This is a genomic window from Enterobacter nematophilus (genome assembly GCF_026344075.1).
GTDB lineage: Bacteria > Pseudomonadota > Gammaproteobacteria > Enterobacterales > Enterobacteriaceae > Enterobacter > Enterobacter nematophilus.
The window spans coordinates 57,323-518,695 of record NZ_JAPKNE010000002.1; the positions used below are offsets into that span (position 1 = coordinate 57,323).

The 461,373-nt window shown below is 55.1% G+C and carries 405 protein-coding genes, 8 tRNA genes, 5 pseudogenes, 2 riboswitches and 1 other annotated feature (2 of these 421 only partly in view); of the genes and pseudogenes, 248 read left to right on the forward strand and 170 right to left on the reverse strand.

What is annotated here, in order from left to right:
• Positions 1–275 carry the beginning of a GSH-dependent disulfide bond oxidoreductase gene (yfcG, locus tag OSH03_RS07040; RefSeq protein WP_061097529.1) on the reverse strand. Its footprint begins 355 nt before the window's first position, so 275 of the gene's 630 nt are visible here — the first part of the coding sequence; it begins with the start codon at positions 273–275; its stop codon lies beyond the left edge, outside the window.
• Positions 276–414: 139 nt separating this feature from the next.
• Between yfcG and yfcF the strand changes: the two genes are divergently transcribed.
• The 3 genes from yfcF to yfcD are packed head-to-tail and all read left to right on the forward strand — an operon-like array spanning position 415 to position 2,289.
• Complete coding sequence (gene yfcF / locus OSH03_RS07045) at positions 415–1,059, forward strand: glutathione transferase (protein ID WP_266178681.1); 645 nt, start codon at positions 415–417, stop codon at positions 1,057–1,059.
• A gap of 56 nt (positions 1,060–1,115) precedes the next feature.
• The gene (gene yfcE, locus OSH03_RS07050) at positions 1,116–1,667 is read left to right on the forward strand and encodes a phosphodiesterase (RefSeq protein ID WP_061097531.1); all 552 of its coding nucleotides are present in this window, start codon (positions 1,116–1,118) and stop codon (positions 1,665–1,667) included.
• Between the two features lie 55 nt (positions 1,668–1,722).
• A complete protein-coding gene (yfcD, locus tag OSH03_RS07055) occupies positions 1,723–2,289 on the forward strand; it encodes an NUDIX hydrolase YfcD (RefSeq protein WP_006811396.1) in 567 nt (188 codons plus the stop codon).
• 3 nt (positions 2,290–2,292) lie between these two features.
• On the opposite strand, the gene OSH03_RS07060 is transcribed toward yfcD, so the two are convergent.
• Positions 2,293–3,312, reverse strand: a complete 1,020-nt coding sequence (locus OSH03_RS07060) for a LacI family DNA-binding transcriptional regulator (RefSeq protein WP_028013946.1) — start codon at positions 3,310–3,312, stop codon at positions 2,293–2,295.
• Between the two features lie 232 nt (positions 3,313–3,544).
• On the opposite strand from OSH03_RS07060, the gene OSH03_RS07065 reads away from it, so the two are divergent.
• The 5 genes from OSH03_RS07065 (at position 3,545) to OSH03_RS07085 (ending at position 7,527) form a co-directional block, all read left to right on the forward strand.
• Positions 3,545–3,988, forward strand: a complete 444-nt coding sequence (locus tag OSH03_RS07065; RefSeq protein WP_266178682.1) for a PTS sugar transporter subunit IIA — start codon at positions 3,545–3,547, stop codon at positions 3,986–3,988.
• An 80-nt stretch (positions 3,989–4,068) separates the two neighbouring features.
• On the forward strand, positions 4,069–4,341 hold the full coding sequence (locus OSH03_RS07070) for a PTS sugar transporter subunit IIB (protein WP_041908914.1): 273 nt from the start codon (positions 4,069–4,071) through the stop codon (positions 4,339–4,341).
• A gap of 21 nt (positions 4,342–4,362) precedes the next feature.
• Positions 4,363–5,754 (forward strand): PTS ascorbate transporter subunit IIC, encoded by a 1,392-nt coding sequence (locus OSH03_RS07075; protein ID WP_266178683.1) that lies wholly within the window; start codon positions 4,363–4,365, stop codon positions 5,752–5,754.
• Positions 5,751–6,581, forward strand: coding sequence for a transketolase (locus tag OSH03_RS07080; protein WP_266178684.1), 831 nt, complete (start codon positions 5,751–5,753; stop codon positions 6,579–6,581). The genes OSH03_RS07075 and OSH03_RS07080 overlap by 4 nt, the downstream gene beginning before the upstream one ends.
• Positions 6,574–7,527, forward strand: a complete 954-nt coding sequence (locus OSH03_RS07085) for a transketolase family protein (RefSeq protein WP_061097536.1) — start codon at positions 6,574–6,576, stop codon at positions 7,525–7,527. The genes OSH03_RS07080 and OSH03_RS07085 overlap by 8 nt, the downstream gene beginning before the upstream one ends.
• 73 nt (positions 7,528–7,600) lie before the next feature.
• Here OSH03_RS07085 and pta read toward each other — a convergent pair whose 3' ends face one another.
• Positions 7,601–9,742 carry a phosphate acetyltransferase gene (gene pta / locus OSH03_RS07090; protein ID WP_266178685.1) on the reverse strand — a complete coding sequence of 714 codons (2,142 nt, stop codon included), beginning with the start codon at positions 9,740–9,742 and terminating at the stop codon, positions 7,601–7,603.
• Between the two features lie 75 nt (positions 9,743–9,817).
• Positions 9,818–11,020 (reverse strand): acetate kinase, encoded by a 1,203-nt coding sequence (gene ackA / locus OSH03_RS07095; RefSeq protein WP_061097538.1) that lies wholly within the window; start codon positions 11,018–11,020, stop codon positions 9,818–9,820.
• Between the two features lie 337 nt (positions 11,021–11,357).
• Between ackA and yfbV the strand changes: the two genes are divergently transcribed.
• The 4 genes from yfbV (at position 11,358) to OSH03_RS07115 (ending at position 14,979) form a co-directional block, all read left to right on the forward strand.
• On the forward strand, positions 11,358–11,813 hold the full coding sequence (gene yfbV, locus OSH03_RS07100; RefSeq protein WP_061097539.1) for a terminus macrodomain insulation protein YfbV: 456 nt from the start codon (positions 11,358–11,360) through the stop codon (positions 11,811–11,813).
• Between the two features lie 92 nt (positions 11,814–11,905).
• Positions 11,906–12,400, forward strand: a complete 495-nt coding sequence (locus tag OSH03_RS07105) for a YfbU family protein (RefSeq protein ID WP_003861461.1) — start codon at positions 11,906–11,908, stop codon at positions 12,398–12,400.
• Between the two features lie 11 nt (positions 12,401–12,411).
• On the forward strand, positions 12,412–13,071 hold the full coding sequence (locus OSH03_RS07110; protein WP_266178686.1) for a sugar phosphatase: 660 nt from the start codon (positions 12,412–12,414) through the stop codon (positions 13,069–13,071).
• Positions 13,072–13,146: 75 nt separating this feature from the next.
• Positions 13,147–14,979, forward strand: coding sequence for an SLC13 family permease (locus OSH03_RS07115; RefSeq protein WP_266178687.1), 1,833 nt, complete (start codon positions 13,147–13,149; stop codon positions 14,977–14,979).
• Between the two features lie 54 nt (positions 14,980–15,033).
• Here the strand turns inward: OSH03_RS07115 and yfbR are convergent, their stop codons facing one another.
• Both yfbR and alaA read right to left on the reverse strand, forming a co-directional pair.
• Positions 15,034–15,633, reverse strand: coding sequence for a 5'-deoxynucleotidase (yfbR, locus tag OSH03_RS07120; protein ID WP_028013935.1), 600 nt, complete (start codon positions 15,631–15,633; stop codon positions 15,034–15,036).
• A gap of 95 nt (positions 15,634–15,728) precedes the next feature.
• Positions 15,729–16,943: an alanine transaminase AlaA gene (gene alaA / locus OSH03_RS07125; protein ID WP_061097542.1), complete on the reverse strand. Its 1,215-nt coding sequence runs from the start codon at positions 16,941–16,943 to the stop codon at positions 15,729–15,731.
• A 937-nt stretch (positions 16,944–17,880) separates the two neighbouring features.
• Here alaA and lrhA point away from each other — a divergent pair.
• From lrhA to OSH03_RS07200, 15 genes are all read left to right on the forward strand, one after another.
• The gene (gene lrhA / locus OSH03_RS07130) at positions 17,881–18,819 is read left to right on the forward strand and encodes a transcriptional regulator LrhA (protein ID WP_028013934.1); all 939 of its coding nucleotides are present in this window, start codon (positions 17,881–17,883) and stop codon (positions 18,817–18,819) included.
• A gap of 630 nt (positions 18,820–19,449) precedes the next feature.
• Positions 19,450–19,890 carry an NADH-quinone oxidoreductase subunit NuoA gene (nuoA, locus tag OSH03_RS07135; RefSeq protein WP_014171000.1) on the forward strand — a complete coding sequence of 147 codons (441 nt, stop codon included), beginning with the start codon at positions 19,450–19,452 and terminating at the stop codon, positions 19,888–19,890.
• A 15-nt stretch (positions 19,891–19,905) separates the two neighbouring features.
• Complete coding sequence (gene nuoB / locus OSH03_RS07140) at positions 19,906–20,580, forward strand: NADH-quinone oxidoreductase subunit NuoB (RefSeq protein ID WP_003861482.1); 675 nt, start codon at positions 19,906–19,908, stop codon at positions 20,578–20,580.
• 89 nt (positions 20,581–20,669) lie between these two features.
• Entirely contained in the window at positions 20,670–22,472 is a 1,803-nt protein-coding gene (gene nuoC, locus OSH03_RS07145) for an NADH-quinone oxidoreductase subunit C/D (protein ID WP_028013933.1), read from the forward strand.
• Between the two features lie 2 nt (positions 22,473–22,474).
• Entirely contained in the window at positions 22,475–22,975 is a 501-nt protein-coding gene (nuoE, locus tag OSH03_RS07150; RefSeq protein WP_008500208.1) for an NADH-quinone oxidoreductase subunit NuoE, read from the forward strand.
• Positions 22,972–24,309: an NADH-quinone oxidoreductase subunit NuoF gene (nuoF, locus tag OSH03_RS07155; protein WP_006811381.1), complete on the forward strand. Its 1,338-nt coding sequence runs from the start codon at positions 22,972–22,974 to the stop codon at positions 24,307–24,309. The genes nuoE and nuoF overlap by 4 nt, the downstream gene beginning before the upstream one ends.
• Positions 24,310–24,363: 54 nt before the next feature.
• Positions 24,364–27,087: an NADH-quinone oxidoreductase subunit NuoG gene (gene nuoG, locus OSH03_RS07160; RefSeq protein WP_266178688.1), complete on the forward strand. Its 2,724-nt coding sequence runs from the start codon at positions 24,364–24,366 to the stop codon at positions 27,085–27,087.
• On the forward strand, positions 27,084–28,061 hold the full coding sequence (gene nuoH / locus OSH03_RS07165; RefSeq protein ID WP_061097544.1) for an NADH-quinone oxidoreductase subunit NuoH: 978 nt from the start codon (positions 27,084–27,086) through the stop codon (positions 28,059–28,061). The genes nuoG and nuoH overlap by 4 nt, the downstream gene beginning before the upstream one ends.
• Before the next feature lie 13 nt (positions 28,062–28,074).
• Complete coding sequence (nuoI, locus tag OSH03_RS07170; RefSeq protein WP_003861491.1) at positions 28,075–28,617, forward strand: NADH-quinone oxidoreductase subunit NuoI; 543 nt, start codon at positions 28,075–28,077, stop codon at positions 28,615–28,617.
• Positions 28,618–28,627: 10 nt separating this feature from the next.
• Positions 28,628–29,182 carry an NADH-quinone oxidoreductase subunit J gene (gene nuoJ, locus OSH03_RS07175; RefSeq protein ID WP_008500212.1) on the forward strand — a complete coding sequence of 185 codons (555 nt, stop codon included), beginning with the start codon at positions 28,628–28,630 and terminating at the stop codon, positions 29,180–29,182.
• Positions 29,179–29,481 (forward strand): NADH-quinone oxidoreductase subunit NuoK, encoded by a 303-nt coding sequence (nuoK, locus tag OSH03_RS07180; protein ID WP_003861496.1) that lies wholly within the window; start codon positions 29,179–29,181, stop codon positions 29,479–29,481. The genes nuoJ and nuoK overlap by 4 nt, the downstream gene beginning before the upstream one ends.
• Entirely contained in the window at positions 29,478–31,319 is a 1,842-nt protein-coding gene (gene nuoL, locus OSH03_RS07185; RefSeq protein WP_061097545.1) for an NADH-quinone oxidoreductase subunit L, read from the forward strand. Before nuoK ends, nuoL begins: the two co-directional genes overlap by 4 nt.
• Positions 31,320–31,395: 76 nt before the next feature.
• The gene (gene nuoM / locus OSH03_RS07190; protein ID WP_151413963.1) at positions 31,396–32,925 is read left to right on the forward strand and encodes an NADH-quinone oxidoreductase subunit M; all 1,530 of its coding nucleotides are present in this window, start codon (positions 31,396–31,398) and stop codon (positions 32,923–32,925) included.
• Positions 32,926–32,931: 6 nt separating this feature from the next.
• The gene (nuoN, locus tag OSH03_RS07195; RefSeq protein ID WP_061097547.1) at positions 32,932–34,389 is read left to right on the forward strand and encodes an NADH-quinone oxidoreductase subunit NuoN; all 1,458 of its coding nucleotides are present in this window, start codon (positions 32,932–32,934) and stop codon (positions 34,387–34,389) included.
• Positions 34,390–34,883: 494 nt separating this feature from the next.
• Positions 34,884–35,312 (forward strand): hypothetical protein, encoded by a 429-nt coding sequence (locus OSH03_RS07200; protein ID WP_266178689.1) that lies wholly within the window; start codon positions 34,884–34,886, stop codon positions 35,310–35,312.
• Between the two features lie 123 nt (positions 35,313–35,435).
• On the opposite strand, the gene OSH03_RS07205 is transcribed toward OSH03_RS07200, so the two are convergent.
• Positions 35,436–36,440, reverse strand: a complete 1,005-nt coding sequence (locus OSH03_RS07205) for a chemotaxis protein (RefSeq protein WP_061097549.1) — start codon at positions 36,438–36,440, stop codon at positions 35,436–35,438.
• 64 nt (positions 36,441–36,504) lie between these two features.
• A complete protein-coding gene (gene rbn / locus OSH03_RS07210; RefSeq protein ID WP_266178690.1) occupies positions 36,505–37,422 on the reverse strand; it encodes a ribonuclease BN in 918 nt (305 codons plus the stop codon).
• Positions 37,423–37,493: 71 nt separating this feature from the next.
• On the opposite strand from rbn, the gene OSH03_RS07215 reads away from it, so the two are divergent.
• From OSH03_RS07215 to menE, 8 genes are all read left to right on the forward strand, one after another.
• A complete protein-coding gene (locus tag OSH03_RS07215; protein WP_266178691.1) occupies positions 37,494–37,955 on the forward strand; it encodes a GNAT family N-acetyltransferase in 462 nt (153 codons plus the stop codon).
• A 53-nt stretch (positions 37,956–38,008) separates the two neighbouring features.
• On the forward strand, positions 38,009–38,314 hold the full coding sequence (gene elaB / locus OSH03_RS07220; RefSeq protein ID WP_028013924.1) for a stress response protein ElaB: 306 nt from the start codon (positions 38,009–38,011) through the stop codon (positions 38,312–38,314).
• 85 nt (positions 38,315–38,399) lie between these two features.
• A complete protein-coding gene (menF, locus tag OSH03_RS07225) occupies positions 38,400–39,695 on the forward strand; it encodes an isochorismate synthase MenF (protein WP_266178692.1) in 1,296 nt (431 codons plus the stop codon).
• An 88-nt stretch (positions 39,696–39,783) separates the two neighbouring features.
• Positions 39,784–41,454 (forward strand): 2-succinyl-5-enolpyruvyl-6-hydroxy-3-cyclohexene-1-carboxylic-acid synthase, encoded by a 1,671-nt coding sequence (gene menD / locus OSH03_RS07230; RefSeq protein WP_266178693.1) that lies wholly within the window; start codon positions 39,784–39,786, stop codon positions 41,452–41,454.
• Positions 41,451–42,227: a 2-succinyl-6-hydroxy-2,4-cyclohexadiene-1-carboxylate synthase gene (gene menH, locus OSH03_RS07235; protein WP_266178694.1), complete on the forward strand. Its 777-nt coding sequence runs from the start codon at positions 41,451–41,453 to the stop codon at positions 42,225–42,227. The genes menD and menH overlap by 4 nt, the downstream gene beginning before the upstream one ends.
• Positions 42,224–43,081: a 1,4-dihydroxy-2-naphthoyl-CoA synthase gene (gene menB, locus OSH03_RS07240; protein ID WP_059355185.1), complete on the forward strand. Its 858-nt coding sequence runs from the start codon at positions 42,224–42,226 to the stop codon at positions 43,079–43,081. The genes menH and menB overlap by 4 nt, the downstream gene beginning before the upstream one ends.
• The gene (gene menC / locus OSH03_RS07245) at positions 43,081–44,046 is read left to right on the forward strand and encodes an o-succinylbenzoate synthase (RefSeq protein WP_061097556.1); all 966 of its coding nucleotides are present in this window, start codon (positions 43,081–43,083) and stop codon (positions 44,044–44,046) included. The genes menB and menC overlap by 1 nt, the downstream gene beginning before the upstream one ends.
• Positions 44,043–45,404, forward strand: a complete 1,362-nt coding sequence (gene menE, locus OSH03_RS07250) for an o-succinylbenzoate--CoA ligase (protein WP_266178695.1) — start codon at positions 44,043–44,045, stop codon at positions 45,402–45,404. Before menC ends, menE begins: the two co-directional genes overlap by 4 nt.
• Here menE and OSH03_RS07255 read toward each other — a convergent pair whose 3' ends face one another.
• From OSH03_RS07255 to OSH03_RS07265, 3 genes are read right to left on the reverse strand one after another with little or no spacing between them, the layout of a single operon-like run.
• Positions 45,405–46,919, reverse strand: a complete 1,515-nt coding sequence (locus tag OSH03_RS07255) for a tripartite tricarboxylate transporter permease (RefSeq protein ID WP_061097558.1) — start codon at positions 46,917–46,919, stop codon at positions 45,405–45,407. It lies immediately after the preceding gene.
• 11 nt (positions 46,920–46,930) lie between these two features.
• On the reverse strand, positions 46,931–47,362 hold the full coding sequence (locus OSH03_RS07260) for a tripartite tricarboxylate transporter TctB family protein (protein WP_014884622.1): 432 nt from the start codon (positions 47,360–47,362) through the stop codon (positions 46,931–46,933).
• Positions 47,363–47,373: 11 nt separating this feature from the next.
• Positions 47,374–48,354, reverse strand: coding sequence for a Bug family tripartite tricarboxylate transporter substrate binding protein (locus OSH03_RS07265; protein WP_266178917.1), 981 nt, complete (start codon positions 48,352–48,354; stop codon positions 47,374–47,376).
• A gap of 141 nt (positions 48,355–48,495) precedes the next feature.
• On the opposite strand from OSH03_RS07265, the gene tctD reads away from it, so the two are divergent.
• The 4 genes from tctD to OSH03_RS07285 all read left to right on the forward strand — a co-directional run bounded on the left by tctD (position 48,496) and on the right by OSH03_RS07285 (position 52,527).
• Positions 48,496–49,170, forward strand: a complete 675-nt coding sequence (gene tctD / locus OSH03_RS07270) for a transcriptional regulator TctD (RefSeq protein WP_061097559.1) — start codon at positions 48,496–48,498, stop codon at positions 49,168–49,170.
• Entirely contained in the window at positions 49,157–50,566 is a 1,410-nt protein-coding gene (locus OSH03_RS07275) for a sensor histidine kinase (protein ID WP_253542830.1), read from the forward strand. The genes tctD and OSH03_RS07275 overlap by 14 nt, the downstream gene beginning before the upstream one ends.
• Before the next feature lie 128 nt (positions 50,567–50,694).
• The gene (locus tag OSH03_RS07280) at positions 50,695–51,234 is read left to right on the forward strand and encodes a YfaZ family outer membrane protein (protein WP_061097561.1); all 540 of its coding nucleotides are present in this window, start codon (positions 50,695–50,697) and stop codon (positions 51,232–51,234) included.
• 93 nt (positions 51,235–51,327) lie between these two features.
• Positions 51,328–52,527, forward strand: a complete 1,200-nt coding sequence (locus OSH03_RS07285; RefSeq protein ID WP_059357066.1) for a nicotinamide mononucleotide deamidase-related protein YfaY — start codon at positions 51,328–51,330, stop codon at positions 52,525–52,527.
• A gap of 33 nt (positions 52,528–52,560) precedes the next feature.
• On the opposite strand, the gene glpC is transcribed toward OSH03_RS07285, so the two are convergent.
• Genes glpC through glpA form a run of 3 tightly spaced genes read right to left on the reverse strand, consistent with a single transcriptional unit; the run spans position 52,561 to position 56,583 of the window.
• Complete coding sequence (gene glpC / locus OSH03_RS07290; protein ID WP_266178696.1) at positions 52,561–53,751, reverse strand: anaerobic glycerol-3-phosphate dehydrogenase subunit GlpC; 1,191 nt, start codon at positions 53,749–53,751, stop codon at positions 52,561–52,563.
• On the reverse strand, positions 53,748–54,965 hold the full coding sequence (gene glpB / locus OSH03_RS07295; RefSeq protein WP_266178697.1) for a glycerol-3-phosphate dehydrogenase subunit GlpB: 1,218 nt from the start codon (positions 54,963–54,965) through the stop codon (positions 53,748–53,750). Before glpB ends, glpC begins: the two co-directional genes overlap by 4 nt.
• Positions 54,955–56,583, reverse strand: a complete 1,629-nt coding sequence (gene glpA / locus OSH03_RS07300) for an anaerobic glycerol-3-phosphate dehydrogenase subunit A (RefSeq protein WP_266178698.1) — start codon at positions 56,581–56,583, stop codon at positions 54,955–54,957. Before glpA ends, glpB begins: the two co-directional genes overlap by 11 nt.
• 251 nt (positions 56,584–56,834) lie before the next feature.
• Between glpA and glpT the strand changes: the two genes are divergently transcribed.
• Positions 56,835–58,187, forward strand: coding sequence for a glycerol-3-phosphate transporter (glpT, locus tag OSH03_RS07305; RefSeq protein ID WP_266178699.1), 1,353 nt, complete (start codon positions 56,835–56,837; stop codon positions 58,185–58,187).
• 11 nt (positions 58,188–58,198) lie between these two features.
• On the forward strand, positions 58,199–59,251 hold the full coding sequence (glpQ, locus tag OSH03_RS07310; protein WP_266178700.1) for a glycerophosphodiester phosphodiesterase: 1,053 nt from the start codon (positions 58,199–58,201) through the stop codon (positions 59,249–59,251).
• Between the two features lie 23 nt (positions 59,252–59,274).
• Here glpQ and yfaE read toward each other — a convergent pair whose 3' ends face one another.
• The 4 genes from yfaE to ubiG all read right to left on the reverse strand — a co-directional run bounded on the left by yfaE (position 59,275) and on the right by ubiG (position 64,070).
• Positions 59,275–59,529: a class I ribonucleotide reductase maintenance protein YfaE gene (yfaE, locus tag OSH03_RS07315; protein ID WP_061097567.1), complete on the reverse strand. Its 255-nt coding sequence runs from the start codon at positions 59,527–59,529 to the stop codon at positions 59,275–59,277.
• Positions 59,529–60,659: a class Ia ribonucleoside-diphosphate reductase subunit beta gene (nrdB, locus tag OSH03_RS07320; RefSeq protein WP_041908962.1), complete on the reverse strand. Its 1,131-nt coding sequence runs from the start codon at positions 60,657–60,659 to the stop codon at positions 59,529–59,531. Before nrdB ends, yfaE begins: the two co-directional genes overlap by 1 nt.
• Positions 60,660–60,708: 49 nt before the next feature.
• Entirely contained in the window at positions 60,709–62,994 is a 2,286-nt protein-coding gene (nrdA, locus tag OSH03_RS07325) for a class 1a ribonucleoside-diphosphate reductase subunit alpha (protein ID WP_061097568.1), read from the reverse strand.
• A 347-nt stretch (positions 62,995–63,341) separates the two neighbouring features.
• Complete coding sequence (ubiG, locus tag OSH03_RS07330; protein ID WP_046888293.1) at positions 63,342–64,070, reverse strand: bifunctional 2-polyprenyl-6-hydroxyphenol methylase/3-demethylubiquinol 3-O-methyltransferase UbiG; 729 nt, start codon at positions 64,068–64,070, stop codon at positions 63,342–63,344.
• A 146-nt stretch (positions 64,071–64,216) separates the two neighbouring features.
• Between ubiG and gyrA the strand changes: the two genes are divergently transcribed.
• Both gyrA and rcsC read left to right on the forward strand, forming a co-directional pair.
• A complete protein-coding gene (gyrA, locus tag OSH03_RS07335; RefSeq protein WP_061097570.1) occupies positions 64,217–66,853 on the forward strand; it encodes a DNA topoisomerase (ATP-hydrolyzing) subunit A in 2,637 nt (878 codons plus the stop codon).
• A gap of 134 nt (positions 66,854–66,987) precedes the next feature.
• Positions 66,988–69,834: a two-component system sensor histidine kinase RcsC gene (rcsC, locus tag OSH03_RS07340; protein WP_266178701.1), complete on the forward strand. Its 2,847-nt coding sequence runs from the start codon at positions 66,988–66,990 to the stop codon at positions 69,832–69,834.
• Positions 69,835–69,909: 75 nt separating this feature from the next.
• Here rcsC and rcsB read toward each other — a convergent pair whose 3' ends face one another.
• Positions 69,910–70,560: a response regulator transcription factor RcsB gene (gene rcsB, locus OSH03_RS07345; protein ID WP_006176468.1), complete on the reverse strand. Its 651-nt coding sequence runs from the start codon at positions 70,558–70,560 to the stop codon at positions 69,910–69,912.
• A 16-nt stretch (positions 70,561–70,576) separates the two neighbouring features.
• On the reverse strand, positions 70,577–73,249 hold the full coding sequence (gene rcsD / locus OSH03_RS07350; protein WP_253542825.1) for a phosphotransferase RcsD: 2,673 nt from the start codon (positions 73,247–73,249) through the stop codon (positions 70,577–70,579).
• A 744-nt stretch (positions 73,250–73,993) separates the two neighbouring features.
• Here rcsD and OSH03_RS07355 point away from each other — a divergent pair.
• The 7 genes and pseudogenes from OSH03_RS07355 (at position 73,994) to mgtE (ending at position 82,651) form a co-directional block, all read left to right on the forward strand.
• Positions 73,994–75,106 (forward strand): porin OmpC, encoded by a 1,113-nt coding sequence (locus OSH03_RS07355; protein ID WP_061097573.1) that lies wholly within the window; start codon positions 73,994–73,996, stop codon positions 75,104–75,106.
• Between the two features lie 114 nt (positions 75,107–75,220).
• Positions 75,221–76,276, forward strand: coding sequence for an FAD:protein FMN transferase ApbE (gene apbE / locus OSH03_RS07360; protein ID WP_266178702.1), 1,056 nt, complete (start codon positions 75,221–75,223; stop codon positions 76,274–76,276).
• Positions 76,277–76,348: 72 nt separating this feature from the next.
• Positions 76,349–77,407, forward strand: coding sequence for a bifunctional DNA-binding transcriptional regulator/O6-methylguanine-DNA methyltransferase Ada (gene ada / locus OSH03_RS07365; protein ID WP_266178918.1), 1,059 nt, complete (start codon positions 76,349–76,351; stop codon positions 77,405–77,407).
• Positions 77,407–78,063, forward strand: a complete 657-nt coding sequence (alkB, locus tag OSH03_RS07370; RefSeq protein WP_061097576.1) for a DNA oxidative demethylase AlkB — start codon at positions 77,407–77,409, stop codon at positions 78,061–78,063. The genes ada and alkB overlap by 1 nt, the downstream gene beginning before the upstream one ends.
• 69 nt (positions 78,064–78,132) lie before the next feature.
• Positions 78,133–79,776, forward strand: coding sequence for a multidrug ABC transporter permease/ATP-binding protein (locus OSH03_RS07375; protein WP_266178703.1), 1,644 nt, complete (start codon positions 78,133–78,135; stop codon positions 79,774–79,776).
• Between the two features lie 114 nt (positions 79,777–79,890).
• Positions 79,891–81,119, forward strand: a pseudogene (locus OSH03_RS07380) (IS481 family transposase).
• Between the two features lie 95 nt (positions 81,120–81,214).
• Positions 81,215–82,651 (forward strand): magnesium transporter, encoded by a 1,437-nt coding sequence (mgtE, locus tag OSH03_RS07385; RefSeq protein WP_266178704.1) that lies wholly within the window; start codon positions 81,215–81,217, stop codon positions 82,649–82,651.
• On the opposite strand, the gene OSH03_RS07390 is transcribed toward mgtE, so the two are convergent.
• On the reverse strand, positions 82,614–83,903 hold the full coding sequence (locus tag OSH03_RS07390) for a SulP family inorganic anion transporter (RefSeq protein WP_266178919.1): 1,290 nt from the start codon (positions 83,901–83,903) through the stop codon (positions 82,614–82,616). The genes mgtE and OSH03_RS07390 overlap by 38 nt on opposite strands.
• Positions 83,904–84,091: 188 nt before the next feature.
• Between OSH03_RS07390 and mqo the strand changes: the two genes are divergently transcribed.
• Positions 84,092–85,741, forward strand: coding sequence for a malate dehydrogenase (quinone) (mqo, locus tag OSH03_RS07395; RefSeq protein WP_151413974.1), 1,650 nt, complete (start codon positions 84,092–84,094; stop codon positions 85,739–85,741).
• A 129-nt stretch (positions 85,742–85,870) separates the two neighbouring features.
• Here mqo and eco read toward each other — a convergent pair whose 3' ends face one another.
• Positions 85,871–86,374: a serine protease inhibitor ecotin gene (gene eco, locus OSH03_RS07400; RefSeq protein WP_253542821.1), complete on the reverse strand. Its 504-nt coding sequence runs from the start codon at positions 86,372–86,374 to the stop codon at positions 85,871–85,873.
• A 209-nt stretch (positions 86,375–86,583) separates the two neighbouring features.
• Here eco and OSH03_RS07405 point away from each other — a divergent pair, with 209 nt between their 5' ends.
• Positions 86,584–86,844, forward strand: a complete 261-nt coding sequence (locus tag OSH03_RS07405) for a DUF2534 family protein (RefSeq protein WP_008500962.1) — start codon at positions 86,584–86,586, stop codon at positions 86,842–86,844.
• A 93-nt stretch (positions 86,845–86,937) separates the two neighbouring features.
• Here the strand turns inward: OSH03_RS07405 and OSH03_RS07410 are convergent.
• From OSH03_RS07410 to OSH03_RS07420, 3 genes are all read right to left on the reverse strand, one after another.
• Positions 86,938–87,014, reverse strand: a tRNA-Pro gene (locus OSH03_RS07410).
• Between the two features lie 71 nt (positions 87,015–87,085).
• Positions 87,086–88,846 carry an LPS biosynthesis-modulating metalloenzyme YejM gene (gene yejM, locus OSH03_RS07415; RefSeq protein ID WP_061097581.1) on the reverse strand — a complete coding sequence of 587 codons (1,761 nt, stop codon included), beginning with the start codon at positions 88,844–88,846 and terminating at the stop codon, positions 87,086–87,088.
• Between the two features lie 19 nt (positions 88,847–88,865).
• Positions 88,866–89,093 carry a YejL family protein gene (locus OSH03_RS07420; protein WP_014884596.1) on the reverse strand — a complete coding sequence of 76 codons (228 nt, stop codon included), beginning with the start codon at positions 89,091–89,093 and terminating at the stop codon, positions 88,866–88,868.
• A 134-nt stretch (positions 89,094–89,227) separates the two neighbouring features.
• Here OSH03_RS07420 and yejK point away from each other — a divergent pair, with 134 nt between their 5' ends.
• A complete protein-coding gene (gene yejK, locus OSH03_RS07425; RefSeq protein ID WP_266178705.1) occupies positions 89,228–90,235 on the forward strand; it encodes a nucleoid-associated protein YejK in 1,008 nt (335 codons plus the stop codon).
• A 52-nt stretch (positions 90,236–90,287) separates the two neighbouring features.
• Here the strand turns inward: yejK and rplY are convergent, their stop codons facing one another.
• Both rplY and radD read right to left on the reverse strand, forming a co-directional pair.
• A complete protein-coding gene (rplY, locus tag OSH03_RS07430) occupies positions 90,288–90,572 on the reverse strand; it encodes a 50S ribosomal protein L25 (RefSeq protein ID WP_061097582.1) in 285 nt (94 codons plus the stop codon).
• A 125-nt stretch (positions 90,573–90,697) separates the two neighbouring features.
• Entirely contained in the window at positions 90,698–92,458 is a 1,761-nt protein-coding gene (gene radD / locus OSH03_RS07435; protein ID WP_266178706.1) for a DNA repair helicase RadD, read from the reverse strand.
• A 281-nt stretch (positions 92,459–92,739) separates the two neighbouring features.
• Between radD and rsuA the strand changes: the two genes are divergently transcribed.
• The 3 genes from rsuA to OSH03_RS07450 all read left to right on the forward strand — a co-directional run bounded on the left by rsuA (position 92,740) and on the right by OSH03_RS07450 (position 95,283).
• Positions 92,740–93,447: a 16S rRNA pseudouridine(516) synthase RsuA gene (gene rsuA, locus OSH03_RS07440; RefSeq protein ID WP_266178707.1), complete on the forward strand. Its 708-nt coding sequence runs from the start codon at positions 92,740–92,742 to the stop codon at positions 93,445–93,447.
• Positions 93,448–93,462: 15 nt separating this feature from the next.
• Positions 93,463–94,659 (forward strand): Bcr/CflA family multidrug efflux MFS transporter, encoded by a 1,197-nt coding sequence (locus OSH03_RS07445; protein WP_266178708.1) that lies wholly within the window; start codon positions 93,463–93,465, stop codon positions 94,657–94,659.
• Positions 94,660–94,938: 279 nt separating this feature from the next.
• A complete protein-coding gene (locus tag OSH03_RS07450) occupies positions 94,939–95,283 on the forward strand; it encodes a YejG family protein (RefSeq protein ID WP_266178709.1) in 345 nt (114 codons plus the stop codon).
• Positions 95,284–95,286: 3 nt separating this feature from the next.
• Here the strand turns inward: OSH03_RS07450 and yejF are convergent, their stop codons facing one another.
• The 9 genes from yejF to OSH03_RS07495 form a co-directional block, all read right to left on the reverse strand.
• Positions 95,287–96,876 (reverse strand): microcin C ABC transporter ATP-binding protein YejF, encoded by a 1,590-nt coding sequence (gene yejF, locus OSH03_RS07455; protein WP_266178710.1) that lies wholly within the window; start codon positions 96,874–96,876, stop codon positions 95,287–95,289.
• A 1-nt stretch (position 96,877) separates the two neighbouring features.
• A complete protein-coding gene (locus tag OSH03_RS07460; protein ID WP_041908986.1) occupies positions 96,878–97,903 on the reverse strand; it encodes an ABC transporter permease in 1,026 nt (341 codons plus the stop codon).
• Positions 97,903–98,997 carry a microcin C ABC transporter permease YejB gene (locus OSH03_RS07465; protein ID WP_028013880.1) on the reverse strand — a complete coding sequence of 365 codons (1,095 nt, stop codon included), beginning with the start codon at positions 98,995–98,997 and terminating at the stop codon, positions 97,903–97,905. Before OSH03_RS07465 ends, OSH03_RS07460 begins: the two co-directional genes overlap by 1 nt.
• Before the next feature lie 9 nt (positions 98,998–99,006).
• Positions 99,007–100,812, reverse strand: coding sequence for an extracellular solute-binding protein (locus tag OSH03_RS07470; RefSeq protein WP_266178711.1), 1,806 nt, complete (start codon positions 100,810–100,812; stop codon positions 99,007–99,009).
• Positions 100,813–100,886: 74 nt separating this feature from the next.
• Positions 100,887–102,443: a cyclic di-GMP phosphodiesterase gene (locus tag OSH03_RS07475; protein ID WP_266178712.1), complete on the reverse strand. Its 1,557-nt coding sequence runs from the start codon at positions 102,441–102,443 to the stop codon at positions 100,887–100,889.
• Positions 102,444–102,571: 128 nt separating this feature from the next.
• Positions 102,572–103,141, reverse strand: coding sequence for a bifunctional murein DD-endopeptidase/murein LD-carboxypeptidase (mepS, locus tag OSH03_RS07480; RefSeq protein WP_028013877.1), 570 nt, complete (start codon positions 103,139–103,141; stop codon positions 102,572–102,574).
• A 415-nt stretch (positions 103,142–103,556) separates the two neighbouring features.
• A complete protein-coding gene (locus OSH03_RS07485) occupies positions 103,557–104,270 on the reverse strand; it encodes a phosphatase PAP2 family protein (protein ID WP_266178713.1) in 714 nt (237 codons plus the stop codon).
• Between the two features lie 33 nt (positions 104,271–104,303).
• The gene (locus OSH03_RS07490; protein ID WP_266178714.1) at positions 104,304–105,290 is read right to left on the reverse strand and encodes a CobW family GTP-binding protein; all 987 of its coding nucleotides are present in this window, start codon (positions 105,288–105,290) and stop codon (positions 104,304–104,306) included.
• Between the two features lie 123 nt (positions 105,291–105,413).
• Positions 105,414–106,880: a mannitol dehydrogenase family protein gene (locus OSH03_RS07495; protein ID WP_266178715.1), complete on the reverse strand. Its 1,467-nt coding sequence runs from the start codon at positions 106,878–106,880 to the stop codon at positions 105,414–105,416.
• Between the two features lie 205 nt (positions 106,881–107,085).
• On the opposite strand from OSH03_RS07495, the gene uxuA reads away from it, so the two are divergent.
• Positions 107,086–108,276: a mannonate dehydratase gene (gene uxuA, locus OSH03_RS07500; protein ID WP_266178716.1), complete on the forward strand. Its 1,191-nt coding sequence runs from the start codon at positions 107,086–107,088 to the stop codon at positions 108,274–108,276.
• Between the two features lie 45 nt (positions 108,277–108,321).
• On the opposite strand, the gene yeiP is transcribed toward uxuA, so the two are convergent.
• Positions 108,322–108,894: an elongation factor P-like protein YeiP gene (yeiP, locus tag OSH03_RS07505; protein ID WP_014884579.1), complete on the reverse strand. Its 573-nt coding sequence runs from the start codon at positions 108,892–108,894 to the stop codon at positions 108,322–108,324.
• Between the two features lie 162 nt (positions 108,895–109,056).
• Here yeiP and OSH03_RS07510 point away from each other — a divergent pair, with 162 nt between their 5' ends.
• Positions 109,057–109,311 carry a YkgJ family cysteine cluster protein gene (locus tag OSH03_RS07510; protein ID WP_028013872.1) on the forward strand — a complete coding sequence of 85 codons (255 nt, stop codon included), beginning with the start codon at positions 109,057–109,059 and terminating at the stop codon, positions 109,309–109,311.
• Here the strand turns inward: OSH03_RS07510 and setB are convergent.
• Positions 109,308–110,489, reverse strand: coding sequence for a sugar efflux transporter SetB (gene setB / locus OSH03_RS07515; protein WP_266178717.1), 1,182 nt, complete (start codon positions 110,487–110,489; stop codon positions 109,308–109,310). The two genes, OSH03_RS07510 and setB, sit on opposite strands and share 4 nt — an antisense overlap.
• Before the next feature lie 361 nt (positions 110,490–110,850).
• Between setB and fruB the strand changes: the two genes are divergently transcribed.
• Genes fruB through fruA form a run of 3 tightly spaced genes read left to right on the forward strand, consistent with a single transcriptional unit; the run spans position 110,851 to position 114,621 of the window.
• On the forward strand, positions 110,851–111,981 hold the full coding sequence (fruB, locus tag OSH03_RS07520; protein ID WP_266178718.1) for a fused PTS fructose transporter subunit IIA/HPr protein: 1,131 nt from the start codon (positions 110,851–110,853) through the stop codon (positions 111,979–111,981).
• The gene (gene fruK / locus OSH03_RS07525) at positions 111,981–112,919 is read left to right on the forward strand and encodes a 1-phosphofructokinase (protein ID WP_010433510.1); all 939 of its coding nucleotides are present in this window, start codon (positions 111,981–111,983) and stop codon (positions 112,917–112,919) included. The genes fruB and fruK overlap by 1 nt, the downstream gene beginning before the upstream one ends.
• A 16-nt stretch (positions 112,920–112,935) precedes the next feature.
• The gene (fruA, locus tag OSH03_RS07530; RefSeq protein WP_266178719.1) at positions 112,936–114,621 is read left to right on the forward strand and encodes a PTS fructose transporter subunit IIBC; all 1,686 of its coding nucleotides are present in this window, start codon (positions 112,936–112,938) and stop codon (positions 114,619–114,621) included.
• Between the two features lie 44 nt (positions 114,622–114,665).
• On the opposite strand, the gene nfo is transcribed toward fruA, so the two are convergent.
• Together nfo and OSH03_RS07540 are read right to left on the reverse strand one after the other, a co-directional pair.
• Positions 114,666–115,523, reverse strand: coding sequence for a deoxyribonuclease IV (gene nfo, locus OSH03_RS07535; RefSeq protein WP_266178720.1), 858 nt, complete (start codon positions 115,521–115,523; stop codon positions 114,666–114,668).
• A gap of 64 nt (positions 115,524–115,587) precedes the next feature.
• Positions 115,588–116,634, reverse strand: coding sequence for a YeiH family protein (locus tag OSH03_RS07540; RefSeq protein ID WP_061097613.1), 1,047 nt, complete (start codon positions 116,632–116,634; stop codon positions 115,588–115,590).
• Between the two features lie 97 nt (positions 116,635–116,731).
• Here OSH03_RS07540 and yieE point away from each other — a divergent pair, with 97 nt between their 5' ends.
• Both yieE and OSH03_RS07550 read left to right on the forward strand, forming a co-directional pair.
• Entirely contained in the window at positions 116,732–117,598 is an 867-nt protein-coding gene (gene yieE / locus OSH03_RS07545) for a DNA-binding transcriptional regulator YeiE (protein ID WP_266178721.1), read from the forward strand.
• A gap of 157 nt (positions 117,599–117,755) precedes the next feature.
• Positions 117,756–119,225 (forward strand): amino acid permease, encoded by a 1,470-nt coding sequence (locus OSH03_RS07550; protein WP_061097614.1) that lies wholly within the window; start codon positions 117,756–117,758, stop codon positions 119,223–119,225.
• Between the two features lie 54 nt (positions 119,226–119,279).
• On the opposite strand, the gene OSH03_RS07555 is transcribed toward OSH03_RS07550, so the two are convergent.
• Positions 119,280–121,265, reverse strand: a complete 1,986-nt coding sequence (locus tag OSH03_RS07555) for a ligand-gated channel protein (protein WP_266178722.1) — start codon at positions 121,263–121,265, stop codon at positions 119,280–119,282.
• A gap of 269 nt (positions 121,266–121,534) precedes the next feature.
• Positions 121,535–122,362 (reverse strand): S-formylglutathione hydrolase, encoded by an 828-nt coding sequence (fghA, locus tag OSH03_RS07560; protein WP_266178723.1) that lies wholly within the window; start codon positions 122,360–122,362, stop codon positions 121,535–121,537.
• 138 nt (positions 122,363–122,500) lie between these two features.
• Here fghA and OSH03_RS07565 point away from each other — a divergent pair, with 138 nt between their 5' ends.
• From OSH03_RS07565 to mglC, 7 genes are all read left to right on the forward strand, one after another.
• The gene (locus OSH03_RS07565; RefSeq protein WP_266178724.1) at positions 122,501–123,649 is read left to right on the forward strand and encodes a YbfB/YjiJ family MFS transporter; all 1,149 of its coding nucleotides are present in this window, start codon (positions 122,501–122,503) and stop codon (positions 123,647–123,649) included.
• A 102-nt stretch (positions 123,650–123,751) separates the two neighbouring features.
• Entirely contained in the window at positions 123,752–124,420 is a 669-nt protein-coding gene (gene folE, locus OSH03_RS07570) for a GTP cyclohydrolase I FolE (RefSeq protein ID WP_023330924.1), read from the forward strand.
• 18 nt (positions 124,421–124,438) lie between these two features.
• Positions 124,439–125,596 carry a DUF418 domain-containing protein YeiB gene (gene yeiB / locus OSH03_RS07575; protein ID WP_266178725.1) on the forward strand — a complete coding sequence of 386 codons (1,158 nt, stop codon included), beginning with the start codon at positions 124,439–124,441 and terminating at the stop codon, positions 125,594–125,596.
• A gap of 155 nt (positions 125,597–125,751) precedes the next feature.
• On the forward strand, positions 125,752–126,774 hold the full coding sequence (gene galS / locus OSH03_RS07580) for an HTH-type transcriptional regulator GalS (protein WP_061097619.1): 1,023 nt from the start codon (positions 125,752–125,754) through the stop codon (positions 126,772–126,774).
• 294 nt (positions 126,775–127,068) lie between these two features.
• Positions 127,069–128,067, forward strand: coding sequence for a galactose/glucose ABC transporter substrate-binding protein MglB (mglB, locus tag OSH03_RS07585; RefSeq protein ID WP_008500923.1), 999 nt, complete (start codon positions 127,069–127,071; stop codon positions 128,065–128,067).
• A gap of 79 nt (positions 128,068–128,146) precedes the next feature.
• Positions 128,147–129,667 carry a galactose/methyl galactoside ABC transporter ATP-binding protein MglA gene (mglA, locus tag OSH03_RS07590; protein ID WP_266178726.1) on the forward strand — a complete coding sequence of 507 codons (1,521 nt, stop codon included), beginning with the start codon at positions 128,147–128,149 and terminating at the stop codon, positions 129,665–129,667.
• A 15-nt stretch (positions 129,668–129,682) separates the two neighbouring features.
• Positions 129,683–130,693 (forward strand): galactose/methyl galactoside ABC transporter permease MglC, encoded by a 1,011-nt coding sequence (mglC, locus tag OSH03_RS07595; RefSeq protein ID WP_013097952.1) that lies wholly within the window; start codon positions 129,683–129,685, stop codon positions 130,691–130,693.
• Between the two features lie 61 nt (positions 130,694–130,754).
• Here mglC and sanA read toward each other — a convergent pair whose 3' ends face one another.
• From sanA to OSH03_RS07615, 4 genes are all read right to left on the reverse strand, one after another.
• Positions 130,755–131,468 carry an outer membrane permeability protein SanA gene (sanA, locus tag OSH03_RS07600; RefSeq protein WP_266178727.1) on the reverse strand — a complete coding sequence of 238 codons (714 nt, stop codon included), beginning with the start codon at positions 131,466–131,468 and terminating at the stop codon, positions 130,755–130,757.
• Between the two features lie 126 nt (positions 131,469–131,594).
• Positions 131,595–132,479, reverse strand: coding sequence for a cytidine deaminase (gene cdd / locus OSH03_RS07605; protein ID WP_266178728.1), 885 nt, complete (start codon positions 132,477–132,479; stop codon positions 131,595–131,597).
• Between the two features lie 129 nt (positions 132,480–132,608).
• Positions 132,609–133,304 (reverse strand): CidB/LrgB family autolysis modulator, encoded by a 696-nt coding sequence (locus OSH03_RS07610; RefSeq protein ID WP_041909023.1) that lies wholly within the window; start codon positions 133,302–133,304, stop codon positions 132,609–132,611.
• The gene (locus OSH03_RS07615) at positions 133,301–133,696 is read right to left on the reverse strand and encodes a CidA/LrgA family protein (protein ID WP_049008205.1); all 396 of its coding nucleotides are present in this window, start codon (positions 133,694–133,696) and stop codon (positions 133,301–133,303) included. The genes OSH03_RS07610 and OSH03_RS07615 overlap by 4 nt, the downstream gene beginning before the upstream one ends.
• Before the next feature lie 167 nt (positions 133,697–133,863).
• Here OSH03_RS07615 and dusC point away from each other — a divergent pair, with 167 nt between their 5' ends.
• The 3 genes from dusC (at position 133,864) to OSH03_RS07630 (ending at position 137,183) form a co-directional block, all read left to right on the forward strand.
• Positions 133,864–134,796 carry a tRNA dihydrouridine(16) synthase DusC gene (gene dusC, locus OSH03_RS07620; RefSeq protein WP_266178729.1) on the forward strand — a complete coding sequence of 311 codons (933 nt, stop codon included), beginning with the start codon at positions 133,864–133,866 and terminating at the stop codon, positions 134,794–134,796.
• A gap of 153 nt (positions 134,797–134,949) precedes the next feature.
• The gene (mdtQ, locus tag OSH03_RS07625; RefSeq protein ID WP_266178730.1) at positions 134,950–136,368 is read left to right on the forward strand and encodes a multidrug resistance outer membrane protein MdtQ; all 1,419 of its coding nucleotides are present in this window, start codon (positions 134,950–134,952) and stop codon (positions 136,366–136,368) included.
• Positions 136,369–136,418: 50 nt separating this feature from the next.
• The gene (locus tag OSH03_RS07630; protein WP_080442002.1) at positions 136,419–137,183 is read left to right on the forward strand and encodes an SDR family oxidoreductase; all 765 of its coding nucleotides are present in this window, start codon (positions 136,419–136,421) and stop codon (positions 137,181–137,183) included.
• Positions 137,184–137,285: 102 nt separating this feature from the next.
• Here the strand turns inward: OSH03_RS07630 and OSH03_RS07635 are convergent, their stop codons facing one another.
• The gene (locus OSH03_RS07635; protein WP_266178731.1) at positions 137,286–137,858 is read right to left on the reverse strand and encodes a DedA family protein; all 573 of its coding nucleotides are present in this window, start codon (positions 137,856–137,858) and stop codon (positions 137,286–137,288) included.
• A 157-nt stretch (positions 137,859–138,015) separates the two neighbouring features.
• On the opposite strand from OSH03_RS07635, the gene OSH03_RS07640 reads away from it, so the two are divergent.
• Together OSH03_RS07640 and pbpG are read left to right on the forward strand one after the other, a co-directional pair.
• Complete coding sequence (locus OSH03_RS07640; protein WP_061097628.1) at positions 138,016–138,603, forward strand: Yip1 family protein; 588 nt, start codon at positions 138,016–138,018, stop codon at positions 138,601–138,603.
• A 167-nt stretch (positions 138,604–138,770) separates the two neighbouring features.
• The gene (pbpG, locus tag OSH03_RS07645; RefSeq protein ID WP_266178732.1) at positions 138,771–139,694 is read left to right on the forward strand and encodes a D-alanyl-D-alanine endopeptidase; all 924 of its coding nucleotides are present in this window, start codon (positions 138,771–138,773) and stop codon (positions 139,692–139,694) included.
• A 96-nt stretch (positions 139,695–139,790) separates the two neighbouring features.
• Here pbpG and OSH03_RS07650 read toward each other — a convergent pair whose 3' ends face one another.
• A complete protein-coding gene (locus OSH03_RS07650; RefSeq protein ID WP_061097630.1) occupies positions 139,791–140,345 on the reverse strand; it encodes a GNAT family N-acetyltransferase in 555 nt (184 codons plus the stop codon).
• A gap of 112 nt (positions 140,346–140,457) precedes the next feature.
• Entirely contained in the window at positions 140,458–142,206 is a 1,749-nt protein-coding gene (dld, locus tag OSH03_RS07655) for a D-lactate dehydrogenase (protein ID WP_266178733.1), read from the reverse strand.
• A 189-nt stretch (positions 142,207–142,395) separates the two neighbouring features.
• On the opposite strand from dld, the gene bglX reads away from it, so the two are divergent.
• The 5 genes from bglX (at position 142,396) to OSH03_RS07680 (ending at position 148,591) form a co-directional block, all read left to right on the forward strand.
• Positions 142,396–144,693: a beta-glucosidase BglX gene (bglX, locus tag OSH03_RS07660; RefSeq protein ID WP_266178734.1), complete on the forward strand. Its 2,298-nt coding sequence runs from the start codon at positions 142,396–142,398 to the stop codon at positions 144,691–144,693.
• 146 nt (positions 144,694–144,839) lie between these two features.
• Positions 144,840–145,757, forward strand: coding sequence for a glycine betaine ABC transporter substrate-binding protein OsmF (gene osmF / locus OSH03_RS07665; protein WP_266178735.1), 918 nt, complete (start codon positions 144,840–144,842; stop codon positions 145,755–145,757).
• A 12-nt stretch (positions 145,758–145,769) separates the two neighbouring features.
• Positions 145,770–146,927 (forward strand): ABC transporter permease, encoded by a 1,158-nt coding sequence (locus tag OSH03_RS07670; RefSeq protein WP_266178736.1) that lies wholly within the window; start codon positions 145,770–145,772, stop codon positions 146,925–146,927.
• Positions 146,920–147,870, forward strand: a complete 951-nt coding sequence (locus tag OSH03_RS07675) for an ABC transporter ATP-binding protein (protein WP_266178737.1) — start codon at positions 146,920–146,922, stop codon at positions 147,868–147,870. Before OSH03_RS07670 ends, OSH03_RS07675 begins: the two co-directional genes overlap by 8 nt.
• A complete protein-coding gene (locus tag OSH03_RS07680) occupies positions 147,854–148,591 on the forward strand; it encodes an ABC transporter permease (protein WP_266178738.1) in 738 nt (245 codons plus the stop codon). The genes OSH03_RS07675 and OSH03_RS07680 overlap by 17 nt, the downstream gene beginning before the upstream one ends.
• Here OSH03_RS07680 and OSH03_RS07685 read toward each other — a convergent pair.
• Positions 148,566–148,679 (reverse strand): protein YohO, encoded by a 114-nt coding sequence (locus OSH03_RS07685; RefSeq protein ID WP_008500895.1) that lies wholly within the window; start codon positions 148,677–148,679, stop codon positions 148,566–148,568. The two genes, OSH03_RS07680 and OSH03_RS07685, sit on opposite strands and share 26 nt — an antisense overlap.
• A gap of 69 nt (positions 148,680–148,748) precedes the next feature.
• Positions 148,749–149,489 (reverse strand): HTH-type transcriptional regulator MlrA, encoded by a 741-nt coding sequence (mlrA, locus tag OSH03_RS07690; RefSeq protein ID WP_061097637.1) that lies wholly within the window; start codon positions 149,487–149,489, stop codon positions 148,749–148,751.
• 218 nt (positions 149,490–149,707) lie between these two features.
• Between mlrA and OSH03_RS07695 the strand changes: the two genes are divergently transcribed.
• From OSH03_RS07695 to OSH03_RS07705, 3 genes are read left to right on the forward strand one after another with little or no spacing between them, the layout of a single operon-like run.
• On the forward strand, positions 149,708–151,393 hold the full coding sequence (locus OSH03_RS07695; RefSeq protein WP_061097638.1) for a sensor histidine kinase: 1,686 nt from the start codon (positions 149,708–149,710) through the stop codon (positions 151,391–151,393).
• Positions 151,387–152,106: a two-component system response regulator BtsR gene (gene btsR, locus OSH03_RS07700; RefSeq protein ID WP_024908144.1), complete on the forward strand. Its 720-nt coding sequence runs from the start codon at positions 151,387–151,389 to the stop codon at positions 152,104–152,106. Before OSH03_RS07695 ends, btsR begins: the two co-directional genes overlap by 7 nt.
• 46 nt (positions 152,107–152,152) lie before the next feature.
• A complete protein-coding gene (locus OSH03_RS07705; RefSeq protein ID WP_061097639.1) occupies positions 152,153–152,623 on the forward strand; it encodes a YehS family protein in 471 nt (156 codons plus the stop codon).
• Positions 152,624–152,717: 94 nt separating this feature from the next.
• On the opposite strand, the gene metG is transcribed toward OSH03_RS07705, so the two are convergent.
• Positions 152,718–154,751: a methionine--tRNA ligase gene (gene metG / locus OSH03_RS07710; protein WP_049000348.1), complete on the reverse strand. Its 2,034-nt coding sequence runs from the start codon at positions 154,749–154,751 to the stop codon at positions 152,718–152,720.
• Between the two features lie 137 nt (positions 154,752–154,888).
• Between metG and apbC the strand changes: the two genes are divergently transcribed.
• Complete coding sequence (apbC, locus tag OSH03_RS07715) at positions 154,889–155,998, forward strand: iron-sulfur cluster carrier protein ApbC (RefSeq protein WP_061097640.1); 1,110 nt, start codon at positions 154,889–154,891, stop codon at positions 155,996–155,998.
• A 93-nt stretch (positions 155,999–156,091) separates the two neighbouring features.
• Here apbC and OSH03_RS07720 read toward each other — a convergent pair whose 3' ends face one another.
• The gene (locus tag OSH03_RS07720; RefSeq protein ID WP_061099642.1) at positions 156,092–156,571 is read right to left on the reverse strand and encodes a GNAT family N-acetyltransferase; all 480 of its coding nucleotides are present in this window, start codon (positions 156,569–156,571) and stop codon (positions 156,092–156,094) included.
• Complete coding sequence (locus tag OSH03_RS07725) at positions 156,522–156,854, reverse strand: RcnB family protein (protein ID WP_008500887.1); 333 nt, start codon at positions 156,852–156,854, stop codon at positions 156,522–156,524. Before OSH03_RS07725 ends, OSH03_RS07720 begins: the two co-directional genes overlap by 50 nt.
• Positions 156,855–157,329: 475 nt before the next feature.
• Between OSH03_RS07725 and OSH03_RS07730 the strand changes: the two genes are divergently transcribed.
• The 4 genes from OSH03_RS07730 to OSH03_RS07745 all read left to right on the forward strand — a co-directional run bounded on the left by OSH03_RS07730 (position 157,330) and on the right by OSH03_RS07745 (position 161,684).
• Positions 157,330–158,469: a polysaccharide export protein gene (locus OSH03_RS07730; RefSeq protein WP_266178739.1), complete on the forward strand. Its 1,140-nt coding sequence runs from the start codon at positions 157,330–157,332 to the stop codon at positions 158,467–158,469.
• Complete coding sequence (locus OSH03_RS07735; protein ID WP_061097642.1) at positions 158,469–158,918, forward strand: arsenate reductase/protein-tyrosine-phosphatase family protein; 450 nt, start codon at positions 158,469–158,471, stop codon at positions 158,916–158,918. Before OSH03_RS07730 ends, OSH03_RS07735 begins: the two co-directional genes overlap by 1 nt.
• Positions 158,918–161,092: a polysaccharide biosynthesis tyrosine autokinase gene (locus OSH03_RS07740; RefSeq protein WP_266178740.1), complete on the forward strand. Its 2,175-nt coding sequence runs from the start codon at positions 158,918–158,920 to the stop codon at positions 161,090–161,092. The genes OSH03_RS07735 and OSH03_RS07740 overlap by 1 nt, the downstream gene beginning before the upstream one ends.
• Positions 161,093–161,168: 76 nt before the next feature.
• Positions 161,169–161,684 (forward strand): protein disulfide oxidoreductase, encoded by a 516-nt coding sequence (locus tag OSH03_RS07745; protein ID WP_266178741.1) that lies wholly within the window; start codon positions 161,169–161,171, stop codon positions 161,682–161,684.
• A gap of 36 nt (positions 161,685–161,720) precedes the next feature.
• On the opposite strand, the gene OSH03_RS07750 is transcribed toward OSH03_RS07745, so the two are convergent.
• The 3 genes from OSH03_RS07750 to OSH03_RS07760 form a co-directional block, all read right to left on the reverse strand.
• Positions 161,721–163,187 (reverse strand): pyridoxal phosphate-dependent decarboxylase family protein, encoded by a 1,467-nt coding sequence (locus OSH03_RS07750; protein WP_266178742.1) that lies wholly within the window; start codon positions 163,185–163,187, stop codon positions 161,721–161,723.
• Between the two features lie 18 nt (positions 163,188–163,205).
• The gene (locus OSH03_RS07755) at positions 163,206–164,582 is read right to left on the reverse strand and encodes a diaminobutyrate--2-oxoglutarate transaminase (RefSeq protein WP_014884533.1); all 1,377 of its coding nucleotides are present in this window, start codon (positions 164,580–164,582) and stop codon (positions 163,206–163,208) included.
• A 344-nt stretch (positions 164,583–164,926) separates the two neighbouring features.
• A complete protein-coding gene (locus OSH03_RS07760) occupies positions 164,927–165,934 on the reverse strand; it encodes a LacI family DNA-binding transcriptional regulator (RefSeq protein WP_266178743.1) in 1,008 nt (335 codons plus the stop codon).
• A 236-nt stretch (positions 165,935–166,170) separates the two neighbouring features.
• On the opposite strand from OSH03_RS07760, the gene OSH03_RS07765 reads away from it, so the two are divergent.
• Both OSH03_RS07765 and OSH03_RS07770 read left to right on the forward strand, forming a co-directional pair.
• Positions 166,171–167,412, forward strand: a complete 1,242-nt coding sequence (locus OSH03_RS07765) for an MFS transporter (RefSeq protein WP_061097647.1) — start codon at positions 166,171–166,173, stop codon at positions 167,410–167,412.
• A gap of 17 nt (positions 167,413–167,429) precedes the next feature.
• Positions 167,430–168,863, forward strand: coding sequence for a glycoside hydrolase family 32 protein (locus OSH03_RS07770; RefSeq protein WP_266178744.1), 1,434 nt, complete (start codon positions 167,430–167,432; stop codon positions 168,861–168,863).
• 49 nt (positions 168,864–168,912) lie between these two features.
• Here the strand turns inward: OSH03_RS07770 and OSH03_RS07775 are convergent, their stop codons facing one another.
• Both OSH03_RS07775 and OSH03_RS07780 read right to left on the reverse strand, forming a co-directional pair.
• On the reverse strand, positions 168,913–169,383 hold the full coding sequence (locus OSH03_RS07775; protein ID WP_266178745.1) for a hypothetical protein: 471 nt from the start codon (positions 169,381–169,383) through the stop codon (positions 168,913–168,915).
• Positions 169,384–169,542: 159 nt separating this feature from the next.
• The gene (locus OSH03_RS07780; RefSeq protein ID WP_266178746.1) at positions 169,543–170,622 is read right to left on the reverse strand and encodes a YadA C-terminal domain-containing protein; all 1,080 of its coding nucleotides are present in this window, start codon (positions 170,620–170,622) and stop codon (positions 169,543–169,545) included.
• A gap of 804 nt (positions 170,623–171,426) precedes the next feature.
• Here OSH03_RS07780 and OSH03_RS07785 point away from each other — a divergent pair.
• Both OSH03_RS07785 and OSH03_RS07790 read left to right on the forward strand, forming a co-directional pair.
• Positions 171,427–172,785, forward strand: coding sequence for a site-specific integrase (locus OSH03_RS07785; RefSeq protein WP_266178747.1), 1,359 nt, complete (start codon positions 171,427–171,429; stop codon positions 172,783–172,785).
• Between the two features lie 100 nt (positions 172,786–172,885).
• Positions 172,886–174,457, forward strand: coding sequence for a GmrSD restriction endonuclease domain-containing protein (locus tag OSH03_RS07790; protein WP_266178748.1), 1,572 nt, complete (start codon positions 172,886–172,888; stop codon positions 174,455–174,457).
• A gap of 9 nt (positions 174,458–174,466) precedes the next feature.
• Here the strand turns inward: OSH03_RS07790 and OSH03_RS07795 are convergent, their stop codons facing one another.
• A complete protein-coding gene (locus tag OSH03_RS07795; RefSeq protein WP_266178920.1) occupies positions 174,467–174,676 on the reverse strand; it encodes a hypothetical protein in 210 nt (69 codons plus the stop codon).
• A 2,125-nt stretch (positions 174,677–176,801) separates the two neighbouring features.
• Here OSH03_RS07795 and OSH03_RS07800 point away from each other — a divergent pair.
• From OSH03_RS07800 to OSH03_RS07835, 8 genes are all read left to right on the forward strand, one after another.
• The gene (locus OSH03_RS07800) at positions 176,802–177,248 is read left to right on the forward strand and encodes a hypothetical protein (protein ID WP_161583335.1); all 447 of its coding nucleotides are present in this window, start codon (positions 176,802–176,804) and stop codon (positions 177,246–177,248) included.
• Positions 177,249–177,495: 247 nt separating this feature from the next.
• Positions 177,496–178,398 carry a DUF6945 domain-containing protein gene (locus OSH03_RS07805; RefSeq protein ID WP_161583336.1) on the forward strand — a complete coding sequence of 301 codons (903 nt, stop codon included), beginning with the start codon at positions 177,496–177,498 and terminating at the stop codon, positions 178,396–178,398.
• A 14-nt stretch (positions 178,399–178,412) separates the two neighbouring features.
• Complete coding sequence (locus OSH03_RS07810) at positions 178,413–178,883, forward strand: hypothetical protein (RefSeq protein WP_248054669.1); 471 nt, start codon at positions 178,413–178,415, stop codon at positions 178,881–178,883.
• Positions 178,884–178,900: 17 nt separating this feature from the next.
• Positions 178,901–179,329 carry a hypothetical protein gene (locus OSH03_RS07815; protein WP_248054665.1) on the forward strand — a complete coding sequence of 143 codons (429 nt, stop codon included), beginning with the start codon at positions 178,901–178,903 and terminating at the stop codon, positions 179,327–179,329.
• 46 nt (positions 179,330–179,375) lie between these two features.
• Complete coding sequence (locus tag OSH03_RS07820; protein WP_266178749.1) at positions 179,376–181,574, forward strand: tape measure protein; 2,199 nt, start codon at positions 179,376–179,378, stop codon at positions 181,572–181,574.
• A 613-nt stretch (positions 181,575–182,187) separates the two neighbouring features.
• The gene (locus OSH03_RS07825; protein WP_228553234.1) at positions 182,188–182,526 is read left to right on the forward strand and encodes a hypothetical protein; all 339 of its coding nucleotides are present in this window, start codon (positions 182,188–182,190) and stop codon (positions 182,524–182,526) included.
• A gap of 24 nt (positions 182,527–182,550) precedes the next feature.
• Positions 182,551–183,609 carry a major capsid protein gene (locus OSH03_RS07830; RefSeq protein ID WP_218077889.1) on the forward strand — a complete coding sequence of 353 codons (1,059 nt, stop codon included), beginning with the start codon at positions 182,551–182,553 and terminating at the stop codon, positions 183,607–183,609.
• Positions 183,610–183,724: 115 nt separating this feature from the next.
• Positions 183,725–183,940 carry a hypothetical protein gene (locus OSH03_RS07835; RefSeq protein ID WP_218077890.1) on the forward strand — a complete coding sequence of 72 codons (216 nt, stop codon included), beginning with the start codon at positions 183,725–183,727 and terminating at the stop codon, positions 183,938–183,940.
• 25 nt (positions 183,941–183,965) lie between these two features.
• On the opposite strand, the gene OSH03_RS07840 is transcribed toward OSH03_RS07835, so the two are convergent.
• A complete protein-coding gene (locus tag OSH03_RS07840) occupies positions 183,966–184,214 on the reverse strand; it encodes a hypothetical protein (RefSeq protein ID WP_000002667.1) in 249 nt (82 codons plus the stop codon).
• Positions 184,215–184,448: 234 nt separating this feature from the next.
• Here OSH03_RS07840 and OSH03_RS07845 point away from each other — a divergent pair, with 234 nt between their 5' ends.
• The 4 genes from OSH03_RS07845 (at position 184,449) to OSH03_RS07860 (ending at position 189,215) form a co-directional block, all read left to right on the forward strand.
• Complete coding sequence (locus tag OSH03_RS07845) at positions 184,449–184,625, forward strand: DUF3606 domain-containing protein (RefSeq protein WP_071579603.1); 177 nt, start codon at positions 184,449–184,451, stop codon at positions 184,623–184,625.
• 201 nt (positions 184,626–184,826) lie between these two features.
• A riboswitch (TPP riboswitch) is annotated at positions 184,827–184,922 on the forward strand.
• A gap of 67 nt (positions 184,923–184,989) precedes the next feature.
• Entirely contained in the window at positions 184,990–186,294 is a 1,305-nt protein-coding gene (locus tag OSH03_RS07850; protein WP_266178750.1) for a tyrosine-type recombinase/integrase, read from the forward strand.
• 250 nt (positions 186,295–186,544) lie between these two features.
• The gene (locus tag OSH03_RS07855) at positions 186,545–187,594 is read left to right on the forward strand and encodes a DNA cytosine methyltransferase (protein ID WP_032986246.1); all 1,050 of its coding nucleotides are present in this window, start codon (positions 186,545–186,547) and stop codon (positions 187,592–187,594) included.
• A 4-nt stretch (positions 187,595–187,598) separates the two neighbouring features.
• Positions 187,599–189,215 (forward strand): TIGR02391 family protein, encoded by a 1,617-nt coding sequence (locus OSH03_RS07860; RefSeq protein ID WP_266178751.1) that lies wholly within the window; start codon positions 187,599–187,601, stop codon positions 189,213–189,215.
• A 263-nt stretch (positions 189,216–189,478) separates the two neighbouring features.
• On the opposite strand, the gene OSH03_RS07865 is transcribed toward OSH03_RS07860, so the two are convergent.
• On the reverse strand, positions 189,479–190,582 hold the full coding sequence (locus OSH03_RS07865) for a hypothetical protein (RefSeq protein ID WP_266178752.1): 1,104 nt from the start codon (positions 190,580–190,582) through the stop codon (positions 189,479–189,481).
• Between the two features lie 296 nt (positions 190,583–190,878).
• Here OSH03_RS07865 and OSH03_RS07870 point away from each other — a divergent pair, with 296 nt between their 5' ends.
• Positions 190,879–191,493: a recombinase family protein gene (locus OSH03_RS07870; protein WP_086524660.1), complete on the forward strand. Its 615-nt coding sequence runs from the start codon at positions 190,879–190,881 to the stop codon at positions 191,491–191,493.
• 16 nt (positions 191,494–191,509) lie between these two features.
• Here the strand turns inward: OSH03_RS07870 and OSH03_RS07875 are convergent, their stop codons facing one another.
• A complete protein-coding gene (locus OSH03_RS07875; RefSeq protein WP_086524659.1) occupies positions 191,510–191,860 on the reverse strand; it encodes a hypothetical protein in 351 nt (116 codons plus the stop codon).
• A gap of 185 nt (positions 191,861–192,045) precedes the next feature.
• On the opposite strand from OSH03_RS07875, the gene OSH03_RS07880 reads away from it, so the two are divergent.
• From OSH03_RS07880 to OSH03_RS07900, 5 genes are all read left to right on the forward strand, one after another.
• Positions 192,046–192,252, forward strand: a complete 207-nt coding sequence (locus OSH03_RS07880) for a hypothetical protein (RefSeq protein ID WP_266178753.1) — start codon at positions 192,046–192,048, stop codon at positions 192,250–192,252.
• Positions 192,253–194,065: 1,813 nt separating this feature from the next.
• Positions 194,066–194,767 carry a hypothetical protein gene (locus OSH03_RS07885; protein ID WP_266178754.1) on the forward strand — a complete coding sequence of 234 codons (702 nt, stop codon included), beginning with the start codon at positions 194,066–194,068 and terminating at the stop codon, positions 194,765–194,767.
• A 303-nt stretch (positions 194,768–195,070) separates the two neighbouring features.
• A riboswitch (TPP riboswitch) is annotated at positions 195,071–195,167 on the forward strand.
• 35 nt (positions 195,168–195,202) lie between these two features.
• Positions 195,203–195,973: a hydroxyethylthiazole kinase gene (gene thiM, locus OSH03_RS07890; RefSeq protein WP_266178755.1), complete on the forward strand. Its 771-nt coding sequence runs from the start codon at positions 195,203–195,205 to the stop codon at positions 195,971–195,973.
• On the forward strand, positions 195,970–196,770 hold the full coding sequence (gene thiD / locus OSH03_RS07895) for a bifunctional hydroxymethylpyrimidine kinase/phosphomethylpyrimidine kinase (protein WP_061097651.1): 801 nt from the start codon (positions 195,970–195,972) through the stop codon (positions 196,768–196,770). Before thiM ends, thiD begins: the two co-directional genes overlap by 4 nt.
• A 42-nt stretch (positions 196,771–196,812) precedes the next feature.
• Positions 196,813–197,559, forward strand: coding sequence for a GntR family transcriptional regulator (locus tag OSH03_RS07900; RefSeq protein WP_028013821.1), 747 nt, complete (start codon positions 196,813–196,815; stop codon positions 197,557–197,559).
• Here the strand turns inward: OSH03_RS07900 and OSH03_RS07905 are convergent.
• Genes OSH03_RS07905 through OSH03_RS07915 form a run of 3 tightly spaced genes read right to left on the reverse strand, consistent with a single transcriptional unit; the run spans position 197,533 to position 200,761 of the window.
• Positions 197,533–198,486, reverse strand: a complete 954-nt coding sequence (locus OSH03_RS07905) for a PfkB family carbohydrate kinase (protein WP_266178756.1) — start codon at positions 198,484–198,486, stop codon at positions 197,533–197,535. The two genes, OSH03_RS07900 and OSH03_RS07905, sit on opposite strands and share 27 nt — an antisense overlap.
• Positions 198,483–199,487, reverse strand: a complete 1,005-nt coding sequence (locus tag OSH03_RS07910) for an ADP-ribosylglycohydrolase family protein (protein WP_266178757.1) — start codon at positions 199,485–199,487, stop codon at positions 198,483–198,485. The genes OSH03_RS07905 and OSH03_RS07910 overlap by 4 nt, the downstream gene beginning before the upstream one ends.
• Positions 199,484–200,761 (reverse strand): nucleoside permease, encoded by a 1,278-nt coding sequence (locus tag OSH03_RS07915; RefSeq protein WP_266178758.1) that lies wholly within the window; start codon positions 200,759–200,761, stop codon positions 199,484–199,486. Before OSH03_RS07915 ends, OSH03_RS07910 begins: the two co-directional genes overlap by 4 nt.
• A 250-nt stretch (positions 200,762–201,011) precedes the next feature.
• Here OSH03_RS07915 and fbaB point away from each other — a divergent pair, with 250 nt between their 5' ends.
• The gene (gene fbaB, locus OSH03_RS07920) at positions 201,012–202,064 is read left to right on the forward strand and encodes a class I fructose-bisphosphate aldolase (RefSeq protein WP_266178759.1); all 1,053 of its coding nucleotides are present in this window, start codon (positions 201,012–201,014) and stop codon (positions 202,062–202,064) included.
• Positions 202,065–202,132: 68 nt separating this feature from the next.
• Here fbaB and yegS read toward each other — a convergent pair whose 3' ends face one another.
• The 11 genes from yegS to yegD form a co-directional block, all read right to left on the reverse strand.
• Positions 202,133–203,032 (reverse strand): lipid kinase YegS, encoded by a 900-nt coding sequence (gene yegS / locus OSH03_RS07925; protein WP_266178760.1) that lies wholly within the window; start codon positions 203,030–203,032, stop codon positions 202,133–202,135.
• 103 nt (positions 203,033–203,135) lie between these two features.
• Positions 203,136–203,720, reverse strand: coding sequence for a hypothetical protein (locus tag OSH03_RS07930; RefSeq protein WP_266178761.1), 585 nt, complete (start codon positions 203,718–203,720; stop codon positions 203,136–203,138).
• A 7-nt stretch (positions 203,721–203,727) separates the two neighbouring features.
• Positions 203,728–204,693, reverse strand: a complete 966-nt coding sequence (locus OSH03_RS07935) for an Ssp4 family T6SS effector (protein ID WP_266178762.1) — start codon at positions 204,691–204,693, stop codon at positions 203,728–203,730.
• A gap of 419 nt (positions 204,694–205,112) precedes the next feature.
• Entirely contained in the window at positions 205,113–206,474 is a 1,362-nt protein-coding gene (gene trhP / locus OSH03_RS07940; protein WP_266178763.1) for a prephenate-dependent tRNA uridine(34) hydroxylase TrhP, read from the reverse strand.
• Positions 206,475–206,681: 207 nt separating this feature from the next.
• Positions 206,682–207,404 (reverse strand): envelope stress response regulator BaeR, encoded by a 723-nt coding sequence (gene baeR, locus OSH03_RS07945; protein ID WP_024908120.1) that lies wholly within the window; start codon positions 207,402–207,404, stop codon positions 206,682–206,684.
• The gene (gene baeS, locus OSH03_RS07950; RefSeq protein ID WP_061097656.1) at positions 207,401–208,804 is read right to left on the reverse strand and encodes an envelope stress sensor histidine kinase BaeS; all 1,404 of its coding nucleotides are present in this window, start codon (positions 208,802–208,804) and stop codon (positions 207,401–207,403) included. Before baeS ends, baeR begins: the two co-directional genes overlap by 4 nt.
• Positions 208,801–210,216 (reverse strand): MFS transporter, encoded by a 1,416-nt coding sequence (gene mdtD / locus OSH03_RS07955; protein WP_266178764.1) that lies wholly within the window; start codon positions 210,214–210,216, stop codon positions 208,801–208,803. The genes baeS and mdtD overlap by 4 nt, the downstream gene beginning before the upstream one ends.
• Positions 210,217–213,294, reverse strand: a complete 3,078-nt coding sequence (mdtC, locus tag OSH03_RS07960) for a multidrug efflux RND transporter permease subunit MdtC (RefSeq protein ID WP_266178765.1) — start codon at positions 213,292–213,294, stop codon at positions 210,217–210,219. It lies immediately after the preceding gene.
• The gene (locus OSH03_RS07965) at positions 213,295–216,417 is read right to left on the reverse strand and encodes an MdtB/MuxB family multidrug efflux RND transporter permease subunit (protein ID WP_266178766.1); all 3,123 of its coding nucleotides are present in this window, start codon (positions 216,415–216,417) and stop codon (positions 213,295–213,297) included.
• Positions 216,417–217,619, reverse strand: coding sequence for an MdtA/MuxA family multidrug efflux RND transporter periplasmic adaptor subunit (locus tag OSH03_RS07970; protein WP_266178767.1), 1,203 nt, complete (start codon positions 217,617–217,619; stop codon positions 216,417–216,419). The genes OSH03_RS07965 and OSH03_RS07970 overlap by 1 nt, the downstream gene beginning before the upstream one ends.
• A 181-nt stretch (positions 217,620–217,800) precedes the next feature.
• Positions 217,801–219,153, reverse strand: coding sequence for a molecular chaperone (gene yegD, locus OSH03_RS07975; protein WP_266178768.1), 1,353 nt, complete (start codon positions 219,151–219,153; stop codon positions 217,801–217,803).
• Between the two features lie 130 nt (positions 219,154–219,283).
• Here yegD and alkA point away from each other — a divergent pair, with 130 nt between their 5' ends.
• Positions 219,284–220,156 carry a DNA-3-methyladenine glycosylase 2 gene (gene alkA / locus OSH03_RS07980; protein ID WP_266178769.1) on the forward strand — a complete coding sequence of 291 codons (873 nt, stop codon included), beginning with the start codon at positions 219,284–219,286 and terminating at the stop codon, positions 220,154–220,156.
• Here the strand turns inward: alkA and OSH03_RS07985 are convergent.
• Positions 220,121–223,450 carry a diguanylate cyclase gene (locus tag OSH03_RS07985; RefSeq protein ID WP_253542751.1) on the reverse strand — a complete coding sequence of 1,110 codons (3,330 nt, stop codon included), beginning with the start codon at positions 223,448–223,450 and terminating at the stop codon, positions 220,121–220,123. The two genes, alkA and OSH03_RS07985, sit on opposite strands and share 36 nt — an antisense overlap.
• 343 nt (positions 223,451–223,793) lie before the next feature.
• Between OSH03_RS07985 and udk the strand changes: the two genes are divergently transcribed.
• From udk to asmA, 3 genes are all read left to right on the forward strand, one after another.
• Entirely contained in the window at positions 223,794–224,435 is a 642-nt protein-coding gene (gene udk / locus OSH03_RS07990) for a uridine kinase (RefSeq protein WP_008500855.1), read from the forward strand.
• 91 nt (positions 224,436–224,526) lie between these two features.
• Positions 224,527–225,108 carry a dCTP deaminase gene (dcd, locus tag OSH03_RS07995; protein ID WP_020883257.1) on the forward strand — a complete coding sequence of 194 codons (582 nt, stop codon included), beginning with the start codon at positions 224,527–224,529 and terminating at the stop codon, positions 225,106–225,108.
• Between the two features lie 22 nt (positions 225,109–225,130).
• Positions 225,131–226,981, forward strand: coding sequence for an outer membrane assembly protein AsmA (gene asmA, locus OSH03_RS08000; protein WP_266178770.1), 1,851 nt, complete (start codon positions 225,131–225,133; stop codon positions 226,979–226,981).
• 104 nt (positions 226,982–227,085) lie between these two features.
• Here asmA and OSH03_RS08005 read toward each other — a convergent pair whose 3' ends face one another.
• Positions 227,086–228,669 carry a TerC family protein gene (locus OSH03_RS08005; protein WP_253542745.1) on the reverse strand — a complete coding sequence of 528 codons (1,584 nt, stop codon included), beginning with the start codon at positions 228,667–228,669 and terminating at the stop codon, positions 227,086–227,088.
• Between the two features lie 692 nt (positions 228,670–229,361).
• Between OSH03_RS08005 and OSH03_RS08010 the strand changes: the two genes are divergently transcribed.
• The 37 genes from OSH03_RS08010 (at position 229,362) to ugd (ending at position 270,715) form a co-directional block, all read left to right on the forward strand.
• A complete protein-coding gene (locus tag OSH03_RS08010; protein WP_014170829.1) occupies positions 229,362–230,501 on the forward strand; it encodes a polysaccharide export protein in 1,140 nt (379 codons plus the stop codon).
• Positions 230,502–230,507: 6 nt separating this feature from the next.
• On the forward strand, positions 230,508–230,951 hold the full coding sequence (gene wzb, locus OSH03_RS08015) for a low molecular weight protein-tyrosine-phosphatase Wzb (protein WP_061097666.1): 444 nt from the start codon (positions 230,508–230,510) through the stop codon (positions 230,949–230,951).
• 2 nt (positions 230,952–230,953) lie between these two features.
• Positions 230,954–233,116 carry a tyrosine-protein kinase Wzc gene (gene wzc, locus OSH03_RS08020; protein WP_061097667.1) on the forward strand — a complete coding sequence of 721 codons (2,163 nt, stop codon included), beginning with the start codon at positions 230,954–230,956 and terminating at the stop codon, positions 233,114–233,116.
• A 121-nt stretch (positions 233,117–233,237) separates the two neighbouring features.
• Positions 233,238–234,080, forward strand: coding sequence for a colanic acid biosynthesis glycosyltransferase WcaA (gene wcaA / locus OSH03_RS08025; RefSeq protein ID WP_266178771.1), 843 nt, complete (start codon positions 233,238–233,240; stop codon positions 234,078–234,080).
• On the forward strand, positions 234,080–234,571 hold the full coding sequence (wcaB, locus tag OSH03_RS08030) for a colanic acid biosynthesis acetyltransferase WcaB (RefSeq protein ID WP_266178772.1): 492 nt from the start codon (positions 234,080–234,082) through the stop codon (positions 234,569–234,571). The genes wcaA and wcaB overlap by 1 nt, the downstream gene beginning before the upstream one ends.
• Positions 234,568–235,785 (forward strand): colanic acid biosynthesis glycosyltransferase WcaC, encoded by a 1,218-nt coding sequence (gene wcaC / locus OSH03_RS08035; RefSeq protein ID WP_266178773.1) that lies wholly within the window; start codon positions 234,568–234,570, stop codon positions 235,783–235,785. The genes wcaB and wcaC overlap by 4 nt, the downstream gene beginning before the upstream one ends.
• The gene (gene wcaD, locus OSH03_RS08040) at positions 235,760–236,980 is read left to right on the forward strand and encodes a colanic acid polymerase WcaD (RefSeq protein WP_029742034.1); all 1,221 of its coding nucleotides are present in this window, start codon (positions 235,760–235,762) and stop codon (positions 236,978–236,980) included. Before wcaC ends, wcaD begins: the two co-directional genes overlap by 26 nt.
• A gap of 16 nt (positions 236,981–236,996) precedes the next feature.
• Entirely contained in the window at positions 236,997–237,743 is a 747-nt protein-coding gene (wcaE, locus tag OSH03_RS08045; RefSeq protein ID WP_266178774.1) for a colanic acid biosynthesis glycosyltransferase WcaE, read from the forward strand.
• A 15-nt stretch (positions 237,744–237,758) separates the two neighbouring features.
• Positions 237,759–238,307 carry a colanic acid biosynthesis acetyltransferase WcaF gene (gene wcaF, locus OSH03_RS08050; RefSeq protein WP_061097672.1) on the forward strand — a complete coding sequence of 183 codons (549 nt, stop codon included), beginning with the start codon at positions 237,759–237,761 and terminating at the stop codon, positions 238,305–238,307.
• 24 nt (positions 238,308–238,331) lie between these two features.
• Positions 238,332–239,453 (forward strand): GDP-mannose 4,6-dehydratase, encoded by a 1,122-nt coding sequence (gene gmd, locus OSH03_RS08055; protein ID WP_003863514.1) that lies wholly within the window; start codon positions 238,332–238,334, stop codon positions 239,451–239,453.
• 2 nt (positions 239,454–239,455) lie between these two features.
• On the forward strand, positions 239,456–240,421 hold the full coding sequence (fcl, locus tag OSH03_RS08060) for a GDP-L-fucose synthase (protein ID WP_151413081.1): 966 nt from the start codon (positions 239,456–239,458) through the stop codon (positions 240,419–240,421).
• Between the two features lie 2 nt (positions 240,422–240,423).
• Complete coding sequence (locus OSH03_RS08065; RefSeq protein ID WP_061097674.1) at positions 240,424–240,903, forward strand: GDP-mannose mannosyl hydrolase; 480 nt, start codon at positions 240,424–240,426, stop codon at positions 240,901–240,903.
• Entirely contained in the window at positions 240,900–242,123 is a 1,224-nt protein-coding gene (gene wcaI / locus OSH03_RS08070) for a colanic acid biosynthesis fucosyltransferase WcaI (RefSeq protein ID WP_266178775.1), read from the forward strand. Before OSH03_RS08065 ends, wcaI begins: the two co-directional genes overlap by 4 nt.
• Positions 242,124–242,126: 3 nt before the next feature.
• Positions 242,127–243,563 carry a mannose-1-phosphate guanyltransferase gene (gene cpsB, locus OSH03_RS08075; protein ID WP_252040199.1) on the forward strand — a complete coding sequence of 479 codons (1,437 nt, stop codon included), beginning with the start codon at positions 242,127–242,129 and terminating at the stop codon, positions 243,561–243,563.
• A 109-nt stretch (positions 243,564–243,672) separates the two neighbouring features.
• The gene (gene cpsG, locus OSH03_RS08080; RefSeq protein WP_266178776.1) at positions 243,673–245,043 is read left to right on the forward strand and encodes a colanic acid biosynthesis phosphomannomutase CpsG; all 1,371 of its coding nucleotides are present in this window, start codon (positions 243,673–243,675) and stop codon (positions 245,041–245,043) included.
• 128 nt (positions 245,044–245,171) lie between these two features.
• Positions 245,172–246,566, forward strand: a complete 1,395-nt coding sequence (wcaJ, locus tag OSH03_RS08085; protein ID WP_266178777.1) for an undecaprenyl-phosphate glucose phosphotransferase — start codon at positions 245,172–245,174, stop codon at positions 246,564–246,566.
• 1 nt (position 246,567) lies between these two features.
• The gene (wzxC, locus tag OSH03_RS08090; protein ID WP_266178778.1) at positions 246,568–248,046 is read left to right on the forward strand and encodes a colanic acid undecaprenyl disphosphate flippase WzxC; all 1,479 of its coding nucleotides are present in this window, start codon (positions 246,568–246,570) and stop codon (positions 248,044–248,046) included.
• A gap of 17 nt (positions 248,047–248,063) precedes the next feature.
• Positions 248,064–249,344, forward strand: a complete 1,281-nt coding sequence (wcaK, locus tag OSH03_RS08095) for a colanic acid biosynthesis pyruvyl transferase WcaK (protein WP_266178779.1) — start codon at positions 248,064–248,066, stop codon at positions 249,342–249,344.
• Positions 249,341–250,561, forward strand: coding sequence for a colanic acid biosynthesis glycosyltransferase WcaL (gene wcaL / locus OSH03_RS08100; RefSeq protein ID WP_061097680.1), 1,221 nt, complete (start codon positions 249,341–249,343; stop codon positions 250,559–250,561). The genes wcaK and wcaL overlap by 4 nt, the downstream gene beginning before the upstream one ends.
• A 12-nt stretch (positions 250,562–250,573) precedes the next feature.
• Positions 250,574–251,965 (forward strand): colanic acid biosynthesis protein WcaM, encoded by a 1,392-nt coding sequence (wcaM, locus tag OSH03_RS08105; protein ID WP_266178780.1) that lies wholly within the window; start codon positions 250,574–250,576, stop codon positions 251,963–251,965.
• A gap of 176 nt (positions 251,966–252,141) precedes the next feature.
• Positions 252,142–253,038, forward strand: a complete 897-nt coding sequence (galF, locus tag OSH03_RS08110; RefSeq protein ID WP_061097682.1) for a GalU regulator GalF — start codon at positions 252,142–252,144, stop codon at positions 253,036–253,038.
• A 354-nt stretch (positions 253,039–253,392) separates the two neighbouring features.
• The gene (rfbB, locus tag OSH03_RS08115) at positions 253,393–254,475 is read left to right on the forward strand and encodes a dTDP-glucose 4,6-dehydratase (RefSeq protein WP_266178781.1); all 1,083 of its coding nucleotides are present in this window, start codon (positions 253,393–253,395) and stop codon (positions 254,473–254,475) included.
• 54 nt (positions 254,476–254,529) lie between these two features.
• Entirely contained in the window at positions 254,530–255,474 is a 945-nt protein-coding gene (locus tag OSH03_RS08120; RefSeq protein WP_266178782.1) for an NAD-dependent epimerase/dehydratase family protein, read from the forward strand.
• On the forward strand, positions 255,474–256,508 hold the full coding sequence (locus OSH03_RS08125; protein WP_266178783.1) for an MraY family glycosyltransferase: 1,035 nt from the start codon (positions 255,474–255,476) through the stop codon (positions 256,506–256,508). Before OSH03_RS08120 ends, OSH03_RS08125 begins: the two co-directional genes overlap by 1 nt.
• Entirely contained in the window at positions 256,509–257,069 is a 561-nt protein-coding gene (locus OSH03_RS08130; RefSeq protein WP_061097686.1) for a PglD-related sugar-binding protein, read from the forward strand.
• 38 nt (positions 257,070–257,107) lie between these two features.
• Positions 257,108–259,009 carry a nucleoside-diphosphate sugar epimerase/dehydratase gene (locus OSH03_RS08135; RefSeq protein ID WP_061097687.1) on the forward strand — a complete coding sequence of 634 codons (1,902 nt, stop codon included), beginning with the start codon at positions 257,108–257,110 and terminating at the stop codon, positions 259,007–259,009.
• A 54-nt stretch (positions 259,010–259,063) separates the two neighbouring features.
• Complete coding sequence (rfbC, locus tag OSH03_RS08140) at positions 259,064–259,603, forward strand: dTDP-4-dehydrorhamnose 3,5-epimerase (RefSeq protein WP_061097688.1); 540 nt, start codon at positions 259,064–259,066, stop codon at positions 259,601–259,603.
• Positions 259,600–260,418 (forward strand): NAD-dependent epimerase/dehydratase family protein, encoded by an 819-nt coding sequence (locus OSH03_RS08145; RefSeq protein WP_253542718.1) that lies wholly within the window; start codon positions 259,600–259,602, stop codon positions 260,416–260,418. The genes rfbC and OSH03_RS08145 overlap by 4 nt, the downstream gene beginning before the upstream one ends.
• Positions 260,411–261,670 (forward strand): O45 family O-antigen flippase, encoded by a 1,260-nt coding sequence (gene wzx / locus OSH03_RS08150; protein WP_253542715.1) that lies wholly within the window; start codon positions 260,411–260,413, stop codon positions 261,668–261,670. Before OSH03_RS08145 ends, wzx begins: the two co-directional genes overlap by 8 nt.
• Positions 261,657–262,631 (forward strand): glycosyltransferase family 2 protein, encoded by a 975-nt coding sequence (locus tag OSH03_RS08155; RefSeq protein WP_061097691.1) that lies wholly within the window; start codon positions 261,657–261,659, stop codon positions 262,629–262,631. Before wzx ends, OSH03_RS08155 begins: the two co-directional genes overlap by 14 nt.
• A gap of 1 nt (position 262,632) precedes the next feature.
• Entirely contained in the window at positions 262,633–263,781 is a 1,149-nt protein-coding gene (locus OSH03_RS08160) for an oligosaccharide repeat unit polymerase (RefSeq protein ID WP_253542710.1), read from the forward strand.
• Positions 263,774–264,310, forward strand: a complete 537-nt coding sequence (locus OSH03_RS08165) for a serine O-acetyltransferase (RefSeq protein ID WP_061097693.1) — start codon at positions 263,774–263,776, stop codon at positions 264,308–264,310. The genes OSH03_RS08160 and OSH03_RS08165 overlap by 8 nt, the downstream gene beginning before the upstream one ends.
• 1 nt (position 264,311) lies before the next feature.
• Positions 264,312–265,322 carry a WaaS/CpsH family glycosyltransferase gene (locus OSH03_RS08170; RefSeq protein WP_266178784.1) on the forward strand — a complete coding sequence of 337 codons (1,011 nt, stop codon included), beginning with the start codon at positions 264,312–264,314 and terminating at the stop codon, positions 265,320–265,322.
• Positions 265,323–265,370: 48 nt separating this feature from the next.
• A complete protein-coding gene (gene rfbA, locus OSH03_RS08175; protein ID WP_266178785.1) occupies positions 265,371–266,243 on the forward strand; it encodes a glucose-1-phosphate thymidylyltransferase RfbA in 873 nt (290 codons plus the stop codon).
• 58 nt (positions 266,244–266,301) lie between these two features.
• On the forward strand, positions 266,302–267,768 hold the full coding sequence (locus OSH03_RS08180; RefSeq protein ID WP_266178786.1) for a glycoside hydrolase family 1 protein: 1,467 nt from the start codon (positions 266,302–266,304) through the stop codon (positions 267,766–267,768).
• A 148-nt stretch (positions 267,769–267,916) separates the two neighbouring features.
• Positions 267,917–269,323 (forward strand): NADP-dependent phosphogluconate dehydrogenase, encoded by a 1,407-nt coding sequence (gene gndA / locus OSH03_RS08185; RefSeq protein WP_253542705.1) that lies wholly within the window; start codon positions 267,917–267,919, stop codon positions 269,321–269,323.
• Between the two features lie 225 nt (positions 269,324–269,548).
• On the forward strand, positions 269,549–270,715 hold the full coding sequence (gene ugd, locus OSH03_RS08190) for a UDP-glucose 6-dehydrogenase (RefSeq protein WP_061097698.1): 1,167 nt from the start codon (positions 269,549–269,551) through the stop codon (positions 270,713–270,715).
• A gap of 51 nt (positions 270,716–270,766) precedes the next feature.
• Here the strand turns inward: ugd and OSH03_RS08195 are convergent, their stop codons facing one another.
• On the reverse strand, positions 270,767–271,771 hold the full coding sequence (locus OSH03_RS08195; RefSeq protein ID WP_266178787.1) for an NAD-dependent epimerase: 1,005 nt from the start codon (positions 271,769–271,771) through the stop codon (positions 270,767–270,769).
• A gap of 190 nt (positions 271,772–271,961) precedes the next feature.
• On the opposite strand from OSH03_RS08195, the gene wzzB reads away from it, so the two are divergent.
• Positions 271,962–272,942 (forward strand): LPS O-antigen chain length determinant protein WzzB, encoded by a 981-nt coding sequence (wzzB, locus tag OSH03_RS08200; protein WP_266178788.1) that lies wholly within the window; start codon positions 271,962–271,964, stop codon positions 272,940–272,942.
• 40 nt (positions 272,943–272,982) lie between these two features.
• Here the strand turns inward: wzzB and hisIE are convergent, their stop codons facing one another.
• The 9 genes from hisIE to hisL all read right to left on the reverse strand — a co-directional run bounded on the left by hisIE (position 272,983) and on the right by hisL (position 280,199).
• The gene (gene hisIE / locus OSH03_RS08205) at positions 272,983–273,594 is read right to left on the reverse strand and encodes a bifunctional phosphoribosyl-AMP cyclohydrolase/phosphoribosyl-ATP diphosphatase HisIE (RefSeq protein WP_266178789.1); all 612 of its coding nucleotides are present in this window, start codon (positions 273,592–273,594) and stop codon (positions 272,983–272,985) included.
• Positions 273,588–274,364 carry an imidazole glycerol phosphate synthase subunit HisF gene (hisF, locus tag OSH03_RS08210; protein WP_266178790.1) on the reverse strand — a complete coding sequence of 259 codons (777 nt, stop codon included), beginning with the start codon at positions 274,362–274,364 and terminating at the stop codon, positions 273,588–273,590. Before hisF ends, hisIE begins: the two co-directional genes overlap by 7 nt.
• A complete protein-coding gene (gene hisA, locus OSH03_RS08215; RefSeq protein ID WP_266178791.1) occupies positions 274,346–275,083 on the reverse strand; it encodes a 1-(5-phosphoribosyl)-5-[(5-phosphoribosylamino)methylideneamino]imidazole-4-carboxamide isomerase in 738 nt (245 codons plus the stop codon). The genes hisF and hisA overlap by 19 nt, the downstream gene beginning before the upstream one ends.
• Positions 275,083–275,673 (reverse strand): imidazole glycerol phosphate synthase subunit HisH, encoded by a 591-nt coding sequence (gene hisH, locus OSH03_RS08220; RefSeq protein WP_266178792.1) that lies wholly within the window; start codon positions 275,671–275,673, stop codon positions 275,083–275,085. The genes hisA and hisH overlap by 1 nt, the downstream gene beginning before the upstream one ends.
• Positions 275,673–276,740 carry a bifunctional histidinol-phosphatase/imidazoleglycerol-phosphate dehydratase HisB gene (gene hisB / locus OSH03_RS08225; RefSeq protein WP_266178793.1) on the reverse strand — a complete coding sequence of 356 codons (1,068 nt, stop codon included), beginning with the start codon at positions 276,738–276,740 and terminating at the stop codon, positions 275,673–275,675. The genes hisH and hisB overlap by 1 nt, the downstream gene beginning before the upstream one ends.
• Entirely contained in the window at positions 276,737–277,798 is a 1,062-nt protein-coding gene (gene hisC, locus OSH03_RS08230; protein WP_266178794.1) for a histidinol-phosphate transaminase, read from the reverse strand. The genes hisB and hisC overlap by 4 nt, the downstream gene beginning before the upstream one ends.
• Positions 277,795–279,099: a histidinol dehydrogenase gene (gene hisD, locus OSH03_RS08235; RefSeq protein WP_266178795.1), complete on the reverse strand. Its 1,305-nt coding sequence runs from the start codon at positions 279,097–279,099 to the stop codon at positions 277,795–277,797. The genes hisC and hisD overlap by 4 nt, the downstream gene beginning before the upstream one ends.
• A gap of 5 nt (positions 279,100–279,104) precedes the next feature.
• Positions 279,105–280,004 carry an ATP phosphoribosyltransferase gene (hisG, locus tag OSH03_RS08240; RefSeq protein WP_003859492.1) on the reverse strand — a complete coding sequence of 300 codons (900 nt, stop codon included), beginning with the start codon at positions 280,002–280,004 and terminating at the stop codon, positions 279,105–279,107.
• A gap of 45 nt (positions 280,005–280,049) precedes the next feature.
• Positions 280,050–280,173: a sequence feature (His leader region), on the reverse strand.
• Positions 280,149–280,199 (reverse strand): his operon leader peptide, encoded by a 51-nt coding sequence (hisL, locus tag OSH03_RS08245; protein WP_001364200.1) that lies wholly within the window; start codon positions 280,197–280,199, stop codon positions 280,149–280,151. Its footprint overlaps the feature before it by 25 nt.
• A gap of 175 nt (positions 280,200–280,374) precedes the next feature.
• Between hisL and OSH03_RS08250 the strand changes: the two genes are divergently transcribed.
• The 4 genes from OSH03_RS08250 (at position 280,375) to OSH03_RS08265 (ending at position 283,800) form a co-directional block, all read left to right on the forward strand.
• Positions 280,375–281,199: an SDR family oxidoreductase gene (locus OSH03_RS08250; protein ID WP_028013761.1), complete on the forward strand. Its 825-nt coding sequence runs from the start codon at positions 280,375–280,377 to the stop codon at positions 281,197–281,199.
• A 41-nt stretch (positions 281,200–281,240) separates the two neighbouring features.
• Positions 281,241–282,170 carry a LysR substrate-binding domain-containing protein gene (locus OSH03_RS08255; RefSeq protein ID WP_061097708.1) on the forward strand — a complete coding sequence of 310 codons (930 nt, stop codon included), beginning with the start codon at positions 281,241–281,243 and terminating at the stop codon, positions 282,168–282,170.
• Between the two features lie 219 nt (positions 282,171–282,389).
• Positions 282,390–282,452: a membrane protein YoeI gene (yoeI, locus tag OSH03_RS08260; RefSeq protein ID WP_099458931.1), complete on the forward strand. Its 63-nt coding sequence runs from the start codon at positions 282,390–282,392 to the stop codon at positions 282,450–282,452.
• Positions 282,442–283,800, forward strand: a complete 1,359-nt coding sequence (locus OSH03_RS08265; protein WP_061097709.1) for an APC family permease — start codon at positions 282,442–282,444, stop codon at positions 283,798–283,800. Before yoeI ends, OSH03_RS08265 begins: the two co-directional genes overlap by 11 nt.
• Before the next feature lie 58 nt (positions 283,801–283,858).
• On the opposite strand, the gene sbcB is transcribed toward OSH03_RS08265, so the two are convergent.
• On the reverse strand, positions 283,859–285,295 hold the full coding sequence (gene sbcB, locus OSH03_RS08270; protein WP_420909756.1) for an exodeoxyribonuclease I: 1,437 nt from the start codon (positions 285,293–285,295) through the stop codon (positions 283,859–283,861).
• A gap of 198 nt (positions 285,296–285,493) precedes the next feature.
• Between sbcB and dacD the strand changes: the two genes are divergently transcribed.
• From dacD to OSH03_RS08290, 4 genes are all read left to right on the forward strand, one after another.
• Positions 285,494–286,660, forward strand: a complete 1,167-nt coding sequence (dacD, locus tag OSH03_RS08275; RefSeq protein WP_266178796.1) for a serine-type D-Ala-D-Ala carboxypeptidase DacD — start codon at positions 285,494–285,496, stop codon at positions 286,658–286,660.
• A 119-nt stretch (positions 286,661–286,779) separates the two neighbouring features.
• Entirely contained in the window at positions 286,780–287,253 is a 474-nt protein-coding gene (sbmC, locus tag OSH03_RS08280; protein ID WP_266178797.1) for a DNA gyrase inhibitor SbmC, read from the forward strand.
• Positions 287,254–287,345: 92 nt separating this feature from the next.
• Complete coding sequence (locus tag OSH03_RS08285; protein WP_253542692.1) at positions 287,346–288,404, forward strand: FUSC family protein; 1,059 nt, start codon at positions 287,346–287,348, stop codon at positions 288,402–288,404.
• 159 nt (positions 288,405–288,563) lie between these two features.
• Complete coding sequence (locus OSH03_RS08290) at positions 288,564–288,899, forward strand: DUF496 family protein (protein WP_028013754.1); 336 nt, start codon at positions 288,564–288,566, stop codon at positions 288,897–288,899.
• A gap of 125 nt (positions 288,900–289,024) precedes the next feature.
• On the opposite strand, the gene OSH03_RS08295 is transcribed toward OSH03_RS08290, so the two are convergent.
• A tRNA-Asn gene (locus tag OSH03_RS08295) sits at positions 289,025–289,100 on the reverse strand.
• Positions 289,101–289,261: 161 nt separating this feature from the next.
• Between OSH03_RS08295 and emmdR the strand changes: the two genes are divergently transcribed.
• Both emmdR and OSH03_RS08305 read left to right on the forward strand, forming a co-directional pair.
• Positions 289,262–290,716 carry a multidrug efflux MATE transporter EmmdR gene (emmdR, locus tag OSH03_RS08300; protein WP_119917268.1) on the forward strand — a complete coding sequence of 485 codons (1,455 nt, stop codon included), beginning with the start codon at positions 289,262–289,264 and terminating at the stop codon, positions 290,714–290,716.
• 103 nt (positions 290,717–290,819) lie between these two features.
• A tRNA-Asn gene (locus tag OSH03_RS08305) sits at positions 290,820–290,895 on the forward strand.
• 129 nt (positions 290,896–291,024) lie between these two features.
• On the opposite strand, the gene OSH03_RS08310 is transcribed toward OSH03_RS08305, so the two are convergent.
• From OSH03_RS08310 to shiA, 3 genes are all read right to left on the reverse strand, one after another.
• Positions 291,025–292,791, reverse strand: coding sequence for an aminopeptidase P family protein (locus OSH03_RS08310; RefSeq protein ID WP_266178798.1), 1,767 nt, complete (start codon positions 292,789–292,791; stop codon positions 291,025–291,027).
• Positions 292,792–292,809: 18 nt separating this feature from the next.
• Positions 292,810–294,264 (reverse strand): AMP nucleosidase, encoded by a 1,455-nt coding sequence (locus OSH03_RS08315; RefSeq protein ID WP_041909184.1) that lies wholly within the window; start codon positions 294,262–294,264, stop codon positions 292,810–292,812.
• 73 nt (positions 294,265–294,337) lie between these two features.
• The gene (gene shiA, locus OSH03_RS08320) at positions 294,338–295,651 is read right to left on the reverse strand and encodes a shikimate transporter (RefSeq protein WP_266178799.1); all 1,314 of its coding nucleotides are present in this window, start codon (positions 295,649–295,651) and stop codon (positions 294,338–294,340) included.
• 256 nt (positions 295,652–295,907) lie between these two features.
• Here shiA and pagP point away from each other — a divergent pair, with 256 nt between their 5' ends.
• Positions 295,908–296,483: a lipid IV(A) palmitoyltransferase PagP gene (gene pagP / locus OSH03_RS08325; protein WP_151413146.1), complete on the forward strand. Its 576-nt coding sequence runs from the start codon at positions 295,908–295,910 to the stop codon at positions 296,481–296,483.
• Here the strand turns inward: pagP and OSH03_RS08330 are convergent.
• From OSH03_RS08330 to OSH03_RS08340, 3 genes are read right to left on the reverse strand one after another with little or no spacing between them, the layout of a single operon-like run.
• Positions 296,480–297,445 carry an acyltransferase gene (locus OSH03_RS08330; protein ID WP_266178800.1) on the reverse strand — a complete coding sequence of 322 codons (966 nt, stop codon included), beginning with the start codon at positions 297,443–297,445 and terminating at the stop codon, positions 296,480–296,482. The two genes, pagP and OSH03_RS08330, sit on opposite strands and share 4 nt — an antisense overlap.
• Entirely contained in the window at positions 297,442–300,504 is a 3,063-nt protein-coding gene (locus tag OSH03_RS08335; protein ID WP_266178801.1) for an efflux RND transporter permease subunit, read from the reverse strand. Before OSH03_RS08335 ends, OSH03_RS08330 begins: the two co-directional genes overlap by 4 nt.
• Complete coding sequence (locus OSH03_RS08340; RefSeq protein ID WP_266178802.1) at positions 300,504–301,589, reverse strand: efflux RND transporter periplasmic adaptor subunit; 1,086 nt, start codon at positions 301,587–301,589, stop codon at positions 300,504–300,506. Before OSH03_RS08340 ends, OSH03_RS08335 begins: the two co-directional genes overlap by 1 nt.
• A gap of 397 nt (positions 301,590–301,986) precedes the next feature.
• Between OSH03_RS08340 and OSH03_RS08345 the strand changes: the two genes are divergently transcribed.
• From OSH03_RS08345 to ldtA, 3 genes are all read left to right on the forward strand, one after another.
• Positions 301,987–302,418 (forward strand): universal stress protein, encoded by a 432-nt coding sequence (locus OSH03_RS08345; protein ID WP_151413143.1) that lies wholly within the window; start codon positions 301,987–301,989, stop codon positions 302,416–302,418.
• A gap of 47 nt (positions 302,419–302,465) precedes the next feature.
• Entirely contained in the window at positions 302,466–305,159 is a 2,694-nt protein-coding gene (locus tag OSH03_RS08350) for a cation-transporting P-type ATPase (protein ID WP_266178803.1), read from the forward strand.
• 61 nt (positions 305,160–305,220) lie between these two features.
• Entirely contained in the window at positions 305,221–306,117 is an 897-nt protein-coding gene (gene ldtA / locus OSH03_RS08355) for a L,D-transpeptidase (RefSeq protein WP_061097723.1), read from the forward strand.
• 143 nt (positions 306,118–306,260) lie between these two features.
• On the opposite strand, the gene OSH03_RS08360 is transcribed toward ldtA, so the two are convergent.
• Positions 306,261–306,336, reverse strand: a tRNA-Asn gene (locus OSH03_RS08360).
• Positions 306,337–306,656: 320 nt separating this feature from the next.
• Here OSH03_RS08360 and nac point away from each other — a divergent pair.
• The gene (gene nac / locus OSH03_RS08365) at positions 306,657–307,574 is read left to right on the forward strand and encodes a nitrogen assimilation transcriptional regulator NAC (RefSeq protein ID WP_028013742.1); all 918 of its coding nucleotides are present in this window, start codon (positions 306,657–306,659) and stop codon (positions 307,572–307,574) included.
• A gap of 96 nt (positions 307,575–307,670) precedes the next feature.
• Positions 307,671–308,621 carry an HTH-type transcriptional regulator Cbl gene (cbl, locus tag OSH03_RS08370; protein ID WP_151413141.1) on the forward strand — a complete coding sequence of 317 codons (951 nt, stop codon included), beginning with the start codon at positions 307,671–307,673 and terminating at the stop codon, positions 308,619–308,621.
• A 54-nt stretch (positions 308,622–308,675) separates the two neighbouring features.
• Here cbl and OSH03_RS08375 read toward each other — a convergent pair whose 3' ends face one another.
• The gene (locus tag OSH03_RS08375; protein WP_266178922.1) at positions 308,676–309,596 is read right to left on the reverse strand and encodes a LysR family transcriptional regulator; all 921 of its coding nucleotides are present in this window, start codon (positions 309,594–309,596) and stop codon (positions 308,676–308,678) included.
• A 141-nt stretch (positions 309,597–309,737) separates the two neighbouring features.
• Between OSH03_RS08375 and OSH03_RS08380 the strand changes: the two genes are divergently transcribed.
• The 5 genes from OSH03_RS08380 to OSH03_RS08400 all read left to right on the forward strand — a co-directional run bounded on the left by OSH03_RS08380 (position 309,738) and on the right by OSH03_RS08400 (position 311,993).
• Positions 309,738–310,127 (forward strand): RidA family protein, encoded by a 390-nt coding sequence (locus OSH03_RS08380; protein WP_266178804.1) that lies wholly within the window; start codon positions 309,738–309,740, stop codon positions 310,125–310,127.
• A gap of 46 nt (positions 310,128–310,173) precedes the next feature.
• On the forward strand, positions 310,174–311,013 hold the full coding sequence (locus OSH03_RS08385) for a quinone oxidoreductase family protein (protein WP_266178805.1): 840 nt from the start codon (positions 310,174–310,176) through the stop codon (positions 311,011–311,013).
• Positions 310,950–311,129: a zinc-binding dehydrogenase gene (locus OSH03_RS08390; protein ID WP_266178806.1), complete on the forward strand. Its 180-nt coding sequence runs from the start codon at positions 310,950–310,952 to the stop codon at positions 311,127–311,129. Before OSH03_RS08385 ends, OSH03_RS08390 begins: the two co-directional genes overlap by 64 nt.
• Before the next feature lie 273 nt (positions 311,130–311,402).
• Positions 311,403–311,660, forward strand: coding sequence for an AbrB/MazE/SpoVT family DNA-binding domain-containing protein (locus OSH03_RS08395; protein ID WP_266178807.1), 258 nt, complete (start codon positions 311,403–311,405; stop codon positions 311,658–311,660).
• Positions 311,661–311,993, forward strand: coding sequence for a type II toxin-antitoxin system PemK/MazF family toxin (locus tag OSH03_RS08400; RefSeq protein WP_036112097.1), 333 nt, complete (start codon positions 311,661–311,663; stop codon positions 311,991–311,993). It abuts the gene before it with no gap.
• 236 nt (positions 311,994–312,229) lie between these two features.
• Here OSH03_RS08400 and OSH03_RS08405 read toward each other — a convergent pair whose 3' ends face one another.
• The 7 genes from OSH03_RS08405 to OSH03_RS08435 all read right to left on the reverse strand — a co-directional run bounded on the left by OSH03_RS08405 (position 312,230) and on the right by OSH03_RS08435 (position 325,041).
• Positions 312,230–316,264, reverse strand: coding sequence for an NACHT domain-containing protein (locus tag OSH03_RS08405; RefSeq protein ID WP_266178808.1), 4,035 nt, complete (start codon positions 316,262–316,264; stop codon positions 312,230–312,232).
• Between the two features lie 570 nt (positions 316,265–316,834).
• A tRNA-Asn gene (locus OSH03_RS08410) sits at positions 316,835–316,910 on the reverse strand.
• A 164-nt stretch (positions 316,911–317,074) separates the two neighbouring features.
• Positions 317,075–319,264, reverse strand: a complete 2,190-nt coding sequence (locus OSH03_RS08415; RefSeq protein WP_266178809.1) for a TonB-dependent siderophore receptor — start codon at positions 319,262–319,264, stop codon at positions 317,075–317,077.
• Positions 319,265–319,290: 26 nt separating this feature from the next.
• Entirely contained in the window at positions 319,291–320,616 is a 1,326-nt protein-coding gene (locus OSH03_RS08420) for a lysine N(6)-hydroxylase/L-ornithine N(5)-oxygenase family protein (RefSeq protein ID WP_266178810.1), read from the reverse strand.
• Positions 320,613–322,355, reverse strand: coding sequence for an aerobactin synthase IucC (gene iucC, locus OSH03_RS08425; protein ID WP_338148596.1), 1,743 nt, complete (start codon positions 322,353–322,355; stop codon positions 320,613–320,615). The genes OSH03_RS08420 and iucC overlap by 4 nt, the downstream gene beginning before the upstream one ends.
• The gene (locus tag OSH03_RS08430) at positions 322,352–323,299 is read right to left on the reverse strand and encodes a GNAT family N-acetyltransferase (protein ID WP_266178924.1); all 948 of its coding nucleotides are present in this window, start codon (positions 323,297–323,299) and stop codon (positions 322,352–322,354) included. The genes iucC and OSH03_RS08430 overlap by 4 nt, the downstream gene beginning before the upstream one ends.
• Positions 323,299–325,041 carry an IucA/IucC family protein gene (locus tag OSH03_RS08435; RefSeq protein WP_266178811.1) on the reverse strand — a complete coding sequence of 581 codons (1,743 nt, stop codon included), beginning with the start codon at positions 325,039–325,041 and terminating at the stop codon, positions 323,299–323,301. Before OSH03_RS08435 ends, OSH03_RS08430 begins: the two co-directional genes overlap by 1 nt.
• Positions 325,042–325,179: 138 nt before the next feature.
• On the opposite strand from OSH03_RS08435, the gene OSH03_RS08440 reads away from it, so the two are divergent.
• Positions 325,180–326,391, forward strand: a complete 1,212-nt coding sequence (locus OSH03_RS08440; protein ID WP_266178812.1) for an MFS transporter — start codon at positions 325,180–325,182, stop codon at positions 326,389–326,391.
• Here OSH03_RS08440 and mtfA read toward each other — a convergent pair.
• On the reverse strand, positions 326,388–327,185 hold the full coding sequence (gene mtfA / locus OSH03_RS08445) for a DgsA anti-repressor MtfA (RefSeq protein ID WP_045260370.1): 798 nt from the start codon (positions 327,183–327,185) through the stop codon (positions 326,388–326,390). The two genes, OSH03_RS08440 and mtfA, sit on opposite strands and share 4 nt — an antisense overlap.
• A 216-nt stretch (positions 327,186–327,401) precedes the next feature.
• Between mtfA and OSH03_RS08450 the strand changes: the two genes are divergently transcribed.
• The 3 genes from OSH03_RS08450 to psrA all read left to right on the forward strand — a co-directional run bounded on the left by OSH03_RS08450 (position 327,402) and on the right by psrA (position 330,064).
• The gene (locus OSH03_RS08450; RefSeq protein WP_266178813.1) at positions 327,402–327,548 is read left to right on the forward strand and encodes a DUF2256 domain-containing protein; all 147 of its coding nucleotides are present in this window, start codon (positions 327,402–327,404) and stop codon (positions 327,546–327,548) included.
• Complete coding sequence (locus OSH03_RS08455) at positions 327,545–329,074, forward strand: cryptochrome/photolyase family protein (protein ID WP_266178814.1); 1,530 nt, start codon at positions 327,545–327,547, stop codon at positions 329,072–329,074. The genes OSH03_RS08450 and OSH03_RS08455 overlap by 4 nt, the downstream gene beginning before the upstream one ends.
• A gap of 90 nt (positions 329,075–329,164) precedes the next feature.
• Complete coding sequence (psrA, locus tag OSH03_RS08460) at positions 329,165–330,064, forward strand: L-proline-binding transcription factor PsrA (RefSeq protein WP_061097734.1); 900 nt, start codon at positions 329,165–329,167, stop codon at positions 330,062–330,064.
• Here the strand turns inward: psrA and OSH03_RS08465 are convergent.
• The 3 genes from OSH03_RS08465 to OSH03_RS08475 all read right to left on the reverse strand — a co-directional run bounded on the left by OSH03_RS08465 (position 330,039) and on the right by OSH03_RS08475 (position 333,718).
• Positions 330,039–330,827: a substrate-binding domain-containing protein gene (locus tag OSH03_RS08465; RefSeq protein WP_253542660.1), complete on the reverse strand. Its 789-nt coding sequence runs from the start codon at positions 330,825–330,827 to the stop codon at positions 330,039–330,041. The two genes, psrA and OSH03_RS08465, sit on opposite strands and share 26 nt — an antisense overlap.
• A complete protein-coding gene (tcuC, locus tag OSH03_RS08470) occupies positions 330,824–332,137 on the reverse strand; it encodes an MFS transporter (protein WP_151413380.1) in 1,314 nt (437 codons plus the stop codon). Before tcuC ends, OSH03_RS08465 begins: the two co-directional genes overlap by 4 nt.
• Positions 332,138–332,419: 282 nt before the next feature.
• Complete coding sequence (locus tag OSH03_RS08475) at positions 332,420–333,718, reverse strand: serine hydrolase domain-containing protein (protein ID WP_266178815.1); 1,299 nt, start codon at positions 333,716–333,718, stop codon at positions 332,420–332,422.
• Between the two features lie 106 nt (positions 333,719–333,824).
• On the opposite strand from OSH03_RS08475, the gene OSH03_RS08480 reads away from it, so the two are divergent.
• On the forward strand, positions 333,825–334,718 hold the full coding sequence (locus OSH03_RS08480; RefSeq protein ID WP_061097738.1) for a LysR family transcriptional regulator: 894 nt from the start codon (positions 333,825–333,827) through the stop codon (positions 334,716–334,718).
• On the opposite strand, the gene fumA is transcribed toward OSH03_RS08480, so the two are convergent.
• Together fumA and OSH03_RS08490 are read right to left on the reverse strand one after the other, a co-directional pair.
• Positions 334,707–336,356, reverse strand: a complete 1,650-nt coding sequence (gene fumA, locus OSH03_RS08485; protein ID WP_266178816.1) for a class I fumarate hydratase FumA — start codon at positions 336,354–336,356, stop codon at positions 334,707–334,709. The genes OSH03_RS08480 and fumA overlap by 12 nt on opposite strands.
• A gap of 53 nt (positions 336,357–336,409) precedes the next feature.
• The gene (locus OSH03_RS08490) at positions 336,410–337,918 is read right to left on the reverse strand and encodes an anion permease (protein ID WP_023312327.1); all 1,509 of its coding nucleotides are present in this window, start codon (positions 337,916–337,918) and stop codon (positions 336,410–336,412) included.
• Positions 337,919–338,527: 609 nt separating this feature from the next.
• Between OSH03_RS08490 and OSH03_RS08495 the strand changes: the two genes are divergently transcribed.
• On the forward strand, positions 338,528–341,308 hold the full coding sequence (locus OSH03_RS08495) for a flavocytochrome c (protein ID WP_266178817.1): 2,781 nt from the start codon (positions 338,528–338,530) through the stop codon (positions 341,306–341,308).
• A 58-nt stretch (positions 341,309–341,366) separates the two neighbouring features.
• The gene (locus OSH03_RS08500) at positions 341,367–342,329 is read left to right on the forward strand and encodes an FAD:protein FMN transferase (protein ID WP_266178818.1); all 963 of its coding nucleotides are present in this window, start codon (positions 341,367–341,369) and stop codon (positions 342,327–342,329) included.
• Here the strand turns inward: OSH03_RS08500 and dcuR are convergent.
• The gene (dcuR, locus tag OSH03_RS08505; RefSeq protein ID WP_151413384.1) at positions 342,310–343,029 is read right to left on the reverse strand and encodes a two-component system response regulator DcuR; all 720 of its coding nucleotides are present in this window, start codon (positions 343,027–343,029) and stop codon (positions 342,310–342,312) included. The genes OSH03_RS08500 and dcuR overlap by 20 nt on opposite strands.
• Entirely contained in the window at positions 343,026–344,642 is a 1,617-nt protein-coding gene (locus OSH03_RS08510) for a sensor histidine kinase (protein ID WP_061097743.1), read from the reverse strand. Before OSH03_RS08510 ends, dcuR begins: the two co-directional genes overlap by 4 nt.
• A gap of 166 nt (positions 344,643–344,808) precedes the next feature.
• On the opposite strand from OSH03_RS08510, the gene OSH03_RS08515 reads away from it, so the two are divergent.
• Positions 344,809–345,672, forward strand: a complete 864-nt coding sequence (locus OSH03_RS08515) for an N-acetylmuramic acid 6-phosphate etherase (protein WP_266178819.1) — start codon at positions 344,809–344,811, stop codon at positions 345,670–345,672.
• Between the two features lie 56 nt (positions 345,673–345,728).
• Here the strand turns inward: OSH03_RS08515 and ompC are convergent, their stop codons facing one another.
• Positions 345,729–346,892, reverse strand: a complete 1,164-nt coding sequence (gene ompC, locus OSH03_RS08520) for a porin OmpC (protein WP_266178820.1) — start codon at positions 346,890–346,892, stop codon at positions 345,729–345,731.
• 285 nt (positions 346,893–347,177) lie between these two features.
• On the opposite strand from ompC, the gene OSH03_RS08525 reads away from it, so the two are divergent.
• The 3 genes from OSH03_RS08525 (at position 347,178) to OSH03_RS08535 (ending at position 349,828) form a co-directional block, all read left to right on the forward strand.
• Positions 347,178–347,879, forward strand: coding sequence for a phosphohydrolase (locus tag OSH03_RS08525; protein WP_266178925.1), 702 nt, complete (start codon positions 347,178–347,180; stop codon positions 347,877–347,879).
• A 61-nt stretch (positions 347,880–347,940) separates the two neighbouring features.
• Complete coding sequence (locus tag OSH03_RS08530; protein ID WP_338148597.1) at positions 347,941–349,356, forward strand: DNA cytosine methyltransferase; 1,416 nt, start codon at positions 347,941–347,943, stop codon at positions 349,354–349,356.
• The gene (locus OSH03_RS08535) at positions 349,337–349,828 is read left to right on the forward strand and encodes a very short patch repair endonuclease (protein WP_253542648.1); all 492 of its coding nucleotides are present in this window, start codon (positions 349,337–349,339) and stop codon (positions 349,826–349,828) included. The genes OSH03_RS08530 and OSH03_RS08535 overlap by 20 nt, the downstream gene beginning before the upstream one ends.
• Here OSH03_RS08535 and yedA read toward each other — a convergent pair.
• Positions 349,800–350,714, reverse strand: coding sequence for a drug/metabolite exporter YedA (gene yedA / locus OSH03_RS08540; protein WP_253542645.1), 915 nt, complete (start codon positions 350,712–350,714; stop codon positions 349,800–349,802). The genes OSH03_RS08535 and yedA overlap by 29 nt on opposite strands.
• Positions 350,715–350,888: 174 nt before the next feature.
• On the opposite strand from yedA, the gene OSH03_RS08545 reads away from it, so the two are divergent.
• The 3 genes from OSH03_RS08545 (at position 350,889) to dgcQ (ending at position 353,838) form a co-directional block, all read left to right on the forward strand.
• Positions 350,889–351,803, forward strand: a complete 915-nt coding sequence (locus OSH03_RS08545; RefSeq protein ID WP_266178926.1) for a DUF808 domain-containing protein — start codon at positions 350,889–350,891, stop codon at positions 351,801–351,803.
• Between the two features lie 78 nt (positions 351,804–351,881).
• Positions 351,882–352,064, forward strand: coding sequence for a YodC family protein (locus OSH03_RS08550; RefSeq protein ID WP_061097751.1), 183 nt, complete (start codon positions 351,882–351,884; stop codon positions 352,062–352,064).
• Between the two features lie 73 nt (positions 352,065–352,137).
• Positions 352,138–353,838, forward strand: a complete 1,701-nt coding sequence (gene dgcQ, locus OSH03_RS08555) for a cellulose biosynthesis regulator diguanylate cyclase DgcQ (RefSeq protein ID WP_266178822.1) — start codon at positions 352,138–352,140, stop codon at positions 353,836–353,838.
• Here the strand turns inward: dgcQ and OSH03_RS08560 are convergent.
• Together OSH03_RS08560 and yodD are read right to left on the reverse strand one after the other, a co-directional pair.
• Positions 353,823–354,623: a mannosyl-3-phosphoglycerate phosphatase-related protein gene (locus tag OSH03_RS08560; RefSeq protein ID WP_266178823.1), complete on the reverse strand. Its 801-nt coding sequence runs from the start codon at positions 354,621–354,623 to the stop codon at positions 353,823–353,825. The genes dgcQ and OSH03_RS08560 overlap by 16 nt on opposite strands.
• Positions 354,624–354,924: 301 nt before the next feature.
• Complete coding sequence (gene yodD, locus OSH03_RS08565) at positions 354,925–355,152, reverse strand: YodD family peroxide/acid resistance protein (protein ID WP_048959254.1); 228 nt, start codon at positions 355,150–355,152, stop codon at positions 354,925–354,927.
• Between the two features lie 136 nt (positions 355,153–355,288).
• Here yodD and dsrB point away from each other — a divergent pair, with 136 nt between their 5' ends.
• A complete protein-coding gene (dsrB, locus tag OSH03_RS08570; RefSeq protein ID WP_013097741.1) occupies positions 355,289–355,477 on the forward strand; it encodes a protein DsrB in 189 nt (62 codons plus the stop codon).
• Between the two features lie 102 nt (positions 355,478–355,579).
• Here dsrB and rcsA read toward each other — a convergent pair whose 3' ends face one another.
• The 14 genes and pseudogenes from rcsA to fliF all read right to left on the reverse strand — a co-directional run bounded on the left by rcsA (position 355,580) and on the right by fliF (position 367,111).
• Positions 355,580–356,203 (reverse strand): transcriptional regulator RcsA, encoded by a 624-nt coding sequence (gene rcsA / locus OSH03_RS08575; protein WP_013097740.1) that lies wholly within the window; start codon positions 356,201–356,203, stop codon positions 355,580–355,582.
• Between the two features lie 287 nt (positions 356,204–356,490).
• Positions 356,491–357,283: pseudogene (gene fliR, locus OSH03_RS08580) on the reverse strand (flagellar biosynthetic protein FliR); the annotation flags it as partial.
• Positions 357,284–357,290: 7 nt separating this feature from the next.
• Positions 357,291–357,560: a flagellar biosynthesis protein FliQ gene (gene fliQ, locus OSH03_RS08585; protein ID WP_008500315.1), complete on the reverse strand. Its 270-nt coding sequence runs from the start codon at positions 357,558–357,560 to the stop codon at positions 357,291–357,293.
• A gap of 9 nt (positions 357,561–357,569) precedes the next feature.
• Positions 357,570–358,307: a flagellar type III secretion system pore protein FliP gene (gene fliP / locus OSH03_RS08590; protein WP_061097755.1), complete on the reverse strand. Its 738-nt coding sequence runs from the start codon at positions 358,305–358,307 to the stop codon at positions 357,570–357,572.
• Positions 358,307–358,681 carry a flagellar biosynthetic protein FliO gene (fliO, locus tag OSH03_RS08595; RefSeq protein ID WP_266178824.1) on the reverse strand — a complete coding sequence of 125 codons (375 nt, stop codon included), beginning with the start codon at positions 358,679–358,681 and terminating at the stop codon, positions 358,307–358,309. The genes fliP and fliO overlap by 1 nt, the downstream gene beginning before the upstream one ends.
• 2 nt (positions 358,682–358,683) lie before the next feature.
• Positions 358,684–359,097, reverse strand: a complete 414-nt coding sequence (gene fliN, locus OSH03_RS08600; protein WP_003859592.1) for a flagellar motor switch protein FliN — start codon at positions 359,095–359,097, stop codon at positions 358,684–358,686.
• On the reverse strand, positions 359,094–360,098 hold the full coding sequence (gene fliM, locus OSH03_RS08605; protein ID WP_028013703.1) for a flagellar motor switch protein FliM: 1,005 nt from the start codon (positions 360,096–360,098) through the stop codon (positions 359,094–359,096). Before fliM ends, fliN begins: the two co-directional genes overlap by 4 nt.
• Before the next feature lie 4 nt (positions 360,099–360,102).
• Complete coding sequence (gene fliL, locus OSH03_RS08610; RefSeq protein ID WP_021241388.1) at positions 360,103–360,573, reverse strand: flagellar basal body-associated protein FliL; 471 nt, start codon at positions 360,571–360,573, stop codon at positions 360,103–360,105.
• A 106-nt stretch (positions 360,574–360,679) separates the two neighbouring features.
• Positions 360,680–361,909, reverse strand: a complete 1,230-nt coding sequence (gene fliK / locus OSH03_RS08615; protein WP_266178825.1) for a flagellar hook length control protein FliK — start codon at positions 361,907–361,909, stop codon at positions 360,680–360,682.
• Positions 361,906–362,349, reverse strand: a complete 444-nt coding sequence (fliJ, locus tag OSH03_RS08620) for a flagellar export protein FliJ (protein ID WP_045631642.1) — start codon at positions 362,347–362,349, stop codon at positions 361,906–361,908. The genes fliK and fliJ overlap by 4 nt, the downstream gene beginning before the upstream one ends.
• A gap of 21 nt (positions 362,350–362,370) precedes the next feature.
• A complete protein-coding gene (fliI, locus tag OSH03_RS08625; RefSeq protein WP_266178826.1) occupies positions 362,371–363,741 on the reverse strand; it encodes a flagellar protein export ATPase FliI in 1,371 nt (456 codons plus the stop codon).
• Positions 363,741–364,448 carry a flagellar assembly protein FliH gene (fliH, locus tag OSH03_RS08630; protein WP_061097759.1) on the reverse strand — a complete coding sequence of 236 codons (708 nt, stop codon included), beginning with the start codon at positions 364,446–364,448 and terminating at the stop codon, positions 363,741–363,743. Before fliH ends, fliI begins: the two co-directional genes overlap by 1 nt.
• Positions 364,441–365,439 carry a flagellar motor switch protein FliG gene (gene fliG, locus OSH03_RS08635; protein ID WP_008500327.1) on the reverse strand — a complete coding sequence of 333 codons (999 nt, stop codon included), beginning with the start codon at positions 365,437–365,439 and terminating at the stop codon, positions 364,441–364,443. Before fliG ends, fliH begins: the two co-directional genes overlap by 8 nt.
• Positions 365,432–367,111 (reverse strand): flagellar basal-body MS-ring/collar protein FliF, encoded by a 1,680-nt coding sequence (gene fliF, locus OSH03_RS08640; protein ID WP_266178827.1) that lies wholly within the window; start codon positions 367,109–367,111, stop codon positions 365,432–365,434. Before fliF ends, fliG begins: the two co-directional genes overlap by 8 nt.
• Before the next feature lie 228 nt (positions 367,112–367,339).
• Between fliF and fliE the strand changes: the two genes are divergently transcribed.
• A complete protein-coding gene (fliE, locus tag OSH03_RS08645; protein WP_028013699.1) occupies positions 367,340–367,654 on the forward strand; it encodes a flagellar hook-basal body complex protein FliE in 315 nt (104 codons plus the stop codon).
• A gap of 26 nt (positions 367,655–367,680) precedes the next feature.
• Here the strand turns inward: fliE and OSH03_RS08650 are convergent.
• From OSH03_RS08650 to OSH03_RS08670, 5 genes and pseudogenes are all read right to left on the reverse strand, one after another.
• Positions 367,681–367,873 (reverse strand): annotated as a pseudogene (locus OSH03_RS08650) (integrase); the annotation flags it as partial.
• A gap of 392 nt (positions 367,874–368,265) precedes the next feature.
• On the reverse strand, positions 368,266–369,360 hold the full coding sequence (locus tag OSH03_RS08655) for an acyltransferase family protein (protein WP_266178828.1): 1,095 nt from the start codon (positions 369,358–369,360) through the stop codon (positions 368,266–368,268).
• A gap of 107 nt (positions 369,361–369,467) precedes the next feature.
• Positions 369,468–371,102 (reverse strand): DUF6056 family protein, encoded by a 1,635-nt coding sequence (locus OSH03_RS08660; RefSeq protein ID WP_266178829.1) that lies wholly within the window; start codon positions 371,100–371,102, stop codon positions 369,468–369,470.
• Positions 371,099–372,022 (reverse strand): glycosyltransferase family 2 protein, encoded by a 924-nt coding sequence (locus tag OSH03_RS08665; protein ID WP_266178830.1) that lies wholly within the window; start codon positions 372,020–372,022, stop codon positions 371,099–371,101. The genes OSH03_RS08660 and OSH03_RS08665 overlap by 4 nt, the downstream gene beginning before the upstream one ends.
• Positions 372,019–372,381 (reverse strand): GtrA family protein, encoded by a 363-nt coding sequence (locus OSH03_RS08670; protein WP_151412606.1) that lies wholly within the window; start codon positions 372,379–372,381, stop codon positions 372,019–372,021. The genes OSH03_RS08665 and OSH03_RS08670 overlap by 4 nt, the downstream gene beginning before the upstream one ends.
• 384 nt (positions 372,382–372,765) lie before the next feature.
• Here OSH03_RS08670 and yedD point away from each other — a divergent pair, with 384 nt between their 5' ends.
• Positions 372,766–373,179, forward strand: coding sequence for a lipoprotein YedD (gene yedD, locus OSH03_RS08675; RefSeq protein WP_045260349.1), 414 nt, complete (start codon positions 372,766–372,768; stop codon positions 373,177–373,179).
• Between the two features lie 102 nt (positions 373,180–373,281).
• Here the strand turns inward: yedD and amyA are convergent, their stop codons facing one another.
• From amyA to fliD, 4 genes are read right to left on the reverse strand one after another with little or no spacing between them, the layout of a single operon-like run.
• On the reverse strand, positions 373,282–374,769 hold the full coding sequence (gene amyA / locus OSH03_RS08680) for an alpha-amylase (protein WP_266178927.1): 1,488 nt from the start codon (positions 374,767–374,769) through the stop codon (positions 373,282–373,284).
• 52 nt (positions 374,770–374,821) lie between these two features.
• Entirely contained in the window at positions 374,822–375,196 is a 375-nt protein-coding gene (gene fliT, locus OSH03_RS08685; RefSeq protein ID WP_045260347.1) for a flagella biosynthesis regulatory protein FliT, read from the reverse strand.
• 5 nt (positions 375,197–375,201) lie between these two features.
• Positions 375,202–375,606: a flagellar export chaperone FliS gene (gene fliS, locus OSH03_RS08690; protein WP_045260346.1), complete on the reverse strand. Its 405-nt coding sequence runs from the start codon at positions 375,604–375,606 to the stop codon at positions 375,202–375,204.
• A 21-nt stretch (positions 375,607–375,627) separates the two neighbouring features.
• Positions 375,628–377,052, reverse strand: coding sequence for a flagellar filament capping protein FliD (fliD, locus tag OSH03_RS08695; protein ID WP_266178831.1), 1,425 nt, complete (start codon positions 377,050–377,052; stop codon positions 375,628–375,630).
• A 401-nt stretch (positions 377,053–377,453) separates the two neighbouring features.
• Here fliD and OSH03_RS08700 point away from each other — a divergent pair, with 401 nt between their 5' ends.
• The 9 genes from OSH03_RS08700 (at position 377,454) to sdiA (ending at position 385,365) form a co-directional block, all read left to right on the forward strand.
• Positions 377,454–378,278 carry a flagellin N-terminal helical domain-containing protein gene (locus OSH03_RS08700; RefSeq protein ID WP_277614598.1) on the forward strand — a complete coding sequence of 275 codons (825 nt, stop codon included), beginning with the start codon at positions 377,454–377,456 and terminating at the stop codon, positions 378,276–378,278.
• Positions 378,279–378,340: 62 nt separating this feature from the next.
• Positions 378,341–379,546 (forward strand): flagellin lysine-N-methylase, encoded by a 1,206-nt coding sequence (gene fliB, locus OSH03_RS08705; protein ID WP_266178832.1) that lies wholly within the window; start codon positions 378,341–378,343, stop codon positions 379,544–379,546.
• A gap of 129 nt (positions 379,547–379,675) precedes the next feature.
• Entirely contained in the window at positions 379,676–380,395 is a 720-nt protein-coding gene (locus OSH03_RS08710) for an RNA polymerase sigma factor FliA (RefSeq protein ID WP_014170714.1), read from the forward strand.
• 54 nt (positions 380,396–380,449) lie between these two features.
• Entirely contained in the window at positions 380,450–381,001 is a 552-nt protein-coding gene (gene fliZ / locus OSH03_RS08715; protein WP_061097767.1) for a flagella biosynthesis regulatory protein FliZ, read from the forward strand.
• An 86-nt stretch (positions 381,002–381,087) separates the two neighbouring features.
• Complete coding sequence (gene tcyJ, locus OSH03_RS08720) at positions 381,088–381,888, forward strand: cystine ABC transporter substrate-binding protein (RefSeq protein ID WP_047652374.1); 801 nt, start codon at positions 381,088–381,090, stop codon at positions 381,886–381,888.
• 107 nt (positions 381,889–381,995) lie between these two features.
• Positions 381,996–382,982, forward strand: a complete 987-nt coding sequence (gene dcyD / locus OSH03_RS08725; RefSeq protein WP_266178833.1) for a D-cysteine desulfhydrase — start codon at positions 381,996–381,998, stop codon at positions 382,980–382,982.
• Positions 382,983–383,003: 21 nt separating this feature from the next.
• Positions 383,004–383,672 (forward strand): cystine ABC transporter permease, encoded by a 669-nt coding sequence (tcyL, locus tag OSH03_RS08730; protein ID WP_028013677.1) that lies wholly within the window; start codon positions 383,004–383,006, stop codon positions 383,670–383,672.
• Positions 383,669–384,421 (forward strand): L-cystine ABC transporter ATP-binding protein TcyN, encoded by a 753-nt coding sequence (gene tcyN, locus OSH03_RS08735; protein WP_041909387.1) that lies wholly within the window; start codon positions 383,669–383,671, stop codon positions 384,419–384,421. The genes tcyL and tcyN overlap by 4 nt, the downstream gene beginning before the upstream one ends.
• Positions 384,422–384,642: 221 nt before the next feature.
• On the forward strand, positions 384,643–385,365 hold the full coding sequence (gene sdiA / locus OSH03_RS08740; RefSeq protein WP_151412573.1) for a quorum-sensing transcriptional regulator SdiA: 723 nt from the start codon (positions 384,643–384,645) through the stop codon (positions 385,363–385,365).
• A gap of 66 nt (positions 385,366–385,431) precedes the next feature.
• On the opposite strand, the gene OSH03_RS08745 is transcribed toward sdiA, so the two are convergent.
• On the reverse strand, positions 385,432–385,656 hold the full coding sequence (locus OSH03_RS08745; RefSeq protein ID WP_014832453.1) for a DUF2594 family protein: 225 nt from the start codon (positions 385,654–385,656) through the stop codon (positions 385,432–385,434).
• Positions 385,657–385,681: 25 nt separating this feature from the next.
• Positions 385,682–385,750, reverse strand: a pseudogene (locus tag OSH03_RS22165) (hypothetical protein); the annotation flags it as partial.
• 371 nt (positions 385,751–386,121) lie between these two features.
• Here OSH03_RS22165 and uvrY point away from each other — a divergent pair.
• The 6 genes from uvrY to OSH03_RS08775 all read left to right on the forward strand — a co-directional run bounded on the left by uvrY (position 386,122) and on the right by OSH03_RS08775 (position 389,659).
• Complete coding sequence (gene uvrY / locus OSH03_RS08750; RefSeq protein ID WP_013096026.1) at positions 386,122–386,778, forward strand: UvrY/SirA/GacA family response regulator transcription factor; 657 nt, start codon at positions 386,122–386,124, stop codon at positions 386,776–386,778.
• The gene (gene uvrC, locus OSH03_RS08755; protein ID WP_151412574.1) at positions 386,775–388,607 is read left to right on the forward strand and encodes an excinuclease ABC subunit UvrC; all 1,833 of its coding nucleotides are present in this window, start codon (positions 386,775–386,777) and stop codon (positions 388,605–388,607) included. Before uvrY ends, uvrC begins: the two co-directional genes overlap by 4 nt.
• A 56-nt stretch (positions 388,608–388,663) precedes the next feature.
• Positions 388,664–389,212, forward strand: a complete 549-nt coding sequence (pgsA, locus tag OSH03_RS08760; protein ID WP_008500348.1) for a CDP-diacylglycerol--glycerol-3-phosphate 3-phosphatidyltransferase — start codon at positions 388,664–388,666, stop codon at positions 389,210–389,212.
• 152 nt (positions 389,213–389,364) lie between these two features.
• Positions 389,365–389,440: transfer RNA gene (locus OSH03_RS08765), tRNA-Gly, on the forward strand.
• Positions 389,441–389,486: 46 nt separating this feature from the next.
• Positions 389,487–389,560 (forward strand) — tRNA-Cys (locus OSH03_RS08770).
• A 12-nt stretch (positions 389,561–389,572) separates the two neighbouring features.
• Positions 389,573–389,659: transfer RNA gene (locus OSH03_RS08775), tRNA-Leu, on the forward strand.
• A 394-nt stretch (positions 389,660–390,053) separates the two neighbouring features.
• On the opposite strand, the gene OSH03_RS08780 is transcribed toward OSH03_RS08775, so the two are convergent.
• The 7 genes from OSH03_RS08780 to OSH03_RS08810 all read right to left on the reverse strand — a co-directional run bounded on the left by OSH03_RS08780 (position 390,054) and on the right by OSH03_RS08810 (position 396,182).
• Complete coding sequence (locus tag OSH03_RS08780) at positions 390,054–390,533, reverse strand: DUF2778 domain-containing protein (protein WP_253542624.1); 480 nt, start codon at positions 390,531–390,533, stop codon at positions 390,054–390,056.
• On the reverse strand, positions 390,530–391,021 hold the full coding sequence (locus tag OSH03_RS08785; protein WP_024909777.1) for an Hcp family type VI secretion system effector: 492 nt from the start codon (positions 391,019–391,021) through the stop codon (positions 390,530–390,532). Before OSH03_RS08785 ends, OSH03_RS08780 begins: the two co-directional genes overlap by 4 nt.
• A 154-nt stretch (positions 391,022–391,175) precedes the next feature.
• The gene (locus tag OSH03_RS08790; protein ID WP_266178834.1) at positions 391,176–391,892 is read right to left on the reverse strand and encodes an ABC transporter ATP-binding protein; all 717 of its coding nucleotides are present in this window, start codon (positions 391,890–391,892) and stop codon (positions 391,176–391,178) included.
• Complete coding sequence (locus tag OSH03_RS08795; protein WP_266178835.1) at positions 391,889–392,764, reverse strand: ATP-binding cassette domain-containing protein; 876 nt, start codon at positions 392,762–392,764, stop codon at positions 391,889–391,891. The genes OSH03_RS08790 and OSH03_RS08795 overlap by 4 nt, the downstream gene beginning before the upstream one ends.
• Positions 392,761–394,035, reverse strand: coding sequence for a high-affinity branched-chain amino acid ABC transporter permease LivM (gene livM, locus OSH03_RS08800; RefSeq protein WP_253542618.1), 1,275 nt, complete (start codon positions 394,033–394,035; stop codon positions 392,761–392,763). The genes OSH03_RS08795 and livM overlap by 4 nt, the downstream gene beginning before the upstream one ends.
• Before the next feature lie 11 nt (positions 394,036–394,046).
• A complete protein-coding gene (locus OSH03_RS08805) occupies positions 394,047–394,961 on the reverse strand; it encodes an ABC transporter permease subunit (protein WP_266178836.1) in 915 nt (304 codons plus the stop codon).
• Between the two features lie 99 nt (positions 394,962–395,060).
• The gene (locus tag OSH03_RS08810) at positions 395,061–396,182 is read right to left on the reverse strand and encodes a branched-chain amino acid ABC transporter substrate-binding protein (RefSeq protein ID WP_061097836.1); all 1,122 of its coding nucleotides are present in this window, start codon (positions 396,180–396,182) and stop codon (positions 395,061–395,063) included.
• A gap of 414 nt (positions 396,183–396,596) precedes the next feature.
• Here OSH03_RS08810 and OSH03_RS08815 point away from each other — a divergent pair, with 414 nt between their 5' ends.
• Positions 396,597–397,265 (forward strand): YecA/YgfB family protein, encoded by a 669-nt coding sequence (locus tag OSH03_RS08815; protein ID WP_253542613.1) that lies wholly within the window; start codon positions 396,597–396,599, stop codon positions 397,263–397,265.
• Positions 397,266–397,298: 33 nt separating this feature from the next.
• Here OSH03_RS08815 and tyrP read toward each other — a convergent pair whose 3' ends face one another.
• The 3 genes from tyrP to yecR all read right to left on the reverse strand — a co-directional run bounded on the left by tyrP (position 397,299) and on the right by yecR (position 399,795).
• The gene (gene tyrP / locus OSH03_RS08820) at positions 397,299–398,510 is read right to left on the reverse strand and encodes a tyrosine transporter TyrP (RefSeq protein ID WP_266178837.1); all 1,212 of its coding nucleotides are present in this window, start codon (positions 398,508–398,510) and stop codon (positions 397,299–397,301) included.
• A gap of 245 nt (positions 398,511–398,755) precedes the next feature.
• Positions 398,756–399,253 (reverse strand): non-heme ferritin, encoded by a 498-nt coding sequence (gene ftnA / locus OSH03_RS08825; RefSeq protein WP_253542608.1) that lies wholly within the window; start codon positions 399,251–399,253, stop codon positions 398,756–398,758.
• A gap of 203 nt (positions 399,254–399,456) precedes the next feature.
• Positions 399,457–399,795, reverse strand: a complete 339-nt coding sequence (gene yecR, locus OSH03_RS08830) for a YecR family lipoprotein (protein ID WP_266178838.1) — start codon at positions 399,793–399,795, stop codon at positions 399,457–399,459.
• Between the two features lie 251 nt (positions 399,796–400,046).
• Here yecR and OSH03_RS08835 point away from each other — a divergent pair, with 251 nt between their 5' ends.
• From OSH03_RS08835 to OSH03_RS08845, 3 genes are all read left to right on the forward strand, one after another.
• On the forward strand, positions 400,047–400,685 hold the full coding sequence (locus tag OSH03_RS08835; RefSeq protein WP_266178839.1) for an RpiB/LacA/LacB family sugar-phosphate isomerase: 639 nt from the start codon (positions 400,047–400,049) through the stop codon (positions 400,683–400,685).
• A 118-nt stretch (positions 400,686–400,803) separates the two neighbouring features.
• On the forward strand, positions 400,804–400,887 hold the full coding sequence (gene azuC / locus OSH03_RS08840) for a stress response protein AzuC (RefSeq protein WP_014884364.1): 84 nt from the start codon (positions 400,804–400,806) through the stop codon (positions 400,885–400,887).
• Positions 400,888–400,994: 107 nt separating this feature from the next.
• Positions 400,995–401,246 carry a DUF2766 family protein gene (locus OSH03_RS08845; RefSeq protein ID WP_008500405.1) on the forward strand — a complete coding sequence of 84 codons (252 nt, stop codon included), beginning with the start codon at positions 400,995–400,997 and terminating at the stop codon, positions 401,244–401,246.
• A 41-nt stretch (positions 401,247–401,287) separates the two neighbouring features.
• On the opposite strand, the gene OSH03_RS08850 is transcribed toward OSH03_RS08845, so the two are convergent.
• Positions 401,288–402,631, reverse strand: a complete 1,344-nt coding sequence (locus tag OSH03_RS08850) for an anaerobic C4-dicarboxylate transporter (protein WP_266178840.1) — start codon at positions 402,629–402,631, stop codon at positions 401,288–401,290.
• Positions 402,632–402,795: 164 nt separating this feature from the next.
• Positions 402,796–403,298: pseudogene (locus OSH03_RS08855) on the reverse strand (non-heme ferritin-like protein).
• 786 nt (positions 403,299–404,084) lie between these two features.
• Here OSH03_RS08855 and araF point away from each other — a divergent pair.
• The 5 genes from araF to otsA all read left to right on the forward strand — a co-directional run bounded on the left by araF (position 404,085) and on the right by otsA (position 410,034).
• A complete protein-coding gene (araF, locus tag OSH03_RS08860; RefSeq protein ID WP_008500409.1) occupies positions 404,085–405,074 on the forward strand; it encodes an arabinose ABC transporter substrate-binding protein AraF in 990 nt (329 codons plus the stop codon).
• Between the two features lie 71 nt (positions 405,075–405,145).
• A complete protein-coding gene (araG, locus tag OSH03_RS08865; protein ID WP_266178841.1) occupies positions 405,146–406,660 on the forward strand; it encodes an L-arabinose ABC transporter ATP-binding protein AraG in 1,515 nt (504 codons plus the stop codon).
• 14 nt (positions 406,661–406,674) lie between these two features.
• On the forward strand, positions 406,675–407,655 hold the full coding sequence (araH, locus tag OSH03_RS08870; RefSeq protein WP_266178929.1) for an arabinose ABC transporter permease AraH: 981 nt from the start codon (positions 406,675–406,677) through the stop codon (positions 407,653–407,655).
• A 176-nt stretch (positions 407,656–407,831) separates the two neighbouring features.
• A complete protein-coding gene (gene otsB, locus OSH03_RS08875) occupies positions 407,832–408,635 on the forward strand; it encodes a trehalose-phosphatase (RefSeq protein WP_266178842.1) in 804 nt (267 codons plus the stop codon).
• Positions 408,610–410,034, forward strand: a complete 1,425-nt coding sequence (otsA, locus tag OSH03_RS08880) for an alpha,alpha-trehalose-phosphate synthase (protein WP_266178843.1) — start codon at positions 408,610–408,612, stop codon at positions 410,032–410,034. The genes otsB and otsA overlap by 26 nt, the downstream gene beginning before the upstream one ends.
• 16 nt (positions 410,035–410,050) lie before the next feature.
• Here otsA and uspC read toward each other — a convergent pair whose 3' ends face one another.
• Positions 410,051–410,479 carry a universal stress protein UspC gene (gene uspC / locus OSH03_RS08885; protein WP_266178844.1) on the reverse strand — a complete coding sequence of 143 codons (429 nt, stop codon included), beginning with the start codon at positions 410,477–410,479 and terminating at the stop codon, positions 410,051–410,053.
• 795 nt (positions 410,480–411,274) lie between these two features.
• Here uspC and flhD point away from each other — a divergent pair.
• The 6 genes from flhD (at position 411,275) to cheW (ending at position 416,707) form a co-directional block, all read left to right on the forward strand.
• Positions 411,275–411,625, forward strand: a complete 351-nt coding sequence (gene flhD, locus OSH03_RS08890) for a flagellar transcriptional regulator FlhD (RefSeq protein ID WP_028013654.1) — start codon at positions 411,275–411,277, stop codon at positions 411,623–411,625.
• A gap of 2 nt (positions 411,626–411,627) precedes the next feature.
• On the forward strand, positions 411,628–412,206 hold the full coding sequence (gene flhC / locus OSH03_RS08895; RefSeq protein WP_013096051.1) for a flagellar transcriptional regulator FlhC: 579 nt from the start codon (positions 411,628–411,630) through the stop codon (positions 412,204–412,206).
• 123 nt (positions 412,207–412,329) lie between these two features.
• Positions 412,330–413,217: a flagellar motor stator protein MotA gene (gene motA, locus OSH03_RS08900; RefSeq protein WP_008500417.1), complete on the forward strand. Its 888-nt coding sequence runs from the start codon at positions 412,330–412,332 to the stop codon at positions 413,215–413,217.
• Positions 413,214–414,143: a flagellar motor protein MotB gene (motB, locus tag OSH03_RS08905; protein WP_061097847.1), complete on the forward strand. Its 930-nt coding sequence runs from the start codon at positions 413,214–413,216 to the stop codon at positions 414,141–414,143. Before motA ends, motB begins: the two co-directional genes overlap by 4 nt.
• Before the next feature lie 4 nt (positions 414,144–414,147).
• Positions 414,148–416,184, forward strand: a complete 2,037-nt coding sequence (gene cheA / locus OSH03_RS08910) for a chemotaxis protein CheA (RefSeq protein WP_266178845.1) — start codon at positions 414,148–414,150, stop codon at positions 416,182–416,184.
• Between the two features lie 19 nt (positions 416,185–416,203).
• Positions 416,204–416,707, forward strand: coding sequence for a chemotaxis protein CheW (gene cheW, locus OSH03_RS08915; protein WP_014884351.1), 504 nt, complete (start codon positions 416,204–416,206; stop codon positions 416,705–416,707).
• A gap of 103 nt (positions 416,708–416,810) precedes the next feature.
• Here cheW and OSH03_RS08920 read toward each other — a convergent pair whose 3' ends face one another.
• Complete coding sequence (locus tag OSH03_RS08920; RefSeq protein ID WP_028013651.1) at positions 416,811–418,070, reverse strand: dicarboxylate/amino acid:cation symporter; 1,260 nt, start codon at positions 418,068–418,070, stop codon at positions 416,811–416,813.
• Between the two features lie 429 nt (positions 418,071–418,499).
• Here OSH03_RS08920 and OSH03_RS08925 point away from each other — a divergent pair, with 429 nt between their 5' ends.
• From OSH03_RS08925 to cheZ, 11 genes are all read left to right on the forward strand, one after another.
• Positions 418,500–419,072, forward strand: a complete 573-nt coding sequence (locus tag OSH03_RS08925) for a Csu type fimbrial protein (RefSeq protein WP_061097849.1) — start codon at positions 418,500–418,502, stop codon at positions 419,070–419,072.
• Between the two features lie 12 nt (positions 419,073–419,084).
• Positions 419,085–419,633 carry a Csu type fimbrial protein gene (locus OSH03_RS08930; RefSeq protein ID WP_266178846.1) on the forward strand — a complete coding sequence of 183 codons (549 nt, stop codon included), beginning with the start codon at positions 419,085–419,087 and terminating at the stop codon, positions 419,631–419,633.
• 16 nt (positions 419,634–419,649) lie between these two features.
• A complete protein-coding gene (locus tag OSH03_RS08935; protein ID WP_266178847.1) occupies positions 419,650–420,408 on the forward strand; it encodes a fimbrial biogenesis chaperone in 759 nt (252 codons plus the stop codon).
• The gene (locus OSH03_RS08940) at positions 420,384–422,768 is read left to right on the forward strand and encodes a fimbria/pilus outer membrane usher protein (RefSeq protein ID WP_266178848.1); all 2,385 of its coding nucleotides are present in this window, start codon (positions 420,384–420,386) and stop codon (positions 422,766–422,768) included. The genes OSH03_RS08935 and OSH03_RS08940 overlap by 25 nt, the downstream gene beginning before the upstream one ends.
• A complete protein-coding gene (locus tag OSH03_RS08945) occupies positions 422,765–423,727 on the forward strand; it encodes a Csu type fimbrial protein (protein ID WP_266178849.1) in 963 nt (320 codons plus the stop codon). The genes OSH03_RS08940 and OSH03_RS08945 overlap by 4 nt, the downstream gene beginning before the upstream one ends.
• Positions 423,728–423,811: 84 nt before the next feature.
• Entirely contained in the window at positions 423,812–425,479 is a 1,668-nt protein-coding gene (tar, locus tag OSH03_RS08950) for a methyl-accepting chemotaxis protein II (protein WP_266178850.1), read from the forward strand.
• 44 nt (positions 425,480–425,523) lie between these two features.
• A complete protein-coding gene (gene tap / locus OSH03_RS08955; protein WP_061097855.1) occupies positions 425,524–427,125 on the forward strand; it encodes a methyl-accepting chemotaxis protein IV in 1,602 nt (533 codons plus the stop codon).
• A gap of 19 nt (positions 427,126–427,144) precedes the next feature.
• Positions 427,145–428,011, forward strand: coding sequence for a protein-glutamate O-methyltransferase CheR (gene cheR, locus OSH03_RS08960; protein ID WP_014884342.1), 867 nt, complete (start codon positions 427,145–427,147; stop codon positions 428,009–428,011).
• Complete coding sequence (locus OSH03_RS08965) at positions 428,008–429,057, forward strand: protein-glutamate methylesterase/protein-glutamine glutaminase (RefSeq protein WP_014884341.1); 1,050 nt, start codon at positions 428,008–428,010, stop codon at positions 429,055–429,057. The genes cheR and OSH03_RS08965 overlap by 4 nt, the downstream gene beginning before the upstream one ends.
• Before the next feature lie 17 nt (positions 429,058–429,074).
• Positions 429,075–429,464: a chemotaxis response regulator CheY gene (cheY, locus tag OSH03_RS08970; RefSeq protein WP_008500431.1), complete on the forward strand. Its 390-nt coding sequence runs from the start codon at positions 429,075–429,077 to the stop codon at positions 429,462–429,464.
• 10 nt (positions 429,465–429,474) lie between these two features.
• Entirely contained in the window at positions 429,475–430,119 is a 645-nt protein-coding gene (gene cheZ / locus OSH03_RS08975; RefSeq protein WP_028013643.1) for a protein phosphatase CheZ, read from the forward strand.
• 48 nt (positions 430,120–430,167) lie between these two features.
• Here cheZ and OSH03_RS08980 read toward each other — a convergent pair whose 3' ends face one another.
• From OSH03_RS08980 to OSH03_RS08995, 4 genes are all read right to left on the reverse strand, one after another.
• On the reverse strand, positions 430,168–431,322 hold the full coding sequence (locus tag OSH03_RS08980) for a fimbrial protein (protein WP_266178851.1): 1,155 nt from the start codon (positions 431,320–431,322) through the stop codon (positions 430,168–430,170).
• Entirely contained in the window at positions 431,312–433,867 is a 2,556-nt protein-coding gene (locus OSH03_RS08985; protein WP_266178852.1) for a fimbria/pilus outer membrane usher protein, read from the reverse strand. Before OSH03_RS08985 ends, OSH03_RS08980 begins: the two co-directional genes overlap by 11 nt.
• 9 nt (positions 433,868–433,876) lie before the next feature.
• The gene (locus OSH03_RS08990; protein ID WP_266178853.1) at positions 433,877–434,569 is read right to left on the reverse strand and encodes a fimbrial biogenesis chaperone; all 693 of its coding nucleotides are present in this window, start codon (positions 434,567–434,569) and stop codon (positions 433,877–433,879) included.
• 130 nt (positions 434,570–434,699) lie between these two features.
• Positions 434,700–435,275, reverse strand: coding sequence for a fimbrial protein (locus OSH03_RS08995; protein ID WP_061097859.1), 576 nt, complete (start codon positions 435,273–435,275; stop codon positions 434,700–434,702).
• Between the two features lie 499 nt (positions 435,276–435,774).
• Here OSH03_RS08995 and flhB point away from each other — a divergent pair, with 499 nt between their 5' ends.
• The 5 genes from flhB to bglB all read left to right on the forward strand — a co-directional run bounded on the left by flhB (position 435,775) and on the right by bglB (position 442,376).
• Positions 435,775–436,923, forward strand: a complete 1,149-nt coding sequence (gene flhB / locus OSH03_RS09000) for a flagellar biosynthesis protein FlhB (RefSeq protein ID WP_041909432.1) — start codon at positions 435,775–435,777, stop codon at positions 436,921–436,923.
• Complete coding sequence (gene flhA, locus OSH03_RS09005) at positions 436,916–438,994, forward strand: flagellar biosynthesis protein FlhA (protein ID WP_061097861.1); 2,079 nt, start codon at positions 436,916–436,918, stop codon at positions 438,992–438,994. Before flhB ends, flhA begins: the two co-directional genes overlap by 8 nt.
• A complete protein-coding gene (gene flhE, locus OSH03_RS09010; RefSeq protein WP_266178930.1) occupies positions 438,994–439,386 on the forward strand; it encodes a flagellar protein FlhE in 393 nt (130 codons plus the stop codon). The genes flhA and flhE overlap by 1 nt, the downstream gene beginning before the upstream one ends.
• Positions 439,387–439,648: 262 nt before the next feature.
• Positions 439,649–441,232, forward strand: coding sequence for an MFS transporter (locus OSH03_RS09015; protein WP_266178854.1), 1,584 nt, complete (start codon positions 439,649–439,651; stop codon positions 441,230–441,232).
• A 4-nt stretch (positions 441,233–441,236) separates the two neighbouring features.
• On the forward strand, positions 441,237–442,376 hold the full coding sequence (gene bglB / locus OSH03_RS09020) for a beta-galactosidase BglB (protein ID WP_266178931.1): 1,140 nt from the start codon (positions 441,237–441,239) through the stop codon (positions 442,374–442,376).
• A 35-nt stretch (positions 442,377–442,411) separates the two neighbouring features.
• Here the strand turns inward: bglB and argS are convergent, their stop codons facing one another.
• Positions 442,412–444,145 (reverse strand): arginine--tRNA ligase, encoded by a 1,734-nt coding sequence (argS, locus tag OSH03_RS09025; RefSeq protein WP_061097865.1) that lies wholly within the window; start codon positions 444,143–444,145, stop codon positions 442,412–442,414.
• A gap of 239 nt (positions 444,146–444,384) precedes the next feature.
• Between argS and OSH03_RS09030 the strand changes: the two genes are divergently transcribed.
• Both OSH03_RS09030 and cutC read left to right on the forward strand, forming a co-directional pair.
• On the forward strand, positions 444,385–444,945 hold the full coding sequence (locus tag OSH03_RS09030) for a VOC family protein (protein ID WP_151412591.1): 561 nt from the start codon (positions 444,385–444,387) through the stop codon (positions 444,943–444,945).
• Positions 444,946–445,023: 78 nt separating this feature from the next.
• The gene (gene cutC, locus OSH03_RS09035) at positions 445,024–445,767 is read left to right on the forward strand and encodes a copper homeostasis protein CutC (protein WP_266178855.1); all 744 of its coding nucleotides are present in this window, start codon (positions 445,024–445,026) and stop codon (positions 445,765–445,767) included.
• 184 nt (positions 445,768–445,951) lie between these two features.
• Here cutC and cmoB read toward each other — a convergent pair whose 3' ends face one another.
• From cmoB to OSH03_RS09060, 5 genes are read right to left on the reverse strand one after another with little or no spacing between them, the layout of a single operon-like run.
• Positions 445,952–446,923 carry a tRNA 5-methoxyuridine(34)/uridine 5-oxyacetic acid(34) synthase CmoB gene (cmoB, locus tag OSH03_RS09040; RefSeq protein WP_266178856.1) on the reverse strand — a complete coding sequence of 324 codons (972 nt, stop codon included), beginning with the start codon at positions 446,921–446,923 and terminating at the stop codon, positions 445,952–445,954.
• Positions 446,920–447,663 carry a carboxy-S-adenosyl-L-methionine synthase CmoA gene (gene cmoA / locus OSH03_RS09045; protein WP_045260318.1) on the reverse strand — a complete coding sequence of 248 codons (744 nt, stop codon included), beginning with the start codon at positions 447,661–447,663 and terminating at the stop codon, positions 446,920–446,922. Before cmoA ends, cmoB begins: the two co-directional genes overlap by 4 nt.
• 40 nt (positions 447,664–447,703) lie before the next feature.
• Positions 447,704–448,099 (reverse strand): MAPEG family protein, encoded by a 396-nt coding sequence (locus OSH03_RS09050; protein ID WP_028013630.1) that lies wholly within the window; start codon positions 448,097–448,099, stop codon positions 447,704–447,706.
• Positions 448,100–448,150: 51 nt separating this feature from the next.
• Positions 448,151–448,969, reverse strand: a complete 819-nt coding sequence (locus tag OSH03_RS09055; protein ID WP_266178857.1) for a DUF72 domain-containing protein — start codon at positions 448,967–448,969, stop codon at positions 448,151–448,153.
• Entirely contained in the window at positions 448,966–449,532 is a 567-nt protein-coding gene (locus OSH03_RS09060) for a hydrolase (RefSeq protein WP_047367817.1), read from the reverse strand. Before OSH03_RS09060 ends, OSH03_RS09055 begins: the two co-directional genes overlap by 4 nt.
• 264 nt (positions 449,533–449,796) lie before the next feature.
• Here OSH03_RS09060 and aspS point away from each other — a divergent pair, with 264 nt between their 5' ends.
• From aspS to ruvB, 6 genes are all read left to right on the forward strand, one after another.
• Positions 449,797–451,569, forward strand: coding sequence for an aspartate--tRNA ligase (gene aspS, locus OSH03_RS09065; RefSeq protein ID WP_061097871.1), 1,773 nt, complete (start codon positions 449,797–449,799; stop codon positions 451,567–451,569).
• Between the two features lies 1 nt (position 451,570).
• Positions 451,571–452,014 (forward strand): dihydroneopterin triphosphate diphosphatase, encoded by a 444-nt coding sequence (gene nudB, locus OSH03_RS09070; protein WP_059353978.1) that lies wholly within the window; start codon positions 451,571–451,573, stop codon positions 452,012–452,014.
• 27 nt (positions 452,015–452,041) lie between these two features.
• Positions 452,042–452,782: a YebC/PmpR family DNA-binding transcriptional regulator gene (locus OSH03_RS09075; protein ID WP_003859747.1), complete on the forward strand. Its 741-nt coding sequence runs from the start codon at positions 452,042–452,044 to the stop codon at positions 452,780–452,782.
• Positions 452,783–452,816: 34 nt separating this feature from the next.
• Positions 452,817–453,338, forward strand: coding sequence for a crossover junction endodeoxyribonuclease RuvC (gene ruvC, locus OSH03_RS09080; protein WP_003859749.1), 522 nt, complete (start codon positions 452,817–452,819; stop codon positions 453,336–453,338).
• A gap of 80 nt (positions 453,339–453,418) precedes the next feature.
• The gene (gene ruvA / locus OSH03_RS09085) at positions 453,419–454,033 is read left to right on the forward strand and encodes a Holliday junction branch migration protein RuvA (RefSeq protein WP_061097873.1); all 615 of its coding nucleotides are present in this window, start codon (positions 453,419–453,421) and stop codon (positions 454,031–454,033) included.
• A gap of 8 nt (positions 454,034–454,041) precedes the next feature.
• Positions 454,042–455,052, forward strand: a complete 1,011-nt coding sequence (gene ruvB / locus OSH03_RS09090) for a Holliday junction branch migration DNA helicase RuvB (RefSeq protein WP_061097874.1) — start codon at positions 454,042–454,044, stop codon at positions 455,050–455,052.
• A 59-nt stretch (positions 455,053–455,111) separates the two neighbouring features.
• Here ruvB and znuB read toward each other — a convergent pair whose 3' ends face one another.
• Together znuB and znuC are read right to left on the reverse strand one after the other, a co-directional pair.
• On the reverse strand, positions 455,112–455,897 hold the full coding sequence (znuB, locus tag OSH03_RS09095) for a zinc ABC transporter permease subunit ZnuB (RefSeq protein WP_266178858.1): 786 nt from the start codon (positions 455,895–455,897) through the stop codon (positions 455,112–455,114).
• On the reverse strand, positions 455,894–456,649 hold the full coding sequence (gene znuC / locus OSH03_RS09100) for a zinc ABC transporter ATP-binding protein ZnuC (RefSeq protein WP_014884314.1): 756 nt from the start codon (positions 456,647–456,649) through the stop codon (positions 455,894–455,896). The genes znuB and znuC overlap by 4 nt, the downstream gene beginning before the upstream one ends.
• Before the next feature lie 77 nt (positions 456,650–456,726).
• On the opposite strand from znuC, the gene znuA reads away from it, so the two are divergent.
• The 3 genes from znuA (at position 456,727) to lpxM (ending at position 460,098) form a co-directional block, all read left to right on the forward strand.
• The gene (znuA, locus tag OSH03_RS09105) at positions 456,727–457,671 is read left to right on the forward strand and encodes a zinc ABC transporter substrate-binding protein ZnuA (RefSeq protein WP_266178932.1); all 945 of its coding nucleotides are present in this window, start codon (positions 456,727–456,729) and stop codon (positions 457,669–457,671) included.
• A gap of 15 nt (positions 457,672–457,686) precedes the next feature.
• Positions 457,687–459,006, forward strand: a complete 1,320-nt coding sequence (gene mepM, locus OSH03_RS09110; protein WP_028013619.1) for a murein DD-endopeptidase MepM — start codon at positions 457,687–457,689, stop codon at positions 459,004–459,006.
• 120 nt (positions 459,007–459,126) lie between these two features.
• Entirely contained in the window at positions 459,127–460,098 is a 972-nt protein-coding gene (gene lpxM, locus OSH03_RS09115; protein ID WP_061097876.1) for a lauroyl-Kdo(2)-lipid IV(A) myristoyltransferase, read from the forward strand.
• Positions 460,099–460,163: 65 nt separating this feature from the next.
• Here the strand turns inward: lpxM and pyk are convergent, their stop codons facing one another.
• On the reverse strand, positions 460,164–461,373 hold the 3' portion of the coding sequence (gene pyk, locus OSH03_RS09120) for a pyruvate kinase (RefSeq protein WP_028013616.1). 233 nt of this gene lie beyond the right edge of the window; the window shows 1,210 of its 1,443 coding nt (coding positions 234–1,443); the start codon falls outside the window, past its right edge; its stop codon occupies positions 460,164–460,166.

Genomic DNA, 461,373 nt, shown 5'->3' on the forward strand with positions numbered 1-461,373 from the left:
CGCAGTTCACCGCTCAGCAGTTTGCCGGTTTTCTCCGCCAGATAAAGCAAAATTTCACCGGATTCAAACAGGCTCAACGGCCTGCCTCCGTCCGCTGGCTGGCTATCAATAATGGCCGGAATTTTATTGTTCGGCGAGATAGCCAAAAACACAGGGTTGAACTGTTCGCCTTTGCTGATATCCACGCGGATGATTCTGTAATCCAGTTCGGCTTCTTCGAGAAAGAGGGTGATCTTATGGCCGTTTGGGGTAGGGGCGTAATAAAGGTCAATCATTCTCAACTCCTGTCAGTCGAATAGTGGTGCCATGACAAATGAGTATAGGTGGTGGTTGTAAATCGTGAGTTTTCATCAAGTGACAGCGACGCAAAGAGATTATATGTTGAGTAAAAACCGATCAGCCGATGAGGATGTTATGAACCAGCCCGTAATTACGTTGTGGTCCGATGCGAATTTCTTCTCTCCCTATGTTATGAGCGTTTACGTTGCGCTGGCCGAAAAGGGGCTCTCTTTTACGCTGAAGACCGTCGATCTCGACGGTGGTGAACACCTCAAACCCCAGTGGCAGGGTTACGACCTGACGCGACGCGTGCCGGTGCTGGAGATCGATGGCTTTGCGCTGAGCGAATCGTCGGCGATCGATGAATATCTGGAAGACCGCTTTGCGCCGCCGGAGTGGGAGCGCATCTATCCTCACGATCTGCAAAAGCGCGCCCGCGCGCGGCAGATCCAGGCGTGGCTGCGCAGCGACCTGGTGCCGATTCGCGTCGAGCGCTCCACGGATGTCGTATTTGCCGGTGTGAAAAAGCCCGCGCTCAGCGCAGAAGGCGTCGACAGCGCGCAAAAGCTGATTGAAACCGCCACCTCGCTGCTTGCCCACGGTAATCCGAACCTGTTCGGTGAATGGTGCATTGCCGATACCGATCTGGCGCTGATGCTGAACCGTTTGATCCTCAACGGCGATGAGGTGCCTCAACTGCTGGTGGATTATGCGGCGTTCCAGTGGCAGCGGGCCTCCGTACAGCGCTATGTGGCACTCTCCGCTAAGCGCGCGGGCTGATAAGCCCTGACGCTTCAGGTATGATAGGGGCAGTCTGTTTTCCCGAGGAGTGACTGATGAAACTGATGTTTGCGTCGGATATCCATGGATCGCTGCCCGCGACCGAGCGAGTGCTTTCTCTGTTTTCGCAAAGCGGGGCGCAATGGCTGGTGATTCTGGGGGATGTATTGAATCATGGTCCGCGCAATGCGCTGCCGGAAGGCTATGCCCCGGCGCAGGTGGCGGACAAGCTTAACCCGTTTGCCTCGCGCATTATCGCCGTTCGCGGCAACTGCGACAGCGAAGTGGATCAGATGCTGCTCCATTTTCCCATCACCGCGCCGTGGCAACAGGTGCTGCTGGAAAATAGCCGGCTGTTCCTGACGCATGGGCATCTTTTTAGCCCGGACAATCTCCCTGCGCTCGCGGCTGGCGATGTCCTGGTTTACGGTCATACTCATATTCCGGTTGCTGAAAAACGCGGTGAGATCTATCACTTTAACCCGGGGTCGGTCAGCATCCCGAAAGGCGGATATCCTGCGAGCTATGGCCTGCTGGATGGAAATACCCTGAGCGTTATCGCACTTAATGATCAGCAAGTTATTGCGCAGGTAGCGATTAATCCGTAAGTTACACCACAACTGCAAACGCGCCGAAAGAGCGCTTAGACGAGAAGGTTTCCCGATGGTGGAGCAGAATCATTTGGCAAGTACTGAATGGGTTGACATTGTCAGCGAAGAAAATGAAGTGATCGCGCAGGCGAGCCGCGAACAAATGCGTGCAGAGCGCCTGCGTCACCGTGCAACGTACATCGTTGTGCATGACGGCATGGGCAAGATTCTGGTCCAGCGCCGTACGGACACCAAAGATTTTCTTCCAGGCATGCTGGATGCCACCGCGGGCGGCGTCGTGCAGGCCGATGAAGTGCTGCTGGATTCCGCGCGTCGTGAAGCGGAAGAAGAGTTAGGTATCGCCGGAGTGCCGTTTGCCGAGCACGGGCAGTTCTATTTCGAAGACGAACATTGCCGCGTCTGGGGTGGACTGTTTAGCTGCGTGTCCCACGGGCCTTTCGCCCTGCAGGAAGAGGAAGTGAGCGAAGTCTGCTGGATGACGCCGGAAGAGATTACCGCCCGCTGCGACGAGTTCACGCCGGATTCGTTAAAAGCGCTGGCGCTGTGGATGACCCGCAACGCCAAAAACGAATCCGCTAAGCCGGAAAACAAAGCGGAAAAAGAGGAAGAGGCTGAGTAAGCCTTAACAGCTTTCCCGCAGGCACAGGCTGGACGCGATGGTTTTTTGGTCGCGCCAGTCTCCGTCATTCAGACGTTCCAGTAGCGCTTTTCCTGCCTCGATCCCAATCTTACGATGCGGTACCGCCATCGTCGTCAGCGGCGGCTGGCAAACGCGGCTTACGTCGCTATCGCCAAAGCCCACGACAGCCAGATCGTCCGGCACTTTAATGCGTCGACGCTGACATTCATACAGCGCGCCGCAGGCCAGCTCGTCTGATACGCACACCAGCGCATCCAGCTCCGGCCACGCCAGCAGGAACTCTGGCAGCTGTGCCGCGCCGGTCGAGAAGCTCGGCGGCATCGCCGCGTTAATCACCCGGTTCGGCGACAGATGATGGCGCAGCATCGCCTTGTACCAGCCCTGCAAATGCTGCTGGAAAATCCACTGCTCCTGGTTGGCGCACAGCAGGCCGATATTCTGGTAGCCGCGCCTGATCACCATTTCCGTCAGCTCGTACATGGCCGCCACGTTATCGATCCCGATATTCATATCGATCGGATCGGCGCGCATGGCACCCATCTCCATCACCGGAATCGAGGCGTTTTTCAGCCAGTGGCGAACGGTATCGGTGTGCTCGACGCTGAGCAAAATCGCGGCGGCGATATTCGACGCCAGCAGCGTTTCGAGCAGCTTCTCTTCCTGTTCAAGACGATGCTGGGACTCAGCCAGCATGATCTGGTATCCGGCGGGCTGCAGCACCTGCTGCAGGCCGGCAAACATCTCTGAACAACCGGCTTCGGAAAGGTTGGGGACAACCATCGCAATCGTCCATGACGACGCGGATGCCAGTGCGCTGGCGGCGAGATTGGGCATATAGCCCAGCTCCTGGACCGCGGCTTCAATTTTTTCACGCAGTTTATCGGAAACCTGTTCAGGCGTGCGGAGCGCACGGGAGACGGTCATCGTGCCGACTCCGGCAAGCTGTGCGACATCAGCGAGCGTGACTTTTCCGGTACTGCGCCGTTTTCGGGTTAAAGACATACACCTTCCTGCTGACCAGACGCGTTCTTTTTTCCTTCATTTCAGGTGACTGGCAGTATACGCCTTAAATCCCTTTTTTTGCTGTGATTTCACACGATGATGACAATTTGATAGCGCTATCACACTTCTGCATGTTAGTGATTGGTAGCGCTATCTTTGTGATCGCGATCGCAGTCAATGATTGATGGGTTGAATAAAGTTTGCCCATCTTTAGCGTTTGGCGGGAGGGAAAATGCTCAAAAAGTGGATATATGATACAACCATCACGCTGCAGGATAGCGTTGAAAGCTGGCCACAGGCGCTGGAGATATGCGCGAAACCGCTGCTGGATCTGCAGGTGATTGCACCGGAATACGTGACGGCAATCATTCAGCAGCATCATACGTTAGGACCCTATTATGTGCTGGCACCAGGGCTAGCCATGCCGCATGCGCGGCCGGAGGAAGGCGCCAAAGGACTGGGCTTGTCATTACTAAAACTAAAACAGGGCGTCTCGTTTGGTGCCGCAGAGTTTGACCCTGTCGATCTGATTATTATGCTTGCGGCACCGGATAAACATAGCCATATCGAAATGATATCCGCGCTCGCTGAATTATTTTCCAGCGACGAGGATATGGAAAAATTACATCAGGCGAATACCCTGGAGGACATTAAAACCATTATTGACCGCTTCTGATTTAATTCTTTAATCCGATTATTAACAACATTACGCGCCAGCGTGATGGGGCGTGCTCTACTCAAAATAAGGGGACAACAATGAAAATCATGGCTATTTGCGGTTCTGGCCTGGGCAGCAGTTTTATGGTCGAAATGAACATTAAAAAGGTGCTTAAAAAGCTGGACATTGAGGCCGAAGTTGAACACTCCGATCTCTCCTCCGCCACGCCGGGCGCGGCGGACCTGTTCGTGATGGCGAAAGACATTGCGGCCAGCGCCAGCGTGCCGGAAAGCCAGCTGGTGGTGATCAACAACATCATTGATATCAACGAACTCGAAGCGCAGCTGCGCGCCTGGTTCGACAGACAATAACCCTGATAAGGCGAGGTGGATATGTTTATCCTTGAAACGCTGAATTTCGTTGTCGATATTTTAAAAGTCCCTTCGATACTGGTGGGGTTAATTGCGTTAATTGGTCTGGTCGCGCAGAAAAAAGCGTTTTCTGATGTCGTAAAGGGCACAATTAAAACGATTCTCGGCTTTATTGTACTGGGCGGTGGCGCCACGGTGCTGGTGGGGTCGTTAAACCCGTTAGGCGGCATGTTTGAGCACGCTTTTAATATCCAGGGCATTATTCCAAACAATGAAGCGATAGTGTCGATAGCCCTGGAAAAATACGGCGCCTCGACCGCGCTGATCATGGCCTTCGGCATGGTGGCGAATATTGTCGTCGCGCGCTTTACCCGCCTGAAATACATCTTCCTGACCGGGCACCACACCTTCTACATGGCGTGCATGATTGGCGTGATCCTGACGGTAGCGGGCTTTGAAGGGGTGGGTCTGGTATTTACCGGCTCGCTGATCCTCGGCCTGATTATGGCCTTCTTCCCGGCCATTGCGCAGCGCTACATGAAGCGCATTACCGGCAACGATGAAATTGCTTTCGGCCACTTCGGGACGCTGGGCTACGTGCTGTCCGGCTGGATTGGCAGCAGGGTCGGCAAAGGCTCCCGCTCAACCGAAGAGATGAACCTGCCGAAGAACCTGAGCTTCCTGCGCGACTCTTCGATCTCCATCTCCCTGACCATGATGATTATCTACCTGATCATGGCGGTGAGCGCCGGACGCGAGTACGTCGAGGCGACCTTCAGCGGCGGCCAGAACTACCTGGTATACGCCATCATCATGGCGATCACCTTCGCGGCGGGCGTATTCATCATCCTGCAGGGCGTGCGTCTGATTCTGGCGGAAATCGTCCCAGCCTTTACCGGCTTCTCGGAAAAGCTGGTCCCGAACGCGCGTCCCGCGCTGGACTGCCCGGTGGTCTACCCGTATGCGCCAAACGCGGTGCTGATTGGCTTCCTGTTCAGCTTCCTGGGTGGGATTGTGGGGTTAATCATCTGCGGCCAGTTCAACTGGGTGCTGATCCTGCCGGGCGTGGTCCCGCACTTCTTCACCGGTGCGACGGCGGGCGTGTTCGGTAACGCCACCGGCGGACGCCGCGGGGCAATGATAGGCGCCTTCGCCAACGGCCTGCTGATCACCTTCCTGCCGGTTCTGCTGCTGCCGGTACTGGGCGCGATTGGCTTTGCTAACACCACCTTCTCGGATGCCGACTTCGGCGCGGTCGGGATTGTGCTGGGTAACCTGGCGCGCTTCCTGTCACCGCTCGCCATCACCGGGCTGGTTGTGGCGCTGTTCGCGCTGCTGGTGGCGTACAACCTCTTCGCGAAAAACAAACCTGCCGGCGGTAACGCGCAGGAAAATACCGGAGCCAAATCATGAATGAGAACGAGATAACTGAACTGGCGCGTCAGATCCGCCTTGAGACGCTGAAATCGCTAACGCAGCTGGGCTTTGGGCATTACGGCGGCAGCATGTCGGTGGTCGAAACCCTGGCCGTGCTGTACGGCGCGGTGATGAAGATCGACCCGGCGGATCCGGACTGGCCAGAGCGCGACTATTTTGTGCTTTCAAAGGGCCATGCGGGGCCGGCGCTCTACAGCACCCTGGCGATTAAGGGCTACTTCCCGATGGCGGAGCTGAGCACCCTGAACCAGAACGGCACGCGTCTGCCAAGCCACCCGGACCGCCTGAAAACGCGCGGCGTGGACGCCACCACCGGCTCGCTGGGGCAGGGGATCTCCATCGCTGGCGGCATGGCGCTGTCGCACAGGCTCGCAGGGCGACCGAATCGCGTCTTCTGCATCGTCGGCGACGGCGAGCTGAACGAGGGACAGTGCTGGGAGGCCTTCCAGTTTATCGCCCACCATCGCCTGAATAACCTGACGGTGTTCGTCGACTGGAACAAACAGCAGCTCGACGGCGAGCTGGACGAGATCGTCTGCGCGTTCGACCTGGAAGGGAAATTCCGCGCCTTTGGCTTTGACGTGGTGACGGTGAAGGGGGATGACGTTCCGGCGCTGCTGGAGGTGACCTCGAGGGTACCGGAGGCCGATGCGCGTCCGCGGGTGGTGATCCTCGACAGCGTTAAAGGGCAGGGGGTGCCGTACCTGGAACAGCTCAGCAACTCGCACCACCTGCGTTTGACCGCGGAGAGCAAAGCGGCCCTCAACGAGACGATTCGCCAACTGGAGGCTTCACATGATTAAGGTTGCACCGGCAGGACAGAAAGACGCCGTTGAGATGCGCAAGGTCTACGCGGGCTTCGTGGCAAAGCAGATTGAGGCCGGCAGCGAGATTATCGCCCTGGAAGCGGACCTGATGAGCTCAATGGCGATGGACGGCGTGGCGCGCGATTATCCGCAGCACGTGATTAACTGCGGCATTATGGAGGCCAACGTCATCGGCACCGCGGCGGGGCTGTCGCTCACCGGCCGTAAGCCGTTCGTGCACACCTTCACCGCGTTTGCCAGCCGCCGCTGCTTCGACCAGCTGTTTATGTCCCTGGACTACCAGCGCAACAACGTGAAGGTGATTGCCTCGGACGCGGGCGTGACGGCCTGCCACAACGGCGGGACGCACATGTCGTTCGAGGATATGGGCATCGTGCGCGGTCTGGCACATTCGGTGGTGCTGGAGGTGACCGACGCGGTGATGTTCGAGGACGTGCTGCGCCAGCTTATCGATCTGGAAGGCTTCTACTGGGTGCGGACCATTCGGAAACAGGCACCGAGCGTGTATGAACCGGGCTCAACCTTCACCATTGGCAAAGGCAACGTGCTGCGCGAAGGAAGCGATATCACGCTGATTGCCAACGGCATCATGGTGGCGGAAGCGCTGGAAGCGGCGCGCCAGCTTGAGCAGGAGGGGGTCAGCGCGGCGGTCATCGACATGTTTACCCTGAAGCCTATCGACAGAATGCTGGTGAAAAACTACGCCGAGAAAACCGGGCGCATCGTCACCTGCGAAAACCACAGCATTCACAACGGCCTCGGGTCAGCGGTGGCGGAAGTGCTGGTGGAAACCTGCCCGGTGCCGATGCGTCGCGTGGGCGTGAAGGAGCGTTACGGCCAGGTGGGGACGCAGGAGTTCCTGCAGAAGGAGTATGGCCTGACGGCGCACGATATTGTGTCGGCGGCGAGAGAGCTGCTGTAAATAAAAAAGGCGACCGGTTAAGTGGTCGCCTTTTTGTTGCCCGGTGGCGCTAGCGACACCGGGCTTTTTAACATTACTGCTGCTGCGAGGACTGAATCGCCGTCAGCGCGATGGTGTAGACGATATCGTCAACCAGCGCACCGCGGGACAGGTCGTTCACAGGTTTGCGCATACCCTGCAGCATTGGCCCGATGGAGATCAGGTCTGCTGAACGCTGTACCGCTTTGTAGGTGGTGTTACCGGTGTTCAGATCCGGGAAGATGAACACGGTCGCACGGCCTGCAACCGGCGAGTTCGGCGCTTTGGATTTCGCAACGTCAGCCATTACCGCAGCGTCGTACTGCAGCGGGCCGTCGATCATCAGATCGGGACGTTTTTCCTGCGCAATACGGGTCGCTTCACGCACTTTCTCTACGTCGCTACCTGCACCAGAGGTGCCGGTAGAGTAGGAGAGCATCGCTACGCGCGGCTCGATACCGAAAGCGGTCGCGGAGTCTGCGGACTGGATAGCGATCTCAGCCAGCTGTTCTGCGGTAGGATCCGGGTTGATTGCGCAGTCGCCGTAAACGTAAACCTGTTCAGGCAGCAGCATGAAGAACACGGAGGATACCAGCGAGCTGCCCGGTGCCGTTTTGATCAGCTGCAGCGGTGGGCGGATGGTATTCGCGGTGGTGTGAACCGCACCGGAAACCAGGCCGTCAACTTCGTCCTGCTCCAGCATCAGCGTGCCCAGCACCACGTTGTCTTCCAGCTGCTCGCGCGCAACGGCTTCGGTCATGCCTTTGTTCTTACGCAGCTCAACCAGGCGGGCAACGTAGCTTTCGCGAACCACTTCTGGGTCAACGATTTCGATGCCTGTGCCCAGCTCAACGCCCTGAGACGCCGCTACGCGGTTGATCTCATCCGGGTTACCCAGCAGCACGCAGGTCGCGATGCCGCGCTCTGCACAGATGGCAGCCGCTTTAACGGTACGTGGTTCGTCGCCTTCTGGCAGCACAACGCGTTTGCCCGCTTTACGCGCCAGCTCGGTCAGCTGGTAACGGAAGGCCGGTGGAGACAGGCGACGGCTACGTTCAGAGGTGGCAGTCAGGGATTCGATCCAGTCTGCGTTGATGTAGCCAGCAACGTATTCCTGAACTTTCTCGATACGCTCGTGGTCATCAACCGGCACTTCCAGGTTGAAGCTCTGCAGGCTCAGGGAGGTCTGCCAGGTGTTGGTGTTCACCATGAAGACCGGCAGGCCGGTTGCGAACGCGCGTTCGCACAGCTTGCTGACGCGTGGGTCCATCTCGTAGGCGCCGGTCAGCAGGATGGCGCCAATTTCCACGCCGTTCATCGCCGCCAGGCACGCTGCAACCAGCACGTCAGGACGGTCTGCGGAGGTGACCAGCAGGGAGCCTGCGCGGAAGTGTTCCAGCATGTGCGGAATGCTGCGCGCACAGAAGGTCACGGACTTCACGCGGCGGGTGTTGATGTCGCCTTCGTTAACGATGGTAGCGTTCAGGTGACGCGCCATATCGATTGCACGGGTGGCAATCAGATCGAAGCTCCATGGCACCGCGCCGAGTACCGGCAGCGGGCTGGATTCCTGCAGCTTAGCCGGGTCAACTTTGATGACTTTCGCTTTGGAAGAGTCATCGAAGATTTCGGACAGGTCAGGACGCGTACGGCCCTGCTCATCCACAGGCGCGTTCAGCTTGTTGACGATCACGCCGGTGATGTTGGTGTTTTTCGCGCCGCCGAAGCTGCTGCGCGTCAGTTCGATGCGCTCGTTCAGCTGCTCAGGGGTATCAGTGCCCTGAGACATCACGAAAACGATCTCTGCGTTCAGGGTTTTCGCGATTTCAAAGTTCAGAGACTGGGCAAACTGGTGTTTGCGGGTTGGGACCAGACCTTCAACCAGCACCACTTCCGCGTCCTGCGCGTTAGCGTGGTAGTTAGCGATGATCTCTTCCATCAGCACGTCTTTCTGGTTGCTGGAGAGCAGAGACTCAACGTGGCTCATCTTCAGCGGTTCAGCCGCTGGCAGATTGGAGTTTTTGCGAACGATGGTGGTGGTTTGGTCTGGCGCATCGCCACCGGCACGTGGCTGGGCGATAGGCTTAAAGACGCTCAGACGAACGCCTTTGCGTTCCATAGCACGGATCACGCCAAGGCTGACGCTGGTCAGGCCGACGCTGGTTCCGGTAGGGATCAGCATAATAGTACGGGACACGGTTTATCCTCTTTCGTTACCGCCGCGTTGGGCGGGTTACAAAACAGCACCGCCAGCATTGCTGGCGGTGTGGAATCAGGCAGTCAGGCGGTGCGCGTCTTGCGCGATGACCAGCTCTTCGTTAGTTGGGATAACGATAGCAGGACGGGTGCCTTCTTTGTTGATGAAACCAGACTTGCCGAAGCGAGCAGCCAGGTTACGCTCGTGATCAACGTCGAAGCCCAGAACGCCCAGTTTGCCCAGGGACAGTTCACGAACCATTGCCGCGTTCTCACCGATGCCACCGGTGAAGATAACCGCGTCCAGACGACCGTCCATCAGCGCAGTGTAAGAACCGATGTATTTCGCCAGACGGTGGCAGTAAACGTCCATTGCACGTTTAGCGTCTGCTTTTTCTGCGTAGTTGTCTTCAACGTAACGGCAGTCGCTGGTGACTTCGGTCAGACCCAGCAGGCCAGACTCTTTGGTCAGCATTTTGTTGATGTCGTCAACGCTCATGCCCAGGGTGTCGTGCAGGTGGAAGATGATCGCCGGGTCGATGTCACCGGAACGGGTACCCATCACCAGACCTTCCAGCGGGGTCAGACCCATGGAGGTATCAACACATTTACCGTTGCGGATAGCAGAAACAGAACCACCGTTGCCCAGATGGCAGGTGATGATGTTCACTTCTTCAACAGGTTTGTTCAGGATTTTCGCGGCTTCCTGAGTCACATAGAAGTGGCTGGTGCCGTGCGCGCCGTAACGACGTACGCCGTGCTCTTTGTACAGGCTGTACGGCAGGGCATAGAGGTAAGACTCTTCCGGCATGGTCTGGTGGAACGCGGTGTCGAATACGGCCACGTTTTTGTCTTTCAGATTCGGGAAGGACTTCAGCGCTTCAGCGATACCGATCAGGTGCGCCGGGTTGTGCAGCGGTGCGAAGGATGCAGAGTCTTTGATGCCCTGAATCACTGATTCGTCGATCACGACGGAGCTGGTGTATTTTTCGCCGCCGTGGACGATACGGTGACCAATCGCAGTCAGCTGAGCAGACAGTTCTGGTTTTTGTGCCAGAATAGTGTTAACGATAAAGTTCAGCGCTTCACTGTGAGCGGCGCCTGCACCTAAAGCCGCTTCTTGTTTGCTGCCGTCCATCTTCCACTTGATACGTGCTTCAGGCAGATGGAAACATTCGGCCAAACCAGAGAGGTACTCGTCACCGTTGAGCGCATCGATGATGGCGAATTTCAGTGAGGAGCTACCGCAGTTCAGAACCAGTACTAACTTACTCGACATGGAAGTACCTATTATTGATACGTGGCTAAAAAAACGTCAGTGAGTCTAACAGCGTAACGCATGATGACTCAGACATTTATGATTAACATCATGGCAAACGAACATTCTGGCATGATGAAAGAAATAACTATGATTTTATGCCATTTTGCACAATTTTCAGCCAATGGCATAATATGCGATAATTTGACGAGTTAATGCTTCTCGTCTACGGCCCTATCAGGCTGGCACAGGATACCCGATACGGGGTAGCGATGACAAAATATTTTGAACGTTGTTATAGCCTGTTGTGGTTTTGCACGAAAATTTTAATTTTTATATGTGAAGTTGAGGTACAGCCATGTCGACACCCGAAATCCCGTCCGTGAACTTTTTCAGTCTGTTTCGTCGGGGACAGCATTACGCAAAGACGTGGCCAATGGAAAAGCGCCTTGCGCCAATGTTTATTGAGAATCGCACTATCCGCGCCACGCGCTATGCGATTCGCTTTATGCCCCCCGTCGCCATCTTTACCCTGTGCTGGCAAATCGCCCTCGGTGGACAGCTTGGTCCTGCCGTCGCAACGGCGCTCTTCGCGTTAAGCCTGCCGATGCAGGGGCTGTGGTGGTTAGGCAAACGCTCTATCACGCCGCTTCCGCCTTCTATTTTACACTGGTTTTATGAAGTGCGTGGAAAACTGGAGGAGGCCGGGCAGGCGCTGGCCCCGGTTGAAGGCAAGCCGGATTACCAGGCGCTGGCGGACACGTTAAAGCGTGCTTTTAAGCAGCTGGATAAAACATTCCTCGATGACTTGTGATTGATCATCGAAACGACTAACAAAAGAAGGCACAGTAACACACCGTTACCGTGTCTTTTTTTTACAGTGCAATGCGCTACAGGAGTCGAAAGATGGAAATGACCCATGCTCAACGTCTGATTTTGTCTAACCAGTACAAGATGATGACTATGCTTGATCCCGATAACGCTGCGCGCTACAGCCGCCTGCAGACCATCGTCGAACGTGGGTTTGGTTTGCAAATGCGCGAACTGGACCGCGAGTTTGGCGAGCTGAAAGAAGAAACCTGCCGCATCGTGATCGACATTATGGAGATGTACCACGCCCTGCATGTGTCCTGGACGAATCTCAAAGACCAGCAGACCATTGACGAACGTCGTGTGACCTTCCTAGGCTTTGACGCAGCGACGGAAGCGCGCTATCTGAGCTATGTTCGCTTTATGGTGAACACCGAGGGGCGTTATACCCACTTTGATGCGGGCACCCACGGCTTCAACGCGCAGACCCCAATGTGGGACAAATACCAGCGCATGCTGAGCGCGTGGCACGCCTGCCCGCGTCAGTACCATTTAAGCAGCAACGAAATTCAACAAATCATTAATGCCTGACGGAGGTGCGTGTGCAGTGTAAAGGTTTTCTGTTTGATCTGGACGGTACGCTGGTGGATTCACTGCCGGTTGTGGAGCGCTCGTGGTGCCACTGGGCCGACCGGCACGGCATCGACCACCAGGACGTGCTGAATTTTATCCATGGCAAACAGGCCATTACCTCATTGCGGCACTTCTTAGCGGGGCGTTCTGAGGAAGAGATCCAGGCGGAGTTCAAATACCTGGAGCAGATTGAGGCCACCGACACCGAGGGCATTACCGCGCTGCCGGGGGCGCGCGAACTGCTTGAGCATCTGAACGAAGCGCAGATCCCGTGGGCTATCGTCACCTCCGGCTCTGTTCCGGTCGCTCATGCCCGCCATAAGGCGGCCGGCTTACCGAAGCCAGAGGTGTTCATTACGGCTGAGCGAGTCAAACGCGGCAAGCCGGAGCCGGATGCCTTTCTCCTTGGTGCAGAAATGCTGGGCTTCGCGCCTGCAGAGTGCGTGGTGGTGGAAGATGCGGCCGCTGGCGTGCTGGCCGGGCTGAACGCCGGTAGCCACGTCATTGCCGTAAACGTTCCGGCGGGGTCCCCACGCCTGGACGAGGCGGACTTTGTGATTCATTCCCTGGCGGCGCTGGCGGTGTCAAAAGCGCCCGACGGAGTTGTAACCGTCTCGCTAAAAATGTAATCCCATGATATAGCCCCACGCTGCTGGGGCTTTTTTATGGCAAAATTTCTCATCTTCCACTGACAAGGATAGGTTGTGAACGGTGAACTGATCTGGGTTCTGAGCCTGCTTTTAATCGCCATTATTCTCTTCGCCACAGGCAAGGTGCGCATGGATGCCGTCGCCCTGTTTGTCATCGTCGCGTTTGTGCTGAGCGGCACGCTCACGCTACCGGAAGCCTTCTCCGGGTTCAGCGACCCTAACGTTATTCTGATTGCCGCCCTGTTTATCATCGGCGACGGCCTTGTGCGCACCGGCGTGGCGACCATCATGGGCGCGTGGCTGGTCAAGGTGGCCGGCAGCAGTGAAACCAAGATGCTGATCTACCTGATGCTGACGGTCGCCGGTCTGGGGGCATTTATGAGCTCAACGGGCGTGGTCGCCATTTTTATCCCGGTGGTGCTGAGCGTCTCCATGCGGATGCAGAGCTCGCCGTCGCGCCTGATGATGCCCCTGAGCTTTGCCGGTTTGATCAGCGGTATGATGACGCTGGTGGCGACGCCGCCGAACCTGGTCGTCAACAGCGAGCTGCTTCGGGAAGGATTTCAGGGCTTCAGCTTTTTCAGCGTCACCCCGCTTGGGCTGGTGATTCTGGCGATGGGCGTGGTCTACATGCTGCTAACCCGTTTTGCCCTGAAAGGCGACAAGCAGGATAAGAACAAAGAGGGGTGGAAGCGACGCACCTTCCGCGATTTGATCAAAGAGTACCGCCTCACCGGGCGGGCGCGCCGCCTGGCCATTCGCCCCGGCTCGTCGCTGATCGGCCAGCGGCTTGATGACCTGAAGCTGCGCGAGCGTTATGGCGCGAACGTGATCGGCGTAGAGCGCTGGCGCCGTTTTCGCCGGGTGATCGTCAACGTTAACGGGGTGTCGGAATTCCGCGCGCGAGACGTCCTGCTGATCGATATGTCTACCGCCGAGGTGGATCTACGCGAGTTCTGCAGCGAACAGCAGCTGGAGCCGATGGTATTGCGCGGGGAGTATTTCTCCGACCAGGCGCTGGATGTGGGTATGGCCGAAGTGTCGCTGATCCCGGAATCGGAACTGTTGGGTAAAACCGTGCGTGAAATGGGGTTCCGTACCCGATATGGCCTGAACGTTGTTGGGCTGAAGCGCGATGGCGTCGCGATGGAAGGGGCCGTCGTCGATGAGCCGATCCTGCTGGGCGATATCTTTCTCGTCGTCGGTAACTGGAAGCTAATCAGCCAGCTCGGGCAAAAAGGGCGCGATTTTGTGGTGCTTAACATGCCGGTCGAGGAGAGCGACGCCTCCCCGGCGCACAGCCAGGCGCCCCACGCGATTTTCTGTCTGGTGCTGATGGTGGCGCTGATGCTGACCGATGAAATCCCCAATCCGGTCGCGGCCATTATCGCCTGCCTGCTGATGGGGAAATTCCGCTGCATAGACGCTGAAAGCGCGTATAAAGCCATTCACTGGCCGAGCATTATTCTTATCGTCGGGATGATGCCCTTTGCCCTGGCGCTGCAAAAAACCGGCGGGGTGGATCTGATCGTAAAAGGCTTGATGGACGTGGGCGGCGGGTATGGACCGTACATGATGATGGTCTGTCTGTTTGTCATGTGCGCCACGATCGGGTTGTTTATCTCCAACACCGCGACGGCAGTGCTGATGGCGCCCATTGCGCTGGCGATGGCGAAATCCATGGGCGTGTCGCCGTACCCGTTTGCGATGATGGTCGCGATGGCGGCGTCCGCGGCGTTTATGACGCCGGTTTCATCGCCGGTGAACACGCTGGTGCTGGGGCCGGGGAATTATAAGTTCAGCGATTTCGTGAAGCTGGGCGTGCCGTTCACCGTGCTGGTGATGGTGGTGTGCGTGGTGTTAATTCCGGTTTTATTCCCGTTTTAAGCGTGAGCGCAAAAGCGCAGGCCGGGTAAGGCGAAGTCGCCACCCGGCGAAAAATTACAACGGCGAATCCTGGCTGATTTCATCCAGCGATAGATGGAAGCTCGGCACAAATACCTGCATGAAATAGTCCATCTCTTCGCTGCGGCGGGATTCCAGCGTTTTTTCCAGGCGCGTTTTCGCCAATAAAAACTCATTATTGCCCGCAGACAGCTCTTCCAGACACTTCAGATAGGCGCACAGCGCGTCGGCCTGCTTGACCAGCGACTTTTCATCTTCCGTGTACTGGTGCTCGTCGATGAGCGGTTCAAAGATATCGCGCAGCTCTTCGGGCACCATCTCGATAAGCTTTTGCTGGGCAATCTTCTCGATAGCCTTATATTCCTGAGCAATCTGCGAATTGAAATATTTTACCGGCGTAGGCAGGTCGCCGGTCAGCACCTCTGATGCGTCGTGGTACATCGCCAGCAGCGCGATGCGCTCGGCATTCACCTGCCCGTTAAATTTGCGATTCTTAATGGCAGCCAGCGCATGAGCGACCATGGCAACCTGCAGGCTGTGCTCAGATACGTTCTCTGTACGCACGTTGCGCATCAGCGGCCAGCGGTTGATCAGTTTCAGGCGGGAGAGGTGGGCAAAGAAATGGCTCTGACTCATAGGTTACCTTTTGTCTTCACTGCGACAGGACTTCATTGTGCGGGGAGGGGAGGGAAGATGCAAATCAGGCTACCGAAGTAGCCTGATTTTTAAGATTACTGATGGTATCCAGAGAGGAATCGCCCAAAGCGGCTGATGGCCATTTCGAGATCGTCTTCGCGCGGCAGGGTCACGATACGCACGTGGTCCGGCCACGGCCAGTTAAACGCCGTTCCCTGAACCAGCAGCACTTTTTCCTGCAGCAGGAAATCGAGCACCATTTTCTGATCGTCGTGGATATTGAAGCGCTTCGCGTCAATTTTCGGGAACATATACAGCGCCCCGTTCGGCTTCACGCAGGAGACGCCCGGGATATCGTTGATCAGTTCCCATGCGCGGTTACGCTGCTCGTACAGACGACCGCCAGGGACGATGAACTCGCTGATGCTCTGGTAGCCGCCCAGCGCCGTCTGGATCGCGTGCTGCGCGGGCACGTTGGCGCAAAGACGCATCGACGCCAGCATCTCCAGCCCTTCAATATAGCCTTTGGCGTGTTTTTTCGGGCCGTTCAGCACCATCCAGCCCTGACGGAAACCGGCCACGCGGTAGGTTTTAGACAGGCCGTTGAAGGTGACGGTCAGCAAATCCGGGGCCAGCGCGGCGATAGAGTGGTGCTGTGCCGCGTCATACAGGATCTTGTCGTAGATTTCGTCAGCGAAGATGATCAGATTGTGCTGGCGGGCGATCTCCACGATCTCCAGCAGCAGCTCTTTTGAATAGACCGCGCCCGTCGGGTTGTTCGGGTTGATAATCACAATCCCACGCGTGCGAGGCGTGATTTTCGCGCGAATGTCATCCAGATCCGGGAACCAGTCAGAGGATTCGTCGCAAAGATAATGTACCGCTTTACCGCTGGAGAGCGATACGGCAGCGGTCCACAGCGGATAGTCCGGCGCGGGAACCAGCATTTCGTCACCGCTGTTCAGCAGCGCCTGCATGGCCTGAACGATCAGTTCGGAGACGCCGTTGCCGATATAGATATCTTCGACGGTAACGTCACGCATACCGCGCGCCTGGTAGTGCTGCATAATGGCTTTACGGGCGGAGTAAAGTCCCTTTGAGTCACAATAGCCTTGTGCCGTAGGCAGGTTGCGGATCACATCAACCAGAATTTCATCCGGCGCTTCAAAACCAAATGGCGCGGGGTTACCAATGTTGAGCTTCAGAACCTTGTTGCCTTCTTCTTCAAGGCGTTTTGCCTCTTTCAGAACCGGGCCACGGATGTCATAACAGACGTTATCAAGCTTGCTGGATTTTTCGATAGGGGACATGAACCTTTAACCTTTTCGCTATTATTGCCGCTCCCTGCCGTGGAAGTCAGCACGGAATAATGTACTCCCCCCTCGCTTCGTTTTGAAGGGTGTGCAGTAGAAGATTTTGTGCTTACTGCGAAATTGTGATGAATCTTTTTTACTATTGACTGACGCTTTTACTGCCTTAACGTAACGCACAAACCATAAGTAAAGGTTAATTGTGCTGCATATTTCTATGAAATATGTATATTGTTCTGGTGTGAAATAAAAGGCGTGCAGACAACAAGCGGAAGTCACGCTGGGTGACTTTTCGTAAAACCTGAGTGTTGAAGGGGTCTTGCAGTAATAGCCCGGAGCGGCTAAAAGTTAATCATGTGAAATTAATGTTAAGTGTTATTAATGAATGGCCATAATCTAAATTAAAATTTATTTATTATTAACCAACAAAATGCAACTTTAGTTAATTCTAATAAAATTAGTTTAGAAGCTTAACAAACCCCTTTAATCCTGAATATTGCAATAAGACTTATAAATAAAGTGGATTTGGGTTAAGATGTCTATAAGGAAAGCAGTAGGAAGATGCAGTGATTTTGCATATTTGAAACTGATTTTCCGATTTAATTGATTGTTATTGTTGGAGTTATCTCTGGCTGGAATGTGTCAAACATCTCCTGCTACGTTGACAGCGCTGCGAAAAAGATGGCAGAAAAAGTGTTACGCCTTTAATGTAATTTACATAACCCTGCGAACATCTAAATATCCTGAACGTTAAGAGAATAAAAATAACGTCATGAAACGTGCTTTCTGACTGTTGATATAAAGCAGCACAATAACTATCTGTCAGGCAGTCTGCCGGGCCGGGATGCGAGGGAAAACCTTCAGAAGGAATTGCTTAACTGTTACACACAGCTTCAACCCGGGCAGCTCCGCACGAGCAACCTGAAAGTGAATAGATATGATAAATGCAAATCGTCCGATAATGAATCTCGACCTCGATCTGCTGAGAACGTTTGTTGCGGTCGCCGATCTCAACACTTTTGCAGCAGCTGCTGCCGCCGTCTGCCGAACCCAGTCCGCCGTTAGCCAGCAAATGCAGCGGCTGGAGCAACTGGTTGGGAAAGAGCTTTTTGCCCGTCACGGGCGCAATAAGCTCTTAACGGAACACGGTATTCAGCTACTGGGTTATGCCAGGAAAATTCTTCGCTTTAATGATGAAGCATGTATGTCATTAATGTTTAGCAACCTTCAGGGGGTGTTAACCTTAGGGGCATCTGATGAGTCAGCGGATACTATATTGCCGTTTCTTCTCAATCGAATTAGCTCGGTTTATCCGAAGCTTGCGCTGGATGTAAGCGTAAAACGTAACGCCTTTATGGTTGAGATGTTAAATGAGAACAAGGTCGACCTTGTGGTTACGACGCATCGTCCCGGGCAGTTTGATTGTCTGACCTTGCGCACATCGCCCACGCACTGGTATTGCGCGGCGGAATATGTGCTGCAAAAAGGGGAACCCGTACCGCTGGTTTTACTGGACGATCCGAGTCCTTTCCGCGATATGGTGCTGACGGCGTTAAATGAAGCCAACATTCCGTGGCGTCTGGCCTATGTAGCGTCCACGCTGCCCGCTGTGCGTGCCGCCGTGAAAGCGGGTCTTGGCGTAACGGCCCGTCCGGTAGAGATGATGAGCCCTGATTTGCGCGTTCTCGGTAAATCTGATGGTCTCCCCGCGCTGCCGGATACCGAGTATCTGCTTTGCCATAACGCGTCCAGTCATAACGAGCTGGCGAAGGTGGTGTTTGAGGCGATGGAAAATTACCATAACCCATGGCAGTTCGAGCATGTTACCTCCGAAGGGGGGGATGATTCCCTGATCGTTGAAGGTGACTTTGAGTGATCAAAAGCTCAAAATTCTGGTAACAAATTGTAAGTGTAAAAAAAAGCCACTCGTGCCGTTTTCGCACGCAGTGGCTTTTTTTTGCCAATATTATCCTCGCTCGTTACAAGGTTTTCATAAATAAATCATACATATCAATGGGGTAAATGCATCTGCTCAAATGCTGTTCACTTTCTGTTCTAACTTCATCCATAACCCTTTGATGTTAAAAAAGCAGCAAATATGTTGCCGGTTTTTTGGGTAAATTAACAAAAGCGTGTCTCAGATCAAGAAAATACTCCTATTTGGGGGGAGGAATCGTTGGCAAATCCTGTCAAAATAGGAGGGTTATTTTTTTTACTTCCAAAACGGACACGATTCAACAACGCGCATTTGACGAAAAGTCAGGTAACCACCAGGGTTAAAGGGCACCAAATGTTAATGAGAATCGCTCGATGTAATTTAATGTGAAGAAACCTTTGTTAAAGTTGACAAAAGGTTATAGAAAGGAGTAAAAAACCCCATCATTTTGCTGTCTACGTCCCATTTCTGACAGTTAGTGTAAGGTTATTTGTTCCTCCCCATGAATCGATGTGATGCCTATCTGCCAGCAAGAGCAGTGTCGTCGGTATCACTTTTGATGAGTAAGCAATGAGTATGTCAACATCCACAGAAGTCATCGCTCATCACTGGGCATTCGCAATCTTTCTTATTGTAGCCATTGGCCTGTGCTGCCTGATGTTAGTCGGCGGCTGGTTCCTGGGCGGTCGCGCCCGTGCAAGGCACAAAAACACACCTTTCGAATCAGGTATTGATTCAGTAGGTTCCGCTCGCTTACGCCTGTCTGCCAAGTTCTATCTGGTAGCGATGTTCTTCGTCATCTTCGACGTGGAAGCGCTCTACCTGTTCGCGTGGTCGACCTCCATTCGCGAAAGTGGTTGGGTGGGCTTTGTCGAGGCCGCAATTTTCATTTTAGTGCTACTGGCCGGTCTGGTTTATCTGGTGCGTATTGGCGCGCTTGACTGGACGCCTGCGCGTTCACGTCGTGAACACATCAACCCGGAAAACAGTATCTCTAATCGTCAGCAGTAACAGCGAGGCAATAAGATGGATTATACGCTCACCCGCATAGATCCTAACGGTGAGAATGACCGTTACCCCCTGCAAAAACAGGAGATCGTAACCGACCCCCTGGAGCAAGAAGTCAACAAAAGCGTGTACATGGGCAAACTCGAACATGCCATGCACGATATGGTCAACTGGGGTCGTAAGAACTCCATCTGGCCATACAACTTTGGCCTTTCTTGCTGCTACGTTGAAATGGTGACGTCATTCACTGCGGTGCATGACGTTGCGCGTTTTGGGGCCGAGGTACTGCGTGCTTCCCCGCGTCAGGCTGACCTGATGGTGGTGGCCGGTACCTGCTTTACCAAGATGGCACCTGTTATTCAGCGTCTGTATGACCAGATGCTGGAGCCAAAATGGGTTATTTCCATGGGCGCATGTGCAAACTCTGGCGGTATGTACGACATTTATTCCGTTGTGCAGGGCGTTGATAAGTTCATTCCGGTGGATGTTTACATCCCGGGCTGCCCGCCGCGTCCAGAAGCCTATATGCAGGCGCTGATGCTGCTGCAGGAGTCTATCGGTAAAGAACGTCGCCCACTCTCATGGGTTGTTGGCGATCAGGGTGTCTATCGCGCGAACATGCAGTCCGAGCGCGAGCGTAAACGTGGTGAACGTATTGCCGTCACCAACCTGCGTACGCCTGACGAAATTTAATTTGCGCCTGTAGGCCTGGAGAAAACCTTCGCATATCACTACTCAAATAGCGCGAAGCCAGGCTTAACAGTCACCACGGACCATTTGCAATGGTGAACAATATGACCGACTTAACCGCGCAAGAAGCCGCCTGGCAGACCCGGGATCATCTTGATGACCCCGTCATTGGCGAACTGCGCAACCGTTTTGGGCCGGATGCCTTTACCGTTCAGGCGACCCGCACCGGGGTACCCGTTGTTTGGGTGAAGCGTGAACAATTGCTGGAAGTTGTCGATTTCCTCAAGAAATTGCCAAAACCTTACGTCATGCTGTTTGACTTACACGGCATGGACGAACGTCTGCGTACTCACCGCCAGGGTCTCCCTGCTGCGGATTTTTCCGTTTTCTACCACCTGATCTCAATAGACCGCAACACGGATATCATGCTCAAGGTGGCATTGTCTGAAAACGACATGCATCTGCCGACGATCACCAAACTTTTCCCGAACGCCAACTGGTACGAGCGTGAAACCTGGGAAATGTTCGGCATGACCTTCGACGGCCACCCGCACTTGACGCGCATCATGATGCCGCAGACCTGGACCGGCCACCCGCTGCGTAAAGACTACCCGGCACGTGCGACCGAATTCGATCCGTTTGAGCTGACCAAAGCCAAGCAGGATCTGGAGATGGAAGCGCTGACCTTCAAGCCGGAAGACTGGGGCATGAAGCGCGGTACCGAAAACGAGGACTTCATGTTCCTCAACCTCGGTCCGAACCACCCGTCTGCGCACGGTGCATTCCGTATTATTCTTCAGCTTGATGGCGAAGAGATTGTCGACTGCGTCCCTGACATCGGTTACCACCACCGCGGTGCTGAGAAGATGGGCGAGCGTCAGTCCTGGCACAGCTACATTCCGTATACCGACCGTATCGAGTACCTCGGCGGCTGCGTAAACGAAATGCCATACGTGCTGGCCGTTGAGAAACTGGCAGGCATCACCGTACCGGATCGCGTTAACGTGATTCGCGTTATGCTGTCAGAACTGTTCCGCATCAACAGCCACCTGCTGTACATCTCCACGTTCATTCAGGACGTCGGCGCGATGACCCCGGTCTTCTTCGCCTTTACCGATCGTCAAAAAATCTACGATCTGGTGGAAGCGATTACCGGTTTCCGTATGCACCCGGCATGGTTCCGTATCGGCGGCGTGGCGCACGATCTGCCGCGCGGCTGGGACCGCCTGCTGCGTGAGTTCCTCGACTGGATGCCGAAACGTCTGGCGTCTTACGAGAAAGCCGCACTGCGCAACACCATCCTGAAAGGCCGTTCCCAGGGCGTTGCTGCCTACGGCGCGAAAGAAGCGCTGGAGTGGGGCACCACAGGTGCTGGCCTGCGCGCGACCGGTATTGATTTCGACGTGCGTAAAGCCCGTCCTTACTCTGGCTACGAGAACTTTGACTTTGAAGTCCCGGTTGGCGGCGGCGTGTCCGACTGCTACACCCGCGTGATGCTGAAAGTGGAAGAGCTGCGCCAGAGTCTGCGCATCCTTGAGCAGTGCCTCAACAACATGCCGGAAGGCCCGTTCAAAGCGGATCACCCGCTGACCACGCCGCCGCCGAAAGAGCGCACGCTGCAGCATATCGAAACCCTGATCACCCACTTCCTGCAGGTTTCCTGGGGCCCGGTCATGCCGGCGCAAGAATCCTTCCAGATGATTGAAGCGACCAAGGGTATTAACAGTTACTACCTGACCAGCGACGGCAGCACCATGAGCTACCGTACCCGCGTGCGTACGCCGAGCTTTGCGCACCTGCAGCAGATCCCGTCCGCCATCCGCGGCAGTCTGGTCTCCGACCTGATTGTGTATCTGGGTAGTATCGATTTTGTTATGTCAGATGTGGACCGCTAATTATGCACGAGAATCAACAACCACAAACCGAGGCTTTTGAGCTGAGTGAAGCAGAGCGTGCCGCCATTGAGCACGAGATGCACCACTACGAAGACCCGCGTGCGGCGTCCATTGAAGCGCTGAAAATCGTACAGAAACAGCGTGGTTGGGTGCCGGATGGGGCGATCTATGCGATCGCGAAAGTGCTGGGTATTCCGGCCAGTGACGTAGAAGGCGTAGCCACGTTCTACAGCCAGATCTTCCGTCAGCCGGTCGGCCGCCATGTGATCCGCTACTGTGACAGCGTTGTCTGCCACATTACCGGCTATCAGGGCATTCAGGCTGCGATTGAGAAGAAGCTCAATATCAAGCCGGGCCAGACCACTTTCGATGGTCGCTTTACTCTGCTGCCAACCTGCTGCCTGGGTAACTGCGACAAGGGGCCGACCATGATGATTGATGAGGACACTCACAGCCATCTGACGCCGGAAGCGATTCCTGACCTGCTGGAGCAGTACAAATGAAAACTGTAATTCGTACTGCTGAGACGCATCCGCTGACCTGGCGTCTGCGCGATGACAAACAGCCGGTATGGCTCGACGAATACCAGAGCAAAAACGGCTATGCCGGCGCGCGTAAAGCCCTTGGCGGCATGGCACCGGACGACATCGTTAACGCGGTAAAAGATTCCGGCCTGAAAGGGCGCGGCGGTGCGGGCTTCTCCACCGGCCTGAAGTGGAGCCTGATGCCGAAAGACGAATCCATGAACATCCGTTACCTGCTGTGTAACGCCGATGAAATGGAGCCGGGCACCTATAAAGACCGCCTGCTGATGGAACAGCTGCCGCACCTGCTGGTGGAAGGCATGCTGATCTCCGCGTTTGCGCTGAAAGCGTACCGTGGCTACATCTTCCTGCGCGGTGAGTACATCGAAGCGGCAGAAAACCTGCGTCGCGCGATTGCAGAGGCTACCGAAGCGGGCCTGCTGGGTAAAAACATCCTGGGCACCGGCTTTGACTTCGAACTGTTCGTGCACACCGGTGCCGGGCGTTATATCTGCGGCGAAGAAACCGCGCTCATTAACTCCCTCGAAGGCCGCCGCGCGAACCCGCGTTCCAAGCCGCCTTTCCCGGCAAGCTCCGGCGTCTGGGGTAAACCGACCTGCGTCAACAACGTCGAAACCCTGTGTAACGTCCCGGCGATCCTCGCGAACGGCGTGGAGTGGTATCAGGGCATCTCTTCGAGCAAAGATGCCGGTACCAAGCTGATGGGCTTCTCCGGTCGCGTGAAGAATCCTGGCGTCTGGGAACTGCCGTTCGGTACCACCGCACGTGAAATTCTTGAAGACTACGCCGGCGGCATGCGCGATGGCCTGAAATTCAAAGCCTGGCAGCCGGGCGGGGCAGGGACGGACTTCCTGACCGAAGCCCACCTTGACCTGCCGATGGAATTCGAAAGCATTGGTAAAGCAGGCAGCCGTCTGGGTACGGCGCTGGCGATGGCCGTCGACCACGAGATCGGCATGGTCTCGCTGGTGCGTAACCTGGAAGAGTTCTTTGCTCGCGAGTCCTGCGGCTGGTGTACACCGTGCCGTGACGGTCTGCCGTGGAGCGTGAAGATCCTGCGCGCTATCGAGCGTGGCGAAGGCCAGCCGGGCGATATCGAGACGCTTGAGCAACTGTGTCGATTCTTAGGGCCAGGTAAAACCTTCTGTGCCCACGCACCGGGTGCCGTCGAGCCGCTGCAGAGCGCGATTAAATATTTCCGCGACGAATTCGAAGCAGGCATCAAGCAGCCGTTCAGCAATACCCATTCGATCAATGGTATTCAGCCGAACCTGCTGAAAGCGCGCTGGTAAAAACAGAATTTTGATTAACGCTCGGTTTCGGCCGAGCCAACTGGAAGCATGCTAATGGCTACGATTCATGTAGACGGCAAAGAATACGAAGTCAACGGGGCGGACAACCTGCTGGAAGCTTGTCTGTCTCTTGGCCTCGATATTCCGTACTTTTGCTGGCATCCGGCGCTGGGCAGCGTCGGTGCTTGCCGCCAGTGTGCGGTGAAGCAATATCAAAACGCGGAAGACACGCGTGGTCGCCTGGTGATGTCCTGTATGACGCCAGCCACCGAAGGCACCTTTATTTCGATTGATGACGAAGAAGCCAAACAGTTCCGCGAAAGCGTGGTGGAGTGGTTGATGACCAACCACCCGCACGACTGTCCGGTTTGTGAAGAGGGCGGTAACTGCCACCTTCAGGATATGACCGTGATGACCGGTCACAGCTTCCGTCGCTATCGCTTTACCAAGCGTACCCACCGTAACCAGGACCTTGGGCCGTTCATCTCTCACGAAATGAACCGCTGCATCGCCTGCTACCGCTGCGTGCGTTACTACAAAGACTATGCAGACGGTCAGGATCTGGGCGTGTACGGCGCGCATGACAACGTCTACTTCGGTCGTCCGGAAGACGGTACGCTGGAGAGCGAATTCTCCGGTAACCTGGTAGAAATCTGCCCGACCGGCGTATTCACGGATAAAACCCACTCCGAGCGCTACAACCGTAAATGGGACATGCAGTTTGCACCTAGCATCTGCCAGCAGTGCTCCCTCGGCTGTAACACCAGCCCGGGTGAACGTTACGGCGAACTGCGTCGTATCGAAAACCGCTACAACGGTACCGTTAACCACTACTTCCTGTGCGACCGCGGTCGTTTCGGCTATGGCTATGTGAACCTGAAAGACCGTCCGCGTCAGCCGGTTCAGCGCCGTGGTGACGACTTCATTACCCTGAACGCCGAGCAGGCGATGCAGGGCGCGGCAGATATTCTGCGCCAGTCGAAGAAAGTGATCGGTATCGGCTCCCCGCGCGCCAGCATCGAAAGCAACTTTGCGCTGCGCGAGCTGGTTGGGGCAGAAAACTTCTATACCGGTATCGCCCAGGGCGAGCAGGAACGTCTGCAGCTGGTACTGAAAGTGCTGCGCGAAGGCGGTATTCATACCCCTGCGCTGCGCGAAATTGAATCTTACGATGCGGTTCTGGTGCTGGGTGAAGACCTGACGCAGACCGGTGCACGCGCGGCTCTGGCGGTTCGTCAGGCGGTGAAGGGCAAAGCGCGCGAGATGGCAGCGGCACAGAAAGTGGCTGACTGGCAGATTGCGGCAATCCTCAACATCGGCCAGCGCGCGAAGCATCCTCTGTTTGTGACCAACGTCGACAACACCCGCCTGGACGATATCGCCGCGTGGACCTACTGCGCGCCGGTTGAAGATCAGGCGCGTCTTGGCTTTGCGATTGCCCACGCGCTGGACAACAACTCTCCGGCCGTCGAGCTGGAGCGCGACCTGCAAAACAAGGTCGACGTGATTGTTCAGGCCCTGGCGGGCGCGAAAAAACCGCTGATTATTTCCGGTACCAACGCCGGCAGCGCAGAGATTATTCAGGCGGCAGCCAACGTTGCCAAAGCCCTGAAAGGCCGCGGTGCGGACGTTGGCGTGACGATGATTGCCCGTGCGGTGAACAGCATCGGTCTGGGGATGATTGGCGGCGGCTCGCTGGAAGAAGCGTTAAGCGAACTGGAGTCCGGTTCCGCTGACGCCGTTGTGGTGCTGGAAAACGACCTGCATCGCCACGCGTCTGCCGCTCGCGTTGACGCCGCGCTCTCCAAAGCGCCGCTGGTGATGGTCATTGACCATCAGCGCACCGCGATCATGGAAAAAGCGCACCTGGTGCTCTCTGCGGCAAGCTTCGCAGAAAGCGACGGTACGGTTATCAACAATGAAGGCCGCGCCCAGCGTTTCTTCCAGGTTTACGACCCGGCGTACTACGACAGCAACACCGTGATGCTGGAAAGCTGGCGCTGGCTGCACTCCCTGCACAGCACCGTGCAGAGCCGTGAAGTGGACTGGACGCAGCTCGACCACGTTATCGACGCGGTGGTGGAAAAACTGCCTCAGCTGGCGGGCATTAAAGATGCAGCCCCTGAAGCAAGCTTCCGCATTCGCGGCCAGAAGCTGGCGCGTGAACCGCACCGCTACAGCGGCCGTACCGCAATGCGCGCCAACATCAGCGTGCACGAACCGCGCCAGCCGCAGGATAAAGACACCATGTTTGCCTTCTCCATGGAAGGGAACAACCAGCCGTCTGCGCCGCGTTCGCAAATCCCGTTCGCATGGGCTCCGGGCTGGAACTCCCCGCAGGCGTGGAACAAATTCCAGGCTGAAGTGGGCGGTTCCCTGCGCCACGGCGATCCGGGCGTGCGTCTGATTGAAGCCTCCGAAACCGGTCTGGACTTCTTCACCACCGTACCGGCGAGCTTCCAGGCTCAGGATGGTCAGTGGCGTATTGCGCCGTACTACCATCTGTTCGGTAGCGACGAGCTGTCCCAGCGTTCACCGGTCTTCCAGACCCGTATGCCGCAGCCTTACATCAAGCTCAACCCGGCGGATGCCGCGAAGCTTGGCGTTAACGCGGGTGCGAACATCGCCTTTAGCTATGACGGCCAGACAATCAGCCTGCCGCTGATTATCTCTGAAAGCCTGACAGCAGGGCAGGTGGGTCTGCCGATGGGTATGCCTGGCATCGCGCCGGTTCTGGCGGGTGCGCGTCTTGATAATCTGCAGGAGGCAAAAGCATGAGTTGGTTAACGCCGGATCTTATCGACATCCTGCTGAGCATTCTGAAAGCGATTGTTATCCTGCTGGTGGTGGTCACCTGCGGCGCGTTCATGAGCTTTGGTGAACGTCGTCTGCTCGGTCTGTTCCAGAACCGTTACGGGCCGAACCGCGTGGGCTGGGGTGGTTCACTCCAGCTGGTGGCGGACATGATCAAGATGTTCTTTAAAGAGGACTGGGTTCCGCGCTTCTCTGACCGCGTGATCTTTACTCTGGCACCGATGATCGCCTTCACCTCGCTGCTGCTGGCGTTTGCTATCGTTCCGGTCAGCCCGACCTGGGTGGTCGCTGACCTGAACATCGGCATTCTGTTCTTCCTGATGATGGCAGGCCTCGCGGTTTACGCGGTGCTGTTCGCAGGCTGGTCCAGTAACAACAAATACTCGCTGCTGGGCGCGATGCGTGCTTCCGCGCAGACGCTGAGCTACGAAGTGTTCCTGGGTCTTTCCCTGATGGGCGTGGTTGCGCAGGCCGGTTCATTCAACATGACCGACATCGTCAACAACCAGGCCGACATCTGGAACGTTATCCCGCAGTTCTTTGGGTTTATTACCTTTGCTATCGCGGGCGTGGCCGTGTGTCACCGTCACCCGTTTGACCAGCCAGAAGCCGAACAGGAACTGGCCGACGGTTACCACATCGAATATTCCGGTATGAAGTTCGGTCTGTTCTTCGTGGGCGAGTACATCGGTATCGTCACCATTTCCGCGTTGATGGTAACGCTGTTCTTTGGTGGCTGGCATGGCCCGTTCTTACCGCCGTTCATCTGGTTCGCGCTGAAAACCGCGTTCTTCATGATGATGTTCATTTTGATTCGCGCAGCGTTACCGCGTCCACGTTATGACCAGGTAATGTCCTTCGGCTGGAAAGTGTGCCTGCCGCTGACGCTCGTCAACTTGTTGGTAACGGCAGCTGTCATTCTCTGGCAGCAGCCATAAGGGGCTATAGACCATGACCTTAAAAGAATTACTGGTAGGTTTCGGTACCCAGGTACGCAGTATCTGGATGATCGGCCTGCACGCGTTTGCTAAACGCGAAACCCGGATGTACCCGGAAGAGCCGGTATATCTGCCGCCGCGCTACCGTGGCCGTATCGTGCTGACGCGCGACCCTGACGGCTCCGAGCGCTGCGTTGCCTGTAACCTGTGTGCGGTAGCGTGTCCGGTTGGCTGTATCTCTCTGCAGAAAGCAGAGACGGTAGACGGCCGCTGGTACCCTGAGTTCTTCCGCATCAACTTCTCACGCTGCATCTTCTGCGGTCTGTGTGAAGAAGCGTGCCCAACCACGGCGATTCAGCTGACTCCGGACTTCGAGCTGGGTGAGTACAAGCGTCAGGACCTGGTGTACGAGAAAGAGGATCTGCTGATTTCCGGTCCGGGCAAATACCCGGAATATAACTTCTACCGGATGGCGGGTATGGCAATCGACGGCAAAGATAAGGGCGAAGCAGAGAATGAAGCTAAGCCTATCGACGTCAAGAGCCTGTTACCGTAAGGAGAGGGCAATGGAATTCGCTTTTTATATCTGTGGCCTTATCGCCATCCTGGCCACGCTGCGAGTAATTACGCACACCAATCCGGTGCATGCGCTGCTGTACTTAATCATCTCGCTGCTGGCTATTTCCGGGGTGTTCTTCGCGCTGGGCGCGCACTTTGCCGGTGCGCTGGAAATCATCGTTTACGCCGGGGCCATCATGGTGCTGTTCGTCTTCGTTGTGATGATGCTGAACCTGGGCGGCTCTGAAATTGAGCAGGAACGTCAGTGGTTAAAACCGCAGGTGTGGATTGGCCCGGCAATTTTGTCGGCCATCATGCTGGTGGTGATCGTTTACGCCATTCTGGGTGTTAACGATCAGGGCATCGACGGCACGCCAATTGGCGCGAAAGAGGTGGGTATCACGCTCTTTGGCCCATACGTTCTGGCGGTGGAACTGGCCTCTATGCTTCTGCTGGCAGGCCTGGTTGTGGCTTTCCACGTTGGCCGCGAAGAGCGTGCTGGCGAGGTGCTGAGCAACCGCACTGACGACCGCGCGAAAAGAAAAACGGAGGAGCGCGCATGATCCCCTTAACACATGGACTGATCCTCGCTGCGATTTTATTCGTTCTGGGTCTGACCGGTCTGGTTATCCGCCGCAATCTGCTGTTTATGCTGATCGGCCTGGAAATCATGATTAACGCCTCCGCGCTGGCCTTTGTGGTCGCCGGAAGCTACTGGGGCCAGACCGATGGTCAGGTGATGTACATTCTCGCCATTAGCCTCGCGGCTGCCGAAGCGAGTATTGGCCTGGCGCTGTTGCTGCAGCTCCATCGTCGCCGCCAGAATCTGAACATCGATTCAGTAAGTGAGTTGCGTGGATGAACATGCTTGCCTTAACCATTATTTTTCCGCTGATTGGCTTCGTGCTGCTGGCGTTTTCTCGCGGCCGCTGGTCTGAGAATCTGTCCGCGACCGTTGGCATGGGCTCTGTCGGCCTGGCCGCGCTGGTCACAGCGTATGCGGGTATCGACTTCTTTAACAACGGACGCCAGCCTTTCAGCGTGCCGCTGTGGACCTGGATGTCGGTCGGTGATTTCAACATCGGTTTCAACCTGGTGCTGGATGGTCTGTCTCTGACCATGCTCTCCGTGGTGACCGGCGTGGGCTTCCTGATCCACATGTTCGCCTCCTGGTACATGCGCGGTGAAGAGGGATACTCCCGCTTCTTCGCCTACACCAACCTGTTTATCGCCAGCATGGTCGTTCTGGTGCTGGCCGATAACCTGCTGCTGATGTATCTGGGCTGGGAAGGCGTGGGTCTGTGTTCTTACCTGCTGATCGGTTTCTACTATACCGATCCGAAGAATGGCGCTGCGGCCATGAAAGCGTTCGTCGTGACCCGCGTGGGTGACGTCTTCCTCGCGTTCGCGCTGTTCATTCTCTACAACGAACTGGGCACGCTGAACTTCCGCGAAATGGTGGAACTGGCGCCGGCGCACTTCGAAGCAGGCAACAACATGCTGTGGTGGGCGACGCTGATGCTGCTGGGTGGTGCCGTGGGTAAATCCGCGCAGCTGCCGCTGCAGACATGGCTGGCCGACGCGATGGCGGGTCCAACCCCTGTCTCCGCGCTGATCCACGCCGCGACCATGGTAACCGCCGGTGTTTACCTGATTGCGCGTACTCATGGCCTGTTCCTGATGACTCCGGAAATTCTGCATCTGGTGGGTATCGTCGGTGCGGTGACGCTGGTGCTGGCAGGCTTTGCCGCGCTGGTGCAGACCGACATCAAACGCGTGCTCGCGTACTCCACCATGAGCCAGATTGGCTACATGTTCCTGGCGCTGGGCGTTCAGGCGTGGGACGCGGCCATTTTCCACCTGATGACGCACGCGTTCTTTAAAGCGCTGCTGTTCCTCTCATCCGGTTCCGTCATTCTGGCCTGCCATCACGAGCAGAACATCTTCAAGATGGGCGGACTGCGTAAGTCCATCCCGCTGGTCTATGTCTGCTTCCTGGTGGGCGGCGCGGCGCTGGCGGCACTGCCGCTGATTACCGCGGGCTTCTTCAGTAAGGACGAAATCCTTGCGGGTGCCATGGCGAATGGTCATATCAATCTGATGGTTGCGGGTCTGGTCGGTGCGTTCATGACCTCCCTGTATACCTTCCGTATGATTTTCATCGTATTCCACGGTAAAGAACAAATTCACGCTCACGCAGGGAAGGGGATTACCCACCACCTGCCGCTGATTGTGCTGCTGGTACTCTCCACCTTCGTTGGCGCGATGATTGTGCCACCGCTGCAGGGCGTACTGCCAGACACCACCGAGCTTGAGCACGGTCGCGTTCTGACGCTTGAAATCACCTCCGGTGTGGTCGCTATCGCGGGCATCCTGATTGCGGCATGGCTGTGGCTGGGCAAACGTACGCTGGTAACCGCCGTTGCCAACAGCGCGCCGGGTCGTCTGCTGGGCACCTGGTGGTACAACGCGTGGGGCTTCGACTGGCTGTACGACATGATCTTCGTTAAGCCGTTCCTGGGCATTGCGTGGCTGCTGAAGCGCGACCCGTTGAATAGCCTGATGAACATCCCGGCGATCCTCTCCCGCTTTGCAGGTAAAGGCCTGCTGTACAGCGAGAACGGCTACCTGCGCTGGTATGTGGCGTCCATGAGCATCGGTGCGGTTGTCGTGCTGGCGCTGCTGATGGTATTGCGTTGATCGTTAAGTGAATTTTATTCGAATTCGTTGAAAATCAGGCCCCCGCAGGGGGCCTTAAAAAGGAATGTAAATCGCCATGTTACTACCCTGGCTAATATTAATTCCCTTCATCGGCGGCTTCCTGTGCTGGCAGACCGAACGCTTTGGCGTGAAGATGCCGCGCTGGATCGCGCTGATCACCATGGGATTGACGCTCGCGCTTGGCCTGCAACTGTGGTTGCAGGGCGGTTACTCACTGACCCAGTCTGCGGGCATTCCGCAGTGGCAGTCTGAGTTCATCCTGCCGTGGATCCCGCGTTTCGGCATTACGATCCACCTGGCGATTGATGGTCTGTCGCTGCTGATGGTGGTGCTGACCGGTCTGCTCGGCGTTCTGGCGGTACTTTGCTCCTGGCGAGAAATCGAAAAATACCAGGGCTTCTTCCACCTGAACCTGATGTGGATCCTGGGCGGCGTGATCGGCGTGTTCCTTGCCATCGACATGTTCCTGTTCTTCTTCTTCTGGGAGATGATGCTGGTGCCGATGTACTTCCTGATCGCGCTCTGGGGCCACAAGGCGTCCGACGGTAAAACGCGTATCACGGCGGCAACCAAGTTCTTCATCTATACGCAGGCGAGCGGTCTGGTGATGCTGATTGCCATTCTGGCGCTGGTGTTTGTTCACCACAGCGCAACCGGCACCTGGACCTTCAACTACGAAGACCTGCTGAAGACCCCGATGTCGCACGGCGTTGAATACTTGCTGATGCTGGGCTTCTTCATCGCGTTCGCGGTGAAAATGCCGGTCGTTCCGCTGCACGGCTGGCTGCCAGACGCGCACTCCCAGGCACCAACGGCGGGTTCCGTTGACCTGGCGGGCATCTTGCTGAAAACGGCGGCCTACGGTCTGCTGCGCTTCGCACTGCCGCTGTTCCCGAACGCCTCCGCGGAATTCGCACCGATTGCTATGTGGCTGGGTGTGATCGGTATCTTCTACGGTGCCTGGATGGCCTTCACGCAGTACGACATCAAGCGTCTGATTGCTTACACCTCCGTTTCCCACATGGGCTTCGTGCTGATTGCTATCTACACCGGCAGCCAGCTGGCGTACCAGGGCGCGGTGATCCAGATGATTGCGCACGGTCTGTCCGCAGCCGGTCTCTTCATTCTTTGCGGTCAGCTGTACGAACGTCTGCATACCCGCGACATGCGCATGATGGGCGGCCTGTGGAGCAAAATTAAATGGCTGCCAGCGCTGTCCATGTTCTTCGCGGTGGCTACCCTGGGGATGCCGGGCACCGGTAACTTCGTTGGCGAATTTATGATTCTGTTCGGCAGCTTCAAAGTGGTACCGGTAATTACCGTGATCTCCACCTTTGGTCTGGTGTTCGCTTCCGTCTACTCGCTGGCGATGCTGCACCGCGCATACTTCGGTAAAGCGAAGAGCGAAATTGCTGCACAAGAACTGCCGGGGATGTCGCTGCGCGAGCTGTTCATCATCCTGCTGCTGGTCGTACTGCTGGTGCTGCTGGGCTTCTTCCCGCAGCCGATTCTGGATACCTCGCACAGCGCGATGGGTAACATCCAGCAGTGGTTTGTTAATTCTGCTTCTACTACAAGGCCGTAATTCGCCATGACAATAACTCCACAACAACTGATCGCGCTGCTACCGCTGCTGATCGTCGGATTGACGGTGGTGGTTGTGATGCTCTCCATTGCGTGGCGACGCAATCACTTCCTGAATGCCACGCTGTCGGTCATCGGCCTGAACGCCGCGTTAGTCTCTCTCTGGTTTGTTGGCCAGGGCGGGGCGATGGACGTCACCCCGCTGATGCGCGTTGACGGCTATGCCATGCTTTACACCGGTCTGGTGCTGCTGGCGAGCCTGGCAACCTGTACCTTTGCGTACCCGTGGCTTGAAGGCTACAACGACAACAAAGAAGAGTTTTACCTGCTGGTTCTGATTGCCGCGCTGGGCGGCATTCTGCTGGCGAATGCCAACCATCTGGCCGCGCTGTTCCTCGGCATTGAGCTGATCTCTCTGCCGCTGTTCGGCCTGATTGGTTACGCCTTCCGTCAGAAGCGCTCTCTGGAAGCGAGCATCAAGTACACCATTCTGTCTGCTGCTGCGTCCTCCTTCCTGCTGTTTGGTATTGCGCTGCTGTACGCACAGTCCGGTAACCTCTCCTTCATGGCGCTCGGTAAGAGCCTCGGCGACGGCATGCTGCATGAGCCGCTGCTGCTGGCAGGTCTGGGCATGATGATCGTTGGCCTCGGCTTCAAGCTCTCTCTGGTTCCGTTCCACCTGTGGACGCCAGACGTCTACCAGGGCGCTCCGGCTCCGGTGTCGACCTTCCTGGCGACGGCGAGCAAAATCGCTATCTTCGGTGTGGTCATGCGTCTGTTCCTGTACGCACCGGTGGGTGACAGCGAAGCCGTTCGCGTGGTGCTGGGCATCATCGCGTTCGTCTCCATCATCTTCGGTAACCTGATGGCGCTGAGCCAGACCAACATCAAGCGTCTGCTGGGCTACTCGTCCATCTCTCATCTGGGCTACCTGCTGGTGGCGCTGATTGCGCTGCAGAGCGGCGAGATGTCGATGGAAGCCGTGGGCGTGTATCTGGCAGGTTACCTGTTCAGCAGCCTCGGCGCCTTCGGCGTGGTGAGCCTGATGTCCAGCCCGTACCGTGGTCCGGATGCCGATTCACTGTTCTCCTACCGTGGTCTGTTCTGGCACCGTCCAATTCTGTCCGCGGTAATGACCGTGATGATGCTCTCTCTGGCTGGTATCCCGATGACGCTGGGCTTTATCGGTAAGTTCTACGTGCTGGCCGTTGGTGTGCAGGCGCACCTGTGGTGGCTGACTGCGGGCGTGGTTATCGGCTCCGCGATTGGTCTCTACTACTACCTGCGTGTGGCCGTGAGCCTGTACCTGAGCGCGCCTCAGCAGCTCAATCGCGATGCGCCATCCAACTGGCAGTACAGCGCCGGCGGTATCGTGGTGCTTATCTCCGCGCTGCTGGTGCTGATCTTCGGTATCTATCCGCAGCCGCTGATTGACATCGTGCAGCGAGCGATGCCGCTGATGTAAGCCGGTAAAAAATAAAAAGCCCGCATCTGGACTGCCCCATAAAATCGGGCAGTTCATGAAAAGCGACTAACAGGGCCTGGGTTCGGTTTTCTACCGGACTCAGGCCTTTTAATTTATGCCATGAATACCGTGAGTTACCAGGCTCTTACCCAGCGTCGAACCAATGTTCTCTCTACACCAAAGCGTACAGCTGTACGATGTGCTCCCTATTTCCGAAAAAAATAGTTTTCTTCTTTAGGGTTTATGCTAAATATAAATATACCCTTTGCTTTTCAGGGAATAAATCCGTTATTTCATGTGAAACAAATAAATGTATACATTTATTTGGTAATTATTATTTTTGAGCGCCATGTTAAGCGGCGTGTGAATTTAATTATAACGCTGCTGTGAATTAACAAAGTATTAATGCTGACATTCAGGAGAAACGTTTAACTCTTATTCGGTGGTTTCTCTGCTGAGAATAAAATTATATTTTGATGATGGATAAGAAAGAGATGAAAAAAAGATTCATAACCACGCTGACGCTTGCCGCTATTTTGATCTCGCCTGCGCACGCCATTAGTGAGAAATACCGTGCCCAGCTTGAGCGCTCGGGATGCACGCAGGTTACGGACGGTAACGGGTGCGATATTCACAAAACCAAAGCGCAGAATGCGGCGGCCGCTCAAAAGAGCGAGCCTGCGGTAGCCGACTTCCAGCCTTACGTGGGCACCTGGCAGTCACTCGATCAGAACGGAAAAGCGATCGATACGTTTACTGTCACCCGTACCAGCGTAAAGACGCGTGGCCATCTTGTCGAGCAGGCGAGGGTGGACAATGGTCGCCTGACGTTCCGTGTTCAGGCCGCGGAGTTCAATCTGCTTCCGGAAGGTTTTGGAAGCTGGTTAACCTCAACACAATCAGGCGCAATTAAGCGTCATTAATCAGAGAGGAAAGAGCATGTGCGTTAATCTTTATGACAATGCGCGTCGCTATGCCGACGACAAGAAGTAATCATCAGCTAAAATAGAATGCACCGCCCGAAATAAGGGCAGTGCATTCGACTGTTATGCCAGCGCTTTACGGCTGATCAACGGCCCGTCAATCTTCTTCATAGAGCGGTCCAGCACTTCCTCAATGACCGACGACAGCTCGTTCAGCTCAAACTTCGCCACATACCCGTCCGCCTTCACCTTGCGAATATGGTCTTCGTTGGCGTTGCCGGAAAGGGACGAGTGGATCACCACCGGAATATCCTTCAGCACCGGGTCGGTTTTGATTTTGCGCGTTAGCGTAAAGCCGTCCATCTCCGGCATTTCGAGGTCCGTCAGCACCAGAGCGATCTTGTCGGTGATCGGTACACCTTCGGCCTGCGCCTGAGCGGCCAGCACGCCAATTTTCTCCCACGCGTCTTTGCCGGTGATGTGCAGCTGCGCCGGGATCTCCATCGCCTGCAGACCTTTCTCAAGCATCGAACGCGCCACTTTGGAATCTTCCGCCACAATGGCGACAGAACCCGGCTTGATGTTGAATTTGGTGGTCTTCAGATTGGTCGCGTGGAGATCGTGATTGGCCGGGGTGATGTCATAGAGGATCTGCTCAACGTCCAGCACCATCGCCAGATCGTTGGTATCCGTTTTCTCATCCAGGCAGGCAATGCTGGTGATATAGCGGCCGCTGACGGCGGTTTCCGCCGCGTGCACCTGCTTCCAGTCCAGACGCATGATGTTCTCAACCGATTCCACGGCAAAGGCCTGCACGCTGCGGGCATATTCGGTGATCAGCAGGATGTTCAGCCCGGTAGTGGGCTTACAGCCCGCTACGGCGGCCAGGTCGATCACCGGGATCACCTGATCGCGAATATTCACCATCCCCATCAGGGGGGATTTCATCCCGGCGGGTTTTGTGAATTCCGGCATCGGCACAATTTCACGCAGCTTAAAGACGTTAATGCCAAACAGCTCGGATTTATTTTCGTTCAGAGAGGTGCCAAGACGGAACAGCAACAGTTCAAAACGGTTCGACAGGGTGAGATTCGCCCTGTCATCAATATCTTTCTGGAAATTATCCATTCTACCCTCGAGAGAAATGCTGACCTTTTAATCGTTATCGGCATTCTGAGAGAAAAATGAAGGGCTAAACGCTGACCTTAGCGAAATCTTCCGCCAGCTCGCACGCCGGGAACACCGCCAGGCACTCTGCCAGCAGGCTTGCACACCCCCGCGCGTCGTAGCGGGAACTGACGTGAGTGACGATCAGCTTCCCGACGCCCGCGTCGCGGGCAAGCTGCGCCGCCTGTCGCGTTGAGCTATGGCCGCGGCCGTTGGCTTTCTCTTCCATCGCCGTTTCCAGCGTGGCTTCGTGCACCATCACGTCAACGCCATGGGCAAGCTGCAGGGCGGCAGGGCACGGCGCCGTGTCGCCAAAGATAGCCAGCTTCTTGCCCGGCTCGGGCGCGGCGAGATAATCCTGGCCGTCGATCGTGCGCCCATCCTCCAGCGTAACGCTCTCGCCCTGTTTGAGTCGCTGGAAGAGCGGCCCTGGCTTGACGCCGTCGGCAACGAGCGCGGCGGCATTCAGCGCGCCGGGTTTATCATGCTCTTCCACGCGATAGCCGTAGCACTCCACCGGATGGTTAAGCGGAAAAGCCCGCACCTGATAATCCCCGTCGTCGAATACCAGACCTTCGCCGATTTCAACCACCTCCAGCGGATAATCTGTCCACGAGCCGCTCAGGCGCAGCGTGGTTTCAACGAACTCCCGAACACCCGCAGGCCCGTAGATCGTCAGCGGGTTGGCGTTACCCGCCATGGAACGGCTGCACAGCAGGCCGGGAAGGCCAAACAGATGGTCTCCATGCAGGTGAGTGATAAAAATTTTGTCCAGCTTGCCGGGGTGATACGCGGTGTGCAGCAGCTGATGCTGCGTCCCTTCACCGCAGTCAAACAGCCACAGCCTGCCGCGGGTGGGGTGCTTAAGATCCAGCAGAATTGCCGTCACGTTTCGTGAGCGGGTTGGCACGCCAGCGGACGTACCCAGAAAAATCAGTTCCATAACGCAATCAGCCCTTTGCCGAACGGGGAGGGGTTTAGTATAACGTGATGAACCCCAGGAAGGAGAAAGAGATGATCCAGTGGCAAGATTTACATCATAGCGAGCTTACCGTTCATTCCCTTTACGCGCTGCTTAAACTGCGCTGCGAAGTGTTTGTGGTTGAACAGACCTGCCCGTATCAGGACATCGACGGAGATGACCTCGTTGGCGAAAACCGCCATATTCTCGGCTGGAAGGATAACGAGCTGGTGGCGTATGCGAGGATTCTGAAAAGCGAGGACGATGTTGAGCCCGTGGTGATAGGCCGCGTCATCATCAGCGGTAACGCGCGCGGTGAAAAACTGGGCTATCAGCTGATGGAAAAAACGCTGGAGGCGTGCCAGAACCAGTGGCCGGACAAGGCGTTATACCTGGGCGCGCAGGCGCACCTGCAATCCTTCTACGGTCATTTCGGTTTTATGCCGGTCACCGACGTCTACGACGAAGACGGTATTCCGCACATCGGCATGGCGCGCGAAGCGAAACAGGCGTAATGGCGCGTCGTTGTCTATAGTTAGCGGACTGGTGTACTAACATGGAGAAAAATATGTCATTTCAATCCTGGGATACCCGTATCGACGACGACCTGACCCTACTGAGCGAAACGCTGGAAGAGGTGTTACGTTCCTCGGGCGACCCTGCCGATCAGAAATATATCGAGCTGAAAGCCCGTGCCGAGCAGGCTCTCCACGACGTTAAAAACCGCGTCAGCCATGCGTCTGATACGTACTACTACCGCGCCAAAAAAGCGGTTTATCGTGCCGATGATTACGTCCATGAAAAACCGTGGCAGGGCATTGGGGTGGGTGCAGCCGTAGGGCTGGTGCTGGGTCTGCTGTTAGCCCGTCGTTAGGCCGCATAACCACTCCCTATACGTGGGTACTGATATTTCTTATGGTACCCCGTATAATATGAGGTTTTAACAGGGAGAGGTTCGCGTGAATTCGATTTTCCTCGCGCTGGAACAACTGCGTACCCATCTTTCGCAAGCGTTACCTGCCACATCCGGCCTGCGTCATTTCGACGTCTCTTTCCCGTTAAACGATGCCTTCGATCCCCTCGCCTGGCTGGGCGAGCAGCAGTGCTATCCGCAGTTTTACTGGCAGCAGCGTAACGGCGATGAAGAGCTGGCCGCGCTGGGAGCGGTCGTCCAATTCTCCTCTCTGGCGTTAGCCTCGCAGTTTTTAAGCGCGCAACACGCGCCTGAAGATACCCGCATCTGCGGCCTGAACGCGTTTAACCCGGAGCAGGGCAGCCTCTTTTTACCGCGCCTGCTGTGGCGACGTACCGCTGGCCACGCCACGTTGCGCCTGCAGCTGTGGAGCGACAGCTCGCTTGAGGACGATGCCGGGGCCGCGCGGGCGTTCTTACAGCAGCTGCTTCCTGCCAGACCTGTCCGTCCGCTCTTCGTGCAGGTTGAGCACGAAACCCATCACCCGGAAAAACCGCAATGGCTTAGCCTTATCGGCAAAGCGACAGAGACAATTGCACGCGGTGATTTCGAAAAGGTGGTTCTCGCCCGCGCAACCGATTTGCAGTGTAAAGCGCGCGTTAACCCCGTCGCGCTGATGGCGGCCAGCCGCGCCCTGAACTTAAATTGCTATCATTTCTGCATGATATTCGACGCCAGCAATGCGTTTCTCGGCTCCACGCCCGAGCGTCTCTGGCGGCGGCGCGGCAAGCTGCTGCGCACCGAAGCGCTGGCGGGCACCGTCGCCAGCCATACTGATGATAAGCAGGCGCAGCGTCTGGGCGAGTGGCTGCTGAATGACGATAAAAACCAGCGCGAAAATATGCTGGTGGTGGAAGATATCTGCCAGCGTCTTCAACACCATACGCAGACGCTGGAGGTGCTGCCGGCTCAGGTCGTCCGCCTGCGTAAAGTGCAGCACTTACGCCGCTGTATCTGGACCGAGCTCAAGCAGGCCGACGATGAGCTGTGCCTGCACGTGCTCCAGCCGACGGCGGCGGTAGCCGGGCTGCCGCGACAGCCAGCGCGCGAGTTTATTCAGCACGTTGAACCCTTTAGCCGCGAGTGGTACGCCGGTTCGGCCGGGTATCTATCCCCTGAACAAAGCGAGTTCTGCGTGGCGCTGCGCTCGGCGCGCGTGAGAAATGACGCTCTGAGGCTCTACGCCGGGGCGGGCATTGTCAGCGGGTCTGATCCGGAGCAGGAGTGGCAGGAGATCGAAAACAAAGCCGCCGGGTTGCGCTCTCTGCTCCTAAGGGATTAATACTGATTCGCGCAATCCCGATTCATATCAAAATTCCAATTTTTTCTATTATTTATACTGTGTCGCATTCTTGATACCGGACAATCTCATGTCAGTAAGTTCTTTTAACCGACGCTGGGCGGCGGTGATCCTTGAAGCCCTGACGCGCCATGGCGTCAGGCACGTGTGTATTGCACCGGGTTCTCGTTCAACGCCGCTGACGCTGGCGGCCGCTGAAAACCGGGCGTTGATTCACCACACCCATTTTGACGAACGCGGCCTTGGCCATCTGGCACTCGGGCTGGCGAAGGTCAGTAAAGAACCCGTGGCGGTGATTGTCACCTCCGGTACCGCCGTGGCGAACCTCTATCCGGCCCTGATTGAAGCCGGGTTAACCGGTGAAAAACTGATCCTGCTGACGGCCGACCGCCCGCCTGAGCTAATCGACTGCGGCGCCAATCAGGCCATTCGCCAGCCGGGACTTTTTTCTTCGCACCCTTCGCAGACGGTTTCGTTACCGCGTCCCACCCAGGACATTCCGGCAAGCTGGCTGGTCTCCACCGTCGATCACGCCATGGCGACATTGCGCAGCGGGGCGCTGCATATCAACTGCCCGTTTGCCGAGCCGCTTTACGGCGAGCTGGACGATACCGGCCTTGACTGGCAGCGGTCGCTCGGCGACTGGTGGCAGAGCGAAAAGCCGTGGCTGCGCGAGCAGACGCATCTTGAGAGCGCGAAACAGCGCGACTGGTTCTTCTGGCGGCAGAAGCGCGGCGTGGTCATCGCCGGGCGCATGAGCGCTGCGGAAGGCAGGCTGGTCGCTGAATGGGCGCAAACCCTCGGCTGGCCGCTGATTGGCGACGTGCTTTCCCAGACCGGCCAGCCGCTGCCGTGCGCCGATCTCTGGCTGGGTAACGCGAAAGCGGTTACTGAGCTTTCGCAGGCGCAGATTGTGGTCCAGATCGGCGCAAGCCTCACCGGAAAACGTCTGCTGCAGTGGCAGGCGACCTGCACCCCGGAAGAGTACTGGGTGGTGGACGCGCTGGAAGGGCGGCTCGACCCGGCGCACCATCGCGGCCGTCGTCTGGTGAGCAAAATTGACAGCTGGCTGGAACTGCACCCGGCGGAAAAACGTCAGCCCTGGGCGGTGGCGATCCCGGAGCTGTCGCGTCAGGCGTGGGAAATCACCAAAGCGCGCTGTGAGGCATTCAGCGAAGCCGGGCTGGCGCACCGTATTCGCAAGTACCTGCCGGAACAGGGGCAACTGTTTGTCGGCAACAGCCTGGTCGTGCGGCTGATTGACGCCTTTTCGAAGCTGCCGTCGGGCTACCCGGTATACAGCAACCGCGGTGCCAGCGGCATCGACGGGCTGATCTCGACGGCGGCGGGCGTGCAGCGCGCCAGCGCGAAATCGACGCTGGCGATCGTGGGCGATCTCTCCGCGCTCTACGACCTCAACGCGCTGGCGCTGCTGCGTCAGGCGTCCGCGCCGTTTGTGCTGATTGTGGTCAACAACAACGGCGGGCAGATTTTCTCCCTGTTGCCAACGCCCCAGAGCGAGCGCGAGCGCTTCTATCTGATGCCGCAGAACGTGCAGTTTGAACACGCCGCGGCGATGTTCAGCCTGAAATACCATCGCCCGGAAAGCTGGGAACAGCTGGAAGCGGCGTTAAGCACCGCCTGGAAGCAGCCGGGCGCGACGCTGATTGAGCTGGTGGTGAACGAGGCCGACGGCGCGCAGACTCTGCAAAGCCTGCTGGCGCAGGTAAGCCAGCTGTGATCCTCTCGGGCGTGCAGCAGGCCGGAAAACCAGGCTATCCCTGGCTGGTCTTTTTGCACGGTTTTTCCGGCGACTGCCGCGAGTGGCAGGCTGTCGGGAAGCAGCTCAGCGACTATCCCCGGCTCTATCTTGACCTGCCGGGCCACGGTGAGTCAGGGGAGATAACCGTGACGGGGTTCGACGAGATGAGCAATTTGCTCATCCGAACCCTTCTTAGTTACAACATACTAAAATTCTGGCTGGTGGGGTACTCCCTCGGCGGCCGCATTGCGATGTTTCATGCCTGCCAGCGGCCGAAGGGGCTGCTGGGGGTGATTGTTGAAGGCGGGCATCCGGGCCTGCGGGATGAGAACGAGCGCACTGCGCGGCGGGTATCCGACCACCGCTGGGCGACGCGTTTTCGCACCGAACCGCTGGAAAAGGTCTTTACCGACTGGTACCAGCAGCCGGTATTTGCCTCCCTCACGGACCACCAGCGCAAGACGCTTATTGCCCTGCGCAGCCAGAACAACGGCGCGACGCTGGCGAAGATGCTCGAAGCGACGTCGCTGGCCGTGCAGCCCGATTTGCGTGCCGCGATTAGCGTATGCAATTTCCCTTTTGACTATATCTACGGTGAACGTGACCAGAAGTTCGCAGCCCTGGCCGCTGAGCTGGACGCCGTTCGCCATGCGATTCCCAACGCCGGACACAACGCCCACCGGGAAAACCCCGATGCGGTTGCCGCGTGTCTGGCCCAGATACTGCGTCTTCGAATAAAGGACACTCTATGATCTATCCTGATGAACACATGCTTTATGCGCCGGTTGAATGGCAGGACTGCTCCGAAGGCTACACCGACATTCGTTACCACAAATCCGCCGACGGCATTGCCAAAATCACCATCAACCGTCCGCAGGTGCGTAACGCCTTCCGTCCGCTGACCGTCAAAGAGATGATTCAGGCCCTGGCGGATGCGCGCTATGACGACAGCATCGGCGTGATTGTCCTGACCGGTGAAGGCGAGAAGGCCTTCTGCTCCGGCGGCGATCAGAAAGTGCGCGGCGACTACGGCGGATACCAGGACGATGCGGGTACGCACCACCTGAACGTCCTCGATTTCCAGCGCCAGATCCGCACCTGCCCGAAACCGGTTGTCGCGATGGTGGCGGGCTACTCCATCGGCGGCGGCCACGTGCTGCACATGATGTGCGACCTGACCATTGCCGCTGAAAACGCCATCTTCGGCCAGACCGGCCCGAAAGTGGGCTCCTTCGACGGCGGCTGGGGCGCCTCTTACATGGCGCGCATCGTCGGGCAGAAAAAAGCCCGCGAAATCTGGTTCCTGTGCCGCCAGTACAACGCGCAGGAAGCGTTGGATATGGGCCTGGTCAATACCGTAGTGCCGATTGCCGATCTCGAAAAAGAGACCGTCCGCTGGTGCCGCGAGATGCTGCAAAACAGCCCGATGGCGCTGCGCTGCCTGAAAGCGGCGCTCAACGCTGACTGTGACGGTCAGGCGGGCCTGCAGGAGCTGGCGGGCAACGCCACCATGCTGTTCTACATGACCGAAGAGGGTCAGGAAGGACGCAACGCGTTTAATGAAAAACGCCAGCCGGACTTCAGCAAATACAAACGGAACCCGTAATGCGTCGCGCGCAGGTTTACCGCTGGCAGATACCGATGGACGCGGGCGTGGTGCTGCGTGAACGGCGGTTAAAAACCCGTGACGGCTTCTTCGTGCATCTTCAGCAGGACGGGCGGGAAGGCTGGGGCGAGATTTCGCCTCTGCCGGGCTTTAGCCTCGAATCGCTGGATGACGCGCAGTCTGCATTGCTGGCGTGGGTAAAGGCGTGGCGCGAGGGCGCAAACCCGGCGTTGCCGGACGCGCCTTCCGCGGCCTTTGGCATCAGCTGCGCGCTGGCGGAGCTGGACGGCAGTCTGCCGCAAGAGGCTAACTACCGCGCGGCACCGCTCTGCACGGGCGACCCGGACGAGCTGTTCGCGCTGCTCGCCGCCATGCCTGGCGAGAAAGTGGCGAAAATCAAAGTCGGCCTCTACGAAGCGGTGCGTGACGGCATGGTCGCCAACCTGCTGCTGGAAGCAATCCCCGATCTGCACCTGCGTCTGGATGCCAACCGCGCCTGGACGCCGCTTAAGGCGCAGCAGTTCGCGAAGTACGTCAACCCGGCGTACCGCAGCCGCATTGCCTTCCTCGAAGAACCGTGCAAAACCCGCGACGATTCGCGCGCGTTTGCCCGCGAAACGGGGATTGCCATCGCCTGGGATGAAAGCCTGCGCGAGGACGATTTTGAATTTATCGCCGAGCCCGGCGTCAGCGCGGTGGTGATTAAGCCGACGCTGACCGGCAGCCTGGTGAAGGTGCGCGAGCAGGTCGCGGCGGCGCACGCGCTGGGGCTGACGGCGGTGATCAGCTCGTCGATAGAGTCCAGCCTGGGGCTGACCCAGCTGGCGCGCATTGCCGCCTGGTTAACGCCGGACACGGTTCCCGGCCTCGACACGCTGAACCTGATGCAGGCGCAGCTTCTTCGCGAGTGGCCTGACAGCACGCTGCCGTGCCTCGACGCAGAGGCGCTGGAGCCGCTGTTATGAGCTTTACCGACTGGCCCTGGCGGCACTGGGGCGCGCGTTTTGCCGATAAACCGGCCCTGAGGCTAAATGACGAAGCGCTCACCTGGCGGCAGCTTTGCGCGCGCGTCGACCGCCTTGCGGCAGGGTTTCACCAGCAGGGCGTGGCGGAGGGCGACGGCGTACTGCTGCTGGCCTATAACCACCCGCAAACGCTGCTGGCATGGCTGGCGCTGCTGCAGTGCGGGGCGCGTATTCTTCCCGTTAATCCCCAGCTGCCGCGCCCGCTGCTCGACGTGCTGATCCCGCAGATGACGCTGCGCTTTGCGCTGGTGCTGGACGGCAGCTACGACGGCCTTCATGGCCTGAGCATGCGCGAGCCGGCGGATGCGTACTGCGCTGCGTGGCAGCCGGCGCGGCTGGCCTCCATGACGCTCACATCCGGCTCCACCGGGCTGCCGAAAGCGGCGGTGCATACCTGCGCCGCCCATCTTGCCAGCGCCCGCGGCGTGCTGTCGCTGATGCCCTACGGGGATAACGACGACTGGCTGCTTTCGCTGCCTCTGTTTCACGTTTCCGGCCAGGGGATTTTGTGGCGCTGGCTGCAGGCCGGTGCGCGCTTAACCGTGCGCGAGAAGCAGCCGCTGGAGCAGGCGCTGCGCGGCTGCACCCACGCCTCGCTGGTGCCGACCCAGCTCTGGCGTCTCCTGAATAGCGAAAGCCACATCGCACTGAAAGCGGTGCTGCTTGGCGGGGCGGCTATTCCCGTGACGCTGACGCAAAAGGCCCTGGAGCAGGGCGTTCGGACGTACTGCGGCTACGGTCTGACCGAGTTTGCCTCTACCGTCTGCGCAAAAGAGGCTGACGGCGATCCGGACGTGGGGCGTGTGCTGCCGGGCAGAGAGGTGCAGGTCGTTAACGGTGAAGTCTGGATCAAAGCGCAGAGCATGGCTTCCGGCTACTGGCGAGACGGCGCGCTGATGCCGCTGACCAACGCGCAGGGCTGGTTCGCCACCCGCGATCGCGGGGAATGGCATGGGGACCGTCTGACGATTTTAGGCCGCATGGACAATCTCTTTTTCAGCGGAGGAGAGGGGGTCCAGCCGGAATCGCTGGAGCGCGTTATCGCCGCGCACCCGCAGATTAACCAGGTGTTTATCGTCCCGCTGGATGACGCAGAGTTTGGACAGCGTCCGGTGGCGGTGGTGGAGTGCGAGCCGGGAACGGATATCACCCGTTTCCCGGAATGGGTGCAGGGCAGGCTGGCGCGGTTTGAACAGCCCGTTCACTGGCTGGTGCTGCCGGCTGAGCTAAAAAATGGCGGGATTAAGATCTCCCGCCAGGCGTTAAAGCAGTGGGTAAATGCCCAGCTGTCCGCGTAGTTAGCCGATATCCGGCTCCGGCTTGCGCTGACGACGACGCAGCAGGCGCAACACCGGCGGCACCACAATCACCATGACCGCGAGCGCTAGCAGAACCTTCGCGACGCTGCTGTCCCACAGTATCGACATATTGCCGTTGCTGATGGAGAGGGCGCGGCGCAGGTTCTGCTCCAGCATCTCACCCAGCACAAAGCCCAGAATCAGCGGTGACATCGGGAAGTGCATTTTTCGCAAGATGTAGCCGAACACGCCCAGAACCACCATCAGCACCAGGTCAAACGTGGTGCTGTGCACCGCGTACACCCCCACCGCAGAGACGGCGGCAATGGCGGGCACCAGGAACCACAGCGGAATGGTCAGCATGCGGGTGAACAGCCCAATCAGCGGGATATTCATCACCAGCAGCATCACGTTAGCGATCAGCAGCGCGGCAATCAGCCCCCAGACTATATCGGGCTGCTCGGTAAACATTGCCGGGCCGGGCGTGATGTTATAGAGCGTCAGCGCGCCCATCATCACCGCCGTGGTGCCGGATCCCGGCACGCCCAGGGTCAGCATCGGGATAAACGAGCCGCAGGCCGAGGCGTTATTGGCCGCCTCAGGCGCGGCGACGCCGCGAATATCGCCTTTACCAAAGCTATCGCTGTTGCCGCTGAGCTTCTTCTCGGTCATGTAGGTGATGGCGCTGGCGATAGTGGCCCCGGCGCCCGGCAGGATGCCGACGAAGAAGCCAATCACCGATGAGCGCAGCGTGGTGCCGATGCACTGCGCGCCCTCTTTAGCGCTAAAGAGCATCCGGCCGGTTTTGCGCACCAGCGTCTGCCCGCTGCTGGTATGCTCCAGCATCAGTAAGATCTCAGACACAGAGAACAGGCCGATCACGACGACAATGAACTGCACGCCGTCGGACAGGTGAACGCTGTCGAAGGTAAAGCGATAGACCCCGGTATTGGCATCCACGCCGACGGTGGCTAACCCTAAGCCAATCAGCGCGGATAAAAACGACTTCAGCGGATTTTGCGCCATCATGCTGCCGAGGCAGGCAATGGCGAACACCATCAGGGCAAAATATTCTGCCGGACCAAACGCCAGCGACCACTGGGCCAGCGCAGGGGCAAACAGAATGATGCCGCCAATGGCAATCAGCGAACCACAGAACGAACTGACCGCAGAGATGGAGAGCGCCACGCCGCCGCGTCCCTGCCGCGCCATCGGGTAGCCGTCCAGCGCGGTCATGATCGCCGCCGCATCCCCCGGCACGTTAAGCAGGATCGACGAAATGCGTCCGCCATATTCACAGCCGATGTAGACCGTTGCCAGCAGGATCAGCGCCGATTCCGCAGGCAGATGCAGGGCAAACGCCAGCGGGAGTAAAATCGCCACGCCGTTGATCGGCCCAAGGCCCGGCAGCAGGCCGACAATCGTGCCCACGAAACAGCCTATCAGGGCGATCACCAGGTTTTCCGGGGTCATCGCCACGGCGAACCCCTGCGAGAGATAAATCCAGGTATCCATAGCGTGCTCCGTTAATTAAGCCAGGCGCCGAGCGGTAACGTCACGTCCAGCAGGCGGTCAAAGGCGTACCACAGTAAAATCCCCATCACCACGCCAGAGATCCCCGCCGCGGGGAGGGTGGCGTTAAACAGCATGCCGATGACCATCGTCAGGATGGCGGTTGCCACCGGGAAGCCGAGCCACTCAAAGCCCCAGGCATACATCAGCAGGACAATCACCATCACCAGCAGACGCTGCAGAATGCGACGCGGCGGCCACTCGACGGTATCCGGGTGGCGCAGCAGCAGCGCCACCGAGCAGAGCAGCATCAGGCCGACGATGCCCATCGGGAAGGGGCGGGGCCCCACGGGTTCATAGCTGTATTCGCTGTGGATCTGCCAGGCGACAAACATCCCGCCAACGCAGAGCAGCAGCCATATCCCGGCAAAAATACGATCGCTCATAGCGCCTCCGGTTATTTCGCCAGGCCAAAGGCTTTCGCCTGTTCGCGATAGTCATTCACCTGTTTTTTGACGTACTCATCCAGCGGCTTACCGGTCAGGTTGAACTCAAACAGCCCGCGCAGATCGCGCTGCTTCTTAAACTCTTCGGTCTGCTGGAGTTTGTTGAACGTGTCAACCCACCACTGGTACTCGGCATCGGTCACTTTTGGCCCGACGAAGAACCCGCGGATGATCGGCCAGACCAGGTTATAACCCTGCTCTTTGGCGGTCGGGACGTTCGCCAGCTGGCCCGGCAGACGGTTTTCCGAGAAGACCGCCAGAACGCGGATCTTATCCCCGCTCAGGTACGGCACCATCTCGCTGAGATCGCCGGAAACGGCCTGAACGTGGTTGCCCATCAGCGCGGTGACCGGTTCGCCGCCGCCCTCAAAGGCCACGTAGCGCATCTTGTGCGGGTCAACCTTCGCCTGCTGGGCGAGAAGGGCCGCTTTCATCCAGTCCTGGCTGCCGATAGATGCGCCCGCGCCAATCACCACGCTGTTCGGATCTTTTTCCATAGCGGTCAGCAGATCTTTCAGGGATTTCCATGGGGAATCGGCACGCACGGCGATCATCCCGTAGTCGGTGCCGACGGTCGCCAGCCAGCGCACGTCGTCCACGCCGTAGCGGCCAAACTTGCCCTGCGACAGGTTCAGCAGCGAGCCGCCGGAGAAGGCCACCACCGTTCCCGCTTCCGCTGGACGTTGCGCGACGATGGCGTTATAGGCTACCGCGCCCACGCCGCCTGGCATGTAGGTGACGCGCATCGGTTTCTCAATGGCCTTCGTCTCCAGCAGGCTGACCTGAATCAGTTTGCAGGTGAGATCGAAGCCGCCGCCCGGCTTGGCCGGGGCGATACATTCGGTACGGGACGGAGCGTCCTGGGCCTGAACGACAGAGGTACTCAACAGCAATACGCTTGCAGCAAGGGTAGAAAGCAATTGTTTTTTCATCATTTATCCTCACGCCGGGGTACGGGTATGGGTCTTTTTTCTGATTATGTGAACCACCTTGTAGCGGTTCCGTTGCGTGATTGTTAAAACAATAACCTTTCATTTCCCTTTCAATGGGGCACCAACTTTACAGGATGTGACATGCGTCTCTTACTGGCAGAAGATAATCGTGAGCTGGCTCACTGGCTGGAGAAAGCGCTGGTGCAGGAAGGCTTTGCCGTGGACTGCGTCTCCGACGGACGTGCCGCCGACCATCTGCTGCAGGGTGAAAACTACGCGGTCGCCATTCTGGACATCGGTATGCCCGGTTTTGACGGCCTGGAAGTGGTCCAGCGCCTCAGAAAACGGGGGCAGACGCTGCCGGTGCTGTTTCTTACCGCCCGCAGCAACGTGGCGGATCGGGTTAAGGGGCTGAACGCCGGGGCAGATGACTATCTGCCAAAACCGTTTGAGCTGGAGGAGCTTGACGCGCGTCTGCGCGCCCTGCTGCGCCGAAGCGAGGGGCGGACGCAGGAGCGCCAGCGCCTTGGGGAGCTGGAGTATGACGACGAGGGCTTTTTCCTGCTGCGCGATGAACCGCTTTCCCTGACGCCGCGGGAGCTCTCCCTGCTGAAGGTGCTGATGCACCGCCGGACCCGTCCGGTTTCACGGCAGCAGCTTTTCGACCAGGTGTTCAGCCTGAACGACGACGTCAGCCCTGAAAGCATCGATCTCTATATTCACCGCCTGCGTAAGAAGCTGACCGGCAGCGGCGTGCGGATCACCACCCTGCGGGGGCTTGGTTACGTGCTGGAGTGCGGCGATGAGGTGGGTTAAGCCGCAGTCGCTCTACCTCCAACTGCTGCTTTTCCTGGGCCTGCCGCTGCTGCTGCTGTGGGGACTGTCGGCCTTTAACAGCTACGTCAGCGCGCTGCAGGCGGCCACGCAGGCCTATGACCGCACGCTGTTATCCTCTGCCCGCACCATCTCGGAGCGGCTGGAGGTACGCAACGGCAGGCTGGCGGTAGACGTGCCCTGGGTGGTGCTCGACAGCTTTGAGCTCAACATGAACGACCGGCTCTACTATAAGGTGGTCGACCCCGACGGCCGGGTGATCTCCGGCTATGACGATCTGCCGAAGATGCCGCCTGCGACGTCGCGCACCACGCTCTATCCGGCGCTGGCCTGGTTTTACCACACCGAATATCGCGGCCAGGCGATTCGGGTGGCGCGTCTGCTGCAGCCCGTAAATGAAGATAATATTTTTGGCATGGCGGAGATTTACGTCGCGGAGACGCTCCAGTCCCGCCGCTATCTCGCCAGCCAGCTGCTTTTTTCATCCTGGGTCTCGCAGGGGCTGCTGGTGCTGTTGACGCTGGTGCTGACCGCGTGGCTGCTGCGTCGCGTGCTGCGCCCAATGCGCCAGCTTTCGTCTCTGATGGTGCGGCGCGAGCCGGGCCTGCTCGCGCCCCTGCCGGAGCTGCTGCCCTGGTCGGAGACCCGGCTGCTGATTGTCGCCTTTAACCGCTATATCGACCGGCTGCGCGGGGTGCTTTCGCGTCAGGAACGCTTTAACGCGGATGCGTCGCACCAGCTCAAAACGCCGCTGGCGGTGCTTAAAACCCAGGTTTCCGTCGCCCTCGCGCGTCAGGATCCCGCCCTGTGGCAGGAGAGCCTGCGGGCAATGAATGCCACCCTGGACGACACTATCGTGCTCACCGAGCGGCTGCTGCAGCTTTCAGCGGTGAAGGGAAAAGAGCAGGGGGAGCGTCACTTTACGCCCGTGGATCTGGTTCAGGTGGTGCAGAACTGCTGCTTCTCCCGGCTGGCGCAGGCGCGGAGCAAGGCGATCGATTTAGGGTATGACGGTGTACAGCAGCCGGTGACGATCGAGGGCGATGACGTTCTGCTCGGAGAACTGTGCGCCAACCTGCTGGAGAACGCGATTAAATACACGCCTGCAGGCGGAACCGTGACCGTTTTCCTGCGCGTTGACGGCGCTGCCGTTGAGCTGAGCGTTGAGGACAGCGGACCGGGCATTGAAGAGGATCAGATCTACCAGGCGATGCTGCCGTTCCATCGGCTGGACAACGTCGGGGACGCCCCCGGTGCCGGGATTGGGCTGGCGCTGGCGGGGGACATCGCCCGGCTGCACCGCAGCCATTTGCAGCTGACCCGCAGCGAAACGCTGGGTGGCCTGTGCGTCAAAATGCGCTTTCTGCTGCTTACGTAAAAAAGCCGCAGGTTTCAAATCGTTACAATCTTCCTGTCCGCCGCACGCAGAGTGCTTGATCCCCGGGAGACTCAGGTTAAAATCTCGCGGTTTTGGGGACTTCTCTATAATTATGCGGGATCGCGACAATGAAAAAAGTGGCATTACTGGGCCTCGGCCTGATGGTTGTATCTGCGGCGGCTAACGCCATTAGCATTAATGGTTCGGCGGGTCAGGACTATACCCACCTCGGTTTTGGTTTGGGTACTGACACCTCCGGTCTGGCAATGACCGGCGGCTGGACGCACAACGATGACGACGGCGACGCGGCAAGCCTCGGCCTCGGTCTGAATATTCCTCTTGGCCCATTCCTGGCCACCGTTGGCGGTAAAGGTATCTATACCAACCCGAACGACGGTGATGAAGGGTATGCGGCGGCTGTGGGTGGCGGCCTGCAGTGGAAAATTGGCGACAGCTTCGGCCTGTTTGGCGAGTACTACTACTCTCCGGATTCCCTCTCCAGCGGCATCGACAGCTATGAAGAAGCCAACGCCGGCGCGCGCTGGACCATCATGCGTCCGATTACCATCGAAGCGGGCTACCGTTATCTGAACCTGGCCGGTAAAGACGGCAACCGCGATAACGCGCTGGCTGACGGCCCGTACGTGGGCGTGAGCGCAGGCTTCTAATCGTTCCGGCGCGGCGTTCCGTCGCGCCAGTTTCTCTCATCTCCACCCCGCGTTTGCGCTATAGTGTTTTGACTAAATAAGCGGGAGAACACAATGATTAACGTGGAGATGTTATCCACCGGCGATGAAGTGCTGCATGGACAGATTATTGATACCAATGCTGCCTGGCTTGCCGATCTTTTCTTTGAGCAAGGATTACCGTTAACGCGCCGCAATACGGTGGGAGACAATCTTGAGTCCCTGGTCAGCATTCTGCGCGAGCGTAGCGAACAGTGCGACGTGCTGATCGTGAACGGCGGGCTCGGCCCCACCGGTGACGATCTCAGCGCGCTGGCCGCCGCGACCGCAAAAGGCGAAGGGCTGGTGCTGCACGAGGCGTGGCTTTCGCAGATGGAACGCTTCTTCTCCGAACGTGGCCGCGTCATGGCCCCAAGCAACCGCAAGCAGGCTGAAATTCCCGCCAGCGCCGAGCTGGTCGATAATCCGGTCGGTACCGCATGCGGGTTTGCCATGCAGCTGAACCGCTGCCTGATGTTCTTCACGCCGGGCGTGCCCTCCGAATTTAAGGTAATGGTCGAGCAGCAGATCCTGCCGCGCCTTCGCGACCGTTTTACCCTGCCTGAACCCCCGCTGTGCCTGCGCCTGACCACCTTTGGCCGCTCGGAAAGCGATCTGGCCCAGAGCCTTGACCACCTGCCGCTGCCGCCGGGCGTGTCCATGGGCTATCGCTCCTCTATGCCGATCATTGAACTCAAATTAACAGGACCGGCCACGCAAAAAGAGGCGATGCTGGCCCTGTGGCCTGAGGTGCAGCGCGTGGCGGGCGAAAGCCTGATCTTTGAAGGCACGGAAGGGTTACCTGAGCAGATTGCAAAGCATCTCCAGACTCGCCAGCTCAGCGTGACCTTAAGCGAGCAGTTCACCGGTGGCCTGCTGGCGCTGCAATTGTCGCGCGTCAACGCGCCGCTGCTCGCCAGCGAAGTGGTGCCGTTCCAGCAGGAGACCCTGGCACAAACCGCCCGCTGGGCGTCCGAGAGAAGGGTGAAGCATTTTGCCGGTCTGGCGCTGTTTGTCGGCGGGCTGGATGAGGATTACCTCAACTTCGCGCTGGCGACGCCGGAAGGCACCTGGGCGCTGCGGGTAAAAATGAGCATCACCCGCCATAGCCTGGCGGTGCGTCAGGAGGTGTGCGCCATGATGGCGCTGAACATGCTGCGCCGCTGGCTCAACGGCAAAGAGGTTGCCAGCGAGCACGGCTGGATTAACGTTGTCGAATCGCTGTTCGTTGAGTAATGCCTGTGCCGGGGCCTTTCGCCCCGGCAACGTTCAGCCCAGCGCTTTCGCCAGCAGGGTAATCGGATGTTCGCAGCGCTTGCTGGTGGACATCTCAATCTGCCATTTACAGGTTTCGCAGTCCGTCACCACGATATCCGCGCCGCTCTCTTCAATCTGGCGGAACAGCGGGGCGCCAATCGCCTGCGAGGTTTCGTAGTTTTCACGCTTAAAGCCGTAGGTGCCTGCGATGCCGCAGCAGCGCGAATCCAGCACCGTCAGCTCCAGCCCCGGAATTAACCGCAGCAGCTCCAGCGTATAGAGCGACCAGCCCATTTTCTCCATATGACACGGGGTGTGATAGACCACCTTCAGCGGCAATGTTCCCAGCGGCAGCGTCTTCCCGCTGTCCAGCTTGCGCCACAGGAAGCGCGTCGCCAGCTCGATGTGCTCGCGCAGGCCGGCGTTATCCACGTCCAGCAGATGCGGATACTCATCGCGCAGGGTGAAGGTGCAGGTGGACGACGTCGCCAGCACCGGCATGCCTTTATCGACAATCGCTTCCCGCAGGGAGGTAACGTTGCTTTTGGCCTGCTTGCGCGCTTTATCGGTAAACCCGTTGGCAATCAGCGGCACGCCGCAGCACTTCTCTTTGCTGAGCAGCTGGACGCCGATTCCCATCGCGTTCAAAACCTTCAGCAGGTCTTTGCCCAGCTGTGGGTGGTTGTAATTCACATAGCAGCCGTGGAAAAAGGCTACCCGATCGTCGTACTGCGCCTGCTCCGCCGCGACGGACTTGTACCAGCGGCGGAAGGTGCCGTGAGAATATTTCGGCAGGCTGCGGTGATGGTCTATCTTCAGCGTCGCATCCAGCAGCTGGCGTACCGGCTTGAGTGAGGTCGCGGCATTCACCAGCGGGGCAAACGGCGTTGAGACGCTGCCCATCAGGTCGGTATGGCTCAGGATCGCATCGCGCAGCGACGGCTTTTGCGTGCTGTAGCGCGCCCGGGCGCGCTGGATGATGTCGCCGATTTTCACGTCCGACGGGCAGGCGACCTCGCAGCGTTTACAGTTGATGCAGTATTTCAGCGCCTCGTCGTACAGCTTGCCGTCCTTCAGGCGCAGGCGCTCGCCGTCCGGCCCGGCCTGCTTTGGCCCAGGGTAGCGCGGGTTCACGCCGCTGACCGGGCAGACGGTGGTGCACACCGTGCATTTAATGCAGCTTTCAAAACGGGTGTCGTTCATTGTTCAGCCTCCACGCGCTGGCTAATCTGCTCGGCCACATACAGCGCCGTGACGGCGCAAACCCCGCCGCCGCATCCCTGGGCGATCGGATCGTATCCGCCCAGCAGCGAGCCGATGGCAAAAAGGTTACCGACGGGCTGACCGGAACGCTGCGGATGTAGCCGGTTATCAACAATTACGCCAAACTGCTGCCAGGGCTGCGGCGTGAAGAAATCACTTTGATACCAGTCCGCGCGGGAGGCGCTTTGCCGCACATCCAGCCCCATAATGGCTTCCCGGATGCCCTCCCGGCTGCTCAGCAGCCCGTTGCTGAAGAAGCTCCCGCTCGCCAGCACCGTATAGCGGGCGCGAAGCGGAATATCTTCGTGGTTTCGTGTCCAGATTTCGCTCACCGCGCCGTCGGTCAGGGTGATTTTTTTCACCTCGTCACCCGCCATCCACACGCCGCCCTGCGCAACAAACTGGCGCTGGAGCTGGCTATGCAGGCGAATGCCGGGTACGGATGGGGGCAGCGTGGGCAGCAGGCCGAGCGAGCAGGGCAGACGGTCAGACAGCCAGCGCCACAGGCGGTTGTCGTTTAAACCAAAGCAGGCGGGCATAATCAGCGCATCGCAGGTTTCACCGAGCGGCCTGAGCGCGTCATACAGCAGCGGCCATTTGTCCTCATTATCCAGAAAACGGGCGATATTCACCGCGCGAAACTCGCTCGGATTGTCGCGCAGGATATCCAGCTCGGGCAGCTCTATTTCCGCCGTGTCGGCGTTGACGCCCTGGCGACAGAGCGAGGCTGCCGCGAGATGGGGCTGAAAATCCAGAAAGCCGCTGATGCCCACCACCCGCACGCGCGTGGCAGTTAAGGGGGCAACGGGCACCTCCTCCGGGCTGAGCCACGCGGAGCGCAGAGTGCCGAGCGGCGTAATGCGCTGATGATTTTGCCGGGCGCTTCCCTGCAGACGCGCGCCGCAGTCCGCCAGCAGCGCTTCGGCTTCCAGCGCAAAGCGGTCAATATGCTGTGCGCCAATCAGGTGGTAGGGGTGTTCCGGCGGCAGTCTGTCGCGGTACGCTTCATTCACCAGGTCCAGCGAGCCCGACGAGAAGTGCAGGGCGCTCTGGCCGCGGGTGATAATGGCGCAGCGCAGCCCCTGCCTCGTGAGTTTGATGCCGCAGAGCAGGCCTGCCAGCCCGCCGCCGACGATGACGGTGTCAAATTTCATCGTGTTGCTCCTTCTCCAGGCCGCAAAGCCCCTGATAGACCCAGCGGGTAAATTCGCTTTCGCGCAGGGCATCTCCCCAGGCGACAGGCTGAATGCCTTTCCAGCGCTCGTTCAAAAATGCGCTGAGCTGATCGAGCGACTGGGTGGCGGTGGTGGTATGAAAACGCTGCAGCAGCCCGGCCGCACGACAGGCGCACAGCTCGCCCTGGCAGGTTCCCATTCCGACGCGGGTGCGGCGGCGGAGATCGAGCAGGCTGTTGACCGTCAGGTTCTCTACCGCGTACTGCACCTCGCCTGCGGTAACGGCTTCGCACTCGCACACCAGGCTGCGGCTCAATCTTCCTTCACCGAGCCACTGCGGCGTTCTGTCGCCGTGGCGGTAGATGGCCGAACCGCGCAGCGGCGCGGGCAGGGAGATGATTTTTTGCAGCGTTTTTTCGGTAGACTGGCGCGATCCCGGCAGCGGCTGTTCTGCCGTAACGCACGGTTCGGTATTTCCGAGCTTGCGGCAGACGGCATCGGTTGCCCACTCGGCCATCAGGCGGTAGGTCATCAGCTTGCCGCCGGTGATGGTGATAAACCCGTCCATGCCGTCGCGCTCGGCGTGATCGAGCAGCACGATGCCCCGGCTGACGTTACGTCCGCTCGGATCGTTATCGCTGGCGACAAGGGGACGCACGCCCGCGTAGGCGCGCAGAATACGCGTTTGCGCCATCACCGGCGCCAGCTTTTCCCCTTCGCGCAGCAGGATGTCGACCTCCTCGGCGGTCACGCGGTTGACGTCAATGTCGCTGTAGTCAACGTGCGTTGACGTCGTACCGATGAGCGAAATGGTGTCGCCCGGCACCAGAATGTCGGCGTCAGAAGGCTTGCGGCAGCGGTTGATGACGTGGTTATTGATGCGGTGGTCGAGGATCAGCAGCGACCCTTTTGCCGGGAACATGCGGATGGATAAATCGGCGTATTCCGCGATGCGCTGGCCCCAGATCCCCGCCGCGTTGACCACCACGGCGGCGTGCAGCTCGCCGTGCTCGTTGTACTGCGTATCAAACACCCGCACGCCGCAGATGCGATGCCCTTCGCGGATAAGCCCGGTCACTTCGTGCCCGGTCAGAATGCGCGCGCCATGCTCGCGGGCGTCCAGCATGTTGGCGGCGGTCAGGCGGAAGGGGTCAACGGTGCCGTCAGGCACTTTCACCGCGCCGATCAGCGCCGGGTTTACCGACGGCTCCAGCCGCCGGGCCAGCGCCGGATCCACAGCCTCAGCCTGAATGCCCGCTGCAGTACAGGCGGTTATAAAGGTTGACTGAAAGGCGAGGTCATCTTCGGGAAGGGTAATAAAGAGGCCGTCGGTCGGCTCTATGCAGTGCCGGGCGATACGCTTGAGGATCTGGTTTTCAGCGATACATTCGCGCGCGGATTCACCGTCGGTGACCGCATACCGTGCGCCGCTGTGCAGCAGGCCGTGGTTTCGTCCGGTTGCGCCCGTGGCAATATCGTGGCGCTCCAGAAGCGTGACGCTTAATCCGCGAAGGGCGCAGTCGCGTGCGATGCCGGCGCCGGTTGCGCCACCGCCAATGATAATCACATCGCTGTAGCGTGGATCGTGAATTGTCATTGCCTTTCCTCTATGTTCGTTTTTTAGCATTTAGCCACATAGATCGTGTGGTTTGTTTGATTTCGAACATAAACGCGCGAAATTCGAAACTAAAACGTGATTTCATGCGCTTTTTTGCGCATTCTGTCATATTTCTGTAACAATCTGTGCGTTGATTCACAGTAACAAACCGCATGTTTTTTTAACATCCCCGCCTCTGTAACCGGGCGCGAGATGCCTGGTCATTTTTTTGAAAGGCCACGGAGGCTGTTATGCTCAGTATCTTCAAACCTGCGCCGCATCGGGCGCGTCTGCCAGAGGCAGAAATTGATCCGCTATACCGTCGTCTGCGTTGGCAAATTTTCCTGGGGATCTTCTTCGGGTACGCGGCGTACTACCTGGTACGTAAAAACTTTGCGCTCGCCATGCCGTATCTGGTGGAGCAGGGCTTTTCACGCGGCGACCTGGGATTCGCGCTGTCGGGGATCTCTATCGCCTACGGTTTTTCTAAATTCATCATGGGTTCGGTGTCCGATCGCTCGAATCCGCGCGTGTTTCTCCCTGCCGGTCTGATCCTGGCGGCAGCGGTGATGCTGTTCATGGGCTTTGTGCCGTGGGCGACGTCCAGCATTGCCATTATGTTTGTTCTGCTGTTCCTCTGCGGCTGGTTCCAGGGGATGGGGTGGCCGCCGTGCGGACGCACCATGGTGCACTGGTGGTCGCAGAAAGAGCGCGGCGGCATTGTATCGGTGTGGAACTGCGCGCATAACGTCGGGGGCGGGCTTCCACCTCTGCTGTTTCTGCTGGGGATGGCCTGGTTCAACGACTGGCACGCGGCGCTCTACATGCCTGCCTTTGGCGCTATTCTGGTGGCGATTATTGCTTTTGCGCTGATGCGCGATACGCCGCAGTCCTGCGGCCTGCCGCCAATTGAAGAGTACAAAAACGACTATCCGGACGATTACAGCGAGAAGCACGAAGAAGAGCTGACCGCGAAACAGATCTTCATGAAGTACGTGCTGCCGAACAAGCTGCTGTGGTACATCGCGGTGGCGAACGTGTTCGTTTACCTGCTGCGCTACGGCATCCTCGACTGGTCCCCGACCTACCTGAAAGAGGTGAAGCACTTCGCGCTGGATAAATCCTCCTGGGCGTACTTCCTGTATGAATACGCCGGGATCCCGGGCACGCTGATTTGCGGCTGGATGTCGGACAAAGTGTTTAAAGGCAACCGCGGCGCGACGGGCGTGTTCTTTATGACCCTGGTCACCATTGCCACCGTTGTTTACTGGCTCAACCCGCCGGGCAACCCGTCCGTAGACATGGCCTGCATGATCGTTATCGGCTTCCTGATTTACGGTCCGGTAATGCTGATTGGTCTGCACGCGCTGGAGCTGGCGCCGAAAAAAGCGGCAGGCACGGCGGCAGGCTTTACCGGTCTGTTTGGCTACCTCGGCGGCTCGGTCGCGGCGAGCGCCATTGTGGGCTATACCGTTGACTTCTTCGGCTGGGACGGCGGCTTTATGGTGATGATCGGCGGTAGCGTGCTGGCGGTTCTGCTGCTGGTTATTGTGATGATCGGCGAGAAACGTCACCACGCGGAAGTGCTGGCGCGTCGTCAATAAGGAGCATTGCGATGAAATTAACTCAATTAACCACCGGCCTGCTGCTGGCAGGCCTGATGACAGGCTCCGCGCTGGCGGCGGATAAAATCGTTATCGCCCACCGCGGTGCCAGCGGCTATCTGCCGGAGCATACGCTGCCGGCGAAAGCGATGGCCTATGCCCAGGGCGCGGATTATCTGGAGCAGGATCTGGTGATGACCAGGGACGACCAGCTGGTCGTCCTGCATGACCACTATCTTGACCGCGTGACCGACGTGGCGGAGCGTTTCCCGGACCGCGCGCGCAAAGATGGTCGTTATTACGCCATCGACTTCACGCTGGATGAAATCCGCTCTCTGAAGTTTACCGAAGGCTTTGAGATTGAAAACGGCAAGAAGGTGCAGGTCTATCCGGGACGCTTCCCGATGGGCAAATCCGACTTCCGGATCCATACCTTCCAGGAAGAGATTGAGTTTGTTCAGGGGTTGAACCACTCTACCGGGAAAAACATCGGTATCTACCCGGAAATCAAAGCGCCGTGGTTCCACCATCAGGAAGGAAAAGACATTGCCGCGAAGACGCTGGAGGTGCTGAAACAGTACGGCTATACCAATAAGAAGGACAAAGTTTACCTGCAGTGTTTTGACGCCGCCGAGCTGAAGCGCATTAAAACCGAGCTGGAGCCGAAGATGGGGATGGATCTCAATCTGGTGCAGCTGATTGCCTATACCGACTGGAACGAAACCCAGGAGAAGCAGCCGGACGGGAAGTGGGTGAACTACAGCTACGACTGGATGTTTAAGCCAGGCGCGATGAAGCAGATTGCGCAGTACGCCGACGGCATCGGGCCGGATTACCACATGCTGGTGGCGGAAGGCTCAACGCCTGGCCACGTGAAGCTGACGGCGATGGTGAAAGAGGCGCACGCCAGCAAGATGCAGGTGCATCCTTACACGGTGCGTGCAGACCAGCTGCCGCCGTATGCCACGGATGTGAATCAGCTTTACGAGGTGTTGTATAAGCAGGCGGACGTGGACGGGCTGTTTACGGATTTCCCGGATAAAGCGGTGACGTTCTTAAAATAGAAAAAGGGCCGTAAGGCCCTTTTTTACATCTCGATCTCAATATCGCCTTTTGCCCGGCAGCAGCAGGGCAAAATTTCCCCATCACTGATAAAGGCCAGCGGCTCGGTCAGCCAGTCCACCTGGCCTGCGACCAGACGGCAGCGGCAGGAGCCGCAATAGCCTTCACGACACTGGTACTCTACCTCCACCTGATGCGCTTCAAGCGCCACCAGCAGGGAAGGGTGCTCTTCCTGGCACAGCACTTCGGTGCCAGAAAGGCTCAGCGTTACGCGGCTCATCAGAGCTGGAAGTCGCTCAGGTCGTCGGTGTTGACTTCTGAATCAATCTGACCGACCAGATAAGAGCTCACTTCCACTTCCTGCGGCGCAACCTGAACGTTATCGGACACCAGCCAGGTGTTGATCCATGGAATCGGGTTAGAGCGCGTCTGGAACGGCAGGTCCAGACCAACCGCCTGCATGCGGATGTTGGTAATGTACTCAACGTACTGGCACAGGATGTCTTTGTTCAGGCCAATCATGGAGCCGTCGCGGAACAGGTAGTCTGCCCACTCTTTCTCCTGCTGGGCCGCCAGCACGAACAGGTCATAGCACTCCTGCTTGCACTCTTCGGCGATTTCCGCCATCTCCGGGTCGTCCGTACCGCTGCGCAGCAGGTTCAGCATGTGCTGGGTGCCGGTCAGGTGCAGGGCTTCATCACGGGCGATCAGGCGAATGATTTTGGCGTTGCCTTCCATCAGCTTGCGCTCGGCAAAGGCGAAGGAGCAGGCGAAGCTCACGTAGAAGCGGATCGCTTCCAGGGCGTTAACGCTCATCAGGCACAGGTAGAGCTGCTTTTTCAGCGCGCGCAGGTTCACGGTAACGGTTTTGCCGTTCACGCTGTGGGTGCCTTCGCCCAGCAGATGCCAGTAGCTGGTCATCTCGATCAGCTCGTCGTAGTAGTGCGCAATGCCTTCCGCGCGCTTCTGGATCTGCTCGTTAGTAACGATATCGTCAAACACCACCGCCGGATCGTTCACGATGTTGCGGATGATGTGGGTGTAAGAGCGGGAGTGGATCGTCTCGGAGAACGCCCAGGTTTCCACCCAGGTTTCCAGCTCGGGAATGGAGATCAGCGGCAGCAGCGCCACGTTCGGGCTGCGGCCCTGAATGGAGTCCAGCAGCGTCTGGTACTTCAGGTTGCTGATGAAGATATGCTTTTCGTGATCCGGCAGCGACTGGTAGTCAATACGGTCGCGGGAAACGTCCACTTCTTCCGGACGCCAGAAGAAGGAGAGTTGCTTTTCAATCAGCTTTTCGAAGATGTCGTATTTTTGCTGATCGTAGCGTGCCACGTTGACCGGCTGGCCGAAGAACATCGGCTCTTTGAGCTGGTCGTTTTTCGTCTGTGAAAAGGTGGTATATGCCATGAGTGTGTCCTGTCTTACGAAATAAAGGCGGGGATATCCCCGCCCTTCATTAGATCTTACATGCGCCGCTTTCGCAGCCATCGTCCTGAATTGACGGTACCAGGTCGTCCTGCGCGTCTTCTGCACCGTCACGGGTGTTGTGATAGTACAGCGTTTTCACGCCAAATTTGTAGGCGGTCAGCAGGTCTTTCAACAGCTGCTGCATTGGTACCTTGCCGGACGGGAAGCGCGTCGGGTCATAGTTGGTGTTGGCAGAGATCGACTGGTCGATAAACTTCTGCATGATACCCACCAGCTGCAGGTAGCCGTCGTTGTTTGGCATCTCCCACAGCAGCTCGTAGTTGTTGCCCAGCGTTTCGTAATCCGGCACCACCTGACGCAGCACGCCGTCTTTTGATGCTTTGATGCTGACGTGACCGCGCGGTGGCTCAATACCGTTGGTGGCGTTGGAGATCTGCGAAGAGGTCTCGGACGGCATCAGGGCAGAGAGCGTGGAGTTACGCAGACCGTGCGTTTTGATGGACTCGCGCAGGCCTTCCCAGTCCAGGTGCAGCGGCTCGCTGACGATCGCATCCAGGTCTTTCTTATAGGTGTCGATCGGCAGAATGCCTTTTGCGTAGGTGGTTTCGTTGAACCACGGGCACGCGCCTTGCTCTTTCGCCAGCTCGTTAGAAGCTTTCATCAGGTAGTACTGAATGGCTTCGAACGTCTGGTGCGTCAGGTTGTTAGCGCTGCCGTCGGAGTAACGCTTGCCGTTTTTCGCCAGCCAGTAGGCGAAGTTGATCACGCCGATACCCAGAGTACGACGGCCCATCGCACCGCGTTTAGCGGCCGGGATTGGGTAATCCTGGTAGTCCAGCAGGGCATCCAGCGCGCGAACCGCCAGCACGGCCAGCTCTTCCAGCTCGTCCAGGCTCTTAATCGCACCCAGGTTGAACGCGGACAGCGTACACAGGGCGATTTCGCCGTTTTCGTCATTCACGTCTTCCAGCGGTTTGGTCGGCAGGGCGATCTCCAGGCACAGGTTAGACTGGCGCACTGGCGCAACCACCGGATCAAACGGGCTGTGGGTGTTGCAGTGGTCAACGTTCTGGATGTAGATACGGCCAGTAGAGGCACGTTCCTGCATCATCAGGGAGAACAGGTCTACCGCCTTCAGGCGCTGCTTGCGGATGCTGTCGTCTTTTTCATATTTGGTGTACAGACGCTCGAACTCGTCCTGATCGGCGAAGAACGCGTCGTACAGGCCCGGGACGTCGGACGGGCTGAACAGGGTGATGTCTTCCCCTTTCAGCAGGCGGGTGTACATCAGCTTGTTGATCTGCACGCCGTAGTCCATGTGACGCACGCGGTTGCCTTCCACGCCGCGGTTGTTTTTCAGTACCAGCAGGCTTTCCACTTCCAGGTGCCACATCGGGTAGAACAGGGTCGCTGCTCCGCCGCGCACGCCGCCCTGAGAGCAGGATTTTACCGCCGTCTGGAAGTGCTTATAGAACGGGATACAGCCGGTGTGGAACGCTTCACCGCCGCGAATCGGGCTGCCCAGCGCGCGGATGCGACCGGCGTTGATGCCGATACCGGCACGCTGGGAAACGTATTTCACGATGGCGCTGGAGGTGGCGTTGATGGAATCCAGGCTGTCACCGCACTCGATCAGCACGCAGGAGCTGAACTGACGGGTCGGGGTGCGCACGCCAGACATGATTGGCGTTGGCAGAGAAATTTTGAACGTCGATACCGCATCGTAGAAACGCTTCACGTAGTCCAGACGGGTGTCGCGCGGGTAGTTTGAGAACAGGCAGGCGGCCACCAGAATATAGAGGAACTGGGCGCTTTCGTAGATCTCACCGGTCACACGGTTCTGAACCAGGTATTTGCCTTCGAGCTGCTTCACCGCCGCGTAGGAGAAGTTCATGTCGCGCCAGTGATCGATAAACCCGTTCATCTGCTCGAACTCTTCTTCCGTATAGTCTTCCAGCAGATGCGTGTCGTATTTGCCCAGCTCGACCATTTTCACCACGTGATCGTAAAGCTTCGGCGGCTCAAACTGGCCGTAGGCTTTCTTACGCAGGTGGAAAATCGCCAGACGCGCAGCGAGGTACTGATAATCCGGCGCTTCGCGGGAGATAAGGTCAGCCGCTGCTTTAATGATCGTTTCGTGGATATCAGACGTTTTGATGCCGTCGTAGAACTGAATATGAGAACGCAGTTCAACCTGGGATATAGATACGTTGTTCAGTCCTTCTGCTGCCCAGTCGAGAACTCGATGGATTTTGTCCAGATTGATACGCTCGGTAGTACCGTCGCGCTTTGTCACCAGCAGACTCTGATTCATGTGGGTTTTACCTGTCCGTGAAATAAAAAATATCCCCCGCTTATCCACAGATCCGTCTTGTGACTAACTCTGTGGATAAATACTACATATAGGGGGTTTGCGATAAGAAAAACGCTATATGGTGAGTATTCTAGTATCGAATCTTTTCAGCACAAGGGTTGATTTTGACGTTAAATTGAGGTTGTGAAAGGGTAAAAAAGCGTAAGTCCTCGTACCGTAAGGCCTGGACGACATGTCAATAATTAAGAAAAAAAATTCAAAATTTGATCGAGTGCTGATTTCTTCAACGGGAGGTCTGAATTGCGCAACATGATGTCGCGCAATCTTTATAAGAATAACGAATGACGTTAGTCGTTTTTGGCGGTTGTGTGCAACATATAGTTAACATCCACGCCCGGTGCGAGTTTGAATTTATCGGTCAGAGGATTGTAGTGCAGGCCGGTGATGTGCTGCTCTTTCAGCCACGTCTGGTCAACCCAGCTTAACAGCTCGGCCGGCTTGATAAATTTCTTAACGTCGTGCGTGCCTTTCGGCACCATGCGCAGCACATATTCTGCGCCGACAACGGCCATCAGCCAGGCTTTGCCGTTGCGGTTGATGGTCGAGAAGAAGACCTGGCCGCCCGGCTTCACCAGTTTTGCACAGGCGTTGACCACGGACTGCGGATCGGGAACGTGCTCCAGCATCTCCATGCAGGTCACCACATCGTACTGGTGGGCATGTTTTGCCGCGTGCTCTTCCACGGTTTCCTGCACATATTCCACCTGTATACCGGACTCCAGCGCATGAAGACGGGCAACCTGCAGCGGTTCAAAGCCCATGTCCAGGCCGGTGACGGTGGCCCCTTCGCGCGCCATGCTCTCCGCCAGGATGCCGCCGCCGCAGCCGACGTCGAGCACTTTTTTACCGAACAGACCGCCGGAACGCTCCGCGATATAGCCCAGACGCAGCGGGTTAATGCGATGCAGCGGTTTGAACTCACCTTCGAGATCCCACCAGCGGGACGCCACCGCTTCAAATTTGGCAATCTCTTCGTGGTCAACGTTGTGTGCCACCGGGGATTTTTCGGCATTCATGGGCGCTTTTACTCCTTATTTAGCAAGACAAATGAGTATATCAGGCAATCCCTGTGAATAAAGCGTATAGGTTTACCTGTATCACCGCGGCTGTGTTATAATTTGCGACCTTTGAATCCGGGATACAGTAGAGGGATAGCGGTTAGATGAGCGACCTTGCGAGAGAAATTACACCGGTTAACATCGAGGAAGAGCTGAAGAGCTCCTATCTGGACTATGCGATGTCGGTCATTGTTGGCCGTGCGCTGCCGGACGTCCGCGATGGCCTGAAGCCGGTACACCGTCGCGTACTATACGCCATGAACGTATTGGGCAATGACTGGAATAAAGCCTACAAAAAATCTGCCCGTGTCGTTGGTGACGTAATCGGTAAATACCATCCCCATGGTGATTCCGCGGTGTACGACACTATCGTCCGTATGGCGCAGCCATTCTCGCTGCGTTACATGCTGGTAGATGGTCAGGGTAACTTTGGTTCTATCGACGGCGACTCCGCCGCGGCAATGCGTTATACGGAAATCCGTCTGGCGAAGATTGCCCATGAGCTGATGGCCGACCTGGAAAAAGAGACGGTTGATTTCGTTGATAACTACGACGGCACGGAAAAAATTCCTGACGTTATGCCAACGAAGATCCCTAACCTGCTGGTGAACGGCTCGTCCGGTATCGCCGTCGGTATGGCAACCAACATTCCGCCGCACAACATCACGGAAGTGATCAACGGCTGCCTGGCCTATATCGACGATGAAGACATCAGCATTGAAGGGCTGATGGAACACATCCCGGGCCCGGACTTCCCGACGGCGGCGATCATCAACGGTCGTCGCGGCATTGAAGAAGCGTACCGCACCGGTCGCGGCAAGATTTACATCCGTGCCCGCGCTGAAGTAGAAGCGGACGCCAAATCCGGCCGTGAAACCATTATTGTTCACGAGATCCCGTATCAGGTGAACAAAGCGCGTCTGATTGAAAAAATCGCCGAGCTGGTAAAAGAGAAACGCGTTGAAGGCATCAGCGCGCTGCGCGACGAGTCTGACAAAGACGGTATGCGCATCGTGATTGAAATCAAGCGCGACGCGGTGGGTGAGGTTGTGCTGAACAACCTGTACTCCCAGACTCAGCTTCAGGTCTCCTTCGGTATCAACATGGTTGCGCTGCACCATGGCCAGCCGAAGATCATGAACCTGAAAGAGATCCTGAGCGCGTTCGTGCGTCACCGCCGCGAAGTGGTGACCCGCCGTACCATCTTCGAACTGCGCAAAGCGCGCGATCGTGCGCACATCCTTGAAGCGCTGGCGGTTGCGCTGGCCAACATCGACCCAATCATCGAACTGATCCGTCGTGCGCCAACCCCGGCTGAAGCGAAAGCGTCGCTGGTTGCGCGTCCGTGGGATCTGGGCAACGTGGCGGCGATGCTGGAACGTGCGGGCGATGACGCCGCGCGTCCTGAGTGGCTGGAGCCTGAATTCGGCGTGCGTGACGGTCAGTACTACCTGACTGAACAGCAGGCCCAGGCGATTCTGGATCTGCGTCTGCAGAAGCTGACCGGCCTTGAGCATGAAAAACTGCTCGACGAGTACAAAGAGCTGCTGGAGCAAATTGCTGAGCTGCTGCACATCCTGGGCAGCGCCGAGCGCCTGATGGAAGTGATCCGCGAAGAGCTGGAGCTGGTCCGCGATCAGTTCGGCGACGAGCGCCGCACTGAAATCACCGCGAACAGCTCTGATATCAACATTGAAGATCTGATCAACCGCGAAGACGTGGTGGTTACCCTGTCTCACCAGGGCTATGTGAAGTATCAGCCGCTGACCGACTACGAAGCACAGCGTCGTGGCGGTAAGGGCAAATCTGCGGCACGTATTAAAGAAGAAGACTTTATTGACCGCCTGCTGGTGGCCAACACCCACGACACGATCCTCTGCTTCTCCAGCCGCGGTCGTCTGTACTGGATGAAGGTCTATCAGCTGCCGGAAGCGAGCCGCGGCGCGCGTGGTCGTCCAATCGTCAACCTGCTGCCGCTGGAAGCGAACGAACGTATCACCGCCATCCTGCCGGTACGCGAGTACGAAGAGGGTGTGAACGTCTTTATGGCGACCGCCAGCGGCACCGTGAAGAAAACCGCGCTGACCGAGTTCAGCCGTCCGCGTTCTGCCGGTATTATTGCGGTGAACCTGAACGAAGGCGACGAGCTGATCGGCGTGGATCTGACCTCCGGTTCTGATGAAGTGATGCTGTTCTCTGCGGCCGGTAAAGTGGTGCGCTTCAAAGAGAACGCCGTGCGCGCAATGGGCCGTACGGCGACCGGCGTACGCGGTATCAAGCTGGCGGGTGAAGACTCCGTTGTTTCCCTGATCGTTCCACGTGGCGAAGGCGCAATCCTGACCGTCACCCAGAACGGCTACGGTAAACGTACGGCGGAAAGCGAATACCCGACCAAGTCGCGCGGCACGCAGGGCGTTATCTCCATCAAGGTTACCGAGCGCAACGGGTCCGTTGTGGGCGCGGTGCAGGTGGACGATGCCGACCAGATCATGATGATCACCGATGCCGGTACGCTGGTGCGTACCCGCGTATCCGAGATCAGCGTGGTGGGCCGTAACACCCAGGGCGTGATCCTCATCCGTACGGCGGAAGATGAAAACGTGGTGGGTCTGCAGCGCGTAGCTGAGCCGGTGGACGACGAAGAGCTCGACTCCATCGACGGCAGCGTCGCGGAAGGTGATGATGAAATCGCACCGGAAGCGGAGACCGACGACGACGCAGCGGATGACGCTGACGAGTAATCTCTTCTGACGCATAAAGGGCCGGATTCCGGCCCTTTTCTTTTGCAGATGCAGATACGTGAACGTTGCGACAAGCCGCGTTTACCGCTACCTTAACCACATTCTTTTGACCCCGACGGCGGAGCCTCGCCCCTTTGAAATACCTCGTCTCCTTTCGTACCACGCTGAAAGTTTCTCGCTATCTGTTCCGGGCGCTGGCGCTCCTGCTTTGGCTGCTGGTGGCCTTGCTGTCGGTGTTTTACATCGTCAATGCGCTGCACCAGAAAGAAGCGGAGATCCGCCAGGAGTTTAATTTAAGCTCCGATCAGGCCCAGCGCTACATTCAGCGAACGTCTGACGTGATGAAGGAGCTGAAGTATATTGCCGAAAACAGGCTGACGGCGGAAAACGGTATCCTTGCCCTGCGCGGGCGCAATGACAAAACCGAAGTGCCGGACTTCCAGCCGCTGTTCCCGGACTCCGATTGCTCCACCATGAGCAGCACCTGGCGCGGGTCGCTGGAATCCCTCGCCTGGTTTATGCGCTACTGGCGCGACAATTTCTCCGCCGCCTACGATCTCAACCGCGTATTCCTGATTGGCAGCGAAAATCTCTGCATGGCCGACTTCGGCCTGCGCGATGTGCCCGTCGAGCGCGATGATGCGCTGAAAAGCCTTCACGAGCGTATTGTGAAATATCGTAATGCGCCGCAGGACGAGCGCGGGAACAACATCTTCTGGATTAGCCAGGGGCCGCGCATGGGCGTGGGCTACTTCTACGCGCTGACGCCGGTCTACCTGGGCAATCGCCTGCAGGCGCTGCTGGGGATTGAGCAGACCATCCGCATGGAAAACTTCTTTACGCCGGGCAGCCTGCCGATGGGCGTGACCATTCTGGATGAAAACGGGCATCAGCTGATCTCCCTCGCCGGGCCGGATAAAAGTTTGAACGTCGATCCGCACTGGATGCAGGAACGCTCATGGTTCGGCTACACCTCCGGCTTCCGCGAGCTGGTGCTGAAAAAAAGCCTGCCGCCATCGTCGCTGAGCATTGTTTACTCGCTGCCGGTGGATATGGTGCTTGAGCGGATACGCATTCTTATTATGAATGCGATCCTGCTGAACCTGCTGGTGGGCGGGGCGCTGTTTACGCTGGCGCGCATGTATGAGCGGAGAATCTTTATTCCCGCCGAAAGCGACGCCCAGCGTCTGGAGGAGCACGAGCAGTTCAACCGCAAGATTGTCGCTTCTGCTCCGGTGGGGATCTGCATTCTGCGTACTCAGGACGGGACCAACATCCTGAGTAACGAGCTGGCGCACAACTACCTGAACATGCTGACGCACGAGGACCGGCAAAGGCTGACGCAAATCATCTGCGGCCAGCAGGTGAACTTTGTCGACGTGCTCACCAGCACCCATACCAACCTGCAGATCAGCTTTGTCCATTCCCGCTATCGCAATGAAAACGTGGCGATTTGCGTGCTGGTGGATGTCTCCGCGCGCGTGAAGATGGAAGAGTCGCTGCAGGAGATGGCGCAGGCCGCGGAGCAGGCCAGCCAGTCGAAATCCATGTTCCTGGCCACCGTCAGCCACGAGCTGCGTACGCCGCTGTACGGGATTATCGGTAACCTCGATCTGCTGCAGACGAAGGAGTTGCCGAAAGGCGTCGACCGGCTGGTAACGGCGATGAACAACTCCTCCAGCCTGCTGCTGAAGATCATCAGCGATATTCTCGACTTCTCCAAAATTGAGTCTGAGCAGCTGAAAATCGAGCCGCGCGAGTTTTCGCCGCGTGAGGTCATGAACCACATCAGCGCCAACTATCTGCCGCTGGTGGTGCGTAAACAGCTGGGGCTCTACTGCTTCATCGAACCGGACGTGCCGCTGACGCTGCACGGCGACCCGATGCGTCTGCAGCAGGTCATCTCTAACCTGCTCAGCAACGCCATCAAATTCACCGATATCGGCTGCATTGTGCTACACGTCTGCCGGGCGGGAGATTACCTCAGCATCCGCGTGCGCGACACGGGGGTAGGCATTCCGGCGAAAGAAGTGGTTCGTCTGTTCGACCCGTTCTTCCAGGTCGGGACCGGCGTGCAGCGTAACTTCCAGGGCACCGGTCTGGGCCTGGCGATTTGCGAGAAGCTCGTCAGCATGATGGACGGTGATATCTCGGTGGATACCGAGCCCGGCATGGGCAGCCAGTTCACCATCCGTATTCCGCTCTATTCCGCGCAGTATCCGGCGAAAGCCACGGTTGACGGGCTGAGCGATAAGCGCTGCTGGCTGGCGGTCAATAACGCCTCGCTGAATGACTATCTGTCGGCGCTGCTCAGCCATAGCGGCGTGAGGGTCTGCCGCTATGAAGGCCAGACGCCGGACGTGGACGATGTGCTCATCACCGACGAGATGCCGGAGCAGCCGTGGCAGGGGAGAGGAACGGTGCTCTTCTGCCGTCGCCACATTGGCATCCCGGTTGAACGTTCGCCGGGGGAATGGGTGCACAGCGTCGCAACGCCGCATGAGCTGTTGAGCCTGCTGGCCCGTATCTATAAAGTCGAGCTGGAAGAGAACGACGGTGCAGGCGCGCTGCCGTCACCGGAAGGTCTGGCGTCAGTGAATGACGATATGATGATTCTGGTGGTGGATGACCATCCGATTAACCGCCGCCTGCTGGCTGACCAGCTAGGATCGCTGGGCTACCAGTGCAAAACCGCCAATGACGGCGTGGATGCGCTGAATGTGCTGAGTAAAAATCATATTGATATCGTGCTGAGCGACGTCAACATGCCTAACATGGACGGCTACCGTCTGACGCAGCGCATCCGACAGCTTGGCCTGACGCTGCCGGTTGTGGGCGTAACGGCGAACGCGCTGGCGGAAGAGAAACAGCGCTGTCTGGAGTCGGGCATGGACAGCTGCCTGTCGAAACCGGTGACGCTGGACGTGCTGAAGCAGACGTTGTCGATTTACGCGGATCGCGTGAGAAAAACCAGAATATAAAAAAGGCCCGAAAGGGCCTTTTATGTTTTGGAATAGGGATGGGGTGAGGGCATCAGGCCGCACACCCGTCCCGGATCAATCCTTATCCGATGCGCTCAGCGTAACGGAGGAGAGATAGTTCAGCAGGGCAATATCGTTGTCCACGCCCAGCTTCATCATTGCGGATTTCTTCTGGCTGCTGATGGTTTTAATGCTGCGGTTCAGCTTCTTGGCAATTTCGGTCACCAGGAAACCTTCGGCGAACAGGCGCAGAACTTCACTCTCTTTCGGCGACAGGCGTTTGTCACCGTAGCCACCCGCGCTGATTTTTTCCAGCAGACGAGAGACGCTCTCAGGCGTGAACTTCTTGCCTTTCTGCAGCGCAGCCAGCGCTTTTGGCAGATCGGTCGGGGCGCCTTGCTTCAGCACAATCCCTTCGATGTCCAGATCCAGCACGGCGCTCAGGATCGCCGGGTTGTTGTTCATGGTCAGAACAATGATCGAGATGTCCGGGAAGTGACGTTTAATATATTTGATGAGCGTGATCCCATCACCGTATTTATCCCCAGGCATGGAGAGATCGGTAATGAGCACGTGTGCATCAAGCTTTGGGAGGTTATTGATCAGTGCTGTAGAGTCTTCAAATTCACCGACTACATTCACCCACTCGATCTGTTCAAGTGATTTGCGAATACCGAACAGTACAATCGGATGGTCATCGGCAATAATTACGTTCATATTGTTCATGTATAAGGCTACCTTGCTACAGCAAGCTTTTGACGTAGGCGTCAATGTCGCTGATGTATTTTTCAATGCCAGAGGCATCTTTCTCACGAATTAGATGTTCCAGCGTTTCACATAACTGCTTGCCGGGAACCAGATTAAGCATGGCAAACACCCCTTTAAGCCGGTGTGCTGTCTGTGCCAGCGCTGCAAAATCATTCGCAGCGGACTCAGTATACAACCGCTTCACATCATCTGGTACTGTATCAACAAAGAGGGAATAGTATCCGCTGGCGTGAAGCTCGGCATTTTCATTGCCGCCTAACGGGGATTCCGTTATTTCTTCCTGCGCCAGCTGCTCTTCTATTAGTTGTAGTACAGCTTCCTGCATCGCATTGCTAATATTAAAGTTGACGCGCAGCTGGCCAGGGCCGATTTTCCGCACGCCTGACTCATCATCGCTTAAAAGCAAGCCCGAGGCAGTAAGATTAGACGGATTATCAGTTAAAAACAGATCAAATTCTTGACTTGCCAGCCTTTCATCCGGCGTGATGCAGGCTGCGCCCCAGTTTTCGAGCTGACGAACCACAATATTGCGGATCTCGTTTGAGGTCACATCCACCATCACCACGACGTCATCCAGCAGGCGTTCTTCATCTTCTTCCTGCGGATTGGCGGCCATTTTCACGTGCAGAGAGTAACGGGTGCCGAGCGATTCACGGGCCTTAATATTCAGATGGCCGCCGAGCTTGCGCGCCAGCTGATCGCACAGCCAGAAGGTCAGGGCGTTAGCCTTGCCGTAATGATCGCTTTGCGTGTCATTCAGGAACGGGAAGTGCAGATTATCAATTTCACTCGCCGTGACGCCTTCCCCGGTGTCCAGGATACGGAACGTCAGGCGATCCTCCGCCGACTCGTCGGTACTCACTTCAAGGGTGATCTTGCCGATCTGCGTGGTGGTCACGGCGTACTGAATAATCATCAGCAGAATACGACGCAGCGCCTCGCGGTCGCCGTGACGTTCGTCATTGGCGGGTAAATGGTTGTTGATCAGCAGCTGCAGCCCTTTGCGCTTAATTACGGGCAGGACTTCCGGAACCACTTCATCGATCAGATCCTGAATGGAGAAGAGAGAAGGGGTGCCTTTCCAGAAATCATTCTCCAGCATGTTTGCCAGCTGGATCTCATCCACCATGCGGACCAGCGAGTCGGCCTGGCAGGCGAGCTGGTGGCTTTCAGACGTGTTTAACGCCGCCGCCTGGGTCGCCAGCGTTTTTAAGGGCTGCTTGAAGGCATCGCCAATATTCTGCATAAATGCCGCGCGCCCCTGCTGGTTCTTCTCATACAGCCTTTGCGCCTGCTTGAGCTTTTTATTCACCAGCACTTCGCGATCCTGATCGCGAATGATGAAGATTTGCGTACGAGGGGCCACCTGGCTGCGGAACTGACGGATCTCGTACAGTTCATTGTTAATGGTGGCCTGAATAACCCCCTGGTGCTGATCCGCCATGGCGGTGATGTTCTGCAGGTTAAGGTGCGGCAGCAGATGGTCAGCAATTTTATTGCTCATCACCGTGCGATTCGCTTCCTGATCGTGAACTAACACCCCTAGCGGCAGCACGGAGACAATCTCTTCATTGAGCGCGCGCAACACGCGCAGCTCGTTGGTGTTGCCCGCGGAGACCGCAGACGCGTCGCTCTGGCGTCCCGGCTGGAAACGGAAGGTGCTGTAGCCAAACAGGGCCAGCGCCAGCAGGCCAATATTCAGCAGCAGCGGCAGCAGAATATTTTGCAGGGTATCAAGCAGCAGCGTGCCGAACGGTACCTGCCACACCAGTCGCATGCCGGTTGAGTTCAGCGACGAGGCAATTTCAATTTTTGAGCCGTTAAAGGAGATGGTGACGCTCTCTGCGGCCTCTTTGTCAGACGCCGCACGCATGTTCTGGGTGCTGCTGTCGGGCTCCAGACGGAAGCTGTCGAGCGGCATATCCGGCGGGATCAAATCATTAATGGGTAAATCGAAGGCCACGACCGTCGCCAGATGTCCCGGCTGGTTAAAGGTGGTACGCAGGGTAAAATAGTGACCATTCTGCCAGGCCAGGCGGCGCAGCGATGAGAAGCTCTCACGTTCATCAAGGGCGTTGGCCTGCTGCAGCATTTCTGCCCGGCGGGAGTCGACAATGCTGCCGACCGTCGTCTCTTTAAATCCTGAGGAGAGATCCTTCAACGGCAGGGTCGAGATCAGGATCATACTGTTGTCCTGACCGTTCAGATAGTACATCGACCACGGCACCGTTTCGGCGCCCCAGAGGGTATCCAGGTAGGTCGAAATACGCTGCGTCATCTCAAGGGTCGCGCTGTCGTGAGAGCCAAAGATAAGCGCCTCAGTCTTACGCTGCGGTTTTTCGAGATAGTAAACATCCTGCTTCAGCCGCGTCTCCTGAAGCCCGTCTCCGGACGAGCTGGCAGGCGCTGCCGCAATGTTGTCGTAAATCTGCCAGGTGGCGTAGCGCCAGGTATCAATGCGCTTATGGACGGCGTGGGTAATATCCACCACCTGATAACTTTTATCTTTTAGCCAGGCGTTAACCGCGCTCTGCACCATCACGCCCATTGTGACCAACAGCACCACGATCAAAAGAAGAAAGAAACGGGTGATGCTCCCGGGAAGGAGGGAGAATTTGCTCTGGGCGGTAGTTTCAGTCTGACTCATTGATATCTTTAACCCGTGATGGTCGTGCTCTGTGGCGATAGGGCAGTATAAAGGGTAATAACTGAATTTCCAGCGCCACTGTCCTGGAACAAGCGACTTTTTCGATGACCCGTGCGAGAGATGAAGTGCGCCTTAAATGTGTACAAGCACATAAGGCATGTACAAATAAAAAATGCATTTTGTCAGAAAATAGCACGAATTAACAAGAAATTAAGTTTTGAGCGAATTTTCCCGTCATGCAGAGCGGCTGGCGTGAATTTAGTTAATAGTCGTTACAATTACGGTGCGGTAGCACAAAAAAAGAAAAGTTACGTAAAGAAGGGTAAAAAAAAACCGAATGCGATGCATCCGGTTGAATTAGGGATAAACAGACATTCAAAGCTGAATGACGGTAATAAATAAAGTTAATGATGATAGCGATAGTTATTTTAGAGACTGGCGTCGATCTTGTTTTGTCATTCAGTGCGGTAACGTTTTTTTATTTTAAGTATCTGATATGTATTGGGTGTTTTTTCTTTTTGATTATAAGTGCTAAATTTCTAAGCTTTTTGTGCTTTGTAAAAGTTCCTTTTCATTTACATCCTGAAACATGTTGATAGATAAATGAAACATCTTCAAAGTTTTCGTATCATATTCGCATTGGATTATTCTGTAATTTTGCGGAGAATGAAATTGCCGACTGGTTAATGAGGGTTAACCAGTAAGCAGTGGCAATTATAAGGCATATAACAGAGGGTTAATAAAATGAAAGTTAAAGTACTGTCCCTCCTGGTACCAGCACTGCTGGTAGCAGGCGCAGCAAATGCGGCCGAAATTTATAACAAAGATGGCAACAAATTAGATCTGTACGGCAAAGTTGATGGTCTGCACTATTTCTCTGACGACAAGGGTGCTGACGGCGACCAGACCTACATGCGTCTTGGCTTCAAAGGCGAAACTCAGGTTAACGATCAGCTGACCGGTTACGGCCAGTGGGAATACCAGATCCAGGGTAACACCACTGAAAGCGACAACCAGTCCTGGACGCGTGTGGCGTTTGCCGGTCTGAAATTCGCTGAAGCAGGTTCTTTCGATTACGGTCGTAACTACGGCGTGATCTACGACGTAACTTCCTGGACTGACGTTCTGCCAGAATTTGGCGGCGATACCTACGGTTCAGACAACTTCCTGCAGTCTCGTGCTAACGGCGTGGCGACCTACCGTAACCAGGACTTCTTTGGTCTGGTGGATGGCCTGAACTTTGCGCTGCAGTATCAGGGTAAAAACGGTAGCGTAAGCGGCGAAAACGTCGGTGGACGCAGCCTGCTGAAACAGAACGGCGACGGCTACGGTGCATCCGTAACCTATAACCTGGGCGAAGGCTTCAGCGTGGGTGGTGCGATGTCCTCCTCCAAACGTACCGCTGACCAGAACGCACCGGGCGTTTATGGTAACGGCGATCACGCAGAAGTCTATTCTGGCGGCCTGAAATACGATGCCAACAACATCTACCTGGCTGCGCAGTACTCTCAGACCTACAACGCAACCCGCTTCGGTACTTCTAACGGCGACAGCCCGACTACCGCTTACGGCTTTGCTAACAAAGCGCAGAACTTCGAAGTGGTTGCTCAGTACCAGTTCGACTTCGGCCTGCGTCCATCCGTGGCTTACCTGCAGTCCAAAGGTAAAGACATCGAAGGTTACGGCGATCAGGATCTGCTGAAATATGTTGATGTGGGTGCCACTTACTACTTCAACAAAAACATGTCCACCTACGTGGATTACAAAATCAACCTGGTTGATGAAAATGAGTTCACCCGTCAGGCCGGTATCGGTACTGATGATATCGTCGCGCTGGGTCTGGTTTACCAGTTCTAATCGCGTCATCGTGTGACTAAGGGGCCGGATGGCCCCTTTTTTGTGCCTTTTTGGGGCCTCACAATGCAACCGTTTTGGTGTACTCTTGCCGCCCTGGCATGAGGATAATAATTAATGGACATGACTTTTTTACGCGCCAGCTTTCTGGCTATGCTTTTTTTCCTGACCGCGTGTGACGATTCCGCGCCCGTGGCGAAAGCCGATGCACCCGCCGCGACGGTTCTCGAAGGCAAAACGATGGGTACCTTCTGGCGCGTCAGCGTGATGGGCCTGGATAAAACCCGCGTTGATGACCTTCGCGGTAAAATCCAGTCTCAGCTGGATGCCGACGATCAGCTGCTCTCAACCTATAAAAATGACTCGGCGCTGATGCGCTTCAATCTCTCCACCAGTACCTCCCTGTGGCCGGTGAGCGAAGCGATGGCCGATATCGTCACCGAATCAATGCGCGTGGGATATAAAACCAACGGCGCGATGGACGTCACCGTCGGGCCTCTGGTCAATCTCTGGGGATTTGGCCCCAACAAACAGCCGGATACCACACCCGACCAGGCGGCCATTGATGATGCCCGCGCCCGGACAGGGCTAAAGCATCTGACGGTGATCAACCAGTACGGCCAGCAGTATCTGCAGAAAGACATCCCGGATCTGTTTGTCGATCTGTCGACGGTAGGTGAAGGCTACGCGGCGGATCACCTTGCCGCGCTGATGACGCAGGAAGGGATATCGCGCTACCTGGTCTCCGTGGGCGGCGCGTTAGTCAGCCGGGGCATGAACGCCAGCGGTAAACCGTGGCGCGTGGCGATTCAAAAACCGACCGACCGGCAAAACGCCGTGCAGGCCATTGTGGATATTAACGGGCACGGCATCAGCACGTCCGGGAGCTACCGTAACTATTACGAACTCGACGGGAAGCGTATTTCGCACGTTATTGACCCTCAGACCGGACGTCCCATCACGCATAACCTGGTCTCGGTGACCGTGATTGCCCCCACTGCGCTGGAAGCCGATGCCTGGGATACCGGCTTAATGGTTCTCGGCCCGGAAAAAGCCAAAGAGGTGGTTCGTCAGGAAGGGCTGGCGGTTTATATGATCACTAAAGAGGGCGACGGGTTCAAAACCTGGAGCTCGCCGCAGTTCAACAGCTTCCTGGTGAACGACAAAAATTAAAAAGCAAGGTTGCGGGTTTTTTATCACTGGCGCTCATGCACGCTAAAGGTATGCTTGTAAGAGGAGCTGATGATGAAAAATCCAACCTACATGAACGATGAGGATCGCTGGCAGGCTGTTCTGGCTCGCGATCCGCGCGCTGACGATCGGTTTGTCTTTGCCGTGCAGACGACGGGGATTTTCTGCCGCCCGTCCTGCCGCGCCCGTCATGCGCTGCGTAAAAACGTCTGCTTTTATCCCGATGTTCAGCATGCCATTCAGGCAGGGTTTCGCCCGTGCAAGCGCTGCATGCCGGACAAACGCGATCCGCAGCAGCAGAAGCTGGCGAAAGTGGAGCACGCCTGCCGACTTCTGGAGCAGGATCCCGCGCTGACGCTGGAAGGCCTGGCGCAGCAGGTCGCCATGAGTCCTTTCCATTTCCACCGGCTGTTTAAGTCCGTCACCGGGATGACGCCAAAAGCCTGGCAGCAGGCGGCGCGGGGGCAACGTCTGCGCGCGGCGCTTGCGCAGGGAAACAAAATTACCGATGCCGTGCTGGCGGCAGGTTTTCCCGACAGCAGCACCTATTACCGCAAGGCCAACGACGCGCTGGGGATGACGGCGAAGCAGTACCGCAAAGGTGAGGTATCGGTGCAGTACGCCATTGACGACTGTTCGTTAGGACGCTGTCTGGTCGCTGAAAGCGAGCGGGGGATTTGCGCGATACTGCTGGGCGACAGCGATACTGAATTAGCCGAAGAGCTGGCGACGCTGTTTCCAAACGCGGAGCCTGCTCCACGGGAAGATGCCTTTGCGCAGCGTATCCGTCAGGTCATTGCCAGTATTGATAACCGCGCGGCGCCGCTGGCGCTGCCGCTGGATATACGCGGCACCGCGTTTCAGCAGCGGGTCTGGCAGGCCCTGCGTGACATCCCCTGCGGGGAAACAGCCAGCTATCAGCAGGTGGCGCAGGCGATTGGCCAGCCCAACGCGGTGCGTGCCGTCGCCGGAGCCTGCGCGGCAAACAGGCTGGCGATTGTGATCCCCTGTCACCGCGTGGTTCGTAACGACGGCGGGCTGTCGGGCTATCGCTGGGGGGCGGCGCGAAAAGCACTATTACTGAAACGTGAGGCGAAACGCCGGGAGGGATAATGCTCGATCTTTTTGCGGATGCTGAACCCTGGCAGGAGCCGCTTGCGCCTGGAGCGACGATCCTGCGCCGCTTTGCGCTCTCACGCGCGCAGGCGCTGCTTGCCGGCATAGAAGAGGTGACGGCCGTTTCACCGTTTCGCCATATGGTGACGCCGGGCGGCTACACCATGTCGGTAGCCATGGCCAACTGCGGGGAGCTGGGGTGGGCGACGAACGCGCGCGGCTATCTGTATGCCCCGAACGATCCCGCCACCGGCCAGCCGTGGCCCCCGATGCCGGCAGCTTTTCAGGCGCTCTGTCACGAGGCTGCCGTTGCGGCAGGTTACCCTGACTTCCGGCCGGATGCCTGCCTGATTAACCGCTACGCCGTCGGCGCGAAGCTCTCCCTGCATCAGGACAAAGATGAACCCGATCTGCGGGCGCCCATCGTCTCGGTATCGTTGGGTCTGCCCGCCGTCTTCCAGTTTGGTGGATTGCGCCGCAACGATCCGCTCAGGCGCATTATGCTGGAGCATGGCGACGTGGTGGTGTGGGGCAGGGAGTCACGGCTGTACTATCACGGCATTCAGCCCCTGAAGCCCGGGGTTCATCCCCTTACTGGCGAGTACCGCTATAATCTGACGTTCCGTCAGGCGGGATTGAGCAAACAAAAATAAGAATTATTCTTGATGTCCGCGCAGGGCAGTTTACACTGCTGGCTGATTTTTATTGTCCGGATTGCCTGCATGCAACTACTTCTTCTTGTCTGGCGTCAGTACCGCTGGCCCTTTATCGCCGTAATGGCCTTAAGCCTCGCCAGCGCCGCGCTGGGTATTGGCCTGATCGCGTTTATCAACGTGCGGCTGATCGAAATGGTCGATACCTCACTCTCGGTCCTGCCGGAGTTTCTCGGCCTGCTGCTGCTGTTGATGGCGGTTACGCTGGGTTCCCAGTTGGCGCTGACCGCGCTCGGCCACCATTTCGTTTTCCGCCTGCGCAGCGAGTTCATCAAGCGGATCCTCGACACGCAGGTTGAGCGCGTGGAGCAGCTCGGCAGCGCCTCCCTGCTGGCGGGGCTGACCAGCGACGTGCGCGCGATTACCATCGCGTTTGTCCGCCTGCCGGAGCTGGTGCAGGGGATCATCCTGACCTTTGGCTCGGCGGCGTATCTCGCCTGGCTTTCGACCAAAATGCTGGCGGTGACCGCGGTGTGGATTGCCATCACCATCTGGGGCGGTTTCGTGCTGGTGTCGCGTGTCTATAAACACATGGCGGTCCTGCGCGAAACGGAAGATAAGCTCTATAACGATTACCAGACGGTGCTCGAAGGGCGTAAAGAGCTGACCCTCAACCGCGAGCGTGCCGAGCATATCTTCAATAACCTCTATATTCCGGACGCGCGTGAATACCGGCACCACATTATTCGCGCCGATACCTTCCACCTGAGCGCGGTGAACTGGTCCAACATTATGATGCTGGGTGCCATTGGCCTGGTGTTCTGGATGGCGAACAGCCTGGGCTGGGCGGACACCAACGTGGCGGCGACCTACTCGCTGACGCTGCTGTTCCTGCGTACTCCGCTGCTCTCGGCCGTCGGCGCATTGCCCACCTTGCTGAGCGCGCAGGTGGCGTTCAATAAGCTCAAAAAATTCGATCTCGCGCCGTTCAAAGCCGAATTCCCGCGCCCGCAGGCTTTCCCGAACTGGCAGACCCTGGAGCTGCGCGACGTGACGTTCCGCTATCAGGACAACGCCTTCTCCGTGGGGCCGGTCAACCTGACGATTCACCGCGGCGAACTGCTGTTCCTCATCGGCGGCAACGGCAGCGGAAAATCTACGCTGGCGATGCTGCTCACCGGACTTTACCAGCCGCAGTCGGGCGAGATCCTGCTGGACGGCAAGGCGCTGAGCGCGGAGAAGCCCGAGGATTACCGCAAGCTTTTCTCAGCGGTATTCACCGATGTCTGGCTGTTTGACCAGCTGCTGGGCCCCGAAGGGCAGCAGGCCAATCCTGAGCTGGTGGAAAAATGGCTTACGCAGCTGCAGATGGCGCACAAGCTGGAGCTTCAGGACGGTAAAATCCTGAACCTCAAGCTCTCCAAGGGGCAGAAGAAGCGCGTGGCGCTGCTGCTGGCGCTGGCGGAAGAGCGCGACATCATCCTGCTGGATGAGTGGGCGGCGGATCAGGACCCGCACTTCCGCCGCGAGTTTTATCAGGTGCTGCTGCCGCTGATGCAGGAGATGGGCAAGACCATTTTCGCCATCAGCCACGACGATCATTACTTCATTCACGCCGACCGTCTGCTGGAGATGCGCGACGGCAGGCTGAGCGAGCTGACCGGCGACGAGCGCGATGCGGCATCGCGTGATGCGGTGGCGCGAACGGCCTGATGCCCACACCCTAACCCTCTCCCACTGTACGGTCCGGGGACATAGTGAACACTTGTTCGGGGACATGGTAGACACTTACAACTGAGGCATAACAATCCGTTTATGGAGTTGCTTATGCCCTGGGATGCGAGAGATACCATGTCATTACGTACCGAGTTTGTTTTGCTCGCCTCGCAGGACGGGGCGAACATCCGTTTCCTCTGCCGTCAGTACGGCATTTCTCCTGCCACCGGCTACAAGTGGCTTCAGCGCTGGGCTCAGGAAGGCGTATCCGGCCTTCAGGACCGCTCCCGCGCACCTCATCACTCCCCGAACCGCTCGTCAGACGACATCACGGCCCTGCTGCGCATGGCGCATGACCGTCATGAACGCTGGGGAGCCCGCAAGATTAAGCGCTGGCTTGAAGACCAGGGGCACACCATGCCCGCCTTCAGCACCGTCCATCACCTGATGGCCCGCCACGGCCTGCTGCCGGGCGTTTCACCGGGCATTCCGGCCACGGGCCGCTTCGAACACGACGCGCCGAACCGCCTCTGGCAGATGGATTTTTAGGGCCACTTCCCCTTTGGCGGTGGCCGCTGCCATCCGCTCACCCTGCTGGACGACCACTCCCGTTTTTCCCTGTGCCTGGCGCCCTGTACCGATGAACGGCGCGAGACCGTGCAGCAGCAGCTGGTCAGCGTGTTTGAACGCTACGGCCTGCCGGACCGGATGACGATGGACAACGGCTCACCGTGGGGCGACACCACCGGCACCTGGACGGCGCTGGAGCTGTGGCTGATGCGTCACGGTATCCGGGTGGGCCATTCCCGGCCTTACCATCCGCAGACGCAGGGCAAGCTGGAGCGTTTTCACCGCAGCCTGAAGTCGGAAGTGCTGCAGGGAAAATGGTTCGCGGACAGCGGAGAGCTGCAGCGCGCCTTCGACCACTGGCGCACGGTCTACAACCTTGAACGCCCGCATGAGGCGCTGGATATGGCGGTACCGGCCTCGCGGTATCAGCCGTCTGCCCGGCAGTACAGCGGGAGCGTAACGCCGCCGGAATATGATGAAGGGGTGAAGGTCAGGAAAGTGGATGCCAGCGGAAAGCTGAGCATAGAGGGTGTCAGTCTGGGCGCAGGCAAGGCGTTCAGGGGAGAACGGGTCGGGCTGAAGGAGACGCAGGAGGACGGCTGCTATGAAGTGTGGTGGTACAGCACGAAAGTGGGGGTGATCGACCTGAAGAAAAAGTCGATCACCATGGGTAAAGGATGTTAAAAAGTGTTCACCATGTCCCCGAACACCTGTCAACCATGTCCCCGGACTGTACACCCACAGGGAGAGGGGATAGATCGTGGCTGTAATGACGTTTTTTTCTCCACCTCGGCCCGTTGTTTATTCTTATTTACATATCCCCGCGCTATGCTTAACGCCAACTCTTTTAATGGATTTATGATTGATGTCGGTATTAAAGAAAAACAGCGCCAGGCAGCGTGACCAGGAACGTGCGCGACTCATCTGGCTTCTCACGACCGATAAAGCGGTCACGTCTACGCTATTAGGCAAACTGACCCTGGCTGAGCAATATGATGTCGGCACCTTAGCCGACGATATTGCTGAGGTAGGTGCGCTGGTTGCTCATTTACCGCCGCCGGATCTGGCGGATACCCTGGAAGCGCTTCCTTCGGAAGAGCGTCACGCCCTCTGGCGCCTGGTGCAGGATCACGAGCGTGGCCAGGTCCTGCTTGAGGCATCCGAAAATGTCTGGGATGACCTGATCGACGAGATGAGCGACCGGGACATCCTCGACGCCCTGCAAACCCTGGATATCGACGAGCAGATTTACCTTGTACAGCACCTGCCGCGTAATCTGACCGGTCGCCTGCTGGCCTCTCTGCCTGCCGATGAACGCGCGCGCGTGCGTCAGGTGATGCACTACGAGAAAAACAGCGTTGGCGCGATCATGGAGTTTGGCGTTATCACGGTACGTCCGGACGTCACGCTCGGTACCGTACAGCGCTACCTGCGCCGCCTGGGCAAAATGCCGGACAACACCGATAAGCTGTTTGTCACCGCGCGGGATAAAACCCTGCTCGGCGAGCTGGAGCTGAAAACCATCCTGCTCAACAGCACCCAGCAGAAGGTGAGCGAGGTGATGGAAAACGAGCCGATGGTCTTCTCCCCGGAAGACGATGCGGAAAAAGCGGCGCGTACCTTTGAACGTGATGACCTTGTGAGTGCGGCGGTCGTAGACTCCGTCGGCAAGCTGATGGGCCGTCTGACCATCGATGAAATCGTTGACGTGGTTTATGAAGAGACCGATAACGACCTCCGCGCGCTAGGCGGGATCAGCGCCGAAGATGACGTCCACGCCTCCGTCGGCAAGGCGGTGAAAACCCGCTGGGCGTGGCTGGCTATTAACCTGTGTACCGCCTTTATCGCCTCCCGCGTGATTGACGGCTTTGAACACACCATTTCGCAGCTGGTGGCGCTGGCCTCGCTGATGCCGATTGTGGCCGGGATTGGCGGCAACACCGGAAACCAGACCATCACCATGATCGTCCGCGCGCTGGCGCTGGAAAATATTCAGCCCGGTAACTTCGCCTTTCTGATCTTCAGGGAAATGGGGGTGGCGCTGATCAACGGCCTGGTATGGGGCGGCATTATGGGCGGCATCACCTGGTGGCTGTATGACGATATGGCTTTAGGCGGCGTGATGATGCTGGCGATGGTGCTGAATTTACTGGTGGCATCGATGATGGGCGTCATTATCCCGCTGACGATGACCAAACTGAAGCGCGACCCCGCGGTGGGGTCGAGCGTGATGATCACCGCCATCACCGATACCGGCGGTTTCTTTATTTTTCTTGGGCTGGCAACGATTTTTCTGCTTTAACCCGACGCTTAATGCGGGCGGGGATCAGTGCCATGACGATAATCCCGCCCAGCACGCCAACCGCCAGATTGCCGGTCGATACCGTTGCGGCAACGGTCACCAGCATTACCACCGTTTCTGCAACCGGGGCATTTTTTATCGTGGCGGGCTGAAGGCTGTGCCAGCTGAAGGTTTTGACGGCGACAATCGCCATAATCCCCGCGAGCACCGCCATCGGGATTTTAGCCATCACTTCACTGAGTGCCGTCACCAGGATCAGCAGCACGATGCCTGCCGCAATGGTTGAAATGCGGCTTCGTCCTTTTCCCATCTCCACGTTAACGATGGTTTGTCCGATCATCGCGCAGCCCGCAATGCCACCGTAAAGCCCGGCCATGATATTACCTACGCCCAGCCCGATGCTCTCGCGACGCTTGCTGGAGGGCGTAACCGTCAGTTCGTCCACCAGTTTTGCCGTCAGCAGGGACTCCAGCAGACCGACGAAGGCAATGCTCAACGCGCACGGCCAGATAATGCTCAGCGTTTGCAAATTAAACGGCACCAGCAGCTCGGTAAATCCAGGCAGACCGCCAGTCATTGAGCCTTCATCACCGACGGTCGGCAGGACCTGACCGGTGGTGACGGTGAAAAGGGTTAACAGCACAATCGCAATCAGCGGGGAAGGGACGCTTTTAATATAGCGCGGCACCCACAGCACAATCAGCAGCGTCAGCACGAACAGGCCCACAATCAGCGGGCTTCGGCTCCAGAAATGCGGCACCTGAGCGAAGAAAATCAAAATGCCCAGGGCGTTAACAAATCCGGTCATCACCGACTGGGGAATAAAGCGCATCAGTCTTGCCATGCCCAGCACGCCAAACAAAATCTGGATCGCGCCAGCCATCAGCACGGCGGGAAGAATGTACTGTACGCCGTGCTGATGTACCATCGGGCCAATCACCAGCGCCACGGAACCGGCCGCAGCCGTGACCATCGCCGGACGCCCCCCCAGCACAGAGAGAGTAAGACACAGCACCACGGAGGCGATCAGGCTAACCTTCGGGTCAACGCCCGCCACCACGGAAAATGAGATGACCTCGGGGATCAGCGCCAGAGCGGTAATTACGCCCGCCAGCGTTTCACGCGTCAGTTGTTTAGGGGAGCGCAGCACGCTGGCTACGCTGTCTTCAGGGGATACAGCAGAATGGGGTAAGGACATAACAGTTCGCTGGTTAGGGCAGGCTTCCGTGCGCGCGATCACAAAGTGCAGCATAGTAGCCATAAATTCCCCGTATTGCCAGTTGCGCGCCGCAATCCCCTACAAACAATCCATCATTAAATTTCACAATTACAATAATTTCGTAACCTTTAAACAATATTTAAAAGTTGTTACCGTGCCCACGCAGCTTTTTTCACCTGCAATTTCCACGCATCAAGCACTTTTACACTAAGGCATAAATTATGAAAAAAATGACTGCCATGCTCTTTTCTCTGGCCGTTGGGCTCAGCGCCGTCTCAATGGCAGCGAAAGCAGACGCACCAAAAGAGCAGGAAACGGACGTCCTTTTGATTGGTGGCGGCATCATGAGCGCCACGCTGGGAACCTATCTGCAAGAACTGCAGCCGGACTGGTCCATGACCATGGTCGAGCGTCTCGATGGCGTGGCGCAGGAGAGCTCTAACGGCTGGAACAACGCCGGTACGGGCCATTCGGCACTCATGGAACTGAACTATACGCCGCAGAAAAAGGACGGTTCCATTAGTATCGAGAAGGCGGTAGAGATCAACGAAGCGTTCCAGATCTCGCGTCAGTTCTGGTCTCACCAGGTCAACAGCGGCGTGATGCACGACCCGCACTCCTTCATCAATACCGTGCCGCACATGAGCTTTGTGTGGGGCGAGCAGAACGTCAATTTCCTGCGCGCGCGCTACGCTGCGCTGCAGCAGAGCACCCTGTTCCGCGGGATGAAATACTCTGAAGACCACGCGCAGATTAAAGAGTGGGCACCGCTGGTCATGGAAGGTCGCGATCCGAACCAGAAAGTGGCGGCGACCCGCACCGAAATCGGGACCGACGTGAACTACGGCGAGATTACCCGTCAGCTGGTGGCGTCCCTGAAGAAGAAAGATAACTTCAATCTGCAGCTCAGCACCGAAGTGCGCGGCTTTAAGCGCAATGCGGACAACAGCTGGAGCGTGACCGTTGCCGATCTGAAAAACAATGAAGCCGAGCACGTCATTAAGGCGAAATTTGTCTTCATCGGTGCGGGCGGCGCGGCGCTGAAGCTGCTGCAGGAGTCCGGTATTCCTGAAGCTGACGACTACGCGGGCTTCCCGGTCGGCGGTCAGTTCCTGGTGTCCGAGAACCCGGAAGTGGTGAATCGTCATCTGGCGAAAGTGTACGGTCAGGCTTCCGTGGGCGCGCCACCGATGTCCGTCCCGCACATCGACACCCGCATGCTTGACGGTAAGCGCGTAGTGCTGTTCGGACCGTTCGCGACCTTCTCCACCAAGTTCCTGAAAAACGGCTCACTGTGGGATCTGCTGAGCGCGACCACCACCTCTAACGTCAAACCGATGATGGACGTGGGGCTGGATAACTTCGATCTGGTGAAATACCTGATTAGCCAGGTGATGCTTTCTGATGAAGAACGCTTCGAGGCGCTGAAAGAGTACTATCCGCAGGCGAAGAAAGAAGACTGGCGTCTGTGGCAGGCGGGTCAGCGCGTGCAGATCATCAAGCGCGATCCGAAAGAGGGCGGCGTGCTGCGTCTGGGTACCGAAGTGGTGAGCGATAAGGATGGCACGATCGCCGCGCTGCTGGGTGCGTCACCGGGTGCGTCTACCGCTGCGCCAATCATGCTGCACCTGATGGAAAAAGTGTTTAAAGACAAAGTCGCCAGCCCGGAATGGCAGGCGAAGCTGAAAACTATTATTCCTTCCTACGGCACGAAGCTGAACGGTAACGTGGATGCGACGGAGCAGGAGCTGGAGTACACCAGCCGCGTGCTGCAGCTGCAGTACGTGAAGCCGCAGGCTGCGGACGCTGCACCGAAGGCGGAGCTGAAGCCTCAGCCGGAAAACAAACCGGTTGCGGATATTGCGCTGTAAGGTAAAAGCAAAACGGTAACATCCGTTACCGTTTTTAGCGTTTTCTCTCTCTCCCGGTGGGAGAGGGGTGGGGTGAGCAGCTGTGTTTAAAGTCAACGGCTGACGGCTAAGCCGCCACCCGACTTATTTTTAGCGTACTACCGCTTGTCCGACCGTCTCTTCTGCCTTCCACACGCGATATTTTACTTCCACGTTTTCAGGCGTATATACCACGATCGGCAACTTGCTGTTGTAGCGCAGCAGGCTGTTATCGCCCAGATACGCCGTCACAAATTTCTTCTCTTTCTTGCCGTCCGGGCAGGCCATCATGGTGGAAACCGGAGAGGTCACTTTATCAAAGACGTAATAGTCGTAGCCCCAGCCTTCCAGGGTTTTGCTTTCCAGCTGACCGCCCAGACGATGCTGATTGCAGTCCACTTCCAGCGTCTTGCCAATTAACAGTTCGACTTTGTAATTCGCTTCGTCCTGCTGAACCGGCAGCTGAATCACCTGACGCTTCATGCCTTTTTCCGCTTGCGGATAGGGGGCAACTTTTTCCAGCGGCTGCGCTTTTTGGGCGTCACTGGCGAAAGCGCTGGTGCTGGCGCACGCGGCGGCGAGAAGCGCCATGGCAAATTTAGGTGCGTTTTTCATCGTCATTCCTTTATGTCAAAACGGTCCTGAACAGACTAACATAACGAGTGTGAATGATTGGTGTGATTTACCTACATTTTCATTATATGTAGCGTAATAAACTTAATATTTACCGTTTTGGCAGGTGTTTGTACTGGTGTGGAGTGTGGCGGGCGTTCGTGTTATTTTAGGCTCTCTATAATGTTATTCATCTGTGAAAGGGAAGAGAGATGGTTCGTGCAAAACTGAAAACACCTGAAGGCCGCAAGTTCCTCCTGGCGCTACTTGTCGTGTTTATGATTGCTGCCGCCTGCGTCGGGCGGGCCACCATTGTTGGCGTCATCGAACAGTACAACATTCCTCTCTCCGCCTGGACTACCAGCATGTATGTGCTGCAGTCGGCGATGATCTTCGTTTACAGCCTTGTCTTCACCGTTCTGCTGGCAATCCCGCTGGGCATTTTCTTCCTGGGCGGACGTGAAAAACACTAAGCGTTTATCTGCTATAAGAAGCCAGCCTGCGGGCTGGCTTTTTTACAGGCAATAAAAAAACCAGCCATAAGAGGCTGGTTTTCAATGTGTTTTTGGTCGGCACGAGAGGATTTGAACCTCCGACCCCCGACACCCCATGACGGTGCGCTACCAGGCTGCGCTACGTGCCGACGCATAAAAAGATACTACTCGATTCCGTTTCGAATGCAAGGGAATCTGTCGCTAACTGGTTTATAATTAATCAGTTAGCGATAAAACGTTTCTCATCCGTCAGGACCTGCAGCAGCAGGCTAAGCTGTGGTTTCTGGTCCTTCAGCCGTTCACCCTGCAGATTATAGGTCTGATAGTTCCCGTTGCTGTTCAGCACCAGCGTCAGCTTCGGCGTGGTCACCACCAGCGTGTTGCCGTCAGCAGCCGTCACCCAGTTATGGCGGCGCGTGGCGCTGAAGAGATCCTGCCCCTGGGAATACTCGTTTGCTGGCGTACTGACGTGCAGCAGGCGCTGCATCAGGGTCGTCATGACGTCTTTATGTTCTGTGAGCATATTGATGCGCTGCGCCGGCGTTCCCGGCCAGTGGATCACCAGCGGAACGTGCAGGTTTGGACGTGACCAGCTCATGCTCTTCGTCTCGTCGCCTAACGGTACGCCATGCCCCGCGGTCACGATCACGACGGTGTTATCAAGCTTGCCCGATTCACGTAGCGCGTCAAGCACGCGGCCAATCTGTGCGTCAACATCGCTGGCCGCGCGGCCGTAGCGGCGCGCAAAGCCTGCCTGGTTGCTGTCGTTAAGCGTTGTGCCGTTGAAGGCCACCCACGAGAACCAGCGGTTATCTTCCTGCGCGTAGCGATGCAGCCAGTTTATCCACTGGTTTGCGGTCTGAGCATCAGACTGGCTCTGCGCGGCAGGCAGTGAGAAATCAGAGAGCAGCGCCTGGCGGTACAGTGAACTGTTGAAGCCGTCCGATGAGAACAGCCCTAACTGATAGCCCTGCTGATTAAGCCCGGTGATCAGCGCCGCAGGGATGCGAGCAGACAGCACGCCGTCCATATATCCGGCAGAAATGCCGTAGAACAGGCCAAAGATACCCGCATCGGTTGAGTTACCTGAACTCATATGCTGGGTAAACGACACGTTCTGACTCGCGAAATCGGCCAGCGCAGGCATCTGCTTCTCGTAACGGGAATAGTTCAGGCCATCGACGGTAATCAGCAGTACGTTTTGCCCGCGACCCATATCGCGATAGCGCAGATCGCTCAGCGGATACTGCACGCTAACCGCTTCCGGATTACCCTGTTCGACCAGACGGCGCTGATACTCCTGGGCATCAAGCAGGCCGTGCTTCTCAAGGAAACGACGGGCCGTCATCGGATAAGAGAGCGGCAGGTTAGCGCGCTGCATGGTAATAGGGCGATAGAAGTTCGCATCCGCCCAGATATACATGATGTGCGAACTGATAAATGAGACGAAAAAGAGCGCGGCGACGGGCTTCGCGTAATGGCGGCGTCGGGTCAGGCTGCGGAGCTTTTGCCAGCTCCAGGTGGCAAACAGCATCTCGATCAACAGGATCACCGGGACGCTGATGAACATCAGCTGCCAGTCGCGGGCCGTTTCGTTCTGGTCCGGGTTTATGACCAGTTCCCAGACGATAGGGTTGAGATGCAGGTGGAAACGGGTGAACACTTCACTGTCGATAAGCAGCAGCGTCATCCCCACCGTCGCAAGGATTGCGGACAAGAACCGCATCAAACGCTGCGACATGACGATAAACGTCAGAGGAAACAGGATCAGCAGATAGGTGGCGAAGACCAAAAAGCTAAAGTGACCGACGACGCTTATCCAGGAGTAGATACGCCCGGTTAGCGTGGTGGGCCAGTCTGCGACAAACAGATAACGACAGCCAATTACCGTCGCTAGCAGAATGTTGAACAGGGCAAACCAGTGTCCCCAGCTGACCATCTGGGAGACTTTTTCACGGTAGCGCTGACGATTCGTCACCATAAACTGTTGTTCGTTTCCCTTAATGGGCCTGGTCGTTGCTGACGGATGACTGTAACGCCTGGGCGAAAGATTTGGCGATCGCCTGACGCTGAGCCGGAGCAACGCTGGTGTTGATAAGGTTGGTGACCATATTTCCCAAAACCATCAGGGAGAGATCGGTCGGCGTTTTATGTTTTTCCAGTACGTTGACCAGCTCACTGAGCAGTTGTTCAACGTGTTCATCACTGTAGCGGGAATGTTGTGGCATAAATCAAAATCAGTTTGTTGATGAAAGGGCAACATATTACCGTAGCAACAGCTTTTTTTCCCCTTTTTTATCTGTTGTTGCACACATGTCCTGGTGGTGGTTGAATACCGCCCGGTCTAAAAGGAGAGTTTATCATGAGTCTGGAAATCAACCAGATTGCCTTGCACCAGCTTATCAAGCGTGATGAGCAAACCCTTGAAGTGGTGCTACGCGATTCGTTACTGGAACCCACGGTAACCGTTGTGGAAATGATGGCAGAGCTGCATCGCGTCTACAGCGCTAAAAATAAAGCCTATGGTCTGTTCAGCGAAGAGAGTGAGCTGGCCGATAGCCTGCGCCTGCAGCGTCAGGGCGAAGAGGATTTCCTGGCGTTTAGCCGTGCGGCAACCGGGCGTCTGCGCGACGAGCTGGCGAAATATCCTTTCGCCGACGGCGGTATTGTCCTGTTCTGCCACTATCGTTACCTGGCGGTAGAGTACCTGCTGGTCAGCGTGCTGAATAACTTAAGCAGCATGCGCGTGAACGAACAGCTGGACATCAGCTCAACGCACTATCTGGATATCAACCATGCGGATATTGTGGCGCGTATTGATTTGACCGAGTGGGAAACCAACCCGGAGTCGACCCGCTACCTCACCTTCCTGAAGGGGCGCGTGGGCCGTAAAGTGGCCGATTTCTTTATGGACTTCCTCGGCGCCAGTGAAGGCCTGAACGCCAAAGCGCAGAACAAAGGGCTGCTGCAGGCCGTTGATGACTTCACGGCTGAAGCGCAGCTCGATAAATCTGAACGCCAGACCGTACGCCAGCAGGTTTACAGCTACTGCAACGAGCAGCTGCAGGCGGGGGAAGAGATTGAGCTGGAGTCGCTGTCAAAAGAGCTGGCGGGCGTCAGCGAAGTGAGCTTCCAGGAATTTACCGCGGAGAAAGGCTATGAGCTTGAGGAGAGCTTCCCGGCGGATCGCAGCACGCTGCGTCAGTTAACCAAATTTGCCGGCAGCGGCGGTGGGTTAACCATTAACTTTGACGCCATGCTGTTAGGTGAACGCATCTTCTGGGATCCGGCAACCGACACCCTGACCATCAAAGGTACGCCGCCGAACCTGCGCGATCAGCTTCAGCGCCGCACCTCTGGCGGTAAATAACAGCCATAAAAAAACCCCGCAGCTGCGGGGTTTTTTTTCGACTGGTTTGCGATTACGCGCGAACGAAGTCGATGTGAGTCAGTTTTGGCTTGAACGCGTGACGCTGAACGGCCTGAACCTTCACTTTTTCTTCTTTACCGCCAACAACGATGGTCAGAACTTCGCTGTAGAACTCAGCTTTGTTCTGCATGTTCCATACTTTGTCGTGATCCAGTTCGATAGCAACTGGAGCAGCTTCGCCACCGTAAACGATAGCCGGGAACTTGTTAGCGGTACGCAGGCGGCGGCTCGCACCCTTACCCTGCACGTTACGTACTTCTGCTTCGATAGTGAACATTGATTTCTCTCTGTATTTAAAACCCTACTACAGGCGACCCAGCAGCAGGTGAGTGTTCTGCTCCACGGATGTGAAGCGGGCGGCATTTTATACTCAAATGCCCCGCACATCAATGAAAAGTCCCGTTAACCGCGCAATTCATTTGCCCGACGGAAGCGGCCTTCATAGTCAAAGACCTTCTCGCGAACCTGCCAGAACTGGCCTTTCTTGCGGGCGACCACGAAGTCGGGGTGGCGCAGCAGCACCTGCTGATGAACGATATCCGCGACGGTTATCCAGCGCAGCGGCACGCCGGGCGTACGGGTATGCGGGCGGATGAAGAGCTGCTCAAATGCCGTGCGCTGGGCAGGCGTCTGAACCCTGAACCGTTCGCTGACGTCAGCGCCATCCTCGTCGTAATAGGTGATTTTCAGCCATTCGCCTTTTTCATCCGCGCCGGGCTGCAGCGCCATGCCGGAGCAGCGCAGCACCAGCGCATCCTTCAGCTTCAGCGCCGCTTTCAGCATGTCGTCCGGGTCCACCAGCACCGTGTCGCACTCGCGGCAGCGGCGGGCGGCGATGTCGTTTTCGGCGTTGCACTGCGGGCAGTTTTTGAAGCGGAAGCGGAAATCGCACTGCTCGCGATGTCCCTCATCATCTTCAAACCAGCCCTGACAGCGGCGGCCAAAGTGTTCAATCAGCGTGCCGTCGGCGGTGGTTTTTCCCCAGAAGGTGTTGGCGAAGCCGCAGGCCGGGCAAAACACCTGCACCGGCACGTTGTCGCTTTTGCCTTTCGGCGTGCCCACTTCGGGGGAGTAGAGATCGTGCGGGTTACCCGCGTAATCGAGGATCAGACAGTCGGTTTTTCCCGGGGCCAGGCGCAGGCCGCGGCCGACAATCTGCTGATACAGGCTGACGGATTCGGTAGGGCGCAGAATGGCGATCAGATCCACGTGCGGGGCATCGAAACCGGTAGTCAAAACAGAGACGTTGACCAGATAGCGAAACTGCTGTGCTTTGAAGGCATCAATCAGCCTGTCGCGCTCCGGGCCGGGCGTTTCGCCAGTGATCAGCGCCGCGTCGTCAGCGGGCAGCAATCCGGTGATTTCGCGCGCGTGCTCAACGGTGGCGGCGAAAATCATGACCCCTTTGCGCGTCTGCGCAAATTCTTCGATCTGGCTAATGATATGCGGCGTGATCCGCTTTTGCTTTTTCAGCTCCTGATTGAGGTCAGCTTCGCTGAACAAGCCGTTGCTCTGCGCCTGCAACCGGCTGAAATCATACTGCACCACCGGCATATCCAGCCGCTCGGGCGGCGTCAGGTAGCCGTGCTTAATCATGTAGCGCAGCGGAAGTTCATAGATACAGTCGCTGAACAGCGCTTTCTCGTCGCCGCGCACCATGCCGTGATAATGAAAGCGATAGATCCAGCCTTTGCCCAGGCGAAACGGGGTGGCCGTCAGGCCGAGCAGGCGTAAGTGAGGGTTCACCTCTTTCAGGTGAGTGAGGATTTGCTGATACTGGCTGTCGTCGTCATCGCTGATGCGGTGACATTCGTCGACAATCAGCAGCGAAAACTCGCTGCGGAACAGATCCAGGTTGCGGGCCACCGACTGTACGCTGCCGAAAACCACTTTGCCGTGGCTCTCTTTGCGCTTCAGCCCGGCGGCGAAAATGTCGGCTTCCAGCCCCAGCGCGCAATACTTGGCATGGTTTTGCGCGACCAGCTCTTTGACGTGCGCCAGCACCAGCACGCGACCGCGCGCAAGGCGAGCCAGCTCGGCAATGACGAGGCTCTTGCCTGCACCGGTCGGGAGGACAATGGCCGCCGGTTCCCGGTGTTTGCGGAACCAGGCGAGGGTCGCGTCAACGGCTTCCTGCTGATAGGGACGAAGTGTAAAAGTCATAAGGTCTCGGTTTCGTTATTCCGCACATATACCCGTCATACTTCAAGTTGCCTGTGCGTTGGCTGCACTCGTTCACCCCGGTCACTTACTTATGTAAGCTCCCGGGGATTCACTCCTTTGCCGCCTTCATGCAACTCGAATTATTTAGGGTATAGATAGTATGCCACGAAACTTTTTCCCTTGAGTGGCGCAACCAGACCATTATACTGAACCGTTCCTGACTGCTTCTTTTTTCGGACGCACGGTCCGACTTCCAGCACCATTAAGGCTAAAAAGATTTCATGCGACTTGATAAGTTTATCGCTCAGCAACTCGGCGTAAGCCGCGCTATTGCCGGGCGCGAAATACGCGCCAGCCGCGTTACCGTGGATGGCGACATTGTGCGAGACAGCGCGTTCAAACTCCAGCCTGACCATCAGGTAGAGTACGACGGCAATCCGCTGACCCAGCAGCACGGTCCCCGCTATTTCATGCTCAATAAGCCGGAAGGCTATGTCTGCTCAACGGACGATCCGGATCACCCGACGGTGCTCTATTTCCTCGACGAACCGGTTGCGCATAAGCTGCACGCCGCGGGCCGCCTCGACATCGACACCACCGGTCTGGTGCTGATGACCGACGACGGTCAGTGGTCGCACCGCATTACTTCCCCGCGCCACCACTGCGAGAAAACCTATCTGGTCACGCTGGAGTCGCCGGTTGCTGATGACACGGCAGAGCAATTCGCGAAAGGCGTTCAGCTGCATAATGAGAAAGATCTGACCAAACCCGCCGTGCTTGAGGTGATCGCGCCGACGGAGGTCCGTCTGACCATCAGCGAAGGGCGCTACCATCAGGTGAAACGTATGTTTGCCGCCGTGGGTAACCACGTTGTGGGCCTGCACCGTGAACGCATCGGTGCGATTGCGCTCGATCCCGACCTGGCGCCCGGTGAATATCGTCCGCTGACGGAAGAAGAGATTGCCAGCGTCGGTCTGCCCTCGCACTAATTTCAGGAGAACTCTGTGACCACCAGGCCACACTCGTCGTTCAAAATTGTCTTCATTCTTGGCCTGCTGGCGATGCTGATGCCGCTGTCTATCGACATGTATCTGCCTGCGCTGCCGGTGATTTCCGCGCAGTTTGGCGTACCGGCAGGCAGCGCGCAGATGACGCTCAGCACCTATATTCTCGGTTTCGCGCTCGGACAGCTGCTGTATGGCCCAATGGCCGACAGCCTGGGGCGCAAACCGGTGATTCTGGGCGGGACGCTGGTCTTTGCGGCCGCTGCGGTCGCCTGTGCGCTGGCGCAGACCATCGATCATCTGATTATCATGCGCTTCCTGCACGGGCTGGCCGCTGCCGCGGCGAGCGTGGTGATCAACGCCCTGATGCGCGATATCTACCCGAAAGAAGAGTTCTCCCGCATGATGTCGTTCGTCATGCTGGTGACGACGATTGCGCCGCTGGTGGCACCGATGGCCGGTGGGGCGGTGCTGGTGTGGTTTAGCTGGCACGCGATTTTCTGGATCCTGGCGCTGGCCGCGCTGCTGGCTTCGGCGATGATTTTCTTCTTTATTGATGAAACGCTGCCCGTCGAGCGCCGCCAGAAATTTCATATTCGGACCACGATAGGTAACTTTGCCTCGCTGTTTCGCCACAAGCGGGTGCTGAGCTACATGCTGGCGAGCGGGTTCAGCTTCGCCGGAATGTTCTCCTTCCTGAGCGCCGGGCCGTTTGTCTATATCGAGCTGAACCACGTTTCGCCGCAGCACTTTGGCTATTATTTTGCGCTCAATATCGTCTTCCTGTTTGTGTTGACCATCATTAACAGCCGCTTTGTCCGACGCGTCGGGGCGCTGAACATGTTCCGCGCCGGGCTGTGGATCCAGTTTGTAATGGCGGTCTGGCTGGTGGTGAGCGCGTTCCTGGGCGTGGGCTTCTGGGCGCTGGTGATCGGCGTGGCGGCCTTTGTCGGCTGCGTGTCGATGATCTCGTCCAATGCGATGGCGGTGATCCTCGACGAGTTCCCGCACATGGCGGGAACCGCATCGTCTCTGGCGGGAACCTTCCGCTTCGGGATTGGTGCCATCGTCGGGGCGTTACTCTCTATGGCGACCTTTACTACGGCCTGGCCCATGCTGTGGGCGATGGCATTTTGCGCATCCAGCTCCGTACTCTTCTGTCTTTACGCCAGCCGGCCGCGAAAAGCGGCACACTAACGCGCAGATAAGGCCCGAAAGGGCCTTTTTTGTTGACACACATCAACCAAACTCGCGTTCGTTTATCCCGTGTTTGTTTATTTTATGTAAAATCTATTTATGTAAAAAGTCACATCATTGTATTCAAAAAGGTTGAGTTAGATCGCAGAAACGGGTACATATAGCGCCGACGCGAGCCTCGATACCGATAAAAAAGCGCTGAATAGTGCAGGTTGGCGATGATGTGTTACTATAAATGTAAATAAATTGTGAAGTAAATTTTGCTTCCGGGGAACGAACGTGAATACATTACAACTCTCCATTGTCCATCGCTTGCCCCAGAGCTATCGCTGGTCGGCGGGTTTTGCAGGTTCGAAAGTTGAACCGATTCCGCAAAGCGTCGCGGGCTGTGAGAATTGCCTGGTGGCGCTCAAGCTGCTGAGCCCGAGCGACGAAAATGCGTGGCGGGTGATGGAGCGTCTCAGCCAGGCCCTGATGGATATCGAAGTGGACAGCTCCGTACTGGAGTGCGAAGGGGAGCCGTGCCTGTTTGTGAAAAGCCAGGACGAATTCGCCGCGACCTGCCGTCTGAAAAACTTTGGCGTTGCGATTGCTGAGCCTTTCTCCGGCCAGTATCCGTTTTAAGCGCTAGTCTGCCGCGAGCAGCTGGCGCGTGTAGCTCTGCGTTGGCGCAGTAAATACGCGCTGGCAATCCCCCTGTTCGACCACCTCACCCTGTCGCAGCACAATCACCTGATGGCATAGCGCCCGAACCACCTGTAGATCGTGGCTGATAAAGATATAGGCCAGCCGGTGCTTTTCCTGTAGCCCTTTGAGCAGCGCCAGGATCTGCGCCTGGACGGTTCTGTCCAGAGACGAGGTCGGTTCATCCAGAATAATCAGCTCCGGTTTCAGGATCAGCGCGCGGGCAATGGCGATGCGCTGGCGCTGTCCGCCGGAAAATTCCGCAGGGTAGCGGTGGCGGGTGTCGGGATCTAAGCCCACTTCCGCCATCACCCGCATGACCTCCTGTTCCCGCTGCTGCGCGCTCAGGCCAGGCTGGTGAACGCGCAGGCCCTCTTCGATAATCTGCAACACGCTGAGGCGCGGGTTAAGCGAGGAGTTGGGATCCTGAAACACCACCTGCATGCGCGGACGTACGGGCAGCATCTGGCGGCGGTTCCAGCGGTGCAGCGGCATATCGTCAAACAGGATCTCGCCCTGAGAGGCAATTAAGCGCAGCAGCGCCAGACCGGTAGTGCTCTTACCTGAACCGGATTCGCCCACCAGCCCCAGGGATTCACCCGGCCGCAGCGAGAAGCGAATGTTTTTCAGCACCGGATTCTGGTCGACGATGCGCCGCAGAATGCCTCTGCGGATCGGGAACGAGACGGATAAATCATCGACGCGCAGCAGCGGTGTGCTGTCTGCCGCGAGGGGCACCGGGTCGCCGGAAGGCTCGCTGTCGAGCAGGCGCTGCGTATAGGGATGCTGCGGCGCGTTCAGCAGCGTGGACGCGATATTCTGTTCAACGCAGCGCCCGTTTTGCATGACCGCGACGCTGTCGGCCAGCTTTTTCACGATGCTCAGGTTGTGCGTGATAAACAGCAGGCTCATGTCCAGCTCGTCACGCAGCTCCCGTAAGAGCGTCAGAATTTGCGCCTGCACCGTTACGTCCAGCGCCGTCGTTGGCTCGTCGGCAATTAACAGCTCGGGGCGCGTGAGGAGGGCCATGGCGATCATCACCCGCTGGCGTTCACCGCCGGAGAGCTGATGTGGAAAATCATTCAGCCGTTTAGCCGCGTTGCGTATGCCCGTTCGTTCCAGACAATCCAGAATTTCGCCCCGCGCGGCCTCTTTGCGCATCCCCCGGTGCAGGGAGAGCACCTCATAAAGCTGTTTTTCCAGGGTATGGAGCGGGTTAAGGGAAACCATGGGCTCCTGAAAGATCATGGCAATCTTATTGCCGCGAATACCGCGCAGGGTATGTTCGTCAGCGTGCAGCAGCGAACGACCGTGAAACAAAATATCCCCTTGCGGATAGCTTACGGGCGGAGAGGGCAGCAGACGCAGGATGGAGAGCGCCGAGACGCTCTTGCCAGAACCGGATTCACCCACCAGCGCCAGCGTTTCACCGCGCTGGATCTGCAGCGACAGGTCGGTGACCACGGTGCGGGTCTCGCCCTGCTTCGAGAAGGCAATCGACAGGCGATCAATACTGAGAAGTGGCTGCGTCATCTTATACCGCCTTGTTGGGATCGAAGGCATCGCGCACGGCTTCGCCAATAAAAATCAGCAGCGAAAGCAGCACGGCAACGGAAAGAAAGGCGGTGATGCCCAGCCACGGCGCCTGCAGGTTGTTCTTGCCCTGCAGCAGCAGTTCGCCGAGCGACGGCGATCCCAGCGGCAGGCCGAAGCCCAGAAAGTCCAGCGAGGTGAGGGTGGTGATTGAACTGCACAGAATAAACGGCAGGAAGGTGAGGGTCGCCACCACGGCGTTAGGCAGCATATGGCGGAAGATGATCCCCCGGTCGCTTACCCCAAGCGCCTGCGCGGCGCGGATATAGTCGAAATTACGGGTGCGCAGAAACTCTGCCCGCACCACGCCCACCAGCGCCATCCAGCCAAACAGAACGGTGATGCCCAGCAGCCACCAGAAGCCCGGCTGCACCACGCTGGAAAGCAGAATGATCAGAAACAGCGTTGGCATACCGGACCAGACTTCGATGATACGCTGCCCCCACAGGTCAATTTTCCCGCCGTAGTAGCCCTGAACGGCGCCGGCCACCACGCCCATTACGCTGGAGAAGACGGTCAGCATCAGCCCAAAAAGAATCGAAATCCGCGTACCGTAGAGGATGCGCGCCAGCACGTCGCCGCCGTTGGCATCCGTCCCCAGCCAGTTTTGCGCAGAGGGCGGAGAAGGGAAGGGGGTTGTGGTCGCGAAGTTAATGCTGTTGGCGCCAAAGCGCACCGGCGCCCAGAGGGCCCAGCCGTGCTGTTCTATCTGCTGGCGCAGCCACGGATCCTGATACTCCGCAGGCGTGGCAAACGGGCCGCCGAAGTCGCTTTCACTGTAGTTAGCCAGTACCGGCACGTACCAGCGGTCGTTAAAGTGCACCAGCAACGGTTTGTCGTTGGCGATCAGCTCCGAACACATGCTCAGGACAAACAGGACGGCAAAAATCCACAGCGACCAGTAGCCGCGGCGGTTGTGACGAAAACGGGCCCAGCGGGCCTGGTTGACGGGGCTTAAACGCGGCATCAGCGGCCCTCAAAATCAATTCGGGGATCGACCAGCGTATAGCTGATATCGCTGATGATATTCAGCAGCAGGCCAATCAGGGTGAAAATATAGAGCGTACCGAACATTACCGGATAATCGCGCGACACGGTGGCTTCGTAACCCAGAAGGCCGAGACCGTTGAGCGAGAACATTACCTCAATCAGCAGCGAGCCGGTAAAAAACATGCTGATGAACGTGGCCGGAAACCCTGCGATCACCAGCAGCATGGCGTTGCGGAAAACGTGTTTCCACATGATTTGCTTTTCGCTGACCCCTTTGGCGCGGGCGGTGACGACATACTGCTTGCGGATTTCATCGAGAAAGGCGTTTTTGGTCAACATGGTCAGGGCGGCAAACCCGCCGATCACCGTTGCCAGCACCGGCAGCGTGATATGCCAGAGATAGTCGGTGATTTTCTGGTACCACGGCAGCGTGCTGAAATCGGCGGAGACCAGCCCCCGCAGCGGGAAGATGTCGAAATAGCTGCCCCCGGCAAAGAAGACGATCAGCAGAACGGCAAACAGAAACGCCGGAATAGCATAGCCGATGATGATGAAGGTGCTGCTCCAGATATCGAAGCGGCTGCCGTTATGCACCGCTTTTCGGATCCCGAGCGGTATAGAGACCAGATAGATAATCAGCGTCCCCCACAGCCCCAGCGTGACCGAGACCGGCAGGCTTTGCTTGATCAACGTTAACACGGAGGCACTGCGGAACAGGCTATCGCCAAAATCAAAGCGGATATAATCCCAGAGCATTTTGAAATAGCGCTCGTGAATCGGCTTATCAAAGCCGTAGCGATGGGTGATCTCGGCGATCACCTCCGGATCCAGCCCGCGCCCGCCGCGGTAGTGGCTTTCACTGATATTCCCCACGCCGGTGCGCGCATGGCTGGCACCCATGCCTTCTCCGCCGCCGCCGGGCATGCCGCCGCTGTTGCCAAACTCAATGGCGGCAATGGCCTGATCGACCGGCCCGCCCGGGGCAATTTGCACGATAAAAAAGTTAATAGTGATGATGGCCCACAGCGTGGGAATGACCAGCAGAAGACGGCGTATTAAATAGGCACCCATGATAATTCCTTATCGCCGCTCGGCGGGCAGTCTGGCGGCTTTATTTACGTCATACCACCAGGTGTCAAAGCCCAGGGAATAGACAGGGCGCACGGCAGGCACGGAGAACTTGTCCCAGCGCGCAAGGCGGTCTTCGCCCATATACCACATGGGCAGCATGTAGTAATTCCAGGTTAACACCCTGTCGAGGGCGCGACCGAGCGGCAGGAGCTTGTCTTTATCACCCTGCGCCGCCACAATTTTCGCAATCAGGGCATCAATCGCCGGGCTTTTTACGCCTGGCGCATTGTACGAAGAGTCGATGTAGCTGGAGGCCCAGGAGATTTGCAGGTCCGAGCTGGGCCACGGCTGCGCGGGCCACAGGCGCTGCATCATGTCGTAATCACGGCTGCGCATTCGGTTAGTGATCTGCGCGTTATCGACCTGGCGAATGTTCATGGTGATCCCCAGCCGCGCCAGGTTGTGCTTAAACGGCAGTACCCACTGATCGTTGCCGCCGGAGGAGAGCAGCAGCTCAAAGCTTAAAGGCTTGCCGGTTTTCGCATCGACGCGTTTCTGATTCTTCAGCTGCCAGCCTGCCTCATCCAGCAGCTTGCTGGCCTTCAGCAGGTTGTCCCGGTCGTAACCGTCACCCTTTGAGGCGGGCGGCTGAAACACCGTGGTAAACACCTCCGGCGGCACTTCCGCTTTCAGCGGCGCCAGCAGGACCAGTTCCTCGGCTTTCGGGTAGTCGCGCGCGGCATATTCGGTATTCTGGAAATAGCTGTTCGCACGGCTGTACGCCCCGTAAAACAGCGCTTTGTTCATCCATTCAAAATCAAAGGCCAGGGAGATTGCTTCCCGAACGCGGCGGTCTTTAAATACCGGGCGCTGAATATTAAACGCCAGCCAGCGCGTGTCCTGGGCGGATTCGTTTTTATGCTCGTCTTTCACGATGTAGCCTTTCGTGAAGTTTTTACCGATATAGCGGGTCGCCCAGTTTTTGGCGCTGTTCTCCACGCGCAAATCGAAGGCGCCGGCTTTGAACGCTTCAAACGCCACGTTATCGTCGAGATAGTAGTCATAGCGAAGGGTGTCGAAATTCCAGCGCCCGCGGTTTACCGGCAGGTTAGCCGCCCAGTAATCTTTCACGCGGGAATAGACCACGTACTGCCCCATGCGCCAGTCGGTAATGCGGTAAGGGCCACCTGCCAGCGGCGGCGTGGAGAGCGGGTCGCTTAACTTATGGTTTTTCCAGAACGATTCAGGCATTACCGGCAGCGAGAACAGGCTGAGCATATTCTCTTTATTCGGTTCGCTCAGCTCAATGCGTACGGTGAGGGGCGCAATGGCGCGCACCGTTGTGCCTTTATACACAATGCGGAACTGGGGAACGCCTTCGGTCATAAATTTATGAAACGTAAAGGCCACGTCGCTGGCCTTGACCGGCGTGCCGTCGTGAAAGCGGGCCCGGGGGTTTAGGGTAATTTCGGCCCAGGCGAAGTTATCCGCGTAGCGCACGTTATCGGCAATCAGCGGATAATAGCTGCCGGGTTCATCATCAGACGTAACAAAAAGCGTGTCATAGAGCGATTCCGTTCGCGCCGCGGCCACGCCGCGCAGGGCGAAGCGGTTAAAGTTGTCGAACGTTCCCGTTGCCGAGAGCGTGACCTTTCCACCCTTAGGGGCGGCAGGATTGACGTAATCGAAGTGCGTAAAATTGACCGCGTATTTTGGCTCGCCAATCACGGCGAACGCGATGTTCTCTTTGATGGTTTGCGCCTGGCTGGACAGGCTCACGACTGCCAACCAAAGCAACATAAAGCGCATAAACATCTCGCGGCGGCTCCCTCTTTTACGTACCGGCTCAGTTAAGCTGAATAATAAGTGACGCCACGGGCAATGTGAAATTATTCCCCGTCAGGCGACAGCGTATTTTGCCACGTGCGGAACTGCTCAAGCGGCATCGGGCGGCTAATCCAGTAACCCTGCAGGTAATTAACCCCATGCTCGCGCAGCCAGGCCGCCTGTTCCGGCGTTTCCACCCCTTCCGCAACGGTCGACATGTTGAGCCTTCTTGCCAGCGTCAGCACGGCATCCAGCACCGGGGAGGTCACGGTTTCCGTGCCAATGGCGTTGACAAAACCACGGTCGATTTTCAGGTAGTCCATGGTGAAATGTTCAAGATAAATCAGCGCGCTGTGGCCGGTGCCGAAATCGTCGATGGCAATTTCAAACCCTTCGTTATGCAGCCATTCGAAGAGGCTGTTAGCTTCCCGATGGTTCAGCATGTCGCGCTCGGTAATTTCCAGTACGATCTGGAAGTAATCAGGCGGCAGCAGGGCCTTGAAGGTGCGCATATCGTCTTTGAAGCTTTCCGCATGCAGATGCCCCGGCGCGATATTAATCCCCACTTTGGCACCCGGCGGGAGCACGGTCTGTAGCACTGGCGCATCGTGAATAATCAGGTCAAAAAGATGCAGCGTGAGCGGAACAATCAGCTTCTGCGCTTCGGCAAAATTGATAAAGGCGTCCGGCGGGATCTCACCCATGGTCGGGTGCTTCCAGCGCATCAGCACTTCAAGCCCGGTCATCCTGAGCGATTTGGCGTCGACAACGGGCTGATAAACTACGTAAAACTGGCCGCGCTTGATGGCGCTCAGAATCTCTTTGCCCGGATTGAGACGCGTCGTGAGGATGTAAAAGTTAAGCGACCCTGCCGCAATCCCGCACACCAGCCCGAAGAACAGGGCGTAAAGTATCTCATCGCTCGTCCATTCCTCGGCGTACAGGTTGATGGTCAGAGGAACTTCTTTGAGCGTCGCGGTGCGCGCCGGCGTTTCATGTAAATCCTGCGCCCTGACGAGGGTACCCGACGTGGTGGATAACGCATTGTCGCCGATGACGATTGCAATGCCTGCAAACTCGTCCTGGCGCGCGGTATAGAGCAGGTATGGCGTCAGGTTGAGGTTCACCGAGGTGAATACGCCGCCGTCCTTCACAAGCGGATTACGATACCAGATGGCAATCGCGGGCTTATTGGGCAGCATGGGCGTGCCGGGCAGCAGTGCGATATCAACCTGCTTGTTGATGTGCAGCTCGGGTATCAGCTCCTCCATCGCGGCGTTCATTGGCCCTGTGGCTGACGAGCAGAACGCCATTTTGTCTCTGACCAGCAGGAAGGCGCGTACGTTGAGGCTGAAGGCCGCGCGCGAGGTCAGCTCTGCGTTAACGTCCTGGCAATTATTGAGCGTGAGCGGCTGGAGCACGTCGATCGAGGCTTTCAGCTCTTCAAAATAGCTCTCCATGTAGATGCGCACATCCATGATCAGCGTATCGAATCGGATTTCCCGCTTGTGATAGCTCCAGAAAAACTGCAATGAACCCAGGAGCAGGGCGGCGATCAGGCCGGTAATGATACTGAGGAACAGTATCTTTCGATGACTGGAGAAGTAGCGGGTGAGCATAAACGTCGTGGTTCCTGAATTACCGCTGATTGTATTCATTGTAACGGGCAAAAAAAAACACCGCCGAAGCAGTGCCTTTTTTTTATTGTATCGCCAGCCAAGGGATAACCAACGATACAATTATCATATTAACTGCGGGTCAGTACGCGTCGCGCTTCATTGTAGCGCTTCTTCCAGTACGGTTCATTCATGCTGGAAATGGTCACACCGCTGCTGGTGGAGGCATGTACAAACTGGTCATTACCAATGTAGATGCCCACATGTCGACCGGTAGAACCTGCACGGAACAGCACTAAATCGCCGGTGCGCAGTTTGGTACGTGAAATCGACTTGCCCATCTCCTGCTGTTCGTAGGTCGAACGCGGAAGATCTAACCCAAATTGCTCGCGGAAGGTACGCTGTACAAAACCGGAACAATCAATGCCTTTTTTGGTGCTGCCGCCAAGACGGTAACGCACGCCTTTCCAGTCAGCATACTGGTCCATAATGCGGGACTTCACGTCCAGATTACGTACCATATTTTCAAATTCATCCTGAGAGGCTTGCAGTGAAGAGGAATCTTCCATTCCCACAACACGCGTCTCAGGATGCATATTCTTTGCGGTGTTAGATGTACTACATGCAGATAACAGTACCGCGACTGCTATCGCCGGGATCCCCCGTAAGATATATCTCAGAAACGGTTGAGATTTGACCATTTTGTTTATTTTCCCTTGAAGTCCTTAACGACAAATATCGTTATAAAAATGCCAAACGTGACGAGACTAATTATCTGTTCACAATGAGACAATTGTTTCTGGTGACATTTGTGGCGCAGCGCACAAAATTATTCACCATCGAAATAATTATCTCTATGGGGCAAAACGAGTTCGAGATTAACCGATTGCCAGGGGTATTGCGAGTAAAAAAAACCGTTTTTTTATAAGAAATTGTGATACAGAAAGTAAAAATCCGTAATTGAGCAAAATAGCGCCAGATCCGCAGCGTTATCGCGCAATTGCTTCATTTTTATCATGAATACGATGACGAGAATATGACAGGGCGGAAGGATCGTTGGAGGAATGCTATCAGGGATCGCTATGATCCCCGAGCGTTAACGTTAAAAAACGTTGGTTATTTGTTTAATTCTTGTTGCTTTCTACGCGGGAGATGGCGATCGAAAACGGCAATCAGGCGATCGCTTAATGGCGTCATCAAAACCCACGGCAGACCAATCAGTACCGCAGAAAGCGAACCCACGACAATATCCGTCAGCCAGTGAGCGCCAATCATCACGCGCGGGAAGGCAAATATCACCACAATAAGCAGGGCAATTGCGAACGCCTTCTTGCCGAAATAGCGCAGCATGAATCCAGAAAAAATAAGCAGCATCATGCCGTGATCGCCCGGGAAGCTGTCTTTCGAGGCATCTTTTGTTGGAATATGCAGCAGTTCACTCACGCGATAAATATTCGGGAAAGAGAGCGAAGGACTTGCGCGTTTTACGGGCATCAGATGTTGCGCCAGCTGATTAATGATCACCGCAGCCAGAAGCATCACCAGTCCGATAATCAGAATACGGCGACGCCCCGTAACATCCTCTTTCAGCCAGAAAGAGAGCATCAGGCAGCCCATAGCCAGCAGGGAAAAGCCGTCAAAGGCGCGGTTGTTGGTAATTGCCACCAGCCACAGGAAGGCGTCGCTCTTCACCAGCCCCTGGTTGAAGAAATGGAACAGGTTTGAATCCAGCGGGAACCAGAAACCGTGATTCACCGGGATATACCAGGAGAAGAAAAGCGCCAGACCGGCGACATTAAGCAGTAATATCTGGGGAATTCGAGTTGTCATAACGTTCAGCATAGAAGGAAAACTGGGGCAACGTTAGCCGCCCGAACTTAAACGAAGCTTCAACAGGCTGGACTGCAGGGCATTCCAGTCGGCGTTAACCGCACTAATTAACTCTATTCGGCTGTCAGGCGGCGCGACGTTTTGCGTTTCGATAAAGAAATCGTCGCCCTGGCGGTTTATCCGCACCAGCCCGTCAGGCGTGCGCATGATCCCTTTCACGCGATCGACCGGCGCAAGCCTGGCCCACTCAAGGATGCCAATGGTGTCGAAAACGGTATCGGCATCGAAAATCCATCCGCAGGCCTGATACCCCTGACCGCTGTTCAAATTACGACGCCAGCGCTGGTGTTCCGGCAGGCTTAGCGCGGCCAGACCCTGCTTTGCAGGATGGTGATGCGCATGGTCCGCGCTGGCCGGGAGTTCCGTCAGGTTCAGGCGGGGAAGGTCCAGCAGGGCGCTATCAATGTTCCCCTGAGTGGCCTGCACCCGCGTCCGATTGCCGCCGAAATGCTGCCACCACGCGTCCAGCGCGGCCCGGCTTTCCGCCGTGGCGCGATCGTCTTTATTGGCGACAATAACGTCTGCTGCGGCGAGCTGATCGCGAAAGTTCTCATTGGCCACCGCTTTTTCATCCAGAAGCTGACGCGGATCGAGCAGGCACAGCGTGGCGCGCAGATCGATCCACGGCTCGTAAACCGGAGCGGTCAGTAAATCGAGGATCTGCTTCGGGTGGCCCAGACCGGTAGGTTCAATCAGCAGGCGGTCCGGTTTGCCCTGACGCAGCAGCGTATTGAGGCCTACCTGCATCGGTAAGCCGTTTACGCAGCACATGCATCCGCCGGGGATCTCTTTAATCATCGCGCCGCTGGATGACAGCAACGCGCCATCAATGCCCACTTCGCCGAATTCATTGACCAGCACGGCCCATTTCTCTGCCGGATCTTTATTCGCCAGCAGATGAAGAATTGAGGTGGTTTTACCGCTGCCGAGAAAACCGGTGATGAGGTTGGTTTTGGTCACGTGCGCTCCGCAAGAGAATTGTGATGCTATAACACTATGCTCTTATCCTGGCGAAAAACGGGCGCAATGAGAAGGGGGAGGGCGAACGGAGGCGATATCCGTTCGCATTAAGCGCAATAATCGCTAAAGATTTAACGTTTCAATAACAGCCTGGCGTGCGCCACGGCGGGTGATGCGCTGCCAGGCCTGGCTGACAGCCTCAACGAAAACGCTATTTTGCGCGAGATCGTGGCCAAAGACCTCGCTCAGCCCCAGAAGCGCGTTGACGCGGTCGGCGTCGCTGCTGGCCTCGACAATCGTGCGTATTTTATCGCTGAGGGGATCGCGGACGTCAATCGCGTTGCCGCGTTCGTCGAACCCGCTGACGTAGCGTATCCAGCCGGCGACGCCCAGCGCCAGCAGCGGCCATGCTGTTTTACGCTCAAGGTGGACGCGGATCCCATCCAGCATCCGCTGCGGCAGCTTCTGGCTGCCGTCCATCGCGATTTGCCAGGTACGGTGCTGCAGCGCCGGGTTAGCAAAGCGCTCGATAAGGCTGTCGGCATAGGCAGTCAGGTCGACATCCTTTATACGCAGCGTGGGCGCCTGTTCATCCAGCATTAACCGCCGGGCGGCTTCGCGGAAGGTGGTGTCCTCCATGCATTCATTAATATGCGCGTACCCGGCGAGATACCCCAGATACGCCAGGAAGGAGTGGCTGCCGTTGAGCATGCGTAATTTCATCTGCTCCCACGGCAGAACGTCCTGCACCATCTGAACGCCCGCCACTTCCCACTCCGGACGCCCCGCGACAAAATTATCTTCCACTACCCACTGAATAAACGGCTCACAGCTGATGGCGCACGGATCGTCAACGCCGATCGCGTCGGCGATTTCTGCAAGCGAGGCCTCCGTCGCGGCGGGAACAATTCTGTCGACCATCGTTCCCGGAAAACTCACGTGGCCTTCGATCCACTCGGCAAGCGCCGGGGAACGCTTTTGCGCCATGCCGAGCACCGCATTTTTCACCACGTGGCCGTTGTCCGGAATGTTGTCACAGGAAAGCACGGTAAACGCAGGCAGGCCGCGCTCGCGGCGGCGATTAAGGGCTTCGACCAGGATTCCCGGCGCGGAATGCGGCTCAGCGGGATTTTCCAGATCGTGAACGATCCGGGCGTTTTGTAAATCCAGCTTACCGGTCGCGGGATCGATGCAGTAGCCTTTCTCCGTAATGGTGAGCGATACGATCGCCACCTGCGGCTCGCAAAACTTCTCTATGATGGCGGGCAGCGAGTCCAGCTTTGCATTCAGGCATTCATGTACGGCCCCGACAATAATCGGCTGATTTCCTTCAGCGCCTTTCTCCAGCACGGTAAACAGGTGATCCTGCGCGCGCAGCTGGCTCATCAGCACGTCGCCGCTGAACAGGCTAATCTCACAAATACCCCAGTCGCCGCCTTTTTCATTCAGCACCCGGTTTGTTAACAATGCCTGGTGCGCGCGATGAAACGCACCGAAGCCAAAATGGACGATGCGGGAGCGCAGCTGCTTGCGATCGTAGCGCGGTTGTTGAACCTGGGCTGGAAGGGCGGCGGAGGCAATTGTCTTCATGAAATACACACCTGATTAACCATTAATTAACAATGCCAGTGTAAAGTTATATGACAGCAAATAGAATTGGTGAGCCGTAAATATCCCCGTTCTGTGAGATTGATCAATCAATGTGTGGCGGTGTGTTGACCCTTCACGGCAAACATGTATGGTAGTCGTCATTGCGGTAACCTATATTGGTATAACAACTTGAGAGGAAGAGGCAATGGAACAAACCTGGCGTTGGTACGGGCCGAACGATCCGGTTTCTCTTGATGATGTGCGTCAGGCTGGCGCAACGGGTGTCGTCACGGCGCTGCATCATATTCCTAACGGCCAGGTATGGCCGGTTGAAGAAATTCAACAGCGTCAGGCGCTGCTGGCGGAGAAGGGATTAACCTGGTCTGTGGTAGAGAGCATTCCGGTACACGAAGATATCAAAACCCATTCGGGGGAATACCGGACCTGGATTGCAAACTATCAGCAGAGCATTCGTAACCTGGCGGCCTGCGGCATTGATACGGTCTGCTATAACTTCATGCCGATTCTGGACTGGACGCGTACCGACCTGGAATATCAGATGCCGGACGGCTCGAAAGCGCTGCGTTTTGACCAGATTGCCTTTGCGGCATTCGAGCTGCATATTCTGAAACGCCCGGGCGCCGAAGCGGATTATACCGCTGAAGAGCAGCAGCAGGCCCTTGAATGGTTCACTGCCGCCAGTGAAGCGGACATTGAAAAGCTGACCCGCAATATCATTGCTGGCCTGCCGGGTGCGGAAGAAGGCTACACGCTGGATCAGTTCCGCGCGCGTCTGGCGGAATACGGCGATATTGATAAGAACCAGCTGCGTGAAAACATGGCGTATTTCCTGCGCGCTATCGTGCCGGTTGCGGAAGAGGCCGGCGTGCGTCTGGCAGTGCACCCGGACGATCCGCCGCGTCCTATTCTCGGCCTGCCGCGTATTGTTTCCACCCTTGAAGATATGCAGTGGCTGAAAGAGACGGTAAACAGCATCTATAACGGCTTTACCATGTGTACCGGCTCCTACGGTGTGCGCGCCGATAACGACCTGGTGCGGATGATAGAAACCTTTGGCGATCGCATTCACTTCACGCACCTGCGTGCGACCTGCCGTGAAGAAAATCCAAAAACCTTCCACGAGGCCGCACACCTGGGCGGAGACGTAAACATGGTGGCGGTGGTCGACGCCATTCTGGCGGAAGAGGCGCGTCGCAAGCAGGCGGGAGATGTCCGTCCTATTCCGTTCCGTCCGGATCACGGGCACCAGATGCTGGACGATCTGCGTAAGAAAACCAACCCGGGCTATTCGGCGATTGGCCGCCTGAAGGGGATGGCGGAAGTGCGCGGCGTTGAGCTGGCGCTGAAGATGACGAAGTATCCGGAGCTTCTGTAACCGGAATTGTCGGGTGGCGAAGCCGCCACCCGACAAAAGCCACAATCAGTCAGCACGACCCATATAGCGTTTTTCTTCGATATGGATGCGGATCTTCTCGCCCGCGGAGAGGTATTCCGGCACCTGCACAACCAGACCGGTGGTCAGGGTCGCCGGCTTGTTGCGCGCACTTGCAGACGCGCCTTTGATGCCCGGTGCGGTTTCAACGATTTCCAGATCCACGGTCTGCGGCAGTTCCAGCGCCAGCAGCACGCCGTCCCAGGTCAGCACCTGCATGTCTGGCATCCCGCCTTCAGGAATGAACAGCAGCTCTTCTTCAATCTGATCTTTGGTGAAGATGTACGGGGTGTAATCTTCCTTATCCATGAACACGTATTCGTTGCCGTCGACGTAGGAGAAATCAACGTAGCGACGGGTCAGGGTCACGGTATCAACGATATCGTCACCTTTAAAACGTTCTTCCACCTTCAGGCCGGTACGCACATCGGCGAAACGCATTTTGTACAGCGTCGCTGCACCACGGGCGCTAGGTGCCTGAATGTCGATGTCTTTCACAATCAGCAGTTTGCCGTTGTAATTCAGTACCATACCTTTCTTAATTTCGTTCGCTCTTGGCATTGCAGTAATCCTGTCTACGGGAGGTAAAAAATATCGCGCCAAATTACTCGCGCGCGGCCTTTCAGGCAAGAGGAATTCGTGGCTTTTGCTATCAATACGCAAAAGGTGTTACTGTGCGCCCGATGCCCGACTGTACGGGCGTTCGCCACTGAGAGAGCATGTATGGATTGTCGTCCAGATTGCGGCGCGTGCTGTACCGCTCCGTCCATTTCAAGCCCCATTCCAGGCATGCCTGAAGGCAAGCCCGCCAATACCCGCTGCGTTCAGCTCTCTGAATCCAACCTGTGTATGATCTTTGAGTCTCCCCTGCGCCCGAAGGTCTGTTCCGGGCTTCAGCCATCAGCTGAAATGTGCGGCAGCACGCGCGCACAGGCGATGACCTGGCTGCTTGAGCTGGAAGCGCTCACCGCGCCTTAAACGTCTTTGATCCTCGCCAGGCAGCCCATCGTCAGCGTACACATCACCAGCGCAATCCAGAACACCGTGTGATAGTTCCAGATCTCGGCAACGATACCGGCCATTGAGCCCGCGATAATCCAGCCCACGCGGGTGGTATTAGTATAAAGGGTGGTGGCGGCACCTGCCTGACCCGGCATCAGATCCTGGAAGTAGAGCATGCCAATTCCCGCCAGGATGCCGATATAAACGGCGTTCAGCAGCTGTAAAGCAAGAAGCAGGGCTGGCGTATGGACCGTCAGCATGCCAACGTAGAACAGCAGCCCGGCGACGGCCGCAATGCGCATTAAAAAACGTTTCCCGAACCGCTTCGCATAATAGCCTGCAATCAGCATGGTCGGGATCTCAAGACCTGCGGCGGTGCCCATCATAATGCCCGCCAGCTTCTCCGGCAGGTGTAGCTCATCAATAATAAACAGCGGCATGTTGATGATATAGAGGCTGTTGGTGCCCCACATCAGCGTGCAGATAACAAACAGGAGCAGGGCGTCGCGGCGGTTACGACGCGGCGCTTCCAGCACGCCCGTTGCCACCTTGGGCTCTTTGCGCATTGACGGCAGAAAGAACCACACCAGCGCGCCGCACGCCACAAACGCGACCGCCGCGCTCAGGTACATCACCGTAAAGCCAAACCCCATCGCCAGCGCGTAGGCCAGCGGCGGGCCAATCACCCATGCCAGCGACACCTGAGCGCGCAATATCGAGCTGAACATCACCGCTTCCCGCCCGGTATGGTCGGCATGCTCACGGGCGAGGGCAAACAGCTGCGGGTTGGCGGTTGAGCCAAAGCTGCTCAGAAAAACCCCGATGAACAGCAGAACGAAATAGTTACGGTTCCAGGCAAACAGGACGCAGGCCAGCACCCCCAGCAGACAGCAGAAAACGATCAGGCTTTTACGATCGCCTTTGCGGTCGGAACGACCGGCGAGAAACTGGCTGACGAGAATGCCAATGATGGCGCTACCCGTAAAAAAGAAGCCAACCATCGCCGGACGGGCGTGAACTTCGTTGGTCAGGAACAGGCTCAGCGTCGGGGTTTGCAACGCACCGGCGATGCCCGTGAAGAAGGCAACAATCAGGAACGCCGTTGACGTCAAATCAAAGGGCTTTGGCGCGGTGGCCGCAGGGGTGTTATGCATGTTTTATAATTAGCGAATAACAGAGAGGGGCGGAGTTTACGCCGTTAGCTAAAAAATAAACAGTGGGTGAAGTCAATTACCCCACGAAAAATCAAAATGGCATTTCAACTTACGTCCCACCTGGCTGAACTTAGCTGAAACTGGTTTGCTGAAGTTCAGCAAAATTCAGCTGAACGCAGAAGAAATGTGCAGTATCTCTAAATTCTGATATCGGAAACACGACTTTTCTTGCAAGCCATTGCAGAAAGCGCAAGACTTTTTGAAACGTTTCAGCGCTATCTTGTTTTAACAAACGGAGCAGGCTAGCGTATTTTTTCTCATGTAAGCTGAAACGATTCACTTTCAGCAGGAGAGGAGAACCATGTTCCAGTTATCTGTTCAGGATATTCAGCCGGGCGCTCAGGCCGGAGATAAAGAAGAGGCCATCCGTCAGGTTGCCGCTGCCCTTGTGCAGGCGGGTAACGTCGCGGACGGCTACGTAAACGGTATGCTGGCGCGCGAGCAGCAGACCTCCACCTTCCTCGGCAATGGCATTGCCATTCCGCACGGCACAACCGACACCCGCGACCAGGTGCTGAAAACCGGCGTGAAGGTTTATCAGTTCCCGCAGGGCGTGCTCTGGGGCGACGGCCAGGTGGCTTATGTCGCTATCGGTATCGCGGCCAGCAGCGACGAACATTTGGGCCTGCTGCGTCAGCTGACGCATGTTCTGAGCGATGACTCCGTGGCGGAACAGTTGAAGTCTGCAACCACTGCTGAAGAGCTGCGTGCGTTGCTGATGGGCGAAAAACAGAGTGAAGCGCTGAAGCTGGATAACGACACGCTGACGCTGGATGTTGTGGCCTCCGACCTGGTCACGCTGCAGGCGCTGAACGCGGGCCGCCTGAAAGAAGCGGGTGCCGCTGATGCCACCTTTGTGACGCGCGTGATTAACGATAAGCCGCTGAATCTTGGCCAGGGCATCTGGCTGAACGACAGCGCAGAAGGCAACCTGCGCAGCGCGATTGCAGTGAGCCGCGCGGCCACCGCGTTCGACGTTGAGGGCGAGACAGCAGCCATGCTGGTGACCGTGGCGATGAACGATGAACAGCCGGTTTCGGTGCTGAAGCGTCTGGGCGATCTGCTGCTGAACAATAAAGCTGAAAAACTGCTGAACGCCGATGCGGCGACCGTGCTGGCGCTACTGACCAGCGACGACGCGCTGACGGACGATGTGCTGAACGCCGAGTTCGTGGTGCGTAACGAACACGGCCTGCATGCCCGTCCGGGCACCATGCTGGTCAACACCATTAAACAATTTGAAAGCGAGATTACCGTGACCAACCTGGATGGTTCGGGCAAACCGGCCAACGGCCGTAGCCTGATGAAAGTCGTCGCGCTGGGCGTGAAGAAAGGCAATCGTCTGCGCTTCACCGCGCAGGGTGCAGATGCTGAGCAGGCGCTGAAAGCAATTGGCGACGCCATCGCGGCAGGTCTGGGGGAGGGCGCATAATGAGCAGACGTGTTGCGACTATTACGCTGAACCCGGCTTATGACCTGGTGGGATTTTGCCCGGAAATTGAGCGCGGCGAAGTCAACCTCGTGCGTACCACTGGCCTGCATGCTGCGGGCAAAGGGATTAACGTCGCGAAGGTGCTTAAGGATCTCGGTATCGACGTCACCGTGGGCGGATTCCTCGGTAAAGATAACCAGGATGGCTTCCAGCAGCTGTTCAGCGAGCTGGGCATTGCCAACCGTTTTCAGGTTGTGCAGGGCCGCACCCGCATCAACGTTAAGCTGACCGAGAAAGACGGTGAAGTGACCGATCTTAACTTCTCCGGTTTCGAAGTGACGCCTGCTGACTGGGAACGCTTTGTGACCGACTCCCTGACCTGGCTGGGCCAGTTCGATATGGTGTGCGTCAGCGGCAGCCTGCCGTCCGGCGTCAGCCCGGAAGCGTTTACCGACTGGATGACGCGCCTGCGCAGCCAGTGCCCGTGCATTATCTTCGACAGCAGCCGCGATGCGCTGGTGGCGGGCCTGAAAGCCTCTCCGTGGCTGGTTAAGCCTAACCGCCGCGAGCTGGAGATCTGGGCAGGCCGCAAGCTGCCGGAATTAAAAGATGTGATTGAGGCCGCCCATGCGCTGCGCGAGCAGGGTATTGCTCACGTGGTGATCTCGCTGGGTGCAGAAGGGGCGTTGTGGGTTAACGCTTCAGGTGAATGGATTGCCAAACCGCCGTCAATGGAAGTAGTGAGCACCGTTGGCGCAGGGGATTCTATGGTTGGCGGCCTGATTTACGGCCTGCTGATGCGTGAATCCAGTGAACATACGTTACGTCTTGCCACCGCCGTTGCAGCCCTGGCCGTGAGCCAGAGCAATGTCGGTATTACCGATCGTACCCAGTTAGCCGCGATGATGGCGCGCGTTGACTTAAAACCTTTTAACTAACAGCAGGAGAGGAATAATGAAAACGCTGCTGATCATTGACTCCGGTCTCGGACAGGCTCGCGCCTACATGGCGAAGACCCTGCTGGGCGCGGCGGCACAAAAAGCACACCTGGACATCATTGATAACCCAGGCGATGCCGAGCTGGCGATTGTCCTGGGCGATAAAATCCCCGCTGACAGCGCGCTGAACGGCAAAAAAGTGTGGCTGGGCGATATTAATCGCGCGGTGGCACACCCGGAACTGTTCCTGAGCGAAGCGAAAGGTCACGCGACCGTCTACAGCGCGCCTGTAGCGGCGGCTCCGGCTGCGGCCTCGGGTCCGAAACGCGTTGTTGCGGTCACGGCCTGCCCGACGGGCGTGGCGCACACCTTTATGGCGGCAGAAGCCATTGAAACCGAAGCGAAAAAACGCGGCTGGTGGGTGAAGGTTGAAACCCGTGGCTCCGTGGGTGCGGGCAATGCCATTACGCCGGAAGAGGTCGCTGAGGCCGATCTGGTGATTGTGGCGGCAGATATTGAAGTGGATCTGGCGAAGTTTGCCGGTAAGCCGATGTACCGCACCTCTACCGGCCTGGCGCTGAAAAAGACCGCGCAGGAGTTTGATAAGGCGCTGGTGGAAGCCAAGCCGTATCAGGCGACCGGCGCAGCGAAAACCCCGACCGAAGGGAAAAAAGAGTCTGCGGGCGCGTATCGTCACCTGCTGACCGGTGTCTCCTACATGCTGCCGATGGTGGTGGCTGGCGGCCTGTGTATTGCGCTCTCCTTCGCCTTCGGTATTGAAGCGTTTAAAGAGCAGGGCACGCTGGCGGCGGCGTTAATGCAGATTGGCGGCGGCTCCGCCTTCGCCCTGATGGTGCCGGTACTGGCGGGCTTTATCGCCTTCTCTATTGCTGACCGTCCGGGTCTGACCCCGGGTCTTATCGGCGGTATGCTGGCGGTGAGCACCGGCTCCGGCTTTATCGGCGGTATCATCGCCGGTTTCCTCGCAGGTTACGTCGCGAAACTGATCAGCTCTAAGCTGAAGCTGCCGCAGAGTATGGAAGCGCTGAAGCCAATCCTGATCATTCCGCTGATCTCCAGCCTGGTGGTCGGTCTGGCGATGATTTACCTGATTGGTAAGCCGGTTGCGGGCATCCTGGCGGGTCTGACCCACTGGCTGCAAACCATGGGCACGGCGAACGCGGTGCTGCTGGGCGCAATCCTCGGCGGCATGATGTGTACCGACATGGGTGGCCCGGTGAACAAAGCGGCATACGCGTTTGGCGTAGGCCTGCTGAGTACCCAGACCTACGCGCCGATGGCGGCGATCATGGCGGCCGGTATGGTGCCACCGCTGGCGCTTGGCCTGGCGACGATTATTGCCCGTCGTAAGTTCGACAAAGCGCAGCAGGAAGGCGGTAAAGCGGCGCTGGTGCTGGGCCTGTGCTTCATCACCGAAGGTGCGATTCCGTTCGCGGCGCGTGACCCAATGCGTGTTCTGCCGTGCTGTATCGTCGGCGGCGCGGTAACGGGCGCCATCTCCATGGCGATTGGCGCGAAGCTGATGGCGCCGCACGGCGGTCTGTTTGTACTGCTGATCCCTGGCGCCATCACCCCGGTACTGGGCTATCTGCTGGCGATTATTGCCGGTACGCTGGTGGCGGGTCTGTCTTACGCGGTGCTGAAACGTCCGGAAGCGGAAGTTGTGGCAAAAGCAGCGTAAGCGAAGCAACAAAAAAGCCGGGTGCTAATGCGACCCGGCTTTTTTTATGCCGCCTGTTCAGCGGTTTGCTGCGCCTTCAGCCAGGCAATCTCTTCCGCCCAGATATCCGGATTGATGGTTTCCAGCACCATCGGAATACCGTCGAAGCGCGCGTCCTGCATAATAAAGCGGAACGCATCGTGGCCGATATTGCCTTCGCCCAGGCTGTGGTGGCGGTCAACGCGGCTGCCGAACGCGCTTTTCGCATCGTTCAGGTGCATGCCGCGCAGATACTTAAAGCCGACAATTCGCTCAAACTCATCAAACGTGTTTTTCGTTGCCTCGGTGGTGCGCAGGTCGTACCCGGCCGCAAACGCGTGGCAGGTATCAATGCATACGCCCACGCGGGATTTATCTTCCACGCCGTCAATAATTGCCGCCAGATGTTCGAACTTAAAGCCGAGGTTGCTGCCCTGACCGGCGGTGTTTTCAATCACTGCGGTGACGCCTTTGGTCTTATCCAGCGTCATGTTGATGGATTCGGCGATGCGCGCCAGACAGGCATCTTCGTCAATCTGCATCAGATGACTACCCGGATGGAAGTTCAGCAGCGTCAGCCCGAGCTGTTCGCAGCGCTGCACTTCATCAAGGAACGCCTCGCGGGATTTATCCAGCGCTTCCTGAACCGGATGCCCGAGGTTAATCAGATAGCTGTCGTGGGGAAGGATCTGGCCCGGCCCGTAATGGTATTTTTCACAGGCGGCTTTGAAATCGTCAATCACGTCGGCGGTGAGCGGCGCGGCGCGCCACTGGCGCTGGTTTTTGGTGAACAGGGCGAAAGCGGTCGCCTCGATTTCGGCAGCGCGAATGGCGGCATTCGCAAGGCCACCGGCAGCGCTGACGTGCGCTCCAACGTATTTCATAAAAAAACTCCTGTTAACCCGAAACGCTTATGATAGCGGGTTAACAGGAGAAGGACGAGATGGTTTATGCCATCAGGCTGTGCACGGCGAGGTTAATCGCGCCGCCGCCGACAATCAGCCAGATGAAGAGCACCAGCGCCATCAGCAGCGGCTTCGCACCGGCTTTTTTCAGCGCGCTGACGTGCGTGGTCACCCCCAGCGCCGCCATCGCCATCGCCAGCAGTACGGTATCCAGCGTCACCAGCATCTCCACTACCGCTTTCGGCAGCAGGTGGAAGGAGTTAAAGATAGCGACCACGATGAACAGGATCGCAAACCACGGAATGGTGATTTTGCTTTTCTCGCTGCCGCCAGCCGGTGCCAGCTGTTTAACCCGCGCCGCGAGGAAAATCAGGAAAGGCGCCAGCATCATCACGCGCAGCATTTTGGCAATGACCGCCGCGTTTTCCGCTTCCGGATTGATGGCGTGACCTGCCGCCACCACCTGCGCCACTTCGTGCATGGTCGAACCAATATAGATGCCGTAGGTTTCCGGGCTAAACCAGTGCGCCACCAGCGGATACATCGCAGGATAAAGGAAGATCGCCAGCGTACCGAAGATAACCACCGTCGCGACTGCCACCGTCACTTTACTGGCTTCGGCTTTAACGACCGGTTCCGTCGCCAGCACCGCGGCCGCACCGCAGATGCTGCTGCCTGCGCCGATCAGCCAGCTGGTTTGCTTGTCCAGGCCAAAGATCTTCTGACCGATAAAGCACGCCAGTAAAAAGGTGCTGGAGAGCGTCAGGACGTCTATGGCAATCCCGCTGACGCCCACGTCCGCAATCTGCGAAAAGGTGAGGCGGAAGCCGTAAAGAATAATCCCGAGGCGCAGTAAATGTTGTTTGGCGAAAATGACGCCCCCGTCGCAGGATTTCCAGATGTGCGGGTAAACGGTATTCCCGACCACCATGCCGAGCAAAATGGCCAGCGTTAACGCGCTGAACCCTGCACCGGCCACTGCCGGAATACTGCCGCCCCATAAGGCCACGCCGGTGACGACGGCGCTGAGCGCGAGACCCGGCACGAAGTGCCACACTGTACGATGATGATGTAAGGTGATTTCTGACATAACCTTCTCCTTTGTCTGGCTAAAGGTTACGGCGCTCTGGCTTAAAAATAAAATTGATTATATATTTATAATTAATCTCTATAAGTGGTAAGAAACCATGCACATTACATTGCGTCAGCTGGAAGTGTTTGCCGAGGTGCTGAAAAGCGGCTCGACGACCCAGGCGTCACAAATGCTGGCGCTCTCGCAGTCTGCCGTCAGCGCGGCGTTGACCGATCTCGAAGGCCAGCTGGGCGTCCAGCTGTTCGACAGAGTAGGGAAGCGACTGGTGGTCAACGAACATGGGCGCCTGCTTTACCCGCGCGCGCTGGCGCTGTTGGAGCAGGCTATTGAAATCGAGCAGCTGTTCCGCGAGGACAACGGCGCGATCCGCGTGTTTGCCAGCAGCACCATCGGAAACTACATCCTGCCGGAAGTGATAGCGCGCTACCGCCGGGATTTCCCGACCCTGCCGCTGGATATGAGCGTGGGCAACAGCCAGGACGTGATCAACGCGGTGATCGATTTCCGCGTGGATATCGGTCTTATTGAAGGTCCTTGCCACAACGTCGATATCATTGCCGAGCCATGGCTGGAGGATGAGCTGGTGGTGTTTGCGTCTCCGGCCTCGTCGTTATTGCAGGGCGAGGTGACGCTGGAGCGGCTGGCGCAGGCGCAGTGGATCCTCCGCGAGCAGGGTTCCGGCACGCGTGAGATTGTCGACTACCTGCTGCTGTCGCATCTGCCGCATTTCCAGCTGGGAATGGAGCTGGGGAACTCAGAGGCGATTAAGCACGCGGTGCGTCATGGCCTGGGCATCAGCTGTCTTTCCCGGCGGGTGATTGCCGAACAGCTGGAGACCGGATCGCTGGTGGAAATCCCCGTTCCGCTGCCGAAGCTGGTGCGCACGCTGTGGTGCATTCACCATCGTCAGAAACACCTGTCCAGTTCGCTGCAGCGTTTTCTGCGCTACTGCGAAATGTAAAAGCGCCCCTCACCCCTGGGTGAGGGGAAAAAATAATGCGTTACTTATAATCCTGGCCGAGTCATGAAGCTCTCTTATAACAGGGTATTTCTGCCGGAAGGAACGCAGATCGTCTGCTACAATCGCGCCTCATTTATTAAATGGACAGCATTTTCACATGGTTTCAGAAACTAAAACCACAGAAGCGCCCACGCTACGTCGTGAACTCAAGGCGCGTCACCTGACGATGATCGCCATTGGCGGCTCAATCGGTACAGGTCTTTTCGTTGCCTCTGGCGCAACGATTTCGGCAGCCGGCCCGGGTGGGGCATTATTCTCTTATATCCTGATTGGCCTGATGGTTTACTTCCTGATGACCAGTCTGGGCGAACTGGCGGCATACATGCCGGTGTCAGGTTCGTTTTCGACCTACGGACAAAAATATGTTGAGGAAGGCTTCGGCTTCGCGCTGGGCTGGAACTACTGGTACAACTGGGCCGTGACCATCGCCGTGGATCTCGTCGCCGCGCAGCTGGTGATGACCTGGTGGTTCCCGGACACGCCGGGCTGGATCTGGAGCGCGCTGTTCCTGGCCGTCATCTTCCTGCTGAACTACATCTCCGTGCGCGGCTTTGGCGAAGCGGAATACTGGTTCTCTTTGATCAAAGTGGCAACCGTCATCATCTTTATCGTCGTCGGCGTGGCGATGATCGTGGGTATTTTCAAAGGGGCTGAACCTGCGGGCTGGAGCAACTGGACGATAGGCGATGCGCCGTTTGCCGGGGGCTTCTCGGCGATGATTGGCGTGGCGATGATTGTCGGCTTCTCCTTCCAGGGCACCGAGCTGATTGGTATCGCGGCCGGTGAATCCGAAAACCCGGAGAAGAACATTCCGCGCGCGGTGCGTCAGGTGTTCTGGCGTATCCTGCTGTTCTACGTGTTCGCTATTTTGATTATCAGCCTGATCATTCCGTATACCGATCCAAGCCTGCTGCGTAACGACGTGAAAGACATCAGCGTCAGCCCGTTCACCCTGGTCTTCCAGCATGCGGGCCTGCTCTCAGCGGCGGCGGTAATGAACGCGGTGATCCTGACGGCGGTGCTGTCGGCGGGTAACTCCGGCATGTACGCATCCACCCGTATGCTTTACACCCTGGCCTGCGACGGCAAAGCGCCGCGCATTTTCTCAAAACTGTCCCGCGGCGGCGTACCGCGCAACGCGCTGTATGCCACCACGGTCATTGCGGGCCTGTGCTTCCTGACCTCCATGTTTGGCAACCAGACGGTCTACCTGTGGCTGCTGAATACCTCAGGGATGACGGGCTTTATCGCCTGGCTGGGCATCGCCATCAGCCACTACCGTTTCCGTCGCGGCTACGTTATGCAGGGGCACGATCTCAATAACCTGCCGTACCGTTCTGGCTTCTTCCCGCTGGGGCCGATTTTTGCCTTCATTCTGTGCCTGATTATTACCCTGGGACAGAACTATGAAGCTTTCCTTGCGGACACCATTGACTGGGGCGCCGTTACGGCCACCTACATTGGTATTCCGCTGTTCCTGGTCATCTGGTTTGGCTACAAACTGACGAAAGGAACCCGCTTCGTTCGCTACAGTGAAATGGATTTCCCGGAACGATTTAAACAATAACCGCACTTCCTCTCTTTCAGCCCGCTCACTCGAGCGGGCTTTTTTATGGGCAGATCAGAAACTGTAGGTCATGCCGACGGTATAGCGACGGCCATCCAGCACGGTGTCATACGTATCGTAATCAATCTGCTTATCGAGCACGTTATACACACCGGCAGTAACCAGCAGGTTTTTGTTGGCGTTGTAGCGCATACCGACATCAACCTGAGTGTAGGACGGCGTACCCTGGGACATTGACGTGCGGCTCAGGTACTCAGACGTTTTACCGCGCAGGTTCAGACGGCTCCAGAATCCGACGTCGGGCGTCGCCTGCCAGTCCAGGGTGGTGTTAAACATGTGTTTCGGCATTTTGTTCAGTGGCTTGCCGGAGAACTGGCCGCTCTTCTGCTCGGACTCTGTATAGGTGTAGTTTGCAGTCCAGTTCACATCACGCGTGATCTTCCACCCGAAGGAGGACTCCACGCCGCGCATGTTGGCTTTGTCCACGTTGACGCGATCGCTGACGAAATCATAGCTGTGATCGCCAATCGTACAGGCGGGATCGGCGCTGCTGTTACAGCGGCGAACTTCCGTAATCTTGTCCTTGAAGTCGGTATTAAACAGCGTCACACCGGCATTAAGGTTATCGTTATTATCCCAGAGCAGGGCGAGCTCTTCGCTCAGGCTCTTCTCTGGTTTCAGATCCGGATTGCCGACGATGATACCGTCAAGACGGCCGCCACCTGTCACCTGGCCCCAGCTGGCAGACGACTGACGCAGATCCGGCGCACGATAGCCAGCAGAAACCCCGCCTTTTAACGTCCACTGATCGGCCAGGTGCCATACGCCGTAACCGCGCGGCGTCCAGTTAGTACCGTAGTTTTGGTCTTTGTCCATACGCAGGCCGCCGGTCAGCGTAAAGCTTTCCGTCATTGACCATTCATCTTCGGCAAACAGGGCCCAGCTCCAGCGCGTCAGTTTGTTCAGGCCGTCAGCAGCTTCCAGCTGATTACCGTTGTCGCGCAGTTTCTCATAGCGATACTGCCCGCCGAGGGTCAACGTATGATCGCCGAGGAAAATCTGGTTCTGGTTGTTGAAGGTGGTGTTATAGGAGCGCATTTCGCGACCTGGATTATTGGTCTCTTCCTGCTGGATATAGCTGGTGGTATTGAAGTCGTCGTAATACCCGCTGTGGGTTAACGAGTAGGTGGTGTGCTCATAGCGCGAGTCGCTTTTGGTATTTGGCGTACAGGTTGTTCCCCGGCAGGTTTCAGCCGCTTTCGACATCCCCGGGGTGCTGTTTCTGTCCTGAAGCTCGCGAGCAAAGTCGAGGTCGAAATCGTTCTTCTCGTCCGGCGTGAAGTTCAGCGTAATGCCACCGTTACGCATTTTTTGCTCGTTATAGCCGTTCACGATTTTATCTTCTGCGCGGCGTGACAACAGCCCCGTCACTTTTGCGCCCAGCAGTCCGTCGATCAGGGGACCAGAAGCGTAGGCGTTGGTCTGGAAGATATCGCCGGAATCATGGTTTTCCTGGAAGGTCGCATCGCCATGCAACGAACCGGTCCAGGCTTTGGTGTTCGAGACTTTTTTGGTAATGACGTTAATTACGCCACCCATAGCATCGGAGCCGTAAAGCGAGGACATCGGGCCGCGGATGACCTCGATGCGCTCAATGGACTCCAGCGGCGGCAGCCAGCCTTGTTCAATACCCGAGTTGTCGCTGTTGGGGCGGGTGCTTCGCGTACTGACGCGTTTGCCGTTCACCAGGAACAGGGTGTACTGAGAGGCCATGCCGCGAATACTGATATCACTGCTGCTCCCGCCGCCAGTGACGACAACGCCCGGGACATCTCTCAGGGCATCGGTAACATCACGGTAGGCTTTATCTTCAATCTGCTGTTTTGAAATCACAGAGATGGAGGCGGGGGCATTCTGGATTTTTTGTTCAAAACCCGTCGCGGTGACGACAACGGTGTCCTGATCGGCTGCGTGAACGAAGGGGGAACATGTGGCAGCGCCAATGGTGACGGCCAGGAGCTTAATGCGTGGTATTGTCATTTGTACATTCCGTATAAAAATGAATAAAACTCCATCGGGATAACCCTGAGAACTGTATGCTTTTGTCTTGTAAGAACTCTTTGAGATGGAGAAGAGCCTGGAATTGTACAAAAGAATGTATAATTGTAAACACAAATGATAATTGAAATCATTTGTGTTTGAGTGAGGGCGACAGAAAACAGGCTGGATTCAAGCGGATAGAAGTATGTAAAGATGGGGGAGGGGAAAGACCCGGTAGGCAGAAGGCGCTACCGGGCAAAAGGCGGAACTTACCCAAACAAATGCTCCGCATGGAAGCGGAGATGATCCTCAATAAAGGACGCCATAAAGTAATAGCTGTGATCGTATCCCGGCTGAATGCGCAGCGTCAGCGGCCAGTCCTTCTGGCGCGCCGCCTCAGCCAAAACCGCAGGCTGTAGCTGTCCGGCGAGGAACTGATCCGCATCGCCCTGATCGATAAGCATCGGGATCGCGCTCGCTGAATCGCTTGCCAGCATCAGCGCGCAGCTGTCCCATTCCTGCCATTTCTCGGCATCCTCACCCAGATAGTTTGTGAAAGCTTTTTGCCCCCACGGCACCTGCGTTGGGTTCACAATCGGCGCGAACGCAGAGACGCTGGTGTATTTCCCCGGGTTTTTCAGCGCCATGATAAGCGCCCCGTGCCCGCCCATGGAGTGCCCGCTGATGGCGCAGCGGTCGCTCACCGCAAATTCGGCCTTAATCAGCGCAGGCAGCTCGTCGCGAATGTAGTCATACATGCGGTAATGGCTCGCCCACGGCTGTTCGGTGGCGTTGAGATAAAATCCGGCGCCTTTACCTAAATCGTACCCGGCATCGTCCGCCACATCATCGCCGCGCGGGCTGGTGTCGGGCATTACAAGCGCAATGCCCAGTTCGGCCGCAATACGCTGTGCGCCCGCTTTGGTAGTGAAGTTTTCGTCGTTACACGTCAGGCCTGAAAGCCAGAACAGAACCGGCGGATTTTCCGTCGGCGGCAGGAAAATGCTGAACGTCATGGCGCAGTTCAGCGTGGTGGAGTCGTGCCGCCAGCGCTGCTGTCGACCTTCAAAACAACGGTGCTCTTCGAGCAGTTCCATGCAGGGCTCCTTAATGAGAATAGCTATTCATTAGAGCCATAATACAGCGTTTTCATTTACCTGTGAGCAACTTTCACTTTCGCGGAACGGCGAGATGCTGCATCATAAATTTACTTTTCTTTAACAATTGGAGCGATCATGGCGCTGCGTATTGCGCTTAGTGGGTTTGTCGTTCTGGTGGTTGCGATGGGGATAGGGCGCTTCGCCTTCACGCCTCAGGTGCCGCTGATGATTGCCGCCGGGCAACTCACGCTCACCAGCGCGGGTCTGGTGGCGGCGATGAATTATCTGGGCTATCTGGTGGGCGCATGGGATGCCATGCGGGCGCACCGCTTTGTTGAAACGCGACTCTGGCTCGGCATCATGGGCGCGGTTGCGTTGACCCTGCTCTCCGCCGCGGCGGATAACGCCGTTGTGCACGGCCTGCTGCGCTTTGTGATTGGCTGCATGAGCGGCTGGTCAATGGTGCTGATTGCCGCCTGGAGCAACGAGCGGCTGGGGCAGCTGGGTAAACCGGGGCTCAGTGCCGCCGTGTTTGCCGGACCAGGGGCAGGTATCGCTCTGAGCGGCCTGCTCGCGGTCTATATTCAGGCGAAATCCCTTTCGGCCGGTGCGGCGTGGCAAATCTACGGCGTGCTGGCGCTGGTACTGGTTGCGCTGGTGGCGCGCTATCTGCCGCGTTCCGGGCAGCTTCATCGACCCGGCACCGCGCCAGAGCCGCTGGTGCTGACGACGGATTTAAAGCTCCTGGTCTGGAGCTACAGCCTGGCGGGATTTGGCTATATCCTCCCGGCGACATTCCTGTCGCAAATGGCGGCGGTGCGCTTTCCCGGCAGCCTGTTTGCCCAGTTTGTCTGGCCGATTTTTGGTGCCGCCGCCGTGGTCGGCATTGCGCTCAGCATTCTTTTGCGCCACACCTCAACGGCTAACCGCAGGCTGGCCATCGTGCTGTGGTTACAGGGCGCTGGCGTGCTGGCGGCCTGGCTGCTGCCGGGCATTGGCGGTTTGCTGACGGGCGGGCTGCTGGTGGGCGGCGGGTTCCTGTGCGCGGTGCAGCTCTCTCTTTTATACGGCCGCGAGCTGGCGCCGAACCACACGCGCTATATGGCGGGGCTGCTCACCACCGGGTATGCCATCGGGCAATTGGTGGGGCCGGTGACCTCGGCGTTATCAACCTGGCTAACCCACCGGCTGGAGCCTGCGCTGGGGCTGGCTGGCGTTGCGCTGTTTGTCGCGGGTGCCCTGGTCTGGAATCGCCACGCTGAAAGGCAACAGCAATTGCAATAATTATCGTCGTGAATACTGGATTATGTGCGTCGCCTCACGCACAATGAGCGCATACTTTTGCCACAACGAGGGCAAAAGACGCCACACCTGCAGGAGAACAAAATGTCATCACTCAGTAAAGAAGCTGCCCTGGTCCACGAAGCCCTGCTCGCGCGCGGTCTTGAAACGCCACTGCGTCCGCCCGTTCAGGATATGGACAATGAAACCCGTAAGAGTCTGATTTCCGGGCATATGACCGAGATCATGCAACTGCTGAATCTCGATCTGAGCGATGACAGCCTGATGGAGACGCCCAAGCGTATCGCGAAAATGTACGTTGACGAAATTTTCTCCGGACTGGATTACGCCAACTTCCCGAAAATTACCGTCATCGAAAACAAGATGAAGGTGGATGAGATGGTGACGGTCCGTGACATTACGCTGACCAGCACCTGCGAACACCATTTCGTGACCATCGACGGTAAAGCGACCGTGGCGTATATCCCGAAAGACACGGTGATTGGCCTGTCGAAGATCAACCGTATTGTGCAGTTCTTCGCGCAGCGCCCTCAGGTGCAGGAGCGTCTGACGCAGCAGATCCTGATCGCGCTGCAAACGCTGCTGGGCACCAATAACGTGGCGGTTTCCATCGACGCGGTGCACTACTGCGTGAAAGCGCGCGGCGTGCGTGATGCAACCAGCGCGACCACCACCACCTCGCTGGGCGGCCTGTTTAAATCAAGCCAGAACACCCGCCAGGAGTTCCTGCGCGCCGTGCGTCACCACAACTAATCAGACAGGGCAGGGACCATGGAGCGAAACGTCACGCTCGATTTTGTTCGCGGCGTCGCCATACTGGGTATCCTGCTGCTGAATATCAGCGCCTTCGGTCTGCCGAAGGCCGCTTATCTCAATCCCGCCTGGTACGGCGACATCACCCGAAGCGATGCCTGGACGTGGGCGATCCTTGACCTGTTTGCCCAGGTTAAATTCCTCACGCTGTTTGCGCTGCTGTTTGGCGCGGGCCTGCAGCTTCTGCTCAAACGCGGCACGCGCTGGATCCAGTCGCGCTTAACGCTGTTGGTCATCCTAGGGTTCATTCACGGCCTGTTCTTCTGGGACGGTGATATTCTTCTCGCTTATGGGTTAGTCGGGCTGATCTGCTGGCGGCTGATTCGCGACGCGCACAGCGTGAAAAGCCTGTTTAACACCGGCGTAATGCTCTATTTCATGGGGCTCGGCGTCCTGCTTTTGCTGGGGCTGATCTCCGGTGACGCGACCAATCGTTCCTGGATCCCGGATGCCGCTAACCTGCAGTACGAGCAGTACTGGAAGCTGAAGGGCGGTACGGAGGCGATAAGCAACCGTGCGGATATGCTGGGGGATAACCTCCTTGCGCTGGGCGCGCAATACGGCTGGCAGCTGGCGGGCATGATGCTGATGGGCGCGTCGCTGATGCGCACCGGCTGGCTGAAAGGGGAATTCAGCCTGCGTCACTACCGCCGCACCGGCGCGGGGCTGGTTCTGCTGGGCGTGCTGATTAACCTTCCGGCGGTGATTGCGCAGTGGCACCTTCACTGGGATTACCGCTGGTGCGCGTTTCTGCTGCAGGTGCCGCGTGAATTGAGCGCGCCGTTCCAGACCATCGGCTATGCGGCGCTGATCTATGGCTTCTGGCCGCAGCTTTCTCGTCTGTGGATCGTCAGCGCCGTTGCCTGCGTCGGGCGGATGGCGTTAAGCAATTACCTCCTGCAAACGCTGATCTGTACCACGCTTTTCTATCGCTTTGGCCTGTTTATGAAATTCGACCGCCTCGGGCTGCTGGCGTTTGTTATTCCGGTCTGGGTAGTAAACCTGGCGTTTTCTGTCATCTGGCTGCGTTATTTCCGCCAGGGGCCGCTGGAGTGGGCATGGCGTCAGTTAACCGCACATGCTTCAGGGGTATCATTGAGTAATACATCCAGATAACGATCTGGATCACAATCATTAACAAAACGGATGTAAGCGTTTTCATGAGTGTGACTTTCTTCACGTAGTCCCCTTTCTCTCGCTGCCAAAATAGCCACCTTGCTAAACACAGGGGGTGTCTGTGAGTTGCTGCAATTCTTTGAAGGATGGTGAATATGATCACCATTCGTGACGTCGCCCGTCTGGCGGGCGTTTCTGTGGCCACCGTCTCCCGCGTGCTGAACAATAGCGCGCTGGTTAGCCCTGAAACCCGTGAAACCGTAATGAAAGCCGTGACCCAGCTAGGGTACCGGCCAAATGCCAACGCGCAGGCGCTTGCAACGCAGGTCAGCGATACCATCGGCGTGGTGGTCATGGATGTCTCGGACGCCTTTTTCGGTGCGCTGGTGAAAGCGGTCGATGTGGTCGCCCAGCAGCATCAGAAATACGTGCTGATTGGCAACAGCTATCACGAGGCCGAAAAGGAGCGCTATGCCATAGAAGTGCTGATCCGCCAGCGCTGCAACGCCCTGATTGTCCACTCAAAAGCCTTAAGCGATGAAGAGCTGGCCGGGTTTATGGAGCAGATCCCGGGCATGGTGCTGATCAACCGCATCGTCCCGGGCTATGCCCACCGCTGCGTCGGGCTGGATAACGTCAGCGGCGCCATGATGGCCACCAAAATGCTCATCAATAACGGCCATCAGCGGATCGGCTATCTGGCCTCCAGCCATCAAATTGAAGATGACGCGTTGCGGCGTGAGGGGTGGCAAAACGCCCTGAAAGAGCACGGCATTACGCCATCAGAAAGCTGGATCGGCACCGGAACGCCGGACATGCAGGGCGGTGAGGCGGCAATGGTCGAACTGCTGGGCCGCAACCTGCAGCTTTCTGCGGTGTTTGCCTATAACGACAGCATGGCCGCGGGCGCGCTGACTGCGCTGAAGGATAACGGCATTGCGGTGCCACAGCATTTGTCATTGATTGGTTTCGATGATATTCCGATTGCCCGTTACACCGACCCGCAGCTGACTACGGTGCGCTATCCCATTGCTTCTATGGCAAAACTGGCGACCGAGCTGGCGCTACAGGGGGCAGCAGGGCTGCTGGATCCGGGGGCTACGCACTGCTTCATGCCGACGCTGGTGCGTCGTCATTCCGTTGCCGCCCGGCAAATTGTGGTTCCGATCACTAACTGATTACATCAGGTGATGTAACCGTTTTCAATCTGTGAGTAAATTCACAGTATCTTAACAAGGCGCTGACTATGATGTCAGCGTTTTAGGGGCTGAAACGCTATGTAACGGTGATTATTCGCTTTCACTATAGCCAATGTGCCGCAAACAACGAATAAAACGCATTTCTGGAGCGTTACCGACCACGGAAGATAGAAATTTTATAAGTGAGCGTCGGCTGTCAGTAACGTTTTATTAACACCTGCCTGCCGATCGTTATTCACAAGAACTACCCTGCATAAAAAAACCGGAGATACCATGAATAAGAAGGTGTTGACCCTGTCTGCTGTAATGGCAAGCATGCTTTTTGGTGCAGCAGCGCACGCTGCGGATACCCGTATTGGTGTGACCATCTATAAATACGACGACAACTTCATGTCTGTTGTGCGTAAAGCAATTGAGAAAGATGCGAAAGCAGCGCCAGACGTACAGCTGCTGATGAACGACTCCCAGAACGACCAGTCCAAACAGAACGACCAGATCGACGTTCTGCTGGCAAAAGGCGTTAAGGCCCTGGCAATCAACCTGGTTGACCCGGCTGCAGCAGGCACGGTTATTGAGAAAGCGCGCGGCCAGAACGTGCCAATCGTCTTCTTCAACAAAGAACCTTCCCGTAAAGCGCTGGACAGCTATGACAAAGCGTATTACGTCGGTACCGACTCTAAAGAGTCCGGCATTATTCAGGGCGATCTGATCGCGAAACACTGGGCGGCGAACCCGAACTGGGACCTGAACAAAGACGGTCAGATCCAGTTCGTGCTGCTGAAAGGCGAGCCTGGCCACCCGGATGCTGAAGCGCGTACCACCTATGTTATCAAAGAGCTGAACGACAAAGGCCTGAAAACCCAGCAGCTGGCGTTAGATACCGCGATGTGGGACACCGCTCAGGCGAAAGATAAGATGGACGCGTGGCTGTCTGGCCCGAACGCGAACAAAATCGAAGTGGTCATTGCTAACAACGATGCGATGGCAATGGGCGCGGTTGAAGCGCTGAAAGCCCACAATAAATCGTCCATCCCGGTATTTGGCGTGGATGCTCTGCCTGAAGCGCTGGCGCTGGTTAAATCTGGCGCGATGGCCGGTACCGTTCTGAACGATGCCAACAACCAGGCGAAAGCGACCTTCGATCTGGCGAAAAACCTCGCCGACGGTAAAGGCGCGGCGGATGGCACCAATTGGAAAATTGACAACAAAATCGTTCGCGTGCCTTACGTGGGCGTAGACCAGTCCAACCTGGCTGAGTTTATCGGTAAATAAGATCTTTGTTTTGTCTTCACTGGGCGCAATTCGTTGCGCCCTTTTATAACGCGATATGCGAGGCCAACAAGGTATAATTATGGTCAGCACAACTACTCAGTCGTCCGGTGAATACTTGTTGGAAATGACAGGCGTCAATAAGTCATTCCCCGGTGTTAAGGCACTCGATAATGTTAATTTAAAAGTCCGTCCTCACTCTATTCATGCATTAATGGGGGAGAACGGTGCGGGTAAATCAACATTATTAAAATGTCTTTTTGGGATCTATCAAAAAGATTCTGGCAGCATTCTTTTTCAGGGGAAAGAGATCGATTTCCATTCAGCGAAAGAAGCGCTGGAAAACGGTATCTCGATGGTTCACCAGGAATTAAACCTGGTACTGCAACGCTCGGTAATGGATAACATGTGGTTGGGACGTTACCCAACCAAAGGTGTGTTTGTCGATCAGGATAAAATGTATCGCGACACCAAAGCGATTTTCGATGAGCTGGATATTGATATCGACCCGCGCGCCCGCGTAGGGACATTATCCGTTTCCCAGATGCAGATGATCGAAATTGCCAAAGCGTTCTCCTATGACGCGAAAATCGTCATCATGGACGAACCCACCTCGTCATTAACGGAAAAAGAGGTTAACCACCTTTTTACCATTATTCGTAAGCTGAAAGAGCGCGGCTGCGGCATTGTGTACATCTCGCACAAAATGGAAGAGATCTTCCAGCTGTGCGATGAAATTACCATCCTGCGCGACGGCCAGTGGATTGCCACGCAGCCGCTGGAAGGGCTGGACATGGACAAGATCATCGCCATGATGGTTGGCCGTTCCCTGAACCAGCGCTTCCCGGACAAAGAGAACAAGCCGGGCGAAGTGATCCTGGAAGTGCGCAATCTGACCTCGCTGCGCCAGCCGTCCATTCGCGATGTTTCTTTCGACCTTCACAAAGGCGAAATTCTTGGCATTGCTGGCCTGGTAGGGGCAAAGCGTACCGACATCGTGGAAACCCTGTTTGGCATTCGCGAGAAAGCCGAAGGTACCATCACGCTGCACGGGAAGAAAATTAACAACCATAATGCCAACGAAGCCATTAATAACGGTTTTGCGCTGGTGACGGAAGAACGTCGTTCGACCGGTATTTATGCTTATCTGGATATTAACTTTAACTCGTTAATCTCTAATATTCGTAACTACAAAAACAAAGTCGGGCTGCTGGATAATTCCCGCATGAAGAGTGACACCCAATGGGTAATTGACTCCATGCGCGTGAAAACGCCTGGCCACCGTACCCAAATTGGTTCGCTTTCCGGCGGTAACCAGCAGAAAGTTATTATTGGCCGTTGGTTATTAACCCAGCCAGAAATTCTGATGCTGGATGAACCGACCCGCGGTATTGACGTCGGCGCGAAGTTTGAAATTTATCAGCTGATTGCCGAGCTGGCGAAAAAGAATAAAGGGATCATTATTATTTCTTCCGAAATGCCGGAACTGTTAGGGATCACGGACCGTATTCTGGTTATGAGCAATGGTCTCGTTGCCGGTATTGTTGACACCAAAACGACAACGCAAAACGAAATTTTGCGTCTTGCGTCTTTGCACCTTTAAGATCAGGGGCTCCTCATGAGTGCGTTAAATAAAAAAAGTTTTCTCACTTACCTGAAAGAAGGCGGTATTTACGTTGTTCTTTTAGTCCTGCTGGCCATTATTATTTTCCAGGACCCTACGTTCTTAAGCCTGCTGAACCTGAGTAACATTCTGACCCAGTCCTCCGTGCGTATCATCATTGCGCTGGGCGTGGCGGGGCTTATCGTCACGCAGGGGACAGACCTTTCTGCCGGTCGTCAGGTCGGCCTGGCGGCGGTAATTGCGGCAACCCTGCTGCAGTCGATGGAAAACGCCAACAAGGTGTTCCCGGAAATGGCGACCATGCCGATTTTCGTGGTGATCCTGATTGTCTGCGCCATCGGGGCGGTGATCGGCCTGATCAACGGTATTATCATCGCTTACCTCAACGTGACGCCATTTATCACCACGCTGGGTACGATGATCATCGTTTACGGTATCAACTCCCTGTACTACGACTTTGTAGGCGCGTCGCCGATATCGGGCTTTGACAGCGGCTTCTCCACCTTTACGCAAGGGTTTATCGCGCTGGGCAGCTTCCGCCTGTCGTACATCACCTTCTATGCGCTGATTGCGGTGGCCTTCGTCTGGATCCTGTGGAACAAAACGCGCTTCGGTAAAAACATCTTCGCTATCGGCGGTAACCCGGAAGCGGCGAAAGTGTCCGGGGTAAACGTTGCCCTGAACCTGCTGATGATTTACGCGCTTTCCGGTGTGTTCTACGCCTTCGGCGGGATGCTGGAAGCAGGCCGTATCGGCTCCGCAACCAACAACCTTGGCTTCATGTACGAGCTGGATGCGATTGCGGCCTGCGTGGTCGGCGGCGTCTCCTTCAGCGGCGGCGTGGGTACCGTGCTCGGCGTGGTCACCGGTGTGATCATCTTTACCGTCATCAACTACGGTTTGACCTACATCGGCGTGAACCCGTACTGGCAGTACATCATCAAGGGCGCGATCATTATCTTCGCGGTGGCCCTGGATTCACTGAAGTACGCGCGTAAGAAATAAGCGCAACAATGAAAAAACCCGCGGCGATGCGGGTTTTTTTATGCCTGCCTCCACCGTTGGGTTACCGCTTTTTCTGCAACTCAAGCAGCTGCTCCGGCGTCACCGCCGGGTAACCCTGCGCGTCTTCCGGCACTTCATGCATCGCCGGGATCGGGACCAGAGGACCGAGGAAGCGCGGTTCACGTTTGAAAATGTAGAGATCTGCCAGGGCGCCAAAACGCGCACCAAACTCGCGCACGCGCACGCTCAGCATATCTTTTGGGGACGGTACGGCGTAGCACTGCGCCTGAATGCCCATATGTAGCGCAATAAACAGCGCGCGCTCGCAGTGGAAGCGCTGGGTGATGATGATGAAGTCGTTGGTGTCGAAGACTTTACGCGTGCGCACGATGGAGTCCAGGGTGCGGAAGCCCGCGTAGTCGAGCACGATATCGGCCGGATCGACGCCTGCGGCAATCAAATCTTTCCGCATCGTCACCGGTTCGTTATAGCTTTGCAGGGCATTATCGCCGCTCAGCAGCAGGTAGTTCACCTTGCCGCTGTTATAGGCGTTCAGCGCGCCCTGAATGCGGTAGCGGTAATACTGGTTGATCACCCCGGTGCGGTAATACTTGGCGGTGCCGAGCACCACGCCCACCTGGCGATAGGGCAGGTCCTGCAGGTCATCAAAGATGTAGGGGGCGGTTTTCCAGCTCATCCAGCGGTCAAGACCCAGCACGATAAACAGCAGTATGCCGACCAGGACAGACAGGCTGTAAAAAACGCGCTTTAACATGGAGATGGCTCGTTCGTGGATGAAATTTAACTCAGGCTACTTTACCCGCCTGGTTAGCGCAAGAAACAGCGACTCAACTGAGGGGTTTTTCAGCAACGTGGCGGACATTTCTGTCCGCCAGAAGGTTTACGCCAGCAGGACGCGGTCGATCGTCGTGCAGCCTAACGCCTTGAGCGTCGCGGCGGTGGCATCCCACTGAATCAGTGGCGCATCGGCTTTTTCTGCCAGAATGGCGCGCTGAATGTCCGGATAATCGTAGCCGTTCAGGCTCAGCAGGTTGAGCGCGCCCTGCAGCGGCGGCAGCGTTGGGTTAAACGCGGCGTTTTCCGCATAGCTGCCGGTAAAGATTCGGCCATCGCGGCACTGCAGCGCCACGCCGCTCGGCGATTTACTGTACGGCGTATGGCTCTTGTTCGCCGCGCGAATGGCCGCCTGGCTCAGGTCATCGCCGGACGGGGCGAAACCGTGATCCTGCTCGTCCATCAGCAGCGTTTTGATCTCAAGATCTTTCGGGCCGAAGGCGTCCGGCAGGTAATCCCCCAGCGTGTGCGGCGCGCGGCCCGGCAGGTTGATGCGCAGCTGCAGCCCGCTGTTCAGCTCGTTCATAAACTGACGGCAGTGGCCGCAGGGGGTATAGTTTACTGTGATGGCGCTCAGGGCTTTCTCACCGCGCAGCCAGGCGTGGCTGATGGCGCTCTGCTCGGCATGAACGGTCTGCTGCATGGTTGCGCCGAGGAACTCCATGTTCCCGCCGAAGTACCAGGTACCGCTGACGCCGCGGGCAATGGCGCCGACGTTGAAGTGGGAAAGATCGGCCCGGGCGCAGGCGGCAGCCAGGGGCAGCAGTGCGAAAGCCAGCGCGTCTTCATCCAGCCCCGTTGCCTGTTTCAGCACCGTGACCTGCTCCGCCGTCAGCAGGGCGGGGAAATGTGCATCTGCCAGAACGGGAGCCAGGGCTGACTGCAAATTCTCTGCAAGCTGAGCGAAGGCAGCTTGAAAACGTGGGTGCATGGCGTTTGCCTCATAAAGGTTAATGGATCGGTAGTTTACGGAGCCGTCAGGGCTTTATATGTGATCCACTTCTCATTATGTATGCAACTTATGAAATCAAAATGAAATTTGCGCGACGCATCGCAAATTTTAGCCCATCACCGCCAGAATCAGCGGAAAAATGAACGGGGCGAGCAGGGAGGTGATAATCCCGCAGATCACCAGCGCCAGCGAGCTAAACGCCCCTTCCTGATAGTCCAGCTCCGCACAGCGGGCGGTACCCAGCGCGTGCGAGGCGGTGCCCATCGACAGCCCGCGCGCCGCTTTGGTGTGAATACGCATCCCGTTCAGCAGGGTGTGGCCAAACACCGCGCCGAGAATACCGACGAAAATCACGCACATCGCGCTGATGGCCGGAATACCGCCGAGACTACCGCCCACTGCCATCGCGATAGGCGTGGTCACTGATTTAGGCAGGATAGAGGCGGCAATTTGCGGGGAGGCCCCCATCAGCAGCGCCACCGACGTGCCGGTGATCATCGCCACCAGGCTTCCCACAAAACAGATGGTAATGATGGACTTCCAGCGGGCGCGGATCTGGTGCAGCTGCTCATATAAAGGAAAGGCAAGCGCGACAACGGCAGGCTGCAGCAGGTCGTTTAAAATTTTGCTGCCCGCAAAATAGCGCTCATAAGGAATGCCGGTGAGCAGCAGGAAGGGAATAATCACCACCATCGCCACCAGCAGCGGGTTCAGCAAGGGCATTTTAAACCGTGCGGCAAGCTTGCGCGCGGCGAAGAATACCAGCAGGGTTAACGGCAGTGACCACCAGATATTAGCCATCATTTTTTTGTTTTCTCCCCGACCACTTTACGTTCGCCATGTACCAGATGAGAACTCCAGCTCACCACCAGGAAAACCACCAGCGTGCTGACCGCACAGGAAACGACAATCGGGCCGAACTGGGCCTTGAGCAAATCAAAATACTGCATGACTCCCACGCCGATAGGCACGAACAGCAGCGCCATGTAGCGGATAAGGACGAAGCAGCCAGGGTTGACCCACTTTGCAGGCAGAATTTGCAGCGCCAGTAAAACAAAGAGGATCAGCATACCGATAATGCTGCCGGGAATGGTGATAGGCAGCAGCGACGCGATGAAAATGCCGGCATACAGGCAGGCGTAAATCAGGACGAATGCGCGCAGATATTGCCAGATAATGTTCAATGATTTGCTCATGGTGAAAGTCCTTGATGAAACGCATTCATCATACAATTAAACCTGAAAATGTGCCACGGATCACATCATGAATTTTGAGCATACCAGACATTCCGGAATGGAACGTCGGGCTTTCCACACACAAACAGAGCAGATACTATAGCGCGTCTTTTTTCACAGGTACTGTTATGCGTGTTTTACTGGCCCCAATGGAAGGCGTGCTCGACTCTCTCGTGCGCGAGCTGCTTACCGAGGTGAACGATTACGATCTCTGCGTGACGGAGTTTTTGCGCGTGGTCGATATGCTGTTGCCGGTAAAATCCTTCTTCCGTCTGTGCCCCGAGCTGCACAACCAGAGCCGGACCTCTTCCGGCACGCTGGTGCGTATTCAGCTGCTCGGCCAGTACCCTGAATGGCTGGCGGAAAACGCCGCCCGCGCGGTTGAGCTGGGCTCTTACGGGGTGGATCTCAACTGCGGCTGTCCGTCGAAGCTGGTGAACGGCAGCGGCGGCGGGGCGACGTTGCTGAAAGATCCTGAGCTGATTTACCGCGGCGCGAAAGCCATGCGTGAGGCCGTGCCCTCGCATTTGCCGGTGACGGTTAAGGTGCGTCTGGGGTGGGACAGCGACGCCCGACAGTTTGAAATTGCCGATGCGGTGCAGCAGGCCGGGGCCACCGAGCTGGTGGTGCATGGCCGCACTAAAGAAGACGGCTACAAAGCCGAGCGCATTAACTGGCGGGCGATTGGTGAGATCCGCAAACGACTCGCTATTCCGGTGATCGCCAACGGTGAAATCTGGGATTACGAGAGCGCGCAGGCGTGCCTGAAAGCCACCGGCTGCGATGCGGTGATGATCGGCCGCGGCGCGCTGAACGTGCCGAACCTCAGCCGTGTAGTGAAATATAACGAACCGCGGATGCCGTGGGCAGACGTTGTCACGCTGCTGCAAAAATACAGCCGTCTGGAAAAGCAGGGCGATACCGGTTTGTATCATGTCGCGCGAATTAAACAGTGGCTGAGCTATTTACGCAAAGAGTACAGCGAAGCGCTGGGGTTATTTCAGGAGATCCGCACGCTGCAAACGTCGGCTGATATTGCGCGGGTTATACAGTCAAAATAATTAGTATTTATATTTAAATATAAATAATTCACTCGGTGAATATTTTGCCGAGTATGTAAGTGTATGACAATTTGCGGATTGCCACGCGTTACTAAAAAATGGAATGCCATCAAGCGTAAGTTGCGCCTTTATTTTTTCTGAGTGCATGGCGTAATGAAACGTTTTCTTATTTTATCTCTGAGTGCTCCCCTTGTTTTTATGCTGGCTGCCTGCGCACCGGAACATTCCACGGTGTCGCCAATTAAAGTGCAAACGACAGCCGCTTCCGTTAATACCCAACTTCGTCATGCGGACTGGCCGAAAAATGAATGGTGGAAAGAATATAACGACCCGCAGTTAAATTCGCTGATCGCGAAGGCAATAGCGGATGCCCCCGATATGCAAATTGCCCGGCAGCGCATTACGCTTGCCGAAGCGCAGGCGAAGGCCGCTATCGCTGCCGATGGCCCTCAAATGGATTTTTCTGCGGATGTTGAACGGCAAAAAATGTCGGCAGAGGGGCTGATGGGGCCATTTGCCCTGACCGACCCGGCGGCGGGCACCACCGGCCCATGGTTTACCAACGGCACCTTTGGCCTGACGGCAGGCTGGGATCTCGATCTGTGGGGGAAAAATCGCGCCCGGATTGCAGCGCGTATCGGTAAGGTGAATGCGCAAAAAGCGGAGCTGGAGCAGACCCGCCAGCTGCTTTCAACCAGCGTTGCGCGCCTTTACTGGGCGTGGCAGACCCAGGCCGAAGCAGGGGATGTCCTTACCCGGATTAAACAGGAACAGGAAAATATTATCGACGCCGATCGCGAACTGTATCAGCACGGTATTACCTCCTCGGTAGAGGGCGTCGAAACCGATATCCACGCCAGCAAGACTGATGAACAGCTGGCTGACGTAAAGGGCAAAATGAAGGCCATTGAAGCGCGTCTGGAGGCGCTGACCGGCACCCCGACAGCACATCTTACGCGCCACCCGTTGCCTGCAGCAGAAGCCTCGTTACCCGCAACGCTGGGATATGAACTGCTGGCTCGCCGACCGGATCTGCAGGAAGCGCACTGGTATATCGAAGCCTCCATGAGCGAGGTGGAGGCCGCCAGAGCGGCGTTCTATCCTGACGTGAACCTGATGGCGTTCTTACAGCAGGATGCCCTGCACCTGAGCGATCTGTTCCGCTCTTCAGCCCAGCAGATGGGCGTGACCGCCGGACTGACGCTGCCGATCTTCGACAGCGGCAGGCTGAACGCTAATCTGGATATCGCCCAGGCGCAGAATAATCTCTCGGTCGCGAACTACAACAAAGCGGTGGTGGAGGCGGTCAATCAGGTGGCGCGTACGGCAAGTGAAGTTGAAACCCTGACGGCAAAAAATCGTCACCAGCAGCAGGTTGAAAAAGACGCGGCGCGCGTGGTGGCGCTGGCGCAGGCGCGTTTTAGCGCAGGTATCATTGCAGGTTCGCGGGTCAGCGAAGCCAGAATACCGGCGCTTGAAGAACGTCTTGAAGGCGTGATGCTGAAAGGCCAGTATCTCGACGCCACGCTGCAGCTGACTTCAGCGCTGGGCGGCGGCTATCGTCATGGCTAAAAAGGGCCATTATCTATACTTACCTCTTTGCAGTTTTTCAGGAGGTGAGTATGACCAGAGTAGCGATTGTAACCGCATCGGATTCCGGGATTGGTAAAACCACGGCGCTGATGCTGGCAGAGCGCGGGTTTGATATTGGCGTCACCTGGCACTCGGATGAAAAAGGGGCGCTGGAAACCTGCCGTGAAGTTGAAGCGCGTGGGCAGCGCGCAGAGGCTATCCATCTTGATTTAAGCACGCTCCCGGACGGCGCTGAAGCTATTGAAACGCTGATTGCGCGCTTCGGCCGGCTGGACGTGCTGGTTAACAATGCCGGAGCGATGACCAAAGCGCCATTCCTTGAGATGGCGTTTGACGACTGGCGGAACATCTTTACCGTCGACGTGGACGGCGCGTTTCTCTGCTCGCAGATTGCGGCACGACAGATGGTGAAGCAGGGGGAAGGGGGGCGGATTGTGAACATCACTTCAGTGCATGAGCACACGCCGCTGCCTGATGCCAGCGCCTATACTGCGGCGAAACATGCGCTCGGCGGCTTAACCAAATCGATGGCGATGGAGCTGGTGAAGCATAAGATTCTGGTGAATGCCGTCGCGCCGGGGGCCATTGCCACGCCGATGAACGATATGGACGACAGCGAAGTGAAGGAAGGGTCAATGCCGGAAATCCCGCTGGCAAGGCCGGGCCACACCAAAGAAATCGCCAGCCTGGTGGCGTGGCTGTGTGACAGCGACGCCAGCTATACCACAGGGCAATCGTTTATCGTCGACGGCGGCTTTATGCTGGCGAATCCGCAGTTTAAGCCGGAGGGGTAAGTGTTTTACCCCTCACCCCGGCCCTCTCCCCAAAGGGGAGAGGGTGTATCTAGTTCCCTCTCCCTCAGGGAGAGGGTTAGGGTGAGGGGTAGTAGACCGCACTCATTCCTCATCCCGCTTCTTCTCTCTGTGCCGCATCCACAGCCTGACCCCGACCACCGCCACAACCACCAGAATCAACCACGCCCAGTGCTTCAGGTGCTGGTCAAGATTATGCAGCCACGGGCCAATCACCTCGCCGCCCACGTAACCGAGCGTCGTGAAGATCAGCGCCCAGGCTATCGCGCCAAGAATATTCAGCGGCAGGAAAATTTTCGGAGGCAGTCGACTGGCACCAATCAGTATCGGCCCGATAATTCTGAAGCCGTACATAAAGCGGGTGCCAATCACGAACAGGTAAGGGTGACGCTGGATCAGGCGCTGCGCGCGGTTGATTTTCTTTTTGTGTTTAGCGAAACGCTTGAGTAGCGTCGGGCCAAAGCGCAGCCCCAGGAAGTAGAGCAGTTGATCGCCAATCATGCCGCCCAGCGCGACCGCAGCGACGACCAGCGGAAATTTCAGTAAGCCCTGATGCGCGGCGACGCCGCCCAACAGCGTGATGGTTTCACCTTCCGCCACGCTGCCGATGACCAGCGCGGCATATCCATATTGTTCAATGAGTGCGTTAATATCCATTACGTAACGGTTATCTCCCTCTGGGTACCTCGTTTAATCATATACCTCATGAATCAACCGCGCGGCAATCAACGGAAATTTCCCACTGTACATAAAATAATCTAAAGCCTGCATTATACTTAAGGTATCGCTGACGAGCCGACAACAAGGGGGCGCTATGAACCATGTCTGGGGACTTTTCTCCCATCCCGATCGTGAAATGCATGTCATCAAAAGTGAGAACGAAACGGTCTCGCATCATTACACCCACCATGTGCTGCTGATGGCCGCGGTGCCGGTAATATGCGCGTTTATTGGCACAACACAAATCGGCTGGAACTTCGGCGACGGTACCGTGGTTCAGCTCTCATGGTTTACCGGGCTTTATCTGGCCGTTCTCTTCTATGGCCTGATGCTGGCAGGGGTGGCGGTCATGGGGCGCGTCATTCACTGGATGGCGCGTAACTACCCACAGCGCCCATCGCTGGCACACTGTATGGTCTTCGCCGGATACGTCGCGACCCCGCTGTTCTTAAGCGGTATTGTTGCGCTTTATCCACTGGTCTGGCTGTGCGCGCTGATCGGTACTGTTGCGCTCTTTTATACCGGTTATCTGCTGTATCTGGGCGTTCCTACCTTCCTCAATATCAATAAAGAAGAGGGCCTGAGCTTCTCCGGATCCACGCTTGCCATCGGGGTGCTGGTACTGGAGGTGTTACTGGCACTGACGGTTATTCTTTGGGGTTATGGATACCGTCTCTTCTAAGCTCACTGCATTGCTGGCGTAAATGCCAGCAATGCAGCATCTGTTCACGATTATCCGCTGGCGACAAAGCACGGTGACCGCTATGATGCCGAAGCCAGCCTGTGTTTATCCGTTGACACAGGCGGTGTACGTCATTACGTGCGTGAATAATTATCAGAAGTCTCACCATGCTGAAATTTCGAGTCTCTTTACTTAGCCTGGCTATGCTGCTGGGCGCGTCCGCTGCCGTGCCAGCCGTCGCCAAAACGCCCGCGGTGACCACCGCTGCTGCCCAGCCGCAAATTGCGTCCGGCAGCGCGATGATTGTTGATCTCAACACCAATAAGGTGATTTACGCCAGCCACCCGGACCTGGTGCGCCCGATCGCCTCCATAACCAAATTAATGACCGCGATGGTGGTGCTTGATGCTCGCCTGCCGCTGGACGAAAAGCTGAAAGTGGATATCAGCCACACGCCGGAGATGAAAGGGATCTACTCTCGCGTGCGCCTGAACAGTGAAATCAGCCGTAAAAATATGCTGCTGCTGGCGCTGATGTCGTCTGAAAACCGCGCGGCGGCAAGCCTGGCGCACCACTACCCTGGCGGTTACGATGCCTTTATCCGCGCGATGAACGCCAAAGCCAAAGCGCTGGGGATGAGCAATACTCATTTTGTTGAACCGACGGGTCTGTCGATTAACAACGTCTCCACGGCTCGCGATCTGACGAAACTGCTGATTGCCAGCAAGCAGTACCCGCTGCTCGGCCAGCTCAGCACCACCCGTGAAGACATGGCGACATTCTCGAATCCGTCGTACACGCTGCCGTTCCGCAACACAAACCATCTGGTGTACCGCGAGAACTGGAATATTCAGTTAACCAAAACCGGGTTTACCAATGCGGCAGGCCACTGCCTGGTGATGCGCACCGTGTTTAACGGCAAGCCGGTGGCGCTGGTGGTGATGGATGCCTTCGGGAAATATACCCACTTCGCGGATGCGAGCCGCCTGCGGACCTGGATTGAGACCGGGAAAGTGCAGCCCGTTCCGGCCGCGGCATTGACCTATAAAAAGCAGAAAGCGGAGCAGATGGCGACGGCGCAGAACGATTAGGTAAAAGCAAAACGGTAACGCATGTTACCGTTTTTTATGTTTTCTCTCTCTCCCATAGGGAGAGGGCCGGGGTGAGGGAACCAGACCGCACTGCATTTATTCCGGCAGCGTCCAGTCCCCGTCGTTGAGCGGGCGCTGCATAATCACCGTATCCCGCCAGTCGCCTTTCTTATATCCCACGCTGCGAAGCTGACCGACAATCTCGAAGCCGTGCTTTTTATGCAGCCGTAACGAGCCGGCATTATTATTGCCATCTCCCACAACGGCAATCATCTGCCGCCACGGGCCCTGCTCGCAGCGTGCGATCAGCGCGCTTAGCAACGTTGAGCCAAAACCGCGTCCGGTGATGCTGGCATCGACGTAAATCGACTCTTCCAGAGTATAGCGATAGGCCTGTCGCGGTCGGTAAGGGGTGGCGTAGCAGTAGCCCACGACGATGCCGCGATAGAGCGCGATTAGCCACGGTAAACCGTTCTCGGCCACGCTTTTCATGCGCTGACGCATTTCGTCGATGGTGGGGGGGACTTCTTCGAATGACGCGCGCCCGTGAAGCACATGCCAGGCATAGATGGCGGCGATGGCATGCACATCATCGGGAAGGGCGTCGCGCACTTCCAGTTCGGTTTCGGATAAAACATCAACAGCCGACATGACGTGCCTGCTCCTCGTTAGCGAATGCCGGAGAAACGTTTCTCCGGCGACAGACCGCTACTCTATTACGATTAAGGCGCGCTAAACAATCTCTCAAATTTGGCTGTAGGGTTTAATCAGACGCTTGCGTGATGGGCTGCTCCACGTCCGCACTTTCTTGCCAGTATTTCTTCCGCGTTGTTTTCCCTATGCCGGGGTTCATGCTGTTTGTAGGGTCATTCTCGCGATAAAACTGCTTAAGAGCGTCAGGAGCTTTATAAAGATGCCCGACGTTGTGTTCCGCAGGATATTGTGCGCCGCGCTCGCGCAGCAGGGCGAGCATCTGCTCCTTCAGTTCGTGAGCATCTACCCCTTTTTTGACGATGTAGTCCTGATGGAAGACGTAGCACATAAAGTGGCCGTAGTAGAGCTTATGCACCAGCTTGCTGTCGATTTCCGGCGGCAGGTGCTCAAACCATTCGGTGTCGTTGCGTCGCAGGGCGATATCCAGCGCCAGAATATCCTCCACCTCTTCGGAGTGCACCGCCTGGTAACGGATAGCGGCACCCGCTGCGGCGAAGCGGTGCAGGAAGGCTTTGCTGCCTTCTTCCGGCGTGCAGGCAAAGAAATCACCCTCAGCCGTTTTGAAGAACTCGGTCAGCCAGCTCTGCGCTTCGGCGATCCCGTCCCCGGCCATTTTCAGCAGCAGGTGATGTTCGTACCTATCGCGCCAGGTTTTCATTCGCTCCGGCAGATGCGCCGGGAAAACGTTGCCCAGCTTCTGCATAAAGCGGTCGGTAAAGTGGGGCTTGAACAGCGGTACTTTCTCCAGCATCGCGTCGGTGCGGCCCTTCATGGTGAAGAAGAACGGCATTTTGTCGGTGCCGAGCTTGTCGATCATCAGGAAGGTGTCTTTCCCGTAGCGCTCCGCGATGTCGTAAATATCCCGATGCATGTACTCGCCCGCCACCGGCAGGTGGGTGAATTCGCCGAGAATATGGCGTCGAATTTCGGTCAGAACCTCAGGCTGATTGGTGCCGATGTAAAATACCTGCTGCTTTTTCTCCGCCGGGAAGGTGTCGAGGCGCACCGCAAAAACGGCCAGCTTGCCCGCGCAGCCGGAAGATTCAAACAGGCGATCCGGGTCGGCGTTGTAGCGCGCCGGGGTATCGGCCTCGATATCGCGCACGCGGGTGATGTAATCATGGTCATGGGCGTGGCGACCGTCGTGCTGCACGTCTTCGTCCCGCACGCGGTCGTCGTCGAGCTTGCTGAGGATCTGTTCCGGCGTTACGCCCAGATCGATGCCCAGGTGGTTCACCAGCGTCAGCTTGCCGTTTTCGTCGATACGGGCAAACAGCGACATTTCGGTGTAGGCCGGGCCGCGCTGTACCAGCGAGCCGCCGGAGTTATTGCAGATCCCACCGACCACCGAGGCGCCAATGCAGGAGGAGCCGATCACCGAGTGCGGCTCGCGGCCCAGCGGCTTAAGCGCTTTTTCCAGCGAGTAGAGCGTGGTGCCCGGGAACGCGAGCACCTGCTCGCCTTTGTCCAGCAGGTGCAGCTTGTCGAGGCGCAGGGTACTGATAATCACGATGTCACGATCGTAATCATTGCCGTTCGGCGTGGAGCCTTCGGTCAGGCCGGTGTTGGCCGCCTGCATTAAAATAATCTTGTCGGCGGCAACGCAGGCGCTCAGCACGCGCCACAGCTCCAGCAGCGTGCCGGGGAAGACCACCGCCAGCGCGTCGCCCTGGCCGGAGCGGAAACCCTTACGGTAGCGGGCGGTTTTGGCCGGGTCGGTAAGCAGGTGAGAGGAGCCAACCAGGCGCGACAGTTCGTTAATAAAAGTATTGTTATCGTCAGTTCGAACAGAAGTCATCTTCCACTCCTTGTGGTGGGGCAAATTTCTCGCTGTAAAGCATAGCGCGATTAACTGTTCAGCGGTCGAGTATTCATGAGAAAAATCAGAGAATAACCCTGCAACGTTCAGAGGGTTTGTGGCACACTGCGCTTTTCGCACGGTCTGGCCGGGTGCTTCCCACGGTTATTGATGAGAGAGAATAACAACATGAAATGGCTATGTTCTGTAGGTGTCGCCGTCAGCCTGGCGCTGCAACCTGCGCTGGCAGAGGATTTGTTTGGTAATCACCCGCTCACGCCTGAAGCCCGCGACGCGTTCGTCACGGAGTTGCTTAAGAAGATGACGGTCGATGAAAAAATCGGCCAGCTGCGTCTGATCAGCGTCGGCCCGGATAACCCGAAAGAGGCCATCCGCGAGATGATCAAAGAGAACCAGGTGGGCGCAATTTTTAACACCGTCACCCGCCAGGATATCCGCGCCATGCAGGATCAGGTGATGCAGCTCAGCCGCCTGAAAATCCCGCTGTTCTTCGCCTATGACGTGGTGCACGGCCAGCGTACCGTCTTCCCAATCAGCCTCGGCCTGGCCTCCTCGTTTAACCTCGACGCGGTGAAAACCGTCGGGCGCGTGTCGGCCTATGAAGCGGCGGACGACGGCCTGAACATGACCTGGGCGCCGATGGTGGACGTCTCGCGCGATCCGCGCTGGGGCCGCGCCTCGGAAGGCTTCGGTGAAGATACCTTTTTAACCGCCACGATGGGCAAAACCATGGTGGAAGCGATGCAGGGTAAGAGCCCGGCGGACCGCTACTCGGTGATGACCAGCGTTAAGCATTTCGCGGCCTATGGTGCCGTTGAGGGCGGTAAAGAGTACAACACCGTCGACATGAGCCCGCAGCGCCTGTTTAACGACTACATGCCGCCGTACAAGGCAGGGCTGGACGCGGGCAGCGGCGCGGTGATGGTGGCGCTGAACTCGCTGAACGGCACGCCTGCGACCTCCGATTCCTGGCTGCTGAAAGACGTCCTGCGTGACCAGTGGGGCTTTAAGGGCATCACCGTTTCCGACCACGGCGCGATTAAAGAGCTGATCAAACACGGCACGGCGTCCGATCCTGAAGACGCGGTGCGCGTGGCGCTCAAGTCCGGCATCAACATGAGCATGAGCGACGAGTACTACAGCAAATACCTGCCGGGGCTGGTGAAGAGCGGCAAGGTAACGATGGCGGAGCTGGACGATGCCGCGCGCCACGTGCTGAACGTGAAATATGACATGGGGCTGTTTAACGATCCTTACAGCCACCTGGGGCCGAAAGACTCTGACCCGGCGGACACCAACGCCGAAAGCCGCCTGCACCGCAAAGAGGCGCGTGAAGTGGCGCGCGAAAGCCTGGTGCTGCTGAAGAACCGCCTCGACACGCTGCCGCTGAAAAAATCCGGCACCATTGCTGTAGTCGGCCCGCTGGCTGACAGCAAGCGCGACGTGATGGGGAGCTGGTCTGCTGCGGGCGTGGCCGATCAGTCCGTCACCGTCCTGACCGGCATCAAGAGCGCCGTCGGTGAAAATGCCAAAGTGGTGTACGCCAAAGGGGCGAACGTCACCGACGACAAAGACATCGTCACGTTCCTCAACCAGTACGAGGAAGCGGTGAAGGTCGATCCGCGCACGCCGAAGGAGATGATCGACGAAGCGGTCAACGCGGCGAAGCAGTCTGACGTCGTTGTCGCGGTCGTAGGTGAAGCGCAGGGTATGGCGCACGAAGCCTCCAGCCGTACCGACATCACCATCCCGCAGAGCCAGCGCGATCTGATCGCCGCCCTGAAAGCGACCGGCAAGCCGCTGGTGCTGGTGCTGATGAACGGCCGTCCGCTGGCGCTGGTGAAAGAGGACCAGCAGGCTGACGCCATTCTGGAAACCTGGTTCGCCGGTACCGAAGGCGGTAACGCCATCGCCGACGTATTGTTTGGTGATTACAACCCGTCTGGCAAGCTGCCGATGTCCTTCCCGCGCTCCGTCGGGCAGATCCCGGTTTACTATAGCCACCTGAACACCGGCCGCCCGTACAATGCCGACAAGCCGAACAAGTACACGTCTCGTTACTTCGACGAAGCTAACGGCCCTCTGTATCCGTTTGGTTACGGCCTGAGCTACACCACCTTCAAGGTCTCTGAGGTGAAAATGTCGGCGCCGAGCCTGAAGCGTGACGGCAAGGTCACCGCCAGCGTCGAGGTGACCAACACCGGCAAGCGCGAAGGGGCAACGGTGATTCAGATGTACGTGCAGGATGTGACTGCCTCGATGAGCCGCCCTGTGAAGCAGCTGCGCGGCTTTGAGAAGGTCAACCTTAAGCCTGGCGAAACCAAAACCATCAGCTTCCCGATTGACGTGGATGCGCTGAAGTTCTGGAACCAGCAGATGAAATATGATGCGGAACCGGGCAAGTTTAACGTCTTTATCGGGGTGGATTCCGCCCGCGTGAATAAAGGCGAGTTCGAGCTGCTGTAACCCTTCCCTCCTTTGCATCCCCCGATTTCCGGGGGATGCGTCTTACCTTATGCTAAAAAGGCATTTTGCCGGGTAAATCCGCCGTTTTAAGCTACGCTTTTCTCTCAAGCCTCTGAAAAAGGCAGCAAAAAAATGAGGATAGTGGAATGACGATTAAATCGGGGATGGCAGTTTCTGCGGCGCTATTCGCGGCGCTAAGCCTGCCGCTACAGGCGGCGGAGCCGGTAAAAGTGGGCTCAAAGATCGATACCGAGGGCGCGCTGCTCGGGAATATTATTCTCCAGGTGCTGGAAAGCCACGGCGTGAAAACCGTCAATAAAGTTCAGCTGGGCACCACGCCCGTCGTGCGCGGCGCGATTACCTCCGGCGAGCTGGATATCTACCCGGAATACACCGGCAACGGCGCGTTCTTCTTTAAAGAAGAGAACGATCCGGCATGGAAAAACGCCAAAGCTGGCTATGAAAAAGTCAAAAAGCTCGACGCGGAACAGAACAAGCTGGTCTGGCTGACACCGGCCCCGGCCAACAATACCTGGACTATCGCCGTGCGTAAGGACGTGGCGGAGAAAGGGAAGCTTACCTCGCTTGCGGATCTTAGCCGCTACCTGAAAGAGAAGGGCGACTTCAAGCTCGCGGCATCCGCGGAGTTTATCGAGCGCCCTGATGCGCTCCCGGCGTTTGAAAAAGCGTACGACTTCAAGCTCGACCAGGCGCAGCTGCTCTCGCTGGCGGGCGGTGATACGGCGGTAACCATCAAGGCGGCGGCGCAGCAAACCTCCGGCGTTAACGCGGCGATGGCCTACGGCACCGACGGCCCGGTCGCGGCGCTGGGCCTGCAAACCCTGACCGATCCAAAAGGCGTTCAGCCGATTTACGCTCCAACCCCGGTGGTGCGTGAGGCGGTGCTGAAAGCCTACCCGGATATTGCGCAATGGCTCAAGCCGGTCTTCGAAAAGCTGGATGAAAAAACGCTGCAACAGCTGAATGCCAGCATTGCCGTCGAGGGACTGGATGCCAAAAAAGTGGCCGCCGACTTCCTGAAACAACAAGGGCTTGTGAAGTAACGGGAAAGGGCTGTGCCAATAAAATGTCATAACCGCGTACTGCTGCTGCTGGCCTGCGTGGCCATCGCGGCAGTCGCGTTACCGTTTGTGAACGTCGCGCCTAACCGCCTGATGTCAGGGGAAGGGCGCGCGCTCTGGGACGTATGGCCGTTCACGCCGTGGTGGCTGGCGGCTGCGCTGGCCGCGTGGGTTGCGCTATCGTTCTGGCAAGGACGAGCGGCGCAGTGGCTGACGCTGCTGCTCTCGGAAGTTCTCTTTATCGCGCTGTTCTGGAGCGCGGGGCTGGCGGCAACGCATATGGCCTCGGCGGAAAGCCCGCTGGCGCGAACCACGCCAGGCAGCGGCCTGTGGCTCTGGCTGGCGCTGTGTTTGCTGGCGAGCAGCGATGCGATTCGTCGCCTCATCGCCAGCTCTGTCTGGCGCTGGGTGCTCAATGCGCAGATATGGTGTATTCCGCTGCTGTTATTGTTCAGCGGTGAACTGAACAACTTCTCGCTGTTAAAAGAGTACGCCAACCGTCAGGAGGTGTTTGATGATGCCCTGGCACAGCATCTGACGATCCTTTTCGGCACGCTGATCCCGGCGCTGCTGGTCGGGATACCGCTCGGCATGTGGTGTTATCGTCATCCCTCACGTCAGGGTAGCATCTTTGCCGTGCTCAACGTCATCCAGACCATTCCCTCCGTTGCGCTGTTTGGCCTGCTGATTGCCCCCCTGGCCGGGCTGGTGAAGTCGTTTCCCGCGCTGGGCGCGGTGGGTATCGCCGGAACGGGGTTAACGCCCGCGCTGATTGCGCTGGTACTGTACGCGCTGCTCCCGCTGGTGCGCGGCGTGGTCGCGGGCTTAAGCCAGGTTGCCCCGGATGTGCTGGAAAGCGCCCATGCGATGGGGATGAGCGCGCGACAGTGTTTCTGGAAGATACAGCTCCCGCTGGCGCTGCCCCTTCTGCTGCGTAGCCTGCGGGTGGTGGCGGTTCAGACCGTTGGCATGGCGGTGATTGCCGCGCTGATTGGCGCGGGCGGCTTTGGCGCGCTGGTGTTCCAGGGGCTGCTGAGCAGCGCCCTCGATCTGGTGTTGTTAGGCGTGGTTCCCACCATTGCGCTGGCGGTTGTCGTCGACGCGCTGTTTGCCTTATGGCTCGCGCTGCTCAGGAGAAGAGCCAATGATTGAATTTCACGATGTCAGTAAAACCTTTGCCGGCCGCCCGGCGGCGAGCCACCTGAACCTGAACTTTGCCGAGGGGGCGTTTTCCGTGCTGATTGGCACGTCGGGCTCGGGGAAATCCACCACGCTGAAGATGATCAACCGGCTGGTTGAGCATGACAGCGGGTTAATTCGCTTTGCCGGGGAAGAGATCCGCAGCCTGCCGGTGCTGGAGCTGCGCCGCCGGATGGGCTATGCCATTCAGTCTATCGGCCTGTTTCCGCACTGGACGGTGGCGCAGAACATCGCCACCGTGCTGCAGCTGGAGAAATGGCCGCGGGCTAAAATCGCTGACCGCGTTGATGAACTGATGTCTCTGCTGGGGCTGGAGCCCGCGCTGCGCGACCGCTATCCGCACCAGCTCTCCGGTGGGCAGCAGCAGCGCGTGGGCGTGGCGCGCGCGCTGGCGGCTAACCCGCAGGTGCTGCTGATGGATGAACCCTTTGGCGCGCTGGATCCGGTTACGCGCGGGGCGCTGCAGGCGGAGATGACCCGGATTCACCGCATTCTTGGTCGAACCATCGTCCTCGTGACGCACGATATAGATGAGGCCCTGCGCCTGGCCGACCATCTGGTGCTGATGGACCACGGCGAGGTGGTGCAGCAGGGCGCGCCGCTTGCGCTGCTGACCAGCCCGAAGAATGACTTTGTGCGCGAGTTTTTTGGCCGCAGCGAGCTGGGCGTCAGGCTGCTCTCCCTGCGGACGGTCGGGGACTATATGCGCCGGGAGAATGCACCGCCCGACGGGGAGCCGCTACAGGAACAGATGAGCCTGCGGGATGCCCTCTCCGCGTTTGTCGCGCGCCGGTGCGAAGTTCTGCCCGTGGCGGATGTCCAGGGCGCGCCGTGCGGCAGCCTGCATTTTCGCGATCTGCTTGCCGGGGAGGTGACGCGTGAAGGCACTGCGTGATCCGCTCCTCTGGCTGGTAGCGCTCTTTGTCGCCTTACTGTTTCTGATGCCTCACAGCGCGGCGCTGTTTAACACCCTTTTCCCGGGGCTACCGCGGCCGGTGTATCAGCAGGAGAGCTTTATCAACCTCGCCCTGGCGCATCTCTGGCTGGTGGCGCTATCAAGCGTCATCGCAGTGGTGCTGGGAACAGGCGCGGGCATCGCGGTCACGCGACCTGCGGGCCGGGAGTTTCGTCCGCTGGTGGAGACGGTTGCGGCCATTGGGCAGACGTTTCCGCCGGTGGCGGTGCTGGCGATAGCGGTGCCGGTGATGGGTTTTGGCCAGCAGCCAGCGATAATTGCGCTGATTTTATACGGCGTGCTGCCCGTTCTGCAGGGCACGCTGGCGGGCATTGCGGCGGTCCCGGCGTCTGTTTTAAGCGTGGCGGAAGGGATGGGAATGAGCCGCTGGCAGCGGCTGCGCAAGGTAGAGCTGCCGCTTGCGGCGCCGGTTATTATTGCCGGGATCCGTACGTCGGTGATTATTAACATCGGGACGGCGACCATTGCGTCTACGGTCGGTGCCAATACGCTGGGAACGCCGATCATCATCGGCTTAAGCGGGTTTAATACGGCTTATATTGTGCAGGGCGCGGTGCTGGTCGCGCTGGCGGCCATCGTCGTCGATCGCCTTTTTGAGCGGCTGGCGCTGTACCTCAGCCGACACCGCCACGAACGATAAACGAGTACCCGGCCAGCATCACGCCGCCGATACCGCTTACGGCCATCAGGACAAAAAGGGTAATAATGGCGAGTTTGGTTGCCTTCATCATGTGCTCCTGTTGTTAACGGAACAATTATACGGTGAAGCGCAGCTGTTAATGAACCATTAAATGCCGTTATGGCTCATCCGGGCCAAGGGAATAAACCGGATAACCATGCTCACGCCACTCCGTCAGCAGCTGTTGCTGCGTGGCGGACGGCACTTCGCCACACCAGACCAGCAGGGTCTGGCCGTCGAAAAGCTCGGGTTTGAGCTGCCCCAGCGAGTGCGCAAGGACATCCACGCGCCAGCCCTTTTGGGTGGCGATCCACGCTTCCAGCCACAGACGGGTGGTATCGTGCACGTTCCAGCCGACCACCAGCGCATCTTTTCCGGCCTTGTTCTTCGCCGAGGCAAGGCAGACGGCAATATAATTTATCAGCACCCCGTCAAGCATGCTGAGCAGCGCCTGCAGGGTAGACTGCTGGCACTGCAGGCGTCGACGGAGCGGAATGAAAAGATGGGTGATGAGCGTTTTCGCCGGATAATCGCGACCCTGCTCCTTGATCCAGGCGCGCAGTCGCTGCAGATTACCCGCCTGAAGGAGCCGCAGCAGCGTTTCCTGCTGTTCACGCCAGAGGTTTTGCGTGTCCGGGTCGTCGTGGCTCAGCAGGGACTTCACTTTGCCGACCTGCACCCCGTTGTCGATCCAGCTTTTGATTTCGCGGATCCGGTCGATATCGGCATCGTTGAAAAGACGATGACCCCCGTCCGTTCTCTGCGGTTTGAGCAATCCATACCGCCGCTGCCACGCCCGTAGGGTAACGGGATTGATATCACAAAGGAGTGCTACTTCACCGATTGTGTAAAGCGCCATATTTGCCCCCTGGCTTACGCGTCCCCAGCTTAACTGTAGACCCACTTTGCCGAACCAGGAAGAGCTGATTAATTTTTAAACAAATAATGCGAAGCATGCGCGATGTGCAGAAAAAGGTGTGATAACGAACACGATTTTGCGCTTTTTTGGGGTGCTTCAAAGAAAGTTCAGCCGCATCCGTGTATGTTACGCGTTTTTTAGCGTGTGCGGTTTTGAGTATGTACGAGTTTAACCTGGTGCTGCTGTTGCTTCAGCAGATGTGCGTGTTTCTGGTCATTGCCTGGCTGATGAGCAAAACGCGTCTTTTCATCCCGCTGATGCAGGTCACCGTACGCCTGCCGCACAAGCTGCTCTGCTACGTCACCTTCTCTATTTTTTGCATCATGGGGACCTATTTTGGTCTCCATATCGAAGACTCTATTGCCAATACGCGCGCCATCGGCGCGGTGATGGGCGGGCTGCTGGGCGGCCCGGTCGTCGGTGGCCTTGTCGGTTTAACCGGTGGGCTGCATCGCTATTCCATGGGCGGGATGACGGCGCTCAGCTGCATGATCTCGACGATCGTCGAAGGGCTGCTCGGCGGCCTGGTGCACAGCTACATGATTAAGCGCGGTCGCCCGGACAAGGTGTTTAGCCCGCTTACCGCCGGGGCCATTACTTTTGTGGCTGAAATGGCGCAGATGGCAATCATTCTGCTGATTGCCCGCCCGTTCGAGGATGCGCTGCACCTGGTCAGCAATATTGCCGCCCCGATGATGGTGACAAACACGGTGGGCGCGGCGCTGTTTATGCGTATTCTGCTCGACAAGCGCGCCATGTTTGAGAAGTACACCTCGGCCTTTTCCGCCACGGCGCTGAAGGTTGCCGCCTCGACCGAGGGGATCCTGCGTCAGGGATTTAACGAAGAGAACAGCATGAAGGTCGCGCAGGTGCTCTATAAAGAGCTGGATATCGGCGCGGTGGCCATTACCGATCGCGAAAAGCTGCTGGCGTTTACCGGCACCGGAGACGATCATCATCTGCCGGGCAAACCGATCTCGTCGACCTATACGCTGCGCGCCATTGAAACCGGCGAAGTGGTATATGCCGACGGTAACGAAGTACCTTACCGCTGCTCGCTGCATCCGCAGTGCAAGCTGGGCTCCACGCTGGTCATTCCGCTGCGCGGGGAAAATCAGCGGGTGATGGGCACCATCAAACTGTATGAGGCGAAAAACCGTCTGTTCAGCTCCATCAACCGCACGCTGGGGGAGGGGATCGCCCAGCTTCTTTCCGCGCAAATTCTGGCCGGGCAGTATGAACGGCAGAAAGCCCTGCTGACGCAGTCTGAGATTAAGCTGCTGCATGCCCAGGTCAATCCGCATTTCCTGTTTAATGCCCTCAACACGCTCAAAGCGGTGATCCGCCGCGACAGCGATCAGGCCGCGCAGCTGGTGCAGTTTCTGTCGACCTTTTTCCGCAAAAACCTGAAGCGCCCGTCAGAAATCGTGACCCTGGCCGACGAAATTGAGCACGTGAATGCCTATCTGCAAATTGAGCAGGCGCGGTTTCAGTCCCGCCTGCAGGTGTCGCTCTCCGTTCCGGACGAGCTGGCGCATCAGCATCTTCCTGCATTTACCCTGCAGCCTATTGTGGAGAACGCCATCAAGCACGGTACCTCGCAGCTGCTGGGGACAGGGGAGGTCACCATCGCCGCCAGCCGTTTTAATCACCATCTGGTGCTGGATATTGAAGATAACGCCGGGCTTTACCAGCCTTCCAGCTCAGGTGGATTAGGGATGAGTCTGGTGGATAAACGCCTGCGCGCCCACTTTGGCAACGACTGTGGCATAACCGTCGCCTGCGAGCCTGACCGCTTTACCCGTATTACCGTTCGACTGCCGCTGGAGGAAAACGCATGTTAAGAGTGCTTATTGTGGATGACGAGCCGCTGGCACGGGAAAACCTGCGCGTTCTGCTGCAGGAGCAGCCAGACATTGAGATTGTGGGGGAGTGTGCCAACGCCATTGAGGCCATCGGTGCGGTGCACAAGCTGCGCCCGGACGTGCTGTTCCTCGACATTCAGATGCCGCGCATCAGCGGTCTGGAGATGGTCGGCATGCTCGACCCGGAGCATCGTCCCTACATCGTGTTTCTGACGGCGTTCGACGAATATGCCGTTAAGGCTTTTGAGGAGCACGCGTTTGATTATTTACTCAAGCCGATTGAAGAGAAGCGGCTGGAAAAAACGCTCACCCGTTTACGCCAGGAGCGAACCGTCCAGGACGTGACGCTGCTGCCGGAGAACCAGCAGCCGCTGAAATTTATCCCCTGCACCGGGCACAGCCGGATTTATCTTCTGCAGATGGATGATGTGGCGTTTGTCAGCAGCCGCCTGAGCGGGGTGTTTGTCACCAGCGCGGAAGGGAACGAAGGGTTTACCGAGCTGACCCTGCGCACGCTGGAGAGCCGCACGCCGCTGATCCGCTGCCACCGCCAGTATCTGGTCAACATGGCGCACCTGAAGGAGATCCGCCTGGAAGATAACGGCCAGGCCGAGCTGGTGCTGCGCGCCGGGCAGACCGTCCCCGTCAGCCGCCGCTATCTGAAAAGTTTGAAAGAGGCGATTGGCCTGTAAAACTGGTACACTGCGCGCCATTGCATCATCGACATTCGAAGGCTCTATGCTAAGTAACGACATTCTTCGTAGCCTGCGCTACACCCTGAAAGCAAACAATAACGACATGGTGCGCATTCTTGCGCTGTCCGACATGGAGTCCACGTCTGCAAATTTTGATACCTGGATGACCAAAGAGGACGAAGAGGGCTTCGTCCGCTGCCCGGACATCATTCTGTCGGGTTTTTTGAACGGGCTGATTTACGATAAGCGTGGCAAAGATGACTCTGCGCCCGAGCTGGCGCTGGAGCGTCGCGTGAACAACAACACGGTGCTAAAAAAGCTGCGTATCGCCTTCTCGCTGAAAACGGACGATATCCAGGCGATCATGACCGAGCAGAAATACCGCGTGTCGATGCCGGAAATCACCGCCATGATGCGCGCGCCGGACCACAAAAACTACCGCGAGTGCGGCGACCAGTTTCTGCGTAATTTCCTGCGCGGGCTGACCCACCGGGTGCATCACCCGAAGGCGTAAATGCGGCATGGGTGCGGCATGTTGCCCTCACCCCGGCCCTCTCCCACAGGGAGAGGGAGAACAAAAAAGCCGGAGATGATCTCCGGCTTTTTTGTTATTTCACCTGCTGGCCTGGCTTGGCGCCTTCGTCCGGGCTTAACAGGAAGATATCTTTCCCGCCTGGGCCCGCGGCCATCACCATCCCCTCGGAGATGCCGAAACGCATTTTGCGCGGTGCCAGGTTAGCGACCATCACGGTTTGACGGCCGATCAGCACCTGCGGGTCCGGATAGGCAGAACGGATGCCGGAGAAGACGTTGCGCTTCTCGCCGCCGAGATCCAGCGTCAGGCGCAGCAGCTTGTCAGAGCCTTCCACGAATTCTGCGTTTTCAATCAGGGCCACGCGCAGATCGACTTTAGCGAAATCATCAAAGGTGATGGTTTCCTGAATCGGATCGTCCGCCAGCGGGCCGGTCACCGGTGCTGCAGCCGCTTTCACCTCTTCTTTAGAGGCTTCGACCAGGGCTTCAACCTGCTTCATCTCGATGCGGTTATACAGCGCCTTAAAGGTGTTCACCTTGTGGCCGAGCAGCGGCTGCGCCATTGCATCCCAGGTCAGTTCGGTGTTCAGGAACGCCTCCGCGCGGGCTGCCAGCTGCGGCAGAACCGGCTTCAGGTACGTCATCAGCACGCGGAACAGGTTGATGCCCATGGAGCAGATGGCCTGCAGATCGGCATCGCGACCTTCCTGTTTGGCGACAACCCACGGTGCCTGCTCGTCCACATAGCGGTTAGCCAGGTCAGCCAGCGCCATGATTTCACGCACGGCTTTTCCGAACTCGCGCGTTTCCCAGGCTTCGCCAATGGTGGCCGCCGCATCGGTGAAGGTTTGGTACAGGGCAGGGTCCGCCAGCTCAGCCGCCATTACGCCGTCAAAGCGCTTGGCGATAAAGCCCGCGTTACGGGAGGCCAGGTTCACCACCTTGTTGACGATGTCCGCGTTCACGCGCTGCACGAAATCTTCCAGGTTCAGGTCGATATCGTCGATGCGGGAAGAGAGCTTCGCGGTGTAGTAGTAGCGCAGGCTGTCCGCGTCGAAGTGGTTCAGCCAGGTGCTGGCCTTAATGAACGTCCCACGAGACTTGGACATCTTCGCGCCGTTCACCGTTACGTAGCCGTGTACGAACAGATTGGTCGGCTTGCGGAAGTTGCTGCCTTCCAGCATTGCCGGCCAGAACAGGCTGTGGAAGTAAACGATGTCTTTACCGATGAAGTGGTACAGCTCAGCCGTGGAATCTTTCTTCCAGTATTCGTCGAAGCTCACGGTATCGCCGCGCTTGTCGCACAGGTTCTTGAAGGAGCCCATGTAGCCGATTGGCGCGTCCAGCCAGACGTAGAAATATTTGCCCGGCGCGTTCGGGATTTCGAAGCCGAAGTACGGCGCATCGCGGGATATATCCCACTGCTGCAGGCCGGATTCGAACCACTCCTGCATCTTGTTCGCCACCTGCTCCTGCAGCGCGCCGCTGCGGGTCCACGCCTGCAGCATTTCGCTGAAGGACGGCAGGTCGAAGAAGAAGTGCTCGGAGTCTCGCATCACAGGCGTGGCGCCGGATACCACGGATTTCGGCTCGATAAGCTCGGTCGGGCTGTAGGTCGCGCCGCAGACTTCGCAGTTATCGCCGTACTGGTCCGGGGATTTACATTTCGGACAGGTGCCTTTGACGAAACGGTCCGGCAGGAACATGCCTTTTTCCGGATCGTACAGCTGAGAGATGGTGCGGTTTTTGATAAAACCGTTCTCTTTCAGACGGGTGTAGATCAGCTCCGACAGCTCGCGGTTTTCGTCGCTGTGCGTGGAGTGATAGTTGTCATAGCTGATGTCAAAGCCAGCAAAATCGGTCTGATGCTCCTGACTCATTTCGGCAATCATCTGCTCCGGGGAGATCCCCAGCTGCTGCGCTTTCAGCATGATCGGCGTGCCGTGGGCATCGTCCGCGCAGATGAAGTTAACCTCGTGGCCGCGCATTCGCTGGTAACGGACCCAGACATCAGCCTGGATATGCTCCAGCATGTGGCCGAGGTGGATTGAGCCGTTGGCGTACGGCAGGGCGCACGTTACCAGAATTTTTTTCGCGACTTGAGTCATAGTAGGCATTACTTCTTTTAACTGTGAAAAGGGTTTTCGATATTACCAAAAGGGGCATTATTAAGTAAGCACAAACCACGGCCTTTCAGGTAAACTTGTTTGTCTAAGGTCTTATTCACAAGAACAAAGGAGTCGGGATGAGTTCTCAATCCCAGGCCAAATCACCGGAAGCCTTACGAGCAATGGTCGCCGGGACGCTGGCTAACTTTCAGCATCCAACCCTGAAGCACAACCTCACTGCGCTGAAAGCGTTACACCACGTCGCATGGCTGGACGACACATTGCACGTTGAGCTGCAGATGCCGTTCGTCTGGACCAGCGCTTTTGACGCGCTGAAAGAGCAGACCAGCGCTGAGCTGCTGCGCATTACCGGTGCGAAAGCGATTGACTGGAAGCTGAGCCACAGCATCGCCACGCTGAAGCGTGTGAAAAATCAGCCGGGCGTCAACGGGGTGAAAAACATCATCGCCGTGAGTTCAGGTAAGGGTGGGGTGGGTAAATCGTCTACCGCCGTCAACCTCGCGCTCGCGCTGGCGGCGGAAGGGGCAAAGGTCGGTATTCTGGATGCCGATATCTACGGTCCGTCTATTCCAAACATGTTGGGTGCGGAAAATCAGCGTCCAACCTCGCCGGACGGCACGCATATGGCGCCGATCGTTGCGCACGGTCTGGCGACCAACTCCATCGGTTACCTGGTGACCGACGATAACGCCATGGTCTGGCGCGGCCCGATGGCCAGCAAGGCGCTGCTGCAGATGCTGCAGGAAACGATGTGGCCGGACCTGGATTATCTGGTGCTGGACATGCCGCCGGGCACCGGTGACATTCAGCTGACGCTGGCGCAAAACATTCCGGTAACGGGCGCCGTCGTGGTCACCACGCCGCAGGACATCGCGCTGATCGACGCCAAAAAAGGCATCGTGATGTTCGAGAAAGTGGAAGTGCCGGTACTCGGCATCGTTGAGAACATGAGCATGCACATCTGCAGCAACTGCGGACACCATGAGCCTATCTTCGGTACCGGCGGTGCGGAGAAGCTGGCGGCGCAGTATCACACCCAGCTGCTGGGGCAGATGCCGCTGCATATTTCCCTGCGTGAAGATCTGGACAGCGGAAAGCCGACGGTCGTGAGCCGCCCGGACAGCGAATTCGCGGAGATGTATCGCCAGCTGGCGGGGCGCGTTGCGGCGCAGCTCTACTGGCAGGGTGAAGTGATCCCGGGTGAAATTGCCTTCCGCGCGGTGTAATTCCTCTGCGCTTTAGTGCCGGGTGGCGGCTTTGCCTTACCCGGCCTACGAAATACGGTTTTGTAGGTCAGGTAAGCGAAGCGCCACCTGACGTTACCCAAGCCGATAATGCATCAGATAGTACTCTCCCTCAGGAGAATTTCCCGTCGCCTCAATGTGCCAGCCGTGCCGCTGGTAAAACGCAATAGCCCGCGCATTCTTCACCAGACACTTGAGTGAGCCCGTGCTGGTAAACGTCTTCTGTACGTGCTCAAGCAGCACATGTCCGACGCCCAGGCTCTGATACTGCGGATCGACAAACAGGTTGTGCAGAAAATTATCGTTCGTCCAGACTGAGGCGAAGCCAAGTCGGTGCCCATCCTGTTCCGCCACCCAAATCTCTTCGTCCAGGGTTGCCGCGTCAAAATCTTCCAGCTGCCACGCAGAACTGTCCAGCCACGGCCAGGCTTCACGCCGGGCGTGGAGGTAGAGCGTGCGCAGGAAAGGGCGGTCGCTCTCCTGCCACGAACGGATTACGATTGAATCAGCGATGATAGAAAATATCTCCATTGTAGGCTTTGTAGATTTTGCCATCTGCATCGCCAATCAGGACGTAGTTTTCGCCCATGTAGGTCCAGTGGGTGCCGGCATCCGGCGCCGGAAGGTTACGCAGCTGGTACTGTTTGATGGTGTACTCCGGCGTTTGATACTGCGCCGGTGCCGTATCGCCGATTTTAAACTTCGTGAAATCGGCGATGAACTCTTGTTCTTCATAGGCCTTGATGCCCGATGGCGCAGCGGCGGTTTGCGGGGCAGAGAACGCGGAGCCCGCCAGAGACAGTAATACACCCAGAAGCAGCAATTTACGCTTAGCCATTTTTTCTCCAGTGATATCGTTGCAGATACTTTCGTCTGCAGGGCACTCAGCACAAGGCAGACAGTCTATTTTAAGTATCAAAGCATGATGCGTTTGATAAAAAATGTAACAAAAGTGGAGGGGTTTGGGTAGTCGATTACGGTGATGTTTATTATTGCGGTGAATGTTAGTTGTGCGGAATATTTATTATTTTTATCATTTTATTAATCTATTCTGAAAATAACTTTTTACGTCAAAATTGCACCGTTAAGCGAATGCTTTCGCGAGGGATAACATTTAATATCGCGGCGCATAAACTGTTATTACTCTCCGTTTTCTTGCGCAATTGTGCGCTGTGTTTAACTTTTTAAACAACAGCGGGTTTGCGCTTTGCACTATTACGGAAAAATAATAAATAACTATATTTCAAGGTGTTGCTTGTGTTTTTTTTGCAAGTTAAATGCCCGGCGCAACGATAAATCAACATTTTATATAAATGAAAAATACAACTGCTTTTTTATTGTCCTTTCTGACGCTCAGCCAGCTAACAGGATGTGTATTTTCACCAGGCCAGAACTTAAGTCTTTCCGGTAAAAAAGTCACTACCGGTGAAAAAATTAACGATCCGCTGGACAAACGCGTGGAGGTTTTTCCTTTAACCCCGGGATTAATTGAAAAACTGCGCCCACCCGTTTCTAAATCTCAGGCAAATCCTAATCTGGATGAGCAGCTCAAAAACTGGGAATACCGCATTGGCCCAGGGGACATTCTGACGGTCACCGTCTGGGATCACCCTGAACTCACGACGCCCGCAGGGCAGTACCGTAGCGCGAGCGACGCGGGTAACTGGGTTAACGCCGATGGCACGCTCTTCTACCCCTACGTCGGCAGGCTGAAAGTGGCGGGCAAAACGGTTTCGCAGGTACGTGAGGAGATCACCGCGCGGCTGGATAAGGTCATTGAGAGCCCGCAGGTGGACGTCAGCGTTGCCTCCTTCCGTTCTCAAAAAGCCTATATCACCGGAGAGGTTGAGAAATCGGGCCAGCAGCCAATAACCAATATTCCATTGACGGTAATGGATGCGGTGAACGCCGCGGGCGGTCTCTCTGCGGATGCCGACTGGCGTAACGTCGTGCTCACGCATGATGGCCAGGACTCGCGCCTTTCACTCTATGCTCTGATGCAACATGGCGATTTGACCCAAAATAAGCTGCTTTATCCGGGCGATATCCTGTTTGTTCCCCGGAACGACGCGCTGAAAGTGTTCGTGATGGGCGAGGTGGTTAAACAGAGCACCCTTAAGATGGATCGTAGCGGCATGACGCTGGCCGAAGCCCTGGGGAATGCAGGCGGGCTGAACCAGAATATGGCCGATGCAACCGGGATTTTTGTTATTCGCCCGGTTTCACGAAAAGGCGAGAAAGACAAAATCGCCAACATCTATCAACTCAATGCGGAAGATGCCTCAGCCATGGTGCTGAGTACAGAATTCGAGCTGGAACCGTACGACATTGTCTATGTCACGACGGCACCGCTTTCACGCTGGAACCGCGTGATCGCCCAGCTGGTACCCACCATCAGCGGTGTACATGACCTGACCGAAACCGTCCGTTACATCAGGTCGTGGCCGCAATAATGTTCAATTCAATTCTCGTGGTTTGCACCGGCAATATTTGCCGTTCACCGATTGGTGAGCGGCTGTTGCGCCAGCAGCTACCCGACGCGCAGGTGACCTCGGCAGGCATTTTCGGGCTTGAAGGACGCCCGGCGGATGCGGCTGCAAGGGCTGTCGCCTTACGTCATGGCGTTTCGCTGGAAGGTCACGTGGCGCGTAAGGTCACACGTTTTCTGTTACAAAAATCCGATTTGATTCTGGTGATGGAGCCAGAGCATCTCCGTTTTATTGCCTCAATCGCGCCGGAGAATCGGGGGAAATCGCTGTTGTTTGGTCAGTGGCTGGAAACAAAGGACATTCCCGATCCGTATCACAAAAGCCGGGAAGCCTTCGAATATGTTTTCGAGCAGTTAGGAAAAGCCAGCCAGGAATGGGCTCGTCGTTTGCGTCAACAAGGAATGAAGCAGTAATGTCGTCTCATAAATCAGACAAATTTGGTGCTGCGACACCGCATAATAATGAAATTGATCTCATTCAGCTGATGGCTGAGATGTTTGATCATCGGGTAATGATAGCGTGCATCACGCTCCTGTTCACCGTATGCGCCGGGATCTATGCGTATAGCGTCACACCGATCTATCAGGCTGATGCCCTTGTACAGATAGAAGCGAAGCAGGACAATTCGTTGCTCAAAAGCTTAAGCCAGTTTGGGACCGATCTTTCACCTGATGTAGCTCCCGAACTCCTGCTGCTCAAGTCGCGGATGATTCTGGGAGAGACCGTTGACAAGCTGGGGCTAACGTACAGCGTTAAACGGCGCGTGCTGCCCGTCATTGGGCCGCTGCTGGAAGGAGGGCGTAAAGCCGGTGAACTGACAATTGGCGCGCTTACCATCCCCCTTCTGGAAGACAAGCCACAGGAACTTTTACTGACCGTTCAGGAGCAGGGCCGGTATCACCTCGAAGGTAAAACGCTTGAGGCTGATGGCGTCGTTGGGAAAACGCTGGTTAAAGACGGAGTAACGCTGCTTGTTACCTCCCTCAGTGCGGCGCCAGGGACCCAGTTTGCCCTCGAAACCGTCACAAAGCTTGAGGCAATTAACGCCCTTCAGCGTCGGCTCACTGTTTCGGAGTCGGCGAAGCAGAGCGGAATTATCACCTTAATGCTGACGGGCGAGGACCCTGACAAGATCGCCGTGGTGCTCAACACCATTGCTGAAAATTATCTCAGCCAGAATATTGCGCGCCAGGAGGCTAAAGATACCCGCAGCCTGACGTTTTTACAGGATCAATTACCTAAAATCAGCCGCGAACTGGATGAAGCCGAAGCGCGACTGAACGCCTACAGAGAGCAGCGCGATTCTGTCGATCTCTCCCTTGAGGCGAAGACGGTTCTCGATCAGGTGGTTAATGTGGAAAACCAGCTTAATGAGCTGACGTTCCGCGAAGCAGAAGTTTCTCAGCTTTTCAAAAAGGATCACCCAACCTATCGCGCCTTACGGGAGAAAAAACAGACCCTGGAGCAGGAACGTACGCGCCTGAATAACCGCGTCTCATCCATGCCTTCTACGCAGCAGGAAATTTTGCGCTTAAGCCGTGACGTTGAGTCCGGGCGCACCATCTACCTGCAGCTGCTGACGCGTCAGCAGGAGCTGAATATCTCGCGCTCCAGCGCCATCGGAAATGTGCGGATCATTGACCCTGCAGTAACGCAGCCTGCCCCAGTCAAACCGCGCAAAGTGATTATCATTGTGCTCGGTATGCTGGTGGGATTGATGCTCTCGGCAGGAACGGTGTTGGTGCGCTCTGCGTTTAAACGGGGCATCACCTCGTCTGAACCGCTGGAAGCGCAGGGAATGCCTCTTCTGGCTACGCTCCCGCGTTCGGTGTGGCTATGGAAAAAAACGCATTTGCGCAGGAGGACGCTGTTTGCTTCCCACTGGAAGCACAGGACGACAAACGTACCTTTCCTGCCCGTTGAACGTCCGGCAGATATGTTTGTCGAGGCGGTGCGCGGGTTACGCACCAGTCTGCATTTCACCATGATGGATGCCGCTAACCGGATAGTCGCGGTTTCAGGCCCTTCGCAGGACTGCGGAAAGACCCTGGTGAGCACCTCGCTGGCGTCGATTGCGGCTCAGGCCGGACAGCGTGTGCTGTTCATTGATGCGGATATGCGCAAAGGATATGTCCACAACATTTTCAAACTGAACAACCGCCATGGGTTGTCCAGCGTGCTGGGGGGAAATGTAGAGTGGCAGGATGCGATTCAACGCTTCGAGAAAGGTGGCTTTGATGTGTTGACCTGTGGACCTCAGCCTTCGCATCCTGTCGAGCTGCTTATGAATGAGCGCTTCCAGACGGTAATGTCGCGAATAGACAAAGAATACGACATCGTGATTGTCGACACGCCACCGGTGCTGGCCGTGACGGATGCGCTACTCGTCGCCAGAGCCGCGGCAACCACGTTGCTGGTTGCCCGTTTCGGTAAAACCAGCGTCAAAGAGATCGAGAACTGCCGGAAGCGTCTGCAGCAGATGGGCGTACAGGTTGAAGGTGCGATTCTCAATGATATTGTGAAATCCGCTGCGTTCTATTACCACTCGGGTTATAGCCATTACGACTACGGCTATACCCCGGAATAAAAGCGGCGCGACACTTCTTTACAGCATAACGCCGGATAGCCCGTTAAGATGACCTCCGTTAAATCGAGAGGTCATAATGGATAACCGTAAATTGAGTCGCCTGCGCCGCTGGGCGCGGGAAGGGATCATACTCATTCTGCTTACGCTGGCGGTCATGTGGGGTGTGGATCAATACCGAAAGCCGTCATTACCCGCCAGCTTTAGCGCAACGCCAATGCAGAGCATCGACGGTAACATTCACTATATCGCGGCGCTTAGCCAGCAGCGCCCGCTGCTGATTTACGTCTGGGCAACCTGGTGCAGCATCTGTCGTTATACGACACCTGCGGTCGATAAGCTGGCTAAAGAGGGCGGTAACGTCGTGAGCATTGCCATGCGTTCCGGTGACGATGCTAAGCTCGCCCGCTGGGCTGAAAAGAAAAACCTGAGTATGCCGGTGATTAACGATGCAAACGGCGCCTTGTCGCAGCAGTGGCAGGTGAGCGTAACGCCGACGCTGGTGATTGTGTCAAAGGGGGAAGTAGTCAGTACCACAACGGGCTGGACGAGCTACTGGGGATTGAAAATCAGAATGTGGTGGGCAGGTGTATAAAGATAACCCCTCTTCCGACGGAAGAGGGGTTTTGTATTACTTAGCCAGAACTTCCTGCGCGGTGCGCTCAACCAGCGACAGCAGGATTTTGATATCCTCCAGCGTCACGGTTGGGTTCAGCAGGGTCAGCTTCAGGCAGGTGATGCCGTTATGCTCGGTCACACCGACGTTTGCACGGCCGGATTCCAGCAGCGCATCACCAATTTTCTGGTTCAGCAGGGCGATGCCCGCGTCGTCCATCTGCACCTGACCACGGAAGCGGAACAGCACGCTTGCCAGCTGTGGCTGCATAACCAGTTCCAGAGCAGGCTGCGCTTTCACGTAGGCCGCAACCTGCTGCGCCAGCGTTACGCCGTGATCGATGATCGCCGCGTATTGCTCCTGACCCAGCGCTTCCAGGCTCATCCACAGCTTCAGCGCGTCGAAACGGCGAGTGGTCTGCAGAGATTTGGACACCAGGTTAGGCACGCCCGCTTCTTCGTCGAACTCAGAGTTCAGGTATGCCGCCTGATAGCGCATCAGCTCATAGTGGCGCGCTTCTTTCAGCAGGAACGCGCCGCAGCTGATGGTCTGGAAGAACTGCTTGTGGAAGTCCAGGGTGACGGAATCCACCAGCTCAATGCCGTCCAGGTAGTGACGATACTGCTCAGACATCAGCAGCGCGCCGCCCCAGGCCGCATCAACGTGTACCCAGATGTTCTGCTTCGCCGCCAGTTCAGCGATCGCGCGCAGCGGGTCGATAGCGCCGGCATCGGTGGTACCTGCCGTCGCGACGATGGCCAGAATCTGCTCGCCGTTCGCGTTGCACTGTTCGATTTTTGCCGCCAGATCGGTCAGATCCATGCGGGAGAACTCGTCGGTTTTCACCTGCACCACGGACTGGTAGCCCAGGCCCATCAGCGCCATGTTTTTCTGCACGGAGAAGTGCGCGTTTTCGGAGCACAGAACGCGGATCTTGCGCAGATCGCCCATCAGACCGTCCTGCTGAACGGAGTGGCCCTGACGCGCGAAGAACGCGTCACGGGCAAGCATCAGACCCATCAGGTTGCTCTGGGTACCGCCGCTGGTGAAGACACCCGCGTCGCCAGCCTGATAACCCACGCGGGTACGCAGCCACTCGATCAGTTTGATCTCAATAATGGTTGCGGACGGGCTTTGATCCCAGGAGTCCATACTCTGGTTAGTGGCGTTGATCAGCACTTCCGCCGCCTGGCTTACCACCAGGCTTGGGCAGTGCAGGTGCGCCACGCACTGCGGGTGATGAACGGACAAGCTGTCTTTCAGGAAGAACTCTACGGCGCGTTCAATCGCCGCTTCGTTGCCCAGCCCTTTCGGGTTGAAATCCAGCTTAATACGGTCGCGCAGCTCCGCGACCGTTTTGCCCTGGTACATCTCAGGCTGCTTCAGCCACTGCATCACAGCCTGAGTGCTTTGTTCAATCGCCTGCTGGTAAGCTTCAATGCTCTGCGCAGAGGAGAACAAAATTGGGTTTGAATCTGACATCGTAATCAACTACTCCGGTTACGCCGGGCGAACGCCCGCAGCAAGCAGTGCCTGCTCGAATTTATCCAGGAAGATTTTCAGCTCTTCATCGCTGATCAGCAGAGAAGGCAGCAGGCGCAGAACGATACCGTTACGACCACCACGCTCCAGAATCAGACCGGCTTCGAAGCACTTCTTCTGAATCAGCGCAGACAGTTCGCCGTCGCCAGGGAAGCAGCCCATGTGGTCAGCGGCTTCGTGCGGCTTAACAATCTCGATACCGATCATCATGCCCAGACCGCGAACGTGACCGATTACCGGATAACGTTTCGCCATCTCTTTCAGCTGGCCTTTCAGCCATTCGCCCTGAGCAGCCACTTTGCCTGCGATGTTCTGGTCTTTCAGGATTTTCAGCGTCGTCAGACCGGTTGCCATCGCCAGCTGGTTGCCGCGGAAGGTGCCGGTGTGGTGGCCTGGCGCCCATGCGTCGAACTGCTTTTTGATGCCGAGCACGGCCAGCGGCAGACCGCCACCGACTGCTTTAGACATCACGATGATGTCTGGCTCAATGCCAGCGTGTTCGAAGGCGAAGAATTTACCGGTACGGGCAAAGCCAGCCTGAACTTCGTCGAGGATCAGCAGAATGCCGTGTTCCTGAGTCACTTTACGGATGCGCTGCAGCCACTCGGCCGGAGCCGGGTTCACGCCGCCTTCACCCTGAACGGCTTCCAGAATTACCGCAGCAGGCTTACGCACGCCGCTTTCAACGTCGTTGATCAGGTTGTCGAAGTAGTAAGTCAGCGCTTTCACGCCCGCTTCACCACCGATACCCAGCGGGCAGCGGTACTCGTGCGGGTAAGGCATGAACTGCACTTCTGGCATCATGCCGTCAACCGCTTCTTTTGGAGACAGGTTGCCGGTCACGGACAGTGCGCCGTGGGTCATGCCGTGGTAACCACCAGAGAAGCTGATGATACCGCTGCGGCCGGTCACTTTTTTCGCCAGCTTCAGCGCCGCTTCAACGGCGTCGGCACCGGATGGACCGGTGAACTGCAGGCAGTACTCTTTGCCCTGGCCTGGCAGCAGAGAGAGCAGGTATTCAGAAAACGCGTCTTTCAGAGGCGTAGTCAGATCCAGAGTGTGTAACGGCAAGCCGCTGGTAATGACATTTTGGATGCTTTTCAGCACATCAGGATGGTTATGGCCAAGCGCAAGGGTCCCTGCGCCTGCTAAACAGTCAAGGTATTCTTTATTATCTGCATCGGTGATCCACACGCCTTCTGCTTTAGTAATCGCTAAAGGCAGTTTGCGCGGATAACTCCTGACGTTAGATTCAAACTCGGCCTGACGGGCCAGATAGGTTTCGTTGCTTTTGTGGGCATCTACGGTGTCAATACGGACTTTATCCGTCATCATATCACTCCTACAACCGCCGCTTCGCTATGAGCCACGATTGAATAAAAAGTTAAAAAACAGATGGGGGCCTGAAAAAAACGCCGCCAATATAGAGCCTTTTGTCACGGGGCTCAATGGTTAATTTGTTTACTGTTTTGTGACATGGGGCACAGGAGAGGCGATATCACCATTTTTAAAAAGAGAATTGCAATTTATTTGCAATAAAAACAAAGAGTTATGGTGGTTTTGTTCGGTGTATTAAATGACAGAAAAGAGTGTGACAAATCGTGCCATTGACTGACAAAAAAAGGCGGTATGCTGCCTTCATACCTCCTTATTTTTCCATCAACGACGAAAAGCGGCAGTCACATGGCGCGCGCAAGAGAATCACGCATTAAAAATGGACTTTCAACGCGCGTCGTTTCCCGGTGTTGGTCACCGTTAATAATGTGCAGGGCGCTCAGGCGGCCAATTTCGTAGTGGGGCAACTGAACCGTTGAAAGAGGCGGCAAAAATAGCTCGCCAATGCCCACCATGTTGTCGTAGCCGATAACCGCGACATCTTCAGGAATGCGGAGCCCTTGTGCCAGCAGCGTCTGGTACACCATAAACGCGATACGATCGTTACCGCAGATAACGGAGTCAAACCGCGGAATGCCGTTCTGGATGCGCGCCAGCAATGCGGACGGAATATCACGATAATGCTCATCCCCGAGCGCCATATACTCATGTTCGAGGCTGTCCGGGTCGACCCCGGCTTCACGGCAGGCGCGTTCCAGCCCCTGGCGGCGTCGGGTTGTGGCCAGATGGCCCACAGGTAAATGCAGGCACAGGGGTTTCCGATAGCCTTCCGCGAGTAAGGCCCGGACGGCGGCGTACTGCCCCTGTTCATCATCCGGGATATAGCTGGCGACCTTTTCACCGACACTCTCACAGTTGGCCAGCACGCAGGGAAGGGTGAGCAGCTTGGCGGGAAGAGGAACCTGACGTAACCCCATCGTGGTGTAGATAATCCCGTCTGGTCGGTGGGAGAGCAGAAGGTCGACGATGGCATCCGGGTTGTCGTCAGCAAACATATTCATGACGAAGCTATTCCAGCCGTGCATCCTGGCCGTCTCTTCAATGGACAGCGTAATCTCCACCGAAAAAGGTGTCGTGACCGTATCAAGCGCCAGCACGCCTATGGTTTTAGGCGAAGCATTCGCGCCGCGTATTTTCTTTGCGGACAGATCGGGGACGTAGCTGGTCTGCTCGATAGCCCACTGCACGCGCGCCAGCGTTTCCGGCTTGAGGCGCTCCGGGCTGTTAAGCGCGCGGGAAACCGTCATCAGCGAGACGTTAGCCAGCTTTGCGACGTCCTTCAGGGAAGCCATTTTCTTACTCCGTTAATGCTCTGTGAGAGGGTATACAACTAAGTCGCTGATGTAAAAGGAAGGCTGATGATCAGGTTAAGTCATGCTTACCTCAGTGATGAATTTATGATCTCGATCTCACTCTCTTAATGTTAACGTTAACTTTCGTGATTAACATCTTAAATCTTAATCAAGCAGCATGAGAAAGCATGAATGTTAACGTTACCATTGGGTCATTACTCCAACACGAGAATGCCATGATGAAAACGCATCACTCTCACAGCTACCCCTTATTAAGCGCTTTACTGTTTTTCTTTTTTGTCACCTGGTCATCTTCCGGTTCGTTGCTCTCTATCTGGCTCCATCAGGAAGTGGGCTTAAAAGCGGGGGATACGGGCGTTATCTATGCCGTGCTTTCCGTCTCCGCGCTGTTTGCTCAAATCTGCTATGGATTTATTCAGGACAAACTCGGCCTGCGCAAAAACCTGCTCTGGTTTCTGACGAGTCTGCTTATTCTTTCCGGCCCGGCCTTTTTGCTGTTTGGCTATCTGCTGCAAATTAACGTGTTGCTGGGCAGTATTTTCGGCGGGATTTTTATTGGCCTGACGTTTAACGGTGGGATTGGGGTGCTGGAATCCTATACCGAACGCGTCGCCCGTCAGAGCCAGTTTGAGTTTGGCAAGGCGAGAATGTGGGGATCGCTTGGCTGGGCGGTGGCAACCTTTTTTGCGGGGCTCCTGTTTAACATCAATCCGAAGCTGAATTTCGCTGTCGCGAGCTGCGCCGGGCTGGTGTTTTTTGTTTTGCTCGCGCGCCTCAGGGTCTCTTCCGCACCGCACGCCATGCAGGAAGCGGTGTCCGGTGGCAAGGTGACGCTGGAAGACGCATTGCGCCTGCTGACGCTGCCGCGTTTCTGGGCGCTGGTGTTTTTCGTTATCGGCACCTGCATTTACGGCGTTTACGATCAGCAGTTCCCGGTCTATTTCTCGTCACAGTTCCCGACGTTGCAGGAAGGGAACGCCATGTACGGCTATCTCAACTCCTTCCAGGTTTTCCTTGAGGCGGCGGGTATGTTTTGCGCCCCGTGGCTGGTGAACCGCCTCGGCGCGAAAAACGGCCTGATATTCGCGGGAATGGTGATGGCAATGCGTATGGTGGCATCCGGGCTGGTTGAGGGGCCGGTGCTCATCTCCATTACCAAGCTGCTGCACGCGGTTGAGCTGCCCGTATTGCTGGTTTCGGTATTTAAATACAACAGCTTACATTTTGATAAGCGGCTCTCCTCCACCCTCTATCTGGTGGGCTTTGCCTGTACAAGCTCGGTGATTGCTTCGGTTCTCTCGCCGTTGGCAGGCTACAGCTATGAGAAATACGGTTTTGCCCAATCCTATCTCATCATGGGGCTGTTAGTTTTCAGCACCACGCTCATCTCCATCTTCCTGTTGCGCTCGGGTAAGTCTTCTTCTGACCCGCTCGTGCCGCAACCCTCCACTGTCTGACTGAAAAGAGTAAACAAATGATGTATTCCATTGCCAAAGCTGAACAGGCATTACAGGCCAAACGCGGCGATCTTAACCTGCGCTGGTATCCCCGTTACCACCTCGCCGCGCGTGCCGGCTGGATGAACGACCCGAATGGCCTGGTGTGGTTTGACGGCTGGTATCACGCCTTTTACCAGCATCATCCGTACTCGACCCAGTGGGGGCCGATGCACTGGGGCCATGCGCGCAGCAAGGATTTAGTTCGCTGGGAACACCTCCCGGTGGCGCTGGCACCGGAAGGGCCAGAAGACAAGGACGGCTGTTTTTCCGGCTCGGCGGTGGTGGATGGCGATACGCTGGCGCTGATTTATACCGGACACAAATTTCACGGCGATCCGGGTGACGAGGCTAACCTTTACCAGGTGCAGTGCCTGGCAACCAGCCGTGATGGCGTTCATTTTGTGCGGCAGGGAACGATCGTTGATACGCCGCCTGGCCTGCATCACTTTCGCGATCCGAAAGTGTGGCGGGAAGGGGAGCGCTGGTACATGGTTGTCGGCGCACGGGATGGCGAGACGGGCCAGGTGCGCGTTTACCGTTCTGACGACCTGCGCGAATGGCAGGATATGGGCGTGCTTACGGTGGCTGAAAAAGAGATGGGTTACATGTGGGAATGCCCGGACTTTTTCACCCTCAACGGCAAACGCGTGCTGATGTTTTCACCTCAGGGGCTGGCTGCGGAGGAATTCAAAAATCGCAATCTTTTCCAGAGCGGTTACCTGCTGGGGGAGTGGCAGCCTGGCCAACCTTTCGTGCGTGAAGGTGAGTTTGTGGAGATGGACTGCGGGCATGATTTCTATGCGCCACAAAGCTTCCAGACGCCTGACGGCCGCCGCATCGTTATCGGCTGGATGGACATGTGGGAATCCCCCCTTCCGGAACAGCGGGACGGGTGGGCTGGCATGCTCTCTTTACCGCGCGAGCTGACGCTAAGCGCGGATAACCGCCTGCAAATGCGGCCAGCCAGAGAAGTCGAAAGCCTGCGGGGAGCGTGGTTCCCCTGGCCGGTGAGTACGCTCAACAATCAGCAGATCGCTCAGGTGGAAAGCTGTGATGCGATGGAGGTCATTCTGCAGTGGGATTGCGCTAACAGCAGCGCGGAGCAGTACGGCATTCGTCTTGGCGACGGATTCCGTCTCTACGTCGATGCGCAGATGCAGCGCCTGGTGCTGGAGCGTCATTATCCGCAGTATGGCCTGTGCGGTACCCGAAGCGTCGCGCTTAACCTGAACGACACGCTAAGCCTGCGCCTGTTCTTTGACAGCTCGTCAGTGGAAGTGTTTGTCAATGAAGGGGAGGCCTGCCTGAGCAGCCGCATTTACCCTGATGAAGGGGCGCGCGAGCTGGCGCTGTTTGCCTGGACGGGAACCGCATCGCTTATTGATGCCGGGGCGTGGCAGCTAGAGTAATACGTTAAGGCCTGCAAATGAAAAAGGCGACAGGTGTCGCCTTTGTTTTCTATTTAATCTTTGTTGCGTAGCCTACAAACTTTCCTTCTTTACTCACCGCTAGTTTGCCTTTAGCAGGATAGTAAATGAAGGTGTATAGCCCTTGTGAATAAACTTTTGCCTGAGGCTCATTTTCATCCAGCGCGCCCAATACGCCATCGACATCCAGTATCTCGCCTTTAATCGTGATCTTCATCCCTTCCCATTTAAAGGCGTGAACCGCTTTGGCTGCCTGAGCATGTTGTTTCGCGTCTTTTTTAGCCCAGATACCCGTACCCGCTGCGGCATCACTCGCGTTCGCCCATGCTGCATTTTGTGCGGCTTCATTATAAACATTCTGGCGATTTTGCTCAGCCAGGTAGCAGGTGTCTTTGCTAATACCCTGGCGCTCACATTCGGCCATGCGCTGAGCAGGTGAAGTACACGCAGAAAGCAGGATGGCAGTCCCAGCTACTAATACCGCTAATAATGACTTTTTCATTACAATGATACCTTAGATGAAATAATTTCTATAAAAGGAGGTTTAATAGCCGCAAATATAATAAGCCTGATACATCATACCTAACCATGCGCCAACGCTAATAAGCATCAGGTACAATATTACAGAGATAACAATGTATTTTGTCATGCTGGTTATTTATTAAAAGCCGATCCCTACGCCGATTGAAGCCCCCATGTTATTCGCTGTGTCATCAGAGAAGCTCACTTTACCAACCATATGTTCGTTAAAGTTAACCGACGCCCCAACTGCTAAAGCGCTTTCACCGTTGTAAGTCGCACCGCCAGCCGAGAACATCACGCGCTGATTCGTTTGCACCTGAGGTAAACCGGCCATCGCCATCGCGCCACTGATACCCGCGTTTGCTTCTTTCTTGTTATTATCGACTTCCTCACGCAGCGATCTAAATTGCTGGTTAGTGTTATTATTCAGAGCCTGTAATGTCTGTTTGGTCGCCTGCAGCTCCTGAGCCTCGGCAGTAATAGCCTGGCTATTAGTGGCAACTTTTGCCTGGGTTGCCGTGTCTACCTGCGTTCGTGTCAGGGTGGTCATCACGCCATTTTTGCCATCTTTGCCGTCTTTACCATTCGCTCCGTCACGTCCGTTAACTCCAGCAACGCCCTGTGCGCCTGTAGAGCCGGTATCGCCTTTATCACCTTTAGCGCCATCTTTTCCATCAACGCCGTTAGTTGGTTTTGGTGCATTCTCAAGAGCTAACAGGCGGCCATCTTGTATACCGTTAGTAGCTTCAACGGTTGCAAGGCGGCTATCCTGGACAGCGTTAACAGTTTCGATATTAGTAATTGCAGTTCCGTTAGTAAGGACGCCTTTTAACGCCACATCACCTTTTGTATTAGCGGTGTCGGCAAGAGCGCCTGCTAATTTAGCTTCCTGATCGACATTAGAAACAGAGGTCTGAAGAGAGGAAATATCGTTGGCGTTAGTGCTGATATTATCTTTACTTACGTCAATCTCGTTCTGCATACGGTCGCGATCGCCTTGTAAGTTAATGATCTGTCCATGCTGCGTTACGTTTTCAGCTATCATGTCATCCAGATTATAAGCGGTATTATTAGTTCCATGAATCTGAATAAAAGTACCTGAATTGAATACGTTATCGTTAAGGTTTACGTTTACATCAGCTGCTTGAGTTACATTCATAGAGCCAGTGGAAATAACACCAAATACAAAAGCAGCAACGGCATTTTTAACAACTTTCATTTGAAAAGCACTCATCATTTAAAAAGTAAAATGGGCAAGGCTGGCTATCCTGGCGCGTTGATGTAACGTCTGGTTACGCCTGATTAAAATAACGGAGTTACGTAGAGTTTTGAATAAATCACTTAATTCGTAACGTGCAGTAACTATCAATTAATGTGAGCTTAATGATATTGATCTAAATCATAAATGGCATGAATAGCCAAAGTGATTTTTTAAGGGATGGCGCAAAATATCTCAATGTTTACATTAACTTATAAGGTGCATGGCAGATGCGAGTTTCGTGATAACCCTTTGATTGAGAGGCTAAATGTTTAGCGGGGTTAAACGGTTTAGAACTCACTTTATATTTCATTCGAAATAAGTTTTAATGATTAATGAAACATAAAAAAGACTGACTGAAAGCGGAAAAAATTATGTTGGTAGAGCTATTTCTTAAACGCTGAAAAAAGTGAGTGTTTTTTGGACGTAATGTAATTGTTATAGAGAATGGTGTTGATTTAAAGAAGTGGCATAATAGTCCTGTAATTATCGCTGCTAGCCTTTTCTTTCGCACCACCCCTGCATGAAGAAGCGATCCCCGAAAGGGCGCTTGCGCCAGCATGAAACTTCCCCTAATCTGGCAAAAAGTAAGTCAATGCTTACCAAATGACTCGGGGTGCCCTTCTACGTGAAGGCTGAGAAATACCCGTATTACCTGATCTGGATAATGCCAGCGTAGTCCTGGTAATTATCCAAGATAAAATCAAAGACTTATCTGCGATTTTCGAACCGTTTTGTTTAGCCGATCACATCGAGGCTCACGAAATGGGACACCAGACCATACGCCACACCATTAAACGTAACGGGGTTTATTACGTTCGTTTTCGCCTGCCTGATAATAAGTTTTTCCGTAAGTCGTTAGAGACTGACAGCCACACCCAGGCGCAGTTGCTCATGTCTTTTGCTTCTCCTGTAATTCCACTGGTTCAACGTGGAACCATCCAACCGGATCACTTCGGTAAGCGTCTTTCTGAGTATGGCAATAGCCTGAAGCAGCAGAATGAACAATGGCTGGCACAACAATTTCTCAGTGAAGAACGGCGCAATCTTCAGCCGATAGTTGTTCAGGAATACCGCGAGGTTGTGGCGCCTTCAGAAGATGAGGAAGAACAAACAGAAGCACAGTCAAATGATGTGTTAACACTGGCTGGCGCTTGGAATATGTACAAAAAGGAGAAAGCCCAAAACTGGACGAAGGCAATTTCACAGGCCAATGAGCGCTTTATGGAAGTCATATTCATTGTCCTTGGTGCATCAACAGATGTAATGACGATCACCAAGCAGGACATCAAGCAGGTGATGGAAGTTGTTGAAAACTTGCCTAAGCGTGTAGTGCAGCCTTATCGGTCAATGACGGTTCAGCAATTGATCGAGTGTGATGATGTGCCTCCTGAAGATTTGGTTGGCGCTGAGTCTATCCACAAGCATTTGAAGATTTACAAATCGCTGTTCAAAACCTTCCTGACTGATAATAAAGATATTCTGGAGAAGTCTCCGACTGATGGAGTAGTCGCCGCTCCCTCGAAAGCGAGGTTTGGCGCATACCGTGCGGCAGAAATGAGAAAGTTTGTGGGGTGGGCGCTCAAGCAGCCTGACGGGTGGCAGAAGTGGATCACCTTGCTGTTGGCGTACACGGGAGCCAGACGAGGGGAGATTGCCAAGCTAGAGAAATCACACATCAAATTTGATGAGGACAGCCAGCGACACTATCTCCTGATCGCGGAAGGAGGGCAGGGTAAAACTGAGAACGCTACAAGGCAGGTAGTGATCCATCCCAAACTGATCGAGTGGGGATTCCTCGATTTTGTTAATCGGCAGTGGAAAGAGAAAATCTTCTCGCCAGTGTCGGGTAAGAACATGCCCAAGATCGGCAAAGTGTTAGCTGACGTTCGCGATCAGCTTGGTATTCCGTACCTTGATGATTATGGACAGCGGCGCTTGGTGCACTCGTTTAGGCACACCATGATCTCAACATGTTTAGCTGGCTGGGTTGGTAACCTGGCACACTTGCAACAGGTGGTAGGACATGAGAAAAGCGGTTCAGGGATTACCAGACGCTATTTGCACACTTTTCCTTTAAGTTCAGTTTGTTACGTGATTGATGGTTTGGACTGGTTAAATTGAGGTGATATTTGTGAGAGGGTTGAACAAATAGAGAAAATCATGTTGTTACCTCATTCGCTGGAGATATAATGACCAGATTGTCATTTTGAGGAACATAAGCATGGCTGCTCGTTCTAACCTTGTAAATTTAGATGCACTGATTAAGCGTGCTGATCTAGGTTTAAAGATCCAGGATAATTCTTCATTTGAAACTCTAAACAGTATTCCTGCAAGAGAACTGAAATCAGGAAATGGAATTGCAGCGCTTCTGAGAAAACCAGATTTCCAGCGTGAAACAAATCATTGGGGGCCTGAGCAGGTTGTATCTCTGCTCGAATGCTACATCAATGGTGATTTGATACCTTCCGTTATTCTTTGGCGATCATCAACCAATCTTTTTGTGATCGATGGTGGTCACCGTTTAAGTGCATTACGTGCCTGGGTAGAAGATGATTATGGCGACGGTCATATATCCCATCAACTTTTTGGGCATGATATTCCTCGTGAGCAACGCCGCGCTGCTGATAGAACGAGAAAGCTTGTTAAGGACAGGGTCGGCAGCTGGGAATATTATCAGAAGCTGCTTGCCGATGATGCTTCATTGACCGAGGAGCAACAGCGAAGAATCAGTGTACTGACGTCCCGTGGAATCTCAGTCCAATGGGTAGTTGGTGATGTAGATAAGGCTGAAACCTCATTCTTTAACATCAATATGAAGGGAACTCCTCTTGATGCTATCGAAGAAATGCTTTTAAAGAATCGCAAGAAAAGTATTCCGATAGCAACCCGAGCAATTATTCGTGCTGGTAAAGGCCATCGCTACTGGTCGGAGTTTGATCAGGGCATTGCCCAGCAACTTGAAGAGAAATCTGCAAAGCTGCATCGTTTGCTCTTCGAACCTGAGGTTGATCGACCTATCAAAACTCTTGATCTTCCATTAGGCGGTTCCAGGGGGGTCAGGACAGCGATCCAAGTTTTGAAAGATTTCTTACTGATCACTGATTGCAACCAGAATGGTGTTTTGAAAAAAATCGAAGATTACCCTGATGATGTGTCGGGTACCGATACATTAAGAATCCTTTCCAAAGCCACAACATTAAGCAACAGAATTACAGGTAATGGCGATGGTAGCCTGGGACTTCATCCAGCGATTTATTTTTATGGTCCGACTGGAATCCACTCAACGCCAATGTTTTTAGGAACCGTGCTACTGGTAGCAAAACAACTCTCCAACAATAACAGTCAATTCTTTAAAGACTTCATAACAATCAGGTCAAGGCTTGAAAAAATAATGATTGAATTTAAGGACTTGATCGCAATGATAGTACAAAAACCAGGCAGCAACGTCCGAGTGACTCGCTACTGTGATTTTTTAAATGCGGTGATCAAATCACTTAAGCAGGGAGAGAATATTGATGAGAGCAAGCTCATCGAACTGGCCGAATTGGAGGGGAGAATACTCTCTGGCGATTTTAAGAGAACATCTGCAAAAATCAGCGATGAACAAAAAAGTAAGGTGTTCATTGATGTGGCTCTGCGCAACGCTTTGAAATGTCCGATTTGCCAGGGTTACCTTGATACTGAAAAATCAGTTTCTTATGACCATATCGTACGTGTTCGTGAAGGTGGTAATGGCAACTCTGACAATGTACAGTTGACACATCCTTACTGTAACCAGTCAGTGAAGTGTTAAAATTACGTTTCACTTTTCATTATCATTTGTATCGAACGTTTTTGAGAAAGGGCAGGATTGCGAGCGAGTCACCAACGTGAACAAGTAAATTCTGTTTTCGTAACTGCAAAGCTTCTTTCCGCCCTTTAACTCTTGTTCGTCGGGGTTGCTCATGGTGATTTTTCCTGCATGAGCCGCCAGCGGCAGCAGTGCCACAATAAATAGTAAAATTTTCTTCATTTCCACAATCTGCCCCGTAGGTGTCCCGGCTCTTTATCCTCCAAGTTTACATTCTCCTGTTGAAAATATCCTACGGCTCACTGGGCCATGTGCCTGACGTGACAGACGATCCCTCAATAATTTCTTATCTTCTTGCTGAAATATCGCAGAGCCGACAGGCCCAGTAACGTATTTCACCACTTCATCCCGTAGAGCATCACAGCAGGGAAAACTTGCCGCAATAGGGCATTCTACTGTTCGTTTTCTGGTCTATTTAACATAATGGTTCTTATAAGTACTTGACTGTAATGGTCAGGTATTGCTTTTCGGAACGTCGACGCGAAGCTGGATACACAACAGCGATTTAACCAACAGAAGGAAAGCATTCGGGAGGATTCGAGGTGAGTTCTCTTGTTCAAGGATTTTGGATGAGTTTGTCTGGTCACCACGCAATTTCAGGTTTCAGGCCTTTGAGGCTGCCAGTGTGTCAAACGCCATAAAAGCACATTTTTCTATTTACCAGCAGACACAAAGCTACTACAGAGACGTTACCACAACGGGGTTAAGGTCTGCGATCACCTGGCGATATTCACCGAGCCAGGCCGCCACTGTTTCGTACCATTTCCCACAACAATGTAAACAGCCAACCCACCAATCCCTTCTACGCTTCACCAGAAGCCCGTAGCGGCGTTATCTCCACACAATTGTAACTGACATACCAATAATCCACGACATCCCACAGCGCGATACAGCAGCCACCAGAGGGCATCTGTTTTGGTTTTTATGTGTATTTTTTATTTTTTGTGAAAAGATGGTTCAGAAATTGGTTTGTGTTTAGCACCCATCCAATTGGCGGATTTGCCGGAGCCGCGCCATTCTTGGCTTCGTTATGTAATGCACACCATAACGCCAATAGATACAGACTTGTGACTTGTACGCTTAGTGACCACTTTAGCATGATTAACTACGGATTATAGGGTATTTGAGGTTCATTTAATCTATTTTGTTCGCAGGATAGCCAATGATAAAGATCATCCACCAAATTTTCACAGAAAACCAGTATAGGGTTGCCAATCTTCAGCCAGCGCGGAGAATGGTCGGTACTTTCAGATGAAAGCGGGGGAGGGAGATGATCAATTCTCGGAGCGGATCAGGTGTCTGGACCGCCTCAGGTGTTGCTGTTGGTTGTGCCATCGGGGCATGGCTCGGGCATATCACACCAGGAGTTTTCATAGGTGCGTTGGTCGCGTGGATGACTTGGAAAATTCTCACCCGGTGATACCTGCACGATTTTCGAGTAGGGACAGCATAGTGTCTCGGGTAGACCCTTTAGCAAAGTTTGTACATGGCTTTTAGCAAAGTTTGTACATGAATAAATACAAAGTATTAATCAATAACCAAGTACTTCAAAACCTGAAAACCCATGTGCAAAGTTAGTACATGAATCAATACAAAGAAGAAAACCAGAAGACAGATTGAACATGCGTTCAATTTGTAGGTGGTGTTAAAGGAGTGATGCTTCTGTATCGCTCTGCTCTGAATGGCTCTGCCTCTTCAGATATGTGTGGTAAGAAGCTCATCTTCGATGACGTGAACAGACTCGTCATCTCGTGACCCTCTAACCCTCGTTAGCCCATCGCTTACGCTCTGTGACTCGGGTAACTCGACAGGCTACGCCAGAGAGCTAGGCTCTCACTCTGTGTGGAAGCTGCGAACTTGTTCGCCATATGTGGATCGGAGCACGGCGGAGAGGACTGCTTTGCATCTGTCCGGTTCACTCCGGGGCGGCGCGGGTTAACTAACTGACCTCCTCAACGCCTCTCTACGGCGTTTAAATGGTGGTGGTGATGCGTATGTACTCCTATGGTGACAAATCCCCGTGTGGAGCGTTACAGCGCGATTTAGCCCTATTGACAAAGATTTCGGTAATTGATAATGTGATGCTGAGGTATTATAAAGTTTACTAAAATAAAGCTTTCTATTTCAAGTGAAAACTGATATAATAAATAGGTAGGGTAATGATTTACCTATGAATCCTCGAAAAATTCTGCCGTCATCACGACAGTCCTTGTCAACCTCACGGCAATACAAAATGGGTACAAAAAGACCTCCGCTAATAATTCTTTCAACAGAAACGGAGAACCCAATGAATAAACCGAAATCCCAACGTCTCGACCTGACCACTATGACAGGCGAGCAGATCGCTGATCTCATCCTGAACGGCAAATACACCAAATCAGCCTTGTGGGCCTTCATCAGTAGAAACGGCGGCGCAGACGCTGTACATGCTCGATTCCCGCAGATCGCCGTCTGTCTTAATATTTTGAAGCAGGAACGTAAAAAGGCGAAACATGCACGGGCAGTGAAGTCGGTGCTGAAGCCTCTGAGCAATCAACGTGCCGCAGGAATGGAATTGACCGAAATTCTTCGCCCAATTCTAGAAGGTCACCGCCAACTTTACCTGAGTAAGCTCAATCTAAACCTGACACTAGAGCAGGTCATTATGCTGCTCGTCGCTGTCAACGGTGCTGAAGAACTGGAATCCTACGGTTTCCCACTGATTGGCGAGTTCCCGACAGCAACCGCAGCTTAACAACACTGAACAAAACCTGAGCCGGTTCGCCTTCTGGGCGACCACTGGCGAGGTTTCTTTTGTACCTTATTGAGGAGGATTTTTGATATGAAGCTGAGCCTGGATGACGAAACATATGCAATTTTACGTGAGGAATCTGACCGCCTCGGGATGCCGGTTCCCAGGATGATCCGGAACATGTGCCAGAACCTGGCGAAACACATTCAGAAACGCAATGAACAACAGACGAACCCACAGGGAGAACAACATGGCCGAGACCGTAAAAACTGAAAAATACACACTCTTTTATAAACGTTTGGTGCATTCAACCCATATCGTTCGACAGGATACCGGGGAAGAAATTGCAATCCCTCCCGAAACCGAAACACTTTACAGTTACATGCTTGACCAGTACGAGAGCTATAAGGCTCGCGGAAAGCCGTTTTTTGAGTCGCAAGAGAGCATGGGCCTCAAGCTTAAAGGACGCGATCGCCGCTGGATAGCTGCCAGGATTGAGGTTCTAAACAGACTCGGCTTGGTTAAATCTGAGGAGCAGGAGCGTGATTCCTACGGTCACAAACGTTTTCACCATACTGTGATTCCTTTAGAAGAGGTATCCGACAACCTCCTTTTCTATGGGCCAGAGAAAATCAGTGGTGGACCACTGGCTGAGGGGATGCTGATCCGTGCACTGGAGAAGAAAAAGCCACGAGGCAAGCCAAAATCTAAAAAAGTAGCACAGCCAATAATCGAGGAGAGCGAGAATGGCGAACAATCCGTTTTTGTGGCCCCTTCACCTGCCACGGTTGATCATGAACAGCGATCTGGCGTTTCACAGCCTGCTGGTGATAGCGGCGATGCTATTTCCAGTGATGATGGGGTGACTGGGAAAAATGTCGTCAAAATGCCATGGATTGAAAGCCCGTTTGATAATGGTAGGTTGGTGTCAGAAGCCAGACGCTGGGCGCAATCACAAGGCGCTTCAACCTGGCAGGATGAGATCAAACTTGTGTGGAAGCTGACAGGTAAAACCAATATAGGGGAGCCTGGAGAGCATATGCGGCCTGATGATGTACCTGCACCAGAACCAGCAAAACAAAAAGCCAATGGGTATACCCTCTATGAGGGCACCCCAAAAGAACCTGACTGGAACGACGATGAACAATTTTGATACTGGAGGAATAATTGTGTGATACCACTAACAGCCTGACGGCTGAAACCCCCGATTTGTCCCGTTTTTACAAATCCCGCTCTCGTGATTCTTCGCTGATCGAGACTGCTAAAAAAATGCTCGTGCATGGTTACACCCCAGGCAAAACGGCGCTGCTCCTACGCTTGCCGTATGACTTGGTAAAAGGTCTTTACGATAACTCGTGGAATCCCCGCTGTCGCAAGATAAGCAATACCAGTCAGTACGCCACTAAGCGAATGGCCCGAATGTACTACGAATCCGGCGCAATGCTGGCAAAAATCTGTGCTGACCTTCAACTGCCTCTATTCACCGTAGTAACGCTGCTTAAGCGTGAAGGAATCACTGAAAAAGAAATGGCATCCCGAATGCCGGATCGTGATGACCCGTTGTTTGTGGCCTATCGTGAAACAGTCGCCAGAAAACAGAAGAACCCGCAGCGACGTTCACCACGTTTGCATTATTAATACCCCTGCCGGGGACTATGACCTTACTTGAATATTTATCTCACCTGCCGTTATCGGTAGCCGTTTTTCTATGGTTGCGTAACGGCCTGGACCTCTACAGGAAACATAACAATATGAAAAACTTGGAAGCAATACGCGCAAGCATCCTAAAAGCTATAGCCGAAGGAACAGACGAACCAGAAGACCTGAACAAATCCGCTGAAGATGCTTTGGCGGAGGCGGTGCAGAGTTACCTGAGCGCTTCGACTGCAACAGCCAGTGAACCAGCCAAGAAAGCTGGGAAGGCAATCAAAGATAAGGGGATCGCTCTGTGCCACCAGGCCCAAGGTTATAGCGCTAATCTGCGTCCGGTCAGCCTCATGATGAAGGCAAGCCTTGATGAGCTAACACCTGAACAACGCGCCGCGCTTGATCGTCTGGGCTACGTTATCAATCAGGGGGTGTAATGACACAAAGTGTTTTGACCAAGGGTCAAACCTCCAAAGGAGGCAAATGATGTCTGGCACAAATAAGATCGTCTCCAGCCTGATTAATACAGTCTCCTGGCAGGTCGATCAAAACTCCTTCAACCGCGCCCGCAACAAAATCAAGAGCCTGAAAAAATATGCGGAGTCAGCGGGAAAATCTTTCGACCAGGCGACACGAAAGCTACAACAAGCCAACGGCAAGACCCAGTTACAGCAGGCGCGAGCAGAAACGCAGAGATTGAAGCTCAATCAGCGATTAAACGCTGAGGCTCAGAAACAAAGTGCTATCACTGGACGTATAGCGACCAACGAACAGCGCCATGCTCAACGTATGGCTGCGATTGCAGCACGTAACCCAGCAGCGGGCGGTCTTATTCCAAAAAGTGTCCGTGGTCTCAGTGAGGCAATCAAAGCACAGCGTGAACAGGCCGACCTAGAGAAACGCACTCAGCAGATCCGCACCAAAGGTATTCGCTTTAGCACTGCCACCAATGGTTACAACCTGACTCCGCGCCAGCGAGCACAAGCAATCAGCGACTTCGCTCAATTAACGAAACAATTTCATGCTGGTTCAATGGCGCTGGGCGAGTACAACGCTAGAGTAAGCAAGCTACAACAGCGGTTGAGGCAGCAGGGCGGGTTAATTAAAAAGCCGGTAACCATTCCCGTTAATGCTAAAGTGACGGGCCTTGATACATCCCTTCTTGATCATGCTGGCACAGCGATCACCATTGGGGCCACTATTGGGATCGGCAAAACCATCATGCAGACCGGGCAAGACTTCGAATCAATGGCCTCTGGTCTCCAGGCGGTGACAGGCGACAGTCAGAAAGCCACTCAGGAAATGGCGTATCTCCAGAAACAGGCGCTTTCCCTTGGTCTTGACCTTCAACAGACCAGCAAAGACTACGTGAAGTTTTACGCTTCAGCCGCTGGCAAGGCCACAGACAGCCAAATCAAAAACCTCTTTGAAGGTGTCAGTCAGTACGGAACCGTATTAGGGGCCACTGGGGAGGAGCAGAGCCGCGCCTTGCTCGCGCTTAATCAGATGTACGCTAAAGGCACTGTGCAGGCTGAGGAGTTGAAGGGGCAGCTCGGGGACGCACTGCCTAACGCAGTCGGGATCTTCGTCAAGGCATTGAATAAGCTAAAAGGCCGGACAGACCTTACCGAAAAAGACCTCATGGCAATGATGAAAAACGGTGAACTGCTGGCGAAGGATATTCTTCCCCTTGTTGGTGATGAGTTCAAAGCGGCAGCACAGAAGGGCGGAGCTTTCGAGAAGTCACTGAAATCTAACCGTGTTGCTATGATGCGCTTGCGCACAACGATGCAGCTTGCACAGAAGAATTTCTTTGAATCGGGCTTCGGCAGTCAGCTTACCGATACGTTTAACGGTCTGACAGATGCAATTGACAGCAACCAGGATGCATTTAAGACGCTGGGAGCCATTGCAGGCAATGTGATTAAAGGTTTCACTGATGCGGGGTACACGGTCTATAACAGCTTCATTCTCATTGAAGCGCTGATCAAGAAGTATGCTCCTCAATTGTCCAAGACATTCGAGGGATTCGGCAATACAGCAGCATATGCGGCAGGAATTGCGATCTTCACTGGGGCAATCTTCAAGTTAGCTGGCGCGTTGAGGTGGCTTGTCAGCTTCGCGAATCCGTTGAAAGGTCTGCTTGGTACTCTTGCCGGAATCGGCGCTCTTGGTGGCATTGCCACCCCAGGAACCGACAACACCAAACCAGGGAAAGACGGCAAACCAGCTAAAGGCGGTAAAGGTGGGGGCTTCTCTATCGGTCTTCCTGCGATCATGGCTGGTGTAAGTCTCAATAATCGTCTTAGCGAGATTCAGGCTGATCCTGATGCCTTCATGAAGAAGGTGCAGGCCAACAACGACAGGCCTACCCTTTGGACTGGCATCAAAAACTTCTTTGCTGATCATGCTCAAGGTTTCACCAATGCATTTGCGGGGATGAATACCTTACCCGGAATTCAACCAGCTACCGCAGGCATGGCACAACTACCGGGAATTGATAATCTTGCTTATGGCATGAACCTTGGAAAGCCGTTCAGTGTTGAAGGCAAGGCTGATCTGACTGTGACCAACGAGGTTAAACTCAGCATTGACGATAGCAAATTCAGCGATGCAATTAAGGCCGAAGTACAAGAGCAGGATAGGAAAAATACCAATCTAATACTTGGGATTTCTGGCTAATTAATATACCGGCGGCGAATATGCCGCCTCTATCTCAAGATTGCAAATTCCACATATCAAATTTATCGAGAAGTCAATATGTTTCCGTGAAATTTGTTGCAAAAGAAATAATTACATGATAGAATAATATACAAGGTGAATTACAACAGCCAAATGTATTTTTCCCTTTCTCCTTAATTAAAGTGCCTGTGTGAACACCGTGCGGGCCTTTTCTCATACAGCCAATAATCCGCACTCTCTCACGGGAAGGTGAAGCCATAACCGCTGGCTGTATCAGAAAAGAAAGATTCGCCTTAGGGCGTACAAAGTCTGGGCCTCTGGTCTGGATTTGCCATTAAATCCGGCTCTCCTCCGGTCATCAGCCATGATGCAAACTGGCATTGAGTGCGGCAGCGAAGATATGAGGTCTCCCGCTGCTGTACTCCCTCATTCCTACTGTCAGAAAATAATAACATCATCGTTATTTCTCCTGCCTCCGGGCGAGATCACTCTCGCTTCGGCTTTTTTCTGACAAAAACCAAGCATAAGTTTAAGCGCCTTAACTGGCGTTTTTCTTGCCTGCCGTCTGACGAATATGTCGGATGTACAAACAATATAAAAATCTATGGAGTTAATGATGATTGTATCTTCTGAAGAACGTTCATTCCGGGATGTCGTAATTTACCGTGATGATCCCGTCTTTTCACACAAGACCAAAACCTTTGCCACACTAGCGGTGGATGCGGTTCCCGGAACATTGCTCACCTCCACAGGTGAGGCATACGCCAGCGGTAGCGATCTGCTAATCGCTCTTGATAGCCACAAGGCAGGCTCTAATGTCCCTGTGATTGTGGTTGACCGTGGTTGTGTACTGAATCGAGCCGGATTGATTGGCACCGATGCAACCGCCGTTGCGAATGCTATCGCTCAAATTGAGGCCTCTGGCCTGAATCGTGTTTCTGTTTCTGAATAATAATAACGATAAGGGCATCAAAATATGACAATTTCTACCTCTGGCTTCAAAGTCAAATATTTCACTGGTGCTTATAAAGAGAAGTTTGGGGATAATTTCCTGCTCCAGGCGCTGGATATCTTCAAAGATAAAACTTCTCCACTGCCTAAGCTGGAGATCGACGAGCTTCATGAAAATATGCAGGCCGTTTCTGCTAGTGTTAACCGCTATTCAACGGAAGTTGATTCGACAGAACGCCCACTCGGAAAAAACCGCCTGATTGAAATTCCACATTTTGTAACTGTTGGAACGGTGAGCGCTGCCGACTTCCAGTCACGCCGCCGTATCGCGACTCAGCGTCAGACATTACGCGATGAACTAATTTCTGATGAGGGTATTCGCCAGTATCTGAAATTCCGAGCCACAAAAGAAGAATATCTCGCTCGCGCATTATTCGCTGGACAGGTTTTATCACCGTATACGCAAGACCGCCCCGTTTTGGATTTTGAAGATGAATTCGGTCAGACCGTAGCAACAGCTACCGTAGACGCTACCAAAGCAGGTGATGGTCCGTTAGAGGATCTGGATACCGCTGCAAATAACATGCGTTTTGCTCTTGGTGGTTGGCTAAGTTCAATGCGTGGTGTGGTTGTTCTGTGCTCTCCAGAAGCATACAAGGCGATCAAGTTCCATCCGTCTATGCTGACCCTGATCAATCATGGTGTGCTGCCAGATAGCAATCTGTTTAACGGTAGTGTTAAGGAAAGTCTGCCAGCATTCCAGGCGATGACAATTGACGGGTTGACCTTTGTTAATACTGGTCTGCTGTATCGTGAATTCATTCCGGCTGGAGAGGCCTTCATGGTTCCGGTATTCGGTGCAAACAATCTCGTTGGCAGCGACCTGCAACCCTTCGAAATTTACCACGGGCCAGCATCACGAGATGCGCGTCTAGCGGCAGAGGAAGCTGAGAGTCAATTCTTCCAGTATTCGTGGGAGGACCACCTGCACAATACCACTGTCCAATCCGAGTACGGTCTGCTGCCGATTTGCTATAACCAGTCAATGATTACCCGTCTAACGGTGAATACTGCTGAGGCATAACCAAACGGTTGTTTTCGGGGAGCGATTTGCTCCCCGCCGCATTTATAGATGAAGAGGGGATAGATACCCGTTAGCGGGGTTGCCCCCGGCAAATCTCCAGAGGAGATACACAATAATGAGAATTACAATTTCAGGTGTTGGTGGGCTGCCTTTGGTGGTTTCACATGTCAAGACTCTAGAGGATAACGACCTGATTAATGTCAGTGGGCTATGCAGGGCACTAGGAGATATTCCGCGCTCTTCATTTCTCGATAAGGTCGAGCGACTTGGGCTTGAGGGGGCTATCAAGCATTACCTCAGCGAACAGCGAAAGACAAAACTGAAAACATGAGAGCCGGGTTAATCCCGGCTTTTTTTTAGCGCTTTTTATTCGATTGAGAAACAACCGAACCAGCTAAGGTTTTAGTAACCTCGCTTGAACGTGGGTTTTTCAAAGCTGCTGATGCTTTGGCTTCCATGTTCGCGCCAGTCTGATTTTTTGTTCCTGCTTGTGATAGCACCGAACCCGCTAAACTTTTCTGAATCGCAGAGGCGTTTGGATTGTTAAGGGTCTCTGCTGCCAGATGAGCTACATCTTTCGAGGATTGCTTATCATTGTTCGCCATTTCAACACCTATTCATGGGATGGATGTTTGGATATATTGTATTTTTTATATCAATAAACACAATATGTAGTGTTTATGATAGAGGCGAAGCGGCAAAGTTAGCAAGCTCGTAAAAAAGTTTTTACTGGTTTTATGACCAGTGTCAATTGTTTGATAACTGACCGTTTACGAAGCAGTAGAGAAGTCTTATAGGTAGTGTGCAGGCATAAGCTTGTAATACTCAGGACAAACCAAATGGCAGATAACTTACAGCGTCGGCAGCCAGAAGATAAACGTTTCATCAGCTTGAGTGAATCTTGGGAAGTGGCATATTGGACCCAAGCGTTAGGTGTTACTGAATCTCAGCTTAGGGCTGCTGTTAGAGCTGTTGGTAATGGCACCGCTAAGGTAAGAGCACATCTAGGTAAATAGGTTTGTGAAGGCACTTTCAATGGTGCTGTTGAGGCTGGGGAAACCCGGCCTTTTTTGTGTTCGTTGTTTGGTGCTGTGAGCCACAATCTGGGACACAAGCTGGCACACAGAGCATTTTTTAGGGTTGAGTCTTTGGCTTCCCGCTGGCATGATCCAGAACAGGGATTAACGGGACGTTAATCGCAAGCTTTTGATTTTGTTTTATTTGACTCGGGGTGCCCTTCTTTGTGAAGGCTGAGAAATACCCGTATTACCTGATCTGGATAATGCCAGCGTAGGGGGCCGAAATTCGGCCTACTTATCATGAGGTTGACTCTCTTTTTGTCGGTGCGCAATGCACTTGAGGTACAAAAAGGGTGTATTCATGGGGTACAGAACTCTTCCATACACGTTTCAGCGAAACGGCAACTACTACCTACAAATTCGGCTTTCAAATGGCAGGATGTATAAGAAATCCCTCCTCACAGACAGCTATCGCGAAGCATCCGCTTTGATGATCAGCATCATTCCGCATATCTCTTTTCTTAAATCATTAACTATTCCGCTCCCTGTGTTCGAAGCGTTCTTATCAAATCTGATTGCTTCAGAGCGCAAAGCTGCGAGAAATCCACTTTTATCCCAACAGCAGATAATAGTTCCTGCTGAAATCGTGGAACCACAACCGCCAGTGAAACTCGAAAAAGTGATAACCATTGCTGATGCGTGGGCTATGTACAAAGATGAAAAGGGGCGCAACTGGACGAAATCGATCTCAATGGCGAATGAACGCTATATGGAGGTATTGCTTGTGGTTTTGGGGGAAGAAACAGACGTAACGACGATCACAAAACAGGACATTAAGCAGGTGATGGAAGTTGTTGAAAACCTCCCTAAGCGAGTTGTGCAGCCTTACCGGTCAATGACAGTGCAGCAGCTGATTGAATGTGATGAAGTGCCACAAGATGATCTGGTGGGGACTGAAGCTATCCATAAGCATCTCAAAATCTACAAATCACTGTTCAAAACTTTTCTCACTGAAAGCAAAGAAGTTTTGCAGAAATCGCCAACTGATGGCGTAGTGGCTGCACCTTCAAAAGCGAGATTTGGTGCTTACAGCACAGCGGAGATGAAAAAGTTTGTAGGGTGGGCGCTCAAGCAGCCAGATAACTGGCAAAAATGGATCACGTTGTTGTTGGCATACACGGGAGCCAGAAGAGGCGAGATAGGCAAGCTGGAGAAGTCACAGATCAAATTTGATGAGGATAGCCAGCGTTACTACTTCCTGATAGCCGAAGGAGGGCAGGGAAAAACTGAGAACGCTACAAGGCAGGTGGTTATCCATCCTAAGTTAATTGAATGGGGTTTCATGGAGTACGTTGGTCGCCAGTGGAAAGAGCGGATTTTTTCAGAAGTGGCAGGTACAAACATGACTAAGATCGGTAAAGTGTTTGCTGATGTCCGGGATCAGTTGGGTATTCCTTATCTGGACGATTATGGACAGCGGCGGTTGCTGCATTCTATCCGTCACTCGGTCTGCTCTGCGGCAATGGCTGGTTGGGTCACTAACATTCTACATCTGCAACAGATAGTTGGGCATGAGAAGAGCGGTGGGATTACAAAGCGTTATTTACATACATTTCCGCTATCTACGGTTTGCTATGTGATAGATGGTTTGAGTTGGACGAGCTAACAAACTGAAATTTCTGATAGTGCGACTGCCTTTGCTGCGTGATAAATATACTTTAACCAGTAAAATTGCAGGAAAACGGTTTGTGTGTCAGCTAACCTGAATGGGTTTTTCCTTCGTTGAATCAAATGGTTAGTGATAAATCTATCATGACTTTTAACTTATTAATACCAATCTAAGTTTCTTCTTTACTTTTCAAGCAATTGATACTATGCCAAAATTGCAGAAAGGAACGTACACATGGATCTAATCAATGAATTTCACAGCAATTGACCTATTTTGCGGTGCGGGTGGGTTGACATGCGGTTTGAAAGAAGCTGGCTTCAAAGTCCTCGCTGGTGTCGAGCTTGAAGCTGTTGCAGCAAAAACTTACAAAACTAACCATGCCGATCATATTCTCTATGAAGCTGATATTCGCTCGTTAAACCCTCTAAAAATTATGGAGGAATTGCAGCTTAAACCAGGAGAGTTGGATTTATTAGCGGGTTGCCCTCCATGCCAAGGTTTCTCATCTCATCGCACTCGAAATAAATGTACTTCAGTTGAAGATATTAGAAATGACCTTATTTTTGATCTAATGAGATTTGTTAGAGCGTTTGAACCTAAAACAGTCATGATCGAGAACGTACCTGCGTTGGCTAAAGATGAGAGAATTACTAAGGTCATTGCCGAGTTACATGAACGTGGGTATATGATTGGCGAAAAAACATTACAAGTGAAAGATACCGCTTGTTATGGCGTTCCTCAACGCAGGAAAAGGATGATCCTTATCGCATCTAAGTTTGGTGATATTGATGAGCCTTTAAAAGTAGCTTCACCGAAGACTGTAAAAGATGCAATCGCAGATTTTCCTGTTCCAGGTGAAGGTAATGACATTCTTCATGACTTTATTCCAAACAGAACCGATAAAATTAAAGCCATGATAAGAAATATACCTAAGAATGGTGGTTCAAGATCAGATTTACCGAAACGGTTATGGCTGCCTTGTCATTTGAAAAATCCAGATGGATATAAGGATGTCTATGGAAGAATGTCATGGGACAAAGTTTCTCCAACGATTACTGGTGGATGTACCAATCCTTCAAAGGGACGTTTTTTACATCCTGAACAGGATAGGTCTATCACATTGCGTGAAGCTGCCGCGCTTCAAACTTTTCCCAAAAACTATGCCTTCTCGCTGGATAGAGGTAGAGAGTTTGCTGCGCTAATGATAGGCAATGCCTTACCACCTGCCTTTATTTGTGCACATGCAACCAAGATCATTGAGCATTTGAATAAGTTAGGAAAACAGAATAGGGAATAAAAATATGTCTGATTACGAAATGAAGTTTGATCCTCATACGATAGAACATCTCGGCGTAAAAATGTATTCTACGCTCCCACCAGCCCTTGCTGAACTAATTTCAAATGCCTATGATGCTGACTCAGGAAATGTGACTCTCGATTTTTTGGAAGTTGGAAGCAACAAATTTATTAGCATCAAAGATGATGGTACAGGTATGAGTGCCACAGATATTCAACAACGATTTTTAGTTATCGGAAGAAATAGACGTCGACATGACGGTGATAAGCCAACGCCACGGTTTGGACGTTACGCTACAGGTAAAAAAGGTTTAGGTAAATTAGCTCTTTTTGGTCTTGCCAGGGAAATAACTATTGATACAGTCAAGGATGGGAAAAGAAATAGGTTTGTACTTGATTGGAATGCACTACTTGATGCGGATGGTGTCTATAATCCAACTGTTGAATTATCTGATGAACCTACAGATGCCGCAAATGGAACGACGATAAAATTATCCAAACTCAAACGACAATCACCGTTTGATCTTGAGGCGATTGCTAACAGTTTATCTAAAATATTCATTGTTGATGATAACTTTAATATAAGCCTTAAAGACCAACATGGTCATGTTGTAATGGTAAATAACGCTCGTCGATATAGTGGTTTTGAGCAGCAGTTCGAATGGGATGTTGAATCTTTGGTAAAAGATGACAGCCCTTATAAAGATAAATTGAAAGGAACATTGTATACTTCACGAACGCCTATAAGACCCAATTCTGGGTTAAGAGGAATTTCGTTATTTTCTCGAGGGAAGCTCGTTAATAATCCCGAGTTTTTTTCAAACAGCACATCAAGCCATTTCTTTCAATATTTGACTGGATGGATATCTGTTGACTTTATTGATGACCTTGATGATGATGTTATCTCAACCAACCGGCAGTCTATTGATTGGGATAATGACGAAATGGCTCTTCTTCGTGAATATCTCTCAACAATCATTAATCAGGTAAATAATGATTGGAGAAATAAACGAAAAGAGAAGAAAGAAAAAGAACTCGAGGTTACAACTGGTATAGATACTAATCAATGGATGAGTACTATGCCTGAAGATATTAGACAGCAAGCATCAAAAATTATAGATTTTCTTGGTGAAGAGGACGCACTTGAGAAGTACAGTCCTGTTATTGAAGCGCTGCATACCATAGTGCCAGAATATCCTTTACTACACTGGCGATATTTGAATGAGAAAATTAAAGATAGAATAAAAACATTCTACACAAACAAACAATATGGAATGGCAGCTGATCAGGGAACGAAAATATACTGTGAGGTTATACGTGAACTCACTGGTTCATCACTTGATGGTACAGAACTTGTTAATTTGGTTTTTTCACCTAAGAATCCTGTTATTAAATTATGTGATACTTCAACTCAAACAGGAATGAGTATTCAAAGTGGACAGCGCTCACTATCCCAAGGTGTTATTGAGTCCTTTAGAAATCCGGCTGCTCATATGCCATTGGATAAATTAGTTCCTGAACAGTATTCAGAATTGGATTGTTTAAACGTTTTAAGTTTGATTTCTTATCTTTTTGAACGAATGGAAGGTGCTGAAGTTATCACGGGGAAAGGAATCGTTTAGTCATTAAATTATATATCTGAAAATATGGGAGCATACTCATTATTTAGTGTATGCTTCATTCAGATTATATTTTTCTAAGAGTTCCTCTGTCTAATTTGGCATCAAACTCTGGAGTTAGACTCTCCTATGAATATATAAATGGCCTGTATTTCTATTATATTCATTTATGTAAGTGCTATTTCGATTAGTTGTAGTGCTTCGAGCGCTTTTGCTATATTGCCTGTGTGTTGATTTAGTATTAACCAATCGGTGAAATTCATACGCTACTCCCCATCCGTTTTAATTTCATAATAAAATCTTTCATCAGAGGATTCTTTATAATCGAGGTTGGGTAACATACTTATTCGCCATAAAGGGAGGCTTCCACCTTTGTAATCAGATGGTATCTTCAAAGAGAAATCATGAGGTTCAAGATTTGTATCCATTGCTGTAACTTTCTTACCTTGTGTTGTCTGAATATTGAATTCCTTGGTAATCATTGTGCTAAGTACACCGATGAAATCAAATCCATTGCGCTCAAAATTTTCTGGTATTTCTGGTGAGAGAGTAATGGAAATACTTTGCATCTTACCATCCTCATCGACTATGGCTTCAGGTTCGCTCTCTGACCAATCTCCATACATCATCAGATAATTTGCAATTTTCCTTTCTGTCTCATCATTAATTTCATTTCCACTACAGTAAATTTTGTACTCTTTCGGAGAGAAATATCCTTCGCTATTATTCTGTGCAGCGGTACTTTCATTCATGTCTGCAATAAGCTCAAGCGCGAGAGGTGGTTTTGTGCCAATATATACGTCACCTATTAGGTGCATCTCATTAGTTGCAAGCGACCTGATAATAGTTGTGCTGTAATGATCTTCCTTTTCAACAAAGGATGTTAGGGGTTGTAAAGTCCACTTGTTATTCATATTCCTGTAGTGTATGGCATAATAAACGGGTATTCCATGAAGCTCAGCATACTTCTCAAGTTTACTTGTGTAAGTCTTTTTTAATATATAGGGTTTGTGTATATCTTTGATATTACAGTTCTTCACTTCAACGAATATCTTTGTTCCATCCCCTAAAATCAGTAAATAGTCTGGTACTGCTACTTCTTCCGCCGAGAATATCTCACCAGAGTCTTCAACCTTAACGAGTTTGCAAACACCAAAGCCAGCCGCCATCAACCCGAAAAGAATTTCCATTCTTTTACCATGAATAAGCTGTTGATCACTTTGCGATGTTTTCAGTGATGCATCAATTCTTTCAAGAAACGCCTTGTTATGAGCAGGGTTGCCCAATTGGTAGTTGTGTATGCGTCCAAGAGTCGTGTATAGCTCGAATGGTTCAAATTTTTCAGGGTTTCTGGCAAGTCTTTTCATCATCTGATAACCAGTTTTTTGAGGAGGTTAGCTAACATTACACCTTTATCAATTGCATGCGAATCCCCATTGGAGAAAATGGAGAAGGTATTAAGCGTAGGTTTTTGACGTACCCTGTTTTCGGCTTTCAAGATCCTCAAATATCTGCAAGAGAAATAGCTCTGAGGACATCTCTTTTGGGTATACCTCAATGGCACATTGATTAAAGTCTCAATAGGGTATAATAGGTAAAGTATTGATAACTTTTTTCGTGCGTTGTATACTTTGGGTATGACAATACAGCTTCAAAGAGACAAATGATGAATGTACTGATCTATGCTCGAGCTTCTACCAGAGAACAAGATTCCACACGTGCTGTCCCAGTATTACGTGAGTTTGCAGGTGAGCGTGGTTGGGCGATCAGGAAGGAATATGTCGAGAATGCATCCGGAGCTTCCCTTGAACGTCCTCAGCTATCGCTGCTGCTTGATGAGGCTAACACCGGCGATTTGTTATTGGTGGAGTCTATCGACCGTCTGAGCCGTCTGGAGGCTGCACAATGGGAAAGTCTGAAGCGTACCATTCAGGATAAGGGACTGAAACTGGTTGTAGTGGATTTGCCCACCTCATGGAACATGCTTCAAGGGGAGAAATCGTCACCTGTGGTGGATGGCATTATGGCAGCGGTCAATAACATGCTGATCGATATGCTGGCTACTATGGCCCGTCAGGATTATGAGACTCGTCGTGCACGTCAAAAGCAAGGTATTGAGAAAGCAAAAGAGGCTGGTGTGTATGTCGGTAAGGCTAAGGATGAAAGGGCGCGGGAGGTTGTCAAATCATTACTCAGTGCAGGACACAAGCCCGCTAAGGTAATGGAGCTTGCTGGCGTATCACGCGCCACTTTTTACCGTATCAAAAAGGAAATGGCGTGATCGCTCACGCCTGATTTTAAGCCTCAGAGCACAAGCTAAGCGTATAGATAGCGGTCTGCCCGTCGTTGTTAGTCGGGCGCATAACGAAAACAGGCTCACTGCCGTTGTCAATGTACGTGACGGCAATGCCACCGTCTGGGGTGGCGTACATCTTCGCAATACTTTTCTCTCCAATGAAACCCAGCCGCCAAGTTTTACCACCCATGCTCACCTTCATACTTTTGTCCTGCACATCAAGGCGAGTTTCGACAGAAGATTTTTGGCTACCAGAATCGATCTGCCCTTCCTGGATCGCCTTACAGCTGAATGTGGTTGCACTTGAGGCGAAGGGGAGAACGATCAGTGACGCGAGAATCAATCTTTTCATGGTCTTCCTATTCTTGTTTGATTTGATGGCAAGGCGCTGTTAGCGCATAACCTTATCTTACCAGTTTAATTAATTAAATCGATCTTATAGATCAGTAAAATCGATCGATGTGGGTGATACAATGCGATTGTACAAATACTGAGCACTGTGACATTCGGCGATGACAGTCAACTGGAGTAAGGCTTATGATGAAATCAATGCTTGCGATATCGGGACTACTGTTTTCCCAGTTGGCGCCAGCAGGGCAAATCACAATGACAGATCCGCAGCAGGAAAAAATGGAGAATGGCAAGACGCTTTGCACCTATGAGAACAGTCAGTATGTTTTCACCTACGTCACTAAAGGGCAGTGCCCGTATGCAAAGACTTTCGACACCCAGGATTCAGAATAGAGGCCGTATAAAATAGGAAATGTTGTTTAAAATCACGTAAAGACAGGTGTGCTTAACACCAGCTTCCAACAGTTTGATTGTTATTTCTACTGATAACGGCTCGGTGCAAGGCTTTACGCAAAGTGAGTGATAGTTACTGTGGCAACTTTACCCCTGTAACAACGGCAATCTTTACCTGCCAATTACCTGTTGATTAGATGCATGTTTGATGGGAATAACCTTTGGTTAATCTAAGATTAATCTTGGCATTGTTGCATGTGCGATGCGGAGGGATCAGGGCGACTACCTACCGTGGGGTGAAAGGTTGAAAGTACCGTTTTGTTACTTTCGGCATACATCAGAATATTGCGTATCTGCACGACTGAGTAACTGAAAGTAACGTTTTGGTACTTTGGATAATCACGAAAGTAACGTTTTGGTACTTTTAAAGTAACGAAACGGCACACTATAAGATTAAATAAGACTATTAACTATAAGACTATCTTTTATGGTTTTTGCGCTTCTCGCAAAGATCTTTTGCCTGGCGTCTATCGCCGTCACTTCTGGCAAGCAGCCTTACTCCGCTACCTTTCGGGCTACGTTGGCTGGCCTCGTTCCGCTCACGACGCAGCAAAGCGTTATCTATTTCTGTATGGTGCAATGGCGTTAGCCACCGTGAAAACGGCTGCACATGATCACTTCGCCGTGGGCGAATACCATTGCGCTATGCGCGGAATTACCATCTGACCAACCAACTACCGTTGATTGTCCAACTGATAAGCTGACTAACTTCAACCATCCATTCATGAACTAACGTTCACCAATGCAAGATTTCAGTAAGTCAGTGGTTAAGGCTTCACTGGTCGCTGATAACTCCAGTTCATCCAACCTCAATCCAATACCAACACCTACTATCCTGATAACTGCCGTTATCCTCCGTAGTTGTGCTATTGGTTCGGTAAGTGCCAGGGAGCGCACAGGAAGCCCGTAGAGCGATTTTTATAGGGTGGGTGGTGCAATGTAGCCTTAATGCGTCAGAACGCCGTAGAGAACGTTACAGGCTGTTTAGTGAGTTGTTTATGGCTGCCCTCTTTGGTGGCAAATCCTACCACAAATTTCGTTTGACAGCGATCGTTTTTTTTGGAGTAAAGCACGTAATGCGCTTGACTTTTTCGAATCTATTGAAAAATATCTTGACATAAGATGTGCTTTTAGCGTATAATTAAAAGTGTGGTGATAATCATTATCATCTACACCATCTAACAACATTCCATACGCATGAATTGCAGCCTCCACCAGGTTTTTGGTGCGGGGGCTTTTTTGCGTCTGGAGAAAACCAAACAGGAGCAAAAAACATGCGTTACTTCAACGTTGACCAAATCTACGCAGATTTGATTACAGGCCGAACAACACGAACACTTGTTTACAGTTCACTTGTCCGAGCGCGTAAGAGTGAACAAACGGACAGGGTGGAAATGTTCGAGGAAGCGATCCGACGCTTTGACGAATGGCGAGCAACGCCAAATTTCACCCCAGTGACCAGCTAACCCAGGAGGAAACCAGAATAATCGAGAAGAAAACCAAACTACCGCCGTCCACATCGTTAATGATCCCTGATGCGACATTTCAGATTCTGTTCAAAGAAGCAAAGCGCCGAAAAATGAGCGTAAGCGCACTACTTCTTGAAGAGTGTCAAAACCTGGCGGTTAAATATTCGAAAGCTGGCGCGTAACAACCACGTTTCAGCGTCAAAACCCAACCCACGAATGAGAAGCGGAGAAAACCAAATGAAGAGCATTCGTAACTTACTGAGCATACATAGGAGCAAACAACAATGGCAAAAACACTCGCCCAGATCCAGGCAGACCCAAAATACAAATACACCGACAAAGGTGGAAAAGTAAGAGATCGTACTCTCAACATTCCCCACTACTTCAAAGAAATACCATTTATCTATTCTCCACTTCTTGAAAAAGGAAGGGTAAAGTTCAGCGCCAGGATGCAAAAGTTATATTGCTACGTAGCAGACTGGGAGAGATCCGGCGGTGTTTGTTACGAAGAGCAATCCGAGCTTGCAAAGGTTTGTGATTTATCTCGACCAAAGACAAACGACCTGATCGAATTGATGGAATCCATCGGATTATTATCAGTAACCAAAATCGAAGGACGACGTAATTTAGAGTTACGAGCACTTCCGCTAACTGATGCGCACATTACCCCACCAGAAGCACTGACAGTTCAGCCTGATATTATTTCTGATGTAGTGCCACACCAGCCAGCGCCTGAAATTGCGAAGACCGCAGCAACCCAAGAAGACACACCAGCGATAACGCCTCAAAGAATTCGTATTTCTGACGCAGTGAAATATCTGTTTGAAAATCTGTCACTACGACGAGAGGACGAGAGCTTTTATTCCTGGTCAGCACGAGTGCTTCAACGAATCGGAATAGATCATTCAATGGGAACTGAGCAACTATTTCAGGAAACACACCCGTATGAATACACCCAGATTGAACAATCAACGATACCATTTTAACCAAGAGGATTATGATTACCCCGCTCTACATTTTCTTATTCTTTCGCGCTGTTTGGTACATTACCAGCCGCATCCAAAAAAAAAGAACACTTAGGAACTACACTGACGAAACTCTTCAGTGACGTTTTCTACGCGAGTCGTTTTTAGAAGCACGTTTAGATATTCAACAAGTTTTGTCATACAGATATGGGGTACAAACTGAGGTACAAGGTGGGGTACAGCGTGAAGAAGCGATGACTGAAAGGGCTGGCTTGCAACAGCAAGCAACTTGCCCTAAGCTGGCAAAAAGTATAGAGATTCAATCTTCATGACTCGGGGTGCCCCATCGCTGATGGGCTGAGAAATACCCGTATTACCTGATCTGGATAATGCCAGCGTAGGGAAGTCAGATGCCTTCCCGGTCATCGCTTCTTCACGCAAGGCAGGAGCGAACCTATGCAGCCTGACCTGCTCGATTTACACGTTTTACACCACTTCCGAACCCGTTCTCCGCTGACCCATTGTATGACCAACGATGTCGTACAGACCTTTACGGCTAACGTTTTGCTGGCGCTTGGCGCATCCCCTGCAATGGTGATTGAGGCCGAAGAGGCTGAACAGTTCGCCGCCGTCGCTGATGCGCTGCTGATTAACGTCGGCACGTTGACCTCTCCGCGGGCGCAGTCGATGCGTCGGGCGATTGAAAGCGCGGTGGCGGCAGGCAAACCCTGGACGCTGGACCCGGTTGCGGTGGGCGCCCTGACGTTCCGTACCCGTTTTTGCCATCAAATCCTGGCCCTGAACCCGGCCGCCATTCGCGGCAACGCCTCCGAAATCCTGGCCCTTGCCGGAATGAGCGCGGGCGGGCGCGGCGTTGATACCACCGACACCGCCGCCAGCGCGTTGCCTGCCGCTCAGGCGCTGGCCCGCCAGACCCATGCCATTGTGGTCGTCACCGGCGAGGTGGACTACATCACCGACGGAGAGCGGACCCGAACGGTCACGGGCGGAGACCTGTTAATGACGCGCGTGGTGGGAACCGGATGCGCGCTCTCTGCCGTTGTGGCGGCAAGCTGCTCGCTGCCGGGCGACCGGCTGGATAACGTTGCCGCCGCCTGCGGATGGATGAAGCGAGCCGGAACGGTGGCCGTTGCGCAGTCACAAGGGCCAGGCAGTTTTGCCAGCGCGTTCCTGGATGCGCTCTATACGCTGGAGGAGCAGGCATGAAACGGATTAACGCTCTCACCATAGCCGGTACCGACCCCAGCGGCGGGGCGGGCATCCAGGCCGATCTGAAAACCTTCTCGGCCCTTGGCGCGTACGGCTGCTCGGTGATTACCGCGCTGGTGGCGCAAAACACGCGCGGCGTGCAGTCGGTCTACCGCATCGAGCCGGATTTTGTTGCCGCGCAGCTGGATTCGGTGTTCAGCGACGTGCGTATTGATACCACCAAGATCGGCATGCTGGCCGAAACGGACATTGTGGAAGCGGTGGCCGAGCGGCTTAAGCGCTATCAGGTGCAAAACGTGGTGCTGGATACCGTCATGCTGGCAAAAAGCGGCGATCCGCTGCTCTCCGCCTCCGCCGTTGAGACGCTGCGCAGTAAGCTGCTGCCGCAGGTGGCGCTTATCACGCCCAATCTGCCGGAAGCCGCCGCGCTGTTAGGCACGTCGCACGCGCAAACTGAACGGGAAATGAAAGAGCAGGGGAACGCGCTGCTGGCGATGGGGTGCGGGGCGGTGCTGATGAAAGGCGGCCACCTGGATGACGCTGAAAGCCCGGACTGGCTCTTTACCCGCGACGGCGAGCAGCGTTTTACGGCTCCGCGCGTGCAGACCAAAAACACCCACGGCACGGGGTGCACCCTCTCCGCCGCGCTGGCGGCGCTGCGCCCGCGGCATGACGGCTGGGCTGAGACGGTGCGAGAAGCGAAAATCTGGCTCTCGGCGGCGCTGGCAAAAGCCGATACTCTGGAAGTCGGTCACGGTATTGGGCCGGTTCATCATTTTCATGCGTGGTGGTAACCCAGTATACTGGCAGGAAACACCACGCCTGAGAAAACAGAGATGGAACAAGCGCATACCCGGTTAATCGCTCAACTGACTGAACGGATCGCCGCGCCTGACAACACGCCGCTGTACCTGAAATTTGCCGAAACGGTAAAAAATGCGGTGCGCAGCGGCGTGCTGGAGCACGGGAACATTTTGCCCGGCGAGCGCGATCTGAGCCAGTTAACGGGGGTGTCGCGGATCACCGTGCGCAAAGCGATGCAGGCGCTGGAAGCCGAGGGTGTTGTCACGCGAGCCCGGGGTTACGGCACGCAAATTAACAATATCTTCGAATACTCGCTCAAGGAAGCGCGCGGGTTCTCTCAGCAGGTGGTGCTGCGCGGTAAAACGCCAAACACGCTGTGGGTCAACAAGCGCGTGGTGAAATGCCCGGAAGAGGTGGCGGGCCACCTGTCGCTGGAGCCGAACAGCGACGTCTTTTTGCTGAAGCGTATTCGCTATGTTGATGACGATGCGGTGTCGATTGAAGAGTCCTGGGTGCCGGTCGGGCTCATTCCCGAACCGGATGCGATAGGGATTTCGCTGTACGACTACTTCCGCAGTCAGAATATCTTCCCGCAGCGCACCCGTTCACGGGTCAGCGCCCGCATGCCGGACAGCGAGTTTCAGGCGCACATTAAGATGGACGAAAAAATACCGGTGCTGGTGATCAAGCAGGTTGCGCTTGACCAGCAGCACCGGCCGATTGAGTACAGCATCAGCTACTGTCGCAGCGACCTATACGTCTTTGTGTGCGAGGAGTAATTCCTCAAGTGTGGGCGCGCAGTCCCCGCCGCGGTGGCTGACCACCCAGGACGCCACGGCATTCCCCAGCAGAACGGCATCCGCCAGTGACCATCCCGCCGCCAGCCCGGCAAGCGTGCCGCCCGCGTGGCTGTCGCCTGCGCCAATGGTGTCCACGACCGTGGCGGGAAACGCCGGAACAACGCCCGAGGCACCACCGTCATACCACGTAGCACCGTCTTTATCATGGCGCACTATCAGCGCGGCGCCGAAGCGCTGCTGCCACTCCACACCCAGGTTTTCAGCCTCAACCCCCAGCCTTTCAGCAGCGAGCTCCGCTTCCTGACGATTAAGCGACACGATCGGCCTGCAGGCCATAATCCGCGCCATCAGCGCGTCAGGGATATCCGCGATGCGCGGGCCGAAATCGATAAGCGCCGTCACGTCCCGCAGCCCTTCAAACCAGCCCGTCAGCAGCTCGCCGCACGGCGAGGCCAGCTGGTAGCCGGACAAATAAACCAGGCTGTTTTGCGGAACGTTTAGCTCGTCAAGCCAGCGCTGCTGCCACTGGTTCTCGACGCCGCTAAAGGACATAAAGGTGCGCTCGCCGTCAGGCTCCACCAGCGCCAGACACCAGCCGTTGTCGCCGGTTTCAGCCTCCACGGCGCTGTGCAGATCCTGCTTCGCCATCGCGTTACGAATAATATCCGCCCACACGCCGTGGCCAACGGGGAGGGCGTTTTGCGCCGCAATGCCGAGCCGCTTCAGGGCGATGGCGATATTCAGCGCGCAGCCGCCGATATTCACCCCCTGCTGTTTAAGCTCGATATCACACCCGCGCCAGGGCAGGGCGTAGGCGTCGGCGATGACGTCAATTACCGCCGCGCCCAGCACCGTCACCGGGCGCGTGGCGTGCAGGGTGTCGAGACGTTGGGCAAACGAATTCATACGCCCTCCCTTTGCTCCCTGAAGTGCAGCAGTTTTTCGCAGTAGTGACCGAAATCGAGCTGATTAACGGCGTCGAGCTCGGCCTTCAGCGCCGGGTCAATCGCCTGCACGCCGTGGAGCGCGCCGCAGATGGCCGTCGCCATCGCGCCAATGGTGTCGGTATCGCCGCCCAGATTGGCGCATAAAATCGCGCAGCGGTTCGGGTCGGTTCCCGCCAGCTCCACCATCGCGATGGCCGCAGGAACGGACTCAATGGTGCTGGTACCTGCGCCAGTGAGCTGATAAATCTGCTCGCTGGCGGAGTCGATGCCGTTGGCTTCCCGCACGGTCTTAAGCGCCAGCTCAATGCGCGCCGCCAGCGACGCGCTGAAGGTGGTGGTTTTCACCTCCTGCGCATAGCGGGCGATCCCCGGCAGGGCATCGACGATGTTCTGCCAGCGTTCCCCGTCGATGGCGCGGGAAACCGCCCAGGCAATCACCACCGCGCCGGCAATGGCGAGATCCGATTTATGCGTCGGGCTGGAGGCCAGAGCCACCTGTCCCACAAAGTGCTCCAGCCGCGTCGCCGGGAGCAGGCAGCCCAGCGGGGAGGCACGCATCGCCGCCCCGTTAGTCACGCCGTTGTTGTCCAGCTCGCTGACCGGCTTCCCGTCACGGATCGCGTTAAGCGCGATTTTCGAGGTCGGGCCGAGCACGTTTTTGTTAAACGCGTCGAAGTCGAGCGCCCAGTTCAGGATATGCTTGCCGATAACGTCCGCGTTAATCTCCCCGTCGCACTCAACGATCGCATCGGCCAGGCACAGCGCCATCGAGGTATCATCGGTGAATTCTGCCTGTTTGAAATAGCAGGCCGCGTTATTCTCTGCCGGGCCGGGTAAAAAGCGGTCGATCCAGCCGAAGTGCGCCTTGACGCGCTTTCTCGGCCACAGTTCCGACGGCATACCCATCGCATCCCCTAACGCTTGGCCGTAAAGGGCCCCGAGAATACGGTCTTGTTTCATTTAATTTCCCCTTGTGTCAGCGCGGTATCGCCATCAACCACCTCAATTGCGGTGATCTCTTTATCCGATTCGCGGAAAAACAGCATAAACAGCACGGCAATCACGGCAATCATGACTGCACCAAATGTCCACATTCCGGCCCAGTTGAAGGTCAGCCCATTCACCGGCTCTTTGTAGGCGAACATTTTTTCCATCATCACGCCGCCCAGGCGGTAACCCAGCAGGCTACCAAACCCCTGACAGCACAGCGTAATCAGGCCTTGCGCGGCGGTGCGCATGTGCACCGGCGCTTTTTTATCCACGTAGATGTACGCGGTCACGTAGTAGAAGTCGTAGCTCACGCCGTGCAGCAGAATGCCGAGGAACAGCAGGGCGTAGGTGAAGTACTGCTCGGCACCGCCGTAAACGAAGAACCCGTAGCGGATGGCGGCGGTGATCAGGCCCAGCAGTAAGACCTTCTTAATACCAAAGCGTTTGGTAAAGAACGGCAGGGCGAGCATAAAGAAGATTTCAGAGAACTGGCCGAGGGTCATCCAGCCGGTGGCGTTTTTCATCCCCACTTCGGTGAGATAGCCGTTAGCGAAGATGTAGTAGAAGGCCAGCGGCATGGCGAACAGGAACGAGCAGAAGAAGAATACCAGGAAGTTTTTATCGCGCAGCAGGACCAGCGCATCCAGCCCCAGCATGACTTTGAAATCCAGCTTGCCGGTACTTTTCGGCGGCGTGTTCGGCAGGAACAGGGCAAAGACGCCGAGCAGGGCGGAGCTGGCTGCGGTCATCAGCAGCGGAATATTGGTATCGGAAATATCGCTGTAGCCGAGCATTTGCGGCAGGAACCCGCACGCCAGCCCGGAGGCGATCCAGCCGATGGTGCCCATCACGCGGATGCGCGGGAAATCGGCCTCAACGTCGTCCACGTTCGCGAAGGCAATGCTGTTAGTCAGCGCGATGGTCGGCATATAGGTCAGGGAATAGACCAGCAGCAGCGGGAAGAAGGTGCTGAACTGGGTTTGCTGCGCGGCGAAGTACATCAGAATGGCACCGGCGAACATCAGCACCGACAGCACTTTCTGCGCGGCGAAGAAGCGGTCCGTCAGCGAGCCGACCAGAATCGGGGAGAGGATAGCGGCAATCGCGGTACAGGCGTAAGACCAGCCAATTTCCCCGGCGGTAAACCCGCTTTTGCTCAGCCACAGCCACAATGGCACAAACCACGCGCCCCAGATAAACCATTCAACAAACATCATGAATGACAGTTGGACTTTCGTTTTCATTTTTTAATCCTGCATGTCAGATAAGGTACGCCTTTAACATACCACTCAATAATACCTTTTAAATACCTTTGTGGCGATTGTTTGATCAATGTAACAGTTTTGTTGTACACGAATCGAGCCAGCAGATTGTGCTGAAAAAAAATGCAAATGGTGGAAAATCTGTTAAGTCGGTACCAGGCTTAGTCTGCCCATAAAAAATGGGACTGGATAAACTCACACCGACACGACGTCGGACTTACGGGAGTATCACATGACTGATATTGCGCAGTTGCTTGGCAAAGACGCCGACAGCCTTTTACAGCATCGTTGTATGACCATTCCAGCCGACCAGCTTTACCTGCCTGGTCACGACTACGTTGACCGCGTGATGGTGGATAACAACCGTCCGCCTGCGGTTCTGCGAAACATGCAGACCCTCTACAACACCGGGCGACTGGGCGGCACCGGGTATCTCTCTATTCTGCCGGTGGACCAGGGCGTCGAGCATTCTGCGGGTGCCTCTTTCGCGGCGAACCCGCTCTACTTCGATCCGAAGAACATCGTAGAGCTGGCGATTGAAGCGGGCTGTAACTGCGTGGCGTCCACCTACGGCGTGCTGGCCTCGGTGTCGCGCCGCTACGCCCACCGCATTCCGTTCCTCGTGAAGCTGAACCACAACGAAACCCTCAGCTACCCCACCGAGTATGATCAGACCCTCTACGCCAGCGTCGAGCAGGCGTTCAATATGGGGGCGGTGGCTGTCGGGACGACGATTTACTTCGGCTCTGAACAGTCTCGTCGTCAGATTGAAGAGATCTCCGCGGCGTTCGAGCGCGCGCACGAGCTGGGCATGGTGACCGTGCTGTGGGCCTACCTGCGTAATTCGGCGTTCAAAAAAGACGGGGTGGATTACCACGTTTCCGCCGACCTGACCGGCCAGGCGAACCATCTGGCGGCCACCATCGGCGCGGATATTGTGAAGCAGAAAATGGCCGAGAATAACGGCGGCTATAAGGCGGTTAACTTTGGCTACACCGACGACCGCGTCTACAGCAAGCTGACCAGCGATAACCCCATCGACCTGGTCCGCTACCAGCTGGCGAACTGCTATATGGGCCGCGCGGGGCTGATCAACTCCGGCGGGGCGGCGGGCGGTGATACCGACCTCTCAGACGCGGTACGTACGGCGGTTATCAACAAACGCGCGGGCGGCATGGGGCTTATCCTTGGCCGTAAGGCGTTCAAGAAATCCATGGCCGACGGCGTGAAGCTGATCAATGCGGTTCAGGACGTGTATCTGGACAGCAAAGTGACGATAGCCTGATGCCTTTAACGCCCTCTCCCCGTGGGAGAGGGCTGGGGTGAGGGCATGATCGCGCACTATGTGAAACATCAGCGCAAAAGCACACAGTCGGGTGGCAGCCTGCACTGCAGCGCGCCGGGCAACACTTCAATGCGGAACTGCGTCCCGCTCAGCGGCTCTCCGTCGAGGTTAAAGGTCATCCCGTGCGGAGCATTCACCTCAAACCACGCCGATTTACCGTCAATGATATTCGGGCTCTCTTCCGGCTGCGTCAGCGTGGTAAACAGCGCGGGCAACAGGCCATCGCCGGTGAAAATTCGCAGCTGTAGCTGACCGTCATTAATCAGCGCCTCCGGGCAGAGCTGCTGCCCGCCGCCGGCCTGACGTCCGTTGCCAATTCCAATCACCAGCGCGTCACCCTGCCACTGAAAATCCTCGCCGCGAATTTCGCATCGGTCCGGCTTGAGGGTGTCCATGCGCATCAAACCGTGGATCAGGTATGACACGCCGCCCAGCGCCGCCTTCAGTTTTTCCGGCGTTTCGCTGGTGATGCGCGTGCCGAACCCGCCGGTCGCCATATTGATAAAGCAGGTTTTGTCGTTCACCTGGGCGATATCCACAGCGGTGGCTTTGCCGAGGATCGCCAGCTGGAGCGCCTTCTCTAAATCTTCCGGGATCCCGGCGCTGGTGGCAAAATCATTGGCGGTGCCAAGGGGTAAAATGCCCATCACCGGGCGGTCCGCTGTGGGCAGGCCAATAAGCGCAGAGGCGATCTCATTGATGGTGCCATCCCCGCCGCCGGAAATAATGGTGCTGACGCCTAACGCTAAGCCTTCGTCGATGTAGCGTGCCGCGTCGCCTTTTTCCCACGTCACCCGAACGTGGATACGCGCGCCATCGTCGCGCAAACCCATAATCGCCTGACGCAGCAGATCGTTACCTGCACTTTTGCCGTTGAGAATCAATAAACTGTCTGGATAGGTTGCCATCCGCGCTGCTCCCTTTTTTAGCGTTAGTAAGAGTGTATAGCAGAGAGGAAAAAAGCGGGTAAGAACAGGATGAAAGGTAAAAAATAAGCCCGCGCAAAGGGCATTACCTCTTATCCATCTTCAACTGCTTACGCCAAACCCGATTATGTAGCGTTAGCGCAATTGAACGGTAAAAGACCGATGTATTCATCCACACGATATTCAGGCAGAAAAAAACCAACCCTAACAAAGAGGTTATTTGCGGTGTGTAATTTTCTACCGAGCTGAATAAAAGCGAAATCCACGTCCAGATAAAATAAACGATGCTCATCAAGCCAGTCAGTGCAATAGCGGAAATATGCAGTTTATATCCAGTTAAGGATCCCCTGGCAGTCAGAAACATAGTGCTCATCACAACCATGCAATACACCACTGCTGCAAGGAATACTCCCATCATTACCTTAAATTCAGGTAGGCCGAGCAGGCGAAATAGCAACATCCAGACAGAAACTTGCAGCATAGCGTAGCAAAAAATCGTGAGTAATGTACTTACTGCCAAAGGAATGCCAGTCATATGTACCCCCACGGGCACACCGAACTGAGCTTTTAAACGATTCTTTAATGATTCAAGGCGTTGGCGATCGTCAGTCGCCATTTCACCTGTTATCACGGTGCTTAATGCAAGGCTCTTCTTGATGTAATTTAACATGTCCGGGTCAATAACTTCCTGTAAGTGAAAAAGACTGAATCAAACCAAAAATGTATTTACCAGATTGGGTAATATTCTGAGGATTCCGGATTGTACCCGAGACAGCACTTCCAGCAAATGCTGAGGAGTTTGAAATAGCATTCAATAGCTCACGCTGTAAGAGCAACTGCAGCGCTTCCGATGGATAACGTTTAGGGTAAACCCCGGCCTTCATCGCTGCTTTAATACCTGAATTCGAGATCCCGGGATTTTGGATACGGATGATTTCCTCAGTTAAACGCGTACGGTCCGCTCGGCTCATTTTTTGTAATAGAGAGAGTAAACTTTCAGACGTCGAGCGATTAAGTAGGCGGTAGGTTAATACAGCACTTTTTAGTCCCGCAGCTGCCCCGGCAAGTGAAATTGCATCAAGAGCAGTATTGGTTGCGGTATACCACTCCTGAGAATCCATCCAGGCAACATAGTCGTTATGATTCATGGCAATAAGTGATAAGCGGCCAAGTCCGTTTGCACATTGAATTCCTGTTGCTACGCCACCGGCGACAATCACAGCGGCAACAGCACCGGAAGAACCAGCGGTGAGAGGAATGGCCATACCTGCACCTGCTGCAAGTACGACGGTGAGAATTGCTGCTCCGCAAGAAATCGCTGTAGAGCCGATTTCAGTCGCTAATGAAGGAGACTGAATCGTACTGGTCGTTGCCTGGACAGGATTACTTGAGGAGGCATTTACTTTAGTTATGACGACATGGCTTACCGAACTTTCGTTTAGCGTCGCAATCCGTCTTGATGGTCTCACTAACCACTGACGTGCACCGTCTGAGTAGATGATCCCAACCTGACTAAAGTTACGGCTACAGTCCAGCTGGTTGGCAAGGGCGCTGAAATTAATATCTCCGCCGGACGCAAGACCCAGACTGCGTGCGAGTTCGTAATCAGGAATATCCTTTGAAATCTGACCAGGAAATGTCATGTTGTTTCTCCATCCATGTGAAATCGTTTGTCGCTAAGTTATCAAGAGTAAAAGGCATGTTTTGGCTGGCAATTAGGAATACTCCGAATGACGTTCATCCCCGCCAGTGTCGTTAAAGGTTGTGATGTCTGTCGTATGTACGCACGATTTTCATAACGGTACTCCAGCAGATGCTATCGCGAACCTACACCCTTCATATGGTTGGTTTTTGCAATTTCATTTTCAAAAAGGGGACTGAATAGGGCATAAAAAAATAAGCCCGCGTAAGGGAGATTACGCGGGCTAAGGAGGTGGTTCCTGGTACAGCTAGCATTTATGGGTTATGTTTTTCAGCGCTGGGGATAATACCCGTATTGAACGAAGCGGTATGTGATCCGATTCTAAGAATTATCCCAGCGCGAAAAAATTTCCCTGATTAACTATTTGCCGTGTGGGTTTCGGGTGCTTTCACCGTTGAAGTTACGCATCAGCAGCGCGAACTTCAGCTCCACCTCTTCCGGAACCGGCAGCCAGACGGTATGGCCATCACCTGGCGCAACGTCAATCGCTTCGCCTTTGCCGTTTTCCAGATGTTCCAGCGTGAAGTTCATGTTGCCCTGCGGGGTCATCAGCTCCAGGCTGTCGCCTTTGGTGAACTTATTTTTCACCGCCACGGCAGCCAGCGCGCCTTTGCGCTCGCCGGTGAAGTCGCCGACAAACTGCTGGCGCTCGGATACGGAGTAGCCGTGCTCGTAGTTCTGGTAGTCGTCGTGAGTATGACGGCGCAGGAAGCCTTCGGTGTAGCCGCGGTGCGCCAGACCTTCCAGGGTTTCCAGCAGGCTGGTGTCGAACGGTTTACCGGCTGCCGCATCGTCGATGGCCTTGCGGTACACCTGCGCGGTACGCGCGCAGTAGTAATAGGATTTGGTGCGGCCTTCGATCTTCAGGGAGTGCACGCCCATCTGGGTCAGACGCTCAACGTGGGCGATGGCGCGCAGGTCTTTCGAGTTCATGATGTAGGTGCCGTGCTCGTCTTCGAAGGCGGTCATGTACTCGCCCGGACGTTTGGCTTCTTCAATCATAAACACGCTGTCGGTTGGCGCGCCGATGCCGAGCGTTGGCTCAATGTTGGTCACCGGAATAGGCTCATGCTTGTGGACGATGTTGCCGATATCGTCCTCTTTGCCTTCCTGGACGTTATATTCCCAGCGGCAGGCGTTGGTGCAGGTACCCTGGTTCGGGTCGCGCTTGTTGATATAGCCGGAGAGCAGGCAGCGGCCGGAGTAGGCCATGCACAGCGCGCCGTGAACAAAGATTTCGATTTCCATGTCCGGCACCTGAGTGCGGATCTCTTCGATCTCTTCCAGGGACAGTTCGCGAGACAGAATGACGCGGGTCAGCCCCATCTGCTTCCAGAACTTCACCGTCGCCCAGTTGACGGCGTTAGCCTGCACGGAGAGGTGAATATCCATCTCCGGGAAGTTCTCCCGAACCAGCATGATTAAACCCGGGTCCGACATGATCAGCGCGTCCGGCCCCATATCCACCACCGGCTTCAGGTCGCGGATGAACGTTTTCAGCTTGGCGTTGTGCGGCGCGATGTTCACGACCACGTAGAATTTTTTGCCCAGGGCATGCGCTTCGTTGATGCCGAGCTGCAGGTTCTCGTGGTTGAATTCGTTGTTACGCACGCGCAGCGAGTAGCGCGGCTGGCCCGCGTAAACGGCGTCGGCACCATAGGCGAAAGCGTAACGCATATTTTGCAGCGTTCCCGCCGGGGAAAGGAGTTCCGGTTTAAACATGTTTGTTCTCGTTCTGATGACAGGTCAGATCCGCGTGCACCTGGTGCAGCGGTAAGGGGAGATCCCCCACTTTAAGGGCGGGCATTGTAGCGCTGCGGAGAAGACAGGTAAAGCTTTGCCCCTCACCCTAACCCTCTCCCCAAAGGGGCGAGGGAACTCAAACACCCTCTCCCCTTTGGGGAGAGGGCAGGGTGAGGGGGTGTTTATTTACGCAATCCTGCACGCATCCGCTTCCCACCGATACCCCACGCCATACACCGCGCGGATAAACGACTGCTCGGCGTCCAGCGCCTCCAGCTTGCGGCGCAGGTTTTTGATATGGCTGTCGATGGTGCGATCGGTCACCACGCGGTAATCGTCATATAGGTGGTTCAGCAGCTGTTCGCGGGAGAACACTTTTCCCGGCTCGTGGGAGAGGGTTTTCAGCAGGCGGAACTCCGCAGGCGTCAGGTCCAGCAGCTTGCTGCGCCAGCTCGCCTGGAAGCGGCTTTCGTCGACAATCAGCGGGCTTTCGGCGTCGAGCACCTGAAGCTCGCGCTGCGGCCTGCAGCGGCGCAGAATGGTTTTCACGCGGGCGACCACTTCACGCGGGCTGTAGGGCTTGCAGATGTAATCGTCCGCGCCAATTTCGAGCCCCAGCAGGCGGTCAATCTCTTCGATTTTAGCGGTGACCATGACGATCGGCACGTCGGAGAAGCGACGAATCTCCCGGCACAGGGTCAGGCCGTCGGTACCGGGGAGCATCAGATCCAGCAGGATCAGGTCCGGCGGCGTCTGGCGCACGTACGGCAGTACCTGGTCGCCGTGGCTTATCAATGACGGGGCGTAGCTGGCCGCGCGTAAATAGTCGATCAGCAGCTGCCCCAGCTTGGGTTCGTCTTCGACAATCAAAATGCGCGGCGTGTTTTCGTCAATCGGTAACTCGGTCATGCTTCCCTCGATAAATCCCGTTCCAGAGGTAACTCTACTGTAATGCTAACCCCGCCAAAAGGCGAATGGGCGGCGCGAATGGTGCCATTATGCGCCTCGACGATGTTAACGCAAATCGCCAGCCCCAGGCCGGAACCGCCGCTGGCGCGGTTGCGGGAGCCTTCGGTGCGGTAAAAGCGCTCAAACAGTTTTTCCAGCTGCGCGTCCTGCACGCCGGGGGCGGAATCGGCGAAGGTGAGGGCGAAGCGTCCGTTTTCCTGCCTGCCGGAGATATGCAGCCCGCCGCCGCTGTCGGTGTAGCGCAGGCTGTTCTCCAGCAGGTTGTTGAATAGCTGCATCAGCCGGTCTTTGTCGCCAAATACCACCGCGCTGTCCGGCAGGGAGAGATCGATTTTCAGGTTGCGGCTGGCAAACCGTTCCCGGAAGGCGCCGCTGGCCACTTCGAGCACGTTAATCACATCGACGGGCGCCTTCTGGTAGGCCAGCGCCCCTTCGTCGGACATGGAGAGCTGGTGGAGATCGTCCACCAGCTTGGTGAGCGTGCCCACCTCCGCCTGCAGAGAGGCCACCGATTCGGGCGTAAACTGGCGCACGCCGTCCTGAATCGCCTCCAGCTCGCCGCGCAGCACCGCCAGCGGGGTGCGCAGCTCGTGGGAAATATCGGCCATAAAGTCGCGGCGCATCTGCTGGTTTTTCTCAAGCGTGCTGGCGAGCTGGTTAAAGTCCTGCGCCAGCTTGCCCAGTTCGTCCTGGCTGCGGGTGTCGACGCGGGTGGTGAAATCCCCGGCGGCCAGCTTGTGCGTGCCTTCCACCAGCCGTTTCACCGGCGCGAGCAGACCGCGCGCCAGCGGGAAGGTGGCGAGCGCGGCGAGCAGGGTAGAGAGGGCGACGATTAGCCAGCTGGTCCGGCGCTGCTGGCGGTCAAAGTTAATGTCGGTGTTGCGCGTCAGGCGCTCCACCGGCGAGGCGATTACCCAGCCGACGGTCGCGTTATTCACCTTAATCGCCCGGCGGGTGCCGTCCGGCGGTATCGGCGCGCGCGGGCCCACCAGCGTGCGCATGTCCTGGTCGATCACCCAGAACTGGGTGCGCCAGCCGTGCGGCGGCATGCCCGGCCCCGGGCGATCGTCACCGGTGTCGTGCTCCAGCGAGCGCAGGATCTGGAAAATAAAGCGGTCGTTGTTGCGCAGAAAACGCCAGTTGCCGTGCTGGGCGTACTGTTCACTCAGCGCATCGCTTAAGCCCTGCAGGCGCTGCTCGTTGCCATGCTTGATGTAGTCAATAAAGCCGCGCTCGAAGCTGACCCGCACCGCCCAGTGCATGGTGATCAGCAGGACGATACAGGTGGCAAAAATCGCCACAAAGAGCTTGCCGGTAATGCCCGGACGCCAGAATTTCATGAGCCACTCCTTTTGCCGCGCCTAATCACGACGTTCTTGCTGGTATCATCCGGCACCCGGGCGAAGATGACGGCGGGCAGGGCGATAATCACCGCCATGCTGAGATAAGTGTATAAAAAGACCTGATGCGCCACCGGCGTGTCGACGCTGAGGTGATGCTGGCCGTAGATGCCGAGCAGTAAACCCGCGATGGTCACGCCGACGCTCATGGAGAGCTGCATGATCATCGACAGCAGGCTGTTGCCGCTGCTCGCCAGCTCGTCCGGGAGATCCTTCAGCGTCAGGGTATTCATTGACGAGAAGCGCATGGAGTTGACGATCCCCTGACAGAACAGCACCAGCGGCAGGACGTAGTACCAGCCCATCAGCGCCACGGCCATAAACAGCAGGCTCACCAGCGCCAGCCCCAGCGTGGCGGTCACCAGCACGTGGCGGTAGCCAAAGCGGTTCACCACCTGCACCACGATGCGCTTCATCCCCATGCTGCCAAGCACCATCGGGATCATCATCAGGCCCGCGTGAAACGGCGAAAAGCCCATGCCAATTTGCAGAAACACGGGCGTCATAAACGGCAGCATGCCGCTGCCGATGCGTCCGGCGAAGCTGCCGAACAGGCCAAGGCGGTAGGTGGGGTTTTTAAACAGATTCAGGCTGAACAGCGCCTTGTCATTCCCACGCGCATGCCACAAATACCATCCAACGGCGGTAAGGCCGAGGGCAACCAGAGCGCCCAGCGTCAGGGACGAAATGCCCAGCCCCTTTTGCCCGTCGAGCGCCAGGGTCAGCGTCGCCATGCCCGCCGCCAGCAGGATAAAGCCGAAGAAATCAAAGCGCCGCGTCTGCATTTTGTAATTCGGCATCAGCGCCAGGGTGGCGATAGCGCCGATGATGCCAACAGGAAGATTGATTAAGAAAATCCAGTGCCAGGAGGCGTACTCCACCAGCATCCCGCCGAGCGCCGGGCCCAGCAGCGGCCCCACCTGACCGGGCAGGGTGACGAAGGTCATCGCCGCCATGTACTGCTCGCGCGGCACGATCTTCATCACCGTTAAGCGCCCGACGGGCACCATCATCGCGCCGCCGACGCCCTGCAGCACGCGCGCCATCACCAGCTGGTCGAGGGTGCTGGCCTGCGCGCAGAACAGCGAGCCGGCGGTAAACAGCACGATGGCGGTAAAAAAGATATTCCGCACGCCCACTTTGTCCGCCAGCCAGCCGCTGGCGGGCAGCATCACCGCGACCGTCAGCACGTAGGCGACAATCACCATATGCATATGCAGCGGACTCTCCCCCAGGCTTTTCGCCATCGAGGGGAGGGCAGTGTTAACGATGGTCGTATCCAGCGACTGCATAAAGAAGCCGAAGGCGACTATCCATAATTGCCAGCGAACGTTGCTGGGAAGCTCAGTCATTTACCCGGTCACCGTGGTTCTGTTTTTACGCGAAAAGCGCAGCCGCAGGCGGTCAAAGAACAGATAGACCACCGGCGTGGTGTACAGCGTCAGCAGCTGGCTCATGACCAGGCCGCCGACGATGGTGATCCCCAGCGGCTGGCGCAGCTCTGAGCCATCGCCGCCGGATATCACCAGCGGCAGCGCGCCAAACAGCGCCGCCAGGGTGGTCATCATGATCGGACGAAAACGCAGCAGGCAGGCCTGGAAGATCGCCTCCTCCGGTGACAGGCTGCCGTTGCGCTGGGCGTCCAGCGCAAAGTCCACCATCATGATGGCGTTTTTCTTCACGATGCCGATTAATAGCATGATCCCGATGAGCGCGATCAGGCTGAACGGCGCGCCGAACAGCTCCAGCGCCAGCAGCGCCCCCACGCCCGCCGACGGCAGCGTCGAGAGAATGGTCAGCGGGTGAACGTAGCTCTCGTACAGCACGCCCAGCACAATATAGACCGTGGCGATGGCCGCCAGAATCAAAATCACCTGCGAGTTCATCGTCTCCTGGAATACCTGCGCGGTACCGGCAAAGCTGCCGCGCACGGTGGACGGCACGCCAAGCTGCGTCATCGCGCGGTTGATCGCGTCGCTGGCCTCGGAAAGCGACGAACCGGCGGGCAGGTTAAAGGAGATGGTCGACGCCGCCGAAAGCCCCTGATGGTTCACCGACAGCGGCGCGTTGGCCGGCCGCCAGCTGGCGAAGTAGGAGAGCGGAATCGCCTTGCCGTCGCTGTTAATCACAAACATTTTATCCAGCGCGCTGATGTCCTGGGTGTAGCGCGGATCCACCTCCATCACCACCTTGTACTGGTTCATCGGCTGATAGATGGTGGAGATCTCCCGCTGGCCGAAGGCGTTGTTCAGCAGGCTGTTGGCGGCTTCAACGTTAATGCCCAGCCGCGACATGGTTTCGCGGTCGTAGGTGAGCGCCATCTCGGCGCCGTTGTCCTGCTGATCGGAGTTCACGTCCGCCAGCTGGGGCAGGGCGGCCAGCGCCTTGCGGATCTTCGGCTCCCACTCGCGCAGGGCGGCTAAATCGTCCGAGAGCAACGTGTACTGGTAGCTGGCGTTCGCCTGTCGCCCGCCGACGCGGATATCCTGAACGGCCATCAAAAACAGGTTTGCGCCCGGCTCTTTGGCGAGCTTCACCCTCAGGCGATCAATCACCTGCTGCGCCGTTTCGCTGCGCTCGCCGCGCGGCTTAAGGGTAATGAACATCATCCCGCTGTTAACGCGCGACCCGCCGGTAAAGCCGGTCACGTTATCCACGGCGTTGTCTTCCCGAATGATCTTCATAAAGTCCTGCAGCTTGCCGCGCATCGCCTGGAATGAAATGCTCTGGTCCGCCTGGATGCCGCCCATCAGCACGCCGGTGTCCTGCTCCGGGAAGAAGGTTTTCGGGATGGTGATGTACATCCAAACGTTGAGCCCAATGGTGGCGATCAGCACCAGCCCGACCAGCCGCGTATGGTTCAGCACCCACTTCAGCGATTTGCCGTAGCCTTCCTGCATCGCCATCAGAAAACGACCAAAGCCTTTGCGGCGCGGCTGCGAATGGGGTTTGCTGCGCTTGAGCATCCAGCCGCACATCATCGGCGTGAGCGTCAGGGAAATCACCAGCGAAATCCCGATAGCGACGGAAAGGGTGACGGCAAATTCCCTCAGCAGCCGCCCCGGCAGCCCGCCCATCAGCAGCAGCGGCAGGAACACCGCCACCAGCGACAGGCTCATGGAGAGTACCGTAAAGCCTACCTCGCGCGTGCCCTGCAGCGCGGCCTGCAGCGGCTTCACGCCCGCTTCAAGGTGGCGGGAAATGTTCTCCAGCACCACGATGGCGTCATCCACCACGAATCCTGTGGCAATCGTCAGGGCCATCAGCGACAGGTTGTTAAGGCTAAAGCCGCACAGGTACATGGCGGCAAAGGTCCCAATCAGCGACACCGGCACGGCCACCGCCGGGATCAGCGTCGCGCGGCCGGAGCGCAGGAACAGGAATACCACCAGGATCACCAGCGCGACGGAGATAATCAGGGTTTGCTCCACCTCTTCAAGCGAGGCGCGAATGGTCGGGGAGCGATCCTGGGCAATCTGCAGATCGATTGCCGCCGGGATGGTCTCCTGCAGCTCCGGGAGGCGGGCGCGAATGCTGTTCACCGTCTCAATAATGTTCGCCTCCGGCAGCTTGCGGATCATCAGCAGAATGGCCGGTTTAGCGTTGGTCATCCCGGCGTTGCGCACGTCCTGCACCGAGTCGGTGACGCTGGCAACGTCGCTCAGGCGTACCGCCGCGCCGTTGTTGTAGTGAATAATCAGCGGCTGGTATTCCGCGGCGGTTTTTAGCTCGTCGTTGGTGTGGATCTGCCAGCGATGGCTAGCGTCCTCAATCGCCCCCTGCGGTTTACGCACGTTGGCGTTGCTGATGGCGGATCGCACGTCGTCCAGCGACACGCCCTGGTTAAACAGCGCCTGCGGGTTCAGGCCCACGCGCACGGCGGGCAGGGAACTGCCGCCAACGCTCACGTCACCCACGCCGTTTATTTGTGAGATCGTCTGCGCCAGCTGGGTCGACGCAAAATCGTAGAGCTGCCCCTGAGAATAGGTGTCTGAGGTCAGCGTCAGGATCATGATCGGCGCATCGGACGGGTTGGCCTTGCGGTAGGTCGGACGGCTCGGCATCCCGCTCGGCAGCAGGCTTTGCGCGGCGTTGATCGCCGCCTGCACGTCACGCGCCGCACCGTTAATATCCCGGTCGAAGCTGAATTCCAGAATGATGCGCGTGCTGCCCAGCGAGCTGCTGGAGGTCATCTCGTTGACCCCCGCAATCCGCCCGAGCGAACGCTCCAGCGGCGTGGCGACCGACGACGCCATGGTTTCCGGTGACGCGCCCGGCAGCGAGGCGCTGACCATGATTACCGGGAAATCCACCTGCGGCAGCGGGGCGACGGGCAGCAGCCGGAAGCCCAGCACGCCGCACAGGGTGATGGCGACGGAGAGTAAAATCGTCGCCACCGGGCGATAAATGAAGAGGGCGAAAAACTTCACTTACGCCTCCTCTTCACGTTTCGGGAAACGGCTTTTGGTCCACAGCGCCAGGCGGTCAAACAGCAGGTAGATCACCGGAGTGGTGAAGAGCGTCAGCACCTGACTCACCAGCAGGCCCCCGACCATACCGATACCCAGCGGGCGGCGCAGCTCCGCGCCGACGCCGGTGCTGAGCATCAGCGGCAGCGCCCCCAGCAGGGCGGCCAGCGTGGTCATCAGGATCGGGCGGAAACGCAGCAGGCAGGCCTGGAAGATGGCATCGCGCGGCGACATGCCCTGCTCGCGCTCGGCGGCCAGCGCAAAGTCGATCATCATGATGGCGTTTTTCTTCACGATCCCGATAAGCAGGATAATGCCGATGATGGCTATGACGTCCAGCTCGCTGCCCGCCAGCATCAATGCCAGCAGCGCCCCCACGCCCGCCGTTGGCAGGGTAGAGAGGATGGTGATCGGGTGGATAAAGCTTTCGTACAGCACGCCAAGCACGATGTACATCGCCACTACCGCCGCGACGATCAGCCAGACGGTGTTGCCCAGCGCGGCCTGGAACGCCAGCGTGCTGCCCTGGAACTGGGTCTGAATATCGGACGGGAAGCTGAGCGCTTTTTCAGCAGCCTGGATCGCTTCCACCGCCTCACCCAGCGAGTAACCGTCCGGCACGTTGAAGGAAATGGTGGTGGACGGGAACTGATCCAGGTGGTTAATCGACAGCGGGGTATAGCGCTCCTCCACCGTGGCGATGGCGCTTAGCGGCACAATGCCGCCGTCTTTGCTGGTCAGGCGCACCGAGTCCAGCGCGGCCAGGCCGGGCGTGTTCTCCGTGTTGTGCTCCAGCACCACGCGGTACTGATTCGCCTGGGTGTAGATAGTGGAGATCAGGCGCTGACCGAAGGCGTTGTACAGGGCGTTGTCCACATCAGACATGGTAATGCCCAGACGGCTGGCGGTGTCGCGGTTGACGTTCACGTAGGCCGCCAGCCCTTTGTCCTGCCAGTCGCTGCTGACGTCGGCGAGCTGCGGCAGGGTGTTAAGTTTTTCCACCAGCTGCGGCACCCAGGTGCTGAGGGCGTCAAGCGACGTAGCCTGGATCGTGAACTGATACTGCGTGCGGCTGACCTGGGTATCGATGGTCAAATCCTGAATCGGCTGCAGGTAAAGCTCAACGCCCGGCAGGCGGGCCACGGCGCTTTGCAGCCGCTCGATGACGGCGTTCACGCGGTCGTCGCGCTCATCCAGCGGCTTGAGGTTGATCTGCAGACGCGCGCTGTTGAGCGACGGGTTGGTGCCATCCACGCCGACGTAGGAGGTCAGGCTCTCCACCGCAGGATCCTTCATGATGATCTCCGACACCTGCTGCTGGCGCTGGGCCATGTTCGCGAAGGAGACCGACTGCGGAGCCTGAAGCGTGCCCTGAATAATGCCGTTGTCCTGGATGGGGAAGAAGCCTTTCGGAATGAAAATCCACAGCATCACGCTGAGCGCCAGCGTTCCCAGCGCCACGCCGAGCGTTGCCCACGGATGGTTCAGCACTTTCGCCAGCACGCGACCGTAGGCGGCAATAATCCGCTCGAACATACGCTCGGAGGCGCGGGAGAAGCGGTTTTGCTTGCGCAGGGACTCGTGGCTCAGCATGCGGGCGCACATCATCGGGGTCAGGGTCAGCGACACCACGGCGGAGATCAAAATGGCGACCGCCAGCGTCACGGCAAACTCGCGGAACAGCCGCCCGACGATATCGCCCATAAACAGCAGCGGGATCAGCACCGCAATCAGCGAGAAGGTCAGCGAGATAATGGTAAAGCCGATTTCCCCCGCGCCCTTCAGCGCGGCGGCCAGCGGCTTTTCGCCTTTCTCGATATAGCGCGAGATGTTCTCAATAACGACGATGGCGTCATCCACCACAAACCCGGTGGCGATGGTGAGCGCCATCAGCGTCAGGTTGTTAATCGAAAAGTCGAGGAACACCATCACCGCGAAGGTGCCGACCAGCGAGAGCGGCACGGCGACGGCGGGAATAATGGTTGCCGGAACGTTGCGCAGGAACAGGTAGATGATCATTACCACCAGCGCAATCGCCAGCATCAGCTCGAACTGGGTATCGGTGACCGACGCGCGAATATTGGTGGTGCGATCGGAAAGCACCTTCACGCTGACCGATTTTGGCAGGCTTTCAATCAGCTGCGGCAGCATGGTGCGAATGCTGTCGGCGGTTTCGATGATGTTGGCGCCCGGCTGGCGCTGCACGTTCATCACGATCGCCTGCTGCTTGTTCGCCCACGCGCCGAGCCAGCTGTTTTCCGCGCCTTGTTCCACGGTGGCGATGTCGCCCAGGCGGATCGGCGCGCCGTTCTGGTAGGCCACAATCAGCTGACGGTATTCGTCGGCCGACTGCATCTGGTCGTTTGCCGAGAGGGTGACCGCGCGGGTGGGGCCGTCCAGCGAGCCTTTCGCCGAGTTGACGTTAGCATTGCTGATGGCGGTGCGGATGGTTTCGCTGGTCAGCCCCAGCGCGGCAATCGCCTGCGCGTTAAGCTTCACGCGCACGGCCGGGCGCTGGCCGCCCGCCAGCGTGACGAGGCCGACGCCGGAAACCTGAGAAATTTTCTGCGCCACGCGCGTTTCGACCATGTCTTCGACCTGGGTCATCGGCATGGCGGAGGAGGTGACGGCGAGCGTCATGATCGGCGGATCCGCCGGGTTCACCTTGCTGTAGACCGGCGGGTTAGGCAGGTCCGACGGCAGCAGGTTGGTGGCGGCGTTGATGGCGGCCTGTACTTCCTGCTCGGCGACGTCCAGCGACAGCGTCAGCTGGAACTGCAGCGTCACGACGGATGCCCCGCCGGAACTCTGGGAGGACATCTGTTTTAACCCGGACATCTGGCCAAACTGGCGCTCCAGCGGGGCGGTAATGGCGGACGTCACCACGTCAGGGCTGGCACCAGGATAAAGCGTCACCACCTGAATGGTGGGGTAATCCACCTCCGGCAGCGCCGACACGGGCAGGAAGCGGTAGCCAATGATCCCGGCCAGCAGGATCGCCACCATCAACAGCGTGGTGGCGACAGGGCGGAGGATAAACAGGCGTGACGGCCCACCTGTAGAGCTCGGGGGCATAACCTGCATCAGGAGGTCGCTCCCTGTTTCGCAGGTTCAACCACCTCAACTTTCGCGCCTTCGGTGAGGCGGTCGATGCCGTCGGTGACCACGCGGTCGCCGGCGGAGAGCCCGGCGCTGATGACCACCGTCTGGCTATCCTGAATCCCGGTTTTCACCAGATGCTTGCTCACTTTATTGTCGCTGTTCAGCACCCAGACAAAGCTTCCTTCGTTACCCATCTGCAGCGCTGCGGTGGGGATCACCACCGCGTTCTCTTCGGTAGCGACTAGCATTCGCGCGTTGACGAACTGGTTCGGGAAGAGGGCATCGTCCTGGTTGTTAAAGCGCGCCTTCAGCTTGATGGTGCCGGTGGTGGTATCGATCTGGTTATCCAGGCTAAGCAGGGAACCCTCGCTCAGCTTCTGCTTGTTGGTGCGGTCCCAGGCTTCCACCACCAGGCCTTTACCGGCTTTTTGCGCTTGCATAACGGTCGCAATATCGCTTTCCGGCAGGGTAAAGACTAAATCAATCGGGTGGGTCTGGGTGATCACCACGATGCCCGTGGTGTCGCCGCTGGCGATCTGGTTACCGATATCGACCTGCTTCAGGCCCACGCGTCCGTCAATCGGCGCGGTGATGCGGCTCCAGTCCAGCTGCAGCTGCGCGCTGGCGACGGCGGCCTCGTCGGCTTTGATGGTGCCCTGCGTTTCGCTGACCAGCGACTGCTGGGTGTCCAGCTCCTGACGAGAAACGAGGTTGGTTTTCACCAGCTGCTGGTAGCGCGCCAGATCGCGACGGGCGTTGGCGAGGGTGGCTTTGTCTTTCACGAGCTGCCCCTGCGCCTGGGCGAGGGCAACTTTAAACTGGCTCGGGTCGATTTCCGCCAGCAGATCGCCCGCTTTAACCTGCTGACCTTCCTGGAAGTGGATCGCGATGAGCTGACCGTCAACGCGGCTGCGCACCGTGGCGGTGTTGGCGGCGGTGATGGTTCCGAGCCCCGTCAGATAACGTGGAACGGCTTTGCTCACCGCCGTTGCCGCCTGAACCGGCGCCAGCGCGCCGCCGCGCATGCCGTGACGGCCGCCGCCTGCCGGGCGCTGTGGTGCACTATTGGCACCGGCGGGAGCGGCGGAGTTCGCGGATTGACTGTGCCAGTACCAGGCGGCGGCAAGGACCACCACAATGATGCCAGCGGCGATTGCCCAGCGGGATTTGTTACTGCCTTTCATCGTTATACGTTCTCATCCTGAATACTTCGGGGAATGATACTAGTTTAGTCAGCTAACACAGCGGAAAAATGGAGGAAATATGGAAGACTGTCAGGAATGGTCTGAGAGTAGCACCGCGGTTTTCTCCCTCTCCCTGTGGGAGAGGGCCGGGGTGAGGGCATCAGACCGCACCGCAACAACACTAGCTAAACATCACCTGCGCCCAGCGCGCCAGCCCTGCGGTAACGGAGCCAAAGTCATCCCCGCCGGCAATCGGAATGCCCGGCAGCTGTTCCGCCAGCGCTTTCTTGATCAGCGGCGAGCGGGCGCTACCGCCGGTCAGATAGATCACATCCGGCTTCTCTTTGCCGTTCTCCAGCGCCAGCTGGACCTGCTCCAGAATACGCTGCAGCGGCTGAGCAAGCGCCGTCTCCAGCCCCTCCTGTGAAATCGCCGTGGTCAGATCCTCGCTGATAAACGGCAAGGAGACCGCATGTTCAGGACGGTCCGAAAGGGCGATTTTGCTCTCTTCGGCGGTGCGCACCACGCGGTAGCTCAGGCGCTGACGCCACACTTTATAGAGCAGGGCGACCTTCTCGGCGTCCTGCGCGTCGCGCACCAGATCGTTAATGAAGCGCCCGTTCGCGGTGCTGTAAAAATCACTCTGCGCCGGAACGTCGTTGATGGCAATCGCGTTCCACCACGGCAGGATCGGCAGGGCGATGCCTTTTTCCGTTTGCCCGCCCATGCCCAGCAGCGGCATCAGGCTCTTGAAGGCCAGCGCGATATCCAAATCGTTACCGCCTACGCGGCAGCCGCTGTGCCCGAGCAGGCTGTTTTCACGATCGCGACGGTTATGCCACTGCGGCCCCATCAGCAGCAGCGAGCAGTCGGTGGTTCCCCCGCCGATGTCCACGACCAGCACGCGCTTCTCTTCCGTCAGCGTGGCTTCAAAATCCAGCCCCGCCGCAACCGGCTCGTACTGGAACACCACGTCGCGAAAGCCTGCCCGGTGCGCGGCGCGTTCAAGGATCCCCTGCGCCTGCTGGTTGGCCTCGTCGCCGCCCAGCCCCTGGAAGTTGATTGGGCGGCCAATCACCGCCTGGGTAATCTCCTCGGAAACCTGCGTCTGCGCCTGATGACGGATATGCAGCATCATGGCGCACACCAGGTCCTCAAACATCGCCACCTGCTGCGGCTTCAGGCCGCTGGCGCCGAGGAAGGACTTTGGCGATTTAACGAAATAGACCTCTTCCGGGTCTTCAATGTAGTGCCCGAGCGAGGAGAGGCCGAACTGCACGCTGGACGGGGTAACGTCGATATCTTCCTCGCGGTTGAAGCTGACCGCCCGACGCAGCAGCGCCTGGGTTTCCGCCGCGGTGGCAGGAACCTGATGGTGGCGGAACAGCCACTCGCTCACCGCCTCACGCGTCGGCGCGCAGAGCATTGACGGCAGCAGCGTGCTCTCTCTTTCCATTTTCAGGAGCTGCGGTTGTCCGTTCTGCATAATCGCAACCGAGCAGTTTGCCGTACCGTAGTCAAATCCAATAAACACGATTAATCCCCATGCCGGTGAGAAGGGGCGAGACTTTAACGAAATGTCTGCATGGCGACAACAGGAATATGAAAGCAAGGCGAAACACCGCTTTTCCGTTTATCCTGAGAGGAATAAAAAAGGAGCAATAATGTATACCCTGACCTGGCAACCTCCCTACGACTGGCAGTGGATGTTTGGCTTTCTCGGCGCGCGTGCGGTGACGGGCATTGAAACCGTCACGAGCGACTACTACGAGCGCAGTTTTGCCTGTAACGGCCATCAGGGGATATTTCGCGTGACGCCGGATATCGCCACCTATACGCTGACCGTGACGCTCAGTCCGGGGCTGCTTCCGGTTGCGCAGACGTGTCTTGAACGCATCGCGCGCCTGTTCGATCTCGCCTGCAACCCGCAGCGCGTCGCGGATACGCTGGGGGATCTCGGCGCTGCCCGACCCGGCCTGCGTTTGCCGGGGGCGATGGATGCGTACGAGCAGGGCGTACGGGCGATTCTCGGGCAGCTGGTGAGCGTGGCGATGGCGGCGAAACTGGCTTCCCGCGTTGTCGCCCTGTGCGGTGAGCCGGTGAAGGATGCACCGGGCTATGTCTGCTTTCCCTCCCCGCAAGCGCTGGCCGCTGCCGATCCGCTGGCGCTCAAGGCGCTCGGGATGCCGGTAAAACGCGCGGAGTCGCTGATTCATCTGGCGCAGTCGGTTGTTGACGGGACGTTTCCGCTGACGCCGCCTGAGGACGTTGAGGCGGGCATGAAGGCACTACAGCAGCGGCCCGGCATCGGGCGCTGGACGGCAAATTACCTGGCCCTGCGCGGCTGGCAGGCGAAAGACGTGTTCCTGCCGGATGATTATCTGATTAAGCAACGCTTCGCCGGGATGACCCCGGCGCAGATCCGTCGTTACGCCGAACGCTGGCAGCCGTGGCGCTCCTACGCGCTGCTGCACATCTGGTATACCGACGGCTGGACGCCGTCAGTTGATGGCGAAATAGCTGGTGTTGAGCAGTAGATCCAGCGGCTGCGGCTCGGCGATGGTGTCGCCATAGATAAAATCAATGCCGATGCCGGAAAGCGTATCCATCATGATGGGCTGGTTACAGGGGCCCGCGATGGTTTTCATCCCCAGACGCTGGGCGTGGCCCTGAACGATGGTCACCATCATCTCATCCATCAGATTGCCGTACACGTTGCTCACCACCTCGGCATCCAGCATCAGATAATCGGCCATGTTCGGGCTCAGGTGGGTAAAGACGTTCATGTCGCGCCCTATCTGGCTGAAGATCAACCGGCAGCCCGCCTGGCGAAGCTTTTGCAGCCCTCGCTGCAGATTCTCATCCGGGTTACATACCACGTCGGCCGCGATGACCAGATGCAGCAGACGGCCCGGCATAGGGCTGTTATCGAGCAGGTCGAGGAGTTCATCGACCAGCGTTACGCTGGCTAATCCGGCGGCAGAAAGCGGTAGCGCTACCCCCATTCCTTTACGGGCGACCTGCGCGGCAGAGGTGCGGAAAAACTCGCCAAAGATACGTCTGTCGAGGGCGTGCAGCAGCTCGGGCTCCGCAAGGCCAGAACGGAAGGCGTGCTCCTCCTGGACTTCACCCTGGCTGGTCCACAGGCGTAGCGAAACCAGCCAGAAGTTACAGCTTTCCGGTATGCGCGGGGAGGCGACGCTGCGGGCTATCATCATCAGATGATTGTCTTTGATCATGTGCCACTGTTCGTCCAGCGACATCATGCTGCGCGCGCTCCGATCCCGCTCCTGCTGCGGTTCGTACACCGTCACGATGCCGCGGCCGCTGTTTTTCGAGGCATAACAGGCAATATCCGCCTGCGACATCACTTCTGACGCCTGGTTATTATGCTCATCAATCAGCGTGATCCCTGCGCTGGCGCCAATCCGGTGCAGGCGGCCTTCCCACATAAAGTGATAGTCATTGATGGTATGGATCAGACGACCGGTGATATAGCGCGCGCTCTCAATATTGCAGTCCGGCAGCAGCAGCCCAAACTCGTCGCCGCCCAGGCGCGCCAGCACGTCGCTGGAGCGAAGCATGGTTAACATCATGGAGGAGAGTTCCCGCAGCAGGGCATCTCCCGCCGCATGGCCTGCGGTATCATTGACGGCTTTGAAGCGGTCCAGATCGATAAAGACCAGCGCATGACGCTGACGCGTCTCGCGAACGGTTTGCAGAAGTCGTTTGAGATGGTTTTCGAAGCTGACCCGGTTTGCCAGGTGGGTCAGGGCATCGTGCGAGGCGCTGTAGCTCAGCTGACGCAGCATTTTGCGCGACTCGGTAACGTCCTGAATAACGATCACCGAGCCAATACTGTGCCCGTCAAGGGTACTGAGTGGCGTAATGCTGTAGTGGATATCAAACGATCCGCCGGTGCGGCAGTTCAGCACTACGTCCTGGTCGATATCGGAGCGTGACATATCGCCGCTGTGAATGTTCTCCATCAGCGGGCCCCGTTCCCCAAAGGTGATGTGTAACACCTTCAGGATCGGCTGGCCGATGGCCTCGGTCTGCAGCCAGCCGCTCATTTTCTCGGCGACCGGGTTCATAAAGGTGACGTTCATGTCGATATCGGTACAGAGCACCGCTTCGCCGATGGAGTCGAGCGTGATGTGCAGACGCTCTTTTTCCTGGAACAGCGCTTCGTTAAGCTCCTTCACCTCGGTCATGTCCATATTGATGCCGAGTAAACGCTCCACTTCACCTTCTTTATTCAGCACCCGGTTTGCCAGGGAGCGAATATGGCGCACGCCTTCCTTCACGCGGATACGGAATTCAAGCTTAAACGGCAGACGAGAGACCAGTGAATCCCGCAGCACCTGCTCCGCATGGGCGCGATCCTCCGGCAGCATTCTTTCGTGCCAGAGCTGCCAGGTGGGCTTGATGTGCGGCGGAATTTCATACAGCTCAAACATCCGCTTATCCCAGCTGATAATGTCGGGCTCCAGATCCCACTCCCAGATGCCGATGCCGCCCGCTTCGTTGGCCAGCGTAATGCGCTCCATCAGGCGTTTATTGACCCACTCGGTCTGCTTCAGGTCGTTAATGTCTTCAATCTGGGCGATAAAATAGAGCGGCGAGCCGTCGGCATGGCGCACGACGGAGACGGCCAGAAGCGCCCAGACGACCTCGCCGTTGCGCGTGTAATAGCGCTTTTCGAGGGTGTAGGTGTTGATCTCGCCGTTGACCAACTGCTCCAGCTGTTCCAGGTCGGTATGCAAATCTTCCGGCCAGGTGAGCTGCTGGAAGGTGAGCGACTGCAGCTCGGTCTGACTGTAACCGAGGAAATTGCACAGCGCCTTGTTGGCCTGAAGCCACTGGCCTTCCATGCTGACTAACGCCATGCCGATGGCGGAATACTCCATTGCATTGCGAAAGCGCTCTTCGCTCTCGGTGATGTGTTTGCGTTCGGCACGGAAGGCATACATCACCATGGTCATCACGTTAGCGGGGAGAAGCAGCATCAGGAACGGCAGCCACGGCGCGTTCATCATCGGCCCGGCATGTTGGGTGGTCAGCGCCGAAGGGTTATGGGCAATCATCAGGGAAACGACCATCACGGTAACCAGAAACACCATGAATGCTTCCATCCGCGGCAAGCGCACGGCGCTCCACATCAGGAGGACAATCACGCAGGTAAAAGGCCACGGCAGCCAGGTAATGGATGCCCAGCTGAGCGCCAGCGTCACGGCCATGGTGACCAGCGTTTCCAGCAGCAATCTCGGGTCACGGTGGCGGAGCAGGTAATGGGATTTAAACAGCAGCCCCAGCGGCACCAGCGCCAGCGCGCCAATGGATTCAGATAGCACCCAGACGATGAAATTACGCAGCGGCTCAGGGCCGGGGATCAGAAGCGTCATCAGAATACCGCCCACCAGCGGCGGCACCAGCGCGCTGCCTATGGCCAGGCGGATCCAGTCGTTTAAATTTTGCAGCGGGTTGTACCACGGAAGCAGCTTGCGCAGTAACACGGCACCGATGACGGCCTCAATAATGTTTATTGCGGCGTAGGTGAGGTTTATCGACGCCCAGGAGAACACCATCCACGAGGCCAGAATATTGCCGAATGAACAGGCCAGGGCAATCCCGGGCCACATTTTTCCCGCATGGCGGTAAAACGCCACCATCATAATGGCGGTAGGAAACCAGAGCGGCGCCAGCAGGGTACCGAAGCGGGTAAGCTCCAGCGAAAATAAGGTAAAGATAAAGGTGACCAGGCCCAGACAGACAAGTCGTAATAAAGGATGTGGGGTGGTAACCAAAACCCGCTGGTATTGTTTATTCATTACCGCTTTATCCAGAGACGCCATGCCGTCAGGAGAGAAGTGCGCACGAGTGAATTTGATAATTTGGTTTATGCTAGTACAAACAATTTACAATTCATATGGCGACTGCTCATAATTTGACATCATAGACTTATTAAATAGTTACTCGCTAAAAAATCCCTGTTAAACGCTGAAAAAACGGCCATTAAAATTTCTCTCAGGGAGCAATGTGCCACTTTTCAGCCCGTCTCGCAGAACCTGCGCATTCGACTGGTATCACGCCCGCGAAATCCCTATAATTGCCGCGTTTGACGCTCCGGCGTCGTCCTTCCTTAACATCCAGGTTATTCAGGTCGCTAAATTTATGACTGATAAGTCTCATCAGTGCGTCATTATAGGCATCGCCGGCGCATCGGCTTCAGGTAAAAGTCTAATTGCCAGTACGCTTTATCGCGAACTGCGTGAACAAGTAGGTGATGAGCATATCGGCGTCATTCCCGAAGACAGCTATTACAAAGATCAATCCCATCTGTCGATGGAAGAGCGCGTAAAAACCAACTACGACCACCCGAATGCGATGGATCACAGTTTACTGTTCCAGCATTTAGAAGCCCTAAAGAGCGGCCAGGCCATTGAGCTGCCCGTTTACAGTTACGTAGAACACACCCGAACCCAGGAAACGATCCGCATCGAGCCGAAGAAGGTCATTATCCTTGAAGGCATCCTGCTCCTGACCGACGCTCGCCTGCGTGAATCCATGAACTTCTCCATTTTCGTCGATACCCCGCTGGATATCTGCCTGATGCGCCGCATCAAGCGTGACGTTAACGAGCGCGGTCGTTCGATGGACTCCGTCATGGCGCAATACCAGAAAACGGTGCGTCCGATGTTCCTGCAGTTTATTGAACCATCCAAACAATACGCCGATATCATCGTGCCTCGCGGGGGCAAAAACCGCATTGCGATTGATATCTTAAAAGCGAAAATCAGCCAGTTTTTTGAATAAGCCGCGCGAATTGTGTACCGTTCAGAGATAACCTGGTTTTACCCTGAGTGTTTAAGGCCTCAGGGTACGATGCATGAAAGGAGAAAGTGCCATGCGTCTTTGCGATCGTGATATTGAAGCCTGGCTGGATGAAGGCCGCTTGTCTATTACCCCGCGTCCCCCCGTGGAGCGTATCAATGGGGTGACCGTTGACGTACGGTTGGGGAATAAATTCCGCACCTTTAGTGGCCATACTGCGCCATTCATCGACCTCAGCGGGCCGAAGGATGAAGTCAGCGCCGCGCTCGATCGCGTCATGAGTGATGAAATCGTCATTGACGAAGGCGAAGCTTTTTATCTGCACCCGGGTGAACTGGCGCTGGCGGTGACGTATGAATCCGTGACCCTGCCTGCGGATCTCGTCGGCTGGCTTGATGGCCGTTCTTCTCTGGCACGCCTGGGCCTGATGGTTCACGTGACCGCGCACCGTATCGACCCAGGCTGGTCCGGCCGTATCGTGCTGGAGTTCTTCAACGCCGGCAAGCTGCCGCTGGCGCTGCGCCCCGGAATGATGATTGGTGCGTTAAGCTTTGAACCGCTGACAGGCCCGGCAGACCGGCCTTATAACCGCCGCCAGGACGCAAAATACCGCGACCAGCAGGGTGCGGTTGCCAGCCGTATTGATAAAGACTGATCGTTAGTCCATTGAGGATGCCATGAGAAGAGTTCTGACAACGCTGATGATTTTGCTGGTGGTGCTGGTTGCTGGCCTTTCGGCGTTGGTTCTGCTGGTTAACCCGAATGATTTCCGCGCTTACATGGTGCGGCAGGTCGAGGCACGCAGTGGTTACCAACTGAAGCTTGACGGGCCGCTGCGCTGGCACGTCTGGCCGCAGCTCAGCATTCTCTCTGGCCGAATGTCGTTAACCGCGCCGGGGGCCGCACAGCCGCTGGTCTCTGCGGATAACATGCGTCTTGACGTGGCGCTGATCCCGCTAATCTCCCATCAGCTGCAGGTTAACCAGGTGATGCTGAAGGGCGCGGTCATTCAGCTTACCCCGCAAACCGAAGCCGTGCGCGACGCGAATGCGCCGGTTGCGCCGCGCGAGAATACCTTACCGGATGAACCGTCCGATACGGGCTGGTCATTTGATATTGGCAAACTGAAAGTTGCCGATAGCGTGCTGGTGTTCCAGCATGAGGATCAGGAGCAGGTCACCGTTCGCAACATCAACCTGCAGATGGAACAGGATGAACACCATCTTGCGTCGCTGGAATTTAGCGGACGGGTGAATCGCGACCAGCGCGATCTGACCCTCTCGTTGAATGCAAACGTGAATGCGTCGGACTACCCGCATCAGCTGACGGCCGACATCCTGCAGCTCAACTGGCAGCTGACGGGGGCGGATCTCCCTACCCAGGGGATTACCGGGCAGGGGACGCTGCAGGCCGTTTGGCGCGAAGAACAAAAACAGCTGGCGCTGGATAACCTCAATCTGCAGGCCAACGACAGCAGCCTGAAAGGGCAGGCGAGCGTCACGCTCGACGATAAGCCGAAGTGGGTGCTGAACCTGCAGTTTGACAAGCTCAACCTGGAGAACATCCTGCCGCCGGTGCCGGCAAGCGCAACGGACAGCGATGCCGTACAGACGGGGCAAAGCCAGTCACCGGTGTCGCGTCCGGTTATCTCGTCCAACCTTGAACAGCCTGACTATAACGTGCTGCGCGGCTTCACGGCGGATATTCTGCTGAAAGCCAACAGCGTGCGCTGGCGCGGTATTGATTTCACCGACGTGAGCGGCCAGATGTTCAACCATAATGGGTTGCTGGTGATTTCAGAACTGAGCGGCAAAATGGGGGCGGGTCACCTGTCACTTCCGGGTACGCTGGACGTGCGTAAGGACGTTGCCAGCGCTGAATTCCAGCCGCGTCTCGACAACGTTGAGATTGGCAGCATCCTCAAAGCCTTTAACTATCCGATTTCCCTGACGGGGCAGCTGACGCTGGCCGGGGATTTCTCAGGCACCAGAATTGATGCCAACGCCTTCCGCCGCGAGTGGCAGGGCGAGGCGCACGTTGACCTGAAAGATTCGCGAATGGAAGGGCTCAACTTCCAGCAGTTGGTCCAGCAGGCGGTGGAGCGCAGCAGCGATGTTAAAGCCCAGGAAAACTATGACAGCGCAACGCGCCTCGACAGCTTCACCACGGATCTGACGCTGGATAACGGAGTACTGACGATGGCCGGAATGCAGGGAACCTCGTCTATGCTGTCGTTAACCGGAGAAGGCTCGCTGGATCTGGTCAAAGAGACGGCGGACACGCGCTTTAACGTCCGGGTACTTTCCGGCTGGCAGGGCGAAAGCAAGCTGATTGACTTCCTCAAAGAGACGCCGGTTCCGCTTAGCGTATACGGCAAATGGCAGGCGCTGAACTACAGCCTTCAGGTGGATCAGATCCTGCGTAAGCACCTGCAGGATGAAGCGAAGCGTCGGCTTAACAGCTGGGCGGATCGTAATAAAGATTCCCAGAACGGCAAGGACGTGAAGAAGCTGCTGGATAAGCTTTGAGGTTCGTGGTGCAGGCGGTGCTGCCTGATGCCATCACCCCGACCCTCTCCCGCGGGAGAGGGAGCAAATACTAAAACGGCAACGAGGTTGCCGTTTTGTTTTACCTAAACCTCAAAATCCAGCTCTTCCTCATCCCGCAGTGGAATAAGCTGCACTTTCTGCACGCGATGGTTTTCAATCTGCAGGGTTTTAAGCAGATAGTCGCCCACCTGAACCTCTTCTCCCGGCTGCGGGATGCGCTGTAAATACTCCATCAGCAGGCCGGCAATGGTGTGGTATTCCCGTTTTTCATCCAGCGGCAGCGGCACGTACTGCACCAGGTCTTCCAGCGGCATGTGGCCGTTGGCCGTCCACGAGCCGTCTGCGTTTTTCTGAATGTCGTGGCGGGCATCAATCTCATCCACCTCGTTTGGCAGATTGCCGGCGATGGTTTCCATCACGTCGCTGAGCGTGACCAGCCCTTCCACCGAACCAAACTCATCCACTACGAAGGCGAAGTGCGTGCGCGCGTTGCGGAACTGCTCCAGCGCGGAAAGCAGCGGAAGCGCTTCCGGGAAGACCAGCGGCTGGCGCACCAGCGCGCGCAGGTTGAGCGGCTCGCCGTGAAGCTGCTGCTGGAGCAGATCAATCACGTGCACCACCCCCAGCAGCTCCTCTTCCTCTTCACCGCCGGTGACCACCACGCGGGTATGCTGGTTTTTATCCAGCAGGGCGCGGATCTGCTCTTCCGGTGCCGTGAGGTCAATATGCTCAATGTCATGCCGGGAGGTCATGATGCTGCTCACCGTGCGCTGATTCAGGTTAAGCACCCGCTCGATCATCAGCCGCTCCTGCGGGTTAAAGATCTGCCCGTCGCTGTGATCGGCAAGCAGGGCGGAGGATTCGGCGTCCAGCTCGGCATCCTCTTTCCTGCCGCTCAGCAGGCGCATGACGGTTTCTGCCGTGCGCTGGCGCAGGGTCTGATTCGCGGAGAGAAACCGGCGGCGGTTAAATATCGCCAGCTGGTTGAGGGCTTCAATCATGACGGAGAAGCCAATGGCGGCGTACAGATAGCCTTTCGGAATGTGGAACCCGAAACCGTCGGCGACCAGGCTAAAGCCAATCATCAGCAGGAAGCTCAGACAGAGGATCACGATGGTCGGGTGACTGTTCACAAAGCGGGTCAGCGCTTTGCTCGCCATCACCATCAGCGTGATGGCGATGATTACCGCGGCCATCATGACGGCGAGATGGTCCACCATCCCGACGGCGGTAATCACCGAATCCAGGGAGAAGACCGCATCGAGCACCACAATTTGCGCCACCACCGGCCAGAATTTCGCCCCGCGTCGCTGGGTTGGGTTCTCGCTGTCTTTGCCTTCGAGCCGCTCGTTAAGCTCCACCGTGGCTTTGAACAGCAGGAACAGCCCGCCGAAGAGCATGATCAGGTCGCGCGCGCTAAAGCTCAGACCGCGAACGGAGAACAGAGGCTGAGTGAGCGTGACCATCCAGGAGATAGAGGCCAGCAGCAGTAAACGCATCACCATCGCCAGCAGCAGACCCGTCACGCGCGCGCGGTCGCGCTGGGAAGGGGGCAGTTTTTCAGCGAGGATGGCGATAAAGACCAGATTATCAATCCCGAGCACTAATTCGATGACGACCAGCGTCACCAGCCCGGCCCAGATTGATGGATCGGCAATCCATTCCATAGTAATAGCAATACCTTCTGTTATATGACGAATGTCACACTTCGATCATGGATAAAGCTGCGGGAAAATGCAATGTCGGGCTGAGATTTCTCTTAATACGATGCGTAAAAAAGAGAGCAATCTCAGGTGGGTGTAAATAAGCGAAATACGTATATTTTATTATTCTGAGAGCATTTTAGGATATATCGCAGATAATGGTATTTGCTCTCTTTTTGTCAATATAAAGAAAATCCTAAAAGGTCAAAACTTTGCTCTTAATATTAATCTTAAAAACCGATATTAGGACAGTTGTCTCCTTGCCTGCTATTAGGTTAGCTGCAACAATTCTCCCAGCATCAAATGTTAAATCTTGTTGTTGCTATTATTGTTTTGGTCTTCGGAATGGTCATTCATTATCCGTTGTGTATTTCAAGCGGCTGATATATTTCCAGAAGACCTTACTCAAGAGGGTGTCTATCCATAACACATTGTTTAGTCAGTGGATTGGTAACTGAAAGCCAAGGGCGGTAGCGTGCCTGAAAGCGTGTGAATCAGCCTCGATTATTCTGTCAATAGCCAATGGATGAATAAGCTTTTTTTAGGACTGATGCCAGTTATATTTCTATTTGATTAACTGCATGCTGAAACCCAATACGTCTCAAGCTTATTTAAATTGCACAGGATAATTACTCTGCCAAAGTGATAAATAATCAATGATGAAATCCAAAATGAAATTGATGCCATTATTGGTGTCTGTGACCTTGATGAGTGGTTGCACGGTCTTTCCCGGCAGCAATATGTCAACAATGGGTAAGGATGTGATCAAGCAACAGGATGCCGATTTTGATCTCGACAAAATGGTGAATGTTTATCCACTTACGCCACGTCTGGTCGAACAATTACGTCCACGTCCGAACGTTGCCCAGCCGAATATGTCTCTGGACCAGGAAATTGCCTCCTATCAGTATCGCGTGGGGCCGGGCGACGTGATCAACGTGACCGTCTGGGATCACCCTGAACTGACCACGCCAGCGGGCCAGTACCGCAGCTCAAGCGACACCGGGAACTGGGTACAGTCAGATGGCACCATGTTCTATCCGTACATTGGTAAAGTGCATGTCGCCGGGAAAACGCTTGCCGAAATCCGTAGTGATATTACCGGCCGCTTAGCGCAGTACATCGCCGACCCGCAGGTGGACGTTAATATCGCCGCATTCCGCTCGCAAAAAGCCTATATCTCCGGTCAGGTGAACAAATCCGGCCAGCAGGCCATCACCAACGTTCCGCTCACCGTTCTGGACGCCATTAACGCCGCGGGCGGCTTAACCGACGGCGCCGACTGGCGCAACGTGGTGCTGACCCACAACGGTAAAGAGCAGCGCATTTCGCTGCAGGCGCTGATGCAAAACGGCGATCTGACCCAGAACCGCCTGCTCTATCCGGGCGATATCCTCTACGTACCGCGCAACGACGATCTGAAAGTCTTCGTGATGGGTGAAGTGAAGAAACAGAGCACCCTCAAAATGGACTTCAGCGGCATGACCCTGACCGAAGCGCTGGGCAATGCTGAAGGTATCGATCTGACGACCTCTAACGCGACCGGTATTTTCGTCATCCGTCCGCTGAAAGGTGAAGGCAGCGCGAAGGGCAAGATTGCCAACATCTACCAGTTGGATATGTCCGATGCGACGTCTCTGGTGATGGCGACGGAGTTCCGTCTCCAGCCATACGATGTGGTTTACGTCACCACCGCGCCGGTTGCCCGCTGGAACCGTCTGATCAACCAGTTGCTGCCAACCATCAGTGGCGTTCGCTACATGACGGATACGGCGCGCGACATTCATACCTGGTAATCCGCGATGTTTAACAAAATTCTGGTGGTATGCGTGGGGAACATTTGCCGTTCCCCCACGGCTGAACGGCTGTTGAAACAGTACCAGCCCGAGTTAACGGTCGAGTCCGCAGGGCTGGGCGCGCTGGTGGGCAAAAGTGCCGACGAGCGCGCAACGAGCGTGGCCCGCGATCACAACCTCTCTCTTGACGGGCATATTGCCCGCCAGGTCACCGGCCGCATGTGCCGGGAGTATGACCTGATTCTGGCAATGGAAAAACGCCATATTCATGCGCTATGCGATATCGCTCCGGAGATGCGCGGCAAGGTGATGCTGTTTGGTCACTGGGACAACGAACGCGAAATCCCCGATCCGTATCGCAAGAGCCATGAAGCCTTCGAGGCGGTTTACACCTTACTTGACCAGTCTGCCCAACAGTGGGCGCAGGCACTGAAAGCTCAGCAGGGATAACAATGACAGAAAAAACAAAACCTTCTGCCGCCCCGACTTCGGGCAGTGATGAAATTGATATTGGTCGCCTGGTCGGCACGGTTATTGAGGCAAAGTGGTGGGTGCTCGGCATTACCGCCGTCTTTGCCGCGGCGGCCGTTATCTATACGCTCTTTGCGACGCCTATCTACAGCGCCGACGCGCTGGTGCAGATTGAACAAAATACCGGCAACTCCCTGGTGCAGGATATCGGCTCCGCGCTGGCGAACAAGCCGCCGGCATCCGACGCTGAAATTCAGCTGATCCAGTCGCGTCTTGTGCTGGGTAAAACGGTTCACGACCTCGGCCTCGACATCTCCGTCACCAAAAATACGTTCCCGATCTTTGGTGCCGGCTGGGATCGGCTGATGGGGCGCAGCAATGACACCGTCAAAGTCACTGACTTTGTGCTGCCGAAAGGGGCGGGGGATCAAACCTTTACCCTGACGGTGCTGGGCCCTAAACAATACCAACTGACCAGCGATGCGGGCTTTAGCGCACGCGGCGAAGTGGGGCAGATGCTGAATAAAGATGGCGTTAGCATGATGGTTAGCGCGATCCACGCCCAGGAGGGCGGTGAATTCACCGTGACCAAATTCTCCACGCTGGGAATGATTAACAATCTGCAGAACAACCTGACCGTCACGGAAAACGGTAAGGACACCGGCGTGCTGAGCATGACCTTTACCGGTGAAGATAAGGATCAGATCCGCGACATCCTGAACAGCATTACCCGCAACTACCTTGAGCAGAACGTCGAGCGCAAGTCGGCGGAAGCAGCGAAAAGCCTGGCGTTCCTCTCTAAACAGCTCCCGGAAGTGCGTGCCCGTCTGGACGATGCCGAGAACAAGCTGAACGCCTTCCGTCAGGATAAAGACTCCGTCGACCTGCCGCTGGAGGCCAAATCGGTTCTCGACTCCATGGTCAACATTGATGCGCAGCTCAACGAGCTGACCTTCAAAGAAGCGGAGATTTCCAAGCTTTACACCAAACGCCACCCGGCCTACCGCACGCTGCTGGAAAAGCGCCGCACTCTCGAAGAGGAGAAGGCGAAGCTGAACGACCGCGTGACCGCGATGCCGAAAACGCAGCAGGAGATCGTGCGTCTGACCCGCGACGTGGAATCCGGACAGCAGGTTTACATGCAGCTGCTGAACAAGCAGCAGGAGCTGAAAATCACCGAGGCCAGCACCGTGGGTGACGTGCGCATCGTTGACCCGGCCATTACCCAGCCTGGCGTGCTGAAGCCGAAGAAAGCCCTGATTATTCTCGGCAGCATTATTCTCGGCCTGATGCTCTCTATCGTTGGCGTGCTGCTGCGCTCGCTGTTCAACCGCGGCATCGAAAGCCCGCAGGCGCTGGAAGAGAATGGGATCAACGTCTACGCCAGCATCCCGCTGTCCGAGTGGCAAAAATCCCGTGACAGCGTCAAGACCATCAAGGGCGTTAAGCGTTACAAACAGAGCCAGCTGCTGGCCGTGGGTAACCCAACCGACCTGGCGATTGAAGCGATACGCAGCCTGCGTACCAGCCTGCACTTCGCCATGATGCAGGCTAAAAACAACGTACTGATGTTAACCGGCGTCAGCCCGTCTATCGGTAAGACGTTTGTGTGCGCCAACCTGGCGGCCGTGGTGAGCCAGACCAACAAGCGCGTGCTGCTGATCGACTGCGATATGCGTAAGGGCTACACCCACGAACTGCTGGGCACCAACAACGTGAACGGTCTGTCGGAAATCCTGCTGGGTCAGGGGGAGATTAGCCAGAGCGCCAAGCCGACCTCGATTCCGAGATTCGACCTGATCCCGCGTGGTCAGGTGCCGCCGAACCCGTCTGAACTGCTGATGAGCGAACGCTTCACCCAGCTGATTGAGTGGGCGAGCAAACACTACGACCTGGTGCTGATCGATACGCCGCCGATTCTGGCCGTGACCGATGCCGCCGTGGTGGGTCGCCATGCGGGTACCACGCTGATGGTGGCGCGCTATGCCGTGAATACCCTGAAAGAAGTGGAAACCAGCCTGAGCCGCTTCGAGCAGAACGGGATTGAGGTGAAAGGGGTGATTCTGAACTCCATCTTCCGTCGTGCGACCGGGTACCAGGATTACGGCTATTACGAGTACGAATACAAGTCTGACAGTAAATAATAAAACACACCCACACCCCTCACCCTAACCCTCTCCCCTGAGGGGAGAGGGGACTGCCTGGTGCGGTCTTTCACCCTCTCCCCTCCGGGGAGAGGGCCGGGGTGAGGGGCAGGAGGAATACATGAGCACACAACGCCCTTTGATTTCTATCTATATGCCGACATGGAACCGTCAGCAGCTGGCGATCCGCGCGATTAAATCAGTCCTGCGTCAGGATTACGATAACTGGGAACTGATTATCGTGGATGACTGTTCCTCCTCTTACGAGCAGCTGCAAAAATTTGTCGAAGACCTGAACGATCCGCGCGTGGTGTACACGCACAACGCCATCAACTCCGGGGCGTGCGCGGTACGTAATCAGGCGATTATGCAGGCCAAAGGGCAGTATCTGACCGGCATCGACGACGATGACGAATGGACGCCGAACCGCCTGTCCGTCTTCCTGTCGCATAAAGAGCAGCTGGTCACGCACGCCTTTCTGTATGCCAACGACTATGTCTGCCAGGGCGAAGTGTATTCGCAGCCGGCCAGCCTGCCGCTGTACCCTAAATCACCGTATTCTCGCCGCCTGTTCTACAAGCGCAACATTATCGGCAATCAGGTCTTTACCTGGGCGTGGCGCTTTAAGGAGTGCCTGTTCGATACCGAACTGAAGGCCGCGCAGGATTACGACATCTTCCTGCGGATGGTGGTGGAGTACGGCGAGCCGTGGAAGGTGGAAGAGGCCACGCAGATCCTGCACATCAACCACGGGGAGATGCAGATCACCTCCTCACCGAAGAAGTTCTCGGGCTACTTCCATTTTTACCGCAAGCACAAGGACAAGTTTGACCGTGCCAGCCGGAAGTATCAGCTCTTTACCCTGTACCAGATCCGCAATAAGCGCATGACCTGGCGCACCCTGCTGACGCTGCTGTCCGTGCGTAACGGCAAGCGTCTGGCTGACGGGCTTCGGGGGAAATAATGTTTCTGGAAGATTGCCGCGCAAACAGCTGGAGCCTGCGCCCGTGCTGCATGGTTCTGGCGTACCGCATCGCGCACTTTTGCTCGGTGTGGCGCAAGAAAAATGTACTGAACAATATCTGGGCGGCGCCGGTGCTGGTGCTGTACCGCATCATCACCGAATGCTTTTTTGGGTATGAGATCCAGGCTGCGGCCACCATTGGCCGCCGCTTTACCATCCACCACGGCTATGCGGTGGTGATCAACAAGTTCGTGGTCGCGGGTGATGATTTCACCATTCGTCATGGGGTGACTATCGGCAACCGTGGGCCAGACAGCCTGGCCTGTCCGGTCATCGGCAACGGCGTCGAGCTGGGCGCGAACGTGGTGGTGATTGGCGACATTGCGATAGGTAACAACGTGACGATCGGGGCGGGCAGCGTGGTGCTGGACAGCATCCCCGATAACGCGCTGGTGGTGGGAGAGAAAGCCCGCGTGAAGGTGATTAAATGAACATTCTGCAATTTAACGTGCGCCTCGCAGAAGGCGGGGCGGCCGGCGTGGCGCTGGATCTGCACCAGCGCGCGCTGCAAAAAGGACTCCAGTCTCGTTTTATTTACGGCTACGGCAAAGGCGGCAAGAAAAGCGTCAGCCACGATAACTATCCGCAGGTGCTTAAGCACACGCCGCGTCTGACCTCTGTTGCCAACATCGCGCTGTTCCGCCTGTTTAACCGCGATCTGTTTGGCAACCTGAACAGTCTTTATCGCACCGTGACCCGCACAACGGGCCCGGTTGTGCTGCATTTCCACGTTCTGCACAGCTACTGGCTGAATCTGGAAGAGGTGGTGGCGTTTTGTCAGAAGGTGCAGGCCCACAAGCCCGACACCCGCTTCGTCTGGACGCTGCACGATCACTGGAGCGTGACCGGACGCTGCGCGTTTACCGACGGCTGCGAAGGCTGGAAAGATAGCTGCCAGAAATGCCCGACGTTGAGCAACTATCCGCCGGTGAAGGTGGATCGCGCGCATCAGCTGGTAGACGGAAAGCGTCAGCTGTTCCGCGACATGCTCTCGCTCGGCTGCACGTTCATCTCCCCGAGCCAGCACGTGGCCGATGCCTTCAACAGCCTGTATGGGGCAGGGCGCTGTCAGATTATCAACAACGGCATCGATGTGGCGACGGAAGCCATCCTGGCCGAGCTGACGCCAGTGGCGGAAACCGCGGGTAAACCGAAAATCGCCATCGTTGCGCACGATCTGCGTTACGACGGCAAAACCAACCAGCAGCTGGTGCGCGACATGATGGCGCTGGGTGACAAGATTGAACTGCACACCTTCGGCAAGTTTTCCCCGTTCGAAGGGGCCAACGTGGTGAACCACGGGTTTGAAACCGACAAGCGCAAGCTGATGAGCGCCCTGAACGGTATGGACGCGCTGGTGTTCAGCTCCCGCGTGGATAACTACCCGCTGATCCTCTGCGAAGCGCTCTCCATCGGCGTGCCGGTGATTGCCACCCACAGCGATGCGGCGCGCGAAGTGCTGGAAAAATCCGGCGGTAAAACCTTCGCCGAGCACGAGGTCCTGCCGCTGGTGCAGCTGCCGAAGGCGCAGATCGCCGAGGCCGTTTTTGGCACTGACCTGGAATCGTTCCGCAACCACAGCCGCAAGGCCTACAGTGGACAACAGATGCTGGAGGAGTATGTCTCGTTCTATCAGAATCTGTAGTTATCTGCTGCTGCCGCTGATCTACCTGCTGGTCAACGTCAAAATTGCCCAGCTCGGCGAAAGCTTCCCGATAACCATCGTGACTTTTCTGCCCGTTCTGCTTCTGCTGTATGTCGATAAAATCAACCTGAAGAAGCTGATGATTGCCCTGGGGCTGGGCACGGGCCTGACGCTGTTTAACTACATCTTTGGTCAGTCGCTGGATGCCAGTAAATACGTCACCTCCACCATGCTGTTTGTTTATATTGTCATTATTATCGGAATGGTCTGGAGTATTCGCTTTAAAACAATATCTCCGCACAATTATCGGAAAATCCTCAGGTTCTTTTATATTGCCGTTGCGTTAATTGTTATGCTTGCCGCACTGGAAATGGCGCAAATTATTTTGACCGGTGGCAGCAGCCTGATGGAGATAATTTCGAAATATCTCATTTACAGTAACAGCTATGTACTGAACTTCATTAAGTTTGGCGGGAAGCGTACCACGGCGCTCTATTTTGAACCGGCGTTTTTCGCTCTGGCGTTAATCTCAATTTGGCTCAGCATCAAACAGTTTGGTATCAAAACGCCTAAGACCGATGCTATGATTCTTGCAGGAATCGTTCTGTCTGGATCGTTCTCAGGGGTAATGACATTTATCCTGTTTTACCTGCTGGAGTGGGCGTTCCAGTATCTGAACAAAGATGCGATTAAGAAAAAACTGCCGCTGGCGATTATCTCCCTGACGGTATTTATGGTCGGCGTGATATTTGCCTTCCCGTACATCTCAGAACGTCTGGGAGATTTGGGGACGGAGGGGTCATCGTCCTATTATCGCATCATTGGTCCGCTGGTGATGGTGGGTTATTCCTTAACCCATATTGATGGTGTAGTAAGATTCGGCTCACTTTACGAATATGTTGCATCATTCGGAATCTTTAACGGTGCGGATGTCGGTAAAACCATAGACAATGGACTGTATCTGTTAATTATTTATTTTTCGTGGTTCGCCGTACTGTTGACGCTGTGGTATCTGTTTAAAGTTTTCAAAATGATGATCAACGCGTTTGGTGATAACCAGAACTTTCGCGTGCAGCTTTATCTTTTTACGCCGGTGTCGCTGTTTTTTACCGGGTCAATATTTAGCCCGGAATATGCTTTCTTGATTGTCTGTCCGTTTATTTTGCGCAAGGCGCTTAATATTACGAACGTATGACGAAATGAGGTGATTTATGTTTCTTAGCGTCATTACTGTCGCTTTTCGTAATTACGAAGGGGTGGTAAAAACCTGGCGCTCGCTGCGCAACCTGGCGCGCGATCCAAGCCTCACCTTTGAGTGGATTGTGGTCGACGGCGGCTCGAACGATGGCACGGCGGAGTTTCTGGAAAAACTCAACGGTGAGTTCAACTTACGCTACATCAGCGAGAAAGATAAAGGCATCTACGATGCGATGAACAAGGGCATTAATATGGCCCAGGGCCGTTATGCCATCTTCCTCAATTCCGGCGATATTTTCCACGACGACGTGGCGCTGTTTGCCCGTCAGCTGGCGCGCCAGAAAGAGGACGCCATGTATATTGGCGATGCGCTGCTCGATTTTGGCGACGGGCATAAAGTCTGCCGCAGCGCCAAGCCAGGCTGGTATATCTACCACAGTTTGCCGGCCAGCCATCAGGCCATTTTCTTCCCTGTAAACGGTCTGAAAAAACAGCCTTACGATTTGCAGTACAAGGTGTCATCCGATTATGCGCTGGCCGCCAGCCTGTATAAATCAGGTTATCCGTTCCGCCGAATTAAAGGGCTGGTGTCTGAATTTTCGATGGGCGGCGTGTCAACGTCAAATAATCTGGAATTATGTCAGGACGCAAAAAAGGTGCAGCGTCAAATATTACGCGTGCCGGGATTCTGGGCGGAATTTTCTTATTTGTTACGCCTGCGTACCACGGGCAAAACGAAAACCTTATATAACAAAGCCTGAATATAAGGAAACGCAATGCAGGATTTAAAAGGTTTCTCCGTACCGAAAGGTTTTCGGGGCGGGAACGGTATCAAGGTACAGCTGTGGTGGGCGGTTCAGGCAACCTTATTTGCCTGGTCGCCGCAAATACTGTACCGCTGGCGAGCCTTTTTATTGCGCCTCTTTGGCGCAAAAATCGGAAAAAACGTAGTCATCCGACCTTCGGTTAAAATTACCTACCCCTGGAAATTAACCCTAGGGGATTACGCCTGGGTGGGGGATGACGCGGTGTTATATACCCTGGGCGAGATTACGATTGGCGCAAATTCGGTGGTTTCACAGAAGTGTTATTTGTGCACCGGCAGCCACGACTTTATGAGCCCGCATTTTGATATTACCGCTTCGCCTATTGCGATCGGTGAAAAATGCTGGCTGGCAACGGATGTTTTTGTTGCACCAGGTATTTCTGTTGGCGATGGCACGGTAGTCGGTGCCCGCAGCAGCGTTTTTAAATCGCTACCGGCAAATAGCATTTGCCGTGGCAACCCCGCAGTGGTGATACGCGAACGCGTTGAAACTGATTAAATTCATAAGTAGAGGAATATAAACATGTCTAAAGTCGCTCTCATCACCGGCGTTACCGGGCAGGATGGTTCTTACCTGGCAGAACTGCTGCTGGAGAAAGGGTATGAAGTGCACGGTATTAAACGTCGTGCCTCTTCATTCAACACCGAGCGTGTGGATCACATCTATCAGGATCCGCACGCGGCGAACCCGAAATTCCACCTGCACTACGGCGACCTGACCGATACCTCCAACCTGACCCGCATCCTGCAGGAAGTACAGCCTGATGAAGTGTACAACCTGGGCGCGATGAGCCACGTAGCGGTCTCCTTCGAGTCCCCGGAATACACCGCTGACGTTGACGCCATGGGTACCCTGCGTCTGCTGGAAGCGATTCGCTTCCTCGGCCTTGAGAAGAAAACCCGCTTCTACCAGGCATCGACCTCCGAGCTGTACGGCCTGGTGCAGGAAATTCCACAGAAAGAGACCACGCCGTTCTACCCGCGCTCTCCGTATGCGGTAGCAAAACTGTACGCCTACTGGATCACCGTGAACTACCGTGAATCTTACGGCATGTACGCCTGTAACGGCATCCTGTTCAACCACGAATCCCCGCGCCGCGGCGAAACCTTCGTGACCCGCAAAATCACCCGCGCTATCGCCAACATTGCTCAGGGTCTGGAATCTTGCCTGCACCTCGGCAACATGGACTCCCTGCGTGACTGGGGCCATGCAAAAGACTACGTGAAAATGCAGTGGATGATGCTGCAGCAGGAACAGCCAGAAGACTTCGTGATCGCGACCGGCGTGCAGTACTCCGTGCGTCAGTTCGTTGAGATGGCCGCGGCGCAGCTGGGCATCAAGCTGCGCTTTGAAGGCACCGGCGTGGAAGAGAAGGGTATCGTTGTGTCCGTGACCGGCCACGACGCGCCGGGCGTGAAGCCAGGCGACGTAATTGTGCAGGTTGACCCGCGCTACTTCCGTCCTGCTGAAGTAGAAACCCTGCTGGGCGACCCAACCAAAGCGCACGAGAAGCTGGGCTGGAAACCTGAAACCACTCTGCAGGAGATGGTTTCCGAGATGGTGGCCAAAGATCTTGAAGCGGCGAAAAAACACTCCCTGCTCAAGTCTCATGGCTACGAGGTTGCCATCGCGCTGGAGTCCTGAGAATGACAAAACAACGTATTTTTGTCGCCGGCCATCGCGGAATGGTGGGTTCCGCGATTGTTCGCCAGCTGGAGCAGCGCGGTGACGTAGAGGTGATTGTCCGCACGCGCGACGAGCTGAACCTGCTCGATAGCCGTGCGGTACAGGACTTCTTTGCGAACGAACGCATTGACCAGGTGTATCTGGCGGCGGCGAAGGTGGGCGGCATCGTCGCTAACAACACCTACCCGGCGGATTTCATCTACGAAAACATGATGATCGAGAGCAACATCATTCACGCCGCGCACCTGAACAACGTGAATAAGCTCCTGTTCCTCGGTTCGTCCTGTATTTACCCGAAAATGGCGAAGCAGCCGATCGCCGAGAGCGAGCTGCTGCAGGGTACGCTGGAAGCCACCAACGAGCCGTACGCGATTGCCAAAATTGCCGGGATCAAGCTGTGCGAGTCCTACAACCGTCAGTACAACCGCGACTATCGCTCGGTGATGCCGACCAACCTGTACGGACCGCACGACAACTTCCACCCGAGCAACTCGCACGTGATCCCGGCGCTGCTGCGCCGCTTCCACGAGGCGACCGCCGAGAACGCGCCGGACGTGGTGGTGTGGGGCAGCGGGACGCCGATGCGCGAGTTCCTGCACGTGGACGACATGGCTGCCGCCAGCATTCACGTGATGGAGCTGGATCGCGAGGTGTGGCAGGAGAACACCGAGCCGATGCTGTCGCACATCAACGTGGGTACCGGCGTGGACTGCACCATTCGCGAGCTGGCGCAAACCATCGCGCAGGTGGTGGGCTACAAGGGCCGCGTGGTGTTTGACGCGACTAAACCGGACGGCACGCCGCGCAAGCTGCTGGACGTGACCCGTCTGCATCAGCTGGGCTGGTATCACGAGGTGTCACTGGAGCAGGGGCTGGCCAGCACCTACCAGTGGTTCCTGGAAAACCAGCACCGCTTCCGGGGGTAACAATGTTTTTAAGTCAGGAAGATTTTGCCACGGTGGTGCGTTCCACTCCGCTCATCTCGATTGATTTGATCGTGGAGAACGAACGCGGCGAGTTCTTGCTGGGAAAACGAACCAACCGTCCTGCACAGGGCTTCTGGTTCGTGCCCGGCGGGCGCGTGCAGAAGGATGAGACGCTGGTCGATGCCTTCGAGCGTCTCACTCTGGCAGAGCTTGGCCTGCAGCTGCCAATGGCAGCGGGCCAGTTTTACGGGGTCTGGCAGCACTTCTATGACGATAACTTTTCAGGTACCGGGTTCTCCACGCACTACATCGTGCTGGGGTTCCGCCTGAAGGTGAGTGAGGCAGACCTGCGTCTGCCTGATTCCCAGCATGACGACTACCGCTGGCTAACGCCAGATGCGCTGCTGGCCAGTGAAAATGTGCATGACAACAGCCGTGCCTATTTCCTGGCTGAACGTCAGGCCGGGGTGCCGGGCCTATGAAGATCCTCGTGTACGGAATTAACTACTCGCCGGAGCTAACCGGCATCGGGAAATACACAGGCGAGATGGTGGAGTGGATGGCGAGCCAGGGACATGACGTGCGGGTCATTACCGCGCCGCCGTACTACCCGGAGTGGAAAGTGGGGGAGCGCTACTCAAGCTGGCGCTACCGTCGCGAAGAGGGTGCAGCGACCGTCTGGCGCTGCCCGCTCTACGTACCGAAGCAGCCTTCGACGCTGAAACGGTTAATTCATCTGGGCAGCTTTGCCCTGAGCAGCTTCTTCCCGCTGATGGCGCAGCGTCGCTGGAAGCCGGATCGCATTATTGGCGTGGTGCCGACGCTGTTCTGCACGCCGGGCATGCGCCTGCTGGGCAAACTCTCCGGCGCGCGAACGTTGCTGCACATTCAGGATTACGAAGTCGACGCGATGCTGGGCCTGGGGATGGCAGGCAAAGGCAAGGGCGGCAAGGTGGCGAAACTCGCCAGCGCCTTTGAGCGCAGCGGGCTGCATAACGTGGATTACGTTTCGACGATCTCACGCTCGATGATGAACAAGGCGCAGGAAAAGGGCGTCCCGGCGGAGAAGGTGATCTTCTTCCCGAACTGGTCCGAAGTGACGCGTTTTCGCGACGTGACGGAGCAAGACGCGCAGGCGCTGCGCGCCCGGCTCGGTTTGCCTGAAGACCAAAAAATCATTCTTTACTCAGGCAACATCGGCGAAAAGCAGGGGCTGGAGAGCGTTATTGAAGCAGCTCAGCTGCTGAGCGAACAGCCGTGGACGTTTGTGATTGTCGGGCAGGGCGGGGGAAAAGCGCGGCTGGAGAAGATGGCCGGCGAACGCGGCCTGACCAACGTGAAGTTTTTCCCGCTGCAGTCTTACGACGCGCTGCCTGCGCTGCTGAAGATGGGCGACTGCCATCTGGTGGTGCAAAAGCGCGGCGCGGCGGATGCGGTGCTGCCGTCCAAGCTGACCAACATTCTGGCAGTGGGCGGTAACGCGGTGATTACGGCGGAAGCCGAAACAGAATTAGGCCAGCTGTGTGACAGCTATCCGGGGATTGCCGTGTGCGTGGAGCCGGAATCGGTCCCGGCGCTGGTCACCGGCATTGAGCAGGCACTCGCCATGCCAAAAGTGAACACGGTGGCACGTGAATATGCCGAACGCACGCTTGAGAAAGAGAACGTGCTGAGCCAATTTATTGCAGATATACGGGGATAAATCATGAGTCAAACCACTTTGTATCCGGTTGTGATGGCTGGTGGCTCTGGTAGCCGGTTGTGGCCGCTGTCCCGCGTGCTCTATCCAAAACAGTTCCTCTGCCTGAAAGGGGATCTCACCATGCTGCAGACGACGGTAAACCGTCTGCACGGCGTGGAGTGTGAAAGCCCGGTGGTGATTTGTAACGAACAGCACCGCTTTATCGTTGCCGAGCAGCTGCGTCAGCTGAACAAGCTCACGGAAAACATCATCTTGGAGCCTGCCGGTCGCAACACCGCGCCTGCTATCGCCCTGGCGGCGCTGGCGGCAAAACGCAGCAGCCCTGACTGTGACCCGCTGATGCTGGTCCTGGCGGCTGACCACGTTATCCAGCAGGAAGACGCCTTCCGCGACGCGGTGCGTGCCGCGATCCCTTACGCCGAGAGCGGCAAGCTGGTGACCTTCGGCATCGTGCCGGATCTGCCGGAAACCGGCTACGGCTACATCCGTCGCGGCAGCGTAACGCCGGGCGAAGGCGACAGCGTGGCGTTTGACGTGGCGCAGTTTGTCGAAAAACCGAATCTCGAAACCGCCCAGGCCTATGTCGCCAGCGGTGAATATTACTGGAACAGCGGGATGTTCCTGTTCCGCGCCGGACGCTATCTGGAAGAGCTGCGCAAATACCGTCCGGATATTCTGAGCGCCTGCGAGAAAGCGATGGCGGTGGTGGACCCGGATCTCGACTTTATCCGCGTGGATGAAGAGGCGTTCCTCGCCTGCCCGGAAGAGTCTATCGACTACGCGGTGATGGAACGCACGGCTGACGCCGTCGTGGTACCGATGGACGCAGGCTGGAGCGACGTTGGCTCCTGGTCCTCCCTCTGGGAGATTAGCGCCCATACCCCGGAGGGTAACGTCCATCACGGCGATGTGATTAGCCACAAAACCGAAAACAGCTACGTTTACGCCGAATCCGGCCTGGTGACCACCGTCGGGGTGAAGGATCTGGTGGTTGTCCAGACCAAAGACGCCGTGCTGATTGCCGACCGTAACGCCGTGCAGGACGTTAAAAAAGTGGTTGAGAAGATTAAGGCCGACGGCCGTCACGAGCACCACATTCACCGTGAAGTGTACCGTCCATGGGGCAAATATGACTCCATCGACGCGGGTGACCGCTATCAGGTGAAGCGCATCACCGTGAAGCCGGGCGAGGGGCTGTCGGTGCAGATGCACCATCACCGCGCTGAACACTGGGTGGTGGTGGCGGGTACGGCCAAAGTGACCATCGACGGCGAAGTGAAGCTGCTGGGCGAGAACGAGTCCATTTATATTCCGCTGGGCGCCACGCACTGTCTGGAAAACCCGGGAAAAATTCCTCTCGACTTAATTGAGGTGCGCTCCGGCTCGTATCTGGAAGAGGACGATATTGTGCGCTTCCAGGATCGCTACGGGCGCGTGTAGCACTCCGCATCATGCCCGGCGGCGCTGCGCCTGCCGGGCCTACGAATGACAAAAATAAATTTGGCCATTAAGTGGTCAGGGCCAACTGTTGCCTGAAAAAGAGGTCATCATGGAAAAATTAACCTGTTTTAAAGCCTACGATATTCGCGGCAAGCTGGGCGAAGAGCTGAATGAAGACATCGCGTGGCGCATTGGCCGCGCGTACGGCGAATATTTAAAACCTAAGACCATCGTGCTGGGCGGCGACGTGCGTTTGACCAGCGAATCCCTGAAGCTGGCCCTGGCGAAAGGGCTGCAGGACGCGGGCGTGGACGTGCTGGATATCGGCCTGTCCGGGACCGAAGAGATTTACTTTGCCACCTTCCACTTCGGCGTGGACGGCGGTATCGAAGTGACCGCCAGCCACAACCCGATGGACTACAACGGCATGAAGCTGGTGCGCAAGGGCGCGCGTCCCATCAGCGGCGACACCGGCCTGCGCGACGTGCAGCGTCTGGCGGAAGCCAACGATTTCCCGCCGGTGAACGACGCGAAGCGCGGCAGCTATAAGCAGATTAACCTGCAGAAAGAGTACATCGACCACCTGCTGGGCTACATCAACGTGGCGAACCTCAAGCCGCTGAAGCTGGTTATCAACTCCGGTAACGGCGCGGCCGGCCCGGTGGTGGATGCGCTGGAAGCGCGCTTTAAGGCGCTGAACGTGCCGGTGACCTTCGTCAAGGTACACAACACGCCTGACGGCAACTTCCCGAACGGTATTCCTAACCCGCTGCTGCCGGAGTGCCGCGACGACACCCGCAACGCGGTGATTGAGCACGGCGCGGACATGGGCATCGCCTTTGACGGTGACTTCGACCGCTGCTTCCTGTTCGACGAGAAAGGGCAGTTCATCGAGGGCTACTACATCGTCGGCCTGCTGGCGGAAGCGTTCCTCGAGAAAAACCCGGGGGCGAAGATCATTCACGATCCGCGCCTCTCCTGGAACACCGTCGACGTGGTATCCGCCGCGGGCGGCACGCCGGTGATGTCCAAAACCGGCCACGCCTTCATTAAAGAACGCATGCGCGAAGAAGACGCCATCTACGGCGGCGAGATGAGCGCCCACCACTACTTCCGCGACTTTGCCTACTGCGACAGCGGGATGATCCCGTGGCTGCTGGTGACCGAACTCCTGTGCCTGAAGGGGAAAACCCTGGGCGAGCTGGTGCGCGACCGCATGGCGGCGTTCCCGGCGAGCGGGGAGATCAACAGCAAGCTGGCGCAGCCTGCCGAGGCCATTGCCCGCGTGGAGCAGCACTTTGCCATTCACGCGCTGGAAATTGACCGTACGGACGGCATCAGCATGGCGTTCCCGCAGTGGCGCTTTAACCTGCGCTCGTCCAATACCGAGCCGGTGGTGCGCCTGAACGTGGAATCCCGCGCTGACACGGCGCTGATGGAAGCCCGAACGAAGGACATTCTGGCGCTGTTGAATCAGTAATACGAAAACCTGAAAACTGCCCCTCACCCGGCCCTCTCCCCAAAGGGGAGAGGGTGTTCGAGTTCCCTCTCCCCTTTGGGGAGAGGGTTAGGGTGAGGGTAAGGTTTTGGTTGAATAAAGGAACAACGATGACGAATCTAAAAAAACGCGAACGAGCGAGAACGAATGCATCGTTAATCTCTATGGTGCAGCGTTTTTCTGATATCACCATCATGGTCGGTGGATTGTGGGCGGTGTGTCGGATTAGCGGCCTGCCGTTCTTATATATGCATCTGCTGATGGCCCTGATTGCGCTGGTCGTGTTTCAGATGATCGGCGGGATGACCGATTTCTACCGCTCGTGGCGCGGCGTGAAAATGACCACCGAACTGATGCTGCTGCTGCAGAACTGGACCCTGAGCCTGATCTTCAGCGCGGGTCTGGTGGCGTTCAGCCATGATTTTGACAACCGCTTCGTGACCTATCTCTGCTGGTACCTGTTAACCAGCGTCGGCATGGTAGTGTGCCGTTCCCTGATCCGCTTTGGCGCGGGCTGGCTGCGTAACCGCGGCTATAACCGTCGTTTCGTCGCCGTAGCGGGTGATTTACCGGTCGGAAGAGTGCTGCTCGACAGCTTCCGCAAAGAGCCGTGGTTAGGGTTTGAAGTGGTAGGGATTTACCACGACGCGAAGCCGGGCGGCGTGCCGTCGGACTGGGCAGGCAATTACGCGCAGCTTGTTGAAGACGCGAAGGCCGGCAAAATTCATAACGTCTACATCGCCATGCAGATGAAGGACGAATCCCGCATTAAGCAGCTGATGCGCGAGCTGGCGGACACCACCTGCTCGGTGATCCTCATCCCTGACGTCTTTACCTTCAATATTCTGCACTCCCGCATTGAAGAGGTGAACGGCGTGCCGGTGGTACCGCTGTACGACACGCCGCTGTCGGGTATTAACCGCGTGCTCAAGCGCGTGGAAGATATCGTGCTCTCTTCGCTGATTTTACTGCTTATTTCCCCGGTGCTGTGCTGCATTGCCCTGGCGGTGAAGCTGAGCTCTCCCGGCCCGGTCATCTTCCGTCAGACCCGCTACGGCATGGACGGTAAGCCGATCATGGTGTGGAAATTCCGCTCCATGAAGGTGATGGAGAACGACAAGGTGGTGACCCAGGCGACGCAGAACGATCCGCGCGTCACCCGCGTGGGCAACTTCCTGCGCCGCACTTCGCTTGACGAGCTGCCGCAGTTCATCAACGTCTTTACCGGCGGCATGTCGATTGTTGGCCCGCGTCCGCACGCCGTGGCGCATAACGAGCAGTATCGCTCGCTGATTGAAGGCTACATGCTGCGCCACAAGGTAAAACCGGGCATTACCGGCTGGGCGCAAATCAACGGCTGGCGCGGCGAGACCGACACGCTGGAAAAAATGGAAAAACGCATCGAGTTCGATCTGGAGTACATCCGCGAGTGGAGCCTCTGGTTCGATATCAAGATTGTTTTTCTGACCATCTTCAAAGGCTTCGTGAACAAAGCGGCGTACTAAGATGAGCTTACGTGAAAAAACCATCAGCGGCGCCAAGTGGTCGGCCATGGCCACCATCGTCATCATTGGCCTCGGCCTGGTGCAGATGACGGTGCTGGCGCGCATTATTGATAATCACCAGTTCGGCCTGCTGACCGTCTCGCTGGTGATTATCGCGCTGGCCGATACGCTGTCTGACTTTGGTATCGCCAACTCCATTATCCAGCGCAAAGAGATTAGCCATCTCGAGCTGACCACGCTCTACTGGCTGAACGTCGGGCTGGGCATTTTCGTGTTTGTGCTGGTCTTCCTGCTGAGCGACATCATCGCCAGCGTGCTGCACAACCCGGATCTCGCCCCGCTGATGCGCACGCTGTCGTTTGCCTTTGTGGTGATCCCTCACGGCCAGCAGTTCCGCGCGCTGATGCAGAAAGAGCTGGAGTTCAACAAGATCGGCATGATCGAGACCAGCGCGGTGCTGGCGGGCTTTACCTTCACCGTGGTGAGCGCCCATTTCTGGCCGCTGGCGATGACCGCCATCCTCGGCTACCTGGTTAACTCTGCCGTGCGTACGCTGCTGTTCGGCTACTTTGGCCGCAAGATTTACCGTCCGGGGCTGCATTTCTCTCTCGCGTCTGTTTCGTCCAACCTGCGCTTTGGCGCGTGGCTGACGGCGGACAGCATCATTAACTACGTGAACACCAACCTCTCGACGCTGGTGCTGGCGCGCATCCTGGGCGCGAGCGTGGCGGGCGGCTACAACCTGGCCTATAACGTTGCGGTTGTTCCTCCTATGAAGCTCAACCCAATTATCACCCGCGTGCTGTTCCCGGCGTTCGCCAAGATTCAGGACGACACCGAGAAGCTGCGCGTCAATTTCTACAAGCTGCTTTCCGTGGTGGGGATTATTAACTTCCCGGTGCTGCTGGGGCTGATGGTGGTGTCCAGCAACTTCGTGCCTCTGGTGTTTGGCGAGAAGTGGAACGGCATCATCCCGATCCTGCAGCTGCTGTGCGTGGTGGGGCTGCTGCGCTCCGTGGGGAATCCGATTGGTTCTCTGCTGATGGCGAAGGCGCGCGTGGATATCAGCTTTAAGTTCAACGTGTTCAAAACCTTCCTGTTTATTCCGGCGATTATCGTCGGCGGGCATATGGCGGGCGCCATTGGCGTCACGCTGGGCTTCCTGCTGGTGCAGGTAGTCAATACCGTTCTGAGCTACTTCATCATGATCAAGCCGGTGCTGGGCTCCAGCTACCGTCAGTACATCCTGAGCCTGTGGCTGCCGTTCTATCTCTCATTGCCAACCCTGGCGGTGAGCTACGGCCTGGGCATTATCCTCCGCGGGCATCTGCCGCTGGCCGCGCTGCTGGCGGTGCAGGTTGCCGCGGGGGCGCTGGCGTTTGGCGTGATGATTGTGCTGTCGCGCAACGCGCTGGTGGTAGAGATGAAGCGCCAGTTTTGCCGTAACGAAAAAATGAAAATGCTGCTTCGCGCAGGCTAGTTCTTTAAGAGGCCATTATGAAATTATTAATTCTTGGCAACCATACCTGCGGCAACCGTGGCGACAGCGCCATCCTGCGCGGTTTACTGGATGCAATTAACACCCTTAAGCCTGAGACTGAAGTGGACGTGATGAGCCGTTATCCGGTCAGCTCATCCTGGTTACTGAACCGCCCGGTGATGGGGGACCCGCTCTACAGCCAGATGAAACAGCACAACAACGCCGCGGGCGTGATGGGGCGCGTGAAGAAAGTGCTGCGCCGTCGCTACCAGCATCAGGTGCTGCTTTCCCGCGTGACCGATACCGGTAAGCTGCGCAACATCGCGATCGCGCAGGGCTTTACCGATTTCGTACGTCTGCTGTCCGGCTATGACGCCATTATTCAGGTTGGCGGCTCGTTCTTCGTCGATCTCTACGGCGTGCCGCAGTTTGAGCATGCGCTGTGCACGTTCATGGCGAAAAAGCCGCTGTTTATGATCGGCCACAGCGTCGGGCCCTTCCAGGATCCGCAGTTTAACCAGCTGGCAAATTACGTGTTTGGCCACTGCGACGCGCTGATCCTGCGCGAATCGGTCAGCCTCGACATGATGAAGCGCAGCGAAATTGACACCTCTAAAGTTGAACACGGCGTGGATACCGCCTGGCTGGTGGATCACCAGGACGATAACTTCCAGCCGAGCTACGCGGTGCAGCACTGGCTCGACGTGACGGCGAAACAGAAAACCGTCGCGATTACCCTGCGTGAACTCGCCCCGTTCGATAAGCGTCTTGGCACCACCCAGGCAGCCTATGAGAAAGCGTTCGCCGACGTGGTGAACCGCGTGCTGGACAGCGGTTACCAGGTGCTGGCGCTCTCAACCTGTACCGGCATCGACAGCTACAACAAAGATGACCGCATGGTGGCGCTGAACCTGCGCAACCTGGTGAACGATCCGTCCCGCTACCACGTGGTGATGGACGAGCTGAACGACCTGGAGATGGGCAAGCTGCTAGCAGCCTGCGACCTGACCGTCGGCACCCGTCTGCATTCGGCGATTATCTCCATGAACTTCGGTACGCCAGCCATCGCCATTAACTATGAGCACAAGTCCGCCGGGATTATGCAGCAGCTGGGCATGCCGGAGATGGCCGTGGATATTCGTCATCTGCTGGACGGATCGTTCGGTGCAATGGTGGGGGACACCCTGGGTCAACTCCCTGCGATCAATGAACGTCTGGCGGTGGCGGTGAAAGCCGAGCGCGAGAAGGGCATTGGTATGGTGAAATCGGTACTTGACCGCGTGCGGGAGGGGAAATGAAGGTTGGTTTCTTCTTACTGAAATTTCCGCTGTCGTCTGAGACCTTTGTACTGAACCAAATCACCGCGTTTATCGATATGGGATATGACGTGGAGATCGTCGCCCTGCAGAAGGGCGACACCAAAAATACCCATGCGGCGTATACCCAGTATGGGCTGGAGGCGAAGACCCGCTGGCTGCAGGACGAACCGGCCGGGAAGTTGAGCAAGCTGCGCTATCGGGCCAGCCAGACGTTACGCGGGATCCACCGCGCGTCCACGTGGCGCGCGCTGAACGTTTCCCGCTATGGATCGGAATCTCGCAATTTAATTCTGTCGGCCATCTGCGGGCAAACGGCGCAGCCGTATCGCGCCGACGTGTTTATCGCCCACTTTGGCCCGGCGGGCGTCACCGCCGCGAAACTGCGTGAGCTGGGCGTAATTGACGGCAAAATTGCGACCATCTTCCACGGTATCGACATTTCCAGCCGCGAGGTGCTGAACCACTACACGCCGGAGTATCAGCAGCTTTTCCGCCGCGGCGACATGATGCTGCCCATCAGCGACCTGTGGGCCGGACGCCTGAAAAGCATGGGCTGCCCGGGAGAAAAAATTGCCGTGTCGCGGATGGGCGTGGATTTAACGCGCTTTACCCGCCGCCCGGTTAAGGTGCCGGGAAAACCGCTGCAGATCATCTCCGTGGCCCGTCTGACCGAGAAGAAAGGTCTGCACGTGGCGATTGAAGCCTGCCGACAGCTGAAGGCGCGCGGGGTGGCGTTCCACTATCGCATTCTCGGCATTGGGCCGTGGGAGCGTCGTCTGCGCACGCTGATCGAACAGTATCAGCTGGACGATGTCGTGGAGATGCCGGGCTTCAAGCCGAGCCATGAGGTCAAGGCCATGCTCGATGAAGCAGACGTGTTCCTGCTGCCTTCGGTAACGGGCGCCGATGGCGATATGGAAGGCATTCCGGTGGCGCTGATGGAGGCGATGGCCGTGGGGATCCCGGTGGTATCCACCCTGCACAGCGGGATCCCGGAGCTGATCAAATCTGACCATTCCGGCTGGCTGGTGCCGGAGAATAACGCGATGGCGCTTGCGGATCGATTAGCTGCCTTCAGCGACATCGACCAGCAGGCGCTGGAGCCCGTGCTCCACAATGCCCGACAAAAAGTTGAAACCGATTTTAACCAGCAGGTGATCAATCGCCAGTTAGCGAGCCTGCTGCAAACGCTGTAACGCCGAGGTTGTATGCTGAAAAAGATTACCCGACGCACCTTTGTCTATTCTCTGTCCGTTCTGGCGGCCACGCCGCTGCTGTCGTCCCGCATCGCGCGGGCGGCAAGCGGAAAGACGGTCTCCATTAATCAGTATAATAACAACGACTGGATCGCCGCCTTTAAGCAGGCGTTTAAGGACGGTGACACCGTCGTTGTCCCGGCCGGGCTTACCTGTGAAAACATCAATACGGGCATTTTCATTCCCGACGGTAAAACGCTGCTGATCCGCGGGGCGTTAACCGGCAACGGGCGCGGTCGCTTTGTGCTGCAGGAAGGCTGCAAAGTGATCGGTGAAGGCGGCGGGCGCACGGAGAACATTACGCTCGACGTCCGCGGCTCTGACTGTGCGATCAAAGGGCTGGCAATGAGCGGGTTTGGTCCGGTAACGCAGATCTACATTGGCGGCAAGAAACCTCGCGTGATGCGCAACCTGGTGATTGATAATATCAGCGTGACCCAGGCAAACTACGCCATCCTGCGCCAGGGCTTTCACAATCAGGTCGATGGTGCCCGCATCACCAACAGTAAATTCAGCCATCTGCAGGGCGATGCGATCGAGTGGAATGTGGCCATCAATGACCGCAATATCCTGATCTCCGATCATGCGATCGATAACATCAACTGCACCAACGGCAAGATCAACTGGGGCATCGGCATCGGCCTCGCCGGCAGCACCTACGATAACGACTACCCGGAAAAACAAACCGTTAAGAACTTCGTGGTGGCAAATATCACCGGCAGCAACTGTCGCCAGCTGGTGCACGTTGAGAACGGAAAACACTTTGTTATCCGCAATATTAAAGCAAAAAATATTACCCCCGATTTCAGTAAAAAGGCGGGTATAGATAACGCCACGGTGGCAATTTATGGCTGTGATAATTTCATTATTGATAATGTCGACATGGTTAACAGTGCCGGAATGTTAATCGGCTATGGGGTGATAAAAGGCGATTATTTGTCCATCCCGCAGAACTTCAAGCTCAACAATATTCATCTCGATAATCGTCAGCTTGCGTATAAGCTGCGCGGAATACAAATTTCATCCGGTAATGCGACCTCCTTTGTAGCAATCACTAACGTGGAGATGAAGCGGGCGACGCTTGAGCTGCACAACAAGCCGCAGCATCTTTTCTTACGTAATATCAACGTGATGCAGGAGGCTGCCATTGGCCCCGCGCTGAAGATCAACTTCGACCTGCGTAAAGATGTGCGGGGTAAATTTATGGCCAAAGATGAAACCTTGCTGTCGCTGGCGAACATCAAAGCGGTGAATGAGAAGGGGCAGAGCTCGGTGGATATTGACCGGGTGGATCAGCAGGTCGTGAATGTGGAAAGGCTGAATTTTGCGCTTCCGCACAGATAATCGACAATTTTCTTTTTTGAGACTATTCCTGGCAAAGAAGTGTGATCTATTCAGATTACAACTACAGAAATTTGTGGGGCTAAGGCGTAACATTACCTGAGGATTACGGCAAATCATGCTGGCGAAAACAGGTTTAAGAGCTATAATTCGTCAACCATTTTAAGGTGGAAGAAATAATGATTAATTTGAAAGCAGTCATTCCGGTAGCAGGCCTGGGCATGCATATGCTGCCCGCCACAAAAGCCATTCCTAAAGAGATGCTGCCGATCGTCGACAAACCGATGATTCAATACATCGTCGACGAGATTGTTGCTGCAGGGATCAAAGAAATCGTCCTGGTTACCCATTCGTCAAAGAATGCGGTTGAGAACCACTTCGACACCTCTTACGAACTCGAAGCGCTGCTTGAGCAGCGCGTCAAACGCCAGCTGCTGGCAGAAGTGCAGTCTATCTGTCCGCCGGGCGTGACCATTATGAACGTGCGTCAGGCGCAGCCGCTGGGTCTTGGGCACTCGATTTTGTGTGCCCGTCCGGTAGTGGGTGATAACCCATTCATCGTTGTTCTTCCGGACATCATCATCGATAACGCTTCAGCCGATCCGCTGCGTTACAATCTGGCGGCAATGGTGGCACGTTTCAATGAAACGGGCCGTAGCCAGGTGCTGGCGAAACGCATGAAGGGAGACCTCTCCGAATACTCCGTTATCCAGACGAAAGAACCGCTGGAGACGGAAGGGCAGGTGAGCCGCATCGTTGAATTCATCGAAAAACCGGATCAGCCGCAGACGCTGGATTCGGATCTGATGGCGGTTGGCCGTTATGTTCTGAATGCGGATATCTGGGCGGAGCTGGAAAAAACTGAGCCGGGCGCCTGGGACCGTATCCAGTTGACCGATGCAATAGCCGCGCTGGCGAAAAAACAGTCTGTTGACGCGATGCTGATGACCGGTGACAGCTACGACTGCGGTAAGAAGCTGGGATACATGCAGGCGTTTGTGAACTATGGGCTGCGCAACCTGAAGGAAGGGGCGAAGTTCAGAAACAGGATTGAGAAGCTGTTGGCTGAAGACTGATATTCCTGCCACGCCCTGAACAAACGGCAGTCGTCATTTTGGTGTATTGAAACATAACCAAAATGATGACTGCCGTTTTTTGTTATTAATTTTAATGATTACATAGAGTTATCTGATTCAAATCTCAGCAGCTTTGTAGCGATTTGTGCTTGTTTCTGAGGTCATTTAGGACGACAATTAACGCCAGTTTTTGTCTGTAACCAGACAAGTAAAATCATTTAATCAAACATCGCTCAGTGCACTGGTAGCTGTTAAGCCAGGGGCGGTAGCGTGCTCAATTTCTGAAACCGTTAATAAATGCTCATGTTTCAGAACGCCAGTATCCAGACATATACACTAGACGGAACAGATAACGTGAAAATTCTTGTAACGGGCGGGGCTGGTTTTATCGGCTCAGCGGTTGTACGACATATTATTAAAAATACCCAGGACGACGTCGTCAATGTGGATAAGCTGACTTATGCCGGAAATCTGGAGTCGCTAACTGAAGTTAGTGATAGCAACCGATATGCCTTTGAGCATGCGGATATTTGTGACAAAGATGCCATGGATCGTATCTTCGCAAAGCATAAACCTGATGCTGTAATGCACCTGGCCGCTGAAAGCCACGTTGACCGTTCTATTACGGGCCCGGCAGCGTTTATCGAAACCAACATCGTCGGCACTTATGTGCTGCTTGAAGCCGCCCGTGCGTACTGGTCCACGCTGGATGAGCAGGCGAAGAAAGCGTTTCGTTTCCATCACATCTCAACCGACGAAGTGTATGGAGATTTGCCGCATCCTGATGAGCATCCTGCATCAACTGAGCTGCCACTCTTTACAGAAACTACCGCGTATGCGCCAAGCAGTCCGTATTCAGCGTCAAAAGCCTCCAGCGATCACCTCGTTCGTGCCTGGCTGCGTACCTACGGTTTCCCGACCATCGTCACCAACTGTTCAAATAACTATGGTCCGTACCATTTCCCGGAAAAACTGATCCCGCTGGTTATCCTGAATGCGCTGGACGGTAAAGCACTGCCTATTTACGGGAAGGGCGACCAGATTCGTGACTGGCTGTATGTAGAAGATCATGCGCGTGCACTCTATACCGTCGTCACTCAAGGGAAACCGGGTGAAACGTACAATATTGGCGGACACAACGAGAAGCAGAACCTGGATGTGGTGCATACGATTTGTGACCTGCTGGATGAGATTGTGCCAAAAGAGGGGTCGTATCGCGATCAGATTACGTATGTGGCTGACCGTCCGGGTCATGACCGTCGCTATGCGATTGATGCGCATAAAATTGGTGCTGAGTTGGGATGGACGCCGCAGGAGACCTTTGAAAGCGGGATACGTAAAACCGTTGAATGGTATTTGGCAAACACGACATGGGTAGAAAACGTTAAAAGCGGTAATTATAAATCCTGGATTGCACAAAATTATCAAAATCGTTAAGTGCTATCCGCTTATGATATTTGTTTATAGTTAATTAGCTGATAGGGGATGACAATGAAAGTTTTAGTGACAGGGGGGACTGGTTTTCTCGGTACTGCTTTAGTCAAATCGTTAAGAACGGCAGGTCATCAGGTAATTTTCACTACGCGTCGAGAGGAAAATATCGAACAGGGAATGTATAATCTTGGCGATATTTCGGCTCAAACGAATTGGACTACGCTTTTACAAGGTTGTGATACTGTCATTCATACCGCAGGAAGAGCACATATCCTTAAAGATGATGCCGAAGATGCGCTGACAGAATTTCGTCGTGTTAACCATGATGCGACAATGAAATTAGCTAATGACGCTGCGAACTGTGGCGTAAAACATTTCATCTTCGTAAGTTCAATTGGAGTAAATGGTAATTCCACATCGGGAATACCGTTCAGTGAATCGACACCTGCCAGACCAACGTCAGATTATGCAATTTCCAAGCTGGAAGCCGAGGAAAGCCTTCTCAAGGCATTTTCTGTTAGTAATATGGCAATAACAATCGTTCGTCCGGCTTTAATCTGTGGCCCAAATGCTCCGGGTAATATTCAACGCTTATTAAAGTTAGTGTCTAAAAACCTGCCTCTGCCTTTTAAGTCAGTAAAAAATAAGCGCGCCCTTGTTTCACTGGACAATGTTGTGAGCTTTATAAGCGAATGCACAACAAATGAAAAGTCAAAAAATGAACTTTATCTTTTGGCTGACCAGGAGCATCCATCAACTGAAGAAATGATTACGGCATTTTCTGCCGGGATGGGCATGACAGCGCGTATCGTTTATTTCCCTCAGGCATTACTTAAAATTTTTCTTTCAGCAATGAGGAAGAAAAGTATATATGACCAACTGTATGGCGATTTGGAAGTCGACTCAACGAAATCAAGAGAACAGCTTGAATGGACTCCACCCGTTACATTGCAGGAAACGATGGTAAAAACAGCGAAGAATTTTATTGAAGGTAAAAAATAATGTTGTATCTGGGGATTGTCATTTTTGCATTCTTTATCTCATGCGCGATGACCTGGGGTTTAAGGTTGTACGCCATCAAGAACAATGTGATCGATCAGCCAAACCAAAGAAGCTCGCACAGTGTGCCAACGCCGCGTGGTGGAGGGGTGGCTATAGTATTAACATTATTAGCTGCATTACTATGGTTGGTACTGACAAAACATATCTCTCATGAGACATTTTTAGGCTTCTTCGTGCCCGGCTTATTGATTGCGGTTATCGGTTTTCTCGATGATCATGGACACATTGCTGCGCGCTGGCGTTTGCTGATGCATTTCTTAGCAGCAGCAATAGGTCTCTATTTCTTAGGAACGTTTCCGGATATTGATATATTTGGCTATGTCGTATCTTTGTCATGGTTTGGAATAATCATAGGAAGCGTCTATCTAGTGTGGATGTTGAATCTATATAACTTTATGGATGGCATAAATGGTCTTGCAAGTTCTCAAGCCATTACCTTTACTCTTAGCAGTGTCGCGATAATAACGCTTAGCCAAAATAGTGGCTCCACTGATGCGATGACGATGATTGCTCTGGCTCTCGCTGGGGCCGCCTCCGGATTCATTGTGTGGAACTTCCCTGTGGCAAAAATTTTCATGGGTGATGCTGGAAGTGGTTTTTTAGGTATTACCATTGGCCTGATGATTCTTTATTTTGCAAAGCTAGACTCACATGTCTTGTTCGCAGAACTTTGCCTGCTTGGTATTTTTATTGTTGATGCTACCACAACCTTGCTTCGAAGATTACTTGCAGGTAAAAAGGTTTATGAAGCACATGCAAGCCATTGCTATCAAATTCTTGCCCGTAAATATATGAGCCATGTTCCGGTAACATTGGTGGCGATTGCAATAAATATTGTGTGGTTGTTCCCAATTGCATACTTAATTATTTCTGCAAAAGTAGATGGAATTGTTGGCATTATTATCGCGTGGCTACCATTGATATTTATCGCTTTCAAATGTGGTGCTGGAGTCAAAGACAAAGAGAACGCATAAATGAATGATCTGGTCATTATAGGAGCTGGAGGGCATGGACGCACGCTGTACGAAACTGCTACCCTTTTAGGGTATGAAAATATTGTATTCCTCGATGATAATGAATCGCGCTTAAATACTTCAGAGATGCATGTTATTGGGAAAACATCAGATCTTAATCTCTTTGCGAACACTGCCAAACATATTGTTATAGGCATTGGCAATAATAAGCTAAGAGAAGTATTCCACCATCAGCTTCAAAGTTTAAATATCACTCCTACAACGCTGGTACACCCCTTTGCATTTGTGAGTCCGTCCGCTACCTTGGGGAGCGGGAGCGTAGTTTTAGCCGGTGCAGTTATTGGCGCAAACTCAACCTTAGGAGTAGGTACGATAGTTAATAGTCATTCGACGGTGGATCATGATTCGACGCTTGGTGATTTTGCCCACTTAGGTGTTGGCGTGCATCTTGCTGGTGGTGCGAATATTGGGAAATCGGCTTTTCTGCAAGCGGGAACAGTGGGTGGATATAGTGCAACAGTGGATGAGCATGCCATATGCCTTCCCGGTACTATTTTATAAATTAATAGCAAGCTTTAACGAGGCGACTAGTTTTTAGTATGCTAACTTATTTAATTTCTTTGCCAAGACCAATAAAACGGATTATTACACTCTCCATTGATGTTGTTTTGTTAACGTGTGCATTTTGGTTTGCATTTTGGGTTCGTATTGATTCTATGACACCGTTAACTAGTGTATCCCACTGGTTACTGCTCACATCGATAATAGTAATCACTCTTGCCATCTTTGTAAAACTAGGGCTTTATAGAGCTGTAATACGTTATATTACTGCGAAAATACTGCTTGTTGTTTCTCTTGGAATGCTAATTTCGTCGTTGCTCCTGATTATCGCAGCTTTTTACACAAACCTCTATCTTCCAAGAACCATCCCCTTTATCTATTTCTCGTTCGGGGTATTGCTTGTGGCGGGCTCGCGCCTTGGAATGAGAATGCTAGTTAATCGTGGCTTAAAATTGGGAACCCGCGTCATCATATATGGAGCCGGAGCTTCGGGACGACAATTACTTCCCGCGTTGAGTCAGATGGATGAATACTATCCCGTTGCGTTTGTTGACGACAATCGCTCATTACAGGGGCAGGTTATCCATGGTGTAAGTGTGTTTTCGCCAGAGAAATTGGCATGGCTAATCGAGAAATATGAGGCTAAGAAAATTCTGCTGGCGATGCCAAGTGCAAGCCGTGCGAGAAAAAATGAGGTGATTTCTACCCTCGAGGGACTCCCTTGCGAGGTGCTTTCGATTCCGGGAATGGTTGACCTGGTTGAAGGAAAAGCGAGAATCGATGCTTTACGTAAAGTAGTGATTACCGATCTGCTAGGTCGCGACCCTGTTTCACCGATCCCTGAATTAGTCTCAAAAAATATTCTTGATAAAACGGTCATGGTCACTGGCGCAGGAGGCTCTATTGGCTCTGAACTATGCCGACAAATTATCAAAAATAAACCTTCACAACTAATTCTTTTCGAGTTATCAGAATACTCGCTTTATTCTATTGATTCTGAACTTAGAAATTTAATTCTGACGCAATCCCTGAATACTAAGATTTACCCAATTTTAGGTAACGTTCAGGATATGGAACATCTCGAAAGGCTAATCAAGGCATTTAACGTTGAGACTATATACCATGCGGCAGCCTATAAGCATGTTCCGCTAGTTGAATTCAATGTTATTGACGGTGTCCGTAACAATATCTTTGGAACTTTGTGCTGTGCTCAAGCTGCCGAAAATTGTGGCGTCGAAAGTTTTGTTCTTATCTCTACAGATAAAGCTGTGCGGCCAACAAACACCATGGGTGCGACAAAGCGTATGGCGGAGCTGATTCTGCAGGCCCTGGCATCAGAATCGAGTAAAACCTGCTTCAGCATGGTCCGGTTCGGGAATGTGTTAGGTTCGTCTGGTTCGGTTGTACCCCTATTTGAAAAACAAATCGCTGCTGGTGGTCCGGTGACATTAACGCACCCTGATATCACCCGTTATTTCATGACCATTCCTGAAGCAGCTCAGCTTGTGATCCAGGCTGGAGCAATGGGTAGTGGGGGAGATGTTTTTGTGCTGGATATGGGCGACCCGGTTAAAATTATTGATCTCGCTCACCGCATGATTGCCTTGCAGGGACTTTCCGTCCGCGATGATAAAAATCCTTATGGTGATATTGCTATCAAAACGACGGGGCTGCGGCCTGGTGAGAAGCTTTATGAAGAGCTATTAATAGGCGATAACGTCTCTATAACACAGCATCCACGAATTAAAACGGCTAATGAAGTTATGCTTCCCTGGAGTGAAATGAAAAATATTCTTGCAGAGTTGGATATCTCGTGTCGCACCTTTGATTATGAGCAGGTGCGCAAAATATTGCTAAATGCACCTACTGCATTTAATCCTACTGATGACATCTGTGACTTACTCTGGAAAGAAAACAATCAAGTCAGTACCAAAATCTGAAATTAACTTACAAAGTAGATGGGAAAGAGATTCTTTCCCACCGAAGGATTTATAATGAACGTAATTCAAACCCCTTTAAAAGATTGTGTAATCATTGAGCCTAAGGTTTTTGGTGATTCTCGAGGTTTTTTTCTTGAAGCCTGGCATAAAGAAAAATATGAAGATGCAGGAATTAAAGGTATTTTTGTACAGGATAATCGCTCACGTTCGAGTCAAAATGTTCTACGTGGACTGCATTTCCAGAAAACGAAGCCTCAGGGTAAATTAGTTAGCGTAATCAGCGGTGAGGTTTATGATGTTGCAGTGGATCTTCGCCAAGATTCTGATACGTTTGGCCAATATGTTGGTGTACTTCTTTCAGGCGAGAAGAATAACCAATTGTATGTTCCCCCTGGGTTTGCCCATGGATTTTGCGTATTAAGCGATTATGCTGATTTCCACTATAAGTGTACTGATTTTTACGATCCAAAGGATGAAGGTGGGATTATCTGGAATGATCCGGATATTGCGATTGACTGGCCGATAACATCACCACTCCTCTCTGAAAAAGACATCAAATTAATTACACTCGCTGAGTACAAGAAAACGTTATGAAAGCACATTATACAGTGATCGGTGGACGTGGTTTCATTGGTAGTGAAATCGTGGAAAACCTTCTGGCTATGGGCGAAAAAGTTGAAGTCCCGCCGCGCGATGATAAGACTCTTTTTGATAGAGATCTGGGCATTGTCATCTATGCTGCTGGCAATGGTGATTGTGCAAACACACCGTTTGATGTATATAAATCAAACACCGAGTTGCTGGCAACAATTTTGGAACGCGCTCAATTCTCGAAATTAATCTATATTTCATCAACGCGCGTATATATGGAACAAGATAGCGCGTCGGAAAATGATAATCTTACGGTATGCAGTAGCGATAACCGAAGACTTTTTAATCTTACTAAACTGGTAAGTGAAGAGTTATGCCTTAAAAGCAACCGAGATACGATTATTGTCAGACCTAGTAACGTTTACGGTTTGGCATTAAAAAGTAAGCTATTTCTGCCAAGCATAATTAGAAATGCAATATCAAACAAACATATTGATATGTATGTTGCGCCTGCATATGCAAAAGATTATGTCTCAGTTACGGATGTTGCAGAAATGATTTACCTCATCAGCCGTAAGAATGAACATGACATCTACAACATTGCTTCTGGTGTAAATACCACAGCATCTGATATTGCAGATTTAATTGCGAATAAAACTGGCTGTACGATTGAATGGCATGACGGTTTCAAAGGTGAGTATTTCCCTCCTACGGATAATACCAGAACTATAAATGAGTTCGGCTATGTCTATAAAAATGTATTGTCTGATATAGAAATAATGATTGATAACTTTAAAAAGAATATGACAGATGTCTAATTTTTTCTTGTCAGCGATTAGAAAAATTGTGGCGGATGAAGATAAAAGAAAAGTCTTTGTGAACTTTTTTTATCTTAGCCTCGAGAGAATCACTCAACTCGTTATCATTATTATTATTAACAGATTATTGATAAATCATTATAATTTTGGTGATTTCAGTAGCTGGCAATATTCTCTCGTTATTCTGGCTATATTCATGACAGGTACATGGATCTGTGGGGCTGAGGTGGTTATTCCTAAATTGCTGGATGCACCATCAAAAATAAACTCCACTATGAGCAACGTGATTTTATTGCGTCTAGCGGCAGGAGTTTTCGTTGCATTGTGCATGGTGGCATGGGGAATCTTTGCAGCCAGTGGACTGTCCAGACAGTTCATTATTGGTTTGGCCATATCTGTTGCATTACGAGAAACTTTTATTGTAGGTTTAACATGGTACCAAAGCCAGGCTCGTCTAAAATTACCTTGCCTCGTGTTGATGTTCGCTGCAATAATTAAACTCATTGTCATTTATATTGGTGTAAGGAATCAATTACCAATAAATTATCTTTGGGTGGCATGGGTTATTGAATCCCTTTTACCTTGTGGCTTTATCTTTTATACTTTCAGAAAAGCTACAGGATTTAAATTCGTGAAGGTTGATTCTGAGATTTTCTCGTATTTTAAGATTGGTGTCGCCGTATGGTTTTGTTTGATTATGCAGCAGGTTACCATGAAATTTGATCGAGTATATCTCGAAGGGAAAATTTCTGGAGAAACGTATTCGAACTATGCAGCAGCACTTCAGTTAGTCGATAACTGGTATGCAATATGTATTCTGTTTGTTCAGGCAATCGCACCAATTTTTATATTTAAATTTATTGATATTACAACAATAAAAAGAAAATTGCCGTTCTGTATTTTCGCTACGCTTGCAGTAACCTGTGCTGGCGCACTTTTTACAACAGTTCTTGCAGACATGATTATTCACGTCCTTTATGGTGCAAAACTCGTTTACGCATATAGTTTTTTAAAAACATTTGTCTGGTTAACACCAATTTTAGCTATAGATCAGTTGCTCAGTATGGTTCTAATTAGAATGAAGCAGTTAAAAAAATTAGCTATTAAGTGGTTGATAGCCTTCTGCCTGGTAGTGGCTATTGTTCCTGCCATTTTCCATTATATGGGGGTGGGTAACATCGTCATCGGTTTAGCAGTAGTCTACGCCTTTAATATAATTTATTCTACGAGGTGCATTAGTGCAGTACAATGATAAGATTTCAATAGTGGTCCCTGCTTACTGTGAACCATCGAAAGTTAAGCGCTTCATGGATGCTATACTGAATATTGATTATCCAAACAACCTTGTCGAATTAATTCTTATTGACGATTGTAGTCCGATTTCACTTGCAGAAATCGCAGGCTCGTATGCGGAAGCGTTTAAAGATAAGATAAATTTTTTATTCCACAGGAACCAAAAAAATTCTGGCAGGGCAATTTCCCGTAACGTGGGTATTTCTCTCGCGACAAATTCGTTGATAATGTTTATTGATATTGACAACCTGCTTGAACCTAACGCATTAAAAATGATCGTTTCCTTTTTCCATGGCAAGAGCTATACAGCAGCCAGAATTAACATAAGAATCGATCCCGCCAGACTCAACACTAGCAATTATCTCCGCTATTTTGACAGTCGTTATCTGGGGGCGCGTAACATGCCTGAAGGAATTATAAGCACTCGTTTCTTCGCAAGTGACGGCATTATCCTGACGCGAGATATAATTGATACAATTGGCGGTTTTGATGAGACCTTCTATCATTATGGCTGCGAAGATGAGGAACTTGGCATCCGAGTTTCAAAAGCAAAGTATGACTTTTATTTTTTACCCGATGCAAGAGCAGAAGATAGTGATACCCCAACTTTGCGCAGAGCTTCGGAAAGAATGGTTGTGTATGCATCAAAATCTTTCCCTGTTTTGAAAGAAAAACATCCGGAATGCGTGAAGGACAGTCTCTTTTCATCTTACGAAGTGATGTTGGAAGATACAAAACTACTTAGTAAACTACTCATAAAGACTATACATATTCTCCCACTAACAACGACACGAAAAATACTGCTCTGGTTGTGTGATAAATTAGATTCAAAAACGATTAAAATACCCGATTTTGTGTATAAGGTCGTATTGGCACTTTCATATATTGAAGGTGGAAGACTTCGACAGCTGAGGATGTAGGATGAGTATTTTTTTAATGTCCCCAGGGTTTGTATATGCTTCAGTTTGGCTGTTCACAATTTTCTTATATTCGCTTGGGTTGACGACTAATATTAGCCCTCTCTCAAGTGAGATGATGGTGTTTTTGTCAATCAATATTGTTCTGGGTTTGATTTTTTCACTTCCATTTATCACTCCTGGCAGTATTAATCATGTCCGTCTTAAAGATATTATGCCATCTTGGCGAGCGACTAAAATATGGCTCATAATTTGGTGCTTTGCGATAATACCTGATGTGGTTGTTGCTGGTGGGATCCCAATGATTATGCAATTTAGGGGCGGCTATAACTATACCGAGTTCGGCATACCAACATATCATGGGATAGTTAATATGCTATTCCTTTTTGTTTTTCCGTCACTATATTATCATTTTCTTTTATCAAAACGTAAAAGTATTCTGCTGATAATTCTATTAATGAGCATCTGGGAAATGCTGGTCTTCAGACGTGGTATTCTAATGTCTGGCCTCGTGGAAATATTCTTTTTATTCTTTATTTATAAAAAATTCACGAAAAAGATGTTTGTTTATACTGTATTTTCAGTGGTTACAATAGTTCTACTTTTTGGAGCAGTAGGAGATATCAGGGGTGCTGAAAATCCTTATCAATATTTGTTGTCACCCCAAGGCCAATTCTTGTCGAGTCTGCCTTCAGGATTTACATGGTTTTATGTCTATGTTACTGCGGGTCTTGCAAATCTCGCCTATAACTTTGCGGATATAGTACCAGTATACGATTTTACAAGCTTCCAGGACCTTTTCCCCAGTGTTATCCGAAATCTCATTTATAGTGATTTAGGATTCCATGATACCATGGCGTTAGTAGATGATAATGCCAACGTTTCAACAATGTTTGAAAAGCTAATGCCCGATCTTGGCATCGCGGGCTCCCTAATAGTGGTTACATGTTTACTTCTGCTTTTCAGTGTTGCCTACAAGAACTTGCTGAAGTCATATCGTTTTAGTTTATTTCCTTATGCGATTGCAATGCAATGTGCAATATTTAGTGGCTTTTATAATTTGTTTTTTATTCAGACATATTTCTTACTTTTCATTGTAACTCTTATTCTTGTGAGAATTAAAATATTTACAGGGAGTCATCCTAATGTTTGAGTTAGTTAAGGAAGATGTACTGAGATATTACAAACTGAGCGGGCGTAATAAATCAAAAGTATCTTTTTTAGGTATCATATCAGCTTTTATTGGAATGAAAATGACTCCAGTTATTTTATACCGCATGAGTCATTTTTGCTATAAGAAAAGAATTCCCGTTTTAGGGAAGTTTTTTTCGCTAATCAATTTCATTATTTTTGGGGTTGAAATTGCTTCAAATTGCGAAATAGGTGGTGGTTTTTTTATTCCTCACTCGCAGGGTGTTGTTATTGGTGCATCTAAAATTGGTGTTAACGCAACAATCTACCAGCAGGTCACGCTGGGTGCGAAAAATATCGATATTCCATTTAATCATGCTAATCGCCCCGTTTTAGGTGATAATGTAGTAATTGCATCTGGGGCTAAAGTTCTTGGTGGTATTCGAATTGGTGACAACGTTATTGTCGCTGCTAATGCTGTTGTAATGCATTCCTGTGATGACAATGTGCTACTTGTAGGCATTCCGGCCATTGTGAAGAAGAGTATTTGAAATGAACGTGTTGTTTTTATGTCCTCGCTTTTTTAATTATGAAACCGAAATATCTGATGGATTAAGGCGAGCCGGTGCTACCGTTGATTATTTCGATGAAAAGCCATTTAATAACGTTTTTTTTAAAATATTGCTTAGGCTTTGGAAAGATAATAATTTTCTTAAACGCATTTCAGACGCGTATTTTGAGAGGATTTTGCTTCAAACAAGAGATGATTATGATTTTGTCATAGTGCTTAAAGGTGAGTCTCTTGATAGAAAAAACCTACTAAAGTTCAAAAATAAATTTAAGAATGCTCAATTCATTTACTACGCATGGGATTCTATTAAAAATTATCCTCATATTCAGGAATATCTAAACTTATTTGACCGAGTATTTACCTTTGATGATAATGATGCTCGAGAATATGATTTTATGGATCATTTGCCATTATTTTATTCCCCTGATTTTGTAAGCACAGCGACAAAAAAAACAGCAAAGAACGTTAAGCCAAGTATTGCATTTCTCGGTACCGTACATAGTGACAGATACAAGCTATTGGGGGAAATTTATGAGAAATATAAAAATGAATATGATTTGAGATTTGTGCTTTATTTTCCTTCAATTGTCGTATTGGTTGGTTTTCTTCTTACCAATATGAAAGATGTCATTAAATATAGACTCTTTAGTTTTACACTTCGCTCTAGGAATAAAAAACAGATTGCCTCATTCTTCTCTAGTGCTGATGCTGTGCTTGACATCCAGCATCCCCGGCAGACAGGTTTGACGATGAGAACAATAGAATGCTTACCTCTAAAGAGAAAGTTCATAACTACTAATAGCAAAGTTAAGGACTACGACTTTTATGCGGCTGAAAATTTTTATTTTATTGACCGAGAAAACATTCATATAGACTCTACTTTTTTTGATATCCCGTATGATGACAAGCATACGAATGCAATTTCGCGTTATAGCGTAGACTCGTGGGTAAATACATTGTGCTCAACTGATATCAGAAAAGATGTTGTTTAATTAAAAGATATTAATTCTAATTTAGCTTAAGAGTATTGAGGTAGTAGAATGAAGGGTATTATTCTTGCTGGTGGTTCAGGAACACGTTTACACCCCATTACACGTGGAGTCTCTAAACAACTTTTACCCATTTATGATAAACCTATGGTTTATTATCCATTGTCGGTGCTTATGCTTGCGGGTATCCGAGATATTCTCTTAATCACAACGCCTGAAGATCTGCCTTCTTTTAAACGTTTGTTAGGAGATGGTAGTCGTTTCGGAATTAATTTGTCCTATGAAATTCAGCCGTCTCCTGATGGCCTCGCGCAAGCATTCATAATTGGTGAAGAGTTTATCTCTGGTGATAAATGTGCCTTAGTATTAGGTGATAATATTTTCTTCGGGCAGAGTTTTGGTAGGAAACTTGAATCGGTTGTTTCAGGTAGTGCCGGGGCTACTGTTTTTGGCTACCAGGTAATGGATCCAGAACGTTTTGGTGTTGTAGAGTTTGATGAAAACTTCAAGGCATTAAGCATAGAAGAAAAACCAGCTGCACCTAAATCAAACTGGGCTGTCACTGGCCTATATTTTTATGATGCAAACGTGGTTGACATGGCAAAACGTGTTAAACCATCAGCACGCGGTGAACTTGAAATTACTACTCTGAATGAGATGTATCTCGAACAGGGAAATCTTCAGGTAGAATTACTGGGACGAGGTTTTGCATGGCTCGATACCGGTACCCATGACAGTTTAATCGAAGCATCACAATTTATTCATACTATCGAGAAACGACAAGGATTCAAAATCGCCTGTCTGGAGGAAATTGCTTACCGTAACGGTTGGCTCACTGAGAGTGAGGTCCTGGCCTACGGGAAAGAAATGAGCAAGACCAATTACGGTCAGTATTTGCTCAGTTTAATAAGAAATAGCAAATAGCGGTTAATAAAATTTAACAATATCATACCTTTAATAGCTATCAGGTTTTGATTCTAAAATGAAAGCAAAATATTATTTCCTTACCTCTGCGCTTCTTTTACCTCCTGCATTCTCTGGTGAAAAACACCAATGTGATTTTCTCTGGGGCACGGCATCCTCATCTTATCAGGTTGAAGGTGGCTGGAATGAAAGTGGAAAGGGTCCTTCAAACTGGGATTATTTTACTCATAATGAAGTAACAAAATATACTATTGGTACCGTTGAAAATGGAGATGTTGCTGCCAATCAAATTTCTCGGGATGTCTATCTAAAAGATATACAACTCATGAAAGAATTAGGTGTCAATTCGTACCGCTTCTCCATATCCTGGTCCCGGATCATGCCTGACGGTGTAACGGTAAATAAAAAGGGATTAGAATATTACAACCAACTTATTGCTGACTTAAAAGAAGCTAATATTGAACCTGTGATTACACTTTACCACTGGGACATGCCATTAGCGCTATATAAAAAAGGTAGTTGGTCTAACCCTGAATCACCAGTTTGGTTCGAAAAATTTGCACAAGTAATTTTTGACAATTTTGGGAATAAAAGTCATAATTTTATTACCTTTAATGAGCCAGAAGGCTATGTTTTTACTCTTGAACCACTTGCAGCAAATCTCATTGAAAAAAAACCAGACGGATATCGTGACGTTTTGTCCGTAGCTTCTCGTGGAAAACAAGCGGTAGCATTACACAATCTTTTGATTGCAAATGCGATGGTGGTACGTAATTACCATAAGGCTAAATATGATGGACGTATTGGCATTGCGTTAAACTTATCTCCTTGCATCGATAATGGCCATCCAAATAGTACTACTGAGCAGTTATGTAACGATCTCCATAATAACTGGATCCTGGATGCTCTATATAAGGGAAAATATCCAGATGCAGTATTGAAAATGTATCAATCAGCATATCCTAAATTTAAACCAACATCCCAGGATATGCAGTTAATTACCCAGGGAAAACCTGATTTCATCGGCGTTAATTATTATGGTCCAACTTTGGTCAAGCATGATAAATCTGAACCGTTTGAAATAGGTAATGTCCCTAACCCAGATAAAAAACCATCCGTCAACGGACCTGTTTCTCCAGAGGCGTTGGTTACAATGATGAAAAAGATTGATGCCGAGTATGCTCATCCTACCTTCATTATTACTGAGAATGGTGCAGGTTTTGGTTTAGCTGATGAACAACTTGATGACGGGGTCATTTCTGATAAGTTGAGAGCAGACTATCTCAAGAGGCATGTTACTGCCGTTATGAATGCAAAAATGGAAGGATTGGATATTCAAGGCTATCTATTTTGGAGCTTGCTCGATAATTTCGAGTGGTTATGGGGTTACAAAAATAGGTTTGGAATAATTGGTGTCGATTTCGATGATAAGAATTTGAAACGTACACCTAAGTTAAGCTATTATATTTACCAGAAAACTATTAAAGATTATAAAAAGCAATGTATTTCAAAGGCGCAAAAATAACCACTTGATAAAGCCACACTTTAGTTATGGCTAAAGTGTATTAATGACCATAATTACCTACCTCTGCTCTCGATTTCTGAGTTAAGATAATTCGATAATATAGCCACCGGGAAGTACCCGGTGGGACCACACCTGACAGGAGTATGTAATGTCCAAGCAACAGATCGGCGTTGTCGGTATGGCAGTGATGGGGCGCAACCTGGCGCTCAACATCGAAAGCCGTGGTTATACCGTCTCCGTTTTCAACCGCTCCCGTGATAAGACTGAAGAAGTGATTGCCGAGAACCCATGCAAAAAGCTGGTTCCTTTCTATTCGGTGAAAGAGTTCGTTGAGTCTCTGGAAACGCCTCGTCGAATCCTGCTAATGGTGAAAGCGGGCGCAGGTACCGATGCAGCTATCGACTCCCTTAAGCCTTACCTCGAAAAAGGCGACATCATCATTGATGGCGGTAACACCTTCTTCCAGGACACCATTCGTCGTAACCGTGAGCTGTCCGCTGAAGGCTTCAACTTCATTGGTACCGGTGTTTCCGGTGGTGAAGAGGGCGCACTGAAAGGTCCATCTATCATGCCTGGCGGCCAGAAAGAAGCGTACGAACTGGTTGCGCCTATTCTGACTAAAATCGCTGCTGTTGCCGAAGATGGCGAGCCGTGTGTGACTTATATCGGTCCGGACGGTGCGGGTCATTATGTCAAAATGGTGCACAACGGCATCGAATACGGCGACATGCAGCTGATTGCTGAAGCTTATTCCCTGCTGAAAGGCGGCCTGAATCTCTCCAACGAAGAGCTGGCTGAAACCTTTACCGAGTGGAACAAAGGCGAGCTGAACAGCTATCTGATCGACATCACCAAAGATATCTTCACGAAAAAAGATGAAGAGGGTAAATACCTGGTTGATGTGATTCTGGATGAAGCAGCGAACAAAGGTACCGGTAAATGGACCAGCCAGAGCTCTCTGGATCTGGGCGAGCCGCTGTCTCTGATCACCGAATCCGTCTTTGCGCGTTATATCTCTTCTCTGAAAGAGCAGCGCGTTGCGGCGTCAAAAGTGCTTTCCGGCCCTCAGGCTAAACCAGCCGGTGACAAAGCTGAGTTCGTCGAGAAAGTTCGTCGCGCCCTTTACCTGGGTAAAATCGTCTCCTACGCGCAGGGCTTCTCACAGCTGCGTGCGGCGTCTGACGAGAACAACTGGGACCTGAACTACGGCGAGATCGCGAAGATCTTCCGCGCGGGTTGCATCATTCGTGCGCAGTTCCTGCAGAAAATCACCGATGCCTATGCTGAAAACGCGGGCATCGCTAACCTTCTGCTGGCACCGTACTTTAAGAAGATTGCGGACGAATATCAGCAGGCGCTGCGTGACGTGGTTGCCTACGCAGTCCAGAACGGTATCCCGGTTCCAACCTTCTCCGCTGCGGTGGCATACTATGACAGCTATCGTGCTGCCGTTCTGCCTGCCAACCTGATTCAGGCACAGCGTGACTACTTCGGTGCGCACACTTACAAGCGCACGGATAAAGAAGGCGTGTTCCATACCGAATGGATGGAATGAGTTAAGCCCTCGTAATAACATCAACCCGGAGCCTGTCTCCGGGTTTTTTTATGCAAAAAATGCCGCGCATTATTCGAAGTAGTCTGAATCTCATCCCGCTCGTTGTGATTACTCCTGGTTTGCCTTGACAGTGCTGTTTGCCAGGAGGTACAAAGCCCAACAGTTATGTTTATCGCGATGGTCTGCCGGCCATCAATACAGTTAACTAAAAGAAGTCATTAGCGAATGAAAATAACAATTTCCGGAACAGGGTATGTCGGTCTTTCTAACGGCATTCTGATTGCTCAGAACCATGAAGTGGTTGCGCTGGATATCGTGCAGGCCAAAGTGGATATGCTTAATCAGAAAAAATCGCCGATTGTCGACAAAGAAATCCAGGACTATCTCAGCAATAAACCGCTGAATTTCCGCGCCACGACGGATAAAGAAGATGCATACCGCGATGCGGACTACGTCATCATTGCGACGCCTACTGACTACGATCCAAAAACCAATTACTTCAACACCTCAACCGTAGAAGCGGTTATCAAAGATGTTATTGCGATCAATCCTGACGCGGTGATGGTTATTAAATCAACTATTCCTGTCGGCTTTACCAAATCCATCAAAGAAAAGTTTGGTATTGATAATATCTTCTTCTCGCCAGAGTTCCTGCGTGAGGGGAGAGCACTTTACGATAACCTGCATCCTTCCCGTATCGTTATTGGCGAACGCTCTGAGCGCGCTGAACGTTTCGCTGCGCTGCTTCAGGAAGGCGCGGTGAAGAAAGATATTCCGGTGCTGTTCACAGACTCCACCGAAGCCGAGGCGATTAAGCTTTTCGCGAATACCTACCTGGCAATGCGAGTCGCTTACTTCAATGAGCTAGACAGCTACGCAGAAAGTCTGGGACTGAATACCCGCCAGATTATTGAAGGGGTTTGCCTCGACCCACGTATTGGTAACCACTACAACAACCCGTCATTTGGCTACGGCGGTTATTGCCTGCCAAAAGATACCAAGCAGCTGTTGGCAAACTACCAGGCTGTGCCGAATAACCTGATATCGGCGATTGTTGATGCTAACCGTACGCGTAAAGATTTCATCTCCGATTCTATTCTTGCGCGCCAGCCGAAAGTGGTCGGCGTGTATCGTCTGATCATGAAGAGTGGTTCCGATAACTTCCGCGCCTCTTCCATTCAGGGAATCATGAAGCGCATCAAGGCGAAAGGCGTAGAGGTTATTATCTATGAGCCGGCCATGCAGGAAGATCAGTTCTTCAATTCCCGCGTAATCCGCGATCTGGATGCTTTTAAGCAGGAAGCGGATGTCATCATCTCGAACCGCATGGCCGAAGAACTGGCTGACGTCGCTGACAAAGTCTATACCCGCGATCTCTTCGGTAGCGACTAATTTTCTTTCGTTAAAATAAAAAACCCGGCTGATTTGCCGGGTTTTTTATTTTCAGACTTTGTAAAATTCGCGGTACCAGTCAACGAAGTGCTTCACGCCGTCTTTAACCGAGGTTTGAGGTTTAAAACCGATCACCTCATAGAGCGCTTTCGTGTCGGCGCTGGTTTCCAGTACGTCGCCCGGCTGGAGCGGCAACATATTTTTCTCGGCTTTCTTCCCCAGCGCGTCTTCCAGCGCGGTAATGTAGTCCATCAGCTCTACTGGCGAACTGTTACCGATGTTGTAAACCCGGTAAGGTGCTGAACTGGTTGCCGGTGAGCCGGTCTCAACGGTCCAGCCTGCGTCAGGCTGTGGGATAACATCCTGCAGGCGAATAATCGCTTCAGCGATATCATCGATGTAGGTGAAGTCGCGCTTCATCTTGCCGTAGTTATAGACATCGATGCTTTTGCCTTCGATCATCGCCTTAGTAAACTTAAACAGCGCCATATCCGGGCGTCCCCACGGACCGTATACGGTAAAGAAGCGCAGTCCGGTGGTCGGCAGGTTGTACAAGTGCGAATAGGTATGCGACATCAGTTCATTGGCTTTTTTGGTCGCGGCATACAGTGAAACGGGGTGATCCACTGAATCGTCAGTGGAGAACGGCATTTTGCGGTTGAGGCCATACACGGAGCTTGAGGAGGCATAAAGCAGGTGCTGAACGTTGTTATGGCGGCAACCTTCCAGCACGTTGAGATGGCCAATTAAGTTGGCATCCGCATAGGCGTGCGGGTTTTCCAGGGAGTAGCGTACGCCTGCCTGTGCGGCCAAATGAATGACCCGATCAAACTTCTCACCGGCGAAAAGCGCTGCCATCCCTTCCCGATCGGCTAATTCCATCTTGTGGAAGGTGAAACGTTCAGACTGTAGCCGTTCCAGACGCGCCAGCTTCAGATTGACGTCGTAGTAATCATTCAGGTTATCAATACCGACAACCTGATGGCCAGCTTCAACCAGGCGTTTACTGACATTCGAACCTATAAAACCTGCTGCACCCGTGACCAGAAATTTCATATCTTCCCTCAAAAACATATACTTACTGATGCTACTTCACATCGAATGATGTCTATGATACCGCGTAGACAGCAAGTTACATAACGTATATTTCCGATATAACTCATCGGATTCTTATAGAAAAATCTTCAGCAATATATACACTATGCAAACATAATAATGTTCCCCCTTTTTATCTGTTAGGGATTGTATGACGCAAAACAACAATAGTCCGGTCAGCCGAAGCAATGACCCTGAGCACATTGATTTACTTGCATTAATGCTACAGCTGTGGCGTGGGAAGTGGACAATAGCAATTTTTGTTTTTGTCTTTATTGCCATGGCGATAGGATATTTATCAATCGCGAAGGAAAAGTGGACCTCACGGGCGATTATTGCACAACCTGATGCGGCCCAGATTGCAACTTATTCAAATGCATTGAACATCCTCTACGGCAGCGCTGCCCCTTCGATGCTGGACATTCAAACGCGCGCTATTGGACGTTTTAACTCTTCCTTCTCAGCGTTATCGCAGGCGCTAGACAATCAGGACGTGCCAGAAAAACTGACCATCGAGCCTGCGGTTAAAGGGGAAACGTTGCCATTAACCGTCTCCTATATCAGCACTTCTGCTGAAGCGGCTCAAAAGCAGTTAGCGCAGTACATTCAGCAAGTAGATGAACAGACGGCAAAAGAACTTGCCCTTGATCTCAAGGACAATATCAAGGAACAGATTAAATCCCTGAACGATTCTCTGGTAAGCCAGGAAAAGGTCGCTCAAGAGCAGAAAGAGCTGCGAATCAAACAGATTGCTGAGGCGCTGAAAAATGCTGAGGCGGCAAAAATTACCTCGCCGCGCATTCAGCAAACCCAGGATGTAACTCAGGAAACGATGTTCCTGCTGGGAAGCGACGGTCTGAAATCGATGATTGACAATGAAGCGTCACGCCCGCTGGTCTTTTCTGCTGCTTACTATCAGACCAGACAAAAATTGCTGGATATTCAAAACCTGAACGTAAACCCGGATACTATCCACGTCTACCGTTACGTTATGAAACCAAATCTGCCTGTACATCGTGACAGCCCCAAAAAACCAATCATTCTGACTCTTGCCGTGCTGCTGGGCTTAATGATGGGTTCTGTAGTGGTACTGGCGCGTAACACATTGCGGAACTACAAACCAAAAGCCTGATTTACTGATAAAAAAAAACCGGGGATAAACCCCGGTTTTTTTATTTGTGCCGTTTACGAAGATTCTCAATCACCGCCGTTAAATCCAGCTCCTGATCCTGCAGCAGCACCAGCAGGTGATACATCAAATCCGACGCTTCATTCGTCAGCTCTTCCCGGTCATGTACGGTCGCGGCCAGCGCCGTCTCAACGCCTTCCTCTCCCACCTTCTGCGCAATACGCTTAGTCCCGCTGGCATACAGCTTCGCGGTATAGGAACTCTCAGGATCCGCCGTTTTACGCTCTGCCAGCAGTTGTTCCAGCTGATACAGGAACAGCCACTGGTGGCCCGCTTCGCCGAAGCAGCTGCTGGTGCCCTTATGGCAGGTCGGGCCGATTGGGTTCGCCAGCACCAGCAGGGTGTCGTTATCGCAGTCAGGCGTCATGCTGACCACGTTCAGGAAGTGACCCGAAGTTTCCCCTTTGGTCCACAGGCGCTGTTTCGTGCGCGAGAAAAACGTCACGTTGCCGCTGTCGATCGTTTTTGCAAGCGCGTCCTGGTTCATATAACCCAGCATCAGCACTTCGCCTGAGACGGCATGCTGTACAACCACCGGCAGTAATCCGTCAGTTTTTTCCCAGTCCAGCTGCGCCTGTTGTTGCTCTGTTAACATACCCTGATCTCCACGCCCTGGTCGGCCAGGAACGTTTTTAACTCGCCAATATTGATAATCTGTTTGTGGAACACGGAGGCGGCAAGGGCACCGTCCACGTTCGCATCGCGGAAGGCTTCCAGGAAATGCTCCATGGTGCCCGCGCCGCCGGAGGCAATCAGCGGAACGTGGCAGACCGCGCGCACTTTCTTCAACTGCTCGAGGTCATACCCGTTACGCACGCCGTCCTGGTTCATCATGTTCAGCACAATCTCGCCTGCGCCGCGCTTCTGCACTTCCTGCACCCAGTCCAGCGTTTCCCACTGGGTGACGCGTGTGCGGCTTTCATCGCCGGTGTACTGGTTGACATGGTACTTGCCGGTCGCGGCGTCGAACCAGGTATCAATCCCTACGACAATACACTGCACGCCAAAACGATCGGCCAGGCGGGTGATCAGTTCCGGCTCGGCCAGGGCAGGGGAGTTGATGGAAATTTTGTCTGCGCCAAAAGAGAGAATTTTGGCGGCGTCGTCAGCGGACTTAATCCCGCCCGCCACGCAGAATGGGATATCAATTACTTCCGCCACGCGCGCGACCCAGCTTTTGTCGACCACGCGGCCATCGCTGGAGGCGGTAATATCGTAAAATACCAGCTCGTCTGCGCCTTCATCGGCATAGCGTTTTGCCAGCGGGACGATGTCGCCAATGATCTCGTGGTTGCGGAACTGCACGCCTTTCACGACCTGACCATCGCGCACGTCAAGACAAGGAATTATCCGTTTTGCCAGCATTGAATCGCCTCCGTCACTGTAAATTTACCTTCCAGCAGGGCCCGGCCCACAATCACACCCTGTACACCTGTACCGCGCAGCGCGGCCACGTCGTCTATATCACCAATGCCGCCAGAAGACTGGAACGCAACCTGCGGATAACGCGAGCAGACCTCTTCATACAGCGAGACGTTGGAGCCCGCCAGCGTTCCGTCGCGGGAGATATCCGTGCACAGCACGTGCTTCAGGCCAACGGGCAGATAGATATCGACCAGCTCTTCCAGCGTCACGCCGGAGTTTTCCTGCCAGCCGCTGACTGCAACCTGCTTGTTACCCTGCTCGTCAATGCGAACGTCCAGCGCCAGCACCAGGGCGTCGGCGCCAAAGCGGCGGAACCAGCCTTTCACGGTGTCAGGATCTTTCACGGCAGTTGACCCTACCACCACGCGCGCCACGCCCGCGTCCAGCAGAGCCGCCACGTCGTCTTCGGTACGTACGCCGCCGCCAACCTGCACGGGGACATCCACGCCGGCAACCAGCTTTTTGAGCAGCGGGATCTGGCGTTTGGCCGGATCTTTCGCCCCGGTCAGGTCAACCAGGTGCAGCACTTCAGCCCCCTGCGCCGCATAGTCCTGCAGGCGCGGCAGCGGGTCGTTTCCGTAGTCGCGCTGCTGGCCGTAATCGCCCTGGTGAAGGCGGACAACCGTGCCGTCGATTAAATCTAAAGCGGGAATAATCATCACATCTCCAGGAAGTTTTTCAGCAGCTGCGCGCCTGCGGCGCCAGAGCGTTCCGGGTGAAACTGCACGCCGAAGAAATTGTCTTTCTGCACCGCCGCGGTAAACGCCTCACCGTAAGTGCACTGGGCGATCGTGTTGATGTTCACCGGCATGGCGTAACTGTGCACGAAGTAGAAGTACGCGCCGTCTTCGATGCCGCGAAACAGCCGGTCGCCCGCTTTGGCGTAAACGCGGTTCCAGCCCATATGCGGCAGAGGCAGGCCGTGGTCGGTCATTTTCGGCACGTCTTCGTCGATAATGCCCAGCAGGTCAACGCCGTTGCTCTCTTCGCTGCAGCGGCCAAGAAGCTGCATGCCCAGGCAAATCCCCAGCACCGGCTGGGTACAGGCTTTGATCAGGTCGATCAGATCGCGTTCGCGAATCTGGTCCATCGCTGCCTGTGCGGTTCCCACGCCCGGTAAAAACAGTTTGTCGGCGCGCAGCACCACGTCCGGATCGCGGCTGACCACGGGCTCATAGCCGTGGCGCGCGATGGCCGATTTTACGGAGTTGAGGTTGGCGCATCCGGTATCCAGAATCACCACGTTCATCAGAGCACTCCTTTCGATGAGGGAAGGGCATCACCTTCCACGCGGATCGCCTGGCGCAGGGTGCGGCCAAAGGCTTTAAACAGACTCTCCACGCGGTGGTGATCGTTTTTGCCTTTGGTTTTCAGGTGCAGCGTCAGGCCCATGGTGTAGGACAGAGAACGGAAGAAATGCTCCACCATTTCGGTGCTGAGATCGCCCACGCGCTGGTAGGTGAAATCAGCTTTGTATTCCAGGTGCGGACGACCGGAGATGTCCATGGCGCAGCGTGCCAGGCACTCGTCCATCGGCAGGACGAAGCCGAAGCGGTTGATGCCGCGCTTGTCGCCGAGCGCCAGCTTCAGGGCTTCGCCCAGCGCCAGGCCGGTATCTTCTACGGTGTGGTGATCGTCAATGTAGAGGTCACCTTTTACCGCGATCTCCATGCGGAAACCCCCGTGGGTGGCAATCTGGTCCAGCATGTGGTCAAAGAAACCGACGCCGGTGTGGATCTTGCTGCCGCCTTCGCGGTCCAGCCAGACCTTCACATCAATCTGTGTCTCTTTGGTGTTGCGCTCAACGTGGGAATAGCGGTCGCGTTTTATCAGCTGCTCGCCAATCTTTGCCCAGTTTAGGTCGTTACGATCGTAGCGCAGCCCCGCGATGCCCATGTTTTCCGCCAGCGTAATATCGGTGATGCGATCGCCGATAACGTAGCTGTTGGTTTTATCCAGCGCATCTTCGGCCAGATAGCGCTCAACCAGCTTCACCTTTGGCTTACGGCAGTCGCATTCGTCTGCCGGCATGTGCGGGCAAATCAGCACTTCATCAAATACCACGCCCTGAGAGGTCAGTACCTGCATCATCAGGTTATGCGGGCCGTCAAAGTCCGCCTGCGGGAAGCTGTCCGTACCCAGACCGTCCTGATTGGTGATCATCACCAGCTTATAGCCCGCTTTTTGCAGCTTAAGCAGCACCGGGATCACGTCCGGTTCAAAAGCCAGCTTGTCGAAACGATCGACCTGGAAATCGGCTGGTGGCTCCGAAATAAGGGTGCCGTCACGATCGATGAAAAGGATCTTCTGGGTCATACTTTCTCCGCTTTCAGGGCGTCAATCACGCGCTGGCTCTCTGCGCGGGTGCCGACGGTAATGCGCAGGCATCCGCTCAGGGAAGGTTGTTTATTCTGGTCTCGTAAGATAATGCCCTGATCCCACAAAGATTTAAATACGGCGCTGGAGGCGGTGAAGCGCGCCAGGATATAGTTGGTTTCCGAGTCGAATACCTGCTCCACGCAGGGGATATCCTTCAGGGCAGTCACCAGATACTGGCGCTCTTCCAGGATCTGCGCCACCCGCTCGCGCATTGCATTTATGCCCTGAGGCGTCAGCGCCTGTGCCGCAATATCGGCAACCGGCGTTGAGAGCGGGTACGGGGCGATCACTTTCAGCAGCAGGTCAATAACCTCTTTATTCGCCAGCGTAAACCCGCAGCGCAGGCCCGCGAGGGCGAAGGCTTTTGACAGCGTGCGCAGCACAACGAGGTGCGGATACTCTTCCAGCCAGCCTGCCAGCGTCGCCTGCGGGCAGAACTCAATATAGGCTTCGTCCGCGACCACCAGCGCTTTGCCGCGCGTCATATCCAGCAGGGTACGGATATCCTGTGGGTTAATAATCTGCCCGGTTGGGTTATTCGGGCTGCAGACAAACACGACTTTTACGCCGTCGAGATTGTCGGCAATGCCTTTCAAATCGAGCTGCCAGTTCTCCAGCGCCTGCACGTTGCGGCACGCCACGCCGAAGGTTTCCGCGCTGACGCTGTACATGCCGTACGTGGGCTGGCAGTACATCACCGCGTCTTTGCCCGGCTCGCAGAACGCGCGGATCAGCAGCTCAATGCCCTCATCCGCGCCGCGGCTGACCAGCACCTGCTCCGGCTTCACTCCCGCGTACTGCGCGTAGTTTTCAATTACTGCTTTTGGCTGACACTCCGGATAGCGGTTCAGCGTTTGCTGCGACAGCTCAAACTCCACCGCCGTCGGGAATTCGTTGGCGTTCAGCCAGACGTCCCCGTTTCCGCCCAGACGACGCGCAGACTGGTAAGGCGTCAGGCGACGGACATTTTCGCGGGCTAACTCTTCAATGTTCATGCTTGCTCCTTCAGGGCTGCAACGCGCAGCGTAACGGCATTTTTGTGGGCGGTCAGGCGCTCGGCGGCGGCCAGGGTTTCAATGGTCGAAGCAAGCGAGGCAAACCCCTCACGGGACAGCTCCTGCACGGTCATGCGTTTCTGGAAATCCGCCAGCCCCAGACTGGAACAGGTAGAGGTGTAGCCGTACGTCGGCAGCACGTGGTTGGTGCCGGAGGCGTAATCCCCCGCGGACTCCGGTGACCAGTCGCCGAGGAACACCGAGCCGGCGCTGGTAATGCTATCGACCAGATCGCGCGCGTTGCGGGTCTGAATAATCAGGTGCTCCGGGCCGTACTGGTTGGAAATGGCAATACACTGGTCCAGATCGCGCGCCACAATCAGGCGGCTGGCCGCTAGCGCCTGACGTGCCGTGTCGGCGCGGGGCAGGTCGGCAAGCTGGCGCTCAACGGCTTCACCCACGCGTTTCGCCATATCGGCATCCGGCGTCAGCAGGATGACCTGCGAGTCCGGGCCGTGTTCCGCCTGAGAAAGCAGGTCGGACGCCACGAAGTCCGGCGTTGCGCCGCTGTCGGCAATGACCAGCACTTCAGACGGACCGGCAGGCATATCGATGGCCGCGCCGTCCAGACGCTGGCTGACCTGGCGCTTGGCTTCGGTAACATATGCATTGCCCGGGCCAAAGATTTTGTCGACTTCAGGAATGGATTCCGTGCCGAACGCCAGGGCGGAAATCGCCTGCGCGCCGCCCACTTTATAGACCGCCTGCACGCCGCACAGCTTCGCCGCATAGAGGATCTCGTCGGCAATCGGTGGCGGTGAGCAGAGCACCACTTTCTGGCATCCGGCGATACGCGCCGGCGTGGCGAGCATTAATACGGTGGAAAACAGCGGCGCTGAACCGCCAGGAATATAAAGCCCCACTGACGCAACCGGGCGCGTCACCTGCTGGCAGCGTACGCCGGGCAGGGTTTCGACATCCACGGTCTGCAGCTTCTGCGCGGTGTGGAAAGTATCAATATTTTTCACCGCAACGGCCATCGCCTCCTTGATGTCGTCACCCAGACGATTGCTGGCATCACTGATTTCCTGCTCGGTAACTTTCAGTGCGTCGACTTCCGTCTTATCAAACTTCGCGCTGTATTCACGCAGAGCGTCATCGCCACGGGCTTTGACGTTATCCAGAATCTCCGCCACGGTGCGAGAGATGCTCTCAGAGGCGGAAATCGCCGGGCGCATCAGCAGCTCGCGCCGCTGCGCGTCGCTACAGGTATTCCAGTTGATGATTGTGTTAAAGCTCATGGCCATTACTCCATCATCTTCTCAATTGGCAGCACCAGGATGGAGCTTGCGCCCAGCGCCTTCAGTTTTTCCATGGTTTCCCAGAACAGGGTTTCGCTGCTCACCATGTGCATCGCCACGCGCTGCTGATCGCCCGCCAGCGGCAGGATGGTTGGGCGCTCAGCGCCAGGCAGCAGGGCGATGACCTCTTCCAGACGTTCGGTTGGGGCGTGCATCATGATGTATTTGGATTCACGCGCCTGAATCACGCCCTGAATGCGGGTCAGCAGTTTGTCGATGAGCTGCTGCTTGGCGTCGGCCATCTCGCCGTCGCGCTGAATCAGGCACGCTTTAGAGCGGTAAATCACTTCCACTTCGCGCAGACCGTTCGCTTCCAGGGTGGCACCGGTGGAGACGAGGTCACAGATGGCGTCCGCCAGGCCCGCACGCGGCGCCACTTCAACAGAGCCGTTCAGCAGGCAGGACTTGAACTGTACGCCTTTCTGGTCGAGATAGCGCTTCAACAGGTGAGGGTAGGAGGTGGCGATACGTTTGCCGTTCAGCGCGGCCGGGCCGTCCCACGCTTCATCGACCGGCGTTGCCAGCGACAGGCGGCAGCCGCCGAAGTCCAGACGACGCAGGGTGAAGTAACGCGGGTCTTCACCCTGCGCGCGGCGGGTCAGCAGCTCTTCTTCCAGCACGTTTTCACCGATGATGCCGAGGTCAACGACGCCGTCCATCACAAGGCCTGGAATATCGTCATCACGCACGCGCAGAATGTCGATCGGCATGTTTTCAGCCAGAGCAATCAGGCGCTGGGTGTGCAGGTTGATTTTGATCCCGCAGCGGGCCAGCAGTTCGCGTGAATCGTCACTTAAACGGCCTGATTTTTGAATAGCTATGCGTAAGCGTGAGTTATCTAACATTCTTTATTCCTCGTTAACCTGTTTTAACCTGTCTGAATTTGGTCCAAAAAAAAGCCCCCGGAAGAAAATCTTCCGGGGGCTTTTTCATGCGTTCATGCACCACTGGAAGATCCAAACGTCTTCCAGCACACATCGCCTGAAAGACTAGTCAGGATGATGGTGATGATGGTGGTGTTTAAATTGAACGCGTGTCATATAAATTCTCGATGAATGCTTATTCATTTGATGTCTTTTAACCTAAACCAGTTGTACGACATATTGCAAGGGCTTTTTTTGATCATTAATTCATTTCATATTGATGCTATGAATTGTGTGTTCTGCCGGGCTGGCGTAGCCTTATAAATGACGAGTGAGAGTCAGGAGAATTCGCATGAAAAAGGTCGCGATTGTCGGTTTAGGATGGCTGGGAATGCCGCTGGCGATGTCATTAGCCGCGAAAGGCTGGCAGGTGACCGGGAGCAAGACCACCCGGGACGGGGTAGAAGCGGCGCGCATGTGCGGTATTGATGGCGTTGAACTGCGTCTGGAGCCGGAGCTGGTGTGTGATGCGGACGATCTGGACACGCTGATGAACGTGGATGCTCTGGTGATTACGCTACCCGCGCGGCGCAGCGGTCCGGGAGAATCATTCTACCTGCAGGCGATGCAGGAGATCGTCGACAGCGCGCTGGCGCACCACGTGCCGCGCATTATTTTTACCAGCTCGACGTCGGTCTATGGCGATGCCGAGGGCGTAGTTAAAGAGAGTTCCGAGCGACGTCCCGTTACCGCAAGCGGTCAGGTTCTGAAAGAGCTGGAAGACTGGCTGCACAACCTTCCCGGCACGCAGGTGGATATCGTCCGTCTGGCGGGGCTGGTTGGCCCGGGGCGTCATCCGGGGCGCTTCTTTGCCGGAAAGACGGCACCAGACGGTCAGCATGGCGTGAATCTTGTGCATCTTGAAGATGTTATTGGCGCGATTGAGCTACTCTTACAGGCTCCAAAAGGCGGACACATCTATAATATATGTGCACCGTCTCATCCGGCGCGCAGCACGTTTTACCCGCTCATGGCACGCCAGCTTGGGTTGGCTCCGCCGGTTTTTGGTGAGGCAAAGAACGAAAGTAAAGGCAAAATTGTTGATGGCAATCGCATTTGCCATGAGCTGGGGTTTGAGTATCAGTATCCCGATCCGCTGGTGATGCCCATGGAATAAGCCCCGCAGCGGAGACAATCGCACACCAGAAGGGGGCGAGCATGAAACCGCTGCTGGATGTTCTTATTATTCTGGATGCACTGGAAAAAGAGGGGAGCTTTGCGGCTGCATCGGCAAAGCTCTACAAAACCCCTTCGGCGCTGAGCTACACCGTGCAAAAACTGGAAAGCGATCTCAATATCCAAATCCTCGATCGCTCCGGGCATCGCGCGCGGTTTACCCGCACCGGGCAGATGCTGCTGGAAAAAGGCCGTGACGTTCTGCACACCGTTCGCGAGCTGGAAAAGCAGGCCGTCAAGCTCCATCAGGGATGGGAAAACGAGCTGGTGATTGGCGTGGATGATACCTTTCCGTTTTCTCTACTGACGCCGCTCATTGAAGCGTTTTATCAGCATCACAGCGTTACTCGGCTGATTTTCATCAACGGCGTGCTGGGCGGCTCCTGGGATGCCTTAACCCAGGGCAGGGCGGACATTTTTGTCGGTGCTCTGCACGAGCCTCCCCAACTGAGTGACTTTGGTTTCGCCCGCCTGGGCGTGCTGGAGCAGGTATTTGCCGTGGCGCCTCATCATCCGCTGGCTCAGGAGCCAGAGCCTCTTAACCGTCGCGTCATTAAGGGGTACCGCGCAATAGTCGTAGGGGACAGCTCGCGCCCCGAATGTGCAGTTTCCTCGCAGCTGCTGGATGAGCAGGAGGCCATCACCGTTTTTGACTTTAAAACCAAGCTGGAGCTGCAAATTAGCGGCCTGGGCTGCGGCTATTTGCCGCGCTATCTGGCGCAGCGCTTTATTGATAGCGGTGCGCTTGTTGAAAAACAGGTACTTGCTCAAAGCAGCAACGAGTCGGTATGGGTGGGCTGGAACGAACAAACCGCCGGGCTGGCCAGCGCCTGGTGGCGGGACGAAATTTTAGCAAATAGTGCTATCGCCGCAGTTTACTCTCAGGGTAGCGTCGAGAAATCAGCCAGTTAGCAAAAAGAAAATTACCCGGTGCGTTGCAAAGTATTGCCTTTTGTATCCGATGTGGGGCAAAATGCCGCCGCTGCAACCAAATGAATAATCGACGATATAAAAGGCGTCGGTTATTTTTTTTTGCATGTACGAAACGAAACTAAAAACCAAGAGGCCGGGCTTCGTACCGGATAGATATTTACTAAAATCCGACAGTTGTTGTCGCTGAGGAAGAAAGAAATGGGGCAATTTTTCGCTTACGTGGCGGTTATCACCGTAAAGGAGAATAACTATGTCGCATAACGCAACTCCAAACACCTCTCGCGTGGAATTACGTAAAACGCTTACGTTGATTCCGGTTGTTATGATGGGCCTTGCCTATATGCAACCGATGACGCTGTTCGATACATTCGGTATCGTATCGGGCCTCACTGACGGTCACGTTGCGACGGCGTACGCCTTTGCACTGGTCGCCATTCTCTTTACTGCGCTGAGCTACGGTAAGCTGGTTCGCCGTTTCCCGTCCGCAGGCTCTGCGTACACCTATGCCCAGAAATCCATCAGCCCGGCGGTTGGCTTTATGGTGGGCTGGTCATCCCTGCTGGACTACCTGTTCATGCCGATGATCAACATTCTGCTGGCAAAAATTTACTTTGAAGCGCTGGTGCCTTCCGTGCCGTCGTGGATCTTCGTTGTCGCGCTGGTGGCCTTTATGACCATCTCTAACCTGCGCAGCATCAAGACCGTGGCTAACTTCAACACCCTGATCGTTATCCTGCAGATGGGTATTGTTGCGGTTATCGTCGGCCTGATCATCTACGGCGTTTCTCACGGCGAAGGCGCAGGCACGCTGACCAGCACCCGTCCATTCTGGTCTGAAGGGGCACACGTAGTGCCGATGATCACCGGTGCGACCATCCTGTGCTTCTCGTTCCTGGGCTTCGACGGCATCTCTTCTCTGTCTGAAGAGACCAAAGACGCCGAGCGCGTCATTCCGCGAGCGATTTTTCTGACAGCGCTGATTGGCGGCCTGATCTTCATCTGCGCCTCCTACTTCCTGCAGCTGTACTTCCCGGATATTTCTCGCTTTAAAGATCCGGATGCGTCACAGCCTGAAATCATGCTGTACGTGGCAGGTAAAACCTTCCAGTGGGGCGTGCTGATCTTCTCCAGCGTGACCGTTCTGGCGTCCGGCATGGCGGCACACGCGGGTGTTTCGCGCCTGATGTACGTCATGGGTCGTGACGGCGTGTTCCCAACCCGTTTCTTCGGTTACGTTCATCCGAAATGGCGTACCCCGGCGTGGAACGTACTGCTGGTTGGCGTAATCGCACTGATGGCGATTAAATTCGACCTGGTGACGGCAACTGCGCTGATCAACTTCGGTGCGCTGGTGGCGTTCACCTTCGTTAACCTCTCCGTGATTTCGCAGTTCTGGATCCGTGAGAAGCGTAACAAGACGCTGAAAGACCACTTCAACTACCTGATTCTGCCAGTCTGTGGTGCCCTGACGGTAGGTGCGCTGTGGATTAACCTGGAAGAGAGCTCAATGATTCTGGGTCTGATCTGGGGCGGTATCGGTCTGGTGTACCTGGCCTGCGTCACGAAGAGCTTCCGTAACCCGGTTCCTCAGTACGAAGATATTGCATAAGTCTTAACGTTTCAAAAAAAACCGGAGACCCTTGTCTCCGGTTTTTTTATATCTCACTTCAGACTATATCTTGCGCGTACTGGAACAACGCTTTCAGCAACGTCTGCTTCTCTGCATCCCCTTCGTACTGGCCGTAAAGCATCTCCAGCTCCTGGGCATAGTTGTGCAGATACTCTGGCGTAAACACGTTTCGACGGTGCTGCAGCCAGCGCGCCTGTTCAGCTTCATCCAGCGTGCCGGGATAGTTGCGTGCCCGGTAGTTAAACATCAGCTTTTCGATGCGCTTATCGGCGAAGGTGATGTCCAGCGCCGGTAAGTTACGCGGCTCGGTTTGCAGAACAATATTCATAGCTGCACGGTCGGCATCGCTGAAGAAGCCATTGTAGAGCTGGGCATCCACGTTTTCGGACGGCACGAACGGCTCCGCCTCGGCAAAGATGGCGACCACTTTCTCGCGCACCTGCGGGTTATCGCGCAGCACTTTCAGGTTAACCAGGCAGTGCTGACGGTTAATGCCCAGCCTGTCGGCATCTTCCGGACGCAGCGTGTTCGCCTGCGCCAGCACAGGACATTTGTTGATATGCACCAGTTTGACCGGCACCGCAGGCAGATCCCCGAGTTCATTTTTTGGGGTGTAAAGCCGTTCGCGCAGGGTATCGCTGTCAAGCTCCAGCAGCGGCGAAATATCGCCCGCCAGGTCCACCATGATAACCGCATTACGGTTATCCGGATGCCACGCCAGCGGCGCAACCCAGCTTGTATTGCCGCGCCAGGCGCCAAACATGCCGGAGATATGCACCAGGGGCTTCATCTGCGGTACGTCGATAAGGGTCATGAGCTTCTGCTTGCTGCGGTGGCTCAGCAGATATTCAAATAGCCGGGGCTGTGCGGTTTTCACCAGCTTCGCCATGGCAATGGTGGCATAAACGTCTGCCATCGCGTCGTGGGCATTACTGTGCTCGATGCCGTTGGCTCGCGTCAGGTGTTCCAGCCGGAAGCTGGTCAGCCCTTCCTCATTTTCCGGCCAGTTGATGCCTTCAGGGCGCAGGGCATAACAGGCGCGCATGATGTCGAGCAGATCCCAGCGTGAATTGCGGTTCTGCCAGCTCCAGGCGTACGGATCGTAGAAATTGCGATAGAAGATATTGCGCGTCACTTCATCGTCAAAACGGATGTTGTTGTAACCGACCACGCAGGTATTGGGAACGGTAAACAGATCGTGGATGCGGCGGGCGAACTCTGCTTCGTTAACGCCTTTTTCCCGCGCTTCCTGCGGTGTGATCCCGGTGACCATCACCGCGCCAGGCTGCGGCAGGTAGTCATCAGCAGGCTTACAGTAAAAAACCTCGGGTTCGCCAATAATGTTGAATTCGTCGTCGGTACGGATGGCGGCAAACTGCGCCGGCCGGTCCAGCGCCGGATGGGTGCCAAAGGTTTCGTAGTCGTGGAATAAAAAAGTCGGGCGTGCGGCAGAGTCAGACACCAGTAATACCATCCTGTTAAAAAATGACGTCACTATGGTAAACGATCGTGCGGGTCAGACCGAATAAAAAGCGCCGCCGCGGCGCAAATTTGCGAGACAGCTTCCGCGGAAAACCTGCGTTCTGTCACATTTTTTTGCAATTAAGCCAGGTAACGACACCAGAACTCCCGTAAAAAGGTCATCGATTTTTAATGACCTGAGGATATACCGTTGAAACGCCGTCTGTTTATTGCTGTTTCTTTACTCGCTTCGAGTATCTCATCTGCCTTTGCGGCCGAACCACTGGATTTTTCGCCGCAGCCTCCGGCCATTCAGGCGGGGTCATGGGTGCTGATGGATTACACAACTGGTCAAATTTTAACGGCGGGCAACGAACATCAGCAACGTAATCCGGCGAGCCTCACCAAGCTGATGACGGGCTATGTGGTCGATCGGGCCATTGACAGCCATCGCATTACGCCGGATGACATTGTCACAGTAGGTCGGGACGCGTGGGCAAAGGGCAACCCGGTTTTTGACGGTTCGTCGCTGATGTTCCTGAAAGAGGGCGATCGCGTCACCGTGCGTGACTTAAGCCGCGGTCTGATTGTCGATTCCGGCAACGATGCCTGCGTGGCGCTGGCCGACCACGTGGCGGGCGGGCAGCCGCAGTTTGTGAAGATGATGAACGACTACGTGCAGAAGCTGAACCTGCGCGATACGCACTTTGAAACCGTCCACGGTCTGGACGCGCCGGGCCAGCACAGCTCGGCCTATGACCTGGCCGTGCTCTCCCGGGCCATCATTCACGGTGAGCCAGAGTTTTACCATATGTACAGCGAAAAGAGCCTCACCTGGAACGGCATCACCCAGCAAAACCGTAACGGCCTGCTGTGGGACAAAACCATGAACGTGGACGGCCTGAAAACGGGGCACACCTCAGGCGCAGGCTTTAACCTTATTGCCTCCGCGGTGGACGGCCAGCGTCGTTTGATTGCGGTGGTGATGGGCGCGGACAGCCCGAAAGGGCGCGAGGACCAGGCGCGTAAGCTACTGCACTGGGGACAACAGAACTTCGATACGGTGCAGATCCTGCATAACGGTAAAAAAGTGGGGACAGAGCGTATCTGGTACGGCGATAAAGAACAGGTAAATCTGGGTACGGATCAGGACTTCTGGCTGGCGTTACCGAAAGCAGAAGTGCAGAACATCAAGGCTAAATACGTTCTGGATAAAAAAGAGCTGGAAGCGCCGATTGCCGCGCATCAGCGGGTCGGGGAGATCCAGCTCTATGACCGCGACAAGGTCGTGGCGCACTGGCCTCTGGTCACTCTGGAAGCCGTTGATAAGGGCGGCGTATTCTCACGCCTGAGCGATTATCTTCACCACACGCTGTAACCGCTGATGGGCAGACTGGCAGGGTTGCGAGTCTGCTCACATAATAAACACTCCTCGTTTGCCGGTAATAGAAATCCTGCTTTATAGTGTATAAATATACAGTGATAATCGGAGGCAGCATGGACTACAGCATCACGCAGCAACAGAAACGTAAGATTGCGGGTTTTCATCTTGTAGGGCCGTGGGAAAAAACGGTCAAGCAGGGCTTTGAACAGCTGGTCATGTGGGTGGACGGGCGTCACATTGAGCCGCTGGAGTGGGTGGCGGTCTATTACGATAATCCCGATGAGATTCCGGCAGAAAAACTGCGCTGCGATACGGCCGTTACGGTACCGGATGATTTTGTCATCCCGGAAAACAGCGAAGGGGTGATGATGACGGAAATCGCGGCTGGTGATTATGCCGTGGCGACGGCGCGCGTGGAAAACTACGACTTTGCGACCCCGTGGTATCAGTTCTTTAATTCTTTACTGCAGGATAATAAATACCAGATGGCGCTTAAGCCCTGCTTCGAACGCTATCTCAACGATGGCAACGCGGACGGCTACTGGGATATCGAAATGTTTATCGCGGTAGAGCACAAAACGGTTTAAGCCTGCTTAATGAAGGGTTTTTAAGCCGGGAGCGATCCGCCCGGCTGAAAACACAGTACAATTGTGATTTGCCGTGTTGCTGGAGAGCGGGTGTGCGTCCCGACAAATCATTAACCCCTTTTGAAATTCGCTTATATAAACATTACCGCGTGGTGCACGGGTGTCGCATCGCGCTGGCGTTCGTGTTGACCTTTGTACTGGTCCGGTTGCTGGATATACCTGAAGGTACGTGGCCGCTTATCACGCTGGTGGTGGTGATGGGGCCTATCTCATTTTGGGGAAACGTTGTCCCGCGCGCCTTCGAGCGCATTGGCGGAACCGTTCTTGGCTCTGCCCTGGGGCTTATTGCCCTGAAGCTGGAGCTCATCTCATTTCCGGTGATGCTGGCATGGTGCGGTGCCGCCATGTTCCTGTGCGGCTGGCTGGCGCTGGGCAAACGGCCTTATCAGGCGCTGCTGATTGGTATCACCCTTGCGGTCGTGGTCGGCGCGCCCGCCGGGGATATGACCACGGCGCTGTGGCGAAGCGGAGATGTTATTCTGGGCTCGCTGCTCGCCATGCTGTTTACCGGCATCTGGCCGCAGCGCGCTTTTCTGCACTGGCGTATCCAGATGGCTAACTACGTCACGGCGTTTAACCGCGTCTACCAGGCGGGGTTTTCACCGAATCTGGTTGAGCGTCCCCGGCTGGAAAAGCATCTGCAAACCATCCTCAACGACGTGGTCAAAATGCGCGGCCTGATAGTACCAGCCAGTAAAGAGACCCATATTCAGAAAGCGATTTTCGAAGCTATCCAGACGGTCAGCCGCAATCTGGTGTGCATGCTTGAACTGCAAATCAACGCGCACTGGGCCACGCGCCCCAGCCATCTGTTGATGCTCAACGCCCAGACCCTCAAAGAGACGCAGATGATGACGCAGCAAACCCTGCTGACCATCGCCCATGCGCTCTATGAAGGCAACCCGCAGCCCGTGCTGGCGAACAGCGAGCGTCTCAACGAAATCGTGGCGGAACTGAAGCAGTTAATCAACGAGCGGCAGGGCGATAACGTGGCGGAAACGCCCATTCATGGCTATGTCTGGCTGAGCCTGGAGCTTGCGCGACAGCTTGAGCTGCTATCGCACCTGATTTGTCGGGCGCTGCGCAAATAAAACGCGGATGTGACGCCTGCTGCTTCGATTCAGCAGCAATTGGGGTTATGATAGCTTTAAACGATATAGCCATTGTCATTCGCAGCCGCTGTCAGTAAGGTTATTGTTACAACGGTTGCTTTAACGAATCCGAATCTCACATTATCAGGGGTGTATAAAATGGAAACTATCAAGCCTTCGTTCCAGGATGTTCTGGAATTCGTCCGCCTGTTCCGCCGCAAAAACAAACTGCAGCGTGAAATTCAGGACGTTGAGAAGAAGATCCGTGACAACCAGAAACGTGTTCTGCTGCTCGACAACCTGAGCGACTACATCAAGCCGGGCATGAGCGTTGAAGCTATTCAGGGCATCATCGCCAGCATGAAGAGCGACTATGAAGACCGCGTTGATGACTACATCATCAAAAATGCCGAGCTGTCCAAAGAGCGTCGCGACATCTCTAAAAAGCTGAAAGTGATGGGCGAAATCAAAAACGCCGAAGCAAAAAGCGAGTAATCGCAGCGAATTGTGAAAAAGGCTCTCTGGTGACAGAGAGCCTTTTTTATTTTACGGAGTGCCGTTTTACATTTACCTGCCGCAGAAAAGCAAAAAGCCTGCTATAAAAGCAGGCTTTTTAAATTTGGCTCCTCTGACTGGACTCGAACCAGTGACATACGGATTAACAGTCCGCCGTTCTACCGACTGAACTACAGAGGAATCGTTGTGGAGGCTTATCTTAGCGGCGAAAAAACTTTTGTCAAACCTGATCTTAGGGAAAATCGACTGATTGCCGATTCTGTCGTCAGTTTGTTGTAAATACACACATCTTTTTCAGGAAAATACTTTGCAGGATTAGCATTTCTCCCCCATCATTTGAAATGGAGTTTCAACTTTTCTCGCTAAGGTCCATTTTGAACGTCACTGCCCCTCTGCGCCAGGCGATCATGCGCACGCCATGGTACGCAAAACGTAAAAGCTATCGTGTTCTGTTCTGGCGTGAAATCACCCCCCTTGCCGTGCCTATTTTCCTGGAAAATACCTGCGTTCTGCTGATGGGAGTACTGAGCACCTTCCTGGTGAGCTGGCTGGGGAAAGAGGCAATGGCAGGGGTCGGGCTGGCGGACAGCTTTAACATGGTGGTGATGTCATTTTTTGCCGCCATCGATCTCGGGACGACGGTTGTGGTGGCCTTTAGCCTCGGCAAGCTGGATCCCAAACGTGCGCGCGAGGCTGCACGCCAGTCGCTGATGATCATGACCCTCTTTTCGATCGTGCTGGCGGCGGTGATCCACTATTTCGGTAAAGAGATTATCGATTTTGTCGCCGGGGAAGCCACGAACGAGGTGAAGGACCTGGCGCTGACCTATCTCGAAATGACCGTCTTAAGCTATCCGGCGGCGGCCATCGCGCTGATTGGCAGCGGCGCGCTGCGCGGGGCAGGTAACACAAAAATCCCGCTGCTGATCAACGGCGGGATGAATATCCTGAATATCATCATCAGCAGCGTGCTGATCTACGGCGCGTTCTCGTGGGATGGACTGGGGTTCGTCGGGGCCGGGCTGGGATTAACCATATCACGCTATATCGGTGCGGCGGCCATCATCGGGGTGCTGATGACGGGGATTACGCCCTCGCTGCGTCTTACGCTTAAGAGCTACTTCCGGCCCTTTAATTTCGCCATTATCTGGGAAGTGATGGGGATTGGTATTCCCGCGAGCATTGAATCCGTGTTGTTTAACGGCGGGAAGCTGCTCACGCAGATGTTTGTCGCCGGAATGGGCACCGACGTTATCGCCGGTAACTTTATCGCTTTCTCCATCGCCTCGCTGATTAACCTGCCGGGTAACGCCCTTGGGTCGGCATCTACCATCATAACGGGTAAACGGCTCGGGAAAGGGCAGATAGGCCAGGCGGAGCGGCAGCTGCGCCACGTGTTCTGGCTGTCGACGATTGGGCTGACGCTGATTGCCTGGGGCACCGCGCCGTTTGCCGGGCTGATGGCCGCGTTCTATACCCACGAAGAGGATGTGAAAGAGGTGGTGAAGATCCTTATCTGGCTCAACGCCGCCTTTATGCCGATCTGGGCGGCATCCTGGGTATTGCCTGCCGGGCTGAAAGGGGCGCGCGATGCCCGTTTTGCCATGTGGGTGTCCATGCTCGGCATGTGGGGGTGTCGCGTTGTGGCGGGCTATACGCTGGGCGTGGTGCTCGGCTGGGGCGTGGTTGGCGTCTGGCTGGGGATGTTCCTTGACTGGGCCGTGCGTGGGGCGCTGTTCTACTGGCGTATGGTCAGCGGGCGCTGGCTGTGGAAATATCCGCGACAAAATGCCTGACAATTGCGCGAAGTGGAGAATAAATCGGCAAACGATCCGAAATCTGCATTCTGCCTTTGACATCCCAGGGGAGCATCGATAATATGCGCCCCGTTCACACGATTCCTCTGTAGTTCAGTCGGTAGAACGGCGGACTGTTAATCCGTATGTCACTGGTTCGAGTCCAGTCAGAGGAGCCAAATTTAAAAAGCCTGCTTTTATAGCAGGCTTTTTGATTTTGTGCGCAAGGTAAATGCAAAACGGCAATTTAGTGTTTGCACCCTCTCCCGTGGGAGAGGGATGGGGTGAGGGCACCAGCCCGCACGATGTTACATGCCAATCGGTGCCGTCGCCGCCTCAAGCCACGTACGCGCATCGCTATTCACCAGCGGTGACAGCGCCTCCCGCACCTGCTGATGATACGCATCCAGCCACCGCTTTTCCTGCTCGCTCAACAGCTGCAATTCCACCTGGCTTAGATCAATCGGGATCAGCGTCAGCGAGGCAAATTTGCAGAACCCCGGGCGGCTCTCCACAATCTCCACCTGGTTTTCAATGCGGATACCGTGGCTATCGCCCAGATAATAGCCCGGCTCGATAGTCATGATATTGCCCGCCACCAGCGGCCACGGGTTGACCTTTTTGGCGATGCGATGCGGGTTTTCATGGATCAGAAGCTGGTGGCCCACGCCGTGCCCGGTACCATGATCGTAATCCAGCCCCATCTCCCACAGCGGACGACGCGCGAAAGCATCCAGCTGATGCCCCTGAGTCCCGGAAGGGAACTGCAGGGTAATCAGCGACAGGAAGCCTCTCAGCACGGCGGTGTAGTGCAGGCGCTGCTGCGGAGGAACATTGCCCCACGCCAGCATGCGCGTGGCGTCGGTGGTGCCGTTAGCGTACTGACCGCCCGAATCGTTCAGGTAAAAATGGTCATGGCCGATGGGCTTATTGCTGGCCTCGCTTGAATGATAGTGACACATCGCCGCATTGCTCGACGAGGCGGAAATGGTCGCGAAACTCTGCTCGATAAAACCGGGCTGCTGCTGGCGGAACTCCAGCTGCTGCGCCTGCACTTCCAGCTCTGTCAGGGGCTGCCCAGCCGCCGCACGCAGCGGCACTTCGCGACTCAGCCAGGCCAGGAAGTTGACCCACGCTGCGCCGTCCTGGTGATGGCACTCGCGATACCCTGCCAGCTCGACCGGGTTTTTGGTGGCCTTAATCAGGGTTATGGGATCGGTTTGCCAGACAATTTCTCCGCGCGGTTCAATGGCAAAGCGCAGGGCCACCGGCGCGGAGTCGGCATCAACCATCACCCGCTTCCCTTCAGCAAGCTGCTGGCAGCGTTCAATAAAGGTGTTCTGCGGCGCAATCGTGAAGGCGTTCAGAACTGAATCAGGGAGTTCTGCGAGCTTATTGTCGTTAACAAACCACTCAACGCGACCGTCACGCCCAAGCAGGGCAAATGAGAGCGGTACCGGACTGGTGGGAATATCTGAGCCGCGCACGTTGAGCAGCCACGCAATGTTATCCGGCAGCGTAACGGCCAGGTAGTCAGCGTTGTTCGCGGCCAGCACGGCGGCAACGCGCTGACGTTTGTCCTCGCTGCTTTCACCGCTTACCTCTACCGGCATTTCACGGATAAGCCCCGCCGGCGCGGCAGGGCGATCGGTCCATAATGCGTCAAACGGTGAGGCATTCAGTGGCACCAGCTCGCACGGCGTGGCAGACAGCTGTTCGAACTCGGCATTCGTCATCAGCAGTGGGTCAAAACCGATGCGCGTGCCCGCCTCAACGTTTGCCGTCAGCCAGTCTGCCAGCGGCTCATTGTGCAAATGATGAATTTCAATCTCGTCCATATTGACCTGAACGCGGGCCTGCACCTGATAGCGTCCGTCGACGAACAGCAGCGCTTTTTCCTTCAGTACCAGCGCGACGCCGGCAGAGCCGTCAAAGCCCGTCAGCCAGGCCAGCTTTTCGTCGTTCAACGCGCAATTCTCGCTTTGCCAGGCATCGGTGCGCGGAACGATCATCCCGTCGAGATGACTGGCCTCAAGCCAGTGGCGCATGGCAGAGAGCGGTGTAGGGGTTTGCATGATTTTTCCTTATTGCTATTAGCGGAACGGCGGCTCGTTGAAGGTGCGAAGCTTGCGCGAATGCAGTCGGTCGCCTTCCGCCCGCAGCAGGTCAATGGCGCGAATGCCAATCTGCAGGTGCTCGGAGATGGCCCCTTCGTAGAAACGGTTGGCCTGACCCGGCAGCTTAATTTCGCCGTGCAGCGGCTTATCGGACACGCACAGCAGCGTGCCGTAAGGAACGCGGAAGCGGTACCCCTGTGCGGCGATGGTGGCGCTCTCCATGTCAATCGCCACCGCGCGGCTCAGGTTGAAGCGCAGCGCGGAGGCGGAGTAACGCAGCTCCCAGTTGCGGTCATCCGTCGTCACCACCGTACCGGTACGCAGGCGCTGCTTGACCTCTTCACCCGGCATGCCGCTCACCTCTTTGGTGGCGTCGTAGAGCGCGCGCTGTACTTCGGCGATGCTCGGGATCGGGATGTCCGGCGGCAGTACCGCATCCAGCACGTGGTCATCACGCAGATAGGCGTGGGCCAGCACGTAGTCGCCAATCAGCTGGCTTTCGCGCAGGCCGCCGCAGTGGCCAATCATCAGCCACACGTCCGGGCGCAGCACCGCCAGATGGTCGCAGATGGTTTTGGCATTCGACGGGCCCACGCCGATGTTGATCAGGGTGATCCCCTGGCCGTCCGCGGTGATCAGGTGCCAGGCGGGCATCTGGTGTTTTTTCCACGCCAGATCGGAGATGGCCTGCTCGGGCGCTTCGGTTTCAGCGGTGATCCAGATCCCGCCCGCGCAGGACAGCGCGATGTAAGGACTGTCCGGATCGAGAATTTGGCTACAGCCCCAGCGAACAAACTCGTCCACGTAGCGGGTGTAGTTGGTAAACAGCACAAACGGCTGGAAATGTTCGGCGGGCGTGCCGGTGTAGTGGCGCAGGCGCGCCAGGGAGAAATCCACCCGACGGGCATCAAAGTGCGACAGGGGTGAAAACTCTGCCGGGTGATAAATCCCGTCAGCCGTCTCATCGCCAATCTGTGACAGCTCGGTGGTCGGGAAATGGCGGGTCAGCCCCGCGCTCATGGAGCGGTCAAGGGTTAGCGCCGAACCGTCAATCACGTACGGATACGGGATCTCATGCTGCGAAGGCTCCACGGCAATGTGCGCGCCGTAATCCTGATACAACAGCGTTAGCTGCTCTTCCAGATAGGGGCGGAACAGTGCAGGGCGGGTGACGGTGGTGCTGTAGCAGCCGGAGTGGGTAAAGCGGGCATAGGCGCGGGTTTTCGGCGTCGTGCTTGCGCTGCCGTCCCAGGTCACAGAGAGCGATGGATAAACAAAAAGGCCTTCGTTTCTGGCCTTTTGATCGGGAAGTTTTCCTGTTTCGATGTATTCGCTAATGGCGCTGCGCAGCGCGTTGACGGACTGTTCATACAGCGCGTCGAGTTTTTCCAGCGCCTGAGCCGGGGTCAGGCTGGAGCCCTTATTATTCATCTCTGTCTCCTTGTTCCACAGGTGTGCGACTCTACCCGATAGTATGTCACACGCCTGTGAAACAAAAGGGAGATCAGGCGTGGCTCGTCTCTTTCATCAGCAGCGCCGTCGCCGCCGACAGCAGGCAGCCGGCCAGCAGATAGATCGCCACGCTGTACCAGTTTCCGCCGGAGAAGGTGACCAGCGCGGCGGCGATAAACGGCGTAAACCCGCCGCCGACCACGCTTGCCACCTGGTAGCCCACGCCCGCGCCGCTGTAGCGATAGCTCGCGCCAAACAGTTCGGTAAACATTGGCTGCTGCACGCAGACCACCATATCGTGGGCGATGTTGGCGAGCATGATGGCGAAGAAGACAATCCAGAAGACCGACTGCGCCTCCAGCGCCATAAAGAACGGCCAGGCGCTGAGGCTGCCAATCAGCGCCCCGGTGATATAGACGCGGCGGCGGCCAAACCTGTCCGCCAGCCAGGCGAAGCAGGGGATGGTCAGGCAGCTGATCCCGCCGACCACCAGACCGATATTCAGGAACAGTTCACGCGGCAGACCGAGGTTCTGCGTCGAGTAGTTCAGGGCAAACGCGGTAACGATATACATCGTCAGCAGCTCGCACAGGCGCAGAGCGATTATTTTCAGAAAAGCGCCAGGATGCCGGACGAGGGCTTCCATCACCGGAAGACGTTTTTTGACAACCGGTTTCTCCTGCTGCTGTTCGAATTCTGCCGACTCCTCCATCCCGTTTCGGATCCACAGCGCGGCAACCACCAGCACGATGCTAAAGATGAACGGAATGCGCCAGCCCCAGCTCAGGAACTGCTCGTCGGTGGTGAGCTGGCTGATTAACGATACCAGCCCGGTAGAAAGCAGCAGGCCGACGCCGTAACCCACCTGTACGCCGCTGCTGTAAAAGGCTTTCCGGTTTTTCGGCGCGCTTTCAACGGACAGCAGCGCCGCGCCGCCCCATTCGCCGCCCACGGCGAAGCCCTGTATGGCGCGCAGCGTTACCAACAATACTGGCGCCCACCAGCCAATGTCGGAAAACGAAGGAAGAATGCCAATCAGCGCGGTGGCAATCCCCATCATCCAGACGGTGAGCATCAGCATGCGCTTGCGGCCGAGGCGATCGCCGAAGTGGCCAAAGATCACCCCGCCCAGCGGGCGAAACAGGAACCCGACGCCGAAGGTGGCAAACGCGGCGAGGGTGCCCATCGCCGGGCTGACCTGAGGAAAGAATTCGCGGTTAAACACAAGCGCGGCGGTGATGCCATAAAGCAGAAAATCATACCAGTCGACGACGGCACCCGCGAAGCTGCCGAGGGCGGCGCGGCGGGCGCGATTGAGCGAAGGTGTCTCCTCGTTGGGACGAGCGGAGATGAGGGTGGAGTCCATAGTTGTCCTGTCCGTACTGATTTTTAATTATTGGTATAAGAAAAGGTCACTCACATAGCTGCCGTCATATAAACGGAACCTATGAGACTACCGCGACAAAACGCCTGAGAAAACGTTTTTATCTTTCCGGAAGGCGCTGAATAAATAAATTTCATCTTCCCCTACCTCGACATAAATCAGTCTATTTGGTTCCGGTTAGGGCTGAATGGTTTACAGTAATAGTGACTGCTGCGTGAGTTAAGCTGAGGGAATAACGATGCAACGTAACTTTTCGGCACTCTGGATTGTCCTGTTTTTATTCGCCGCGCCGCTTCATGCCGAGTCGAAAGTCTACGGAGAACAGCGGATTAGCGGCTGGTGGAATGCGCTGACGGATGATATCTCCCGGACCTGGGAAGAGCCTCAACGTTACGACTTGTACCTGCCGTTCCTGAGCTGGCATGCCCGTTTCATGTACGACAAAGAAAAAACCGACAATTACAATGAAATGCCGTGGGGCGGCGGGCTGGGCGTTTCCCGCTATAACGAAGAGGGGAACTGGAGCGCGCTGTTTGCGATGATGTTCAAGGACTCGCACAACGAATGGCAGCCCGCGATGGGCTACGGCTGGGAGAAGGGCTGGTACCTGGATAATGCCAAAGATTTCCGCCTTGGGCTCGGTGCCGCGGCGGGCATCACGGCGCGCGATGATTTTGCAAACTATGTCCCGCTACCGTTTATCTTCCCGCTGTTTTCCGCCGGGTATAAGCGCGTTACCGTCCAGTTCACCTATATTCCCGGGACGTATAACAACGGCAACGTGCTCTTTGCCTGGCTGCGCTTAGGCTTTTAAAGGGTGATCACCTTTTTTGCCACGGCGTTAGACAATACCAGCATGGAGAAGAGAACAGAGGTAATGAAAGTAAGCACAATCAGCGCCAGCTTCATGCCGAGAGAGGTCACCGGTATCAGCGCCGTCAGCAGATGAAACACCGAATAGTGCACAATGTACACGCCGGTCATCGTTTTGCTGATGGCGGCCAGAATGGACTCCTTCAATTCAGCGTTGCGGCGAAAGCGCACCCCGTTCGCCGCAATCACCAGCGCGATAATCAAAATGTAAATTTGAGAGCCAGTGAGAATAAAGGCGTTTCTGTCCGCCTTGAACAGCGCGAAGAAGAAGTGGCGCTCGTAAAACCAGGTGAAAAGATAGATAAAGGGGATGGCGACAACCGCCGCCCTGACCACATTTTTGCGGCTAATCCACTCGGCAATTTTCGGGTCGCAAAAGAGTTGCCCCGTCAGATAAAACAGCAGCCATGTCCACAGCCGATACTGCGGTGAAAGAGAAAGGACGTGCGTTTCAGGATAGAGCGCCGATAGCAGATCGTATCCGTAGGAAAAGAGCAGCAGGGCGGCAATCGCGCCGCAGAACAGTGCTCGCCGCTGGCTAAGCCACTCAACTGCCGGGTGAAAGGTATAAATCACCATAAAGGCGAACACAAACCAGGGCTGAATCAGATACCCACGCTGATAGGGCTCCCACAGGTAGTAGATCGTTATCCAGAACAGAAAAACAATCACCAGGCTTTTAATTTTACTCAACTGCCAGCGGGTGCCGTGCCGGGACTGTCCGTCGAGATAGCCTGACACCACAAAAAACAGCGGTGTGGCGATGGTCGAGATAAAGGTTAAAAACCCCAGGATCCAGTGATAGTCATAATCATAATGATCCCAGGTGTTGTAGATAGTAAAGAAGGTCACCGCCGTCATACAGCCCAGCGTCTTGATAATGTTCAGCCCTGTCGCATTCATTGTGGTTTGGCTTCGTCCTTACGATGGAAACACGCATAGATAACGGGGAGTACCAGCAGCGTCAGGATTGTAGCAAACCCCAGTCCAAACATAATCACAACGGCCATGCTCTGGAAGAAAACGTCCAGCAGCAGCGGAGCCAGGCCAAGTACGGTAGTGAACGCGGTGAGCAGGATAGGGCGCAGGCGCGAGGTGGCGGCATAAACGATCGCGCTGTGCTGATCCTTTTGCGTTTTCTGCTGTTCGATCTCTTCCACCAGCACGATGCCGTTGCGGATCAGCATGCCGCTCAGGCTCAGCAGACCTATCAGCGCCATAAAGCCAAAGGGAATACCGGTAATTAAAAATCCCGGCGTCACGCCAATCAGCGCCAGCGGTACGGTCAGCCAGATAGCGACGGCATTTTTTACCGAGCTGAACATCAGAACCGTAATCACAAACATCACCAGATACCCGAGAGGCAGCGTAGTGAATAGCCCCTGCTGCGCTTCGCTGGAATTTTCCGCGTCGCCTCCCCACTCAATGCTGTAGCCGTGCGGCAGGGGAAGGGCATCCACCTGCGGCTTCACGCGGGCGAGAATATCGCCGGAGGTTTGCTGGCTCAGCGGATCCGGGTCCGTCTGAACCGTCAGTACCCGCGAGCGGTCGCGACGAAGGATGAGCGGATCTTCCCACTCCAGCGAGAAGCGGCTGACGACGTTACTCAGCGGTATATACTGCTGCCGCGTCTGGCTCCACACCAGCACGTTGTTCAGGTGACTGGCATCGAGCCTTTCGCTTTCCGGGGGCCTCACCACCACTGGCAGCAGGTCGCTGCCTTCCCGATACAGTCCCGCCCGGCTGCCGGAGAAATTCATCTCCAGCGCGTTGTCGACGTCCTGTTTATCCACGCCAAGCTCGCGTCCCAGCGCGGCGGCGTACTGCGGACGGATCACCTTGCTGCGGTTTTGCCAGTCGTTCCTGACGCTGCCCGTGGCCGGGTCGCGCGCCAGAATATCGTCCACCTGGCTGGCAATGAGGCGCAGCCTGTCAGGATCCGAGCCTTTAATACGCACTTCAATGGCGCTGTCGCCGGAGGGGCCAAACATCACCCGTTTCGTGCTGGCGTTGACCTGCGGGTAGTTTCGCGCGATGTACTCATCAACGTGGCGGGTTAAGGGGGAAATGTTACGCTGGTCGTCCATTCTTACCATGATTTGGGCATAGTTGCTGTACTGGCGCTGTCCGCTGTAGGTCAAAATAAACCGCATACTTCCCTGACCGATTGTTGAGACGGTGGTTTCCACGCCCGGCTGGCCGTTAATCGTCTTTTCAATATCACCGGTCATTTTCTCGGTCCATTTGATATCGGTCCCGTAGGGTAACCACAGGTCGACAAAGAAAATCGGCGTATTAGACGACGGGAAAAAATTTTGCCGCACGGCGCCGAAGCCCCAGACAGACGCTGCCAGCAGCGCAGCCATGACAATGAGCGTCGGTGTCTTATGGTGCAGCAGCGTGTTAAGCAGGCGCTGGTAGGCGCGGTAGAGTCGTTTATCGTAAGGATCTGACTCGTCGGTTTTATCGGGCGCGCTGTCGTTTTTAAACAACCACCACTTAATCAGCACCGGCGTGATGGTAAGCGCCGAAAACCAGCTTAGCATCAGGGAAATCAGCAGCACCTGGAACAGAGATTTACAGTATTCCCCGGTGGAATCCTGCGACAGCCCGATAGGCGCGAACGCGAGGATGGCGATCACCGTCGCCCCCAGCAGCGGCAGGGCGGAGCGGCGGATGATATTGTTAACGGCGGTTAACAGCGGTGAGCCCTGCTGTCGGGCAATCAACACCCCTTCGACAATCACGATGGCGTTATCCACCAGCATGCTGAGGGCGATAATCAGCGCCCCGAGCGAGATGCGCTGCAGCTCAATGCCACACAGATACATAATCAGCAGCGTGCCCAGCACGTTGAGCGCGAGAGAAACCGCGATGATTATCCCGCTGCGTACACCCATAAAGATCAGCAGCACGCCAATGACGATCGCCAGCGCCATCAGGAAGTTAATAATAAAACCGTTAACAGAGTGGCCCACTTCGGCAGCCTGATCGTAAAACAGGTCTATCTGTATGCCGGCCGGTTTTTCCGCCGACATCTGGTTTAGCTTCGCCTCCAGCGCGTGGCCCACGTCAATCACGTTCACGCCGGGAATAAACGAGACGCCCATGGTGACGGCTTTTTTACCGTTGGCATGGTAGATACTGGCTGGCGATTCGTTCAGCCCGCGCGATAGCGTGGCGATATCCCGCAGACGCGTCGCCGCCCCGGTGCCGGAAGGCGTGATGATGAGATCCGCCAGTTCATCAAGATTCTCGAATTCACCGGTCGGGTGCAGGCGAATGGATTCGCTGCCGGAGGTGATTTCTCCGGCGCTGGAAACGACGTTAAGCCTGCTGAGCAGGGCGGAAAGCTGGTTCAGCGTAATGCCCCTCGCGGCCATTTTGGTCAGGGAGATATCGATGTTGACCTGTTGGCTAATGGCCCCGCCGATGGCGACCTTCGCGACGCCGGGGACCAGTATCAACTCCCGGCGAAGCTGCTCCGCGTATCTCACCAGTTCAGGATTACTGAATTCATCTCCGGAAATTGCGAAGAAGAAGCCGAACACGTCGCCGAAATCGTCATTCACAAAGGGCGTGACGACGCCGGGCGGGAACTGACGCGAGGCATCACCCACGCGGCGGCGCAGTTCGTCCCAAATCTGCGGCAGTTCGTTCGAGTGATAGCGTGAAGCGATGTTAACGGTGATTTGCGACAGACCGTTTGACGAGATAGAGCTGACGTTATCCAGATAAGGCAGCTGCTGAAGGGCATTCTCCAGCGGTAGCGTTACCTCTTCTTCCACCTGCTGAGCGGATGCGCCGGGGTAGTGGGTGACCACCACTGCGGTTTTGATGGTAAAAGCGGGATCTTCCAGCCTGCCGATATTCAACAGAGCGAAAATGCCCCCGATGCCCAGCAGCAGAATCGTTAGCCAGACGCGAACAGGGTTATTGATAAATTGACGAGAGATATCCATTACAGTCCCCGTTCACGCGTCCAGACACGCACCGGCTGGTTAGCGTGGAGCTCCCCAACGCCTGCGGCCACCACGCGTTCGCCCGCCTTCAGCCCGCTTACGATTACCACGCCCTCGGTACTCACTTGCCCCACGCTGACCTTGCGGTCTTCCAGGTGGAGCGCGTCGCCTTCTCCCGCCACGACCCAGACGTGTGGCTCATTGCGCGGGCTGTTGTCCGGATTAAAGACTGCCTCAACCGGTACGACCAGAGTCTCAGCGCCCGCGCCGGCCGGGAGGTTGCTTAAATTGATGGTCACCGTACCGCTTACGCCGCCGACGGCGGGAAAATCATCTGGTCGCGGCATGGTCAGTATCACCTGCCATGTCAGGGTATTGCTGTCGCTGCTGCCCGAGTGTTCTTTGTAGACGGCGGTAAATTTCCGATCCGGGATGGCGTTAATTCTCACCACGGGGCGATACTGAGCGTTGCGGATATCCAGGGTTTTGAACAGGTTTTCAGGAATACTAAACACCACGTCCAGCAGATCGGTTCGGGTTAGGGTTGCAATGGGCTGACCGGCAGACACAACCTGATGGTTTCGCACGTGCACGCTGGCCGCCGTCCCGCTGAAGGGGGCGACGAGCGTCATCTGATTCAGCTCCTCTCGGGCAATTTGCAGCGCCGCATTCGCCGAATCGCGGTTTGCACGCTGCACGTCCATCTCGGCTTTTGAAATGGCCTGTCGTCCTGCCAGAGTCTGGAAGCGGTCGAACTGCCGCTGGGCCAGCGTCGCTGCCGTTTGTCTGTCGTTAACCCGCTGCTGGGCCTCACGGGCGTTCAGTCTGGCAAGCTGTTGCCCCTGCTTGATGGCTGCGCCCTGACGTATATCGAGCGCTTCAATTTGACCCGCGCGCTTGAAGGAAAGGTCTGTGGCATCGCCCGATTCAATGCGGGCGGGAAAGACGCGCTGCTGGGCGTGACCGGGGACGGCCACCTCCGCCACTTTTACCATTCGCGGCAGGGGGGAGGCTTGCTCCGGTTTCGGGTCGCACGCCGTGAGCGTTAATAAAACGAACGGTAAAAGAGAGAGGTAGCGGTTCACTATATTCCCCTAATAAATAACTGTTTTATTTATTCCGTAGCAAGGGCAGGGGGTGACACTATTCGGCCAGAACAGTGACGACCATATAGGTAAATAAACCAATCGCCGTGCTGGCGATAATGGCAAGCGCAATAAACATACCCAGACGGATCAGGCTTAAACCATACATACATTCCTCCATGAGCCGGAAGCGGTAGCTGACTATGAGCATAGTCGGCGAAAAGATAAATGTTAAATAACCATTATCAGTGGGGAAGCGCTAAACCTGATATTCCTGTGCTACGTTTAATGTTATCCATCTTTTTTTACCGTAGCTGGCATTAAGGGCAACCCCCTGCATTTAATGCGTTTTTTAGCGTCATTCACTCTCGTGTTGGTTATAAAAAGGATGCTCGATATGTATAAAAACATTCTCGTTCCGGTGGATGTCTACGAGACAAGCCTGGCGGATAAAGCGTTGCAGCATGCACAGTTTCTGGCGCAAAGCGCATCGGGTGACATTCATTTGCTGCACGTCATGCCCAAATTTTCAGCCGAGCTGACGCGCGGTTTTATTTCAGATGCGCGCAAAATGGATGAATATATGATTAATAATGCGAAAGAAAAGCTGTCTGACCTGGTTAAAAAATTGAATCTGCCAGAAGAGCGTGTTCATCTCCACGTCCGTAGCGGGAATGTTCGTGATGAGGTTATTAAGCTGGCGGATGAACTTGCTGCTGGCGCGATTATTGTCGGCTCTCGAAATCCAAATATTCAAACCCATTTGTTAGGATCGGAGGCGGCAAGTATTGTGCGTTACGCCCACGTTCCTGTTTTCGTTATTCGTTAATTACATGAAAGCAAGGTGATTTCTGAATAGAACCTGAGGAAGGAACGATGAAAACAGGAAAACCTGAACGTCCGTATTATCAGCAAACCGTTGACGAAACCCTTTCTAATATCCAGTCCACCCTGGAAGGACTTAGCGGCACTGAGGCATCCGCCCGCCTTCAGCAGCATGGTGAGAATGCGTTACCGCAAAAAAAGGGTAAACCCGCCTGGCTGCGCTTCCTGGCGCATTTTAACGATGTGTTGATTTACGTTCTGCTGGTGGCCGCGTTGCTTAAGCTCTTTATGGGCCACTGGGTAGACATGTTTGTGATCCTTGGGGTTGCGATCATCAACGCGCTGATTGGCCATATCCAGGAAAGCAATGCTGAAAAATCGTTGCAGAGTATTCGAAATATGCTCTCCAGCGAAGCCGTGGTGGTACGACAGGGGAATCATGAAACGATCCCCACCACGGCGCTGGTCCCGGGAGATATCGTGGTGATCCGTGCCGGGGATCGTATCCCTGCGGACCTGCGCGTGATTGAGGCGCATAACCTTCGCGTGGAGGAGGCCATCCTGACCGGCGAATCCACCGTTGTGGAGAAAAACAGCGATGCGTTAAGCGGGGAGTTGCCATTAGGTGACCGGTATAATCTGCTCTACTCAGGAACCACCGTCAGCTCCGGCGGCGGTAAAGGCGTGGTGGTGGCAACCGGGGGCGAGACCGAGTTGGGCCACATTAATCAGATGATGTCCGATATTGAAAAGCACCGCACGCCGCTGATGGTGCAGATGGATAAGCTCGGGAAGACCATCTTCATCACGATCCTGGTGATGATGGTGGTGCTGTTTGTCTTTAGCCTCCTGTTCCGGGATATGCCGGTTTCTGAACTGGTGCTGTCGCTTATCAGCCTCGCCGTTGCCGCCGTGCCGGAAGGCCTGCCGGCCATCATTTCCATCATCCTTTCGCTTGGCGTACAGGCCATGGCGCGCCGCAAGGCCATCATTCGCAAGCTGCCCACGGTGGAAACCCTGGGAGCGATGACGGTCATCTGCTCGGATAAAACCGGCACCCTGACGATGAATGAAATGACGGTCAAAGCGGTGATCACCGCTGACACGACCTATCGCGTGGAGGGCGACAGCTACGAACCGGTGGGGAATATTCACCCCGTAGATGACCCGACGCCCGTCAGCGTGACGCAGGGTTCCGTGCTGGAACGCTACCTTCGCACCATCGACCTTTGCAATGACAGCCAGCTGATTAAAGACGAGCAGGGGCTGTGGAAAATCACCGGAGGCCCGACCGAGGGCGCGCTGAAGGTGCTGGCGGCGAAAATCCCGCTCCCGCCGCTTGAGGCGGAAATGCGCAGTAAAATCCCGTTTGATTCGCAGTATAAATACATGTCCACGCTGTACCGGCTGGGCGATGAAGAGGTGATTTTAATCACCGGCGCGCCGGACGTCCTGTTCCGCCTCTGCCATTACCAGCAGACGAATGATGGACTGCAGCCGTTCGATCAGCCTTACTGGGAAGGGAAGATTGAAGAGTATGCCCGGGAAGGGCTGCGCATGGTGGCTGCGGCCTGGAAACCAGCGGCCAGTGGACAGCGCGAGCTGGATCACCCGGACCTTCATGATGGCGTGATCCTGCTGGGTATTGCTGGAATGATGGATCCGCCGCGTCCGGAGGCCATTACCGCCATTGCCGACTGTCTGCAGGCCGGGATCCGCGTGAAAATGATCACCGGCGACCATCCGCAAACGGCAATGAGCATCGGGCAAATGTTGGGAATTGGTAACGCCGCAAGCGCTATCACCGGACGTGAGCTGGAGGCGATGGACGATCGTCAGCTGAGCGACGCCGCGCAGCAGTACGATATTTTCGCCCGAACCAGCCCGGAGGATAAATTCCGCCTTGTACAGGCTCTGCAAAGTAAACAGGAAGTCGTGGGCATGACCGGGGATGGTGTAAATGATGCCCCAGCGCTCAAGCGGGCGGATGTGGGTATCGCCATGGGGATTAAGGGGACGGAAGTCACCAAGGAAGCCGCTGACATGGTGTTAACGGATGACAACTTTGCCACCATTGCCAGCGCGGTGCACGAGGGGCGTCGGGTTTACGATAACCTGAAAAAAACGATTCTGTTCGTTATCCCCAGCAACATCGCGCAGGCTCTGCTGATCATCATCGCGCTGCTGGCGGGGAACCTGATCCCGCTGACGCCGGTCTTGATTCTGTGGATGAACATGGCGACGTCGGCAACGCTGTCGTTTGGCCTGGCGTTTGAAGCGGGTGAGAAGGACATCATGAACCGGCCACCGCGCAAGGCGAATCTCCACGTGATGGACGGCTATGCTATCTGGCGCGTGGTGTTTGTCGGTCTGATGATTGCCATCAGCGCCTTCGTGCTGGAGGCCTGGCTACAGCCGCGCGGCTATTCGGCGGAATTTATCCGCACCGTGCTGCTGCAAACCCTGGTCACCGCGCAGTGGTTCTACATGCTTAACTGCCGCGTTAATGACGGCTTCTCGCTGAGCAAAGGCCTGCTGGCGAATAAAGGGATTTGGATTGTCAGCGGCGTACTGCTGGCGCTACAGCTTCTTATCATTTACGCACCCTTCATGCAGATGCTGTTTGGCACCGAAGCGCTGCCGTTCCGCTACTGGGTCATCACCTTCTTGATTGGTTTTGTGATGTTCCTTATTGTCGAGGCGGAGAAAGTGCTGACGCGCCGGTGGCGCAAAACCGAGGCGTGATAGCGTAAACTGAGAAAGCCTGCCTGAGTCCAGGCTTTCTCTTTTGTGAGCACAGGAAATTATGATGCGACTTACCTGGTTCGTCCTTACGCTGTGTGCCGCTGTTCCCAGTGCGTTTGCCGTAACCTATACCCTACCGCCGGAAGGCAGTCGGCTGGTGGGAAACCCGATTATCATCACCGTTCCCGAGCGCAATACGTTACCGCTTGAGGCCTTTGCCGCACAGCACGGGCAGGGGCTAAGCAATTTGCTGGAAGCAAACCCGGGCGTGGATCCTTTTTTGCCCAAATCCGGCACCCGACTGGTGATTCCCCAGCAGCTGATTTTGCCCGACACCGTCCGCGAGGGGATTGTGGTGAACGTGGCGGAAATGCGTCTCTACTATTACCCGCCGGGCAGCAATACGGTGGAAGTGTTGCCCATCGGCATCGGTCAGGCCGGGCGCGAAACCCCGCGAAACTGGGTGACGGCGGTTGAGCGAAAGCAGGAAGGGCCAACCTGGTCACCTACGCCGAACACGCGCCGCGCCTATGCGGCAGAGGGGAAAACGCTTCCGGCCTTCGTGCCCGCCGGGCCGGATAACCCGATGGGGCTGTATGCGATTTATATCGGCAGGCTGTATGCCATTCACGGCACAAACTCGAATTTCGGCATCGGGCTGCGGGTGAGCCAGGGCTGTATTCGCCTGCGTAACAACGACATCAAATACCTTTTCGATAATGTCCCCGTAGGCACCCGCGTGCAGCTTATCGATCGGCCCGTTAAGGTGACCACGGAGCCGGACGGCAGCCGGTGGGTGGAGGTTCACGAACCGCTGTCGCGTAACCGGGTGGAATTTGAATCGACCCGAAAAGTGCCTCTTCCTATTTCGGCCGCGCAGCGAACGCAGTTGATAAACGAGGGCGCGGGCGCTGAACTGGAACGGCGGTCGGGAATGCCGGTTAAGGTAGGGATGTGAAGGCATTGTGCGGGCTGTTGCCCTCATTCCATCCCTCTCCCACGGGAGAGGGCGCACACTAAAAACGGCAACAAGGTTGCCGTTATGCATTTACCTTGCGCAGAAAAGCAAAAAGCCTGCTATAAAAGCAGGCTTTTCAAATTTGGCTCCTCTGACTGGACTCGAACCAGTGACATACGGATTAACAGTCCGCCGTTCTACCGACTGAACTACAGAGGAATCGTGTGAACGGGGCGCATATTATCGACCTGCGTTCGCCTTGTCAAAGGGTGGATCAACGCCTTTTGATCGTTTGCTGACAAAATCGGCAAAATGCTGTTTTTGACAGCGGAATGCACCGCTTTGGTGCGGGTATACCTCTAATGGGGCAGATCATAAACTGCTGTTTCAGTAATAAATCCCCCCTCCATGATTAGGTTTCCTTATTTTCAGGCGCTTAGCGAACAATTCAGACCGCACGGTAAAAGTGGCATTCATATTGCAAAACCTGTTCAACAACGACAGCCGGTTACGGCACAGCATTTCGAACAGGGGGCAAAATGAACTTAAGACGACTGAAATACTTCGTAAAAATCGTCGATATCGGCAGCCTGACTCAAGCGGCAGAAGTGCTGCACATCGCGCAGCCTGCGCTGAGCCAGCAGGTGGCTACTCTGGAAGGCGAGATGGATCAGCAGTTACTGATCCGCACCAAACGCGGCGTTACGCCAACGGAAGCAGGAAAGATTCTGTATACCCATGCCCGCACGATCCTGCGTCAGTGCGAGCAGGCGCAGCTTGCGGTGAACAACGTGGGCCAGACCCTGAGCGGGCACGTTTCTATTGGGCTGGCGCCGGGAACGGCGGCGTCCTCTATCACCATGCCGCTGCTGCAGGCCGTGCGCGCTGAGCTTCCGGAAGTGCTGGTTTATCTGCATGAAAACAGCGGTTCTGTACTGAACGACAAGCTGCTCAACGGCCAGCTGGACATGGCGGTTCTTTACGATCGCTCCCCGGTTGCCGGGATCACCAGCCAGCCGCTGCTGAAGGAAGATCTCTACCTCGTGGGCACCCGCGACTGTCCGGGCCAGAGCGTAGATCTCACCGCCGTGGCAGAGATGAACCTCTATCTGCCGCGCGACTACAGCGCCGTGCGCGTGCGCGTGGACGAAGCGTTCTCCCTGCGACGCCTGACGGCCAAAATCATCGGCGAAATTGACTCAATCTCCACGCTCACCGCAGCTATTGCCAGCGGGATGGGGGTGACGGTTCTGCCGGAATCCGCCGCGCGCTCGCTGTGCGGTGCGGCAAACGGCTGGATGGCGCGGATCACCACGCCGTCGATGAGCCTGCCGCTGTCGCTGAACATGTCCGCTCGCGGCTCGCTGTCGCCGCAGGCGCAGGCGGTAAAAGAGATTTTGATGTCGCTGGTCAGCAAGCCGTCGCTTGAGAACCGTGAGCTCCAGCTCGTGAGCTGATATTCCATAAAAGCATAAGATGCTGGTTTTTATTATTTGTTCTGCAGCGCAGCTGACTCTAACAATAGCGTTATGTCAGATGCGCCGGAGTGAATCGTGAATTTCCAGCAACTTAAAATTATCCGTGAGGCGGCCAGGCGGGACTACAACCTGACCGAGGTCGCCAATATGCTTTATACCTCTCAGTCCGGCGTCAGCCGCCATATCCGCGAGCTGGAAGAGGAGCTGGGCATCGAAATTTTTATCCGTCGCGGCAAGCGCCTGCTCGGCATGACGGAGCCCGGTAAAGCGTTGCTCACCATCGCTGAGCGGATCCTCAATGAAGCCAGCAACGTGCGTCGCCTGGCGGATCTCTTTACCAGCGACGCCTCCGGCGTGCTCACCATCGCCACCACCCACACCCAGGCGCGCTACAGCCTGCCGCCGGTGATCAAAGCCTTCCGCGAACTTTTCCCCGACGTCCGCCTGGAGCTTATCCAGGGCACGCCGCAGGAAATTGAAGGGCTGCTGCAAAACGGTGGGGCGGATATCGGCATTGCCAGCGAACGCCTGAGCAACGACCCGCTGCTGGTGGCCTTCCCCTGGTTCCGCTGGTACCACAGCCTGTTGCTCCCGCTCGATCATCCGCTGAATCAGGTTTCACCGCTGACGCTGGAAGACATTGCGAAATGGCCACTGATCACCTACCGCCAGGGCATAACCGGACGCTCGCGCATTGATGAGGCCTTCAACCGCAAAGGGCTAACGCCGGACGTGGTGCTGAGCGCGCAGGATTCTGACGTGATTAAAACCTACGTCGAGCTGGGTCTGGGCATTGGCCTGGTGGCTGAGCAGTCCAGCGGTGAACGCGAGGACGGAAACCTGGTGCGCCTGGATACGCGGCATCTGTTTGACGCCAACACCGTGTGGCTCGGCCTGAAGCGCGGGCAGCTGCAGCGTAACTATGTGTGGCGTTTCATTGAGCTGTGCAATGCCGGTCTGTCGGTGGACGAGATCAAACGCCAGGTGATGGAGCCGGAAGAAGTGGCGATTGATTATCAGATTTAGGTGCTGGCTTGTCCGTTAGCGCTGCGCTGGCCGAATCAGGGGGCAGGGATGTCGTCACTTATTGTAAGTGGTGGGGACATGCTGCTGCATCAACTCAACGATCCAGTCAATAAAAACGCGCAGCCTGGCGTTGACATGACGGTTCGGCGGAAATGCCAGGTACAGGGGCATTGGAGCAATACGCCAGCGTTCAAATAGCGGAATCAAGGCACCACGAGCCTGATGGGCTGCCGCCATATAGGCCGGCAGCGCAATCACGCCTAATCCCGCGAGCCCAGCTTCGAGGTAAGCATTGCCATCATCTACCGCAAGCACATAGCTGCCCGTGATTTCAATACGTTCACTCTCACAGCGCAGTACCAGAGGATCAATTTTACCGGTGCGTGAGGAAAAGAATCCCACGATGCGATGGGCCGTATTTTCCAGCTCTCGCGGATGCGCAGGGGCGCCAAGGCGTTCCACATAGCTCGGTGCGACGTAAACACCGATAGGCAGATCGCCGACATGGCGCGCGATCAGGGACTGGTCGCTGATTTCACCGCCCCGCAGGACGCAATCCACGTTATCTCCGATCAGATCCACCACCCGGTCACTCACGCCCATATCGAACTGGATATCAGGGTAGCGCGCGTGAAAAGCCGGTAGCGCGGGAACCAGCACCAGGCGGGCGAGGGGCGTGGGCACATCTATCCGTAGCCGTCCCCGGGGCGTCATCGCCGCACTGGACAGGCTGTTTTCAGCATCTTCCATATCCGCCAGCAGGCGGATGACGCGCTCGTAGTAGACCGCGCCATCAGGCGTGACGCCAAGCCTGCGGGTGGTGCGATGGAGCAGCTTGACGCGCAGGCGCGCTTCCAGCTGCTGAATAAGCTGCGTCACCGTGGTTTTGCTCATATGAAGCGTTTGGGCAGCCTTTGTGAAGCTGCCTGCCTCCACCACGCGAGCAAAGGCGCGCATCGCATCAAAACGATCCATCCCTTGTCCTCTCTTTTCACCGATTGTTTGGATATTACAAACAATGATGGACAAAGTCGCTTGTTTATCCGCCGGATCTGCCATCTGTAAAGTGTCTGTATGTTCACCGGGCAGATTTCGCCCCATTGTAAAGGTACAAAAATGACAACACGCGAAGCAGTTTTTCCCTTCGGACGCCAGGCACTTTATGAGCGCAATCGGTATTCACCCGCCATCAAATCTAACGGCTTCCTGTTTGTTTCGGGGCAGGTGGGTAGCCGGGAAGATGGCTCGCCTGAGCCCGATCTAAAAGCGCAGATCCGGCTGGCGTTCGATAATCTTAATGCTGTTCTCACGGCTGCGGGCTGCACGTTCGATGACGTGGTTGACGTTACCCTTTTTGTCGTCGATCCCGAGTCAAACCTCGACGCTATCTGGAGTGTCCTGCCAGAATATTGGGGGGAAGCGCCTTACCCTACGTTGACCGGGATCGGCGTGACGTGGCTGTACGGATTCCAGTTTGAGATTAAGGTGATTGCCAGGCTACCCTGAGCGTTACGGGTCTTTCCGACGGTCAAAACAAGACAGAGGAAAATTTATGAAGGCAGCGGTTTATGACGTGAAAGGCGCTCCCGGCGTCCTGCAATATGTCGATGTTCCGGATCCGGTCACAGGGCCTGACGATGTCCTGATTTCTGTCGAGGCTATCTCGATTGAAGGGGGAGATCTGATCAACCGCCGCTCAACTCCGCCGCCTTTTCCTTCATGGATCGTCGGCTACGCGGCCGCGGGCACGGTGGTTGCCGTCGGGTCAAAAGTCCGTAGCCGCAGGGTGGGAGACAGAGTGACTGCTTTTAGCATGCAGGGATCGCATGCGGAACGTTGGGCTGTGCCTGCGGAACGAACCTGGTTTATACCAGACGGGGTGGATGCAGCAGAAGCGGCGGTGGTACCGATCTCCTTTGGAACAGCACATCACTGCCTCTTCACGCGAGGCATGCTCCGGCACGGAGAAATCGTTCTGATTCAGGCAGCAGCGGGTGGCGTGGGGCTCGCGGCCGTTCAGCTTGCTTCACAAGCTGGCGCAACGGTCATCGCCGTGGCAAGCGGAACGCAGCGAAGCAGCCGGTTGCTTGAACTTGGTGCCGCTCATGTCGTGGATCGTGTAGAGAATAACGTCGTGGACAGTGTCCGGGAGTACACCCATGGCGCCGGCGTTGACCTCGTCATCGATCCGGTGGGGACAACGTTGCCTAACTCGCTTGCTGCACTCGCGCCGGAAGGACGTCTCGTTTTCGTTGGTAATGCGGGCGGTGGCAGCCAGCCGACTTATGGCCGGCAATGCAGTCTAACCAGACGCTCATGGGGGTATTCATGGGCCCCCTTTTTGAAAGGCCTGAGGTTCGGGCAAGCGTTGACGAAATATTGCAGGCTATAGCAGCAGGGCGCATCCGGGTTGTCATTGACCGCATCTTCCCCCTGGCTGACGCCGCCGCAGCCCACGAATACGCCGAGACAGCGAAACCGCTTGGCCGCATCGTTATGAAGCCGTGAGGGGGAAGCCCCAAACTGACCTCATAATTCTCCCGATGCGGAAGCCGCCTCGCATTTCGTTTATCCGATCCGCCATAATCCTTTGAACCGCAAAAACTGTTTTCTATTATCTATCTTCTTAGTGACGCAATTTGTTCCTACCGCACTGCTCTTCGATGGATAACGGCTCTCTGCCCACTTAATTACGAAAAGGAAATCACCATGAATCAGATGAATAATTGTGCATATCCCTCCATGAATGTTATATTAAAATATAATATTAGGAGGTGCGCTATGTATAAAACTCGCCTGAAAAAGGTCGGCGGATCCATCATGTTGGCGGTTCCTCCCGCCGTGCTGAAAACGCTGGAGCTGTCGACGGACAGCGAAGTTGGCATGACCATTAACAATGGCTGCCTGATCATTGAACCCCAGAAACGGCCTCGTTATTCGCTCGAGGAGCTACTGGCGCAGTGCGATCCGCACGCTGAAATGAGCGAAGAGGATCGAGAATGGATTCATGCGCCTGCGGTAGGCAAGGAGATCCTGTAAATGGACAGAGGGGAAATCTGGCTTGTTTCGCTGGATCCAATTGCAGGCCACGAACAAAGTGGAAAACGTCCGGTACTCATCGTGTCGAAGGCATCGTTTAACAAGCTGACCCGGCTACCGGTAGTAGTTCCCGTCACCAGCGGCGGAAACTTTGCTCGCACGGCAGGTTTCACCGTTTCACTGGAAGGGGCGGGGACAAAAACAACGGGCGTTATTCGCTGCGACCAGCCCAGAACCATTGATATGGCTGCCCGGAACGGCATGCGGCTGGAACGCATACCTGACGCCGTTGTAAATGAAGTGCTTGCCAGGCTGGATGCGATTCTGAGTTAACATCAGAGACGCAGAAAAGCAAAAAGCCTGCTATAGAAGCAGGCTTTTCAAATTTGGCTCCTCTGACTGGGATCGCCTTTGCCAGTAACTGGCTAATAAAAAGCCAAATCTTAATCAGCTACCTGTCAAGACCACCAGAATGACCACTACTTCTTTATAACCTCTTTGTGCCGGTGGTAAACGCCTGATCTCACACCTGTGGTGATATCGGATATTTGTGTTCGATGTGACTTATGTTAGTGGTTACTGCGCCGTGCAACATCTAAAACGAAAACATCAATTAAACCACGGAGATCAGCCTGTAATACTGCTTCAATACTAATTTTAAGATCCTGAGCGGTTTTAATTCCGTGGGCTTTGCGGCCAGCAACGGTTTCGCTTTCTCCAAACCATATAACAAGAAAGATACCTTGCTGTTCGGCATCAGGGTGAATGGAATAACGGTCATAGAGTTGAGCTGAAGCGGCAGAATATAACTCTCTATGCCACTGCCCTTTGACTTCCGTAACCAGCAACCGCCTTCTTCCGCCAATTAATTTTGCTGCTGTGAAATCGCTCCTGTTTTTCCCTTTCAACTGATGCTCTGGAGTTATAGCGATGCCCTGAGGCTGAAGTCTTAAATTCAGACGTTCTGCAATAATCTCTGTGGATTTTACCTCATCAAGGCGGTCATTTTTCTCATAGAAGCGATCTACGGAGTTAAACTCCCCACCATCAATTGCTTTCTGGAAATCATTAAGCTCCTGAATCACTATCTGACGCAGGCCTTCAACTGTAACCACTGAGTCACAATCCAGGCGTTGGACTATTTCGTTCGGCGTAGGTGGTTCAAAATCCCTGAGCGCCTTTTTTCTGATCTGATCGGCGTTTATGCTTTGCAATTCCTTATGTAGATTGGTGATTCGTGGATCATTAAGGAGACGGTTCAGCACCGGTATTGCAATATCGGGTTTGTCCGAGTTAATTGACCAAATCAAATCAGTCAAAAAGCGGTAGGCTTTCTCTTCTTTAGGGCTATCACTACCCCAGCTATTAGGTAGATCAACATGCGGCCAGTGTTCAATAAAAGCGTCTAAAATGGCTTCAACCTTCATGGAGGTAAGTTCCGGCCAGGCACGGTACTCACTTCGACCCATGCGCTCGGAACGTTCATAAAAATGCAGTAAATTATTTTTGTCGGATTTTAGCCATACCCAATAATTATCAGTAATATTCTCCATAAAGTAGAACTCACGTACCATCCAGAAAATTCGCTTCCGTTCAATATCGTCATTTTTTGTAGAATTGGGTTGTTCTGACATCATCTCTGAGCATTGCTCTGCAATAACCCCTTTTAAATCTTCACGATCGCCGTATTGAGCAGCAATTTCAAAAAGAGTATCAACAGAGTCAAGGGATAAATCAGTAAAACGACGAAGCCACTCAATGGAAAGTTTGGCCCGTGAATGACTGAAGACCTCTTCTCCACTTAACATCCAAATTTCAGGGTGAGGGCATGGTTGAGCGAGTTGGGGTTCAACATACTGTCGGAGATATTTTTCAGCACTTTCACTATCAGGAAAAATGAGGCGGTCGATTTCAGTTTGTAGCGCATCACGTTCTTCCATCGAAACTGAGTCATATCCCATATGTATGTTAGTTCTTAACGCTGTAAGCAACCCGATATTGACGCATTCAAGATTACCTTCTGCACGTAGAATCTCCAGACAAGCTGCATATAAGATCGTCTCAGAATGCTTGTATTTAGATTCACATTGCAGGGTCGCCAGTTCACGAAGTGTGGGAACCTCGGGAGTAATAAAATCCAGGCAATTTCTTAAAGCATTCCGAACCAGTTTTTCGTCACCAAATTCTAATTCAATCCTTTCCGGATGCATGAGTACGAGTTCTGCAAAACGCAACAGACATTGCAAGTGACGACCGCTCTCAACAATATCTCTGTTTTCATTAACAAATTTTATGTTTTTAGCATGAATTTCTCGTTGTTTTTTGTCATGGCGTTTCCTGCTTCGGCTATGTCTGAATTTCCATAACTGGTTCTCCTGCTCGGATAATTTCATTGCATTGTTGTATCGGGCCCATTCGCGCATAAATGCGGGTTTGGAAAGGGCGTGCTGACGCATTTGCGTCCGCAAATCATCAGAACATTGGTCTTCTTTGTTTTTGTAACGTTGATGGTTGACGAGGAAACTCGCCCACAGGTCAACGTTATCTGTTTTAAACGCCAGATTGAGGATGAATTTATAGTCATTTCTCCATAAAAGAAGGCCTGAATGTGAATGTAGGTTTCCGTCAAATTTCCATACTCTTATGTTAAATATCGCGTTACGATCCGTTAAAGGCCCAAATACATAGGTAATGATCCCCTGACGAAGCGTTTCATTTTCCCGAAGCACCTGTACCGATTTGCTTTGATCGGGTTGGCATTGACGATGAAAATTGAGATTACCTATCCATTGCCAGATCCTCACAGGGTCAAGCGGTGCTTGAGTTAGTTCAAAATAGCGATCGACCATTGAACCTACGATCTTGCTTATTCCATTGCGACAATCACACTCATAGGATTTTTTCCCACAATGGCAATGAAGATTATGGGTTAATTCGTCCAGAAGAAGTTCAAGAGTATGCTGTGAAAAACAGGAGATTAGCTTCTTAATAAAATAACGAGTGCCTACCACTCTTTCAAAGTGTGCTTTGTGATCGGGATAGAGGTTCGCACAGACACGGAAGAATCCAGAGAGATATGTGTGGTTAAATTTTTCTGGCCCTGTGACTTTGATAATATTGGCTGCAATATTGAGTGAAATATGACTGGCTTCGAAAATTAATACGGCTAAAGCGCCAATGAAATCGTATTCTTTGACATTGAGTAAGCATCTGCTTGCTAATGTACGAATATGTTCAGACTCGTTTGTGTTTAACGTAAGTTGGCTCAATTCAGGCACCAACTGACTGTTTACCAGAGAGCCTGCTAGAAGCTCTAAAATTAAATTACGTAAATGGCCATTATTACCCATCGTTAATAGAGGCTTTATTTCTTCAACAACATCTTGCGTGAAAAAACCAGCCGCGCTGAACCGGCGCCAGAAATCGCTCCGACGAAAGTAAGGGTCAGCGGCTTCAATCTCTTTGAGTCGATGAAGAAGTTGTCGTTTCGACGAGCGTTCAAGCTGTGATGGATCGCCGTTTGCGAGCACCGCATAGGCGTCAAGATCAATAATGGATTCCTGTACCGACCTGTTGCCTAGTGCCGCCATCCACCCGAGCAGACCTCTCAACTCATCTCTGGCAGTACCATTCGGTGCAATAATAGGCAAGCACTTTGCTAAAGTGAGAACATCTACAGGGTCGGCTATTCGTTTAATCAGATAATCCGCTGCGCAGTATTCAGCGACGATCTTGTGGACCGGACGGTGCTGGTCTTCATTATCCCCAGGTTTGAAAAGCTGAGTGGACAATATGTCGTAACAGGCAGTACTGCCACTAAACAACGCTGGCAGCATGGGATACATCCGGTTTGCTGACGCATCGGTGGTACAAACTCCTTCTGCGCCCGACAATAGAAGTTTGGTATAAATCTCGGCAGAAAGTGAAATCTTCTGCGCAACTGAAAGAGATACAGAGGCTTTTGGGATATCTGGGTTGATTTCCTTAGCCAGTCGTTCTACCGCTAAAGTAAAAATTGAACGTTTGTTAGCAAATTGCCTGCCACTTTCTAAATAGGCATCGATGAACATTTTCAGAAACTGAGGGTTTGGTAACAACATTTCTAAACTAAACCGTGTTACTTCGGTCTGGAATGCAAAGAAGTCTTCTTCTGGCGCATGGTGCTTAAAGATGGCGTGTTGTTCGACTTGATCGAACTCTCTCAGCCTCACAACCATCGGGGGGAAACCAAGAAATTTTTCAAAAATACCGGTAGATGCCTGTCCCCATTCGCTTGACCTGCTAGACATGATTACGCGAGTCGGCTTTGATGTTCTGGTATGCGCAAGAAGTTTATGAATACCTGATTGATCGATCCTAGCGACTTCATCAACGGCGTCAATTATCAGCGGGCTATTTTCTTTGTCTGCTCCCACGTAGGCAAATACACTAGCATTTAAGACTGAAGTGTTCAATTTATGAGCAAGGCTCTTCATCAGCTCCGTTTTTCCACCGCCTGGTTCTGCTAACACAACAATATGCGTTGATGCAGCCAGCAACTCTGTCTCTGTGTACGTCTTGTCACCGTGTGTAAAATTACGTTCAAGATAGAAGGTTGAATTCATAGTTACAAAATACTTCGTGTTGAATAGCCCAAATATTCCAGCAGAAAGGAAAGCTGCGCCTGAATTTTCTTGCTTATATCAGAGATAGTACGGCATTTTTTCTTTATTTGGGGGCTGTTTTATTAACTGCAGGACACATTATACAAATTATTGACAATCATCACATTTCATAAAAGCGATATGCAGGGTAACAGATATTAAACCTTTCCTGTTATGGCGGTCTTGTCCGCAGAGATTTATTTTCTGTGATCTGCTTCCAGAACCCCTCACTTGCTGCTATTGTCAAATTCCGACACTATTTAGCCAATTCGCCCTGCTACTCTTTGTTGTTCCCAACTCCAGCGGTGGATACTTGGGTTTTTGCCATATGCCAGAACAAAAAACGAGCGCTATTCGTTGTGAGCAGCCCAGAACCACTGATAGGGAGCGTTAAACAACGTATATCTAATGCTATCGTGAATGAAGTTATGGTCAGATAGCAAGCCACCCTGAACCGATGCTTATGATGTGATTAAAAGACGCTTAAACAAAAAAGCCCACTCAAGTTTCCTTAAGCAGGCTTTTCAAATTTGGCTCCTCTGACTGGACTCGAACCAGTGACATACGGATTAACAGTCCGCCGTTCTACCGACTGAACTACAGAGGAATCGTGTGAACGAGGCGCATATTATCGACCTCGGTACGCCTTGTCAAAGGGTGAAAACACGCTTTTTGTTCGTTTGCCGACAATTTCAGCAAATCGCTGATTTTATGGCAAATTTGCGTTCAAATTGCACAATAAAAAGCGCCGCCCGCAGGCGGCGCACTGCATCAGAACAGTACGGAGTAGTTCAGACCAAACGTACGTCCGCGGCCTTTGTAGGTGTACAGGCCCGGTGCACCGTAGGTTGGGCTATACAGCCCCGGCGCGCGCTGGCCCCATGCGGTGGTGTAGTCTTTGTCCAGCAGGTTTTCCACGCTGAAGCTGACTTTCCCCACCGGCAGGGCGTAGCTGCCCAGGAAGTCGACCGTGTTATAACCATCGATCTTCTTGCCGTCGGCGTCAGACACGTCAAAGGTCTGCGTGCTCTGCACGCGCAGGGTCCAGTCGCCCGGCGCCCAGTTCACCCATGCGCTGGCTTTCGACGGGCTGGCGCTGTCGACCGTCAGCTTCTCCCATTTCCCGTTTTCACGGGTTTCAGACTTGATGGCGTTAAAGTTCGCGCCGGTGCTCCAGTCGCTGTCGGTGAAGAAATAGTCCACCTGGCCTTCAATCCCGTAGATACGACGCTTGTCGTCTTCCAGGTTGATGGTCATATCCGTCTTGTTGATGGTGATGGTTTTATCCGAGAGCGAGTAATACGCCGCGACCTGCGTGCGCAGGTTGTCGCCGGTGTAGCGCCAGCCCAGCTCGTAGGCGTTGACCTTGATGCCGTCCAGCGTTGAGTCGTTGACGTTCACGCTGTTCAGCAGGCGATAGTGGCCGTTGCTGAGCTGGTAGGTGCCGGAGCCGTAGTACTTCGCCAGGTCAGGGATTTCAAAGCCCTGGGAGAAGTTAAACCACAGCTGCTGCTGTTCGGTCAGGCGACCGAGGATCCCGGCGTTAAACAGGAAGTTGTTGTAATCGGTTTTCCCACCCGGCACCGCGTCGGCGGAGGTGGCTTTCCCGGTGGCGATGGCCTGCTGCTGGGTGTAGCCAACAAAGTCGTCCACCTTGTTTTCGGTGTACTGGTAGCGCACGCCGCCGCTCAGGGTGATGGCGTCAATGTCGTAGCTCGCCTGCAGGAACGGGGCGAGGTTGGTGATGCTGTAGCCCGGATAACGGCCCACGTTGTAGGCATTGTCCAGCTCCATGCCGCCGCTCGCCGCCGCTTTGCTCAGGTCGAAGAACTGCTGGTTGGCATCGAAGGTTTCGTGGTCGGCATCGACACCCCAGGTCAGCGTCAAATCGTCCACCGGCTTGCTGTTCAGCGTCAGCTTGCCGCCGTAAAAATCGGTTTTCTGCTGCGACGCGCCGATGCTGCTTACCACGCCTTTGGTCAGGGTCGGGAACGGGTAGTAGGTCAGGCTCTCGTCACGGTAGTAAATCTGCGCGACAAGGTCCTGGCCCCAGAAATCGGTATTGGAGTACTGAAGGTTAATCAGATGGCGCTCGGTACCCGGCACGCGGTCAGAGTCGAGATTATCCTTGTTGTACGCGGTGGCATCGCCCGTTACCGCCGAGAAGTTCTTCCCGAGGTACAGCCCATGCTTGCCGTCGGATTCGCTCTTGTAGTACTGGGTAGTGAGCTGCAGCTGCTGGCGATCGTCGATGTTGAGGGTGCCTGTTCCCATCACATCAATACGGTCGGAATACTGCAGGCCGGTCTGGGTATTATCAATGATCACCTCGTCGCCGTTGCCGTCATACCAGCCGCCGTAGCGCTGATATGACACCGACAGACGGCCGGAGGCATTGTCGTTGCCGCCGCTCACGGCTGCCGATACGTTCTCATCGTGGTCGTTGTGGCTGTTAAACCCGCTTTTGGCCCCGGTCTGGAACTCAACTTCGGTCTCGGGCTGGCCCTTTTTGGTGACGATGTTCACCAGGCCGCCGGTGCTGCCGCCGCCGTACAGTGACGTGGCGCCGGAGATGACTTCGATGCGGTCAATGTTGAACGGGTCGATAGAGTCGAGCTGGCGGCTGTCGCTGCGGGACGAGTTAAGGCGCACGCCGTCCACCATCACCATCATGGAGCGGCCGCGCAGGTTCATGCCGTAGTTGGTACGCCCCTGGCTGCTGACGTCCATGCCCGGAATCAGCTGCGCCAGCACCTCTTTAATCTCTTTTCCGCCCTGGACCTGCTGCTCGATCTCAGAACGCTCAATGACCCAGGTGGTCTGCGCCATCTCGGCCACGCTGCGGTGCGCGCGGCTGGCAGAGACCACGATATTTTCTTCCTTTTGTTCTTCCGCCCACGCAGAGGTAGAAAGCATTGCAAGCAAGCAAGGATTTAAAACCCAAAGATGAGAACGTTTCATTGTTATGTTGATCCTGATTGTGTGTGTCAGTACTCAGTGGTTTTTGCTAACGATTTAAAAACCTGGCTGCTCTCCGGGCTGGTGGTGCTCCGCCAGTGGATAACGCCAGGGGTGGTGGCCAGTTCAAACGGCTCGTCGGCATGCGCGCGATTCAGAATTCGCGCCGCGCGCCAGGCCATCAGGCTGAGCTGGGGTTCGGCAATGCCGAGACGGTGCATCCCGGCATTCACGGCAAACAGGCGGTTGCTCTGCGGGCCGTCCCATTCGAGGGTGAAATCGTTGTTAATGCAGAACGCTTCGTCCGCATCCAGATGCAGGCGGTGAGACAGCGGCGCGAGGAACGCGGGCTGCACGGCGCGGTAGCCGGTGGCGAAAATCACCACGTCGCTCTCCAGCTGATCGTGGCCGCCGTCGAGATGATGCTGAATGCTCAGGCGATGTCCGGTTTCCTGACGCGTCAGGGCCGTCACCGAGCGGGACGGCATCAGGTGAGCCCAGGGTTTTTCACGCAGCACTTCAAAACGGTGGTACATGGCGCGGTAAATCGCCAGCAGGGACTCGGTGGTGATGCCGTCGGAGGTCATCTTCTGCTCGTGCAGCATCTGACGACGGGCCTCTTCGCCGAGCGTGGAGAAGCTGTCTACGTATTCCGGCGTGAAGTATTCGTTGGCAAACGCGGCTTCATCCAGCGCGTTGTAGTTATTGCGGCGCGATACCCAGTTCAGGCTCAGCGGCTGGCCCCATTCCCCGCGGAAGATATTTAAAAACAGATCGGCGCCGCTCTGGCCGCCGCCGACAACGGTGACGCGCTTGCCGGCGAGGTCCGGCGTGCGCAGCATCATCTCGCTGGCGTGGAAGCAGGTATCGTCCTGCGTCGTGACGCAGTCAGGCAGGTTGATCTGTTTGCCAATCCCCACGCAGACGTGGCGCGCCAGGAAGCGGTCGCGCTGGGTCACCACCTCAAACAGACCGCGCTGCTCATCAAAGCTCACCTGCTGCACCTGCTGGCTGAAGGCGAGGTTGGTGAGGTTATCCGCCGCCCAGCACAGGTAATCGGCAAACTCTTCGCGGGAAACCGTGCGCTGCTCGGTGGTCAGGAAGCGGTAGAACTTTTTGCGCTGCACCAGGTAGTTCAGGAAGCTGTGGCGGTTGGTCGGCTCCACGGCGCTGACCAGATCCTTCAGGAAGCTGGTCTGCATGTGGCAGTCCGGCACCATCATGCCCGGGTGCCACGAGAAGTGCGGCTTGCGCTCAAGGAACAGCGAGCTAAAGCCGTCCAGCCCTTCTGCGAGGGCGGCGACGCTGAGGTTAAACGGGCCAATACCAATGCCGATGAAATCATAGGTTTTCATTGCGCGGACTCCCGGGAGGCCAGAAAAAGAGGGTTATCAAGGTCGGTGACGTAGTTCGGCAGCATGCGGCTGCCGCCGTCGTGTTCGGAGAAGGTCAGTTTGACCGGGTTGAGGATCACGCGAATAATATGCGGCTTAAACAGGTCGAATTTCGCAAAGCGCTCCGCAAGCTCCGGGTGCGCGTCCATATAGCGGTGCAGCACCCCGGCAAGGATCTGATAGAAGCGGTGTTCGCTTACGCCGCATTGCAGGGTGAGGCGCGAAATAAAGCGCAGCACCGTCACAAAGTTGCCGGTTTGCAGGTCGTGGATGATGTAGTCCGCGCTCAGGCGCGCCGTCACCGCTTTTACCTGCTCCGGCAGGCTCTGCGCCTGCGGGAAATCCTCGTCCACCAGGCGCATGTCGCCCTGAAAATCCTTCAGCAGGATGCGCTGTGGAACGTAGTCCTTCATCACCAGCGTGACGTTCTGACCGTGGGCGATCAGCGCCACGCCGTAGCGGCAGAGCAGGTGGTAGAACGGGATCACCGTTGCCTCGAACAGCTTTTCCAGCCACGCTTCGGCGGTTAACCCCGAGCGCGCGATCCACGCGTCGATCAGCGGGCGCCCCGCGTTGTCGGTTTCCATCAGCGCCGCCATCAGCACCGCCTGCTCGCCATCCTGAAGATAGCAGGACGGGTTCTCGCGCCAGATCACCCCCAGCATCTCCTGATAGCGGTAGGGCGCTTTCGGCAGCGCGGCGTAGCCCGGATGCGAGAGATACCCGGCGGCGGGTTCGCCCAGCACCTGCGCGCCGGAGCGGGCAAGCGTGGCGTCGGTGGCGAACTGCTGCTGCAGCCAGCGCGAGGCCAGCGGCCCGGCGGCAATGTACTTGCCCGGAATGCCGCGATAGCAGGAGGTGTTGTAGATGGTCAGCGGCAGCTTGATGTCATACGGCGCGCGACGGCTGGCGTTGGTGAGCGTGCGCAGGGACTGCTGGGCCAGATACTCATCGCCAAACTCGCCCAGCTCAACCATTTCACCGCGGGCCAGCTGCGCCAGGAAATGAATGGCAATTTTTTGCTGCCACTGCCACGGGTGCAGCGGCACGGGCAGCCAGCCGTCGTCGAGACCCAGCGCCTGCCAGCGGGCGTTAAACCGGGCGCGCTCGGCATCGTCCATGGTGCTGGCCAGCAGAGCGTGAATGTCGCAATCGGCGTCGCTGCTCCAGACCAGATGTTCACGCTGGACGGCGATCCAGTGCAGGCGAAAGCGCCCGCGGTATTCCGGTGCGTACTGGCGCAGCGCGTCCAGACCCCAGCCGCGGCGTCCTTTGTTGAAAATAAACTTCGGGTGGCCGCTCATCAGACACTGTAATTCATCCGGGTCGAGATGGATCAGCGCGTCCGCGTCCAGCGCTTCACGCGCCTGCAGCAGCTGCATGTCCCCGCGCAGCGTGGCGTAGAGATCTTCCATGTGCTCTGCCGTTTGCGCGTCGCTCATCTCCAGCACGGTTGCCAGCTGCAGCAGCGCGCTTTCCGCTTCCACGTCGGCGCCGCTGGCGGTGGTCAGCGTGTCCGGGTCGATATGCAGCCAGCCCCAGATCCCGCGCGTGGCGCGAAACTGCCAGGACTCCGTGCCCATGGCGATGCGCCAGCCGTCCGCCGACGCCGGCTCAGCGCGCAGGGTGCGTTCGTATTCCAGCTCGGCGAGGATCTTCGCCACCATCTCGCGGTTCACTTTCTGCCAGAGCGCGTTCACAGTTCCACCTCGCTGAAGAAGCGGTGACGCTGGCTCATGATGAGGCGCGAGCGCTTGTGCGGGAAGTCGAACTCTTTCACCGTGTCGAAACCAGCGGAGGCCAGATGGCGGAACAGGCGCTGGTTGTCGAAGCGCGGCTCGGCCACGATGCGCGCGGTGCGCGGCTCATCGAGATACAGATAATGGCTCAGGCCGCGCAGCCAGCTGCGGATGTACTGCGCCCCGCGCCAGCTCTCTTCGCCCACCTGCATGTGCAGCCCACGGTCAAACGGCTGCCAGCGGTAGTGGCGGCCAATGCGGTCTTCCGGCGCCCAGTAGAGTTCAAAATAGCCAAACGGCTGGTCGTCGAAGCAGCCGATAACCGGGTAGCAGTAGGTCGAGTCAAGCTGGCGGCGCAGGTAGTTTTCCTGCTCGGCCTGCGGGCCCGCCATCTCCCAGAAGGCGTTCACGCGCGGGTTATTCATCCATTGGGTGAAACGCTCGCCGTCCAGCGCCACGTCCGCCACGCGGAAGCTCAGAGTGCGCTTGATTTGCGGATCGTAACGGCGATAAACCTCGCCCTGCGGGCGGCGAGGACGCAGCGGGAAGTACAGCTGGCGGCTCTCATCAAACTGCATGCCGCCGCTGGCCTGCGGGCGTTCGCCTTTCAGCCACAGCGGCAGCTGCCAGAAGGTTTCACGCGCCAGATAATCCCCGTGGGCCTGGCTAAACAGCGCCTGCGCCTGGGGGTCATCCTGCCAGTCCGCCCACGGCAGGGTAATGCCGGACAGGGCGGGCGCGGCAACAAACAGCTGGTCGAGGGCTTCCACCAGCCAGCCGTCCGGAAGCTCGTTCAGACGCTCCAGCACCGCGCTGCCGTCAAGACCCAGCGTCAGCGGCAGGTTTTGTTCCGTTGCGGTGCAGCGAAAGCCGTAGCCGGAATGGACGATATTCGCGATGGCCATCACGCCTTCTCCTTGTAAAACGGGTTGCTAAAGTCGAAATAGATCACCGCCGGATCGACAATGGTGTTTTCATTACGATCGTGCAGGTAGCAGAAGAAGTTGCCTTTGCAGTTCCAGGTCGGGCTGTCGAGCACGTAGTCGAGGCAGCGGGTCTGCTTCGCCGTCGTGCGCAGTTCGGCCAGCGCGTCCCGCACGCGCGCCATCAGGCTCTCTTCGCTGTCGAAACCGGCGGCGGCGAGGGCGGCGGTGACCGCAAGGGTGGAGTTCAGCAGCAGGTAATAAGGGAAGTAGCGCAGCAGTTGGCTTTCACCGAAGCGGTTTTCCACGTCAGTTTCGCCCGCGTCTTTCAGCCACGCGTCGGCCCCTTCGGTCCAGGCGCTGCCCTGGCAGTCGCGGTAAATCAGTCCGACGGGGAAATCCTGCTGCATCTCTACGAGGATATTTTGCTGGTGCGCCAGCAGCACCAGTCCGTAGTCCGCCTCGGCGCTGAACAGCGGAAGCAACACACGGTCGCAGTAGGCGTCCAGCCAGCAGCGGGCGGCCTGGGCGAGCGGTAAATCCAGACGCTGGCTAAGACGTCGCACCGCTGCGGCCAGCAGGCTGTCGCCGCCGTCCGGGGCGGCCTGGGTCAGGCTCACCAGCACGTTGGTCTGGGTGTCCGGCGTGTCAAACAGCAGGTTTACGCGCAGGGCCATCAGGCTCTCTTCCTGAATGACGCCGCTTTCATCACGCAGCCCCGCCCAACCGTCTTCCTGCATCACGCGCATGGTCGGGTAGCGAGCCTGTAAATCCTGCCAGCGCGCCGTTTTAGCCAGCCGCGCCAGGCGCATGCCGCGCTTAACCTCTTTGACCGACAGCGTGCGCACGGAGTTGGTCAGGCGCACGCTGAGGGAGAACTTAATCATGTCGCTGTTGGTTTCGCTGTACAGCGAGCGTGAGGAGCTGGTGGGCAGCCACTGCGCACCGGCTTCGCCCAGATCCTGCAGCGCGCCGTTTGCCACCAGCCGCTGGCACCAGTCCTGACCCAGCAGGTGTTCTGCCTGCCACGGATGCATCGGCAGCAGCCAGCGGGTGTCGGTGAAGCGGCCGAGCAGATCGGGCGCGCTCTGGGCGGCGAAGCGCAGCAGGCGCTCGCGCAGGGAGACGTTCAGGCTGTCGCCGGCAACGAGCGTGCTATCAACGGCAAACCAGCGCAGCGGGAAGCGGGAGCCGAAATCCGGCAGATACCGGCGCGCCTCGGTTTCGTTGAACGGCTCGTGGGATTTTGGCGCAGGGTGGAACGCGTGGCCCACCAGCAGCGCCTGTTCCGCTTCGGCAAACGTCAGCGGCTTATCGCGCAGCGTGGCCCAGTTGTGGCGCAGGTCAATCGCCTGCCAGGTATGGGTATGGCTTTCCAGCGCGCGCTGTTTAAAACGCGTCAGCGTATCGGCATCCAGCGAGCCTTTTACCGAGGGTTTTTCTAGAATTAAATCAACCAGTTGAGTGAAAGTGACGGCGTCACCGCTGTCGCTATCGCTCTGAATAAGCGTTGCCGGGAAACGGTACTGATGGTGCTGGGTTGGGGAGAAATAGCGTACCGGAACCCGAAGGGCCTGGGCGGGAGAGAGGGGAATATGAATGTGCGCTAACTCATCCGCTGCGGCTGCGGGGAGATAGCGCCAGTCCTTCGTTTCGCGTAACAGGGCGTTTAAAAAACACTGGGCTGCAACGTCTGTACCGGCAGAGCGGGGCAGAGCACGCATAGATGTACCTCATTCCATGACTGATAATAATTCTCGTTATGATATTCATTCTGTTTACAGTGGCAACTATTTTTGCAATATTTGTTTTCATTAACTTCATAATTTCCACACATTTATTGACACTATGTTCACATTCTCATGCGCGCTGATTCTGAAACGTTGACCGAAAACATCACCTCCAAAGCCAACTGGCCCCTGGCGCTGTGCGCGGGCCTGCTGGGCATCGGGCAAAACGGTTTGCTGGTCATGCTTCCGCAGCTGGTGACCCTGACCGGACTTTCACTCTCGGTCTGGGCCGGGCTGTTAATGTTCGGCTCCATGCTTTTTTTACCCGCTTCCCCCTGGTGGGGACGCCAGAGCGAGCGCCGCGGTTGTAAGGTCGTGATGGTGGCCTCGCTCAGCGGCTATCTCGCCAGCTTTGGCGTCATGGCGCTGGTGGTCTGGGCAATGGCGGCCGGGATGCTGGAAGGCACCTGGGGGCTGGCGGGGCTGATCCTCTCGCGTCTGCTGTATGGACTGACGGTGTCGGGCATGGTGCCTGCCGCGCAGACGTGGGCCATTCAGCGTGCGGGCCTGGATAAACGCATGGCGGCGCTGGCCACCATCAGCTCCGGCCTCAGCTGCGGACGCCTGCTGGGACCTCCGCTGGCGGCGCTGATGCTCAGCGTTAACCCGGTGGCGCCGCTCTGGCTGATGGCGATTGCGCCGCTAATCGCCCTGCTGCTGGTGCTGCGCGAAGCGGCGGATCCGCCGCTGCCGCCGGTGGCACACCAGGCGACCCGTCTGCAGATCTCCATGCTGCCGTTCCTGCTGCTGGCGATGCTGCTGGCGGCGCTGGTGAGCCTGATGCAGCTTGGCCTGTCACCGCACCTCAGCCCCTTGCTGGACGGCAACGCCCGGGATATCAGCCATCATGTTGCGCTCCTGCTGAGCCTGGCCGCGCTGGCCACGCTCGCGGCGCAGTTCCTGGTGGTGCGCCCGCAGCATTTCAGCCCGCTGACCCTGCTTTGCATGGCGGCGGTGCTGATGGTGGCAGGACTGGCGCTAATGTGTATCGCCGGGCTGGCGCTGTTCTACGTGGGGATTGCGATAACTTCGCTCGGCGCCGCAATGGCAACGCCGGGGTACCAGCTGCTGCTGAACGATCGGCTCACCACGGGGAAGGGGGCGGGCGCTATCGCGACCAGCCACACGCTGGGCTACGGCGTCAGCGCGCTGCTGGTGCCCGTTGTGACGCGCTTTTTTGGCGAAGAGTATTTAACGATGGCGGCCTTTGGCGTGGCGGGGCTGTTTTTAGCGCTGAGCATCGGGGTACGGTTAACCGAGCGTACCCCTGTCGAAAAAACTTAATGTACGTGGTGGGATGAAGGGCCGCCAGCGCCCTCATTTTGCCGCAGACGCTGAAGCGGGTCCTGCTGATAAAACTGGCTGAAGCGCTGCCACAGCGCCGGGAAACGGGGCGCAAAGAGTTCGGGGGCGCTGAAGAAGTACTCCGAGAGCACCGCAAAGCACTCGGCAGGATCAGTTGCCGCATAGGCATCAATGCTGGCCGCGCTTTCGCCCACCAGGTCTATCTCATCCTGGATGTTATCCATCGCCGCGTGCAGGTCGTGCTCCCATCCTGCGACTTCACGAAGCGGGATAAAAGGCACGCCGCTGGCGCGATCGCCGTTGCGGGTATCGAGCTTATGCGCCACCTCGTGAATAATCAGATTAAAGCCAGAGGCGTCGAACGAGTCCTGAATGTCGAGCCAGTTCAGGATAATGGGCCCTTGCTGCCAGCTTTGTCCGGACTGCACCACCCGCTGGTTGTGTACCAGCCCGATATCATCCTCCCACTCGTCATCAACGACGAACGGCGCGGGGTAAATCAGCACTTCGTGGAAACCGTCCAGCCACTCAATACCGAGCTCCAGCACCGGCAGGCAGAAAAGCAGGGCGATGCGGGCGTTTTTCAGCGGATCCAGCTCGAACCCCTGCAGCGGCACCAGGCGTTTTTGCTGCAAAAAACGATCCGCCATCTGAACCAGCTTCGATTGTTCATCCGGCTTAAGATTCGCCAGAACAGGGATCGCCAGCGCGTCATCCCACGGCAGCGCCATATCCCGGCCAGCCTCATTCGTTTTCCAGGGCCACTTAATCATCGCTTTGCTCGCAAACTCGTCACTTGAACAAAAATGGGAAAGTCAGGTTCAGTTAAGATGCCAGAAAATTGCGCACTGCTACACTTCCGGCCTGAATAAACTATCATTTCGTACGTAGCGGTGGGTAGCGCTTTGCAGGCATCACCTTCATTTTGTGACCTCTGTCGTAGCCTTCATTCGCAGGCTAAGTGGATAAATCAGCGCGGTATTTAACAGATGAGCGATTTCAAAGGTAACAAGCAGGCGCTGCCCAGTCGAGTATGCGTGCACTGCCAGCGGCCCATGACGTGGCGCAAGAAATGGGCGAAATGCTGGAACGAGATCAAATACTGTTCTGAGCGTTGCCGCAGGAGCCACCGTTGACTGAACTGCGCCTGATCCTGGGCGATCAGCTTAATCCCCACCACAGCTGGTTTGATACCTGCAACCCAAACGTCATTTACGTGATGCTGGAACTGCGGGCTGAAACCGCGTACGTGCTGCATCATGCCCAGAAAGTTATCGCCATCTTCGCGGCCATGCGCGCGTTTGCCTCGGCGTTAAAGGAGAAGGGGCATCGGGTGAGATATGTCCGCCTCTCTGATGATTCAAACCGCGGCGCGCTGGAAGAGAATCTCAACGCGCTTATTACGCATTACCGGGCCACAAGGGTGTTGTGGCAGGAGCCCGACGAATGGCGTCTTGATGTGCAGCTTCAGGCGTGGGCGAAAACAGCGTCCGTCGAAACGGCCTGCGTCAGCAGCGAGCATTTTTTCACCCCCCGCAACGCGGTGAGCGCGTTTTTTGCGTCACGTAAAAGCTGGCGAATGGAATACTTTTATCGGGAAATGCGCCGTCGGCACGGCATTCTCTTGACGTCTGAAGGCGAGCCGGAAGGAGGGAAATGGAATTATGATGCTGAAAACCGCAGGCGCTGGTCGGGCGAACCGCCCGCGCCGGGTGACGCGCGACCCCGCCACGATCGTTCAGCCTTGTGGGCAGAGATCCAGCGCTGCGGCGTAAAGACCTTCGGCGAACCGCAGGCCGACAATTTTCGCTGGCCGCTCAACCGTTCGGAAGCCAAAGCCAGTCTGGATGCGTTTATTTCTCACGTGCTCCCGCAGTTTGGAAACTGGCAGGATGCAATGCACGCGGAGGAACCTTTTCTTTTTCATTCGTTAATTTCTTTTGCGCTGAATACCAAAATGCTTAATCCCCGGGAGGTGGTGGCCGCCGCCCAGCAGGCATGGCGTTCGGGCCACGCGCCTCTGCCTGCCGTTGAAGGGTTTATCCGACAAATTCTCGGCTGGCGGGAGTACGTGCGCGGGATCTACTGGTCGCAGATGCCGGGCTATCGGGAGCTGAATGCTCTGGACCAGCACGCCCCGCTGCCGGACTGGTTCTGGACGGGCAAAACGCAAATGCGCTGCCTGGCGCATGCCGTTGGGCAATCGCTCACCGAGGCTTACGCCCACCATATCCAGCGCCTGATGGTGATCGGGAACTTTAGTCTGCTCAGCGGCCTGTCGCCCCAGGCGGTTCATGAGTGGTATCTGGGGGTCTATATTGATGCGTTTGAATGGGTGGAGCTGCCCAATACTCTCGGCATGAGCCAGTTTGGCGATGGCGGGTTACTGGCGAGTAAGCCCTATGTCTCAAGCGCATCCTACATTCATAAGATGAGTAACTACTGTCAGGGGTGCCGGTACCAGCATAACCAGCGCACCGGAGAGCTGGCGTGCCCGTTCAATGCCCTCTACTGGGATTTCTTTGCGCGCAACCGGGCGCGCCTCGGTAACAATCCCCGCCTGGGCATTGTCTTTAAACAGCTTGCGGATATGAAGGAAGAGGAACGGCAGGCGATTGCTGACCAGGCCGGGCGCATTCGCCTCAATCTCAACGACCTCTGACCTATTTCAACACCGCGCCGGTTGCGGAAGGTCAATAAGACGCTATTATTTTTGATTTTGTTGCTTTCCCTGACAGGACATCCAGACGCTATGCCCGTGAATTTCGACCTTAACGATCTCTATGCCTTCAGGGCGCTAGTGGAATACGGTAACTTCCGTGTCGCCGCTGAATCTATCTGCATATCCCAGTCGGCGCTGAGCCGCAGGATCGAAAAGCTGGAAGCCGCGCTGGGAACCCGGCTGTTTGACCGAACCACCCGCCGCGTCGCCCTAACGCTATACGGGCAAAATTTTGCTGAACGCTCAGCGCAGCTGCTCGACAATGTGGAATCAATGCTGGCGGATGTCGATAAGGCCAGTGAAGAGCGGACGGGGCTGATTACGGTCGCCGCAGTACCTTCCGCCGCCTGTTACTTTATGCCTGACGTGATCCGTCGCTTTCAGTCTCGCTTTCCGCGCGTTCGCATTAAGCTCATCGACAGCAGCGCGGGGAATGTGATTGACGCCGTGGCCCGAAGCCAGGCGGATTTTGGCATCTGCTTCGCGGGAAACTTGCCGTCTGAAATTGAATTTTTCCCGCTGGTGGAGGATGTCTACGTTGCGGCATGCAGAAAGGATCATCCGCTGGCGCAGAAGAGCCACCTGACGTGGCAGGCGTTTTACCAGCAGGACTATATCTCCCTCGATAAAACGTCGGGGAACCGCAACCTGCTGGATCGGATGCTGGGGGATATCATTCCCGAGCGTCCCAGCGTCTGCGAAACGCGCCACGTCACCACGATGCTCGGTATGGTAGAGGCGGGGATCGGCATTGCCGCCGTTCCCGCCATGTCGATGCCGACGTCAGAGCACACGCCGCTGACGCATCTGCCGCTGGTGGCCCCGGAGGTGAAGCGCGCCGTGGGGCTAATCCGGCGCCGGGGGCGCATCCAGTCCTATATTGCGGCTGAACTGGAAAAAGAGATCACCGAGCGGTATCGCCGGACGTAACGGGGATCATCCCCGTCTCGCGGATGACTGCCCCTGAGGGCGGTGAGGCGAGATAGCTCAGCAGCGCCTTCCCCTCCGCGGGATGCTCTGCGTGACGGGTGACCGCCCCGGCGAAGCGCGTGATGTACTGCAGATTATCCGGGATTTTACCGATAAAGGTGACGCCCGGTACCGGCAGCAGCTCGCTCACCTGCTGGAAGCCCACGGCGTATTTCCCTTTTGCCACCTCCGAAGCAACCGGAATGCGTTCGACCATCGTTGCTTTAGCCGCCGCCTCCTTTTCAATCCCCAGTTTCTTGAACAACGTCTGGCTGACATACCTGCCGCTGGCGCTGTCTGAGTAAGCGATGGAGCTGGCCTGCAATAGCGCGTTACGCAGCGTCGCCTCGCTGCTGATATCAGGAACATCCGCCCCTTTTTTCACCACCATACCGACGGGGGAGTCCGCAAGTTCCGTTCGCGAGCCCGGCCGGGTCTGGCTGGTTTTTTCGAGCTTCGCCAGCGCATCGCCCACCATAATCACCACGTCGGCTTTCTCGCCGCGCGCGAGCCGGTTTGGGATCGCCTGCGGCGTCGCGCCCATTGACGGACCGGGAATAATCACAATGGTATCGCCGGTCTGGCGCTCGTATTCCGGTGCCAGCTTTTCAAGGGCGGCTTTGAAACCGCCTGAAATCATCACCTTCACCTCCTGGGCGCAGGCATTGGCGCTCAGGAACGTCAGCATCAGCGCGGTGGCGGTATAACGAGAAGTGCGAGTCATGCGGCCCCCTGTGACTTAACGGTGTTTTGTACCGATACCGCGCGACGACGGTAGAGGTAGAGGGTTGCCAGCAGGGCACACACCGCGGCGAAGCTCATCCAGTAGCCCGGCGAGGCTTTGTCACCGGTGTATTCAATCAGCGCGGTGGACATCACCGGGGTAAAGCCGCCGAAGACCGCCGTTGCCAGGCTGTAAGCCAGAGAGAACCCTGCCACGCGGACTTCAGCCGGCATAATTTCCGTCAGCGCCGGGATCATCGCCCCGTTATACAGCCCGTACAGGAAGGAGAGCCACAGCAGGACGCTCAGCATCATGGAGAAGCTCGGCGCGTCAGCCAGCAGCGTCAGGGCCGGGTAGCTGGTGGCCAGCGCCAGCAGGGTCATGGCAATCAGCACCGGTTTACGCCCGAAGCGGTCCGACAGCGCGCCGCCCACCGGCAGCCAGATGAAGTTAGAGATCGCCACCAGCAGCGTGACCAGCAGGCTGTCAGAGGCGCTCAGCATCAGCACTTTTTTGCCGAAGGTTGGCGCGTAGACGGTGATCAGGTAGAACGCGGTGGTGGTCATCGCCACCATCAGCATGCCCGCGACCACCACCTGCCAGTTGCCAAGCAGCGTTTTAAAGACCTGACGCATCTCCAGATGGTGGCGGCGCGCGCTGAACTCTTCCGTCTCCTCCAGCTTGCGGCGCAGGAAAAAGATAAACGGCACGATTAAACAGCCGAACAGGAACGGGATGCGCCAGCCCCATTCACGAATGGCGCTCTCTTCCATCAGGGCGTTCAGGGCAAAGCCCATCGCCGCGGCGACCATAATGGCAACCTGCTGGCTGCCGGACTGCCAGCTGGTATAGAACCCTTTGCGGCCCGGCGTGGCGATTTCAGCGAGATAGACCGAGACGCCTCCAAGCTCCGCACCGGCGGAAAAGCCCTGCAGCAGACGGCCCGTCAGTACCAGCAGCGGTGCCCAAAGCCCGATGCTTTGATAGGACGGGATCAGCACGATCAGAAAGGTGCCTGCCGCCATGATGGAAAGCGTTACGATCAGCCCTTTACGGCGACCAACCTTGTCAATATAAGCTCCCAGCACGATGGCCCCGACTGGACGCATCAAAAAGCCCGCGCCGAAGACCGCGAAGGTCATCATCAGCGACGCAAATTCACTGCTCGCCGGGAAGAACGTGTGGGCGATATAGGTGGCGTAGAAGCCGAAAAGAAAGAAATCGAACTGTTCGAGAAAGTTGCCGGACGTCACGCGAAGTATCGCGCCCGCCTTAGAGCGAACGGTTGCAGGTGAGGTTGAGGAAAACATGGTTATCTCCAGTTTATAGTTGACGTTTTACGCGTCTGTTTCTGAAAACTGGATCAGGATGGCGAAATAGATAAGCGCAATTAACGCATTGATTGATGCGCGTTACGCATCAATAGTGAGGCGGTAATGATGAGCACCATAAGCAACAATAACTTAACAAAATATTGGCTTTTTATTCACCAATGTCATCTAAGTCTCTGATATTGCGATTTTGTGATGTGGCGCAGAGAGAGGCTCCTGAGAAAGGGCCGGGCAAGCGCTTCGTTACCCGGCGGGTGCAATTTAGCGCAGCGCCCTGGCAATCGCGCTAAACATCAGAGAGGCTTCCAGCGGCTGGGCGCTGAAGGACGGTTCCGCCTGCGGCCAGGTAGACCACTGGACGATGACCAGATTTTCCTTCGGGTTCACCATAATCATCTGCCCGAAAATGCCCAGCGCCCAGAGCGAACCTTTCAGCGAATCCTGTGACGTCGGCTCTACGCCCGTGGCGTTGGCGGGCACTTCGTTGTTCCACCACTGATAGCCGTACAGGCCTTCTGGATGTGCGTTTGATACCGAGCCTTTCGCCTGAGTCCAGCCTGACGACTCCTTCACCCAGCCGTCAGGCAGGATTTGTTTGCCCGAGGGGAGCATACCGTTGTTCAGGATAAATTCCCCGAAGCGACCCCAGTCCTCCAGCGTGGCGTTAAAGCCGTGCGCGCCGACGTCGTGCTGGCCTTTGCTGTAGGCATGCCACACGCCGTCGCTCGCCATGCCGTAAGGCTGCCAGATGCTTTTCTCAAGATAGGCGGCGAGCGTCATGCCGGTGGCCCGCTCCAGCACGTCACCCAGCAGCCAGGCGCCGCCGGAGGAGTAAGACCAGCTCTCTCCGGCCGGGTGAACCCTGCGTAATCCCTTCACCAGCTTGCGCACGCAGTCGTAGGTACCCGGCTTCGCCTCGCACTCGGTGAGCTGCGCGAAGTCGGAGTTCGGGTTGGTATAATCCTCGTTCCACGCCACCCCGGAGGTATGGGTGATAAGCTGTTTGAGCGTCACGCCGTCCCATGCGGTGCCCTTCAGATCGGGTTCATATTTCGTGATCCTGTCGTCGAGCGAGTGAATTTTTCCCTCTTTGAGAGCTACGCCCACCAGCGCCGATACCACCGATTTCCCAACCGAACGCGAGGTCCAGAGCGTGGTGTCGGTATTGCCCTGGGCGAGATATTTCCAGGCGATTTTGCCGTCCTTCAGCACCAGCATGCCGCTAACGTTCTGGCGTTTAAGGTACTCCTTAAGGCCGTAGCGCCTGCCGTTGACCTGATACCAGGCGTCAGTGAGCGGCTTATCAGACATTTCCAGCGCCACGGCGTTACCGTGGCGGAAAACATCCCCGGCGTAGTTGCGGTAGTCATTGCGAAAGCCCACCACGCGGTCGGCCTGACTCCAGGTGAGCATCTTATGGGTGTCCGGCAGCGCGGCGTCAAAGGGGGCAGGGCAGGCGCTAAGGTCGGTGCCTTTGCAGGCGGCCACTGCCGCAGGGGAGATCAGGGTGCTGAAGACAAGGCCCGCCAGCAGGGCATGGTTTACTTTTCTGTTTTTCATATCCGTCTCTTTCAGGTTAAGAACGGCTTCAGTTTAAAAACCCCGGGGCTATAATAAAAAACGCGTAGTGGGGGAAAATCCCCCTATAAAACAGAGGGAGCGTAGCGTGGCGGGACTGATTTACTCTTTTGCACAGCTCGAGGCATTTACCGCCGTGGCCGAGAACGGGGGCCTGAGTAAAGCGGCAGTGGCGCTGAAGAAGGACCGAACGACGCTTCGCGATCTGGTTGATTTTCTTGAGGATGGCTTGGGCTACGCGCTGTTTATTCGCGACGGCCGCACCCTACGGCTCACGCCCGAAGGGGAACAGCTTCAGCGCCAGGCGCACCTGCTGATGCGGCAGGTTAAAGCCTTTGAGGCGTTTGCCAGAGAGGTGCCGCACGGTGCCACGCAGGACCTGACGCTGGCCTACGATCCTTTTACGCCCAGAGCCTTTCTGCACGGGGTGATTGCTGAAATGGTGGCGCGAAAAGTCCGGCTGAGCCTTATCTGCACCTCTCGGGATGAATCGGAACGGCTGCTGGCGAACAACGACGCGGACCTGGCCATCTGCCAGGCGCGCAACCGCAGCGTGGGCAATGACATGGAGTGGCGCGCCCTCGGCGCCATTGATATGGATTTTTATGCCGCCAGCGGGCTGTTTGCTGACAGTGCTTCCCCTCTGTCGCTGCTCGATCTCTCCCTGGTGCCCCAGGTCGTCATGCACCCCGCCTCGGACGAGCCGGTGGCGCGCCGCCTGCAGATCTCCGGGCATACCCTCTTTACCAACGAACCGGAGATGCTGCGCGGTCTGCTGGAACGCGGCTGCGGCTGGGGATTCTTACCAACGCATTTTCATGCCGGTCAGTGGCAAAATGTAAAAAGGCTGCACACTGAAGTGGGCAGCCAGGGAATTGGTCAGACGATGGTCACCATCTGGAAGCCGGGGAGCGACAAGCGCAGCACGATCGCTGAAACGCTGTCGCTCTTGCCGGACGTATGGAAGCACTCAGCGCTGTGAACAGCCTTTGCACTGCTGGTTCTGGATCTGCTGGAAGAAATCGTTGCCTTTATCATCCACCAGAATAAACGCCGGGAAGTTTTCGACTTCGATTTTCCAGATGGCTTCCATTCCCAGCTCAGGATAGGCCACGCACTCCAGACTCTTAATGCTGTTTTGCGCCAGCACCGCCGCCGGGCCGCCGATGCTGCCCAGGTAGAAGCCGCCGTGCTTATGGCAGGCGTCGGTCACCTGCTGGCTGCGGTTGCCTTTCGCCAGCATGATCATGCTCGCGCCGTGGGATTGCAGCAGGTCCACATAGGAGTCCATACGCCCTGCGGTGGTCGGGCCGAGTGAGCCAGACGCATAGCCCTCCGGGGTTTTGGCCGGACCCGCGTAATAGATCGGATGATCTTTGACGTACTGCGGCAGCGCTTCGCCGTTATCCAGCAGCTCTTTTAGCTTCGCATGGGCGATGTCGCGCGCCACGATAATGGTGCCGTTCAGCGACAGGCGGGTAGAGACCGGGTGCGCGGAAAGCTGCGCCAGGATCTCGTTCATCGGCTTGTTCAGGTTGATGCTCACCACGTCGCCTTCGCCCTGCTGGCGCAGTGATTCAGGAATATACTGGCCCGGATTGTGCTCGAGCTTCTCAATCCAGATCCCGTCGCGGTTGATCTTCGCCTTGATGTTGCGGTCAGCGGAGCAGGAGACCCCCATGCCGATTGGGCAGGAGGCGCCGTGGCGCGGCAGGCGGATCACGCGGATGTCGTGGGCGAAGTATTTTCCGCCAAACTGCGCGCCGAGGCCGAGGTTCTGCGCTTCCTGGAGCAGCTCCTGTTCCAGCTGAACGTCGCGGAACGCCTGGCCGTGCTCGTTGCCTTCGGTTGGCAGCGCGTCGTAGTAGCGGGTGGAGGCCAGCTTCACGGTTTTCAGCGTGCTTTCGGCTGACGTACCACCAATCACAAACGCGATATGGTAGGGGGGGCAGGCCGCGGTCCCCAGGGTGCGCATCTTCTCAACCAGGTAGTTTTTCAGCTTCGCCGGGGTGATTAGCGCTTTGGTTTCCTGATAGAGGTAGGTTTTGTTGGCAGAGCCGCCGCCTTTTGCCATGCACAGGAATTTGTACTCGTCCCCGTCCACGCTGTAGAGATCGATCTGCGCGGGCAGGTTAGTGCCGGTGTTCACCTCTTTATACATATCCAGCGCCGCATTCTGCGAGTAGCGCAGGTTATCTTCGATGTAGGTGTTATACACGCCCTGGCTCAGGGCCGCTTCGTCACCGCCGCCGGTCCAGACGCGCTGGCCTTTTTTACCCATGATGATTGCCGTGCCGGTATCCTGGCAGGTTGGCAGCACGCCTTTTGCGGCAATTTCAGAGTTACGCAGAAACTGCAGGGCAACGTACTTATCGTTCTGGCTGGCTTCCGGGTCGTTAAGAATAGCGGCAACCTGCTTCTGGTGGGAAGGGCGCAGCATAAACGCGGCGTCGTGGAAGGCCTGCTGGGCCAGCAGGGTCAGGGCTTCAGGCTCCACTTTCAGTACTTCCTGGCCGTCGAATTCGGCTACGGAGACGTGCTCTTTGGTCAGCAGGTAGTATTCGGTGTCGTCATGGGAAAGAGGGAAGGGGTTCTGATAAAAAAACGGTTTATTCGACATAGTATTGCTCCACAAAAATAAAACCGCCGGAGGAAACGTCCGGCGGTCAGGAATCAGAACATCATGGACATCCACGGATAGCCAATCAGCAGCAGGGCCGCCAGGAAGATGGCACCGAAGATGGTGCCGAGGCGCCAGTAGTCTTTGGTTGGCAGGTAGCCGCTACCGTAGTAAATCGGGCTTGGGCCAGTACCGTACGGGGTGATAATCCCCATCACGCCCAGGGAAGTCACCATCAGCAGGACGAACACTTCCATATTCATGCCCGGAATGGTGGAGGCGATGGTCAGCATCGCTGGCAGCAGCGCGGTAGTGTGCGCGGTGGTGCTGGCAAACAGATAGTGCAGCAGGTAGAACGCCAGCAGCAGGACGATGGTCGCGACGCCCGGAGAGATACCGCTCATCAGCAAGCCGCCTTCTTTACCCAGCCAGCTGATAAAGCCGGTAGAGGAGAGGCCGTCCGCCAGCGCCACCAGGGTGGCAAACCAGACGAAGGTGTTCCACGCGGCTTTGTTGCCGGTAATATCGTTCCACTCCAGCACGCCGGTCCACAGCATCAGCCCGACGATGAGCAGGGCCGCCATTGCAGGCTCAATCCACGCGGCGGCGAAGATCCACATCAGCAGCGCGCAGCAGACGAAGACCAGCAGCAGAATTTCATTGCGGGACAGCTTGCCGAGTTTTTCCAGCTCGCGGGTTGCCCAGAGCGGCACTTCATTGTTCACCTTCACTTCTGGCGGGTAGAACCAGTAGGCCAGCAGCGGCATGGTCAGAATCAGCAGGATACCCAGCGGCAGGAATGCGAGGAACCAGGTGCCCCAGGAGATATCAATCCCTACGGTGCTTTTCACCAGCGCCAGCGCCAGCAGGTTCGGCGCAAGGGCGGAGAGGAACATTGAGCTGGTGATACAGGCCGCGGTGATTGCCACCCACATCAGGTATGAACCAATTTTGCGCGCGCTTGGGTCGTTGGGTTTTGAACCGTACAGCGGCGGCAGGTTAGCGATGATCGGGTAGATGGTCCCACCGCTGCGCGCGGTGTTGGACGGAGTGAACGGTGCCAGCAGCAGGTCTGCAAACGTAATGGCGTAACCGAGCGTCAGGCTGCGACGGCCGAGGTACTTCACCAGAATCAGCGCCAGACGGCGGCCGAAGCGGGTTTTGTCATAGCCTGCGGCGAACATAAAGGCACCGAAGATCAGCCAGACGGTGGAGTTACCAAACCCGCTCACCGCCCATTTAAAGGAGGCGCCCGCCAGCTTGAATTTCGGGTCAGCCAGCTGATCGGGGCTGAACAGCACCCACTGGCTGCACAGGGCAATGGCGACCACGCCGGTCAGGCCGATCACCGCGCCAGGCAGCGGTTCGAAGATCAAACCAACGATCACGCCGACAAAGATAGCGAAGTAGTGCCACGCGTAAGGCGGCAAGCCTTCAGGAACGGGAACAAACAGCAGCAGTACGGCGACGATGACGGGTAACGCCATCATCAGCAGTCGTTTTGCGTTTCCATTTGATGCCTGGTTCGCCACGGGGGGCGTTACAGCAGTTTTTGTATTCATAGTTTCACGTCTTAAGTTGTCAAAAATTCGATCGCACTGAAAAACAAAATTGCTTTCTTAAGTTTCTTTGCTTTTTTTAGTTATTAAAGGTGCTTTCTTGTATTTTCAGTAATAGCGATTTAACGCTTTTTTGCCTGCGTTAAATTAAAAAATGATGATGTTTTTATATTGCGCTTTTGAATACCATAACTATTGATCGAGATCAAAAAAACAGAATTGCAGCGTTATTTTTATGCTTTTATTAATAACCACTCTGGCGTATGTGGTTATTATCTTTTCTGCGGGTTTATTTTATCATTTTTGTAACAGGCTAAATTTTAAGTTCAAGTCATCTTATTGATTTGTTTTGAGCTTTTTGATTTTTGGTGAAATGGTTTTACCATTTTTTATTTAACGAATTTTAAAATATTGTGAATGCCTGAATGACAATCGCTAACACCAATGTATTATTAGTGTTATTGCAGGGATTAAATAGTTTTTTAACTAACGTAATAGCTTTAGAAACTAAAAAAATCATTATATTAATATCATGACATCGGCAAATAACGACGAAATAAAAAACCAATCCGATAACGAATTCTCAATTTTTAAAAGTTTGGAGTTTCTATTATGAGCACTAACGAACGCATTCTTAGCCCCTTCACATTACCGAATGGCACTGAACTGAAAAACCGTTTGTTAATGGCCCCGATGACAACCTGTACCGGCTACTATGACGGCACCGTCACCAGCGAGCTGGTGGAGTACTATCGGGCCCGTTCCGGCAGCATTGGTACCATCATCGTGGAGTGCTGCTTTGTCGACGATCTCGGTCTCGCCTTCCCGGGTGCGATCGGGATTGATAACGACGAGAAAATTGCCGGGCTGGCGAAAATCGCCGAGGCCATTAAGTCCAAAGGCTCTAAGGCGCTGCTGCAGATCTACCACGGCGGCCGCATGGTTGACCCGAAACTGATCGGTGGCCGTACTCCGGTGGGCCCAAGCGCCGTGGCCGCGCCGCGTGACGGTGCCGCGACGCCGGTTGCCCTGACCGCAGAAGAAGTGGAAGGCATGATCGGCAAGTTTGGTGAAGCCGTGCGCCGCGCCATCCAGGCCGGTTTCGACGGCGTGGAGATCCACGGGGCGAACACCTACCTGATTCAGCAGTTCTACTCCCCAAACTCAAACCAGCGCGACGACGAGTGGGGCGGCAGCCGCGACAACCGCGCGAAGTTCCCGCTGGCGGTGCTGGACATTACCCACAAAATGGTGCGCCAGTACGCCGATGACGCCTTCATCATCGGCTACCGCTTCTCCCCTGAAGAACTCGAAGTGCCGGGCATCCGCTTTGAGGACACCATGTACCTGCTGGAGAAACTGGCCGCGCGCGGCGTGGACTACCTGCACTTCTCCGTGGGCGCCACCCTGCGACCTTCCATTGTTGACACCCAGGACCCGACGCCGCTGATCGAAAAATACTGCGCGATGCGTTCTGAAACGCTGGCGCAGGTTCCGGTGATGGGCGTGGGCGGCGTGGTGAATGCGTCAGACGTGAATGAAGCGCTGGACCACGGTTACGACCTGATTGCCGTTGGCCGCGCCACCATTGCCTACCCGGACTGGACCGACCGCATCGCGGCGGGCGAAAGCCTTGAGCTGTTTATGGATAGCACCAGACGCGAGGAACTGAGCATTCCTGAACCGCTGTGGCGCTTCTCGCTGGTGGAAGCGATGATCCGCGACATGAGCATGGGCGAGTCCAAATTCAAACCCGGCACCTTTGTTGAGAAAGTGCAGGACGACGCTAACGAACTGGTGATTAACGTCAGCCTGGAAACCGACCGCATTGCGGACATCAAGCTCGCCTCCGGCCCGAGTGAAGACGTTGAGTTTGTCACCAGCTTTGAAGAGATCCGCACCCGCATTCTGGATGCTAATACCCCGCACGTGGATGCCATTACCGGCGCAACCAGCCAGAGCGAGGCGGTGAAAAAAGCGGTCTCTAAAGCGATGCTGAAATCCAGCAAGGCGCTGGCGGCGGAAGAGGGCGTTGACCCGAACGAAACCCGCAGCGTGGACGTGGTGGTGGTCGGCAGCGGCGGCGCCGGTCTGGCGGCGGCCATTCAGGCTCACGACGAAGGCGCAAGCGTGCTGATCGTCGAGAAAATGCCAACCATCGGTGGGAACACTATTAAAGCCTCTGCAGGGATGAACGCCGCAGAAACCCGCTTCCAGCGCGTGAAGGGCATTCAGGACAGCAAAGAGCTGTTCTATCAGGAAAGCCTGAAAGGCGGCGGCAACAAGAACGACCCGGAACTGCTGCGTCGCTTTGTCGAGAACGCGCCGGAAGCGATTGAGTGGCTGGCAGCGCGCGGCATCATGCTGAACGACATCACCACCACCGGTGGGATGAGCATTGACCGTACGCACCGTCCAAAAGACGGCTCGGCGGTGGGTGGCTACCTGATCAGCGGCCTGGTGCGTAACGTCAACAAGCGCAACATTGAAGTGATGCTGGATACCTCCGTCAGTGACATCATCTTCGAGAACGGTGAAGTGACCGGCGTGCGCCTGACCACTGAAGAGAACGAAACCGTCACCGTGGCAGTTAAAAGCGTGATCGTGGCAACCGGCGGCTTCAGCGCGAATAGCCAGATGGTGGTGAAATACCGCCCGGATCTGGAAGGGTTCGTCACGACCAACCATAAAGGGGCGACCGGCGGCGGTATCGCGCTGCTGGAACGTATTGGCGCAGGCACCGTGGATATGGGTGAAATTCAGATCCACCCAACCGTTGAGCAGAAAACCTCGTACCTGATTTCCGAATCCATTCGCGGCGGCGGGGCAATTCTGGTCAATCAGCAGGGCAACCGCTTCTACAACGAAATGTCGACCCGCGATAAAGTCTCGGCGTCAATCATCGCGCTGCCGGAAAAATACGCGTACATCGTCTTTGACGAGCACGTTCGTGCTAAAAACAAAGCCGCGGATGAGTACATCGCAAAAGGCTTCGTGACCAGCGCCAGCTCGCCGAAAGCCCTGGCGGAAGCGCTGGGTATGGATTATCACCAGTTCCTGGCAACGCTTGAGCGCTACAACGGCTTTGTGGAAAAACAGCACGACGATGATTTTGGCCGCACCACCGCGCTGCGTGCGCCCATCAACGAAGGGCCGTTCTACGCCATTCAGATTGCGCCGGGCGTGCACCACACCATGGGCGGCGTGACCATCAACACCGAAACCTGCGTGCTGGACAGCAACCACAACGTGCTGCCGGGGGCATTCGCGGCGGGTGAAGTGGTTGGCGGGATCCACGGCGGCAACCGTATCGGCGGTAACGCAGTGGCAGATATCATTATTTTTGGTACCCTTGCCGGACATCAGGCGGCGATGCGCTCAAAAAGAACGTAAGGCTCCTGTTTCCCCGGCGGCGCGGTGCCTGCCGGGGCTACATCTGAGGACTCATGCTATGCCTGATAGCCATCGCGTTTACAGCTACTCCGCCGTTCTGATGGGCTCGCCCATTCTCCTGAAGCTCTTCTCCCATGACGAAGCTCTCGCGTCCCGCGTTTTCCGCCTGATTAAACAGTACGAAGATCTCCTCACCGTTAACCGCGCGCATTCCCAGGTGATGGACATCAACCATGCGGCGGGCCAGCAACCGATTACCGTCAGCCGTCCGGTGTTTGATCTCATCCGCTGTGCCAAAGCGGCAAGCCTGATTAAAAACAGCGCCTTTAACCTGGCGATCGGCCCGCTGGTGAAGCGCTGGAAGATTGGCTTTCAGGGCGACAGCGTTCCGCCTGCTGATGATATTGCGTCCCTGCTGGCGATAACCCGGCCCGAGGATGTCATCCTTGATGAAGTGCAGAGCAGCGTGTTTCTGGCCAGAGCGGGGATGGAGATTGACCTGGGTGCCATCGCCAAAGGCTATATCGCCGACCGGGTGCGGGACTACCTGCGTAAAGAGGGCGCTGAGCTGGGGCTGATCAACCTCGGCGGAAACATCCAGACGTTAGGTTCGCCGGAAGGGGGCTGGAGCGTGGGGCTAAAAAAACCGTTCGCTGGTGACGCGCTGATCGGTGCGATGACGGTGGAGAACCTCTCCGTGGTGACCTCGGGAACGTACGAGCGCTACTTCGAGCAGAACGGCAAGCGCTATCACCACATTCTCGACCCGCGTACCGGGTACCCGCTGGACAACGAGCTGGAGAGCGTCACCATCATTTCAAAAGATTCCATTGACGGCGATATCTGGACCACGCTGATGTACGGCATGGGGGTAGAGAAGGGATGTGCCGCCCTGCGCGTGCGCCCCGATATTGAAGCTATCTTTGTGACCAAAACAAAAGAAGTGGTGTTCTCTTCAGCACACCACTTCCGTTTTACCCTTCTGGACGAGAGCTACCGCGTTACTGACAGTACTGTTTGAGCAGCCCGATCTGTTCCGGCTGTAAGCGGTAGCGATACACCGGGCGGCCTGTGGCACCGTAGTGAATGCTGGTGAACAGAATGTTGATCTGCGCAAGCCAAATCAGGTACTTACGGCAGGAGACGCGGGAGATATTGACTGCGTTAGCCAGATCGTCGGTGGAAAATTCCGTCTCCGGGTGGCCGTCAATCCACTGGCAAATCGTGCGCAGCGTTTGCGGCGTTAACCCCTTCGGCAATTTTTTACTGTCCGCCAGCTCCGGCGCGCCGCCGTGGATCAGCCGGTCGACGTCCGCCTGCTCGTAATACTGGTGCGAGCCCATCAGGCTGTGCTTTGCCTTCCAGCCGTTTAGCGCCTCTTCAAAGCGCGGGAACTGGAACGGCTTTATCAGATAATCCACCACGCCGTAGTGGATGGAGGTCTGGATCGTGGCGGCATCGGCGGCCGAGGAGATCATAATCACATCAATCGGACGGCCTGACGCGCGAATGTCGGGCAGCAGATCCAGCCCGTTATCCTGCTGCATATAGACGTCCAGCAGCACCAGATCAACAGGCTGGCTGGGGTTATTGATAATGGCCCTGGCCTGGCTGAGCGTGGAGGCGACGCCGCAGCAGCTAAAGCCTTCAACGCGGTTGACGTACAGACGGTTGAGGTCGGCCACCATGGCGTCATCATCGACAATTAATACATTTATCACGCGATATTCCTCTCGCTATCCCAGGGGATGTGAACAAAAAATTGGGTAAATACGCCAGGCTCAGACTCGACGGTAATATCGCCGCCCAGGTTCTGGATCTGCTGGCGAGCAAGGAACAGCCCAACGCCGCGGTTTTCACCTTTTGTTGAGAACCCCTTAGTAAAAATAGCCTCCAGCTGAGCGGGATCAATGCCGGGGCCATCGTCGCTGACTTCACAGCTGAGCCAGCCATTCTGATAATGCAGCAGCAGGCCAATCTCGCCTTCCGGCTGTCCTGCCATCGCGTCGAGCGCATTTTCGATTAGATTACCCAGCGCGGTAATCAGCACCGCAACCTGCTCTTCGCTGGCGGTATCCGGGATCAGGCATTCATCCGCCAGCGTCAGGGTAACGCCAGCCTCTTTCGCCCGGTTGATTTTGCCCAGCAGGAACCCGGCAACGACCGGGGACTTTACCTTGCTCTGGATCGTACCGATATCCGTCTGGTAGTTATGCGCCGTCTGGATGATGTACTCCTCCAGCTTGTCGTAGCGCTTCATATGCAGCAGGCCCAGAATCACATGCAGTTTATTCATAAACTCGTGCGTGTGGCTGCGCAGGGCGTCGACGTAGTTGACCATGCCATCAATACGCTGCATCAGCTGGCTGATTTCCGTTTTATCGCGGAAGGTGGCTATCGCACCGATGACACGCTCCTGGCTTTTGACGGGCACCATGTTGCACAATAGCAGCCGACCGTTACAGCTGATCTCCCGATCCTGAAGCGCGACGCCCGTCGTTGAAACCTCCCGCAGGCTGGCCAGAAGGGGAGCGCTGGCGTTTTCCGTCTGCTTGCCCGAGGGCAGGAGTAAAATTTCTCTGGCGGTGTGGTTAATCATCGTCACGCGGCCGTGAATATCGACGGCCAGTACCCCTTCGCGAAGCGACTGCAGCATTGCCTGGCGCTGTTCGAACAGGGCGGAGATTTCATAGGGTTCGAGCCCGAAAAGAATGCGCTTCAGCACCCGTACCAGACCCCAAATCGCCATCGAGCTCATAAAGATGCTGAACAAAATCGTCCAGAGCGCGTTAAGCCGCCCGCGGGCTATCTGGTCTTCCACCTTCTTCAGGGAGATGCCGACCACGACGACCCCGATCTGATCGTGCTGGCTGTCATAGACCGGCGTGAAAACGCGAAGCGCTTCGGCGAGGGCGCCGCGGTTAACCGAGACATTCTCTTTGCCTTCCAGCGCGGGCTCCAGATCGTTGCCGATGAAATGCAGGCCGATGAGCGCCTCGTTCGGGTGCGAGTAGCGAATCCCCCGCATGTCGGTCACCACGGTGAGCAGCAGATCGTTGCGTTGGGTGACGGCTTTGGCGATGGGCTGAATGATGTCGGCCTGCGGCGACTGCATCAGGCCGCGCTGGATCTCCGGGCTGTCGGCCAGCGTGCGGGCGATGCCCAGAGCGGTATCTTTTACATCATCGCGGGTCGCCCGGGTGATCTGCACGGAATAGAGCGCAAAAACCACCAGCAGCACAGAGGCGATAATCGCGGACACCATCAACGTGACCAGCGTGTACAGTTTCATGGGGCGCTTGCGCGTCAGAGGGAAAGGCTGCAGATCGCTCATCAACACTCCGCGATGATTAAGAAAGGGGGGTGATTATCGCTGATGATGGGCTTTTCTTAAAGCCATGTAAAAGCGTCGATTTGCTCTTCTTTTCGTGACCCCACTCGCAGGTCATCTATATAAAACACTTTATAGTGTGTGGGTACTCATAATAAGGAGGCTGTTTATGAGCATTACGCTTACCGGTTCAGTCAAGGAAAGACGGCACGCCAGCACGATGAATATAGATAGATTGTCCACGCTGGACATGCTGAAGGTTATCCACGAGGAAGATGCACGCATTTCTGCTGCTATAACACCCTGCTTAACGACAATCGCCCGCGTGGTGGATAACGCCGCCGCGGCGCTCAACCACGGTGGCCGTCTGGTCATCGTCGGGGCAGGACCGTCGGGCTGCACCGCACGGCAGGCTGCGGATGACTATGCGCCGGGTAAAACTCCGGTAATTGCCGTGACGGCAGAAGAGGGAGAAGGAAGCTACGAGCGCGGGGTCGCTGACCTGCAGGCCATTAAATTTGCTGAACACGATATGATGCTGGCGGTGACTGTCAGCGGAAAAACGCCGTGGGTTTGGGGAGCGATGCGGCATGCCTGGTCGCTGGGAGCGCCGGTTGCGGTCATCACCGGTGATGCGCAAAGTGAAGCGGCACAGCTGGCCAGCATGGTGATTGCCCCGGAACTGGGGGCTGATGTGGTTGCTGGTTATATCAATACCAAAGCGGGGATTGCGCAGAAGATGATCCTCTCGACGATCGCCACCGGGCTGGCCGTTCGTACCGGACGCGTTTACAGCAACCTGCGTGTGGATCTTGAGGCAAGCAACACTAAATGGGTCGAACGGCAAATCGCCATCGTGATGGAGGCGGGGGGATGCACCCGTGCGCAGGCAAAAGCCGCGCTGGAGAGCTGTAACCATCACTGTAAAACGGCGGTGCTGATGGTGCTGACCGGTCTGGATGCGTGGAAAGCCCATGAGCTGCTCGCGCAAAATAACGGGTTTATCCGCGTGGCGCTGCAGGAAGCGCCGTAAACTCGGCCTTGAAATGAAAAAAGCCCGCATCATGCGGGCTTTAGTGTTTATGGCGATTAGAACTGGTAGGTCATGCCCACGCCAACGATGTCATCGGTAGAGATGCCGTATGCGTCATACAGCGCTTCGTCCTGATCCAGCATGTTGATTTTGTAATCAACGTAGGTGGAGAAGTTTTTGTTGAAGCTGTAGGTCATGCCCAGGTCAATGTAGTTAACCAGGTCCTGATCGAAGCCCTGACCGTCGAGGTCTTTACCTTTTGAGTAAACCCAGGCCAGGGAAGGACGCATGCCGAAGTCGAACTGGTACTGTGCAACCGCTTCAAAGTTCTGGGTCTGGTTAGCGATACCGAAGTTACCGATTGGCGTCATGTTACGGGTTTCAGCGTACATCATCGCCAGGTAAACGTTGTTTGCATCGTATTTCGCGCCAACGGTCCAGGCTTCGGCTCTTTCGCCACCGGCATAACCGATGCCTTCAAGGCTTTTACCGTATGCCACCTGCTCGTTGGTGCGGTCAGAAGAAGAGTATGCTGCACCCAGGCTCAGGCCGGACAGATCGCCGGAGAAGTCATAGGTGGTAGACATGCCGAAGCCGTCGCCGTTCTGGAAGCGAACATCGTCATGGCCGTTTTTGGTGCCTTCCTGAACGTTAACAACATTGCCATATTGATCTTCGTGCGGACCACCTTCGTTATTACCCTGATACTGCAGCGCGAAGTTCAGACCTTCAACCAGACCGAAGAAATCGGCGTTGCGGTAGGTAGCCAGACCGTTAGCACGGCCGTTCATGAAGTTATCGGTCCAGGTGTAAGAATCACCGCCAAATACCGGCAGCATATCGGTCCAGGCTTCAACGTCATACACGACGCCGTAATTACGGCCGTAGTCAAATGAACCGTATTCGCCATATTTCAGGCCAGCGTATGCCAGACGGTTAAATGATTTATCACCAGCGCCTTCGGTATCGTTAGCGTAGGTTTTATATTCCCACTGACCATAACCGGTCAGCTCGGAAGTAATCTGCGTTTCGCCTTTGAAACCAATTTGTACATAGGTTTCATCGCCGTCGTCGCCAGGGTTGTCAGAGAAGGTATGACGCGCGTCTACTTTGCCGTACAGGTCAACTTTGTTGCCGTTTTTGTTGTACATTTCAGCCGCATGCGCTGCACCAGCCATTAAAAACGCGGGTACCAGAATTGCCAGAACTTTTCTTTTCATTATATATTCCCTTTAAAGATAATTTATATGAATAGATGTAATCACCCTCCGTAATTACGTGTTCGATACTATTCTATGGTTTGTTAGTTTGGTCCAAAAATAAATGTAATTAAATCAGTAAAAATATTACAGAATATTTCTATTCATCTCTTTATTTTTCATGTGAATTAATTATCTGAATATATTACGGGTAATTATTATTAAGTATTTCGCATTTCTATTTTTTAATTTATTTCATTTGGCTATGTTATAATTCAGGGCCCATTTTCGTAACAGGAAAGGATGATGGAACTCATACAGTGGCAGCAGCGCTTTGAATCCTGGCTTGATGAACATCACGCGACCGACGACACCGCGCACGATATTTCACACTTCCGTCGCGTCTGGATGACGGCGCAGAAAATCATGGTGCATCACCACGTCGACCCGCTGACGATCCTGACCGCCTGCTATTTTCACGACATCGTCAGCCTGCCGAAAAACCATCCTGAACGCAGCCAGTCGTCGCGCCTGGCTGCGCGCAGGACGCGGGAGATTCTTCACCGCGATTTCCCTGACTTCCCGCCCGATCGCTACGCCGCCGTGGAGCACGCCATCGAGGCGCACAGTTTCAGCGCCGGCCTGACGCCGCACACGATTGAGGCCAAAATTGTCCAGGATGCAGATCGTCTTGAGGCGCTGGGGGCGATTGGCCTGGCGCGCGTGTTTGCCGTGTCAGGAGCGCTGGGCGTACCGCTTTTTAACGCGGACGATCCGTTTGCCGACGCGCGCCCGCTTGATGACCGGGCGTTTGCGCTCGATCATTTTCAGACCAAGCTGCTGCGCTTGCCTGATACAATGCAAACCGACGTCGGGCGCAAGCTCGCACAGCACAACGCCGATTTTCTGATTCAGTTTATGGCGAAACTCAGTGCCGAATTACAGGGCGACTGCATCGGGCTGGATAGCCAGATTCAACACCGCTTACTTCGCAGTTTGCGAAAGTGAACTGTGGTAATCTGTTTTCAGTCTTTATTGCCCGGTTAAAAGAATGCAGGAAAATCGATCAGTGACAGAGCCCGCGCCTGAGCAGGCTGAGAAGTCAACGGCAACGGTGCAGGCATTACTGCGCCAGCTGCTGGATATTTATGACGCTAAAACGCTGGCAAACCAGCTGGTGGCGCACGGCGAGAGCCACTGGAGCCCGGCCATCCTTAAGCGACTGCTGACCAGCGATCGGGCAGGGCGTCGCCTGAGCGAAGGCGAGTTTCGTTATCTGCAAAATCTGCTTCCGCCGCCGCCTGCCGCGCACCCGAACTATGCCTTCCGCTTTATCGATCTGTTTGCCGGCATCGGTGGCATCCGGCACGGCTTTGAAGCTATCGGCGGTCAGTGCGTGTTTACCAGCGAGTGGAACAAACATGCGGTACGCACCTATAAAGCGAACTGGTACTGCGATCCGCATGAACATCATTTCAACGCCGATATCCGCGACGTTACCCTGAGCCATAAAAGCGGCGTCACGGATGAACAAGCCGCCGAGCACATTCGCCAGACGATTCCGGCACATGACGTGCTGCTGGCGGGCTTCCCGTGCCAGCCTTTCTCGCTGGCCGGCGTTTCCAAAAAGAATGCCCTCGGGCGTGCCCACGGTTTCGCCTGCGATACGCAGGGAACGCTGTTTTTTGACGTGGCCCGAATCATTGACGCCCGTCGCCCGGCCATATTCGTGCTGGAAAACGTCAAGAACTTAAAGAGCCATGACGGTGGAAAGACCTTCCGCATTATCATGCAAACGCTGGACGAGCTGGGCTATGACGTGGCCGATTCCGCGGACATGGGCGCGGATGACCCGAAAATCATCGACGGGAAACACTTCCTGCCCCAGCATCGCGAACGCATTGTGCTGGTCGGTTTCCGCCGCGACCTCAATCTGAAGGGGGATTTCACCCTGCGGGATATTCCCTCCTTATACCCCGAGCGTCGTCCAACCATTGCCGACCTGCTGGAGCCGGTGGTCGACGCGAAATTTATCCTTACGCCGATCCTGTGGAAATACCTCTACCGCTATGCCAAAAAGCATCAGGCCAAAGGCAACGGCTTCGGGTTTGGTATGGTGAACCCAAACGATCCGCACAGCGTGACCCGCACGTTGTCCGCTCGCTACTACAAAGACGGCGCGGAAATCCTTATCGACAGAGGCTGGGATAAAGCGCTGGGCGAGAAAGATTTCGACGATCCGCAAAACCAGCGTCACCGTCCGCGGCGTCTTACGCCGCGGGAGTGCGCCCGCCTGATGGGCTTTGAAACGCCGCAGGGCTACCGCTTCCGCATTCCGGTTTCAGACACCCAGGCTTATCGTCAGTTTGGTAACTCGGTGGTGGTGCCCGCGTTTGCGGCGGTGGCAAAACTGCTGGCTCCGCGCATCAAACAGGCGGTGGCGCTACGCCAGAGTGAGGCCGTCAATGACGGACGTTCACGATAAGGCCACGCGCAGCAAAAACATGCGTGCCATCGGCACGCGTGACACCGCGATTGAAAAGCGTCTGGCCGGGCTGCTGACGCAGGCGGGCTTCGACTTTCGCGTGCAGGATCCCGCGCTTGCGGGTCGCCCGGATTTCGTCATCGACGCGTATCGGTGCATTATCTTCACCCACGGCTGTTTCTGGCATCATCACGACTGCTACCTGTTTAAAGTCCCGGCGACGCGCACCGATTTCTGGCTGGAGAAGATTGGCAAGAACGTTGAGCGCGACGCCCGGGATCTCGCCACGCTTGTCGCGCAGGGCTGGAGAGTGCTGATCGTTTGGGAGTGTGCGCTAAGAGGACGGTTAAAGCTGAACGATGCCGATCTGAGCGAACGGCTGGAAGAGTGGATCTGCGGCGGCGGTGAAACCGCGCAGATCGACACCCAGGGAATTCACGCGCTTACGGTTTCTCCACCTCACAAGGCGTAACAACAGGCTTTGCCGGCAGCAAATATTTGCCTAAAGTCACCAGTACGACGGCAAAAACAATCACCCCTAAAGCTAACCACTCAACCGGAGAGAGCGTTTCACCGCCAAGCCCGGTGCCGAGCAGCACGGCCACGACCGGGTTGACGTAGGCATAGCTGGTGGCAACCGCCGGAGAGACGTTGCGGATCAGGAACATGTAGGCGTTGATGGCGATGAGAGAGCCAAACAGCGCCAGGTAGCCTACCGCCAGGAAGCCCGACAGCGGCGGCAGGGAAGTCAGCTTCTCTCCCGTCAGGGCTGAGGCCAGCAGCAGCACAATCCCAGCCGCAAGCATCTCTATTGCCCCCGCCATCATGCCGGTCGGCAGTTCGATACGCGAACCGTATACGGAACCAAACGCCCAGCTCATCGAGCCGATAAGGATAATCACAGCGCCCCACGGATTCCCGCTCAGGTTACCGCCGCTGTTGAGGAGAATAATGCCGGCAAGGCCGATGCCAATCCCCAGCCACTCCAGCTTGCGGGTGCGGATGCCGAAAAGACGGCTAAAGCAGAGGGTAAACAGCGGTACGGTAGCAACGACCACGGCGGCGATCCCAGACGGTACGTTCTGGTGCTCGGCAATGGTCACAAAGCCATTCCCGACCGCCAGCAGCAGCAGGCCGATCAGGGCGGCGTTCAGCATTGGGCGAAGCGGAGGAAGCTTATGCCCGCGCAGCAGCAGGAAGGCCAGCAGCAGCACGCCCGCCGAAAGGAAGCGAATGCCCGCCATCATCAGCGGCGGCCAGCTTTCCACGCCGATGCGAATGACAAAATAGGTTGAACCCCAGATGATATACAGCGAAAAAAGTGCCCCGATAAGCGGAAGCAGTTGCCGGAAACGCATAATCCCTCACGACGAAATAAAAAGGTCGCTGATAGTAAACGCGAAAACTATCGCGCTGGCGAGCCCTTTAATTGTGTAGATGATGTGAAATTTTTGTTGACGAAAGGTGCCTGTTTCCGCGATTGCGCTTTTGCTCCATACTATTCACTTAATTACCAAAAAAGAAGGATCACCATTTTGGCAGGAAGTAGCTTACTAACATTGCTGGATGATATTGCCACCCTACTGGATGATATTTCCGTGATGGGGAAACTGGCGGCGAAGAAAACCGCAGGGGTGCTGGGGGACGATCTCTCGCTTAACGCCCAACAGGTGAGCGGGGTACGGGCTAACCGCGAGCTGCCGGTGGTGTGGGGCGTGGCAAAAGGCTCGTTTCTGAATAAAGTGATCCTGGTGCCGCTGGCGCTGCTGATCAGCGCATTCATTCCCTGGGCCATCACGCCGCTGCTGATGATTGGCGGGGCATTTTTATGCTTCGAAGGGGTGGAGAAAGTTCTGCACTCCTTGAGCGCGCGCAAGCAGAAGGATACCCCGGAGGCGCGCCAGCAGCGCCTTGAAGCGCTGGCCGCGCAGGATCCGAAAGTCTTCGAGCGCGATAAAATCAAAGGCGCCATTCGCACCGACTTTATTCTGTCGGCAGAGATCGTTGCCATTACGCTGGGCATTGTCTCAGATGCGCCGCTGCTGAATCAGGTGATGGTCCTCTCCGGGATCGCCATTCTGGTTACGGTAGGCGTCTACGGCCTGGTCGGGCTGATCGTTAAGCTCGATGATATCGGCTACTGGCTGGAGGAGAAATCCAGCGCGGTGGCAAAAGGCATCGGCAAAAGCTTGCTGACGCTGGCGCCGTGGCTGATGAAGAGCCTGTCCGTGGTGGGCACCCTCGCGATGTTCCTCGTGGGCGGCGGTATTGTGGTCCACGGCATTGCTCCGCTGCACCATGCTATCGAACATTTCGCCTCGGCGCAGGGGGGCGTGGTGGCAGCGATTCTGCCGACGCTGCTTAATCTTGTGCTGGGCTTTATCGTTGGCGCTATCGTGGTGGCGGCGGTGAAACTGGTCGAAAAAATGCGCGGTACGGCGCACTAATTGTTACCTGTTGCGGTGTGCAAAAAGACCATTCCTCGTCTAAATTGAAACAGTTTCACCCTGATACAGGAGGCAGGTATGGTCTTTTTGGTCAGTGATGAAGTTAAGCCTAAGAAGGGCGGCCCGCGGATGATTGTCACCGGGTATTCCAGCGGAATGGTGGAGTGTCGGTGGCATGATGGCTATAGCATTAAGCGGGAAGCCTTTCGTGAAGATGAGCTTCAGCCCGGTGACGGACAGCGCAAGCACGATCAGGCTTAATCACATAACGCCCGGCTTTGCCGGGCGTTTTTACCTGAAGTACCGGGTGTAAGGCAGTAATCAGGGAGTGTGTGTGCAGCGCGATACCTTTGTTGTAAGACGATCTTTTCTGCAATGGCTGCATAAGCGTAGCAATCCGGGTTTGATTGTTAACCTCTGTTTTATCGTTGTTCTGGTGTTTTCCACTCTCCTGACCTGGCGTGAGGTGGTGGTCCTCGAAGAGGCGTATATCTCCAGCCAGCGCAACCATCTGGAAACCGTGGCCAGCTCGCTGGACAGGCAGCTGCAGTACAGCGTGGATAAAATGCTGTTATTTCGCCAGAGCATGCACGATGCGCTACAGACGCCGCTGGCCTTCAATGTTTTGCATGATGCGGTGTCGCGCTTTAACGCTCTCCGTATGCGTCCCACCTGGCAGCTTGTTGTTGATAAAAATCGCACGCTTCCGATTAACGGCGTCTCGGATGCGTTTGTCGAAAAAACCTCGCTTCTGAACCGGGATGCTGAACGCATCAGCAATGAAATTTCAGCCGCGCTTGAGGTGGGATACCTGCTCAGGCTGGCGACATCGAGCAGGCATAGCGAATCGCGGGTGATCTACGTTTCACGCGCCGGGTTTTATCTTTCGACGGACACGCTATCAGAGGCGACCAATATTATCCCCCGCTATTACCACCTGGTCACGCAGTCATGGTTTACCCAGCAGTCGGAACGTAACAATCGCTCCCGCGCGGTGCGCTGGTTTATCTCCACGCCGTCATCCTGGACCGGTGACGAGCGAACGATCACTGCCAGCGTCCCCATCTATTTCAATCGCTACTGGTATGGCGTGGTGGCGATGGATTTTTCGCTGAACACGATGCAACGCCTGCTGGCAGAGGCGACGGACGACCGGACGGAGGGGGAGTATCAGCTGTACGACTCCCGGCTCAATATGATTGCCTCCACTGAAAAGACTGATAAGCAGGTGAACCATTTCGATGAACGCGAAATCGCGCAGATTGCGCAGGCCATCGAGCACGATACTGGCGGTGGCATCCGCCTCGGCAGCCGGTTCATCAGCTGGCAGCGGCTCGATCACTTTGATGGCCTGGTTTTGCGTGTCCATACTCTGCAGGAAGGGGTACAGGGCGACTTCGGCAGCATCAGTATCGTGCTGGCATTGCTGTGGGCGCTCTTCACCGCGATGCTGCTGATTTCATGGCTGGTGATCCGCCGGATGGTCAGCAACATGTACACGCTGCAGCACTCGCTCAAATGGCAGGCCTGGCACGATCCGCTAACCCGCCTGAATAATCGCGGCGCGCTGTTCGAACGCGCGAAGTTGCTGGCGGAGAAGTGTCATCAACAGTCGCTGCCGTTCTCGGTTATTCAGTTAGATCTCGACCATTTTAAAAGCGTCAACGATCGATTCGGTCACCAGGCCGGTGATAAGATGCTTTCCCACTCGGCAGGGCTGATTGCCAGCGCGTTGCGTAAAAACGACGTGGCAGGACGCGTGGGCGGGGAAGAGTTTTGTATTGTCCTGCCGGGGCTCGGCCTCGAGGAGGCGAGAGGCGTGGCGGAGCGTATTCGCTGTCGAATCAACAGCAAGGAGATTCTGGTGAAGAAGAGCACGACCCTGCGCATCAGCGCGTCACTCGGCGTCAGCAGCGCGCAGGAAAGCCAAAACTACGATTTCGAACAGCTGCAGTCCGTCGCGGATGCCCGGTTATACAAAGCTAAGCAGGAAGGACGTAACCGGGTTGTCTGGCACGATCATGACAAAAAATGATCCAGCCCCTCCTGCCAGCCGAGCGGTCCCGCCTGCCGGGTGTGATAAACCCGGCTGGGGTTATCGTCCCGTAACGTGATACCCTGGCGGTTGATGCCTTTAATCACCACCGCGTAGTCCACGCTGTCCAGCAGCGGCGCGTCGTTAGGCCCGTCGCCGAGCCCCAGGGTGGTGGGTTCAATATTTTCCCGTTCACGGTACTGCGCGATCAGCCAGTTAGCCGCAACGTCCTTACCGCAGCCGGCATCGAGAATATGCCAGAAACGGGCTCCCTGCAGGCATTTCAGCCCGCGTTGCGCCAGCGCCGCTTCAAACCGGGCCATGGCTTCGTCGGAATCACGCCAGATGAGGGTGACGGACGCGTCGTGCTTGCGGGCAAGCGCCGCCCGATAGCGGGTCATCCCCGTCCATTCGCTAATGACGCGTTCGTCCACGTCGTCAAAGGTGGTGAATTTGAAGCCTGCCTGCAGGCGGATTTGCTCAATAAGCGGATGAATCTCCCGGTGCGTCATGCCGTTGACGTGGCGCTGACCCATTTCCCAGCGCACGTCAGGCTGAATCACCGCGCCGTTCTCAGCGATAAACGGTAACCCTTCCAGACCCAGATCCTGCTGAATATCCAGCATCTCTGCCGCGCTCTTGCTGCTGCAAAGGATCACCGGTACCTGATTATCCTGCAGTTTATCCAGCCACGGCATCGCGGGCTGCCACTCATAGGTATGAATATCCAGCAGCGATCCATCCAGATCGGAAAAAATCAGCAGGGGACTCCGGAGTGAAAGCATAGTAACTCCCGAAAACGAATAAGCCTTAATCTAAGAATAATCCTAAAAAATTATCCGAGTCTAAACCGGATTAAGGATAACCGATCCAGCCAAACCCGCATTCGGCGTATGTTGCTGCTCATAACCAAAACGATTATGTAAAAAATATTATATTCGCCGTAAGAATATATGCTTGTCATGCAAAATCGTTGGGGATAGTGTTGTTTGTACATCAGATTTCCTGGTGTAACGAATTTTCAAGTGCTTCTTGCATAAGCAAGTTTTGATCCCGGCCATCCCCATGACCGGGATTTTTTTCGTGCTAACGATTTGCTTCAGACACGCTAAAGTCGTGAATATCAAGCTCGAAGGCCTCCGCCAGCTCGCGGTAGGTGTGATAATCCCTCCCGTTAACAATGACGTGGTCCGAACCATCGTCCGTGCGGCGGACTTCTGACTCACTGATCTCATTGATGGCGGCCAGCAGGGCATCGACATCCACCTCGACCTCGCGTTTGATGGTGTCGCTGTACTCTTTATCGGTCTTCATTACGGGACTCCTCTTTCAACCTACAAACGTGTCCAAGGTTAAGTATAGCTTGTGCATAAAAACGCCATTCACGCCGTGCGGCGGTGTGTGTTTTTGCGTTTTGTTCTACACTGGCTCAAAACCAGAGGAGGAATGTATGAAGGTCAACGATCGGGTAACCGTTAAAACGGACGGTGGGCCGCGCCGCCCGGGGGTGGTGCTGGCAATTGAAGAGTTTAGTGAAGGCACAATGTACCTGGTCTCACTGGAAGACTACCCGCTCGGCATCTGGTTTTTTAACGAACTGGGGCATCCGGACGGCATTTTTGTTGAGAAAGCGGAGTAGTACGGCGTCGGGTGGCATTGCGCATGCCCGACAACGTCCGCAAAAGCAAAAATCTCTGGCCAGGCCAGAGATCAAAGGTAGGGTGCAAAGGGGTTTAAGCCTCTAACGCATGTTGACGAAAATCCCGTTCGTCACATTATCGGTCAGACGTACCACGTGATAGATCACTTGCTTATTATGCGTTTTAATTTTCCTTTTAATATTTCCTTTGTGTGACGAAACGGTTTTCGCTTTAATATTCATCTGGTCAGAGATCTGAATAGTTCCTTGTCCCGCCATCCACATTCGCAGCATACTTGATTCAGTCCTGCTTAATGAAAGGGTGGGTAAGTTAACCGCTCCTACATTTTTAACTTCTTTATTCAAATAATCACCCAAAATGTCATCCAGCGACTCGGGTTTAATCGACTTAGAACTAATCAATAAATTTTTACGGACCAACAAATACTCATCGAAATGGATATTCGCGATCGCCATAAAAACAATAAACAGGGTTTTTGGATGCTGATTAATGATTTGCTTAATGTGCTGACTGTTGGCTGGATCGTGAATGAAACAGTCCTCATTAATAAACACCACGCCTGGTTTGAGTTCGTCACAAGCGGCTGCGAGTTCTTCAACGGTGTGTGCATCGTTGATGTCTCTCTTTCTTACCCCTCTGCTTGCCAGGTACCCGGTTAACCCTAGCCGGGTGTAGCTGCATAAATCCATAATGATCGTTGACATGGCATACCCTCACTCAATGCGTAACGATAATTCACCATCTGCCTGAGAGCTCAAAACAGCCATACGGGATGGAAAAAAATAATAAACCTGTGAGCATGACAAAGACTTTCAGGCGGACTCACTATCCCGTAAAGTTACGTATAATTTGCCAGGAATCTTCTTAAAGTAAAGTAAATATTAAGTATTGTGAGATGGTTAGAAACATTTAAACCGCGTCAGATATATCCTGGAAGATGTTTTTCGCGTTTTATTTTAGGAATATCCTCAGAAAGACAATAGCGACCGTGAGGACTATTATTTACGAGGCAATTCGCTGACAATATCCGCTAACAGATTGAATATCTCGCCGAATAAATGTTCACAGAAGGGGGCGATAAGGGGCATCAGTAATGACATTAATAAAATTCCGACCGTCAACGTCAGCGGAAAACCAATCACAAACACCGAGAGCTGCGGTGCCATTCTGTTCAGTAAGCCTAATGCCAGGTTGACGGTGAGCAGCAGCGTGATGATCGGCAGAGCCAGCATCAGACCGTTGAGGAAGATCAGCCCCGCCGCGCGAGTAAGCGCGAGGAAGGCATTGCTGTTGACCGGGTTATCACCGACCGGCAGCGTATGGAAAGTATCCACCAGCATGGAGATGAGCCACAGATGACCGTTGAGCGACAGAAACAGCAGCATGGCGAGTAGATCGATGATGCGCGCCAGCACCGGCATGTTGAGGTGGCTGCCGGGATCGACAAACGTGGCGAACGATAGCCCCATCTGAAGGCCAATCAGCTCACCGGCCGTGCGCACGGCGGCGAAGGCGAGCTGCATGGTAAAGCCCACGGCGACGCCAATCATCACCTGCTGTAAAGCGACCCATATTGCGTTAGCCGAGAAGATGGGAATATTCACGGGCGGCAGGGAAGGGGCGACAATAATGGTGATGATAATGCCCAGCCCCACCTTAACGCGCTTGGGGATCGCTTTCTCGCTGAGAATGGGGGCGGTGGAGATCAGCGCCAGAATGCGCAGCATCGGCCAGAAATAGACGCCGAGCCACTGAACCCACTGGTCGCTGGTGAAGTGCAGCATCGTCAGGTCAGCCGATGATGTACGGCAGGTTGGTAAACAGGTTGCGCATATAGTCCAGCAGCAGGTTCAGCATCCACGGTCCGGCCACGATAATCGCCACGAACACGGCGATGATTTTCGGGATGAACGACAGCGTCATTTCGTTAATCTGCGTGGCGGCCTGAAGAATACTGATAATCAGGCCGGTAACCAGCGCGACAAGCAGCAGCGGCGCGGCAACGGCAATGGCGATTTTCATCGCTTCCGTGCCCATCATCATGACCGATTCGGGTGTCATTGCCGTTCCTTAACTGTAAAAACTCTGCGCCAGCGAGCTGACCAGCAGCTGCCAGCCGTCGACCAGCACAAAAAGCATGATCTTAAAGGGCAGGGCAATGGTGGCGGGCGGCACCATCATCATCCCGAGCGCCATCAGGACGCTGGCGATCACCAGGTCGATAATCAGGAACGGAATAAAGATGGTAAAGCCAATCTGGAACGCGGTTTTCAGCTCGCTGGTGACATAGGCCGGCAGCAGAATGCGCATCGGTACCGCTTCCGGTCCCTGCAGCTCGCCGGTGTTGGACAGGCGGGCGAAAAGAGCCAGGTCCGCTTCGCGCGTCTGGCGCAGCATAAATTCCCGCAGCGGCTGCGCGCCTTTTTCCAGCGCCTCCTGCATCGAAATTTTATCTTCGCTGAACGGCTGGTAGGCGTCGGTATAAATCTTGTCGATCACCGGCGACATGATGAAAAAGGTCAAAAACAGGGCTAAGCCAAGAAGCACCTGGTTTGGCGGCGCCGAAGGGGTGCCCAGCGCGTTTCGCAGCAGACCAAAGACGATGATGATGCGGGTGAAGCTGGTCATCATCAGCAGGATGGCCGGAATAAAGGTCAGCGAGGTGATGAAGACCAGCGTCTGAACCGGGAGCGACCAGCTCTGGCCGCCACCCGCAATCGGCGTGGAGACCAGACCGGGCAGCTGCGCATAAACCGCAGGAGCAAACAGGCCAATGCCCGCAAGCGTAAGGGATAACAAACGGCGCATCAGGATCTCCCGGAACGCTTAAGCAAACTCTTCATGACGGACTGAAAATCCGCAGGGGCTTGTGCGCACTCGTCCACCGTGACCGGGGCAGGCGGCAGTTTATGTAATACGTTGATGTTTGAGCCGGTTACGCCCAGAACCAGACGCGCGTCTTCTACATCGACGATGACCACGCGTTCGCGCGGCCCAAGCGTGGTGCTGGCGCTGACCTTCAGGCCGCGGGTGCCGGCAGTTTTACCCGCCAGGCCAAAACGCTTTGCCAGCCAGGCGGCGATAAGAATAAAGGCAATAATACCGAACAACGCCCCGCTCACCTGGAGCAGCGGGGAGCCGGGTACGGCGGACGGCTGTGATATTGTTGCCTGGGTTTTCATACTTAACGGCTCAGACGACGCATGCGTTCAGACGGGGTGATGATGTCGGTGATGCGCACGCCGTATTTATCGGCAACCACCACTACCTCACCCTGAGCAATCAGATAACCGTTGATCAGAATGTCCAGCGGCTCGCCGGCCAGGCCGTCAAGGGCCACAACTGAACCCTGCGTGAGGCGCAGCAGCTCTTTAATGGTCATCCGGGTGCGCCCCAGTTCAACGGTCAGCTTAACCGGGATGTCCATAATCAGGTCGATGTCCTGCAGCGTGCCGCTGACGTCGCCGCCGCCGAGCTGCTGGAATACCGCGTCCGCCGCGCTTTTCGTCGGAGTCGTTTTTTGCTCGTTTAACGCGTCAGCCCACAGATCGTCCAGTGCTCCGCTGTTTTCATCGGACGGATTGTTCATGTCACTCATTTGGGCTGTTCCTCATTCAGCGAATTCAAAATCGGGTTGATCAAGTGCTCAACGCGTAACGCATACTGACCGTTAATCGTGCCGTACTGGCTTGTAAGTACCGGGACACCATCCACGTGGGCAATAATGCGGTCGGGTTTGTCTATCGGCAAAACGTCGCCGGGTTGTAATTTCAGGATCTGGGATAACCGCATCGAGATGTCGGCAAAGTTTGCCACCAGCTCCAGCTGCGAGTGCTGCACCTGGCGCACCAGGTTTTCACGCCAGTTCTGATCTTCGTTGCGTGAGTTCTCAAGCGGCGGGTTAACCAGCAGCTCGCGCAGCGGTTCAATCATGCTGAACGGCAGGCAGATGTTGAACTCACCGGTCAGGTTACCGATCTCCACGTGGAACGGCGTATTGACGACGATATCGTTCGGGGAGGTGGTGATATTGGTAAATTTCACCTGCATCTCGGAACGGACGTACTCCACTTCCAGCGGGTTAATCGCTTTCCACGCGTCGCTGTAGGACTCCAGCGCCAGCTTCAGCATGCGGTTAATGACGCGCTGCTCGGTGTGGGTAAATTCACGACCTTCCACTTTGGTCGGAAAACGCCCGTCGCCGCCGAACAGGTTATCCACCGCGATGAACACCAGGCTTGGGGAGAACACCACCAGACCGGTGCCGCGCAGCGGCTTCAGATGAATCAGGTTAAGGTTGGTTGGCACCGGCAGGTTGCGGGCAAACTCATGATACGGCTGAATGCGGATCGCACCGACCGTGATATCCGGGCTACGACGCAGCAGGTTAAACAGCCCCATACGGAACTGACGTGCAAAACGTTCGTTAATGATCTCCAGCGCCTGCAGACGTTCACGGACGACGCGACGCTGGGTATTGGGATCGTAAGGACGAATATTATCGTCGCCGGTGAGACCCGGTTGCGGGTCGTCACTCTTATCGCTGTCGCCGTTAAGCAGCGCGTCGATTTCTGCCTGAGAAAGAATACTGTCGCCCATGTCGTTACCGCAGAATAAAGGCTGTGTACAGAACGTCAGTGACTTCCTGCTTAGGTTGACCGTTTACCAGCGGGGTGGCCAGCGTCTGCTTGATGGCGTCGACCAGCTTTTGCTTACCCACGTCGGTAGCCAGCGCGGAGGCGTCCTGACGAGAAAACAGCAGGAGAAGGCGGCTACGCACTTCCGGCAGATAATCGTTCAGGCGCGCGCGGGTCGCTTCGTCCTTCAGGCGCAGCGTAATACCGACATACAGCACGCGATCCGCATCACCGAGGTTAACGGTGAAGGTGTCCAGAGGGAAAAAGACCGGCGCCGGCGGTGGGGCAGGTTCGGCTTTGGCCGCAGCGGTTGAAGGTTCCTGCTGCATACGCCAGTAACTATAGCCCGCGGTAGCGCAGGCGGCGAGCGTGATCAACACCAGCAGCGGGATCCAGATGGAACGCTTGCTTTTTTTGGTGATAGCGGAGTCTGTCATCTGATACGAGCTTCCTGTTTCGGTACAGCTTAATAAGGTGATTATCCCGTGTCCTGCCGTCGTCAAAGCGTGGAAAAGACGGGGATAATCACGCTACCTCTGGCGTTTAGGCGAAGATGTCTACGGCACCGTTACCGCGCGCCGCGGATTGCAGGGCGGCGGGGGTCGGCAGGAGCTCATCGCTCTCTTCATTAAAACCACCGTGCTGGCCGGAACGCGAGGCATGGTGCTGCTGGGATGAAGACTGCTGCTGCCCGGCAAAGCTCTCGCTGCTGACGCTGCTCTGAGAAAGCTGAATGCCGTTTTCCGCCAGCGAGGTCCGCAGGACCGGCAGCGCGGCTTCCAGCGCCGCGCGCACGTGGCTGTGCGCAGATACCATCTGCAGCTGTGCCTGGTTATCGTCCAGCTTCAGCGAGATTTGTACCTGGCCCAGATCTTCCGGGTGCAGGCGCAGCTCCGCCGTCTGCTGGCCCTGCTTAGTGAACAGGGTGATGTGCTGGCTCAGGGACTGCTGCCATTCGTGGGTGCCCAGAGGCTGGCTTAGCACCGGCGCGGTGGCAACGGTGGCGGCAGGCTGGCTGGCCGCATGGCTGGACATAATCGGCGCCAGGGTAGCGGTCGGCGAAGAGGACGAGGAAGAACTGGCGAACTCCTGCTTCTCTGCGGCTGCGGCCATGACCGGCGTGGCAGGCGCGTTGGCGGCGAGATCCGGGCCGTTGTTCTTCGCCTGGCTCTGATAGGACGCAGAAAGCTGCGCTTTATCATGGCTTCCCGCAGGCGCGTTCAGGGACGGCTGTCCCGCACCGTTTTGCGAAAGCGTTGCTGAACTCAGCGCTGAGGTGGCGGAAACGCCGTCGCTGCCAGCCGCACGAGAGGCGGTAGTCTGCTGGTGCGGCAGCATCGCCATCAGCGCGCTTAATCCGGCCAGCTCTTCTTCGCTCAGCTCGGTTTTACCGTCATCTTTGCCGTTGGCCGCGGTGAGCGTCTTCAGCGCGTCGCCCTTTGACAGCGGCACCAGCCCGGAACCCAGGGTTTCAAGGGGCGCGGACTCCGACGTTTCAACGCCATTCAGCGCAGGCTGACGCGCGAGCAGGTCGGCAATTTTGGCCTGCAGAGCGGTATCGCCTTTGGCCTCCTGCGCGACTTTCGACAGCTTGCTGCCGGCGGCTTTCAGGTCTGCCAGGGTGAGCGGCGCATCGTTGCCCTTGCCCGTTGCGTCCGTCAGGGCGCCCGCCAGCAGGGAGAGAAAGTCCTGTGCACCCTCGGTGCCTTTCCCTGTTTGCATCCCGCCTGACAGGTCGCTGTCGCTCATCAGCAGTTGTTGCAGTGTGATCATTCCGGTTTCCTCATTGATGCGCGCTGGGCAAACTCATCCATTTTCTTCTGATCCAGGCGGTTTTCCGCCAGGGTTGAGGCTGCAATCTGCCGGTCCTGTAAGGTCTGCCAGGCCTGCAGCCGCTGTTTTTTTTCGCGCCAGAAATTCAGCGCGGTATCGACTTTTTGGGTCCACTGGCTGAGCTGCTGGCGGTGCTGCTCTATCGCCTTCTCCAGAGTCTGGATAAACTGCTGATAGTTAATCCAGCGCTGGCTGCCAATGCCCTGCGTCATATCGGTATTGAGGTTGGTGCGGTATTCATGCTGATAGTCGATTAACATCTTCAACTGTTCTTCAGCCTGCTGGCACCCGCGTCGCATTGCCCCAAGCTGCAATGCGGCATCATCAACTTCTTTCTCAGCCAGATCTTTCAGCGTTGATAACGCGCTGTTTTGCGCCATGACCTTCGCCCTCCACCTGTGTTACACCTGCGGGAAAATCAGCTCCAGCGCCTGGATTGAATCTTCCCAGTCGGCACGCTCAAAAATGCCCTGTTGTAAAAATGCCTCCAGCTGCGGCCACAGGCTAATCGCCTTGTCGAGCATCGGGTCGCTGCCTTTGGCATACGCCCCCACGCTGACCAGATCGCGGTTGCGCTGGAAGCTGGAAAGCAGTTGTTTAAAGTTACGCACGCGGGCGTAGTGCTTCTCGGTAATCAATGCCGTCATCGCACGGCTGATGGACGCTTCAATATCAATCGCCGGGTAGTGTCCGGCTTCGGCCAGGCGGCGCGACAGCACGATATGGCCGTCAAGGATCGCGCGCGCGGAGTCGGCAATCGGGTCCTGCTGGTCGTCGCCCTCGGTCAGCACCGTATAGAAGGCTGTGATAGAGCCGCCGCCGCTGATGCCGTTCCCCGCACGCTCTACCAGCGCCGGAAGTTTGGCGAAGACCGAAGGCGGGTAGCCTTTGGTGGCCGGCGGCTCGCCGATAGCCAGCGCGATTTCACGCTGCGCCATCGCGTAGCGGGTGAGGGAATCCATGATCAGCAGCACGTGCTTGCCGCGGTCACGAAAATCTTCGGCGATACGGGTGGCGTAGGCGGCACCCTGCATACGCAGCAGCGGCGAAACGTCCGCCGGCGCGGCGATTACCACCGAGCGGGCGCGGCCTTCCGCACCCAGAATGTTTTCAATAAAGTCTTTTACTTCGCGACCACGCTCGCCGATAAGCCCCACGACGATCACGTCGGCCTGGGTATAGCGCGCCATCATGCCGAGCAGGACGGATTTCCCCACGCCGGAACCGGCGAACAGGCCCATACGCTGCCCGCGCCCCACGGTGAGCAGGGCGTTGATCGGGCGCACGCCGGTATCCAGCACGTGCTCAATAGGGGTACGCTGCAGGGGGTTGAACGGCTGGGTGATCAGCGCGCCGGTTTCGGTGGTGTCCGGCGCGGGCAGGCCATCCAGCGGTTTACCGCTGCCGTCCAGCACGCGGCCGAGCAGGGCAGGGCCAAGCGGCAGCTGTTTCCCGCTTTGCAGACCGTCGCCGCTGATGTTTTTCGCGTAGACGCGCGCGCCGGGCAGAATGCCTTCCACCTCTTCAAGCGGCATCAGGAACAGGCGCTGGCCGTTAAACCCGACCACTTCGCTTTCCACTTCACGCGTTTCCTGCCCATCCTGACGCTCAATGACGCAGGTTGCCCCCAGCGGAAGCTGCAGGCCGGTCGCCTCCAGTACCAGGCCGGTGGCGCGCGTCAGACGCCCGTAACGACGAACGGATGGCAGTTGCGCCATCTTCATTTCAAAGTTGTCGAGCGTGGTGAGCCAGCGGGTGAGGCGTGCGGTCATCAGACGACTCCCGGTGCCGCCAGGCGGCACAGTTCCTGCCAGCGGGTGGCGACGCTGGCGTCCAGGTCGCCTTCATCGGCAGAGACTTTGCATCCGCCGTGGTGTAACGACGGGTCGCCGCGCAGACGCCAGCCGTGCAGGCTAAGCGTTGCGCCCAGGCTCTCTTCCACGCGCTGCAGATCGTCCGGGTGGACGCGCAGCTGCGGTTTGCCGCTGAACAGCGGCTCCTGCTGAAGCAGACCCTGAATTTGTTTGATCAGCGCGGTGTTATCCACCACCGGCGTCTGGCCGATAACCTGACGCGCCGCCTCCAGCGCCATCTGCATCAGACGCGAGGCAATCACGCTGTCCAGCGCGTCCAGCGTGTGCTGGAACTCGCTGACCAGCTGCTGCATGCGGGCATGGATCGGCGCCTGCTGCTGGCGCGCCTGATCGATGCCGTGCTCCAGCCCTTTCGCCAGGCCTTCCTGGTACCCGAGATCGTGCCCCTTCTGGCGGCCCTCGTTCAGACCGGCGTTATAGCCCTGCTCGTGCGCCTGCATTTGCAGCTGCGCCAGCATCTGCGCTTGCTGCTCCTCTTCGCTCAGCTCGGGCTGTTCGGCTTCCGGGTCAAGCTCCTCGGCCGCTACTACGGCCGGGGTGAACTCTGAAAGGGGAGGAGCCAGATCGTCCGGCGTCCAGCGCTTCCAAGACAGCTCGTTAGACATAGGTGTCGTCTCCGCTGCCAATCACCATCTCGCCGGTTTCCGCCAGACGACGAACAATAAGCAGGATCGCTTTCTGCTCGTTTTCCACCTGAGACAGACGTACCGGGCCGCGGTTGGCAAGGTCGTCGCGCAGAATATCCGCCGCTCGCTGGGACATGTTGCGCAGGAACTTCTCGCGCAGCGGCTGCTCGGCACCTTTGAGGGCGATAAGCAGCGACTCGGAGTCCACTTCCTGGAGCAGGCGCTGGATGCTGCGGTCGTCCACTTCGACCAGGTTTTCGAACAGGAACATCTCGTCGATGATTTTCTGCGCCAGCTCGCCGTCGAATTCGCGAACCGCCGTAATGACTGCCTCTTCCTGCTGCGTTTTCATCAGGTTGATGATCTCCGCCGCCGTTCTCACGCCGCCCATTTTGCTGCGCTTGAGGTTCTGACCGTCGAGAAGGTTGTTCAGCACTTCGGTCAGCTCCGCCAGCGCGGCCGGCTGGACGCCGCCGAAGGTCGCGATACGCAGCATCACGTCGTGACGCAGGCGCTCCTCGAACAGGGCCAGAATATCCGCCGCCTGGCCACGTTTGAGGTGAACCAGAATAGTGGCGATAATCTGAGGATGCTCGTCGCGAATAAGGTCGGCGGCACTCTGCGGCTCCATAAAGTTGAGCGTTTCGATCCCGCTGGCGGTATCGCGCGTTTCCAGAATATCTTCCAGCAGGCTGGCCGCGCGCTCTTCGCCCAGCGCCTTGACCAGCACGGAGCGCAGGTAGTCGTTGGCGTTGACGTTAAGCGCCGCAAACTGTTCGGCTTCCTGCTCAAATTCCGACAGCACTTCGGTCAGCTGCTTGTTGGAGATCTGTCGCACGTTGGCCATGGCCGCGCTGAGAATTTGCACTTCGCGCTGGGAGAGGTGCTTGAACACCTCTGCCGCGCGGTCTTCGCCAATGGTCATCAGCAGGATGACGCTTTTATCGGTGCCCGTAAGCGTATTACTCATGTTCGTTACCCATCCACTGGCGGATGACCAGCGCCACGACGCGCGGATCGTTATCTGACATTTCGCGAATGCGCTGGCTCATGACCTCAGCGCCCATGCGCTGGTTAGCACGACGCTGCTGCATCTGTTCATCTTTGCTGAGGCGAACTTCAACCGCTTCTTCCGTTTCCTGACGCGCGCTCATCTGCTCGCGAGCCGCTTTTTCGGCTTCCGCACGGCGCTGAAGCTGCGGACGAACGCCCTTACGCCACAGCAGCCACGCGACAATCAGCACCAGCAGCCAGCGTCCCGCGGACATCAGCTGGTCGATAAACGCCTGCTGTTGCCAGAACGGCAGCTCGCCGCCGGTCTCTTCAACCGCGTTGAACGGCGAGTTGACCACGTTGAGGGTATCGCCGCGCTTCTCGGAGTAGCCCATCGCTTCGCGGGTCAGGTTTTCAATCTGCTTCATCTGCTCGGCGGTTAACGGCAACGGTTTGCCGTCCGGCAGGGTTTTGTAGTTCACCACAACCGCAACGGAAAGACGCTGAATATCGCCCACGTTCAGCTTAGTGTGGCGAATGGTCCGGTCCACTTCGTAGTTCGTGGTTTCGTTACGGCTGCTGGAGCGCGGACCGGCGTTATTGGTCGTTGAGGTGGTCTGCTGATTATTTTGCTGGCCGTTCTGCTGATTGGCCGGCGGCGTGGAAATCGGCGCCGCGTTTGCCGGAGCAGGCTGGTTAGAGAGCGCGCCCGGCACGCCGCCAGGGTAGGCCCCGCCGATCTGTTCGCTGGAGTTGATCTGGCGTGAACGCATTACCGCCTGAGCCGCATCGCCGTTCGGGCTGTATTGCTCTTCGGTTTGTTCTTTATTAGAGAAGTCAATCTGCGCGGTCACCTGGGCGTGCACGTTGCTGTTGCCCACCACCGGGCCGAGGATCGCTTCGATACGGCGCTGGAGACGGCTTTCCACGTCGGCGGCGTATTTCAGCTGCGCGTCGTTCAGGTCACGCCCGGCGGTATTGGATTGCGTCAGCAGATGTCCGCTTTGGTCCACCAGCGTCACGTTACCCGGCGGCAGGCCGGCGACGGCGCTGGAGACGAGATGCGTCACCGCGCTGATTTGCCCTTCGTCCAGCGCGCGGCCGGGCTCAAGGTTCACGGTAACGGAAGCCGAAGGGGATTTCTGTTCACGAACGAATAAAGAGGGTTTAGGCATCGCCAGGTGCACGCGGGCACCCTTCACCGGGCCTAACGTTTCAATGGTGCGGGCCAGCTCGCCTTCCAGCGCTCGCTGGTAGTTCACCTGCTCGCTGAACTGGCTGATGCCGAACTTCTCCTGGTCCAGCAGCTCAAAGCCGACCGCGCCGCCCTTTGGCAGGCCCTGCTGTGCCAGACGCAGACGCAGCTCGTGCACCTTATCCGCCGGTACCTCAAGCGCACCGCCATTATCGGCAAAGCGATACGGGATGTTCATCTGGGTAAGCTGGGTGACGATGGCGCCGCCATCCTGATCGGAAAGGTTGCTGTAGAGCGTGCGGTAATCAGGGCTTTTCGCCCATAAAACCATCGCTACAAGGATCGCAATTGCGGCAGCGCCTGCCACGATCAACGGGATTTTAGGATTCGCGCGAAGGCGGTTCATCCACTCGAGTGATTTATTTTGTGGCGCTGTCGATGCTGTTGCACTCATTGCGCACCTCTTAAATCCTGGTGGTTTACGTTATTCGTGTAGAGAAACAAAACTGACTCCCGGGTCGGCAAACACGACAAAAGTTCCATATTGATGGCCCTGCCATTATTTGACGATTCCGGATTTTCTATGCGTCAAATAACCTGGTTTTTTCACGCTATTTACCGCCATTATCTTATTGACAAGCTGTTAGTCTTGACCGCGTAAAAAACCATCCAGGGGAGAGTCATGGCTATACAGGGCATTGAAGGGGTAATCAGTCAGTTGCAGGCAACGGCGATGACGGCCCGTAATCAGAATGTGGCAGAACAACAGCCGACCATCAGCTTTGCGGGGCAACTGCATGCAGCTCTTGACCGTATCAGCGATACCCAGACCGCTGCGCGTACGCAGGCGGAGAAGTTCACCCTCGGCGAGCCGGGCGTGGCGCTGAATGATGTGATGACCGATTTGCAAAAAGCCTCGGTTTCTATCCAGATGGGGATCCAGGTGCGTAACAAGCTGGTGTCGGCGTATCAGGAAGTGATGGGGATGCAGGTTTAGGTTATCTAACCTAATGATATTTATTATTAATAATCATCCGATCCCACAGCGTGGGGCATGGATGGGGCAAACTCACTCAATTTCTGGTTGAGGATAAGTACCTGGTCCTGGTTATTTTTAGCCATTCAGAATCCCTATACCCGGTAAACCATTTGCGCGCCGCATTGCTGCCTCCTGTGACTGGTTGTAAGACCCGACTGCGTAATGATGGCAGGCACGGGTTATCATTGTTCCTGATTGTAGGGTTATACCCAATTACTGGGTACGATTAAAAGCAGCAATTGCACACCTTCCCGATGCGTCATCGTCACGTCTGAAAACTTGGATACAGCTTTCAAAAAATAATGGTTGAGATATTTCCCATTACAATCATAGGAATATTAGTGGAACTGAGAAGAATTTCGCTGGCACGCATGTCATGAGCCCCAAATATGGGGCTGATCTGATAATAAATGGACAAAAATTCATTCGGGAACGCATGATTGAACTGAGATTCTATGGGGATGATGGCGTTCTATGTATCACGGTGATAATTACCTCCATTATAGTGAATTATTTTATCTGGTTAAACGCTATCATTTTTTGAATGACGCACATTGTGAACTATTTAGCTATGAAACAATACGCTCTGGGTTGTTTCTGTCTATCCATGATATGATTTTCTTTGAAAGGTTAATTGATGGAATCTCAATGAGATTGAATGAAATCCAGGCTATTGCAATTGAGCAGGTTGTCATAATGGCTAAGGTATAAAATCCATTCATTGAAATACTTGGGAAATATGTGTTAATTATTTCTATAAAAATGAAATGCCACATGTAAAGAGAAAATGAAATATCCCCGAGTATAATTAGGGGCTTGTATTTTGCTGTCGTGAAACTTGCTTCCATTAAAGTCATTGATACGACAATGATAAATGCCATACCCCCCCAACCTAAAGGGCCGTGGTCATTGTGTTTTGTTGTAAATATTAATGCTGTAGTAACAATTACGGTTGAAATTAGCAAAACGTTTAAAACTGTTCCCTTGTATCTCAATAGTGCAGGTAAAATATTTATATATATAATATATGAAGTTATGCCATACACAAAGTCAATGTATATAGGTGATGAAATAAGAGTGATGAAGTCATTTTTGATATAGTTTGTATTTACGCCATTGAGTGTTGGAGTGGCGCTCATTAATTGTGAAGAGAAAACCATTGTCAAGATTATGGATGAGCATAATATAGCCCTATACTTGTGGGATATAATCATGGCAGCAAGAAAAATAATATAAAAAGAAATCTCGTAAGTTAATGTCCATGCTATTGCAAGTACATTGTATCCAAAGAAAGGAGCCCCAGCATGATAATCGATTTGGAGAGGTGCGATTGACCATATAAACCACGCGTCTAAGCCGGTTGATCCCTTTTTGATTGTCAAAAATATAAAGTAAATTGACACTGTTAAGATCAATAGTGGATAGATTCTAAAAAATCTTCTAATAAAAAACTTAAGTGGATAAAAATATTCCTTTTTTTGAGTTGCAAAGCAGATTATAAATCCACTAATTACAAAGAATAAATCTACACCAAAAGCTCCATTAACAAACAGTAAATCCCCAAGATTTGACTGAACGTATGTGTTGTTAACATAGCCTCTTAAATGGAACAGAACCACGAATAAAGCCGCAATTCCCCTTAAGTAATGAATGCTTTTGACCATATCGATGTCCTTCATATAAGTAGGGATACTTTTTTACGTAATACTTCAAAAAGAATGGCGTTCTGGATAACGCCATTTCCGAATATACCAGTAAAACTGCAAGGTGATTATTTAAATTCTAAATAATTGCTTGACAGTATTTTTACTGGATCAGTAGTGTACATTCCGATATTGATTTTATTTATTTCTGATAAATCTAACTTTCCTGCATCACTATAAGTATACCAATCACTCCCTACTTTAATCGCCTTAACGATAGTATCCATGTTTATGTTATCATTGTTTTTTAAAGTAACATGAGAAAAAATGGCGGTGTTATTCATCAAATAATCATTTATGTTACCCGAGATACGATATATAAGCTTATTTTTCCCTGATAATTTATCAGTATAAAAATAAATCGATTTCAATGTTATGTCTTCATGTAATTTTGCATTAACGTCTCTCTTGGGAAGTGAGTCAATAATTGAGTAATCGAAATTAATTGGCTCTTCAGTGATTTTATCTACTTTAAAATAATTAAACATATATGAGTTCTTAAAAGTAGGGAAACCATCTGATTTTTTTAAAAGTCGGTTTAGGTAAAAGTCAGGTATTACGATCTCTTTTTTTCCTTCGTTGATTTGCTGTGTTAACATTGCCATGCGTATTGCATCTTGCTTTGACGCTCTAATATTGGAATAGGAAATTAAGCCGTAAGAGGGTACAAAGTAAGTCATAGCGAACACAATGACAATGCCAAATATCGAGTTTTTATATATTTTTTCATTTGAAAAGTTAGCAGAGTAAATTAAAAAAGAAAGGGTTATTAAAAACATAAATAAGGCACCAATACCAGCTCTTTCAGGCATGTATGGTGAAGCAACAAATGCAAGGTCACATAATATCCCACCAATGAAAAATGCTAGTGCACAAATTAATGAACCCCTAGATTCTATTTTGAGTAGTCCAAATGAAAGTGCAATGAAAATGATGATTAGAAATATTGGCCATAAGCTATTCAGCGCTGCAGGCAGTCTTTCAAATAAATGTAGATCAAGTTTTTCTATTAATGTTAATGAGTGCCAATCTTTAAAATAAGACGATCTGATGGCAGAGCCTGGACTGAATAAAAGCACCGCAGAGCCTAAGAAAATCCCAATTAAATAGGGTGCCGATAGTTTAAAGCGGTTAAAACAAATAGAATATGACACTGTCAGTATCGTTGCGACAATGCACGTGTTTTCGTTTGAGCAACCTGCTAAAAAACCAACTAAAATCGCCCCAGAATAACTAAGTAATGTATGTGGTTTTCTTTGTCGAGCGAGAATAACGAAAAATAAAGATATGTAAAATATAGGCCATAAATAGTTCGATGCGCCAACAAACCAGAAAAAAGTTTCACCAAGCGCTGGATTTGATATCCAAAGAGCTAAAAAGATAATTACTATCGAAATGGCGCTTGGTTTTGGCTTGCCATCAAATAAAGCAGATGGTATCGCTGCAATAAGATAAACGCTGGCAACTAGCGCAGCAGCTGTCAAAGATTGATAAATATCATGATTGACATATTTGAGCATATATGAGCTAAATATGTTAGTAATTAGCCTCCCGCTCCAGACTAAATAATGACCAATTTGCTCCTGCAGGCTGGCATGAAAATAATAATAATAATCATCTGACAATACTGGTGTGTGTAAGTATGGCACCAACATAAGTAAAAAAATAACACTTAGAACTAACAGATTATTTTTGGAAATCATTTTTCTTTATTCCGTTTTAAACAATAGCGTGGTCTTTTTTTGGTTTCGATATAGATGCGTCCTATATATTCACCTAAAACACCAATGCCGATTAATTGAACGCCGCCGATAAACAGGATGGATACCAATAGAGATGTGTACCCTTTTATCGGATTGCCTATAATTAATGTTTGCAAAGTCATCCATGCGCCGTATAAGAATGAAATAGATGCAATTATGAAGCCAATATACGTCCAAACCCTTAACGGGAAAGTAGAGAAACTTGTTATTCCCTCAAGTGCAAGGTTCCACAGTTTCCAGCCGTTAAATTTAGTGCTGCCAGCAACGCGCTTAGCGCGTGCATACTCCACGACATCAGTACGCCCGCCAACCCAACTCAGCACGCCCTTCATGAACAAGTTGCGCTCTGGCATGAGCTGAATATTTTCCACGACCTCGCGGGACATCAGACGGAAGTCTCCAACATTCTCTTCGATTTGCGGATTGCTGATTTTGTTATGTAGCTTATAAAACCACTCAGCGGTCTTGCGCTTCAGACGGCCATCTGTAGAGCGATCGGAGCGTTTGGCAAGCACCATATCTGCTCCGGCCTGCCACTTCTCTATCAGATATGGAATGACTTCAATAGGGTCCTGCAGGTCAACATCAATCGGAATAATAGCTTCTCCGCTAGCGTGATCCAGACCTGCGAACAGCGCAGGTTCTTTACCAAAGTTGCGAGTGAAGGACAGCGGAACTACAAGCCGATCGGCAAGAGCAAGTGCGTTAATAATTGATTCTGTACTATCTTTGCTGCCGTCATTAATGAACACTATCTCGACTTCATGTTGCTTAAGCTCTTCAAATTCCCGCACGGCTTTGTAGAAAATCGGAATTGCATCCTCTTCATTAAAAACTGGAACGACCAGTGAAATTTTCATTTAGCATCCCTGAATACAACGAACTTTGAATATACAAACCCACACACCAGACTGATGGCGGAGAACATGATTAATGTGATGACAGGAGCCATGCCTGATTTGTCTGCACACCAGCCAAAAGCGGCACTCAATGAGCCCATAAAACATACGTAAAGCATGTAGCGAATGGTTGTTGTGGAAGATTTAAAAGTGAATTTGGCATTGGCGAAGAAGCTGAACGACACAGCGACAACGAATCCGGCAAAGTTGCCAAGCGCCTGCCCTGTGTGGAATGCGTATATGCATGCAGCAAAGACGGCCCAGTGAATTAGCGTGTTTATTACACCTATTGATGTGTACCTGACGAATAACTTGAACATTTGATAAATCAGTAAATTCAGAAAAGTCTGAAGTGTAGCATCTGGCATTCACTTGATCGACCCTCATGTTTAACTGCGCAGCGTATTTATACAGTTGATTTTATGAATGATCATGCCACGCACTGCAGACATACACACCGTCTTCGTTGCGGCAGTAGAGCTCACCACTCATCTGCTTTCGTGGCCGTGAGCTGCGTCCAACCGTCCAGCTCATTCCAATGGACAGCACGTACTCGATGATCATGAAGGTCGACCAAGCCTTTGTTGATTATGAAAAATGTCCGCTCATAACATTTATATACAGTTCTAAGACCTGTCGATCTTCGCTGGCAGCCTCAGCGCTTTAATGCCACAATATTTTTTTCTTCGAATGCAGGAAAGATGATGAAAAAAATAGCAATTGCTGGCGCGCTGCTGGCACTGACCGGGTGCGTTCAGGTCGATAACTATAATGACGTGATCAAGCATCCCGTCCCGGCGAACCTGGCGGGATACTGGCAGTCGAAAGGGCCGCAGAGCAGTCTGGTCAGCCCTGAAGCGATTGCCACGCTGGTGGTGACGGAAGAGGGCGATACGCTGGACTGCCGCCAGTGGCAGCGCGTGATTGCCGTGCCGGGTAAGATCATGCTGCGCTCAGACAGTTATTACAACGTCACGCGCAAGCTGGATATCTATCCGCTGGATCGCGACGGCGCTACGCTTGAGTATGACGGGATGGAGCTGCAAAAGGTTGACCGCCCAACGGTGGAATGTGCTGATTACCTGAGCAAAAATCCGCTGGAGAGTAAACTGCCCTAAGGGTAAAAGCAAAACGGCAACCTCGTTGCCGTTTTTGGTGTTTGCGCCCTCTCCCACAGGGAGAGGGACGGGGTGAGGGCATCAGGCCGCACGTTTCCCGCTCTACAACGCATCCTCAATCACCCACACGCTGACGCTTCCCCCTTTACAGGTAAAGGTACCTTCGCCATCCGCCGCGGTGGTGACCGTTTCTTCGCGATTGCCGAGGAAATCACGCCACGTTTTGTTGCCGTAGTTTTCCCCCAGGCAAATTACCTTCTCGCCGTCGTCGCCGTTCGACAGCACCACCACGCAGCCGGGATCGTCCTCGGTACCGCTGCGGCTGAAGGCGATGCAGTTTGGATGGTCAAAAAACAGCGTCTGCACGCCGTGGGCAAAGCGCTGACGGGCGAGGATCAGCTCGTGAAGCTGCTCAATCACCGGCATGTCGATGTGATAGGTCTCACCGTCGCCTCCCGTATCGTCATAGCTTGCGCCGAACAGATCCGGGTAGAAAACGCTCGGCACGCCGTTTTCCCGCAGCAGGATCAGCGCGTACGCCAGCGGTTTAAACCAGGCTTCGACCGGCGCTTCCAGCGCCTGCAGAGGCTGCGTGTCATGGTTAGCGACGAGAGTGACCGCATGGAACGGGTCGGCCTCCACCAGCGTGCCGGTGAAGATCTGGCTCATGTCGTAATCCCGACCCTGGCGTGACGCCTCGTGGAATTTCATCTGCAGCGGGGCATCAAACAGCATGGTTTTACCCTCGACCTGGTCAATATAGGCCTGCAGTTTATCCACCTCGTGGGACCAGTATTCCGCTACGATAAACAACGGCTGTTCGGCGACTTCCTGAACGTGCTCAATCCACTCTTTGTAAAACCAGGCGGGAATATGCTTGACGGCGTCCAGACGAAAACCGTCGCAGCGCGTCTGTTCCATGACCCAGCGGGCCCAGTATTTTATTTCCTCGGTGACGGCGTGATTGCGAAAGTCGATGTTTTCGCCCATCAGGTAATCGAAGTTACCCATCTCATCATCAACCTGGTCGTTCCAGCCTTCGCCGGTGTAGTCGTTAACGATTTTAAAGATCCCGTCTTCATCCGGGTTTTCAATATGGTCGACACCGCTGAAGCATTTGTAATCCCAGATGAACTGCGAATATTGCCCGGCGCGGGCAGGGAAGGTGTAGCGTGTCCACGCTTCACACTCGACGATCTCATCATTGATTTGCGTGCGATCCTGCTCGTTCACGCGCTGAACGCGGACGGGCTCTTTCTCATCTGCCCCCATTTTGTGGTTCACCACCACGTCCAGCAGTACGGCAATGTCGTTGCTTTTGAGGGCGTCGATGGCTTCCAGCAGCTGCGCTTTATCGCCATATTTCGTGGCGATGCTGCCTTTCTGATCAAACTCGCCGAGGTCAAACAGATCGTAAGAGTCATAGCCAACCGAATACCCGCCGGAAGCCCCTTTATACGCGGGCGGCAGCCAGATCATGTTGATGCCGATTTCATTAAGATTGGGGGCTAACGCCGTGACTTCTCGCCACAATTCACCGCCAGCGGGGTAATACCAGTGAAAGCATTGTAACAGGGTGGGGTTTTTCATCATCCGTGCTCCAGAAGCCATATGGCAGACTTCTGGAGTATGGATGAAGAAATCATAATTGTGTGTCGCGGGTAACACTTTCTGGATAAAGAATATTCCCTGACAGCTTTCCATAGGTAGAGGTGATGGATTGCTGTTTGCCGGTCTGATCGATGAGATTACGCAGTTCGTCCATCCGCACTTTCAGCAGCGCCTTTAACGTATTCTCATTGTCGAGGATCATCTCCAGCAGCGCACGCGCTTGCTCAACCTGAGCCGGTGGGCATGACATGATGGGCGTTTGCGAAATCCTTTCCACCAGTTGAACGTAATGCATTTCCTGCTCAATAAGCGCATCCCATTGACCAGAATGTGCGAGATTTAGCATAGCAATGCTCTGAGCATGTAACGCCTGCCAGTGGCTAAGCGCTGCGCTGGGATTATTCATCAAAATTATCCTGAAATAGAGGACGCATTGGGGCCGATTTGCTTCCACGCATCCGCAATGTTGTTTAATAAACCCTCGACTTCAACAATTGCGTCTACGTCATTACTGACGTTCGCCAGTAATAAACGTCGAACCATATATTCGTACAAGGAGGCAAGATTGCTGGACAGCTCGCTCTCAACCTCCATGTTCAGTCCTGCTTTTAAACCGTTGTCGATGATGTTAATGGCTTTCGATAACGCTTCGCCTTTTTCACGAATTTGTCCGGCTTCCATGAACAAACGCGCGCGGACGAGGGCGCTATGCGCCCCGTCGAACAACATGACAATCAGCTGGTGTGGACTGGCATTCATAACTGCGCTTTCTACTCCTATCTGCTGATAGGATTGAACACCAGAGGTCTTATACATATCCACTCCTGAAGGCTACGACTATTTTTGTGAGAACTGTTGGGTCAGGTAGTTGGCCGTACTGGTCATTTTGGTGACTAATACGTCCAGGCTGGTGAACTGCGCTTTGTAACGCGCCATGGTGGCATCAATAGTGGCTTCCATAGAATCGTAACGTTCGCCCAGGGTTTTCAGCGTTTTGTTGATACCGTCTTTCGCGTTCTGGATCACACCCGCGCTGCCGGTACTGGTGCTGAGCATGGTGGTCAGCGTGTTGTTCATCTGGGTCGCCAGACCGGTTTTCTTTCCGTCACCGATAAAATACTGCTGTACGGCGGTCGGGTTGTCGGTCAGCGCTTTTTTCAGCTTATCGGTATCCACTTTGAGGTTACCGACCGTACCGTCTGAACCTTTCACCGGATCCTGGGTAATCCCGAGCTGAGCCATGATCTGAACGGAGCCGGCCTGAACTTCGGTCAGCAGGCCGCGCAGCTGAGACTGGATCCCGCGCACGTTTGCATCACCCACCAGCGCGCCGTTGCTGGTGGATTGGCTGCCAGAACCTGCGTCGACCGGCACATATTTGGTGAGGCTATTAATGGTGGATTGCAGCGAGTTATACGCGGTTACCCAGTCCGTTACGGCTTTCTGGTTCGCATCCGTGGCGCGCGTCACTTCCAGCATTTCATCTGCTTTACTTTCGGCCTTCACGGTGAAGGTCATCCCCGGCAGCGCATCGGAGATAGTGTTCGATTGACGCTCAATCTTGATGTCGTTCACCACGACAATCGCGTTCTGGGCCGCGGTATTTACCGCCAGCGCGCCGGTTTTGGCGGTTGAGTCGTAGCCGATTGCACTTTGCAGCTTGTCGTCACCGGTGACGCTGATGGTCATCTCGCCATCCGTGCCGGTGGTTTTCGATGACAGCATCAGGCGGTAATCGCCGTCTTTCGCCTTGATTACGCTGGCGGTGACGTTGCCGTTCGCTTTGTTGATCGCGCTGGCGATCCCGGCAAGCGAGGTATCGTCATCGGCCAGGTTCACCTCTAAAGGCGTTTTTGTTCCCGGCTGGGTAATCGTGATTTTACGCGTCGTGCCGGTCGTACCGCCCAGCAGCTCCGTGTTGGTTGTGTAGGAGCCCGTCGTGAGCGCCTGTGCTTTTGCCACCTGATTGACGTTAACCACATAAGAGCCGACGGATGCGTCTGCGGTCGTGGTTGCGGTAAAGGCCGTGTTGGTACTGCTTACGGCGGTTGAGTTCCATGTGGTTGCTTTACCCAGCGCAGCGGTCGCAGTCTGCAGCGAGGTCATGGCACTCTGCAGCTTGCCGTACGCGCTTAACTGTGCGTTATACGTTGATTGCTGGGTAGTAATCGTCGTCAGCTTGGTTCGTTCTGCTGCATCCAACTGATTATATAATTCCCCGAGTCCTGCAGAACCTATCCCGAGGTTACTGATAGTAGCCATGCATATTTTCCTTAAATACGAAAGTAGTTCAGGACTCTTATCGGCCTCGAATAGTAAAAGTTTACGATGGTGAGAAAAAAATAATCCAAAGAATAGGCATGTCCTGGCGCGTTAAATGAAACGATTGCACTTTGGGACGTTTTTTAGTGCGCCAATAACACAGATAAGTGTGTGCCTTTTTTTGGCATATTCCGCGTAATAAAAAGCCGTAAATAATAACCTTATGATGAACCTTAATTGATTTTTTTAAAAATAAAATCATTAATAATCATATAGTTATAATTTTTTCGAAATTGATTCTAAAGTCTTTTCGGGACCCGTCGATAACCTTGTTGACGGTGAGAGACGCTGTGAGTGTTAGGCACCGGACCTAAAACCCAATTTTTGAAGGAAAGAAAATTATGGCAGTTATCAATACTAACCTGTTGTCCCTGACTACTCAGAACAACCTGAACAAATCTCAGTCTTCTCTGGGCACTGCTATTGAGCGTCTGTCTTCAGGTCTGCGTATCAACAGCGCGAAAGACGATGCCGCTGGCCAGGCGATTGCAAACCGCATGACCGCTCAGATCAAAGGCATGACTCAGGCAGCGCGTAACGCCAACGACGGTATCTCCATGGCGCAGACTGCTGAAGGTTCTCTGAATGAAATCAACAGCAACCTGCAGCGCGTTCGTGAACTGGCTGTTCAGGCAAGCAACGGCACCAACAGCGCATCTGACCTGGCCTCTCTGCAGGATGAAGTTACCGCGCGTCTGGCTGAAATCGACCGCGTTGCGGGCAAAACTGACTTCAACGGCATCAAACTGCTGGACGGCACTGCAGGTACTGCTGGTGTGGTTAAAATTCAGGTTGGCGTAAACGACGGCGACACCATCAACCTGGACCTGAGCGGTGCTAAAGCTGACTCTACCACTCTGGGTGTGAACGCTATCGACCTGAAAGCAATGACCGCTACCGATCTGGACACCATTGACAAAGCTATCGCTAAAGTTGATACCGCTCGTTCCGGTCTGGGTGCTGTGCAGAACCGCTTCACTTCTGCAATCAACAACCTGAACAACACCTCTAACAACCTGTCTGCTGCTCAGTCCCGTATCCAGGACGCTGACTACGCAACTGAAGTTTCCAACATGTCCCGCGCGCAGATCCTGCAGCAGGCTGGTACTTCTGTTCTGTCTCAGGCAAACCAGGTTCCACAGACCGTTCTGTCTCTGCTGCGTTAATTTTACGCACGAAACCCCGCTTCGGCGGGGTTTTTTTGTCTCTGAATTTTGAGGACCCGCCCGTGAAACAGATCGTTATTACCCAGCCTAAACTGGTCGCAGATTTTTCCTGTGTCGGTGGGGAGTGCCGTGAACATTGTTGTCAGGGCTGGACCATCGCGTTTGATAAATCCTCCGTTAACCGCTATCTGAACAGTAAAAATACCGGCATTCGTCACACGGCGAAAACGGCGATAAAAGTCACAAAAAAACAGTACGGCAACTGGGGCGAAGTGATTTTCCATACGGAAAGTAAAAACTGCCCGTTTATGGATACGGAAAAGCTCTGCTCTATTCATAGCGCCATGGGTGCCCAGGCGTTGAGCCCAACCTGTTCGACGTTCCCGCGGACAAACCGGGTCTATAAAAATGAAATTGAAAAATCGCTCAATCTCTCGTGCCCGGAAGTGACTCGTCTGCTGTTGAACGATCGGGCGTCGATGTCGATGATGGAATCCATCAGCGTTCAGCAGGACGTGAATAATGCGCCAGCGATGGATTTGAAGATTAAGGTCATCAATCTCTTCTGCCAGAACCTATTTAGCGTTGAGGCGGTGAGCGTTGAAGAGCAGGTTTATGCCGTGGTGAAATTCCTCATGGTGGCTGAAAAGCTCGAAAACCTGGAAGAGAATATCAGCACGCTCGAAACGGTTTATTTTTCGCTGGTGAACGAGCTGGTGAGCGGTAAAATCAAGACGGAGTTAGGCGGGTTTAATCAGAACTACAGCCTGAAATTCGCGTTAATCTCGCTCATCCAAAGCTACTTTACGAAGAAAGCGACAGCCCGCGGCGGCGCCGTATTAAACCGTTATTTTGACCAGCTTTATAAACAGTTTGAATCTGTCGATGACACCGTTTCGGCAGAAAAGGTCATGGAAAACATCGAGTCCGTCTGGCGCGATGTGGCGGGCGGTTACCTGACGGAAAACGATCACCTGTTTAAGAACTTTTTTAAATACAAGCTCTGGGAGCAGGGCTTCCCGCAGAGCAACGGCCGCAGCATGTTGAATAATCTCTATTTAATCGTCGCGGAGTTCTATTTCCTCAAATCGCTGCTTGCCGGTCAGGCCATCGCGGCGGGGAAAATTGAACAAGACAATATTATTGACGTTATTTACAGTTTCCACTCCCTGAGCCAGCATAATCAGGAAGCAGGAAAGCTCTTTCATCAACATATAGATAGCGTCAAATTGGGCGACGATATCTCATTGCTGCAACTGTTAATTTAGCCAGAAAAGTTGCCCCTCCTGCGGGCAACCTCAGAATAACCTCACTTTATCCCCCTTTTTCATCCAATTGAACGCCCTGCAGAATCGGATAATCATGCCGATAACTCAACTAACGCAGGGCTGTTTATCGTGAATTCACTCTATACCGCTGAAGGTGTAATGGATAAACACTCGCTGTGGCAGCGTTATGTCCCGCTGGTGCGTCACGAAGCATTGCGCCTCCAGGTGCGCTTGCCGGCGAGCGTGGAACTTGACGATCTGCTACAGGCGGGCGGTATCGGGTTATTGAATGCAGTTGACCGATACGACGCTCTGCAAGGAACGGCATTTACGACTTACGCAGTTCAGCGTATTCGTGGTGCGATGCTGGACGAGCTGCGCAGCCGCGACTGGGTGCCGCGCAGCGTTCGCCGCAACGCGCGCGAAGTGGCGCATGCGATGGGGCAGCTGGAACAGGAACTGGGACGCAACGCAACGGAAACCGAAGTGGCGGAACGTCTTGGCATTGCTGTTGAAGAGTATCGTCAGATGTTGCTCGATACCAATAATAGCCAACTCTTCTCCTATGACGAGTGGCGCGAAGAGCATGGCGATAGCATCGAGCTGGTGACGGACGAGCACCAGCAGGAAAACCCGTTACACCATTTAATGGAAGGGAATTTACGCCAGCGCGTAATGGAAGCGATTGAAGCTCTGCCTGAGCGCGAACAGCTGGTGTTGACCCTTTATTACCAGGAAGAGCTTAATCTTAAAGAGATTGGCGCGGTTCTGGAGGTGGGGGAGTCGCGGGTTAGCCAGCTGCACAGCCAGGCCATTAAACGCTTACGAACCAAGCTGGGTAAGTTATAGGTGATCCAATCACCCGAAAAATGCCGCACAACGTATTGACAACCAGGAGTTATCATGACGGTGCAGCAATCTAAAAGACGGCCTTTAAGCCGCTACCTGAAAGACTTTAAACACAGCCAGACGCATTGCGCCCACTGTAACAAATTACTCGATCGTATCACGCTGGTTCGCCGCGGCGAGATCGTGAATAAAATCGCAATCTCTCGCCTCGACACGTTAATGGATGAAGCCGCGTGGCTCGAAGAGCAAAAAGAGTGGGTGGCGCTTTGCCGTTTCTGTGGCGATCTCCACTGCAAAGAGCAAAGCGACTTCTTCGATATCATCGGCTTCAAACAATTCCTGTTTGAACAAACGGAGATGAGCCACGGCACCGTGCGCGAATATGTGGTTCGCCTGCGACGCCTTGGGCAGCATCTGACCGTAAACAATATCTCTCGCGATCTGCTCAAGACAGGTTATCTGGATGAAAATCTGGAACCGTGGCTGCCTGCAACCAGCACCAATAACTACCGTATTGCGCTGCGCAAGTATGCGCAATATAAGGTACAAATGCCGGGTTCCGTGAAGCAGAAAGCGCTCGCCGGAACAACTTCTGATATATATTAAAAAAGAATAAGATGTAGCGCAGTCGCCTTTGACGTTGCAGGCGATTTCTCTACACTACGTAAAAATTCCACTATATCGGGGTATTTATGAAATTTGCACTTCTGGGTCGTCAGGCGCTGATGGGAGTTATGGCCGTCGCGCTGGTTGCGGGCATGAGCGTAAAAACGTTCGCCGCAGAAAACCTGCTGAATAAAGTAAAAGAGCGCGGTACGCTGCTGGTCGGGCTGGAAGGAACCTATCCTCCGTTCAGCTTCCAGGGTGATGACGGCAAGCTGACCGGTTTTGAAGTGGAATTTGCAGAAGAACTGGCAAAACACCTCGGCGTTAAAGCCTCCCTGAAACCGACCAAATGGGACGGTATGCTGGCCTCGCTGGATTCAAAACGTATTGACGTGGTGATTAACCAGGTGACCATTTCTGACGAGCGTAAGAAGAAGTATGACTTCTCCACGCCGTACACCGTGTCCGGTATCCAGGCGCTGGTGAAGAAAGGTAACGAAGGCTCCATCAAAACGGCTGCCGATCTGAAAGGCAAAAAAGTTGGCGTCGGTCTGGGAACCAACTACGAAGAGTGGCTGCGCCAGAACGTTCAGGGCGTGGATATCCGCACCTATGATGATGACCCGACGAAATATCAGGATCTGCGCGTAGGCCGTATCGACGCCATTCTGGTTGACCGTCTGGCCGCTTTGGATCTGGTGAAGAAAACCAACAATACCCTCGCGGTAGCGGGTGACGCGTTCTCTCGTCAGGAATCCGGCGTGGCCGTCCGTAAAGGCAACGAGGATCTGGTGAAAGCCATCGATTCCGCGATTGCTGACATGCAGAAAGACGGCAGCCTGAAGGCGCTGTCTGAGAAGTGGTTCGGGGCGGACGTCACCAAGTAAGTTAGTGACGTGAAAAAAAGGCGCTTTTAAAAGCGCCTTTTTTATTTCTTACGCGTCTGCGTGCATAATGAAAAATATCACATTTTGTCTAGGTTACCGGAGAATCCATGTCACTACAGAATTTAACGCGCTTTCCCCGTCTGGAGTTTATCGGCGCGCCGACGCCGCTCGAGTACCTGCCGCGATTTTCTGATTATCTGGGACGCGATATTTTCATTAAGCGCGATGACGTGACGCCGATGGCGATGGGCGGCAATAAGCTGCGCAAGCTGGAGTTTCTGGCGGCTGACGCGCTGCGCGAAGGCGCGGATACGCTGATCACCGCCGGGGCCATTCAGTCCAACCACGTTCGTCAGACGGCGGCCGTGGCGGCAAAGCTCGGACTTCACTGCGTGGCCCTGCTGGAAAACCCGATCGGCACGCGAGCGGAAAACTATCTGTCCAACGGGAACCGTCTGCTGCTGGATCTGTTTAACGTGCAGGTGGAGATGGTTGATGCGTTGACCGACCCGACCGCGCAGCTTGACGATCTGGCCACGCGCCTGGAAGCGCAGGGTTTCCGTCCCTACGTCATTCCCGTCGGTGGTTCGAATGCGCTGGGCGCGCTGGGCTATGTGGAAAGCGCGCTGGAAATCGCCCAGCAGTGCGAAGGGGCGGTGAGCCTCTCGTCTGTGGTGGTTGCCTCCGGAAGTGCGGGCACCCATGCCGGGCTGGCGGTGGGGCTGGAACAACTGCTGCCGGAGGTCGAGCTGATTGGCGTAACGGTGTCCCGCAGCGTCGCGGACCAGAAGCCAAAAGTAGTGGCTCTGCAACAGGCGGTGGCAGAGCAGCTGGAATTGAAGGCAAAGGCTGATATTCTGCTCTGGGATGACTATTTTGCGCCGGGTTACGGCACGCCTAATGAAGAGGGAATGGAAGCCGTTAAGCTGCTGGCGCGCCTTGAGGGTATACTGCTCGATCCGGTTTATACGGGTAAAGCGATGGCCGGGCTTATCGATGGCATTGCGCAGAAACGCTTTAAGGATGAAGGGCCGATTTTATTTGTGCACACCGGCGGGGCGCCCGCGCTGTTTGCTTATCATCCTCATGTCTAAAAATCAGGTCGAAAAATAATAATGCAAGAAAGTATTCAACTGGTTATTGATTCTCTGCCGTTCCTGCTGAAAGGTGCGGTATTTACGTTACAGCTGAGTATCGGCGGGATGTTCTTCGGGCTGGTGCTGGGCTTTGTACTGGCCTTAATGCGCATGTCGCCCATTCTGCCGGTACGCTGGCTGGCGCGCTTTTATATCTCCGTGTTTCGCGGTACGCCGCTCATCGCTCAGCTCTTTATGATCTACTACGGCTTACCGCAGTTCGGCATCGAGCTGGATCCGATCCCGGCGGCGATGATTGGCCTGTCGCTTAACACGGCGGCCTATACCTCCGAAACCCTGCGCGCGGCGATCTCGTCGATTGATAAAGGCCAGTGGGAAGCGGCGGCCAGTATCGGGATGACGCCGTGGCAGACGCTGCGTCGCGCCATTCTGCCGCAGGCGGCGCGGGTGGCGTTGCCGCCGCTCAGCAACAGCTTCATCAGCCTGGTGAAAGATACTTCTCTGGCGGCAACCATTCAGGTGCCTGAGCTGTTCCGTCAGGCGCAGCTTATTACCTCGCGCACCCTTGAAGTTTTCACCATGTATCTGGCCGCCTCGCTGATTTACTGGGTAATGGCGACGGTGTTGTCTGCTCTGCAAAACTACTTTGAAAACCAGCTTAACCGCCAGGAGCGTGATCCAAAATGAGTGCTATCGACGTTAAAAACCTGGTGAAAAAATTCCACGGGCAAACGGTGCTCCACGGGATCGACCTGGAAGTTGAGCAGGGCGAAGTCGTGGCGATTATTGGTCCGAGCGGGTCGGGGAAAACCACGCTGCTGCGCAGTATCAACCTGCTTGAACAGCCGGAAGGGGGCACCATTCGGGTTGGGGAGATAACGATTGATACCGGTAAATCCATCAGCCAGCAGAAAGGGTTGATTCGCCGCCTGCGCCAGCATGTTGGCTTTGTGTTCCAGAGCTTCAATCTTTTCCCGCACCGCACGGTGCTGGAAAATATTATTGAAGGGCCGGTCATTGTAAAAGGCGAGCCGAAAGAGGAAGCGACGGCGCGCGCGCGTGAACTGCTCGCTAAAGTTGGGCTGGCAGGGAAAGAGACCAGCTACCCGCGCCGCCTGTCGGGCGGGCAGCAGCAGCGCGTGGCCATTGCGCGGGCGCTGGCGATGCGCCCTGACGTGATCCTGTTTGATGAACCGACCTCCGCGCTCGATCCCGAGCTGGTGGGAGAGGTGCTGAATACCATCCGCCAGCTGGCGCAGGAAAAACGCACCATGGTCATCGTGACCCATGAAATGAGCTTTGCGCGCGACGTGGCGGACAGAGCCATCTTTATGGACCAGGGGCGGATTGTGGAGCAGGGACCGGCGAAAAGCCTGTTTGCTAACCCTCAGCAGCCGCGAACCCGTCAGTTCCTGGAAAAATTCCTCATGCAGTAGCATTTTTGCACTAATTTGCTCCAGAAAGTTCTTCTGGAGCAAATTATCCTCGCTCTTCGCCTTAAACGGTGTTCTTTTATTCCACCCGAACAGAATAAACCTTATCCATTGCGCAGTTAATTGTGCTATTGCCGATATTTTGTAGTTGAAAATAAGTTTTATGTGTTAGGTTATATTCACCATAATAATGATTATCTTTTCAGAGGCTTCTTTTAGTAAGTATGAAGGATTCAGACTTTTTCACCTGGCGACGGGATTGCTCCCTCCGGTTTCAGGAATTGACCTGTGCCGCCGAGGTATATCATGAACTTCAGCGACAAACTCAGGCGCTGGAATTCGATTATTACGCACTCTGTGTGCGCCATCCGGTGCCGTTTACGCGGCCTAAAATTGCTGTGCATACCACTTATCCACAACAGTGGCAGGCGCAATATCAGTCAGAGAACTATTTCACCATCGATCCGGTGCTCAAGCCCGAGAATTTCATTCAGGGGCATTTACCCTGGACGGACGAATTATTTGCGGATGCTCAGGAATTATGGAGCAGCGCGCAGGGCTTCGGTTTACGTTCGGGAATAACACAGTGTCTGATGCTGCCTAATCATGCGCTCGGCTTCCTTTCGGTTTCCCGTACTAGCGCACAGGAAGGTCCGTTTTCGAGCGAGGAAATAGAGCTGCGGCTGCAGATGCTGGTGCAAATGGCATTAACCGCGTTGTTGCGTTTTGAAGATGAGATGGTTATGCCGCCTGAGATGAAATTCAGCAAACGCGAACGAGAAATTCTGAAATGGACTGCGGAAGGGAAGACGTCTGCGGAAATAGCGATCATTCTCTCTATTTCAGAGAATACGGTTAACTTCCATCAGAAGAATATGCAGAAAAAATTTAATGCGCCAAACAAGACGCAGATAGCCTGTTATGCGGCGGCTACGGGACTGATCTGATTAGAGAGTACGTTCTGCGTGACAGACGAGTGGACGGCTGAATGCACTGCATCCAGCCGTTTTTTGTTACTGGCGGTACGCTTGTTTGATTTGCTTTACGGTGTTAGCAAATACGGCCGATTCCGCCTGGTCTTCCATCTGCGCGATTTGTTTTTCCATTTTAATGATCACACGACCAGCATCAGCCTGGCCCATCGCCTGCAGCATCAGCGTTAGCAGCGCTTTCAGGCAGTTTACTTCCTGTGCCAGTTCCTGGTTATTCTCCGCAGTGGCAAATTCAGGTGTGCTCATTTATTTTCCTCATTATTAAACGGCGCTAAAGCGCGACGACGAAAGTCAAGGCGGCGGAGTATACCACAAGCTGCAGCAAAAAATGCAGCGGTTGTTTTTCGTACTTTTACGCCGGTGTTTATTTGCGTAAACAGAGCCAGCCGGTAAACTGGCGCTCGGGTTCGGCTATTAATTGTTTGCGCCTGGTTTACTTGCCGTTAATTATTGTTACAAAAATTTGAGAACCGTTTTTTCGCGAGGAAAACGTGCAAGTTTTTTGTAACTTTTTGAATACAGATACTTAAAAAAAGCCGCAAAAGCTCTGATGGCAAGGGATCTCTTTCCATGGACTGTACAGGCTAATTTCCAAAAACGAGAACAAAATCGAATAGCCGATTTTTTAACGTTTTAATCTTGTCATGAAAACCGTTAATATAAGCCAAATTATCACTCAGTAGCGTTATCCCTATTCTGGAGACATTTCCTTTGATCAACGTCCTTCTTGTTGATGACCACGAACTGGTGCGCGCAGGGATACGACGCATTCTTGAAGATATTAAAGGTATTAAAGTTGCCGGTGAGGCGTGCTGTGGGGAAGACGCCGTAAAATGGTGCCGCACAAACTCGGCCGATGTGGTGCTGATGGATATGAACATGCCCGGTATCGGTGGCCTTGAGGCAACGCGCAAAATCGCGCGTACCTTTGTTGATACGAAAGTCATCATGCTGACCGTGCATACTGAAAACCCGCTTCCCGCGAAGGTGATGCAGGCGGGAGCTGCCGGTTACCTGAGCAAAGGCGCCGCACCTCAGGAAGTCGTCAATGCTATCCGTTCTGTATTTGCCGGGCAGCGTTACATTGCCTCTGACATTGCGCAGCAGATGGCGCTGAGCCAGATCGAACCCGAGAAAACGGAATCACCGTTTGCCAGTTTGTCTGAGCGTGAATTGCAGATTATGCTGATGATCACCAAGGGTCAGAAAGTGAATGAGATCTCAGAGCAGCTGAATCTCAGCCCGAAAACGGTCAACAGCTATCGTTATCGTATGTTCAGTAAATTGAACATTCATGGTGATGTTGAACTGACTCATCTGGCCATCCGGCATGGTTTATGTAACGCGGAGACGTTGTTAAGTCAGTGAGTGATGTATTCGATTCAAAAGCATTTCTGAAAACCGTAACCAGCCAGCCAGGCGTCTATCGGATGTATGACGCTGGCGGTACGGTTATCTATGTGGGGAAGGCCAAAGATCTCAAAAAACGTCTTTCCAGCTATTTCCGCAGCAACCTTGCCTCCCGTAAGACCGAAGCGCTGGTCTCACTCATTCAGAATATTGATGTCACCGTGACGCATACCGAGACGGAAGCGCTGCTGCTTGAGCACAACTATATTAAGCTCTACCAGCCGCGCTATAACGTGCTGCTGCGGGACGACAAGTCCTATCCGTTTATCTTTCTGAGTGGCGACACCCATCCGCGCCTCGCGATGCACCGCGGCGCAAAACATGCGAAGGGTGAATATTTCGGCCCCTTCCCGAATGGCTATGCCGTGCGGGAGACGCTGGCGCTGCTGCAAAAAATCTTCCCGATCCGCCAGTGTGAAAACAGCGTTTACCGCAACCGCTCGCGCCCGTGTCTGCAGTACCAGATTGGGCGCTGCCTTGGCCCCTGTGTTGCCGGGCTGGTCAGTGAAGACGAGTATGCGCAGCAGGTGGAGTATGTACGCCTGTTCTTAGCAGGCAAAGACGATCAGGTCTTAACTCAGCTGATCGCCCGAATGGAAAAAGCCAGCGCCGCGCTTGAGTTTGAGGAGGCTGCGCGGATCCGCGACCAGATCCAGGCGGTGCGCAGAGTTACTGAGAAACAGTTTGTCTCGAATACCGGCGACGATCTCGACGTTATCGGCGTGGCGTTCGACGCCGGCATGGCCTGCGTGCACGTGTTGTTTATTCGCCAGGGCAAAGTGCTCGGCAGCCGCAGCTATTTCCCGAAGGTGCCTGGCGGCACCGAGCTGGGAGAAGTAGTGGAAACCTTTGTCGGCCAGTTCTATCTGCAGGGCAGCCAGATGCGTACGCTGCCCTCTGAGATCCTGCTCGATTTTAATCTTGACGATAAAACCCTGCTGGCTGATTCGCTTTCCGAACTGGCCGGGCGTCGGGTGAATGTTCAAACCAAACCGCGCGGCGACCGTGCACGTTACCTGAAGCTGGCGCGGACCAACGCGGCGACGGCGCTCACCACTAAGCTGTCCCAGCAATCGACGGTCAGCCAGCGTTTAACCGCGCTGGCGACGCTCCTGAAGCTGCCGGAAGTGAAGCGTATGGAATGTTTTGATATCAGCCATACGATGGGTGAGCAGACGGTGGCGTCCTGCGTGGTGTTTGACGCCAACGGCCCGCTGCGCGCCGAGTATCGCCGCTATAACATCACCGGCATCACGCCGGGTGACGACTATGCCGCCATGAATCAGGTGCTGCGTCGCCGCTACGGTAAAGCGATTGAAGAGAGCAAGATCCCGGACGTGATTCTTATCGACGGCGGGAAAGGGCAGCTAGGCCAGGCGAAAGCGGTATTCGAGTCGCTCGACGTTGAGTGGGACAAAAACCATCCGCTTTTGTTAGGCGTGGCAAAAGGGGCCGATCGTAAGGCCGGTCTGGAAACGTTGTTCTTTGAGCCGGAAGGTGAGGGCTTCAGCCTGCCGCCGGACTCCCCGGCGCTGCACGTCATCCAGCATATTCGCGATGAGTCGCACGACCATGCCATCAGCGGCCACCGCAAAAAACGGGCGAAGGTCAAAAACACGAGCACGCTTGAGACTATTGAGGGCGTTGGGCCAAAACGCCGCCAGATGCTGCTGAAGTATATGGGCGGATTGCAAGGATTACTCAACGCCAGCATGGAGGAAATTGCAAAAGTGCCGGGTATTTCGCAAGGGCTGGCAGAAAAGATCTACTACTCGTTGAAACATTGAGGGCTCTGTAGCAACATAGAGCTAAATTTTACTGACAACAAATAGTTACCGTCACTATGCAATATAATATCCCTACGTTGCTCACTCTCTTTCGTGTTGTACTCATTCCGTTCTTTGTGCTGGCATTTTACCTGCCGGTCGTCTGGGCACCGTTTGCCTGCGCATTGATCTTCCTTATCGCAGCGGTAACTGACTGGTTTGATGGCTATCTGGCGCGCCGCTGGAACCAGAGCACCCGTTTCGGCGCGTTTCTCGATCCGGTAGCGGATAAAGTGATGGTCGCTATCGCGATGGTGCTGGTGGCTGAGCACTATCATACCTGGTGGGTGACGCTGCCCGCCGCAACGATGATCGGCCGTGAGATCATCATCTCTGCGCTGCGTGAGTGGATGGCGGAGCTGGGGAAACGCAGCAGCGTGGCGGTCTCCTGGATTGGTAAAGTGAAAACCACCGCGCAGATGGCGGCGCTGGTGTGGATGCTCTGGCGCCCGAACGCCTGGGTTGAATGGGCGGGTATTGGTCTCCTGTGGGTAGCGGCGGTGCTAACGCTGTGGTCAATGCTGCAATATTTGAACGCTGCGCGCGGAGATTTGCTTGATCAGTGATCGTTTCGCCGTAATTTTCAGCAAACAATCCAGACAAGCAAAAAATAACGTTGACTCATAACGTCATATCAGTAGAATGCAACGCATCGAACGGCGGCACAGCAAGCCGGACGATAATGAAATCAAGTGGTTAGCAGTTAACTTGATGACATGCGGGAATAGCTCAGTTGGTAGAGCACGACCTTGCCAAGGTCGGGGTCGCGAGTTCGAGTCTCGTTTCCCGCTCCAGATTAAAGACATGCGCAACAGCGGGTGTCAGTTTGAAAAGTTTTACGGCGCGTTAGCAAAGCGGTTATGTAGCGGATTGCAAATCCGTCTAGTCCGGTTCGACTCCGGAACGCGCCTCCACTTTCTTCCCGAGCCCGGATGGTGGAATCGGTAGACACAAGGGATTTAAAATCCCTCGGCGTTCGCGCTGTGTGGGTTCAAGTCCCACTCCGGGTACCATGGGAATCAAAGAATAATCAAAGCAATAAGCAGTGTCGTATAAACCACCGAAAGGTGGTTTTTTTATTTCATTTGCGTTACTTCAGCATTTTCACTGTACCATTTTCCATTTCCGAGTCAAAAAAGCCTTCGAGACTCTACGCCTGAAGGCTCATAAATCACATTCGTTTTACTAATTTCCTTACTAACAAGCCAGTAAGAATCGCCGGAAGCAATCCAAACAAAGAGGCGATATCGACTAACGTATCCTCCAGTTCTTCTATCCCGTATGTGCCGAAATGATCCATCACTGCATAAGCCCATTCGGCAGGTATCAAGATAAAAAGCCAGCGCGTGTATAAAAGAAAACTGATAAGACCGATTGCAAGGCTGAAGGTGATTTCTATAAAAGTCCTCATGTTACTGTTATTGTCCCGTAAGCTTTAAAGCTCGTGCAAGGTACTGGCATCATAGTTGTTTTCATAAGAGCTTCGTACAAGTAATCAAAGTCACTCAGATGAAGAAGGGTTATACAGCCTTCGCTTAACCCTCTTGGTCCTATCGGATGGAGGCGGAAATGGCCGCGCCGGACACCTTCAACAAAAACTTGATCATCTATCTGCCAGTCATCTTTGTATAAGGCAAACCATTTTGAGCGATCGGTGCCATAAATATTTTTCAGGGCAAAATCACTTAGTCCTCCGAGCCTGCCTCCGCTCTGTCGGTTCACGATGAAGTAACGTCCAGGCGGGATCGGCCCGATTTCTGGTTTGCTTGCCATAGTCAGATTGTTTCTGCCATAGAGCTGGCCTGAGAATGCCGGAAAGTTCCCTACACCCGGAACGGTAAGAACAGATGACGGTAAGCCATTCAATGCATAGCGCGCAATAATCATGCTGTAACCCGAATATTCCAGCCGTCAGTAAACTGGATGTTCCCGTCGCAGTGCTTCCAGGTGATTTTCTCATAACGCAGTTCGATCGCCTCAAGATGGTTGTGTTTTTCCATTGAGGGATTTTTTACGTTATGCATAACAGGCGTTATCCCTACGATTTTCACATTTTCTAAAAGCATATTGAAATACTCAACTTCCTGCCCCGCATCGTTGATACGGTACCATTTGATTTCAGCTGACTTTAGGGTCTGGCCAGTTGCTACAGCCCGGTAAAGGTAAGGAGAGGATGAATCAAACTCTTTTTCGATTGTTAGTGGGGAGTGGACGCGGGTGCCGGTTAGTTTCCCCGTATTGCCATCGGTTGGAATGTGTAAACCATGGCCAAACGATAAAACCTCAATGCTACCTTCACGGTGCTGAACATCTACAGAACCTGTAATATTCGCACCTCCGTCATCTTTGAGCCATAAATATGCGGGTATAGCCATTCTGAACGCTCCTTTTCAGTGAGTTTGACGTGATTATCAGATACTAATAAATCAACAAACTCAGGCCGTCTCAAGGCATTGCGTGCTATACCTGTCGTGAATATCTCATTGTTATTTATATAAAAATAATTTTAACGATTCCTTTCATATTAAATCACACCCCACCCAAATACGCCTTCCTCACCTCCTGATTTCCCAGCAGCTCCTCGCCGCTGCCGCTCAACCTGATCTGCCCGTTAACCATCACATACCCGCGATCGGAAAGCTTCAGCGCGTGGTGCGCGTTCTGCTCTACCAGAAAGATGGTCATGCCGTTGCGGGCCAGCTCGCGCAGCGTCTGGAAGATCTGCTTCACCACTATCGGCGCTAAGCCCAGGCTCGGTTCATCAAGCAGCAGCAGCCTGGGACGGCTCATCAGCGCCCGGGCGATCGCCAGCATCTGCTGTTCTCCGCCGGACATGGTCATCGCGCGCTGCTTGCGCCGCTCCTTGAGACGAGGGAACAGGTCGAACATGGTTTGCATATCTTCAACCGCAAACTGGTTGCCAATGGGGATGGTCCCCATCAGCAGGTTCTCTTCAACGGTCATATCCGGGAAGACGCGCCGGCCTTCAGGCGCCTGCGCAATGCCGCTGGACGCGACGTAGTGGGTGGATTGATGGCTGATGTCGTCACCGCCGAACAAAATCTGACCGCTGCGGATGCGCGGCTGGCCAAAGATAGACATCAGCAATGTCGACTTACCCGCGCCGTTCGCGCCAATCAGCGCCACGGTTTCACCCTTATTGACCTCCAGGGAGACCTGCTTCAGCGCCTGAATGGCTCCGTAAAACACATCCACCTCGCGAAATGCCAGCAGCGGTTCGGTCATAGGGGCACCTCGCTTTCGTCCGTGCCCAGGTAGGCGGCGATCACCTTTTCATCATGCTGAATTTGTTCGGGTTTGCCTCTGGCAATCACGTCACCGTGGTCGAGCACGATAATGTCGTCCGAAATCTCCATCACCATCCCCATATCATGTTCAATCAGTAAGACCGTGATGTCATGACGATCCCGAAGAAAACGAATAATGCTGCTCAGCTTATGCGTTTCGACCGGGTTAAGCCCGGCGGCGGGCTCATCAAGGCAGATCATCTCGGGCCCGGTACACATTGCCCGCGCGATCTCCAGACGCCGCTGCTGCCCGTACGACATCTCCCCCGCCAGGCGATTGGCGCACTCCACCAGATCCACCACTTCCAGCCAGTAGAAGGCCCTGTCCAGGGCGTCGCTTTCCGCCCGCCGATATGCCGGCGTGTTTAAGATCCCGGCGAGCAGATTGCGGTTAACGCGCATATGCTGCGCGACCAGCAGGTTTTCCACGACCGACATCTCGCGAAAAAGGCGGATGTTCTGGAATGTGCGAGCCAGCCCGGCGCGGTTGACCAGGTGCGTTCCGCCAAACATTTTGTAGAACAGGCGCTGCCCGAACTGCGCGGGGTTAATCCAGTCGCCCGGCTGGAATTTTTGTCCGAGGACCTGAATAACGTTGGTCGTTTTAGTGCGGGTAGAAAATAAAATATTGCCGCCGGAGGCCTTATAGAAGCCGGTCAGGCAGTTAAACACGGTTGTTTTTCCCGCTCCGTTTGGCCCGATAAGGGCGGTAATGGAGCCGCGCTGCACGTCCAGATTCACGTCGTTAAGCGCCTTAATCCCGCCGAAGTGCATCATCAGATGCTCAACGCGCAATATCGTCCCGTTCATGGCGCCACGCCCTTACGCACGGCAAACCCGCTGCGGTTAATGCGGATCAGGCCGCGTGGACGCCAGATCATCATCACCACCATCAGCATGCCAAACAGCAGGACACGGTACTCGGCAAAACTGCGCAGCAGCTCCGGCGTGACCGTAAGCACAAAGGCGGCCAGCACCACGCCAAGCGTCGAGCCCATGCCGCCCAGCACCACGATGGCGAGGATCAGCGCGGATTCAAAGAAGGTAAAGGAGGTCGGATTCACGAACCCCTGATAGGTGGCGAAGAACACCCCGGCAATCCCCGCGGTCGACGCCCCCAGCGTAAAGGCGGAGAGCTTCACCAGGACGTGATTCAACCCCATCGAGCGGCAGGCAATTTCGTCTTCACGCAGGGCTTCCCACGCCCGGCCAATCGGCATCCGCGTCAGGCGGTGCTTGACGTAGAGCACCAGCATCACCACCAGAAACAGCACGGTATAGATAAAGATAAACTTCATGTTCGGGTTGTAGGTCAGGTGGAAAAACTCGTGAAAAGGCACGCCGCCTTCTTTCGCGCGTCGTCCAAATTCCAGGCCGAAAAAGGTGGGGGGAGGGGCCGAGACGCCATTGGGGCCGCCGGTGAAGGTCAGCCAGTTGTTCAGGATCAGGCGAATGATCTCCCCGAACCCGAGGGTGACGATCGCCAGATAGTCGCCGTGCATGCGCAGTACCGGGAAACCGAGCAGGGCACCGGCGGCGGCGGCCATGATTGCCGCCAGCGGCAGCATGCTCCAGAAGCCTAAGCCGAGATACTGGTATCCCAGCGCCAGACCGTACGCGCCAATCGCGTAGAAGGCAACGTACCCCAGGTCCAGCAGGCCGGCCAGCCCCACGACGATGTTTAGCCCCAGACCGAGAAGCACGTAGATCAGCCCGAGAATGGCGACGGTCAGGACATATTTAGTGGCGACAAACGGGAAGCAAACCGCAAGGGTAATCACCAGAGGAATAATCCAGCGCATGCGGCTCTTATATTCCGGTGGCCGAACATAGACGCCCGCGCTATCGGCTTCGAAGCGCGCCTGGAAACGGGCCCCCGCGGCGGTACCTAAAAAGGCGCTCAACAGAAAACGCCCCAGCATGACGATGCCAACCATCCAGGCCAGCCGCTGTCCGGCGAAGTTAAAGCTGTACCCGTCCAGCACCACGCCCGCAATGGGGCCGAAGATTATCAGCGCAATCAGTCCGGAAAAAATCGCGTCCAGAATGCAGCGCTTAAGCGAAAACCCGTGTGATGTCATCAGTCTCTCCCTCACACTTTGGCCACGACCGGGCGCCCGAGCAGACCCTGGGGTCGGAAAATCAGGATCATGACCAGCAGGCCAAACGAGAAGACATCTTTATAGTCCGAGTTCACCATGCCCGAGAACTGAGCTTCCGCGACGCCGAGGATGAGGCCACCCAGCATGGCGCCGGGCAGGGAACCGATGCCGCCGAGCACCGCCGCCGTAAAGGCCTTAATGCCAATCACAAACCCGACGTAGAAATCAAAGGTGCCGTAATTCATGGTGATGAGCACGCCCGCCAGGCCGGCCATCGCCGCGCCGATAACAAAGACCAGGGAAATAATTCGGTCGGTGTTAATGCCCAGAATGGAGGCCATCTTCCGATCCTGCTGTACCGCGCGGCACATCCGCCCCAGCCGGGTATGGTTGATTATCCACGTAAGCACCAGCATGCCGGCAAACGAGGCGAGCAGAATAAACACTTTGGTGTAGGTTACCTGCACGAACCCGTCGCCAAGATGCAGGCGAATCACGCCGTCGAGCATGGTCGGCACCCCTTGCTGGCGCGGACCCTGGCTCAGCTGGGCGTAGTTTTGCAGGATAAGCGACATCCCGATGGCGGAGATAAGCGGCGCCAGGCGCGTGGAGTTCCGCAGCGGCCTGTAGGCGATACGCTCGATAGTCCAGCCGTACACGCCGGTTACCGCGATGGTGAACACCAGCGTACCCAGAATCAGCAGGGGGAAGGACTCAAGCCCGAAGAAAGAGAGCAGCGCCAGGCCAATGGCGCAGAGATAGGCGGAAATCATATACACTTCGCCGTGGGCGAAATTGATCATCCCGATAATGCCGTACACCATGGTGTAGCCGATGGCGATCAGGCCGTAGACGGAGCCCAGCGTTAAGCCATTGACTAACTGCTGCAGGAAGAATGTACTCATCTTAGCGCGCTCGTTTTATAGGCTGCGCGAGGCGCGCAGCCTGATGTTTATTACGCGCCGACGGGCAAGCCCGCCGACGTTGAGCGTGACTCCGTCCCGTTACTGCACTTCCTTATATTTTCCCTTGTCGTCCCACTGGTAAACCACGTAGTCAGACACTTTCAGGTCGCCTTTGCTATCCCAGGCTTTTTTGCCCATCACCGTGTCGACGGAATTGGCTTTCAGCCACTCGCTGGCTTTAGCGGAGTCCTTGCCGCCGGTGGCCTTGAAGGCTGCGGCAATGGCCTGTACGGAGGCATAGGAGTAGAGGGTATAACCTTCAGGCTCGAATTTACCGGCGCGGAATTTGTCGATAACCGCTTTACCGTCCGGGATCAGGCGCGGATCTTTACCGAAGGTCATGTAAATGCCGTTGGTGTATTGCGGGCCGCCCGCCGCCGTCACCATCTCTTCGTTGACGATGCAGTCGCCGGAGAAGAATTTCGCCTGCACGCCCTGTTCACGCATCTGGCGAACCAGCGGGCCGGCTTCCGGGTGACAGCCGCCGAAGAACACCACGTCCGGTTTTTGCGCGCCGATCTTGGTCACCAGCGCGTTAAAGTCTTTTTCACCGCGGGATAAACCTTCGTACATCACATCCTTGACCCCGCGCTTCGCCAGCGCCGCTTTGGTGGCGTCTGCCAGCCCCTGTCCGTAGGTGTCTTTATCGTGAATGATAACCACGCGTTTGGCTTTCAGCTTGTCGATGATGAAGTCGCTGGCGACCTGGCCCTGCTGATCATCGCGGCCGCACATGCGGAACATGTCGCTCATGCCGCGTTCGGTGATCTGCGGGTTAGTTGAGCCGGGGGTAATCGCGATGATGCCCGCGTCGCTATACACCTCGGAGGCGGGCATAGTGGAAGAGGAGCAGAAATGGCCGACCACGGCGTTGACCTTATCCTGGTCGACCAGGCGGTTGGCGACGGCCACGGCCTGCTTAGGCTCGCAGGCGTCATCCCCCTGAACCAGTTTGATCTTCTCACCGTTAATACCGCCTGCGGCGTTAATGTCTTCGGCGGCCTGCGTTGCGCCGTGCCAGTACTGATCGCCGTAGGTGGCATTAGGGCCCGTGAACGGTCCGGCGACACCAATCACGATATCTGCCCGGGCGGAAAACGCCGTCACCAGACAGCCGGCCAGCACAAGAGAAACAGGAGTTCTGATAAATTTCAGCGACATTATTATGTTCCTTAGCAAAGAGGTTTTGCACCACGGCGTAAGCCTGAACGCCCAGGGCGCAGCTAATCCAAAAACACGAGCAAGAACAAAATGCACTAAACGAACGGCATCCTGCGTGATACGGCGAGGTTTCCATGCGCAGCGTCGCGCGAAGAACAGCAAGCAAAAACGTTGCCAGAATGGTTAACCCCTTGACGGGGTTATGACATGTTTGAGTATAGAGCGCCGCGTTATCCCGCCCTGCGGCAGGAGAAGAAATTACAGCGGAGATCACACATCGTTAACAATAAAGCCCATAAGTTGTGCAACGGTCACGATTTGCACACTTTTGCAGCAATAAAGACCTAAACTTCAGCCAGGGAAGGCGTGCGATCTGTGGTAGGATCCTTTCCTTTTTTATCAGGAGTGTCCGCGATGACGGAAGGTCCATTAAATGAAAGCGAAATGGCGTGGCTGGAAGAGACGTTAATGTCTTACGGTCATGACGATGCGTCCGTGATTGACGTGTCCGAGCTGGACGGCATGCTTACCGCAGTGCTTTCCGGCCCTGTTGTCGTTGAGCCAGATGCCTGGCTGGTGGCGGTGTGGGGCGGAGAGAAGTACATCCCGCGCTGGAAAAACGATCGCGAGATGAACCGTTTTATCGATCTCTGCTTTAAGCATATGAACGACATTGCCGAGCGCCTGAGCGAGTACCCGGATCAGTTTGAGCCGCTGTTCGGCTATAACGACGTTGACGGTGAGAGTTACACCGTGGTGGAAGAGTGGTGCTATGGCTACATGCGCGGCGTGGCGCTGACGGACTGGTCAGCCCTGCCGGAAGCCCTGAAGGCCGATCTCGACGTGATAGCCCTGCACGGAACGGAAGAGAACAGCGAGAAGCTGGATGAACTGTCCGAAGAGGAGTATATCGCCAGCATTGAGCGCATCCAGCCTGCGGCCCTGCGCTTATACAACTACTGGGTGGAGAACCCGCAGCAGCCGGAAGCGAAGAAGCCTGTCGTGAACGGCACGAAGGTGGGGCGTAACGATCCGTGTCCTTGCGGCAGCGGGAAGAAGTTTAAGAGCTGCTGCCTGCACTGATAAAAAAGGGGCTGACGATAGCCCCTTTTTTATTTAACCCACTTCCGGCAGCATTCCGGCTGCTATCAGCACCTGCACCAGAATAATCATCACCCCGCAGCCAAACACAACGCACAGCAGCGGTTTTCCCCCCGCGACGCGATATCCTTGCTGAGGATGCTGCTGACGGCTTTTCCACGCCAGCAGGGAAGGGAGCAGCAGGGCCAGGACCGAGAGCGCCACCCCCGCGTAGCCCAGCGCCATCACAAACCCGCGAGGGTAAAACAGCGCAAACGCCAGCGGCGGCAGGAAGGTGATGGCTCCGGTCTGTAACCGCCCGGCGGCGGTATTGCGACGCTGGAACAGGTCGGCCAGGTAATCGAACAGGCCGAGCGCTACGCCCAGGAACGAGGTCGCCAGCGCCAGGTCGGCGAACAGATGAACCGCCAGCTCCACGTGCGGCGAGGTGACCACCTCGCGCAGAGACATTAGGAAACCGTTGAGGCCAGCGTGCTGCGCCATCAGCCCGACGAAGGTGGAAGAGTCAATGCTGCCCAGCGTCACCAGCTGCCAGAAAATGTAGGCGATCAGCGGAATGGCGCTGCCGATAACAAACACGCGACGCAGCTTGCGGACATCGCCGTTCATATAGCTGACGATGCTCGGCACGCTGCCGTGGAAGCCAAACGAGGTGAAAATGACCGGAATGGCGGAAAGCGCCAGCCCTTGCTCCAGCGGCAGCGTCAGGAGGTTCACCTTGTGCACGTGCGGTGCCAGCAGCGCCAGCATGACAACCAGAAACAGGATTTTTGCGCTGAACAGAAAGCGGTTAAACAGATCGACCAGCGAGGTCCCCACGCAGACCACGCCGCCGCCGATGAGCGCAAAGAAGATGGCACCCGTTGCAGGGGTAATGTCTGAGCCAAACCAGTCGTTGACGCTGGAGGCGATAAGCTCCCCGGCACCGCTGATATAGGCAGCCGTGAGGGCGTACATCAGGAACATCATGCTAAAGCCGGTGATCCACTGGCCGTAGCGTCCCAGGTAGCGCGCCGCAAGCGAACCCAGCCCGGTATCGGCAGGCACGTGCTGGTAAACCTCAAGCAGCAGCAGTGCGGTGTAGCACATTAATGCCCAGAGCGTGCCAAGCAGCAGCAGGGTCATTCCAAATCCCACTCCCGCGGCAGCCAGAGGCATTGCCAGCATTCCTGCGCCAATCGTCGTTCCGGCGACGATAAAAATACTTCCCAGGGTTCTGTTTTTCACGCTTTCCTCTACAACGACGCTTAACCGCAACAAAATCTGCGGCGCAGAGTAAGGCAAAAGCGGTAATTCGTCAAACCACCGTTACAAGGGGTGTAATGAAAGATTTACGTATTGCACTGCCGCCAATCCTGAGTGGGGCGACGGCCTGGCGTGACGTAAACAAGGCGTACGGGGAATAAAATGCGTGTTTTGAGGCGTGGGGAAGGTAAATAAACGCGGTGCCGGAAACCGGCACCGCGCTGATATTAATTCTGCGTATCGAGAGTCGAGAGTTCTTTATCAATAAAGTAAAGACCTTCGCCGGATTTACCTACCAGCGACAATTTATCCAGCACGGATTTAAACAGCTTCTCTTCTTCGTGTTGTTCAGCGACGTACCACTGCAGGAAATTAAAGGTTGGATAATCCTGGCCAATCATTGCTGCATGAACCAGTTCGTTAATTTTTTGGGTGATCAGCTGCTCGTGCTCGTAGGTGGCGCGGAACAGTTCGTCGAGAGAATTATATTCAGCAAAAGGCGATGCCACGTTCTCGATGCGCGGCAGGCTGCCCGTATCGGTCAGATAATCGAACAGACGCTGCATGTGGGTCATCTCTTCCTGAGCGTGACGACGCAGAAACGCGGCCGCACCTTCAAAGCTGTTATAGCTGCACCAGGCGCTCATCTGCTGGTAGAGAAGGGATGAATAGAGCTCAAGGTTCATTTGTGCATTGAGCTTGTCGATCATTTCAGTTTTCAGCATGGTGGCGCTCCGGATTATTATTACGGGTTCATAATGAGCGACACTATAATTTGTTATATAATTATTTGCAAAACGTAAAATTAAATATTTATTCATTCAAAATACGAATGGGAATAAAACGCATTGGCGATATTTATTTTTATTAATGCGAATTATTTTTGTTCTTAGTTAAATAAAGCGCCAGCAAACGCTGGCAGCTTTGATTAATACCAGGGATTATTTGCCTTAGGGTTAACGGCATACCCCATGCACTTATACTGGATAGTAACGCTCTCGTTCAGGCACAACGAGCCGCTTGTCAGGGTGCAGGTTTTGACCGGCTGCCCGTAGGCAGAGGCGGTAGCATATCCCATGTTCTGACAGGCTTTGACCGCAGTACCGTTATTGACATATTCATCGGACCAGGCGTTTTGCAGCACCGCCTGGCCGTAGTCGAGGCGGACAATGCCGTTCGGCGCGTCGAGGCTGCTGATTTCCGCCTGGCGGTTAACGCTGCACCCCGCGAGCAGCAGGGCAGTACCGGCTACGATGATTCTTTTCATGGTTCGCTCTGAGTGAAGGGAGATACGTTATCGTACCCGCAGATGCCCGCTGCAATGCCAGGAATAGCCGGACGATCTGCCCTCACTCTTTGCAACGGGCGGCGTGGATCCTTTCCTCACAAATTTGTGAGCGCGAATTTGATTTTTTAAAACCATATTTCATTTACTTTGAAAGTCTGTTCATTTGATGCCAGGATGAACAGGAACAGGTATCCAGGCGGGAGTGCCCGCAGCGCATTCGGGAGAGATAAATGAAAATTGCACTGATGATGGAAAACAGCCAGGCGGCCAAAAATCCAGTGATCCTAAAAGAGCTGAAAACGGTAGCCGATGAAAAAGGGTTCCCGGTTTACAACGTGGGGATGAGCGACGAAAACGATCATCACCTGACCTACATCCACCTGGGCATTATGGCGAGCATTTTGCTGAATGCGAAAGCGGTGGATTTCGTGGTCACCGGTTGCGGCACCGGGCAGGGGGCGCTGATGTCGTTAAATATCCACCCTGGCGTGATTTGCGGCTACTGCATCGATCCCGCAGACGCTTTCCTCTTCGCGCAAATCAACAACGGCAATGCGCTTTCGCTGCCTTTTGCTAAAGGGTTTGGCTGGGGAGCGGAGCTGAACGTTCGCTTTATCTTTGAAAAGGCGTTTACCGGCCGAAAAGGAGAGGGTTATCCGCCAGAGCGTAAAGAGCCGCAGGTGCGTAACGCCGGTATACTGAACCAGGTGAAAGCGGCCGTGGTGAAAGATAACTATCTGGACTCGCTGCGCGCCATCGATCCTGAGCTGGTGAAGACCGCCGTTTCCGGCCAGCGTTTCCAGCAGTGCTTCTTTGAAAATTGCCAGGATAAAGCTATCGAAGATTTTGTTCGCGGTATCGTGGGCTAAAGCTGATTTCGAAAGTTAAGTTGTGATGTGCGTCACAAAAATATTGATTTTTGTGACGATGGTCATATTATAGGCACATTGACTATAAAGTTGTATAACAAGTTAATGGAGCATCACAATGAAACTGCGCAAAATCCTGAAAAGCATGTGGGCCAATTACTGCCGCACCTTCAAAGACGTGCCGCCTGGCGCCATGTTCTGATAAAAAAACCTGCTTCGGCAGGTTTTTTTGTCTCTGCACGCGAGGAAGGGAAGATGTCAGGGGCCGCGTTTTGATACTATGGCGGCCTTTGAATAAGGAGAAAACCCATGTCACAAAACCTGAGCGCCGATCAGGAGCTGGTATCTGACGTTGTCGCCTGCCAGCTGGTTATCAAGCAAATTCTTGATGTTCTGGACGTTATTGCACCGGTTGAAGTGCGCGAGAAGATGTCCACCCAGCTGAAAAACATCGATTTTGCCAGCCATCCTGCCGCTGCCGATCCGGTTACGCTTCGCGCGATCCAGAAAGCCATCGCGCTGATTGAGCTGCGCTTCACCCCACAGGGCGAGTCTCATTAAAATTGCAAACGGGCGACCGCGCGTGTCGCCCGTTGACGCGGTTAAAAGAAGGTCTGCACCAGCAGGTAGCTCGCCGCGCAGGCGCAGCTTACGCCAATTAGCCCCGGCAGAATAAAGCTGTGGTTAATGATGAATTTGCCGATGCGGGTCGTTCCCGAGCGGTCAAAGCCGATGCAGGCTAAATCGCTCGGGTAGGTCGGCAGGACAAAATAGCCGTAGGACGCCGGGAAGAAGGCGATCAGCATTTTTGGATCGATACCCAGCATCAATCCCATCGGCGCCACGGCCGTCAGGGCCGCCGCCTGGCTGTTTACCAGCTTCGACACCAGGAAAAGCACGATGGCATACGTCCACGGATGGCTTTTAACCACGCCTTCCAGCGCCAGCTTTAACTCATCGAGATGCGCCTGGAAAAAGGTATCGCTCATCCACGCCACCCCGAACACCGAGAAGATCGCCACCATCCCGGCCTTGAATACCGCACCGTTTGAGATGGCGGAGGCATTGACCTTGCAGGCCATCAGCATCACGGCACCGGCAATAAGCATCATCATCTGAATGACGAGGTTCATCGACAGCGCCGTCATTTTGCCTTTCAGCTCGAAGGCGGGGCGCAGTTCGGGAAAGGCCCCGAGCAGGACTACCACCGCAATACCGGCAAAGAAAATCCATGTCGACCAGTAGGCCTCCTTAGGAAAACGCTGGTTCATTAACGTCTCCGTGCCGCCATAGATAAACTCGCGCTGTTTAGGATCTTTCAGTTTCTCCTGAAACTCCGCGTCGTCAGCTAAATCTTTCCCGCGGCGTAAACTCCACAGGGCCGCAATCGCGACGCCGAAAAGCGAAGCGGGAACCGACACGGCGAGGATTTCCAGAATCCCCCACGCGTGCCCAATCCCATGCTGTGCGGCCAGGATGGATACCAGCGACACAACGGCGACGGAAACCGGAGATGCGGTGATCGCCATCTGGGATGCCACCGATGCCACCGCCATTGGGCGTTCCGGGCGGATCCCTTTTTTCAGGGCGATATCCGCAATGATGGGGAACATGGTGTAGACCACGTGCCCGGTGCCGCACAGAAAGGTCAGCGTCCAGGTCGTAAAAGGGGCGAGAAGCGTGATGTGCTGCGGGTGTTTGCGCAGCAGGCGTTCAGCAAACTGCATCATGACGTTAAGGCCACCCGCGGTCTGCAGGGTGGCGGCACAGCCAATCACCGCGAGAATGGTCAACATAACGTCAACCGGAGGCTTGCCGGGCTGGAGCCCAAAGACAAAACACAAAATAAAAAGGCCAATCCCGCTGATTAACCCAAGCCCCATGCCGCCGAAACGTGTTCCCGTCAGCAGGCAGAGGAGAATGACAACAAACTCAATGGTGATCATGCTTTTCCCTCGTCAATGATTATGTAATTAAATAAATCATTACATGTTGTAGGGTTAATCATTGAGAGCGAGATCTGATTTGTTAAATTTCAGCAAAAGCAGTGGGTTGAAGAGGTAGAAAGGAACCTGCCCCCCTGAACCAGGGCAAGGGCAGGTTAAAACGCTTAGTGGTGCTGCACCGTCACAAGATCGAGCAGGTGGCGGTCGGCTTGCTCCGGGCATAAACCTGCCTGTCGCGCATTGTGGATTTCATCCGCCAGCGTTTTCAGCAGCACGCCGTCCTGCTGCTGTTCTTTATCCATATCGCGTAAAAATTTAAGGGTGATGACGTCATGCTGTGCTCGGGCTTCATCGGCCAGCTTGTTGAGCGTCGTGCAGCGCTGCTCATGCTCTTCCAGCGTTTTCTGAAACAGTTCTTCCAGAGAAGAGTAATTTTCGTTGATCCCATCAAGGGCTTTAACAACCGGGTTAGCCCCCGCGGCCTTCAGGAAGTTAAAGACGCGCATCATATGGGTGACGTTGCTTTGTGCCTGTGAACGAAAGAACGTGGCAGAGCCCGTGAGGCTTTTTCGGAACACCATGCACTTAAGTGAAGGTGCAGGTTCGAGGCGTAGAACTCAAGGTTCATCTGCGCGTTAAGTTTTTGCATCATCGTTTGGGTAGCCATACTCATATCCTTATAGACTGTGGGACGCGATGTCCGCTGCTTAACCTGACAGCCAGGCAAATACGAAGAAAAACAGAATTGCAATTTTTGCAGTGACTAAAGTCGATCGAAAATTCACTTCCTGTGTTCGATATAAATAAGCATACCTTTGTCTCAGGATTAAGAAAACTCTTAATTAGGCTGTGTTTACCATACATTACAAACTTTAATATAGTACAAAAATACAAATATATAGCCATCAAATGGAATTCCTTAAGTGGTTGATATTAAAGGATAAGTATCTTTCCTGGTATGCTGATTTCCTTTCGTGAACATTTAGCCGGAATAATGCTCTGTGAGAAAAATAAATACAGATTATTCCTTTCAAATATATGATGCGTTGCTAAATTTGCGCCAAATCAATTTTAACGGAATAACCCCTTTTCATGACTCTTTTGTTTTTTTGATGAAAAGCATGGATCCCGTTCAGGGGGGAACCGCAGCGCCACCCGCCGTAAGGTATCAGGGATTTCTTAGCTAATCTTATGGATAATTCTGCTTAGCCTGCTTTCATTTGTCTGACAATTCCGGCCTTTTTTATGTCATTTTTCGCTGAATTTATGTACGCAATTACTGTAATTCTGCGGTGTGATGCGGCTCTCTTATGGATGATTAATTTCCCGCTAAAACTATCACCAGCAATAACGCTTATGACGAGGTAAGCGCTAATGCCTTGTTTTAAGTCCGATTAAATAAGAAGCACGCAAATCTTCCCTACAGAAAAGAATGCTAAAGCTGGAGTTTACCATGCACAAATTTACTAAAGCGCTGGCGGCCATCGGTCTGGCTGCCGTTATGTCACAATCCGCTATCGCTGAGAATTTAAAACTCGGTTTTTTGGTAAAACAGCCGGAAGAACCCTGGTTCCAAACCGAGTGGAAATTCGCTGATAAAGCCGGAAAAGATTTAGGTTTTGAGGTGATTAAAATCGCCGTGCCGGACGGTGAGAAAACGCTGAACGCCATCGACAGCCTGGCGGCCAGCGGCGCGAAAGGCTTTGTTATTTGTACTCCGGATCCCAAACTCGGGTCAGCAATTGCGGCGAAAGCCCGCGGTTATGACATGAAGGTTATTGCGGTTGACGATCAGTTCGTTAACGCCAAAGGCAAACCGATGGACAGCGTTCCGCTGGTTATGATGGCGGCAACCAAAATCGGTGAACGTCAGGGGCAGGAGCTTTATAAAGAGATGCAGAAACGCGGCTGGGATGTGAAAGAGACCGCCGTCATGGCCATCACCGCGGACGAGCTGGACACGGCGCGACGTCGTACGACCGGTTCAATGGACGCGCTGAAAGCGGCCGGCTTCCCGGAAAAACAGATCTATAAAGTGCCAACCAAATCCAACGATATCCCGGGCGCTTTCGACGCCGCGAACTCTATGCTGGTCCAGCACCCGGAAGTGAAGCACTGGCTGGTGGTCGGCATGAACGACAACACCGTGCTGGGCGGCGTGCGCGCAACGGAAGGTCAGGGCTTCAAGGCGCCTGACGTGATCGGCATCGGCATCAACGGCGTGGATGCGGTCAGCGAGCTGTCCAAGGCGCAGGCCACCGGCTTCTACGGCTCTCTGCTGCCAAGCCCGGACGTTCACGGCTACAAATCCAGCGAAATGCTCTACAACTGGGTAACCAAAGGGGCTGAACCGCCGAAATTTACCGAAGTGACCGACGTGGTGCTGATTACCCGCGACAACTTCAAAGAGGAACTGGCGAAAAAAGGACTGGGCGGTAAGTAATACGCTGTGATTGTGCCCCTTACTCACCGTAAGGGGCCAGACGTACACACTACAGGAATCACGGAGTCGTTATGCAACAGTCTAATCCGTATCTCTCTTTTCGCGGCATCGGGAAAACGTTCCCCGGTGTTAACGCGCTGACCGATATCAGCTTCGACTGCTATGCCGGCCAGGTTCATGCCCTGATGGGGGAAAACGGAGCGGGGAAATCCACGCTGTTAAAAATCCTCAGCGGCAACTACGCGCCAACAACCGGCACGCTGGCCATTCGCGGTGAAGAGGTGGCCTTTGCCGATACCACGGCGGCGCTCAACGCCGGTGTCGCTATTATCTATCAGGAACTGCACCTCATCCCTGAGATGACCGTGGCCGAAAACATCTATTTAGGGCAGCTTCCGCACAAAAGCGGCGTGGTGAATCGTTCGCTACTTAATTATGAAGCGGGGCTGCAGCTTAAGCATCTGGGTCTGGACGTCGATCCCCAGACGCCGCTGAAATACCTCTCCATCGGCCAGTGGCAGATGGTTGAAATTGCCAAGGCGCTGGCGCGTAACGCCAGAGTGATTGCCTTTGATGAACCCACCAGTTCGCTCTCGGCGCGTGAAATCGAAAACCTGTTCCGCGTGATCCGCGAGCTGCGTCAGGAAGGCCGCACCATTTTGTACGTCTCGCACCGCATGGAGGAGATTTTTGCCCTGAGCGATGCCATCACCGTCTTTAAAGATGGGCGCTATGTGCGCACCTTCACCGATATGCAGCAGGTTAACCATGACCAGCTTGTTCAGGCGATGGTCGGGCGCGATCTGGGCGATATCTATCACTGGAAACCCCGCGAGTACGGCCCCGAGCGCCTGCGTCTGGACAACGTCAAAGCGCCGGGCGTGCGAACGCCGGTTTCGCTATCCGTACGCAGCGGTGAGATCGTCGGGCTGTTTGGTCTGGTGGGGGCGGGGCGCAGCGAGCTGATGAAAGGGCTGTTCGGCGGTACCCGCATTACCGCAGGGCAGGTCTCTATTGACGGCGAGCAGGTGGATATCCGGAAACCTGCCCACGCGATCGGGGCCGGGATGATGCTCTGCCCGGAAGACCGCAAGGCGGAGGGGATCATTCCGGTGCATTCGGTGCGCGACAACATCAACATTTCTGCCCGCCGTAAGTTTATCCGCGCGGGGTGCCTGATTAACGACGGCTGGGAGTCGAGCAACGCCGACCATCATATTCGCTCGCTGAATATCAAAACGCCGGGACCGGAACAGCTGATTATGAATCTGTCAGGCGGGAACCAGCAGAAGGCCATTTTAGGCCGCTGGCTGTCGGAGGATATGAAGGTCATTTTGCTGGACGAGCCGACGCGCGGTATCGATGTGGGCGCAAAACACGAGATTTACAACGTGATCTATGAACTGGCAAAACGCGGCGTGGCGGTGCTGTTCGCCTCCAGCGATCTGCCTGAGGTGCTTGGCGTTGCCGACCGCATTGTAGTGATGCGCGAAGGCGAAATCGCCGGTGAACTACTTCATGAACAGGCGAATGAACAACAGGCGTTGAACCTCGCCATGCCTAAAGTCAGCCAGGCAGTCGCCTGAGTAAGGAGTTAATGATGTCCTCTGTTACTACATCCGGAGCGCCGAAGTCGGCTTTCAGCTTTGGCCGTATCTGGGACCAGTACGGCATGCTGGTGGTCTTTGCCGCACTCTTCGTCGCCTGTGCGATCTTCGTGCCTAATTTTGCCACCTTCATTAATATGAAAGGGCTGGGGCTGGCTATTTCCATGTCCGGCATGGTGGCCTGCGGCATGCTCTTCTGTCTGGCCTCCGGTGATTTCGACCTGTCGGTGGCCTCGGTTATCGCCTGCGCGGGCGTCACCACGGCGGTGGTGATCAACATGACGGAAAGCCTGTGGATTGGCGTTTTTGCCGGTCTGTTGCTCGGCGTGATCAGCGGTCTGGTAAACGGTTTTGTTATCGCACGCCTGAAGATTAACGCCCTGATTACCACGCTTGCGACGATGCAGATAGTCCGCGGCCTGGCCTATATCATCTCCGACGGTAAAGCGGTGGGGATTGAAGACGAGCGCTTCTTTACGCTGGGCTACGCCAACTGGCTGGGCCTGCCGGCGCCTATCTGGCTCACCGTGGCCTGCCTGATCCTGTTCGGCTTCCTGCTGAACCGCACCACCTTTGGTCGTAACACGCTGGCGATCGGCGGTAATGAAGAAGCGGCGCGGCTGGCAGGGGTGCCGGTCGTACGCACCAAGATTATTATCTTCGTGCTCTCGGGGCTGGTTTCTGCCGCTGCCGGGATTATTCTGGCCTCGCGTATGACCAGCGGACAGCCGATGACCTCCATCGGTTATGAGCTGATCGTCATTTCAGCCTGCGTTTTAGGGGGCGTTTCCCTCAAGGGCGGCATCGGAAAAATCTCATATGTGGTGGCCGGTATCCTGATTTTGGGCACGGTGGAGAACGCCATGAACCTGCTGAATATTTCGCCATTCTCTCAGTACGTCGTGCGTGGCCTGATCCTGCTGGCAGCAGTGATTTTCGACCGTTACAAGCAAAAAGCGAAGCGTACCGTGTAACCCCAGCGCTGACTTTTTATTGCTCAACTAATAACCATAGTTGACCCCTGAACCGCCTCGCCAGTTTTGCTGGCGGGGCGGTTGTCAAATGGCGAGGCCCATCACACTGTCTATACTTACATGGCTATGAAAGAGGTAAAGGCGTTTACCTCTCGTAAACCGTAAGGAGGATTAGGGTGGCTGACTTGTTAACCGCACCGCCTGTACTGCCCGGAAAATATGCTTTCTTTTTTGACCTCGACGGGACGCTCGCCGGGATCCAGCCGCATCCTGACGACGTGGTCGTACCGGATACGGTGCTAGAGAATTTGCAGCAGCTCTCCAGACTGAACGAGGGCGCATTGGCATTGATTTCAGGGCGCTCAATGGCCGAGCTGGACGTGCTCGCCAGTCCTTACCACTTTCCGCTGGCCGGTGTACACGGAGCGGAGCGCCGCGATATCCATGATCAACTGCATGTTGTATCACTCCCCGATACCTTAATTCAGGCGTTACACGCTGAACTCTCCACGGCGCTGGCGTCGCTTCCGGGCACGGAACTGGAAGCGAAAGGCATGGCGTTCGCCTTGCACTATCGGCAGGCTCCGCACCACGAAGCGGCGATCTTTGCGATTGCCCGCAGCGTGGCCGATGCACATCCGCAGCTCGCGCTGCAGCCGGGGAAGTGCGTCGTAGAGATAAAACCTGAGGGCATTAATAAGGGGGCCGCTATTGCGGCGTTTATGGCGGAAGCGCCATTTAAGGGACGTACACCGGTATTTTTTGGCGATGACCTGACCGATGAGGCCGGGTTTCGCGTGGTGAAACAGGCCGGAGGGATCGCCGTCAAGGTGGGGCCTGGTGACACTGTCGCTGAATGGCGTCTGGCGAATGTCGCCAGCGTCTGGCAGTGGATTTCTGATATCGCTAACCAGCAACAACAACAAATAGCGCAAAACAAAGGGGGAAACCATTATGGGTCGCTTAGTCGTCGTCTCTAACCGAATCGCACCGCCTGATGATAAAAAAGCCAGTGCAGGTGGCCTGGCGGTAGGGGTATTAGGTGCCTTAAAAGCTGCTGGCGGGCTGTGGTTTGGCTGGAGCGGTGAAATCAATGAACAAGATAAACCGCTTACAAAGGTGACGCGCGGAAACATTACGTGGGCTTCATTTGCGCTTAAAGAGAAAGACTATGACGAGTATTACTCGCAGTTCTCCAATGCCGTCCTGTGGCCTGCGTTTCACTATCGTCTTGACCTGGTGAAATTCCAGCGTGAATCCTTCGAGGGCTACTCGCGGGTGAATGCGCTGCTGGCGGATAAACTGCTGCCTTTAATAGAGGAAGACGATATTTTATGGATCCACGATTATCATCTGCTCCCCTTCGCCAGAGAGCTGCGTAAAAGGGGAGTCAATAACCGAATTGGCTTCTTCCTGCACATTCCGTTCCCGACGCCGGAAATTTTCACCGCGCTGCCGCCGCATGAAGAACTGCTGGAGGCGCTGTGTGATTACGATCTGCTGGGCTTCCAGACCGAAAATGACCGTCTCGCGTTCCTGGACTCCGTTTCAGGCAAAACGCGCCTGGCGACCAGCGGCGGCAAAACCCATACGGCGTGGGGGAAAACCTTCCACACCGAGGTTTATCCGATTGGTATTGAACCCGACGAAATTGCGGAACAGGCCTCCGGCCCGCTGCCGCCGAAGCTGGCCCAGCTTAAGAATGAACTCAAGCACGTGAAGAATATCTTCTCGGTAGAGCGTCTGGATTATTCCAAAGGGCTGCCGGAACGCTTCCTGGCGTATGAAACGCTGCTGGATAAATACCCTCAGCACCACGGTAAAATCCGCTATACCCAGATCGCGCCAACGTCGCGCGGGGAAGTGCAGGCCTATCAGGATATTCGCCATCAGCTGGAGACAGAAGCGGGACGCATCAACGGGCGCTACGGCCAACTGGGCTGGACGCCGCTCTTTTATCTGAATCAGCATTTTGACCGTAAGATCCTGATGAAGGTCTTCCGCTACGCCGACGTGGGCCTGGTTACGCCGCTGCGCGACGGGATGAACCTGGTGGCAAAAGAGTATGTGGCGGCTCAGGACCCGGCGGATCCTGGCGTGCTGGTGCTTTCCCAGTTTGCCGGGGCCGCGAATGAACTGACTTCAGCGCTGCTCGTGAACCCTTACGATCGGGATGACGTGGCTAACGCTCTTAACCGCGCGCTGACCATGCCGCTGACGGAGCGTATTTCCCGCCATGCCGAAATGATGGAGACGATCCGTAAAAACGATATTAATCACTGGCAGGCACGTTTTATTGAGGATCTACGCGAAATAGCCCCGCAAAGTCATGAAGGCAATCTGCAAAAAAAGATCGCGACCTTCCCTAAACTTGCCTGATATTCCTCTGGGGGGGTTAAGCCCCCCCAAGCGGCACTAACAGCACGTCCACCTGGCTAGAGGCGATAATAGATTTTGCCGCGCAGGTCGCCCGCGATATAAAGCTGTGGTTATGGTTCCCGCAAATCACTAAATCAATATTCTGCTTGCGGCACATATCAAGAATATGGGCATTCAGTTCCCCCGTCGCAATAACGGTTTCATGAACAGGGTAATCTGCTTTTTCGACAAGCTCTCGCAGAAACTGCTGCGTTTCTTCCTGCAATACCTCACGAATATCTTCCAGCATTGGGGCCGCCAGCTGATTGTACATCTCGGGTTCGGCCTCAAGGGTGATGAGGCTGATGCGCGCATTGTGAGGCCTGGCGATCGAAACGGCCCGGGCGACGAGCTGGTGGCTTTCGGGGGAAACGGCAACAGAAACAAGAAGATGGGAGTAACTCATGGCGCACTCCTTAAGATGTCTGACAGACAGCGTTACATCACCATTACCGCGAATTTGCAGGTTCCGCAAGAGTTGAATAAGACATTAGTGTGAAGCTTATCATAATTATTCATTAATTATTCTTATAAGAAGAATAACTAAAAAACGCGCCTAAATGAAAAAAATTAACAACTTAACGTAAGTCACACAATTCTGCCCTTTCGCTATTAAATGGTTTTAACAAGTTATAAACGCATTTCAAATGATTACGTGCAGAAACAAATTTTTTAGTCACCCCGCATAACTATATGTTTTATCGAGGTAATCAAAATGTGTCCCTGAGGCACACGCGATGTAACGATTGCTGATGCTGCACGCACTGATAAAAGCACGTTGCGTGCCACTTTTGCTCACGCTTCTGCATGAGTATTCGTCGATTAAGAATACAAAACAGTGCTGATTGGTCAAAAAATGAGCAAATTAGAAGTCATACTGATGGATTTATGGGGCCTATTCACTTAAATTATGTGACGCAGATCACATTTTTTTTAAATTTGAGGGTGCCTGCATTGTATGTGGCAAATCTGACGAGTAGAGTTTGCGTCGAATTAGGAAAAATCTTAGTTATTTGTAAGAAACGATAAAACATGTAAGAGATGTAACCGAGTTGCATCCCTTACGCGTTTGGATGAATACAAACCTAGATTCAACTATGCATTTAGCCTTTTCTTTTTTATACCGGGTGATTTCCCGGCGACATCACGGGGTGCGGTCTTTCCGCATAAAAATAATAGTTGGTTATTCGGGATGGGAACAATGCATACATCCGAGTTGCTAAAACATATCTATGACATCAATCTGTCATATTTACTGCTCGCGCAGCGTTTAATTAGTCAGGACAAAGCGTCCGCGATGTTTCGTCTGGGTATTAACGAAGAAATGGCAACCATGCTGGGCGGATTAACCCTCCCGCAGATGGTAAAACTGGCGGAAACGAATCAACTGGTGTGCCAGTTCCGTTTTGATAATCCGCAGACGATAACGCGTCTGACGCAGGAATCCCGCGTTGACGATCTGCAACAGATCCATACCGGTATCCTGCTCTCCACTCGCTTGCTTAGCGACATCAGCCAGCCTGATGACGCAGCCCGTAAGAAAAGGGCCTAGCAATGAGCGAAAAAAGCATTGTTCAGGAAGCGCGTGACATACAGCTGGCCATGGAGCTGATTACGCTGGGTGCTCGTTTACAAATGCTGGAAAGCGAGACTCAGCTGAGCCGTGGTCGCCTCATCAAACTGTATAAAGAGTTACGCGGTAGTCCCCCGCCGAAAGGCATGCTGCCGTTTTCTACGGACTGGTTTATGACCTGGGAGCAGAACATCCACGCTTCCATGTTCTGTAATGCCTGGCAGTATCTTCTCAAAACCGGTTTGTGCAGCGGCGTAGACGCCGTGATCAAAGCGTACAAACTTTACCTTGAACAATGCCCACAGCAGGAAGAAGGCCCTCTGCTGGCGCTGACCCGCGCATGGACGCTGGTGCGTTTTGTTGAGAGCGGAATGCTTGAACTGTCGCGCTGCAATTGCTGCGACGGCAATTTTATTACCCATGCTCATCAGCCTGCAGGCAGCTTCGCCTGTAGTTTATGTCAGCCGCCATCCCGCGCAGTAAAAAGACGTAAACTTTCCCGGGATGCTGCCGATATTATTCCACAACTGCTGGATGAACAGATCGAACAAGCTGTTTAACCCGAACGTGTGGGCAAGATTCCAGCAGCGGTAAGCCCTTACCGCTGCTTTTTTTTACCCCGCAAACGGTAAACGCTGCGAGCTGGACGTCCTTGCCATAGTCACTAGCGGAAGGATGATGTCGTGCTTATCTTATTAGGTTACCTGGTAGTTCTCGGTACAGTTTTCGGCGGTTACATGATGACCGGCGGGCACCTTGGAGCACTCTATCAACCGGCTGAACTTATTATCATCGGCGGCGCAGGGGTAGGGGCTTTTATCGTTGGTAACAACGGTAAATCGATCAAGGGCACGTTAAAAGCAATTCCATTGCTGTTCCGTCGCTCGAAATACACCAAAAGCATGTATATGGATCTGCTGGCGCTGCTCTATCGCCTGATGGCGAAGTCGCGTCAGCAGGGGATGTTCTCGCTTGAGCGGGATATTGAAAACCCGAAAGAGAGCGAAATTTTTGCCAGCTATCCGCGCATTCTGGCGGACGCCATGATGCTGGATTTCATCGTCGACTATTTGCGACTCATCATCAGCGGCAATATGAACACCTTCGAAATCGAAGCGCTGATGGACGAAGAGATCGAAACCCACGAAAGCGAATCTGAAGTGCCGGCCAACAGCCTGGCGCTGGTGGGCGACTCCCTTCCGGCGTTTGGTATCGTGGCGGCGGTCATGGGGGTGGTACACGCCCTGGCCTCAGCGGATCGCCCGGCGGCCGAACTGGGCGCGCTGATTGCCCATGCGATGGTGGGCACCTTCCTCGGTATTTTGCTGGCTTACGGTTTTATCTCTCCGCTGGCAAGCGTGCTGCGCCAGAAGAGCGCGGAAACCACCAAAATGATGCAGTGCGTGAAGATCACGCTGCTCTCTAACCTCAACGGTTACGCGCCACCGATCGCGGTTGAATTTGGCCGTAAAACGCTTTACTCCAGCGAGCGTCCGTCGTTTATCGAGCTTGAAGAACACGTGCGCGCGGTGAAAAACCCAAACCAACAGACGACAACTGAGGACGCATGAAAAACCAGTCCCATCCGATCGTCATCGTCAAAAAACGCAAGCACAAGGGCGGCGGACACGGTTCCCACGGCTCCTGGAAAATCGCGTACGCCGACTTTATGACCGCAATGATGGCGTTCTTTCTGGTGATGTGGCTGATCTCCATCTCCAGCCCGAAGGAGCTTATCCAGATTGCCGAATATTTCCGTACCCCGCTGGCGACGGCAGTGACCGGTGGGCAGCGTATCTCTAATAGCGAAAGCCCGATTCCTGGCGGCGGCGATGATTACACCCAGCAGAAGGGTGAGGTGAAAAAAGAGCCGAACATCGACGAGCTGAAAAGAAAGATGGAGCAGGCGCGTCTGAAAAAACTGCGTGGCGATCTCGACCAGCTGATTGAAGCGGACCCTAAACTGCGCGCGCTGCGTCCGCACCTGAAAATCGATCTGGTCCAGGAAGGGCTGCGTATTCAGATTATCGACAGCCAGAACCGCCCGATGTTTAAAACCGGGAGTGCGGAAGTTGAGCCCTACATGCGCGATATTCTGCGCGCGATTGCCCCGGTGCTGAACGGCATTCCTAACCGAATCAGCCTGTCGGGCCACACGGATGATTTCCCGTACGCCAGTGGGGAGAAGGGATACAGCAACTGGGAGCTTTCTGCCGATCGTGCCAACGCCTCGCGTCGCGAGCTGGTGGCAGGTGGGCTTGATGATGGCAAGGTACTGCGCGTGGTCGGCATGGCAGCAACCATGCGCGTCTCCGACCGCGGGCCGGATGACGCCATCAACCGTCGTATCAGTCTTTTAGTGCTGAACCAGCAGGCGGAGCAGGCCATCCTGCACGAAAACGCCGAAAGTCAGAATGAGTCACTGGACGATTTAAAACAGCCTGGGGCCGTCCCTGCGGCTGCCGTTCCAACATCGCCACCAGCCAATCCGAGGTGATAGCGTGAGCATGGATATTAGCGATTTTTACCAGACATTCTTTGATGAAGCCGACGAACTGTTGGCGGATATGGAGCAACATTTGCTCGATCTGGTGCCCGAAGCACCGGACTCCGAGCAGCTCAATGCCATCTTCCGCGCGGCGCATTCCATTAAAGGCGGAGCCGGAACGTTTGGATTTACCATCCTGCAGGAAACGACCCATTTAATGGAAAACCTGCTTGATGAAGCACGACGCGGTGAGATGCAGCTCAATACCGACATTATCAACCTGTTTTTGGAAACCAAAGATATTATGCAGGAACAGCTCGACGCCTATAAAAGTTCGGCAGAGCCTGATGCCGCCAGCTTTGAATACATCTGCAATGCGCTGCGCCAGCTCGCCCTGGAAGCAAAAGGTGAGGTCGCTGCAGCCGTTGTCCCTGCGGCAAAACTGAGCGTTGTCGATGCGGTTGCTGCTGAAGAGGCCGCACCAGCCGCTGCGCAAGCGGGCAAACTGCGCGTTGTGCTGTCACGCCTGAAAGAGAGCGAAGTTAACCTTCTGGAAGAAGAGCTGGGTAACCTGGCAACGTTAAGTAACGTAGTGAAAGGCAAAGACAGCCTCGCGGCGACCCTCGATGACGGTATCAGTCAGGACGATATCGTGGCGGTGCTGTGCTTTGTCATTGAAGCCGACCAGATCGCCTTCGAAACGGAAACCGCCGCGGCAGAAGCGCCAGCTGCGCAAGAAGAGGTGGCCGTCGTCGAGCAGGCTGCGGCACCGGCTGTTGCGCCTGCGGCTCCGGTATTGAAAGCGGTGCCAAAAGAGGCCGCGGCACCAGGCCGTGGTGAAAAACCGGCCGCGCGCTCCAGCGAGTCCACCAGCATTCGCGTGGCCGTTGAGAAGGTTGACCAGCTGATTAACCTGGTTGGCGAACTGGTGATCACCCAGTCCATGCTGGCACAGCGTTCTAACGAACTGGACCCGGTCACGCACGGAGATCTGATCACCAGCATGGGCCAGCTGCAGCGTAACGCCCGCGACCTGCAGGAATCGGTGATGTCCATCCGCATGATGCCGATGGAATATGTCTTCAGCCGCTTCCCGCGCCTGGTGCGCGACCTTGCCAGCAAGCTGAATAAGCAGATTGAACTGACCCTGATGGGCAGCTCAACGGAGCTGGATAAGAGCCTGATCGAGCGCATCATCGACCCGTTAACGCACCTGGTGCGTAACAGCCTTGACCACGGTATCGAACTGCCGGAAAACCGCATTGCCGCCGGGAAATCCCCGGTCGGGAATCTGATCCTCTCTGCGGAACATCAGGGCGGGAATATCTGCATTGAAGTGACCGATGACGGCGCGGGTCTCAACCGCGAGCGCATCCTGGCGAAGGCTATTTCGCAGGGGATGGCGGTGAATGAAAACATGACCGACGAAGAAGTGGGCATGCTGATCTTCGCGCCGGGCTTCTCGACTGCCGAGCAGGTGACGGACGTTTCCGGGCGCGGCGTCGGCATGGACGTGGTGAAACGTAACATTCAGGAGATGGGCGGCCACGTTGAGATCCAGTCTAAACAGGGCTCCGGCACCACCATTCGTATTCTGCTGCCGCTGACGCTGGCGATCCTCGACGGCATGTCGGTCAAAGTGGCGGACGAAGTCTTCATTCTGCCGCTGAACGCGGTGATGGAATCCCTGCAGCCGCGCGAAGAAGATCTGCATCCGCTGGCGGGCGGCGAGCGCGTGCTTGAGGTGCGCGGCGAGTACCTGCCGCTGGTCGAGTTGTGGAAAGTGTTCGAAGTTGACGGGGCGAAGACCGAGGCCACGCAGGGTATCGTGGTGATCCTGCAAAGCGCGGGCCGCCGCTACGCGCTGCTGGTCGATCAGCTGATTGGTCAGCACCAGGTGGTGGTGAAGAACCTCGAAAGCAACTACCGCAAGGTGCCGGGTATTTCTGCTGCCACCATTCTGGGGGATGGTAGCGTGGCGCTGATCGTCGACGTGTCGGCGCTTCAGGGATTAAATCGTGAACAACGTGTGGCGTACACAGCCGCCTGATTAAGTAGAAGGTAATAACATGACCGGTATGAGTAATGTAACGAAACTGGCGGGCGAGCCATCAGGGCAGGAGTTCCTGGTATTCACTTTGGGCGATGAGGAGTACGGCATCGATATCCTGAAAGTGCAGGAAATTCGTGGTTACGACCAGGTTACCCGCATCGCTAACACGCCAGCGTTTATTAAAGGCGTCACCAACCTGCGCGGCGTGATTGTGCCAATCGTGGATCTGCGCGTGAAGTTCAGCCAGGGCGACGTTGACTACAATGACAACACCGTGGTGATCGTCCTGAACCTGGGACAGCGCGTGGTGGGTATCGTGGTGGATGGCGTATCTGACGTCCTCTCGCTGACGTCTGACCAAATCCGCCCTGCGCCGGAGTTTGCGGTCACGCTGTCGACCGAATACCTGACCGGCCTGGGCGCGCTCGGCGAGCGTATGCTGATTCTGGTGAACATCGAGAAGCTGCTGAACAGCGAAGAGATGGCGCTGCTGGATATCGCGGCGAATCATGTAGCGTAGGTAAATGCAAAACGGCAACTCGGTTGCCGTTTTTGTGTTTGCTCCCTCTCCCCGTGGGAGAGGGCCGGGGTGAGGGCATCAGGCCTCACCCTTTTTCATACCGTTACGCTTCCTGCTTTACCAGCTCAGCTTCCGCTTCCCGCGCGCCTTCATTCTGCGAGAGCATCGCCGTCGCAATCCCGTTCCCCAGCACGTTAATCGCGGAACGGCCCATATCCAGGAAGTGGTCGATCCCCATCAGCAGCAGAATGCCCGCTACCGGAATGTTAAAGCTCGGGATCGTCGCGGCCAGCACCACCAGCGAAGAACGCGGCACGCCCGCAATCCCTTTCGACGCCAGCATCAGGGTCAACATCAGCACCGTTACCTCAGAGAAGCTCAGGTGAATGTTGTACGCCTGAGCGATAAACATCGAGGCGAAAGAGCAGTACACCATCGACCCCACCAGGTTGAAGGAGTAGCCAATCGGCAGGACGAAAGAGGCGATGTTGCGCGAGCAGCCAAAGCGCTCCAGCTGCTCCAGCGTTTTAGGGTAGGCCGCTTCAGAACTGCTGGTGGTGAACGCGACCAGCACCGGATCTTTCAGCATGCTGACCAGGCGAAACACCTCTTTTTTCAGCACCATGTAACCCACGGCCAGCAGCACCATGCAGGTGAGAAGAATGGCAACGTAGTAGCCGCCAATAAAGGAAGCGTAGTTCAACAGGATGCCCAGACCTTGCGTGGCAATGACGGAGGAGATCGCCGCGAAGATGGCCAGCGGCGCAACGTACATCACGTAACCCGTTACCTTCAGCATGATATGGGAAACCACATCCAGCGCGGCCACCAGCGGCGCGTTGAATTTCTGCCCCAGCGACGCGCCGCCGATGCCGAAGAACATCGAGAACACCACAATCTGCAGGATCTCATTGTTCGACATCGCCCCCGCGATGCTGGTGGGAATGGTGTGGGACAGGAACGCCTTCAGCGTCATCCCGCCCACGGCCAGACCGGTATCCACCGCCTCGGTTGGGATCGTCAGGTTCAGACCGCTTCCCGGACGCTCCAGCGTGACGATAAACAGTCCGACCAGAATGGAGAGCACGGATGAGCTGATAAACCACACCATCGCTTTGCCGCCCACTCGGCCTATGGTGGAGGTCTCTCCCAGCTTCATAATGCCCACGGTCAGCGTGCTGAAGACCAGCGGCGCAATAACCATTTTGATCAGACGGAGGAAAATATCGGTCAGAAGGGTAATATTATCCGACCAGGCTTTGATGGCATCCGCAGATGCGTACTCGTGAATTGCCGCCCCTGAAAGAATACCCGCCAGCATGAATATCACGATGAAGAGTGTGAGTTTGTTTGCACTTGCCACGAAAAAAGACCCTCTATGCGCTTCAGATGTAGCCCGCGCCGATACATATAAATTTTTTATTACTGCGCGGGAAAATATTCGGCACATAAATTGACGCAAAGCGTAGGGGGATACAACTCCTTTTTAATTTTTATTAATTTTGTTGTTAATGCCCGAACGATATATTGTGATCCTTATCACATTTTGATGGATATATCCTCAGTCAATGTGCAGGAATATTCCTTTTTTTTGTTTTAACCCATTGTTTTATATCTACAAATAAAGTTATCAGGACATGGGTTTTGCCTGCCATGCGCCGGGTGGTCGAAGCGATATCCGTAAACTAAATTCTCAATAACCCCCTCTGAGGAAGGTTTAGCGGGGCTAACATCTTGAACGTTAAAAATAAAATGTCGCAAGGGAACGGAGACGTCTTCTGGAGGGTGGTAAATGAAAAGAAAACTCCTTTTGATCTGCGCAGGCACGTTGCTGACTGCGACAACAGCCCATCATGCGCTGGCCGTCACCAGCAACGGCACCATTGGCGCTACGCTGACGCTGACAAACGGTTGTCTGATTAACGGATCGCCCGCGCAAAGCGGCATTAACTTCGGGATACTCGATTTCGGTACCCATCCCGCAACGTTTTCCACCCTCACCACGCAGCTAACCGGCGCCAGCGGCGGAAATACCTTCACCATTCAATGTACGACCGCCAGCTATTCGGTGGCGATCACCGGCAACACCAACTCCACGGCACCTGGCACCGTTGTCGGCTCGCCGGGAACGCCCGCGCGCTATCTGGTAAACACGGCCAATACGGCGCAGGGCGTAGCTTACAGCCTGTACAGCGACAGTGGCTTCAACACCCTGATTGCCAATAACGCCGCGTTGCCTATCGCGTCCACGGCGGGGGGCGTTGACAGTTACACCCTTTACGGACGTATTACCGGCGGCGGTAACAGCGTAACGGTGGTACCAGGCACCTATACCGACACGATTAACGTCAGCGTAACCTATTAGATCTGCACTGCCATGAAGGCACCTTTTATAGGTCTGCGCAAAAGCGCAGAGGGACACGTGCAGCCTTTTTTCGCGCTGATCGTCGGGCTGCTGCTGCTCCCTACGGCGGGGGCGGTGACGTCGCAATCCTTTAAGGTCAGCGCGACCATTGTGCCGGGATGCGCTGTGGCTACCGGCAGCGGGGGGCTTCTCGGTACGCTGGATTTTGGCACCCATAACGGCGTGGCAAGCGCGCCGGTGAGCACCAGCTTTGTGCCGAACGGGGCCTTGTCCATCGCCTGCACGCCGGGCGTGGCGCTGAGTATGAGCATTAACGGCGGTCAGAATTATTCATCCGTTCGCCGAATGAAGCGCACGAACGGGACGGAAATGGTCCCTTACCGTCTGTACAGCAGCAGTTCGCTGGCCGCGAACAGCGAAATCGGCGTTAACCAGGCGATACCGGTGACCTATACCAACAGCAATAACATCGCGCTGCCGCTATTTGGCGTGGCGCTACTGACCGGGTTTAGCCCGGCAGGAACCTATTCCGATCAGCTCACCGTGACCTTGTCATGGTAATAAAGGGAGAGAGGCAATGAAGCCATTTATCAGGCATTTGTGTCTGGCGAGCGCGTTGTCAGGCGTCGCGGCAGCCGGACAGGCGCAGGCGGCGGCCACTATTCTGCTCTGGCCCATCGATCCCTGGCTTGCCGCAGATGCTAACGCTACGGAGCTGTGGATCCAGAACCAGGGGAACAGCGCAACGACCATGCAGGTGCGCATTGTGCGCTGGAAGCAGGAGGGGGGGTACGAACGCTACAGCGCGCAGCAGGACGTGGTAGCCAGCCCACCCATTGTCACCATCCAGAAAGGCAATAAGCAGCTGATTCGTCTTATTAAACAGGGCGCGGTTCCCGCGGGCGTCGAACAGGCCTACCGCATTATCGTGGATGAAATTCCGCAGCCTGACGGCAAAGACGCGCCCGCCATCGGCCTCAAATTACAGATGCGTTACTCCATTCCGCTGTTTGTCTACGGACAGGGGATCCCGACCCTGAAAGAGGGGGCGCATCACGCGCTGGTGGAGACCCGAAGCCTGAGCTGGCGGGTGACGCAGGAGGGAGGACAACCTGCATTACAGGTGCGTAATCAGGGGGATGTGCACGTCAGGCTTAGCCAGGTGTCGCTGACGCAGGGGGGACAAAAACGCAGCGTAGCGGAGGGGTTACTGGGGTACGTTCTGCCGGGCAGCACCCGCAGCTGGCCGATACCCGCTGGCGTTCGTCAGCCAGACCGGATGAGCGCGCAGATTAATGCCAGGGACGAACAATGGCAGTCGCCTCCCGTCAACTGAAGCCGGCAATGATGATGCTGCTTTGCGTCAGTACCACAGCCTGGGGCGATCCCGGCGACGACAGTTTGCCGCCGCCTCCCCAGGCACAGGCGGTAAATGATGAAGCGGTCTTTCAGCTTGCCCTCGTGCTCAACCACTACGACACCGGTCTGGTGGTACCCGTGACGCAGCGCAACGGCGCTTTCTTTATCTCCAGCGCCGATTTGCTGCGCGCGGGGCTTCCCCCGGAGCATGTGCCCGCCGGAGAGGTGAATCTCGCCTCACTGAGCCAGGTGCGCGTGGAGTACGACAGCGCCGGGCAGCGACTGCTGCTGACCCTTCCCCGGGACTGGATCACCGCCCGGGTCACGCCCTTTAGCGCGCAAACGGCGCAGTCCAAACCGCACTACGGACGCGGGGCGCTGCTGAATTACGATCTCTACACCAACCACACGGAGCACGTTGGCGGCCAGGCGTCGCTCTGGCATGAGCTCCGCTACTTCGACGAGAACGGCTCGTTTTCCTCCACCGGATACGCCCGGAAAAATTTCACCGGAAACGACGGCCAGCAGGAAGGGTATGTTCGCTATGACACCACGCTGCTGATAACGAATGAGGATGACGCGACCACCTGGAGCGCCGGAGACGTGATCAGCGATGCCCTGAGCTGGACCTCCAGCGTGCGGATGGGCGGTATTAGCTACGGACGCGATTTCTCCCTGCGCCCGGACCTGGTGACATGGCCGCTGCCCGAGTTTTCGGGGGAGGCCGCGGTCCCCACCTCGGTGGATCTCTTCATCAACGGCTATCGATCCGGCTCAACGCAGCTTCAGCCGGGGCCCTTCACCCTGACCAATCTGCCCTATATCAACGGGGCGGGGGATGCGGTGCTGGTCACCACCGATGCGCTGGGACGACAGGTGAGCACCACGCTGCCGTTTTACGTCACCAGCGATTTGCTTAAAACAGGGCTGAGCGACGGGGCCGTGACGCTCGGCAGCCTGCGCCGCAATTACGGCATCAGGAATTTTGACTACGGCCCGGCGGCAGGCAGCGGCTCGTATCGCTACGGGGTGACCGACTGGCTGACGCTGGAGGGCCACGCGGAAGGGGCAGAAGAGCTGGCGCTGGGCGGGGCGGGGACGGTGATAAAGCTGGGGCGGTTTGGCGTGGTGAATACCTCCTACTCACAAAGCCGCATGCGCGGAGACGACGGCGGGCAAATCAGCTGGGGCTATCAGTACAGCACCAGCGAATTTAGCGTCGCGACCCAGCACACCCGTCGCGATCGCGGCTTTGGCAATCTCGCTCTCTACGATCAGCCGACGGTGTATGACGAAAATGACCGGCCCATCGCCAGCTTTAGCCGCAATACCGACCAGTATTCTCTGACCTTCAATCTGGGGCAGTACGGCAATATCGGCGCGGCCTGGATCGGCGTGGAGAGCTTTGACAGCCAGAAAACGGAACTGCTGAATCTCTCCTGGAGCCGCAATCTCTGGGGGTCGAGCAGCATTTACCTGGCCGGCAGCCGGGACCAGCAGCGTGGGGACTGGACGGTCGCGCTGTCGCTGCAGGTGCCGCTGGGTGAACGCGACAGCGCTGCCGTCACCTTCGAAAACACCCCGGATGCAGGCAGCACGCAGCGCATTAACTATAACCACTCTATGCCTTCTGACGGCGGGTTTAGCTGGAACATGGCCTGGGCCAACCAGTCACGCTCGCGTGATTATCAACAGGGAACCCTGGGCTGGCGCAATAACAACATTGAACTGCAGGGCGGCGGCTATGGTGAAAGAGAGTCCATGACCTGGTGGGGCGAAGCGATGGGCGCCGTTGTTCTGATGGACGGCGAGCTGTTTGCGGCGAACAAAATCAACGATGCGTTTGTGGTGATCAGCACCGACGGCCATCCGGACGTGCCCGTCAGCTATGAGAACCAGCCCGTCGGCAAAACGAACAATAACGGCTACCTGCTGGTCAGCGGGGTGTCGGCCTATTATCCGGCAAGCTACCGAATCGATACGCTGAATCTGCCGGCGGATACCCGGCTGAAGGAGACGGAGCGGCGGATCGCCATTCGCCGTCACAGCGGATATCTGGTGGACTTCCCGATGGAGCAGGAGCGGGTGGCGAGCGTCATCCTGCACGATGCGCAGGGCCAGGCGATCCCGGTGGGAAGCCAGGTCCGACGCGCCTCGCGCAGCAGTGCGGTGGTGGGGTATGACGGTATTGCCTGGCTGGAAAACCTCAGCGATGTCAACCCGCTTGAGGTGATCACCCCTGGCGGAAAACGCTGCACGGCGACCCTGACCGTGGGGGCCAATCCCGGGCACAAGCTGCAAACCTACGGACCGCTGGTTTGTCGGGAGGGATCATGAGGTGCCTGCTGCTGTTGACGCTGCTGCTGTTTTCCGGCGGCGGCTGGGCGGCGTGTACCGTCAGTACGGTTAATGCGTCGTTTGGCAGCGTCACCTCGTTTGCGCTGAGCGGGACCGGGGAAGTGCAAACCACCGGCACGCTGGTGGTGGCGTGTGACGCCGTGCTCAATGTGCTAACCAACGACTCGGTGACCCTGAACTACACCGCGGCGTCGGTTTCGGGCAACAGCCGCGCGACCATGAAACGCACGGATAATGCCGCTATTACAGACGTGATCCCCACCCGGCTGTGCGGATTATCCGGCTGCGCGAGCAGCAGCGAGGTGCAGATAAGTAAATCGTATACCTGGAGCGGGAATACCCTGCTGGGGCTACTCGGGTCAAAGCAGTACAACATTCCGCTCTATTTTCGCACCGTCCCCGGACAAAACGTGACTGCCGGGCCTTACCAGGTGCTGCTGAACTTTAGCATCAACTACAACGTCTGCGCCGTCGGCCTGGGAAGCCTGTGTACATCTCCCCAGTCGGGAACCGCAACGACCAGTATTCTGCTTAACATGACCGTCACCAACGACTGCAGCGCCATGACCACGCCGGACGTGAACTTTAACAGCGCGCCGCTGGTGCAAAGTTTTCCCACCGTTTCGCAGGCGATTGCCGTTACCTGTACCAAAGGCAGCACCTACACCATTGGCATTAATAATGGTGCCAATGCTCTTAATAATGTCCGCCGGATGGTAAGCGGCAGTAACTACCTGAGCTACGACATCTATAAAGAAGCCAGCGGCAACCGCTGGGGCGGCAGCGGCACCGAGCGCTGGACCAGCGCGACGTCGTCCCAGATCAGTACCGACGGGTTGCTGCGTACCTACAACTATACCGCTAAGGTTCTGACCAATCAGGCCACGCCGCCCGCCGGCACCTACACCGATACGCTGATTGTTGACGTCGCGTTTTAACCCCGCGCTTTTCCCTTTCGCAAATGTAAAGTTCCTGTGGCCTGTGCCGATAACACCGTTAATAAATCTATGAGAAGGTGTTGTATGTTGAACCGTATCCGCGTTGTCACAATGCTGATGATGGTGCTGGTCATTTTCGCACTACTTCAGCTTATCTCCGGCGGGCTTTTTTTCTCGTCGTTAAAACAGAACCAGGACAGCTTCGCCGCCTCGAACGATCTCCGCCTTCAGCAGAGTGAGCTTACGTCAACGTGGGATCTGATGCTGCAAACGCGCATCAACCTGAGCCGCTCGTCCGCGCGCATGATGATGGATCCGAACAATCAGCAGAGCAGCGCGAAAACCGATCTGCTAAAAAATGCCCGGGCCACGCTGGCCGACGCGGCAAAACACTACGCCGCCTTCAAACAGATCGCACCGCAGCCCGCGATGGCGCAGGTGAGCCAGAACATTGATGAAAAATACAGCGCCTACTATGCCGGGCTGACGGAGCTGATCCAGTTCCTGGAGAGCGGCAACATGGATGCCTACTTCGCACAGCCCACGCAGGGGATGCAAAACGCACTCGGCGCGGCGCTGGGGGAATACGCGAAGGCCAGCGGCGATCTGTACCACTCGGCCTTTACTGAAAGCCAGAATGACTACCGCTTTGCGAAATGGCAGATGGCGGTGCTGGCCCTGGCGCTGGTCATTGTGCTGTTTGCTGTGTGGTACGGCATTCGCCATATCCTGCTGAACCCTCTCGGCCGCGTCATTGCCCATATCCGTGAGATTGCCTCTGGCGATCTGACCAAAACGCTGACCGTTTCCGGACGCAACGAGATCACCGAGCTGGCCAACAGCGTCGACCACATGCAGCGTTCATTGATCGAGACCGTTGCCAACGTGCGTAACGGATCCGAGGCTATTTATACCGGCACCAGCGAAATCGCGATGGGGAATAACGATCTCTCATCCCGTACCGAGCAGCAGGCGTCGGCGCTGGAGGAGACGGCCGCCAGCATGGAGCAGCTCACCGCAACCGTGAAGCAGAACGCCGATAACGCCCGCCAGGCGTCTCAGCTGGCGGAAAGCGCCTCCGAGACCGCACAGCGGGGCGGGCGCGTGGTGGATGGCGTGGTGAAAACCATGCACGAAATCGCCGACAGCTCGAAGAAAATCGCCGACATCATCAGCGTTATCGACGGCATTGCCTTCCAGACCAACATCCTCGCGCTCAACGCCGCCGTGGAAGCGGCGCGCGCGGGCGAGCAGGGGCGCGGGTTTGCGGTGGTGGCCGGGGAAGTGCGCAACCTGGCCAGCCGCAGCGCCAACGCGGCAAAAGAGATCAAAGCCCTTATTGAAGACTCCGTCTCCCGCGTGGATACCGGCTCGGTGCTGGTGGAAAGCGCCGGGGAGACCATGAATGACATCGTGAATGCCGTTACCCGCGTAACGGACATCATGGGTGAAATCGCCTCTGCGTCCGATGAACAGAGTCGTGGTATCGACCAGGTTGCCCTGGCGGTATCGGAAATGGATCGCGTGACACAGCAAAACGCCGCGCTGGTGCAGGAGTCCGCTGCGGCGGCCGCTGCCCTGGAAGACCAGGCGAGCCGTCTGAAGATGGCCGTCTCGGCGTTTCGTCTCGCTTCACTCGCTGGAAATACGGTCACGCCGCACGCGGTGTACCGCGCGCCAGCCGCCGACCCGGCGGTCACCCGCACGCGTGCTGCAACGACCGGACAAGATGAAAACTGGGAAACATTTTGACTGACAATTAAACCGCGGCTGCTTGCCGCTTGATGGGAGCGTGGATGTTAAATCGTATTCGTATCTCGACCACACTGTTTTTGATTCTGATCCTTTGCGGTGTGTTGCAGGTTGGCAGTAACGGGTTGTCTTTTTGGGCGTTTCGCGATGGCTATCAGAATTTGCAGGACGTTGAGGCGAGTAATCAGCAGCGCTCCGCACTGGCACAAACGCGTGCCGTGCTGTTGCAGGCAAGCACTGCGCTGAACAAGGCAGGAACCTTAACCGCGCTCAGCTATCCGCCGGATGACATTAAGGCGCTGATGGCAACGGCGCGCGACAGCCTGAAGCAGGCAGACGCACAGTTTAAGGCCTTCACGGCGCAGGCGGCCGACAGCGAGAAAGAGAAAGCGCTGAAGGCGGCCATGAAAAAGAACTTTGAGCAGTGGTACAGCGATCTGGACCACCAGGCGACCTGGCTTGAGAACAACCAGCTTTCGGACTTTATGACCGCACCGGTTCAGGCGTCTCAGGCCGCGTTTGACGCCAGCTTTAACGCGTGGCAGCAGGACATTAACCGGTCTGTTCAGCGTGCAGGTGAAGCGAGCCGCACCAGCTATCACATGTCCGGCGTTATCTTTGCCGTCGTCGTGATCCTGGCGGGGCTGCTGACCGGCGGGGCGCTGCTCTGGGCGCGCAGAATGATTGTGCAGCCGCTGGCGATTATCAGCAGCCACTTCGACAGTATTGCGAAAGGGGATCTGGCGCGTCCGGTGGCGGTATTTGGCAGGAACGAAATTTCGGCGATCTTCGCCAGCCTGAAGGCGATGCAGGGATCGCTGCGGGAAACGGTATCTGACGTGCGCCAGGGCAGTTACGCCATGCACACCGGGATCTCAGAGATTGCGGCAGGCAATAACGATCTCTCATCCCGCACCGAGCAGCAGGCGGCGTCGCTGGCGCAGACGGCGGCCAGCATGGAGCAGCTGACCGCGACGGTAAGCCAGAACGCCGATAACGCCCGCCAGGCGTCTGACCTGTCAAAGCAGGCGGCGATGACGGCGAAGAGAGGGGGCGATCAGGCTTCTCACGTGGCCAGCACCATGCAGGAGATTGCCGCCAGCTCGCAGAAAATCGGCGACATCATCAGCGTGATCGACGGTATTGCGTTCCAGACCAATATTCTGGCGCTGAACGCCGCCGTGGAAGCGGCGCGCGCCGGCGAGCAGGGGCGTGGGTTTGCGGTGGTGGCCGGTGAAGTGCGAAACCTGGCGAGCCGCAGCGCCAACGCGGCGAAAGAGATTAAGACCCTGATTGAAGAGTCGGTCTCTCGCGTCCAGCAGGGGTCTGCCCTGGTGGATACGGCGGCGCATACCATGCACGAAATCGTTACCTCCGTGACGCGGGTGAACGACATCATGGGCGAGATTGCCTCGGCGTCGGACGAACAGCGTCGCGGCATTGAGCAGGTGGCTCAGGCCGTCAGCCAGATGGATCAGGTGACGCAACAGAACGCCTCGTTAGTTGAGGAAGCGGCAGCGGCAACCGATCAGCTGGCCAGCCAGGCGGATCGTCTCACCGGGCTGGTCGCGGTATTTAATGTGAAAGAGCACGTTGAAGCAGTAACAGAAGTCGGGCGGTCGCAGGCCGTGCCAGTTGTATCCTGAATGTAATTAAGAAGGCGCTATGACATCACCAATGCCCCCTGGGCAAACGTCATTATTGTTGCAGATGACACAGCGCCTCGCGCTGTCCGACGCGCATTTTCGTCGGATATGTCAGTTAATCTACCAGCGTGCGGGGATCGTGCTTGCGGATCATAAGCGGGACATGGTCTACAACCGGCTGGTGCGGCGCTTGCGTACGCTGGGGCTGGATGATTTTGGCCGCTATCTGAGCATGCTCGAAGCGAACCAGAACAGCGCGGAGTGGCAGGCTTTTATTAACTCGTTAACCACCAACCTGACGGCCTTTTTCCGTGAAGCCCACCACTTTCCGGTTCTGGCCGAGCACGCGCGGCGTCGCACCGGGGAGTATCGCGTCTGGAGTGCGGCCGCCTCGACGGGCGAAGAGCCGTACTCGCTGGCGATCACCCTTGCAGACACGCTGGGCATGGCGCCGGGGCGCTGGAAAGTCTACGCCAGCGATATCGACACCGAGGTGCTGGAGAAGGCGCGCAACGGCGTGTATCGCCAGGACGAGCTGAAAACGCTGTCGCCGCAGCAGCTGCAGCGTTACTTCATGCGCGGTACGGGGCCGCATGAAGGCCTGGTTCGCGTACGCCAGGAGCTGGCGAACTGCGTCGAATTCGCGCCCGTTAACCTGCTCGATAAGCAGTACAACGTGCCGGGTCCTTTCGACGCCATTTTTTGCCGTAACGTCATGATCTATTTTGATAAAACGACGCAACAGGACATTCTGCGTCGGTTTGTTCCGTTGCTCAAGCCTGACGGTTTACTGTTTGCCGGGCACTCGGAAAACTTCAGCAACCTCGCGCGTGAGTTTAGCCTGCGTGGGCAAACGGTATATGCGCTGAGTAAGGAAAAAGCATGAGTAAAATCAGGGTATTGTCCGTCGATGATTCAGCGCTGATGCGCCAGATCATGACTGAAATCATCAATAGCCACAGCGACATGGAGATGGTGGCCACTGCGCCAGATCCGCTGGTAGCGCGGGATTTAATTAAAAAATATAACCCCGACGTGCTAACGCTGGATGTCGAGATGCCGCGCATGGATGGCATAGATTTCCTGGAGAAATTGATGCGGCTGCGGCCCATGCCGGTGGTGATGGTCTCCTCCCTGACCGGGAAAGGATCTGAGATCACACTGCGCGCGCTGGAGCTGGGGGCGGTGGATTTTGTCACCAAACCGCAGCTCGGCATTCGCGAGGGGATGCTGGCGTACAGCGAGATGATTGCCGAAAAAATTCGTACCGCATCGCGCGCGAAGCTCGCGGCCCACAAACCGATGGCCGCGCCGGCAACCCTGAAGGCCGGACCGTTACTCAGCTCGGAAAAACTGCTGGTTATTGGGGCGTCAACCGGAGGAACAGAGGCAATTCGCCATGTACTCCAGCCATTGCCGCTTTCAAGTCCGGGTATTCTGATTACTCAGCATATGCCGCCAGGCTTTACCCGCTCGTTCGCCGAACGTCTGAACAAGCTGTGCCAGATCAGCGTGAAAGAGGCGGAAGACGGCGAGCGCGTGCTGCCGGGCCATGCGTATATCGCCCCGGGCGACAAGCATATGGAACTGGCGCGCAGCGGCGCTAACTATCAAATCAAAATTCATGACGGACCGCCGGTCAACCGGCACCGTCCGTCGGTGGATGTGCTGTTTCATTCGGTGGCGAAACATGCGGGGCGCAACGCCGTTGGGGTGATCCTGACGGGGATGGGCAACGACGGTGCCGCCGGAATGCTTGCAATGCACCAGGCTGGCGCCTGGACGATTGCGCAGAATGAAGCAAGTTGTGTGGTGTTCGGCATGCCGCGCGAGGCCATCAATATGGGTGGCGTGAGCGAAGTGGTCGATCTTAGCCAGGTAAGCCAGCAGATGCTGGCGAAAATCAGTGCCGGACAGGCAATACGTATTTGACTCAGGAGTATTATTTTATGGCGGATAAAGAGCTTAAGTTTTTGGTTGTGGATGACTTTTCCACCATGCGTCGCATTGTGCGCAACCTGCTGAAAGAGCTGGGCTTCAACAACGTTGAAGAAGCAGAGGACGGCGTGGATGCGCTGAACAAACTGCAGGCTGGCGGGTTTGGTTTCGTGATCTCCGACTGGAACATGCCGAACATGGACGGTCTGGAGCTGCTGAAAACGATTCGTGCGGACGCGGGCATGGCGTCTATGCCGGTGCTGATGGTCACTGCAGAAGCGAAAAAAGAGAACATCATTGCCGCTGCACAGGCGGGCGCAAGCGGCTACGTGGTGAAGCCATTCACCGCAGCGACCCTGGAAGAGAAGCTCGGTAAGATCTTCGAGAAACTCGGCATGTGAGGTGTTGGTGATGATGCAACCTGCAATGAAACCCGTTGAAGAACACTCGCCGAGCGACATCATCGTGCGCATCGGCAGCCTGACGCGCATGCTGCGTGACAGCCTGCGTGAACTGGGGCTGGATCAGGCCATTGCCGAAGCGGCGGAAGCGATCCCGGACGCCCGCGATCGTCTGGACTACGTTGTGCAGATGACCGCTCAGGCGGCTGAGCGTGCGCTGAACAGCGTTGAAGCGTCACAGCCGCACCAGGACGCGATGGAAAAGGGCGCGAAAGCCCTGACCCAGCGCTGGGATGAGTGGTTCGAGAACCCCATTGAGCTGGCGGATGCCCGCGAGCTGGTCACCGACACCCGTCAGTTCCTGGGGGATGTGCCGGGACACACCAGCTTCACCAACGCCCAGCTGCTGGACATCATGATGGCGCAGGATTTCCAGGACCTGACCGGTCAGGTTATCAAGCGCATGATGGATGTGATCCAGGAGATTGAGCGCCAGCTGCTGATGGTTCTGCTGGAGAACATCCCGGAACCGGCTGCCCGTCCAAAACGCGAGAACGAAAGCCTGCTCAATGGGCCGCAGCTCGACGCCAGCAAGGCGGGCGTGGTGGCAAGCCAGGACCAGGTGGACGACCTGCTGGACAGCCTCGGCTTCTGATAACTGTGATTACCCTCAGGTTGCGGCGTCAACCTGAGGGTGTTTCGGTTAGCGCAGATCCATTTTCACCGTCACGTTACCTTCAAAACTACCGGGTTGAGGTTTCTCATTGCGGGTGCTAACCGGTGTTGCTTTGATGCGTACAAGGCCATTTCCCTGCTCGTCTATTGTAACCGGGAACTCGTAGGTCCCATCCAGCGCAATGTTAAGATTGTCCTCATTATAAATTTTCACGCCAATATCCTCCCGGCCAACCATTTTGGCGATAACCGGGTCGCTGCTGTCGACGACCCCCTGGTCTGCGGTAAGGGTAAGCTTGATTCTGTCGTCACTCCCTATGGCGTTATCGTCACAGTGGTAAGAGATATCGACATCTTTCAGCGTATAGCCTTTTGGTTGCTGCCCTTTTGCAACAAACTGGCTGGACACCAGTTCACCGAAATCGACCTCAATAGTACTGCCCTCGTTGATCGTACAGCTCAACGGTGCAGAAATAGTCCCGCTTAACCAAATGTTAGAGACCAATTCTGCATCAGACGGGGCACAACTACCGCTAATATAGATGCAGGCATAGTTCTGAACGACCAGGGTCGGAGGGAACGAGATGACCCCAAGAATAGGTTTCTTGATCAGAAAATTAGCCGCGATGACGTTCCATTTGAACATGCGTTTGGGACGGGGTTCGCCAGCAGGACGAGTATCGTTACTGCACACACTGGCAGTACCTTCTGTTGTTTTAATGTTTTCAACTTTTTTTTGCATGGAAGAACGAGGCGTCGGATACTGGAATACCTCTAGCTTCGTCAAATTAGCGCCGTCCGGAGAGTTAATGGCATCGCTGTAACCGGATACATGAATATCCAGTACGTCATTCAGATAGCCGTAACCACTGGCACCTGCATTTAATGGGCTTCCGGCCAACGTCATTTCCATAACGCTGGTGGACTCTTCCATATCACTGACGCAACTGCAGTTAGCCTCCATCTCTGCCCCATTACCGAGAAGGTGCATGTTGTCCACAATTTCACTCCCGGCAATGTTTTCTGCTGCACTCAGTTCACGTTCATAGCTAACGGTATAATCCTGAGGTGAGCTAAAGCAATTTTTTAGAACCGTCGAGGCATGAACAGAAAAGGACAACATGAGAGACACGACTGTCACTTTAACAAGAAGGGCAAGGGGCATTTTGAAGTTAGTTAACATGCTGTTGTTCCTGCTGACAAATAACTCGGGCATAGCGGATCCCCGTTGGGCCGGTTAACCCCTGCGATGAATTGAGGGAGATATGAGCGATACACTGCTGCTCAGTAGCGTTTCCCCAACTCACTTTCACCTGACTTTCCTCGCCAATTCCGGCGAGATAGAGTGTTCCGGTGTCATCAACGATCCCACTGATGTCGGACTGACTAACGCTGGCAATAGCACCAAAAGGGACATTTCGGCCGTCAGGACGCGTGAGGGTGATCAACGCACGATAGCCAACGTGGGCATCAAAGCTCGCTACGACCGCAGCACTGCGTGAGGGGATGACCGTAATGGCGGTTTCGCTTGTATCAACATCTTCCGGAAGGCTAGTGGTATCAATGCGGATACGGTTTTCCTGGTAGGGAGTAAGTGACGGAATGACCGCATTTCCCTGCCAGTCCGTCTGAATACCGCGCTGGTTCTTAAAGCGAACCCCTTCGGCACCCTCGGCATTGACGATGGCAAATTGATTGCCTAATGGCTGAGCAAGCGTGACGCCGTGGGGATGTGCAACAACGGCACCACTAACACCGTAGTTGAACTGCTGAGTGTTGTCTGAAGAATAGTAGTAGCCCACATTCAGGTTGGCGTAACGCGAACGATAATTGCTATAAACGCTACTGGTGTCCTCTCCGTCGTGATTAGAACGACTCTGCTGAAGTGAATAGCTCATACGCTCATCGTCTAGCAGCGTTCCATTAATACCTAAATTTTGGCGGGTGTAACCATGCCTGGTATTGCTGATGGTGTAGCTGCTCCAGGCGCGCGGAAGCCATCTACTTAACGGCATACTGATGCCAAAAGAAACCATTCTGTCGGCACTGTCATCATTGTTTTTACTGTAGGTGTAGGCCATATGCATGCTGATACCATCTACAACCGTATTAAATCCGGCTGAGAGGTTACGTTCCTTCAGCGAGGTCCCCCAGTAATCCTGTTGATAGCCGTTCAGATAAACGCTGCTGCCTAATACATTCTGGCTAATGCTGGCCTGGATGCGATTGCGTTTGTTATAGCGGTATAGCCAGTTGTCTTCGTTGTCATCATATTTTTGCGTGGCATCGGCGAAGCTATAATATCCGCTGGTAGAATAGCGATAACTGGCCAGGGTGAAATTGGTGCCCGTGGTATCAACTTTACCGGAGTACAGTAGGCGATAGGATTGCCCCGTGCTCTCGTCATTATTATCGAGACGGGTTTTTGCCATCGTCACATCTGCTGAAAGTGAGCCTAATGGACCCAAAGCGATGCCCGCGCCACTGTTGAGCGCCTGATAATCTTCAGATGCGGTCAATCCTCCGAACAGCGTGACGGTATTATTAAGGCCGTAAATAACGCTTCCCTGTACAAACAGCGGCTCTTTTTGATCGCTCCCGCTGTCAGCACGATACCGTGCCGCTGTGAATTCATACTTCAGATGGTCTGGCCGCTGCATTACCGCGATGCTTGAGTAAGGCTGGGTGAAATGGTGTTCGCTACCATCGGCTTCTTTTATCGTTACCTCCAGGTCCCCGCTATTGGTTGTAGAGTAAAGATCGTTTATTTCGAATGCCCCGGGAGCCACGTTTTGCTGATAAATGAGATAACCGTTTTGCCGTACCGAGACTTCGGCATTCGAGCTTGCGATGCCGCGAATCACGGGTGCAAATCCACGTTGGCTGTAGGGCAGCATCTCTTCATCAGACACCAGATTGACCCCGCGATATTGCAGACTGTCAAATACCTCACCGCGAGTGCTGTTTTCACCCGCTGTGAACTGAGCTCTTAGAACGTCAATATCATGCTGGAGAAAGGTGTTGATGGAATCCCAGCTCGAAGCATCTTCCGTATTATTCCATGTTGAATAATTGCGCAACCGCCATCCGCCAAGATTGGCACCGCTTCGCAAATTGAGGTACTGGCTGGAAGTCGCATTCTTTGCGCTGTCTTTGTGCTGAGAGCCCGAAAAAGCATAATCTGCGAACATCACCGGGACGCCATCATTCCACCGGGAAGGAGCGATAAAGTCTGGGCTGTCGCTTAGTAATGCCGCCTGAGGAATACTCAAATTGAGCGTCATTTCGCTAAAATCGAGTGAAGATGATGCGAACGGGATAAAGTCAGACAAAGGCTTTGTCAGTGGAGTTTGCCCCTCCAGCTTTGCCAGTGAGGGGTATTTGTCTACATCGACTCCCCATTGACGCAGCATGTCAGGGGATATTTGCGCGATGAGTTCACCTGTATCGCTACTTTTATAGGTAATGTCTTGATCGCGCAGCCGCATCGTGTTGATACGTATATGCGATGAATAGCGGCCAGGAAGTTGGCTATTTTCTTTTGAAAAGAGCGAAAGGTCGATATCTTGCTGTGTGAGTGCATCGCCCTCAAGCGAGGAAGGCGAAAAAAGATATTCACGTGCGTAGATATTACCGGAGCTCAGCAGCAACGCTCCGCTGATGCAGCAGAGTACAGGCGCACTTGGTACGTTGTATTTATCGTGGAATAGACGTAATCCCTTAGTCATATTATCGTTTTATTCCTGAACCAATGTGGAGGTGTATTGATCTGAGGCATTTCCATAGTCGGTGATGCAGCGCCAGCTCACGCGGTTTCCTGCGATATTTTTTGGAAGGTCAACGGAGATCGCGGAAGCGGGGGCTACCATATCGGCCCTTTCAACCTTTGCGTTGCCTACATATAAGCTGTCAAACGTACTGTAGTACGCACCCTCGTTGATCACCTGCAGCTCATTGTTTTGCCGCTTAAAATGCAGGTTTTTACAGGTTTCTCCTTGCGTTCCTTTTAAACCATCTGGCCGCCAGAAAAGCTTCAGCCGCGTTTTATAGATCAACCGCATAACATTTTTATCGCTGTCCTCTTTTGCCGTCGCTGGAATGGTTCGAATATTCATGTAGAAAATACTTTCACGGTCGTCTGGCAATACGGTGCCATTCCATGCGATGCGAAGACTTTGTTCTTTTTGAGGATCGAGACGGAAAAGCGGTGGGGTAATGATGAAGGGGCCGCGCGTTTTACCGTCACCCGTATCCGTCCATGACTGTACTAGCCAGGGCAGAGTGTTGTCCTTGTTCACCAGTGGCAGGGCAATCTCTTTTTTGTCCGCATTATAAATGATGCGTGTGCGTCCAATCTGAATACCCGCTGCATGACTAATTGAACTCAAGCTGAACATAAGACAGAAGAATATGTGCGGTAGTTTGCGCATAAAAAAAGCCTGCAATCATTAACTCATAAATTAACGGTAATAGCCCTGTTTTTGAGCTATTACCGGCGTTTTCTTTCCAGGTAAATGCGCCTGAAAAATGTTTAATAAGAGAATGCGTTAATTGCTGATATTAACGATAAAGAATATTCACGGTTAGATCGGCATCTGCCGCCCCCGGCTCAACAGTCGCCGCAAAGGATTTGTAGCGTGCTGTGAAGTCTGCATGAATTTGATCGTCTTTTATCGTCGGCAATGTGATCTTGACCTGCTCTTCACTGCCGTCGAAAGCAATGAATTTTGTTGCATCACCGGCAGGACTTACAGCGATACCAATTCCTGTTGCGGCTTTTTCACCCTCGGTGGTGATTTTGCTGACATCCAGCAAAGTCGTTGAACCTGTTAGAGTTGTTTGACCATTAAATGTTAACTGTACAGCAGGGAGGCCATCACTTTTAAGCGGGCAATTTGCGAGCGTGATAGTAAAATCCATAAGATCGGTTTCTTTACCGACTTCAGTAAATACCGATTTTGGATACGTCCCTAAAGGCACAGTACTGTCTGTACCATTATCGCCTTCAATGGTACAGCTAGGTTCGATAATTTGACCCGTGAAGTGAATCGTCCCTGCGTTCATTTCGGCAGCAAAAGTACCCATCGAAATGGTGGCAAGCACAACACCTGCAATAATGTTATTTTTGAAGTCCATCTGCAAAATTTCCTGAGTTTAAAAATATAGGGCATGCAATTTGAGGGGGAGGTCAAATTACGCCGTTCCGAAGTATAGCGGGTAATTTTCCTCAGGTAAGCGCAGGGCAAAATACATATTATATATGCTAATGCTCGTGGGGATTTTTGTAAATTAATGAGACTTATATGATAAATATCCCTGACTTATTAAATTTACATGGATTTAGCACTTTAATAATCTAATAATTAAAAATGATGGCGTTTTGTGAGAATTCTTTTCTGAATATTAAGCGTCATAGGTCATAATTAACTTTTGCTAAGTTCATTTTCAATAAAAAATCATGCTAAAAAACGGCTTTCTGGAGCCGATCGATCATTATTCCTCCATTCTTACTCTTTGCTTGTGCTTAGCCTGGCTTTGAACTGGATAAAAGAACGCGGTTATAGGGCTTTTTCAGCCCATTGATGAGGCAGGGGACTGGCATGATACCCGTGACGTAATGGGCTGAGCATGCATTGTGGCAGAAGAGAACGACGACAAAACGGAAGCCCCCACACCCCACCGACTTGAAAAAGCGCGTGAGGAAGGGCAGATCCCCCGATCCCGAGAATTGACCTCCCTGCTGATCCTTATCGTTGGGGTGTGCATTATCTGGTGGGGCGGGGAGTCGCTCGCCCGCAAGCTGGCGGGGATGCTCTCCACCGGCTTACGTTTTGACCACAGCATGGTCAACGACCCGAATTTAATCCTCAGCCAGATTATTCAGCTGATAAAAGGGGCCATGGTTGCGCTGCTCCCCCTGATTACCGGCGTGGTGCTGGTGGCGCTGGTCTCCCCGGTGATGCTGGGCGGGCTGGTCTTTAGCGGAAAATCGCTGCAACCCAAATTTTCGAAACTGAACCCGCTCCCGGGCATTGCGAAAATGTTCTCGGCGCAGACCGGGGCCGAGCTGCTCAAGGCCATTCTCAAATCGGTGCTGATGGGCAGTTCTGCGGGATTTTTCCTCTGGTACCACTGGCCCGAAATGATGCGCCTTATCAGCGAGTCGCCCCTTACCGCGATGAGCAATGCGCTGAACCTGGTCGGGCTTTGCGCGCTGCTGGTGGTGCTCAGCATTATTCCGATGGTGGGTTTTGACGTTATCTTCCAGCTTTATTCCCACTTCAAGAAACTGCGAATGTCGCGTCAGGACATCCGCGACGAATATAAGCAGATGGAAGGTGACCCGCACGTGAAGGGGCGCATCCGCCAGATGCAGCGTGCCGCCGCCCGTCGCCGCATGATGGAAGATGTGCCGAAGGCGGACGTCATCGTTACCAACCCGACGCACTATTCCGTGGCGCTGCGCTATGACGAAAACAAAATGAGCGCGCCGAAAGTGGTGGCGAAAGGGGCGGGGCTGATTGCATTGCGCATCCGGGAAATTGGCACCGAAAACCGCGTGCCGATCCTGGAAGCGCCTCCGCTGGCGCGCGCCCTCTACCGCCACGCGGATATCGGACAACAGATCCCTGGACAGCTCTACGCCGCGGTGGCGGAAGTGCTGGCCTGGGTATGGCAATTGAAGCGCTGGCGTCTGGCCGGCGGTCAACGGCCCGTCAAACCTGAGAACCTTCCGGTGCCTGCCGCGCTGGATTTTATGAACGAGAAGGACACTGATGGCTAATCTGGTGGCAATGTTGCGCCTGCCCGGCAACCTGAAATCGACCCAATGGCAGATCCTTGCCGGGCCGATCCTCATCCTGTTGATTCTGTCGATGATGGTACTGCCGCTCCCGGCGTTCATCCTCGATCTGCTTTTCACCTTCAATATTGCGCTGTCCATTATGGTGCTGCTGGTGGCGATGTTCACCCAGCGCACCCTGGAGTTCGCCGCGTTCCCGACCATTCTGCTGTTTACCACCCTGCTGCGGCTGGCGCTGAACGTGGCCTCCACGCGTATCATCCTGATGGAAGGCCACACCGGTGCGGCAGCGGCGGGTAAGGTGGTCGAGGCCTTCGGCCACTTCCTGGTAGGCGGGAACTTCGCTATCGGTATCGTGGTGTTCGTTATCCTCGTTATCATCAACTTTATGGTTATCACCAAAGGTGCGGGGCGTATCGCGGAAGTGGGCGCGCGCTTTGTGCTGGACGGGATGCCGGGCAAGCAGATGGCGATCGACGCCGACCTGAACGCCGGGCTTATCGCCGAAGATGAAGCGAAAAAGCGCCGCGCGGAAGTGACTCAGGAAGCGGACTTCTACGGCTCCATGGACGGTGCGAGTAAGTTTGTGCGCGGCGATGCCATCGCGGGCATCCTGATCATGGTGATTAACGTGGTCGGCGGCCTGCTGGTGGGGGTACTGCAGCACGGTATGGACATGGGCCGCGCGGCGGAGAGCTATACGCTGCTGACCATTGGTGACGGTCTGGTCGCCCAGATCCCGGCGCTGGTTATCTCCACTGCGGCGGGTGTTATTGTGACCCGCGTCAGTACCGATCAGGACGTTGGCGAGCAGATGGTGGGCCAGCTCTTCAGTAACCCGCGCGTCATGCTGCTGGCGGCTGCGGTGCTCGGGCTGCTCGGCCTGGTGCCGGGGATGCCAAACCTCGTGTTCCTGCTGTTTACGGCGGGGCTGCTGGGGCTGGCCTGGTGGATGCGTGGCCGTGAGACCAAACCGGCCGCGGATCCGGTTCCGGTGAAAATGCCGGAGAATACCCAGGCCGTAGAAGCGACCTGGAACGACGTTCAGCTGGAAGATTCCCTGGGAATGGAGGTCGGGTATCGCCTGATCCCGATGGTGGATTTCCAGCAGGATGGCGAGCTGCTTGGGCGCATCCGCAGTATCCGTAAAAAATTCGCCCAGGACATGGGCTTCCTGCCGCCGGTGGTTCACATCAAGGACAATATGGACCTGCCGCCCGCGCGCTACCGCATTCTGATGAAAGGTGTGGAAATTGGCAGCGGTGATGCCTACCCTGGCCGCTGGCTGGCCATTAACCCTGGCACTGCAGCAGGCACGCTGCCGGGCGAGCAAACCGTCGATCCGGCCTTTGGCCTGGCGGCAATCTGGATTGAAAGCGCGCTGAAAGAGCAGGCGCAAATTCAGGGTTATACGGTTGTCGAAGCCAGTACCGTGGTGGCAACCCACCTTAATCATCTGATTGGTCAATTCTCGGCAGAGCTGTTTGGCCGTCAGGAAGCGCAGCAGCTTCTCGACCGCGTAACGCAGGAGATGCCGAAGCTGACGGAAGACCTGGTGCCGGGCGTGCTGACGTTAACCACGCTGCACAAGGTGCTGCAAAACCTGCTCGAGGAAAAAGTGCCGATCCGCGATATGCGCACCATTCTGGAAACCCTTGCCGAGCACGCGCCGCTGCAGAGCGATCCGCACGAGCTGACGGCGGTGGTGCGCGTGGCGCTGGGGCGGGCGATCACCCAGCAGTGGTTCCCGGGAACCGGCGAAGTCCAGGTAATTGGCCTCGATACGCCGCTTGAGCGCCTGCTGCTGCAGGCTCTACAGGGCGGCGGTGGCCTGGAGCCAGGCCTGGCGGATCGTCTGCTGGAGCAGACCCAGGAGGCGCTGGCGCGTCAGGAGATGCTGGGCGCGCCGCCGGTGCTGCTGGTCAACCACGCGCTGCGCCCGCTGCTGTCACGCTTCCTGCGCCGCAGCCTGAACCAGCTGGTTGTGCTGTCGAATCTGGAACTGTCGGATAACCGCCATATCCGCATGACGGCAACGATTGGAGGAAAATGATGGGTAAATGGCTATGGATTTTGCTCTTCCCGCTGGCGGCTCAGGCTGCCGGGGAAGGGAGCTGGCAGGCAAGCAGCATGGGCGTGACCCTGAGCAACCGCGGTGTCGCCATGTCTTCTGGTCCGCTGTCGCCTTCTGAAACGGTTTCTGGTCTGATGGGGATGGTGGTGTGGAACTACAGGCTGATTGGCCCAACGCCAGCCGGCCTTCGGGTGCGCCTCTGCACACAGAGCCGCTGCACGGAAATCGACGGCGAAAATGGCACAACGCAGGCGTTCAACGGCGTGCCGGCCGTTGAACCTTTGCGTTTTATCTGGGAAGTACCGGGCGGGGGACGCTTAATGCCGGCGCTGAAGGTGCAGAGCAATTCTGTCATCGTGAACTACCGCTAACCGCCTGCCTTTTCACCAGCCGTCAGGCAATTCTGATGGCTGGCTCGCAAAATTGACCTCACCTTTTGATGCAACAGAAACACTGTTTTATAAATCAGTGACACGCGTGACGATACTCTTTGCATTTTTGCCATTCACCCTCTTTGTGATGGCAGAAACAGAAAGGTATGAAGAAGTCGATGCATTTACTGTAGCCGTGTAAAAACTCCCGGACGAGGTTTGCTTACAGGGAGTCTCCTAAAATTGATTAGGGTTGACGGCAATGAAAACACGTAAAATTGGACTCGCAAATTACCTTGCTTACGGGTCAGGCGATTTTCTCGGGGCGGGTACTACCGCCCTGACGGCGGCCTGGCTTTTGTATTTTTATACCACCTTCTGTGGACTCACACCGATTGAAGCAACCTTCATCTTTGCCGCTGCGAGGGTGCTGGATGCCGTTGTCAGCCCGTTAATGGGTTTTTTGACGGATAACTTCGGTACAACCTGGCCTGGAAAGCGCTTTGGTCGCCGTAAGTTCTTTATCCTGCTGGGTATTCCGTGCGTGTTCAGCTACTCGTTGATGTGGGTGGGGGACATGAATTTCTGGTACTACCTGCTGACCTATCTGGTGTTTGATATTGTCTACACCATGATTCTCGTGCCTTACGAGACGCTGGTGCCGGAAATGACCGACGACTTCAAACAGAAAACCAAGTTTTCCGGGGCGCGTATTTCTATGGCGCAAATGTCCGCCATTCTGGCCTCCTTCCTGCCGGGGATCCTGCTCACGCAATTCGGGAAAGACAACGCCGTCTCTTTCTTTTACGCAAGCCTGGTCTTTTCCGTGCTGTGCGCGCTGATGCTGACCTTTGTCTGGTTCTTTACCTGGGAGCGCCCGCGTGAGGAGTGGTCTGAAGCGGCGCTGCGTGCCGAAGAAGAGAAGAAGAAACTGACGCTGGGCCAGAGCATCAATCGTCTGTTTGTCGAATTAAGCTCGACGCTGCGCATCAAGATTTTCCGCCAGCATCTGGGGATGTACCTCGGCGGCTACATCGCGCAGGACGTATTTAACGCAGTCTTTACCTACTACGTGGTGTTTGTGCTGATGCAGGAAGCATCAATGGCGTCCAACCTGCTCGGCACGATGGCTATCTTCCAGTTCCTCGCCGTGATCGGGATGATCCCGCTGTGTATTCGCTTCGGGCCTGCGCCGTCCTACCGCATGGTGGTGGTGCTGTTTGGCCTGGCCTCTATTTCATACGCCGTACTCTATTATGCGGGACTAAGCGATATCTATTCTCTGCTTCTGCTGGCTTCTGCCATTGCCGGCCTTGGCCGCGGCGGTATCAACTACGTACCGTGGAATACCTATACCTACATTGCTGACGTGGATGAAGCGATCACCGGCCAGCGCCGCGAAGGGATTTTCGCTGGCATTATGACCCTGACCCGTAAGGCATCTCAGGCCGGTGCGGTGATGCTGGTGGGCATCGTGATGCAAATGTCCGGCTTTGTCAGCGGTCAGAAGGTACAGCCTGCGGAAGTGAGCCACACCATTCTGATGATTCTGAGCGTGGGCACCATCCTGGTGCTGTTCTGCGGCTTCCTCGTTTCCCTGCGCTTCAAGCTCAATTTGCAGACCCACAGCACGCTGCGCGAGGAGACCGCGAAAATGCGCGAGTTTGGTCATGCGATGCCGGAGTCAGCGACGCCACACGCCCGCGCCACCGTCGAGATGCTGGCCGGTATGCCTTATGAATCACTGTGGGGCAATAACAACATCGGCTATCTGAACCGCAATAAGCTAGCGGCACCTTCGCTGAAGGATCGCGCGATACTCAATTCGACATACAACAGAGGTTAAGATGATGAAAGTTTGGCCTGTCAAACATAGCCCGTTATTGCGCCAGCCCGAACGCTTTATTGCCAGGGATGAGCTGAAATCGCTGATTCAAAAGGTGACGCACAACCTGGTCAATATCCACGACAAAACGGGGGAGTTTTTGCTGCGGCTGGACGACGGACGCGTGATCGACACCAAAGGCTGGGCCGGATGGGAGTGGACACACGGCGTCGGGTTGTATGGTATCTGGCAGTACTACTGCCAGACCGGCGACGAAGGGATGCGTAACATTATCGACAGCTGGTTTACCGACCGCTTTGCGGAAGGCGCCACCACCAAAAACGTCAATACCATGTCGCCGTTCCTGACGCTGGCCTATCGCTACGAAGAGACCAAAAACCCGGCCTGGCTGCCGTGGCTGGAAAGCTGGGCGGAGTGGGCGATGACTGAAATGCCGCGCACCGAACATGGCGGCATGCAGCACATCACGCTGGCGGAAGAGAACCATCAGCAGATGTGGGACGATACGCTGATGATGACGGTGCTGCCGCTGGCGAAAATCGGCAAGCTGCTCAACAAACCGGAGTACGTTGAAGAGGCGGTGTATCAGTTCCTGCTGCACGTGCAGAATCTGATGGACCGGGAGACCGGGCTGTGGTTCCACGGCTGGAATTACGACGGCAACCATAACTTTGCCAATGCCCGCTGGGCGCGCGGTAACAGCTGGCTCACCATCGTGATCCCCGACTTCCTCGAACTGGTTGATCTGCCTGAAAACAACGCCGTGCGCCGCTACCTGGTACAGGTATTAAATGCGCAGATTGCCGCGCTGGCGAAATGTCAGGGCGAGAGCGGCCTGTGGCATACGCTGCTGGACGATCCGAACTCGTACCTGGAGGCATCCGCTACGGCCGGTTTTGCCTACGGGATCCTGAAAGCGGTGAGGAAGCGCTACGTTGAGCCTGAATATGCTGACGTTGCTGAAAAAGCGATTCGCGGCATCGTGAAAAATATCTCGTCGGAAGGGGAATTGCTGCAAACGTCGTTCGGTACGGGCATGGGCAGCGATCTTGAGTTTTATCGCCAGATCCCGCTGACGTCTATGCCGTACGGACAGGCGATGGCGATTCTGTGTCTGACGGAGTATTTGCGGAAATACTTCTGATAATAAAAAACCCGGCGACTGCCGGGTTTTTTGTATTACATACGTTCTACGGTTTCGATACCCAGGGTATCCAGACCCAGCTTCAGGGTCTTCGCCGTCAGCTGAGCCAGCTTCAGGCGGCTGTTGCGCACCGATTCATTTTCTGCGGACAGAATAGGGCAGTGCTCGTAGAAGCCGGAGAACAGACCCGCCAGATCGTACAGGTAGGCACACATCACGTGCGGCGTCCCGTCACGCGCGACAACCGTCAGCGTTTCTTCGAACTGCAGCAGACGCGCCGCCAGCTGCGCTTCGCGATCTTCCGTGATGGTCACTGCCGCATTCGCCAGCACGCTTTCATCAATGTTCGCCTTACGGAACACGGAGAGCACGCGGGTATAGGCGTACTGCATGTACGGCGCCGTGTTGCCTTCAAACGCCAGCATGTTGTCCCAGTCGAAGATATAGTCGGTGGTGCGGTTCTTGGACAGATCCGCGTATTTCACCGCGCCGATACCGACGGCATTGGCCAGTTTTTCCAGCTCGTCAGCAGGCATGTCCGGGTTCTTCTCGGCCACCAGACGGCGGGCGCGTTCCAGCGCTTCGTCCAGCAGATCGGAAAGCTTCACGGTGCCGCCCGCGCGGGTTTTGAACGGCTTGCCGTCTTTACCCAGCATCATGCCGAACATGTGGTGTTCCAGCGGCACGCAGTCCGGCACGTAACCGGCTTTACGCACGATAGTCCACGCCTGCATCAGGTGCTGGTGCTGACGGGAGTCGATGTAGTACAGCACGCGGTCGGCGTGCAGGGTTTCGTAACGGTATTTCGCGCAGGCGATATCGGTAGTGGTGTAGAGGTAGCCGCCATCCTTTTTCTGGATAATCACGCCCATCGGTTCGCCTTCCTTGTTTTTGTACTCATCAAGGAACACCACCGTTGCGCCTTCGCTCTCCACCGCCAGGTTTTTGGCTTTCAGGTCCGCCACAATGCCGGGCAGCATCGGGTTGTAGAGGCTTTCACCCATCACGTCGTCGCGTGTCAGGGTCACGTTCAGACGGTTGTAGGTAAGCTGATTCTGGGACATGGTGATATCAACCAGCTTGCGCCACATCTCGAGGAAGTATTGATCGCCGCCCTGCAGCTTCACCACGTAGCTGCGCGCGCGCTCGGCAAAGGCTTCGTCTTCGTCGTAGTGTTTTTTGGCTTCGCGGTAGAACCCTTCCAGATCCGCCAGCGCCATCTCGCCCGCGTTTTCCTGCTGCTGTTTTTCCAGGTAAGCAATCAGCATGCCGAACTGGGTGCCCCAGTCGCCCACGTGGTTCGCGCGGATCACCTTGTGACCGAGAAACTCAAGGGTGCGCACCGCGGCGTCACCGATGATGGTGGAGCGCAGGTGGCCTACGTGCATCTCCTTCGCCACGTTCGGGGCAGAGTAGTCGACCACCACGGTCTGCGCTTCCGGCTGGGAAACGCCCAGACGGTCAGACTTCAGCGCCGCGTCAACGTGGCTCGCCAGGAATGCAGGCTCAAGGAAAATATTGATAAAGCCCGGACCGGCAATTTCGGTTTTGCTGGCAATGCCGGAGAGATCCAGATGCGTCAGTACCTGCTCAGCGAGCTGTCGCGGCGGCATGCCCAGTTTTTTAGCCACTGCCATCACGCCATTAGCCTGATAGTCGCCAAACTGTACTTTTGCTGACTGACGAACCTGCGGTTCGCAATCCGCAGGCGCGCCTGCGGCAATCAGTGCCTGACTGACTTTTTCGGAGAGAAGAGCCTGAATATTCACCTGGATACCTTACGTTTTAGATGCGGGCTTACAACCGCCCGCGCCAGTTAAAGAATTTAGGGCGGGAGTATACTGCAAATGCCTTCTGGCGTCAGCATTGCGGGGCCTGAAGATTGCTCAGAATCCAGGCTAAGAAAGCGTGCATAACCATGCAATCATAAAAAGCCGGATTCTGCGGTTGGTCAAAACGGGGCAACGGAGTAAATTAGCGGCTTTGCGACACGAAAAGAGACTGACTTATGGCGAACTGGCAATCCATCGACGAACTGCATGATATTTCCGCAGATTTACCGCGCTTCACAAAGGCGTTCACAGAACTTGCCACCCGTCTTGGTCTGGATATCGCGCCGCTTGAGGCGGATCACATTTCGCTGCGCTGTCACCAGAACGCCACCGCCGAGCGCTGGCGTCGCGGGTTTGAACAGTGCGGCGAGCTGCTCTCTGAGAACATCATCAATGGACGCCCCATTTGCCTTTTTAAGCTGCATGAGCCGGTGAACGTGGCGCACTGGCAGTTCACCGTGGTTGAACTGCCGTGGCCGGGCGAGAAACGCTATCCGCACGAAGGCTGGGAGCATATTGAAATCGTCCTTCCGGGTGAGCCGGAAACGTTGAACGCGCGCGCCCTGGCCCTGCTGTCAGACGACGGATTAAGCAAGCCGGGGATTTTTGTGAAGACGAGTTCACCCAAAGGCGAGCGCGAGCGTCTGCCTAACCCGACGCTGGCCGTGACGGACGGGCAGGTGACCGTGAAATTTCATCCCTGGACCATTGAGCAGATCGTTGCCAGCGAAGCCTGAGAGTTGTGACTCGTCGCCAGGACCCGAACCGAGAGGCGTGCCATGATGGCGCGTTAAGCTGATTTTAAGGAGAAGCAGATGGCGCTGCTGGAGATTTGTTGTTACAGCGTGGAGTGTGCCGTAACGGCGCAAAAGATGGGAGCGGACCGTATTGAACTGTGCGCTGCCCCGAAAGAAGGGGGGTTAACGCCTTCATACGGCGTGTTGAAGTCTGCCCGCCAGGCGGTCACCATTCCGGTACATCCAATCATTCGTCCTCGCGGCGGCGATTTTTGTTACACGGCGGGCGAGTTCAGTGCCATGCTTGAAGATATCGCCCTTGTTCGCGACCTGGGGTTTCCCGGCCTGGTGACCGGCCTGCTTGATGAAGACGGACATGTCGATCTGCCGCGCATGCGCCAGGTGATGGACGTCGCTAAAGGGATGGCCGTCACTTTTCACCGTGCGTTTGATATGTGTAAAGATCCTCTGCAAGCGTTTGATACGCTTGCCGAACTTGGCGTGGCGCGCGTCCTGACATCGGGGCAGCAGTCTTCGGCTGAAAAAGGACTGCAATTAATTACGGAACTAAAAGCACATTCCGGTGTTCCAATAATAATGGCGGGTGCGGGAGTCCGTGCCAGCAATCTGGAACGGTTTTTAAACGCCGGGGTGGAAGAGCTTCACAGCTCTGCGGGTAAATGGATACCTTCACCCATGCGTTATCGCAATACAGGGCTGTCAATGTCGACGGATGCTGAAGCGGATGAGTATTCACGCTACGGCGTAGAGGGAGAGTCGGTTGCGGAAATGAAGTCGCTGATTGAGCGTCATCACGTGTAGCAACGTACCGATTTTTACCGCGCATCATGTCGCCCAATATGATGCTTGCTTGTACCAGGCCCCTGCCAATTACACAGGGGCCTTTTTTTATCTATGCCCCTCTCCCCAAAGGGGCGAGGGTGAAAAGACCGCACCGTGCAGTCCCCTCTCCCCTGTGGGGAGAGGGTTAGGGTGAGGGGTAAAACTACGGCTTGGTCGCAATCAGCACCGCACGCATCGGTGCAGGATAGCCTTCAACGGTTTTGCTGTGGTCGGCCGGGTCGAGGAACTGCTCCAGCGATTCGGTGATCATCCAGTCGGTGCGGCGCTGCTCTTCGATAGACGTCACGCAGACGTCGGCAATGCGCACGTCCACAAACCCGCATTTCTCCAGCCAGTTTTTCAGCGCCAGCGCGGACGGGATGAAGTAAACGTTGCGCATCTGCGCGTAGCGATCGCCCGGCACCAGCACGGCATGTTCATCGCCTTCAATCACCAGCGTTTCCAGCACCAGCTCGCCGCCGCTGACCAGCTGATCTTTGAGCTGCCACAGGTGTTCAAGCGGGGAACGACGGTGATACAGCACGCCCATGGAGAAGACGGTATCAAACGCTTTCAGGGCAGGGAGCTGCTCAATGCCCAGCGGCAGCAGGTGCGCGCGCTGGTCGTTGCCGAGCAGTTTTCGCACCGCTTCAAACTGGCACAGGAAGAGCTGCATCGGGTCGATGCCGACCGCCAGATGCGCGCCAGCGCCAATCATGCGCCACATGTGGTAACCGCTGCCGCAGCCCACGTCCAGAATGGTGCGCCCGGTCAGATCGGAAAGGTGCGGCAGAACGCGATCCCACTTCCAGTCTGACCGCCACTCGGTATTGATGTTCACGCCGTACAGCGAAAACGGCCCTTTACGCCACGGCATTAAATTACGCATCAGCGTTTCGATGCGGTTGATCTGCCCGGCCGGGAGCGGCTCTTCGCTCTCGGCGGTTACGCTGTGCAGAAGATCCAGACGATGCGGGGTCAGTTCCGGCAGATACTCCACGGCATTTGACCACTGTTTTAACAGGCCGTGCTGCTGGTCGCGCTGCCAGGCGGCAATCTGCGCCGGCAGGGTCTCCAGCCAGTGGGAAAGATGGTTTTTAGCAATCAGCTGATAAAAGTTGCTGAATTCAATCATGCGGCATCCCCGGCTTTTAGCGCCACCAGAGAGCCAAAGTTAAAGCACTGGAACCACAGTTCGCTGTGCTCAAACCCGGCTTTGTGCAGGCGCGCTTTATGGGTTTCCACGGAGTCCGTCAGCATCACGTTTTCGAGCATGCTGCGCTTCTGGCTGATCTCCAGCTCGCTGTAGCCGTTCGCCCGTTTGAAATCGTGGTGCATGTTGAACAGCAGCTCGCCTACTTTGGCATCCTCAAAGCTGAATTTCTCAGACAGCACCAGCGCGCCGCCGGGATTCAGCCCCTGGTAAATTTTGTCCAGCAGCAGCTGGCGGTCTTCAGGCACCAGGAACTGCAGGGTAAAATTCAGCACCACCATCGAGGCGTTGTTAATCTCGATCTCGCGGATATCGCCTTCCACCACGTCCACCGGAACGGGCGCTTTGTACGCATCAATATGGCGACGGCAGCGTTCCACCATGGCCGGGGAGTTATCGACGGCAATGATTCGGCAGCCATCGTGATGAATGTTACGACGTACCGACAGCGTTGCCGCGCCTAGCGAGCAGCCCAGGTCGTAGACCTGCGTACCGGGTTGAACGAAGCGCTCAGCCAGCATACCGATCATAGAGATAATATTGGAATAACCGGGAACAGAGCGCTGGATCATATCCGGGAAGACTTCGGCTACCCGTTCATCGAAGGTCCAGTCGCCCAGGCTGGCGATAGGCGCGGAAAAAAGCGTGTCGCGATCTGACATAACGTAAAAATCCGGGAAAAATAAAGTGGCGTATTGTGCGCTAATGGAGGGAGAAAACCAACTCCCACGGCATATACCACAGGTTAGCCAGCACCATCAGCAAAAGCGAACACCAGGTCGCGCTCATGCCGGAACGACGCCAGCGGAATAAACGGTGGTGAAAGCCGTAATAATGCATTAACCGGCCGGCAATCAGCATCAGGCCACAAATATGCACCATCCAGGTTTCCGCGCCATTCATCTCCATAAACAGCAGCAGGATGAGGGCAACGGGGATGTATTCCACCGCATTACCGTGAATGCGGATAGCGCTTTGCAGTTCGGAGAACCCGCCGTCGCCGTAAGAGACGCGGTACTGCATCCTCAGGCGCACAACATCAAATGAAAATTTAATCAGCAGTAATGCACCTAACACCGCATACAGCGCGCTGACCATACTAACTCCCTGTTTTTGGCAGATGGCACTTCACTATGATAGGGGGTGATATCAGAAAAGAGAAGATTGTTGTGGGATGGAAGGGGCGCTGCCCACGGACGCCACCGCAGCCTGCAAGGCCTGCCACAGAGCATCGACCAGTTCCGGCGCCTGAGCGATATCCGGCGTATGCAAAAAGAGGTACGGCGTGGTGGTGTGCTCCCAGTTCGCGAGTTTTTGCAGCCAGACGGCGAACATCGCCTGATTTTGCTGCATGTTGTCGCTGCCGATGAACCTGACCATTGGGTTCTGCGCGGTCACGATGGCGTGAACCGGCACTTTCGGTTTTTTACGCTGCGCTTCAACGATAGCCTCGCTATGCGGTATCGCACTGTGCACCGGACGACTGTCAAGGATCACGCGGTTAACGGAACGATCCAGCAGGCCGCGGTTAAGCGCTTTTTCGGCTTCGCCTTTCGCGAAAAAGTCCTGGTGCCGGACTTCAACGCCATAGGTGAAGTCGCCAGGTAGCGCATCGAGGAACTGCCACAGCGCGGGCAGGTCGCGCGGGCCAAAGGTGGCGGGAAGCTGGAGCCAGTATTGCCCGATGCGGTTAGCCAGCGGCGACATGCGCGTGAAAAATTCTTCCGTTAAGTCCCCGCAGTTGCGCAGCGCGGCCTGGTGGGAGATGGTCGCCGGAAACTTAAAGCAGAAACGGAAATCGTCCGTCGTTTGCTCCCGCCAGCGTTCGACAATCTCCGCGCGGGGCAGGGCGTACAGCGTGGTGTTACCCTCGACGCAGTTGAAGTGTCGGGCATACTCTTCAAGGCTGGTGATGCCCAGGCGCACCCATTTCGGGTGCGACCACTGGGGCAGGCCCACGTACATCATAGCGCGCTTAAAATCTCATCCGTGCTGCGCACGCGTCCGATGCGCGGGAAGATATGGGTCATGCTGCCCTGATGCTGTTCAGCGGAAGCCGCGCTGCAGGCATCTTCGGCAATCACCAGATTAAAGCCCAGCTCCCAGGCGTTACGGGCGGTGGATTCCACGCCGATGTTGGTGGATATGCCGCACAGAATAATGGTGTCGATACCGCGGCGGCGAAGCTGCAGCTCAAGGTCGGTCCCGTAGAAGGCGCCCCACTGACGTTTGGTCACTTCGATATCGCTGTCGCGTTTGCCCAGCGACACCGGGTACGTCCACCAGTTTTCCGGCAGGGCATGCGCGGGCGCCTGGGCATCAACGGGCTGTTTTAACGCCTCGGCGAAATCAGCGGACCAGCCGACGCGCACCATGACCACAGGAGCACCGCTGGCGCGGCATTTCTCGGCCAGGCGAGCGGCGCGGCTGACGACTTCATCCGCTGCATGTGGGCCACCGGCGAAGGGCAGGATCCCTTCCTGTAAATCAATCACCACAAGCGCGGTTTTGCGGGCATCAAGTGTTAACATCGTCACTCCAGGTAAATTAATCACTTCCGTAACACCTTACGACGTGATGACCTGTTATCGGTCGGATAATTTTGTTAATTTTTGTGAGAATGCGCAATAAGAGTGCAGCAAACGACCGTCTGGCGGTGGTTCGCTCTTATCGTCCGGCGGAATTTCCAGTATAATAGCCGCCTTTTTTCATCCAGTTGTGACATACAGAAAGCTGCGACATAGTAGCCTGCATACCAGGCGACATTTAGCCTGCGGCTAATTAAGGGATATCTCATGCGTACAGAATATTGCGGGCAGCTGCGTCAGTCCCACGTCGGACAGCAGGTCACCCTGTGTGGTTGGGTCAACCGTCGTCGTGATCTTGGTAGCCTTATCTTCATCGATATGCGCGACCGTGAAGGTATCGTCCAAGTGTTCTTCGACCCGGATCGCGCAGAAGCGCTGAAGCTGGCTTCTGAACTGCGTAATGAGTTCTGCATTCAGGTCACCGGCACCGTGCGTGCGCGTGACGAGAAAAACGTTAACGCCGACATGGCTACGGGCGCTATCGAAGTGCTGGCCTCCGATCTGGTTATCATCAACCGTGCTGAAGCGCTGCCGCTGGACTCCAACCACGTCAACACTGAAGAAGCGCGTCTGAAATACCGCTACCTGGATCTGCGTCGTCCGGAAATGGCCCAGCGCCTGAAAACCCGTGCGAAAATCACCAGCCTGGTGCGTCGCTTTATGGATGACCACGGTTTCCTCGATATCGAAACCCCGATGCTGACCAAAGCCACGCCGGAAGGCGCGCGCGATTACCTGGTGCCATCCCGCGTTCATAAAGGTAAATTCTACGCGCTGCCGCAGTCACCGCAGCTGTTCAAACAGCTGCTGATGATGTCCGGCTTCGATCGCTATTATCAAATCGTTAAGTGCTTCCGCGACGAAGACCTGCGCGCTGACCGTCAGCCAGAATTTACCCAGATCGACGTGGAAACCTCCTTCATGACCGCCGAACAGGTGCGTGAGGTGATGGAAGCCCTGGTGCGTAGCTTGTGGAACGACGTGAAAGGCGTTGAGCTGGGCGATTTCCCGATCATGACCTTTGCCGAAGCGGAACGTCGCTACGGCTCCGACAAGCCAGACCTGCGTAACCCGATGGAGCTGGTGGACGTGGCAGACCTGGTGAAGGCCGTTGAGTTCGCGGTATTCGCGGGCCCGGCTAACGATCCGAAAGGCCGCGTGGCTGCCCTGCGCGTACCGGGCGGTGCGGCGCTGAGCCGTAAGCAGATTGATGACTACGGCAACTTTATTAAGATCTACGGCGCGAAAGGCCTGGCCTATATTAAAGTGACCGAGCGCGCGAAAGGTCTGGAAGGGATCACCAGCCCGGTAGCGAAGTTCCTGAACGCGGACATCGTGGAAGCGATCCTCGAACGCACCGGTGCGCAGGACGGCGACATGATCTTCTTCGGCGCAGACAACAAGAAAGTCGTTGCGGATGCGATGGGCGCGCTGCGTCTGAAGCTCGGCAAAGACCTGAACCTGACCGACGAAACCAAGTGGGCGCCGCTGTGGGTTATTGACTTCCCAATGTTTGAAGACGACGGTGAAGGCGGCCTGACCGCAATGCACCATCCGTTCACTTCGCCAAAAGACATGACGGCGGCAGAGCTGAAAGCGGCACCGGAAGATGCTGTTGCGAATGCCTACGACATGGTCATCAACGGCTACGAAGTGGGCGGCGGTTCCGTGCGTATTCACAGCGGTGACATGCAGCAGACCGTGTTCGGCATTCTGGGCATTAACGAGCAGGAGCAGCGCGAGAAGTTTGGCTTCCTGCTGGACGCGCTGAAATACGGCACGCCGCCGCACGCGGGTCTGGCCTTCGGTCTTGACCGTCTGACCATGCTGCTGACCGGCACCGATAACATTCGTGATGTTATTGCCTTCCCGAAAACCACTGCCGCAGCGTGTCTGATGACCGAAGCGCCAAGCTTTGCCAACCCGGCAGCGCTGGCCGAGCTGGGCATTGAAGTGGTGAAGAAGGAAGAGAAAAACTGATATGGCATATAAGCTTCCCGTTTCTGTCCTGGTGGTCATTTATGCAGAAGACACGAAGCGGGTGCTGATGTTGCAGCGGCGCGACGATCCTGATTTCTGGCAGTCGGTTACCGGCAGCCTGGAAGAGGGGGAGACCGCGCCGCAGGCCGCCGCGCGTGAAGTAAAGGAAGAGGTCACCATTGATGTCGCTCATGAGCAACTGACCCTGAAGGACTGTCAGCGTACGGTGGAGTTTGAAATTTTTAGCCATTTACGTCATCGCTATGCGCCGGGCATTGAGCGCAACACGGAGTCGTGGTTCTGTCTCGCGCTCCCCCATGAGCGGGAGATCGTGTTTACCGAACACCTGAACTACCGCTGGGTGAACGCGGCGGATGCCGCCGCACTGACCAAGTCGTGGAGCAACCGGCAGGCGATTGAAGAATTTGTAATTAACGCGGCCTGAGAAGGCGCGATTTTTGGAGAACTTTTTATGGCAGGTCATAGTAAGTGGGCCAACACCAAACACCGCAAAGCGGCACAGGATGCCAAGCGCGGTAAGATCTTTACCAAAATTATTCGTGAGCTGGTGACAGCGGCACGTCTGGGCGGCGGCGATCCGGCCTCTAACCCGCGTCTGCGCGCGGCGGTGGATAAAGCCCTGTCCAACAACATGACGCGTGACACCCTGAACCGTGCGATTGCACGTGGCGTGGGCGGTGATGAAGACGCGAACATGGAAACCATCATTTATGAAGGGTACGGCCCTGGCGGTACTGCGGTGATGGTTGAATGTCTGTCTGACAACCGTAACCGTACCGTTGCGGAAGTGCGCCACGCGTTCACCAAAACCGGTGGCAACCTGGGCACTGACGGTTCCGTAGCTTACCTGTTCAGCAAAAAAGGCGTCATCTCCTTCGAGAAAGGCGACGAAGATGCGATCATGGAAGCGGCGCTGGAAGCGGGTGCGGAAGACGTGGTGACCTACGATGATGGTGCCATTGACGTCTACACCGCGTGGGAAGAGATGGGCGCCGTGCGCGATGCGCTGGAAGCGGCGGGCCTGAAAGCGGATAACGCCGAAGTCTCCATGATCCCGTCCACCAAAGCGGATATGGATGCAGAAACCGCACCGAAACTGCTGCGTCTGATCGACATGCTCGAAGACTGCGACGACGTGCAGGAAGTGTACCACAACGGTGAAATCTCTGATGAGGTTGCAGCGACTCTCTGATGAGAGCCTGTAAACCGTTTACGGGAGACGCGTGATGTCGATTATCCTCGGGATTGACCCCGGCTCACGCGTCACCGGCTATGGCGTTATCCGCCAGGTGGGACGCCAGCTGACCTACCTCGGCAGTGGATGTATTCGCACCAAAGTGGACGATCTGCCGTCGCGCCTGAAGCTCATCTATGCGGGCGTGTCGGAGATTATCACTCAGTTCCAGCCGGACTATTTCGCCATCGAGCAGGTCTTTATGGCCAAGAACGCGGACTCGGCGCTGAAGCTCGGTCAGGCGCGCGGGGTGGCGATTGTTGCCGCCGTGAACCAGGATCTCCCGGTGTTCGAATACGCCGCGCGTCAGGTTAAGCAGACGGTGGTGGGGATTGGTAGCGCGGAGAAGAGCCAGGTGCAGCACATGGTGCGCACCCTGCTGAAGCTTCCCGCGAACCCGCAGGCCGACGCCGCCGATGCGCTGGCGATTGCGATTACCCACTGTCACGTCAGCCAGAACGCGATGCAAATGAGCGAGTCGCGGCTCAATCTGGCGCGAGGCAGGTTACGATAATCAGAAATCAGGCTGGATGTTTATCCAGCCTTTTTTTATTATGTCGGCAGTTAATTTCTTCCAGAACGCAGGAGCGTCACGTGATAGGCAGACTCAGAGGCATCATCATTGAAAAACAACCCCCGTTAGTGCTGCTGGAAGTGGGTGGCGTGGGCTATGAAGTCCATATGCCGATGACCTGCTTCTACGAGCTGCCGGACGCGGGCAAAGAGGCGATTGTCTTTACCCAGTTTGTGGTGCGTGAAGATGCTCAGCTGCTGTACGGCTTTAACAACAAGCAGGAACGCACCCTGTTCCGCGAGCTGATTAAAACCAACGGCGTGGGGCCGAAGCTGGCGCTGGCGATTTTGTCCGGCATGTCCGCTCCGCAGTTTGTGAATGCCGTTGAGCGCGAAGATCCCGCGGCGCTGATTAAGCTTCCGGGCATCGGTAAGAAAACCGCAGAACGTCTGATCGTCGAAATGAAAGACCGCTTTAAAGGTCTGCACGGCGATCTGTTCACCCCGGCCGCCGATTTGGTTCTGACTGCTCCTGGTGCGCCTGCCTCTGATGATGACGCCGAGCAGGAAGCGGTTGCCGCGCTGGTGGCGCTGGGCTATAAACCTCAGGAGGCCAGCCGGATGGTGAGCAAAATTGCTAAACCGGACGCCAGCAGTGAAACCCTGATTCGTGAAGCGCTGCGCGCTGCATTGTGAGGTAAAGGATGATTGAAGCAGATCGCCTGGTATCGGCAGGCACCCTTCAGGCAGAAGACGTGGTGGATCGTGCGATCCGCCCGAAGCTGCTTGATGAGTACATCGGCCAGCCGCAGGTTCGCTCCCAGATGGAGATTTTCATCCAGGCGGCAAAGCTGCGTGGCGATGCACTCGATCACCTGCTGATTTTTGGCCCGCCGGGGTTAGGGAAAACCACCCTGGCGAATATCGTCGCCAACGAAATGGGCGTGAATCTGCGCACCACCTCCGGCCCGGTGCTGGAGAAAGCGGGCGATCTGGCGGCGATGCTGACCAACCTTGAACCGCATGACGTGCTGTTTATTGACGAAATCCACCGCCTGTCGCCCATCGTGGAAGAGGTGCTCTATCCGGCGATGGAAGATTACCAGCTGGATATCATGATCGGCGAAGGCCCGGCCGCGCGCTCTATCAAAATCGATCTGCCGCCGTTTACCCTGATTGGCGCCACGACGCGCGCCGGGTCGTTAACCTCTCCACTGCGCGATCGCTTCGGTATTGTACAGCGTCTGGAGTTTTATCAGGTGCCGGACCTCCAGCATATCGTGGGCCGCAGCGCGCGCTACATGGGGCTGGATATGAGTGAAGAGGGCGCATTTGAGGTGGCGAAGCGTTCCCGCGGGACGCCGCGTATTGCCAACCGTCTGCTGCGTCGCGTGCGTGACTTCGCCGAGGTGAAGCACGATGGCACCATATCGGCAGAGATTGCCGCCCAGGCGCTGGATATGCTGAACGTGGACGCCGAAGGCTTTGACTATATGGACCGCAAGCTGCTGCTGGCGGTGCTGGATAAGTTCTTTGGCGGACCGGTTGGCCTGGATAACCTGGCGGCGGCAATCGGCGAGGAGCGCGAGACCATTGAGGACGTGCTGGAGCCGTATCTGATCCAGCAGGGCTTCTTACAGCGCACGCCGCGTGGCCGAATGGCGACGGTGCGGGCGTGGAATCATTTCGGCATTACGCCACCGGCAATGCCGTAATCCATTGTTCCCTCTCCCTGTGGGAGAGGGCCAGGGTGAGGGCATCAGCGCCCTCGATGTTAATTTGCGGTCTTCTTCATCATACTGAAAATAAACAACACCGCTGCACACAGCACCACCGACGGCCCCGCAGGCGTGTCATAAAACGCCGAGAAGGTTAACCCGCCCGTTACCGCAATCATCCCGATAATCACGGCCACACCGGCCATCTGCTCCGGCGTACGGGCAAAGCGACGCGCCGTGGCGGCAGGGATGATCAGCAGCGACGTGATAATCAGCGCGCCGACGAACTTCATTGCCACTCCTATGGTTAACGCCGTCACCAGCATCAGCAGCAGCTTCACGCGCTGCAGCTTCACGCCGTCGACGAAGGCCAGATCCGGGCTGACGGTCATTGCCAGTAAATTCCGCCACTGCCACAGCAGAATACCCAGCACCACCATTACGCCAATGGCAATAGCGATGAGATCTTCCGGCGTCACGGCCAGCAGATCGCCGAACAGGTAGGCCATCAGGTCAACGCGGATATTCGACATCAGGCTAACAACGACCAGACCCAGCGACAGCGCGCTGTGCGCCATGATGCCAAGCAGCGTATCAATGGCGAGGTGAGGGCGCTTCTCCAGCCAGACCAGACCGGCCGCCAGCAGCAGCGTGACCACAACCACCGCGTAGAAGGGATTCACATCCAGCAGCAAACCAAAGGCAACGCCCAGCAGCGACGCGTGCGCCAGGGTATCACCGAAGTAAGACATTCTGCGCCACACCACAAACGAGCCGAGTGGACCCGCGGCGCAGGCAAGCATAACCCCGGCCAGCCAGCCGGGCAGTAACAGTTCAATCATGAGTGTCCATTTCCCCGACGCAGAACGATTCGTCCCTGCAAATCATGGCGGTGATTATGATGATGGCGATAAATGCCAAGCTGCTCAGCGCCGCGAGGGCCGAACATGGAGATAAATTCCGGGTGCATTGAGACCACTTCAGGCGTGCCTGAACAGCAAATGTGATGGTTAAGGCACAGCACTTCGTCAGTTTTCGCCATCACCAGATGCAGGTCGTGGGAGACCATCAGCACGGCGCAGTTCAGTTCGCGGCGCAGCTGGTCTATCAAATCATAAAGCGCAACCTGACCATTGACGTCAACGCCCTGGGTTGGTTCATCCAGCACCAGCAGCTGCGGGCTGCTCAATAGCGCACGGGCCAGCAAAACGCGCTGCGTCTCGCCGCCGGACAGCTTCTGCAGCGGCGCGTCGATAAGATGGCCCGCCTGCACGCGCTTCAGCGCCGGGAGAATATCGGCTTTTCGCGTGCCGGGACGCAGACGCAGAAAACGACTTACCGTCAGCGGCAGGGTAGCGTCCAGATGTAATTTTTGCGGCACATAGCCGATCCGCAATTTTTCCTCGCGCGTGATTACACCTTCATCCGGTGTAACCAGACCCAGCACCACGCGCACCAGAGTGGATTTACCTGCGCCATTTGGGCCGAGCAGCGTTAAAATTTTGCCGGGCTTCAAATCCAGCGACACGTCAGAGAGGACGCGGCGCTGGCCAAAGGAGACCGAAATATTGTCGAGAGAAACCAGAGTCGTCATGTCAATTTAAGCTTGAAGAAGTCAACGAATGTTATAATATCACATTCCACGCATTCACTACGATGATCAGTCGCATTATGTTACATAAAAATACGCTTCTTTTCGCAGCATTATCCACCGCCCTTTGGGGAACAACCGCACAAGATGTTAACGCTGCCGTTGTCGCTTCGCTTAAACCGCTTGGATTCATCGCGTCGGCCATTGCCGATGGGGTAACGGAAACCCAGGTTCTGCTACCTGACGGGGCTTCAGAGCATGACTATTCCCTGCGCCCGTCCGACGTAAAACGCTTACAAAACGCAGACTTAGTTGTCTGGATTGGTCCGGAGATGGAAGCGTTTATGCAGAAGTCTGCCAAACAGATCCCAGGCGAAAAACAGGTCGCAATTGCCGGGCTGTCCGGCGTGAAACCGCTGCTGATGAAAGGGGCGGATGATGACGCTGACGAACACGACCATCACGCTGCAGAGGGTGAAAAAGGTGATGGAGATCACCATCACGGCGAGTACAACATGCATCTCTGGCTATCCCCAGAGATAGCGCGGCTTTCAGCGGTTGCAATCCATGACAAATTAGTGGAACTTATGCCGCAAAGTCGAGCCAAACTAGACGCCAACCTGAAGGATTTTGAGGCACAATTAGCCGCAACCGATAAGCAGGTAGGTAATGAGCTCGCACCGTTGAAAGGAAAAGGGTATTTCGTTTTTCATGACGCCTACGGCTACTACGAAAAACACTACGGCCTGACCCCGCTTGGGCACTTTACCGTCAACCCTGAAATTCAACCTGGTGCGCAGCGTTTACATGAAATCAGAACACAGTTGGTTGAGCTGAAAGCGACATGCGTTTTTGCTGAGCCACAGTTCAGGCCAGCGGTCGTAGAAGCCGTGGCCAGGGGAACATCCGTGCGCATGGGAACCCTTGACCCGCTAGGTACGAATATCCAGTTGAGCAAAGCGAGCTACTCGCAGTTCCTCAGCCAACTGGCGAACCAGTATGCGAGCTGCCTGAAAGGAGATTAACGAGGAAGTGAATACGTGCAACAGATAGCCCGCTCTGTCGCCCTGGCATTTAACAATCTGCCTCGACCCCACCGCGTTATGCTGGGGTCGCTTACAGTTCTCACCTTAGCGGTCGCCGTCTGGCGGCCCTATGTTTACCACCCGAGTTCTGCCCCGATCATAAAAACCATCGAGCTTGAAAAGAGCGAGATCCGATCTTTGCTGCCTGAAGCCAGCGAGCCTATCGACCAGGCCGCTCAGGAAGATGAAGCTATCCCTCAGGATGAACTGGACGATAAAACCGAGAACGAAGCGGGGATCCACGAATACGTTGTCTCTACCGGTGACACGCTGAGCAGCGTGCTTAACCAGTACGGTATCGACATGGGCAATATCAGCCAGCTGGCCGCTGCGGATAAAGACCTGCGTAACCTGAAAATCGGGCAACAGCTCTCCTGGACATTAACGGCGGATGGCGATCTTCAGCGCTTGACCTGGGAAATGTCCCGCCGCGAAACCCGCACCTACGACCGCACTGCAAACGGTTTCAAAATGACCAGTGAAATGCAGAAAGGCGACTGGGTGAACAGCGTGATGAAAGGCACCGTCGGCGGAAGTTTTGTTTCCAGCGCCCGTGATGCGGGCCTGACCAGCGGTGAAATCAGCGCGGTGATCAAAGCCATGCAGTGGCAAATGGATTTCCGTAAGCTGAAGAAAGGCGACGAGTTTTCCGTCCTGATGTCCCGCGAAATGCTGGACGGCAAGCGCGAGCAGAGCCAGCTTCTGGGGGTGCGTCTGCGCTCCGAGGGCAAAGATTACTACGCCATTCGCGCGGAAGACGGCAAGTTCTATGACCGCAGCGGTACGGGTCTTGCGAAAGGCTTCCTGCGTTTCCCGACGGCGAAACAGTTCCGCGTCTCCTCTAACTTCAACCCGCGTCGTCTGAACCCGGTCACCGGGCGCGTTGCGCCTCACCGCGGGGTAGACTTCGCGATGCCGCAGGGCACGCCGGTGCTGTCCGTTGGCGATGGCGAAGTGGTGATGGCAAAACGCAGCGGTGCAGCGGGTTATTACGTGGCTATCCGTCACGGTCGCACCTACACCACCCGCTATATGCACCTGCGCAAGCTGCTGGTCAAACCGGGGCAGAAAGTGAAACGTGGCGACCGTATCGCGCTCTCCGGCAACACCGGCCGCTCTACTGGCCCACACCTGCACTATGAAGTGTGGATCAACCAGCAGGCCGTGAACCCGCTGACGGCCAAACTGCCGCGCACCGAAGGCCTGACAGGTAAAGATCGTTCCGATTACCTGGCGCAGGCGAGAGAGGTGATACCGCAGCTGAGCTTAAACTAAGCTCTCTGTTTTGTGAAAAAAGCCGGTGTCAGTATGCGCCGGCTTTTTCTTTTGTGCGCGGGCGACTGCCTCGCTACACTATCTGAATAATTTTTTGCGTCACCAGACCCTGGAACCAGCATGGAAACAAAAAAAAATAATATTGAATACATTCCTGAGTTTGAAAAATCCTTTCGACACCCGCGCAACTGGGGCGCCTGGCTGGGGGTTTACACCTTTGCGGGCATCGCTATGCTGCCTGCCGCGCTGCGCGATCCCGTCCTGGGCAAAATAGGCCGTCTGGCAGGGCGCTTAGGTAAAAGCGCGCGTCGTCGTGCGCAGATTAACCTCTATTACTGTTTTCCTGAAAAAAGCGATGCCGAGCGCGAGGCCATCATAGACGCGATGTATACCACCGCACCGCAGGCCATGGCGATGATGGCGGAGCTGGCGCTGAAAGGACCGGAAAAAATCATCGATCGCGTTGACTGGAAAGGACTGGAAATCATTGAAGAAATGCGTCGCAATGACGAGAAGGTCATTTTCCTCGTGCCGCACGGCTGGGGCGTAGACATTCCGGCGATGCTGATGGCCTCTCAGGGCCAGAAGATGGCGGCCATGTTCCATAACCAGGGCAATAAAATCTACGATTTTGTCTGGAATACCGTACGTCGTCGTTTTGGCGGGCGTTTGCATGCGCGTAACGACGGCATCAAGCCGTTTATTCAGTCGGTGCGTCAGGGGTACTGGGGCTACTATCTGCCGGATCAGGACCACGGGCCCGAGCACAGCGAGTTTGTCGACTTCTTTGCGACCTACAAAGCCACGCTTCCCGCGATTGGCCGCCTGATGAAGGTCTGCCGCGCCCGCGTGATCCCGCTCTTCCCGGTTTATGACGGTAAAACGCATCGTCTGAGCATCGAAGTCCGTCCGCCGATGGACGACTTGCTGACCGCGGACGATCGCACCATCGCGCGTCGCATGAATGAAGAGGTAGAGCTGCTGGTGGGGCCGCATACCGAACAGTACACGTGGATACTGAAGCTGCTGAAAACACGGAAGCCGGGAGAGACGGAGCCCTATAAGCGTAAAGAGCTTTACCCGAGGAAATAGAAAACCTTTATCCCTCACCCTGTCCCTCTCCCCTTAGGGGAGAGGGGATCGCACATATACCGTTATTATTCGACTGTAAGCACGCGGGTGGTATTGGTTGAGCCGATGGTGCTCATCACGTCACCCTGCGTCACGATGACGATATCACCAGACACCAGGTAACCTTTATCGCGCAGCAGGTTTACGGCATCGTGCGCCGCGGCTACGCCGTCATTGGTGCTGTCGAAGTGTACCGGGGTCACACCGCGGTACAGCGCCGTCAGGTTCAGCGTACGCTCGTGGCGGGACATGGCGAAAATCGGCAGGCCGGAGCTGATGCGAGAGGTCATCAGCGCGGTGCGGCCAGATTCGGTCATGGTGATGATCGCCGTAACGCCTTTCAGATGGTTGGCCGCGTACATGGCGGACATCGCAATCGCTTCTTCCACGTTGTCGAACTGGATATCCAGGCGGTGCTTGGAGACGTTAATGCTTGGGATCTTCTCCGCGCCCAGGCAAACGCGCGCCATTGCGGCCACGGTTTCTGCCGGATACTGGCCCGCCGCGGTTTCCGCTGACAGCATCACCGCATCGGTACCGTCCAGCACGGCGTTAGCGACGTCCATGACTTCCGCACGGGTTGGCATTGGGTTGGTGATCATGGATTCCATCATCTGGGTGGCGGTGATCACCGCGCGGTTCAGCTGACGTGCGCGACGAATCAGCGCTTTCTGGATACCGACCAGCTCAGGGTCGCCAATTTCCACGCCCAGATCGCCACGGGCAACCATCACCACGTCAGAGGCGAGGATCACATCGTCCATCGCATCCTGATCGCACACGGCTTCCGCGCGTTCAACCTTAGCGACGATTTTGGCATCACAGCCTGCGTCACGGGCCAGACGGCGCGCATAGTTCAGATCTTCGCCACAGCGCGGGAAGGAGACCGCCAGGTAGTCAACGCCGATCTGGGCCGCCGTTACGATATCCGCTTTGTCTTTGTCGGTCAGGGCTTCCGCAGAGAGGCCGCCGCCCAGTTTGTTGATGCCTTTGTTGTTGGAGAGCGGACCGCCGACGGTGACTTCAGTGAACACTTTCATCCCCTGAACTTCCAGCACCTTCAGCTGGACGCGACCGTCGTCGAGCAGCAGGATATCGCCAGGCACCACGTCAGCCGGCAGGCCTTTATAGTCGATTCCGACTTTCTCTTTATCGCCTTCGCCTTTGCCGAGGTTGGCATCCAGCAGGAATTTGTCGCCGATATTGAGGAAAACTTTACCTTCTTTGAAGGTTGAT

Coding starts and splice junctions, on each gene's coding strand:
- OSH03_RS08180 (WP_266178786.1), top strand. CDS start 266,302: ATGAAAGCAAAATATTATTTCCTTACCTCTGCGCTTCTTTTACCTCCT.
- menD (WP_266178693.1), top strand. CDS start 39,784: ATGTCAGTAAGTTCTTTTAACCGACGCTGGGCGGCGGTGATCCTTGAA.
- yodD (WP_048959254.1), bottom strand. CDS start 355,152: ATGAAGACCGATAAAGAGTACAGCGACACCATCAAACGCGAGGTCGAG.
- OSH03_RS08435 (WP_266178811.1), bottom strand. CDS start 325,041: ATGCGTGCTCTGCCCCGCTCTGCCGGTACAGACGTTGCAGCCCAGTGT.
- yecR (WP_266178838.1), bottom strand. CDS start 399,795: ATGAAAAGAATCATCGTAGCCGGTACTGCCCTGCTGCTCGCGGGGTGC.
- ftnA (WP_253542608.1), bottom strand. CDS start 399,253: ATGCTGAAAACTGAAATGATCGACAAGCTCAATGCACAAATGAACCTT.
- dcyD (WP_266178833.1), top strand. CDS start 381,996: ATGTCACTACAGAATTTAACGCGCTTTCCCCGTCTGGAGTTTATCGGC.
- hisF (WP_266178790.1), bottom strand. CDS start 274,364: ATGCTGGCAAAACGGATAATTCCTTGTCTTGACGTGCGCGATGGTCAG.
- mdtD (WP_266178764.1), bottom strand. CDS start 210,216: ATGACTGAGCTTCCCAGCAACGTTCGCTGGCAATTATGGATAGTCGCC.
- OSH03_RS07910 (WP_266178757.1), bottom strand. CDS start 199,487: ATGAAACAAGACCGTATTCTCGGGGCCCTTTACGGCCAAGCGTTAGGG.
- fliT (WP_045260347.1), bottom strand. CDS start 375,196: ATGAATAATCCCAGCGCAGCGCTTAGCCACTGGCAGGCGTTACATGCT.
- azuC (WP_014884364.1), top strand. CDS start 400,804: ATGAAACTGCGCAAAATCCTGAAAAGCATGTGGGCCAATTACTGCCGC.
- livM (WP_253542618.1), bottom strand. CDS start 394,035: ATGACATCACACGGGTTTTCGCTTAAGCGCTGCATTCTGGACGCGATT.
- OSH03_RS07775 (WP_266178745.1), bottom strand. CDS start 169,383: ATGAAAAAGTCATTATTAGCGGTATTAGTAGCTGGGACTGCCATCCTG.
- fliZ (WP_061097767.1), top strand. CDS start 380,450: ATGACGGTGCAGCAATCTAAAAGACGGCCTTTAAGCCGCTACCTGAAA.
- fliI (WP_266178826.1), bottom strand. CDS start 363,741: ATGACCGCACGCCTCACCCGCTGGCTCACCACGCTCGACAACTTTGAA.
- OSH03_RS07635 (WP_266178731.1), bottom strand. CDS start 137,858: ATGGATATTAACGCACTCATTGAACAATATGGATATGCCGCGCTGGTC.
- OSH03_RS07750 (WP_266178742.1), bottom strand. CDS start 163,187: ATGTCAGATTCAAACCCAATTTTGTTCTCCTCTGCGCAGAGCATTGAA.
- fliO (WP_266178824.1), bottom strand. CDS start 358,681: ATGAAAACCCAGGCAACAATATCACAGCCGTCCGCCGTACCCGGCTCC.
- fliG (WP_008500327.1), bottom strand. CDS start 365,439: ATGAGTAATACGCTTACGGGCACCGATAAAAGCGTCATCCTGCTGATG.
- yedA (WP_253542645.1), bottom strand. CDS start 350,714: ATGCGTTTCCGGCAACTGCTTCCGCTTATCGGGGCACTTTTTTCGCTG.
- OSH03_RS07835 (WP_218077890.1), top strand. CDS start 183,725: ATGAGAATTACAATTTCAGGTGTTGGTGGGCTGCCTTTGGTGGTTTCA.
- cdd (WP_266178728.1), bottom strand. CDS start 132,479: ATGCACCCACGTTTTCAAGCTGCCTTCGCTCAGCTTGCAGAGAATTTG.
- fruK (WP_010433510.1), top strand. CDS start 111,981: ATGAGCAGACGTGTTGCGACTATTACGCTGAACCCGGCTTATGACCTG.
- OSH03_RS08005 (WP_253542745.1), bottom strand. CDS start 228,669: ATGGAATGGATTGCCGATCCATCAATCTGGGCCGGGCTGGTGACGCTG.
- baeR (WP_024908120.1), bottom strand. CDS start 207,404: ATGACCGAGTTACCGATTGACGAAAACACGCCGCGCATTTTGATTGTC.
- tar (WP_266178850.1), top strand. CDS start 423,812: ATGTTGAACCGTATCCGCGTTGTCACAATGCTGATGATGGTGCTGGTC.
- yfcE (WP_061097531.1), top strand. CDS start 1,116: ATGAAACTGATGTTTGCGTCGGATATCCATGGATCGCTGCCCGCGACC.
- OSH03_RS07630 (WP_080442002.1), top strand. CDS start 136,419: ATGACCAGAGTAGCGATTGTAACCGCATCGGATTCCGGGATTGGTAAA.
- rbn (WP_266178690.1), bottom strand. CDS start 37,422: ATGGAACTGATTTTTCTGGGTACGTCCGCTGGCGTGCCAACCCGCTCA.
- OSH03_RS07875 (WP_086524659.1), bottom strand. CDS start 191,860: ATGAAAAGATTGATTCTCGCGTCACTGATCGTTCTCCCCTTCGCCTCA.
- OSH03_RS07965 (WP_266178766.1), bottom strand. CDS start 216,417: ATGCAGGTTATGCCCCCGAGCTCTACAGGTGGGCCGTCACGCCTGTTT.
- btsR (WP_024908144.1), top strand. CDS start 151,387: ATGTTAAGAGTGCTTATTGTGGATGACGAGCCGCTGGCACGGGAAAAC.
- fliF (WP_266178827.1), bottom strand. CDS start 367,111: ATGAGTGCAACAGCATCGACAGCGCCACAAAATAAATCACTCGAGTGG.
- fruA (WP_266178719.1), top strand. CDS start 112,936: ATGAAAACGCTGCTGATCATTGACTCCGGTCTCGGACAGGCTCGCGCC.
- bglX (WP_266178734.1), top strand. CDS start 142,396: ATGAAATGGCTATGTTCTGTAGGTGTCGCCGTCAGCCTGGCGCTGCAA.
- OSH03_RS07470 (WP_266178711.1), bottom strand. CDS start 100,812: ATGTTTATGCGCTTTATGTTGCTTTGGTTGGCAGTCGTGAGCCTGTCC.
- yeiB (WP_266178725.1), top strand. CDS start 124,439: ATGGAGCGAAACGTCACGCTCGATTTTGTTCGCGGCGTCGCCATACTG.
- OSH03_RS07780 (WP_266178746.1), bottom strand. CDS start 170,622: ATGAAAGTTGTTAAAAATGCCGTTGCTGCTTTTGTATTTGGTGTTATT.
- OSH03_RS07375 (WP_266178703.1), top strand. CDS start 78,133: ATGCAACTACTTCTTCTTGTCTGGCGTCAGTACCGCTGGCCCTTTATC.
- thiM (WP_266178755.1), top strand. CDS start 195,203: ATGCAGCCTGACCTGCTCGATTTACACGTTTTACACCACTTCCGAACC.
- nuoG (WP_266178688.1), top strand. CDS start 24,364: ATGGCTACGATTCATGTAGACGGCAAAGAATACGAAGTCAACGGGGCG.
- fumA (WP_266178816.1), bottom strand. CDS start 336,356: ATGTCGAATAAACCGTTTTTTTATCAGAACCCCTTCCCTCTTTCCCAT.
- sbcB (WP_420909756.1), bottom strand. CDS start 285,295: ATGGTATTACTGGTGTCTGACTCTGCCGCACGCCCGACTTTTTTATTC.
- mglA (WP_266178726.1), top strand. CDS start 128,147: ATGGTCAGCACAACTACTCAGTCGTCCGGTGAATACTTGTTGGAAATG.
- tap (WP_061097855.1), top strand. CDS start 425,524: ATGTTAAATCGTATTCGTATCTCGACCACACTGTTTTTGATTCTGATC.
- OSH03_RS08490 (WP_023312327.1), bottom strand. CDS start 337,918: ATGAATACAAAAACTGCTGTAACGCCCCCCGTGGCGAACCAGGCATCA.
- OSH03_RS07565 (WP_266178724.1), top strand. CDS start 122,501: ATGGCGCTGCGTATTGCGCTTAGTGGGTTTGTCGTTCTGGTGGTTGCG.
- cmoA (WP_045260318.1), bottom strand. CDS start 447,663: ATGTCAGATCGCGACACGCTTTTTTCCGCGCCTATCGCCAGCCTGGGC.
- OSH03_RS08350 (WP_266178803.1), top strand. CDS start 302,466: ATGAAAACAGGAAAACCTGAACGTCCGTATTATCAGCAAACCGTTGAC.
- menE (WP_266178695.1), top strand. CDS start 44,043: ATGAGCTTTACCGACTGGCCCTGGCGGCACTGGGGCGCGCGTTTTGCC.
- OSH03_RS08790 (WP_266178834.1), bottom strand. CDS start 391,892: ATGACCGAACCGCTGCTGGCATTTCGCGAGGTGGATGTGTTTTACGGA.
- OSH03_RS07905 (WP_266178756.1), bottom strand. CDS start 198,486: ATGAATTCGTTTGCCCAACGTCTCGACACCCTGCACGCCACGCGCCCG.
- OSH03_RS07840 (WP_000002667.1), bottom strand. CDS start 184,214: ATGGCGAACAATGATAAGCAATCCTCGAAAGATGTAGCTCATCTGGCA.
- OSH03_RS07685 (WP_008500895.1), bottom strand. CDS start 148,679: ATGAAGGCAACCAAACTCGCCATTATTACCCTTTTTGTCCTGATGGCC.
- metG (WP_049000348.1), bottom strand. CDS start 154,751: ATGACTCAAGTCGCGAAAAAAATTCTGGTAACGTGCGCCCTGCCGTAC.
- mlrA (WP_061097637.1), bottom strand. CDS start 149,489: ATGGCGCTTTACACAATCGGTGAAGTAGCACTCCTTTGTGATATCAAT.
- OSH03_RS08160 (WP_253542710.1), top strand. CDS start 262,633: ATGAGTATTTTTTTAATGTCCCCAGGGTTTGTATATGCTTCAGTTTGG.
- sbmC (WP_266178797.1), top strand. CDS start 286,780: ATGGACTACAGCATCACGCAGCAACAGAAACGTAAGATTGCGGGTTTT.
- fcl (WP_151413081.1), top strand. CDS start 239,456: ATGACAAAACAACGTATTTTTGTCGCCGGCCATCGCGGAATGGTGGGT.
- OSH03_RS09055 (WP_266178857.1), bottom strand. CDS start 448,969: ATGATGTACGTGGGCCTGCCCCAGTGGTCGCACCCGAAATGGGTGCGC.
- OSH03_RS08805 (WP_266178836.1), bottom strand. CDS start 394,961: ATGAGTACATTCTTCCTGCAGCAGTTAGTCAATGGCTTAACGCTGGGC.
- OSH03_RS08475 (WP_266178815.1), bottom strand. CDS start 333,718: ATGAAAAACAGAAAAGTAAACCATGCCCTGCTGGCGGGCCTTGTCTTC.
- yeiP (WP_014884579.1), bottom strand. CDS start 108,894: ATGCCAAGAGCGAACGAAATTAAGAAAGGTATGGTACTGAATTACAAC.
- fliP (WP_061097755.1), bottom strand. CDS start 358,307: ATGCGCCGTTTGTTATCCCTTACGCTTGCGGGCATTGGCCTGTTTGCT.
- OSH03_RS08745 (WP_014832453.1), bottom strand. CDS start 385,656: ATGAGCACACCTGAATTTGCCACTGCGGAGAATAACCAGGAACTGGCA.
- OSH03_RS07355 (WP_061097573.1), top strand. CDS start 73,994: ATGAAAGTTAAAGTACTGTCCCTCCTGGTACCAGCACTGCTGGTAGCA.
- OSH03_RS08135 (WP_061097687.1), top strand. CDS start 257,108: ATGCTAACTTATTTAATTTCTTTGCCAAGACCAATAAAACGGATTATT.
- OSH03_RS08930 (WP_266178846.1), top strand. CDS start 419,085: ATGAAGGCACCTTTTATAGGTCTGCGCAAAAGCGCAGAGGGACACGTG.
- OSH03_RS08535 (WP_253542648.1), top strand. CDS start 349,337: ATGACGGACGTTCACGATAAGGCCACGCGCAGCAAAAACATGCGTGCC.
- OSH03_RS07935 (WP_266178762.1), bottom strand. CDS start 204,693: ATGACATTTCCTGGTCAGATTTCAAAGGATATTCCTGATTACGAACTC.
- OSH03_RS07755 (WP_014884533.1), bottom strand. CDS start 164,582: ATGATGACGGATAAAGTCCGTATTGACACCGTAGATGCCCACAAAAGC.
- fbaB (WP_266178759.1), top strand. CDS start 201,012: ATGACTGATATTGCGCAGTTGCTTGGCAAAGACGCCGACAGCCTTTTA.
- OSH03_RS07215 (WP_266178691.1), top strand. CDS start 37,494: ATGATCCAGTGGCAAGATTTACATCATAGCGAGCTTACCGTTCATTCC.
- nac (WP_028013742.1), top strand. CDS start 306,657: ATGAACTTAAGACGACTGAAATACTTCGTAAAAATCGTCGATATCGGC.
- OSH03_RS08515 (WP_266178819.1), top strand. CDS start 344,809: ATGAGCATTACGCTTACCGGTTCAGTCAAGGAAAGACGGCACGCCAGC.
- OSH03_RS09015 (WP_266178854.1), top strand. CDS start 439,649: ATGAAAACACGTAAAATTGGACTCGCAAATTACCTTGCTTACGGGTCA.
- OSH03_RS07770 (WP_266178744.1), top strand. CDS start 167,430: ATGATGTATTCCATTGCCAAAGCTGAACAGGCATTACAGGCCAAACGC.
- fliE (WP_028013699.1), top strand. CDS start 367,340: ATGGCTATACAGGGCATTGAAGGGGTAATCAGTCAGTTGCAGGCAACG.
- hisB (WP_266178793.1), bottom strand. CDS start 276,740: ATGACCCAGAAGATCCTTTTCATCGATCGTGACGGCACCCTTATTTCG.
- OSH03_RS08440 (WP_266178812.1), top strand. CDS start 325,180: ATGCGCGCTGATTCTGAAACGTTGACCGAAAACATCACCTCCAAAGCC.
- bglB (WP_266178931.1), top strand. CDS start 441,237: ATGAAAGTTTGGCCTGTCAAACATAGCCCGTTATTGCGCCAGCCCGAA.
- yfbR (WP_028013935.1), bottom strand. CDS start 15,633: ATGAGTCAGAGCCATTTCTTTGCCCACCTCTCCCGCCTGAAACTGATC.
- OSH03_RS08335 (WP_266178801.1), bottom strand. CDS start 300,504: ATGGATATCTCTCGTCAATTTATCAATAACCCTGTTCGCGTCTGGCTA.
- OSH03_RS07275 (WP_253542830.1), top strand. CDS start 49,157: ATGAGGTGGGTTAAGCCGCAGTCGCTCTACCTCCAACTGCTGCTTTTC.
- cheZ (WP_028013643.1), top strand. CDS start 429,475: ATGATGCAACCTGCAATGAAACCCGTTGAAGAACACTCGCCGAGCGAC.
- tcyL (WP_028013677.1), top strand. CDS start 383,004: ATGCAAGAAAGTATTCAACTGGTTATTGATTCTCTGCCGTTCCTGCTG.
- OSH03_RS08560 (WP_266178823.1), bottom strand. CDS start 354,623: ATGCTTTCACTCCGGAGTCCCCTGCTGATTTTTTCCGATCTGGATGGA.
- fliS (WP_045260346.1), bottom strand. CDS start 375,606: ATGTATAAGACCTCTGGTGTTCAATCCTATCAGCAGATAGGAGTAGAA.
- udk (WP_008500855.1), top strand. CDS start 223,794: ATGACTGATAAGTCTCATCAGTGCGTCATTATAGGCATCGCCGGCGCA.
- cheR (WP_014884342.1), top strand. CDS start 427,145: ATGACATCACCAATGCCCCCTGGGCAAACGTCATTATTGTTGCAGATG.
- OSH03_RS08850 (WP_266178840.1), bottom strand. CDS start 402,631: ATGATCACCATTGAGTTTGTTGTCATTCTCCTCTGCCTGCTGACGGGA.
- OSH03_RS07740 (WP_266178740.1), top strand. CDS start 158,918: ATGTCGTCTCATAAATCAGACAAATTTGGTGCTGCGACACCGCATAAT.
- araG (WP_266178841.1), top strand. CDS start 405,146: ATGCAACAGTCTAATCCGTATCTCTCTTTTCGCGGCATCGGGAAAACG.
- ompC (WP_266178820.1), bottom strand. CDS start 346,892: ATGAAAAGAAAAGTTCTGGCAATTCTGGTACCCGCGTTTTTAATGGCT.
- lrhA (WP_028013934.1), top strand. CDS start 17,881: ATGATAAATGCAAATCGTCCGATAATGAATCTCGACCTCGATCTGCTG.
- gndA (WP_253542705.1), top strand. CDS start 267,917: ATGTCCAAGCAACAGATCGGCGTTGTCGGTATGGCAGTGATGGGGCGC.
- sdiA (WP_151412573.1), top strand. CDS start 384,643: ATGAAGGATTCAGACTTTTTCACCTGGCGACGGGATTGCTCCCTCCGG.
- OSH03_RS08990 (WP_266178853.1), bottom strand. CDS start 434,569: ATGCGCAAACTACCGCACATATTCTTCTGTCTTATGTTCAGCTTGAGT.
- OSH03_RS08525 (WP_266178925.1), top strand. CDS start 347,178: ATGGAACTCATACAGTGGCAGCAGCGCTTTGAATCCTGGCTTGATGAA.
- OSH03_RS08385 (WP_266178805.1), top strand. CDS start 310,174: ATGAAGGCAGCGGTTTATGACGTGAAAGGCGCTCCCGGCGTCCTGCAA.
- cheY (WP_008500431.1), top strand. CDS start 429,075: ATGGCGGATAAAGAGCTTAAGTTTTTGGTTGTGGATGACTTTTCCACC.
- araH (WP_266178929.1), top strand. CDS start 406,675: ATGTCCTCTGTTACTACATCCGGAGCGCCGAAGTCGGCTTTCAGCTTT.
- OSH03_RS07510 (WP_028013872.1), top strand. CDS start 109,057: ATGGATTGTCGTCCAGATTGCGGCGCGTGCTGTACCGCTCCGTCCATT.
- OSH03_RS07790 (WP_266178748.1), top strand. CDS start 172,886: ATGGCTGCTCGTTCTAACCTTGTAAATTTAGATGCACTGATTAAGCGT.
- OSH03_RS07640 (WP_061097628.1), top strand. CDS start 138,016: ATGAACCATGTCTGGGGACTTTTCTCCCATCCCGATCGTGAAATGCAT.
- amyA (WP_266178927.1), bottom strand. CDS start 374,769: ATGAAAAACCCCACCCTGTTACAATGCTTTCACTGGTATTACCCCGCT.
- OSH03_RS08065 (WP_061097674.1), top strand. CDS start 240,424: ATGTTTTTAAGTCAGGAAGATTTTGCCACGGTGGTGCGTTCCACTCCG.
- eco (WP_253542821.1), bottom strand. CDS start 86,374: ATGAAAAACGCACCTAAATTTGCCATGGCGCTTCTCGCCGCCGCGTGC.
- rcsB (WP_006176468.1), bottom strand. CDS start 70,560: ATGAACAATATGAACGTAATTATTGCCGATGACCATCCGATTGTACTG.
- tctD (WP_061097559.1), top strand. CDS start 48,496: ATGCGTCTCTTACTGGCAGAAGATAATCGTGAGCTGGCTCACTGGCTG.
- wcaJ (WP_266178777.1), top strand. CDS start 245,172: ATGACGAATCTAAAAAAACGCGAACGAGCGAGAACGAATGCATCGTTA.
- uspC (WP_266178844.1), bottom strand. CDS start 410,479: ATGAGTTACTCCCATCTTCTTGTTTCTGTTGCCGTTTCCCCCGAAAGC.
- OSH03_RS08670 (WP_151412606.1), bottom strand. CDS start 372,381: ATGTTCAAGTTATTCGTCAGGTACACATCAATAGGTGTAATAAACACG.
- yfbV (WP_061097539.1), top strand. CDS start 11,358: ATGTCGACACCCGAAATCCCGTCCGTGAACTTTTTCAGTCTGTTTCGT.
- glpA (WP_266178698.1), bottom strand. CDS start 56,583: ATGACAATTCACGATCCACGCTACAGCGATGTGATTATCATTGGCGGT.
- pbpG (WP_266178732.1), top strand. CDS start 138,771: ATGCTGAAATTTCGAGTCTCTTTACTTAGCCTGGCTATGCTGCTGGGC.
- nrdB (WP_041908962.1), bottom strand. CDS start 60,659: ATGGCATATACCACCTTTTCACAGACGAAAAACGACCAGCTCAAAGAG.
- OSH03_RS08380 (WP_266178804.1), top strand. CDS start 309,738: ATGACAACACGCGAAGCAGTTTTTCCCTTCGGACGCCAGGCACTTTAT.
- elaB (WP_028013924.1), top strand. CDS start 38,009: ATGTCATTTCAATCCTGGGATACCCGTATCGACGACGACCTGACCCTA.
- OSH03_RS07205 (WP_061097549.1), bottom strand. CDS start 36,440: ATGGATAATTTCCAGAAAGATATTGATGACAGGGCGAATCTCACCCTG.
- nrdA (WP_061097568.1), bottom strand. CDS start 62,994: ATGAATCAGAGTCTGCTGGTGACAAAGCGCGACGGTACTACCGAGCGT.
- nuoC (WP_028013933.1), top strand. CDS start 20,670: ATGGTGAACAATATGACCGACTTAACCGCGCAAGAAGCCGCCTGGCAG.
- OSH03_RS08165 (WP_061097693.1), top strand. CDS start 263,774: ATGTTTGAGTTAGTTAAGGAAGATGTACTGAGATATTACAAACTGAGC.
- OSH03_RS07725 (WP_008500887.1), bottom strand. CDS start 156,854: ATGGCTAAGCGTAAATTGCTGCTTCTGGGTGTATTACTGTCTCTGGCG.
- OSH03_RS08255 (WP_061097708.1), top strand. CDS start 281,241: ATGAAACCGCTGCTGGATGTTCTTATTATTCTGGATGCACTGGAAAAA.
- OSH03_RS07080 (WP_266178684.1), top strand. CDS start 5,751: ATGAATGAGAACGAGATAACTGAACTGGCGCGTCAGATCCGCCTTGAG.
- OSH03_RS08655 (WP_266178828.1), bottom strand. CDS start 369,360: ATGGTCAAAAGCATTCATTACTTAAGGGGAATTGCGGCTTTATTCGTG.
- OSH03_RS08125 (WP_266178783.1), top strand. CDS start 255,474: ATGTTGTATCTGGGGATTGTCATTTTTGCATTCTTTATCTCATGCGCG.
- OSH03_RS08665 (WP_266178830.1), bottom strand. CDS start 372,022: ATGAAAATTTCACTGGTCGTTCCAGTTTTTAATGAAGAGGATGCAATT.
- OSH03_RS07255 (WP_061097558.1), bottom strand. CDS start 46,919: ATGGATACCTGGATTTATCTCTCGCAGGGGTTCGCCGTGGCGATGACC.
- OSH03_RS07880 (WP_266178753.1), top strand. CDS start 192,046: ATGATGAAATCAATGCTTGCGATATCGGGACTACTGTTTTCCCAGTTG.
- cutC (WP_266178855.1), top strand. CDS start 445,024: ATGGCGCTGCTGGAGATTTGTTGTTACAGCGTGGAGTGTGCCGTAACG.
- OSH03_RS08390 (WP_266178806.1), top strand. CDS start 310,950: ATGGGCCCCCTTTTTGAAAGGCCTGAGGTTCGGGCAAGCGTTGACGAA.
- galS (WP_061097619.1), top strand. CDS start 125,752: ATGATCACCATTCGTGACGTCGCCCGTCTGGCGGGCGTTTCTGTGGCC.
- OSH03_RS07260 (WP_014884622.1), bottom strand. CDS start 47,362: ATGAGCGATCGTATTTTTGCCGGGATATGGCTGCTGCTCTGCGTTGGC.
- wcaF (WP_061097672.1), top strand. CDS start 237,759: ATGCAGGATTTAAAAGGTTTCTCCGTACCGAAAGGTTTTCGGGGCGGG.
- pgsA (WP_008500348.1), top strand. CDS start 388,664: ATGCAATATAATATCCCTACGTTGCTCACTCTCTTTCGTGTTGTACTC.
- yedD (WP_045260349.1), top strand. CDS start 372,766: ATGAAAAAAATAGCAATTGCTGGCGCGCTGCTGGCACTGACCGGGTGC.
- OSH03_RS08330 (WP_266178800.1), bottom strand. CDS start 297,445: ATGAATGCGACAGGGCTGAACATTATCAAGACGCTGGGCTGTATGACG.
- mgtE (WP_266178704.1), top strand. CDS start 81,215: ATGTCGGTATTAAAGAAAAACAGCGCCAGGCAGCGTGACCAGGAACGT.
- ada (WP_266178918.1), top strand. CDS start 76,349: ATGAAAAATCCAACCTACATGAACGATGAGGATCGCTGGCAGGCTGTT.
- tcyJ (WP_047652374.1), top strand. CDS start 381,088: ATGAAATTTGCACTTCTGGGTCGTCAGGCGCTGATGGGAGTTATGGCC.
- radD (WP_266178706.1), bottom strand. CDS start 92,458: ATGACTTTTACACTTCGTCCCTATCAGCAGGAAGCCGTTGACGCGACC.
- OSH03_RS08985 (WP_266178852.1), bottom strand. CDS start 433,867: ATGACTAAGGGATTACGTCTATTCCACGATAAATACAACGTACCAAGT.
- yfcD (WP_006811396.1), top strand. CDS start 1,723: ATGGTGGAGCAGAATCATTTGGCAAGTACTGAATGGGTTGACATTGTC.
- wcaI (WP_266178775.1), top strand. CDS start 240,900: ATGAAGATCCTCGTGTACGGAATTAACTACTCGCCGGAGCTAACCGGC.
- wcaC (WP_266178773.1), top strand. CDS start 234,568: ATGAACATTCTGCAATTTAACGTGCGCCTCGCAGAAGGCGGGGCGGCC.
- fliJ (WP_045631642.1), bottom strand. CDS start 362,349: ATGGCGCAAAACAGCGCGTTATCAACGCTGAAAGATCTGGCTGAGAAA.
- menB (WP_059355185.1), top strand. CDS start 42,224: ATGATCTATCCTGATGAACACATGCTTTATGCGCCGGTTGAATGGCAG.
- OSH03_RS07815 (WP_248054665.1), top strand. CDS start 178,901: ATGACCTTACTTGAATATTTATCTCACCTGCCGTTATCGGTAGCCGTT.
- OSH03_RS08945 (WP_266178849.1), top strand. CDS start 422,765: ATGAGGTGCCTGCTGCTGTTGACGCTGCTGCTGTTTTCCGGCGGCGGC.
- flhC (WP_013096051.1), top strand. CDS start 411,628: ATGAGCGAAAAAAGCATTGTTCAGGAAGCGCGTGACATACAGCTGGCC.
- OSH03_RS08195 (WP_266178787.1), bottom strand. CDS start 271,771: ATGAAATTTCTGGTCACGGGTGCAGCAGGTTTTATAGGTTCGAATGTC.
- OSH03_RS07705 (WP_061097639.1), top strand. CDS start 152,153: ATGCTAAGTAACGACATTCTTCGTAGCCTGCGCTACACCCTGAAAGCA.
- yejF (WP_266178710.1), bottom strand. CDS start 96,876: ATGACGCAGCCACTTCTCAGTATTGATCGCCTGTCGATTGCCTTCTCG.
- wzxC (WP_266178778.1), top strand. CDS start 246,568: ATGAGCTTACGTGAAAAAACCATCAGCGGCGCCAAGTGGTCGGCCATG.
- OSH03_RS08495 (WP_266178817.1), top strand. CDS start 338,528: ATGAGCACTAACGAACGCATTCTTAGCCCCTTCACATTACCGAATGGC.
- glpB (WP_266178697.1), bottom strand. CDS start 54,965: ATGAAATTTGACACCGTCATCGTCGGCGGCGGGCTGGCAGGCCTGCTC.
- setB (WP_266178717.1), bottom strand. CDS start 110,489: ATGCATAACACCCCTGCGGCCACCGCGCCAAAGCCCTTTGATTTGACG.
- hisG (WP_003859492.1), bottom strand. CDS start 280,004: ATGTTAGATAACTCACGCTTACGCATAGCTATTCAAAAATCAGGCCGT.
- OSH03_RS08780 (WP_253542624.1), bottom strand. CDS start 390,533: ATGATTATTGCGCGCTATGCATTGAATGGCTTACCGTCATCTGTTCTT.
- fliD (WP_266178831.1), bottom strand. CDS start 377,052: ATGGCTACTATCAGTAACCTCGGGATAGGTTCTGCAGGACTCGGGGAA.
- OSH03_RS08835 (WP_266178839.1), top strand. CDS start 400,047: ATGAAAATTGCACTGATGATGGAAAACAGCCAGGCGGCCAAAAATCCA.
- gmd (WP_003863514.1), top strand. CDS start 238,332: ATGTCTAAAGTCGCTCTCATCACCGGCGTTACCGGGCAGGATGGTTCT.
- OSH03_RS07860 (WP_266178751.1), top strand. CDS start 187,599: ATGTCTGATTACGAAATGAAGTTTGATCCTCATACGATAGAACATCTC.
- wzx (WP_253542715.1), top strand. CDS start 260,411: ATGTCTAATTTTTTCTTGTCAGCGATTAGAAAAATTGTGGCGGATGAA.
- alkB (WP_061097576.1), top strand. CDS start 77,407: ATGCTCGATCTTTTTGCGGATGCTGAACCCTGGCAGGAGCCGCTTGCG.
- OSH03_RS07285 (WP_059357066.1), top strand. CDS start 51,328: ATGATTAACGTGGAGATGTTATCCACCGGCGATGAAGTGCTGCATGGA.
- yegS (WP_266178760.1), bottom strand. CDS start 203,032: ATGGCAACCTATCCAGACAGTTTATTGATTCTCAACGGCAAAAGTGCA.
- OSH03_RS08405 (WP_266178808.1), bottom strand. CDS start 316,264: ATGAATTCAACCTTCTATCTTGAACGTAATTTTACACACGGTGACAAG.
- wcaK (WP_266178779.1), top strand. CDS start 248,064: ATGAAATTATTAATTCTTGGCAACCATACCTGCGGCAACCGTGGCGAC.
- OSH03_RS08785 (WP_024909777.1), bottom strand. CDS start 391,021: ATGGCTATACCCGCATATTTATGGCTCAAAGATGACGGAGGTGCGAAT.
- menC (WP_061097556.1), top strand. CDS start 43,081: ATGCGTCGCGCGCAGGTTTACCGCTGGCAGATACCGATGGACGCGGGC.
- wzc (WP_061097667.1), top strand. CDS start 230,954: ATGACAGAAAAAACAAAACCTTCTGCCGCCCCGACTTCGGGCAGTGAT.
- nuoN (WP_061097547.1), top strand. CDS start 32,932: ATGACAATAACTCCACAACAACTGATCGCGCTGCTACCGCTGCTGATC.
- OSH03_RS07830 (WP_218077889.1), top strand. CDS start 182,551: ATGACAATTTCTACCTCTGGCTTCAAAGTCAAATATTTCACTGGTGCT.
- motB (WP_061097847.1), top strand. CDS start 413,214: ATGAAAAACCAGTCCCATCCGATCGTCATCGTCAAAAAACGCAAGCAC.
- OSH03_RS07650 (WP_061097630.1), bottom strand. CDS start 140,345: ATGTCGGCTGTTGATGTTTTATCCGAAACCGAACTGGAAGTGCGCGAC.
- rfbA (WP_266178785.1), top strand. CDS start 265,371: ATGAAGGGTATTATTCTTGCTGGTGGTTCAGGAACACGTTTACACCCC.
- OSH03_RS08940 (WP_266178848.1), top strand. CDS start 420,384: ATGGCAGTCGCCTCCCGTCAACTGAAGCCGGCAATGATGATGCTGCTT.
- wcaA (WP_266178771.1), top strand. CDS start 233,238: ATGAGCACACAACGCCCTTTGATTTCTATCTATATGCCGACATGGAAC.
- OSH03_RS07795 (WP_266178920.1), bottom strand. CDS start 174,676: ATGAAGAAAATTTTACTATTTATTGTGGCACTGCTGCCGCTGGCGGCT.
- glpT (WP_266178699.1), top strand. CDS start 56,835: ATGCTCAGTATCTTCAAACCTGCGCCGCATCGGGCGCGTCTGCCAGAG.
- emmdR (WP_119917268.1), top strand. CDS start 289,262: ATGGAGTTTCAACTTTTCTCGCTAAGGTCCATTTTGAACGTCACTGCC.
- rplY (WP_061097582.1), bottom strand. CDS start 90,572: ATGTTCACTATCGAAGCAGAAGTACGTAACGTGCAGGGTAAGGGTGCG.
- OSH03_RS07390 (WP_266178919.1), bottom strand. CDS start 83,903: ATGCTGCACTTTGTGATCGCGCGCACGGAAGCCTGCCCTAACCAGCGA.
- OSH03_RS07475 (WP_266178712.1), bottom strand. CDS start 102,443: ATGCTCACCCGCTACTTCTCCAGTCATCGAAAGATACTGTTCCTCAGT.
- OSH03_RS07610 (WP_041909023.1), bottom strand. CDS start 133,304: ATGATGGCTAATATCTGGTGGTCACTGCCGTTAACCCTGCTGGTATTC.
- hisIE (WP_266178789.1), bottom strand. CDS start 273,594: ATGTTAACAGAGCAACAACAGGCGCAGCTGGACTGGGAAAAAACTGAC.
- mepS (WP_028013877.1), bottom strand. CDS start 103,141: ATGGTCAAATCTCAACCGTTTCTGAGATATATCTTACGGGGGATCCCG.
- OSH03_RS07825 (WP_228553234.1), top strand. CDS start 182,188: ATGATGATTGTATCTTCTGAAGAACGTTCATTCCGGGATGTCGTAATT.
- hisH (WP_266178792.1), bottom strand. CDS start 275,673: ATGAACGTGGTGATTCTGGATACCGGATGCGCCAACCTCAACTCCGTA.
- wzzB (WP_266178788.1), top strand. CDS start 271,962: ATGACGCAAAACAACAATAGTCCGGTCAGCCGAAGCAATGACCCTGAG.
- OSH03_RS07105 (WP_003861461.1), top strand. CDS start 11,906: ATGGAAATGACCCATGCTCAACGTCTGATTTTGTCTAACCAGTACAAG.
- yieE (WP_266178721.1), top strand. CDS start 116,732: ATGCACATTACATTGCGTCAGCTGGAAGTGTTTGCCGAGGTGCTGAAA.
- pagP (WP_151413146.1), top strand. CDS start 295,908: ATGCAACGTAACTTTTCGGCACTCTGGATTGTCCTGTTTTTATTCGCC.
- OSH03_RS08145 (WP_253542718.1), top strand. CDS start 259,600: ATGAAAGCACATTATACAGTGATCGGTGGACGTGGTTTCATTGGTAGT.
- wzb (WP_061097666.1), top strand. CDS start 230,508: ATGTTTAACAAAATTCTGGTGGTATGCGTGGGGAACATTTGCCGTTCC.
- OSH03_RS08510 (WP_061097743.1), bottom strand. CDS start 344,642: ATGAGCGATCTGCAGCCTTTCCCTCTGACGCGCAAGCGCCCCATGAAA.
- yejK (WP_266178705.1), top strand. CDS start 89,228: ATGAGTCTGGAAATCAACCAGATTGCCTTGCACCAGCTTATCAAGCGT.
- dusC (WP_266178729.1), top strand. CDS start 133,864: ATGCGTGTTTTACTGGCCCCAATGGAAGGCGTGCTCGACTCTCTCGTG.
- rsuA (WP_266178707.1), top strand. CDS start 92,740: ATGCGACTTGATAAGTTTATCGCTCAGCAACTCGGCGTAAGCCGCGCT.
- OSH03_RS08550 (WP_061097751.1), top strand. CDS start 351,882: ATGGTCTTTTTGGTCAGTGATGAAGTTAAGCCTAAGAAGGGCGGCCCG.
- OSH03_RS07460 (WP_041908986.1), bottom strand. CDS start 97,903: ATGCCGCGTTTAAGCCCCGTCAACCAGGCCCGCTGGGCCCGTTTTCGT.
- OSH03_RS07420 (WP_014884596.1), bottom strand. CDS start 89,093: ATGCCACAACATTCCCGCTACAGTGATGAACACGTTGAACAACTGCTC.
- OSH03_RS08310 (WP_266178798.1), bottom strand. CDS start 292,791: ATGCAAACCCCTACACCGCTCTCTGCCATGCGCCACTGGCTTGAGGCC.
- araF (WP_008500409.1), top strand. CDS start 404,085: ATGCACAAATTTACTAAAGCGCTGGCGGCCATCGGTCTGGCTGCCGTT.
- OSH03_RS07805 (WP_161583336.1), top strand. CDS start 177,496: ATGGCCGAGACCGTAAAAACTGAAAAATACACACTCTTTTATAAACGT.
- ruvB (WP_061097874.1), top strand. CDS start 454,042: ATGATTGAAGCAGATCGCCTGGTATCGGCAGGCACCCTTCAGGCAGAA.
- OSH03_RS08935 (WP_266178847.1), top strand. CDS start 419,650: ATGAAGCCATTTATCAGGCATTTGTGTCTGGCGAGCGCGTTGTCAGGC.
- znuC (WP_014884314.1), bottom strand. CDS start 456,649: ATGACGACTCTGGTTTCTCTCGACAATATTTCGGTCTCCTTTGGCCAG.
- OSH03_RS07730 (WP_266178739.1), top strand. CDS start 157,330: ATGAAAAATACAACTGCTTTTTTATTGTCCTTTCTGACGCTCAGCCAG.
- glpC (WP_266178696.1), bottom strand. CDS start 53,751: ATGAACGACACCCGTTTTGAAAGCTGCATTAAATGCACGGTGTGCACC.
- OSH03_RS08815 (WP_253542613.1), top strand. CDS start 396,597: ATGACGGAAGGTCCATTAAATGAAAGCGAAATGGCGTGGCTGGAAGAG.
- OSH03_RS08980 (WP_266178851.1), bottom strand. CDS start 431,322: ATGTTAACTAACTTCAAAATGCCCCTTGCCCTTCTTGTTAAAGTGACA.
- OSH03_RS07765 (WP_061097647.1), top strand. CDS start 166,171: ATGATGAAAACGCATCACTCTCACAGCTACCCCTTATTAAGCGCTTTA.
- tcyN (WP_041909387.1), top strand. CDS start 383,669: ATGAGTGCTATCGACGTTAAAAACCTGGTGAAAAAATTCCACGGGCAA.
- OSH03_RS07785 (WP_266178747.1), top strand. CDS start 171,427: ATGGGACACCAGACCATACGCCACACCATTAAACGTAACGGGGTTTAT.
- fliK (WP_266178825.1), bottom strand. CDS start 361,909: ATGATCACACTGCAACAACTGCTGATGAGCGACAGCGACCTGTCAGGC.
- trhP (WP_266178763.1), bottom strand. CDS start 206,474: ATGTTTAAACCGGAACTCCTTTCCCCGGCGGGAACGCTGCAAAATATG.
- OSH03_RS07065 (WP_266178682.1), top strand. CDS start 3,545: ATGCTCAAAAAGTGGATATATGATACAACCATCACGCTGCAGGATAGC.
- OSH03_RS08450 (WP_266178813.1), top strand. CDS start 327,402: ATGAGCGATTTCAAAGGTAACAAGCAGGCGCTGCCCAGTCGAGTATGC.
- OSH03_RS07855 (WP_032986246.1), top strand. CDS start 186,545: ATGAATTTCACAGCAATTGACCTATTTTGCGGTGCGGGTGGGTTGACA.
- OSH03_RS08660 (WP_266178829.1), bottom strand. CDS start 371,102: ATGATTTCCAAAAATAATCTGTTAGTTCTAAGTGTTATTTTTTTACTT.
- yfcF (WP_266178681.1), top strand. CDS start 415: ATGAACCAGCCCGTAATTACGTTGTGGTCCGATGCGAATTTCTTCTCT.
- nuoJ (WP_008500212.1), top strand. CDS start 28,628: ATGGAATTCGCTTTTTATATCTGTGGCCTTATCGCCATCCTGGCCACG.
- gyrA (WP_061097570.1), top strand. CDS start 64,217: ATGAGCGACCTTGCGAGAGAAATTACACCGGTTAACATCGAGGAAGAG.
- OSH03_RS07060 (WP_028013946.1), bottom strand. CDS start 3,312: ATGTCTTTAACCCGAAAACGGCGCAGTACCGGAAAAGTCACGCTCGCT.
- wcaM (WP_266178780.1), top strand. CDS start 250,574: ATGCTGAAAAAGATTACCCGACGCACCTTTGTCTATTCTCTGTCCGTT.
- OSH03_RS08250 (WP_028013761.1), top strand. CDS start 280,375: ATGAAAAAGGTCGCGATTGTCGGTTTAGGATGGCTGGGAATGCCGCTG.
- rcsD (WP_253542825.1), bottom strand. CDS start 73,249: ATGAGTCAGACTGAAACTACCGCCCAGAGCAAATTCTCCCTCCTTCCC.
- fliM (WP_028013703.1), bottom strand. CDS start 360,098: ATGGGCGACAGTATTCTTTCTCAGGCAGAAATCGACGCGCTGCTTAAC.
- wcaB (WP_266178772.1), top strand. CDS start 234,080: ATGTTTCTGGAAGATTGCCGCGCAAACAGCTGGAGCCTGCGCCCGTGC.
- OSH03_RS08315 (WP_041909184.1), bottom strand. CDS start 294,264: ATGAATAATAAGGGCTCCAGCCTGACCCCGGCTCAGGCGCTGGAAAAA.
- nuoE (WP_008500208.1), top strand. CDS start 22,475: ATGCACGAGAATCAACAACCACAAACCGAGGCTTTTGAGCTGAGTGAA.
- psrA (WP_061097734.1), top strand. CDS start 329,165: ATGCCCGTGAATTTCGACCTTAACGATCTCTATGCCTTCAGGGCGCTA.
- ugd (WP_061097698.1), top strand. CDS start 269,549: ATGAAAATAACAATTTCCGGAACAGGGTATGTCGGTCTTTCTAACGGC.
- fliQ (WP_008500315.1), bottom strand. CDS start 357,560: ATGACACCCGAATCGGTCATGATGATGGGCACGGAAGCGATGAAAATC.
- sanA (WP_266178727.1), bottom strand. CDS start 131,468: ATGTTAAAGCGCGTTTTTTACAGCCTGTCTGTCCTGGTCGGCATACTG.
- glpQ (WP_266178700.1), top strand. CDS start 58,199: ATGAAATTAACTCAATTAACCACCGGCCTGCTGCTGGCAGGCCTGATG.
- apbE (WP_266178702.1), top strand. CDS start 75,221: ATGGACATGACTTTTTTACGCGCCAGCTTTCTGGCTATGCTTTTTTTC.
- galF (WP_061097682.1), top strand. CDS start 252,142: ATGATTAATTTGAAAGCAGTCATTCCGGTAGCAGGCCTGGGCATGCAT.
- ruvC (WP_003859749.1), top strand. CDS start 452,817: ATGTCGATTATCCTCGGGATTGACCCCGGCTCACGCGTCACCGGCTAT.
- OSH03_RS08810 (WP_061097836.1), bottom strand. CDS start 396,182: ATGTCGCTGAAATTTATCAGAACTCCTGTTTCTCTTGTGCTGGCCGGC.
- fliN (WP_003859592.1), bottom strand. CDS start 359,097: ATGAGTGACATGAACAATCCGTCCGATGAAAACAGCGGAGCACTGGAC.
- nuoK (WP_003861496.1), top strand. CDS start 29,179: ATGATCCCCTTAACACATGGACTGATCCTCGCTGCGATTTTATTCGTT.
- alkA (WP_266178769.1), top strand. CDS start 219,284: ATGTATACCCTGACCTGGCAACCTCCCTACGACTGGCAGTGGATGTTT.
- OSH03_RS08130 (WP_061097686.1), top strand. CDS start 256,509: ATGAATGATCTGGTCATTATAGGAGCTGGAGGGCATGGACGCACGCTG.
- shiA (WP_266178799.1), bottom strand. CDS start 295,651: ATGGACTCCACCCTCATCTCCGCTCGTCCCAACGAGGAGACACCTTCG.
- fliL (WP_021241388.1), bottom strand. CDS start 360,573: ATGACAGACTCCGCTATCACCAAAAAAAGCAAGCGTTCCATCTGGATC.
- ackA (WP_061097538.1), bottom strand. CDS start 11,020: ATGTCGAGTAAGTTAGTACTGGTTCTGAACTGCGGTAGCTCCTCACTG.
- aspS (WP_061097871.1), top strand. CDS start 449,797: ATGCGTACAGAATATTGCGGGCAGCTGCGTCAGTCCCACGTCGGACAG.
- mqo (WP_151413974.1), top strand. CDS start 84,092: ATGAAAAAAATGACTGCCATGCTCTTTTCTCTGGCCGTTGGGCTCAGC.
- lpxM (WP_061097876.1), top strand. CDS start 459,127: ATGGAAACAAAAAAAAATAATATTGAATACATTCCTGAGTTTGAAAAA.
- OSH03_RS09030 (WP_151412591.1), top strand. CDS start 444,385: ATGGCGAACTGGCAATCCATCGACGAACTGCATGATATTTCCGCAGAT.
- nuoH (WP_061097544.1), top strand. CDS start 27,084: ATGAGTTGGTTAACGCCGGATCTTATCGACATCCTGCTGAGCATTCTG.
- OSH03_RS07675 (WP_266178737.1), top strand. CDS start 146,920: ATGATTGAATTTCACGATGTCAGTAAAACCTTTGCCGGCCGCCCGGCG.
- OSH03_RS07280 (WP_061097561.1), top strand. CDS start 50,695: ATGAAAAAAGTGGCATTACTGGGCCTCGGCCTGATGGTTGTATCTGCG.
- OSH03_RS08265 (WP_061097709.1), top strand. CDS start 282,442: ATGTCGCATAACGCAACTCCAAACACCTCTCGCGTGGAATTACGTAAA.
- OSH03_RS07695 (WP_061097638.1), top strand. CDS start 149,708: ATGTACGAGTTTAACCTGGTGCTGCTGTTGCTTCAGCAGATGTGCGTG.
- OSH03_RS07085 (WP_061097536.1), top strand. CDS start 6,574: ATGATTAAGGTTGCACCGGCAGGACAGAAAGACGCCGTTGAGATGCGC.
- OSH03_RS07930 (WP_266178761.1), bottom strand. CDS start 203,720: ATGTTAAATTACATCAAGAAGAGCCTTGCATTAAGCACCGTGATAACA.
- OSH03_RS08500 (WP_266178818.1), top strand. CDS start 341,367: ATGCCTGATAGCCATCGCGTTTACAGCTACTCCGCCGTTCTGATGGGC.
- OSH03_RS09060 (WP_047367817.1), bottom strand. CDS start 449,532: ATGTTAACACTTGATGCCCGCAAAACCGCGCTTGTGGTGATTGATTTA.
- asmA (WP_266178770.1), top strand. CDS start 225,131: ATGAGAAGAGTTCTGACAACGCTGATGATTTTGCTGGTGGTGCTGGTT.
- hisD (WP_266178795.1), bottom strand. CDS start 279,099: ATGAGCTTTAACACAATCATCAACTGGAATACCTGTAGCGACGCGCAG.
- OSH03_RS08400 (WP_036112097.1), top strand. CDS start 311,661: ATGGACAGAGGGGAAATCTGGCTTGTTTCGCTGGATCCAATTGCAGGC.
- OSH03_RS07405 (WP_008500962.1), top strand. CDS start 86,584: ATGGTTCGTGCAAAACTGAAAACACCTGAAGGCCGCAAGTTCCTCCTG.
- OSH03_RS07915 (WP_266178758.1), bottom strand. CDS start 200,761: ATGAAAACGAAAGTCCAACTGTCATTCATGATGTTTGTTGAATGGTTT.
- OSH03_RS08120 (WP_266178782.1), top strand. CDS start 254,530: ATGAAAGTTTTAGTGACAGGGGGGACTGGTTTTCTCGGTACTGCTTTA.
- OSH03_RS08415 (WP_266178809.1), bottom strand. CDS start 319,264: ATGAAACGTTCTCATCTTTGGGTTTTAAATCCTTGCTTGCTTGCAATG.
- hisC (WP_266178794.1), bottom strand. CDS start 277,798: ATGAACATTGAAGAGTTAGCCCGCGAAAATGTCCGTCGCCTGACGCCT.
- OSH03_RS07820 (WP_266178749.1), top strand. CDS start 179,376: ATGATGTCTGGCACAAATAAGATCGTCTCCAGCCTGATTAATACAGTC.
- fghA (WP_266178723.1), bottom strand. CDS start 122,362: ATGGAACTGCTCGAAGAGCACCGTTGTTTTGAAGGTCGACAGCAGCGC.
- OSH03_RS08420 (WP_266178810.1), bottom strand. CDS start 320,616: ATGAAAACCTATGATTTCATCGGCATTGGTATTGGCCCGTTTAACCTC.
- OSH03_RS07540 (WP_061097613.1), bottom strand. CDS start 116,634: ATGTCAGAAATCACCTTACATCATCATCGTACAGTGTGGCACTTCGTG.
- OSH03_RS07745 (WP_266178741.1), top strand. CDS start 161,169: ATGGATAACCGTAAATTGAGTCGCCTGCGCCGCTGGGCGCGGGAAGGG.
- OSH03_RS08395 (WP_266178807.1), top strand. CDS start 311,403: ATGTATAAAACTCGCCTGAAAAAGGTCGGCGGATCCATCATGTTGGCG.
- OSH03_RS08170 (WP_266178784.1), top strand. CDS start 264,312: ATGAACGTGTTGTTTTTATGTCCTCGCTTTTTTAATTATGAAACCGAA.
- OSH03_RS07555 (WP_266178722.1), bottom strand. CDS start 121,265: ATGACAATACCACGCATTAAGCTCCTGGCCGTCACCATTGGCGCTGCC.
- OSH03_RS07985 (WP_253542751.1), bottom strand. CDS start 223,450: ATGAATAAACAATACCAGCGGGTTTTGGTTACCACCCCACATCCTTTA.
- OSH03_RS07550 (WP_061097614.1), top strand. CDS start 117,756: ATGGTTTCAGAAACTAAAACCACAGAAGCGCCCACGCTACGTCGTGAA.
- dcd (WP_020883257.1), top strand. CDS start 224,527: ATGCGTCTTTGCGATCGTGATATTGAAGCCTGGCTGGATGAAGGCCGC.
- OSH03_RS07465 (WP_028013880.1), bottom strand. CDS start 98,997: ATGGGTGCCTATTTAATACGCCGTCTTCTGCTGGTCATTCCCACGCTG.
- mglC (WP_013097952.1), top strand. CDS start 129,683: ATGAGTGCGTTAAATAAAAAAAGTTTTCTCACTTACCTGAAAGAAGGC.
- nuoA (WP_014171000.1), top strand. CDS start 19,450: ATGAGTATGTCAACATCCACAGAAGTCATCGCTCATCACTGGGCATTC.
- OSH03_RS07870 (WP_086524660.1), top strand. CDS start 190,879: ATGAATGTACTGATCTATGCTCGAGCTTCTACCAGAGAACAAGATTCC.
- OSH03_RS07495 (WP_266178715.1), bottom strand. CDS start 106,880: ATGAAGACAATTGCCTCCGCCGCCCTTCCAGCCCAGGTTCAACAACCG.
- OSH03_RS08345 (WP_151413143.1), top strand. CDS start 301,987: ATGTATAAAAACATTCTCGTTCCGGTGGATGTCTACGAGACAAGCCTG.
- OSH03_RS08925 (WP_061097849.1), top strand. CDS start 418,500: ATGAAAAGAAAACTCCTTTTGATCTGCGCAGGCACGTTGCTGACTGCG.
- mtfA (WP_045260370.1), bottom strand. CDS start 327,185: ATGATTAAGTGGCCCTGGAAAACGAATGAGGCTGGCCGGGATATGGCG.
- thiD (WP_061097651.1), top strand. CDS start 195,970: ATGAAACGGATTAACGCTCTCACCATAGCCGGTACCGACCCCAGCGGC.
- nuoL (WP_061097545.1), top strand. CDS start 29,478: ATGAACATGCTTGCCTTAACCATTATTTTTCCGCTGATTGGCTTCGTG.
- nuoB (WP_003861482.1), top strand. CDS start 19,906: ATGGATTATACGCTCACCCGCATAGATCCTAACGGTGAGAATGACCGT.
- nuoI (WP_003861491.1), top strand. CDS start 28,075: ATGACCTTAAAAGAATTACTGGTAGGTTTCGGTACCCAGGTACGCAGT.
- OSH03_RS07265 (WP_266178917.1), bottom strand. CDS start 48,354: ATGAAAAAACAATTGCTTTCTACCCTTGCTGCAAGCGTATTGCTGTTG.
- OSH03_RS07075 (WP_266178683.1), top strand. CDS start 4,363: ATGTTTATCCTTGAAACGCTGAATTTCGTTGTCGATATTTTAAAAGTC.
- dsrB (WP_013097741.1), top strand. CDS start 355,289: ATGAAGGTCAACGATCGGGTAACCGTTAAAACGGACGGTGGGCCGCGC.
- uxuA (WP_266178716.1), top strand. CDS start 107,086: ATGGAACAAACCTGGCGTTGGTACGGGCCGAACGATCCGGTTTCTCTT.
- wcaE (WP_266178774.1), top strand. CDS start 236,997: ATGTTTCTTAGCGTCATTACTGTCGCTTTTCGTAATTACGAAGGGGTG.
- OSH03_RS07885 (WP_266178754.1), top strand. CDS start 194,066: ATGGCAAAAACACTCGCCCAGATCCAGGCAGACCCAAAATACAAATAC.
- fliH (WP_061097759.1), bottom strand. CDS start 364,448: ATGTCTAACGAGCTGTCTTGGAAGCGCTGGACGCCGGACGATCTGGCT.
- OSH03_RS07760 (WP_266178743.1), bottom strand. CDS start 165,934: ATGGCTTCCCTGAAGGACGTCGCAAAGCTGGCTAACGTCTCGCTGATG.
- znuB (WP_266178858.1), bottom strand. CDS start 455,897: ATGATTGAACTGTTACTGCCCGGCTGGCTGGCCGGGGTTATGCTTGCC.
- cpsB (WP_252040199.1), top strand. CDS start 242,127: ATGAGTCAAACCACTTTGTATCCGGTTGTGATGGCTGGTGGCTCTGGT.
- cheW (WP_014884351.1), top strand. CDS start 416,204: ATGACCGGTATGAGTAATGTAACGAAACTGGCGGGCGAGCCATCAGGG.
- mglB (WP_008500923.1), top strand. CDS start 127,069: ATGAATAAGAAGGTGTTGACCCTGTCTGCTGTAATGGCAAGCATGCTT.
- flhA (WP_061097861.1), top strand. CDS start 436,916: ATGGCTAATCTGGTGGCAATGTTGCGCCTGCCCGGCAACCTGAAATCG.
- OSH03_RS09075 (WP_003859747.1), top strand. CDS start 452,042: ATGGCAGGTCATAGTAAGTGGGCCAACACCAAACACCGCAAAGCGGCA.
- cmoB (WP_266178856.1), bottom strand. CDS start 446,923: ATGATTGAATTCAGCAACTTTTATCAGCTGATTGCTAAAAACCATCTT.
- OSH03_RS07845 (WP_071579603.1), top strand. CDS start 184,449: ATGGCAGATAACTTACAGCGTCGGCAGCCAGAAGATAAACGTTTCATC.
- ldtA (WP_061097723.1), top strand. CDS start 305,221: ATGATGCGACTTACCTGGTTCGTCCTTACGCTGTGTGCCGCTGTTCCC.
- OSH03_RS07200 (WP_266178689.1), top strand. CDS start 34,884: ATGAAAAAAAGATTCATAACCACGCTGACGCTTGCCGCTATTTTGATC.
- OSH03_RS08700 (WP_277614598.1), top strand. CDS start 377,454: ATGGCAGTTATCAATACTAACCTGTTGTCCCTGACTACTCAGAACAAC.
- znuA (WP_266178932.1), top strand. CDS start 456,727: ATGTTACATAAAAATACGCTTCTTTTCGCAGCATTATCCACCGCCCTT.
- OSH03_RS08845 (WP_008500405.1), top strand. CDS start 400,995: ATGTCACAAAACCTGAGCGCCGATCAGGAGCTGGTATCTGACGTTGTC.
- OSH03_RS07735 (WP_061097642.1), top strand. CDS start 158,469: ATGTTCAATTCAATTCTCGTGGTTTGCACCGGCAATATTTGCCGTTCA.
- rfbC (WP_061097688.1), top strand. CDS start 259,064: ATGAACGTAATTCAAACCCCTTTAAAAGATTGTGTAATCATTGAGCCT.
- rcsA (WP_013097740.1), bottom strand. CDS start 356,203: ATGTCAACGATCATTATGGATTTATGCAGCTACACCCGGCTAGGGTTA.
- OSH03_RS08465 (WP_253542660.1), bottom strand. CDS start 330,827: ATGACTCGCACTTCTCGTTATACCGCCACCGCGCTGATGCTGACGTTC.
- OSH03_RS08375 (WP_266178922.1), bottom strand. CDS start 309,596: ATGGATCGTTTTGATGCGATGCGCGCCTTTGCTCGCGTGGTGGAGGCA.
- OSH03_RS08430 (WP_266178924.1), bottom strand. CDS start 323,299: ATGGCCATCGCGAATATCGTCCATTCCGGCTACGGCTTTCGCTGCACC.
- ubiG (WP_046888293.1), bottom strand. CDS start 64,070: ATGAATGCCGAAAAATCCCCGGTGGCACACAACGTTGACCACGAAGAG.
- baeS (WP_061097656.1), bottom strand. CDS start 208,804: ATGAAATTCTGGCGTCCGGGCATTACCGGCAAGCTCTTTGTGGCGATT.
- OSH03_RS07900 (WP_028013821.1), top strand. CDS start 196,813: ATGGAACAAGCGCATACCCGGTTAATCGCTCAACTGACTGAACGGATC.
- OSH03_RS08010 (WP_014170829.1), top strand. CDS start 229,362: ATGATGAAATCCAAAATGAAATTGATGCCATTATTGGTGTCTGTGACC.
- hisA (WP_266178791.1), bottom strand. CDS start 275,083: ATGATTATTCCCGCTTTAGATTTAATCGACGGCACGGTTGTCCGCCTT.
- nuoM (WP_151413963.1), top strand. CDS start 31,396: ATGTTACTACCCTGGCTAATATTAATTCCCTTCATCGGCGGCTTCCTG.
- alaA (WP_061097542.1), bottom strand. CDS start 16,943: ATGTCCCCTATCGAAAAATCCAGCAAGCTTGATAACGTCTGTTATGAC.
- OSH03_RS07850 (WP_266178750.1), top strand. CDS start 184,990: ATGGGGTACAGAACTCTTCCATACACGTTTCAGCGAAACGGCAACTAC.
- mdtQ (WP_266178730.1), top strand. CDS start 134,950: ATGAAACGTTTTCTTATTTTATCTCTGAGTGCTCCCCTTGTTTTTATG.
- apbC (WP_061097640.1), top strand. CDS start 154,889: ATGAGTTCTCAATCCCAGGCCAAATCACCGGAAGCCTTACGAGCAATG.
- nudB (WP_059353978.1), top strand. CDS start 451,571: ATGGCATATAAGCTTCCCGTTTCTGTCCTGGTGGTCATTTATGCAGAA.
- OSH03_RS07720 (WP_061099642.1), bottom strand. CDS start 156,571: ATGGCAAAATCTACAAAGCCTACAATGGAGATATTTTCTATCATCGCT.
- OSH03_RS07485 (WP_266178713.1), bottom strand. CDS start 104,270: ATGACAACTCGAATTCCCCAGATATTACTGCTTAATGTCGCCGGTCTG.
- fruB (WP_266178718.1), top strand. CDS start 110,851: ATGTTCCAGTTATCTGTTCAGGATATTCAGCCGGGCGCTCAGGCCGGA.
- dld (WP_266178733.1), bottom strand. CDS start 142,206: ATGACTTCTGTTCGAACTGACGATAACAATACTTTTATTAACGAACTG.
- folE (WP_023330924.1), top strand. CDS start 123,752: ATGTCATCACTCAGTAAAGAAGCTGCCCTGGTCCACGAAGCCCTGCTC.
- OSH03_RS07615 (WP_049008205.1), bottom strand. CDS start 133,696: ATGAGCAAATCATTGAACATTATCTGGCAATATCTGCGCGCATTCGTC.
- OSH03_RS09050 (WP_028013630.1), bottom strand. CDS start 448,099: ATGGTCAGCGCGCTGTATGCGGTGTTAGGTGCATTACTGCTGATTAAA.
- OSH03_RS08965 (WP_014884341.1), top strand. CDS start 428,008: ATGAGTAAAATCAGGGTATTGTCCGTCGATGATTCAGCGCTGATGCGC.
- cpsG (WP_266178776.1), top strand. CDS start 243,673: ATGGAAAAATTAACCTGTTTTAAAGCCTACGATATTCGCGGCAAGCTG.
- yfaE (WP_061097567.1), bottom strand. CDS start 59,529: ATGAGCCGCGTAACGCTGAGCCTTTCTGGCACCGAAGTGCTGTGCCAG.
- tcuC (WP_151413380.1), bottom strand. CDS start 332,137: ATGTTTTCCTCAACCTCACCTGCAACCGTTCGCTCTAAGGCGGGCGCG.
- OSH03_RS08995 (WP_061097859.1), bottom strand. CDS start 435,275: ATGGACTTCAAAAATAACATTATTGCAGGTGTTGTGCTTGCCACCATT.
- OSH03_RS08795 (WP_266178835.1), bottom strand. CDS start 392,764: ATGAACGGGACGATATTGCGCGTTGAGCATCTGATGATGCACTTCGGC.
- OSH03_RS07070 (WP_041908914.1), top strand. CDS start 4,069: ATGAAAATCATGGCTATTTGCGGTTCTGGCCTGGGCAGCAGTTTTATG.
- nuoF (WP_006811381.1), top strand. CDS start 22,972: ATGAAAACTGTAATTCGTACTGCTGAGACGCATCCGCTGACCTGGCGT.
- wcaD (WP_029742034.1), top strand. CDS start 235,760: ATGTCTCGTTCTATCAGAATCTGTAGTTATCTGCTGCTGCCGCTGATC.
- flhE (WP_266178930.1), top strand. CDS start 438,994: ATGGGTAAATGGCTATGGATTTTGCTCTTCCCGCTGGCGGCTCAGGCT.
- flhD (WP_028013654.1), top strand. CDS start 411,275: ATGCATACATCCGAGTTGCTAAAACATATCTATGACATCAATCTGTCA.
- OSH03_RS07865 (WP_266178752.1), bottom strand. CDS start 190,582: ATGATGAAAAGACTTGCCAGAAACCCTGAAAAATTTGAACCATTCGAG.
- OSH03_RS07970 (WP_266178767.1), bottom strand. CDS start 217,619: ATGAAAGGCAGTAACAAATCCCGCTGGGCAATCGCCGCTGGCATCATT.
- osmF (WP_266178735.1), top strand. CDS start 144,840: ATGACGATTAAATCGGGGATGGCAGTTTCTGCGGCGCTATTCGCGGCG.
- OSH03_RS08290 (WP_028013754.1), top strand. CDS start 288,564: ATGGAAACTATCAAGCCTTCGTTCCAGGATGTTCTGGAATTCGTCCGC.
- otsA (WP_266178843.1), top strand. CDS start 408,610: ATGGGTCGCTTAGTCGTCGTCTCTAACCGAATCGCACCGCCTGATGAT.
- nfo (WP_266178720.1), bottom strand. CDS start 115,523: ATGAAATACGTTGGAGCGCACGTCAGCGCTGCCGGTGGCCTTGCGAAT.
- OSH03_RS07800 (WP_161583335.1), top strand. CDS start 176,802: ATGAATAAACCGAAATCCCAACGTCTCGACCTGACCACTATGACAGGC.
- wcaL (WP_061097680.1), top strand. CDS start 249,341: ATGAAGGTTGGTTTCTTCTTACTGAAATTTCCGCTGTCGTCTGAGACC.
- yejM (WP_061097581.1), bottom strand. CDS start 88,846: ATGGTGACGAATCGTCAGCGCTACCGTGAAAAAGTCTCCCAGATGGTC.